The 446530-nt window shown below is 65.6% G+C and carries 408 protein-coding genes, 2 tRNA genes, 1 other RNA gene, 1 pseudogene and 2 riboswitches (2 of these 414 cut by a window edge); of the genes and pseudogenes, 200 read left to right on the top strand and 212 right to left on the bottom strand.

The window, feature by feature from the left end; all coding sequences use genetic code 11:
* Nucleotides 1-122 carry the 5' end (the start) of a TetR family transcriptional regulator C-terminal domain-containing protein gene (locus ShzoTeo12_RS11295; protein WP_119256849.1) on the bottom strand. 529 nt of this gene lie to the left of the window's left edge, so only the first 122 of its 651 coding nucleotides appear in the window; its start codon is at nucleotides 120-122; its stop codon lies beyond the left edge, outside the window.
* Between the two features lie 275 nt (nucleotides 123-397).
* On the opposite strand from ShzoTeo12_RS11295, the gene ShzoTeo12_RS11300 reads away from it, so the two are divergent.
* From ShzoTeo12_RS11300 to ShzoTeo12_RS11310, 3 genes are all read left to right on the top strand, one after another.
* Complete coding sequence (locus tag ShzoTeo12_RS11300; RefSeq protein ID WP_318909761.1) at nucleotides 398-1648, top strand: Zn-dependent hydrolase; 1251 nt, start codon at nucleotides 398-400, stop codon at nucleotides 1646-1648.
* 73 nt (nucleotides 1649-1721) lie between these two features.
* A complete protein-coding gene (gene hydA / locus ShzoTeo12_RS11305; protein ID WP_318909762.1) occupies nucleotides 1722-3176 on the top strand; it encodes a dihydropyrimidinase in 1455 nt (484 codons plus the stop codon).
* Entirely contained in the window at nucleotides 3176-3550 is a 375-nt protein-coding gene (locus ShzoTeo12_RS11310; protein WP_318909763.1) for a hypothetical protein, read from the top strand. The genes hydA and ShzoTeo12_RS11310 overlap by 1 nt, the downstream gene beginning before the upstream one ends.
* A gap of 26 nt (nucleotides 3551-3576) precedes the next feature.
* Here the strand turns inward: ShzoTeo12_RS11310 and ShzoTeo12_RS11315 are convergent, their stop codons facing one another.
* Nucleotides 3577-3984, bottom strand: a complete 408-nt coding sequence (locus tag ShzoTeo12_RS11315; RefSeq protein WP_413251094.1) for a cupin domain-containing protein — start codon at nucleotides 3982-3984, stop codon at nucleotides 3577-3579.
* A gap of 140 nt (nucleotides 3985-4124) precedes the next feature.
* Between ShzoTeo12_RS11315 and ShzoTeo12_RS11320 the strand changes: the two genes are divergently transcribed.
* The 8 genes from ShzoTeo12_RS11320 (at nucleotide 4125) to ShzoTeo12_RS11355 (ending at nucleotide 14055) form a co-directional block, all read left to right on the top strand.
* A complete protein-coding gene (locus ShzoTeo12_RS11320; protein ID WP_162911409.1) occupies nucleotides 4125-4913 on the top strand; it encodes an ABC transporter ATP-binding protein in 789 nt (262 codons plus the stop codon).
* 265 nt (nucleotides 4914-5178) lie between these two features.
* A complete protein-coding gene (locus ShzoTeo12_RS11325) occupies nucleotides 5179-5478 on the top strand; it encodes an endonuclease domain-containing protein (RefSeq protein ID WP_318909764.1) in 300 nt (99 codons plus the stop codon).
* Nucleotides 5479-5510: 32 nt separating this feature from the next.
* Nucleotides 5511-6395: an ABC transporter permease gene (locus ShzoTeo12_RS11330; protein ID WP_119256842.1), complete on the top strand. Its 885-nt coding sequence runs from the start codon at nucleotides 5511-5513 to the stop codon at nucleotides 6393-6395.
* Nucleotides 6392-7261, top strand: coding sequence for an ABC transporter permease (locus ShzoTeo12_RS11335; protein ID WP_318909765.1), 870 nt, complete (start codon nucleotides 6392-6394; stop codon nucleotides 7259-7261). The genes ShzoTeo12_RS11330 and ShzoTeo12_RS11335 overlap by 4 nt, the downstream gene beginning before the upstream one ends.
* Before the next feature lie 22 nt (nucleotides 7262-7283).
* On the top strand, nucleotides 7284-8276 hold the full coding sequence (locus ShzoTeo12_RS11340; RefSeq protein ID WP_318909766.1) for an ABC transporter substrate-binding protein: 993 nt from the start codon (nucleotides 7284-7286) through the stop codon (nucleotides 8274-8276).
* A gap of 349 nt (nucleotides 8277-8625) precedes the next feature.
* A complete protein-coding gene (locus tag ShzoTeo12_RS11345; protein ID WP_413251095.1) occupies nucleotides 8626-9786 on the top strand; it encodes an efflux RND transporter periplasmic adaptor subunit in 1161 nt (386 codons plus the stop codon).
* A 121-nt stretch (nucleotides 9787-9907) separates the two neighbouring features.
* Complete coding sequence (locus ShzoTeo12_RS11350) at nucleotides 9908-13219, top strand: efflux RND transporter permease subunit (protein WP_318909767.1); 3312 nt, start codon at nucleotides 9908-9910, stop codon at nucleotides 13217-13219.
* A gap of 152 nt (nucleotides 13220-13371) precedes the next feature.
* Nucleotides 13372-14055, top strand: a complete 684-nt coding sequence (locus tag ShzoTeo12_RS11355) for a Crp/Fnr family transcriptional regulator (protein WP_318909768.1) — start codon at nucleotides 13372-13374, stop codon at nucleotides 14053-14055.
* Nucleotides 14056-14170: 115 nt separating this feature from the next.
* Here the strand turns inward: ShzoTeo12_RS11355 and ShzoTeo12_RS11360 are convergent, their stop codons facing one another.
* The 14 genes from ShzoTeo12_RS11360 to ShzoTeo12_RS11425 form a co-directional block, all read right to left on the bottom strand.
* Entirely contained in the window at nucleotides 14171-14806 is a 636-nt protein-coding gene (locus ShzoTeo12_RS11360; RefSeq protein ID WP_318909769.1) for a Urease operon accessory protein, read from the bottom strand.
* Nucleotides 14807-14816: 10 nt separating this feature from the next.
* Nucleotides 14817-15242 carry a lysozyme inhibitor LprI family protein gene (locus ShzoTeo12_RS11365; RefSeq protein ID WP_318909770.1) on the bottom strand — a complete coding sequence of 142 codons (426 nt, stop codon included), beginning with the start codon at nucleotides 15240-15242 and terminating at the stop codon, nucleotides 14817-14819.
* 170 nt (nucleotides 15243-15412) lie between these two features.
* Nucleotides 15413-15667 (bottom strand): DUF1272 domain-containing protein, encoded by a 255-nt coding sequence (locus tag ShzoTeo12_RS11370; protein ID WP_318909771.1) that lies wholly within the window; start codon nucleotides 15665-15667, stop codon nucleotides 15413-15415.
* A 4-nt stretch (nucleotides 15668-15671) separates the two neighbouring features.
* Complete coding sequence (locus ShzoTeo12_RS11375) at nucleotides 15672-15842, bottom strand: urease subunit gamma (RefSeq protein WP_318909772.1); 171 nt, start codon at nucleotides 15840-15842, stop codon at nucleotides 15672-15674.
* Between the two features lie 285 nt (nucleotides 15843-16127).
* Complete coding sequence (locus ShzoTeo12_RS11380; protein WP_119256832.1) at nucleotides 16128-17246, bottom strand: branched-chain amino acid ABC transporter substrate-binding protein; 1119 nt, start codon at nucleotides 17244-17246, stop codon at nucleotides 16128-16130.
* A gap of 108 nt (nucleotides 17247-17354) precedes the next feature.
* On the bottom strand, nucleotides 17355-17699 hold the full coding sequence (locus ShzoTeo12_RS11385; RefSeq protein WP_119256831.1) for a DUF6867 family protein: 345 nt from the start codon (nucleotides 17697-17699) through the stop codon (nucleotides 17355-17357).
* A 26-nt stretch (nucleotides 17700-17725) separates the two neighbouring features.
* Entirely contained in the window at nucleotides 17726-18451 is a 726-nt protein-coding gene (locus tag ShzoTeo12_RS11390; RefSeq protein WP_119256830.1) for an ABC transporter ATP-binding protein, read from the bottom strand.
* Nucleotides 18448-19347 (bottom strand): ABC transporter ATP-binding protein, encoded by a 900-nt coding sequence (locus ShzoTeo12_RS11395; RefSeq protein WP_119256829.1) that lies wholly within the window; start codon nucleotides 19345-19347, stop codon nucleotides 18448-18450. Before ShzoTeo12_RS11395 ends, ShzoTeo12_RS11390 begins: the two co-directional genes overlap by 4 nt.
* Nucleotides 19347-20738: a high-affinity branched-chain amino acid ABC transporter permease LivM gene (gene livM, locus ShzoTeo12_RS11400; protein ID WP_318909773.1), complete on the bottom strand. Its 1392-nt coding sequence runs from the start codon at nucleotides 20736-20738 to the stop codon at nucleotides 19347-19349. Before livM ends, ShzoTeo12_RS11395 begins: the two co-directional genes overlap by 1 nt.
* A gap of 3 nt (nucleotides 20739-20741) precedes the next feature.
* Nucleotides 20742-21644, bottom strand: a complete 903-nt coding sequence (locus ShzoTeo12_RS11405) for a branched-chain amino acid ABC transporter permease (RefSeq protein WP_318909774.1) — start codon at nucleotides 21642-21644, stop codon at nucleotides 20742-20744.
* 266 nt (nucleotides 21645-21910) lie between these two features.
* A complete protein-coding gene (locus tag ShzoTeo12_RS11410; RefSeq protein WP_318909775.1) occupies nucleotides 21911-22465 on the bottom strand; it encodes a sarcosine oxidase subunit gamma in 555 nt (184 codons plus the stop codon).
* Nucleotides 22466-22475: 10 nt separating this feature from the next.
* Nucleotides 22476-25433: a sarcosine oxidase subunit alpha family protein gene (locus tag ShzoTeo12_RS11415; protein WP_318909776.1), complete on the bottom strand. Its 2958-nt coding sequence runs from the start codon at nucleotides 25431-25433 to the stop codon at nucleotides 22476-22478.
* On the bottom strand, nucleotides 25430-25705 hold the full coding sequence (locus ShzoTeo12_RS11420; protein WP_318909777.1) for a sarcosine oxidase subunit delta: 276 nt from the start codon (nucleotides 25703-25705) through the stop codon (nucleotides 25430-25432). The genes ShzoTeo12_RS11415 and ShzoTeo12_RS11420 overlap by 4 nt, the downstream gene beginning before the upstream one ends.
* Before the next feature lie 7 nt (nucleotides 25706-25712).
* The gene (locus ShzoTeo12_RS11425; protein WP_119256823.1) at nucleotides 25713-26963 is read right to left on the bottom strand and encodes a sarcosine oxidase subunit beta family protein; all 1251 of its coding nucleotides are present in this window, start codon (nucleotides 26961-26963) and stop codon (nucleotides 25713-25715) included.
* 152 nt (nucleotides 26964-27115) lie between these two features.
* Between ShzoTeo12_RS11425 and cysQ the strand changes: the two genes are divergently transcribed.
* Nucleotides 27116-27931, top strand: a complete 816-nt coding sequence (cysQ, locus tag ShzoTeo12_RS11430; protein WP_413251096.1) for a 3'(2'),5'-bisphosphate nucleotidase CysQ — start codon at nucleotides 27116-27118, stop codon at nucleotides 27929-27931.
* Between the two features lie 186 nt (nucleotides 27932-28117).
* Here the strand turns inward: cysQ and ShzoTeo12_RS11435 are convergent, their stop codons facing one another.
* The 4 genes from ShzoTeo12_RS11435 to ShzoTeo12_RS11450 all read right to left on the bottom strand — a co-directional run bounded on the left by ShzoTeo12_RS11435 (nucleotide 28118) and on the right by ShzoTeo12_RS11450 (nucleotide 36212).
* On the bottom strand, nucleotides 28118-31216 hold the full coding sequence (locus ShzoTeo12_RS11435) for an efflux RND transporter permease subunit (protein WP_318909778.1): 3099 nt from the start codon (nucleotides 31214-31216) through the stop codon (nucleotides 28118-28120).
* Nucleotides 31213-32286, bottom strand: a complete 1074-nt coding sequence (locus ShzoTeo12_RS11440; protein ID WP_318909779.1) for an efflux RND transporter periplasmic adaptor subunit — start codon at nucleotides 32284-32286, stop codon at nucleotides 31213-31215. The genes ShzoTeo12_RS11435 and ShzoTeo12_RS11440 overlap by 4 nt, the downstream gene beginning before the upstream one ends.
* Nucleotides 32283-33353 carry an efflux RND transporter periplasmic adaptor subunit gene (locus tag ShzoTeo12_RS11445; protein ID WP_318909780.1) on the bottom strand — a complete coding sequence of 357 codons (1071 nt, stop codon included), beginning with the start codon at nucleotides 33351-33353 and terminating at the stop codon, nucleotides 32283-32285. Before ShzoTeo12_RS11445 ends, ShzoTeo12_RS11440 begins: the two co-directional genes overlap by 4 nt.
* 534 nt (nucleotides 33354-33887) lie before the next feature.
* Nucleotides 33888-36212 (bottom strand): methyl-accepting chemotaxis protein, encoded by a 2325-nt coding sequence (locus ShzoTeo12_RS11450; protein WP_318909781.1) that lies wholly within the window; start codon nucleotides 36210-36212, stop codon nucleotides 33888-33890.
* A 396-nt stretch (nucleotides 36213-36608) separates the two neighbouring features.
* Here ShzoTeo12_RS11450 and ShzoTeo12_RS11455 point away from each other — a divergent pair, with 396 nt between their 5' ends.
* Both ShzoTeo12_RS11455 and ShzoTeo12_RS11460 read left to right on the top strand, forming a co-directional pair.
* On the top strand, nucleotides 36609-37562 hold the full coding sequence (locus ShzoTeo12_RS11455; protein ID WP_318909782.1) for a ring-cleaving dioxygenase: 954 nt from the start codon (nucleotides 36609-36611) through the stop codon (nucleotides 37560-37562).
* 69 nt (nucleotides 37563-37631) lie between these two features.
* On the top strand, nucleotides 37632-38189 hold the full coding sequence (locus ShzoTeo12_RS11460) for an NADPH-dependent FMN reductase (protein ID WP_318909783.1): 558 nt from the start codon (nucleotides 37632-37634) through the stop codon (nucleotides 38187-38189).
* 60 nt (nucleotides 38190-38249) lie between these two features.
* On the opposite strand, the gene ShzoTeo12_RS11465 is transcribed toward ShzoTeo12_RS11460, so the two are convergent.
* Both ShzoTeo12_RS11465 and ShzoTeo12_RS11470 read right to left on the bottom strand, forming a co-directional pair.
* Nucleotides 38250-39806: a VOC family protein gene (locus ShzoTeo12_RS11465; protein ID WP_318909784.1), complete on the bottom strand. Its 1557-nt coding sequence runs from the start codon at nucleotides 39804-39806 to the stop codon at nucleotides 38250-38252.
* Nucleotides 39807-39959: 153 nt separating this feature from the next.
* Complete coding sequence (locus tag ShzoTeo12_RS11470; RefSeq protein WP_119256815.1) at nucleotides 39960-40178, bottom strand: hypothetical protein; 219 nt, start codon at nucleotides 40176-40178, stop codon at nucleotides 39960-39962.
* 656 nt (nucleotides 40179-40834) lie between these two features.
* Here ShzoTeo12_RS11470 and ShzoTeo12_RS11475 point away from each other — a divergent pair.
* Complete coding sequence (locus ShzoTeo12_RS11475) at nucleotides 40835-42229, top strand: efflux transporter outer membrane subunit (protein ID WP_318909785.1); 1395 nt, start codon at nucleotides 40835-40837, stop codon at nucleotides 42227-42229.
* Nucleotides 42230-42302: 73 nt separating this feature from the next.
* On the opposite strand, the gene ShzoTeo12_RS11480 is transcribed toward ShzoTeo12_RS11475, so the two are convergent.
* On the bottom strand, nucleotides 42303-43007 hold the full coding sequence (locus ShzoTeo12_RS11480) for a GntR family transcriptional regulator (RefSeq protein ID WP_318909786.1): 705 nt from the start codon (nucleotides 43005-43007) through the stop codon (nucleotides 42303-42305).
* 105 nt (nucleotides 43008-43112) lie between these two features.
* Between ShzoTeo12_RS11480 and ShzoTeo12_RS11485 the strand changes: the two genes are divergently transcribed.
* Complete coding sequence (locus ShzoTeo12_RS11485) at nucleotides 43113-43952, top strand: fumarylacetoacetate hydrolase family protein (RefSeq protein WP_318909787.1); 840 nt, start codon at nucleotides 43113-43115, stop codon at nucleotides 43950-43952.
* 70 nt (nucleotides 43953-44022) lie between these two features.
* On the opposite strand, the gene ShzoTeo12_RS11490 is transcribed toward ShzoTeo12_RS11485, so the two are convergent.
* Nucleotides 44023-44184, bottom strand: coding sequence for a hypothetical protein (locus tag ShzoTeo12_RS11490; RefSeq protein ID WP_162911383.1), 162 nt, complete (start codon nucleotides 44182-44184; stop codon nucleotides 44023-44025).
* 109 nt (nucleotides 44185-44293) lie between these two features.
* Nucleotides 44294-44935 carry a hypothetical protein gene (locus tag ShzoTeo12_RS11495; RefSeq protein ID WP_318909788.1) on the bottom strand — a complete coding sequence of 214 codons (642 nt, stop codon included), beginning with the start codon at nucleotides 44933-44935 and terminating at the stop codon, nucleotides 44294-44296.
* A gap of 163 nt (nucleotides 44936-45098) precedes the next feature.
* On the opposite strand from ShzoTeo12_RS11495, the gene gst reads away from it, so the two are divergent.
* From gst to ShzoTeo12_RS11545, 10 genes are all read left to right on the top strand, one after another.
* Complete coding sequence (gene gst, locus ShzoTeo12_RS11500) at nucleotides 45099-45701, top strand: glutathione transferase (protein ID WP_119256811.1); 603 nt, start codon at nucleotides 45099-45101, stop codon at nucleotides 45699-45701.
* Between the two features lie 275 nt (nucleotides 45702-45976).
* Complete coding sequence (locus ShzoTeo12_RS11505) at nucleotides 45977-47470, top strand: NAD-dependent succinate-semialdehyde dehydrogenase (protein WP_318909789.1); 1494 nt, start codon at nucleotides 45977-45979, stop codon at nucleotides 47468-47470.
* 76 nt (nucleotides 47471-47546) lie between these two features.
* Nucleotides 47547-48590 (top strand): amino acid ABC transporter substrate-binding protein, encoded by a 1044-nt coding sequence (locus ShzoTeo12_RS11510; protein ID WP_162911382.1) that lies wholly within the window; start codon nucleotides 47547-47549, stop codon nucleotides 48588-48590.
* The gene (locus ShzoTeo12_RS11515) at nucleotides 48590-49714 is read left to right on the top strand and encodes an ABC transporter permease subunit (protein ID WP_318909790.1); all 1125 of its coding nucleotides are present in this window, start codon (nucleotides 48590-48592) and stop codon (nucleotides 49712-49714) included. The genes ShzoTeo12_RS11510 and ShzoTeo12_RS11515 overlap by 1 nt, the downstream gene beginning before the upstream one ends.
* On the top strand, nucleotides 49711-50790 hold the full coding sequence (locus ShzoTeo12_RS11520; protein ID WP_318909791.1) for an amino acid ABC transporter permease: 1080 nt from the start codon (nucleotides 49711-49713) through the stop codon (nucleotides 50788-50790). The genes ShzoTeo12_RS11515 and ShzoTeo12_RS11520 overlap by 4 nt, the downstream gene beginning before the upstream one ends.
* Before the next feature lie 2 nt (nucleotides 50791-50792).
* Nucleotides 50793-51494, top strand: coding sequence for a GntR family transcriptional regulator (locus tag ShzoTeo12_RS11525; protein WP_318909792.1), 702 nt, complete (start codon nucleotides 50793-50795; stop codon nucleotides 51492-51494).
* Entirely contained in the window at nucleotides 51491-52480 is a 990-nt protein-coding gene (locus tag ShzoTeo12_RS11530) for a phosphotransferase (protein ID WP_318909793.1), read from the top strand. Before ShzoTeo12_RS11525 ends, ShzoTeo12_RS11530 begins: the two co-directional genes overlap by 4 nt.
* 18 nt (nucleotides 52481-52498) lie before the next feature.
* Entirely contained in the window at nucleotides 52499-53821 is a 1323-nt protein-coding gene (locus ShzoTeo12_RS11535) for an aspartate aminotransferase family protein (protein ID WP_318909794.1), read from the top strand.
* 53 nt (nucleotides 53822-53874) lie between these two features.
* A complete protein-coding gene (locus ShzoTeo12_RS11540; protein WP_318909795.1) occupies nucleotides 53875-54678 on the top strand; it encodes an amino acid ABC transporter ATP-binding protein in 804 nt (267 codons plus the stop codon).
* A 32-nt stretch (nucleotides 54679-54710) separates the two neighbouring features.
* Entirely contained in the window at nucleotides 54711-55760 is a 1050-nt protein-coding gene (locus ShzoTeo12_RS11545) for an Ldh family oxidoreductase (protein WP_318909796.1), read from the top strand.
* A gap of 38 nt (nucleotides 55761-55798) precedes the next feature.
* Here the strand turns inward: ShzoTeo12_RS11545 and ShzoTeo12_RS11550 are convergent, their stop codons facing one another.
* Both ShzoTeo12_RS11550 and ShzoTeo12_RS11555 read right to left on the bottom strand, forming a co-directional pair.
* Nucleotides 55799-56839: a tartrate dehydrogenase gene (locus ShzoTeo12_RS11550; protein WP_318909797.1), complete on the bottom strand. Its 1041-nt coding sequence runs from the start codon at nucleotides 56837-56839 to the stop codon at nucleotides 55799-55801.
* A 72-nt stretch (nucleotides 56840-56911) separates the two neighbouring features.
* On the bottom strand, nucleotides 56912-58297 hold the full coding sequence (locus tag ShzoTeo12_RS11555) for an aspartate aminotransferase family protein (RefSeq protein WP_318909798.1): 1386 nt from the start codon (nucleotides 58295-58297) through the stop codon (nucleotides 56912-56914).
* A 438-nt stretch (nucleotides 58298-58735) separates the two neighbouring features.
* Between ShzoTeo12_RS11555 and ShzoTeo12_RS11560 the strand changes: the two genes are divergently transcribed.
* Entirely contained in the window at nucleotides 58736-59410 is a 675-nt protein-coding gene (locus ShzoTeo12_RS11560) for a GntR family transcriptional regulator (protein WP_318909799.1), read from the top strand.
* Between the two features lie 122 nt (nucleotides 59411-59532).
* On the top strand, nucleotides 59533-61461 hold the full coding sequence (locus ShzoTeo12_RS11565) for a PAS domain S-box protein (RefSeq protein ID WP_318909800.1): 1929 nt from the start codon (nucleotides 59533-59535) through the stop codon (nucleotides 61459-61461).
* A gap of 61 nt (nucleotides 61462-61522) precedes the next feature.
* On the opposite strand, the gene ShzoTeo12_RS11570 is transcribed toward ShzoTeo12_RS11565, so the two are convergent.
* The 13 genes from ShzoTeo12_RS11570 to ShzoTeo12_RS11630 all read right to left on the bottom strand — a co-directional run bounded on the left by ShzoTeo12_RS11570 (nucleotide 61523) and on the right by ShzoTeo12_RS11630 (nucleotide 75026).
* Nucleotides 61523-62020 carry a RidA family protein gene (locus tag ShzoTeo12_RS11570; RefSeq protein WP_318909801.1) on the bottom strand — a complete coding sequence of 166 codons (498 nt, stop codon included), beginning with the start codon at nucleotides 62018-62020 and terminating at the stop codon, nucleotides 61523-61525.
* A gap of 133 nt (nucleotides 62021-62153) precedes the next feature.
* Nucleotides 62154-62570 carry a cytochrome c gene (locus ShzoTeo12_RS11575; protein ID WP_318909802.1) on the bottom strand — a complete coding sequence of 139 codons (417 nt, stop codon included), beginning with the start codon at nucleotides 62568-62570 and terminating at the stop codon, nucleotides 62154-62156.
* Between the two features lie 45 nt (nucleotides 62571-62615).
* Nucleotides 62616-64217: a flavin monoamine oxidase family protein gene (locus ShzoTeo12_RS11580; protein ID WP_245424820.1), complete on the bottom strand. Its 1602-nt coding sequence runs from the start codon at nucleotides 64215-64217 to the stop codon at nucleotides 62616-62618.
* A gap of 37 nt (nucleotides 64218-64254) precedes the next feature.
* The gene (locus ShzoTeo12_RS11585; RefSeq protein WP_119256763.1) at nucleotides 64255-64641 is read right to left on the bottom strand and encodes a c-type cytochrome; all 387 of its coding nucleotides are present in this window, start codon (nucleotides 64639-64641) and stop codon (nucleotides 64255-64257) included.
* A 340-nt stretch (nucleotides 64642-64981) separates the two neighbouring features.
* On the bottom strand, nucleotides 64982-65872 hold the full coding sequence (gene mmsB, locus ShzoTeo12_RS11590; protein ID WP_318909803.1) for a 3-hydroxyisobutyrate dehydrogenase: 891 nt from the start codon (nucleotides 65870-65872) through the stop codon (nucleotides 64982-64984).
* Nucleotides 65869-66951 (bottom strand): enoyl-CoA hydratase/isomerase family protein, encoded by a 1083-nt coding sequence (locus ShzoTeo12_RS11595; protein ID WP_318909804.1) that lies wholly within the window; start codon nucleotides 66949-66951, stop codon nucleotides 65869-65871. Before ShzoTeo12_RS11595 ends, mmsB begins: the two co-directional genes overlap by 4 nt.
* Nucleotides 66935-68320, bottom strand: a complete 1386-nt coding sequence (gene lpdA, locus ShzoTeo12_RS11600; RefSeq protein ID WP_318909805.1) for a dihydrolipoyl dehydrogenase — start codon at nucleotides 68318-68320, stop codon at nucleotides 66935-66937. The genes ShzoTeo12_RS11595 and lpdA overlap by 17 nt, the downstream gene beginning before the upstream one ends.
* A 4-nt stretch (nucleotides 68321-68324) precedes the next feature.
* Nucleotides 68325-69593, bottom strand: coding sequence for a dihydrolipoamide acetyltransferase family protein (locus ShzoTeo12_RS11605; protein WP_318909806.1), 1269 nt, complete (start codon nucleotides 69591-69593; stop codon nucleotides 68325-68327).
* Nucleotides 69594-69595: 2 nt separating this feature from the next.
* A complete protein-coding gene (locus ShzoTeo12_RS11610; protein ID WP_318909807.1) occupies nucleotides 69596-70609 on the bottom strand; it encodes an alpha-ketoacid dehydrogenase subunit beta in 1014 nt (337 codons plus the stop codon).
* 1 nt (nucleotide 70610) lies between these two features.
* A complete protein-coding gene (locus tag ShzoTeo12_RS11615) occupies nucleotides 70611-71843 on the bottom strand; it encodes a 3-methyl-2-oxobutanoate dehydrogenase (2-methylpropanoyl-transferring) subunit alpha (RefSeq protein ID WP_318909808.1) in 1233 nt (410 codons plus the stop codon).
* A gap of 63 nt (nucleotides 71844-71906) precedes the next feature.
* Nucleotides 71907-73034 (bottom strand): acyl-CoA dehydrogenase family protein, encoded by a 1128-nt coding sequence (locus ShzoTeo12_RS11620; RefSeq protein WP_318909809.1) that lies wholly within the window; start codon nucleotides 73032-73034, stop codon nucleotides 71907-71909.
* Nucleotides 73035-73058: 24 nt separating this feature from the next.
* Nucleotides 73059-74246: an acetyl-CoA C-acyltransferase gene (locus tag ShzoTeo12_RS11625; RefSeq protein WP_318909810.1), complete on the bottom strand. Its 1188-nt coding sequence runs from the start codon at nucleotides 74244-74246 to the stop codon at nucleotides 73059-73061.
* Between the two features lie 12 nt (nucleotides 74247-74258).
* Nucleotides 74259-75026 carry a 3-hydroxyacyl-CoA dehydrogenase gene (locus tag ShzoTeo12_RS11630; RefSeq protein ID WP_318909811.1) on the bottom strand — a complete coding sequence of 256 codons (768 nt, stop codon included), beginning with the start codon at nucleotides 75024-75026 and terminating at the stop codon, nucleotides 74259-74261.
* 187 nt (nucleotides 75027-75213) lie between these two features.
* Here ShzoTeo12_RS11630 and ShzoTeo12_RS11635 point away from each other — a divergent pair, with 187 nt between their 5' ends.
* Together ShzoTeo12_RS11635 and ShzoTeo12_RS11640 are read left to right on the top strand one after the other, a co-directional pair.
* A complete protein-coding gene (locus ShzoTeo12_RS11635; protein WP_318909812.1) occupies nucleotides 75214-76224 on the top strand; it encodes an AraC family transcriptional regulator in 1011 nt (336 codons plus the stop codon).
* Nucleotides 76225-76326: 102 nt separating this feature from the next.
* Nucleotides 76327-76875, top strand: coding sequence for an NAD(P)H-dependent oxidoreductase (locus ShzoTeo12_RS11640; protein ID WP_318909813.1), 549 nt, complete (start codon nucleotides 76327-76329; stop codon nucleotides 76873-76875).
* A 30-nt stretch (nucleotides 76876-76905) separates the two neighbouring features.
* Here ShzoTeo12_RS11640 and ShzoTeo12_RS11645 read toward each other — a convergent pair.
* The 3 genes from ShzoTeo12_RS11645 to ShzoTeo12_RS11655 form a co-directional block, all read right to left on the bottom strand.
* Nucleotides 76906-76982 (bottom strand) — tRNA-Met (locus ShzoTeo12_RS11645).
* A gap of 133 nt (nucleotides 76983-77115) precedes the next feature.
* Nucleotides 77116-78312: a tRNA 2-thiouridine(34) synthase MnmA gene (mnmA, locus tag ShzoTeo12_RS11650; protein ID WP_318909814.1), complete on the bottom strand. Its 1197-nt coding sequence runs from the start codon at nucleotides 78310-78312 to the stop codon at nucleotides 77116-77118.
* A gap of 184 nt (nucleotides 78313-78496) precedes the next feature.
* Nucleotides 78497-79246: a helix-turn-helix transcriptional regulator gene (locus ShzoTeo12_RS11655; RefSeq protein WP_119256751.1), complete on the bottom strand. Its 750-nt coding sequence runs from the start codon at nucleotides 79244-79246 to the stop codon at nucleotides 78497-78499.
* A 441-nt stretch (nucleotides 79247-79687) separates the two neighbouring features.
* Between ShzoTeo12_RS11655 and ShzoTeo12_RS11660 the strand changes: the two genes are divergently transcribed.
* Both ShzoTeo12_RS11660 and ShzoTeo12_RS11665 read left to right on the top strand, forming a co-directional pair.
* Entirely contained in the window at nucleotides 79688-79963 is a 276-nt protein-coding gene (locus tag ShzoTeo12_RS11660) for a DUF1153 domain-containing protein (RefSeq protein WP_023515011.1), read from the top strand.
* A gap of 186 nt (nucleotides 79964-80149) precedes the next feature.
* A complete protein-coding gene (locus ShzoTeo12_RS11665) occupies nucleotides 80150-80431 on the top strand; it encodes a GNAT family N-acetyltransferase (RefSeq protein WP_318909815.1) in 282 nt (93 codons plus the stop codon).
* Nucleotides 80432-80537: 106 nt separating this feature from the next.
* Here ShzoTeo12_RS11665 and ShzoTeo12_RS11670 read toward each other — a convergent pair whose 3' ends face one another.
* Nucleotides 80538-80888 (bottom strand): flagellar export protein FliJ, encoded by a 351-nt coding sequence (locus ShzoTeo12_RS11670; protein WP_119256749.1) that lies wholly within the window; start codon nucleotides 80886-80888, stop codon nucleotides 80538-80540.
* A gap of 529 nt (nucleotides 80889-81417) precedes the next feature.
* Between ShzoTeo12_RS11670 and ctrA the strand changes: the two genes are divergently transcribed.
* A complete protein-coding gene (gene ctrA / locus ShzoTeo12_RS11675; protein WP_119256748.1) occupies nucleotides 81418-82119 on the top strand; it encodes a response regulator transcription factor CtrA in 702 nt (233 codons plus the stop codon).
* 277 nt (nucleotides 82120-82396) lie between these two features.
* On the opposite strand, the gene ShzoTeo12_RS11680 is transcribed toward ctrA, so the two are convergent.
* Complete coding sequence (locus ShzoTeo12_RS11680) at nucleotides 82397-82759, bottom strand: response regulator (RefSeq protein ID WP_119256747.1); 363 nt, start codon at nucleotides 82757-82759, stop codon at nucleotides 82397-82399.
* A 116-nt stretch (nucleotides 82760-82875) separates the two neighbouring features.
* Nucleotides 82876-83529 (bottom strand): histidine phosphotransferase ChpT, encoded by a 654-nt coding sequence (chpT, locus tag ShzoTeo12_RS11685; protein WP_119256746.1) that lies wholly within the window; start codon nucleotides 83527-83529, stop codon nucleotides 82876-82878.
* A 217-nt stretch (nucleotides 83530-83746) separates the two neighbouring features.
* Here chpT and ShzoTeo12_RS11690 point away from each other — a divergent pair, with 217 nt between their 5' ends.
* The 3 genes from ShzoTeo12_RS11690 to ShzoTeo12_RS11700 all read left to right on the top strand — a co-directional run bounded on the left by ShzoTeo12_RS11690 (nucleotide 83747) and on the right by ShzoTeo12_RS11700 (nucleotide 86268).
* Nucleotides 83747-84325 (top strand): DUF1134 domain-containing protein, encoded by a 579-nt coding sequence (locus ShzoTeo12_RS11690; RefSeq protein WP_119256745.1) that lies wholly within the window; start codon nucleotides 83747-83749, stop codon nucleotides 84323-84325.
* Between the two features lie 139 nt (nucleotides 84326-84464).
* Nucleotides 84465-85619: a hypothetical protein gene (locus tag ShzoTeo12_RS11695; protein WP_318909816.1), complete on the top strand. Its 1155-nt coding sequence runs from the start codon at nucleotides 84465-84467 to the stop codon at nucleotides 85617-85619.
* A gap of 118 nt (nucleotides 85620-85737) precedes the next feature.
* Complete coding sequence (locus tag ShzoTeo12_RS11700; RefSeq protein ID WP_318909817.1) at nucleotides 85738-86268, top strand: dihydrofolate reductase family protein; 531 nt, start codon at nucleotides 85738-85740, stop codon at nucleotides 86266-86268.
* A 97-nt stretch (nucleotides 86269-86365) separates the two neighbouring features.
* Here ShzoTeo12_RS11700 and ShzoTeo12_RS11705 read toward each other — a convergent pair whose 3' ends face one another.
* A complete protein-coding gene (locus ShzoTeo12_RS11705; protein ID WP_318909818.1) occupies nucleotides 86366-87196 on the bottom strand; it encodes an RNA methyltransferase in 831 nt (276 codons plus the stop codon).
* 6 nt (nucleotides 87197-87202) lie between these two features.
* Complete coding sequence (locus tag ShzoTeo12_RS11710; RefSeq protein WP_119256741.1) at nucleotides 87203-87592, bottom strand: hypothetical protein; 390 nt, start codon at nucleotides 87590-87592, stop codon at nucleotides 87203-87205.
* A 37-nt stretch (nucleotides 87593-87629) separates the two neighbouring features.
* Here ShzoTeo12_RS11710 and ShzoTeo12_RS11715 point away from each other — a divergent pair, with 37 nt between their 5' ends.
* Both ShzoTeo12_RS11715 and rpoH read left to right on the top strand, forming a co-directional pair.
* Entirely contained in the window at nucleotides 87630-88664 is a 1035-nt protein-coding gene (locus tag ShzoTeo12_RS11715; RefSeq protein ID WP_318909819.1) for an RluA family pseudouridine synthase, read from the top strand.
* 246 nt (nucleotides 88665-88910) lie between these two features.
* Nucleotides 88911-89816, top strand: a complete 906-nt coding sequence (gene rpoH, locus ShzoTeo12_RS11720; protein WP_318909820.1) for an RNA polymerase sigma factor RpoH — start codon at nucleotides 88911-88913, stop codon at nucleotides 89814-89816.
* A gap of 73 nt (nucleotides 89817-89889) precedes the next feature.
* Here rpoH and ShzoTeo12_RS11725 read toward each other — a convergent pair whose 3' ends face one another.
* Nucleotides 89890-92100, bottom strand: a complete 2211-nt coding sequence (locus ShzoTeo12_RS11725; protein WP_318909821.1) for a hypothetical protein — start codon at nucleotides 92098-92100, stop codon at nucleotides 89890-89892.
* A gap of 69 nt (nucleotides 92101-92169) precedes the next feature.
* A complete protein-coding gene (locus tag ShzoTeo12_RS11730; protein ID WP_318909822.1) occupies nucleotides 92170-93465 on the bottom strand; it encodes an adenylosuccinate synthase in 1296 nt (431 codons plus the stop codon).
* Nucleotides 93466-93687: 222 nt separating this feature from the next.
* On the opposite strand from ShzoTeo12_RS11730, the gene ShzoTeo12_RS11735 reads away from it, so the two are divergent.
* Nucleotides 93688-94581 carry a DMT family transporter gene (locus tag ShzoTeo12_RS11735; RefSeq protein WP_119256736.1) on the top strand — a complete coding sequence of 298 codons (894 nt, stop codon included), beginning with the start codon at nucleotides 93688-93690 and terminating at the stop codon, nucleotides 94579-94581.
* Between the two features lie 65 nt (nucleotides 94582-94646).
* Here ShzoTeo12_RS11735 and serA read toward each other — a convergent pair whose 3' ends face one another.
* The 20 genes from serA to ruvC all read right to left on the bottom strand — a co-directional run bounded on the left by serA (nucleotide 94647) and on the right by ruvC (nucleotide 115068).
* A complete protein-coding gene (gene serA, locus ShzoTeo12_RS11740) occupies nucleotides 94647-96242 on the bottom strand; it encodes a phosphoglycerate dehydrogenase (RefSeq protein WP_318909823.1) in 1596 nt (531 codons plus the stop codon).
* A gap of 73 nt (nucleotides 96243-96315) precedes the next feature.
* Entirely contained in the window at nucleotides 96316-97497 is a 1182-nt protein-coding gene (locus tag ShzoTeo12_RS11745; protein WP_318909824.1) for a phosphoserine transaminase, read from the bottom strand.
* 174 nt (nucleotides 97498-97671) lie between these two features.
* Nucleotides 97672-98400: an outer membrane protein gene (locus ShzoTeo12_RS11750; RefSeq protein WP_318909825.1), complete on the bottom strand. Its 729-nt coding sequence runs from the start codon at nucleotides 98398-98400 to the stop codon at nucleotides 97672-97674.
* Nucleotides 98401-98585: 185 nt separating this feature from the next.
* On the bottom strand, nucleotides 98586-99416 hold the full coding sequence (locus ShzoTeo12_RS11755) for an outer membrane protein (protein WP_318909826.1): 831 nt from the start codon (nucleotides 99414-99416) through the stop codon (nucleotides 98586-98588).
* 240 nt (nucleotides 99417-99656) lie between these two features.
* Entirely contained in the window at nucleotides 99657-101009 is a 1353-nt protein-coding gene (gene glmM, locus ShzoTeo12_RS11760) for a phosphoglucosamine mutase (RefSeq protein ID WP_119256732.1), read from the bottom strand.
* 280 nt (nucleotides 101010-101289) lie between these two features.
* Nucleotides 101290-103212: an ATP-dependent zinc metalloprotease FtsH gene (ftsH, locus tag ShzoTeo12_RS11765; RefSeq protein WP_119256731.1), complete on the bottom strand. Its 1923-nt coding sequence runs from the start codon at nucleotides 103210-103212 to the stop codon at nucleotides 101290-101292.
* A gap of 211 nt (nucleotides 103213-103423) precedes the next feature.
* The gene (gene tilS, locus ShzoTeo12_RS11770) at nucleotides 103424-104704 is read right to left on the bottom strand and encodes a tRNA lysidine(34) synthetase TilS (RefSeq protein ID WP_318909827.1); all 1281 of its coding nucleotides are present in this window, start codon (nucleotides 104702-104704) and stop codon (nucleotides 103424-103426) included.
* Between the two features lie 20 nt (nucleotides 104705-104724).
* Nucleotides 104725-105732 carry a tol-pal system protein YbgF gene (gene ybgF, locus ShzoTeo12_RS11775; RefSeq protein WP_119256729.1) on the bottom strand — a complete coding sequence of 336 codons (1008 nt, stop codon included), beginning with the start codon at nucleotides 105730-105732 and terminating at the stop codon, nucleotides 104725-104727.
* Nucleotides 105733-105883: 151 nt separating this feature from the next.
* Entirely contained in the window at nucleotides 105884-106420 is a 537-nt protein-coding gene (gene pal, locus ShzoTeo12_RS11780; protein WP_119256728.1) for a peptidoglycan-associated lipoprotein Pal, read from the bottom strand.
* A gap of 309 nt (nucleotides 106421-106729) precedes the next feature.
* Complete coding sequence (tolB, locus tag ShzoTeo12_RS11785; RefSeq protein WP_119256727.1) at nucleotides 106730-108034, bottom strand: Tol-Pal system beta propeller repeat protein TolB; 1305 nt, start codon at nucleotides 108032-108034, stop codon at nucleotides 106730-106732.
* A gap of 21 nt (nucleotides 108035-108055) precedes the next feature.
* On the bottom strand, nucleotides 108056-109168 hold the full coding sequence (locus tag ShzoTeo12_RS11790) for a hypothetical protein (RefSeq protein WP_318909828.1): 1113 nt from the start codon (nucleotides 109166-109168) through the stop codon (nucleotides 108056-108058).
* Nucleotides 109169-109177: 9 nt separating this feature from the next.
* Complete coding sequence (tolR, locus tag ShzoTeo12_RS11795) at nucleotides 109178-109630, bottom strand: protein TolR (RefSeq protein ID WP_119256725.1); 453 nt, start codon at nucleotides 109628-109630, stop codon at nucleotides 109178-109180.
* A 33-nt stretch (nucleotides 109631-109663) separates the two neighbouring features.
* Nucleotides 109664-110380, bottom strand: coding sequence for a protein TolQ (tolQ, locus tag ShzoTeo12_RS11800; RefSeq protein ID WP_119256724.1), 717 nt, complete (start codon nucleotides 110378-110380; stop codon nucleotides 109664-109666).
* A 312-nt stretch (nucleotides 110381-110692) separates the two neighbouring features.
* Complete coding sequence (gene ybgC / locus ShzoTeo12_RS11805; RefSeq protein WP_318909829.1) at nucleotides 110693-111163, bottom strand: tol-pal system-associated acyl-CoA thioesterase; 471 nt, start codon at nucleotides 111161-111163, stop codon at nucleotides 110693-110695.
* A 66-nt stretch (nucleotides 111164-111229) separates the two neighbouring features.
* The gene (locus tag ShzoTeo12_RS11810; RefSeq protein WP_318909830.1) at nucleotides 111230-112132 is read right to left on the bottom strand and encodes a metallophosphoesterase; all 903 of its coding nucleotides are present in this window, start codon (nucleotides 112130-112132) and stop codon (nucleotides 111230-111232) included.
* Complete coding sequence (gene ruvB / locus ShzoTeo12_RS11815; protein ID WP_119256721.1) at nucleotides 112133-113173, bottom strand: Holliday junction branch migration DNA helicase RuvB; 1041 nt, start codon at nucleotides 113171-113173, stop codon at nucleotides 112133-112135.
* Nucleotides 113174-113213: 40 nt separating this feature from the next.
* On the bottom strand, nucleotides 113214-113831 hold the full coding sequence (gene ruvA, locus ShzoTeo12_RS11820) for a Holliday junction branch migration protein RuvA (protein ID WP_203316022.1): 618 nt from the start codon (nucleotides 113829-113831) through the stop codon (nucleotides 113214-113216).
* Between the two features lie 11 nt (nucleotides 113832-113842).
* A complete protein-coding gene (locus tag ShzoTeo12_RS11825) occupies nucleotides 113843-114259 on the bottom strand; it encodes a type II toxin-antitoxin system VapC family toxin (RefSeq protein WP_318909831.1) in 417 nt (138 codons plus the stop codon).
* Nucleotides 114240-114500 (bottom strand): AbrB/MazE/SpoVT family DNA-binding domain-containing protein, encoded by a 261-nt coding sequence (locus tag ShzoTeo12_RS11830; protein ID WP_318909832.1) that lies wholly within the window; start codon nucleotides 114498-114500, stop codon nucleotides 114240-114242. The genes ShzoTeo12_RS11825 and ShzoTeo12_RS11830 overlap by 20 nt, the downstream gene beginning before the upstream one ends.
* Before the next feature lie 55 nt (nucleotides 114501-114555).
* Complete coding sequence (gene ruvC / locus ShzoTeo12_RS11835) at nucleotides 114556-115068, bottom strand: crossover junction endodeoxyribonuclease RuvC (RefSeq protein WP_318909833.1); 513 nt, start codon at nucleotides 115066-115068, stop codon at nucleotides 114556-114558.
* A gap of 160 nt (nucleotides 115069-115228) precedes the next feature.
* On the opposite strand from ruvC, the gene ShzoTeo12_RS11840 reads away from it, so the two are divergent.
* Nucleotides 115229-116230 (top strand): LLM class flavin-dependent oxidoreductase, encoded by a 1002-nt coding sequence (locus ShzoTeo12_RS11840; protein WP_318909834.1) that lies wholly within the window; start codon nucleotides 115229-115231, stop codon nucleotides 116228-116230.
* 185 nt (nucleotides 116231-116415) lie between these two features.
* On the opposite strand, the gene ShzoTeo12_RS11845 is transcribed toward ShzoTeo12_RS11840, so the two are convergent.
* Nucleotides 116416-117162, bottom strand: a complete 747-nt coding sequence (locus tag ShzoTeo12_RS11845) for a YebC/PmpR family DNA-binding transcriptional regulator (RefSeq protein WP_119256715.1) — start codon at nucleotides 117160-117162, stop codon at nucleotides 116416-116418.
* A gap of 168 nt (nucleotides 117163-117330) precedes the next feature.
* Nucleotides 117331-117825, bottom strand: coding sequence for a hypothetical protein (locus ShzoTeo12_RS11850; RefSeq protein WP_318909835.1), 495 nt, complete (start codon nucleotides 117823-117825; stop codon nucleotides 117331-117333).
* 140 nt (nucleotides 117826-117965) lie between these two features.
* On the opposite strand from ShzoTeo12_RS11850, the gene ShzoTeo12_RS11855 reads away from it, so the two are divergent.
* A complete protein-coding gene (locus ShzoTeo12_RS11855) occupies nucleotides 117966-118502 on the top strand; it encodes a pyridoxamine 5'-phosphate oxidase family protein (RefSeq protein ID WP_318909836.1) in 537 nt (178 codons plus the stop codon).
* A gap of 9 nt (nucleotides 118503-118511) precedes the next feature.
* Here ShzoTeo12_RS11855 and ShzoTeo12_RS11860 read toward each other — a convergent pair whose 3' ends face one another.
* The 3 genes from ShzoTeo12_RS11860 to ShzoTeo12_RS11870 all read right to left on the bottom strand — a co-directional run bounded on the left by ShzoTeo12_RS11860 (nucleotide 118512) and on the right by ShzoTeo12_RS11870 (nucleotide 120988).
* Nucleotides 118512-119336 (bottom strand): YmdB family metallophosphoesterase, encoded by an 825-nt coding sequence (locus tag ShzoTeo12_RS11860; protein ID WP_318909837.1) that lies wholly within the window; start codon nucleotides 119334-119336, stop codon nucleotides 118512-118514.
* Nucleotides 119337-119345: 9 nt separating this feature from the next.
* Nucleotides 119346-119930, bottom strand: coding sequence for a 5-formyltetrahydrofolate cyclo-ligase (locus ShzoTeo12_RS11865; protein ID WP_318909838.1), 585 nt, complete (start codon nucleotides 119928-119930; stop codon nucleotides 119346-119348).
* A gap of 71 nt (nucleotides 119931-120001) precedes the next feature.
* Nucleotides 120002-120988 (bottom strand): sugar-binding transcriptional regulator, encoded by a 987-nt coding sequence (locus ShzoTeo12_RS11870; protein ID WP_318909839.1) that lies wholly within the window; start codon nucleotides 120986-120988, stop codon nucleotides 120002-120004.
* A 297-nt stretch (nucleotides 120989-121285) separates the two neighbouring features.
* On the opposite strand from ShzoTeo12_RS11870, the gene tal reads away from it, so the two are divergent.
* The gene (tal, locus tag ShzoTeo12_RS11875) at nucleotides 121286-122248 is read left to right on the top strand and encodes a transaldolase (protein ID WP_318909840.1); all 963 of its coding nucleotides are present in this window, start codon (nucleotides 121286-121288) and stop codon (nucleotides 122246-122248) included.
* A gap of 226 nt (nucleotides 122249-122474) precedes the next feature.
* Here the strand turns inward: tal and ssrS are convergent.
* From ssrS to ShzoTeo12_RS11890, 3 genes are all read right to left on the bottom strand, one after another.
* Nucleotides 122475-122633, bottom strand: a non-coding RNA gene (gene ssrS, locus ShzoTeo12_RS11880) — 6S RNA.
* Nucleotides 122634-122740: 107 nt separating this feature from the next.
* Nucleotides 122741-123112, bottom strand: a complete 372-nt coding sequence (locus tag ShzoTeo12_RS11885; protein WP_119256708.1) for a cell division protein ZapA — start codon at nucleotides 123110-123112, stop codon at nucleotides 122741-122743.
* A gap of 21 nt (nucleotides 123113-123133) precedes the next feature.
* On the bottom strand, nucleotides 123134-123406 hold the full coding sequence (locus ShzoTeo12_RS11890; protein WP_119256707.1) for a DUF4164 domain-containing protein: 273 nt from the start codon (nucleotides 123404-123406) through the stop codon (nucleotides 123134-123136).
* Nucleotides 123407-123735: 329 nt separating this feature from the next.
* Between ShzoTeo12_RS11890 and tkt the strand changes: the two genes are divergently transcribed.
* From tkt to ShzoTeo12_RS11905, 3 genes are all read left to right on the top strand, one after another.
* Nucleotides 123736-125718 (top strand): transketolase, encoded by a 1983-nt coding sequence (gene tkt, locus ShzoTeo12_RS11895; protein WP_318909841.1) that lies wholly within the window; start codon nucleotides 123736-123738, stop codon nucleotides 125716-125718.
* A gap of 68 nt (nucleotides 125719-125786) precedes the next feature.
* Complete coding sequence (gene gap, locus ShzoTeo12_RS11900; protein ID WP_318909842.1) at nucleotides 125787-126788, top strand: type I glyceraldehyde-3-phosphate dehydrogenase; 1002 nt, start codon at nucleotides 125787-125789, stop codon at nucleotides 126786-126788.
* A gap of 77 nt (nucleotides 126789-126865) precedes the next feature.
* Entirely contained in the window at nucleotides 126866-128065 is a 1200-nt protein-coding gene (locus ShzoTeo12_RS11905; RefSeq protein WP_318909843.1) for a phosphoglycerate kinase, read from the top strand.
* 375 nt (nucleotides 128066-128440) lie between these two features.
* Here the strand turns inward: ShzoTeo12_RS11905 and ShzoTeo12_RS11910 are convergent, their stop codons facing one another.
* A complete protein-coding gene (locus ShzoTeo12_RS11910) occupies nucleotides 128441-128596 on the bottom strand; it encodes a hypothetical protein (protein ID WP_162911372.1) in 156 nt (51 codons plus the stop codon).
* A gap of 151 nt (nucleotides 128597-128747) precedes the next feature.
* Here ShzoTeo12_RS11910 and ShzoTeo12_RS11915 point away from each other — a divergent pair, with 151 nt between their 5' ends.
* Nucleotides 128748-130025, top strand: a complete 1278-nt coding sequence (locus ShzoTeo12_RS11915) for an MFS transporter (protein WP_119256703.1) — start codon at nucleotides 128748-128750, stop codon at nucleotides 130023-130025.
* On the top strand, nucleotides 130022-130210 hold the full coding sequence (locus tag ShzoTeo12_RS11920) for a DUF1192 domain-containing protein (RefSeq protein WP_318909844.1): 189 nt from the start codon (nucleotides 130022-130024) through the stop codon (nucleotides 130208-130210). The genes ShzoTeo12_RS11915 and ShzoTeo12_RS11920 overlap by 4 nt, the downstream gene beginning before the upstream one ends.
* Here the strand turns inward: ShzoTeo12_RS11920 and ShzoTeo12_RS11925 are convergent.
* Complete coding sequence (locus ShzoTeo12_RS11925; protein WP_318909845.1) at nucleotides 130207-130650, bottom strand: NUDIX domain-containing protein; 444 nt, start codon at nucleotides 130648-130650, stop codon at nucleotides 130207-130209. The two genes, ShzoTeo12_RS11920 and ShzoTeo12_RS11925, sit on opposite strands and share 4 nt — an antisense overlap.
* Nucleotides 130651-131070: 420 nt before the next feature.
* Here ShzoTeo12_RS11925 and ShzoTeo12_RS11930 point away from each other — a divergent pair, with 420 nt between their 5' ends.
* Nucleotides 131071-131589: a DUF1465 family protein gene (locus tag ShzoTeo12_RS11930; protein ID WP_119256700.1), complete on the top strand. Its 519-nt coding sequence runs from the start codon at nucleotides 131071-131073 to the stop codon at nucleotides 131587-131589.
* Between the two features lie 301 nt (nucleotides 131590-131890).
* Here ShzoTeo12_RS11930 and rpmE read toward each other — a convergent pair whose 3' ends face one another.
* The gene (rpmE, locus tag ShzoTeo12_RS11935) at nucleotides 131891-132112 is read right to left on the bottom strand and encodes a 50S ribosomal protein L31 (RefSeq protein WP_119256699.1); all 222 of its coding nucleotides are present in this window, start codon (nucleotides 132110-132112) and stop codon (nucleotides 131891-131893) included.
* A gap of 190 nt (nucleotides 132113-132302) precedes the next feature.
* Here rpmE and ShzoTeo12_RS11940 point away from each other — a divergent pair, with 190 nt between their 5' ends.
* Nucleotides 132303-134126: an ABC transporter transmembrane domain-containing protein gene (locus ShzoTeo12_RS11940; RefSeq protein ID WP_318909846.1), complete on the top strand. Its 1824-nt coding sequence runs from the start codon at nucleotides 132303-132305 to the stop codon at nucleotides 134124-134126.
* 73 nt (nucleotides 134127-134199) lie between these two features.
* Here the strand turns inward: ShzoTeo12_RS11940 and ShzoTeo12_RS11945 are convergent, their stop codons facing one another.
* The 5 genes from ShzoTeo12_RS11945 to ShzoTeo12_RS11965 all read right to left on the bottom strand — a co-directional run bounded on the left by ShzoTeo12_RS11945 (nucleotide 134200) and on the right by ShzoTeo12_RS11965 (nucleotide 139188).
* Entirely contained in the window at nucleotides 134200-135231 is a 1032-nt protein-coding gene (locus ShzoTeo12_RS11945; protein ID WP_119256697.1) for a peptidoglycan -binding protein, read from the bottom strand.
* Nucleotides 135232-135233: 2 nt separating this feature from the next.
* Nucleotides 135234-136301 (bottom strand): MotA/TolQ/ExbB proton channel family protein, encoded by a 1068-nt coding sequence (locus tag ShzoTeo12_RS11950; protein WP_119256696.1) that lies wholly within the window; start codon nucleotides 136299-136301, stop codon nucleotides 135234-135236.
* Nucleotides 136302-136411: 110 nt separating this feature from the next.
* Nucleotides 136412-137212, bottom strand: a complete 801-nt coding sequence (locus tag ShzoTeo12_RS11955) for an inositol monophosphatase family protein (RefSeq protein ID WP_119256695.1) — start codon at nucleotides 137210-137212, stop codon at nucleotides 136412-136414.
* A 179-nt stretch (nucleotides 137213-137391) separates the two neighbouring features.
* Nucleotides 137392-138525, bottom strand: coding sequence for a tetratricopeptide repeat protein (locus ShzoTeo12_RS11960; RefSeq protein WP_318909847.1), 1134 nt, complete (start codon nucleotides 138523-138525; stop codon nucleotides 137392-137394).
* Between the two features lie 9 nt (nucleotides 138526-138534).
* Nucleotides 138535-139188, bottom strand: coding sequence for a thiamine phosphate synthase (locus ShzoTeo12_RS11965; RefSeq protein ID WP_318909848.1), 654 nt, complete (start codon nucleotides 139186-139188; stop codon nucleotides 138535-138537).
* Between the two features lie 93 nt (nucleotides 139189-139281).
* Between ShzoTeo12_RS11965 and ShzoTeo12_RS11970 the strand changes: the two genes are divergently transcribed.
* Nucleotides 139282-140052, top strand: a complete 771-nt coding sequence (locus ShzoTeo12_RS11970) for a sulfite exporter TauE/SafE family protein (RefSeq protein WP_318909849.1) — start codon at nucleotides 139282-139284, stop codon at nucleotides 140050-140052.
* Between the two features lie 62 nt (nucleotides 140053-140114).
* The gene (locus tag ShzoTeo12_RS11975; RefSeq protein WP_117370534.1) at nucleotides 140115-140375 is read left to right on the top strand and encodes an ArsR/SmtB family transcription factor; all 261 of its coding nucleotides are present in this window, start codon (nucleotides 140115-140117) and stop codon (nucleotides 140373-140375) included.
* Nucleotides 140376-140562: 187 nt separating this feature from the next.
* Here the strand turns inward: ShzoTeo12_RS11975 and ShzoTeo12_RS11980 are convergent, their stop codons facing one another.
* The gene (locus ShzoTeo12_RS11980; RefSeq protein ID WP_119256691.1) at nucleotides 140563-140736 is read right to left on the bottom strand and encodes a YdcH family protein; all 174 of its coding nucleotides are present in this window, start codon (nucleotides 140734-140736) and stop codon (nucleotides 140563-140565) included.
* Nucleotides 140737-140953: 217 nt separating this feature from the next.
* Between ShzoTeo12_RS11980 and ShzoTeo12_RS11985 the strand changes: the two genes are divergently transcribed.
* The 5 genes from ShzoTeo12_RS11985 to ShzoTeo12_RS12005 all read left to right on the top strand — a co-directional run bounded on the left by ShzoTeo12_RS11985 (nucleotide 140954) and on the right by ShzoTeo12_RS12005 (nucleotide 143737).
* Nucleotides 140954-141157 carry a YdcH family protein gene (locus tag ShzoTeo12_RS11985; protein WP_119256690.1) on the top strand — a complete coding sequence of 68 codons (204 nt, stop codon included), beginning with the start codon at nucleotides 140954-140956 and terminating at the stop codon, nucleotides 141155-141157.
* Between the two features lie 50 nt (nucleotides 141158-141207).
* Nucleotides 141208-141675 (top strand): 5-(carboxyamino)imidazole ribonucleotide mutase, encoded by a 468-nt coding sequence (gene purE, locus ShzoTeo12_RS11990; RefSeq protein WP_313196504.1) that lies wholly within the window; start codon nucleotides 141208-141210, stop codon nucleotides 141673-141675.
* Nucleotides 141672-142730 carry a 5-(carboxyamino)imidazole ribonucleotide synthase gene (locus tag ShzoTeo12_RS11995; RefSeq protein ID WP_318909850.1) on the top strand — a complete coding sequence of 353 codons (1059 nt, stop codon included), beginning with the start codon at nucleotides 141672-141674 and terminating at the stop codon, nucleotides 142728-142730. The genes purE and ShzoTeo12_RS11995 overlap by 4 nt, the downstream gene beginning before the upstream one ends.
* A gap of 180 nt (nucleotides 142731-142910) precedes the next feature.
* Nucleotides 142911-143036 (top strand): type B 50S ribosomal protein L36, encoded by a 126-nt coding sequence (ykgO, locus tag ShzoTeo12_RS12000; RefSeq protein ID WP_119256688.1) that lies wholly within the window; start codon nucleotides 142911-142913, stop codon nucleotides 143034-143036.
* Nucleotides 143037-143119: 83 nt separating this feature from the next.
* The gene (locus ShzoTeo12_RS12005; RefSeq protein ID WP_318912446.1) at nucleotides 143120-143737 is read left to right on the top strand and encodes a tetratricopeptide repeat protein; all 618 of its coding nucleotides are present in this window, start codon (nucleotides 143120-143122) and stop codon (nucleotides 143735-143737) included.
* Nucleotides 143738-143812: 75 nt separating this feature from the next.
* Here ShzoTeo12_RS12005 and pyk read toward each other — a convergent pair whose 3' ends face one another.
* Complete coding sequence (gene pyk, locus ShzoTeo12_RS12010) at nucleotides 143813-145252, bottom strand: pyruvate kinase (RefSeq protein WP_119256687.1); 1440 nt, start codon at nucleotides 145250-145252, stop codon at nucleotides 143813-143815.
* Entirely contained in the window at nucleotides 145252-145728 is a 477-nt protein-coding gene (locus ShzoTeo12_RS12015; protein WP_119256797.1) for a DUF1036 domain-containing protein, read from the bottom strand. Before ShzoTeo12_RS12015 ends, pyk begins: the two co-directional genes overlap by 1 nt.
* Before the next feature lie 194 nt (nucleotides 145729-145922).
* On the opposite strand from ShzoTeo12_RS12015, the gene ShzoTeo12_RS12020 reads away from it, so the two are divergent.
* From ShzoTeo12_RS12020 to ShzoTeo12_RS12030, 3 genes are all read left to right on the top strand, one after another.
* Nucleotides 145923-146711, top strand: a complete 789-nt coding sequence (locus tag ShzoTeo12_RS12020; RefSeq protein WP_318909851.1) for an N-formylglutamate amidohydrolase — start codon at nucleotides 145923-145925, stop codon at nucleotides 146709-146711.
* 10 nt (nucleotides 146712-146721) lie between these two features.
* Nucleotides 146722-147027 (top strand): DUF1244 domain-containing protein, encoded by a 306-nt coding sequence (locus ShzoTeo12_RS12025; RefSeq protein ID WP_318909852.1) that lies wholly within the window; start codon nucleotides 146722-146724, stop codon nucleotides 147025-147027.
* A gap of 115 nt (nucleotides 147028-147142) precedes the next feature.
* Nucleotides 147143-147409 (top strand): DUF2312 domain-containing protein, encoded by a 267-nt coding sequence (locus tag ShzoTeo12_RS12030; protein WP_119256684.1) that lies wholly within the window; start codon nucleotides 147143-147145, stop codon nucleotides 147407-147409.
* Between the two features lie 71 nt (nucleotides 147410-147480).
* Here the strand turns inward: ShzoTeo12_RS12030 and ShzoTeo12_RS12035 are convergent, their stop codons facing one another.
* Together ShzoTeo12_RS12035 and ShzoTeo12_RS12040 are read right to left on the bottom strand one after the other, a co-directional pair.
* Nucleotides 147481-149247, bottom strand: a complete 1767-nt coding sequence (locus ShzoTeo12_RS12035; protein WP_318912447.1) for a DUF882 domain-containing protein — start codon at nucleotides 149245-149247, stop codon at nucleotides 147481-147483.
* Nucleotides 149248-149443: 196 nt separating this feature from the next.
* Nucleotides 149444-150973, bottom strand: a complete 1530-nt coding sequence (locus ShzoTeo12_RS12040; protein WP_318909853.1) for a sigma-54 dependent transcriptional regulator — start codon at nucleotides 150971-150973, stop codon at nucleotides 149444-149446.
* A 165-nt stretch (nucleotides 150974-151138) separates the two neighbouring features.
* Here ShzoTeo12_RS12040 and ShzoTeo12_RS12045 point away from each other — a divergent pair, with 165 nt between their 5' ends.
* The 9 genes from ShzoTeo12_RS12045 to ShzoTeo12_RS12085 all read left to right on the top strand — a co-directional run bounded on the left by ShzoTeo12_RS12045 (nucleotide 151139) and on the right by ShzoTeo12_RS12085 (nucleotide 161960).
* A complete protein-coding gene (locus tag ShzoTeo12_RS12045; RefSeq protein WP_318909854.1) occupies nucleotides 151139-152992 on the top strand; it encodes a M3 family oligoendopeptidase in 1854 nt (617 codons plus the stop codon).
* An 18-nt stretch (nucleotides 152993-153010) separates the two neighbouring features.
* Nucleotides 153011-154168: an aminodeoxychorismate synthase component I gene (locus tag ShzoTeo12_RS12050; protein ID WP_318909855.1), complete on the top strand. Its 1158-nt coding sequence runs from the start codon at nucleotides 153011-153013 to the stop codon at nucleotides 154166-154168.
* Nucleotides 154117-154926, top strand: coding sequence for an aminotransferase class IV family protein (locus ShzoTeo12_RS28245; protein WP_413251097.1), 810 nt, complete (start codon nucleotides 154117-154119; stop codon nucleotides 154924-154926). The genes ShzoTeo12_RS12050 and ShzoTeo12_RS28245 overlap by 52 nt, the downstream gene beginning before the upstream one ends.
* A 151-nt stretch (nucleotides 154927-155077) precedes the next feature.
* Entirely contained in the window at nucleotides 155078-156529 is a 1452-nt protein-coding gene (locus ShzoTeo12_RS12060; RefSeq protein WP_318909856.1) for a homospermidine synthase, read from the top strand.
* A gap of 172 nt (nucleotides 156530-156701) precedes the next feature.
* Nucleotides 156702-157073: an outer membrane lipoprotein Omp10 gene (gene omp10, locus ShzoTeo12_RS12065; RefSeq protein WP_119256679.1), complete on the top strand. Its 372-nt coding sequence runs from the start codon at nucleotides 156702-156704 to the stop codon at nucleotides 157071-157073.
* Nucleotides 157074-157272: 199 nt separating this feature from the next.
* Nucleotides 157273-159222, top strand: a complete 1950-nt coding sequence (locus ShzoTeo12_RS12070) for a 5'-nucleotidase C-terminal domain-containing protein (protein ID WP_318909857.1) — start codon at nucleotides 157273-157275, stop codon at nucleotides 159220-159222.
* A gap of 127 nt (nucleotides 159223-159349) precedes the next feature.
* Nucleotides 159350-160378, top strand: a complete 1029-nt coding sequence (gene hemH, locus ShzoTeo12_RS12075) for a ferrochelatase (protein ID WP_318909858.1) — start codon at nucleotides 159350-159352, stop codon at nucleotides 160376-160378.
* A gap of 98 nt (nucleotides 160379-160476) precedes the next feature.
* Nucleotides 160477-161499: an SPFH domain-containing protein gene (locus tag ShzoTeo12_RS12080; protein ID WP_318909859.1), complete on the top strand. Its 1023-nt coding sequence runs from the start codon at nucleotides 160477-160479 to the stop codon at nucleotides 161497-161499.
* Between the two features lie 2 nt (nucleotides 161500-161501).
* The gene (locus ShzoTeo12_RS12085; RefSeq protein ID WP_119256675.1) at nucleotides 161502-161960 is read left to right on the top strand and encodes an NfeD family protein; all 459 of its coding nucleotides are present in this window, start codon (nucleotides 161502-161504) and stop codon (nucleotides 161958-161960) included.
* Between the two features lie 5 nt (nucleotides 161961-161965).
* Here the strand turns inward: ShzoTeo12_RS12085 and ShzoTeo12_RS12090 are convergent, their stop codons facing one another.
* Nucleotides 161966-162961, bottom strand: coding sequence for a KpsF/GutQ family sugar-phosphate isomerase (locus ShzoTeo12_RS12090; RefSeq protein ID WP_413251098.1), 996 nt, complete (start codon nucleotides 162959-162961; stop codon nucleotides 161966-161968).
* 149 nt (nucleotides 162962-163110) lie between these two features.
* On the opposite strand from ShzoTeo12_RS12090, the gene ShzoTeo12_RS12095 reads away from it, so the two are divergent.
* Nucleotides 163111-164589 carry an outer membrane beta-barrel protein gene (locus tag ShzoTeo12_RS12095; RefSeq protein ID WP_318909860.1) on the top strand — a complete coding sequence of 493 codons (1479 nt, stop codon included), beginning with the start codon at nucleotides 163111-163113 and terminating at the stop codon, nucleotides 164587-164589.
* On the opposite strand, the gene galU is transcribed toward ShzoTeo12_RS12095, so the two are convergent.
* Nucleotides 164590-165477, bottom strand: coding sequence for a UTP--glucose-1-phosphate uridylyltransferase GalU (gene galU / locus ShzoTeo12_RS12100; RefSeq protein ID WP_119256673.1), 888 nt, complete (start codon nucleotides 165475-165477; stop codon nucleotides 164590-164592).
* A 200-nt stretch (nucleotides 165478-165677) separates the two neighbouring features.
* Here galU and ShzoTeo12_RS12105 point away from each other — a divergent pair, with 200 nt between their 5' ends.
* Both ShzoTeo12_RS12105 and ShzoTeo12_RS12110 read left to right on the top strand, forming a co-directional pair.
* Nucleotides 165678-166901, top strand: a complete 1224-nt coding sequence (locus tag ShzoTeo12_RS12105; protein ID WP_318909861.1) for a lytic murein transglycosylase — start codon at nucleotides 165678-165680, stop codon at nucleotides 166899-166901.
* Nucleotides 166902-167039: 138 nt separating this feature from the next.
* A complete protein-coding gene (locus ShzoTeo12_RS12110; protein WP_318909862.1) occupies nucleotides 167040-168194 on the top strand; it encodes a DUF459 domain-containing protein in 1155 nt (384 codons plus the stop codon).
* Between the two features lie 274 nt (nucleotides 168195-168468).
* Here the strand turns inward: ShzoTeo12_RS12110 and ShzoTeo12_RS12115 are convergent, their stop codons facing one another.
* Nucleotides 168469-169926: a glutamate synthase subunit beta gene (locus ShzoTeo12_RS12115; RefSeq protein ID WP_119256671.1), complete on the bottom strand. Its 1458-nt coding sequence runs from the start codon at nucleotides 169924-169926 to the stop codon at nucleotides 168469-168471.
* Nucleotides 169927-170108: 182 nt separating this feature from the next.
* Nucleotides 170109-174833, bottom strand: a complete 4725-nt coding sequence (gene gltB, locus ShzoTeo12_RS12120; RefSeq protein WP_413251099.1) for a glutamate synthase large subunit — start codon at nucleotides 174831-174833, stop codon at nucleotides 170109-170111.
* Nucleotides 174834-175312: 479 nt separating this feature from the next.
* Between gltB and ShzoTeo12_RS12125 the strand changes: the two genes are divergently transcribed.
* Nucleotides 175313-176359 carry a low specificity L-threonine aldolase gene (locus tag ShzoTeo12_RS12125; protein WP_318909863.1) on the top strand — a complete coding sequence of 349 codons (1047 nt, stop codon included), beginning with the start codon at nucleotides 175313-175315 and terminating at the stop codon, nucleotides 176357-176359.
* 74 nt (nucleotides 176360-176433) lie between these two features.
* Here the strand turns inward: ShzoTeo12_RS12125 and ShzoTeo12_RS12130 are convergent, their stop codons facing one another.
* Nucleotides 176434-176895 (bottom strand): Hsp20 family protein, encoded by a 462-nt coding sequence (locus ShzoTeo12_RS12130; protein ID WP_119256668.1) that lies wholly within the window; start codon nucleotides 176893-176895, stop codon nucleotides 176434-176436.
* 451 nt (nucleotides 176896-177346) lie between these two features.
* Here ShzoTeo12_RS12130 and ShzoTeo12_RS12135 point away from each other — a divergent pair, with 451 nt between their 5' ends.
* Nucleotides 177347-178309, top strand: a complete 963-nt coding sequence (locus ShzoTeo12_RS12135; RefSeq protein WP_318909864.1) for an alpha/beta hydrolase — start codon at nucleotides 177347-177349, stop codon at nucleotides 178307-178309.
* Nucleotides 178310-178313: 4 nt separating this feature from the next.
* Here ShzoTeo12_RS12135 and hisN read toward each other — a convergent pair whose 3' ends face one another.
* Nucleotides 178314-179087: a histidinol-phosphatase gene (hisN, locus tag ShzoTeo12_RS12140; RefSeq protein ID WP_119256666.1), complete on the bottom strand. Its 774-nt coding sequence runs from the start codon at nucleotides 179085-179087 to the stop codon at nucleotides 178314-178316.
* 227 nt (nucleotides 179088-179314) lie between these two features.
* Nucleotides 179315-180199, bottom strand: a complete 885-nt coding sequence (locus ShzoTeo12_RS12145) for an N-formylglutamate amidohydrolase (RefSeq protein WP_119256665.1) — start codon at nucleotides 180197-180199, stop codon at nucleotides 179315-179317.
* 190 nt (nucleotides 180200-180389) lie between these two features.
* On the opposite strand from ShzoTeo12_RS12145, the gene cpdR1 reads away from it, so the two are divergent.
* The 3 genes from cpdR1 (at nucleotide 180390) to ShzoTeo12_RS12160 (ending at nucleotide 182822) form a co-directional block, all read left to right on the top strand.
* Nucleotides 180390-180752 carry a response regulator CpdR1 gene (cpdR1, locus tag ShzoTeo12_RS12150; RefSeq protein WP_069061148.1) on the top strand — a complete coding sequence of 121 codons (363 nt, stop codon included), beginning with the start codon at nucleotides 180390-180392 and terminating at the stop codon, nucleotides 180750-180752.
* A 94-nt stretch (nucleotides 180753-180846) separates the two neighbouring features.
* A tRNA-Val gene (locus ShzoTeo12_RS12155) sits at nucleotides 180847-180921 on the top strand.
* 416 nt (nucleotides 180922-181337) lie between these two features.
* Nucleotides 181338-182822, top strand: a complete 1485-nt coding sequence (locus tag ShzoTeo12_RS12160; protein WP_119256664.1) for a nucleobase:cation symporter-2 family protein — start codon at nucleotides 181338-181340, stop codon at nucleotides 182820-182822.
* A 97-nt stretch (nucleotides 182823-182919) separates the two neighbouring features.
* On the opposite strand, the gene ShzoTeo12_RS12165 is transcribed toward ShzoTeo12_RS12160, so the two are convergent.
* The 3 genes from ShzoTeo12_RS12165 to ShzoTeo12_RS12175 all read right to left on the bottom strand — a co-directional run bounded on the left by ShzoTeo12_RS12165 (nucleotide 182920) and on the right by ShzoTeo12_RS12175 (nucleotide 185110).
* The gene (locus ShzoTeo12_RS12165) at nucleotides 182920-183054 is read right to left on the bottom strand and encodes a lipoprotein (protein WP_162911367.1); all 135 of its coding nucleotides are present in this window, start codon (nucleotides 183052-183054) and stop codon (nucleotides 182920-182922) included.
* A 104-nt stretch (nucleotides 183055-183158) separates the two neighbouring features.
* Nucleotides 183159-184307 carry a galactonate dehydratase gene (gene dgoD, locus ShzoTeo12_RS12170; protein ID WP_119256663.1) on the bottom strand — a complete coding sequence of 383 codons (1149 nt, stop codon included), beginning with the start codon at nucleotides 184305-184307 and terminating at the stop codon, nucleotides 183159-183161.
* A 56-nt stretch (nucleotides 184308-184363) separates the two neighbouring features.
* Entirely contained in the window at nucleotides 184364-185110 is a 747-nt protein-coding gene (locus tag ShzoTeo12_RS12175) for a FadR/GntR family transcriptional regulator (RefSeq protein ID WP_119256662.1), read from the bottom strand.
* A gap of 162 nt (nucleotides 185111-185272) precedes the next feature.
* Here ShzoTeo12_RS12175 and ShzoTeo12_RS12180 point away from each other — a divergent pair, with 162 nt between their 5' ends.
* Nucleotides 185273-186802: an altronate dehydratase family protein gene (locus tag ShzoTeo12_RS12180; RefSeq protein WP_318909865.1), complete on the top strand. Its 1530-nt coding sequence runs from the start codon at nucleotides 185273-185275 to the stop codon at nucleotides 186800-186802.
* Here ShzoTeo12_RS12180 and ShzoTeo12_RS12185 read toward each other — a convergent pair whose 3' ends face one another.
* Nucleotides 186803-187156 (bottom strand): VOC family protein, encoded by a 354-nt coding sequence (locus ShzoTeo12_RS12185; RefSeq protein ID WP_318909866.1) that lies wholly within the window; start codon nucleotides 187154-187156, stop codon nucleotides 186803-186805.
* Nucleotides 187157-187166: 10 nt separating this feature from the next.
* Entirely contained in the window at nucleotides 187167-188192 is a 1026-nt protein-coding gene (locus ShzoTeo12_RS12190; RefSeq protein ID WP_318909867.1) for a GntR family transcriptional regulator, read from the bottom strand.
* A 217-nt stretch (nucleotides 188193-188409) separates the two neighbouring features.
* On the opposite strand from ShzoTeo12_RS12190, the gene ilvD reads away from it, so the two are divergent.
* From ilvD to ShzoTeo12_RS12265, 15 genes are all read left to right on the top strand, one after another.
* Nucleotides 188410-190245, top strand: coding sequence for a dihydroxy-acid dehydratase (gene ilvD, locus ShzoTeo12_RS12195; RefSeq protein ID WP_119256658.1), 1836 nt, complete (start codon nucleotides 188410-188412; stop codon nucleotides 190243-190245).
* Between the two features lie 184 nt (nucleotides 190246-190429).
* Nucleotides 190430-191164, top strand: a complete 735-nt coding sequence (locus ShzoTeo12_RS12200) for a thioredoxin family protein (protein WP_318909868.1) — start codon at nucleotides 190430-190432, stop codon at nucleotides 191162-191164.
* A gap of 33 nt (nucleotides 191165-191197) precedes the next feature.
* Nucleotides 191198-191974 carry a VOC family protein gene (locus ShzoTeo12_RS12205; protein WP_318909869.1) on the top strand — a complete coding sequence of 259 codons (777 nt, stop codon included), beginning with the start codon at nucleotides 191198-191200 and terminating at the stop codon, nucleotides 191972-191974.
* Nucleotides 191975-192103: 129 nt separating this feature from the next.
* Nucleotides 192104-195424, top strand: coding sequence for a transglutaminase family protein (locus tag ShzoTeo12_RS12210; RefSeq protein WP_318909870.1), 3321 nt, complete (start codon nucleotides 192104-192106; stop codon nucleotides 195422-195424).
* Nucleotides 195425-195573: 149 nt separating this feature from the next.
* Nucleotides 195574-197952: a circularly permuted type 2 ATP-grasp protein gene (locus ShzoTeo12_RS12215; RefSeq protein ID WP_318912450.1), complete on the top strand. Its 2379-nt coding sequence runs from the start codon at nucleotides 195574-195576 to the stop codon at nucleotides 197950-197952.
* A 21-nt stretch (nucleotides 197953-197973) separates the two neighbouring features.
* Entirely contained in the window at nucleotides 197974-198861 is an 888-nt protein-coding gene (locus ShzoTeo12_RS12220) for a transglutaminase family protein (protein ID WP_119256654.1), read from the top strand.
* Between the two features lie 141 nt (nucleotides 198862-199002).
* Nucleotides 199003-200160, top strand: coding sequence for a TadE/TadG family type IV pilus assembly protein (locus ShzoTeo12_RS12225; protein WP_318909871.1), 1158 nt, complete (start codon nucleotides 199003-199005; stop codon nucleotides 200158-200160).
* A gap of 206 nt (nucleotides 200161-200366) precedes the next feature.
* Nucleotides 200367-202826, top strand: a complete 2460-nt coding sequence (locus ShzoTeo12_RS12230) for a glycogen/starch/alpha-glucan phosphorylase (RefSeq protein WP_119256653.1) — start codon at nucleotides 200367-200369, stop codon at nucleotides 202824-202826.
* Nucleotides 202826-205039 carry a 1,4-alpha-glucan branching protein GlgB gene (glgB, locus tag ShzoTeo12_RS12235; protein ID WP_318909872.1) on the top strand — a complete coding sequence of 738 codons (2214 nt, stop codon included), beginning with the start codon at nucleotides 202826-202828 and terminating at the stop codon, nucleotides 205037-205039. Before ShzoTeo12_RS12230 ends, glgB begins: the two co-directional genes overlap by 1 nt.
* A gap of 19 nt (nucleotides 205040-205058) precedes the next feature.
* On the top strand, nucleotides 205059-206321 hold the full coding sequence (gene glgC, locus ShzoTeo12_RS12240; RefSeq protein ID WP_318909873.1) for a glucose-1-phosphate adenylyltransferase: 1263 nt from the start codon (nucleotides 205059-205061) through the stop codon (nucleotides 206319-206321).
* 7 nt (nucleotides 206322-206328) lie between these two features.
* A complete protein-coding gene (gene glgA, locus ShzoTeo12_RS12245) occupies nucleotides 206329-207768 on the top strand; it encodes a glycogen synthase GlgA (RefSeq protein ID WP_318909874.1) in 1440 nt (479 codons plus the stop codon).
* 3 nt (nucleotides 207769-207771) lie between these two features.
* Nucleotides 207772-209403, top strand: a complete 1632-nt coding sequence (locus ShzoTeo12_RS12250) for an alpha-D-glucose phosphate-specific phosphoglucomutase (protein WP_318909875.1) — start codon at nucleotides 207772-207774, stop codon at nucleotides 209401-209403.
* Nucleotide 209404: 1 nt separating this feature from the next.
* Nucleotides 209405-211378: a glycogen debranching protein GlgX gene (glgX, locus tag ShzoTeo12_RS12255; RefSeq protein WP_318909876.1), complete on the top strand. Its 1974-nt coding sequence runs from the start codon at nucleotides 209405-209407 to the stop codon at nucleotides 211376-211378.
* A 112-nt stretch (nucleotides 211379-211490) separates the two neighbouring features.
* Nucleotides 211491-211979 carry a MaoC family dehydratase gene (locus ShzoTeo12_RS12260; protein WP_318909877.1) on the top strand — a complete coding sequence of 163 codons (489 nt, stop codon included), beginning with the start codon at nucleotides 211491-211493 and terminating at the stop codon, nucleotides 211977-211979.
* Nucleotides 211976-212500, top strand: a complete 525-nt coding sequence (locus ShzoTeo12_RS12265) for a GNAT family N-acetyltransferase (protein ID WP_318909878.1) — start codon at nucleotides 211976-211978, stop codon at nucleotides 212498-212500. Before ShzoTeo12_RS12260 ends, ShzoTeo12_RS12265 begins: the two co-directional genes overlap by 4 nt.
* A gap of 4 nt (nucleotides 212501-212504) precedes the next feature.
* On the opposite strand, the gene ShzoTeo12_RS12270 is transcribed toward ShzoTeo12_RS12265, so the two are convergent.
* Genes ShzoTeo12_RS12270 through ShzoTeo12_RS12290 form a run of 5 tightly spaced genes read right to left on the bottom strand, consistent with a single transcriptional unit; the run spans nucleotide 212505 to nucleotide 218007 of the window.
* A complete protein-coding gene (locus ShzoTeo12_RS12270) occupies nucleotides 212505-213053 on the bottom strand; it encodes a sarcosine oxidase subunit gamma (RefSeq protein ID WP_318909879.1) in 549 nt (182 codons plus the stop codon).
* Entirely contained in the window at nucleotides 213046-216039 is a 2994-nt protein-coding gene (locus ShzoTeo12_RS12275) for a sarcosine oxidase subunit alpha (RefSeq protein WP_318909880.1), read from the bottom strand. Before ShzoTeo12_RS12275 ends, ShzoTeo12_RS12270 begins: the two co-directional genes overlap by 8 nt.
* Nucleotides 216036-216380, bottom strand: a complete 345-nt coding sequence (locus ShzoTeo12_RS12280) for a sarcosine oxidase subunit delta (protein WP_119256645.1) — start codon at nucleotides 216378-216380, stop codon at nucleotides 216036-216038. Before ShzoTeo12_RS12280 ends, ShzoTeo12_RS12275 begins: the two co-directional genes overlap by 4 nt.
* A 3-nt stretch (nucleotides 216381-216383) precedes the next feature.
* Nucleotides 216384-216743 (bottom strand): hypothetical protein, encoded by a 360-nt coding sequence (locus ShzoTeo12_RS12285; protein WP_318909881.1) that lies wholly within the window; start codon nucleotides 216741-216743, stop codon nucleotides 216384-216386.
* Nucleotides 216744-216753: 10 nt separating this feature from the next.
* Nucleotides 216754-218007, bottom strand: a complete 1254-nt coding sequence (locus tag ShzoTeo12_RS12290) for a sarcosine oxidase subunit beta family protein (RefSeq protein ID WP_119256643.1) — start codon at nucleotides 218005-218007, stop codon at nucleotides 216754-216756.
* A gap of 338 nt (nucleotides 218008-218345) precedes the next feature.
* Here ShzoTeo12_RS12290 and rpsU point away from each other — a divergent pair, with 338 nt between their 5' ends.
* Nucleotides 218346-218573, top strand: coding sequence for a 30S ribosomal protein S21 (gene rpsU / locus ShzoTeo12_RS12295; RefSeq protein ID WP_119256642.1), 228 nt, complete (start codon nucleotides 218346-218348; stop codon nucleotides 218571-218573).
* Between the two features lie 296 nt (nucleotides 218574-218869).
* The gene (locus tag ShzoTeo12_RS12300) at nucleotides 218870-219694 is read left to right on the top strand and encodes a tetratricopeptide repeat protein (protein ID WP_245424822.1); all 825 of its coding nucleotides are present in this window, start codon (nucleotides 218870-218872) and stop codon (nucleotides 219692-219694) included.
* A 53-nt stretch (nucleotides 219695-219747) separates the two neighbouring features.
* On the opposite strand, the gene ShzoTeo12_RS12305 is transcribed toward ShzoTeo12_RS12300, so the two are convergent.
* Nucleotides 219748-220065, bottom strand: a complete 318-nt coding sequence (locus ShzoTeo12_RS12305; protein ID WP_318909882.1) for a hypothetical protein — start codon at nucleotides 220063-220065, stop codon at nucleotides 219748-219750.
* Between the two features lie 176 nt (nucleotides 220066-220241).
* Between ShzoTeo12_RS12305 and ShzoTeo12_RS12310 the strand changes: the two genes are divergently transcribed.
* Nucleotides 220242-220817 carry a recombinase family protein gene (locus ShzoTeo12_RS12310; protein ID WP_318909883.1) on the top strand — a complete coding sequence of 192 codons (576 nt, stop codon included), beginning with the start codon at nucleotides 220242-220244 and terminating at the stop codon, nucleotides 220815-220817.
* A gap of 225 nt (nucleotides 220818-221042) precedes the next feature.
* Here ShzoTeo12_RS12310 and ShzoTeo12_RS12315 read toward each other — a convergent pair whose 3' ends face one another.
* The 6 genes from ShzoTeo12_RS12315 to ShzoTeo12_RS12340 all read right to left on the bottom strand — a co-directional run bounded on the left by ShzoTeo12_RS12315 (nucleotide 221043) and on the right by ShzoTeo12_RS12340 (nucleotide 227838).
* The gene (locus ShzoTeo12_RS12315) at nucleotides 221043-222440 is read right to left on the bottom strand and encodes an NAD(P)(+) transhydrogenase (Re/Si-specific) subunit beta (protein WP_119256639.1); all 1398 of its coding nucleotides are present in this window, start codon (nucleotides 222438-222440) and stop codon (nucleotides 221043-221045) included.
* Nucleotides 222441-222450: 10 nt separating this feature from the next.
* Complete coding sequence (locus ShzoTeo12_RS12320; RefSeq protein WP_119256638.1) at nucleotides 222451-222861, bottom strand: NAD(P) transhydrogenase subunit alpha; 411 nt, start codon at nucleotides 222859-222861, stop codon at nucleotides 222451-222453.
* Nucleotides 222861-224015: a Re/Si-specific NAD(P)(+) transhydrogenase subunit alpha gene (locus ShzoTeo12_RS12325; RefSeq protein ID WP_318909884.1), complete on the bottom strand. Its 1155-nt coding sequence runs from the start codon at nucleotides 224013-224015 to the stop codon at nucleotides 222861-222863. The genes ShzoTeo12_RS12320 and ShzoTeo12_RS12325 overlap by 1 nt, the downstream gene beginning before the upstream one ends.
* 83 nt (nucleotides 224016-224098) lie before the next feature.
* Nucleotides 224099-224323 carry an aa3-type cytochrome c oxidase subunit IV gene (locus ShzoTeo12_RS12330; protein WP_119256636.1) on the bottom strand — a complete coding sequence of 75 codons (225 nt, stop codon included), beginning with the start codon at nucleotides 224321-224323 and terminating at the stop codon, nucleotides 224099-224101.
* Between the two features lie 251 nt (nucleotides 224324-224574).
* A complete protein-coding gene (locus ShzoTeo12_RS12335) occupies nucleotides 224575-225348 on the bottom strand; it encodes an N-acyl amino acid synthase FeeM domain-containing protein (protein WP_318909885.1) in 774 nt (257 codons plus the stop codon).
* Nucleotides 225349-225528: 180 nt separating this feature from the next.
* Nucleotides 225529-227838, bottom strand: coding sequence for a putative bifunctional diguanylate cyclase/phosphodiesterase (locus ShzoTeo12_RS12340; RefSeq protein WP_318909886.1), 2310 nt, complete (start codon nucleotides 227836-227838; stop codon nucleotides 225529-225531).
* A gap of 454 nt (nucleotides 227839-228292) precedes the next feature.
* Here ShzoTeo12_RS12340 and ShzoTeo12_RS12345 point away from each other — a divergent pair, with 454 nt between their 5' ends.
* Entirely contained in the window at nucleotides 228293-229072 is a 780-nt protein-coding gene (locus ShzoTeo12_RS12345) for a gamma-glutamyl-gamma-aminobutyrate hydrolase family protein (RefSeq protein WP_318909887.1), read from the top strand.
* An 89-nt stretch (nucleotides 229073-229161) separates the two neighbouring features.
* Here ShzoTeo12_RS12345 and ShzoTeo12_RS12350 read toward each other — a convergent pair whose 3' ends face one another.
* From ShzoTeo12_RS12350 to ShzoTeo12_RS12370, 5 genes are all read right to left on the bottom strand, one after another.
* The gene (locus ShzoTeo12_RS12350; protein ID WP_318909888.1) at nucleotides 229162-230664 is read right to left on the bottom strand and encodes an ATP-dependent nuclease; all 1503 of its coding nucleotides are present in this window, start codon (nucleotides 230662-230664) and stop codon (nucleotides 229162-229164) included.
* Nucleotides 230665-230883: 219 nt separating this feature from the next.
* Complete coding sequence (locus ShzoTeo12_RS12355) at nucleotides 230884-231291, bottom strand: hypothetical protein (protein WP_318909889.1); 408 nt, start codon at nucleotides 231289-231291, stop codon at nucleotides 230884-230886.
* Between the two features lie 81 nt (nucleotides 231292-231372).
* Complete coding sequence (locus tag ShzoTeo12_RS12360) at nucleotides 231373-232341, bottom strand: 2-hydroxyacid dehydrogenase (protein WP_318909890.1); 969 nt, start codon at nucleotides 232339-232341, stop codon at nucleotides 231373-231375.
* A gap of 28 nt (nucleotides 232342-232369) precedes the next feature.
* Entirely contained in the window at nucleotides 232370-233398 is a 1029-nt protein-coding gene (locus ShzoTeo12_RS12365) for a LacI family DNA-binding transcriptional regulator (RefSeq protein ID WP_313193174.1), read from the bottom strand.
* Nucleotides 233399-233455: 57 nt separating this feature from the next.
* Nucleotides 233456-233992 carry a MarR family transcriptional regulator gene (locus ShzoTeo12_RS12370; RefSeq protein WP_318909891.1) on the bottom strand — a complete coding sequence of 179 codons (537 nt, stop codon included), beginning with the start codon at nucleotides 233990-233992 and terminating at the stop codon, nucleotides 233456-233458.
* 91 nt (nucleotides 233993-234083) lie between these two features.
* Here ShzoTeo12_RS12370 and ShzoTeo12_RS12375 point away from each other — a divergent pair, with 91 nt between their 5' ends.
* From ShzoTeo12_RS12375 to cysE, 4 genes are all read left to right on the top strand, one after another.
* Nucleotides 234084-234875: a creatininase family protein gene (locus ShzoTeo12_RS12375; RefSeq protein ID WP_318909892.1), complete on the top strand. Its 792-nt coding sequence runs from the start codon at nucleotides 234084-234086 to the stop codon at nucleotides 234873-234875.
* A 99-nt stretch (nucleotides 234876-234974) separates the two neighbouring features.
* Nucleotides 234975-236051, top strand: coding sequence for a GTP-binding protein (locus ShzoTeo12_RS12380; RefSeq protein WP_318909893.1), 1077 nt, complete (start codon nucleotides 234975-234977; stop codon nucleotides 236049-236051).
* Nucleotides 236052-236082: 31 nt separating this feature from the next.
* The gene (locus tag ShzoTeo12_RS12385) at nucleotides 236083-237072 is read left to right on the top strand and encodes a WD40 repeat domain-containing protein (RefSeq protein ID WP_318909894.1); all 990 of its coding nucleotides are present in this window, start codon (nucleotides 236083-236085) and stop codon (nucleotides 237070-237072) included.
* A gap of 14 nt (nucleotides 237073-237086) precedes the next feature.
* The gene (gene cysE, locus ShzoTeo12_RS12390; protein WP_318909895.1) at nucleotides 237087-237896 is read left to right on the top strand and encodes a serine O-acetyltransferase; all 810 of its coding nucleotides are present in this window, start codon (nucleotides 237087-237089) and stop codon (nucleotides 237894-237896) included.
* Between the two features lie 85 nt (nucleotides 237897-237981).
* Here cysE and ShzoTeo12_RS12395 read toward each other — a convergent pair whose 3' ends face one another.
* Nucleotides 237982-238284, bottom strand: coding sequence for a hypothetical protein (locus ShzoTeo12_RS12395; protein ID WP_318909896.1), 303 nt, complete (start codon nucleotides 238282-238284; stop codon nucleotides 237982-237984).
* 249 nt (nucleotides 238285-238533) lie between these two features.
* Between ShzoTeo12_RS12395 and ShzoTeo12_RS12400 the strand changes: the two genes are divergently transcribed.
* Complete coding sequence (locus tag ShzoTeo12_RS12400) at nucleotides 238534-239700, top strand: hypothetical protein (protein ID WP_318909897.1); 1167 nt, start codon at nucleotides 238534-238536, stop codon at nucleotides 239698-239700.
* Between the two features lie 3 nt (nucleotides 239701-239703).
* Here ShzoTeo12_RS12400 and ShzoTeo12_RS12405 read toward each other — a convergent pair whose 3' ends face one another.
* The 3 genes from ShzoTeo12_RS12405 to odc2 form a co-directional block, all read right to left on the bottom strand.
* Nucleotides 239704-240150 carry a glyoxalase superfamily protein gene (locus ShzoTeo12_RS12405; protein ID WP_119256621.1) on the bottom strand — a complete coding sequence of 149 codons (447 nt, stop codon included), beginning with the start codon at nucleotides 240148-240150 and terminating at the stop codon, nucleotides 239704-239706.
* Nucleotides 240151-240339: 189 nt separating this feature from the next.
* Nucleotides 240340-240927 (bottom strand): N-acetyltransferase, encoded by a 588-nt coding sequence (locus tag ShzoTeo12_RS12410; protein ID WP_318909898.1) that lies wholly within the window; start codon nucleotides 240925-240927, stop codon nucleotides 240340-240342.
* An 89-nt stretch (nucleotides 240928-241016) separates the two neighbouring features.
* Nucleotides 241017-242150: an ornithine/lysine decarboxylase gene (gene odc2, locus ShzoTeo12_RS12415; protein WP_119256619.1), complete on the bottom strand. Its 1134-nt coding sequence runs from the start codon at nucleotides 242148-242150 to the stop codon at nucleotides 241017-241019.
* Nucleotides 242151-242751: 601 nt separating this feature from the next.
* Here odc2 and ShzoTeo12_RS12420 point away from each other — a divergent pair.
* The 3 genes from ShzoTeo12_RS12420 (at nucleotide 242752) to ShzoTeo12_RS12430 (ending at nucleotide 245356) form a co-directional block, all read left to right on the top strand.
* Nucleotides 242752-243657 (top strand): LysR family transcriptional regulator, encoded by a 906-nt coding sequence (locus tag ShzoTeo12_RS12420; protein WP_119256618.1) that lies wholly within the window; start codon nucleotides 242752-242754, stop codon nucleotides 243655-243657.
* 74 nt (nucleotides 243658-243731) lie between these two features.
* The gene (locus ShzoTeo12_RS12425) at nucleotides 243732-244373 is read left to right on the top strand and encodes a DUF1007 family protein (protein ID WP_119256617.1); all 642 of its coding nucleotides are present in this window, start codon (nucleotides 243732-243734) and stop codon (nucleotides 244371-244373) included.
* Entirely contained in the window at nucleotides 244367-245356 is a 990-nt protein-coding gene (locus ShzoTeo12_RS12430; protein WP_318909899.1) for a nickel/cobalt transporter, read from the top strand. Before ShzoTeo12_RS12425 ends, ShzoTeo12_RS12430 begins: the two co-directional genes overlap by 7 nt.
* A gap of 60 nt (nucleotides 245357-245416) precedes the next feature.
* Here the strand turns inward: ShzoTeo12_RS12430 and ShzoTeo12_RS12435 are convergent, their stop codons facing one another.
* The 4 genes from ShzoTeo12_RS12435 to ShzoTeo12_RS12450 form a co-directional block, all read right to left on the bottom strand.
* Entirely contained in the window at nucleotides 245417-245629 is a 213-nt protein-coding gene (locus ShzoTeo12_RS12435; RefSeq protein ID WP_313193188.1) for a hypothetical protein, read from the bottom strand.
* On the bottom strand, nucleotides 245626-246318 hold the full coding sequence (locus ShzoTeo12_RS12440; protein WP_318909900.1) for a GNAT family protein: 693 nt from the start codon (nucleotides 246316-246318) through the stop codon (nucleotides 245626-245628). Before ShzoTeo12_RS12440 ends, ShzoTeo12_RS12435 begins: the two co-directional genes overlap by 4 nt.
* 97 nt (nucleotides 246319-246415) lie before the next feature.
* Nucleotides 246416-247108, bottom strand: a complete 693-nt coding sequence (locus tag ShzoTeo12_RS12445; RefSeq protein WP_318909901.1) for a tellurite resistance TerB family protein — start codon at nucleotides 247106-247108, stop codon at nucleotides 246416-246418.
* 128 nt (nucleotides 247109-247236) lie between these two features.
* The gene (locus ShzoTeo12_RS12450) at nucleotides 247237-247875 is read right to left on the bottom strand and encodes a 2-dehydro-3-deoxy-phosphogluconate aldolase (protein WP_318909902.1); all 639 of its coding nucleotides are present in this window, start codon (nucleotides 247873-247875) and stop codon (nucleotides 247237-247239) included.
* Nucleotides 247876-248028: 153 nt separating this feature from the next.
* Here ShzoTeo12_RS12450 and ShzoTeo12_RS12455 point away from each other — a divergent pair, with 153 nt between their 5' ends.
* Together ShzoTeo12_RS12455 and ShzoTeo12_RS12460 are read left to right on the top strand one after the other, a co-directional pair.
* Nucleotides 248029-248514 carry a CYTH domain-containing protein gene (locus ShzoTeo12_RS12455; protein WP_318909903.1) on the top strand — a complete coding sequence of 162 codons (486 nt, stop codon included), beginning with the start codon at nucleotides 248029-248031 and terminating at the stop codon, nucleotides 248512-248514.
* A 54-nt stretch (nucleotides 248515-248568) separates the two neighbouring features.
* Complete coding sequence (locus tag ShzoTeo12_RS12460; protein WP_318909904.1) at nucleotides 248569-249507, top strand: rhodanese-related sulfurtransferase; 939 nt, start codon at nucleotides 248569-248571, stop codon at nucleotides 249505-249507.
* Between the two features lie 185 nt (nucleotides 249508-249692).
* On the opposite strand, the gene ShzoTeo12_RS12465 is transcribed toward ShzoTeo12_RS12460, so the two are convergent.
* The gene (locus ShzoTeo12_RS12465) at nucleotides 249693-251066 is read right to left on the bottom strand and encodes a GH1 family beta-glucosidase (protein WP_318909905.1); all 1374 of its coding nucleotides are present in this window, start codon (nucleotides 251064-251066) and stop codon (nucleotides 249693-249695) included.
* Nucleotides 251067-251813: 747 nt separating this feature from the next.
* Between ShzoTeo12_RS12465 and ShzoTeo12_RS12470 the strand changes: the two genes are divergently transcribed.
* Complete coding sequence (locus ShzoTeo12_RS12470) at nucleotides 251814-252713, top strand: HD-GYP domain-containing protein (protein WP_318909906.1); 900 nt, start codon at nucleotides 251814-251816, stop codon at nucleotides 252711-252713.
* Between the two features lie 6 nt (nucleotides 252714-252719).
* On the opposite strand, the gene ShzoTeo12_RS12475 is transcribed toward ShzoTeo12_RS12470, so the two are convergent.
* From ShzoTeo12_RS12475 to ShzoTeo12_RS12495, 5 genes are all read right to left on the bottom strand, one after another.
* Entirely contained in the window at nucleotides 252720-253904 is a 1185-nt protein-coding gene (locus tag ShzoTeo12_RS12475) for a Gfo/Idh/MocA family oxidoreductase (protein ID WP_318909907.1), read from the bottom strand.
* 181 nt (nucleotides 253905-254085) lie between these two features.
* Nucleotides 254086-255138 (bottom strand): sugar phosphate isomerase/epimerase family protein, encoded by a 1053-nt coding sequence (locus ShzoTeo12_RS12480; protein ID WP_119256606.1) that lies wholly within the window; start codon nucleotides 255136-255138, stop codon nucleotides 254086-254088.
* A 300-nt stretch (nucleotides 255139-255438) separates the two neighbouring features.
* Complete coding sequence (locus tag ShzoTeo12_RS12485) at nucleotides 255439-256389, bottom strand: substrate-binding domain-containing protein (RefSeq protein ID WP_119256605.1); 951 nt, start codon at nucleotides 256387-256389, stop codon at nucleotides 255439-255441.
* 61 nt (nucleotides 256390-256450) lie between these two features.
* Nucleotides 256451-257455, bottom strand: a complete 1005-nt coding sequence (locus tag ShzoTeo12_RS12490) for an ABC transporter permease (RefSeq protein WP_318909908.1) — start codon at nucleotides 257453-257455, stop codon at nucleotides 256451-256453.
* Between the two features lie 36 nt (nucleotides 257456-257491).
* Nucleotides 257492-259018, bottom strand: coding sequence for a sugar ABC transporter ATP-binding protein (locus tag ShzoTeo12_RS12495; protein WP_119256603.1), 1527 nt, complete (start codon nucleotides 259016-259018; stop codon nucleotides 257492-257494).
* Between the two features lie 207 nt (nucleotides 259019-259225).
* On the opposite strand from ShzoTeo12_RS12495, the gene ShzoTeo12_RS12500 reads away from it, so the two are divergent.
* Entirely contained in the window at nucleotides 259226-260257 is a 1032-nt protein-coding gene (locus ShzoTeo12_RS12500; protein ID WP_318909909.1) for a LacI family DNA-binding transcriptional regulator, read from the top strand.
* 107 nt (nucleotides 260258-260364) lie between these two features.
* Here the strand turns inward: ShzoTeo12_RS12500 and xylA are convergent, their stop codons facing one another.
* The 6 genes from xylA to ShzoTeo12_RS12530 form a co-directional block, all read right to left on the bottom strand.
* Entirely contained in the window at nucleotides 260365-261675 is a 1311-nt protein-coding gene (xylA, locus tag ShzoTeo12_RS12505; protein WP_318909910.1) for a xylose isomerase, read from the bottom strand.
* A 27-nt stretch (nucleotides 261676-261702) separates the two neighbouring features.
* Nucleotides 261703-263157 carry a xylulokinase gene (gene xylB, locus ShzoTeo12_RS12510; RefSeq protein WP_318909911.1) on the bottom strand — a complete coding sequence of 485 codons (1455 nt, stop codon included), beginning with the start codon at nucleotides 263155-263157 and terminating at the stop codon, nucleotides 261703-261705.
* Nucleotides 263158-263166: 9 nt separating this feature from the next.
* Entirely contained in the window at nucleotides 263167-264210 is a 1044-nt protein-coding gene (locus ShzoTeo12_RS12515) for a LacI family DNA-binding transcriptional regulator (protein ID WP_318909912.1), read from the bottom strand.
* Between the two features lie 90 nt (nucleotides 264211-264300).
* A complete protein-coding gene (locus ShzoTeo12_RS12520) occupies nucleotides 264301-265407 on the bottom strand; it encodes a metallophosphoesterase (RefSeq protein ID WP_318909913.1) in 1107 nt (368 codons plus the stop codon).
* 76 nt (nucleotides 265408-265483) lie between these two features.
* Complete coding sequence (locus ShzoTeo12_RS12525) at nucleotides 265484-267076, bottom strand: DHA2 family efflux MFS transporter permease subunit (RefSeq protein WP_119256597.1); 1593 nt, start codon at nucleotides 267074-267076, stop codon at nucleotides 265484-265486.
* 82 nt (nucleotides 267077-267158) lie between these two features.
* Nucleotides 267159-268364: an HlyD family secretion protein gene (locus ShzoTeo12_RS12530; RefSeq protein ID WP_119256786.1), complete on the bottom strand. Its 1206-nt coding sequence runs from the start codon at nucleotides 268362-268364 to the stop codon at nucleotides 267159-267161.
* 175 nt (nucleotides 268365-268539) lie between these two features.
* Here ShzoTeo12_RS12530 and ShzoTeo12_RS12535 point away from each other — a divergent pair, with 175 nt between their 5' ends.
* The 5 genes from ShzoTeo12_RS12535 (at nucleotide 268540) to lysS (ending at nucleotide 275227) form a co-directional block, all read left to right on the top strand.
* Nucleotides 268540-269178: a TetR/AcrR family transcriptional regulator gene (locus ShzoTeo12_RS12535; RefSeq protein WP_245424816.1), complete on the top strand. Its 639-nt coding sequence runs from the start codon at nucleotides 268540-268542 to the stop codon at nucleotides 269176-269178.
* A 134-nt stretch (nucleotides 269179-269312) separates the two neighbouring features.
* Nucleotides 269313-270062: a TerC family protein gene (locus tag ShzoTeo12_RS12540; RefSeq protein WP_318909914.1), complete on the top strand. Its 750-nt coding sequence runs from the start codon at nucleotides 269313-269315 to the stop codon at nucleotides 270060-270062.
* Between the two features lie 294 nt (nucleotides 270063-270356).
* Complete coding sequence (locus tag ShzoTeo12_RS12545; RefSeq protein ID WP_119256594.1) at nucleotides 270357-272129, top strand: SLC13 family permease; 1773 nt, start codon at nucleotides 270357-270359, stop codon at nucleotides 272127-272129.
* A gap of 133 nt (nucleotides 272130-272262) precedes the next feature.
* Nucleotides 272263-273720 carry a glutamate--tRNA ligase gene (gltX, locus tag ShzoTeo12_RS12550; protein WP_318909915.1) on the top strand — a complete coding sequence of 486 codons (1458 nt, stop codon included), beginning with the start codon at nucleotides 272263-272265 and terminating at the stop codon, nucleotides 273718-273720.
* Between the two features lie 13 nt (nucleotides 273721-273733).
* The gene (lysS, locus tag ShzoTeo12_RS12555) at nucleotides 273734-275227 is read left to right on the top strand and encodes a lysine--tRNA ligase (protein WP_318909916.1); all 1494 of its coding nucleotides are present in this window, start codon (nucleotides 273734-273736) and stop codon (nucleotides 275225-275227) included.
* 306 nt (nucleotides 275228-275533) lie between these two features.
* On the opposite strand, the gene ShzoTeo12_RS12560 is transcribed toward lysS, so the two are convergent.
* Together ShzoTeo12_RS12560 and ShzoTeo12_RS12565 are read right to left on the bottom strand one after the other, a co-directional pair.
* Nucleotides 275534-276634 (bottom strand): hybrid-cluster NAD(P)-dependent oxidoreductase, encoded by a 1101-nt coding sequence (locus ShzoTeo12_RS12560; RefSeq protein ID WP_119256591.1) that lies wholly within the window; start codon nucleotides 276632-276634, stop codon nucleotides 275534-275536.
* 1 nt (nucleotide 276635) lies between these two features.
* Nucleotides 276636-277880 (bottom strand): aromatic ring-hydroxylating oxygenase subunit alpha, encoded by a 1245-nt coding sequence (locus ShzoTeo12_RS12565; RefSeq protein ID WP_119256590.1) that lies wholly within the window; start codon nucleotides 277878-277880, stop codon nucleotides 276636-276638.
* Nucleotides 277881-277982: 102 nt separating this feature from the next.
* Nucleotides 277983-278176: riboswitch (cobalamin riboswitch) on the bottom strand.
* A gap of 296 nt (nucleotides 278177-278472) precedes the next feature.
* Here ShzoTeo12_RS12565 and ShzoTeo12_RS12570 point away from each other — a divergent pair.
* Complete coding sequence (locus ShzoTeo12_RS12570) at nucleotides 278473-279078, top strand: DUF6656 family protein (protein ID WP_318909917.1); 606 nt, start codon at nucleotides 278473-278475, stop codon at nucleotides 279076-279078.
* A gap of 5 nt (nucleotides 279079-279083) precedes the next feature.
* On the opposite strand, the gene ShzoTeo12_RS12575 is transcribed toward ShzoTeo12_RS12570, so the two are convergent.
* Nucleotides 279084-280148, bottom strand: a complete 1065-nt coding sequence (locus ShzoTeo12_RS12575) for a diguanylate cyclase domain-containing protein (RefSeq protein ID WP_119256588.1) — start codon at nucleotides 280146-280148, stop codon at nucleotides 279084-279086.
* A gap of 156 nt (nucleotides 280149-280304) precedes the next feature.
* Between ShzoTeo12_RS12575 and ShzoTeo12_RS12580 the strand changes: the two genes are divergently transcribed.
* On the top strand, nucleotides 280305-281279 hold the full coding sequence (locus tag ShzoTeo12_RS12580; RefSeq protein ID WP_318909918.1) for an L-threonylcarbamoyladenylate synthase: 975 nt from the start codon (nucleotides 280305-280307) through the stop codon (nucleotides 281277-281279).
* 10 nt (nucleotides 281280-281289) lie between these two features.
* Entirely contained in the window at nucleotides 281290-282720 is a 1431-nt protein-coding gene (locus ShzoTeo12_RS12585; RefSeq protein ID WP_318909919.1) for an FAD-binding oxidoreductase, read from the top strand.
* Here ShzoTeo12_RS12585 and ShzoTeo12_RS12590 read toward each other — a convergent pair whose 3' ends face one another.
* The gene (locus ShzoTeo12_RS12590; RefSeq protein WP_318909920.1) at nucleotides 282721-285045 is read right to left on the bottom strand and encodes a DUF1217 domain-containing protein; all 2325 of its coding nucleotides are present in this window, start codon (nucleotides 285043-285045) and stop codon (nucleotides 282721-282723) included.
* A 294-nt stretch (nucleotides 285046-285339) separates the two neighbouring features.
* On the opposite strand from ShzoTeo12_RS12590, the gene ShzoTeo12_RS12595 reads away from it, so the two are divergent.
* Nucleotides 285340-285903: a DUF6101 family protein gene (locus ShzoTeo12_RS12595; protein ID WP_318909921.1), complete on the top strand. Its 564-nt coding sequence runs from the start codon at nucleotides 285340-285342 to the stop codon at nucleotides 285901-285903.
* A 67-nt stretch (nucleotides 285904-285970) separates the two neighbouring features.
* On the opposite strand, the gene ubiA is transcribed toward ShzoTeo12_RS12595, so the two are convergent.
* Together ubiA and ShzoTeo12_RS12605 are read right to left on the bottom strand one after the other, a co-directional pair.
* Nucleotides 285971-286924, bottom strand: a complete 954-nt coding sequence (ubiA, locus tag ShzoTeo12_RS12600; RefSeq protein WP_318909922.1) for a 4-hydroxybenzoate octaprenyltransferase — start codon at nucleotides 286922-286924, stop codon at nucleotides 285971-285973.
* Nucleotides 286925-286983: 59 nt separating this feature from the next.
* A complete protein-coding gene (locus ShzoTeo12_RS12605; RefSeq protein ID WP_318912451.1) occupies nucleotides 286984-287769 on the bottom strand; it encodes a MipA/OmpV family protein in 786 nt (261 codons plus the stop codon).
* Nucleotides 287770-288065: 296 nt separating this feature from the next.
* On the opposite strand from ShzoTeo12_RS12605, the gene purD reads away from it, so the two are divergent.
* Nucleotides 288066-289337, top strand: coding sequence for a phosphoribosylamine--glycine ligase (purD, locus tag ShzoTeo12_RS12610; protein ID WP_318909923.1), 1272 nt, complete (start codon nucleotides 288066-288068; stop codon nucleotides 289335-289337).
* A gap of 105 nt (nucleotides 289338-289442) precedes the next feature.
* Nucleotides 289443-289901 (top strand): plant virulence effector HPE1-like domain-containing protein, encoded by a 459-nt coding sequence (locus ShzoTeo12_RS12615; RefSeq protein WP_318909924.1) that lies wholly within the window; start codon nucleotides 289443-289445, stop codon nucleotides 289899-289901.
* 101 nt (nucleotides 289902-290002) lie between these two features.
* Here the strand turns inward: ShzoTeo12_RS12615 and ShzoTeo12_RS12620 are convergent, their stop codons facing one another.
* The 3 genes from ShzoTeo12_RS12620 to ShzoTeo12_RS12630 form a co-directional block, all read right to left on the bottom strand.
* Nucleotides 290003-290497 carry a DUF523 domain-containing protein gene (locus ShzoTeo12_RS12620; RefSeq protein WP_318909925.1) on the bottom strand — a complete coding sequence of 165 codons (495 nt, stop codon included), beginning with the start codon at nucleotides 290495-290497 and terminating at the stop codon, nucleotides 290003-290005.
* Between the two features lie 13 nt (nucleotides 290498-290510).
* A complete protein-coding gene (gene glyS, locus ShzoTeo12_RS12625; RefSeq protein ID WP_318909926.1) occupies nucleotides 290511-292625 on the bottom strand; it encodes a glycine--tRNA ligase subunit beta in 2115 nt (704 codons plus the stop codon).
* Between the two features lie 138 nt (nucleotides 292626-292763).
* Entirely contained in the window at nucleotides 292764-293444 is a 681-nt protein-coding gene (locus ShzoTeo12_RS12630; protein WP_318909927.1) for a hypothetical protein, read from the bottom strand.
* 211 nt (nucleotides 293445-293655) lie between these two features.
* Between ShzoTeo12_RS12630 and ShzoTeo12_RS12635 the strand changes: the two genes are divergently transcribed.
* The 6 genes from ShzoTeo12_RS12635 (at nucleotide 293656) to ShzoTeo12_RS12660 (ending at nucleotide 299434) form a co-directional block, all read left to right on the top strand.
* Entirely contained in the window at nucleotides 293656-294546 is an 891-nt protein-coding gene (locus tag ShzoTeo12_RS12635; protein ID WP_318909928.1) for a metal ABC transporter substrate-binding protein, read from the top strand.
* Nucleotides 294543-295403: a manganese/iron ABC transporter ATP-binding protein gene (locus tag ShzoTeo12_RS12640; protein ID WP_318909929.1), complete on the top strand. Its 861-nt coding sequence runs from the start codon at nucleotides 294543-294545 to the stop codon at nucleotides 295401-295403. The genes ShzoTeo12_RS12635 and ShzoTeo12_RS12640 overlap by 4 nt, the downstream gene beginning before the upstream one ends.
* Entirely contained in the window at nucleotides 295400-296272 is an 873-nt protein-coding gene (locus ShzoTeo12_RS12645) for a metal ABC transporter permease (RefSeq protein ID WP_318909930.1), read from the top strand. Before ShzoTeo12_RS12640 ends, ShzoTeo12_RS12645 begins: the two co-directional genes overlap by 4 nt.
* Entirely contained in the window at nucleotides 296269-297111 is an 843-nt protein-coding gene (locus ShzoTeo12_RS12650; RefSeq protein WP_318909931.1) for a metal ABC transporter permease, read from the top strand. Before ShzoTeo12_RS12645 ends, ShzoTeo12_RS12650 begins: the two co-directional genes overlap by 4 nt.
* Nucleotides 297112-297214: 103 nt before the next feature.
* A complete protein-coding gene (locus ShzoTeo12_RS12655; RefSeq protein ID WP_318909932.1) occupies nucleotides 297215-298450 on the top strand; it encodes an FAD-dependent oxidoreductase in 1236 nt (411 codons plus the stop codon).
* A 33-nt stretch (nucleotides 298451-298483) separates the two neighbouring features.
* A complete protein-coding gene (locus ShzoTeo12_RS12660) occupies nucleotides 298484-299434 on the top strand; it encodes a nucleoside hydrolase (RefSeq protein WP_318909933.1) in 951 nt (316 codons plus the stop codon).
* Nucleotides 299435-299626: 192 nt separating this feature from the next.
* Here the strand turns inward: ShzoTeo12_RS12660 and ung are convergent, their stop codons facing one another.
* Entirely contained in the window at nucleotides 299627-300322 is a 696-nt protein-coding gene (gene ung / locus ShzoTeo12_RS12665) for a uracil-DNA glycosylase (protein ID WP_318909934.1), read from the bottom strand.
* Between the two features lie 79 nt (nucleotides 300323-300401).
* Nucleotides 300402-301568: a dihydrodipicolinate synthase family protein gene (locus ShzoTeo12_RS12670; protein WP_318909935.1), complete on the bottom strand. Its 1167-nt coding sequence runs from the start codon at nucleotides 301566-301568 to the stop codon at nucleotides 300402-300404.
* Nucleotides 301569-301832: 264 nt separating this feature from the next.
* Between ShzoTeo12_RS12670 and ShzoTeo12_RS12675 the strand changes: the two genes are divergently transcribed.
* The 5 genes from ShzoTeo12_RS12675 to ShzoTeo12_RS12695 are packed head-to-tail and all read left to right on the top strand — an operon-like array spanning nucleotide 301833 to nucleotide 307768.
* Entirely contained in the window at nucleotides 301833-302873 is a 1041-nt protein-coding gene (locus ShzoTeo12_RS12675) for a LacI family DNA-binding transcriptional regulator (RefSeq protein WP_318909936.1), read from the top strand.
* Nucleotides 302870-303871 (top strand): Gfo/Idh/MocA family oxidoreductase, encoded by a 1002-nt coding sequence (locus tag ShzoTeo12_RS12680; RefSeq protein ID WP_318909937.1) that lies wholly within the window; start codon nucleotides 302870-302872, stop codon nucleotides 303869-303871. The genes ShzoTeo12_RS12675 and ShzoTeo12_RS12680 overlap by 4 nt, the downstream gene beginning before the upstream one ends.
* 6 nt (nucleotides 303872-303877) lie before the next feature.
* Nucleotides 303878-305491 (top strand): acyl CoA:acetate/3-ketoacid CoA transferase, encoded by a 1614-nt coding sequence (locus ShzoTeo12_RS12685; RefSeq protein ID WP_318909938.1) that lies wholly within the window; start codon nucleotides 303878-303880, stop codon nucleotides 305489-305491.
* Nucleotides 305484-306263 (top strand): enoyl-CoA hydratase/isomerase family protein, encoded by a 780-nt coding sequence (locus ShzoTeo12_RS12690; RefSeq protein ID WP_318909939.1) that lies wholly within the window; start codon nucleotides 305484-305486, stop codon nucleotides 306261-306263. Before ShzoTeo12_RS12685 ends, ShzoTeo12_RS12690 begins: the two co-directional genes overlap by 8 nt.
* Complete coding sequence (locus tag ShzoTeo12_RS12695; RefSeq protein WP_318909940.1) at nucleotides 306263-307768, top strand: aldehyde dehydrogenase family protein; 1506 nt, start codon at nucleotides 306263-306265, stop codon at nucleotides 307766-307768. The genes ShzoTeo12_RS12690 and ShzoTeo12_RS12695 overlap by 1 nt, the downstream gene beginning before the upstream one ends.
* Before the next feature lie 221 nt (nucleotides 307769-307989).
* On the opposite strand, the gene ShzoTeo12_RS12700 is transcribed toward ShzoTeo12_RS12695, so the two are convergent.
* On the bottom strand, nucleotides 307990-308997 hold the full coding sequence (locus tag ShzoTeo12_RS12700) for a LacI family transcriptional regulator (RefSeq protein ID WP_242224087.1): 1008 nt from the start codon (nucleotides 308995-308997) through the stop codon (nucleotides 307990-307992).
* A 377-nt stretch (nucleotides 308998-309374) separates the two neighbouring features.
* Between ShzoTeo12_RS12700 and ShzoTeo12_RS12705 the strand changes: the two genes are divergently transcribed.
* From ShzoTeo12_RS12705 to ShzoTeo12_RS12740, 8 genes are all read left to right on the top strand, one after another.
* A complete protein-coding gene (locus ShzoTeo12_RS12705; RefSeq protein WP_318909941.1) occupies nucleotides 309375-310625 on the top strand; it encodes an ABC transporter substrate-binding protein in 1251 nt (416 codons plus the stop codon).
* Nucleotides 310626-310783: 158 nt separating this feature from the next.
* Nucleotides 310784-311665, top strand: a complete 882-nt coding sequence (locus ShzoTeo12_RS12710) for a carbohydrate ABC transporter permease (RefSeq protein ID WP_119256563.1) — start codon at nucleotides 310784-310786, stop codon at nucleotides 311663-311665.
* Entirely contained in the window at nucleotides 311662-312543 is an 882-nt protein-coding gene (locus ShzoTeo12_RS12715) for a carbohydrate ABC transporter permease (RefSeq protein ID WP_318909942.1), read from the top strand. The genes ShzoTeo12_RS12710 and ShzoTeo12_RS12715 overlap by 4 nt, the downstream gene beginning before the upstream one ends.
* A gap of 5 nt (nucleotides 312544-312548) precedes the next feature.
* Nucleotides 312549-313664 carry an ABC transporter ATP-binding protein gene (locus tag ShzoTeo12_RS12720; RefSeq protein WP_318909943.1) on the top strand — a complete coding sequence of 372 codons (1116 nt, stop codon included), beginning with the start codon at nucleotides 312549-312551 and terminating at the stop codon, nucleotides 313662-313664.
* Between the two features lie 8 nt (nucleotides 313665-313672).
* A complete protein-coding gene (locus ShzoTeo12_RS12725) occupies nucleotides 313673-315181 on the top strand; it encodes a GMC family oxidoreductase (RefSeq protein WP_318909944.1) in 1509 nt (502 codons plus the stop codon).
* Complete coding sequence (locus ShzoTeo12_RS12730; RefSeq protein WP_318909945.1) at nucleotides 315178-315957, top strand: 3-ketoacyl-ACP reductase; 780 nt, start codon at nucleotides 315178-315180, stop codon at nucleotides 315955-315957. Before ShzoTeo12_RS12725 ends, ShzoTeo12_RS12730 begins: the two co-directional genes overlap by 4 nt.
* 158 nt (nucleotides 315958-316115) lie before the next feature.
* Nucleotides 316116-317771 carry a GMC family oxidoreductase gene (locus tag ShzoTeo12_RS12735; protein ID WP_318909946.1) on the top strand — a complete coding sequence of 552 codons (1656 nt, stop codon included), beginning with the start codon at nucleotides 316116-316118 and terminating at the stop codon, nucleotides 317769-317771.
* Between the two features lie 9 nt (nucleotides 317772-317780).
* The gene (locus ShzoTeo12_RS12740; RefSeq protein WP_119256557.1) at nucleotides 317781-318098 is read left to right on the top strand and encodes a Dabb family protein; all 318 of its coding nucleotides are present in this window, start codon (nucleotides 317781-317783) and stop codon (nucleotides 318096-318098) included.
* A 98-nt stretch (nucleotides 318099-318196) separates the two neighbouring features.
* Here ShzoTeo12_RS12740 and ShzoTeo12_RS12745 read toward each other — a convergent pair whose 3' ends face one another.
* Genes ShzoTeo12_RS12745 through ShzoTeo12_RS12760 form a run of 4 tightly spaced genes read right to left on the bottom strand, consistent with a single transcriptional unit; the run spans nucleotide 318197 to nucleotide 321994 of the window.
* A complete protein-coding gene (locus ShzoTeo12_RS12745) occupies nucleotides 318197-318940 on the bottom strand; it encodes an ABC transporter permease (protein ID WP_318909947.1) in 744 nt (247 codons plus the stop codon).
* Nucleotides 318937-319875 carry an ABC transporter ATP-binding protein gene (locus ShzoTeo12_RS12750; RefSeq protein WP_318909948.1) on the bottom strand — a complete coding sequence of 313 codons (939 nt, stop codon included), beginning with the start codon at nucleotides 319873-319875 and terminating at the stop codon, nucleotides 318937-318939. The genes ShzoTeo12_RS12745 and ShzoTeo12_RS12750 overlap by 4 nt, the downstream gene beginning before the upstream one ends.
* Nucleotides 319872-321032 carry an ABC transporter permease gene (locus tag ShzoTeo12_RS12755; protein WP_318909949.1) on the bottom strand — a complete coding sequence of 387 codons (1161 nt, stop codon included), beginning with the start codon at nucleotides 321030-321032 and terminating at the stop codon, nucleotides 319872-319874. The genes ShzoTeo12_RS12750 and ShzoTeo12_RS12755 overlap by 4 nt, the downstream gene beginning before the upstream one ends.
* A gap of 50 nt (nucleotides 321033-321082) precedes the next feature.
* Nucleotides 321083-321994: an ABC transporter substrate-binding protein gene (locus tag ShzoTeo12_RS12760; RefSeq protein ID WP_318909950.1), complete on the bottom strand. Its 912-nt coding sequence runs from the start codon at nucleotides 321992-321994 to the stop codon at nucleotides 321083-321085.
* A 284-nt stretch (nucleotides 321995-322278) separates the two neighbouring features.
* Here ShzoTeo12_RS12760 and ShzoTeo12_RS12765 point away from each other — a divergent pair, with 284 nt between their 5' ends.
* Together ShzoTeo12_RS12765 and ShzoTeo12_RS12770 are read left to right on the top strand one after the other, a co-directional pair.
* Nucleotides 322279-323655: an FAD-containing oxidoreductase gene (locus ShzoTeo12_RS12765; protein ID WP_318912452.1), complete on the top strand. Its 1377-nt coding sequence runs from the start codon at nucleotides 322279-322281 to the stop codon at nucleotides 323653-323655.
* Between the two features lie 141 nt (nucleotides 323656-323796).
* Nucleotides 323797-326457, top strand: coding sequence for an EAL domain-containing protein (locus tag ShzoTeo12_RS12770; RefSeq protein WP_318909951.1), 2661 nt, complete (start codon nucleotides 323797-323799; stop codon nucleotides 326455-326457).
* Here the strand turns inward: ShzoTeo12_RS12770 and ShzoTeo12_RS12775 are convergent.
* A complete protein-coding gene (locus tag ShzoTeo12_RS12775; protein ID WP_318909952.1) occupies nucleotides 326435-327574 on the bottom strand; it encodes a gluconeogenesis factor YvcK family protein in 1140 nt (379 codons plus the stop codon). The genes ShzoTeo12_RS12770 and ShzoTeo12_RS12775 overlap by 23 nt on opposite strands.
* Nucleotides 327575-327859: 285 nt before the next feature.
* Between ShzoTeo12_RS12775 and ShzoTeo12_RS12780 the strand changes: the two genes are divergently transcribed.
* From ShzoTeo12_RS12780 to ShzoTeo12_RS12870, 19 genes are all read left to right on the top strand, one after another.
* Nucleotides 327860-328633 carry an amino acid ABC transporter substrate-binding protein gene (locus ShzoTeo12_RS12780; protein ID WP_119256551.1) on the top strand — a complete coding sequence of 258 codons (774 nt, stop codon included), beginning with the start codon at nucleotides 327860-327862 and terminating at the stop codon, nucleotides 328631-328633.
* A 102-nt stretch (nucleotides 328634-328735) separates the two neighbouring features.
* The gene (locus ShzoTeo12_RS12785) at nucleotides 328736-329416 is read left to right on the top strand and encodes an amino acid ABC transporter permease (RefSeq protein WP_318909953.1); all 681 of its coding nucleotides are present in this window, start codon (nucleotides 328736-328738) and stop codon (nucleotides 329414-329416) included.
* Nucleotides 329413-330174, top strand: coding sequence for an amino acid ABC transporter ATP-binding protein (locus ShzoTeo12_RS12790; protein WP_318909954.1), 762 nt, complete (start codon nucleotides 329413-329415; stop codon nucleotides 330172-330174). Before ShzoTeo12_RS12785 ends, ShzoTeo12_RS12790 begins: the two co-directional genes overlap by 4 nt.
* A 140-nt stretch (nucleotides 330175-330314) precedes the next feature.
* Nucleotides 330315-330758 (top strand): helix-turn-helix domain-containing protein, encoded by a 444-nt coding sequence (locus ShzoTeo12_RS12795; RefSeq protein ID WP_119256548.1) that lies wholly within the window; start codon nucleotides 330315-330317, stop codon nucleotides 330756-330758.
* 6 nt (nucleotides 330759-330764) lie between these two features.
* Complete coding sequence (locus ShzoTeo12_RS12800) at nucleotides 330765-332573, top strand: hypothetical protein (RefSeq protein WP_318909955.1); 1809 nt, start codon at nucleotides 330765-330767, stop codon at nucleotides 332571-332573.
* Between the two features lie 30 nt (nucleotides 332574-332603).
* Nucleotides 332604-332864 (top strand): hypothetical protein, encoded by a 261-nt coding sequence (locus ShzoTeo12_RS12805; RefSeq protein ID WP_318909956.1) that lies wholly within the window; start codon nucleotides 332604-332606, stop codon nucleotides 332862-332864.
* Nucleotides 332861-334048, top strand: a complete 1188-nt coding sequence (locus ShzoTeo12_RS12810; RefSeq protein ID WP_318909957.1) for a YcaO-like family protein — start codon at nucleotides 332861-332863, stop codon at nucleotides 334046-334048. The genes ShzoTeo12_RS12805 and ShzoTeo12_RS12810 overlap by 4 nt, the downstream gene beginning before the upstream one ends.
* Nucleotides 334045-334761 (top strand): TfuA-like protein, encoded by a 717-nt coding sequence (locus ShzoTeo12_RS12815; RefSeq protein ID WP_318909958.1) that lies wholly within the window; start codon nucleotides 334045-334047, stop codon nucleotides 334759-334761. The genes ShzoTeo12_RS12810 and ShzoTeo12_RS12815 overlap by 4 nt, the downstream gene beginning before the upstream one ends.
* Nucleotides 334762-334868: 107 nt before the next feature.
* Complete coding sequence (locus ShzoTeo12_RS12820) at nucleotides 334869-335093, top strand: hypothetical protein (protein ID WP_119256543.1); 225 nt, start codon at nucleotides 334869-334871, stop codon at nucleotides 335091-335093.
* 284 nt (nucleotides 335094-335377) lie between these two features.
* Nucleotides 335378-335815, top strand: coding sequence for a YqaA family protein (locus ShzoTeo12_RS12825; protein ID WP_318909959.1), 438 nt, complete (start codon nucleotides 335378-335380; stop codon nucleotides 335813-335815).
* 54 nt (nucleotides 335816-335869) lie between these two features.
* A complete protein-coding gene (locus ShzoTeo12_RS12830) occupies nucleotides 335870-336415 on the top strand; it encodes a sigma-70 family RNA polymerase sigma factor (protein WP_318909960.1) in 546 nt (181 codons plus the stop codon).
* Nucleotides 336402-337175, top strand: a complete 774-nt coding sequence (locus ShzoTeo12_RS12835) for an anti-sigma factor (RefSeq protein WP_318909961.1) — start codon at nucleotides 336402-336404, stop codon at nucleotides 337173-337175. Before ShzoTeo12_RS12830 ends, ShzoTeo12_RS12835 begins: the two co-directional genes overlap by 14 nt.
* A 31-nt stretch (nucleotides 337176-337206) precedes the next feature.
* Complete coding sequence (locus ShzoTeo12_RS12840; protein ID WP_313193268.1) at nucleotides 337207-337923, top strand: Bax inhibitor-1/YccA family protein; 717 nt, start codon at nucleotides 337207-337209, stop codon at nucleotides 337921-337923.
* Between the two features lie 133 nt (nucleotides 337924-338056).
* Nucleotides 338057-338173, top strand: a riboswitch (TPP riboswitch).
* A gap of 91 nt (nucleotides 338174-338264) precedes the next feature.
* Nucleotides 338265-340076: a phosphomethylpyrimidine synthase ThiC gene (gene thiC / locus ShzoTeo12_RS12845; protein ID WP_318909962.1), complete on the top strand. Its 1812-nt coding sequence runs from the start codon at nucleotides 338265-338267 to the stop codon at nucleotides 340074-340076.
* Nucleotides 340077-340078: 2 nt separating this feature from the next.
* On the top strand, nucleotides 340079-341056 hold the full coding sequence (gene thiO / locus ShzoTeo12_RS12850) for a glycine oxidase ThiO (RefSeq protein WP_318909963.1): 978 nt from the start codon (nucleotides 340079-340081) through the stop codon (nucleotides 341054-341056).
* Nucleotides 341053-341250 (top strand): sulfur carrier protein ThiS, encoded by a 198-nt coding sequence (gene thiS / locus ShzoTeo12_RS12855; RefSeq protein WP_119256536.1) that lies wholly within the window; start codon nucleotides 341053-341055, stop codon nucleotides 341248-341250. The genes thiO and thiS overlap by 4 nt, the downstream gene beginning before the upstream one ends.
* A gap of 1 nt (nucleotide 341251) precedes the next feature.
* Nucleotides 341252-342025 carry a thiazole synthase gene (locus tag ShzoTeo12_RS12860; protein WP_318909964.1) on the top strand — a complete coding sequence of 258 codons (774 nt, stop codon included), beginning with the start codon at nucleotides 341252-341254 and terminating at the stop codon, nucleotides 342023-342025.
* On the top strand, nucleotides 342022-342627 hold the full coding sequence (locus ShzoTeo12_RS12865) for a thiamine phosphate synthase (RefSeq protein ID WP_318909965.1): 606 nt from the start codon (nucleotides 342022-342024) through the stop codon (nucleotides 342625-342627). The genes ShzoTeo12_RS12860 and ShzoTeo12_RS12865 overlap by 4 nt, the downstream gene beginning before the upstream one ends.
* A 77-nt stretch (nucleotides 342628-342704) precedes the next feature.
* Nucleotides 342705-342917 carry a TOBE domain-containing protein gene (locus ShzoTeo12_RS12870; RefSeq protein WP_119256533.1) on the top strand — a complete coding sequence of 71 codons (213 nt, stop codon included), beginning with the start codon at nucleotides 342705-342707 and terminating at the stop codon, nucleotides 342915-342917.
* Here the strand turns inward: ShzoTeo12_RS12870 and tsaA are convergent.
* Nucleotides 342914-343435 (bottom strand): tRNA (N6-threonylcarbamoyladenosine(37)-N6)-methyltransferase TrmO, encoded by a 522-nt coding sequence (tsaA, locus tag ShzoTeo12_RS12875; protein WP_318909966.1) that lies wholly within the window; start codon nucleotides 343433-343435, stop codon nucleotides 342914-342916. The genes ShzoTeo12_RS12870 and tsaA overlap by 4 nt on opposite strands.
* Nucleotides 343436-343564: 129 nt before the next feature.
* On the opposite strand from tsaA, the gene ShzoTeo12_RS12880 reads away from it, so the two are divergent.
* Both ShzoTeo12_RS12880 and ShzoTeo12_RS12885 read left to right on the top strand, forming a co-directional pair.
* On the top strand, nucleotides 343565-344125 hold the full coding sequence (locus ShzoTeo12_RS12880; RefSeq protein ID WP_119256532.1) for a PadR family transcriptional regulator: 561 nt from the start codon (nucleotides 343565-343567) through the stop codon (nucleotides 344123-344125).
* Nucleotides 344125-344415, top strand: a complete 291-nt coding sequence (locus tag ShzoTeo12_RS12885) for a DUF2218 domain-containing protein (RefSeq protein ID WP_318909967.1) — start codon at nucleotides 344125-344127, stop codon at nucleotides 344413-344415. The genes ShzoTeo12_RS12880 and ShzoTeo12_RS12885 overlap by 1 nt, the downstream gene beginning before the upstream one ends.
* A 151-nt stretch (nucleotides 344416-344566) precedes the next feature.
* Here ShzoTeo12_RS12885 and hpaR read toward each other — a convergent pair whose 3' ends face one another.
* The gene (gene hpaR, locus ShzoTeo12_RS12890; RefSeq protein WP_318909968.1) at nucleotides 344567-345058 is read right to left on the bottom strand and encodes a homoprotocatechuate degradation operon regulator HpaR; all 492 of its coding nucleotides are present in this window, start codon (nucleotides 345056-345058) and stop codon (nucleotides 344567-344569) included.
* 115 nt (nucleotides 345059-345173) lie between these two features.
* On the opposite strand from hpaR, the gene ShzoTeo12_RS12895 reads away from it, so the two are divergent.
* The 4 genes from ShzoTeo12_RS12895 (at nucleotide 345174) to ShzoTeo12_RS12910 (ending at nucleotide 348249) form a co-directional block, all read left to right on the top strand.
* Nucleotides 345174-345887, top strand: coding sequence for a fumarylacetoacetate hydrolase family protein (locus ShzoTeo12_RS12895; protein WP_318909969.1), 714 nt, complete (start codon nucleotides 345174-345176; stop codon nucleotides 345885-345887).
* A gap of 144 nt (nucleotides 345888-346031) precedes the next feature.
* Nucleotides 346032-346469 carry a pseudoazurin gene (locus ShzoTeo12_RS12900; RefSeq protein WP_413251149.1) on the top strand — a complete coding sequence of 146 codons (438 nt, stop codon included), beginning with the start codon at nucleotides 346032-346034 and terminating at the stop codon, nucleotides 346467-346469.
* A 227-nt stretch (nucleotides 346470-346696) separates the two neighbouring features.
* A complete protein-coding gene (locus ShzoTeo12_RS12905) occupies nucleotides 346697-347365 on the top strand; it encodes an ankyrin repeat domain-containing protein (RefSeq protein WP_413251100.1) in 669 nt (222 codons plus the stop codon).
* 47 nt (nucleotides 347366-347412) lie between these two features.
* Nucleotides 347413-348249, top strand: a complete 837-nt coding sequence (locus tag ShzoTeo12_RS12910; RefSeq protein ID WP_318909971.1) for a bifunctional allantoicase/(S)-ureidoglycine aminohydrolase — start codon at nucleotides 347413-347415, stop codon at nucleotides 348247-348249.
* A 56-nt stretch (nucleotides 348250-348305) separates the two neighbouring features.
* Here ShzoTeo12_RS12910 and ShzoTeo12_RS12915 read toward each other — a convergent pair whose 3' ends face one another.
* On the bottom strand, nucleotides 348306-349493 hold the full coding sequence (locus ShzoTeo12_RS12915; RefSeq protein WP_413251150.1) for a cyanate transporter: 1188 nt from the start codon (nucleotides 349491-349493) through the stop codon (nucleotides 348306-348308).
* A 136-nt stretch (nucleotides 349494-349629) separates the two neighbouring features.
* Between ShzoTeo12_RS12915 and ShzoTeo12_RS12920 the strand changes: the two genes are divergently transcribed.
* Nucleotides 349630-350493, top strand: coding sequence for a LysR family transcriptional regulator (locus ShzoTeo12_RS12920; RefSeq protein WP_318909973.1), 864 nt, complete (start codon nucleotides 349630-349632; stop codon nucleotides 350491-350493).
* On the opposite strand, the gene ShzoTeo12_RS12925 is transcribed toward ShzoTeo12_RS12920, so the two are convergent.
* Both ShzoTeo12_RS12925 and ShzoTeo12_RS12930 read right to left on the bottom strand, forming a co-directional pair.
* Entirely contained in the window at nucleotides 350481-351983 is a 1503-nt protein-coding gene (locus ShzoTeo12_RS12925) for a malonyl-CoA synthase (protein ID WP_318909974.1), read from the bottom strand. The two genes, ShzoTeo12_RS12920 and ShzoTeo12_RS12925, sit on opposite strands and share 13 nt — an antisense overlap.
* Nucleotides 351984-352049: 66 nt before the next feature.
* Nucleotides 352050-352832, bottom strand: a complete 783-nt coding sequence (locus ShzoTeo12_RS12930) for an SDR family NAD(P)-dependent oxidoreductase (protein WP_318909975.1) — start codon at nucleotides 352830-352832, stop codon at nucleotides 352050-352052.
* A gap of 125 nt (nucleotides 352833-352957) precedes the next feature.
* Here ShzoTeo12_RS12930 and ShzoTeo12_RS12935 point away from each other — a divergent pair, with 125 nt between their 5' ends.
* From ShzoTeo12_RS12935 to ShzoTeo12_RS12945, 3 genes are read left to right on the top strand one after another with little or no spacing between them, the layout of a single operon-like run.
* A complete protein-coding gene (locus ShzoTeo12_RS12935) occupies nucleotides 352958-353155 on the top strand; it encodes a hypothetical protein (RefSeq protein ID WP_318909976.1) in 198 nt (65 codons plus the stop codon).
* A complete protein-coding gene (locus tag ShzoTeo12_RS12940) occupies nucleotides 353142-353561 on the top strand; it encodes a cyclic nucleotide-binding/CBS domain-containing protein (protein ID WP_318909977.1) in 420 nt (139 codons plus the stop codon). Before ShzoTeo12_RS12935 ends, ShzoTeo12_RS12940 begins: the two co-directional genes overlap by 14 nt.
* Entirely contained in the window at nucleotides 353558-353821 is a 264-nt protein-coding gene (locus ShzoTeo12_RS12945; RefSeq protein ID WP_413251101.1) for a DUF982 domain-containing protein, read from the top strand. The genes ShzoTeo12_RS12940 and ShzoTeo12_RS12945 overlap by 4 nt, the downstream gene beginning before the upstream one ends.
* Nucleotides 353822-353868: 47 nt before the next feature.
* On the opposite strand, the gene ShzoTeo12_RS12950 is transcribed toward ShzoTeo12_RS12945, so the two are convergent.
* Nucleotides 353869-354924, bottom strand: coding sequence for a DNA topoisomerase IB (locus ShzoTeo12_RS12950; RefSeq protein ID WP_318909978.1), 1056 nt, complete (start codon nucleotides 354922-354924; stop codon nucleotides 353869-353871).
* 8 nt (nucleotides 354925-354932) lie between these two features.
* Nucleotides 354933-357017 carry a glycogen debranching protein GlgX gene (glgX, locus tag ShzoTeo12_RS12955; protein ID WP_318909979.1) on the bottom strand — a complete coding sequence of 695 codons (2085 nt, stop codon included), beginning with the start codon at nucleotides 357015-357017 and terminating at the stop codon, nucleotides 354933-354935.
* Nucleotides 357018-357174: 157 nt separating this feature from the next.
* Here glgX (ShzoTeo12_RS12955) and treZ point away from each other — a divergent pair, with 157 nt between their 5' ends.
* The 3 genes from treZ (at nucleotide 357175) to treY (ending at nucleotide 362071) form a co-directional block, all read left to right on the top strand.
* On the top strand, nucleotides 357175-358956 hold the full coding sequence (gene treZ / locus ShzoTeo12_RS12960) for a malto-oligosyltrehalose trehalohydrolase (RefSeq protein WP_318909980.1): 1782 nt from the start codon (nucleotides 357175-357177) through the stop codon (nucleotides 358954-358956).
* A complete protein-coding gene (locus ShzoTeo12_RS12965; protein ID WP_119256517.1) occupies nucleotides 358953-359384 on the top strand; it encodes a CBS domain-containing protein in 432 nt (143 codons plus the stop codon). Before treZ ends, ShzoTeo12_RS12965 begins: the two co-directional genes overlap by 4 nt.
* Nucleotides 359385-359449: 65 nt before the next feature.
* Nucleotides 359450-362071 (top strand): malto-oligosyltrehalose synthase, encoded by a 2622-nt coding sequence (gene treY / locus ShzoTeo12_RS12970; protein WP_318909981.1) that lies wholly within the window; start codon nucleotides 359450-359452, stop codon nucleotides 362069-362071.
* 6 nt (nucleotides 362072-362077) lie between these two features.
* On the opposite strand, the gene ShzoTeo12_RS12975 is transcribed toward treY, so the two are convergent.
* Nucleotides 362078-362785 carry a GntR family transcriptional regulator gene (locus ShzoTeo12_RS12975; protein WP_318909982.1) on the bottom strand — a complete coding sequence of 236 codons (708 nt, stop codon included), beginning with the start codon at nucleotides 362783-362785 and terminating at the stop codon, nucleotides 362078-362080.
* Between the two features lie 228 nt (nucleotides 362786-363013).
* Between ShzoTeo12_RS12975 and ShzoTeo12_RS12980 the strand changes: the two genes are divergently transcribed.
* From ShzoTeo12_RS12980 to ShzoTeo12_RS13010, 7 genes are all read left to right on the top strand, one after another.
* Nucleotides 363014-364201: an ABC transporter substrate-binding protein gene (locus tag ShzoTeo12_RS12980; RefSeq protein WP_245424814.1), complete on the top strand. Its 1188-nt coding sequence runs from the start codon at nucleotides 363014-363016 to the stop codon at nucleotides 364199-364201.
* A gap of 147 nt (nucleotides 364202-364348) precedes the next feature.
* Entirely contained in the window at nucleotides 364349-365218 is an 870-nt protein-coding gene (locus ShzoTeo12_RS12985) for a branched-chain amino acid ABC transporter permease (protein WP_119256514.1), read from the top strand.
* Nucleotides 365219-365222: 4 nt separating this feature from the next.
* The gene (locus ShzoTeo12_RS12990) at nucleotides 365223-366194 is read left to right on the top strand and encodes a branched-chain amino acid ABC transporter permease (protein WP_318909983.1); all 972 of its coding nucleotides are present in this window, start codon (nucleotides 365223-365225) and stop codon (nucleotides 366192-366194) included.
* Nucleotides 366191-366973, top strand: a complete 783-nt coding sequence (locus ShzoTeo12_RS12995; RefSeq protein ID WP_318909984.1) for an ABC transporter ATP-binding protein — start codon at nucleotides 366191-366193, stop codon at nucleotides 366971-366973. The genes ShzoTeo12_RS12990 and ShzoTeo12_RS12995 overlap by 4 nt, the downstream gene beginning before the upstream one ends.
* A gap of 3 nt (nucleotides 366974-366976) precedes the next feature.
* On the top strand, nucleotides 366977-367699 hold the full coding sequence (locus ShzoTeo12_RS13000) for an ABC transporter ATP-binding protein (protein WP_119256511.1): 723 nt from the start codon (nucleotides 366977-366979) through the stop codon (nucleotides 367697-367699).
* Nucleotide 367700: 1 nt separating this feature from the next.
* Nucleotides 367701-368420, top strand: a complete 720-nt coding sequence (locus ShzoTeo12_RS13005) for an aspartate/glutamate racemase family protein (RefSeq protein ID WP_119256510.1) — start codon at nucleotides 367701-367703, stop codon at nucleotides 368418-368420.
* Between the two features lie 174 nt (nucleotides 368421-368594).
* Nucleotides 368595-369299 (top strand): GntR family transcriptional regulator, encoded by a 705-nt coding sequence (locus tag ShzoTeo12_RS13010; protein WP_119256509.1) that lies wholly within the window; start codon nucleotides 368595-368597, stop codon nucleotides 369297-369299.
* 26 nt (nucleotides 369300-369325) lie between these two features.
* Here ShzoTeo12_RS13010 and ShzoTeo12_RS13015 read toward each other — a convergent pair whose 3' ends face one another.
* The 5 genes from ShzoTeo12_RS13015 to ShzoTeo12_RS13035 all read right to left on the bottom strand — a co-directional run bounded on the left by ShzoTeo12_RS13015 (nucleotide 369326) and on the right by ShzoTeo12_RS13035 (nucleotide 374683).
* Nucleotides 369326-370378: a sulfate/molybdate ABC transporter ATP-binding protein gene (locus tag ShzoTeo12_RS13015; protein ID WP_318909985.1), complete on the bottom strand. Its 1053-nt coding sequence runs from the start codon at nucleotides 370376-370378 to the stop codon at nucleotides 369326-369328.
* A gap of 18 nt (nucleotides 370379-370396) precedes the next feature.
* Nucleotides 370397-371257 carry a sulfate ABC transporter permease subunit CysW gene (gene cysW, locus ShzoTeo12_RS13020; RefSeq protein WP_119256507.1) on the bottom strand — a complete coding sequence of 287 codons (861 nt, stop codon included), beginning with the start codon at nucleotides 371255-371257 and terminating at the stop codon, nucleotides 370397-370399.
* Entirely contained in the window at nucleotides 371247-372110 is an 864-nt protein-coding gene (gene cysT, locus ShzoTeo12_RS13025) for a sulfate ABC transporter permease subunit CysT (RefSeq protein WP_318909986.1), read from the bottom strand. The genes cysW and cysT overlap by 11 nt, the downstream gene beginning before the upstream one ends.
* A gap of 5 nt (nucleotides 372111-372115) precedes the next feature.
* Complete coding sequence (locus ShzoTeo12_RS13030; protein WP_413251151.1) at nucleotides 372116-373066, bottom strand: sulfate ABC transporter substrate-binding protein; 951 nt, start codon at nucleotides 373064-373066, stop codon at nucleotides 372116-372118.
* A gap of 300 nt (nucleotides 373067-373366) precedes the next feature.
* Nucleotides 373367-374683: an FAD/NAD(P)-binding protein gene (locus ShzoTeo12_RS13035; RefSeq protein WP_318909988.1), complete on the bottom strand. Its 1317-nt coding sequence runs from the start codon at nucleotides 374681-374683 to the stop codon at nucleotides 373367-373369.
* A gap of 360 nt (nucleotides 374684-375043) precedes the next feature.
* Between ShzoTeo12_RS13035 and ShzoTeo12_RS13040 the strand changes: the two genes are divergently transcribed.
* Complete coding sequence (locus ShzoTeo12_RS13040; protein ID WP_318909989.1) at nucleotides 375044-376141, top strand: acyl-CoA dehydrogenase family protein; 1098 nt, start codon at nucleotides 375044-375046, stop codon at nucleotides 376139-376141.
* Between the two features lie 283 nt (nucleotides 376142-376424).
* On the opposite strand, the gene ShzoTeo12_RS13045 is transcribed toward ShzoTeo12_RS13040, so the two are convergent.
* The 10 genes from ShzoTeo12_RS13045 to ShzoTeo12_RS13090 all read right to left on the bottom strand — a co-directional run bounded on the left by ShzoTeo12_RS13045 (nucleotide 376425) and on the right by ShzoTeo12_RS13090 (nucleotide 390429).
* Nucleotides 376425-376916, bottom strand: a complete 492-nt coding sequence (locus ShzoTeo12_RS13045; RefSeq protein ID WP_119256501.1) for a GAF domain-containing protein — start codon at nucleotides 376914-376916, stop codon at nucleotides 376425-376427.
* 190 nt (nucleotides 376917-377106) lie between these two features.
* On the bottom strand, nucleotides 377107-378906 hold the full coding sequence (locus ShzoTeo12_RS13050; protein WP_318909990.1) for an NAD(P)/FAD-dependent oxidoreductase: 1800 nt from the start codon (nucleotides 378904-378906) through the stop codon (nucleotides 377107-377109).
* A 64-nt stretch (nucleotides 378907-378970) separates the two neighbouring features.
* Nucleotides 378971-380044 (bottom strand): 2,3-butanediol dehydrogenase, encoded by a 1074-nt coding sequence (locus tag ShzoTeo12_RS13055; RefSeq protein ID WP_318909991.1) that lies wholly within the window; start codon nucleotides 380042-380044, stop codon nucleotides 378971-378973.
* A gap of 161 nt (nucleotides 380045-380205) precedes the next feature.
* The gene (locus ShzoTeo12_RS13060) at nucleotides 380206-382077 is read right to left on the bottom strand and encodes a sigma-54-dependent Fis family transcriptional regulator (RefSeq protein WP_318909992.1); all 1872 of its coding nucleotides are present in this window, start codon (nucleotides 382075-382077) and stop codon (nucleotides 380206-380208) included.
* A gap of 67 nt (nucleotides 382078-382144) precedes the next feature.
* Nucleotides 382145-383623 carry an amidohydrolase family protein gene (locus tag ShzoTeo12_RS13065; RefSeq protein WP_318909993.1) on the bottom strand — a complete coding sequence of 493 codons (1479 nt, stop codon included), beginning with the start codon at nucleotides 383621-383623 and terminating at the stop codon, nucleotides 382145-382147.
* Nucleotides 383624-383655: 32 nt separating this feature from the next.
* Complete coding sequence (locus ShzoTeo12_RS13070) at nucleotides 383656-385098, bottom strand: amidohydrolase family protein (RefSeq protein ID WP_318909994.1); 1443 nt, start codon at nucleotides 385096-385098, stop codon at nucleotides 383656-383658.
* Between the two features lie 17 nt (nucleotides 385099-385115).
* Nucleotides 385116-386834 carry an ABC transporter ATP-binding protein gene (locus ShzoTeo12_RS13075; protein ID WP_318909995.1) on the bottom strand — a complete coding sequence of 573 codons (1719 nt, stop codon included), beginning with the start codon at nucleotides 386832-386834 and terminating at the stop codon, nucleotides 385116-385118.
* A 1-nt stretch (nucleotide 386835) separates the two neighbouring features.
* Nucleotides 386836-387732: an ABC transporter permease gene (locus tag ShzoTeo12_RS13080; RefSeq protein WP_318909996.1), complete on the bottom strand. Its 897-nt coding sequence runs from the start codon at nucleotides 387730-387732 to the stop codon at nucleotides 386836-386838.
* Entirely contained in the window at nucleotides 387732-388697 is a 966-nt protein-coding gene (locus tag ShzoTeo12_RS13085; RefSeq protein ID WP_119256493.1) for an ABC transporter permease, read from the bottom strand. Before ShzoTeo12_RS13085 ends, ShzoTeo12_RS13080 begins: the two co-directional genes overlap by 1 nt.
* Before the next feature lie 157 nt (nucleotides 388698-388854).
* The gene (locus tag ShzoTeo12_RS13090) at nucleotides 388855-390429 is read right to left on the bottom strand and encodes an ABC transporter substrate-binding protein (RefSeq protein WP_318909997.1); all 1575 of its coding nucleotides are present in this window, start codon (nucleotides 390427-390429) and stop codon (nucleotides 388855-388857) included.
* Between the two features lie 160 nt (nucleotides 390430-390589).
* Here ShzoTeo12_RS13090 and ShzoTeo12_RS13095 point away from each other — a divergent pair, with 160 nt between their 5' ends.
* The 3 genes from ShzoTeo12_RS13095 (at nucleotide 390590) to ShzoTeo12_RS13105 (ending at nucleotide 394831) form a co-directional block, all read left to right on the top strand.
* On the top strand, nucleotides 390590-391957 hold the full coding sequence (locus ShzoTeo12_RS13095) for an amidohydrolase family protein (protein WP_318909998.1): 1368 nt from the start codon (nucleotides 390590-390592) through the stop codon (nucleotides 391955-391957).
* A gap of 16 nt (nucleotides 391958-391973) precedes the next feature.
* Nucleotides 391974-393170, top strand: a complete 1197-nt coding sequence (locus ShzoTeo12_RS13100) for an amidohydrolase family protein (protein WP_318909999.1) — start codon at nucleotides 391974-391976, stop codon at nucleotides 393168-393170.
* A 176-nt stretch (nucleotides 393171-393346) separates the two neighbouring features.
* Nucleotides 393347-394831, top strand: a complete 1485-nt coding sequence (locus ShzoTeo12_RS13105) for an MDR family MFS transporter (RefSeq protein WP_318910000.1) — start codon at nucleotides 393347-393349, stop codon at nucleotides 394829-394831.
* Between the two features lie 54 nt (nucleotides 394832-394885).
* Here the strand turns inward: ShzoTeo12_RS13105 and ShzoTeo12_RS13110 are convergent, their stop codons facing one another.
* Nucleotides 394886-395401: a cupin gene (locus tag ShzoTeo12_RS13110; protein WP_318910001.1), complete on the bottom strand. Its 516-nt coding sequence runs from the start codon at nucleotides 395399-395401 to the stop codon at nucleotides 394886-394888.
* Nucleotides 395402-395407: 6 nt separating this feature from the next.
* The gene (locus ShzoTeo12_RS13115; RefSeq protein ID WP_318910002.1) at nucleotides 395408-395707 is read right to left on the bottom strand and encodes a DUF3175 domain-containing protein; all 300 of its coding nucleotides are present in this window, start codon (nucleotides 395705-395707) and stop codon (nucleotides 395408-395410) included.
* 114 nt (nucleotides 395708-395821) lie between these two features.
* Here ShzoTeo12_RS13115 and ShzoTeo12_RS13120 point away from each other — a divergent pair, with 114 nt between their 5' ends.
* Nucleotides 395822-396043: a hypothetical protein gene (locus tag ShzoTeo12_RS13120; protein ID WP_119256487.1), complete on the top strand. Its 222-nt coding sequence runs from the start codon at nucleotides 395822-395824 to the stop codon at nucleotides 396041-396043.
* Nucleotides 396043-396840: a Ku protein gene (locus ShzoTeo12_RS13125; protein ID WP_318910003.1), complete on the top strand. Its 798-nt coding sequence runs from the start codon at nucleotides 396043-396045 to the stop codon at nucleotides 396838-396840. The genes ShzoTeo12_RS13120 and ShzoTeo12_RS13125 overlap by 1 nt, the downstream gene beginning before the upstream one ends.
* A 1-nt stretch (nucleotide 396841) precedes the next feature.
* Here the strand turns inward: ShzoTeo12_RS13125 and ligD are convergent, their stop codons facing one another.
* The 7 genes from ligD to ShzoTeo12_RS13160 form a co-directional block, all read right to left on the bottom strand.
* On the bottom strand, nucleotides 396842-399415 hold the full coding sequence (gene ligD, locus ShzoTeo12_RS13130) for a DNA ligase D (protein ID WP_318910004.1): 2574 nt from the start codon (nucleotides 399413-399415) through the stop codon (nucleotides 396842-396844).
* 3 nt (nucleotides 399416-399418) lie between these two features.
* Nucleotides 399419-400279, bottom strand: coding sequence for a Ku protein (locus ShzoTeo12_RS13135; RefSeq protein ID WP_318910005.1), 861 nt, complete (start codon nucleotides 400277-400279; stop codon nucleotides 399419-399421).
* Between the two features lie 136 nt (nucleotides 400280-400415).
* Nucleotides 400416-401192, bottom strand: a complete 777-nt coding sequence (locus ShzoTeo12_RS13140; protein ID WP_318910006.1) for a MetQ/NlpA family ABC transporter substrate-binding protein — start codon at nucleotides 401190-401192, stop codon at nucleotides 400416-400418.
* A 42-nt stretch (nucleotides 401193-401234) separates the two neighbouring features.
* Nucleotides 401235-401903, bottom strand: a complete 669-nt coding sequence (locus ShzoTeo12_RS13145) for a methionine ABC transporter permease (protein WP_318910007.1) — start codon at nucleotides 401901-401903, stop codon at nucleotides 401235-401237.
* Complete coding sequence (locus ShzoTeo12_RS13150; RefSeq protein ID WP_318910008.1) at nucleotides 401893-402927, bottom strand: methionine ABC transporter ATP-binding protein; 1035 nt, start codon at nucleotides 402925-402927, stop codon at nucleotides 401893-401895. The genes ShzoTeo12_RS13145 and ShzoTeo12_RS13150 overlap by 11 nt, the downstream gene beginning before the upstream one ends.
* 302 nt (nucleotides 402928-403229) lie before the next feature.
* Complete coding sequence (locus tag ShzoTeo12_RS13155; protein WP_119256775.1) at nucleotides 403230-403610, bottom strand: DUF983 domain-containing protein; 381 nt, start codon at nucleotides 403608-403610, stop codon at nucleotides 403230-403232.
* 149 nt (nucleotides 403611-403759) lie between these two features.
* Nucleotides 403760-405166, bottom strand: coding sequence for a PLP-dependent aminotransferase family protein (locus ShzoTeo12_RS13160; protein ID WP_318910009.1), 1407 nt, complete (start codon nucleotides 405164-405166; stop codon nucleotides 403760-403762).
* Between the two features lie 161 nt (nucleotides 405167-405327).
* Here ShzoTeo12_RS13160 and ShzoTeo12_RS13165 point away from each other — a divergent pair, with 161 nt between their 5' ends.
* From ShzoTeo12_RS13165 to trpA, 7 genes are all read left to right on the top strand, one after another.
* Entirely contained in the window at nucleotides 405328-406272 is a 945-nt protein-coding gene (locus ShzoTeo12_RS13165; protein ID WP_318910010.1) for an AraC family transcriptional regulator, read from the top strand.
* A 146-nt stretch (nucleotides 406273-406418) separates the two neighbouring features.
* On the top strand, nucleotides 406419-407867 hold the full coding sequence (locus ShzoTeo12_RS13170) for a xylulokinase (protein ID WP_318910011.1): 1449 nt from the start codon (nucleotides 406419-406421) through the stop codon (nucleotides 407865-407867).
* A gap of 32 nt (nucleotides 407868-407899) precedes the next feature.
* Entirely contained in the window at nucleotides 407900-408814 is a 915-nt protein-coding gene (locus ShzoTeo12_RS13175) for a sugar ABC transporter substrate-binding protein (RefSeq protein WP_318910012.1), read from the top strand.
* Nucleotides 408815-408830: 16 nt separating this feature from the next.
* Complete coding sequence (locus ShzoTeo12_RS13180) at nucleotides 408831-410345, top strand: sugar ABC transporter ATP-binding protein (RefSeq protein ID WP_318910013.1); 1515 nt, start codon at nucleotides 408831-408833, stop codon at nucleotides 410343-410345.
* Nucleotides 410342-411274, top strand: a complete 933-nt coding sequence (locus tag ShzoTeo12_RS13185) for an ABC transporter permease (RefSeq protein ID WP_318910014.1) — start codon at nucleotides 410342-410344, stop codon at nucleotides 411272-411274. Before ShzoTeo12_RS13180 ends, ShzoTeo12_RS13185 begins: the two co-directional genes overlap by 4 nt.
* Complete coding sequence (gene trpB / locus ShzoTeo12_RS13190) at nucleotides 411271-412458, top strand: tryptophan synthase subunit beta (RefSeq protein WP_318910015.1); 1188 nt, start codon at nucleotides 411271-411273, stop codon at nucleotides 412456-412458. Before ShzoTeo12_RS13185 ends, trpB begins: the two co-directional genes overlap by 4 nt.
* Before the next feature lie 2 nt (nucleotides 412459-412460).
* Nucleotides 412461-413285: a tryptophan synthase subunit alpha gene (gene trpA, locus ShzoTeo12_RS13195; protein ID WP_318910016.1), complete on the top strand. Its 825-nt coding sequence runs from the start codon at nucleotides 412461-412463 to the stop codon at nucleotides 413283-413285.
* Between the two features lie 343 nt (nucleotides 413286-413628).
* On the opposite strand, the gene ShzoTeo12_RS13200 is transcribed toward trpA, so the two are convergent.
* Nucleotides 413629-414069, bottom strand: a complete 441-nt coding sequence (locus ShzoTeo12_RS13200) for a PPC domain-containing DNA-binding protein (protein WP_318910017.1) — start codon at nucleotides 414067-414069, stop codon at nucleotides 413629-413631.
* A 55-nt stretch (nucleotides 414070-414124) separates the two neighbouring features.
* A complete protein-coding gene (gene otsB / locus ShzoTeo12_RS13205; RefSeq protein ID WP_318910018.1) occupies nucleotides 414125-414937 on the bottom strand; it encodes a trehalose-phosphatase in 813 nt (270 codons plus the stop codon).
* Nucleotides 414938-415044: 107 nt separating this feature from the next.
* Between otsB and ShzoTeo12_RS13210 the strand changes: the two genes are divergently transcribed.
* Entirely contained in the window at nucleotides 415045-416115 is a 1071-nt protein-coding gene (locus ShzoTeo12_RS13210) for an ROK family protein (RefSeq protein WP_318910019.1), read from the top strand.
* A gap of 3 nt (nucleotides 416116-416118) precedes the next feature.
* On the opposite strand, the gene ShzoTeo12_RS13215 is transcribed toward ShzoTeo12_RS13210, so the two are convergent.
* Nucleotides 416119-416286, bottom strand: coding sequence for a hypothetical protein (locus ShzoTeo12_RS13215; protein WP_162911356.1), 168 nt, complete (start codon nucleotides 416284-416286; stop codon nucleotides 416119-416121).
* An 11-nt stretch (nucleotides 416287-416297) separates the two neighbouring features.
* Nucleotides 416298-416792, bottom strand: coding sequence for a BON domain-containing protein (locus ShzoTeo12_RS13220; RefSeq protein ID WP_318910020.1), 495 nt, complete (start codon nucleotides 416790-416792; stop codon nucleotides 416298-416300).
* Nucleotides 416793-416915: 123 nt separating this feature from the next.
* Here ShzoTeo12_RS13220 and ShzoTeo12_RS13225 point away from each other — a divergent pair, with 123 nt between their 5' ends.
* Nucleotides 416916-417188, top strand: a complete 273-nt coding sequence (locus tag ShzoTeo12_RS13225) for a DUF2188 domain-containing protein (RefSeq protein ID WP_119256773.1) — start codon at nucleotides 416916-416918, stop codon at nucleotides 417186-417188.
* Between the two features lie 3 nt (nucleotides 417189-417191).
* On the opposite strand, the gene ShzoTeo12_RS13230 is transcribed toward ShzoTeo12_RS13225, so the two are convergent.
* The 10 genes from ShzoTeo12_RS13230 to ShzoTeo12_RS13275 form a co-directional block, all read right to left on the bottom strand.
* Nucleotides 417192-417830 carry a UdgX family uracil-DNA binding protein gene (locus ShzoTeo12_RS13230; protein ID WP_318910021.1) on the bottom strand — a complete coding sequence of 213 codons (639 nt, stop codon included), beginning with the start codon at nucleotides 417828-417830 and terminating at the stop codon, nucleotides 417192-417194.
* A gap of 63 nt (nucleotides 417831-417893) precedes the next feature.
* Nucleotides 417894-418586 carry a Crp/Fnr family transcriptional regulator gene (locus ShzoTeo12_RS13235; RefSeq protein WP_318910022.1) on the bottom strand — a complete coding sequence of 231 codons (693 nt, stop codon included), beginning with the start codon at nucleotides 418584-418586 and terminating at the stop codon, nucleotides 417894-417896.
* Nucleotides 418583-420085 (bottom strand): glycogen synthase GlgA, encoded by a 1503-nt coding sequence (gene glgA / locus ShzoTeo12_RS13240; RefSeq protein WP_318910023.1) that lies wholly within the window; start codon nucleotides 420083-420085, stop codon nucleotides 418583-418585. The genes ShzoTeo12_RS13235 and glgA (ShzoTeo12_RS13240) overlap by 4 nt, the downstream gene beginning before the upstream one ends.
* An 84-nt stretch (nucleotides 420086-420169) precedes the next feature.
* The gene (locus ShzoTeo12_RS13245) at nucleotides 420170-420409 is read right to left on the bottom strand and encodes a DUF2934 domain-containing protein (RefSeq protein ID WP_119256467.1); all 240 of its coding nucleotides are present in this window, start codon (nucleotides 420407-420409) and stop codon (nucleotides 420170-420172) included.
* 212 nt (nucleotides 420410-420621) lie between these two features.
* A complete protein-coding gene (locus ShzoTeo12_RS13250) occupies nucleotides 420622-421122 on the bottom strand; it encodes a ferritin-like domain-containing protein (RefSeq protein ID WP_318910024.1) in 501 nt (166 codons plus the stop codon).
* A 78-nt stretch (nucleotides 421123-421200) separates the two neighbouring features.
* On the bottom strand, nucleotides 421201-421749 hold the full coding sequence (locus ShzoTeo12_RS13255; protein WP_318910025.1) for a DNA-3-methyladenine glycosylase: 549 nt from the start codon (nucleotides 421747-421749) through the stop codon (nucleotides 421201-421203).
* Between the two features lie 346 nt (nucleotides 421750-422095).
* Nucleotides 422096-423637 carry a SpoVR family protein gene (locus ShzoTeo12_RS13260; RefSeq protein ID WP_318910026.1) on the bottom strand — a complete coding sequence of 514 codons (1542 nt, stop codon included), beginning with the start codon at nucleotides 423635-423637 and terminating at the stop codon, nucleotides 422096-422098.
* A gap of 9 nt (nucleotides 423638-423646) precedes the next feature.
* The gene (locus ShzoTeo12_RS13265) at nucleotides 423647-424960 is read right to left on the bottom strand and encodes a YeaH/YhbH family protein (protein ID WP_318910027.1); all 1314 of its coding nucleotides are present in this window, start codon (nucleotides 424958-424960) and stop codon (nucleotides 423647-423649) included.
* A gap of 23 nt (nucleotides 424961-424983) precedes the next feature.
* Nucleotides 424984-426933 (bottom strand): PrkA family serine protein kinase, encoded by a 1950-nt coding sequence (locus ShzoTeo12_RS13270; RefSeq protein ID WP_119256462.1) that lies wholly within the window; start codon nucleotides 426931-426933, stop codon nucleotides 424984-424986.
* Nucleotides 426934-427049: 116 nt separating this feature from the next.
* A complete protein-coding gene (locus ShzoTeo12_RS13275) occupies nucleotides 427050-428366 on the bottom strand; it encodes an Nramp family divalent metal transporter (protein WP_318910028.1) in 1317 nt (438 codons plus the stop codon).
* A 308-nt stretch (nucleotides 428367-428674) separates the two neighbouring features.
* On the opposite strand from ShzoTeo12_RS13275, the gene otsA reads away from it, so the two are divergent.
* A complete protein-coding gene (gene otsA, locus ShzoTeo12_RS13280) occupies nucleotides 428675-430141 on the top strand; it encodes an alpha,alpha-trehalose-phosphate synthase (UDP-forming) (RefSeq protein WP_318910029.1) in 1467 nt (488 codons plus the stop codon).
* Nucleotides 430142-430178: 37 nt separating this feature from the next.
* Here the strand turns inward: otsA and ShzoTeo12_RS13285 are convergent, their stop codons facing one another.
* On the bottom strand, nucleotides 430179-430883 hold the full coding sequence (locus tag ShzoTeo12_RS13285; RefSeq protein WP_119256459.1) for an SDR family oxidoreductase: 705 nt from the start codon (nucleotides 430881-430883) through the stop codon (nucleotides 430179-430181).
* A 95-nt stretch (nucleotides 430884-430978) separates the two neighbouring features.
* Nucleotides 430979-431905: a LysR substrate-binding domain-containing protein gene (locus ShzoTeo12_RS13290; RefSeq protein WP_318910030.1), complete on the bottom strand. Its 927-nt coding sequence runs from the start codon at nucleotides 431903-431905 to the stop codon at nucleotides 430979-430981.
* Nucleotides 431906-432109: 204 nt separating this feature from the next.
* Between ShzoTeo12_RS13290 and ShzoTeo12_RS13295 the strand changes: the two genes are divergently transcribed.
* The 5 genes from ShzoTeo12_RS13295 (at nucleotide 432110) to ShzoTeo12_RS13315 (ending at nucleotide 438543) form a co-directional block, all read left to right on the top strand.
* A complete protein-coding gene (locus tag ShzoTeo12_RS13295) occupies nucleotides 432110-434563 on the top strand; it encodes an FAD-dependent oxidoreductase (RefSeq protein ID WP_318910031.1) in 2454 nt (817 codons plus the stop codon).
* Nucleotides 434564-434629: 66 nt separating this feature from the next.
* Nucleotides 434630-434791 carry a hypothetical protein gene (locus ShzoTeo12_RS13300; RefSeq protein ID WP_318910032.1) on the top strand — a complete coding sequence of 54 codons (162 nt, stop codon included), beginning with the start codon at nucleotides 434630-434632 and terminating at the stop codon, nucleotides 434789-434791.
* Complete coding sequence (locus tag ShzoTeo12_RS13305; RefSeq protein WP_318910033.1) at nucleotides 434788-436185, top strand: purine-cytosine permease family protein; 1398 nt, start codon at nucleotides 434788-434790, stop codon at nucleotides 436183-436185. Before ShzoTeo12_RS13300 ends, ShzoTeo12_RS13305 begins: the two co-directional genes overlap by 4 nt.
* Before the next feature lie 115 nt (nucleotides 436186-436300).
* Nucleotides 436301-436921 (top strand): cupin domain-containing protein, encoded by a 621-nt coding sequence (locus tag ShzoTeo12_RS13310; protein WP_119256456.1) that lies wholly within the window; start codon nucleotides 436301-436303, stop codon nucleotides 436919-436921.
* A gap of 119 nt (nucleotides 436922-437040) precedes the next feature.
* Entirely contained in the window at nucleotides 437041-438543 is a 1503-nt protein-coding gene (locus ShzoTeo12_RS13315) for an aldehyde dehydrogenase family protein (RefSeq protein WP_318910034.1), read from the top strand.
* Between the two features lie 77 nt (nucleotides 438544-438620).
* Here ShzoTeo12_RS13315 and ShzoTeo12_RS13320 read toward each other — a convergent pair whose 3' ends face one another.
* From ShzoTeo12_RS13320 to ShzoTeo12_RS13350, 7 genes and pseudogenes are all read right to left on the bottom strand, one after another.
* Nucleotides 438621-439517 (bottom strand): sugar phosphate isomerase/epimerase, encoded by an 897-nt coding sequence (locus ShzoTeo12_RS13320; RefSeq protein WP_318910035.1) that lies wholly within the window; start codon nucleotides 439515-439517, stop codon nucleotides 438621-438623.
* 11 nt (nucleotides 439518-439528) lie between these two features.
* On the bottom strand, nucleotides 439529-440572 hold the full coding sequence (locus tag ShzoTeo12_RS13325; protein ID WP_318910036.1) for an ABC transporter permease: 1044 nt from the start codon (nucleotides 440570-440572) through the stop codon (nucleotides 439529-439531).
* A 71-nt stretch (nucleotides 440573-440643) separates the two neighbouring features.
* Nucleotides 440644-442128, bottom strand: a complete 1485-nt coding sequence (locus tag ShzoTeo12_RS13330; RefSeq protein ID WP_318910037.1) for a sugar ABC transporter ATP-binding protein — start codon at nucleotides 442126-442128, stop codon at nucleotides 440644-440646.
* Between the two features lie 125 nt (nucleotides 442129-442253).
* Nucleotides 442254-443441, bottom strand: a complete 1188-nt coding sequence (locus tag ShzoTeo12_RS13335; RefSeq protein WP_318910038.1) for a sugar ABC transporter substrate-binding protein — start codon at nucleotides 443439-443441, stop codon at nucleotides 442254-442256.
* A 500-nt stretch (nucleotides 443442-443941) separates the two neighbouring features.
* On the bottom strand, nucleotides 443942-444715 hold the full coding sequence (locus ShzoTeo12_RS13340; protein WP_318910039.1) for an SDR family NAD(P)-dependent oxidoreductase: 774 nt from the start codon (nucleotides 444713-444715) through the stop codon (nucleotides 443942-443944).
* A 111-nt stretch (nucleotides 444716-444826) separates the two neighbouring features.
* Nucleotides 444827-446197, bottom strand: a pseudogene (gene aldA / locus ShzoTeo12_RS13345) (aldehyde dehydrogenase); the annotation flags it as partial.
* A 27-nt stretch (nucleotides 446198-446224) separates the two neighbouring features.
* On the bottom strand, nucleotides 446225-446530 hold the end of the coding sequence (locus ShzoTeo12_RS13350) for a zinc-binding dehydrogenase (protein ID WP_318910041.1). The gene runs 690 nt beyond the window's last position; the window shows 306 of its 996 coding nt (coding positions 691-996); the start codon falls outside the window, past its right edge; its stop codon occupies nucleotides 446225-446227.

The raw sequence follows: 446530 nt of genomic DNA on the forward strand, positions 1-446530 counted from the left end.
ACCGTCGCGCCGCGGAAGCCGTGCAGCGAAAAGACCTCCAGCGCCGCTTCGAGAATCTGCTCTTCCTTGGCTTCCTGGATGCGCGTGCGCCGCTGTGTCCTCGCCGCCCTCGGTAGTGCCATCGTGCCCCCTCGGCGTCCTCCGCCGCGCGGAAAAGTGCCGTCAAATTCACCAGTTTAACCAGCCGCCATTTTCTTGGCGCTCACCAAAGGTTTTTGGTTTTTCGGCTTGAGTGCCGCAACGGAAGCTGTAATGTTTACCAACCGGTCAAATTATCAGACAGTTATCAAGTAAAGGCAACTGCTCTGAACGGACGGCGCAAAAACAACAATCGCGCTGCCGGCCGGTGGGAACAAAATGGGGCCTCAAAGAGCCCGAAGACGTGGGAGCATACGACATGGCCGCACCCGGCGAGAACATGCGTGTCAACGCGGACCGCCTGTGGGATTCCCTCATGGACATGGCGAAGATCGGCCCCGGCATCGCCGGCGGCAACAATCGCCAGACGCTGACCGATTCAGACGCCGAGGGCCGGCGCCTCTTCCAGACATGGTGTGACGACGCGGGCCTGACCATGGGCGTCGACACGATGGGCAACATGTTCATGACGCGCGCCGGCACCGATCCGGACGCCCTGCCCGTCTATGTCGGCTCGCATCTCGATACACAGCCGACGGGCGGCAAATATGACGGCGTGCTCGGCGTGCTCGCGGGCCTGGAGGTCGTGCGCTCGCTGAACGACCTCGGCATCGAAACGAAGCACCCGATCGTCGTCACCAACTGGACGAACGAGGAAGGCGCCCGCTTCGCCCCCGCCATGCTCGCCTCCGGCGTCTTTGCCGGCGTCCACACGCAGGACTACGCCTATGGCCGCAAGGACCCGGAAGGAAAGACCTTCGGCGACGAACTGAAGCGCATCGGCTGGGTCGGCGACGAAGAGGTCGGCGCGCGCAAGATGCACGCCTATTTCGAATACCACATCGAGCAGGGACCGATCCTCGAGGCGGAGAAGAAGGAGATCGGCGTCGTCACCCACTGTCAGGGCCTGTGGTGGCTGGAATTCACGCTGACCGGCCGCGAGGCGCATACCGGCTCGACGCCGATGGCAATGCGCGTCAATGCCGGCCTTGCCATGGCGCGCATCCTCGAAATGGTGCAGACCGTCGCCATGGAGAACCAGCCGGGCGCCGTCGGCGGCGTCGGCCAGGTGTTCTTCTCGCCGAATTCGCGCAACGTGCTGCCCGGCAAGGTCGTCTTCACCGTCGACATCCGCTCGCCCGACCAGAACAAGCTCGACGGCATGCGCGCCCGCATCGAGGCCGAAGCGCCGAAGATCTGCGAGGCGCTCGGCGTGGGCTGTTCCGTCGAGGCGGTCGGCCATTTCGACCCCGTCACTTTCGACCCGACCCTCGTCGCCACCGTCCGCAAGGCCGCCGAAGACCTCGGCTACAGCCACATGAACCTCATCTCCGGCGCGGGCCATGACGCCTGCTGGGCCGCGAAGGTCGCCCCCGCCACGATGATCATGTGCCCCTGCGTCGGCGGCCTCTCGCACAACGAGGCGGAGGACATCTCGAAGGAATGGGCCGCCGCCGGCGCGGACGTGCTGCTCCATGCGGTGATCGAGACGGCGGGCATCGCCGAGTGATCCTCAGCCGCCCGGCCAGCCGGGCGGCTCCACGCGTTGCGTGCACGAAAATCAAGACAGGGAACGGACCAACATGAGCACAGTCATCAAGGGCGGTACCATTGTCACCGCCGACCTGACCTACAAGGCGGACGTCAAGATCGAGGGCGGGAAGATCGTCGAGATCGGCCCGGACCTTTCCGGCGACGAGGTGCTGGATGCGGCGGGCTGTTATGTCATGCCGGGCGGCATCGATCCGCACGTCCATCTCGAAATGCCCTTCATGGGCACCTATTCGGCCGACGATTTCGAAAGCGGCACGCGGGCCGGCCTTACCGGCGGCACGACCATGGTGGTCGATTTCTGCCTGCCCGATCCCGGCCAGTCGCTGCTCGACGCCTTGAAGCGCTGGGACAACAAGTCGACCCGCGCCAATTGCGACTATTCCTTCCACATGTCCGTGACCTGGTGGGGCGAGCAGGTCTTCGACGAGATGAAGACCGTCGTCGAGGAAAAGGGCATCAACACCTTCAAGCACTTCATGGCCTACAAGGGCGCGCTGATGGTGAACGACGACGAGATGTTCGCCTCGTTCCAGCGCTGCGCCGCGCTCGGCGCGCTGCCGCTCGTCCATGCGGAGAACGGCGACGTCGTCGCCGCCATGCAGCAGAAGCTGATGGACGAAGGCAACAACGGGCCGGAAGGCCACGCCTATTCCCGCCCGCCCTCCGTCGAGGGCGAGGCGACGAACCGCGCCATCATCATCGCCGACATGGCAGGTGCCCCGCTCTATGTCGTGCACACCTCTTGCGAGCAGTCGCACGAGGCGATCCGCCGCGCCCGGCAGAACGGTATGCGCGTCTATGGCGAGCCGCTGATCCAGCACCTGACGCTCGACGAGAGCGAATATTTCGACAAGGACTGGGACCACGCCGCCCGCCGCGTCATGAGCCCGCCCTTCCGCAACAGGCAGCACCAGGATTCGCTCTGGGCCGGCCTAGCCAGCGGCTCGCTGCAGGTGGTGGCGACCGACCACTGCGCCTTCACGACCGAGCAGAAGCGCACCGGCATCGGCGATTTCCGCAAGATCCCGAACGGCACCGGGGGCCTGGAAGACCGCATGCCCATGCTCTGGACGCACGGCGTCAACACCGGCCGCCTCACCATGAACGAGTTCGTGGCCGTCACCTCCACCAATATCGCGAAGATCCTCAACGTCTATCCGCGCAAGGGCGCGATCCTTGTCGGCGCCGATGCCGATATCGTCATCTGGGACCCGAAGCGCAGCAAGACCATCTCGGCCAAGAACCAGCAATCCTCCATCGAATACAATGTCTTCGAGGGCAAGGAAGTGACCGGCCTGCCGCGCTACACGCTGACGCGCGGCGTCGTCGCCGTCGAGGAGAGCACGGTCAAGACCCGCGAGGGCCACGGCCAGTTCGTCAGGCGCGAGCCCTTCACGGCGGTCAACAAGGCGCTCTCCACCTGGAAGGAGATCACCGCGCCGCGCAAGGTGGAGCGTACCGGCATTCCGGCGAGCGGCGTCTGATGGGCGCCGGCCGTTCGCTTCCCGCTCTTTTCCTCGGCATCCTCCTCGCCGGTCCGGCGGGGGCGGCGGCCGTGGTCGACGGCAACTATGGCGACAAGGAAGGCTGCCTCTATTCCGAAACCGGCGAATCTTCGGGCAGTGACATCTTCTTCCTTCTCAACAGGGAAGGCGTGACCACCGCCGTTTCCTACTGCGCGTTCAAGGGCGACGGCCGGAAGGTGGGCGGCGCGACGGTAGTGTCGGCCGAATGCCACGAGGAGGGCTCGACCGAGGCGACGCCCTACGAGATGACGCTGACGCCGGACCATGGCGGCTACACGGTCGGCTTTGCCGACGGCACGCGCTGGGGGCCGCTGATGCGGTGCAAGAAGTGACGGGTGGGCATCCGGCATATAGACGCCTACGCGGGAACCAGCGCATCGAGATGTGGCAGAAGCACCACGCTCTCCTGCTCGTGGGGATCTGTCCGGGCGACGACGGCACAGACCGGCGCGTCGGAGAGATTGGCGGGAAGATGCGGCACGCCGGCGGGGATGTAAAACATCTCGCCCGCCCTGACGACGACATGGTTCTCAAGCCGCGCGCCATACCAGGTATGCGCCTCGCCGGAGAGCACGTAGATCGCCGTTTCGTGGCTCTCGTGCAGATGCGCCTTCGCCCGGCCGCCGGGCGGGATCGTCAGCAGATGCATGCAGATGCCGGAGGCGCCGACCGTCTCGCGGGCGATGCCCTCGAAATAGCTGAACCCCTGCTTTCCATCATAGGTTCCGCCCGGGCGCACCACCCGGCATTCGGCCGTCGTTTCCACCGCCATCATCTCCTCCACCGATCCCAGCGTGAGAATTCCGTGCCTAAAGTGATACCGCAGACAATGCCGATTGCAATGCCGGGAACGGACATGCAGTCTGCCGAAAACCGCGCCCTTGCAGGTGCCGAAAGATGACCCGTATGTCCTCGTCCGATACCGTCGTCTCCGCGAAAGATCTCGGCCTGACCTTCCAGACGGCCGACGGCCCCGTCACGGCGCTTTCCGACGTAAACCTTTCCGTCGAGAAGGGCGATTTCGTCTCCTTCATCGGCCCGTCCGGCTGCGGCAAGACGACGTTCCTGCGCGTCATCGCCGATCTCGAGAAGCCGACGTCCGGGGCGATCACCGTCAACGGCATGACGCCGGAGGAAGCCCGCCGGCACCGTGCTTACGGCTATGTCTTCCAGGCCGCCGCGCTCTATCCCTGGCGCACCATCGAGAACAACGTCGCCCTGCCGCTCGAGATCATGGGCTATTCGAAGGAGGACCGGAAGGCACGCATCGAGCGTACCCTCGATCTCGTCAACCTTTCGGGCTTCGGCAAGAAATATCCCTGGCAGCTCTCCGGCGGCATGCAGCAGCGCGCCTCCATCGCCCGTGCGCTCGCCTTCGACGCCGACCTCCTCCTGATGGACGAACCCTTCGGCGCGCTCGACGAGATCGTCCGCGACCACCTCAACGAACAGCTCCTGAAACTCTGGGCCGCGACGCGGAAGACCATCTGCTTCGTCACCCACTCCATCCCCGAGGCCGTCTATCTCTCGACGAAGATCGTCGTCATGAGCCCCCGCCCCGGCCGCGTCACCGACGTGATCGAATCCCCGCTGCCCAAGGACCGCCCCCTCGGCATCCGCGAGACACCGGAATTCCTGGAGATCGCGCATCGGGTGCGGGAAGGTTTGAGATCGGGGCATAGCTATGAGGAGTGAGGTCGCGTTCGTGATGAAGACCCCTCCCCAACCCCTCCCCACAAGGGGGAGGGACTTACGATGCCGCGCCGGCTGTGGTTCTTCAATAAGGCTGCTGCAAGTAGAAACGGCGCGAAAGTGCAAAGCGGATCGGCAGATTAAGTCCCTCCCCCTTGTGGGGAGGGGTTGGGGAGGGGTCTTCGCAATGCCGCACTCGAACATTCCGGCAAGGACAAGAACACGTGCCCAGACGCTCCGCCACGAACGAACGAAGGCAGAGCAGGCGATGTGGGACATCCTGCGCGATTTCCGCCCACGCGGCGCCCGCTTTCGCCGTGAAACGCCGATCGGTCCATATATCGCGGACTTCGCATGGCTTTCGGCCAAGATCGTCGTCGAGGTCGACGGCGACAGCCACGAAACGGAAAGCGGCCGGAAGCACGACGCACGCCGCGATGCCTTCCTTCAATCTCAAGGTTTCACTGTCCTACGTTTCGACAATGATCAAGTTCTCGATGGTCCGGACCACGTCACCGTAACGATCGAAGGCAGGATAGCCTCACATCTGAGGAAGGAGACCGCCTGATGCCCCTATCCTCCCCGTCGCGGAGCTGACCCATGGAACAGGCAAGTTTTCTTCGCGACCGCCTGCTTCCGATAGGCACCGTCCTTATCGCCCTCATCGCGCTCTGGTATGTCTTCTCCGCCGTGCTCAATGCGCCCTTCGAGCGCGATACGGCGGCGCGGGCCGGCGGGACGATCGGCTTCATGGAGCTGCTGCCGAAGACCATGGCGCAGGAGCGGCCGGTGCTGCCGGCGCCGCATCAGGTCTTCGCCGAGCTCTGGGACACCACCGTCAACAAGGCGATCACCTCCAAGCGCAGCCTCGTCTATCATGCCTGGGTCACGCTGTCGGCGACGCTGCTCGGCTTTGCCATGGGGGCCCTGCTCGGCATCCTGCTCGCCATCGCCATCGTGCATAACCGCGCCATGGACCGCTCGCTGATGCCCTGGGTCATCGCCAGCCAGACGATCCCCATCCTCGCCATCGCGCCGATGATCATCGTCGTGCTGAATGCCATCGGCATATCGGGCCTGATGCCGAAGGCGCTGATCTCGACCTACCTTTCGTTCTTCCCCATCGTCGTCGGCATGGTGAAGGGGCTGCGCAGCCCCGAGCAGATCCAGCTCGACCTGATGCACACCTACAATGCCTCCCCGGCACAGACTTTCTGGAAGCTGCGCTGGCCCGCCTCCATGCCCTATCTCTTCACCTCGCTGAAGGTGGCGGTCGCGATCTCGCTGGTCGGCGCCATCGTCGGGGAGCTGCCGACGGGCGCCGTCGCCGGCCTCGGCGCGCGCCTCCTCGCCGGCTCCTATTACGGCCAGACGGTGCAGATCTGGGCGGCGCTCTTCATGGCGGCGGGCGTTGCGGCGCTGCTCGTCATCATCGTCGGCATCGCGCACAATCTCGTCCTCAAGCGCATGGGGGCACGGGCATGAATGCATCGATCCTGATCGCCGCCGTCGTCTTCTGGCTCGCCGCCTGGGCGTTCAACGAATGGCTGGTGCGCCGGAAATTCCTGAGTCCCGCCGCCGACCGCGCCGCACGCCTTGCCGTGCCGCTGATCTTCGGCGCCACCATCCTCGTGCTCTGGGAAGGCATCGTCCGGAGCTTCAACGTCCCCTCCGTCCTGCTGCCGCCGCCGAGCATGATCTGGACGCGGCTCATCGGCTCCGTGCCGACGCTCTGGGCGGATTTCCGCCAGACCTTCCTGAAATCCGTGCTGGTCGGCTACGCGCTCGGCTGCGGCCTCGGTTTCCTCGTCGCCATCCTCATCGACCGCTCGCCCTTCCTGCAGAAGGGCCTGCTGCCGCTCGGCAATTTCGTGTCGGCTTTGCCGGTCATCGGCGTCGCACCGATCATGGTCATGTGGTTCGGCTTCGACTGGCAGTCGAAGGTCGCCGTCGTCGTCATCATGACCTTCTTCCCCATGCTGGTGAACACCGTTTCCGGCCTTGCCGCGACGAGCCACATGGAGCGCGACCTGATGCGCACCTATGCCGCCGACTGGTTCCAGACGCTGGTGAAACTGCGCCTGCCGGCCGCCTGGCCCTTCATCTTCAATGCCCTCAAGATCAATTCCACGCTGGCCCTCATCGGCGCCATCGTGGCCGAGTTCTTCGGAACGCCCATCGTCGGCATGGGTTTCCGGATCTCCACGGAAGTGGGCCGCATGAATGTCGACATGGTCTGGGCCGAAATCGCGGTCGCCGCGGTGGCTGGCTCCGTCTTCTACGGGATCGTCGCGCTTGTCGAGCGGGTCGTCACGTTCTGGCATCCGTCTGTCCGCGGTGGACAGGCTTAACAAGAAGAAAGAGGGAACTGACATGAAAACGAAGATCGCATCGCTGCTTGTGGCAAGCGCCTTCTCGCTTGCCGCGTTCCAGGCCGGGGCCGCCGACAAGGTGACGCTCCAGCTCAAATGGGTTACCCAGGCCCAGTTCGGCGGCTACTATGTCGCGAAAGACAAGGGCTTCTACGAGGAAGAGGGCCTCGACGTCGAGATCAAGCCGGGCGGCCCGGACATCGCCCCCGCGCAGGTGATCGCCGGCGGCGGCGCCGATGTCATCGTCGACTGGATGCCCTCGGCGCTGGCAACGCGCGAGAAGGGCGTGCCGCTCGTCAACATCGCCCAGCCCTTCAAGTCCTCGGGCATGATGCTGACCTGTCTGAAGGAATCCGGCGTCAAGGGCCCGGACGACTTCAAGGGCAAGACGCTCGGCGTCTGGTTCTTCGGCAACGAATATCCCTTCCTCTCCTGGATGAGCCACCTGAAGATCCCGACCGAGGGCGGGCCGGACGGCGTGACCGTCCTCAAGCAGGGCTTCAACGTCGATCCGCTGATCCAGAAGCAGGCCGCCTGCATCTCGACCATGACCTACAACGAATACGGCCAGGTCCTCGATGCCGGCATCAAGCCGGAAGACCTCGTCACCTTCAAATATGAGGACCAGGGCGTCGCGACGCTGGAGGATGGCCTCTACGTGCTGGAGGACAAGCTCAAGGACCCGGCCTTCAAGGAGAAGATGGTCAAGTTCGTGCGCGCCTCCATGAAGGGCTGGAAATATGCCGAGGAGCATCCGGACGAGGCCGCCGAGATCGTTCTGGAGAACGACTCGACCGGCGCGCAGACCGAAGCGCACCAGAAGTTCATGATGGGCGAGGTCGCCAAGCTGACCGCCGGCTCCAACGGCGCGCTCGACGAGGCCGACTACAAGCGCACCGTCGAATCGCTGCTCGCCGGCGGTTCCGATCCGGTCATCTCCAAGGAGCCGCAGGGCGCCTGGACGCACGAGATCACCGACGAAGCGCTCAAGTAATCAGTGACTTGCCGGATACTTGCGACGTGCGGGGCCCTGCGCCCCGCACGTTTCGTTTTGAGGTATCGTCCCGGCATCCTTCCGCCGCCATGGAAATGCCAAACACCTAAAATAATGAGGCACCATTTCGTTACCCCTTGTAAGCGCTGGAAACGCCGATTACATAGACCGCGCAGTTGGAACCTGGAGAGGCCGGAAGCCGTTCCGCGTCCGCCATACTGGCAGGAATAAGTCCGGCATAATCAAAAGAAGAGCGCCCGGACCAAGATCATAAAGTCATGCTTTTGGGAAAGTTCGGCCTATGGCTTCTGGACACAGGACAGTTCTCTCTTTTTCCGTCGCTGCATTCATGATGGCCGCGCCTGCCCTCGCCTTTGCCGCCGATGCGTCGACGGGCGATGCCGCCGGGCAGGAACAGACGCAAAATCTTCCGGCAATCGTCGTCACCGCCGCTGAAAAGCGCCCCGTCGTCGACCGCGTGATCGCCACCGGCACCGTCCAGGCGGTGGAGGAGGTCTATGTGACGCCGCTCGTCGATGGCCTTTCCATCCGCACGCTCGCCGCCGATGTCGGCGACCGGGTGGAGGCGAACGGCACGCTGGCGACGCTCAACGACGACGCGCTCGTCCTGCAGAAAAGCCAGACCGAGGCCTCGCTTGCCAAGGCGAACGCCGCCCTCGCGCAGATCAAGGCCCAGCTCGTCGAGGCGAAGGCCAATGCGGACGAGGCCGTGCGCGCCCGCGACCGCGCCCAGCGCCTCGTCAAGTCCGGCTCACAGTCACAGGCGAATGCCGATCAGACCGTTGCCACGGCCGATGCCGCGCTCGCCCGCGTCAATTCCGCCGAACAGGCGATCGCTGTTTCCGAAGCCGACATCAAGGTGGCGCAGTCGCAGATCGACGACATCGACCTGAAGCTTGCCCGCACCGCCGTCAAGTCGCCGGTCGCCGGCGTGGTTTCCGCCCGCACGGCCAAGATCGGCGCAATCGCCAGCGGCGCCTCCTCCCCCCTCTTCACCGTCATCCGCGACGGGGCCATCGAACTGAAGGCCGATGTCTCGGAAGACGCGATCCTCAAGCTCGCGCCGGGGCAGAAGGCGACCGTCACGCTCGCCGGCGGCGCGGCGAAGCTCAAGGGCGACGTGCGCCTCGTCGAGCCGACGCTCGACGCGCAAAGCCGGCTCGGCCGCGTCTATATCCGCTTCGACGAGCCGGGCAAGGCGCGCGCCGGCATGTTCGCGAGCGCGGAGATCGTCATCGAGGAACGGCAGGGCATCGTCCTGCCGCTTTCCGCCATCACGACCGCGGACGGCAAGACGGTGGCCCGCAGGGTCGAGAACGGCGTGGTGAAACTGGTCCCGGTGGAAACCGGCATTCAGGACGGCCAGGTGATCGAGATCGTCAGCGGTCTTGCGGCGGGTGACGAGGTGGTCGCGAAGGCCGGCGCTTATGTGCGCGACGGCGACCGTATCAACCCGGTCCATGCCGAGGAAGCCTCGGCCACGAAATGACGGGAGGCCCCGCCGGTCGCGGGGCTGCGATGCCGGGCTGGGGCGCCCGGCGGCATGACGGACGGTCCGGGGCGGATCGCTCCGAGGGAACGTCCGGTCTCGCAAAGAGGATTTTGGGGACATGAATTTTTCAGCCTGGTCCATTCGCAACCCGATTGCGCCGCTGCTCGCGTTTTTCCTGCTGCTCTATGTCGGCATCCAGTCATTCTATTCGCTGCCGATCACGCGGTTCCCCAATATCGACGTGCCCGTCGTCGCCATTTCCGTGACCCAGAGCGGCGCCGCACCGGCCGAGCTCGAGGTGCAGGTCACCAAGGAGATCGAGGACGCGGTCGCCGGCATCGAGGGCGTCAAGGACATCATGTCCACCGTCACCGACGGCAGCTCCGTCACCTCGGTGCTCTTCGAAATCGAGAAGCCGACCAACCAGGCGCTGCAGGACGTCAAGGACGCGATCGACCGCATCCGCAGCGACCTGCCGGCCTCCATCGAGGAGCCGGTCGTCACCAAGATCGACGTCGAGGGCCAGGCGATCCAGACCTTCGCCGTCTCCTCGCCCAACATGACGCTGGAAGAGCTGTCCTGGTTCGTCGACGACAAGGTCAAGCGCGCACTGCAGGGCCAGCCCGGCATCGGCAAGATCGACCGCTTCGGCGGCGCCGACCGCGAGGTGCGCGTCGACCTCAACCCCGACAAGCTGGAATCCTTCGGCGTCTCCGCCGCCGACGTGAACCGGCAGATCCGCAGCATGAATGCGGATGCCGGCTCCGGTCGCGGCCAGATCGCCGGCGCCGAACAGGCGATCCGCACGCTGGGCGACGCCCGCTCGGTGGAAAAGCTCACCAACACGATGATCGCGCTGCCGAACGGCCGCTTCGTGCGGCTCTCCGAGCTCGGCAAGATCACCGACACCTATGAGGAACCCCGTTCCTTCTCGCGCTTCAACGGCACCCCGGTCGTGACCTTCGCGGTCTTCCGCTCCAAGGGCGCCAGCGAGGTGACGGTGGCCGAATCCGTCGCCAAATCGCTCGAAAAGGTGCGCACGCAATATCCGAACGTCTCCATCGAGATGGTCGACGATTCCGTCTACTTCACCTACGGCAACTACGAGGCGGCGCTTCACACGCTGATGGAGGGCGCGCTGCTCGCCGTCATCGTGGTGTTCCTCTTCCTGCGCAACTGGCGGGCGACGCTGATTTCCGCGGTGGCGCTGCCGCTGTCGGCGATCCCCACCTTCTTCGTCATGGACCTGCTCGGCTTCTCGCTGAACCTCGTCTCGTTCCTGGCGCTGACGCTGGCGACCGGCATCCTCGTCGACGACGCCATCGTGGAGATCGAGAACATCGCACGGCATATCCGCATGGGCAAGACGCCCTACCGGGCCGCCATCGAGGCCGCCGACGAGATCGGCCTTGCCGTCATCGCGACGACCTTCACCATCATCGCGGTCTTCGTGCCGGTCTCCTTCATGCCGGGCATTCCGGGCCAGTATTTCATCCAGTTCGGCCTGACGGTCGCCGTCGCCGTGTTCTTCTCGCTCATGGTGGCGCGCCTCATCACGCCCGTCATGGCGGCCTATCTCATGCGCTCCGGCGATGCGGACGGCCACGGCGAGGAGAAGGAAGGCGCCTTCATGCGCTTCTACACCTGGCTCGTCAGCAAGACGACGAGCAGGTGGTATGCCCGCTATGCGACGCTGCTTGCGGCCATCGCCTTCCTCGTCGCCTCCGTCGCCCTGCTCTCCACCGTGCCCGGCAGCTTCCTGCCGCCGGAAGACGCCTCGCGCGTCGTGCTCTCGGTCGAGCTTCCGCCCGATGCCATGCTGGACGACACCGACCGCACCACGACGCAGATCTACGACCGCATCAAGAACATCGACGGGGTGCAGAGCGTCTTCGTGCTCGGCGGCTCCTCGCCGAAGGGCGACCTGGAACTGCGCCGCGCCTCCGTCACCGTCATCCTCGACAAGCTGGAACATTCGCTCACCCACAAACTGGTGAACGACGTGCTGGGCCGCATCCCCTTCATCGGCCCGTACCTGCCGAAGATGGAGGCCAAGGGCCGGCTGCGGCCGCAGTGGGATATCGAGAAGGAGCTCTTCGCGACCCTGCACGACATACCAGACGTGCGCATCATCAAGCTCAACGACCGCGGCGAGCGCGACCTTGCCTTCAACCTGCTCTCCAACGACGAGGCAGCCCTCAACGACACCGTCGCGGTGCTGGAATCCAGGCTGCGCGCCGATCCGCTGCTCGCCAATATCAGCTCGGAAGGCTCGCTGCCGCGGCCGGAGCTGCAGATCCGCCCGCGCGACGACCAGATGGCCCGCTTCGGCATCACCACGGCGCAGATCGCCGAGATCGTGCGCGTCGCCACCATCGGCGATATCGACTCCCAGCTCAGCAAGGTCTCGCTCGACGACCGCCTCATTCCGATCCGCGTTCAGGTCGACCGCAGCTTCCGCACCGACCTCGCCGCCATCCGCAACCTGAAGATCCAGACGGCGGCCGGCCAGTTCGTGCCGCTCTCCTCGGTCGCCGATATCGACTATTCGGAAGGCCCGAGCTCGGTGAAGCGGCATGACCGCAACCGCGTCGTCTCCATCGGCTCCGACCTCAGGCAGGGCGTCGCCCTCGACACGGCGACCGCCCGCTTCAAGGAGATCGCCTCCGGCATCGACATGCCGCCGACCGTCCAGTTCGCCGAAAGCGGCGATGCGGAGGTGCAGGCGGAGATGCAGCAGTCCTTCGGCAACGCCATGCTGCTCGGCCTGCTCCTGGTGCTGATGGTGCTGATCCTGCTCTTCAAGGACGTGATCCAGCCCTTCACCATCATCCTCTCGCTGCCGCTCGCCATCGGCGGCGTGGCGGCGGGCCTCATCCTGACGCAGAACGCGCTTTCCATGCCCGTCCTCATCGGCATCCTGATGCTGATGGGCATCGTGACGAAGAACGCCATCCTGCTGGTCGACTTCGCCATCGAGATGATGCACCACGGCATGGAGCGCGTGCACGCGATGATCGAGGCCGGCCGCAAGCGCGCCCGTCCGATCGTCATGACCTCCATCGCCATGTCGGCGGGCATGCTGCCCTCGGCGCTCGGCGTCGGCGAAGGCGGCTCGTTCCGCTCGCCCATGGCGATCGCGGTGATCGGCGGCATCATCGTCTCGACCGTGCTCTCGCTCGTCGTCGTGCCATCCTTCTTCCTCATCATGGACGACGTCTCGCGCTTCCTCGGCTGGCTCTTCGGCCGCTTCGTCGGCCGGAAGGACGACGAGCAGCTCGCCATGAAGCCGGAAGACCTCACCCGCCTTGCCGACCAGACCGCCCGCGACGTCGCCGATCTCGAAAAGCGGATCGACACGCTCGAAAGGAAGAACGGCGAGCGCAAACCCTTCAGCGTGGTGCATCACTCGCCGCTCGCGGCCGAATAGGCGCCACCCATCGAAATAAAACGGCCGGCCCTCGCAAAAGCGGGCCGGCCGTTTTCGTTGTTTGATCGAAATCAAGCAAGCCTGGCCGATCCTCGACTATCGTTCTTCCATCCAAGACCACAGGATGCCTGCGGGAGCCCGGAGTGAGATCGATGAACAGGCTGATGAAACCCGGTGCACGGGAACGCGAAACGCTGCTGAACGCCGGCCTTCTTTCCATGCTCGGCGTGGAGAGCGTCGCGGCGATGATGGAGATCGCGGTGATCGGCAACCTGCCGGCGCGCCAGATGCTGTTCCGCGAGGGCGAGCCCGCCGACATGCTGCATTGCGTGCTCTCGGGCTATATCCGCGTCTACAAGCTCGACCCCGACGGGCGTGAGGCCGACGTGGAGCTCTACGGTCCCGGCGACGTGGTGGGCGCCAGCGTCGTGCTGGAAGGCGGACGCTATCCGGCCACCGCGCAGGCGGCGGAACCGTCGCTCATCGCCCGCTTCGACCTGAAGCGCGTGCGCGACATTGCCGCCCGCCGGCCCGATCTTGCCATGGCGCTGGCCACAACCCTTTCCAGCCAGCTCGGCCGGGCCTTCGCAAGCCTTTCCGACGACCGGCTGCACACCGCGCCGCAACGCGTCGCGCGCTACCTGCTCTCCCATTGCTCGGTGGACGGCAAGCCTTCCAGCTTCCGCCTGCCCTACCAGAAGAGCCTGCTTGCCGGAAAGCTCGGCCTCGCGCCGGAAGCGCTTTCCCGCGCCTTCTCGCTGCTGCGCGGCCACGGCGTCAGCGTGCGCGGCCGCCTCGTCCATATAGGCGATCCCGAGGCATTGCGCCGCGTCTGATCAGAGCCCGCCCTCGACCCTGAGGACATCGACGATCCAGTCGACCGTCTCTGCGCTTCATGTCGAATTAGACGAAGAGGCGCACGCGCATGTGCCCGGCATCCTATAGACGGGATCAACTTCTCCAGCAGGCGGAGGGAGGATCGAGACGGTCGAGGCGGCCGGCGGCGATGCGGGCGTCCACCCAGCGCCGCTCGGCGGCGAAGGGATGCCACATCCAGCCCTCATGGCCGAAACCGGCAAGGGATACATGGTCGCCGGCCCCGGCCACGTTGTCGAGCACATGGGCGATGACGATAAGCCCGGAACTCGGCACCACATAGGGCGCCGGATCGAAGGCCCGGAGCGAGGCGACGACCGCGTGATGCACGGCGGCGGGGACGACCTTCAGGCGCCGGCCCGTCATCTCGGCGAAAGTGCGGAAACCGTCGGTATGGTCGTCGCAGAAATCGTCGAGGTCCGGGTGGCTTTCGGCAAGCGGCGCACGTAGCGCGGCGAAGACCTCCGAGGCGCGCACGCACCAGATTTCCCCGGTCTGCCGCACGGTCTCGCTCGCCTTCCATCGTCCGCCGGCAAGCATCTCCATCGCCGGGCGGCCGGTATTGCACACGGCGACGACGTCGGTCTTGCGGCCGCCGCGCCCCGCCGAGCGGCACCCGTTGAAGCGGATCACCATATCCGCGGCGTCGATCGTTCCGGCCACCCCGTCCGGAATGTCGCCGTTGCCGACGATGACGATCCTGCGCGACACCGATGCCCCCTCAGTTTTCCTGCTCGTAGACGGCTTTCAGTTCCTCGGTGCGCTTGCGCGTGAGGTCGGCAAGACAACCGAAAACCAGCAGCGGCTCCATGGAGCCGCCGCGCGCCTCGAAACCGGCAAGCTCGCACTGGCCGTCGCGATAGCCGATCCATGCGCGCTGGGCGCTCTTCAGCGCGTTGACGGCGCCGACATATTGCTCGCCCATGCCGCGGGCGTCCGCGTCCATCGTCTGCGCCGCGGCCGTCGCCTTGCGATAGGCGACGTTGAGCGCCTTGTCGGCCTCCTCATAGTCGCGCCGGGCGCAAATGTTCATATCCGCCTGGGTCATGGCGTTGTCGCAATCGACCTCGGGCTCTTCCGCCTGCGCCATGGCGAAGGCGGATGAAAGGAGGAGTGCCGCGGACGCGAGAAGAAGGTGGCGACGCATCTCAGGGCCTCCCCATCATGCATGGACGCAAACCATGGATTTCCCGATTGCCGACAAAGGGGATGAGCCCGACCCTGCCGGTCCGGAGGAGATTGGAATGGTAGTGGCTGCCGACCTGGCCCGGCCGGTCGCCTTCGGCGGCGATGATTTCCCTCGGGATCATGTTTTCCTCATGCAGCTTCTGCCGGCCCGCAGCCTTCGGCTTTCAGGACCCGCTTGGTGGATGCCGGATATTTCGCAAGAAGCGCCGCCGGCCGGATCGGCCGGGGGACGAACTCGCCGCCGCAATTCGGGCAGACGCCGCCGAGGACACCCGCAACGCAATCCGCGCAGAACGTGCATTCGAAGGTGCAGATCATCGCCTCGCGGCTCTCCGGCGGAAGGTCGCGGTCACAGCATTCGCAGTTCGGTCTGATCTCGAGCATGGGCCTACCGTATCGGTTCGTGGACGGTCACGCGCTTCGTGCCGCCGAAAAAGGTCGCTTTCACCTGGACGTCGTGGATCATTCCGGGGATTCGCTCCATGGCCCGGTCGTGCGTCAGGACATGCGCACCCGCCTCGATCGGCAGTTCGTCCTTTTCACGGGATGTCAGGTTCATCGGCGACCCGTCGATTGTCCTCTAGAGATTCCCGATTTTCGGCACGCCAACGCCATCAAGCAAGTGCGAAATGCGGGGATGCAGCTTTTTCCGAGGACGAAGCCATCTTCGGCGATGACAGCACCATGTGCTTGTCCCGCCGGCTGCCGGAACCGATGCGGCGGCTCGCGCAAGTGACGGGGCACGCGCCCGGCCCCTCCGCCCACGAAAAAGCCCGGCGCGAAGGCCGGGCCGAAATCGAAGCGGTCGGGCGGCGTGCATGCGCCGCCCGTTCCGGAACGAGGACTATTCGTTCTGGGAGTAGGTGTACTTGCCGTCTTCACCCTTCTTCCAGGTGTACAGGACGTAGTCCGGACGGGTGATGTCACCCTTCTCGTCGAAGCTCAGTTCGCCGATGACGGTCTTGAACGGACCCTTCGACTTCAGGGCTTCGGCCACGGCCTGCGGGTCGTTGCCGCCGGCTGCCGCTGCGGCCTGCGCGATGACCTGAACGGCCGCGTAAGCGTAGAGCGTGTAGGCTTCCGGCTCGAAACCGGCAGCGCGGAACTTCTCGACGAGCTCCTTGGCGGCGGGGTTCTTGCGCGGGTCCGGAGCGAAGGTCATCAGTGTGCCGTCGACGGCGTCGCCGGCGATCGAAGCCAGTTCGTTCGAAACGATACCGTCGCCCGAGATGAACTGGGCCTTCAGGCCCTGGTCGGCCGACTGGCGCTCGATAAGGCCGAACTCGGTGTGCAGGCCGCCCCAGTAGACGACCGTCACGCCGGCTTCCTTCATCTTGGCGATGAGGGCCGAGAAGTCCTTGTCGCCGACATTGACGCCTTCATAGAGGGTCTCCGTGACGCCGGCTTCGTTCATGAACTTCTTGGTTTCGTCGGCAAGGCCCTGACCGTAAGGCGTCTTGTCGTGCAGAACGGCAACCTTGGCGTCCTTGAAGTTGGCCGCGATGAAGGAGCCTGCCACGGAGCCCTGCTGGTCGTCACGACCGCAGGTACGGAACGTGTTCCACAGGCCGCGCTCCGTATAGGTCGGGCTGGTGGCCGCCGGCGAGACTTCCAGGATGCCGTTTTCGGCATAGACTTCCGAAGCCGGGATGGAAACGCCCGAGTTGAAGTGGCCGACAACGAACTTCACGCCGTCAGCGACGAACTTGTTGGCGACCGAAACGCCCTGCTTGGCGTCCGACACGTCGTCGCCGATCGAGACCTTGATCTGTTCGCCGTTGATGCCGCCGGCTGCGTTGAGGTCTGCGACCGCCTGCTCGGCGCCCTTCTGGATCTGCGCGCCGAAAGCGGCGTTGGGGCCCGTGATCGGAGCACCGATACCCAAAAGCACATCGGCCCAGGCGCTGCCGCTGAAAGCGACCATTGCAGCCAAAGCAACAGCCGACATGAGAGACTTCTTCATATTATTACTCCCAATTTGAAGCGGGTTGATTTCGACCGGGCGCAACACCCGCATTCATTGCGCCGGTATTTATTCCGCCGCCGAAGCCGGCTGCGGGGTTCCCTCTGATTATTTGGCTTTCCAGGAGAAGGGCGAGGCCTTTTCATAGAGCCAGTAGTAGTTGTTGGTCATCTGCCGCGTACGGTAGTAGCGGTAGCCGAGCGTAGCAAACAGCAAAAGCACGACGGTGTCCACGGCATAGTATTGCGGCGTGAGCATGGTGCCGTGGAAGAGCGCGTGGTGGATGAAGCGGATGCCGGCGCCGAGCAGCAGCACGTAGATGACGAGCGTGCCGTAGCTCTGCCAGTTCTCCGCAACGCTCTTGCCGGTGCGCCAGGCGGTCCAGCCGCCCATGATGACGGTGATGAAGAGGAACTGCCAGATCGACGGTTCTTCGTAGAGAATTCCCTGCATTGTCCTGTCTCCCCTGCCGGACCCGTCTAGTGCCTACCGCCTTCGAGATAGGCGGCGCGCACTTCCGGATTGGCCAGCAGTTCCTTGCCCGAACCGCTCATCGTCACCTGGCCGTTGACCATCACATAGGCCCGGTCGGAGAGCTTGAGGGCGGCGAAAGCGTTCTGCTCGACGAGGAACACGGTCAGGCCCTGTTCCTGGTTCAGCACCTTGATGGCGTCGAAGATGCCCTTGACGATCAGCGGCGCGAGGCCGAGCGAGGGTTCGTCGAGAAGCAGCAGCTTCGGACGGGCCATCAGCGCGCGGCCGATGGACAGCATCTGCTGCTCGCCGCCCGAAAGCGTGCCGCCGCGCTGGGCCTGGCGTTCCTTGAGGCGCGGGAAGAGCGTGAAGATCTTCTCCACGTCCTCGTTGAAATATTTCAGGTTGTCGAGGCTCGCCCCCATCTGGAGGTTCTCGAACACCGTCATGCGCGGGAAGATGCGGCGGCCTTCCGGCGACTGGGCGATGCGGCGGCGGGCGATCAGGTGCGTCGGCAGGCGCGTGATGTCCTCGCCGTCGAAGGTGACCGTACCGGCGCGGGCCTGCGGGCTGCCGCAGATCGTCATCATCAGGGTCGACTTGCCGGCGCCGTTGGCGCCGATCAGCGAGACGATCTCGCCCTTGTTGACCTCGACGTCGACACCGGCCAGTGCGCGGATATTGCCGTAATAGGTCTCCACGCCCTTCACGCTGAGAAGCGTATCGCTCATTCCTGCGATCCTCCCTCAGTGCTTTCGATCTCTTCGATTTCCTCGATCACCTCTTCGACCTCATCATCTTCGACACCGAGATAGGCCGCGATAACCTTCGGATCGTTCTTCACATGCTCCGGCGTGCCGTCGGAGATCTTCTGCCCGTATTCGAGCACGACCACATGGTCGGAGATCTCCATGACGACCGACATGTCGTGCTCGATGAGCAGGATCGACGTGCCGCTGTCCTTGCGGATGGAGCGCAGCAGTTCGTTGAGCGCGAGGGATTCGCGCGGGTTGAGGCCGGCCGCCGGCTCGTCGAGGCACAGGAACTCCGGCCCCGTGCACATGGCGCGGGCGATTTCCAGGCGCCGCTGCGCGCCATAGGGCAGGTCCCCCGCCGGGTCGTCGGCGCGCTCGATGAGGTCCGCCTTCTCCAGCCAGTGCTTGGCGACATCGATCGATTCCGCCGAAGCCTTCTTATAGGCCGGCAGGCCGAGGAGGCCGAGGATCGTGTAGCCCGAGGCCTTCATCAGCTTGTTGTGCTGGGCGACGAGCAGGTTCTCCAGCACGGTCAGGCCCGAGAAGAGCCGGATGTTCTGGAAGGTGCGCGCCACCTTGGCATCACGCGTGATCTCGAAATCCGCCATGCGCTCGAGGAGAAATTCCCTGCCCCCCTTCTGGCGCATGGTGATCATGCCCATGGTCGGCTTGTAGAAGCCGGTGACGCAGTTGAACACCGTGGTCTTGCCCGCGCCGTTGGGACCGATCAGCGCGGTGATCTCGCCGCGCTCGGCCTCGAAGGAGAAGTCGTTGATGGCCATCAGGCCGCCGAAGCGCATCGACAGATGCTCGACCTTGAGAATGGGATCTTTCGTCATCGTATGGGTCGCTGTATCCGTTCCGGGCGCCATCAGCCGTGCCCTTCCTTGGTGAAGCTGCCGGAGACGGCCTTGCGCTCCTTGAGGAAGGCGGTCGGCTCACGGCTTCCGACGAAGCCGCGCGGCTTCCAGACCATGACGGTGACCATGGCGAGGCCGAAGATCAGCATGCGGTAGAGTTCCGGGGTAAAGTCGGGCCCGAAGACCTGCTTGAGGAACTGCATCTCGCGCAGGAGTTCCGTGCCCCCGACCATCAGCGCCGCGGCGACGGCGATGCCGACCAGCGAGCCCATGCCGCCGAGAACCACGATGGCGAGGATGATCGCCGATTCGAGGAAGACGAAGCTTTCCGGCGAGACGAAGCCCTGGCGCACGGCGAAGAACGAGCCGGCGATACCGCCGAACATGGCGCCCGTGGCAAAGGCCGTCAGCTTGGTCGTCACCGTGTTGATGCCGAGCGAGCGGCAGGCGATCTCGTCCTCGCGCAGCGCTTCCCAGGCCCTGCCGATCGGCATGCGGCGCAGGCGGATCGTCACATAGGCGGTGAGCAGCGCCAGCGCCAGGATGAGATAGAACAGGAAGATCTTGTAATAGGCCGAGGACATCGGCAGACCGAAGGCCTTGGTGAAGTTGTTCGGCGCGGAAACGTCGAAGGACCAGATGCCGAAGACCGAGGCCTTGGGAATGCCCGAGACGCCGAAGGTGCCCTTGGTGACTTCCGTCCAGTTGATGAGGACGAGGCGGATGATCTCGCCGAAGGCGAGCGTCACGATGGCGAGGTAATCGCCCTTCAGGCGCAGCACCGGGAAGCCGAGGATTATGCCCCAGAAGGCCGCAAGGATGCCGGCCAGCGGCAGCAGGACCCAGAAGGACAGGCCGAAATACTGCGACAGCAGCGCATAGGAATAGGCGCCGACCGCATAGAAGGCGACGTAGCCGAGGTCGAGCAGGCCGGCGAGGCCGACGACGATGTTGAGGCCCCAGGCGAGCATCACGTAGATCAGGATCTGGATGCCGAAGTTATCGACCCATTTCAGCGAGCCCTGCACGCCGAAGATCGATATGGCGAGGAAAGGATAGATCAGCAGGAACGCAATGGCGATCTTGCTGAAGTTGCGCTTGAAGAAGCTCTCTTCGGCCTCCACGGCCGGCTTTGCCGCGGCGGCGGCCTTGCGGGCGGCCATCCAGGGACGCAGATAGGCGACGGTGAGGAAGCGGCCGACGGCGGCGACGATCACGAAGATCGCCAGCAGTCCCCAGCGCTGGTTGAGAACCAGCTCGTTGCGGATGTTCTGGGTGGTCTCGAGGCCGACGAAGAGGACGAAGAGGCCGAGCGAGACGAGGCCGGCGAAAAAGCCCTCGCGCAGAGCCCGCGCCGTCAGGTTCCCGCCGGCGCTCTCATTGGTATTCGAAATGTTGGACATGGATCAAACCTTCTCGACTTCCGGTCGTCCGAGAATGCCGGACGGCTTGAAGATCAGGACGATGGCGAGGATGGAGAACGTCGCGACGTCCTTGTAGTCGATGGTGAAGTATGCGGACCACAGGCTCTCGATGAGGCCGATCAGCATGCCGCCAAGCACGGCGCCCGGCAACGAGCCGATGCCACCCAGAACAGCAGCCGTGAAGGCCTTGACGCCCGGGATGAAGCCGTCGGTGAAGACGGTCACGCCATAATACATCAGGTACATGGTGCCGGCGACGGCGGCCAGCGACGCGCCCATGATGAAGGTTACGGAGATCGTCCGGTCGACGTCGATGCCGAGCAGCGCCGCCATCTTGCGGTCCTGCTCCGTGGCGCGCTGGGCGCGGCCGAGCGAGGTCTTGTTGACGATGTACCAGAAGGTCGTCAGCAGCACGATCGTCAGCACCATGATGATGATCTGCTTGAGCGAGATCGCGATGCCGAAGACGTTGTAGACCGAGGAAACCAGCGGCGGGATCGGCTTGTTGCGCGGACCCTGCGTGACCTGGATGAAGTTCGACAGCGCGATCGACATGCCGATCGCCGTGATCAGCGGCGCAAGGCGGAACGAGCCGCGCAGCGGCCGGTAGGCCACCTTCTCGATCGTCCAGTTCCACAGCGACGCCGTCAGCATCGCCGCGGCGATCATCACCAGCAGCAGGATGACGACCGGAAGGCCGGCGAACACGCTGGTCAGGATCAGGAAGGTGATGAGAGCGGCAAATCCGCCGAGCATGAAGATATCGCCATGGGCGAAGTTGATCATGCCGATGATGCCGTAAACCATGGTATAGCCAATGGCTATAAGCCCGTAGATCGAGCCAAGAGTCAGCCCGTTGACGAGCTGCTGCACGAAGTATTCCATATATATAATCCCCCGGATGCGGTTCCTGAAGGGCCGCATCTCTTTTTCTTACCGCTCATTTTAGAGCTTGTTCGACAAGGGGATTCCATACCGCTTTCGAGACAAAAGGGAAGCCCAAAATGCCCGGATCGACAATTTCTTTGGCCGGAAGCGTTAAATGGCGCGTTTAACGCCACGAAAACCAAAAATTCGGCAGCGAAATCGGCATTTTGCCCTCAAGGATGCGCAGAATCACGAGACGCCCGTTCCAATGTGGAACAGGCAACTCATCGCGTCGCGAAATCCACCGACAGATCGTGGCTGCGTGCCATGATCTTGAGATCGTCCACCAGCGCCCCGGCGAAGCTGCGCATCGCCACGAGATCGAAACGCGTCTCTCCGGTGCGGGCGAGATTGACGGAGAGGTGGTTGCACAGGACGTTCGCCGCGCGCCCGACAGGAAACGCGTCGATATGCAGATCGATGCCAATACCGTTTGCCAGGATGCGCGCGGCATCGGGACCCGAAAGCGTCACGGCCATCCGGCCGTGGCTCTGGTCGACGACATGGGCATGATCGCCGAGCCGGACGGCAAGCTCGGCGGCCAGCGTTTCCGGCGCATGCGCCTCCGACAGGACCAACCATTCGCCGGGGCCGGCAAAGCGTGCTTCGAACGCGCCGTCGGCGACGAGGATGCCGGCCGCCTCCGCCTTGCGGCCGGGCGCCGCCAGCACCACGGCAATCGCGAGCGCCCGGTGGACGGCGAGATGGTTGGCGCGCCGCGCGGAGATCGCGCCGATCGTGCCGTCGAGCGGATGAACCGCCTGATAATCGTAAGCCATCGCCCCTACCTCACGCCATCAGCTTCGCATTGCCCGGATCGACGAAGACCGGATCGCAAACTTCCGCCATGGTCTCGGCACCGCGCAACTGGTCCCACACCACGATCTTCTCGCCGTAGCGCTCGCGCCCCGATTTCAGGAAGGCGAGCGCGATGGGCCCGCCCACCGTCGGCGAGAAGCAGGCGGAGCTGACCCAGCCCTGGTCGTTGAGCGTCGAGGGCTTGGCACCATCCTTCAGGAGATGCGCCCCGGCGCGGATATCCTTGTCGGCCTCCAGCGCGCGCAGTCCGACGAGTTGCGCGCGATCAGCCGCCGTCAGGCCGAAGCGGGTGGAGAGCCGCTTGCCGATGAAGTCCGGCTTGCCGCCCGCCAGCATCCGGCCGAGGCCTGCATCGTCGGGCGTGACGCGGCCGTCGAGCTCGGCATGGGTGACATGGCCCTTCTCGATGCGCAGCACGTTGAGCGTCTCGACGCCATAGGCGCAGATGCCGTGCGGCGCGCCCGCCCGCATGAGCGCATCCGCCACCGCCTCGCCGTAGCCGGCCGGCACCGCCAGCTCGTAGGCCAGTTCCCCCGAGAAGGAGATACGGAAGAGCCGCGCCCTGAGATTTCCCTTGAGGCGCACCTCGCGGGCGGCAAGGAACGGGAAGGCCGCGCTGGAAATGTCATCCTCGACCAGCGCCTGGAGGATCGTCCGCGCCTTGGGCCCGGCTATCGACATCTGCGCCCACTGGTCGGAAACGGACAGGAAGCGCACACGAAGCTCCGGCCACAGAGCCTGCGCGGCGAATTCCATATGCGTCAGCACGCCGCCGGCCATGGCCGTCGTGGTGGTGATCAGGAAATGCTCCTCGCCCAGCCGGCTCACCGTGCCGTCGTCGAAGACCATGCCGTCCTCGCGCAGCATGAGGCCATAGCGGGCCTTGCCGACGGGCAGCCGGAGCATGGGGTTGCAGTAGAGCCGATTGAGGAATTCGGCGGCATCGGGCCCGAAGACCTCGATCTTGCCGAGCGTCGAGACATCGCAGAGGCCGGCGCTCTCGCGCACGGTGCGCACCTCGCGGTCGACGCTCTCGCGCCAGGCCGTCTCCCCCGCTCTCGGGAACCAGGCCGGGCGATACCAGAGCCCCACATCGATAAAGACCGCGCCGTTGCGCGCCGCCCAGCCATGCAGCGGCGAGCGGCGGACCGGCATGGCATGCTCGCCCGCCGACGTTCCCGCAAGCGCGCCGAAGGAAACCGGCGTGTAGAAGGGCCGGAAGGTCGTGGTGCCGACCTCCGCCGGGCTGACGCCGCGCATACCCGCCAGGATACCGACGGCGTTGATGTTGCCGAGCTTGCCCTGGTCGGTCGCCATGCCGCTCGTCGTATAGCGCTTGGCATGCTCGACATGGCCGAAGCCCTCGCGCACGGCAAGGCCGAGATCCCCGGTATGGACGTCGTTCTGGAAATCGACGAAGGCCTTGGATTTCGCGCCGGGCACATGCCAGAGCGCCTTGAAGGACGGATCCGCCTCCTCGCCGACGACAGGCGGCGCGAATGCGGCAGCGGGCCGTCCGAGCGCCTCGGCAATGGCCGCTGCCTTGCGCGCGCCGTCCTCGAAGCATTCCGAAAGGCGGTAGTGCCCCGCCGCGGCACCGGCCGTGATCAGCCCCGGGCCGGCATCCGGCGCCAGGAACGCCTGCAGCGCCTCCGACCAGACGGGCTTGCCGCCGCGCTGGCAGGCAAGGTGGATCACCGGGCTCCAGCCACCGGACATGGCCACGGCATCGCAGGCGATCAGCTCCTCGAAGCCGCCGCGGTCGCTGACGACGGCACGCACCCGCTGCCGGCCTTTCGTATCGACGACGGAAGCGCCGCGAATGAGCCGCACGCCTTCCGGCGCCGCATCCGGAGCGTCGGTGCGCGTATCGATGAGCGCGGCGACCTCGATGCCCTGCGCCGAGAGGTCTGCGGCCGTGCGGTAGCCGGACGAGCCGTTGGTGAAGACCGCGACGGATTTGCCGACGGCGACGCCGAAGCGGTTGGCATAGATGCGCGCGGCGTCCGCCATCAGGACGCCCGGCCGGTCGTTGCCGCCGAAGACCAGCGGCCGCTCTTCCGCGCCGGTGGCGAGGATCGCGTGCTTCGTCACGATGCGCCACAGGCACTCGACGGGCCTTGCGGCGTCGATTGCAGCCCCATGCTTCTGCACGCGCTCGAGGGCGCCGAAGACATTGTCGTCGTACCAGCCGAAGACGGTGGTGCGCGGCAGGAGCGTGACGTTCGGGCTGTTATGCAGTTCGTCGACCGCATGACGGGCGAAGAGGAAGGGCGCCTCGCCATTAAGCCGCGTCGTCTCGCCGAGCAAGGCGCCGCCGAACACGAAATCCTGCTCGGCGAGGATAACCCGCAGCCCCGCGCGCGCCGCGACCAGCGCGGCCGCAAGGCCCGCAGGCCCCGAGCCGACCACAAGCAGGTCGCAATGCGCCCAGCTCTTCTCGTAGGCGTCCGGGTCACGCGGCAGCTTGGTGCGGCCGAGGCCCGCCGCCCGGCGGATCAGCGGCTCGTAGACCTTCTCCCAGAAGGCCGCCGGCCACATGAAGGTCTTGTAGTAGAACCCTGCCGACAGGAAGCGCGACATCAGGTCGTTCACCGCGCCGATATCGCGGGCAAGGCTCGGCCAGCGGTTCTGGCTGTTGGCGACGAGGCCGTCATGAAGCTCGGCGACGGTCGCCCTGGTGTTCGGGTCGCGCCGCGCGCCGCTGCCGACGGTGACGAGCGCATTCGGCTCGGAGGGGCCGGCCGTCACGATGCCGCGCGGGCGGTGATACTTGAAGCTGCGGCCGACGAGCAGCCTGTCATTGGCCAGCAAGGCCGAGGCGAGCGTGTCGCCGGCATGGCCGGCAAGGCTTGCGCCGTCGAAGGAGAAGCGCACCGCATGGCTGCGGTCGATGAGGCCGCCGGAGGTAAGGCGATAGCCGGTCATGCCGCGCCCTCCTTCTGCGCTGCCGCATCGGTTACCGCAAAGACTTCATGGGTGAAATTGTCCCGCTCCACCACCAGCCAGCGCCGGCAGCCGGCCGCATGATGCCAGTGCTCGTGGATGCGCCCACGCGGATTGGCGCGCACATGCACATAGTCGTGCCAGGCCTCGTCATCGGCGAGTGGCGCGGGACGGACGGGCGTCGCATCGCCGCGAATGTAGAATTCTTCCTTGGGGCGCGTGCCGCAATGCGGACAGGAAATCAGGCTCGCCATGCTGGCCTCAATGCAGGTTCGGCTGGGTGCCGGCGCCCAGCTCGTCGATGGGGAACCCGCGCTGGAAGCGGTCGAGACGCAGCGCCCGCGCGACGTGATGGCTCTCCTCCTTCGCGATCAGATGCGCGAAGCAGAAGCCGGACGCCGGCGTCGCCTTGAAGCCGCCATAGCACCAGCCGCAGTTGAGATAGAGGTTCTCGACGGGCGTGCGGTCGATGATCGGCGAGCCGTCCATAGACATGTCCATGACGCCGCCCCAGGCGCGCAGCACGCGCACGCGGGAAAGACCGGGGATCATCGCCACCCCCTCCTCCATCACATGCTCCACGGTCGCAAGGTTGCCGCGCTGGGCATAGGAGGAATAGCCATCCAGCTCCGCGCCGAAGACCAGCCCACCCTTGTCGGACTGGGAAATGTAGAAATGGCCCGCGCCATAGGTGACGACATGGTCGAGGCAGGGCTTCAGCCCCTCGGTGACGAAGGCCTGCAGGACATGGGTCTCGATCGGCAGCTTCAGCCCGGCCATCTCGCCGACGCGGGAGGAATTGCCGGCGGCGGCGAGCGCCAGCTTGTTGCAGCCGATAAAACCCTTCGTCGTCTCGACGCCGGTGACAATACCATTCTCGCGGCGGATGCCCGTGACCTCGCAGTTCTGGATGAGGTCGACGCCGAGCCGGTCCGCGCCGCGCGCAAAGCCCCAGGCGACGGCATCGTGCCGCGCCGTGCCCGCGCGCCGCTGCAAAAGACCGCCCATGATGGGGAAGCGGGCATGGTCGAAGTTCAGGAAAGGCATCATTTTCTTCAGCGTCTCGCGGTCGAGAAGCTCGGCCGCGACGCCCTCCATCATCATGGCATTGCCGCGCCGGACATACCGGTCGCGCTGCCCGTCATTGTGATAGAGGTTGATGACGCCGCGCTGCGAGAACATCACATTGTAGTTGAGTTCCCGCTCCAGCCCTTCCCAGAGCTTCAGGGAGAATTCGTAGAACGGCTCGTTGCCGGGCAGCATGTAGTTCGAGCGCACGATGGTCGTGTTGCGGCCGACATTGCCGGAGCCGAGATAGCCCTTCTCCACCACCGCGACATTGCGGATGCCGAATTCCTTCGCAAGGTAATAGGCCGTCGCGAGCCCGTGCCCGCCACCCCCGACGATGATCACGTCGTAATGCGGCTTCGGCTGCGGCTCCCGCCAGGCGGGCTTCCAGCCGAGGTTTCCGGCAAAGGCTTGTTTCAGGATGGAAAAGGCGGAGTAGCGCATGCGAAATCCCGGATCAGTCGACACACATTCGCATATGCAGCACAAACGGCAAGACGGGAGAGCGTCGCAGCCCCTGTCGCACGGTTCTTTCCACATGGTTGCAGCGATGCGCCACATTGCTTTCGCCCCATGCGGGAGCTAAGCCATGAGCCATGCAGAGCGACCTCGAAGAGTTGAGACAGGTGATGGAAGACGCGGCGCTCGCCGCGGGCCGCGCCATCATGACGATCCGCGGCAGCGGAGCGGACGTGCATTACAAGCCCGACAGCTCCCCGGTGACGGAAGCCGACGAGGAGGCCGAGCGGCTGATCCTCGCCGCCCTGCGGCAACACTTTCCCGCCATCCCCGTCGTGGCGGAAGAAGCGGTCGCAGCCGGGCTGGTGCCTGATATTTCCGGCGGTCTCTTCTTCCTCGTCGATCCGCTCGACGGCACGAAGGAATTCGTCGCCGGACGCAGCGAATTCACCGTCAACATCGCCCTCGTCGAAAACGGCGCGCCCATCGCCGGCATCGTCTACGCGCCGGCGCTGTCGAACGGCTTCACCGCCGTCGACGGGCGCGCCGAGCGCTTCACGGTCGACGGCGGCGCGATCGTCGAACGCCGGCCCATCGGCTGCCGCGGCCGCGGCGGCGCGCTGACGGCCGTCGCCAGCCGCTCGCACGACACGCCCGAGACGGCGCGCTTCCTCGACGACCACGGCATCGACGCCTGCACCGCCATCGGGTCGTCGCTGAAATTCTGCCTCGTCGCCGAGGGCCTCGCCGACGTCTATCCCCGCTTCAGCCGGACGATGGAATGGGATACGGCCGCCGGCGACGCCGTGCTGCGCGCCGCCGGCGGCGAAACACGCATGCTCGACGGCACGCCGCTCACCTACGGCAAGCGCAACCAGCCCCACGACGCGGATTTCGCCAATCCGAACTTCATCGCCGCACGGACGGGGTGGAGCGCCGGCCGGGGAAATTGACCGATTCCCAATCCCGACGTCATCCTCGGGCTTGACCCGAGGATTCATGCTCCATCCGCTGCGTGTGGATGCTCGGATCAAGCCCGAGCACGACCGAGGAGAGGGCGCGGGTGACAGCTTGAACGTCGCGACGCAAGCCGCACGTCACGCCCTGAAAGCTACGCTGCGCAAATCACACCGCACATCTCACACTGCCGGAAGCGGCTCGACGGGTTCGGGCTCGGGCGCAGGCACCTCCCCGTCCCGGTCCTCCGGCTTGATGCGGAACCAGGCGATGTAGAGCGCCGGCAGGAAGAGCAGCGTCAGCACCGTGCCGACGATGATGCCGCCCATCATGGCATAGGCCATCGGCCCCCAGAACACTTCGCGCGAAATGGGGATGAGCGCAAGGCTGGCCGCCGCCGCCGTCAGCATGATCGGCCGCATGCGATGCTCCGTCGCCTCGCGCACGGCATCCCAGGCATGCATGCCCTCGCGCCTCAGGTCCTCGATCTGCACGACGAGGATGACCGAGTTGCGGATCAGGATGCCGATGAGCGCCAGCACCCCGAGGATCGCCACGAAGCCGAGCGGCGCCCCGCTGCCTAGCAGCGCGATGACCACCCCGATGAGCGCCAGCGGCGCCACCGCGAAGACGAGGAAGAGCCGCGAAAAGCTCTGGAGCTGGAGCATCAGGATCGTCGCCATGGCGAAGAGCATCAGCGGCACGACGGCGACGATGGGCGCCTGGCTGTTGGCGCTTTCCTCCACTGTGCCGCCGACGGCGACCTCGTAGCCGGAGGGCATGGCCTGCCGGAAGCTCGCGACGTCCTTGTCCATCTGCGAGACGATGGTGGCCGGCTGCACGCCGCCGGTGACGCTCGCCTTGACGGTGATGGTGGGCTGGCGCGAGCGGCGCCAGACGACCGGCTGCTCCATCTCGTAGCGGAAGTTCGCGACGGCCGCGAGCGGCACGGACGTCCCGTTCGCCGTCGGGAGCTGGAGCTGGCGCAGCGTCTCGATGGACTGGCGCTCGTCCGCCCGCGCCCGGCCGATGACGTCGATCAGGTAGACGTCGTCGCGGATCTGGGTGACGGTCGTGCCGCCGACGACGCCGTTCAGCGCCGAGGAGATGTCCTGCGAGGTCACGCCGAGCTGGCGGGCCTTGTCCTGCAGCACATCGACCTTCACGACGCGGGCCGGCTCGTTCCAGTCGTAGACGATGTCGCCGAGATGGTCGTTCTTGCCGATGAGTTCGCCGAAGGCGAGCGCCTGCTTGCGCACTTCCTGGATGTCCGGCCCGCTGACGCGGTACTGGATCGGCCGGCCGACCGGCGGGCCGATGTCGAGGAGCTTCACAAGCGCATCCGTGCCGACGAAGGTCTTGCGCAGGTAATCCTGCAGGTCCGCCTTGAGACGGTCGCGCGCCTTCAGGTCCTTGCTGACGATGACCGTCTGGCCGAAGGCCGGCGACGGCGGCTGCACGTCGAAGGAGAGCAGGAAGCGCACCGCGCCCTCGCCGACATAGGAGGACCAGCGCTCGATATCCGGATTGCCCTTGAGCTTTTCCTCCTCGAGTTTCGCGATCTGCGCATTGGTGTCGGCGATCGAGGCGTTCTGCGGCAGGCCCCAGTCGATCACCAGTTCCGGCCGGTCCGAGGACGGGAAGAACTGCTCCTGCACGAAGCGCATGCCGAAGACCGAGACGAAGAAGATGAGCACCGTCGCGACGATGGTCGTCCACTTCCAGCGCATGCAGGTGTCGAGGATGCGCGCGAAGGTGCGGGCGAACCAGCCCTTCTCGTCGTGATGCTTCTTCATGCTCTTCGGCAGGATGGTGACGCCGAGCAGCGGCGTGAAGATCACCGCGACCACCCAGGAGACGACGAGCGAGATCGCGATGACGACGAAGAGGCTGAAGGTGAATTCGCCAGCCGCGCTGTTGTTGAGGCCGATCGGGATGAAGCCCGCGACCGTCACCAGCGTGCCGGTCAGCATCGGGAAGGCGGTGGAGGTGTAGACATAGGTCGCCGCCTTGCGCAGCGAATCCCCCGCCTCCAGCCGCGCCACCATCATCTCCACCGCGATCATGGCGTCGTCGACGAGAAGGCCGAGCGCGATGATGAGCGCCCCGAGCGACACACGCTGCAGGGATATGCCGTCATAATACATGAAGACGAAGGTGATGCCGAGCGTCAGCGGGATGGAGAGTGCCACGACGAGCCCGGCGCGAAGGCCGAGGCTGACGAAGCTGACGACGAGAACGATGGCGACCGCCTCGAAGAGCGCGCGGGTAAAGCCGGAAACGGCCTCCTCCACCACCTTCGGCTGGTCGGAAACGAGATGCACGTCGACGCCCACCGGCAGCTCGTGCGAAAGCTGCTCGATCTCCTTCTCGACGGCCGCGCCGAATTCCAGGAGGTTCGAGCCCTGCTTCATGCCGATGGCAAGGCCGATGGCCGGCTCGCCATTGAAGCGGAAGAGCGACGACGGCGGGTCCTGGTAGCCGCGGGTGATGGTGGCGATGTCGCTGAGGCGGAAGAAGCGGTTGTTGACGCGAAGGTTCACCTCGCGAAGGCTTTCCTGCGAGGTGAACTGCCCGCCGACGCGCACGGCGACGCGCTCGCCGTCACCCTGCACCACGCCGGAGGGCGAAATCGCGTTCTGCGCCTGCAGCGTGGCGACCACCTGCTGGGTGGAGATGCCGAGCGCGGCAAGCTGGCGCGTCGAGAATTCGAGATAGATGACCTCGTCCTGCGCGCCGATGAGGTCGACCTTGCCGATATTCGGCACGGTGAGCACGCGGCGGCGGGCGTCCTCCACATAGTCGCGAAGCTGGCGGGAGGTCAGGCCGTCGGCGGTGAAGGCATAGATATTGCCGAAGACGTCACCGAACCGGTCGTTGAAGGCGGGGCCGACGACGCCAGAGGGAAACTCACCGCGAATGTCGTTGATCATGTTGCGGACGGTCAGCCAGGTCGGCGCGACGTCGCGCGCGCGGGTCGTCGGCTTCAGGTTGACGAAGACGAGCGTCTGGCCGGGCGTCGTGATGCTGCGGCTGAAATCGAGCGATTCCAGCTCTTCCAGCTTGCGCTCGATGCGCTCGGTCACCTGCCGCGTCGTCTCTTCGACGGAGGCGCCGGGCCAGGCCGCGCTGATCGTCATCGTCTTGATGACGAAGGACGGATCCTCCTCGCGGCCGAGATTCTGGTAGGTGAAGAAACCGAGCAGCGCGAAGACGATCATGAAGTACCAGACGAGCGAAGCATGTTCGAGCGCCCAGTCCGAAAGGTTGAACTTCTTCATAGGCTTGCCTCGTCCTCGATCTTCACTTTCTGGCCTTCTTCAAGGCTGTGCACGCCGGCGGTGACGACACGGTCGCCCTCCTTGATGCCGCTCGTCACGGCAAGGGAGCGCCCGGCAATCATGCCCGTCTCGACGGGCACGAGATGCACCTCGCCCTTTGCCGCATCGACCAGCCAGACATGCGGCTTGCCGTCCTTGGTGAGCACCGCGCTTTCCGGCACCATGAGGGCGGTGAGATCCGGCCCTTCGAGTTCGGCGGTGATCGTCGTGCCGAGCCGCACCGTGTCCGGCGGGTTCTCCAGCGCGATCTTGACGCGCCGCGTGCGGGTCGCGGCATCGGCGGAGGGAGCGACCTCGCGCACCACGCCCTTGACGGTGACGGCGGGATTGATCTGCAGCGACACCTCGAAACGGCTGCCGACGGCAACGCCGCCGGAAGTTTCCGGAATGTCGACGACCGCATCGCGCTCGTCCGGCCGCGCGACGGTGACGATGGCTTCGCCCGGCGAGACCGTCTGGCCGACTTCCGCGCCCGTCGCGACCACGACACCGTCGAATTCGGCTAGGATGCGGGTATAGGAAAGCTGCTCTTCCGCCTTCACCAGCGCCGTGCGCGCCCGCGTCACGCCGGCATCGGCCGCCTCGCGGGACTGCTCGGCGCTCTCGACGGCCGCCTTGGCGGCGGCATTCGACTGGAGCAGCGTCTTCTGCCGCTCCTGGTTGGCGACGGCGCTCGCAAGCGTCGCCTCCGCGCTGGAAAGCTCGGCGCGCGCCGAGCGGACGGCGAGCTCATAGGCCGTGGCGTCGAGCACGGCGAGCACGTCGCCCTTCTGCACGAGATCGCCGACATGGACGCTGCGCGAGACGAGGCGGCCGGCGACGCGCGAGCCGAGCGCGGCCTGGACCTTCGCCTGCACCGTGCCGGCAAAACGCGTGCCGGGCAGCGCGGAGGGCGCGACGACCAGCGACAGCACCGGCCGGGGCGGCGCGGCCGCCTCCTCTTCCTTCTTGCAGCCGGCAAGCGCCAGCGTGGCGATAACAGCGATGGCCAGCGGAACGGACATCCTCATTGGGCGCCTCCTTCGAGGGCAGTGACGGTCTGGCCGGGCCGCAGGAGCTTCGTGCCGTCGGCGACATAGGTCTCGCCTTCCTCGATGCCGCCCGAAACGAGCGCCGAGCCGGTCTCGAAGGAAAGCACCTCGACCGGGCGAAGGCTGACGGTGTTGTTCGCCTTGTCGACGATCCAGAGCGCCGGCCTGCTGCCGACGACGGAAAGCGCCTGCCACGGCACGACCGCGACGCGGCGGGGCGCGAGCGAGCCGACGCCGACGACGGACGCGCCGAGCGTCATTTCCGGCGGCGTCTGGTCCATGGCGATCTTGACGCGCACGGTGCCGGTCTGCGTGTCGATGGTCGGGGAGACCTCGCGCACATGGCCGGTCGTGCGGACCTTGCCGTCGCGGAGCAGCGTGACGATCACGCCGTCCTTGGACGGCTGCTCGAAGAAGAGCGATTCGTAGACGTTGAAGACGGCGTCGCGCGGGCCGGTATCGGCGATGGTGAACATGGTCTGCGCGGCCTGCGCCACCTGCCCCGCCTCGGCGAGGCGGGCGGTCACGATGCCGTCCGCCGGGGCGCGCAGCTCGGTATAGGAAAGGAGTTCCTTCGCCGTGTCGCTCTGGGCGATAGCAGCTTCGCGGGCGCTTTCGGCCGTGCGCAGCGCGGTCTCCGCGTCGTCGAAGTCGCGCCGCGTGCTGATGCCGTCATTGAGGAGGGATTTCTGGCGGTCGAAATTGGCGCGGGCGAGCTTGAGCTGGGCCTCGGCGGCGCGGACGCCGGCCTCCCCGGCCTCCACATCCGCCTTCTGTTCCTCGGGATCGAGGCGCGCCAGGACCTGGCCTTCCTTCACCGCGTCGCCCACATCGACGAACCACCCGGTGATGCGCCCGCCGACGCGGAAGGAGAGATCCGTCTCCACCCGCGCCACCACCTCGCCGGTGATGGTGACGGTCTGCTCGCGTTCCTCGAAGTGGACCGGTGCCGTGCGCACCGGACGCGACGCGCCATCGGCAAGCGCCGGCATGGCCGTGGCGGACAGCAGCAGCGCTGCCAGCATCATTCTGCCCGATCGGGTCATCGTCGTCTCCACCGTTGCAGACACCCCATTTAATGTGGGTCCTCATTATATCGCGAAGAGCAGACTGGCAAGCCTTCACACCATCGGGCGTTGAGCGTGCCGGGGCAGAGTGTGGCGAAGTCTTTCCGAAAAGCCAATCGGGGAACGTGCTGCGGTGAAAAATAGAAGAAGTCATTCGCCTCAGGGACGTAGCCGTCGCCCGTCCCTCAAGACGAGAAAGCCGCCGGGCAGCCCGGAAACGTTGGTGTTTCTCTGCGGCTGCACGGCGGCTTTCTCGGAGCGCCGTTTTCCAGCGCTTCTATCGGTCCCCTCTGGACCTTCCCGAAGGAAAGCAGGAAGCGTGCCAATCGCGGAAGGCGACACACAGACATGTAAATTCAATGGCTTGACGATTACCCATCGCGGCAGGGCGGCGGGCGCGTCAACCCGATCTGTTCAAAAGCTGGGCAAAGTACAAATCCCGAGCGCAAAAGAAGGGCGGCCCTTGGCGGACCGCCCCTCTCCCCAGCCCCGGTTCCGTTCCCGGCGGCTATCTCAGAATTCTTCCCAGTCCTGCGCCGCAGCGCCCACCGCGGTCGGCTGTCCGCCACCACCGAAGGCGCGGGCGAGCTTGCTGCCGAGAGCCCGCGCACCGGATGCGACCGGGCGATGCTCGGCGGACGAAGCCACGGCGGGCCGTGCATCGGTGGCGCCCATTCCGAGACGGAACTGCGCGAGCAGCGTGTTGAGGGCCGAGGCCTCGGTCGCCAGCGCATGGCTTGCCGCCGTCTGCTCCTCCACCATGGCCGCATTCTTCTGCGTGCCCTGGTCGATGGAATTGACCGCCGAACTGATCTCGTTGAGACCCGTCGACTGCTCGCGTGCCGAGCGCACGATCGCCGCGACGTTCTGGTCGATCTCCTGCACCTGATCGACGATCTCGGAGAGCGCCGAGCCGGTCTCGCCGACGAGCGCGACACCGAGATTCACCTGCTCGCCCGACTTGGTGATGAGCGCCTTGATCTCCTTGGCGGCATTGGCCGAGCGCTGGGCGAGCTCGCGCACTTCCTGCGCGACGACGGCAAAACCCTTGCCGGCCTCCCCTGCCCGCGCCGCTTCCACGCCGGCATTGAGGGCGAGAAGGTTGGTCTGGAAGGCGATCTCGTCGATGACCCCGATAATGTTGGAGATTTCGCGCGAGGAAGCCTCGATGCCGCTCATCGCACCCACTGCCCGGCGCACGACGTCGCCGGACTTTTCCGCGCTGGCACGGGTACGCTCGACGAGATGGCCGGCATCTTCCGCCCGGCGCGTCGCGTCCTTGAGCGAGGTGGTGATCTCCTCCAGCGCCGCCGCCGTCTCCTCGACGGAAGCCGCCTGCTGCTCGGTGCGCTTGGCAAGGTCGTCGGAAGCCGTGCGGATTTCCGCCGAGCCGGCCTGGATGGCATTGGCATTGCTGCCGACCGAGCGAAGGGCCGATTGCAGCTTCTCGACGGAGATGTTGAAGTCGTGGCGGACCTGGTCGAGCGAGCCGGCGAAGGCCTGTTCGATCCGGTGCGTCATGTCGCCGTCGGCAAGCTTCTGCAACCCTTCGGCAAGCGCCTCGACGGCCATGCGGGTCTGGCGCTCGCGCTCGGCGGCCTCCTCGGCGCGCTGGCGGCGTTCGTCCTCGGAAAGCGCGCGGTTCTGCTCCGCCTCGCCTTCGAGGCGGATCTTGGCGAGCGTCGCATCGCGCAGCACGGCCAGCGACCGGGCCATTTCACCGATCTCGTCCTGGCGGCCGGATTCGGAAAGATCGACATCCGTGCGGCCGGCGGCGATCTCGCTGGTGGCGACGATGACCTTGTCGAGCCGCTTGCGGAAGCGAGCCGCCAGCAGCCAGCCGATCGCCACCATCAGCCCGGCGGCGATGGCGATGACGGCCGTCGAGGTAAGCGCCAGCGCGGAAAGATGCGAGAACAGCACCGACTTCGGCACGGAGACGACGGTGAACCACGTGGTGCCCGGCACCAGCGGCACCGGCACGGCGACGGCGATGGACGAAACACCACCGACATCCTTGATTTCCATCGCCTTTTCGGGATTGGCGAGCAGCGCCTTCCAGACCTCGGCATCGAGGCCGGAATCGCCGAGCGTCTTGCCGAGCGCGGCCTGGTCGGGATGACTGATGATGCTGCCGCCCTGGCTGAGCAGCGCGACATAGCCCTCGCCCAGCGGCTTCAGCCGCGCCATGTCGGCGGCAAGCGAATCGAGCGCGATGTCGACGCCCGTCTCGCCCTTGAATTCGCCGTCGAACAGGAGCGGCACCATGAAGGAGGTCATCAGCACGTTCTTGCCGCCGATGACATAGCTGTAGGGCTCGGTCAGGAAGTCCTTCCCGGTCGCCTTGGGCACCTGATAGTAGTCGCCGGGGCCGGGCTTGTCGTAGTCGACCAGCGCCTCCATGCCGACCTTGCCCTCGTTGCGCACGAAATAGGGAATGTAGCGGCCCGTCGCGTCGTGGCCCGGCTTATTCCTGTATTCCTCGTCCTTGCCGTCGAAGGCATTCGCCTCCCAGCCGGTGCTGACGCCGAGCGCATAGGGATTGTCCGCCATCAGGCGGTCGAAGATGCTGTTCATCGTCTCGCGGCTCGGCGTACCCGTCGCCTTCACCGCATAGAGGGTGGAGCGCATGTTCCAGCTCAGCGCCTTGACCTTGGCGAAATAGGTTTCGACCTTGCCGGCGCTCGCCTCGGCCGCGTTCACCATTTCCGAGATCGACCGTTCCTCCACCGCCCGGTAGGACAGCCAGAGCAGAACGCCCGCGGTCGCGACGGTGGTGGCAACGCCGGCCGCCACGATGGCGAACATGTTCCGGGCAGTCGCAGTCTTTGGCAGCATGAAACGTCTCCTTGCATCCGGGCGTGCAGGCACGCACCGGCATTCGTCGGGAAATGGCGGAAACATGCCGGCGGACGCGGCGAAACAGAGACGAAGTCATTTCGCAGACCCGGAGCGTAAGCGCGTACTGGTTTATGAAACGATAAAATTCGAATGAACGATATTCGGAACGGAATGCCGGCTGGTGCGCTTTTCCCGAAGGCCGGTTTTTCAGGGCATCGGAGCGCATTTCGCGGCTGCGGCGCCCTCGGGAGGACCGTTCGGAAAAAGTGAACAATGCGTTCGCCCGGCCCGGCCTTCCGGCAGGCGGCGCAAAGGGCGATATTCGCCTCAATGCAAGGCGCCGAAACCGACGCCGCACCCGAACATCCCGGACGGTTCCGGGGAGGAGTTATCATGACCCTTAAGCTCACAGGCATCCATCACCTGACGGCAATCACCGCGAACGCCGCGGAGAACCTGCATTTCTATACGCAGGTGCTCGGCCTGCGCCTCGTCAAGAAGACGGTGAACCAGGACGACACGACCGCCTACCACCTCTTCTACGCCGACGGCCTCGCCTCGCCCGGCACGGACCTCACCTTCTTCGACTGGCCGGTCGGCCATGAGCGCCGCGGCACGCACAGCGTCTCGCGCACGGGCCTTCGCGTCGCACGTCTCGACACGCTCGAATGGTGGAAGGCCCGCCTTGCCGACCTGAAGGTCAAGGCCGGCGAGATCCGCGATGTCGGCGGCCGCGCCACGCTCGATTTCGAGGATGGCGAAGGCCAGCGCTTCCGCCTGACCGTGGACAATGCCGGCGCGCCTTCCAATCCCTGGGAGAAGAGCCCCGTTCCGGCCGAACACCAGATCAAGGGCCTCGGCCCCATCACGCTCAGCGTGCCCGATCTCCGCAACACGGAAATCGTGCTGACCGAGGTGATGAACATGGCGGAGACCTCGACCTATCCGAACCCGGATGGGGCGGGCGAGGTTCATGTCTTCTCGATGGGCGACGGCGGGCCGGCGGCCGAACTGCATGTCGCCGTCGAGCCGGACCTGCCGGTCGCCCACCAGGGCGCGGGCGCCGTGCACCATGTCGCCTTCCGCGCCCCGGACATCGAGGCGCTCCATGCCTGGACGGAGCGGCTGCGCGGCTTCCGCGTTCCTTCCAGCGGCGAGGTCGAGCGCTTCTACTTCCGCTCGCTCTATTTCCGCGAGCCGAACGGCATCCTGTTCGAGATCGCGACGGACGGCCCCGGCTTCGCCGTGGACGAGCCGCTCGAAACCCTCGGCGAGAGCCTGTCGCTGCCGCCCTTCCTCGAGCCGCGCCGCGCGCAGATCGAGGCCCGGCTGAAGCCGCTCGCCTGACCCCAACCGAAACCCCGGCGTGGCTGAGCCCCCGCCGGGGTTTTTGCACCCTCACAGCGGAGAAAAGACATGACCAGACTGGTGGCAATCTCGGGCAGCCTGCGCAAGGGCTCCTTCAACACGGCGCTGCTGCGCGCCGCCCTCGACATGGCGCCGGAGGGCGTCGAGATCGTCGAGGGCACCATCCGCGGCATTCCGCTCTACGATGCGGACGTGGAGGCCTCCGACGGCATCCCGCAGGCGGTCGCCCGCCTCAAGGACCAGGTGGCCGAAGCCGATGGCGTGATCCTCTTCACGCCGGAATACAACAACGGCATTCCCGGCGTCTTCAAGAACGCCATCGACTGGATGAGCCGCCCGCCGGCCGATATTCCCCGCGTGTTCGGCGGCAAGCCCTTCGCCATCGCCGGCGCCTCGCCCGGCAATTTCGGCACGCTGCTCTCGCAGGAAGCCTGGCTTCCCACCATGCGCACACTCGGCACCGTGCCGTGGTTCGGCGCCAAGCTGATGGTCTCGCGCGCCGCCACCGTCATCGAGGACGGCCGGATCGTCGACGAGGCGACCGAAAGGAAATTGCGCGACTTCATCGCCGGCTTCGCCGCCTTCGTCGCCAACTTCAAGGACTGACCGAAAAAAAGGGGCGCGCCTTGCGGCGCGCCCCTTTTTTATATTGTGTCGCCGCAGGCCTCAGCCGACGACGCGTTCCTTGTAGGCTTTCGCCAGGTCCAGATCGGCGATGCCGATATCGTGGCCGGCGGCGAGCAGCTTGTGCTCCACCGTCGCGCCGGCTGCCGCAAGATGCGCCTCAAGGTCGCCGGCATAGCGGCCGTAGGGATCCGCCTCGCCACTCACCATCAGCACGTTCGCGCCGGAAAGATCGGCGGCGGGCACCGTCTCCAGAACGTTCATGCCGCGCAGCAGCACGGCGTTGCGGATGACGCCCGGATGCAGCAGCATCACCGCGCCGATCATGTTCGCGCCGTTGGAATAGCCGACGAACAGCGTCTTTTCCGGATCGAGCCCATAGGCAGCGTTCGCCCCTTCCATGAAAGCCGCGAAGGCCTCCGCCTCGCTGGCGAGCTCCTTCTGGTCGAAGGTGACGGCCGTCAGGCGGCGGAAGAAGCGCGGATAGCCCTCGTCCATGCTGCGGCCGCGCGGACTGAGCAGCACCGCATTAGGCGCAAGCCGCGCGCCGAACGGCAACAGGCTGGTCTCGTTGCCGCCGGTGCCGTGCAGCAGCACGACCGCGGTGCCATCGGGATTTTCCGGGCGATGCACCCGGTGGATGAAGGGCAGGTCCCGTTCGCTCATTCTTTCTTCTCCGGGCAGGGAAAATTGCGGAAGCCGGGCACGGACATCGTCCGGATCGGCGCGGAAATGCCGGGGAACGAACAGCCTGGCGCCGAGCGTTTCCAGCGGCTCGTCGACCGTCATGCCGGGCGCGTCCGTCGCATATTCGACGAGCGAGCCGCCCGGCTCGCGGACATAGAGCGAGTAGAAATAGGTGCGGTCGTGCATGTTCGTATCGCCCGCATCCTCGGCGGCAAGCCGGCCTGCCGCCGCTTCCACGGCCGCCCGGTCCGGCGCCCGCAATGCGACATGGTCGATCGTGCCCGTGCCGGGCGCCGAGGTCCAGAAGCCGCTCGCATCGCGGATGTCGAGCACGTCGCCCGCATCGCCGGCGAGCCGCACGATGCCGTCCGCCTCGGCCGCCCTGCGGAAGCCGAAATGCCCGCCGATGAAGGCGGCGGTCTCTGCCGGCCTCTCCGACAGGATCGTCGCGCCGCGGATGCGCTGGATGGCATCGCCCGCCGCTATGTCCTTCGTGACATGCGGCGCCGGGCCTTCCACATCCGCCTCGCCGACAAGCTTGACGATGATGCCGTCGGGGTCCTTCAGCCGGAGCACGGGCTCGCCGAACTCCTGCGCCGGTCCCGTCATCGCGATGTTCTGCGTCAGGGCGCGCGTCAGCCAGAAGCCGATGGCTTCCGGCCGGATGGCGAAGGCGATCTCCGACGGCTGGCCGAGCCCGACCCGCCCCGGGGAACCGTCTTCCCAGGCAAGGAAGGTGACCAGCGAGCCGGGGCTTGCCGCCGCGTCGCCATAGAAGAGATGGAGCTGGTCGGCGTCCTCGTAGCCGGCCGTCCGCTTGACGAGCCTGAGGCCGAGGAAGCCCGCATAGAAATCGACGTTCGCCTGGATCTTCCGGGTAATGCCCGTGATGTGATGGATGCCGCTTGTCATGGGGCACCTCCTTTCGCGAGCACCCAATCAGGATTTGGCCATCCGCGCCAGCCGGCGCCCGGTGAATGCACTGTCCACAAAACAAGACCGGCCCCGCTGATGGCGAGGCCGGCCGATGCCGGCGCGATTGCGCCGGAGCGTCTGGAATTTGGTTCAGGCGGCCGCGATATGGGCCGGCGACATCGCCCGCGTCGAGGCGGACGGATCGTTGAGGAGACGGCGGATCGCGGCGCGCACCTCGTCTGCCGAGGAGAAACGCTGGGAATCCAGGTCCCACACGGAATATTTGACGGCGACGAACTTCAGCCGATCCTCGTCGGGAACGACGACGCCGACAGCCTCACCACCGATTTCGATAACCTGCTTTTGCATAACAACTCCTGCCGCGCCTAAAGGCACAGCCAATTCAATTTGCGCTTATTCGACGGAGGGGACTTCAGTTCACATTCGGCGGAGGGCCGTATGCACTTTCCCTTTGATCGTTTCACGACAGGAGCACGCCACACGCACGGAGGCGATGCAGTTGATATCGTACATGACACACTCCCTCTGGTTGGCGCTGACGCTGAAAAAAGGACGCGTCAGAGACGGACCGAAACAGACGCATGCGGTCCTCATGCGATGCTCCAACACATAAGCGGCTCTCCTTTCCTTGTCAAGGAAATCCGTAGAATTTTGGAAAAAATTACTGCCGGATTTGTGTGACAATTCGAATCGCAAAATAGTTTTCGCGCTTGCAGCATATTCCAGGAAAATATGTCGCCAAGACGGACATTCCGGGGAAAAGCCGTGACGCAACCCTGCGGCGGCGCAGAAATGCCATCACCTCACCCTATGGGCGAAGATCACCGCATTGGGCAAATGCTCCAGTTGCCCATGGGACACACACCCGAAACGAAGCGGGGAAAAAACGCTGTGGGACCATTCTTTTTCGCGATGGAGGCTCGATCTTCCGGTGAAACATGAATAAAGAGTGAATCGCGATTTTGTTGTGTTAATTAAGCCGCAGTGACCGGCAGGGTATGAACATGAATTTCACACGGACGCTTTTCCCTCTGAGCATGCTCCTCCTGTCGGGCTGCGTGGTCGGCCCAGATTACCAGAAGCCCGACACCGCGCTTCCGGCCAAATTCACCGAGAGCAAGACATCGAGCGCCGAGAACGTGACGCTCAATCCGTGGTGGGAATCCTTCCGCGACAAGCGGCTGAACGACCTCGTGCATCAGGGCCTCGGTGAAAACCTTTCGGTCATGACCGCGCTCGAGCGCATCGAGGCTGCCCAGGCGAACGTCATCATCGCCGGCGCCGGCGGCCTGCCGGATCTTGGCGTCGGAGCGAATGCGACGGCACAGGGCGGTCACAACTCGGCCTCCAAGAAGACGCTGAGCACCGGGGCGGACGCCTCGTGGCTGCTCGATTTCTTCGGCCAGTATCGCCGTGCCAAGGAAGCGGCGAATGCCTCGCTCGATGCCGCTTATGACGACGTCAACGTGGCGCGCCTCGCCTACCTTTCCGATCTTGCGTCGAGCTACGTGAACGCACGTTATTATCAGGAAGCGCTTGCCCTCAACCGCAAGAACCTGGAATCGCGCCGCGAGACCCTGAAGCTGACGAACGAGATCAAGGAAGCCGGCGCGGCTTCGAGCCTCGACGTGCTGCAGGCCGAAGGTCTCGTCAACCAGACGCTGGCGGATCTGCCCGCGCTCGAAACCGGCTTCCTGCAGTCGGCCAACCATATCGCCACGCTGCTCGGCGTGCCGGCCGGCACGATCACCGGAAGCCTCACGAAGGGTTCGGCCCAGCCCATGCCGCGTTACAAGACGCGCACCGGCGTTCCGGCCGACCTCATCCGCAACCGCCCCGACATCCGCGCGGCCGAGCGTCGCCTGCAGGCCGCAACGGCAGAGATCGGTGTCAACGAGGCGAACCTGTATCCGAGCATCCAGCTCAGCGGCTCGATCAACGCGTCGCGCGTCTTCACCAATCCCGGCGTGACCAACGGCACGCTCTGGTCGTTCGGTCCGTCCCTCTCGCTGCCGATCTTCAACGGCGGTGAACTGAAGGCTCGGGTGAAGGTTGCCCGCTCGGAAGCCGAGCAGCAGTATCTGGCCTGGAAGTCGACGGTGCTGAACGCGGTGGAAGAAGTCGAGAACGCCCAGAGCGCGCTGATCCGCGACGGCCAGACGGTCGCCGCCCTGCGCAAGGTCGTGCAGTCCTACGAGCAGACGCTTAACCTCGCCCGCGAAAGCTATCGCGGCGGTGCCAGCACGATCCTCGACGTACTCGATGCAGAACGCAACGTCGCCTCGGCCCGCCTGTCGCTTGCTTCGGCGATCCGCCAGCTGGCCCGCGACTATGTCTCGCTCAACGTCGCGATCGGCGGTGGCGCGGAGATCGGCTCGCCGACCGTCGCCAGCCGGTAAGCAGTCGGATGGTCGCCGGGTGCTTCATCCGGCGGCATATATATAATGAGAGAATTCGAAGCGGCGGTCCGGCCTAGGCGGGACCGCCGCTTTCGGTTTCGAAGAACGTGTCGAGCGCGGCGGCCGTGCGGCCGTAATGCTCGCGCAGAGCCGCCGCCGCGCCCTCCCCGTCGCGCGCGAGCGCCAGCTCCATCAGCCGGCGATGCTCGCCCTCGACATCGCGCGCCCCGCCGGAGAGGCTGATCGACATGCGCCGGTAGCGGTCGGCCCGCGAGAACAGCTTCTCGCAGATTTCCAGAAGGATCGGCGACCCGCAGGCCGAGATCAGCGCCGCATGGAAGGCGGCGTGCCGCTCCTCCCAGTCCTCCCGGATCGCCGAGGGAATGTCCTCGCGCACCTGCGGGATGCGCGCGAGAAGGTGGTGGGCGGCGATCACCCGCGCCTCCCAGTCCGCATCCCCCTTTTCCACCGCCAGCCGCAGCGCCTCACTTTCGCAAAGCTGCCGGGCCGCCGTGATATCGCGGAGCTCTTCCAGCGACAGCGTCGCGACGCTGTAGCCGCGATGATCGTCGAGGACCGTGAAGCCTTCCGCCGTCAGCCGCGCCAGCGCCTCGCGCACCGGCGTCACGCTCATGCCGCAGAGCGCCTGCAGATCGGCGAAGCGCAGCCGGTCGCCGGGCTTGAACCGCGTCGAGCGGATCGCCTGCCGGATCGCCTCGTAGGCATCGCCCGCCAGCGTCCGCCCGCCTGCCCGCTTCTGGTCCGTCTGACTGCGCATCTTATAAACTCGCAAGGATTTTCGAAAATCATTGACTTCATGTAAAACCGGATGGAAGGTACGCGCAACCGAAATCGGCAAGGCCGGCACTCAACGGAGGATACTATGAAGCTGGTGCGCTTTGGCGCGGCGGGCGCGGAAAAGCCCGGACTGATCGACGCGGACGGCAAGATCCGCGACCTTTCCGGCGTGGTGCCGGACATTGCGGGCGAGGTTCTCGGCCGCGCCGGGCTGGAGCGCCTGCGCGCCATCGACCCGAACAGCCTGCCGCTCGCCCCGGAAGGCAGCCGCTACGGCGCCTGCATCGGCCGCGTCGGCAATTTCATCGCCGTCGGCCTCAACTATGCCGACCACGCCGCCGAAAGCGGCATGGCCGTTCCGAGCGAGCCGGTGCTCTTCAACAAGGCTCCGTCCTGCATCGTCGGTCCGGACGACACGGTCCTCATTCCCCGCGGCTCGGAAAAGACCGACTGGGAAGTCGAGCTGGCCGTCGTCATCGGCGAGCGCGCCTCCTATGTCTCGGAAGCCGAGGCACTGGACTATGTCGCCGGCTACTGCGTCTGCAACGACGTTTCCGAGCGCGCCTACCAGATCGAGCGCGGCGGCCAGTGGACCAAGGGCAAGGGCTGCCCGACCTTCGGCCCGATCGGCCCCTGGCTGGTCACGAAGGACGAGGTGGACACGAGCGATCTCGCCATGAAGCTCAGCGTCAACGGCGAACTGGTGCAGAACGGTTCTTCGAACACCATGGTCTTCAAGGTGCCCTTCCTCGTGCACTACATCTCGCAGTTCATGATCCTGGAACCCGGCGACATCATCACCACCGGCACGCCGCCCGGCGTCGGCATGGGCATGAAGCCCCCGCGCTACCTCAAGCCCGGCGACCGCATGGAAGTCTCCATTGCCGGCCTCGGCGTCCAGCGCCAGGCCGTGGCGGCCGGCTGACCGGCCGGAATGCGTAAGACAGATGGATAAAGCGAGAGGGGCCTTGAAGGCCCCTCTTTCGTCTCAGCGATCAGTGCACCGTGGCGGGCGACATGTCCTCGTCGAGGATGCGGAAGGCCTCATCCAGCGCGGCCACCAGGATGTCCGTCAGTTCGTCGGCATCGTTTTCGAGAAGGAAGAGCGCAACCGTTGCATTGTCCGGATCGCTGTAGCGCTCGAGGTCGTTCGACATGTCATTGTCCCCTTTCCAGCCGGCACCATCCCGGTTAACGGAAAGCTTAAGGACGCAGGCTTGCGTCTGGCTTGTGCCGGAAAGACACAAGGTCTGCAAGGTCAAAACGTCAGCCGCACCAGGATTGGTGCCGCCCCGCCCAGGGCCGGGCAAAGCCTTCGCGCACCAGCCTCTGGCCGATGGACTGGCCGCCGCGCATCACGATATGCGGCGCCGCTCCCGCCTTGCCGGCGGCGCGGCTCCTTGCCGCCACCAGCGAGATGTCGCCCTCGTTGAGGATCTCGCGCAGCCGCAGCTTGGCGTCCCCGCCCCGCGAGCGCTCGGCGTCGCAGCGCGCATCGGAAATCGACGGCGCATCGATATCGGCCAGCCGCACCTTGCGCCCGGCATAGAGGATCGTGCTGCCGTCCAGCACGCAATAATCGGTCTGCGTCGTGCAGATGAACCATTTCCCCGCAAAAGGCGGCAGCTTCTCGGCCGCCGGCAGCTTCTGCTCCACCCGTTCGGCGGGCGTCGGCATGGCGCGCGCCAGCGCGGTCTCGCGAGCGGGCTTCTTCTCCCTGCGCTCGATGGAGGCGGTGCGGATCGCCGCCGCGCCCTTTTCCGGGCCGGGCGTCCAGTTGTCCATGTAGAGAATGCCGCCGACAAGCGCCGCGCCCAGCACATACCAGTGCGCCATGCCGCCGCCGCGCCGCGCGCCGGAGCGCTTCGCTCCCGAGGCCTTCTTTCGCCGGGTCGTCTTCTTCGCCATCGTCTGTCTCCTGCACGGGACATTGCGACGATCTCTTGAAGATATGGTTACCGATCGGCGACCGGCCGGGATGCGGCCGCCATACACGAAAAATTGTCATCCGCTTTGTTGCCGCGCGCGCCAGACTTGATAGAAGCCGGCTGCAATCTGACAGGAGATTTCAGTGAAGCTCTACTACAAGGCAGGCGCCTGCTCCCTCGCGCCGCATATCGTCCTCAGCGAAGCCGGCTCTTCCTATACGCTCGAAGCCGTCGACCTGAAGGCCAAGAAGACCGAGCACGATGCCGACTATTTCGGGATCAATCCGCGCGGCGCCGTCCCGGCGCTGGAAGTGGAGCCCGGCGTCGTCATCACGCAGAACGCCGCGATCCTCCAGTATATCGGCGATCGTTCCGACGTTCCCGCCTTCAAGCCCGCCTACGGCACGCTGGAGCGCGCCCGGCTGCAGGAAGCCCTCGGCTTCTGCTCCGACCTGCACGGCGCCTATGGCGGTCTCTTCGCACCCAACCTTTCGGACGAGGCAAAGGCCGGCGTGATCGCCAACATCAACCGTCGCATGGGCCAGTTCGAGGCGATGCTGTCGGACGACAAGCCCTACTGGCTCGGCGATTTCACCCAGGCCGATGCCTATGCCTCCGTCATCATCGGCTGGGGCGTCGGCCTCAAGCTCGACCTCGGCGCCTATCCGAAGGCCCTGAAGCTGCGCGAACGCGTCATGGCGCGCCCGAAGGCACAGGCCGCCCTGAAGGAAGAAGGCCTCCTCTGATATCCGCGGACCGGAGGCTTCGGCCTCCGGTCCCGCTTCCGGCCCAAACAGCCGATACCCTGGGCGAATGCCCGAAGCTCCCCCAAAGAAGCTTTTGAATTTAAAGCTGGCGGTACGAGCCGAACGCTTCGGCCGCTGCACATACCCCCTTTCCCTCACTTCAAAAAAGACCGGCATTTCACTCGCCGTGACGACGCACGGGGCTTGACTCTTTGTAATTTGATGCTTGTTATAACACTCGACAGATTGTTGGAGTGAACTAGGAACTTTCATCCATGACCGTGCACCAAATTACGCGTCACGCCCTTATCGGGCGTCTGGCGGACCCTTCCCTGTTGCGTCATCAGGCCTATATCGACGGCCAGTGGGTGAATGCCGATGGCGGCGATACGGTCACCGTGACCGACCCGGCAACGGGCATCGAGATCGGCACGGTGCCGAACATGGGCGCCGCCGAGACCCGCCGCGCCATCGAAGCGGCAGAGGAAGCCCGTCATGACTGGGCAGCGCTCGCCGCCAAGGATCGCGCTGTCGTGCTGCGCCGCTGGTTCGACCTGATCGTCGCAAACCTTCCCGATCTCGCGGCCATCATGACCGCCGAGCAGGGCAAGCCGCTGGCCGAGAGCCAGGGCGAAATCCGCTACGCCGCCTCCTTCGCCGAATGGTTCTCGGAGGAGGCCAAGCGCGCCTATGGCGACCTGATCCCCGCCCCGCGCGCCCAGTCGCGCATCATGGTGCTGAAGCAGCCCATCGGCGTCGTCGCCGCCATCACGCCGTGGAACTTCCCCTCGGCCATGATCACCCGCAAATGCGCCCCGGCCTTCGCCGCCGGCTGCTCCGTCGTGGTCAAGCCCTCGGAATTCACGCCCTATTCGGCGCTGGCGCTCGCCGAGCTTGCCGAACGCGCCGGCATTCCCAAGGGCGTCTTCAACATCGTCACGGGTGACGCGACAGCGATCGGCGGCGAGATGACCTCCAGCCCGATCGTGCGCAAGATCAGCTTCACCGGCTCCACCCGCGTCGGCAAGCTGCTGATGGAACAGTCGGCCAGCACCGTGAAGAAGGTGGCGATGGAGCTCGGCGGCAATGCCCCGCTCATCGTCTTCGAGGACGCCGATCTTGACGTCGCAGTACAGGGCGTCATCAACGCGAAGTTCCGCAACACCGGACAGACCTGCATCTGCCCGAACCGCATCTATGTGCATGAAAGCGTCCACGACGCCTTCGTTACACGCCTTTCGGCAGCCGTCGGCGCGCTGAAGGTCGGCGACGGTTTCGTCGACGGCGTGCAGCAGGGCCCGCTGATCAACGAAGCAGCTCTCACGAAGGTCGAACGCCATGTGGCGGACGCACTCGGCAAGGGCGCCAAGGTCGCCACCGGCGGCAAGCGCCACGGCCTCGGCCAGACCTTCTTCGAGCCGACCGTGCTGACGGATGTCGATGCCACCATGCTCTTCGAGAGCGAGGAGACCTTCGGCCCCGTCGCCCCGGTCCAGCGCTTCTCCGATGAGAAGAGCGTCATCAAGGCCGCGAATGCTACCTCCTCCGGCCTTGCCGCCTACATCTTCACCCGCGATCTCGACCGCATGTGGCGGGTCGCCGAGCAGATCGAGTCCGGCATCGTCGGCGTCAACGAGGGCCTGGTGTCGAACGAGGTCGCGCCCTTCGGCGGCGTGAAGGAATCCGGCATCGGCCGCGAGGGCTCCAAATACGGAATCGAGGAGTTCCTCGAGCTCAAATACGTCTGCATCACCCAATCGGCAGCCTGATGGCCCGCCGGAAATGCAGCCCGCCGGCAATGGTGCCTGCGGGCCTCACCTGAATGCGCATGAAAAGGGGAAATACATGAAACTTGCGAATTCACTGAAACTGGGAGTTCTCGCCTGCGCGACCGCGCTGATGGGCGCCATGTCCTTCGCCGGCACTGCCGAGGCCGGTGCCGCGCTCGACGCCATCAAGGCCCGCGGCAACCTCGTCTGCGGCGTCGGCCAGGCCGTTCCGGGCTTTTCCGCGCCTGCTGCCAATGGCGAGCTCGCCGGCATCGACGTCGACTATTGCAAGTCCATGGCTGCCGCCATTCTCGGCGACGCCTCCAAGGTGACCTACCGCCAGACCTCCTATTCCGAGCGTTTCGTCCTGCTCTCCTCGGGCGAGATCGACGTGCTGGCCCACGACACGACGACCACGCTCAACCGCGAAGGCGCCCAGAGCGCGCGCTTCGCCTCGCCGAACTATTTCGACGGCTACACCTTCATGGTGCCGAAGTCGCTCGGCGTCGACAGCCCGGACCAGCTTGCTGACGCCACCGTCTGCATCCTGCAGGGCTCGACCTTCGAAGTGAACACCGAGAACTTCTTCAAGTCGCGCGGCCTCAACTACACGCCGCTCGTCCTCAGCGCCTGGGAACAGCTCGACGCGGCCTTCTTCGGCGGTCGTTGCGACGCCTTCGGCGGCAACTACGGCAACCTCGCCGGCTCGCGCGCGGGCAACGGCAATGTCGACGACTACATCATCTTCCCGAACTTCATCACACTGGAGCCCTATGCACCGGCCGTGAAGAGCGGTGACGAAGAACTCTTCCTCGTCGCACGCTGGGTCATGTTCGCGCTCGTCGAAACCGAACGTCTCGGCATCACGCAGGCCAATGTCGCGGACCTCGCCAAGAACTCTCCGGATCCGGAAGTCAAGCAGCTGCTCGGCACGACCCCGGGCAACGGCAAGGACCTCGGCCTCTCGGAAGACTGGGTCGTCAAGATCGTCTCGTCCGTCGGCAACTACGGCGAGAGCTTCGAACGCAATCTCGGCAAGGCCTCGCCCCTCAAGCTCGACCGCGGTCTCAACGACCTGTGGACGAAGGGCGGTCTCATGTATGCGGCCCCGTTGCGTTGATGCGTAGCGAGCGCCTTCAAAACGCGCTGTTTGTCGCGGCAGCCATCGCAGTTCTTGCGTGGCTGTCGCACAATCTTGCGTCCAACCTCGCCGCCCGCGGCATCAGCATCGACTACGGCTTCCTGTGGAGCGCCACGTCGTTCCCGATCGGCGAGTCGCTGATCTCCTTCGGGTCGGGCGACACCTATTTCCGGGCGCTGCTGGTCGGATTGCTCAACACGGTCAAGCTGGCGCTTGCCGCCATCGTGCTCTCCACCCTGCTCGGCATCCTGATCGGCCTTGCGGGGCGCACCGCCCATCCGCAGCTCCGCGCCCTCGCGAAAGCCTATATCGAGGTGACGCGCAACACGCCGCTGCTGCTCATCCTCGTCGTCTGCGCCACCGCCGTCCGCGTTCTACCGCCACCGCGCCAGGCCTGGACCTTCGGGGAATCCATCTTCATTTCCAGCCGCGGCCTCTATATCCCGACGGTGCTCGTCGGCGACGCAGGCCCGATCCTTGCCGCCGTCGCCGTGCTGGCCCTCGCCTGCGGCTTCCTCTTCTGGCGCGCCATGGTGCGCGGCCGCAACGAGACGGGTCACTTCCCGCGGCCCGCGACCGGTGGCCTGTTCCTCTCGGCTGCCGCGCTTATCGGCGTCATCGTCTATGCGCTCGGCTGGGGCGAGATCCAGAAGCCGACGCTGACGGGCTTCAACTTCCGCGGCGGCATGGGCATGACGCCGGAATATCTTGCGATGCTGGTGGGGCTCTCGTTCTATACGTCCGGCTTCATCGCCGAGATCGTGCGCGGCAGCCTCGCCGCCCTTCCGAAGGGCCAGTCGGAGGCCGCCCATTCGCTCGGTCTCAGCCCCATCCTAACGCTCTATCTGGTGCTGGCCCCGCAGGCGCTACGGCTCATGCTGCCGCCGCTCGCCAACCAGTATCTCAACGCCATCAAGAACACGACGCTCGCCGTTCTCATCGGTTATCCGGACCTGGTTTCCGTCGGCAACACCGCGCTCAACCAGACCGGCCGGGCCATCGAGACCGTGTCCATCTACCTTCTGATCTACCTGTCGCTCAGCCTCGTGACCTCCGCGGTCATCCGCTGGCTGGAAAAGCGCGCGCAACTGGTGAAGTCATGAGCGAAATTACCGCCGCACTCCCCCGCCCCTCCAATGGCGGCCTCGCCGGCTGGCTGCGCCCCTATTTTAATCCGTGGCCGCATGCCCTGCTGACGGTGGCGATCACCGGCAGCCTCCTCTACGTCCTCGCGCGCTTCTACCGCTGGGCCGTCACCGATGCGGTGTTCGGACAAGCCTCGCCCGACGCTTGCCGCGCGGCAGCGGGCGCCTGCTGGGCCTTCCTGCACGAGCGCTACCACATCATCCTCTTCGGCAGCTATCCGGCCGACCAGTACTGGCGCCCGACACTTGCCGTGGTGCTGGTGCTCGCCATCCTCATCCTCAGCGGCTTCCGCCGCTTCTGGAAGCCGGCGCTGGCGCTCGCCTGGATCGCCGTCATGGTGATCAGCCTCGTCCTGATGGGCGGCGGCATCCTCGGCCTGCCTTCGGTTTCCACCAGCCGCTGGGGCGGCCTGCCGCTCACCGTCGGCCTTTCCGCCTTCGGCATCGTGCTCGCCCTGCCGCTCTCGGTCTTCATCGTGCTCGGCCGGCGCTCCAAGGCCGCCGTCATCCGCCGCTTCTGCTCGCTCTATGTGGAGATCGTGCGCGGCCTGCCGCTGATCGCGGTGCTGTTCATCGCCTCGACCATGCTGCCCTTCCTGCTGCCCGGCGGCAACCTGATCGACAATATCCTGCGCGCGCAGGTGGCGCTGATCCTCTTCCAGGCGGCCTATCTGGCAGAAGCGATCCGCGGCGGTCTCGAGGCCGTGCCACGCGGCCAGTCGGAGGCCGGCCACAGCCTCGGGCTTTCCAGCGGCCTGATCTCCCGTCTCATCGTGCTGCCGCAGGCCTTCCGCATCGCGCTGCCGGCGATCATCAATACCTTCATCGAGTCCATCAAGGACACGACGCTGATCAGCATCATCGGCCTCATCGACGTGCTTGGCGGAGCACGCGGGGCGATCGCCGACGGCGCATGGCTGGGCTTCTACCGCGAGGCCTACCTTGTCGTCGGCGGCGCCTTCTTCGTCTTCTGCTTCATCCTCTCCCTCCATTCCCGCCGCCTCGAGCGGGAATTCTCCAGCGAGAAGCACTAGGCATGGACAGGAAGGAAATCGCGCTGGCGGACGGCAGCTCCATGCCCACCTACCGGACGCTCGTCCAGGATACCCTCAACGAGCAGATCTACCAGCAGATCAAGGAAAAGCTGATCATCGGGGAATTCCGCCCCGGCGACCGGCTGGTCCTCCGAAACCTCGCGGCCGCCCTCGGAACGAGCGTGGTGCCCGTGCGCGACGCCCTGCAGAAGCTCGAAAGCCTCGGGGCCCTGCGCCTCGAACGCACCTTCATCGTGCCGCTGCTGACCATCGCCGAACTCACCGAAATCCGCGATATCCGCGTGGCGCTGGAAGGCCTTTCCGCCGCCCGCGCGGCCCGGGCGGCAACGCCCGAGAGCCTCGCGGGCCTGCGCGTCCATTTCGACGCCATGGCGGAAGCGGCCCATGCCAACGACACCAGCCGGTTCCTGCGCGCCAATGCCCGCTTCCACCTGCATATCGCCGACATGAGCAATTCACCGATCCTGCGCGACATGATCGAGCCGCTCTGGCTGCGCATGGGGCCTTCGGTGCGTCTCGCCAAGGCCGAGCCCGGCAAGCTGACCGATGCCATTCCCGACCACGAGACGGCCTTCGCGGCCATCGCCGCGAATGACGCCGCGGCCGCGCGCAGGGCCGTCGTCTCCGATGTCGTCAACTGCTTCGGCATCCTCGCGGATTCCTTCCAGGGGGCGGACGAATGACGGCGCGGCTCGATACCGCGAAGGCCGAAGCCCTCACCCTCCGCCATTTCGGCGTCGATGGCCGCGCGACGGAGCTAGGGGGCGAGCGCACCCAGAATTTTCGCATCCGCACGGCCGAGGGCGTTACCTTCACACTGAAGGTCTCGGACCCCGCAGAAAGCGCCGACGGCACGATGCTCGAAAGCGCCGCGCTTCTCCACATCGCGCGCACCGCCCCTGATATCGCAGCCCCGCGCATCGTGCCCGCCCTCACCGGTGAAGAGGCCATCCTCCTCGGCGCTGCAGATGGCCGCTACCTGCGCCTGCTGACCTATCTCGAAGGCACGCCGTTTTCCCTCATCGAGGCGCCGACGTTGGCGCTGCGCCACGCCATTGGAGACGCCGTCGCCCGCCTCGACATGGCGCTGGCGAGCTTCGACCATCCCTTTTCGCGCGAGCGCGATCTCATCTGGGACGTCAAGCCTATCGCCAGCCTGCGTCCTTCCCTGACGCTGATCGACGAGGCGCGTCGGCCGCTCGCCGAAGCCATGCTCGACCGCTTTGAGCAGGTCGCGGGGCCGCATATGGTCGCGCTGCCCGCGCAAGCCGTCCATAGCGACATGAACGGCCAGAACATCCTCGTCGACAGCGATGCGACGGACCGCCTTGCCGGCTTTCTCGATTTCGGTGATCTCGTCCACGCGCCCCGTCTCGTCGATCTGGCCGGCGCGGCGCTGCTGCAGGTTCGCGGCGGCGAGAATGATCTACGAGATGCCGCCGATGTCATCAGCGCCTATCACCGGGCCTCGCCGCTGGATGCGCTGGAGATCGAGCTTCTGCCGGAATTCATGATCGCACGCTGCGTGATCAATGTCGTGGTCACGGAGATCCTCGCGGACCGCGACCCGGTCAACCGCACCTATATCATGAAGAACAATCCCGCCTCCTGGATGCGGCTGGAGCGGCTGTCGTCGTTTCCGCAAAATCCATTCAGGACCGCCCTCTAGAGAACGAAGGTGCATGCCATGAGCGTACCCGTGATGATCAACGCGTTCGACAGCAGGAACGCCGCAAACCTCGACGAGCGCACGCGCGACCTCGTGGAGCGCCGCCAGCGCGTCCTCGGCCAGCCCTACCGCATGTTCTACGAGGAGCCGGTGCATTTCGACTGGGCAAGCGGCGTGCGCCTCTACGATGCTGCGGGCAATGCCTATCTCGACGCCTATAACAACGTGCCCTGCGTCGGCCATTGCCACCCGCGCGTCGTTGCGGCCATCGCCGAGCAGGCCGCACGGCTCAACGTGCACACACGCTATCTCGACGAGAGCATCGTCGGCTATGCCGAGCGGCTGCTTGCCCATTTCCCCGCCGAGACCAACCGCCTGATGCTGACCTGCACCGGCAGCGAGGCCAACGACCTTGCCCTGCGCATCGCCCGCAACCACACCGGCGGCACCGGCTTCATCGTCACCGCCAATGCCTATCACGGCATCAGCCACGCGATTGCCGCCATGTCCCCGTCCCTCGGCCTGAACGTGCCGCTGGCCGTGGACGTACGCACCGTCGCGGCGCCCGATCCGCGCCTTGCCGGTTCGCCGGAAGCCGTCGGTGCCTTCTTCGAGCGCGAGGTGCGGGCCGCCATCGCCGACATGCAGCGCCACGGCATCCGCCCCGCCGCGCTGCTGGTCGACACGATCTTCTCCAGCGACGGCGTCTTTTCCGAGCCGGCCGGCTTCCTTGCCGGCGCGGTCGCCGCGATCCGCGAGGCAGGCGGCCTCTTCATCGCCGACGAGGTTCAGGCCGGCTTCGGCCGCATGGGCTCGCATATGTGGGGCTTCCAGCGTCATGGCCTGGTGCCCGACCTCGTCACCATGGGCAAGCCCATGGGCAACGGCTATCCCATCGCCGGCGTCGTCGCGCGCGAGGAGGTGCTGGAACGCTTCGCCCGCGAGGCGCGCTACTTCAACACCTTCGGCGGCAACCCTGTCGCCTGCGCCGCAGCCACAGCGGTTCTCGATATCCTCCGGGACGAGGACCTGCTGGCGAATGCGTCGAAGGTCGGCGCGCATATGAAGGCCGGCTTCGAGGCGCTTTCAAAGCGCCATGACGCCATCGGCGATGTCCGCGGCCAGGGCCTCTTCCTCGGCGTCGACATTCTCGGCGCCGACGGCGCGCCCTCTCCTGGCGTCGCGGGCGACCTCGTCAATGCGCTTCGCCGCCGCCGCGTGCTCATCAGCGCATCCGGGCCGCTCGGCCATGTGCTGAAGATCCGGCCGCCGCTGCCCTTCTCCATCGCCGACGCGGACGAGCTTTTGCAGGTCTGCGACGAGGTGCTGGCCACTCTCTAACGATCAACCGCGCCGCCGAGGAGGCAAGGCGCAGCAATGCAGGAGGATGCTCGATGGCGGGCGAAAATGTAGTACGTGCCGATGATCTCGATGCCGACACGACAAAAATGCGGGTCTCCGCGACAGACGTCGCCGTCGAGATCACCAACATGAACAAGTGGTACGGCGAGTTCCACGTGCTGCGTGACATCAACCTGAAGGTCATGAAGGGCGAGCGCATCGTCATCGCCGGTCCCTCGGGTTCCGGCAAGTCCACGATGATCCGCTGCATCAACCGTCTCGAAGAGCACCAGAAGGGCCAGATCGTCGTCGACGGCATCGAGCTGACTAACGATCTGAAGAAGATCGACGAGGTGCGCCGCGAGGTCGGCATGGTGTTCCAGCACTTCAACCTCTTCCCGCATCTGACGATCCTGGAAAACTGCACGCTCGCGCCGATCTGGGTGCGCAAGATGCCGAAGAAGGACGCCGAGGAAGTGGCGATGCACTACCTCAAGCGCGTCAAGATCCCGGAACAGGCGCACAAGTATCCGGGCCAGCTCTCGGGCGGCCAGCAGCAGCGCGTGGCGATCGCCCGCTCGCTGTGCATGAAGCCGAAGATCATGCTGTTCGACGAGCCGACCTCGGCGCTCGATCCGGAAATGGTCAAGGAAGTGCTCGATACGATGGTGTCGCTGGCGGAAGAAGGCATGACCATGCTGTGCGTGACGCACGAAATGGGCTTTGCCCGCCAGGTCGCCAACCGCGTCATCTTCATGGACCAGGGACAGATCGTCGAGCAGAACTCGCCGGCCGAGTTCTTCGACAACCCGCAGCACGAGCGCACACGGCTCTTCCTCAGCCAGATCCTGCACTGAACAGGTCGCGAGACAGCCGCGAAGGAGAAACCATGCAACGCTACCGGTACACGGACCTCATGCACTTCTCCACGCGGCTGCTCGAACGCGCCGGCCTTGCGCGCGAGCGGGCGGAAACCGTCGGCTCGCTCTTCCTCGAAGCCGACCTTCTCGGTTATTCGACCCACGGCATGCAGCGCCTGCCGACGAATGTCGAATGGCTGCTGAGCGGCGAGACACGCCGAGAGGGCGACCATACGGTCCTCAGCGCATCCCGCAGCAGCGAGGTCTGGGATGCCGAATTCCTGCCTGGCCCGTGGATCACGGCAAGGGCGGTGGACCGCGCCTGCGACATCGCGAAGACCGAGGGAACCGGCACCGTCGTCGTGCGCCGGGCGCAGCACATCGCGTGCCTTGCGAGCTACCTGGAGCGCGCGACCCGGCGCGGCATCATGGTGATGATCACCGCCAGCACGCCGACCGAGGCCGTGGTGGTGCCGCATGGCGGATTGAGCCGCGTCTTCTCCTGCAATCCGATCGCCGCCGGCATCCCGACGGACCGGGACCCCATCCTCATCGACACGACGGCCGCAATGTCCGCGCTAGGCCCGCTCAACCGCAGCTACCGGCTCGGGCAGACGCTGCCGGCGCCCCTGATCGTCGCGCAGGATGGCACAGTCACGGACGATCCCGCCGAATTCGTCGAGCGGGGCGGCGGCATCCTGCCTATCGGCGGCACCGAACAAGGCTACAAGGGCTTCAGCCTCGCCCTCCTCACCGAAGCGCTCTCCGGCGCACTAGGTGGCTTCGGCCGCGGTTCGCAGACCGGCGACAGCGAGGCCAACGGTGTCTTCGTGCAGGCCATCGACCCCGAACATTTCGCCGGGCGCGCGACCTTCGAGCAGGAGATGGGACGGCTTGCCGAGCAATGCAGGGCGAGCACGGTCGCGCCGGGGCATGATCCGGTGCGCATTCCCGGAGATCGCTCGCTTGCCCGCAAGCGCGACCAGCTCGAAAACGGCGTGGGACTGATCGATACCATCGTCGGCGACATCCGCCCGTGGACGGTCAAGCTGGACTGCCCCTTCCCCGACCCGATCTGAACCGCCTCCGCCCATTCAGGCGGAGGCGGCATTCCATTTCAGTCGAGCGCCGCAATCACGGCGGCGGCAATCGCATCCGTCCTGTCCTTGCCCGGCTTGACGCCGATGCCGCGCGCGGTGGTGCGCTCAATGGCGGTCATGACGCGGGCGGCGGCTTCGCGTTCGCCGAGATGATCGAGCATCATCGCACCGGACCAGATGGCGGCGATGGGATTGGCGATGCCGAGATGGGCGATGTCGGGCGCCGAGCCATGCACCGGTTCGAACATCGAGGGCGCGCTGCGGTCGGGATTGATATTGGCGGAGGCGGCAAAGCCGAGGCCGCCCTGGATCGCCGCGCCGAGATCCGTCAGAATATCGCCGAAGAGGTTGGAGGCGACGACCACGTCGAGGCTTTCCGGCGCCATCACCATGCGGGCGGCCATGGCGTCGATGTGATAGCTGGTGACCTCGACGTCGGGATATTCGGCCGCAAGCTGCCGGGTGATCTCGTCCCAGAACACCATCGAATATTTCTGCGCATTGGACTTGGTGACGGAGGCGAGCCTGCCGCTGCGAGCGCGCGCCTGCTCGAAGCCGAAGCGAAGGATGCGCTCGACGCCCGTGCGCGTAAAGATGGAAGTCTCCACCGCCACCTCGTCCGCCGTGCCCTGATGGACGCGGCCGCCGGCGCCGGAATATTCGCCTTCCGTGTTCTCGCGGATGCACAGGATGTCGAAACCTTCCGCACGCAGCGGGCCTTCGACGCCCGGCAGCAGGCGGTGCGGGCGGATATTGGCATATTGCACGAAGGCCTTGCGGATCGGCAGCAGCAGGCCGTGCAAGGAAACGGAATCGGGAACCTCCGCCGGCCAGCCGACCGCGCCGAGCAGGATGGCGTCGAAGCCGCGCAGCGACGCAATACCGTCCTGCGGCATCATCGCCCCGGTTTCCTTGTAGAAGGCGCAGGACCACGGGAAGGTCGTGCCTGAGAGCTTGAAGGTGCCGGAAGCCGCCTTTTCGAGAACCGCCCATGCGGCTTCGGTTACGGCCGTGCCGATGCCATCGCCCGGGATGAACGCGATCGAATAGGTCTTCATGGGATGGGTCTCCAGATCAGCCGGAAGGCAGAAAGAAGGGGCGCCGCGATCGACGCGGCGCCCTTTGCCGTCTCAGTTCAGGTTTTCTTCGGCGCGCCACTTGGCGGTGTCGTCAAGCGCCTTGCGCAGGCGGTTCACCGTCTCGTGCACCTGCTCCTCGGTGATGATGAGCGGCGGGCAGAGGGCAACGACGTCACCGATAGCGCGGACGATGAGGCCATGTTCATGGCCGGCGGCGAAGGCGCGGGCGCCCGCCTTGCCGGCAGCGGCGAAGGGACGGCGGGTCTCCTTGTCGGCCACCATCTCGATGCCGGCGATGAGGCCGGCACCGCGCACTTCCCCGACCAGCGGATGATCGACCAGTTCCGCCAGGCGCGCCTGGAAGATTGCGCCCATGCGGGCGGCGTTGCCGATGAGGTCGCGCTCCTCGATGATCTTGAGGTTCTCGAGGCCGACGGCGGTCGCGACCGGGTGGCCGGAAGCGGTGAAGCCATGGCCGAAGGTGCCGATCTTCGCCGTGTTGTCGGCAATCGCGTTATAGACCGCCTCGGAGAAGACGACGGCCGCAAGCGGCATGTAGGACGAGGTCAGCTGCTTGGACATGACCATGATATCGGGCGTGAAGCCGTAATGCTCGCAGCCGAAGCTCGTGCCGAGGCGGCCGAAGCCGCAGATCACCTCGTCGGCGATGAGCAGGATATCGTATTTGCGGCAGAGCGCCTCGATGCCCTTCCAGTAGCCGGCCGGCGGCGGCATGACGCCACCTGCGGCCATCAGCGGCTCGCCGATGAAGCCGGCAATGGTTTCGGGGCCTTCCTCGAGGATAACGGCTTCGGCTTCGGCGATCAGGCGTGCGGTGAACTGCGCCTCGCTCTCGCCGGGCTGGCCGAAGCGATAGAAGTGAGGGCAGGTCAGGTGACGGACCGGGATCGCCGGCAGGTCGAAGTCGCGATGGTTGTTCGGCAGGCCCGTCAGGCTGCCCGAAGCGATCGTGATGCCGTGATAGGCGCGGGTGCGGGCGAGGAACTTCTTCTTCTGCGGGCGGCCGAGCGCATTGTTCATGTACCACACCATCTTGATCATGGTGTCGTTGGCTTCCGAACCGGAGCTGGTGAAGAAGACGCGGGTCAGCGGCTCCGGCGTCATCTCGACGATCTTCTCCGACAGGCGGATGGAAGGCTCGTGCGCCTTGTGGCTGAAGGTGTGGTAGTAGGGTAGCTTGGCCATCTGATCGGCCGCGGCCTTCACGAGGCGCGGTTCGTCGAAGCCGATGGCGACCGACCAGAGGCCCGCAAGGCCCTCGATATATTCCTTGCCGGCGTCGTCGTAGATATAGATGCCCTTGCCGTGGTCGATGATCATCGGGCCCTGGCGCTCATGGGCGCGGGCATCCGTATAGGGATGCAGGGTCGTCGTGATATCCGCATGGGCCAGCGAATTGGAGAGCGTGCCGCTCATGGTCTGTTCCTCCTTCGGGCTTTTCCGACAGCGCGGAACCCCGGCGGCGGATGCAAGGCGTCCGCCGCATGCATATGTCTCGGCATCCTCGGGATGGCCGTTCGAAAACCGGAGGCGGCGCGCCGGGCGCCCGCCTCCGGCGGTGGCAGTGACACGCCGCACGCTCACCCGTCAACGCCCGCGAATCCGGTGCGGGAGCGTCATCGAGCCCGACAGAGGGCGTTTGCGACAGATGGAGCCTGAACGCGACCACGATTTCGACAACACGCGTCTGGATTGTGGTTTTGTCCCGCCCTAGAATGGATCGCTTCCGGCGAAAGAAGGCGCTGTCCTTTCTTCTGTCTAGTGTTATAACACATTCAACATGCCGTCCGATGTTTTTGGTGTCAAGCCATCTGTTGGGTGTTATGACGAGTTGCGCACAAGGGGAGAGCCTATTTGACGATCCGTGACATCCCAGATGCTGGGGCGAACGCGCCGGAACTGTCGCCGGTATCCCGGGACATGCTTCACGAGCAGATCTACGACATGCTGAAGCGCAACCTGATGATGGGCCGCTTCACTCCCGGGCAGAAACTCCCGCTGCGCGGCCTCGCCAAGAGCCTCGGCACCAGCCTGATGCCGGTTCGCGACGCGCTGCAACGGCTCGAAAGCGTCGGCAGCGTGGTCTCCACGCCCAACCGGACCATGATGGTGCCGATCTTCAGCACCAAGGAATTGCAGGATATCCGCACCCTGCGCTCCATCCTCGAAAGCGCGGCCCTCGAGCGCGCGGTGGAGAACCGCACGGACGAGGAACTGGAAAAGCTCAAGGCCCATGTCGCCGACATCTTCCGTTCGGCCGAAATCAACGACCTCGATCTCTTCCTGGAAGCCAATTACCATTTCCACATGCTGATCGCGGAAATGAGCCGCCTCTCCTTCATCGCCCAGCTTCTGGAACCGTTGTGGATGCATATCGGCCCGTCCGTGCGCCATTCCGTACCGAACGAGGCGATGTTCCAGAGCTCCGCCCAGAACCACAAGGACGTCTACGACGCCATCGTCGCCCGCAACGCCAGGGCGGCGAACGAAGCCCTGCAGCGCGATATTTCCGAAGGCTACAACTTCTAACGCCCCGGCCGGCAGAACCGGCGGAAGGCCCCGATAAAGGTTCGCGGCAGGGAACCTAATGGATGCTGCCGCGTTTTTGTGGGCCAGCCGCGGGGGACGAAATATTGAAAGCCGAAATACCCATGCTCGACGTGGAGGACCGCTACCGGCTCCTGATCGACGCGATCACCGACTACGCCATTTACATGCTCGACCGGGAAGGCAGGATCGCCAGCTGGAACGCCGGCGCGAGCCGCTTCAAGGGTTATGCGGCGGAGGAGGTCCTGGGCACGCATTTTTCCCGCTTCTATCGCCCCGCCGACCGCGAACGCGGGCTTCCGGCACGCGCGCTGCGACATGCCATGGACGAAGGCCGTTTCGAGGACGAAGGCTGGCATGTCCGCAAGGACGGCTCCGAATTCTGGGCCCATGTCATCATCGATCCCATCCACGACAGGAACGGCGTCCTCATCGGCTTTGCCAAGATCACGCGGGACCTTACCGAACGCCGGCAGGCCGAGGAACAGTTGCGCAAGGCCGAGCAGCAGTTCCGCCTTCTCGTGCAGGGCGTGACGGACTACGCCATCTACATGATGGATGCGGAAGGCCGCGTCTCCAGCTGGAACGCCGGCGCGGAGCGCATCAAGGGCTACCGGCCGAATGAGATCATCGGCCAGCACTTCTCCCGCTTCTTCCCCGAGGACGACAGGAATACCGGCGTCCCGCAGCAGGCGCTGGAAGCCGCAAGGCGTGACGGGCGCTACGAATCGGAAGGCTGGCGGCTGCGCCGGGACGGCACGCGGTTCTGGGCCAATGCCATCATCGACGCCATCCGGGACGACCGGGGACAGCTGATTGGTTTTGCCAAGATCACCCGCGACATCACGGAAAAGCGCGATGCGCAGAGGGCGCTCGAACTGGCGCGCGAAGAACTCTTCCAGGCGCAGAAGATGGAAGCGCTCGGCCAGCTCACGGGCGGCGTCGCCCACGACTTCAACAACCTGCTGATGGCGATCCAAGGGAGCCTCGATCTTCTGAAGAAACGCACCACGCTGGCGCCGGAGGCCCAGTCGCTCATCGACAACGCCCTGCTGGCCACCCAGCGCGGCGCGTCGCTGACACAGCGGCTGCTGGCCTTCTCGCGGCGGCAAGACCTCGACTTCGAGCCGGTCGACCTGCCGAACCTGGTACGCGACACCGCCGACATGCTCCAGCGCGCCATCGGCCCGACGATCGTCGTCACGACCGATTTTCCGCCGGACCTGCCGCCCGTCCGCACCGACCCGAACCAGTTGATCAACGCTTTGCTCAACCTTGCGATCAATGGCCGGGACGCGATGCCGGAGGGCGGGTCGCTCTTCATCGGCGCGCGCCTCGAGCGCGATCCGCAGGCGACACATGCGGACCTGCAGGGTGCGGCCTATATCTGTCTTTCCGTGATCGATGCCGGCCATGGCATGGATCCGGCCACGCTCAAGGAAGCGACGGCGCCCTTCTTCACCACCAAGGGCGTCGGCAAGGGAACGGGGCTCGGCCTTTCCATGGTGCAGGGCCTGATGGCGCAGACGAACGGCAAGCTCGTGCTCCGCTCGCAGGAAGGCGCCGGCACGACGGCCGAACTGTGGCTTCCCGTCATGGAGGAACCCTTCCGGAAGACCGCACCCGACGAGGCCCGCACGGCAGCCGAGACCCCGCCCGCCGCGGCCACCCTGACCGTACTTGCGGTTGACGACGACCCGCTCGTCCTGATGAACACCGTCATGATGCTGGAGGATATGGGCCATACCGTCATCGAGGCCACATCCGGCGCAAAAGCGCTGGCCGTGCTCGCCGAGCGGCCTATCGATCTCCTCGTCACCGATCAGGCCATGCCCCAGATGACGGGCTCGCAACTGAGCGAAGTCGTGCGCGAGCGCTGGCCGCACATCCCGGTCATCCTCGCGACCGGCTATTCCGAGCTGCCGCCGGAAGCGCGCGCGGACCTGCTGCGCCTGTCGAAGCCGTTCAGCGAGCGCCAGCTTGAAGACGCCCTGCGGCGCGCCCTCTCCGCCTCTCCCTGTCCCCAACGATAATGCCTCCGCCGAGGATCTCGACGGAGGCATGACATATCCCGGAATGATCTGGGAAATCCGCTCAGGGGCGGGCGGCGATCACCTCGATCTCGACGAGGAAGCCGGGACCGGCAAGGCCGGCCACCTGGAACACCGAGCGCGCCGGCAGGTTGGGCTGCTCCTTGGTGCCGAAGAACTGGGTATATCCTTCCATGAAGCCCTTGAAGTCCATCTTGCTCTCCTTGGAAGGATCGCCGACGAGGAAGACCTGCATCTTCACCACGTCGCTCATCTTCAGATCCATGCCGGCAAGCGTCTTCTCGATCGACTGAAGCGCCGAGACGGTCTGCGTCTTGGTATCGCCATAGGCTTCGATCGAGCCCTTCGGCGCCTTCTCGTCGGCGACCGAAGCCAGCGCACCGCTGACATAGACGGTCGTCATGCCGGCCGGAATCTCGACCGCCTGCGCAATGGGGAAATCCGAGTTCGGGATCTTGTGACGCGTCACCTCTGCCGCCAGGGCACCGCCGGCCGTTGCCATCAATGTCGAAAGAACGATCGCACCCGTCATGAATTTCATTGTCAAAGCTCCGTCATGCAAAGCGCCGCGAACGAAACCGTCCCGCAGGCGCTCAAATCCTGATTGGTCCCGGCGAAAAATCCACAGGGGCCGTGATGTCGAAGGCGGCGGCCCGGCGGCCGCCGCCATTGTCTCAGCGCGCGTCCTTCACGTCCTCGGCCGTTGCTGCATCCTTGTAGTCGTTGCCGAAATGGGTCCGGACATAGTTCACCACGGCAGCGACCTGCTCGTCCGTCATCATCTGCCCGACGGGCGGCATGCCCTTCTGGCCGTGCAGGATGACATAGATCGGGTAGCCCGCCGATTCGAGGTTCTCGTTCTTGGCGAGCGGCGGATATTTCCCCGCCCCGACAGCCCCCGCGCCCTCAGGCATGTGACAGGCCTGGCAGACATTGGAGTAGATCGCCTCGCCGGTCTTTTCGGAAAAGGTGTCGCCCTGGCTGAGCGTCGCACCGGCCGAATCCGCCAGCGCGGTTCCCGTGGAAAGGGCGACCAGCGACACGGAGAAGAGCGTCGCAAGCCCCCAGGCGTATTTTCTATCTTTCGACATGGCAGAATGCCTCACTGAATTCTTGGGATTCAACTAACCGGACGCTCAACCCTGCATCACCCGCTTGTGCAGGCGCTCGATGGCGTTGATCGAGGAGAGGATCGCGCCTTCCTGCCACGCCGGAATGTACGACGCGTGCTCCCCGGCAAGAACGATGCGGCCATCGATCTCACAGAGATTGTCGTAGTGTTCCTTGCGGGCTTCGTCCGTCCAGTCGCCGGCGCAGCCGAGGGTGAACGGAGAGCGGTGCCATGCCCAGGACACGCCGTTCTCGAACTCGTCCTTGTATTGGGGATGGATGATCATGCCCTGCTCGACAGCTTTCTTGACGCGTTCCTGCGGCTCCAGCGCCGAGAACTCGTAGGACGCCGGACCGTTCCAGGTATAGCAGCCGAGCAACACGCCCTTCCCGCCCTTGTTGAAGTCGGTGCTGGGGTAGGAAATATTGGTGATCGGCAGATCCGTATAAGTAACGCCGCCGAAGATGAGATCGTCTTCTTCCCAGAAGCGGCGCTTCATCTGCAGGCCGACCTTGACCGACGATGCATAGGGCACCGCGCCGATGGCCGCCTTCATCTTGTCCGAGACCTGGATGTCGATCTGGCTGAGGATGGTGAGCGGGATCGTGCAAACGCACCAGTCGGCGCTTTCCGTATGGGTCTCGCCGGGCTTGCTCGTGTCCTCGTAGGTGACGGTCACGCCCTTGTCGCCCTGCTCGATCTTCACCACCTTCGCGTTGAAGGTGATGAGGTCCTTGACCTCCTTGGCGAAGGCGTCGCCGATCCGGCCCATGCCGCCGACCGGCTGGAACATGGTGGTCTGGAACTCGTAGAGCGCGAAGTTGGCAAGTGCGCCCCAGAGGCCGGAGGAGAGCAGCTCCTTGAAGGCCAGCGGCTCGCCGGGGACCGGCTCGGCGCCGAGGCCGCCGCCCGGATCCTTCTCGTAGCCGCGGAACTCGCCCGAGACCGCGCCCTTGGCATATTTGTAGTCCTTGTCGAGCGCACCCCAGGACCGGAGCGCCTCGAGCAGGATCTCCTGGTCTTCCTTGCCGACGCCCTCTTCGAGCTTGCCCTTCTGCGTGACCTTGGCGAGCAGTTCGGAGACATGGCCCTGGAAGTCGATCTTCACGTCGCGCACGCGCTGCGGCTTGCCGCCAAATCCCTTGGTGGAATGCAGGAGCGCATTGTGATTGATCTGCTGGAACGGCTCGAGTTGTACGCCGAGCCGGCGGCAATAGGCGAGCAAGCCATTGTGATGATAGGGAATTCGCCAGGGGCCCGGATTGATGTAGAGGCCTTCGTCGAACTCGCATTTCTGCGTGAAGCCGCCGAGTTCCGTCACGGTGTCGCCGCCGCGGATCGTCCAGTTCCGGCCGCCCGCGCGGTTGTTGTATTCGAGAACCTTCACCTTGTAGCCGGCCTGGCGCATTTCCATCGCCGCCAGCATGCCGGCAAGGCCGGCGCCGAGGATCAGGACCGAGGCGCCCTTGGGATCGCCGTCGAGTTTCACCGGCCCCTTGTAGCCGGACTCGGCGGCAAGGCCGAGCGTCGTCATCGCCTGGTACATGGCCGCGGTGCCGGCCGTCAGGCCGATCATCTGCAGCAGCCGGCGCCGGCTCATGCCGATATAGGGTTGTTCAGTCATCATTTCCCACCTCATTCGATTTCGTTGGACTGCCGATGCATCACTGGTTCTGGGAAAACTGCTTCAGATAGGCGATGACATTGGCGATGTCCTCGTCGGTCTTGAGCCCCGCGAAGGCCATCTTGGTCTTCGGGACGACATCCTTCGGCTTGCGCAGGTAATTGGTCAGGCTCTCGTCGTTCCACACGAGACCGCCTTCCCCCGCCTCCTTCATGGCCGGGGAATAGCTGTAGCCGGCATAGGTGCCTGCCGTGCGCCCGATCACCCCTTTCAGGGACGGACCGACCCTGTTGGTTTCCTGATCGGCGACGTGGCACGCCTTGCATTTGTTGAAGACCTTCTGGCCCAGTTCGGCATCCTGCGCGAAGGCGCCGGATGCGACAGCGAGGGCGAGAGACATGGGGAACAAGGCGGTAAAAACACGCATTTTTCTCACCTGTGAGACATGGATACATTAGTATGTAAAAACGAAAAAACTGGCTTTCGTTATTTACAAGCCCATATACATAGCGCTCCGTGAGCGGCGTCAATTACTTGAAGAGAAAAATTTAAACTTGACAAATCTGCACTACTTAACACGTGCAGCATCTCGTTCGCGCGCCTGTTTTAGCACTTCGAAACAGGCGGATCACCGGTTCCGCAGTGCTTGCAGCGCAACCGCTAACAAGGGATCTTCGACCGGAAAACGCCCCCGGCCGCCCCGATCCTCCTTCCCCGCCATGACCGGAGGAGCGAAACATAATTAACAAGTTCATCATGTCGCGCCGCTAGCCGGCGGCAGGCCCCTCCCGCAGCATGGCGATGATGGCGGAAAAATCCTTCGCGCCCGCCCCTTCGTCGGCGAATCGCTGGTAGAGCGCCGCCGCCCCGGCGCCGAGCGGGGTCACCGTGCCGGTATCCTCCGCCGCCGCCTGCGACAGCTTCAGGTCCTTCAGCATCAGCGCCGCGGCGAAGCCCGGTTCGTAATCGTGGTTGGCGGGCGAGGTCGGGACGGGCCCCGGCACCGGGCAATAGGTGGTCAGCGACCAGCATTGCCCCGACGAGACCGAGGCGACGTCGAACAGCGCCTGATGCGAAAGGCCGAGCCGTTCGCCGAGCACGAAGGCCTCGCCCACGGCGATCATGCTGATGCCGAGGATCATGTTGTTGCAGATCTTCGCCGCCTGGCCGGCGGAGGCAGCGCCGCAATGGATGATCTTCCTGCCCATCGCCTCGAAGACCGGCTTTGCCCCGGCAAAGACCCCGGCATCGCCCCCCACCATGAAAGTGAGCGTGCCGGCCGAAGCGCCCCCGGTGCCGCCCGAGACGGGCGCATCGAGCGCCGGACAGCCATGCGCCTCGGCCAGCGCATGGGCCTTGCGGGCGCTCGCCATGTCGATGGTGGAGCAATCGATGAGCAGCGTGCCTGACGGCACGATGGCGACGAGCTCCTGCCACACCGAAAGCACATGCGTTCCGGCCGGCAGCATGGTGATGACGAGGTCCACGCCCGAAACCGCCTCGCCGATGGAGGCGACGGTCGCCACGCCGTTTTCCCGCGCCAGGTCGAGCGAGACGGCGGAAAGGTCGAAGCCGCGCACGGCATGGCCGGCCTTCACGAGATTTGCGGCCATCGGGCCGCCCATATGACCGAGGCCGATGAATGCGATGGAGTTCATGGGCGTTCTCCTTTTCCCGTTGCGCCGGCAAAGAGCGGCTTTGCCGCCGGCTCGAAGAAGGCGGCGACGTCCTGTTCGGTGACGTCGGCCAGTTGCGCCGGGCGCCAGCGCGGATTGCGGTCCTTGTCGACCACGGCGGCCCTGACGCCCTCGTAGAAATCGTGGCTGCGCAGCACCGTCGCCGTGGCAGCGAATTCCCGTTCCAGGCAGGCTTCCAGCGCGGTTTCCTTCCGCCCGAGGCGCAACAGGCGCAATGTCACCTTCAGGCTGAGCGGCGATTTCATCCGCAGGATGCCGAGCGCCCTTGCGGCGAAATCCGTTCCGTCCCGCTCCAGCGCCGCGAAAATCGCCTCCACCGTGTCGAAGGCGAAGAGCCGGTCGATCAGCGCCCGCTGCCCGGTGATCTCTCCCGGCGTCAGTGTTTCCGCGAAGGCGGCAATGGCGGCCGAGACATCGGCATGGGAGGCGGTGGCCGGCAAGCTGGACAGCTTTTCGGCCAGTGCCGGCAGGCGCTCCGAAGGCACATGGCTGTCGGCAAGGCCGAAGGCGATCACGTCACCCGCCGCAAGCTGTTCGCCGGTGAGCGCGGCATAGGTGCCGAGCTCATCGTTCCTCCGCGTCAGGAACCACGAGGCGCCGACATCGGGGAAGAAGCCGATGCCGGTCTCCGGCATGGCGAACCGCGTCCGCTCCGTGACGATGCGATGGCTGCCATAGACCGAAACGCCGACCCCGCCACCCATGACGATGCCGTCCATGAAGGCGACATAGGGCTTTGCCAGCCGGGCGAGGCGCGCATTCATGCGATATTCCTCGCGCCAGAAATCGACGGGCTCCGGCGAGCCGGCCCTGCCGCCGTCATAGATCATGCGGATATCGCCGCCCGCGCAGAGCCCGCGCTCGCCCTCGCCGGTGAGAAGCACGGCGGCGACCGCGGGATCGGCCTCGAAGGCGTCCAGCGCGTTTTCGATGTCGCGCACCATCGCAAGCGTCAGGCTGTTGAGCGCCTTCGGCCGGTTGAGCCGGATGCGGCCGAGCGAACCTGTCCGGTCGATCAGGGTCTCAGATGTGGAGGGCATGGCCAAGGGCTTTCAATGCGGCTTCCTGCAAGCCTTCGCTGCGGGTCGGATGGGCGTGGATCGTGCCGGCGATATCCTCCAGCCGCGCGCCCATTTCGAGCGCCAGCGAAAAGGCGCTGGAAAGCTCCGAGACGCCGGCGCCGACTGCCTGAAGGCCGAGCACGAGGTTGGTGTCCGCCCGCGCCACGGCGCGCACGAAGCCGTCCTCCGACTGGGTCGTCATGGCGCGGCCGTTGGCGTTGAAGGGGAAGAGGCCGACGCGGACCTCGTAGCCCTGCGCGCGCGCTTCGTCAGGCGAAAGGCCGGCGGTGACGATCTCGGGATCGGTGAAGCAGACGGCGGGGATGGCGCGCTTGTCCCAGACGCGCTTGCGCCCGGCGACGATCTCCGCGACCATCTCGCCCTGCGCCATGGCGCGATGCGCCAGCATCGGCTCGCCGGTGACGTCGCCGATGGCGTAGACGCCGCGCATCGAGGTGCGGCAATGCTCGTCGATGCGGATGAAGCGGCCGGCGCGGTCGAGGTCGAGTTCTTCGAGGCCCCACCCCTCCGTGCGCGGCCTGCGGCCGACGGTGACGAGCACCTTGTCCGCGGCGATCCGCTCTTCCTTGCCGGCGATCTCCACCGCCAGCGCCTCGCCCGAATAGCCCTTCGCCTTCGCGCCGGTCAGCACGCGCACGCCGAGTTCGGCGAGGCGCTTGGCGACGGGTTTGACGAGTTCGCCATCGTATTGCGGCAGGATCTGCGCCATCGCCTCGACCACCGTCACCCGCGCGCCGAGCTTGGCAAAGGCGGTGCCGAGCTCCAGCCCGATATAGCCGCCGCCGACGACGGCAAGCGATTTCGGAACCTCCGGCAGCGACAGCGCCTCGGTGGACGAAAGGACCGCCCCGCCGAAGGGCAGCGCCGGCAGTTCGACCGGTTCGGAGCCGGTCGCGATCACCACCGTCTCGGCGCGGATGAGCTGGGTTCCCGTCTCGGTCTCGACCTCGACCGTCTTGCCGTCGCGGAAGCGCGCCGCGCCGTGCACGATCTTGACCTTGGCCTTGCGCAGGAGGCCGAGCACGCCGCTGTTCAACCGGCCGACGATGCCGTCCTTCCAGCGGACGGTCTGGGCAAGGTCGAGCCGCGGCGTCTCGACGGTGATGCCGAGCGCGTTGAGGCCTGCCGTATGGCGGAGCCTGTCGAATTCCTCCGCCGCATGGATCAGCGCCTTGGAGGGGATGCAGCCGACATTGAGGCAGGTGCCGCCGGCCTTCGTCTTCTCGACGATGACGGTATCGACGCCGAGCTGGCCGGCGCGGATGGCGCAGATATAGCCGCCGGGGCCGGCGCCGATGACGAGGAGCTTGCAGACGATCTCTTTCATGTCATCAGCCTTCGATGAAGATCAGTGCGGGGGTTTCGAGAAGCGCCTTGAGCCGCTGGACGAAAACCGCCGCATCCCAGCCGTCGACGATCCGGTGGTCGAAGCTCGACGACAGGTTCATGATCTTGCGCGGAATGAACTGGGTTCCGTCCCAGACGGGCCGCATCATGATCTTGTTGACGCCGACGATCGCCACTTCCGGGTGGTTGATGATCGGCGTCGTGACGATGCCGCCGAGCGCGCCGAGCGAGGTGATGGTGATGGTCGAGCCGGAAAGCTCCTCGCGCGCCGCCGTGCCGTTGCGGGCGGCATCGGCGAGGCGCGAAAGCTCGGCCGCGCTGTCCCAGATCGAGCGGGCCTCGGCATGGCGCACGACCGGCACCGTCAGGCCGGCGGGCGTCTGCGTGGCGATGCCGATATGGACGGCGCCATAACGCGTGACGATGCCGGCATCGTCGTCGAAGGTGGCGTTGACGCCGGGCTGCTCGGCGAGCGCCTTCACCAGCGCCCGCATCAGGAAGGGCAGGATGGTGAGCTTCTGCTGGTCGGGCTTGCGGCCGGCATTCATCGTGGCGCGCAGGTCTTCCAGGTCGGTGACGTCGACCTCCTCCACATAGGTGATGTGGGGAATGCGGGAGGCCGCAAGGCGCATCTTCTCGGCGATGCGGCGGCGCAGGCCCGTGACCTTGATTTCCTCCGTCGCGGTCTTGCGGGCAAGCCCGGCCGGCGCGGCGGCGGGCTCGCCCCCACGCGCGATGAACCGGTCGAGATCGTCATGGGTGATGCGGCCGGCCGGGCCGCTGCCCGACACCTGCCGCAGATCGACACCAGCCTCCTGCGCCCGCAGCCGCACGGCGGGCGAGGCGAGCGGCCGCTCCGCCGGCTCGCGATGGACGGGACGCTCGGCCGGCTTTTCCGGTGCCGGGTCCTTTACCTTTTCAACCGACTTCGTTTCGGTAATTGGCTCGGCCTTCGCAACGGGTTCGGTCGCGGGTGGTAGGACCGCCTCTTCGTTGGGCGCTTCGCCTTCCCCCGCAATCTCGATGCGCAGCAGCGGCGCCTTGACGGCGACGATGTCGCCGATCTCGGCGCCGAGCCAGAGCACCGTGCCATCGACCGGAGAGGGAATCTCCACCGTCGCCTTGTCGGTCATGACGGCGGCGAGCACCATGTCCTCGCGCACCGGATCGCCCGGCTTGACATGCCATTCCACAAGCTCGGCCTCGGCCACGCCCTCGCCCACATCGGGCATCTTGATGACGAACTCGCCCATCCTCAGCCCTCCATCACTTCCTGCAGCGCCCGGCCGACGCGGGCAGGCCCCGGGAAATAGTCCCATTCCTGCGCATGCGGATAGGGCGTATCCCAGCCCGTCACGCGCACCACCGGCGCTTCGAGGCTGTAGAAGCAGTGCTCCTGAACCAGCGAAACGACCTCGCCGCCGAAGCCGGAGGTCAGCGTCGCCTCGTGCACGACGACGCAGCGGCCGGTCTTCTTCACCGACTGCACGATGGTGTCGAGATCAAGCGGCAGCAGGCTGCGCAGGTCGATCACCTCGGCGTCGATCCCCGTCTCCTCCGCGGCGGCGAGCGCCACATGCACCATCGTGCCATAGGCGACGACGGTGACCGCGCTGCCCGGCCGGCGGATTTCCGCCTTGCCGATGGGGATCGTGTAGTGCCCCTCCGGCACCTCGCCGAGCTCATGCTTCGACCAGGGCGTGACGGGCTTTTCGTGATGACCGTCGAAGGGGCCGTTGTAGAGGCGCTTGGGCTCGAGGAACATCACCGGGTCCGGGTCCTCGATGGCCGCGATCAGCAGGCCCTTGGCATCGTAGGGATTGGAGGGAACGATCACCTTCAGCCCGCAGACATGGGTGAACAGCGCCTCCGGGCTCTGGCTGTGCGTTTGGCCGCCGAAGATGCCGCCGCCGGTCGGCATGCGCACGACGATGGGGCAGGTGAAATCGCCGTTGGAGCGGTAGCGGATGCGCGCCGCCTCCTGGGTGATCTGGTCGTAGGCCGGGTACATGTAATCGGCGAACTGGATCTCGACGCAGGGCTTCAGCCCATAGGCCGCCATGCCGATGGCCGTGCCGAGGATGCCGGATTCGTTGATCGGCGCGTCGAAGCAGCGCGTCTTGCCGTATTTGGCCTGCAGCCCCTGCGTCGCCCGGAAGACGCCGCCAAAATAGCCGACGTCCTCGCCGAAGACGACGACCTCGTCGTCGCGTCCCATCGAGACTTCCATGGCGCTGCGCACCGCCTCGATCATCGTCATTCTTGCCATGTCAGTATCCTGCCTTCTGCCGCTGGCGGCGGATATGGGCGGGCATTTCCGCATAGACGCCCTCGAAGATGTCGCGCACCGAGGGCTTGCCGCCCGCATGCAACGTGCCGTGGCTTTCGGCCTGCTTCTGCGCCTGGATCACCTCGTCGAGGATCTCGGCCTCGGCCTGCGCATGGCGCTCCTCCGACCAGACGCCGCGCAGGACGAGGTGCTTCTTAAGCCGCAGCACCGGATCGCCGAGCGGCCAGGCCTCGGATTCTGTCTTCGGGCGGTAGGCGCTCGGATCGTCCGAGGTGGAATGGGCACCGACGCGGTAGGTGACATATTCGATCAGCGTCGGCCCGAGATTGCGCCGCGCCCGCTCGGCCGCCCACTTCGCGACGGCATGGACGGCGAGGTAGTCGTTGCCGTCGACGCGGAGCGCCGGAATGCCGAAGCCGAGGCCGCGGGCGGCAAATGTGCCCGAGCCGCCGCGGGCGATGCCCTGGAAGGTCGAGATGGCCCACTGGTTGTTGACGATGTTGAGGATGACCGGCGCCTTGTAGGTCGAGGCGAAGACGAGGGCGGAGTGGAAATCGGATTCGGCCGTCGAGCCGTCGCCGATCCAGGCGGCGGCGATCTTCGTGTCGTTCCTTATGGCGGACGCCATGGCCCAGCCGACGGCCTGCACATATTGCGTGGCAAGGTTGCCGGAGATCGTGAAGAAACCGTGCGCTTTCGACGAATACATGATCGGCAATTGCCGGCCGCGCAGGGGGTCCGCCTCGTTCGAATAGATCTGGTTCATCATCTCGACCATCGGATAGTCGTCGGCGATGAGAAGGCCCGCCTGCCGGTAGGTCGGGAAATTCATGTCGCCCTTGGCGAGCGCCTTGCGGAAGGCGCAGCTCACCGCCTCCTCGCCGAGATGCTGCATGTAGAAGGAGGTCTTGCCCTGCCGCTGCGCCATCAGCATGCGCGCGTCGAAGGCGCGCAGCTTCATCATGTTGCGCAGGCCCGTCAGCAGCTCCTCGTCGGAGAGCAGCCCGGCCCAGGGGCCGACCGCCTCGCCGTCGCGGTTGAGCACGCGGATGATGGAATAGGCGAGATCGCGGATTTCCTCCGGCGCGACGTCCACCGCCGGGCGCGGCACCGCGCCGGCCTTGGCGATCTTGACGTTGGAGAAATCCGGCTGGCCGCCGGGCCGGACCGCCGGCTCGGGAACGTGAAGGCTCAGATGCGCAACCTCGTTCATGTCCTGTCATTCCTCCCTTGTGGACCGCCCCGCCGCCTCCCTGCGAAGGGTACGGTCCCGGCTTCAAAGATTGCGCGCGATGACGATGCGCTGCACGTCGCTCGTGCCCTCGTAGATCTGGCAGATGCGGACGTCGCGATAGATGCGTTCCACCGGATAATCCGCCATGTAGCCGTAGCCGCCATGGATCTGGATCGCGTCGGAGCAGACCCGTTCGGCCATTTCCGAGGCGAAGAGCTTGGCCATCGACGCTTCGGTGAGGCAGGGCTGGCCCGCCTCCTTCAGCCCGGCGGCATGCAGCACCATCTGGCGCGCCACCTCGATCTGCGTCGCCATGTCAGCGAGCCGGAAGGCGACGGCCTGGTGCTCAATGATCGGCGAACCGAAGGCCGTGCGCTCGCGGGCATAGTCACGCGCCGCCTCGAAGGCCGCCCGCGCCATGCCGACGGACTGCGCGGCAATGCCGATGCGCCCGCCTTCTAAGTTCGAAAGGGCGATCCTATAGCCCTCCCCCTCCGCGCCGAGCCGGTTTCCGGCGGGAACGCGCATGGCGTTGAAGGCGATCTGGCATGTATCGGAGGAATGAAGGCCAAGCTTCTGCTCCACCCGCACGACCTCGTAGCCGGGCGTGTCGGTCGGCACGATGAAGGCGGAAATGCCCTTCTTGCCGGCATCGGGATCGGTGACGGCGAAGACGATGATCACATCGCCGTTCTTGCCCGAGGTGATGAACTGCTTGGCCCCGTCGATGACGTAATGGTCGCCGTCGCGGCGGGCGCGGGTCTTGAGGTTGGAAGCGTCGGAGCCGGCCTGCGGCTCGGTGAGCGCGAAGCCGCCGATCCATTCGCCGCTCGCAAGCTTCGGCAGGAAGCGCTGCTTCTGTTCGTCGCTGCCATATTTCAGGATCGGCACGCAGCCGACGGAACTGTGCACACTCATGATGGTCGAGCACGGCCCGTCGCCGCTGGCGATTTCCTCCAGCGCCACGGCATAGGCGACCGTGCCCGTCTCCGAGCCGCCATAGGCCTCCGGCACGAGCATGCCGAGGAAGCCGAGCTCGCCCATCTCCTTCAGTTCCTCGCGGGGGAAGCGGCTCTCCGCATCGCGCTCCGCCGCACCCGGCGCCAGCCGCTCGCGGGCGAAATCGCGGGCCATGTCGCGGATCTGGGTCTGCTGTTCCGTCAGGATCATGGTCCGGTCTCCTCCCCAAACCGCTCAGTGCCGCTCGATGGCCACCGCCGTCGCCTCGCCGCCGCCGATGCAGAGCGTCGCCATGCCGCGCCGCAGATCGTAGCGCTTCAGCGCAGCAAGCAGGGTGACGAGCACGCGCGCGCCCGATGCGCCGATGGGATGGCCGAGCGCGCAGGCGCCGCCGTGGACATTGACCTTGTCATGCGGCAGGTCGAGATCGCGCATCGCCGCCATGGCGACGACGGCGAAGGCCTCGTTGATCTCGAAGAGGTCGACATCCTTGAGGTCCCAGCCGGTGCGCTCGCTTAGCCTTCGCAGCGCGCCGATGGGCGCGGTCGCGAAGAGATTGGGCGCCTGCGCATGCGTCGCATGGCCGACGATGGTGGCAAGCGGCCTCAGGCCCTCGCGCTCGGCCCGGGAGCGCCGCATCAGCACCAGCGCGGCCGCGCCGTCCGAGATTGAGGAAGCGTTGGCCGCCGTTATCGTGCCGTTCTCGCGGAAGGCCGGCTTCAGCGTCGGGATCTTCTCCAGCTTCGCCTTGCCGGGCTGCTCGTCGCAGCTGACGACGGTCTCGGAGCGGCCGGCCTTCACGGTGACGGGGACGATCTCTGCGTCGAATGCGCCCGTCTCGATGGCGCTACGGGCGCGGGTCAGGGAGGTGACGGCATAATCGTCCTGCGCCGGGCGGGTGAACTGGTAGGCCTCGGCGCAGTCCTCGGCGAAGGTGCCCATCAGGCGCCCCTTGTCATAGGCGTCTTCGAGGCCGTCGAGGAACATGTGGTCGATGACGCGGCCATGGCCCAGCCGGTAGCCACCGCGGGCGCGGTCGAGGAGATAAGGCGCATTGGTCATGCTCTCCATGCCGCCGGCGACGGCAACCGAGGCGCTGCCGGCGGCGATGAGATCATGCGCCAGCATCACCGCCTTCATGCCCGAGCCGCACATCTTGTTGACGGTCGTCGCCCCGGCCGCGAAAGGCAGGCCCGCGCCGATGGCGGCCTGCCGCGCGGGCGCCTGCCCCTGCCCGGCCGGCAGCACGCAGCCGAACACCGTCTCCTCCACGGCATCGGGCGCAACGCCGCTCCGCTCCAGCGCCGCGCGGATCGCGGCGGCGCCGAGCTGCGGCGCGGTGGCATCCTTGAGGTCGCCTTGGAAACCGCCCATCGGGGTGCGGGCCGAACCGACGATGACGATGGGATCCTGCAGAACCATATCGAAACTCCCTCAGCGCGGCGCCATGCGCAGCGCGCCGTCGAGGCGGATGACCTCGCCATTCAGCATGACGTTCTCACAGATGTGGCGCACCAGTGCGGCGAATTCCACCGGCTTGCCGAGACGCGGCGGAAAAGGCACGCTCCGCCCGAGCGAATCCTGCACCTCCTGCGGCATGCCGGCCATCATCGGCGTCTGGAAAATCCCCGGCGCGATGGAGACGACGCGGATACCGTGGCGGGCCAGCTCGCGGGCGACCGGCAGCGTCATGGCAGCAACGCCGCCCTTGGAGGCCGCATAGGCCGCCTGCCCGATCTGGCCGTCGAAGGCCGCGACCGAGGCCGTGTTGATAACAATCCCCCGCTCGCCGTCCGCCTCCGGTTCTTCCTTCGCGATGACCGCCGCCGCGAGACGGGTCATGTTGAAGGTGCCGATGAGGTTGATGCCGACGGTGCGGGCAAAGCTGTCGAGCCGGTGCGGCCCGTCGCGGCCGAGCACCTTCTCACCGGGTGCGACGCCCGCGCAATTGACCAGCCCGTGCAGATGGCCGAAACGCTCCAGCGCCAGATCGACGGCGGCCTGGCCGTCCGTCTCCTGCGTCACGTCGGTCTGGATGAAGGCTGCGCCGGTCCCAAGCTCGCCGACGATGCCACGGCCGGCATCGACATTGACGTCGGCGATAACGACATGCGCGCCCTCGCCCACCAGCATGCGCGCCACCGCCGCGCCGAGGCCCGAACCGCCGCCGGTAACGAGAAAGGTCTTTCCGCGGATCAACATGGCTGCTCTCCCTCAGCGCATTCGATTTCCGTGCGATCCGGCCGAATGCGGCCCTCCCGGTGCCGTATCCGCCGGCAGGGCGATCTGCCCTCCGTCTTTCCTATTTTATGCCGGCACGATATTGCATGCGATGACCGAAGCGTCTCGAACGATCGGCCAGTTTTACCACATCCCGCGGGACATGACGATGACGGATACCGGACGGCGGATGATATCGCCCTTCTTCGTGGAAGAGGCCATCGACTGCCTGAAACGGCAGGGCAAGGCGCCGGAGAAGGTGCTGGCCGCCGCCGGCCTGCCGCCCCGCATCGGGGCGCCGATCTCCGCCGAAAGCTACGGCGCCCTCTGGCTCGCCATCGCCGCGGAGATGGACGACGAATTCTTCGGCATGGCCGCAAGGCCGATGCGACGCGGCAGCTTCACCCTGCTCTGCCACTGCATCCTGCATGCCCGGACCCTCGACCAGGCGTTGCGGCGCGCGCTGCGCTTCCTCAATGTCGTGCTGGAGGACCCGGAAGGCCGTCTCGAAATCGCCGACGGGCTGGCCCAGATCGTCCTTGCGGACAGGCAGGGCCCGCGCTCCGCCTTCGCCTACCGGACCTACTGGATCCTGCTGCACGGCATCACCTGCTGGCTCATCGGGCGCCGCATTCCGCTGCGGATGGTCGATTTCGGCTGCGCCGAGCCGGAGCACGGCGCGGACTACCGGCTCTTCTTCGGCGCGCCCGTGCGCTTTTCCCAGCCGGTGAGCCGCCTCGCCTTCGACGCCGCCATGCTGAAACTGCCCGTCGCGCGCAGCGAACAGGCGCTGAAACAGTTCCTGCGCAATGCCCCGGCCAATATCCTCGTGCGCTACCGCTACGATGCGGGCCTTGCCGCCGGCGTCCGCAAGCGCCTGCGCGAGATGCCGCCCACCGCCTGGAGTGCTTTCGACGATCTCGCCGCGCAGATGCGCATGTCACCCTCTACCCTCAGGCACCGCCTCGCCGCGGAAGGCCAGAACTACGCCGCCATCAGGGACGAGATCCGCCGGGACCTCGCCATCGAGATGCTCCAGGCGACGACGCTCGGGGTCGGCGAGATCGCGACCCGCCTCGGCTTTTCCGAACCCAGCGCCTTCCACCGCGCCTTTCGGAAATGGACCGCCAGAAGCCCCGCCGCCTTCCGGCGCGAGACGGCAGCGCCGGGCCGCGCCTGATTCGCCGTCCCTCAGCCCACGCGAGGAAAAGCTTCGTTTTCGATATTGAGTTTTCCCGCCTGAGGAGCGAGGATCGGCGCGCCACGTAGCTTGGAGTTTCCCATGACCACCGTTGCAGTTCTCGTCGGCAGCCTCCGCAAGGAGTCGTTCAGCCGCAAAGTCGCCAAGGCGCTTGTCTCCCTCACCCCCGGCCTGAAATTCGAATTTCTCGACATCGGCTCGGTTTCCTACTTCAACCAGGATCTCGAAGCCACGCCGCCGGCCGACTGGAGCGCGCTGCGCGAGCGCGTCGCGGCCGCCGACGCCATCCTCTTCGTCACCGCCGAATACAACCGCTCGGTACCCGGCGTTTTGAAGAATGCGATCGACGTCGCCTCGCGGCCCTATGGACAGGGCGCCCTGATGGGCAAGCCGGCAGCGATCATCTCGACCTCGATCGGCGCCATCGGCGGCTTCGGCGCCAACCATCACCTGCGCCAGTCGCTCTGCTTCCTGAACATGCCCGTTCTGGAACAGCCGGAAGCCTATATCGGCGGCACCGGCAACCTGTTCGACGACGCGGGGAACCTCACCAACGACGGAACGCGCGATTTCCTCGCCAGTTTCGGCAAGGCGTTCGAACAGCACATCGCGCGCAACGTGAAGCGGTAGAAATCTGCGCATTCGATTTTTGGAAAAAAATGGTAGCGGAGGAGGGATTCGAACCCCCGACACAAGGATTATGATTCCTCTGCTCTAACCTACTGAGCTACTCCGCCGCCCGAAGGGACGATCGAGAGCGATGTCCGTTTCCGTCCGGTGCGCGGCTTATAAGGCGGGCTTCCCGCGGGTGTCAAGCGAGGTTTTGAGAAAATTCGCTTTGTCCGCAAGGGCTTTGCCGGTCGCGGCTTTTCAGGCCGCGACCGGGGTGGAAAGAATGCGCTTCAGGGCGTCCTCGGCATCCGCCTCGCGCTCGGAACGCAGGATGAAGCCGCCGCCGTAGATGCGGGCATCCTCGCCCTCGCCGGAATAGAGCGCGCAAGCCTGGCCCGGCGCGACACCCGGCTCGCCTTCGGCAAGCTCGACATAGATGCCGCCCTCGTTCGCCTGGAGGCGGGCCGGGCGCGGCGGACGCGTGGAGCGCACCTTGGCGTAGCAGTCGAAGCCGGCGGCCGCGACGGCTTCGAGGTCGCCGTCGCCCAGCCAGTTGATATCGCGCAGGTAGAGGCGGCGCGTTTCCAGCGCCTCCTTGGGGCCGACGATGACGCGGCGCGAGCGGGCGTCGAGATAAACGACATAGAGCGGCTCGCCCGTGGCGATGCCGATGCCGCGGCGCTGGCCGATCGTATAGTGCAGGATGCCCTCATGCCGGCCGAGCACGCGGCCGTCGATATGCACGATATCGCCGGCAAGCGCCGCATTCGGCTTCAGCTTGTTGACGATGTCGGAATACTTGCCCTGCGGCACGAAGCAGATGTCCTGGCTGTCCGCCTTCTTGGCGACGACGAGACCCATCTCCTCGGCGAGCGCCCTCGTTTCGGCCTTGGAAAGATGGCCGAGCGGGAAGCGCAGGTAATCGATCTGCTCCTGCGTCGTGGCGAAGAGGAAATAGCTCTGGTCGCGCTCGGCATCGACCGGGCGATAGAGCGCGCGGCGATCAGGCGCGTCCGGCGCCGGATTGGGGCGCGAGCGGATGTAATGACCGGTCGCCAGCGCATCGGCGCCGAGTTCCCTGGCGGTGGCGAGGAGGTCGGCGAACTTGACGGTCTGGTTGCAGGCGACGCACGGGATCGGCGTTTCGCCCGCGACATAGCTTTCGGCGAAGGGATTGATCACCGTCTCGCGGAAGCGCTTTTCATAATCGAGCACATAATGCGGGATGCCGAGCGTTTCGCAGACGCGGCGCGCATCGTCGATGTCCTGGCCGGCGCAGCACGAGCCCGCCCGGTGCACCGCCGCCCCGTGATCGTAGAGCTGCAGGGTGATGCCGAGAACGTCGTAGCCTTCACGTTTCAGGATGCCGGCCACCACCGAACTGTCGACGCCGCCCGACATGGCGACGACGATGCGCGTATCTTCCGGCTTGCGATCGAAATCGAGACTGTTCACGCGAGGTCCGTTCCGGTGCCGGCCGCGCCGAGGCTGCCGTCCTGCACCTTTGAATTGGGGCCGAAACCGGCCGTTGCGGCATCCCGCGATCCGCGGAACGCCTTTCGGGCGACATATAGAAACTTGCCGCATCGAGGGCAAGAGAAGGCCGGAAAGCTCCTCCTCCCCGGCTCGCGAACCAAGATCAGATGAGCCGGAGCCGCAGGGCGATGGCGATGGCCTGCATGCGGTTGACGGCCTGCAGCTTGCGGGTCGCGCTCTTGAAGTAGCTGCTCACCGTATAGACCGAGATGCCGAGGATGATGGCAATCTCGTCGCTGCTCTTGCCGGCCGCCGCCCAGCGCAGGCACTCGACCTCGCGACTGGAGAGCTTTTCGCGCCCGGCCGTCACGGCGACGAAGGTCTTTTCCAGGCATTCGAAAAGCTGGAGGGCGGCGAAATGCAGCTCCGCCAGCTCCGGCCGGGCGAGCGGTGCGCGCGTTCCGGAAAACACCATCAGGTAGGGATCGGCCGTCGTCGAATGCAGGAGGAAGGCCGTCGAGGCGGAAAGGCCATGGCTCTCGGCGAGCGCGATCGCCTCGCCGGCCTGCGCGTTTTCCCAATCGGCGGGTGCCATGAGCGCGCTGTCGCCCTGCACCGGCAGCTTGGTCATGCCGGTATCGACCGCCAGCCGGCTGACATGGAAGAGGCTCATCGCATCGTATTTGCGCACGAGTTCCGCCGGCCAGTTGCTGACGAGCAGGCGCTCGGCGAACCGCTGCTGATCGTTCGCCGGGAAGCGCGCGACCATGAAATGGCTGAAGCCGAAATGGCCGGCGCACTGGCGCATGAGGTGCAGCACCTCGTATTCGGTCTGCACCGCCTCGATAGTGGCCGAGGAGAGGAACTCTGGCGACCGGCCCTGCTGCGCGAGCATGTTGTCTGGGTCTCTCATTTTCCGTTTCCAACAACCGGCGCGTGAACGCCGGGTTTCCAGTGCATTCCCGGTCCGGAAAATTTCAGGCGCATCCCGCTCGACAGGCGAAAAAGAAAAAACGCCGCAAAAGCCGTATCCCGCGAAGGAACAGCTTGGAGTGGCAATTCATTTGGATGCATCCTGGGGGCTTCCGATGGCATCGACCCGACGCCGCCCCGAATTTTGCGGCCTGATAGCAGTATTTAAGTAAAATGGAAACGGAATATTTGCATGGCTCCCATGCAGGCAAAGGGCAGCGAAAACCGCCGGACGTAAGGGAAGGCAGGCCTTTCCGCCTCGCTGCCGTGCCGGCGAAGCCGCTCAAAAGATTAGAAAATTGTTAGCATGCGCTTAGGCAATTCTTAAATGTGGCAGGCTAGAGTCCCTTACATATGGTCTTGAGTTTATGTAGAGAGTCCAATGACCGATCTGATACGACCCCGCGTTAAATACGTCATCGGCCCCGATGGCAGCCCCCTGACGATCGCCGATCTGCCGCCGGCCAATACGCGGCGCTGGGTGATTCGCCGGAAGGCCGAAGTCGTCGCCGCCGTGCGCGGTGGCCTTCTCAGCCTCGAAGAAGCCTGCGAACGCTATACTTTGACGGTCGAAGAATTCCTGTCCTGGCAGTCCTCCATCAACGATCATGGCCTTGCCGGCCTGCGCACCACGCGCATCCAGCAGTACCGCCACTAGACCATTTCATTCCGGATCAAGACCCTGCGGCCGCTTCATGCGGCCGCAATGCTTTTGCGGAAAGCCCGCCCCCGGGGCGGAGCATCATGCCCCGATAGAGCACGCACTGTTCACAGCCGCGCTGCTTGCGGGATCACGCGGGACAGGAAAGGATGCCTCCAGCGCAACGACAGCGAGGAGAGCGTCATGGACATCCTGCACGAAGACAGCGGCACGAAGGGCCGCTACTATGCGGTCATCGAGGGGCATGAGGGGGAAATGACCTATTCCCGCGCCTCCCCGCAGCTCATCATCATCGACCATACCGGCGTGCCGGACGCCTTGCGCGGCAAGGGCGTCGGCCAGGCGCTGGCGGCCCATGCCGTGGAAGAGGCCCGCAAGGGCGGCTGGAAGATCATGCCGCTCTGCCCGTTCTTCCGGGCGCAGGCCATGCGCCACAAGGAATGGCACGACGTCGTCAATCTCTGAGGCGTCAAGGCGGGCGCAAACACGTCGGGCGCGCCAAAAAAACGCGAAGAGCCCTCGTGAGCGGTCTTGCGGCCGCTCGCGAGGGTTCTTCAGGATGGCACCTTGATCAGGCGCGCATCCGGACCGCGTTGTCGCGCTCTTCCAGCGCCGAAGCCTTGGCGAATTCCGCCTCCGCCTCTTCCAGCGCCAGTTCGGCCGCGTCCTGCTGCACCTTCAGTTCCCGGATGGAGACCTGAAGATTGTCGGAGCGTTGCCGCGCCGCCTTTGCAAAGGTGGGATAAGCGAAGTGGCCCGGATCGGTGATCCCGGATTTCTTCTCTTCGATGGCGATCTGGCTTTCCAGTTCCTTCGACATCCGTTCGAATTCGGACATCATCAACTGAAGCTGTGCCAGCTGCCGTCTCTTGTCTTTCACCTGAAATTCCTTCAGGCGAACTAGGCTCTCACGCGACTTCATACGCAATACTCCCGTGGATAGCGAGACCCCGGCATTGGAGCGGACGCCGCCGAAAACGCTGGCGGACCTCCACTCGGCATTCCAACCCGGCCTTTGGAAAGCGCAGCATTCCACCGCGCACCGCCGACCGTCACGACAACCCGTAACCGGCAAACCCTGCCGAACCGTAAAAAAATTCAGCGAGATTAATGAAATCCTACCGCTGGTAACCTTTCGTTTACGGGCATCGTTAATCATAGCGATGATGATTTAAGGCTCAGTAAATGCGGTTCGCGAAAAACGAGGTGGCCGCATTGATGAGTCGAAAGAGTCGGTTAACGTGTTTTCTTAAAAATTGTGTTTAAGAGACACATTTCCGATTCATGTGTGAAATCAGGAGCCTGCCTAAAATAATTAACAGACCGATACGCTCTTGCCAAAGTGAATCAGGATTTGTTAACCATTTCGTGGCAGCCTCCAAATCAGGCAACGACTGGATCCGTATCGCGTAGGGGGCCAGGTACCTTGAGCGGCGGAAAAGGGGACAGATATGCGGGTTCTACTCATTGAGGACGATAGCGCGACAGCGCAGAGCATCGAACTGATGCTGAAGTCCGAAAGTTTTAATGTGTATACCACCGACCTCGGCGAGGAAGGTGTCGATCTGGGCAAGTTGTACGATTACGACATCATCCTGCTCGACCTGAACCTCCCCGACATGTCGGGTTACGAGGTCCTGCGCACGCTGCGCCTGTCCAAGGTCAAGACGCCGATCCTCATCCTCTCCGGCATGGCCGGCATCGAGGACAAGGTGCGCGGCCTCGGCTTCGGCGCCGACGACTACATGACGAAGCCCTTCCACAAGGACGAGCTCGTCGCCCGTATCCACGCCATCGTGCGCCGCTCCAAGGGCCATGCCCAGTCGGTCATCTCGACGGGCGAGCTCATCGTCAACCTCGACGCCAAGACCGTCGAAGTCGGTGGCCAGCGCGTGCACCTGACGGGCAAGGAATACCAGATGCTCGAGCTGCTCTCGCTGCGCAAGGGCACCACGCTCACCAAGGAAATGTTCCTCAACCACCTTTACGGCGGCATGGACGAGCCGGAACTGAAGATCATCGACGTCTTCATCTGCAAGCTGCGCAAGAAGCTGGCCAACGCCGCCGGCGGCGCGAACTACATCGAGACGGTCTGGGGCCGCGGCTACGTGCTGCGCGAGCCCGAAGGCGGCGACTATCTCGAAAGCGCCTGACAGCGCCCTCCCCGCTCCCGCATCAGACCCGCCGCTCGCCGGCGGGTTTTCTTTTGCGCGAATGTCGGGTTTGGGAGGGCCGGCCAGACGCAGCAGCGGCTGGCTCCTCCGGAGGCAGCCGCCAGACCGCAGACAAGATCCATAAGCCGTTGGAAAACGATGGATCCTCGGCTCAAGGCCGAGGATGACGGCAGTGGGTGGGAAAATAAGGCTCAACAAGCAAACGCGGCCGGCTCCCTGGGAGCGGCCGCGTTTTCGTTCAGCTATGGAAATCTCTTCAGGCGGCGATCGAAAGATTGCCGAAGACCTGGGTCAGGATCTTCCGGTCGAACGGCTTCAGCAGGAAGTCGTCGGCGCCGGCGCGCTTGCCCATCATCATCTTCTTGAGGTCGGCCTCGACCACGCAATAATAGATGCGCACGGACTTGCCCTGCGGCAGGTTGCGCACGTTGCTGATCAGCTCGAGCGCGCCGTCCATGGTGGAATCGACGATCAGGATGTTGGGCAGTTCGGCTTCGCAGCGCACCAGCGCCTCAAGCGAGCTCGAGGCTTCCAGCACGAGGAAATCGAAACCGGAAAGAATACGCTTGCCGACCTTACGGACGACATCGGAACCGTCGGCGATCATCAACCGCTGCATTAGCTGCTCCTAGGTCTCCCGCTCGCAGAGCGGGAACGATACAGGATGCAACTCTACCGGCACCTGGCAAACAAAGCGTTAGCGGCCATGGTTAACGAACCATGGCCGCCCACCGATCATTCCGATGCCGCAACCATGCGGGCGGAGAAGACGATCTCTTCGGGATGCACCGTCACGTCGAGCTCCATTCCCGCCTCGTCGGCGAGCAGAACCGTGTAGTAGGGCTGGATGGAATGCGCGTCGACCGCCTCTTCCGGCGTGCCGGAAAGGATTTCCATGAACTTCGGCGGCACGCGCAGCATGCGGCCCTTCACGGCGAGCTTGAACACCGCGTCGAATTCCGGGTTTTCCAGCGTCACGTCGATCGAGCCGCCGCGCGGGATCGCGCCATAGGCGATGAGGAACAGGTTGAGCAGCAGCTTGACCCGGTTCTTCGCGACGATGGCGCGGGGCCCCGTCCAGGTGATCTCCGTCTTCTTCTCGGCCGCCGCGAAGTCGCGCGCCGCCTTTTCCGCCTCGCCCGTATCGATCGAGGCGCCGACCGAGCCGGACGCGCCGAAGGCGAGGCGCGCGAATTTCAGGCGCACGGAGGCGTTGAGGGCGCTGGCGCGGATGAGATCCATCGCCTCGGCGTCGGCACCGCCCTCGTCGAGCAGTTCCAGGCCATTGTTGATCGCTCCGACGGGCGAGATGACGTCATGGCAGACGCGGCTGCACAGAAGCGCTGCCAGATCGGGACCGGTCAGCGTAAGGTTCGGATTTTTCGCCATAAATTTCTCCCAGATCCACGCATTCGTTCATCGCGGGCCGCCCATTGCGGGCACACGCGGGGACATTCCGCGCGACGCATAGCACGCCGGAATTGCGCGAGGCGTGCTCGATTTCAAGACAGCCATAATGACACCACATTTGGTAAACCGATTGTTAAGATCATCGGGTCAAATTGCTGATGGAACGGGGCCGGGACATGAAGGAAGGCGGACGGACATGGCTATTTCACATCTGGTGACGAAGGTATTGGGGCTCGCCGCAGCGGCGTGCATGACCCTCTTCTTCGCCTTGCCGGCGGCTGCGCAGCAGAGCAACCAGTATACCATGCAGGAGATCGTCGACACCGGTCACAGCTTCTTCGGCGAGACCTCCGGCGGCCTTGCCAAGCTGGTGGAACGCGCCTTCGAATCCTACGGCCTGCCGAACGGCTACATTCTCGGCCAGGAAGGGTCCGGCGCCTTCGTTGCCGGCCTGACCTATGGCGAAGGCACGCTCAACACCAAGAATGCCGGCCAGCACTCCGTCTTCTGGCAGGGTCCCTCGCTCGGCCTCGACTGGGGTGGCCAGGGCAGCCGCACCATGATGCTCGTCTACAACCTGCCGAATGTCGATTCGCTGTACGATCGCTTTGGTGGCGTCTCCGGCTCGGCCTATATCATTGCCGGCCTCGGCATGCAGGTCAACGTCAACCGCGACATCGTGCTCGTGCCGATCCGCACCGGCGTCGGCGCCCGGCTCGGCATCAACGCCGGCTATCTGAAGCTGACGCGCCAGCCCACCTGGAATCCTTTCTGACACGAATGAAGCCGACGCCTCGTCCGTCACGCAAAAGCAGGCCGATTTCGCGGGAACGCCCCCTGTGCAAGCTCGAACGAGCCGCTATAGTGCGCTCGTTCGAGACCCGTTTTGGGCCATGTTTGGAACGAGTGGATCCGTGATCGAGTACGCCCTCCTCTTCGCACTCGGCTTTCTCGCCGCCACGCTGGCCGGCCTTCTCGTCGCCCCGGCGATCCAGAAGCGTGTCGTCAGGTTCACCGAACAGCGCATGCTCGCCACCATGCCGCTCAGCCCGCAGGAAGTGCGCGCGCAGAAGGACATGGCGCGCGCCGCCTTCGCCGCCGAAAACGCCCGCCTCGCCCAGGATGTCCGCCGCGCGCGCGAGAAGCACACGCTGGAAATGGTCCGCACCGAGAAGCTGATCGCCGAGGCCGGTGCGATCAGTACGGAAAATGCCGAACTTCACGCCCAGATCGCCGACATGAACATCGAGGCCGGCGACCGGCGCTCGGCGCTCCGGCGCGAGGAAATGAAGAGCGAGCAATTGAGAAACGCCCTCGTCGGCGCCGATCGCGAGATACGCGCGCGCGCGGCGGATATCGAAAAGCTCGAAGGCACGATCGGCCGCCTGCGCGCCGACCTCGACAACATGAAGATCGACCTTGCCGCGCGCGACACGGTGATGGAAAACCTCCAGAGCCGCATCGGCAACCTGAAGGACGAGCGCGACAAGCTGCGCGAAGATATCAAGGCATCCATCGAGAAGGCGAAGGCGCTCGAAATCCGGCTTTCGCGCGAGGAAGGCCGCGCCCGCCAGCTCGAGACGAAACTGACGCGGGAACTGGCCGGCAGCGCCGACAAGGACAATGCGATCGAGCGGCGCATCGCGGAGATCGGCCGCCTGCGCGAGAAGGTGAAGACTTTGACGGCAGAAAGCAAGGAAGCGGCGAAGGCCAGCCACGCCACCGGCCTCTCCCGCAACATCGCGGCAAGCCGCATTTCCAACCGCCGCGCCGAGAAGGTGCTTCAGCCCGTCCCGCCGATCGACATCGTCGCGCTGGAGGAGGATGCCCGTAACCAGAGCACCGCGCTCACGGAACGGCTGCTAGCGGCCAGGACCGATGCGAACGACGCCGCGTTGCGCGAGGAGATGGCCGACCTCGCCAGCAAGATGATCGTGCTGACCGCCACGCGCGAAGGCGCAAGCTCCCCCGTCCACGACCTCATCGCGACCATCGAGCCCGATCTCGAAGGCGACGACCAGAGCCTCGCCCGCCGGGCGCGCGAGCGCATGGGCCACGACGAGAGCTGACCGCAGGCGGGCCGAGTCGGAAGCGGAGTGGCCTCGCGAAACAGCACCGGATTGTCGCCGGTGCCTTTTCTGCGTAGCATTCCCCACGCCCTTCCAGCGCTTTTGAGGAGTCCCGCGGATGGCGAAGCTCGTATTCGCTCTGAACCAGTCCCTGGACGGCTATGTCGACCACACGGCATTTGCGCCGGAGCCGGCGGTGTTTCTTCATTTCATCGATGACGTACGCGGCCTCACCGGCATGATTTACGGCCGACGGATGTACGACGTGGTGCGCTATTGGGACGACGACCGTCCGGAATGGGGCGAGGCGGAGCGCGACTATGCGGCGGCATGGCGCAGCCGGCCGAAATGGGTCGTGTCGCGCTCGCTCAAATCCGTCGGCCCGAACGCCACGCTTCTTGCCGAAGACATCGAAGCGCCGATACGGCAACTGAAGGCCGACCGCGACGGAGAGATCGAGGTTGCCGGACCCGAACTGGCGAAAAGCCTGACCGATCTCGGCCTCGTCGACGAGTACCGGCTGTATCTCCACCCCGTCGTGGTCGGCCACGGCAAGCCGTTCTTCGCCGGCCCGCGCCCGCCGCTGCGCCTCGTGGCGAGCGACCGCATCGGCGAGAATGTGATCCGGCTGACCTATCGTCCCGCCTGAAGCAATTCCAGCAAAAGTGCGAAGCGGTTTTGCGTCCGGGATTGCGTAGAAATAAAGAGTTGGAACGTTTTCGCGATTCGAAGAAAGCGAAAATGCTCTAACTCACCCGGCCCATCGTCAGGGCGATCTGGTAGAGCGCGATGCCGCTTGCCGTCGCGACATTGAGGCTGTCGAGGCCGGGACGTTGCGGGATGCGGGCGGTGCGGAACGAGGAAAGGATGCTGTCCGGCAGCCCCTCGCCTTCCGTCCCCAGCACGAGCGCGATCCGGCACGCGGCGGGGATGGCGGCCACTGGTACCTCGCCGCGCGGCGAAAGCCCCCAGATCTCGAAGCCCGCCTCAAAAAGCCCGCGCAGCATGGCCTCGGCGGCAAGGCCGCGCGCGAAGGGCACCGTCAGCACGGAGCCGACGGAGACGCGGATCGCCTTGCGGTAGAGCGGATCGCAGGACGTCTCGTCGAGGAAGACCGCATCCGCGCCGAAGGCGGCGGCGTTGCGGAAGATCGAGCCGACATTGTCATGATTGGAAAGGCCGCAGCCGGCCAGGACGAGGCTCGCCGCCGGCAGCCGGCCGAGCAGCGAGGCGCCGATGTCCGCAGCCGGCTTGCGGCCGAGCGCCAGCACGCCGCGATGCATGTTGAAACCGGCGATCGCATCGAAGACCGGCTGCGCGGCGACATAGACCGGCACGCTTTCGGGAAAGGCGTCGAGCACCTCGCCAAGCCGGGCCAGCCGGTTTTCGAGAAGCAGGATGGCTTCGGCCGCAAAGCCGTTGCCTCGTGCTGCGCCCTGCCCGAGCATGCGCAGCACCACGGTGCCTTCGGCAATGAAAAGCCCGTCGCGGCCCGTCAGGTCCCGCTCGCGGATCGAGACGAAGCCGGCAATGCGCGGATCGCCGGGATCGTATATGCGGATCGGCGCGGCGGCCATGCCGGATCAGTTGCCCGCAATGTCGATTTCGGCGACGACGCGGCCGGCGGCGATGTCGAAGAGGAAAGCCTTGCGCGCGCCATCGGCCATCGCGCCGTAGAACAGGATCTGCCCGGCTGACTGCGACACGGCCGAAACGGCGAAACCGGCCGGCAGCGTCGCGGTCGCCTTGACCGGCGCGTCGCTCGGCACCGAAAGGCCGCCCGAGGTCGCCACCGCTTCTGGCTTGCCATCCCGGTTGCTGATCTTATAGACAATGGCCGCGAGCACCGCCATGAACATCAGAAGCATGATGCCGCCCGAAACGAGTTGCAGGCGCATCATCTTGCGGCGCACATTCTCCATGACCGGGTCGAGCGGCTTGTCTTCCTGATCGTCGTTTTCGATATTGGACATGTCGGGCGCCCTTCCGGCAATCAGCATAAGTGAAACGATGACCGACCCCTTTAAAGAAGCCGAGGCCACAAGAAAAGTCCTGACCGCGCCGGAAGATGCGGAAGGACGCATCGACGCATGGCTGGCCGCCACGCTTGCCGGCGACTATTCGCGCAGCCGCATCAAGGCGCTGATCGAGGAAGGCGCCGCCATCGTCAACGGCGCGGTGATGACCGAGCCGAAGCGCAAGGTGCATCCTGGCGACGTGATCGAGTTCACCATGCCCGCCCCGCGCGATCCCGAGCCGAAGGGCGAGGACATCCCGCTCGACGTGCTCTACGAGGACGACGACCTGATCGTGCTCGTCAAGCCGGCCGGCCTCGTCGTGCACCCCGCCGTCGGCAACTGGACGGGCACGCTGGTCAATGCCCTCATCCACCATTGCGGGGCGAGCCTTTCCGGCATCGGCGGCGTGCGCCGCCCCGGCATCGTGCACCGGCTGGACAAGGAGACGAGCGGGGTCATGGTCGTCGCCAAGAACGACGCGGCCCACCGCCATCTCTCCGACCAGTTCGCCGACCACGGCCGCACCGGCCCGCTGGAACGCGCCTACCAGGCCATCGTCTGGGGCCGCCCGCGCCAGATCAAGGGCACGATCGACGCCCCGCTCGGTCGCGGCGCCGACCGCACCAAGCGCGCGGTCAAGCGCGAGGATGCGGACGACGCCCGCGAGGCGATCACCCATTACGAGGTGGTGGAGCGCTACGGCGAGACCGAGGACGGCACGAGCCTCGCCTCGCTGGTCGAGTGCCACCTGGAGACCGGCCGCACGCACCAGATCCGCGTGCACATGGCCCATATCGGCCATCCGCTGATCGGCGATCCGGAATATGGCGCGGCCTTCCGCACCAAGGCGAACCGCCTGCCGGACGAGGCGCGAAAGATCGTCAACGGCTTCCGCCGCCAGGCGCTGCATGCCTTCCTCCTCCAGTTCGAGCATCCCTCGACCGGCGAGACCATGCATTTCGAGGCGCCCCCGCCGGCGGACATGGAACGGCTGATCGACGCCTTGCGCAGCATGGAAGAGGCGTAAACCCCTTGATTTCCGGGCGGCGGACCCCATCTTGGGGATGTGCCATAAATTCCTTTCCGCCGCCGCCTTCACGCAGCCGTGAAGGCGCGCGCAATCTTGAATCATTGTTTCGCCATACCTATCTGTAGGATCAGTGGGGTCGCCATGACCCACGGGGAGCATGGTCGCTGACGGGGATCCGGTCTCGGGATCAAGCTCCGAACCAAGGCTTGCCGGAATGGAAGCCGTCTCAGAAAGGGGTGCTGAATGGCCCGCAATACGCTGCCGTCTATCACGGCCGGAGAAGGTGGTCTCAACCGCTATCTCGATGAAATCCGCAAGTTTCCGATGCTTGAGCCGCAGCAGGAATACATGCTCGCCAAGCGTTACCAGGAGCACGGCGACCGCAACGCCGCCCATCAGCTCGTCACGAGCCACCTTCGTCTCGTGGCCAAGATCGCCATGGGTTATCGCGGCTACGGCCTGCCAATCGGCGAAGTCGTTTCCGAGGGCAATGTCGGCCTGATGCAGGCCGTCAAGAAATTCGACCCGGAACGCGGCTTCCGCCTCGCGACCTATGCCATGTGGTGGATCAAGGCCTCGATCCAGGAATATATCCTGCGGTCCTGGTCGCTGGTGAAGATGGGCACGACCGCCAACCAGAAGCGCCTGTTCTTCAACCTGCGCCGCATGAAGGGCAAGATCCAGGCCATCGACGATGGCGACCTGCGCCCCGACCAGGTGAAGGAAATCGCGACCAAGCTCAAGGTCTCCGAGGACGAAGTCGTCTCGATGAACCGCCGCCTGTCCGGCGACGCCTCGCTGAACGCGCCCATCAAGGCGTCCGAAGGCGACAGCGGCCAATGGCAGGACTGGCTCGTCGACGACCACGACAGCCAGGAACAGACCCTGATCGAACAGGACGAGCTGGAAACGCGCCGCGGCATGCTGGCCCGCGCGATGAGCGTCCTCAATGATCGCGAGCGCCGCATCTTCGAGGCCCGCCGTCTCGCCGAGGACCCGGTCACGCTGGAAGAGCTTTCCAGCGAGTTCGACATCAGCCGCGAGCGCGTGCGCCAGATCGAGGTGCGCGCCTTCGAGAAGGTGCAGGAAGCCGTGCAGAAATACGCGGCCGAACAGGCCCGCGCTGTCCGCGTCATCGAAGACGCATAAGGCGAACGGCATCCCGACATGAAAAAGGCCCGGCAGCGATGCCGGGCCTTTCTTTTTGCCTGTTGGCGGAGCCTTACTGGCCGGCGCTGCCGGCTGCGGCCCAGGCCTTCATCACCTTGTCGAAGGCTTCCGTGCCGGCCGCGCCCTTGTCGAGCGTCAGCAGCGCGCGGCGGCCGTTGCGGTAGGTGATCGGGATATCGATCCACGAGCGCGTGCGCATGAGTTCCGTGTTCTTGGCGATCGCCTCGGGGAAGTCGTTGAGCGCGATCATGTGGAAATCGTCGGTGATCTTGGCGGGCACCGCGATGAGCGCGTCGCCGCGGTCCTGCTCGGTCCGCTTCATCGCCACGCGCTGCACGCTCTCGATGCCGCCGCCCTCGAAATTCTCCGGCAGCGAGAAGACCAGCTCGACGATATGGCTCGCCGGCAGCGACTTGTCCGCGTTGCGGCGGAAGGTGATGAGCGCCGTCAGGCCCTTCGAGGGCACGTTGATCTGCGCGCGCACCACCGGCTCGGGCTTGGCGTCGCCACCCGGCGATTCCTCGGCGCTCGACCAGGCGACCGTGCCTTCGATGGCCGTCGGCGAGGTCTGGCCGAGACGCTCCTCGTAAAGGAACATCTTCTGCGACACGCCCGCGGCCGGCTGCTCGCCGGTTGCGGCCGGGACCTGTTCGCCGGTCGTCGTCGCCGTGCCGTTGCCGGCCGGGGTCTGTTGCGCCGTTTCCGTGCCCGTGACCACGCCGGCATTGCCGTCGTTCCCGGCCTGGGCGGTTTCCGTGGACTGGGCCGCGACGGACTTGCCCTCTTCGGTCCCGTTGCCGTCGAGCGCCGGCGCCGGGCCGTTGTCGACCTCCGAGCCGTCCGTCATCAGGCGCTGGGTGAACTTGCCGCTGGCATTCTGCTCTGCGGAAGCGACCTCGGTGTTCGCCGTGGTGCCGGCAGCATTATTATCGCCCGTCTGCTGGGTGGAAGGCGTGGTGTTCGCCGGCAGGTTTCGCGCGCCATCCGCCGTGTCGGTGGCCGGCTTCGTTTCCGCGGGCGTCTTTTCCGCCGGGGCGGTGAAGGAGGCGATCTTCTCGTTGACCCAGCCGTTCACCGTATCGCGGTTGAACCAGTAGGCCGCGCCGGCACCGCCGACGATCGCCAGGAACGCGACGGTAGCGGCAAGCGCACCGAGGCCGAAACGCGACTTGCGCGGCTCGGCGCGGAACGAACGCTGCGGCGCGCGGGCCGTCTCGGCGCCTGCTGTTGCCGCTGCCGTTGAGGTGATCCCCGCAAGGCCGTCGTCGAAGGCCGGCGGCGTCGCCGTGACGGACGGTTCCGTCTTGGCCGGGAAGCCCATCAGGTCGTCGAGGTCGTCCCAATCGCTCTTCTTCGCGGTATCGGCCGGCTGGGCTTCCGCCGGGACGGCCTTTTCCTCGGGCCATTCCCAGGCAAGCGGATCGGGCTCGACGGCGGGCTGGTCGTGGTTCTCGGCGACAGTCGCGGAGGTGGCCGCCTCGTTCCAGTCCCATGCGGCCTCTGCGGCCGGCATGCGGGCTTCCGCCAGCGGATCGGCCTCCGGCGCCTGCACGTCGTGAACGGGATAGGCGACCGGCTCGGGCTCGACGACCTCCACCGTCTCGGCCCCCGCCTCGGCGGTCACGTCATGCTCGGGCTCGTGCCAGGAGGGAACGTAGTCCTCCGTCGGCTCAGCCTCCGCCTGCCAGGACGGCTCGACATGGGCGGCGACGGCGACCGGCTCGTGATGAACGATCTGCTCCTCGACGACGGGTTCGGGCTCCGGCTCGGCGTCCGGCTCGCTGACGGCGACGGGCTCCTCGGCAGCCGGCTCTTCCGCCACCGGTTCGTGCGCAATGGGTTCATGAGCGACAGGCTCGTAAGCGACCGGCTCTTCGGCCGGCAGCTCTTCCGCATGATGCTCGACGGCGGCCGGCTCCTCGTAGGGCTCCGGCTCGGCGGCTGTGACAGGCTCTTCTTCCGGCTGCGCGACGGCGGCGGGCTCTTCCGCCACCGGCACTGCTGCAACGGGTTCCTCGACGGGTTCGAAGGCGGGCTCCTCGGCCGGAAGCGCCTCGGCATGATCGCCCTCGACGTCCGTGATCGCCGCTTCCAGCTTGTCGAGCTGGCGCTTCATGAGTTCATCGGAGGGGCGCGGGTTCATGGATTCGAGCTGCCGGCGGACCGCGCCGCGGGCTTTCTCGTAAACCTTCTGCCGCATCTCGGCATTGTTGTCCGAGAGGCCATCCACGGCCCTTCGAATGACTGCTACAAAATCCGCCATCAGAACTTTCCGTCGTGTTCGCGTGCTATCCTATTGGAATAGGTCACGGAACTGGTGTTGAGCTTGAGATTAGTCCTCAAACGGGTCGGTCACAAGTATGGTGTCGTCGCGCTCCGGGCTGGTCGAAAGCAGGGCGACCGGGGCGCCGATCAACTCTTCGACCTGGCGGACATACTTGATCGCCTGGGCCGGCAGGTCCGCCCAGCTGCGCGCGCCGACCGTCGATTCCTTCCAGCCTTCGAGCGTGACATAGATCGGCTCGACGCGGGCCTGCTGGCTCTGGCTCGCCGGCAGGTAGTCGATCTCCTTACCATCCAGCTTGTAGCCGACGCAGATTTTCAATTCGTCCAGCCCGTCGAGAACGTCGAGCTTGGTGAGCGCGATGCCGCTGATGCCGTTGGTCTTGACCGTCTGGCGTACCAGCACGGCATCGAACCAGCCGCAACGGCGCGGGCGGCCGGTATTGACGCCGACCTCGCGGCCCACGGTCGCAAGATGCTTGCCGATCTCGTCATCCAGCTCACAGGGGAACGGGCCTTCGCCCACGCGGGTCGTATAAGCCTTGGTGATGCCCAGCACATAGCTGATCGCCGTCGGGCCGAGGCCCGAACCGGCGGCCGCCTGCCCGGCAACCGTGTTGGAGGACGTCACGAACGGATAGGTGCCGTGGTCGTTGTCGAGCAACGCGCCCTGCGCGCCTTCGAAGAGGATGCGCGCGCCGGACTTGCGGTGCTTGTCGAGAACATCCCAGACCCGGTCGACATAGGGCAGGATCTGCGCGGCGACGGAGGTCAGTTCCTCCTCGATGGATTGGACGGAAATTTCGGCAAGGCCCATGCCCCGGCGCAGCGCATTGTGGTGCGTCAGCAGGCGCTCGATCTTCGGCCGCAGCGTCTCCGGTTCGGCAAGGTCGATCACGCGGATGGCGCGTCGGCCAACCTTGTCCTCATAGGCCGGGCCGATGCCGCGGCGGGTCGTGCCGATCTTGGTGCCGTTGCTGGAAGCAGCGTCCTCGCGCAGCGCGTCGAGATCGCGGTGCAGCGACAGGATGAGCGGCGCGTTGTCGGCGATGCGCAGCACCTCCGGCGTCACGGCGACGCCCTGCGCGCGCAGCTTTTCCACTTCCGCGACGAAATGGTGAGGATCGACGACGACGCCGTTGCCGATGACGCTGAGCTTTCCGCGCACAAGACCGGACGGAAGCAGGGCCAGCTTGTAGCTGATGCCGTTGATGACGAGCGTATGACCGGCATTGTGGCCGCCCTGGTAACGAACGATCACCTCCGCCCGTTCCGAAAGCCAGTCGACAATCTTGCCCTTGCCTTCGTCACCCCACTGCGAACCGACAACTACGACACTTGCCATTTCATCTTTCCCGTTTTCGCGCGCGAGCGCTTCACTCGTTTACGCGCACGTGCACGTGCGCCTGACCTGAAACCCGCGCATCTATACTGTGTTGTCTTTGGGAATGCGACCCTGTTATGGCGGCCGGCATCCGCTTTTTGCATGACATGGCGCGGATTTTCGCCTTATGTGAGGCGCCGCCTACCCATCCCGCCCCTGCCTTTCTCACCCGGACAAGCCGCCTTGAACAGCAGAGCCTATATCTATCTGTCCGTCACCACGCTTTTCTGGGGCGCGAACTCGGTTGCCGGCAAGCTTGCCGTCGGCCATGTCAGCCCGATGGTGCTGACGACCTTCCGCTGGATCGTGGCCCTTCTCGTCATCCTCGCCTTCATGCTGCCGCAGGTGAAGCGCGACTGGCCGAAGATCCGCCGCCACTGGCTGCAGCTCCTGCTCTACGGCGTCTTCGGCTTCACGGCCTTCAACGCCCTGCTCTACACCGCCGTCGGCTATACCAGCGCCATCAATGCGGTCATCGAGCAGGCCGGCATTCCCATGCTGATCTTCGTCTTCAACTTCCTGCTCTTCCGCATCCAGGCATCGCTCGCGCAGGTTCTCGGCTTTACCGTGACCCTTGTCGGCGTGCTATTAACAGCCGCTCATGGCGAATTCTCGGCACTGGCGGAACTTCAGTTCAATTTCGGCGACGCCCTGATGCTCGTCGCCTGCATCGTCTATGCCGGCTATACCGTATCGCTGCGCTGGAAGCCGGAACTGCACTGGCAGAGCTTCATCGCCGCCCCCGCCTTCGGCGCCCTCCTCAGCGCCATCCCGCTTTTCATCTGGGAACTGTCGCGCGGCGCGGCCATCTTCCCGGACGCCACCGGCTGGGGCGTCGTGCTCTATGCCGGCATCTTCCCCTCCCTGCTCTCGCAGGTGCTCTATGTGCGGGGCGTCGAGATGATCGGCGCGAACCGCGCCGGCCTCTTCATCAACGCCATTCCCGTTTTCGGCACCATCCTCTCCGTCCTTTTGCTCGGCGAGACGATCCAGCTCTTCCATGTCCTCGCCCTTCTCCTCGTCCTCGGCGGCATCGCTGTCGCCGAATGGGGCCGGCCGAGCGAAAAGAACGGCTGAAACGGAAAAGGCCCGCCGGATCGCTCCGACGGGCCTTTCCATTTCCGTCTTGGGAGGGACGAAGATCAGTCGACGTTGAAGACGAGCGGCTTGACCTGGCGGATCGCCGGGTTGGCGCCGAGCTTGGCGACCACCTCATCGGAAAGCGCACCGTCGACATAGAGCAGCGCGATGGCGTCGCCCCCTTCCTTCTCGCGGCCGAGCTGGAAGTTGGCGATGTTCACGCCGGCCTCGCCGAGCGTCATGCCGATGAAGCCGATCATGCCGGGAACGTCGGTGTTGGTGATGTAGACCATGTGGTGGCCGACATCGGCATCGAGGTTGATGCCCTTGATCTGGATGAAGCGCGGCTTGCCGTCGGAGAAGACCGTGCCGGCGACCGAGCGGGTCTGGTTGGCGGTCTTCACCGTCAGGCGGATATAGCCGTCGAAGACGCCCGACTTGTCGCGCTTGACCTCGGAGAGGATGATGCCCTTCTCCTTGATCATCACCGGCGCCGAAACCATGTTGACGTCGGCCACCTGCGAGCGGATGAGGCCGGCGAGCACCGCGCTGGTCAGCGCCTTGGTGTTCATCGACGCGGTCGCGCCGTCGTAGAGGATCTCAATTTCCTTGATCGCGCTTTCCGTGACCTGGCCGACGAAGGCGCCGAGCACGTCCGCAAGACGGATGAAGGGCTTCAGGATGGGCGCTTCCTCGGCCGTGATCGACGGCATGTTGATGGCGTTCGAGACGGCACCCTTGACGAGGTAATCCGACATCTGTTCGGCGACCTGCAGGGCGACGTTCTCCTGCGCTTCCGTGGTCGACGCGCCGAGATGCGGCGTGCAGACGACGTTATCGAGACCGAAGAGCGGGCTTTCCGTCGCGGGCTCGACCTCGAACACATCGAAACCAGCCCCGGCGACATGGCCGGACTTGATGGCTTCGGCAAGCGCCGCCTCATCGACCAGGCCGCCACGGGCGCAGTTGATGATGCGCACGCCCTTCTTGGTCTTGGCGAGCGCTTCCTTGCCGAGGATGCCGCGGGTCTTGTCCGTCATCGGAACGTGGAGCGTGATGAAATCGGCGCGGGCGAGCAGGTCGTCCAACTCCACCTTCTCGACGCCCATTTCCACGGCGCGTTCGGCCGACAGGAAGGGATCGTAGGCGATGACATGCATGCCGAGGCCGATGGCCTTCTTGCAGACGATGCCGCCGATATTGCCGGCGCCGATGACGCCGAGCGTCTTGCCGGTGATCTCGACGCCCATGAACTTGGACTTCTCCCACTTGCCGGCCTGCGTGGAGGTGTCTGCTGCCGGAAGCTGGCGGGCGACGGCGAACATCAGCGCGATGGCGTGCTCGGCGGTTGTGATCGAGTTGCCGAAGGGCGTGTTCATGACGATGATGCCGCGGCGCGAGGCGGCCGGGATATCGACATTGTCGACGCCGATGCCGGCGCGGCCGATGACCTTGAGGTTGGTCGCCGCCGCGATCAGCTTTTCCGTCGCCTTGGTGGCGGAGCGGATGGCGAGGCCGTCATAGTTGCCGATGATCTCGGCGAGCTTTTCCTTGTCCTTGCCGAGCTTCGGCTGGAAGTCGACGTCTACGCCGCGATCACGAAAGATCTGGACGGCGGTTTCAGAGAGTTCGTCGGATACGAGTACGCGAGGTGCCACGATGGCCTCCTTAAATCGGTCTTGGAAGATGAGATAAAGGTGGCTCCGCCCGGGGACGAAGCCAGTCGCGAAATCAGGCCGCAGCCTTGGAAAGCGTCGCCTTCTGGGTCTCGAAGGCCCAGGTCAGCCAGGGCATCAGCGCCTCGAGGTCGGCGGTGTCGATAGTGGCGCCGGCCCAGATGCGAAGGCCCGACGGGGCATCGCGATAGGCGCCGATGTCATAGGCGACACCCTGCTTGTCGAGCAGCGAGACGAGGCCCTTGGCGAAAGCCGCCTGTGCATCCGCGTCGAGCGCCAGCACGTCCTTGTCGGCGATCGTCAGGCAGACGGAGGTGTTGGAGCGCGTCGCCGGATCCCTGGCGAGATTGGCGATCCAGTCGTTCTTCTCGACGAAATCGAAGATGACCTTGGCGTTCGCATCGGCGCGGGCCATCAGGCCCTTGAGGCCGCCGACTTCCTTCGCCCAGACAAGCGCGTCGATATAGTCCTCGACGCAGAGCATGGAGGGCGTGTTGATCGTCTCGCCCTGGAAGATGCCCTCGATCAGCTTGCCGCCCTTGGTCATGCGGAAGATCTTCGGCATCGGCCAGGCCGGCGTATAGCTTTCGAGGCGTTCGACGGCGCGCGGCGACAGGATGATGACGCCATGTGCGCCCTCGCCGCCGAGAACCTTCTGCCAGGAGAAGGTGACGACATCGAGCTTGGCGAAATCGAGGTTCTGCGCGAAGGCGGCCGAAGTCGCGTCGCAGATGGTGAGGCCCTTACGGTCCGCCGGGATGAAGTCGGCATTGGCAACGCGCACGCCGGAGGTCGTGCCGTTCCAGGTGAAGACCACGTCACGGTCGAAATCGATCGTGGAAAGGTCGGGAAGCAGGCCGTAATCGGCCGTGATCTTGCGGGTGTCGGGGAGCTTCAGCTCCTTCACGACGTCCGAAACCCAGCCCGAACCGAAGCTTTCCCAGGCGACCATGTCGACGCCGCGCGGGCCGAGCAGCGACCACAGCGCCATTTCGACGGCGCCGGTATCGGAGGCCGGCACGATGCCGATGCGGTAATCCGCCGGCACTTCCAGGACTTCGCGGGTGAGATCGATGGCCTGCTTGAGCTTGGTCTTGCCGATCTTGGCGCGGTGCGAGCGACCGAGCGGGGCATCGGAAAGCGCTTCGAGCGACCAGTTGGGGCGCTTCGAGCACGGGCCAGAAGAGAAATGGGTATTGTTCGGACGCACGTCCGGCGGTGTGACGGTCTTCGTCATGATCGCTATCCTTCCAGATAGATAGCTCCTCGTTGGGGAGGAGTGTCCCGCCGCCGTGGATATGGGAGAGCCGTTTTCAAGTCAAGCGGAATATGTCGCGATCGAAAAATAATAGGACGCAATGGAACGGCGCGCCGGTTGCCCGACGCGCCGTGAAAACTGCTGGACGATGTCTTACCAGAGAGGAACGCGCAGCCCCACACGGAATTCGTGCTTGTGCAGCCCGTGGTCGCGGATCTCCACGTCACCTGCGGCGGAGCGGAAGGCCTTGCCGCCGCCCATGCCGGAAAAGCGATAGCCGAAGTCGAGCTTGACGCGGGAGGTGAGATCCACGGAGGCGCCAGCCATCAGCGCATAGGTAAAGCGCAGGCCGTCCCGCCCTTCCACGCCGGGGCAACCTGCGCCCGAGCAGGCAGGGTTCCGCCAGTCGAGCCAGGTCGCGCCGAGCCCCGCCCCGAGATAAGGCGTGAAGCCGGCGAGCGTGCCGAGGTCGATATAGCCGTTCGCCATCAGGCCGGCGGCGGAATAATCCGCCTTGAAGGCACAGGGACCGCCGGCGCAGGCAGCGCTGCCCTTGAAGCCGTCCTTGGAAAAATCGGCGGTCACATCGCCACGCAGCAGGTCGCTGAACTGGTAGCCGATGCCGACGCCGTAGGAGAGCGGCCGGGAGAAGCGCGCCGTATCGAAATCCCGCGTGCCGCCCGCATCCGTCAGGCGAGGCCGGTCGCCCTTGATCCAGCCGGAATAGCCGAGATCGCCGCGAATGTACCAGCCTTGCGCACTGGCACTTTTCGACACGTCGATTTCCGGCGCGTCGATGATCTCGATGTCGCCGGCAACGGCGCTTGTCGCGATGAAAGCTGCGACGGCGGCCATGCCAAACGATGCGAAGCGGCGGAACATGTCTCGATTCCCTGAAGACCGGGTAGCCCGGCGGTGACCCGGTGCCGGCCGCCTCACGCCGCCATACACCGTCGGTTAACCATATTTCTTAAGGAATGAAGAAACCGTTAAGCCCCTCCCCGCCGCGCCGGAATGCAAAAGGCCGCCCCGAAGGGCGGCCCTGAAAATTCATCCGACGAGGCGGCTTACTTGTAGACCGGCTGCTCGATCGGAATATCGGCCGGCGGGATATAGGTCGCCGTTTCGCAGCCGTTGAAGGAGTAACGCAGACCGGCACGCGCCTCATGGCTGTAGAAGCCCTTGTCGTAACCGGGGCCGCCGTTGTTCTTGAAGCCGAACATCGCGCCCTTGGTGATGTGGCGGAAGCGATAGCCAACGTCAGCCTTGAGATTGCAGGTCAGGTCGATCGAAGCACCGGCCATGAGCGCGTAGGTAAAGCGCCAGCTCTTCTTGCCGCCATGTTCGGTCGTGGTGCAACCCGGATTGGCCGGGTCATCGCAGATCGTGTTGTTCAACTTGTTCCACTTCACATAGGAACCGCCGATACCGCCGCCGACGTAAGGCGTGAAGACACCATAGTGGCCGATATCGACATAGGCATTGGCGAGCAGGCTGAGAGCGGACATTCCCGAGCGATCGGTCGAATGGCAAGGCACCGCGCCGCACAGGCCGGTCGTGCCGCCCCGGAAGTTCGACTTGAACATATAGTCGAGCGTCACGTCGGTACGGAAGTGGTCGTTGATCTGGTAACCAACGCCGCCGCCGATGACAAAGCCGCTTTTCAGCCGCGTATAGTCAAAATCGACGTCGTTGCCGTTCGATCCCTGGAAATAATGCGCACCGCGCATCTTGTTGTACGACCAGCCCGCATCGCCGCGCAGATACCAGCCGCTGGTCTCGACAATGGCGGTCTCCTGCACCGGGGCCTCGATGACCTGCGGCTCATACAGATCGGCCGCGTAACCCGACGTGCCTGTCAGCAGGACGGCGACGATGCCACTCAAAACTTTCCTCATGGCCTTGCTCCAATAGGCTTGTGCTTGGCACGCCCGGCAAGCCGGCTTTCCAAGTCCCTCGATCGGCTATGGATAATGGCGAAGAAAGGTTAAGGCCCGATTAACTACAAAAGTTTACTCTATCCGTTAACAACCATTCACAAATTCGGAAAATCTTTAAGTAAAGAGCACTCTTCGACTTGCAACCAATAGAAAAGGCCGGAGCGAAGCCCCGGCCTTCAAAAATAGCGGTCGATCCGTTCAGGCGGCGCTGCGCACCGCGCCGATGACGCCGACGAGCTCGTCCACGATGCGCTCCACCTGGGCGCGGTCGTCGCCTTCCGCCATCACGCGGATCAGCGGCTCCGTGCCGGAGGGGCGGATGAGCAGGCGGCCGTTCCTGGCAAGCTGGCTTTCCGCATCCGCGATGGCCTGGCGGACCGTCGCGTCTTCCAGCGGCTGGCCGGCCTGGACGCGGACATTCTTCAGCACCTGCGGCACCGGCTCGAAACGGTTGCAGACCTCGCTTACCGTCCTGCCGCTGCGCTTAACGCAGGCAAGGATCTGCAGCGCCGCCACGAGGCCGTCGCCGGTCGTGCCGAAATCGGACAGAACGATATGGCCGGACTGCTCGCCGCCGACATTGTAGTCGTGCTGGCGCATGTGCTCGACGACATAGCGGTCGCCGACCTTGGTGCGCTGGAGGCCAAGGCCCTTGTCCGTAAGGAAGCGTTCGAGACCGAGATTGGACATGACGGTCGCGACGATGCCGCCGCCACGCAGCATGCCGTCCTCCGCCCAGCTTTCGGCGATGACGGCCATCAGCTGGTCGCCGTCGATGATCTTGCCGTTCTCGTCGACGATCTGCACGCGGTCGGCGTCGCCGTCGAGGGCGATGCCGATATCGGCGCGCACCTCATGCACCTTGCGCTGCAGCGTTTCCGGATGGGTCGAGCCGCATTCGAGGTTGATGTTGAGGCCGTCCGGCTCGTTGCCGATGGTCACGACATCCGCGCCGAGCTCCCAGAGCGCAGCCGGCGCCACGCGGTAGGCCGCGCCATTGGCGCAGTCGATGGCGACGCGCAGGCCCTGGAGCGTGACATCGCGCGGCAGCGTACGCTTGGCATGCTCGATATAGCGGTCGTGCACGCCGTCGATGCGCTTGGCCCGGCCGATCTCGGCGGACTTGGCGAGCTGCGCCATCATGTCCTTTTCGAGCAGGTCCTCGATCTCCATCTCCAGCTCGTCGGAGAGCTTGTAGCCGTCCGGGCCGAAGAGCTTGATGCCGTTGTCGTAGAAGGGATTGTGCGAGGCCGAGATCATCACGCCGATATCGGCGCGCAGCGACCGCGTCAGCATGGCGACGGCCGGCGTGGGGATCGGGCCGAGGACGAAGGCGTCGATGCCGGCCGCGGTGAAGCCCGCCACCATGGCGTTTTCCAGCATGTAGCCGGAAAGGCGCGTGTCCTTGCCGATCACCACCCGGTGACGGTGCGCGCCGCGCCGGAAGATCGTGCCGACGGCGATACCGACCCGCATGGCAAGGTCCGGCGTCATCGGGAAGGTGTTGGATTGACCCCGGATGCCATCCGTGCCGAAGTAACGACGTTTCATGTTCGCTCCTGAATTCGCCGGCCGGGCGGCATGCCGCCGTGCCGGCGCGATACGCGCCCCATCTGCCGCGTCCAAGGTGCCTTCCGTGAGGCACCAACGAGGCGAGCATACTAGCCCCCTCGGGTAACCTTAAGCTTAAGACGCGTAGCTTTTGCGCTTCTTTGCCACAAAACCGGGCAAAGAACACCCGTCCCGGAATCAGAATTCATTACACTGCGTTACCGAAAGAAAACGGCCGGGAAAGATTTCCCGGCCGTTTTCATGTTTCCTGTCGCGGCGATTACTGCGGCTGCGGTTCCATTCCGCTTTCCGGTTCGCCGCCCTTCTTCTGGCCGGCCTTCGGAACGGCCGAGCCGCGATGCGGCGGCGTGTCGTCGCCAAGGTCGCGCGCCGGCTTCTCGCCGCGGATCAGCGCCTTGATCTCGTCGCCCGTCAGCGTCTCGTATTCGAGCAGGCCTTCGGCGAGCGCCACGAATTCGTGGTTCTGCTCGGTGATGATCCGCTTGGCCTCGGCATAGGCCTCGTCGATCAGGCGACGGATCTCGTTGTCGATCTTCTGCGCGGTCGCTTCGGACACGTTCTTCTGCTGCGCGACCGAATGGCCGAGGAACACTTCCTGCTGGTTCTCGCCATAGGCGACCTGACCGAGCTGGTCGGAGAAGCCCCACTGGGTGACCATGGCACGGGCAAGCTTGGTGGCCTGCTCGATGTCCGAGGACGCGCCCGAGGTGATGTTGTCCTTGCCGAAGGTGATCTCTTCGGCGACACGGCCGCCCATCATGATGGCGAGGCGCGAGACCATCCACTTGTAGCTCATGGAATAGCGGTCACCTTCCGGGAGCTGCATGACCATGCCGAGCGCGCGGCCGCGCGGAATGATCGTGGCCTTGTGCAGCGGATCGGCGAGCGGCACCTTGAGCGCGACGATGGCGTGGCCGGCCTCGTGATAGGCGGTGAGCTTCTTTTCCGCCTCGGTCATGGCCGAAGAGCGGCGCTCGGCGCCCATCATGATCTTGTCCTTGGCGTCCTCGAATTCCTGCATGGTGACGAGGCGCTTGTTGCGGCGCGCGGCCATCAGGGCGGCTTCGTTGACGAGGTTCATGAGATCGGCGCCGGAGAAGCCGGGCGTGCCGCGCGCAAGAACCTTGAGGTCGACATTCGGTGCCAGCGGCACGTTGCGGACATGCACCTTGAGGATGCGCTCGCGGCCGACGATGTCCGGGTTCGGCACCACGACCTGACGGTCGAAGCGGCCGGGACGCAGCAGCGCCGGGTCGAGGACGTCGGGACGGTTGGTCGCGGCGATGAGGATGATGCCCTCGTTCGCCTCGAAGCCGTCCATCTCGACGAGGAGCTGGTTCAGCGTCTGCTCGCGCTCGTCGTTGCCACCGCCGAGGCCGGCGCCGCGATGGCGGCCGACGGCGTCGATTTCGTCGATGAAGATGATGCAGGGCGCGTTCTTCTTGGCCTGCTCGAACATGTCGCGGACACGGCTTGCGCCGACACCGACGAACATTTCCACGAAGTCGGAGCCCGAAATGGTGAAGAACGGCACATTCGCCTCACCCGCGACCGAGCGGGCGAGCAACGTCTTGCCGGTGCCGGGCGGGCCGACGAGCAGCACGCCGCGCGGAATGCGCCCGCCGAGGCGCTGGAACTTTTGGGGATCGCGCAGGAACTCGACGATCTCTTCCAGATCCTGCTTGGCCTCGTCCACGCCCGCGACGTCCGCGAAGGTGACGCGGCCATGCGCTTCGGTCAGAAGCTTCGCCTTGGACTTGCCGAAGCCCATCGCCCCGCGCGAGCCGCCCTGCATCTGGCGCATGAAGAACAGCCAGACGCCGAGGATCAGCAGCATGGGCAGCAGCGTGCCGATATAGCTGAGGAAACCGGAGGAACCATCCGTCTCGGGACGCGCGCTGACGACGACGTTCTTCGCCTCCAGACGCTGGACGAGCGAATTGTCGCCGTTCGGCGCATAGGTCTGGAAGGTCGCGCCGGTCTCGACATAGCTGCCGACGATCTTCTCGCCGGTGATGACGACTTCCTTGACCCGGCTCGAGTCCACTTCCTTGAGGAACTGCGAATACGGGATTTCCCGCGAGCCGGTCTGCGTCGGGCTCGTCTGGAACATGCTGAACAGCGCGATCAGCAGAAGGGCAATGATCGCCCAGAGGGCGAAGTTTCGGAAGTTAGGATTCATCGAGCTTTCCGGGCACTTTCTCGGCCAAGGGCTCCTGACCGCTTCTCTCCCGCCTAACATAGGGTCGCCTTGCGGCCTTGCCAAGGCAAAGCGCTCGGCCCCGGGGGCTTTTCTCAAACTATCGTCAACAGGCCGGCCCGAACGGCCCCTTGCGGACCATCCCGATGCCGGCGCTTGACGTCATGCTACCACAACGCTTCAGCCTGCGCCTTCATTCGTTCGGCGGAGACGCAAAAGGCGGGCAACCGGCAAGCTGCGCGAGCGCCTGCGCAGCCGGCAGGTCGAATCGGGGAAGGAATCGCGCATAGGGCGAGATCACCGGCACGACATCCACCGCGCCCGCATCCACCGGCGCACCGTCCTCGAATTTCAGGCAGGGCGCAGCATGGCGAGCCCTGAGAGCAGGGCCTTGAAGGCCTTCCACCGCCACCTGCCCGGCCGCCGAGACGATGATCGTGCGCCGCGTCCCGTTGGCGAGGCGAAACCGGCCGTCCCAAACGCCCGCCGCCCCGGCAGGCAGGACGAGAGGAGCGATCTCCCTGCACTCGCGGTAGAGATAGAGCCCGTCGCGGCGGCGGTCGAACACGACGCGCCCGGCCGTCATCCGCGACAGTGTGCCGCTGGCAAGGAAGGTCCGCAGCCGGCCGGCCGAGCGGGTTTCCAGCACATGCACCCGCCCGCCGGCGGTCGCCGCCAGCAGCAGCAGGCCCCGCCAGCCGGCAGGATCGGCGAGCGCCGTCTCGACCGCGGCCGGCGCAAGCACGAAAAGGCCCTGCTCCGCCCGCACATTGCCGAAAAGGAACCCTGCCGCGCGCTGCGCGAGCAAAAGCCGCTCGCCCGGCGTCGGCGGTACGGCCGCCGCATCGCCCCGTGTGCGGATGCGCACCCGCTCGAAACGGGGATTGGCATTGCTCGGGTCGTCGATCCAGCCTTCGCCCTTCTCGCGAAGAAACGAGCGGATCGCCTCCCGGTCGATGCCGAGGAAGGGACGCAGCAGCCAGACCGCACCGTCGAGAAGAACCGCATCCGCCATGCCGGAAAGCCCGATGCCGTCCGCCGCCCGCGCTGCGCGCATGGCGACGGTCTCGGCCTGGTCGTCGCGCGTATGGGCGGAAAGGATGGCATCCGCCTGCATTTCCACAGCCGCGTCGCAAAGAAGCTCGTAGCGTTTCGCGCGGGCGGCGGCCTGGAGGCCGGCCTGCGGCTTTGCGCCCTGCCAGCGCCGGATGACATGGGGAACGCCGTGGCGCACGCAAAGCGCTGCGACGGCAGCGGCCTCCCCGGCCGAGCCGGCGCGAAGGCCATGGTCGACGGAGCAGGCCGAAAGGGTAATGTGTGGATGGCGCCCGGTGGCGCAGAGCGTGGCGAGCGCCACGAGAAGCCCCGTCGAATCGCTGCCGCCGGAAACGGCGATCATCAGGCGGGCGGGGCGTTTGAAACTTGTCAGCAGGCGGCCGGCTGCCTCGATGGCGGGATTGTCCGCGCGGGCCACGACCTTGCCTCCGTCCGCAATCAGCAGGACAGGCGGCTCTGTTCGGAAGAAACCTTGTTCTTCACGGCCTTGGAGGCATTCGGGTAGCGCTTGTTCACTTCGCGCAGCGTCGCGCAGGCGGTTTCGCGGTTGTCGAGGGCGGCAAGCGACATGCCGAGCTTCAACAGCATTTCCGGCGCCTTCTTGGACTTGGAGAAGTTCTGGTGGGCGTTGAGGAAGGTCTTGGCGGCTTCGTTGAAATTGCCCTGCGAATACTGCGCCTCGCCCAGCCAGAAGTTCGCGTCGGCGGCCTTCTCGCTCTTCGGGAAGACATCGAGATAGTCGCGGAACTCGCGCTCGGCGACCTGGTAGTCGCCCGAAAGCACATGGCCATAGGCCGCCTGGTAGAGATCGTCGGGATTGTCGAGCGAGGCGGTGGAGGATTGCGAGGCCTGCGGCAGGCCGGTATCGGCGCCCGGCACCGTGTTGTCGCTGCCGATGGAGGCGCTCTGGTTGTTCAGGTCCGGATTGGTCTCGGCGCCGATCGGGTTGCCGTTCTCGTCGAACTTGATGGAACCGAGTTCCTGCGGCTGCGCGCCGCCGCCACCGCCGCCCTGCTGGCCGAGCGTGGCGGCCCCGGCGGTGTCATCCGCCGGTACCCGGTTCGAGGCGATCTGCTGGTCGGGCGTTCCGCCATTGACCGGCTTGTCGAGCGCGCCGCTCTTGCCGCCCGCCTTGCCCTTTCCGCTTTCCAGATCCTGGAAGCGATATTCGTTGTCTTCCTGCGCCTTGCGGATCTGTTCCTGCATCTGCAGGAGCTGGTAGCTCATTTCCTCGATGCGGCCGTTGAGGTTGCGGATCTCTTCCTCGAGCTGGCCGACCCGCGGGTCCATGGCCTGCGCGAGAACCACGTTTCCGTTGCCCGCTCCCTGGCTCTTGTGGGAAAGGAAGCCGTTCGCCAGAGTCGAAAGCGGCGATGCGCTGATCGGCCCGACCGTGCCTGCAACCGCTGCGAGACTGAGAACGCCTGCCGCGACAAGTTTCTTCATCTATCTTCGTCCTGTTGGTCCGATTGTGCGCCGAAGCGCTGCCGAAGAGTTTTCCAAATACTCTCAAAAAGCAACGGAGTTCGGCCAAAGTGTGTTGAAAAAAGAAAGGCGGCCGCAAGGCCGCCTTTTCCATGTGTTCCCGGAAGGGGAATTACATGCCCGCGCCGCCGAGAACGGTGACGGCACGACGGTTCTGCGACCAGCAGGAAATGTCGTCGCAGACGGCGACCGGACGTTCCTTGCCGTAGGAGATCGTCTTGATGCGGTTTGCCGGGATACCGCGCGAAGCGAGATACTGGCGGGTGGAAGCCGCGCGGCGTGCGCCGAGCGCCAGGTTGTATTCGCGCGTGCCGCGTTCGTCGGCATGGCCTTCGACCGTGATCGCGTAGTTCGGGTAGCGCTGCAGCCACTGGGCCTGGCGATCGAGCGTCGCGGCGGCGTCTGCGCGGATCGACGTGGAGTCGGTGTCGAAGAAGATGCGGTCGCCGACATTGACCGTGAAGTCCTGCTGCGAGCCGGGCGTGGCAGCGCCGCCGGCGCCGTTGAGGCCGAGGTCGCCGGCGCTGTTCGGCAGGTTCTTCTTGGAGGCGCAGCCCGCCAGGGCGAGCGTCATGACGAGCGCGATCATCACCGGGTTGCGGGCGATGGTCTGCATGCGGCCAGCGGCCGGAGTATGAATGCGGCTCATGAGCCGGTCTCCTTGCATCAGTTCTTGCGTCAAGTTCGTTGAAGCGTCAGGTTTCAATCAGGGTTGCCAGACTGTAACCCGGAGCGGTTAATCCGCCTTCAACGGTTATGGTTAACGATTGCTTGTAAGACCGTCCCCGGCCCCTCGCATTTCATCATGCCTTGCATGTCGGAGCGCGAAACCAGAGCACATGTCCGCGCGACATGCAGAAACGGAAGCGGGCCTGCCGCCTCTCGCCGTGTGGCCTGATTTACAGGACTTTGCGGCAAGAACGCGGCAGACCCGCCTCGAATTGTGATGCTCCGAAGACTATTCGAGCAGCGGCGACCAGGCCGGGTCGGAAGCGAAGCCCTTCGTCTGGATGAGCTGCTCGTTGTAGCCCGTCAGATCGATCGAGTAGATCTGCGGGCCGCCCGCGCCGGCCGACTGGCGGAAGAACATCAGCACGCGGCCGTTCGGCGCCCAGGTCGGGCCTTCATTGTGGAAGCCCGAGGTCAGGATGCGCTCGCCCGAACCGTCCGTCTTCATCACGCCGATGGAGAACTTGCCGCCCGACTGCTTGGTGAAGGCGATGAGGTCGCCGCGCGGGGACCAGACCGGCGTGGAATAGGAACCGTCGCCGAAGGAGATGCGGCGCTGGCCTGAGCCGTCGGCGCCCATCACGTAGAGCTGCGGCCGGCCGCCGCGGTCGCTTTCGAAGACGATCTGGCTACCGTCGGGCGAATAGGAGGGCGAGGTGTCGATCGCGGCGGTGGAAGTCAGCCGCGTCGTGGTGCGCGAGCGCAGGTCCATCGTGTAGATATTGGCGTTGCCTTCCTGCTGCAGGCTCATGATGACGCGCTGGCCATCCGGCGAGAAGCGCGGCGCAAAGGTCATGCCCGGGAAGTTGCCGACCACCTCGCGCTGCCCCGTCTCAAGCTGAAGCAGGTAGACGCGCGGCTGGTTGCCCTCGAAGGACATGTAGGTGATTTCCTGGCGGCTCGGCGAGAAGCGCGGCGTCAGGACCAGCTCGTTGGAATTCGTCAGCGCGCGGGCGTTGAAGCCGTCCTGGTCCATGATGGCGAGCTGGCGCTTGCGGGCCGTCTTCGGGCCGCTTTCGGCGACATAGACGATGCGGGTGTCGAAGTAGCCCTTCTCGCCCGTCAGGCGCTCATAGATCGCGTCGGCGATGATATGCGCCACGCGGCGCCAGTTTTCCGGCTGCGTGTAGAACTGCTGGCCGGTGAGCTGCTGGCCCGCGAAGGTGTCCCAGAGGCGGAACTCGGCGCGCAGGCGCCCGTCGCCCTCCTGCGTCACGCGGCCCGTGACGAGCGCCTGCGCGTTGATGACCTTCCAGTCGTCGAAGCGCGGCGGCTGGTCCGGATTGGAGATCTTCTCGATGAAGGCCTGCTTGTTGACCGGCGCGAAGAGGCCGGAGCGCTTGAGGTCGGCCGCGATGACGTCGGTGATGCGCTGGCCGAGGTCGCCGCCGGCGACGAAGTCCGTCACGGCGATCGGCAGCGGCTCGACATTGCCCTTGTTGATGTTGATTTCGACCTTCGCAAAGGCCTGCGGCAGAGAGACCGCAAGGCCGGTCAGCACGACCAGCAAACGAAGAAGATTGCGTCTGTACATCTATCTAGGCCTTCCTAGTTCCTACATCATTTCGCTCGGATCGAAGTTCACGACGACTTCGCTCCAGGCATCGTATTTTTCCGGGGGCAGCCCCTTGAAGGGCCGCGATTTCATGATGGCGCGGCGCGCGCCGCCGGCAAGCGCGCGGCGGGCAGCTTCCGAGCCGCCGGTCGCCACGACTTCCGGCTCGCCGATGATGTCGCCGTTCTGGTCGAGCTGCATCGTGACCTTGATGCGCACGTCGGCGGCATCCGAAAGGCCGGGGATGATCGACCAGTTGTTCTGGATCTGGCCGCGCAGCGCGTCCATCTCGCTCATCGAAAGCTTGGTGCCGGTCGTCGTCTTCTTGCCGCCGAGCGCCGCCTGTTCCTGCGAGCGCTTGGCGCCGCCGCCGGCCGCCTTTTCCTTGTTGAGAAGCGCGGCGATCTCGTCGGCGTTGAAGTCGCTGTCGTTCAGCGAGCTCGCCTTCTCCTGCTTCTTCTTCTCGTCCTTCTTGCGGTCGGGCGTCTTGGCCGTCTGGGCCTTCGCCGTCTCGGTCTTCTTCTCTTCCGGCTTCTTCTCCGGCTCGGCCTTGGCCGTCTCGACCTTCGGCTTCATCTCGGGCAGCGGCACCTTGTCCGGCAGCGCCTCGGCTTCCGGGTCCTCGGCGGGCTTGTCTTCAGCCGGCTTCGCCTCGGGCTTCGGGTCGGGCTTGACCTCCTGCTTGGCCTCGGGAAGGGCGGCGACCTCGGTCGAGGGCTCGCTCGCCTTTTCGACCGGCTTTGCCTCCTCGACGGGCTTGCTGTCCGGCGTCTGGACGACCTTCTCGGCCTTTTCCGGCGAGGCGGCGGTCTCGATGTCGCGCGGCTTTTCTTCCGGCGTCGGCAGGTTCTTCAGGTCGATCTCGTTGTCGCCGACATTTTCCGCGTTCTCGACCGACGTCTGCTTCTTGGTCGGAACGGGGGCGGCCTTTTCCTTCATTTCGGCTTTCTTGTCGCCCTGCTGAATTTGCGTCAGCTCCTCGATCGACACGATATCGACCGGCAGGGCTTCGACATCGGCGACGTCGAAGCTCTCGGGACTGCCGAGCGAAACCAGCGCCCAGGTGAGGACCACGGCGTGGATGACGGCGGATGTGGCAAGGCTGCCCTTCATGGCGTGCGATTACCTGTCCGGTTTCTGCTCGGTGACGAGGCCGATATTGGTGAAGCCGCCGGCCTGGATGCGCGACATGACGTCGGCCATGACGCCATAGGGCGCATTGCCGTCGCCGCGCACGAAGATACGCTCGGTATAGCCCGTGGTGGCCACGGCCTGGAGCTTGGCGGCGACCTCCTCGATCGGGATCGCGGTTTCCTGCAGGAAGACCTGGCCGTCGGCCTTGACCGAAACGGTGATCGGCTGCGTATCGGCGTTGAGGGCCTTGGCCTGCGTCTTCGGCAGGTCGAGCGGCACGCCGACGGTCATCAAGGGGGCTGCGACCATGAAGATGATGAGCAGCACGAGCATGACGTCGACCATCGGCGTCACGTTGATCTCACTCATCGGGGCCCTTTTACCGCCCCCGCGGCGGCGGCGGCCGCCGCCTGAATTCTTCGCTCCGACTGACATGCCCATGGCGTCGTCTCCGTCTGTCCTGAACGCCGCGTTTTACTGCGCCGCAGCGCGCGGCTGCAGCTTCTCGTCGATCTGGCGCGAGAGGATGGCCGAGAACTCGTCCGCAAAGCCCTCCATGCGCGCCGTCAGCTTGCCGGCGTCGGCGGAGAACTTGTTGTAGGCGATGACCGCGGGAATGGCGGCGACGAGGCCGATGGCGGTGGCGAGCAGCGCCTCGGCGATGCCCGGCGCGACGACCGCAAGGCTCGTCTGCTTGGAGCCGGCAATGGCCTGGAAGGAGGTCATGATGCCGACGACCGTGCCGAAGAGGCCGACGAAGGGCGCCGCCGAGCCGATGGTGGCGAGCGAGCCGAGCCGGGCTTCCAGCGTTTCGGATTCGCGCGACAGCGTCACGTCCATCGCCCGGTCGATACGCATCTGCAACCCTATGGGCGAGCGCGCCCCGCGTTCGAAGCTCTTCTTCCATTCCCGCATCGCCGCCACGAAGATGGCGCTCATGCCGGTGGTCTGCCGGTCGGAGAGCGTGCGATAGAGCTCCTCCAGCGACTGACCCGACCAGAAGACCTGCTCGAAGCTGTCGAGCTGCCGGCGCGCGCGGCCGTAGCTCACGGACTTGTCGACCACGATGGCCCAGGTCCAGACGGACGCGGCGAGAAGGCCGAGCATGACCAGCTTCACGATGAATCCGGCCTGGATGAAGAGACCCCACAGGGTCACGCTGCCAGCCGCTTCCAAACCCACTTGTTCCATAGACCTATGTCCCCGAATCCAAACACCCGGCACGGGCGCTTTGCGGCCCAACCGGGTAACATTCCGCCGTGGCGGGCCTCTGGGAGGATAAACCCGCTACGGCATTCGATAACGCGCGTCGCAGTCAGGGTTTTCGTCCCGCACCCGCTTCGCAGTCCGTCAAGAATGTCCGGTTGATGCCGCCGGCCGCCATGCCGGTCAAACGCTTACAACCTGCCTTCTTCACGGCAATTTTGGTTAAAGGATGACGTGCAGTGCACAAAATCCTCACCCGTCGAGTAAGACATCATTATGGTTAAGGGAGTGTTACCGCTAATGCGCGGCCGAAACTTCTTGCGTCTTGGCAAGAAAACGCGCCGCCAGCGCCTCCGGCAGCCGGCGCGGCCGGCCCGCCGCGTTGATGACCGCGATGATGACGCGCGCGGCGATCAGAAGCTGGTCGCCGCGGCGGATTTCCTGGTTGAGGATCATCTTCGCCCCGCCCGCCTTCTCGGTGGACGTCAGGATCGTCAGGATATCGTCCATTCGCGCCGGCGCCTTGAAGTCGATCTCCATGCGATGAACGACGAAGACGAGGCCCTCGCGGTCCTCCTCCAGAACGAGGCTGCCCTGCTCGACGCCGAGCAGACGCAGGTAATCCGTCCGCCCGCGCTCCATGAAATGCAGGTAGCGGGCATGGTAGACGACGCCGGAAAAATCCGTGTCCTCGTAATAGACGCGCTGCACGAGCCGGTGGCCTGCCTCGCTGAGTTCGCCAGAAAGAGGATGGGAAAGGTCTGTCATGATCGGTGTCCGGCAAGAATTTTCCGCCTCTCTCCCGCAAAGCGGCGGCAAATGCAAGGCCGGCGCTCAGCCGAGTTCGATCACCATGATCTCCGGCGGCGAGCCGAAGCGGACCGGCAGGCCGGAACAGCCAAGCCCGCCGGAAACGCACAGATGCCGGCCCTCCTCGACGATATGGCCGTAGACATAGCGGTTTCCGTAGCGCGACGGCACCACGGGCGCATAACCGAAAAGCCGGACCTGGCCGCCATGGGTATGGCCGCAGAGCGTCAGCGAAACGCGCGCGGGAACGCTCGGAAAGATGTCGGGCTCGTGGGCGATCAGAATGACGGGCGCGTCATCCGTCACCTGCGCGAGCGTGCCGGGCAGGTCGTCAAGCCCGGCGAACTGCGTGCGGTTCCATTTTCGCCCGGGATGGAGCGCCTGCTGGTCCTCGAGGCCTCCCAGCCAGAAAGCGCCGGATGCCGTTTCGATCCGCGCGGCGCGGTTGGCATAGACCGCGATACCGGCATCCCGCAAGGCGCGGTGGCTGAACGTCTCGCCGCCGCCCGCCGCCTGCGCCGCCCCGTCCTTCCACCAGTCGTGATTGCCGATGACGGCATGGACGCCATACGGCGCCTTCAGGATCGACAGCGCCCCGGCCCATGCGTGGGCCGGTACATGGTTCCAGACGGCGCGCATGTCGGAGACGTAATCGCCAAGGAGAACGATGATATCGCCGCCGAGCGCGTTCGCATGCTCGCAGATGGCGCGGATCCGCCCGACGCTCATCCAGGGATCGCAGGCATGGACATCGGCCAGCGCGACGATGCGCAGCTTCTGCCCCTCCGGCCAGCCGGGCGGCCGGATGCGATAGATCGTCGTGCCGAGCCGCAATACCGGCTCCACGCCGACGGCATAGGCGGAAGTGGCGAAACCCGCGGCAACCAAGCCTCCAAAGGCCTTCAGCAAACCGCGGCGGGTGATCACTCAGTCGTCCTCGGAAAAGAGCCTGAACTGTGACGCCTCGATATCCTTCGGCGGCGTGAGGCCCAGATGTTTCCAGGCATTTGCGGTTAAAACACGGCCACGTGGCGTGCGCTGGATGAAGCCCTGCTGGATCATGTAGGGCTCGATGATGTCCTCGATGGCGTCGCGTGGCTCGGAAAGCCCCGCCGCGATGGTCTCGATGCCGACCGGCCCGCCGCCGAAATTGTGGGCGATCATCGAGAGATAGCGCCGGTCGAGCTGGTCGAGGCCCATATTGTCGACGAGAAGCCGCGTCAGCGCCTCGTCGGCGATCTTCTGCGTCACCGCCTCCGCCCGCGCCACCTCGGCGAAGTCGCGCACGCGGCGCAGCAGCCGGCCGGCAATGCGCGGCGTGCCCCGGGCGCGCCGGGCGATCTCCCGCGCGCCGCCGTCCGTCATGCCGAGGCCCATCAGTCGCGCACCGCGGCGCACGATCGATTCCAGCTCCTCGACGGTATAGAAATTGAGCCGCACCGGAATGCCGAAACGGTCGCGCAGCGGCGTCGTCAGGAGACCGAGGCGCGTGGTGGCGGCGACGAGGGTGAATTTCGACAGGTCGATCTTCACCGAGCGCGCCGCCGGGCCTTCGCCGATGATGAGGTCGAGCTGGAAATCCTCCATGGCCGGATAGAGGATTTCCTCAACGGCCGGGTTGAGGCGGTGGATTTCGTCGATGAAGAGCACGTCGCGCTCTTCCAGATTGGTCAGCAGCGCCGCAAGGTCGCCGGCCTTCGCGATGACCGGGCCGGAGGTCGAGCGGAAATTGACGCCGAGCTCCTTGGCCATGATCTGCGCCAGCGTCGTCTTGCCGAGGCCGGGAGGGCCGACGAAGAGCACATGGTCGAGCGCCTCGCCGCGGTTCTTCGCCGCCTCGATGAAGATCTTGAGGTTGGCGCGCGCCTCCGCCTGGCCGGTGAAGTCGTCCAGCGTCTGCGGGCGCAGGGCCGTATCGATGTCCTCGCCGCGCTTGTCCGGCGAAAGCAGTCTGGTGTCGTCGCTCATCGAGCCCTAATCCCATTGTCCGCGGAGGAAGGCAACGGCATCACCGCGACAATTCCTTGAGGCCGAGGCGGATGAGCTTGGCGCTGTCCGCCCCCTCCCCGCCGTTCTTGAGCGCTGCCGCAACGGCATTGGCCGCCTGGTCGCGCGAATAGCCGAGATTGGTGAGCGCCGACACCGCATCGGCGACCGGCGCGGAGGCGACGCCCTCGCCGATCTCCTGCTTCAGCCCGATGGCGGCCGAGGCCTCGCCCGCAAAGGCCGGCGCCTTGTTGCGCAGTTCTGTGACGATGCGCACCGCCACCTTCGGCCCGACACCGGGCGCGCGCGACACTGCCGTCTTGTCCTGCAGCGCGATGGCATTGGCCAGCTCCCCCGGCGTCAGCGTGGACAGCACCGCCAGCGCCACCTTGGAGCCGACGCCCTGCACGCTCTGCAGCAGCCGGAACCACTCCCGCTCCAGCGCCGTCAGGAAGCCGAACAGACGGAACTGGTCCTCGCGCACATAGGTCTCGATGAACAGCACGGCCGCCTCCCCGGCCGAGCCGAGCCTGCCGAGCGTGCGCGCCGAGCAATGGGCGACATAGCCGACGCCGTGCACGTCGAGGACGACATGGTCCTCGCCGATCTCGTCGATGGTGCCTTTGAGTTTGCCGATCATGGATGGGTCCGTCAGGGATGGGTTTCGGGGGAGATGATGTCGAGCGCGGGGAAGTAGGTACGGTAGCGGGCGGCATCGCGGGTGAGGAGTCGGTGGGAACGCACGCAAGCATGCGCCCCGACAAGGAAGTCCGGCAGCGTACGTTCCCGCAGCCCACCCGCCCGGCGATAGGCATAGTGCGCCTTGCCGGCAGCGAATGCCGCTTCATAGGAAAAGGGTTCCCGCCGCATGCGAAGCCAACCGAAGGCGAGGTTCAGCTCCAGTTCGCTGAGCGGCGATGCCGCAAGCTCCGACCAGACAACGGAATGGAGAACCAACTCCCCCTCTTCCACGCACCGTTTCAGGGCGGCAAGTGACCAGACCCGTTCCGGACGATCCGGCCCGAGGATGTCGATCAGAACATTGGTATCAACGACGGTCGAGGTCATCACGCGGCCCCCGCAGCCATTCGAAATATTCGTCGGGCGTCATGCCGTCGAGATCCCAAGTTCCCCTGACGCTGGCCGCCCAGGCGTCGAAATCCTTGAAATCGCCTTTGCCGTCGCCGACCTTCACCAGCATCACGCCGTCGTTCGAGACAACGAAGTCCACCTCCGAACCGGGCTCGATGGCGAGCCGGTCGCGGATATCCTTCGGGATCGTCACCTGGCCTTTTTCCGTCACACGCATGGTAATACCTCTGCGGTATTACTTATCGTCACAACCGGAACAGGTCAAGAACAAATCAACCAGCGAGCTTGGCGAGGCGGCCGGAGAGGCCCTGGCGGTTGTGGGCGTGGCAGATGGCGATGGCGAGCGCGTCGGCCGCGTCGTTGCCCACGAAAGTGGCCTTCGGCATCAGCACTTTCAGCATCATGTGAATCTGCTGCTTCTCGCCGTGGCCGACGCCGATCACCGCCTTCTTGACGGCGTTCGGCGCATATTCGGCAACGCGCAGGCCCGCGCGGGCCGGCACCAGCATAGCGATGCCGCGCGCCTGGCCGAGCTTCAGGGTTGCCGTCGCGTCCTTGTTGACGAAGGTCTGCTCGACGGCAGCCTCGTCGGGCTGGTAGCTGTGCACGACCTCGGCAAGGCCGTCATGGAGCTGGCAGAGGCGCGAAGCGAGATCCATGTCGCCATCCGACGTCACGGTACCCGAGGCGACGAAGCGCAGCGAATTACCAAGCGTCTCGATAATGCCCCAGCCGGTGCGGCGAAGCCCCGGATCGATGCCGATGATGCGAATCGTGTCCTGCATTGTCCAACCCTAGTCCTGTCAGGCGGACCCTGCCAGCGAAATGTGAACAAAACAAAAACAAACCATCACTATACGAATTCCGGAAATTCCTTGCTTGGATTCGAGAAAACTGAACCTACATGGGGTAGCGATCAAAATCCCTTACAAAGAGGCCGCTCCCATGGTGCCCTTCTCCATCCTCGACCTGTCCCCGGTCATCGAAGGCGGCACCGTCGCCCAGTCGCTGGAAAATTCTCGCCGTCTGGCGCAGGAGTCCGAGGTGCACGGCTACAAGCGCTTCTGGCTCGCCGAGCACCACGGCATGCGCGGCATCGCCAGCGCCGCCACCTCCCTCGTCATCCAGCACGTCGCGGCGGGCACGGAGACGATCCGCGTCGGTTCCGGCGGCATCATGCTGCCGAACCATTCGCCGCTCGTCATCGCCGAGCAGTTCGGCACGCTCGCCGCGCTCTTCCCGGACCGCATCGACCTCGGCCTCGGCCGCGCCCCGGGCACGGACATGCGCACCGCGCAGGCGCTGCGCCGCAATCTCGACAGCGCCGCCAACAATTTCCCGCAGGACGTCATCGAACTGATGCAGCTCATGGGACCGCCGGCGCCGGACCAGAAGGTCGTCGCCGTGCCGGGCGCGGGCAGCAACGTGCCGGTCTGGCTGCTCGGCTCCAGCCATTATTCGGCGCATCTGGCCGGCATGCTCGGCCTGCCCTTCGCCTTCGCCTCGCATTTCGCGCCGGACATGCTGCTGACCGCGCTGGAAATCTACCGCGAGCGCTTCGAGCCGTCGCAATATCTCGACAAGCCCCATGTCATGGTGGGCGTGATGGGCGCGGCGGCCGATACGGATGCGGAGGCCGATTATCTCTTCACCTCCATGCAGCAATCCTTCGTGCGCCTTCGCCGCGGCACGCCCGGCGCCTTCCCGCCGCCGGTCGACAGCATGGACGGCTTCTGGAACGAGCAGGAGCGCATCATGGTGGAGCACACGCTGCAATATGCCGTCGTCGGCGGGCCGGAGAAGATCGAGCGCCGGATCGCCGACTTCCTCGCGCTCACCCGGGCGGACGAGCTGATCGCCTCCATGCCGGTCCACGACATGGAGGCGCGGGTGAAATCGCTGCGGTTGTTTGCAGGGGCGCAGAGGAAACTGGCCGAGGCAGAGTAAGGGATTGCCCCTCATCCCGCTGCCGCGACCTTCTCCCCGCAAGCGGGGAGAAGGAGTTTCGTTGTACCGGCGTCTTCCCATCTCGGCGACGGGTGGGACGGAAGCCATTCCCGTCTGCCGCCTTCGCCCCGCTTGCGGGGAGAAGGTCGCGGCAGCGGAATGAGGGGCCGTCGCAACTCCCCCGATCAGGCCGAAAGCTTGGCCAGAACCTCGTCGGAGACCTCGAAATTCGAATAGACGTTCTGCACGTCGTCGTCGTCTTCCAGCGTGTCGATGAGCTTCATCAGCGACTGCGCCTTTTCCTCGTCGACCGGCACGGTATTCTGCGCCTTCCAGATCGCCTTGACGGTCTCGGCCTCGCCGAGCGTGTCTTCCAGCGCCTTGGAAACGTCGCCGATATCCTCGAAGCCGCAGATGATCGAGTGGCCGTCCTCGTCCGTCGTCACGTCCTCGGCGCCGGCCTCGATGGCGGCGTCCATGACGGCGTCGGCGCTGCCGGCGGAAAGCTTGTAGGTGATCTCGCCCACGCGGTCGAAGGAGAAGGAGACCGAGCCGGTTTCGCCCAATGCGCCGCCGGCCTTGGAGAAGGTCGAGCGGACGGAGGAGGCGGTGCGGTTGCGGTTGTCGGTCAGCGCCTCGACGATGACGGCGACGCCGCCCGGGCCATAACCCTCGTAGCGGACTTCCTCGTAGTTCTCCGCATCGCCCCCGGAAGCCTTCTTGATGGCGCGCTCGATATTGTCCTTCGGCATGGACTGGGCCTTGGCGTTCTGGATCGCCAGGCGCAGGCGCGGGTTCATCGCCGGATCGGCCATGCCCGTCTTCGCCGCCACCGTGATTTCACGGGCGAGCTTGGAGAACATTTTCGACCGCACGGCGTCCTGCCGACCCTTGCGGTGCATGATATTCTTGAACTGTGAATGGCCAGCCATGGCACCCCTGTCTTGGTTTGGCGCCCTTTGTTTCGGTCGCCGGTCTTTGAGCGGGACAGGACGACCGCGGTGACGCGCCGGCTTGCTGCCCCGATTTTTGGAATGCCGCCTTATAATTTCATTGTCGCCGCGCGTCCAGCAGTCCGGCGAACAAAGCGAAGGAGGATTTCAGTCGGCCTTTAAGCGTGCGCGGCTGAGGAGGAAGGAATGGCCGTCCTCGCGCTCGCAGGTCAGCCCCGTGCGCTCCGAACGGCAGGTGAAGGGACCGCCGCGCCAGACCTCGCCATAGTCGAGGATCGTCTTCGCCCCGCAGCAGCCCTGGTCGCCGACATTGGAAAGCACCCTGCCCTTGCCGCTGCGGCCGAGAATGGCGCGCACATATTTCGGCTCGATCCGGTCGCAGGAAAGCTCCGGCCCGCCGTCCTCCGGCTGGTAAATATCCGTGCCGCCCTCGGGAATATAGACGCAGCCGATATTGCCCGAGGGCATGGAAAATTCCTGCGCGACCCCGAGGGCGCGCGCCGGCGCCTTCTCCACCGGCTGACTGGCCGCCCCGTGCGGCTGGCCGGATTCCGCTGCCGGCCCGCCCGGCATCGGCGCGCCGTCGGCAAGCGCGAGGGCGGAGGAAACGAGCAGGAGGGAAGCGGAAAGAAGAAGACGCATGAAGAAATCCCGGCCTCTGGAGCCGCGGAGAATAGGCAGCACCGGCCGCTTCGGCAAGCCGTGCCATCATGCGTCGCCGGAACCTTGTCCGCCGCCCCACGTTCCTCCGGGCGTCAACCCAACGAATGCGAGGAACAGCCATGTCCAACCTCACCCGGGCGCGCGAACACCCGAAGGAACAGCTTTTCGACGAGATCGACCGGATTCATGCCGGCATGCTCGGCATCGAGGGCAGCCACATGCACATGCAGCCGATGGCGCCGCAGCTCGACCGCCAGACCGCGACCATCTGGTTCTTCACCAAGACGGATGCGGAGATCGTCGAGGCGATCACGCCCGGCGCCCGCGCGCATTTCTGCGTGGTCGGCAAGGACCACGATTACCACGCCTGCGTCGCCGGCCGTATTTCCGTGCGCAAGGATCCCGCCAAGATCGACGAATACTGGAGTTCCGTCATCGAAGCCTGGTTCGACCACGGCAAGCACGACCCGCAGCTCACCATGCTGGCGCTGGAGATCGAGGACGCCGAGATCTGGGCCTCGACCGGCAGCAGGCTGAAATTCGGCTGGGAGATCGCCAAGGCGAACCTCAACCCGGACGACGAGCCGGATGTCGGCGTGAAGGCGCATGTGACCTTCAGCAGCGGCTCGGCAGATCACCTGCGTCACATGATCTGACGCGGGCTGTCAGTTCCAGAAATCCGGCACCGTCTCGGCAAGGCGCGCGCCGAGGCGCAGCGGCGCGATCTTCTCGGCAAGGCCGGTGCGGTCGGAAATCTCGACCGCCAGCCCGCAGATCGTCGCCGGACCGGAGGCCGCCTCGAAGCGTCCGCGCGGCATCTTGGAGATGAAGCGGTTGAGCGGCTCCTCCTTGTCCATGCCGAGCGAGGAATCGTAGTCGCCGCACATGCCGGCATCCGACATATAGCCCGTGCCGCCGTTGAGGATCTGGCAATCGGCCGTCGGCACATGCGTATGCGTGCCGACGACAACGCTGGCGCGCCCGTCGACGAAATGGCCGAAGCACTGCTTCTCGCTGGTCGCTTCCGCGTGGAAATCGAAGATGACGGCGTCCGCCTGCTCGCCGAGCGGGCAGGACGCCAGGATCGCCTCGCCCGCGGTGAAGGGATCGTCCAGCTCGGGATGCATGAAGACGCGGCCCATGATGTTGGCGACCAGCACGCGCGCGCCGTTGCGGGCGATGAAGAGGTTGGCGCCGCGGCCGGGCGTGCCGGCCGGATAGTTGGCGGGCCGCAGGAACTGGTCGTGCCGGCCGGCAAAGCCCACGGCCTCCTTCTGGTCCCACACATGGTTGCCGGTCGTCACGACGTCGGCCCCGGCATTGATCGTCTCCAGGAAGATGTCCTCGGTGATGCCGAAGCCGCCGGCCGCGTTCTCCCCGTTGACGACGACGAAGTCCAGCTTGAAGTCGCCGATCAGGCCCGGCAGGCGCTCCCAGACGGCCGTCCGCCCGGTCTTGCCCACCATGTCGCCCAGAAAGAGAAAACGCATCGAACTGCCTTATGAAACCTGTTGGAACATCCGCAAGCCGCTTTCCGTGAGGATCGCATCCAGCGGAATGTCGTGCGGCTCGGCCGGTACTGATGCCACTTCCTGGCAGTCGAACGCAATGCCGATCAGCATCGGCGTGCGGCCTTTCGCCTTCAGCCGGTCGATCGCCCGGTCGTAATGGCCGGCGCCATAGCCGATGCGGTTGCCCGCCGCATCGAAGGCGGAAAGCGGCATGAGGAGGATGTCGGGATCGATGACGGCCGCCTCCGGGCCCGGCCCGGTCGTGCCGAAGCCGGTCTTGACCACGGGCGCGCCGACGACGAGTTCGCGGAAGACGATCGTCTCCCGGTCGAGCACCACCGGCAGGCAGAGCCGCGCGCCGCGCGTGCGCAGATGCGCCATCAGCGGCCGGATGTCGGCCTCCGAGCGGATCGGCCAGAAGCCGGAGATCACCGTGCCGGGATCGAATTCGATGCGGTCGCCCGCATGCCCGGCCATGGCAAGGCTGCCCTCGATGCGCGCTTCCGGCATCATCGCATCGCGCAGGGCCAGCCGCTCGTTGCGGATGGCCGCCTTCTCTTCCCTCGGTGTCACGGATGTCTCCCGCTGCTTTTCGCTCCGCTTAGCAGCAGGCGGTGCCGCAATCAAATCCCACGATGATCCGGTCAGGCCGCGGCGGAGGTTTCCGCAAGCGCCAGCATCGCCTTCGCGGCGCCCTCGTCGGTGATCAGCGTGTTGCAGCCGACGCGGCGGATGGTAGCGCGGATGGCCGGCGCCCGGTGCGCCCCGCCGGAGACGAGCACGATATGGCGCGCCTTCTTCACCGTATCGAGATCGATCGACATGACCCGGTGGCGGATCGGATGGTCGATGGTGTGCCCCTCCGCATCGAGGAAATTGCACATCGTATCGCACACGCAGCCCGCCGCGATCAGCTCCTCCAGCTCCCGCCGGACGATGAAGTCGCGCGACAGCGAGCTTGCCTCCGGTCCGATATCGCCGCAGCTCACCACCGCGATATCCATGTTCTCGGCAAGTTCGAACAGGGTCTTGAGGCCGCATTTCTCGATCAGGCTACGCTTGGTCTCGCGTGAATCGACGAGAAGCGGCGCGAGGAACAGGTAGCACTCCGCCCCGAGCTGGCTGGCAAGCTGCCAGGTATATTCAATGGGATTGATGCGATGCGCCTCGACCACGCCGCCGAGCAGCGAGACGACCTTGACGCGCTCGCGGCGGGCGGGGCGGAAGCTGGCCAGCGAGGCCGTCAGCGTGCGCCCCCAGCCGACGCCGACCGTGCAGTCGTCGGGGATCGCCTCCGTCAGGAACTGGCCGAGCGCGAGGCCGACGCTCTTGGCCGTCCCCTCCGCGCTGTCGGCCGCCGGCACGACAACGGCCTCGTCGAGCCCGTAGGCCCTTTCCAGCCGCACGGAAAGTTCCACGCAGTCGGCAATGCCCTCGTTGATCCAGATCTGCACCTCGGAGCGCTTCAGCGCCTCGTCGAGCATGCGCACGACCGTGGTGCGGCTGACGCCGATCTTCTCCGCCACGTCCTTCTGGGTGAGGCCCTGGTTGTAATAGAGCCAGGCGGCCCGCAGGCGCAGTGCCGCCGATTCCGAATAGGCCGTATGTGTGTCGCGCCGGAGCCTTGCCACGTCGCCTCCATCTTGCTCGTTCGTTTCCGGCGGGCACCTTAGCACATCGCCGGGGAAATGCGACATATGTTCACGAGAGTGGGCAAAAGTGCTTGACTTTGTCCCGGGGAAATGTCGATAGTCGCCCCATGTCGACTGGCGGTTTTCCGCCGGTCGCCAGTGTGTGCCGGCAAGCCGGCGGCCGAAACGGAAGCACGGCCGCAGGCACGCCTGCATAGGAACATGGAGGAGGGTTCGACGTTTCCCCTGCAAGGGCCGGGGACGGAGGCCCAGCAACAACCTTTCGGGAATTCGGATATGACGTCCAAGCTTGAACAACTCCGCGCGATGACGACCGTCGTGGCAGATACCGGCGACATCGAAGCCGTGCGCCGCCTGAAGCCGGTCGATTGCACCACCAATCCCACCATCGTCCTGAAGGCGCTCAGCACGCCGGCATTTTCCGACGCGGTGGCCGAAGCCATTCGCTGGGGCCGGTCGCAGGGCGGCAATCACGAGGGCGTCGTCGCCGCCGTCGGCGATCGCCTCGCCATCGCTGTCGGTGCCGCGCTTGCCGAGCTGGTGCCCGGCCGCGTCTCGACCGAAGTGGACGCCGACCTCTCCTTCGACACCGAGGCCTCCATCGCCAAGGCCCGCGAGATCATCAAGGCCTATGACGCGCGCGGCATTTCCCGCGAGCGCATCCTGATCAAGCTCGCCTCCACCTGGGAAGGCATCCGCGCCGCCGAAGTGCTGCAGAAGGAAGGCATCGACTGCAACCTGACGCTGCTCTTCAACCAGGCCCAGGCTATCGCCTGCGCCGATGCCGGCGTCTTCCTCATCTCGCCCTTCGTCGGCCGCATCCTCGACTGGCATGTCAAGGCCTCCGGCAGGACCTTCACCGCCGAAGACGATCCGGGCGTCCTCTCCGTCCGCGCGATCTACGACTACTACAAGTCCAACGGCATCGACACGATCGTCATGGGCGCCTCCTTCCGCAACACGGGCGAGATCGAAGCGCTGGCCGGCTGCGACCGCCTGACGATCAGCCCCGCCTTGCTCGAGGAACTCGACGCCGCATCGGGCACGCTGGAGCGCAAGCTCTCGCCGGAAAAGGCCGCCAAGGTCTCGCCGATCAAGATCGACGAGAAGGCCTTCCGCTGGATGCTGAACGAGGACGCCATGGCGACCGAAAAGCTCTCCGAAGGCATCCGCGCCTTCGCCAAGGACCTCGGCAGCCTGCGCACCATGGTCGACAAGCAGCTGAAGGCGGCCGCATAAGGCGTTCGCCGCCCTGCCCCTCACCCTAACCCTCTCCCCGCAAGCGGGGAGAGGGGACTTGCCCCACGCAACGATGAAGATTTGGGGAAACCGGGCGCGGCATATCCCTTCGCCCCGCAAGCGGGGAGAAGGCGGCCGGCAGGCCGGATGAGAGGCAACAGCCCGGAAGAAAACACGAAGGCCGCCCCATGGGGCGGCCTTTTCGTTTGCCGGTGATTTCAGCAAGGTACGATCCGCGACGACCGATGGAGGTTTACGATCCTGGGTGCCTACAAACGTAGGTGGGCACCGTGTGACCAAGCCCACGGGCCGGGTCAGGGACAGCTCCCTTTGGATCGAGTATGGCCCCAGGGATTGTGGTTCCTGTCGGGAAGCGCAGATCGCATCCGACATATAGGATGAAAGCGGCGTTTTCGCCAGTGGCAATTCCCGAAGCAGCTCAGCAAAAGTGCGAAGCCCTCGCCGTGCGCAAAGGCGTGGAAACGCCGCGGATCAGTTCGCCGGCGGCTTGCCGGTGAGCTTGGCGGCCATGCCCTGGATCTGGCTGGTCAGCTCGTTGAGGGCGACGGCGATCGCCTCCTCGTTGCGCGAAACCTCGCTCATCACGCCCTCGCGGCCCGTGCGCAGCTCCTCGGTTTCCTTTTCCAGCTTGGCGAGACGCCGGGTGACGTCGTTGAGCTCGTCCATCACCATGATGCCGGCCATGACGGTGAGCCTCAGGTCGCCGATCTCGCCGAACTGGCTCTTCAGGTGGCCGACATATTGATCGAAGCCGGCGGCAAGCTCTTCGAGATGCCCCTCCTGGCCTTCCTCGCAAGCCATGCGGTAGGCCTTGCCATCGATCTGTACGGTCACCTGTGCCATGCGAAGTCTTTCTTTCTGGGATTAACGGTCGAGCACGGCCCGGATCGTCTCCATCGCCGTGACGAGGCGGCGGGAGACCTCGCGGTTCACCTCTTCCAGACGGTTCGCGCGGAATTCGGATTGATCGAGCTCCTGGGCGAGCCGCGAGCGGTCGACGTTCACCCGCCGGACCTCGCCCTCGACCTCGCCGTGATCGCGCTCGCGGTCGAAGCGCATGTCGAGCGCGTTGTCGAGGTTCGCGAGAGCCCTGCGAAGCTCCTCTATCGCCGCCCTGACTGTTTCCCCGTTTGTCATGAAGCCTTCACCGGCACTTTCAAAAATACGAATCGCCGCCGCCAGCGCCGGTTCCCTTCGCGCGACAGTATTCAACTGCGGGCCCGAGCGTCAACAGCATGGCAATCCGCGCGCCAAAGCCGCTGTGGATCGGCGTTCCGCACCCCTCGCGCGAACGGCCCGGCAAAGGCTTTCGGAACTGCTAAAAAACGTCGCGGAACCAGCGCCCAAGTGCCGCAAAACCCGCCGAATTCGTTGACTTAGACGGTGCACCTGCTATGTGTCACCCCGCTTCCAACCGATACCCGGAACGGCATCGGCCCTGACACCCCGAAGAAGACGGAACAGTCATGATCTCTCGCGAAAAACACGACCGGATGGCGAACGCAATTCGCTTCCTTTCCATGGATGCCGTGGAAAAGGCGAACTCGGGTCACCCCGGCCTGCCCATGGGCGCAGCAGACATCGCAACGGTTCTTTTCACCCGCTTCCTGTCCTTCGACCCGAAGACCCCGTCCTGGCCGAACCGCGACCGCTTCGTCCTGTCGGCCGGCCACGGCTCGATGCTCCTCTACTCGCTGCTCTACTTGACGGGCTACGAGGACATCACGATCGACGAGATCAAGAATTTCCGCCAGCTCGGCGCCCGCACCGCCGGCCACCCGGAATACGGCCACGCCGCCGGCATCGAGACGACCACGGGTCCGCTCGGCCAGGGCATCGCCAACGCCGTCGGCATGGCGCTTGCCGAACGCAAGCTGCGCGACGAATTCGGCTCCGACCTCATCGAGCACTACACCTATGTGCTTGCCGGTGACGGCTGCCTCATGGAAGGCATCAGCCAGGAAGCAATCTCGCTCGCCGGCCACCTCAAGCTCAACAAGCTGATCGTCTTCTGGGACGACAACAACATCTCGATCGACGGCCCGATCTCCATTGCCGACTCGACCGACCAGCACGCCCGCTTCCGCGCCAGCCAGTGGAACACGATCGCCGTCGACGGCCACGATCCGGACGCCATCGCCGCCGCCATCGAGGAAGCCCACAAGTCCGACAAGCCGACCATGATCGCCTGCAAGACGACCATCGGCTTCGGCGCGCCCAACAAGGCCGGCACGCACAAGGTCCACGGCTCGCCGCTCGGCGCCGAGGAAATCGCCGCCACCCGCAAGGCGCTGAACTGGGAATCGGAAGCCTTCGTCGTTCCCTCCGACGTGCTCGACGCCTGGCGCCTCGCCGGCCTGCGCTCCACCAAGGCGCACAAGGAATGGGAAGCCCGCCTCGAAAAGACGGATGCCGAGAAGAAGGCGCAGTTCACCCGCCGCTTCGCCGGCGACCTTGAAGGCAGCCTCGATTCCGCGATCTCCGCCTACAAGCAGAAGCTTGCCGAGACGAAGCCCAATCCGGCAACCCGCAAGGCTTCGGAAGACGCCCTGGAAGTCATCAACGGCGTCCTGCCGGAAACCATCGGCGGCTCGGCCGACCTGACGGGCTCCAACAACACCAAGACCAGCCAGACCAAGTCGATCACCCCGAACGACTTCTCCGGCCGCTACATCCACTACGGCGTGCGCGAGCACGGCATGGCGGCCGCGATGAACGGCATGGCGCTGCATGGCGGCCTCATTCCCTATTCCGGCGGCTTCCTGATCTTCTCGGACTATTGCCGTCCGTCGATCCGCCTCGCCGCGCTGATGGGCATCCGCGTCATCCACGTCCTGACGCACGATTCCATCGGCCTTGGCGAAGACGGTCCGACGCACCAGCCGGTCGAGCACATGGCCGCCCTGCGCGCCATCCCGAACCTGCTCGTCTTCCGCCCGGCCGACGCCACGGAGACGGCGGAGTGCTGGCAGCTCGCGCTCGAAAGCCACAACCGTCCGTCCGCCATCGCGCTGACGCGCCAGAACCTGATGCCGGTACGCCTCGAATACGAGGAAGAGAACCTCTGCGCCCGCGGCGCCTACGATCTCGTCTCGGCCAGCGACGCCCAGGTGACGATCTTCGCCACCGGCTCGGAAATCGAGATCGCGGTGAAGGCCCAGCAGGCCCTTTCGGCCAAGGGCATCTCGACCCGCGTCGTCTCGGTTCCCTGCTTCGAGCTCTTCGCCGAGCAGCCTGAAGCCTACCAGCAGGCCGTCATTGGCAATTCGCCGGTCAAGATCGCCGTCGAAGCCGGCATCCGCCAGGGCTGGGATCACTTCATCGGTTCGGACGGCATCTTCGTCGGCATGTCCTCCTTCGGCGCCTCCGGCCCCTACAAGGAGCTCTACAAGCACTTCGGCATCACGCCGGAAGCCGTCGTCGCCGCCGCGGAAGCCAAGCTGGCCTGAGCGCCGTCGGGCGCGGCCCCGGCCGCGCCTCGCATCGCCAAACGTTTATCCATAGGGAGAAACCCGAAATGACTGTGAAAGTTGCCATCAACGGCTTTGGCCGCATCGGCCGCAACGTGCTGCGCGCCATCGTCGAATCCGGCCGCACCGACATCGAAGTCGTCGCCGTCAACGACCTCGGCCCGGTCGAGACCAATGCGCATCTCGTCCGCTACGATTCCGTCCACGGCAAGTTCCCCGGCACCGTCACCGTTTCCGGCGATACGATCGACGTCGGCCGCGGCCCGATCCGCGTCACCGCCATCCGCGACCCGAAGGAACTGCCCTGGGGCGACGTCGACATCGCGCTGGAATGCACCGGCCTCTTCACCACCAAGGAAAAGGCCTCCGCGCACCTTGCCAACGGCTCCAAGCGCGTCATCGTCTCGGCCCCGTGCGACAATGCGGACAAGACCATCGTCTACGGCGTCAACCACAACACTTTGACCAAGGACGACCTCGTCATCTCCAACGCCTCGTGCACGACGAACTGCCTTGCGCCGGTCGCCTACGTTCTCGACAAGGCCTTCGGCATCGAGAAGGGCTACATGACGACGGTCCACTCCTACACGGGTGACCAGCCGACCCTCGACACCATGCACAAGGACCTTTATCGCGCCCGCGCCGCCGCGCTGTCGATGATCCCGACCTCCACCGGCGCCGCCAAGGCCGTCGGCCTCGTGCTGCCGCACCTCAAGGGCAAGCTGGACGGCTCGTCGATCCGCGTGCCGACCCCGAACGTCTCGGTCGTCGACCTGAAGTTCGTGCCGAAGCGCAACGTCACGGCCGAGGAAGTCAACGCCGCCGTCAAGGCCGCCGCCGAAGGCGAGCTGAAGGGCATCCTCGACTACGTCACGGGGCCGCTCGTCTCGGTCGACTTCAACCACGACAGCCATTCGTCGAACTTCGCCGCCGACCAGACCAAGGTCCTCGACGGCAACCTCGTTCGTATCCTTTCCTGGTACGACAACGAATGGGGCTTCTCGAACCGCATGTCCGACACGGCGGTTGCCCTCGGCAAGCTCATCTAAGCGGAAACGCGAAACACCCGGGCAGAAATGTCCGGGTGTTTTTTCTTGACCAGACGACACATTCAGGAGCGGCAACCATGACCTTCAAGACCCTCGACAACCTCACCGATATCGCCGGCAAGCGCGTGCTCGTCCGCGTCGATCTCAACGTGCCGGTCAAGGACGGCAAGGTCACCGATGCGACCCGCATCGAGCGCGTCGCTCCCACCATCCGGGAACTGTCGAAGAAGGGCGCCAAGGTCGTCCTGCTCGCCCATTTCGGCCGCCCGAAGGGTGAGGTCGTCGCCGACATGTCGCTGGAGCAGATCCTCCCCGCCGTGAACGACGTCCTCGGCACCAAGGTCCAGTTCGCCGCCGACTGCATCGGCGAGAAGGCCGCCGCCGCCATCGCCGCCATGGCGAACGGCGACATCCTGCTCCTCGAGAACACCCGCTTCCACAAGGGCGAGGAGAAGAACAACCCCGATTTCACCGCCGCGCTGGCCGCCAATGGCGACATCTACGTCAATGACGCCTTCTCGGCCGCCCACCGCGCCCATTCCTCGACGGAAGGCCTTGCCCATCTCCTGCCCGCCTATGCCGGCCGCACCATGCAGGCCGAGCTGGAAGCGCTGGAAAAGGGCCTCGGCAACCCGGCCCGCCCGGTCGTCGCCATCGTCGGCGGCGCGAAGGTCTCCACCAAGATCGACCTTCTCATGAACCTCGTGAAGAAGGTCGATGCACTGGTCATCGGCGGCGGCATGGCGAACACCTTCCTGGCCGCCCGCGGCACGAATGTCGGCAAGTCGCTCTGCGAGCACGATCTTGCCGATACCGCCAAGCAGATCATGATCGAGGCCGCCACTGCGACCTGCGCCATCGTGCTGCCGGAAGACGGCGTCGTCGCCCGCGAGTTCAAGGCCAATGCCGAGAACGAGGTGGTCGACGTCAACGCCATCCCGGCCGACGCCATGATGCTCGATGTCGGCCCGAAGACGATCGAGGCGGTCAATGCCTGGATCTCGCGCGCCTCGACGCTCGTCTGGAACGGTCCGCTCGGCGCCTTCGAGATCGCCCCCTTCGACACCGCGACGGTCTCCGCCGCAAAGCATGCAGCGGCCGAGACCAAGGCCGGCAAGCTCGTCTCCGTCGCCGGTGGCGGCGACACGGTCGCAGCCCTCAACCATGCCGGCGTCGCCGACGATTTCACCTATGTTTCGACCGCCGGCGGCGCGTTCCTCGAATGGATGGAAGGCAAGCCCCTGCCGGGCGTCGACATCCTGAAACAGCAGAAATAACAGGAAAGCCTTGCGCTCCGGCGCGGATCGCCTACATTTCCTGTATCGTCAACGTTCAGAAAGGAAGGTGATCCGATGTCTAATGAGATTTTGGCTTTGGCCGCGGGCATGGGAAAAGTGGTGACGAAAGCGAGGCAGCCCTCGCTCTGAACCCACCTTCCTTCGGGCCCATAGGCCCGGGTCCGTGCCGGACCAGACCTCATGGGGGCCACCTTCGGGTGGCCCTTTTGCGTTCGGGGACGGCGTAAACGCCGCACTCCTTCCGGCCAAGCCCTCACCTCCCCTCGACGTCAGACGAAGGAGAGGTCGGAGATCGGCGTAATTGAGGGACGGATGGTCTGCCGCGTGACGGTCGGCCTCCTCCAGGCCCTCAATTTAAGGCCGGATCAGCACCGTCAGCATCATCAGTCCGATCGCGAAAACCGCGATCTTCCAGAAATCCGTGCGCCGCCGCAGCCCCGGCAGACCGATGGGCCGGATGATGTGCAGCAGCATGGCGGCAAGAAGCAGGGCGGGAAGGATTTTCGACATGGCGGCCTTTCTCGCCCCTTCCTGTCACACCTCGGACACTTTTCCAAGCGATCAGCGCAAGGCCTGAAAATCGCACGGTTTCAAGCTTTGCATCTGGCATTCGCCGGCAGGTACGCTATTCCTTTCCCATTGGCGAAACTGCGAAGGTCTCATGCGTAAAAACCTCATTTCCGTCTTCGCGCTGCTGATGGGCACGCTGTTCCTCTTCCTCGGCAACGGCCTGCACGGCCTGCTCCTGCCGATGCGCGGCGCCTTCGAGGGATATGCGACGACGATGCTCGGCCTGCTCGGCACGTCCTGGGCGACGGGCTTCGTCCTCGGCTGCCTTCTGGCCCCGACGGTGGTCAAGCGCATCGGCCATGTGCGCGCCTTTTCCGGCTTCGCCTCGCTGATCGCCATCATCGCACTGCTGACGGGCATCCTGGTCGATCCGGTCTGGTGGATCGTGCTGCGCGCCGTCACAGGCTTTTCCATCGCCGGCACGTCGATGATCATCGAAAGCTGGCTGAACGAGCGCGCGACCAACGAGAGCCGCGGCCTGATCTTCTCGCTCTATATCGCCATCACCCTCATCGGCACCGTGGGCGGCCAGATGACCGTCGCACTCGGCGACGTCACGACGCCGATCCTCTTCATGTTCGCCGGCATCCTCTATTGCCTCGCCATGCTGCCGACGACGCTCTCGACGGCCGCCTCGCCGCAGCCGCTGAAACAGGTCAGGCTCGATATCCCCGCGCTCTACCGCACCTCGCCGATCGCCTGCGTCGGCATCGTGCTGATCGGCATCGCGAACGGCGCCTTCGGCACGCTCGGCGCGGTCTTCGGCGCCAATGCCGGCCTCACGCCGAGCACCATCGCCATCATGATGAGCGGTGCCATCTTCGCCGGCGCCGTCATGCAGCTGCCGGCCGGCCGCATCTCCGACAGGGTCGACCGCCGCATCGTCCTCGCGGTGCTGTCGGCCATCGCCGCCATCGCCGGGCTTTGCCTCTTCCTCTTCCAGCCGGCCTCCGTGCCCGCGCTGCTGCTGCTCACCGCGCTCTACGGCGCCATGGCCAACGCGCTGTACCCGATCGCCGTTTCGCACGCCAACGACTTCGCCAGCCCGGAGGACTTCGTGAAGGTCTCCGGCGGCCTGCTGCTGCTCTATGGCGTCGGCACGATCATCGGCCCGACGATCGGCGGCCCGATCATGTCGGCGGTCAGCCCCTATGCACTCTTCATGGTGACCTTCGTCGCGCATATCCTGATCACCGCCTACGCGATCTTCCGCAGCCGCCGCCGCGCCGCCGTGCCGGCGGAGATGCGCGATGCCTATACGACCATCAACCCCGGCACGCTGACCACGCCGGAAAGCCTTCAGCTTTCGCCGCGCGCCCTCGCCCAGCCGCAGGCCGCCGACGATCAACAGGAGGAGCGCCCCGCATGAGCCTGTTCGACGACGACCGCCCGGCCAGGAAGACCGCACACGAGATCGGCAGCGACCTGTCGCTGCTTTCGGTGGACGAGCTTTCCGCGCGCATAGACCTCCTGCGCGCGGAGATCGAACGCCTCGAATCGGAAAAGGCAAAGAAGGGCGCGAGCCGTTCGGCGGCGGAAGGCCTCTTCCGCTAGGCCTCGGGGAACAGCGCCGACAGAGGATAGGGCGGCGTCAGGCGCGGCAGCATGTCCCGCGTGAAATAGCGAAGGGACCTGGTTTCCGGGTCCGTCCAGGGTCCACACTTCTCGATCACCGCGCATCTGAACAGGATGACGACATATTCGACCTCGTCGCCGTTCGGATAGGTATGGCGGAAGTCCCGCCCGCCGAAGACCCCGAGGATTTCCACCGGAGCGACCTTGAGCCCGGTCTCCTCCAGCACCTCGCGCATTATCGCCTCCTGCGGCGTCTCGCCCGGCTCGATGGCGCCCGCGGGCAGGCTCCAGCCCTCTCCCGAAGCCTTCTCCTGCAGCAGCAGCCGGCCATCGCCATCCTGGATGACGGCCGCGACCGAGGGGACGAGAAGCAGCCGCCGGCCGACCAGGCCGCGAAGCTCCATCAGATAGGACGCCATCTTCACATTCCTCGAATCACGCCTGCCTGCGCGGGGGCCGCCGCGCCGGATTGCCGCAGCCTTGCCGAAAAGACACAGGGAAAGACCGAACGACAATAGAGTTAACCGGCCATTAAGCCTTACATGTTATTACTTGCACATCCGGTCCTTCCGGCTTCAGACATTTTCTCCCTCCGGGGTATCGGTCTGATTTTTCTCCCTGTTTTACCTTGAGAGCCGCTTTCCGCGGCTCTTTTTTTATTTGCCGCGCGCCGCGCGCGGCACCTGTCCCGAAAGAATTGTGGAGATTAACCCTTTCTTAAGAATACCCTTGCGCGAATTGGGTTATGGCATCATCTTCTAGCCATAGACCGGCCACTTGGAACACCTCGGGCCGACCTGCCGTTACCTGCAAGTGATGCGTTCAACAGGGAAGAAACCATGTCCGAAAGAGGATTGAATACCGTCAGCTTCGCTGGCCATGTTGCGTCGTCGGCGCAGTTCAAGTCCCTGTACGCCGAAGGCATGGGTCTGGTCGAGGAAACCGCGAGCTATCTCGACGGCGTCGGCCGGCAGGCATCGAAGGTTCTGCCGCGCATGGCCTCCGTGCTCTATGCGGCCGAATCCATGCGCCTCACCACCCGCCTGATGCAGATGGCCTCCTGGCTCCTGCTCCAGCGCGCCGTCAACAACGGCGAGATGAGCCGCGACCAGGTGCTTTCCGAAAAGAGCAAGGTGCGCCTCGACAGCTTCAACGTCGACAAGACCGCACCCGGCTGGAACGATCTGCCGGAAGCCTTCCGCGACCTCATCGAGCGCTCGCTGCGCCTGCAGAACCGCATCGCCCTGCTCGACCGCGAGATCTACCGCCCGCAGGACGTCCAGACCTTCCAGCCGGACAACCAGAACAGCGTCCAGGCCCAGCTCAACCTGCTGCAGACGGCGTTCGGGAATAACTGAGCGACTGGCGCACGCATCCATGCATGGACCCGGCTTCGGCCGGGTTTTTTGTTGCCTGCTGTTTGCAAGGGGCGCCCCTCATCCCCCTGCCGGGACCTTCTCCCCGCAAGCGGGGAGAAGGGGGTGCCGCACCGTTTTCCTCCAAGCCTCGGAATGCAGGAAAACGGTGCGCCCAGCGCTCCTCGCCCCGCTTGCGGGGAGAGGATGCCGGCAGGCAGGTGAGGGGCGGCCTCACCCGAAATGCAGGCAACAAAAAACCCGGCCGAAGCCGGGTTCTCGAAAATCCACTGCGGAAGGCAGATTAAAGGCCGAGGCCTTCGAAGCGCTTCTTGAACTTGGAGACGCGACCGCCGCGGTCCATGAGCTGCTGGTTGCCGCCCGTCCAGGCCGGATGGGACTTGGGGTCGATTTCGAGGTTCATCGTCGCGCCTTCCGAACCCCAGGTCGAGCGGGTTTCGTACTCGGTGCCGTCGGTCATCACGACCTTGATCGTGTGGTACTCGGGATGGATATCAGCCTTCATGACAACTTTCCTGCCTGTTCCGGGGGCCATTTGTCGCAACGGATTGCGGCAGCGGGGCCAAAGACGTAAATGAAGCCGCAGTCGGTCGGACCTACGGCTTCCCAATTCGATGGCGAGCCTATACATGAAGGCCGTCTGGATAACAAGAGCCGAAAGACAATTCGTGCCGCCAGGCACTGGAAACGGGGGTATGGTGTCCACAGACAGTCAGACAGTCGCGTCGGAGAAATCCGCACGCCGCAACATTCGTCCGCTTGGCAGGCTTGCCCCCTATATTCGCCGGTATCGCGGCCTCGTCACGGGCGCGCTGATCGCGCTCGTCCTTGCCGCCGTCACCACGCTGGCGCTGCCGGTCGCCGTGCGCCGCATGATCGATCACGGCTTCTCCAATGCCGACACCGGCTTCATCAACACCTACTTCACGATGCTCTTCGTGCTGGCAGGCCTGCTCGCGCTGGCGAGCGCCATGCGCTACTATTTCGTCATCACGCTCGGCGAGCGCATCGTGGCGGACCTGCGCCGCGACGTCTTCGCCCATGTGACGAAGCTCTCGCCCGCCTTCTTCGACGTCAACCAGTCGGGCGAGATCGTCTCGCGCCTGACGGCCGACACGACGCAGATCAAGTCCGCCGTCGGGGCCACCGCCTCGGTCGCGCTGCGCAACCTCATCCTTTGTCTCGGCGCCATCGCGATGATGGTCTATACGAGCCCGAAGCTCTCCAGCCTCGTCCTCGCCGCCATTCCCGTCATCGTCTTCCCGCTCGTCGCCTTCGGCCGCTCCGTGCGCCGCCGCTCGCGCGAGGCGCAGGATACGCTTGCTGCCGCCTCCGCCTATGCCGGCGAGGCCATCGGCGCGACGCGCACCCTGCAGGCCTTCAATGCGGAAGAGGCCGCCCGCGCCCGCTTCTTCGGCAATGTCGAAAGCGCCTATGAGGCCGCCCGCTCGGCCATCCGCGCCCGCTCGCTGCTGACGGGCTTCGCCATCGCCATGATCTTCGGCTCCGTCGTCGCCGTGCTCTGGTTCGGCGCCCGCGACGTGCTCTCCGGCACGCTGTCGGCCGGCACGCTCGGCCAGTTCCTGCTCTATGCGGTCTTCGCCGCCGGCAGCCTCGGCGCGCTCTCGGAGGTCTGGGGCGAGCTGTCGCAGGCCGCCGGCGCCGCCGAGCGCCTGACGGAACTGCTCGCCGAACAGCCGGCGATCACCGCGCCCGTCAATCCGGTCGCCCTGCCCGTCCCCGCCCGCGGCGAGCTGGCCTTCCGGGACGTCCACTTCTCCTATCCCGCCCGCCCCGGTTATCGCAGCATCAACGGCCTTTCCTTCGCCGTGAAGCCGGGCGAGACCGTCGCCGTCGTCGGCCCCTCGGGCGCCGGCAAGAGCACGATCCTCTCGCTCGTGCTGCGCTTCTACGATCCGGATTCCGGCAGCGTCCTTCTCGACGGCGTCGACCTGCGGACCGCCGATCCGGAAGAGCTGCGTCGGCGCATCGCGCTCGTGCCGCAGGACGTCACCATCTTCGCCGCGACGATCCGCGACAACATCGCCTTCGGCATGAGCGACGTCGGCGACGAGGCGATCCGCGCCGCCGCCCGCGCCGCGCAGGCCGAGGAATTCATCGAACGACTCGACAACGGCTACGACACGATGATCGGCGAACGCGGCGTGACGCTTTCGGGCGGCCAGCGCCAGCGCATCGCGATCGCCCGCGCCATCCTCAAGGACGCGCCGCTCCTGCTGCTCGACGAGGCGACCTCCGCCCTCGACGCCGAGAGCGAGACGCTCGTCCAGAAGGCGCTCGACAGCCAGATGGGCAAGCGCACGACCATCGTCATCGCGCACCGCCTCGCCACCGTGCTCAAGGCCGACCGTATCCTCGTCATGGAGGACGGCCACGTGGTTGAGGAAGGCACGCACCAGTCGCTCATCCGGCAGGATGGACTCTATGCCCGCCTCGCCCGCCTCCAGTTCGACCATGGCGGACAGGCATTCCTCGACGAGGAGCGCGCGGTCGGCTGACCGTGCGTTCCACCAGAGCCTTTCGACGCAATTCCGGACGCAAAACCGCTGCGCACTTTTGCTGGAATTTGCTTTATTTCTCGGTGAGTTTCAGTTCGATGCGGCGGTTGGTGGCGCGGGCGGCGGCATCGTCGCCTTCGGCGATCGGCTGGAATTCGCCGAAGCCCGCCGCAACGAGCCGGTTGGCCGGCACGCCGTTGGCGATGAGGAACTTCACCACCGAGGTCGCGCGGGCCGAGGAAAGCTCCCAGTTGTCACGATAGCGCCCGGTGCCGGAAAGCGGCACGGCGTCCGTATGACCGTCGACGCGCAGCACCCAGTTGATCTCGGAGGGGATTTCCTTCGCAAGGTCGAGCAGCGCGGCGGCGAGCTTGCGCATCTCCGCCTGCCCCGCCTCGTTGAGGTCGCTGCTGCCCGAGGGGAACAGCACCTCCGACTGGAAGACGAAGCGGTCGCCGACGATGCGGATATTCTCCCGGTCGGAGAGGATTTCCCGAAGGCGCCCGAAGAAATCGGAGCGGTAGCGGTTGAGTTCCTGCACGCGCTGCGCCAGCGCCACGTTGAGGCGGCGGCCGAGATCGGCGATCTTGGCCTGCGAGTTCTTGTCCTTCGCCTCGGAGGCCTGCAGGGCCTCCTCCACGGCGGCGATCTGGCTGCGCAGCGCCGCGATCTGCTGGTTGAGTAGCTCGATCTGGCTCATCGCCCGTGCGCTCACCTGCTTTTCGCTGTCGAGCTCGCCTTCGAGCGTCGTCACGCGGGCGCTCGCGGCGGCGGAAACGCCCGCGCCGCTGTCGAGCAGCTGCTGGAGACGCGTGCGGTCGCTTTCCGACTGGGCGAGCGAGGCCTGCAGGTTGGCGAGCGCATCCTCGAGATCCTGCTTGCCGCTCTTTTCCAGCGCCAGAAGCTGCGTCAGTTCGTTGATCTGGCTCGTCAGCCGGTTCAGCACATCGTCCTTGCCCGAAATTTCACGGCTGAGGAAAAACTGCGCCAGCACGAAGACGGTGAGCAGGAACATGATGGCAAGCAGCAGCGTCGACAGCGCATCGACGAAGCCCGGCCAGTAATCGATCGTGCGCTGGCTGCGCCGGTTGCGCCCGAGCGCCATGGTTATTCGCCCCCGGCCGGGTGGGCCTTTTCAGCGGCGCGCTCGGCCTTCTCGCCGCTGCGCGCGGCAAGGCGGTCGAGCGTGCGGCGCAGGGCCTTCGATTCCTCCTGCTGCGCCTCGATCCAGTCGCGCAGCATCTGCTGCTCGCTGCGCATGTTCTTGACGAGGCCCTGGATGCCTTCGGCAAGGCTTGCCATGGCGGCGGTCGAGCGGTTGCCGCCGCCGCTCTCCTGCGAGAGCTTGAGGATCTGCTCGGCGAGAGCCTGCACGTCGGCGGGAGACGTTCCCGCAAGGCCGGCGGCCGCCGGAAGCTCGGAGCCGACATCCGTCACCGAGGAGAGCCAGTTTTCCAGCTCCGTGTAGAAACGGTTCTGCGCGCGCCCGGCCTGAAGATCGAGGAAGCCGAGGATGAGCGAGGAGGAAAGGCCGAAGAGCGAGGTCGAGAAGGCCGTGCCCATGCCCGTCAGCGGCGCGGAGAGGCCCTCCTTCAGCGCGGTCAGGATATCGTTCGCCGTGCCGCCGCCGGCATCGAGCGACTGGATGACCGAGCTGATCGAGCCGATCGTGCCGAGCAGGCCCCAGAAGGTGCCGAGCAGGCCGAGGAAGACGAGAAGGCCGATCAGGTAGCGCGACGTGTCGCGCGATTCGTCGAGGCGGGTCGCGATGGAATCGAGGATCGAGCGGAGCGTCGCCGTCGAAAGCGCCACGGAATGGTGGCGACCGATCAGCGCGCGCATCGGCGCGAGCAGGACGGGATCGCGCCCGACCTTCTCGGCGCTGCCCGCCGCGCGGAAGGAATTGAACCAGCGCACCTCCGGCCGGAGCGCCAGCACATGGTTGAACACCAGCAGCACGCCGATGAGCAGCACGCCGAGGATCAGGCCGTTGAGGCCGGGATTGGAAAGGAACGCCGTCTGCGCCTGACGGAAGAGGATCGCGGCCACGAAGCCGACGATGATGAGGAAGATCACCATCGTCCAGAAGAAGGCCATGGGGCTTGAGAGTTTGTGCGGGTAATCGTCCCCGGTCTCGGCCGAACCTCCCCAGCCCGGCAGCGCCAGCTTAGCCATGTAGTCGCATCTCCGCTTCCTCGTCGGGGCGGAGACTAGAGGAAGATTGCGCCGAATTGAAGGGGCTAGCCCGCAACACGGCGCAGGAATGCGCCGCGCCTTTCAATCGCTTAGCGCGTCGGCACCGGGCGGTGCACGACCTCGCGGAGCGCCTTGTGGATATATTCGTTGCCGGCGATGATCGTGCCGTTGTCCAGCATGGCGTTACCGCCCTCCAGATCCGTCGCATAGCCGCCGGCCTCGCGAATCAGCAGAATGCCGGCCGCGATGTCCCAGGCCGACAGGTCGCGTTCCCAGAAGCCGTCGAAGCGGCCGGCCGCGACATAGGCAAGGTCGAGCGAGGCGGAGCCGAGGCGGCGCATGCCGGCCACTTCCCCCATGACATGGCGAAGCTCGATGAGGAACTTGCCGTGGTTGCCCCGGCCGAGATGCGGCACGCCGCAGCCGATGACCGCGTCGGAAAGGTTCTTGCGCGCGGCGACGCGCAGGCGGCGATCGTTGAGGAAGGCCCCGCCGCCGCGCTCGGCGGTGAAGAGCTCGTCCGTCGCCGGGTTCAGCACCACGGCCGCGACGATCTCGCCGTTGCGCTCGAGCGCGATGGAGATGGCGAAGCACGGAATGCCGTGCAGGAAGTTGGTCGTGCCGTCGAGCGGATCGACGATCCAGCGATGCGCGCCGTCCGTGCCGACGATCTCCTCGGATTCCTCGCCGAGGAAGCCGTAGGTCGGCCGGGCCTTCATCAGCTCCTCGCGGATCAGCTTCTCGGCCTTGCGGTCGGCCTGCGAGACGTAGTCGCCGGGCCCCTTGAGCGAGACCTGAAGGTTCTGCACTTCGCCGAAATCGCGCGCGAGCGACTTGCCGGCCTTGAAGGCGGCCTGAACCATGACGTTGAGAAGAGCTGAACGGGCCATGAACTAAAGTCCTTCGGGAATGTCCGGCGCTCGGGACGGCAAAAGCCGCGGCGCGGGAAGCGCACCGGGACCGGGATGCGCCTCAAGACCACAAATCCCCCGAAGTTTCAAGCCTTAGCCGCGTGCAAGCGACGCAATGCAGGGTCTCGCGTCGTGCAACAGGGTAAACGGCAGCGGTTTCAGGAGCCCGAGCGGTACTTGTTCGCCGCGTCGACCGCCGCCTTCTGCTGCTGGTCGTTCAGCCCGAGATAGAAGTCCTCCAGCGACGGATCGTTGAGCCCGGCGCGGCGTGCCAGCACGAACCATTTCGCCGCCTCCACCGGATCGGACTTGGTGCCGATGCCGTGGATGTAGAGCTGGGCGAGCTTGCTCTGGGCGACGGCATTGCCGCCTTCGGCCGCCCGTTTCAGCCAGTTGAAGCCGGCGTCGTAATCGCGCTCGCCCGCCGTGCCATTCACCAGCCACATGCCGAGGTCGAGCTGGGCGGTGTCGAAGCCGGCGCGGGCGGCGCGCAGAAGCCATTCGCGCGCCCGCTTGCGTTTCGCCTCCGGCAGGTCGGGAATGTTGGCGTAGATCTGCGAGAGCGCATATTGCGCGTCGGCAATGCCCTGCTCGGCGGATTTCTCGTAATAGGGCAGCGCCTCGCGCAGCCCCTTCTCGCCGGGACTGTCGGCCACCAGCACCTGCGCATAGTTGAACTGCGCAGAGGGATTGCCCAGCTCGGCCGATTTCTTCATCAGCTCGTCGGCCTTCTTGCGGTCGTCCTTGGAGCGCGAGCGCTCCATCAGCAGCACGGCATATTTGAACATGCCGGTCGGGTCGCCGCCGTTCGCCGCCTGCTGGTACCAGAACATCGCCTGGTCGCGGTCCCGCTTCACGCCGAGGCCGCGGTCGAGGATTTCCGCGACGAGCGTCTGGGCGGACGGATCGCCGAGCTGCGCGCGCGGCAGGGCAAGGTCCATCGCCGTCAGGTAGCGCCCGCGCTGGAAGGCGCCGTAAGCCTCGTCGACCTTGCCGGTGAAGGGCTTTTCCGCCGGCAGGTCCGGCAGGTCCGCGCCCATGCGGTCGAGCACCGTCAGGCCGCTCGACGGCCCGTCGGCGGGCGTATCCCCGTCCGCAGGCTTGTCCGCCGGCTTTTCGAATGTGGCGGCGGGCTGCTGGGCATCCTTCGCCTTCGCATCCGCCTCGCCGGCGGTGACGGCGGGGCCTTTCTTCGCCGTTTCCGCGGCAGCGGGCACGGCCGCAAAGGCAACCGTGGCGAGAAGCGCCAGAGGCGCGATGCGGCAAGCGTGCGAGAAAACGGCCCTGATCATGAGCGCCTACTATTCCCCAAACCGTGGCGCTTTTTCGTCAAGCAGCGCGTTCACGGCCGCAACGACATGCGGCGCCTGCGCGGGATCGGCAAAGACCGCCTTGTCGAGCGCCACGAATTCGGCCCCGCTTTCCGCAACGGCCAGCGCCGACTGCGGATCCGTGCCGCCGAGCACGATGCAGGGAATCTCCACCATCGAGGCCCACCATTCGGCAAGCGCGAGATTCTTTGGATGGGCCTCCGGCTTGATGTCGCCGCCGATCTTGCCGAAGAAGATATAGTCCGGCTGCACCTCGCCGATCTCCAGCGCCTTGTGCCGGTCCGTGGCGTTTCCGCCGCCGACGATGAGGCGCGGGGTGAATTTCTCCACCGTCTCGCCGAGCTCTTCCAGCCCGCCCGTCACATGGATGCCGTCGGCCTTGGCCCGGCCGGCAACGCGCGTGTCGCCGGCGAGGAGCGCGGCCGCGCCCGCCTTCTGGACGATCGATACCAGCACTTCGGCATGCTTCTGGAACTGGCCGTCGTCGAGGCCGTATTGCGGCAGGATCACGGAAGCGACGTCACCGCCCTTCAGCGCGCCCTCCAGCATGGCGGCCCGCGCGGAAAGCTCCTCCCCCTCGGGTAGGATCAGCACAAGGCGGCAGCGGGTTTCGACGTCGGACATGGATGGGCACTTCCCTCGGATTGAGATGTTCGGGGCTCGTCATAACAGATCAAAGCGGATAGACGGAAGGACGAAGAGGATCAATCGCCTTCCATGCCCATCGACCCCGCCATCTATTATGCCGCCATCCCCGCAGTCCTGCTCGTCGGACTCACCAAGGGCGGCATGGGCGAGGCGCTTGCCCTGATGGGCGTGCCGCTGCTGGCCATGGCCGTGCCGCCGGTGCAGGCCGCCGCCATCCTCCTGCCGATCCTCGTCGTGATGGATTGCGTGTCGCTCTATATCTGGCGCCGGCACAACGACCGCACGCTCCTGAAGATGATGCTGCCCGGCGCGCTTTTCGGCATCGCCATCGGCTGGGCGACCTCGGCCTATGTGCCGCGCGATGCGCTACGCCTCATCATCGGCCTCATCACCGTGCTTTTCGTCGCCCGCTATTTCTACAACAGCTGGCGCGCCCGGCACGGCTACGTCATCGCCGCGAAGCCGCACCGGCTGGTGCCGGCGGCCTTCCTCGGCACGCTCTCGGGCTATGGCAGCTTCGTCGCCCATGCGGGCGGCGCGCCCTTCCAGGTCTACGGACTGCCGCTGAAGCTGCCGCCGCGCGAATATACCGGCGCGGGCGTGCGCTTCTTCGCCATCCTCAATTTCATCAAGCTCGGTCCCTATTTCGCCCTCGGCCAGCTCGATACCGAGAACCTGACGATCTCCGCGACGCTCGTTCCCCTCGCCATCGCGGCGACGGCCTGCGGCGGCTTTATCGTCAAGCGCATGAAGCCCGATGTCTTCTATCCCTTCATGTATGCCATGGCCCTCATCGCCGGCCTGAAACTCGTCTATGACGGGGCGGCCGCCTTCGTCTGAGAGGCTTTTCGGCACTGCACAATTTGCTTGCCGGAAATGCTGCTTTGCCATAGCTTTCGGCCATGGCGCACCCGGATCCCTTTGCTGCGATTGCCGATCCCAACCGCAGGTTCCTGCTGGAGGAACTCCGACGCGCGCCGCGCACGGTCAACGAACTCTCCGAAGGCCTGCCGATCAGCCGCCCCGCGGTCTCCCAGCACTTGAAGGCCCTGCTCGATTCCAACCTCGTCAGCGTGAAGGCCGAGGGCACGAAGCGCATCTACGCCATCAATGCAAAGGGCTTCGACAGGCTCAATCTCTGGCTCGACCAGTTCTGGTCGTGAGCCACCCGTCCCATCCTGAAACAAAACGCCCCGGCGCGTCTTTCGAACGGGCCAGGGCGTCACGACATCTGAAAATTCGTCTTTGAAGGGCGGTTTCGCGAAACGGGTTCAAACCCGGGTCTTCCCATACAGACCAGTCTCTACGCGACCCTCACTCCTTTGTAACTTTGGAAAAATCCCTGTCTTTTCAGTGGGTGGAAGAGCGAAGACGCTCAATCTCATCCTTGATGCGCAGCTTGCGACGCTTCAGGTCCGCAATCGCCTGGTCCTCTGCGGAGGGGCGATTCATTGCAGCATGCAGCTCTTCCTCCAGAGCAACGTGCTTCTTTTCGAGCGTGGCCAGATGAGCCTCAATCGTCATGTGACAGTTCCTTCCTTTTGCTTGCACCCGGTCACTTGCGTGCCGGATGATCCAGGTTGCAACAAAGTCAGTGTGCCATGTCATTTTTCATTTGTCGAAGGCGAAAACGTGGCAAGGGATAACTTCCCGTTACCAGGGCTTTCGTGGTAGGAGCAGCCTTTGTTGAGACTGGAGGAGGGCGGTCGGTCCGCCCTCTCCGCCGAGGGGAACGAATAGCATGGCAGACCAGGAACAGGCTGAATTGCGGCTTGCCGTTGCACGGCTGCGCCAGGAACACGAAGACTACGACACCGCGATCAACGCCATGATCCAGACCGGCTGCGAAGCCCTCAGAATCCAGCGGATGAAGAAGAAGAAACTGATCCTCAAGGACAAGATTTCCAAGCTGGAAGACCAGATCATTCCCGACATCATCGCCTGAACGGACGAGACGCCTTGGACACCACAGAAACGCCCCCCGTCGCCATCATCATGGGAAGCCAGTCCGACTGGGAGACGATGAAGAACGCCGCCGACACGCTCGATGCGCTCGGCGTCGATTACGAGGCCCGCATCATTTCGGCGCACCGCACGCCCGACCGGCTCTACAGCTTCGCCCGCGGGGCGAAGGCGGAGGGCTTCAAGGTCATCGTCGCCGGCGCCGGCGGGGCGGCCCACCTGCCCGGCATGGCGGCCGCGATGACGCCGCTTCCGGTCTTCGGCGTTCCGGTCCAGTCCAAGGCGCTGTCCGGCCAGGACAGCCTGCTCTCCATCGTGCAGATGCCGGCCGGCATTCCCGTCGGCACGCTCGCCATCGGCAAGGCGGGCGCGGTGAACGCCGCGCTGCTCGCCGCCGCCGTGCTGGCCCTCAGCGATCCCGAGCTCGCCCACAGGCTCGACGAATGGCGCGAGAACCAGTCCAGCGCGGTTGCCGAATATCCCGTGGACGGCCCCCTATGAGCGCGCGCACCGTCGGCATCATCGGCGGCGGCCAGCTCGGCCGCATGCTGGCCATGGCGGCCGCCCGCCTCAACCTCAACACCGTCATCCTGGAGCCGCAGGCCGATTGCCCGGCCGCACAGGTCGCCAATGCCCAGATCGTCGCGGCCTATGACGATCCGGACGCGCTCACCGAGCTCGCCCGCGTCTCGGATGTCGTGACCTACGAATTCGAGAACGTGCCGGTCGCCGCCGCCGCCGCCCTCGCCGCCTCCGTTCCGGTCTTCCCGCCGCCGCGCGCGCTGGAAGTCTCGCAGGACCGGCTGGTGGAGAAGAGCTTCATCCGCGATTGCGGCATCCTCACCGCCGATTTCGCCGCCGTCGACAGCCAGGCCGACCTCGAGGCCGCGCTCGACAGCTTCGGTGGCGTCGGCGTGCTCAAGACGCGCCGGCTCGGCTATGACGGCAAGGGCCAGCGCCTGTTCCGTTCGCCGGCCGAAAGCCGCGAGGGCGCTTTCGAGGCGCTCGGCGGCGTGCCGCTGATCCTGGAAAGCCTCATCCCCTTCGAGCGGGAGATCTCGATCATCGCCGCCCGCGACGGCGAAGGCACCATCGCCTGCTACGACCCGGCGGAGAACGTCCACCGCAACGGCATCCTGCATACCTCGACCCTGCCCGCCCGCGTCAGCGAGGCGACGGCGGACCAAGCGCGCAAGGCCGCGCGCGCCCTTCTCGACCACCTCGCCTATGTCGGCGTCATCGGCGTCGAGTTCTTCGTGCTGCCCGATGGCGGCCTCGTCGCCAACGAGATCGCCCCGCGCGTGCACAATTCCGGCCACTGGACGGAGGCGGCCTGCGTGGTCTCGCAGTTCGAGCAGCACATCCGCGCCGTCGCCGGCCACGCGCTGGGCGACCCGCGCCGCCACTCGGACTGCGTGATGCAGAACCTCATCGGCGACGACATCAACGACGTTCCCGCCTGGCTCGCCAAGCCCGATGTGCTGGTCCATCTCTACGGCAAGACGGAGGCCCGTCCCGGCCGCAAGATGGGGCATGTGACGCAGATTATCGGCTGAAAAGCCGTGCCGGGGGCTGGAAAACCGGCATAGTTCCACGGAAAACCCGCCGGCCACGGTTGACAGCGCAAATGTCACGGGTTACATGCCTGCCAACCTGAAAGCGCGCCCGAAACGGCGCGTTTTTGATTGAGGAAATCCGGCGAACTCGAGTCGCCCTGCAATACGCGGATCAGAAAAATGAAGATCAAGAATTCGCTCAAGTCGCTCAAGGCTCGCCATCGCGAGAACCGCCTTGTTCGCCGCAAGGGCCGTGTTTACATCATCAACAAGCAGAACCCGCGCTTCAAGGCTCGTCAGGGCTGATCAGGCGTCGTGGTCGCCTTTCCGCCTTGCGGGAAGCGTTGATCGACAAATATCGATTTGAAGTTGGGCCATGGCGGTTTACCATAACCGCCATGCGCTTTTTCATGCTTGCTGCACTTTATCTTTCCCTCGCCCTCGTCGCCTCCGCGCCGGCCGATGCCCTTGCGCAGCAGGCGGACAAGGCCTCCGTGGACCCGTCGTCCACCGCCTTCGCCACGCAGGCCCAGCGTCTCGACAAGCTCTTCGACGCCCTGAAACGCGAGGCAAATCCGGACGCCGCCAAGGGGATCGCCAACCAGATCCGCAGGGAGTGGCAGGATTCCGGCAGCGCCACCGTCAATCTCCTGATGCAATGGACCGACAAGGCCGTCGACGAGGACAAGAACGCTGCGGCGCTCGACTATCTCGACGAGGCGATTCGCCTGCGCCCCGACTATGTCGAGGGCTGGAACCGCCGCGCGACGCTGCATTTCAAGATGGGCAACTATCGCAAGTCCATGTCCGATCTCAACCAGGTGCTGAAGATCGAGCCGCGCCACTTCGGCGCCCTCGCCGGGATGGCTGCCATCATGGCCCAGACCGGACGCGACGAGCTCTCCCTGAAGGCCTGGGAAAAGTTCCTCGACGTCTATCCCGCCGAGCGGGACGCCCAGAAGGAATTCGGCGACCTTTCCGAGAAACTCACCGGCCAGCGCACCTGAACAGCCGCCTCCGGCCGCCTGAAACGAAAAAGGCGGGCCGAGCCCGCCTCTCCCAAATCATTCTGGGAAAGCCCCTCAGACGCCGCTGACGCCGTCCGCGGCGATATAGGCGATGCGCAGCATGTTCGTCGCGCCGGGCGTGCCGAGCGGGACGCCGGCCGAGATGATGATGCGGTCGCCCGGCTTGCCGAACTCCTCGCTGACGACGATGCGGCAGGCGCGGTTCACCATGTCGTCGAGGTCTTCCGCATCGCCCGTGACGACGCAGTGCAGGCCCCAGACGACCGAGAGGCGGCGCGCCGTCTCGATGACCGGCGAGAGCGCCAGCACCGGCACGTCCGGCCGCTCGCGGGCCGTGCGCAGGCCCGTCGCGCCCGACGAGGTGTAACAGACGATGGCCGACAGCTTCAGCGTCTCGGCGATCTGGCGGGCGGCCAGCGAGATGGCATCGGCGCCGGTTGCTTCCGGCGTCGAGCGCTGGGCGTAGATGATGCCGGGATAGTGCGGGTCGCGCTCGACCGTGCTGGCGATGGACGCCATGGTGGAGACGGCCTCGACCGGATAGGCGCCGGACGCCGATTCGGCCGACAGCATGACGGCGTCCGCGCCTTCGAAGACGGCGGTCGCGACGTCGGAGACCTCAGCGCGGGTCGGGACCGGCGCGGAAATCATCGATTCCAGCATCTGCGTGGCGACGACCACCGGCTTGCCGGCACGGCGGCAGGCGCGGATGAGCTGCTTCTGGATGCCGGGAACGGCTTCCAGCGGCATTTCCACGCCGAGGTCGCCACGGGCGACCATCAGGGCGTCGGAAAGCTCGATGATCTCATCGATGCGCTCGACGGCCTGGGGCTTTTCGATCTTCGACATCAGGCCGACGCGGCCGCGCGCGACCTTGCGCACCTCGGCAAGGTCTTCCGGGCGCTGGATGAAGGAGAGCGCCACCCAGTCGACGCTGCCGGTTGCCAGAACGGCGTCGAGGTCGACGCGGTCCTTCTCCGTCAGCGCGCCGACGCCGAGCAGCGTGTCGGGCAGGCTGACGCCCTTGCGGTCGGAGATCTTGGTGCCGGAGACGACCGTGCAGACGATCGACTTGCCATCGGCGCTCTCGGCGCGCAGATGCAGCTTGCCGTCGTCGATCAGCAGGCGATGGCCGGGCTTGACCGCTTCCAGGATTTCCGGATGCGGCAGGAACACGCGGGTATTGTCGCCGGGCACGTCCTTGTTGTCGAGCGTGAAGGTCTGGCCGGGCTTCAGCTCTTCCGAGCCGTTGGCGAACTTGCCGACGCGCAGCTTCGGGCCCTGGAGGTCGGCGAGAATGCCGATCGGGCGGCCGCAGCGGGCCTCCACGGCGCGGATGCGGCTGATCAGCGTGCGCATCACGTCGTGGCTGGCATGGCTCATGTTGATGCGGAACAGGTCTGCTCCCGCCTCGTGCAGCTTCTGGATCATCTGCTCGTCAGACGATGCCGGTCCGAGCGTGGCGAGGATTTTGACTTTTCTGTTCCGTCTCATCAGTTCTGGCTTTCCTGCGTCCCTGGCGTATCGGAAAGCTGTACCATCCAGCTTCCCTGCCGCCCCGTGTCATATTCCTTGAAGCCCATGCGCTGGAAACCGCGGGCAAAGCAGTCCTGCACGCCGGTGATCTTGAACTCGTTCTCGGCCACGCACATGTTGACGTCGCCGGTCCAGCGGCCGCCGCGGGCGGCGTCTTCGGCATAGAGGTAATAGTAGCGCGACTGCAGCTCGCCCTCGATCAGCGTGGCGCAGGTCGTCGCGGGGACCTGCCACCAGCCCTCGGTAATCCAGCCTTCCTTGGCGCGATAACCGATCGCGACGCCGACGAGGTTCTGCGTGCCATTGCAGACGCGGAAATCGGCTCTCGCCTCCTCCGGCACGGACAGCGCGAGGAAACCCGCGAAAAGGAAGAGGCCGGCCTGGAGAAGACCGCTGGCTTTCAGGAAAGTCGGGCGATGGCTATTGGCTCTCACGGCTTCCAATGGAACTCCGTTGATTTGAATATGCGCTTTCTTGCGACGACGGGGCAGGAATGTCAACGCGGCTCTAATCGATTACATCGTCACAAAAAGCGAAGGAATCTTTCCGAAACACCAGGCATTGCAGGTTGCGGGGCGGATCGCCCCATGCGATCACTCGCGCGGCGCGGCAGACGGACGGCAAAAGCATGCAGGACCTCCCCCCTTTCGAGATCATCAACGGCGACCCTGCCCTCGGGCTGGTCATCCTGGCGGACCATGCCACCAACCGCCTGCCCGAACGCTATGGCCGCCTCGGCCTGCCGGAAAGCGCCTTCGAGCGCCACATCGCCTACGATATCGGCGTCGAAGGGGTGGTGCGCGGCCTCAATGCCCGGCTGAACGCGCCGGTGGTCATGAGCCGCTTTTCCCGCCTTCTCATCGATCCCAACCGGGGCGAGGACGACCCGACGCTCGTCATGCGTATCTCCGACGGCGCGATCATTCCAGGCAATCATCCGATCACGCCCGAAGAATGGCAATACCGGCTGGAAACCTTCCACCGCCCCTATCACGATGCCGTGTCCCGCACGATCGCCGCCGTTGCGGACAAGACGGGCAAGGCGCCGCTCGTTCTCTCCATGCATTCTTTCACGCCGGCCTGGAAGGGCATTCCCCGCCCCTGGCAGGTGACAGTGCTGTGGGACAGCGACCCGCGCGCGGTGCGTCCGCTGCTGGCCGAGTTGGAAGCGCCGGGCGACGTCGTCGTCGGCGACAACGAGCCCTATGACGGGGCGCTGCGCGGCGATACCATGTTCCGCCACTGCATGAAGCCCGGCATTGCCCACGCGCTCATCGAGATCCGCCAGGACGAGATCGGCGACGAAGCCGGCATCGCCCGCTGGGTCGACCGGCTGGCGCCGGTCTTCTCGCGCTTGAATGCCGACGAGAGCCTGCACACATACGAGATACACCCGTCCCGCACCGGACCCTATTGAGACAGAGACGATGACCGACCTCAGCAAGGAACAGCAGACCGAATTCGAGGCCGCCGCCTTCCGGCGCCTCGTGCGGCATCTGCGCGAGCGCACCGACGTGCAGAACATCGACCTGATGAACCTTGCCGGTTTCTGCCGCAACTGCCTGTCCAACTGGTACCGCGACGCCGCCAACGAGGCGGGCGTGCCGCTCGACAAGGAAGCCTCCCGCGAGATCGTCTACGGCATGCCCTACGAGGAATGGCGCGCGCGCTACCAGCGCGAGGCGACCGACGCGCAGAAGGCCGCCTTCGAGATCAGCCGTCCGAAGGAATGACGCCTTCGCCGCGCGAAAATCGGCAGGCGGCGCACGATTGGTCTTGATCTTGCCGGAAGTTCGCGGCAAGTCACGGCACCTTCGAATTTCTACCAGCCCATCCAAGGAGAAGACCATGTCGGATGCCCACGGCGTCGCACGCGACCAGCTTCGCGCGTTCATCGAACGCATCGAGCGGCTCGAGGAAGAAAAGAAAACCATCGCCGACGACATCAAGGACGTCTACGGCGAAGCCAAGGGCGTCGGCTTCGACACCAAGATCCTGCGCAAGGTCATCCAGATCCGCAAGCAGGACAAGGACGAGCGCATGGAGCAGGAAGCGATCCTCGACACCTATCTCCAGGCCCTCGGCATGGTCGAGCTGCCGCCGGACGCCGAATAAGCCTCCCGCAAGGCCAATAAAAAACCCGCCGGATCGCTCCGGCGGGTTTTTTATTGGCTATGTCTTGCCGCTCAGTTCTCGGCGCTCTCGAACTTGCGGACTTCCATGAAGTTCACCGCATTGCCGCTGAAGCGGCCGGCGTCGACCGAGTGGCCTTCCGACTGGAAGCCGGCCATGTAGACGGTGGTCGGCGCGGCACGCAGCGTGCGGCTGACGAAGCGCGGTGCCTTGACCGGCTTGGACAGTGTCGCGACACGGCCCTGGGTCAGCGCCCATTGCGACAGGATCTTCTGCGACAGCTTCGGCTCGGTGCGGATCGCACCGCGGCTGGCGGCATCGGCGTCCTTCTTCTTCGGACGGCCGCCCTTGGCCGGCACCTCTTCCGCCGTCTTGGCGTCGAAGGCGTCGGCGCCGGAAAGCGAGCGGGTCGCACCGCCATTCGTCGGCATCAGCGCGGCCATCTCGACCGGCGCATTGTCGCCGCCGCCCGTCGCCGGATCGGCGAGCGCGGCAAGGCCGGAGCGATCGGCAGTCGTCGGCAGGGCGACGTCCGCTTCCGCGGCCGCCATCAGCGCCGTCTGCGTCTTGTCCAGCTCGACCTGCGGGCGCAGGCCCGGCACCGGCACCATGGCCAGCTCCTCGCCGTCCTCGGCCGCCGCTTCGGCGGTCATCACGTCGCCCGGCTGGGCATCGCCGGCCTGGCCGCGCGCGCCGAGCATGACGGGAAGCGGGATCTTGTAGGCGGCGAGGTCTTCGTATTCAGGCGTCTGCTCTTCGGTCGTCGCCGCTTCGAGCGCAGCGACGGCACCGCTCGTCGGCGGCGCGACAAGCGCAAGCTCGCTCGTCTCGGCGGACTTGAAGGCCGGGCGGCTGCCGGGAACGGGCGCGTTGAAGGCAAGCTCCGTCTCCGCTTCGGCCGCGGCGGGCTGCGCCTCCTGCACGGCCTTCGCCGCCGGACGGCCGGAACCGCCCTCGTCGAAGTCGTCGGCGATCGCCGCGCTGCTGGCGATCATTTCGGGTTCTTCATCCTCGTCGCCGCCTCCGCCGAAGAGGTTGGCGAGGAAGCCGCCCTTGCGCTTGGAGGCCGAGGGCTTGGAACCGCCGCCGGCGACCTGGATGGCATCCGAGCCGACGCGGCGCTTGTAGTCCGCGACCGCCTGCTGGTAGCCCGGCAGCGGCTTGCCGTCGGTCGGCACATGCATGGTCTTGCCGTCGGGGAACAGGCTGACGAGCTCCTGGCGGCTCATGCGCGGCCAGGCGCGCACGCCGCCGACGTCGAGATGGACGAAGGGCGAGCCGGAGGTCGGATAGTAGCCGACGCCGCCGACCTGGAATTTCATGGCCGTGGCGCGCAGCGTCGCGAGCTTCACGCCCGGAATGTAGAAGTCCATCGCCTTGCCGAGCATGTGCTGGCTCTTCTTGGCGACACCCTTGGTGCGCGAGCGCAGCATGCCGTTGGTGGCCGGCGAGCGATAGGCGGAGACGACGTTGATGTAACCGGTGGCGCCGACCTTCTGGTAGACTTCCCAGACGAGGTCGAAGAGGCGGGGATCCATCTTCGTCGGCTCGTTGCGGCGCCAGTCGCGCAGGAACTCGTTCAGCTGCTTCAGGCCACGCTGGTCATAGCGGCCGTTGCGCTTGAAGGTGATCTCTGCCTTTTCCTTGGTATGGATGAAATAGAGCTTGAGCGTGCGGCTGCCGCTCTCGGCCTGGACGGTCGCGGGAATGGCGGCGGGCAGGATGAGGGCAGCAGAGAGCACGGCCGTGGTCACGGCCTTGGGCAGCTTTTGCAACACTGTCTTGCAGAGGCTGCCAAGGGTCGTCCCCGGGCGCTTCATCGATGCGAACAAATTTGCCAACTCTTTCCCCGTCCGAAGGACAACGAACGTCCGTTGCCCCAGATGACTGCCAATTGCGGTGAGAGCATGGCAAATCCGCCACACTCGTCATCGCGCACCCGTTATAGTGAACAATCCACTAACAGGGAATAAACGGCAATCGAGAAATCCCAAGTGGCCGGGATTCCAAGGGGTTTTACGCAGCTTCCTTCATCGGATCGTCGGGGTCGATCCCGTAATCCTTCAATTTGCGGTAGAGCGTCGAGCGACCGATGCCCAATTTGCGGGCAACCTGGCTCATCTGGCCATGATAGAATTTCAGGGCGAAGCGGATCAGTTCCTCCTCCACATCGGCCAGCTTGCGCACATGGCCGCCCTTGTCGACGCTCGAGATCGCATTGTCCGGCACGTCGGCATCGGCTGATTCGTTCGGGCGGAAGTCCGGATAGACGCTCGGCAGATGGCTCTCGGCCGACGGCTCCGGCGCGCGGAAGGCCGTCGTGTCCCAGGTCGCGGCGCCGCTTTCGGCAAGGCCGTAGCCCGGCACCTGCGCGGCGATCTGCGGGAAGTCGGAGGCCGTCAGCTCCGCCCCTTCGGAGAGCACCACGGCCCGGAAGATGGCGTTTTCGAGCTGGCGGATATTGCCCGGCCAGTCATAGGCGGTCAGCAGCGCCAGCGCGCCGGCCGAGACGGCGAGCGGGCGGGCGAGCTTCTGCTCCCCGGCGAAGCGCTGCACGAAGGCGCGCACCAGAACCGGGATGTCCTCCTTGCGCCGGCGCAGCGCCGGAATGGTGATCGGGAAGACGTTGAGGCGGTAGTAGAGGTCCTCGCGGAAGCGCCCCTCGCGGACCTCGTTGATGAGGTCGCGGTTGGTCGCCGAGATGAGGCGGACATTGACCTTCTGCGGGAAGCGTGCGCCGATCGTCTCGATCTCGCCCTGCTGCACCGCGCGCAGCAGCTTCACCTGCACTTCGAGCGGCAGGTCGCCGATCTCGTCGAGGAACAGCGTGCCGCCGTCGGCCTCCATGAACTTGCCGGTATGGCGCTCCGTCGCGCCGGTGAAGGCGCCCTTCTCATGGCCGAAGAGGATGCTCTCGACCAGATTGTGCGGAATGGCGCCGCAATTGACGGTGACGAAGGGCTTGTGCGCCCGGTCGCTTCCCGCCTGGATGGCGCGCGCCACCATTTCCTTGCCGACGCCCGACTCGCCTTCCAGCACGACGGGAATGTTGGACTGCGCCGCGCGGCGGCCGAGTTCGATCACACGAAGCATCTCGGAGCTCGCCGAGACGATATCGTCGAACTGCACGGCTTCAGAGCGGCCGCGCCGCCCGGTGCGCCCGCGCCCTTCCCGCTGGTCGACCTTCAGCGCATTGCCGACGGCGACGTTCAGCCGCTCCGGCGAGACCGGCTTGACGACGAAATCGAAGGCGCCGGCGCGCATGGCCGAGACCACCGTCTCGATGCCGCCCTGCCCCGTCTGCACGATCACCGGAATGGTATTCTCGCGCTCGGCGAGCGCATCGAGGAAGGCCGAACCGTTCATTTCGGGCATCATCAGGTCGAGCAGGATCACATTGATCAGACCGCCCTTGCGATCGAGCAGATCGAGGCCCGCGCGGCCGTTTTCCGCCATATGGCAGATATGACCGGAGCGCTCGATCATGTTCTTCAGAAGCCTGCGCTGGACAGGATCGTCATCGATGACAAGAATATGGGCCGTCACTGGAACCTCCTTGCCGAAGGCGCGCGTCATGCACGCCCTGGGGAACTGGATACCAGCGGACCATGGCAGAAAGGGTTGAACATGCCGTTTTGAGAAAGGCTTGCATTTTAACCAACGCCGACGCAAGCAATGAACCCGACCTGCCCATCAGGAAGAGAGATATCGATGACCCGCACTTTCCTTGAACCCCGGATCGATTTCGCGACCGCGGAGGCCGCAGCCGGCGCCGAGCTGGGCGACCTGCCCGGCTGGAACCTTACCGACCTCTACCCCGCGCCGGCCTCGCCCGAATTCAAGGCCGACATGCAGAAGGCCGAGGCGGATTCGCTCGCCTTCGAGGCGAAGTGGAAGGGCAAGCTCGATGCCGCGACGGAAAAGACGGGCGACGAGGGCATCGGCGCGGCCGTGCGCGAATTCGAGGCGTTGGAAGACGTGATGGGCCGCCTGATCTCCTTCGCAGGCCTCACTTATTTCACCAACACGACCGAGCCGGCGAACGGCAAGTTCTACGGCGACGTACAGGCCAAGCTCACCGACCTCGGCGCGCATCTCCTGTTTTTCTCCCTTGAACTCAACAGGATAGAAGACGAGCGCATCGAGGCGGCGCTGACGAAAGACGCCCTTGCCGCGCATTACCGCCCGTGGATCGAGGACCTACGCAAGGACAAGCCCTACCAGCTCGACGACAGGACTGAGCAGCTCTTCCTCGAAAAGTCGATGACCGGCGCTGCCGCCTGGAACCGCCTCTTCGACGAGACCATGGCCTCGCTGCGCTACACGATCGACGGCGAGGAACTGCCGCTGGAAATCGCCCTCAACCAGCTCCAGTCGCCCGACGGCGAGGCGCGCCGCAAGGCTGCCGAAGCGCTGGCCAAAACCTTCAAGGACAATATCCGCACCTTCACGCTGATCACCAACACGCTCGCCAAGGACAAGGAAATCGCCGACCGCTGGCGCGGCTTCGAGGACATCGCCGACAGCCGGCACCTCGCCAACCGCGTCGAGCCTGAGGTCGTCGCCGCCCTCGCGGAAGCCGTGCGCGAAGCGTATCCGCGCCTCTCCCATCGCTATTATGCGATGAAGGCAAAGTGGCTCGGAATGGAGCAGATGGACTATTGGGACCGTAATGCGCCCCTTCCCGAGACATCGGATGCGACCATTCCGTGGAGCGAGGCGCGTGACACCGTACTGTCAGCCTACAGCGCCTTCGCGCCGGAAATGGCGGCCATCGCCAGGGACTTCTTCGACAAGGGCTGGATCGACGCGCCGGTGCGCCTCGGCAAGGCCCCGGGCGCCTTCGCCCATCCGACCGTGCCCTCCGCGCACCCTTACGTGCTCGTCAACTACATGGGCAAGCCGCGCGACGTGATGACGCTCGCCCACGAGCTTGGCCATGGCGTGCACCAGGTTCTGGCCGGCGGCCAGGGCGCGCTGATGGCCTCGACGCCGCTGACGCTTGCCGAGACCGCCTCCGTCTTCGGCGAGATGCTGACCTTCCGCAGCCTGCTCGACAAGACGAAGGACAAGCGCGAGCGCAAGGCCATGCTCGCCCAGAAGGTGGAGGACATGATCAATACGGTCGTGCGCCAGATCGCCTTCTACGAATTCGAGCGCAAGGTGCACACCGCCCGCAAGGAAGGCGAACTCACCAGCGACCAGATCGGTGAACTCTGGCTCTCCGTGCAGGGCGAAAGCCTCGGCCCGGCGATCCGCATTTCCGAGGGCTACGAGACCTACTGGGCCTATATCCCCCACTTCATCCACTCGCCGTTCTACGTCTATGCCTATGCCTTCGGCGACTGCCTGGTGAACTCGCTCTATGCCGTCTACCAACAGGCCGAGACCGGCTTCCAGGCGAAGTATTTCGACCTCCTCAAGGCCGGCGGCACCAAGCATCACACCGAACTCCTCAAGCCCTTCGGCCTCGATGCGAGCGATCCGTCGTTCTGGAGCAAGGGACTGTCGATGATCGAGGGGCTGATCGACGAACTGGAAGCGCTTGATAAGGCGTCATCTTAAAAGAAGCCGGAAGCCCGCATGACAGACCGCGAACGCTTTGTGCTCCTCAGGGACGACCGTGAGGATCGGACGGTGGTTTTCGCCGATCCGCTCGCGGTCGTCACCGTGCGCGAGCGCGCCGGCTTCGAGCCCGCCTTCGCGGCCCTTCAGGCCGCCCATGAAAAAGGCCACTGGATCGCCGGCTTCATGAGCTACGAGGCCGGCCATCTCTTCGAGAAGAAGCTGGCCCCGCTCGCCGAGGAGAACCGCCCGACCCCGCTGATGAGCTTCGGCATCTTCGAAAAGCCGGCGGACGATCACCCGCTTGCAACGCCGCGGCAACGTGTCGAAAACGAACCCTTCCTCACCGATCCCAGAGCCGACTGGGATTTCGGGACCTACCGTGGCCGCTTCGATCGCCTGCACCAGCACCTCCGGCAGGGCGATTGCTACCAGGCAAACCTCACCATGCCGATCCGCGCCCGCTGGAACGGCGACCCGCTCGCCGCCTTCTGGTCGCTGATCGAGCGCCAGCCCGTGCACTACGGCGCCTTCGTCTCGCTGGACGGGCCGAAACTGCTCTCCCGCTCACCGGAACTCTTCTTCGATATAGACAGGGAAGGCTGGATCGAGACGCACCCGATGAAGGGCACCGCGCCGCGTGGGGGCAGCGCGACCGAGGACGAGCGCATCATCGCCGCCATGCAGGCCGATCCGAAATCGCAGGCGGAAAACCGCATGATCGTCGACCTGCTGCGCAACGACATCTCGCGCATCACCGAGGTCGGCACGCTGCACGTCCCGAAACTCTTCGCGGTCGAGACCTACCCGACCGTGCATCAGATGGTGAGCCATGTCCGGGCGAAGCTGACGGCGGGCATCTCCATCCGCGATATCTTCGCCGCCCTCTTCCCCTGCGGCTCGATCACCGGCGCGCCGAAGATGCGCGCCATGGAAATCCTGCACGACCTGGAGGACGGCCCGCGCGACGCCTATTGCGGCGCCATCGGCATGATCGCCCCCGACGGCACCATGCGCTTCAACGTCGCCATCCGCACCATCTCGCTCTTCGAGGACGGCAACGCCGTCTTCAATGTCGGCGGCGGCATCGTCTTCGATTCCACCGCAGAGGCGGAATATGAGGAATGCCTGCTGAAAGCGCGCTTCGCCGTGGGGGACCAATGGATCTCTCGCTGATCGAGACCCTGCGCTGGGAACCCGGCACTGGCTTCGTGCGACTGGAGCGGCACTTGGCGCGGCTGGCGCGGTCGGCGGAGGCGCTCGGATTGCCGGGGGCGGAGAAGGCACGGGACGCCCTGTTCGCTGTGCTACCCCCCTCTGCCCTGCCGGGCATCTCCCCCACGAGGGGGGAGATTGGCAAGAGGCAAGGTCATCTCTCAACCGCGGCCACTGAAATGGGCAAGGCGTCCCCCCATCCAATCTCCCCCCCTGTGGGGGAGATGCCCGGCAGGGCAGAGGGGGGTGCGCCGCAACCGCAACCCCTCCGTATCCGCCTCGAACTCTTCCCCGATGGCCGGATCGACGTGCAGACCGCAGCCTTCACACTCCTTGCGGCGGATGCGGTCTGGCGCGTGAAGCTCGCCACCACCCGCCTCTCCTCCGCCGATCCGCTGCTGCGCCACAAGACATCCCGCCGCGTCCTCTACGCCGCGGCACGCGCCGAATTCCCCACGACCGAGGCCGAGGAAGTCATCCTCCTCAACGAGCGCGGCGAACTCTGCGAGGGCACCATCACCTCGCTGTTCCTCGACGACGGCACCGGCCCGCTGAAGACCCCGCCGCTCGCCTCGGGCCTGCTCGCCGGCGTTCTGCGCGAGGAGCTGCTGGAAACCGGCAGCGCCGTCGAGGCGGTGCTGCGGCCGGAGGACCTTGCCGGCGGCACGATCCTCGTCGGCAATTCGCTGCGCGGCCTGATCCGCTGCGTCCTCGCCTGAGGCGGCGACGGCGGCTTAAGCATATCGCCGCAGAAATACTTGGCCGCCCTTTATTGTGACAGAAATCTGTGCTCTAGCGCTGCCATACTATGCTAAGGGGCCTTGGAGCCCCTGATTTTCAGCGCAAAGCGGCCGTCCGCAGGAGACCCAAATGGCAGACAGCACCTATCCGGTACATGGCGAAATCACCGGCCCGATCGTGATGATCGGTTTCGGCTCCATCGGTCGCGGCACGCTTCCGCTGATCGAGCGCCACTTCAAGTATGACCGGAACCGGCTGATCGTCATCGAGCCGCGCGAAGACGACGCCGACGCCGAGCTCTATGCCCGCCACGGCGTTCGCCACATCAAGGCTCATGTCACCAAGGAAAACTACAAGGATCTCCTGAAGCCGCTCCTCACGGAAGGCGAAGGCCAGGCCTTCTGCGTCAACCTCTCCGTCGATACCGGCTCGGTCGATCTCATCAAGTTCTGCCGCAAGCTCGACGTGCTCTACATCGATACGGTCGTTGAGCCCTGGCTCGGCTTCTATTTCGACAAGGACATGAAGAACGCCGACCGCACGAACTACGCCCTGCGCGAAACCCTGCGCAAGGAAAAGGAAAAGCATCCGGGCGGCACGACCGCCGTTTCGACCTGCGGCGCCAATCCGGGCATGGTTTCCTGGTTCGTCAAGCAGGCGCTGCTGAACCTTGCCAAGGACCTCGAAGTCAAGTTCGAAGAGCCCTCGCAGGACGACCGCGAAGGCTGGGCCAAGCTGATGAAGAAGGTCGGCGTCAAGGGCATTCACATTGCCGAACGCGACACCCAGCGCACCAAGAACCCCAAGCCCTTCAACACCTTCTGGAACACCTGGTCCGTGGAAGGCTTCATCTCGGAAGGCCTGCAGCCGGCCGAACTCGGCTGGGGCACCCATGAGAAGTGGATTCCGAAGAACGCCAAGAAGCAGAAGAAGGGCTGCAAGGCCGCCATCTATCTGGAGCAGCCCGGCGCCAACACGCGCGTGCGCTCCTGGTGCCCGACGCCCGGCCCGCAATATGGCTTCCTCGTCACCCACAACGAATCCATCTCGATCGCCGACTTCTTCACGGTGCGCGACAAGGACGGCGACGTCACCTACCGTCCGACCTGCCACTATGCCTACCATCCCTGCAACGACGCCGTGCTGTCGCTGCACGAGATGTTCGGCAATGGCGGCCACCAGCAGCCGGTGCTGCACGTCCTCGACGAGAATGAGCTGGTCGACGGCGTCGACGAACTCGGCGTGCTGCTCTACGGCCACGACAAGAACGCCTACTGGTACGGCTCGCGCCTGTCGCTGGAAGAGACCCGCCGCATCGCCCCCTACCAGAACGCGACCGGCCTGCAGGTGACCTCCGCCGTGCTCGCCGGCATGGTCTGGGCGCTGGAAAACCCGAAGGCCGGCATCGTCGAGGCCGACGAGGTCGACTACAAGCGCTGCCTCGAAGTGCAGATGCCCTATCTCGGCCCGGTCGAAGGCCACTACACCGACTGGACCCCGCTCGACGGCCGCCCGGGCCTCTTCCCGGAAGATCTCGACACGAAGGATCCGTGGCAGTTCAGGAACGTTCTCGTTCGCTGAACCGGCCCGTAGTTTTCCAAGGAAAGCGCCCGCGGCAATCCCGCGGGCGCTTCGCTTTCAATGGGATAATGCCCGCCGGCCGGGCAGCGCGTCTTGCTTTCGACTTCTCTTCACGGCATGTTCTGGCGAACCGGACGGGTGCTTCGCGCCGCCGAGACTTTGGGAGAACCAGATGAAGCCGATCGCAGCCCTCAGCCTGCTTGCCGCCGCCGCAGCGCTTGCTTCGTGCCAGACGGAACCGGCGCCGCGCAGCCTTCCGGTCGCCCAGCAGCCCATGCAGCAGGGCGTCGAGGGCGCCTGGGTCGATCCGAACGGCATCGTCTCGACCTTCTCGAGCGGCACCTTCACGACGCGCACGACCGACACGAACCAGCTCCTCGCCTCCGGCACCTATATCAAGACCTCGCCGACACTGGTCGAGATCAACATGACCTCGCTGGTGCGCAACACGCAGTCCAAGGTCAATTGCGCGCTGGTCAGTCAGCACCAGCTCAACTGCACCACGGCCGAAGGGGCGCAGTTCTCGCTGGCGCGCCGCACCTGATCCGGCACCTCGCTTCTCAAAAGGGCCGCAAGGCCCTTTTTTCGTTTCGGGCCGGGTAGCCGGCAGGGACCGTCTTTTCACTTGAAGTTGCTTTCGTCCGGTGGAAACATCCGCCGGCCGGCTGTCATGTTTCCGGCCTATCCGGAAGCCGGGCATGCCCTCCGCGCCATCGGGCGCGGCAACCGAGGAGAACAGGACCATGACGCTTATCCGATCCGGCCTTCTGGCCGCCTCCCTCATCGCGCTCTCCAGCGGTGCGGCATTCGCCGATTACGAGCTGAACATCCTGCATATCAACGACCTGCACTCGCGTATCGAGGCGATCAACAAGTTCGATTCGACCTGCTCGGCCGAAGAGGAAGGCAAGGGCGAATGCTTCGGCGGCGTCGCGCGCCTGAAAGCCGCCATCGATGCCGAGCGCCAGAAGCTTTCCGGCAGGAACGTGCTGCTCCTCAATGCCGGCGACAATTTTCAGGGCTCGCTCTTCTACACGACCTACAAGGGCGCGGCGGAAGCCGAGTTTCTCAACCTCATGAAGTTCGACGCCATGACCGTCGGCAACCATGAATTCGACGACAGCGAGGACGGCCTTGCCACCTTCCTCGACAAGGTCCAGTTCCCCGTCGTCACCGCCAATGTCGCGGCCGGCGCCAGCTCCAAGATCGGCGACCGCATCAAGCCCTTCATCGTCATCGAGCAGGGCGGCCAGAAGATCGGCATCGTCGGCGCGGTCGCCAACGACACCGAGGAACTCTCGTCCCCCGGTCCGAACGTGCTGATCGGCAACGATGTCGCCGACATCACCGCCGCCGTCGCCGAGTTGAAGAAGGAGGGCGTCGACAAGATCGTCGCGCTCACCCATGTCGGCTATCCGCGCGACCTCGCCGCCATCGCCAAGATCCCGGATGTCGACGTCGTGGTCGGCGGCCACTCCCACAGCTTCCTTTCCAGCACGTCGGACAAGGCGGAAGGCCCCTATCCGACGATGGTCGACAATCCCGGCGGCTACAAGGTGCCCGTCGTGCAGGCCGGCGCCTATTCGAAATATCTCGGCAACCTGAAGGTCGTCTTCGACGATGCCGGCGTGGTGAAGGAAGCGACCGGCGCGCCGATCACCATCGATTCCTCCATCAAGCCCGACGAGGCCGTCCTTGCCCGCATCAAGGAACTGTCCGGCCCCATCGACGAGCTGAAGAACAAGATCGTCGCGGAAACCGCCGAGCCGATCGACGGCTCGCGCGAAACCTGCCGCGCCGCCGAATGCGCCATGGGCAACCTCGTGGCCGACGCCATCCTCGACCGCACGAAGAACCAGGGGATGACCGTCGCCATCACCAATGGCGGGGGGCTGCGTTCCTCCATCGATGCCGGGCCGGTCTCCATGGGCGAGGTGCTCTCGGTGCTGCCCTTCCAGAACACCGTCGCGACCTTCCAGCTCAAGGGCGCCGACCTCGTCGCCGCGCTCGAAAACGGCCTCAGCCAGATCGAGGAAGGCGCGGGCCGCTTCCCGCAGGTCTCCGGCCTGAAATACGCCTTCGACAAGTCGAAGCCGGCCGGCAGCCGTGTCGTCTCGGTAGAGGTGAAGGAGGGCGATGCCTTCGCGCCGCTCGATCCGGGCAAGACCTACGGCGTCGCCTCCAACAACTATTTGCGTGCCGGCGGCGACGGCTATGCCATCTTCGCGAAGGCCGCCGTGAATCCCTATGACTTCGGCCCGAACCTGGAACTGGTGGTCGCCGACTACCTCTCCGCCCACCGCCCCTACAAGCCATACACCGACGGCCGCATCACCGAGGCCGCCGCCACCGGCATGGCGGAAGGCGCAACCGGAGCCGAGACGAAGCCGGCCACCGATGGCGAGACGGCAACGCCCGCCGATAGCAGCACGACCGCGACGGAAGGCGCGGCGACGACCGGCAATACCGGGTCCGGCACCACAACGACGGGATCGGAAGCAGCCGCCACGACGGCCGAAGGCAGCGTCGCAGCAGGCGGCAGGCACGTCATCGCACGCGGCGACACGCTCTGGGATCTAGCCAAGGCCGCTTATGGCGATGGCACGCTGTGGCGCAGGATCGCCGAAGCCAACGATAATCCGCGTCCGCGCGCGCTCCATATCGGCAGGGAGCTCTCGATTCCCGCCAAATAAGGACAATTTGTCTCCACTTTTTCCGCCGGTCCGGGCTTTCCCGGGCCGGCATTTCTTTTTAGAACCGTTCTGAACGAACCGGCCTTCGCCGCGCATGAGAACGACACCAGCACGCACAGGATCCACGATGGACATCGCCGCCAAGCCCGCCAACCATCCGACCGTCAAGCATGGCAAGGTCGGCGTGCTGCTCGTCAATCTCGGCACGCCGGACGGCACCGACTACACCTCGATGAGGCGCTACCTGAAGGAGTTCCTGACCGACAAGCGCGTCATCGAATGGCCGAGGATCGCCTGGTATCCCATCCTCTTCGGCATCGTGCTCAACACGCGCCCCGGCAAGGTCGGCAAGGCTTATGAGACGATCTGGAACAAGGAACGGAACGAGAGCTTCCTGCGCACCTATACCCGCAGCCAGGCCGAGCTGATGGCGAAGTCGCTCGCCGAGCACCCGAATGTCGTCGTCGACTGGGCGATGCGCTACGGTCAGCCCTCCATCGCCTCGCGCATGGAATATCTTCAGAAGGAAGGATGCGAGCGCATCCTCGTCTTCCCGCTCTATCCGCAATATGCGGCGGCGACGACGGCGACCGTCAACGACAAGGCCTTCGAGACCTTGCTGAAGATGCGCTGGCAGCCGGCGCTGCGCACCGTGCCGCCCTATCACGACGATCCCGCCTATATCGACGCCCTCGCCGTCTCCATCGAAAAGCACATCGCCGGCCTCGACTGGGAGCCGGAGCGGGTGCTCGCCTCCTTCCACGGCATTCCGAAAAGCTATTTCGAGAAGGGCGACCCTTATTACTGCCAGTGCCAGAAGACCGCGCGGCTGCTGCGCGAACGCCTCGGCTGGTCGGCGGAGAAGCTGGTCCTCACCTTCCAGTCCCGCTTCGGCCCGGAGGAATGGCTCCAGCCCTATACGGACAAGACCGTCGAGAAGCTGGCCGAGGAGGGCATCAAGCGCATCGCCGTCTTCAATCCGGGCTTCGTTTCCGACTGCCTCGAGACGCTGGAGGAGATCGCCGAGCAGGCCGCCGAGAGCTTCCTGCACAATGGCGGCGAGAAGTTCTCGCACATCCCTTGCCTGAACGATTCCCCGGAAGGCATGGCCGTTCTGGAAAAGGTGGTGCGCCGGGAGCTTTCCGGCTGGGTCTGAGTGCGATAATTCCTCTTCCCGCCCAAATAGACTGGTGTCGCGGAACGTATACCGTAGAGTGGCACCGCGCCGCACCGTCTTTCGTGGAGTAGAAGAACATGCCGTTTGCCGGACTGGATATCGTCGTCGTCGCCCTCGTGGTCCTGGTCATCCTGATCCTCTTTGCCGGGATCAAGACCGTCCCCCAGGGCTACCAGTACACGGTGGAGCGTTTCGGCCGCTATACGCGCACGCTGCAGCCCGGCCTCAACCTGATCGTCCCCTTCATCGACCGTATCGGCTCGAAGATGAACGTCATGGAACAGGTGCTCGACATTCCGACGCAGGAGGTCATCACCCGCGACAATGCCAGCGTCTCCGCCGATGCCGTCGCCTTCTACCAGATCCTGAACCCGGCCCAGGCGGCCTATCAGGTCGCCCATCTCGAGCACGCCATCATCAATCTGACCATGACCAACATCCGCTCGGTCATGGGCTCGATGGATCTCGACGAGCTGCTCTCCAACCGCGACAAGATCAATGACCAGCTGCTGCGCGTCGTCGACGAGGCGGCCAATCCCTGGGGCGTGAAGATCACCCGCGTCGAGATCAAGGACATCGCCCCGCCGAAGGACCTCGTCGACGCCATGGCGCGCCAGATGAAGGCCGAGCGCGAAAAGCGCGCGCAGGTGCTGGAGGCCGAAGGCTCGCGCAATGCGCAGATCCTGCGCGCCGAAGGCGCCAAGCAGTCCGCCATTCTCGAGGCCGAGGGCCTGCGCGAAGCCGCCTTCCGCGATGCCGAGGCCCGCGAGCGCCTCGCCGAGGCCGAGGCCAAGGCGACGAAGATGGTCTCCGAGGCCATCGCGGCCGGCAACGTGCAGGCGATCAACTACTTCGTCGCACAGAAATACACCGAGGCCATGGCCGCGATCGGCAAGGCGCCCAATTCAAAGATCGTGCTGATGCCGATGGAGGCCTCCTCGCTGGTCGGCTCGCTCGGCGGCATCGGCGCCATCGCAAAGGAAGTGTTCGGCGACGGCCCGGCCCCGGCGGCCGGTGCCCAGCGCGCGCGCCAGTCCACGCCGGCAACCACCGGCACGGGCTCCTTCCGTAATCCGTTCGACACGCCGCAGGGAACGTGAGCATGATCCAGGGCATCATCGGCGAACTCGGGCCCTGGGCCTGGTGGGTGCTGGGGATCGTTCTTCTGATCCTCGAAGTGCTGCTGCCCGGTGTCTTCCTGGTCTGGATCGGCATCGCGGCCATCGTCACCGGCGTCCTCTCCCTCGCCCTGTGGGGCGAGGCCCTCTGGTCCTGGCATGTGCAATGGCTGGTCTTCGCCGTGCTGTCGCTCGTCTCGGCCCTGATCGGCCGGCGCATCGTCAGCAGAAGCGGAGAGGCCAGCGACCAGCCGCATCTCAACCAGCGGGGCCAGAGCCTTATCGGCCGCACGGCGACGCTGGAGCAGCCGATCACCGAGGGCCGCGGCCGCATCCGGCTCGACGATACGATGTGGAGCGTCCAGGGGCCGGATCTGCCGGTCGGCGCACGCGTGCGCGTCACGGCCAGCAACGGCCGCGACCTCACGGTCGAGCCCGTCTGAGGTCCTTAAGCGGCGCCGATCCTGAGCAGGTCGTGGAAATGCACGATGCCGACGGGGCGGAAGGCCTCGTCGGTGACGATCAGCGCGGAAATGTTGTGCTGGTTGAGAAGGCCGAGCGCGGCCGTCGCGAGCGTCGCCGGCTTCACGGTCTTGGGGCTGCGCGTCATCACCTCGTCGACGGTGAGCTCGGAGAGATTGCGCGACAGGTTGCGCGCGATATCGCCGTCGGTGACGATGCCGACCAGCGTCCCCTCCCCGTCGATCACGCCGACGCAGCCGTAGCGCTTCTGCGCCAGCATGTGCACCGCATCCGGCATCGAGGTGCCGAGCGCGACGAGCGGCATGTTCTCGCCGCTGTGCATGATGTCGCCGACATGGGAAAGGCTCGCCCCGAGCTTGCCGCCGGGATGGAAGGTCTTGAAATCCGTCGCCGTGAAGCCGCGCGCCTCCAGCAGCGCGACGGCGATGGCATCGCCCAGCGCAAGCTGCATCAGCGTCGAGGTCGTCGGCGCCAGCCCATGCGGACAGGCCTCCTGCACCTTCGGCAGCAGGAGCACGATATCGGCCGCCCGCGCCAGCGCCGACCGCTCGCCGGAGGTCATCGCGATCAGCGGAATGGCGAAGCGACGGGAATAGGAAACGATGCCCTGCAGCTCGGCGGTCTCGCCGCTCCAGGACAGCGCCAGGATCACGTCGTCGCGACCGATCATGCCGAGATCGCCATGGTTGGCTTCGACGGGATGGACGAAGAAGGACGGCGTGCCGGTCGAGGCGAGCGTCGCGGCGAGCTTCGCGCCGATATGGCCGGATTTGCCGATGCCGGTGACGATCAGCCGCCCGGCGATGCCGCCGATGAGCCCGACCGCCTCGCGAAAGACGTCGTGCAGTTCGCCTTCCAGCACCGCGGAAAGGGCGACGAGCCCCGCCTTCTCCGTCTCGATCGTCCGGATCGCGGAGGAAATGGCGCCCTCGACGTCAACTTTTGCCTGTCTTGTGATCATGCCCCTCGTTAGCGTTTTTGCCCGTGCCTGTCCATCGCGGACCGGCGCGCGAAAAGCGCGCGGCCAGCAACCAAGCGTTAACCATGGCGGTTTACGTTCGCTTAGGAAATTCGAGAATCGCAGGCCCCATCATGGCAGAGGCAATGGCAATGGAACGCGAGGCACTGGTGCCCCGCCCGAGACGGCGACTGGCCGGGCTTCTGCTCGCCGGCACCATGCTTGCCGCCGTTCCCGCCGCTGCCCAGCAGGCGAATTCCCTGACACCCTCCGCCCTCGAGACGCTGGCGACGGGAACCGCGGATCCTTCGGCGGGAGCCACGGAAACCCCCGATACGACCGACGCGACCACGACCGCCACGACGCCCCGTCCCGCCCTCAGCGACGAAGCGGTGGCCGCGCTTTCGGACGCCGGCGACCGCGACGGCATCGTCGAGCGGCGTGCCGAGCGGTTGAACCAGCGCGAGAACAGCCTCAGCGGCGTCCGCAACAGCCGGCTCGGCGATCCCTGGGAACCGGTCGGCGTCCGCGTCGGGACGTTCGTCCTGCGCCCCTCGATCACGCAGGGCATCGGCTTCGAGCGTACGAAGAGCGGAAACACCACGACGAGCCGCACCTATTCCCAGACCGGCTTCCGCGGCTCCCTCACCTCCGACTGGTCGCGCCACCAGCTCACCATCGATGCCGAGGGCGTCTACCAGCGCAATATCAGCGGCACGGGGGAAACCGAGCCTGAGGCGCGGGTGAACGGCGACCTCCGGCTCGACCTCAGCGACGACACCGTCGCCCATATCACCGGCGGCTACGCGTTCGAGCGCGAAAGCGCCACCGATCCCAATGCCATCGTCGGCGCCAGCACCCAGTCCGGCGTGCAGACGCTGTCCGGCGGGGCCAATATCATGCGCGATTTCGGCCTGATCCGCGGCACGTTCGGCGCCAATGTCGAACGGCACACCTACGGATCGGCAACCGCCACCAACGGCAGCAAGCTGGACCAGTCGTTCCGCAACTATACGGAAGGAACGCTGACGGGCCGGGTCGGCTACGAGCTCTCCCCCGCGCTGATCCCCTATCTCGAAGCCTCGGTGGGCCGCGCGGTCTATGACGACAAGCTTTCGGCCGGATACGAACGCTCCTTCTCGACGCTCGGCGCGCGGGCGGGTGTGGAAATCGATCTCGGGGAAAAGCTGCGCGGCGATCTCGGCGCCGGCTACAAACGCGCCAAGTTCGACGACAGCCGCCTCGCCGCCCTCGAAGGGCTGACGATGGACGGCGCCGTCAACTGGTCACCGCTGCGCGGCACCGACCTGAGGCTCGGCCTGCGCACGGATCTGGAGCCCTCTTCCACGAGCGGCGAAAGCGGCTACGTCTCCTATGGCACGACGGCCGACCTGACGCATGAGCTGCGCGACAATCTCGTCGCACGCCTCAGCGCCGCCTATACGCTGCGCGACTTCTCCACGACGGGCACCGCCAACCAGAACATCTATCTGGTCGGCGCAGGCCTTACCTGGAACATAAACCGCTGGCTGGCGATGACCGGCGACGTCTCCTACGAGGTGACGCGCCAGTCGGGCGCCTCCGATACCGGCATCACGCGCGCCGGCATCGGCCTTGTCCTTCGCCGCTGATTACTTGAGACCCGCGACGAGCTGCTTCAGCGGGCCCTCGACGGCCGGGCGGATATCCGCACGGGCGAGCGCGAAGGCGATATTGGCGAGGATGAAGCCATCCTTGGCGCCGCAGTCATAGGTCTCGCCGCGGAAATGATAGGCGGCGAACTTCTGGCTGTCGGCAAGCTTCACCATGGCGTCGGTGAGCTGGATTTCGTTGCCCGCGCCGCGCTCCTGCGTGGAGAGGATCGGGAAGATTTCCGGCTGGAGGATGTAGCGACCGTTGATGAAGAAGTTGGAAGGCGCGGTGCCCTTCGCCGGCTTCTCGACCATCTGGGTGATGGCGAAACCGTCGCCGATCTTCTCGCCGACGCCGACGATGCCGTATTTGTGCGCCTGGTCGGGCGCGCATTCCTCGACGGCGATGACATTCGCGCCGCTTTGCTCGAAGAGCTCGACCATGCCCTTCATGCAGCCCTTTTCCGCCTTCATGATCATGTCGGGCAGGAGCAGGGCGAAGGGCTCGTTGCCGACGAGCTCGCGGGCGCACCAGACGGCATGGCCGAGACCGAGCGGCTCCTGCTGGCGGGTGAAGCTGGTGGAGCCGGCGACCGGCAGGATGCTTTCGAGCAGTGTCAGCTCGGCCGTCTTGTTGCGCTGGCGCAGCGTCTGCTCCAGCTCGACCTGAATGTCGAAATAATCCTCGATGACCGCCTTGGAGCGGCCCGTCACGAAGATCAGGTGCTCGATGCCGGCATCCAGCGCCTCATCGACGACATACTGGATCACGGGCTTGTCCACGACGGTCAGCATTTCCTTCGGAACGGCCTTGGTGGCCGGAAGGAAGCGGGTGCCGAGGCCCGCCACTGGAAAGACTGCTTTGCGAACCTTACGTGTCTGCGACATTATTCACCTCGTTGTGCCCACGTCCTCATGGCCTGGGCCTAGCCGAGCCCAATTAGAAGCCAATTGCTATTTTTTTACAAAGAGAGACGCGGCAAAAGTTTGATGGTAAAGAATTTGTTGACTTCGTTTTTATAAGTTTTGCGTTCAGCCGGTGGTTCCATGCCGCCGTCCCGAAATTTAAGAAACGGACACGACAGCTGATGACACAGAATCTGAGAACCGTTCTGCGCCGATCCGCGCTCACCCTTCTTCTGTCGGTAGGGCTCCTCGCGCAGGCATCCATGGCCCGCGCGGCCGATCCCCGCTTCCAGAAATGGATTGCCGATTTCTATGCCACGGCGGCCGACGCCGGCATCAGCAAGTCGACTTACCAGAAGGCCTTTGCCGGCGTGAAGACGCCCGATCCCGACGTGATCCAGAAGGCGACCTACCAGCCGGAATTCACCAACAAGATCTGGGACTATCTCGATTCGCGCGTGAACCCCTACACGGTGAAGATCGGCCGCGAAATGGCGGCCAAGCACGGCCGCACGCTCGCCGCGCTGGAGCGGCATTTCGGCGTCGACCGCAACGTGCTGCTCGCCATCTGGTCGATGGAATCCAACTACGGCGCCGTGCTGAAGAAGGACGACCGGCTGCATTACGTGCCGCGCGCGCTGGCGACGCTTGCCTATGCCGATTCCAAGCGGGCGAACTATGCGCGCAAGCAGCTCATCGCCGCTCTCAAGATCATCCAGCGCGGCGACATCGACGCCGCCGACATGACCGGCTCCTGGGCCGGCGCCATGGGTCACACCCAGTTCATCCCCACGAGCTACCTGATCTATGCCGTCGACGCCGACGGCAACGGCCACCGCGACATCTGGAACTCCGTGCCGGACGCGCTGGCGACCGCCGCGAACCTGCTGGCCAAGAACGGCTGGCAGGCCGGCAAGACCTGGGGCTACGAGATCGTCGTGCCGAAGGGCGGCAACAAATATTCCGGCCAGACGAAGACGCTCGCCCAATGGGCCAAGCTCGGCTTCACGCGCCCGGGCGGCAACGGCTTCAAGAACGGTTCCGACCGGGCCGAGCTCAAGCTGCCGGCGAATGGCGGGCCGGGCTTCCTGATGACCAAGAACTTCTTCGTCATCAAGCGCTACAACGCGTCGGATTCCTACGCGATGGGCGTCGGCATGCTGGCCGACCAGATCGCCGGCTATGGCGGCGTCAAGCAGCGCTGGCCGCGCCCGGACGGCGCGCTCGACATCACGGAAAAGTTCGAGCTCCAGACCCGCCTCAAGGAACTCGGCTATTACGAGGGCGAGGTCGACGGCAATTTCGGCTCCGGCTCCAAGGCTGCCATCCAGGCCTTCCAGAACCGCGTGGGCCTTGCCGCCGACGGCGAGCCGAGCCAGCAGCTCCTGCGGGCGCTGCGCCGCTGACCGGACGCGGTTTTTCGACAGGTTGAGGGGCGCTGCGGCGCCCCTTTTCGCTGGCGGGTGCTTCCGCTCGCCGCCGGCATTTGCCATCATGCCGCCACCGACCGGCCGCAGGATCGCGGCGAGAACGGAGCCTTCACGATGAACAGGACGACGACCACCCGGATTGTGCGCCTTGCCCTCGCGCTGGTGGCGGCCGCAAGCGTCGTCGTCACGTCCCTGCCCGCGAGCGCGCAGGAGCAGCGCCGCGAGCGCAAGACGATCCTCGAGCTTCTCTTCGGCACGCCGAAGCGCAAGGTCGTCGAGCCAGAACCGCAGATCCAGAAGCCGCGCGCCGTCATCCGCAAGAAGAAGCCGGCCCCGACGGTCGCCAAGAAGGCCGAACCGCCGCCGGTCGAGAAGCTGCCCGACGCCAAGGTGGTGCTCGTCGTCGGCGACTTCATCGCCGGCAGCCTCGGCGATGGTCTCGACGCCGCCTTCGAGACGACACCCGGCATCCGCGTCGAGCGCCGCACCAACGGCTCCTCCGGCATCGTGCGCGAGGACTATTACAACTGGCCCGCATCGCTTCCCGCCCTGATCGCGGAGACCAAGCCAGCCCTCATCGTCGTCAGCATGGGCGCGAACGACCGCCAGCAGATGACTGTGGCCGGCGAGAAGGAGAAATTCCGCTCCGAGGCCTGGACAAAGGAATACGAGGCGCGCATCGCCCGCATCGCGGCGCTGGCCCGGCAGGATGGCAAGCCGCTGCTCTGGATGGGCATGCCGCCCTTCCAGTCCTCCGCGCTGACCGCGGACATGACGACGCTCAACACCCTCTATCACGCGAGCGCGGAGAAGGCCGGCGGCGAGTTCGTCGACATCTGGGACGGTTTCGTCGACGAGGATGGCAAGTTCGTCATTTCCGGTTCCGACATCAACGGCCAGCAGGTACGCCTGCGCGGCTCCGATGGCATCAACTTCACCAAGGCCGGCAAGCGCAAGCTCGCCTTCTACGTGGAAAAGGAAATCCGCCGCCTGCTCGGCGCTGCCGCCGCCGACGGCCCGGGCCTGCAGGGCGATCTCAAGGACCTCGTCGTCGCGACGCCCCCGGCGGAAGACGCCGAGATCACCAAGACCCAGCCCATCAGCCTCGCCGACCCGGCGCTGGACGGCGGCACCGCCCTCCTCGGCGCCGCGCCGATCAAGGGCACCGGCAAGAGCCTGCGCGACAAGCTGGTGGAAAAGGGCGAGACCGCCGACGCGCCGCTCGGCCGCGTGGACGATTTCCGGCTGGACAAGACGGCGACGCCGTAGGAGAGCAAGGTCCCCTGCGGCGGGACACGGCATTCCGCAAATCACGCAAAGTGCGTTGCTCCCACCAAGCTCACTCCCTCTCCTTCGTCATCCTCGGGCTTGACCCGAGAATCCACGCCACGAGCGAAGCCGTGGGGATGGATGGTCGGATCAAGCCCGACCATGACGAAAGAAACGTGGCGGATTACGGTATTGTCAGCCGATGGAGCTCAAGAACGCATGAAGGCGCGCCGGCATGCCGACGCGCCCTCTCAAATCGTGGCCCTGTCGAACCTCACCGCGGCAGCGTGGTCGAGCCCATCAGCGCCTCGTCGATGGCGCGCGCCGCCTGGCGGCCTTCGCGGATCGCCCAGACGACGAGCGACTGGCCGCGGCGCACGTCGCCGGCCGTCCAGAGCTTGTCGACCGAGGTCTTGTAGTCGCGGTCATTGGCGATGACGTTCGACGAGCCGCGCTTGTCGGTGTTGATCGCAAGCTTGTCGCCGAGGTCCTTCAGCACGCTGGTGGTGAAGGGGCCGCGGAAGCCGATGGCGATGAAGGCGAGGTCCGCCTTGATGATGAACTCCGTGCCGGGGATCGGCTTGCGGCGATCATCCACCTGGCAGCACTTCACGCCCGTCAGCACGCCGTCCTCGTCGCCGACGAATTCGAGCGTGCCGACCTGGAACTCGCGCACGGCGCCTTCGGCCTGCGAGGAGGAGGTGCGCATCTTCGTCGCCCAGAAGGGCCAGACGGCGAGCTTGTCTTCCTTTTCCGGCGGCTGCGGGCGGATGTCGAGCTGCGTGACCTTCACCGCGCCCTGGCGGAACGCCGTGCCGACGCAGTCCGACGCGGTATCGCCGCCGCCGACGACGACGATGTGCTTGCCGCCGGCAAGGATCGGCGCGGAGGGCCAGCCGACGCTGTCGATGTTCTCGCGGCCGACGCGGCGGTTCTGCTGCACGAGATAGGGCATGGCATCATGCACGCCCGCGAAATCGACGCCCGGAATGCCGGCGTCGCGCGGGGTTTCCGAGCCGCCGCAATAGAGCACGGCATCGTGCTCTGCCAGCATCTCGTCCATCGGCTTGTCGACGCCGACATTGACGCCGTAGTGGAAGGTGACGCCCTCGCCACGCATCTGGTCGACACGGCGGTCGATGAAGTTCTTCTCCATCTTGAAGTCCGGAATGCCGTAGCGCAGCAGGCCGCCGGCCTTGGATTCACGCTCGTAGAGATGGACTTCATGACCTGCGCGGGCGAGCTGCTGGGCGGCCGCCATGCCGGCCGGGCCGGAGCCGATGACGGCGACCTTCTTGCCGGTCTTCACCGTCGCCGGCTGCGGCACGATATAGCCCATCTCGTAGGCCTTGTCGGCGATCGCCTGCTCGACGGTCTTGATGGAGACCGGAGTGTCCTCGAGGTTCAGCGTGCACGCCTCCTCGCAGGGTGCGGGGCAGACGCGGCCGGTGAATTCCGGGAAGTTGTTGGTCGAATGCAGGTTGCGGATCGCCTCTTCCCAGTTGCCGTTATAGACGAGGTCGTTCCAGTCCGGGATCTGGTTGTGCACCGGACACCCGGTCGGACCATGGCAATAGGGAATGCCGCAGTCCATGCAGCGCGCGGCCTGCTTCTGCACTTCGGGATCCGACATCGGAATGGTGAATTCGCGGAAATGGCGGATGCGGTCGGAGGCCGGCTGATACTTCATCACCTGCCGGTCGATTTCCATGAAACCAGTTACCTTGCCCACTTCAATAATCCTTGCTCAGAGCGGGGCGCCCGCAGGCCCCCAGTACCAGTAGGCGGCTCCAACCACCAAACCCAGTACGATGAATTCGATCCTGATCTCGCCGTTCACGAGGGTCGCGATCCCCGGGACCGCGACTGCCAAGCCCAGCGAAATCAGCCGGTGAAGGTTGGTGAACCGCTGCCTCACTCGGCAGCGACCCCCATCCTCATGCGCTCCATCTCCTCGAGCGCGCGGCGATACTCGACCGGCATCACCTTGCGGAATTTCGGACGATACTCGGCCCATTTGTCGAGGATCTCCTTGGCCCGCGGCGAGCCCGTATAGTGCAGGTGGTTCGAGACGAGCTGGTAAAGCCGCTCCTCGTCGTGACGCGTCATGTCGTCGGACACGTCGACCATGCCCTTGTGCATGAGGTCGCCGCCGTGGTGGTGCAGTTTCTCCAGCATGTCGTCCTCTTCCGGCACCGGCTCCAGCTCGACCATCGCCATGTTGCAGCGGCGGGCGAAATCGCCCTCCTCGTCCAGCACATAGGCGACTCCCCCGGACATGCCGGCCGCGAAGTTGCGGCCGGTCTGGCCAATGACGACGACGACGCCGCCGGTCATGTATTCGCAGCCATGGTCACCCACGCCCTCGACGACCGCGACGGCACCGGAGTTGCGCACGGCGAAGCGTTCGCCGGCGACGCCGTTGAAGTAGCATTCGCCCGAGATCGCGCCGTAGAGCACCGTGTTGCCGACGATGATCGATTCATGCGGCACCGCGCGGTTGCCCGCCGGGGGACGCACGACGATACGGCCGCCCGAAAGGCCCTTGCCGACATAGTCGTTGCCGGCGCCCACCAGATCGAAGGTGATGCCGCGGGCAAGGAACGCGCCGAAGGACTGGCCTGCCGTGCCGTTGAGCATCACGGAGATCGTATCGTCCTTCAGGCCCTTGAACCCGTAGCGCTTGGCGACCTCGCCCGAGAGCATCGCGCCGGCCGAGCGGTCGACGTTCTTGATATCGACCTCGAAGGCGACGGGAGTCTTGGCTTCCAGCGCGGGCTTCGCCTGCTCGATCAGCTTGCGGTCGAGGATATCCTGGATCGGATGGTTCTGCCGCTCGGTCCAGTAGGTCGCCTCCTTCGGCGCATCGACTTTGTGGAAGATGCGGGAGAAGTCGAGACCATTGGCCTTCCAGTGCGAGATCATCTTCTCCTTTTCGAGGAGTTCCGAGGCGCCGATGATCTCGTTCAGCGAACGCACGCCGAGCGAAGCCAGGATTTCGCGCACCTCTTCGGCAACGAAGAAGAAGTAGTTGATGACATGCTCGGGCGTGCCCTTGAAGCGCTTGCGCAGCACCGGATCCTGCGTGGCCACGCCGACCGGACAGGTGTTGAGGTGGCACTTGCGCATCATGATGCAGCCGGCCGCAATCAATGGCGCGGTGGCAAAGCCGAACTCGTCCGCGCCGAGCAGCGCGCCGATGACGACGTCGCGGCCGGTCTTGAGGCCGCCGTCGACCTGCAGGGCGATGCGCGAGCGCAGCTTGTTGAGCACGAGTGTCTGGTGCGTCTCGGCAAGGCCGATTTCCCAGGGGCTACCGGCATGCTTCAGCGAGGTGAGCGGCGAAGCGCCCGTGCCGCCGTCGAAGCCGGCGATGGTGATATGGTCCGCGCGCGCCTTGGCAACGCCGGCGGCAACCGTGCCGACGCCGACTTCCGAGACGAGCTTGACCGAGATATCGGCCTCCGGGTTGACGTTCTTCAGGTCGTAGATGAGCTGCGCCAGATCCTCGATGGAATAGATATCGTGGTGCGGCGGCGGCGAGATGAGGCCGACGCCCGGCGTGGAATGACGGGTCTTGGCGACCGTCGCATCCACCTTGTGGCCCGGCAACTGACCGCCCTCGCCGGGCTTGGCGCCCTGCGCGACCTTGATCTGCAGCATGTTCGCATTGACCAGATACTCGGTGGTCACGCCGAAGCGGCCGGACGCGATCTGCTTGATCGCCGAACGCTCCGGGTTCATCGAGCCGTCAGGCAGCGGCATGTAGCGGTCGGCTTCCTCGCCGCCCTCGCCGGTGTTCGACTTGCCGCCGATCCGGTTCATGGCGACGGCGAGCGTCGTATGCGCCTCGCGGCTGATCGAGCCGAAGGACATGGCCCCCGTCGAGAAGCGCTTGACGATATCGACGGCCGGTTCGACCTCGTCGACGGAGATCGGCTTGCGGCCGAGCGCCTCCGCCCCCTTGATCGAGAAGAGACCGCGGATCGTGTTCATGCGCAGCGACGAGGCGTTCACCAGCTCGGCGAATTCCTTGTAGCGGTCGGCGGCGTTGCCGCGGACGGCATGCTGCAGCGACGCGATCACGTCCGGCGTCCAGGCATGTTCCTCGCCGCGCATGCGGTAGGCATATTCGCCGCCGATATCCAGCGTGTTGGCGAGCAGCGGGTCGCGGCCGAAGGCAGCCTTATGACGGTTGAAGGTCTCCTGCGCGATCTCGTCGAGACCGATGCCCTCGATGGTCGTCGCCGTGCCGAAGAAATACTTGTCCGTCAGCTCGGAGGAGAGGCCGATGGCATCGAAGATCTGCGCGCCGCAATAGGACTGGTAGGTCGAGATGCCCATCTTGGACATGACCTTCAGGATGCCCTTACCGATCGCCTTGATGTAGCGGTAGACCACCTCTTCCGCGTCCACTTCCTTCGGGAACTCGCCGCGCTTGTGCATGTCGTTGAGCGTGTCGAAGGCCAGATACGGATTGATCGCTTCCGCGCCGTAGCCGGCGAGAAGGCAGAAGTGATGGACTTCACGCGGCTCGCCGGTCTCCACGACGAGGCCGACCGAGGTGCGCAGGCCCTTGCGGATCAGGTGATGATGCACGGCGGCGGTCGCCAGCAGCGCCGGGATCGCCACGCGGTCCGGCCCGATCTGGCGGTCGGAGAGCACGATGATGTTGTAGCCCGAGGTGACGGCCTGCTCGGCGCGCTCGCAGAGCCGGTCGAGCATTTCCAGCATGCCGTCCGCACCGCGCGAGACGTCATAGGTGAAGTCCAGCGTCTTGGTATCGAAGCGGTCCTCGACATGGCCGATGGAGCGGATCTTTTCGAGGTCCCCGTTGGTCAGGATCGGCTGGCGCACTTCCATGCGCTTGGCCTTGGCCGCGCCGCCATGATCGAGGATGTTCGGGCGCGGGCCGATGAAGGAGACGAGGCTCATGACCAGTTCCTCGCGGATCGGGTCGATGGGCGGGTTCGTCACCTGCGCGAAGTTCTGCTTGAAATAGGTGTAGAGCAGCTTGGTCTTGTCGGACATGGCCGAGATCGGCGTGTCCGTGCCCATGGAGCCGATCGCCTCCTGCCCCGTCGTCGCCATCGGCGACATCAGGAGCCTGGTGTCCTCCTGCGTATAGCCGAAGGCCTGCTGGCGGTCGCGCAGCGACACGTCGCGGCGAAGCGCGCGCGGCTCGACCGGGCCGAGATCTTCCAGAATGATCTGGGTGTTGTCCAGCCAGTCGCGATAGGGATGCTTCTCGGCAAGCGCGGACTTCACCTCCTCGTCGGAGATGATGCGGCCCTCTTCCATGTCGATGAGCAGCATCTTGCCCGGCTGGAGGCGCCACTTCTTGATGATGCTCTCTTCCTTGACCGGCAGCGTGCCGGCTTCGGAGGCCAGGATCACGCGGTCGTCATCGGTGACGAGGTAGCGGGCCGGACGCAGGCCATTGCGGTCGAGCGTCGCGCCGATCTGGCGGCCGTCGGTGAAGGCGACGGCGGCGGGGCCGTCCCACGGCTCCATCAGCGCGGCGTGGTATTCGTAGAAGGCCTTGCGCTCCGGGCTCATCAACTGGTTGCCGGCCCAGGCCTCGGGGATCAGCATCATGACCGCATGGGCCATGGAGTAGCCGCCGCGCACGAGGAATTCGAGCGCGTTGTCGAAACAGGCCGTATCCGACTGGCCCTCGTAGGAGATCGGCCAGAGCTTGGTGATGTCGTCGCCGAAGAGCGGCGAGGAGACGGACGCCTGACGGGCCGCCATCCAGTTGACGTTGCCGCGCAGCGTGTTGATCTCGCCGTTATGGGCGACCATGCGGTAGGGATGCGCCAGCTTCCACGAGGGGAAGGTGTTGGTGGAGAAGCGCTGGTGCACGAGGGCGACGGCCGATTCGAAGCGCGGATCGGCAAGGTCCTTGTAATAGGCGCCCACCTGGTAGGCGAGGAACATGCCCTTGTAGACGATGGTCGTCGAGGAGAGCGAGACGGGGTAGAAGTTGCTCTCTTCGCCCTCATACTCATCATAGATGCGGTTGGAGATCACCTTGCGCAGCGTGAAGAGCCGGCGCTCGAACTCGCCGTTCGTCGCGGCATCGCGGCCGGCGCCGACGAAGACCTGCACATGGCGCGGCTCGGTGGCGGCGATCTCGGGGGCTTTGGAGAGCGAGGAATTGTCGACCGGCACATCGCGGAAGCCGATGAAGACCTGGCCCTCTTCGGCGACGACGTCGGCGATCACCTTCTTGAAGTAATCGACCAGCTTCTCGTCCTGCGGCATGAAGATGTGGCCAACGGCATATTCGCCTGCCTTCGGCAGCGTGATGCCCTGCTTTGCCATCTCCTCGCGGAAGAAGCGGTCCGGAATCTGGACGAGAATGCCTGCACCGTCACCCATCAGCGGATCTGCGCCGACGGCGCCGCGATGCGTCAGGTTCTCGAGCATGAACAGCCCGTCCTCGACGATCTGGTGCGACTTCTTGCCTTTCAGATGCGCCACGAAGCCGACGCCGCAGGCATCGTGCTCATTGCGCGGATCATAGAGTCCTTGTTTTTTCGGCAGGCCCGGTGTGGAAGCGCGCGTTTTGGCGCCCGTCGCAGTGGTCTGCGCCCGGGTCTGCCGATAATCATGTGCTTGAGTCTTCACCACCATTGTCTCTCTCCGTGGGCCCGGCATCGTGCGGGCATTCCGTCCGCTCCAGGGGAGCGTCGCCTGTTGCATGAACGGGATGCGGCCGCGAAATGACGGCCGATCCAATGGATCATCGAAACCGTCGGGGCGGCGGGCTTTCGGAACGTGTTCCTCCCGGCGCCGTTTTCGGCGCCTTCCGCGGTGGAAGCGGCGCCTCTTCGGTCTCTTGACCGAAATAGGACAGTAACGCTGTCCTATTTCATGTGCTCTATGCCAGAAACACCCCTAACCCGCAAGGCCATCATGCCAAATAATCACCACATCATGAAGAAAAATTGCCCACACATTCCGCCGCTTGAAATTAAATTACGAGCGTCCGGCGCATTGTTTCCGTTCCTTTCATTTTCGAAGAAAACGGGGCTTTGAGCCAAATCCGGCGATTGATCGCCGTTTTTTCTCCATTATGGTCCGCAAAAGCCCTCAACCGCATTGGAAATCGCATGTTTTTCGCTTCCGACAACTGGGCAGGCGCCCATCCCGACATCGCAGGAAGTCTCGTGGAGGCGGCCGGCGGCTTTGCCTCGGCCTATGGCACGAGCGATCTCGACAAGCGTGTGGAAAAGACTTTTTCGGAGATTTTCGAACGGGAGGTCGCCGTCTTCTTCGTGGGAACCGGCACCGCGGCGAATTCGCTGGCGCTCGCCAGCTTCAACCGGCCGGGCGGGCAGGTCTTCTGCCACCGCGAAGCGCATGTGAACGTGGACGAATGCAACGCGCCGGAATTCTTCGCGACCGGCTCGAAGCTCGTGCCCATCGACGGCCCCGCCGGCAAGCTTGCGCCCGAAGCGCTCGCCGCCGCCATCGGCCGATTCCCGCCGAATTTCGTGCATGGCGGCCAGCCGATGGCCGTCACCGTCACCCAGGCGACGGAAGCCGGCACCGCCTATACGCTGGACGAGATCGCCGCCCTTTCGGACGTGACGAAGAAAGCCGGCCTGCCACTGCACATGGACGGCGCGCGTTTCGCCAATGCCCTCGTCCATCTTGGCACGACGCCAGCGGAAATGACCTGGAAGCGCGGCGTGGACATCCTCTCCTTCGGCGGCACCAAGAATGGCTGCTGGTGTGCGGAAGCGCTGGTGCTCTTCGACCCGGCCAAGGCCCAGCAGATGCATTTCCTGCGCAAGCGATCGGCCCAGCTCTTCTCCAAGTCGCGCTTCATCGCCGCCCAGTTCGACGCCTATTTCCGCGACGACCTCTGGCTGAAGCTCGCCCGCCATTCCAACGCCATGGCCGCACACCTCGCGAGCGGCTTCGCCACATCCGAAAAGGCACGCCTCGCCTGGCCGACGGGCTCGAACGAACTCTTCGCCATCATCCGGAACGACGCGATGAAGGCCCTGCAGGAAAAGGGCGCCGTCTTCTACGACTGGCCGGCCGGCCCGGACCTGAAGGCGACGATGCGCGACGACGAAACGCTCATCCGCCTCGTCACCAGCTTCGCGACAACGGAAACGGACGTCGACGGCTTCCTTTCGGCACTGTGATTCACGCAGGGTAATCCCTCAAACAAAAAGGCGGTGCCTTGCGGCACCGCCCTCTTCATTCCCGAACGAAACGCTCAGTTGGTCTGCGCTTCGATCTGCTTGGCTTCGCGTGCGACGGCCGCGATCTCGATACGGCGCGGCTTGGCAGCTTCCGGGATCTCGCGAAGGAGATCGATGTGGAGCAGGCCGTTCTTCAGCGAAGCGGCGCGCACTTCCACATGGTCGGCGAGCTGGAAGCGGCGCTCGAAGGCGCGCTTGGCAATGCCGCGATAGAGATACTGGCTTTCCTCGGACGCTTCGTCCTTCTTCTCGCCCTTGACCGTCAGCGCATGTTCACGCGCTTCGATCGACAGTTCGCTCTCGTCGAAACCGGCGACCGCCATGGTGATGCGATAGGTGTTTTCGCCGGTGCGCTCGATATTGTAGGGCGGATAGCTCTGGCTCTGGTCCGGCTGGCCGAGGCTGTCGAGCATGGTGAAGAGACGGTCGAAACCGACGGTGGAACGGTAGAGGGGGGAGAAATCGACGTGACGCATGGTGTCCTCCTTCAGAGCAACGTTGCGATCTTCAAAAAGGCTGCCCTGATTTCCGAAGGGTCAGCCCGGTTCATCCGGCCTCCGCCCCATTCTGGCGACGGCAGCCTCGACGGACCCTTTCGGCGCCCGTGAGAATGAGATGGGAATGGCTTCCGGTCCGTTCAAGAGGTTTGCAACGCGCGAAAATCGGCGGTTTCGAAAAAATTTCGAGATGAACGCCAAATGAACGGCAGTTTCGGATAGCGTTCAGCTTGACCTTGCTAGAACGGCAGCATCGGAAGCGAATACTTTCGACGACCGGGGTGTAACGTCCCTTCCTCCCCGGTTAAATTATGCCGGACTGCATGTGTTGCCACCCCCGTGCCGCATGCGTCCGGCTTTTTTCTTTGACGGCGCGGGAGCCAGCGCCTATCCATCGAACAAGCAAATCGTCGCCGAGCCAGCCCGCCCGATGGATTCCATCCTTTACGCCACCGCCGACAATCCCGTTCCGGAAAACCATTTCGCCGGCTTCCTGGAAGGCCGGGGCGGCGTGAAGCTGCGTTACGCGGTGTTCCGCTCGCAGGAGCGCGAGGCCAAGGGAACCGTCGTGCTGCTGCAGGGCCGCAGCGAGTGCATCGAGAAATATTTCGAGACGATCAACGACCTGACCGCGCGCGGCCTGTGGGTCGCCACCTTCGACTGGCGCGGCCAGGCCGGCTCCGGCCGGCTCATTCCCGGCAATCGCGCCGGGCATGTCACCCGCTTTGCCGAATACGAGGCCGATCTTTCGCTCTTCCTGGAAAAGATCGTGCTGCCGGACGCGCGCCTGCCCTTCTACATCGTCGCCCATTCCACCGGGGCGCTCGTCGCCCTTTCGATGGCGCCGGAGCTGGAGAACCGCATCGAGCGCATGGCGCTCATCGCGCCCTTCATCGCGCTCGCCGGCCAGTCGATGAGCCAGCGCCAGATCGCCGTCATCGCGCGGCTGGCCTCGCTGACCGGCCTCGGCAAGCGCACCTTCCGCAAGGGCGATCCCTCGCTGGAATTCGCGCAGAATGTCGTGACCTCCGATGCGCGGCGCTTCGCCCGCAATGCTGCCATCTATGCCGAGCATCCCGAGCTTGCGATAAGCTGGCCGACCGCGCGCTGGCTGGACGAGGCGCTGAAGACCATGCGCCGCGTGACGCATCAGGACCACCTGACGCGCATCCGCATTCCCACGCTGCTGCTTTGCCCGACGGCCGATCCGCTCGTGCCGCGCAAGGCCGTCGGCGATCTCGCGCGCATCTTCCGCGCCGCCCGGCTCATCGAGATCGACGGCGCGCGCCACGAATTGCTGCAGGAGGCCGACCGCTACCGCGCCCAGGCGCTGGCCGCGATCGAGGCCTTCATTCCGGGAAGCGACGCCGAGGAAACCAGCCTCGGCGCCTGAGTGCTCACGCCCTGAGAAGCGCCATCGCTTCGTCATAGACCTTGCGGCTGCCGGCGGCGATGATCTCGCCGCCCATTTCCGCCGGGCCGCCGTCCCAGGCGGTGATGATGCCGCCCGCCTGCTCGATGACCGGGATGAGGCCGCCGACATCGTAGGGCTTCAGCCCGCATTCGACGACGAGGTCGATATGGCCGGCGGCCAGCAGGGCATAGGCATAGCAGTCGACGCCGTAGCGGAAGAGCCGCACCTTGTCCTGCACGGCCTCGAAGCGGGTCTTGCGGCTCTCGGTGAAGAGATGCGGCGACGTCGTGAACATGATCGCATCCGCAAGGCTTTCGCACGAACGCGTCGACAGCACCTTGCTGCCGTCCGGCCCGGCATAGCGGGAGACCTCGCCGTCGGCGAAGTAGCGCTCGCCGGTGAAGGGCTGGTCGACGAGGCCCATCACCGCCTCGCCGTTGCGGTAGAGGCCGATCAGCGTGCCCCAGACCGGAACGCCGGAAATGAAGGCGCGCGTGCCGTCGATCGGGTCGATGACCCAGACATATTCCCGGTCGAGGCCGACCGAGCCGTGCTCTTCGCCGAGAATGCCGTGGCCGGGAAAATGCTCCTCGATGATAGCGCGGATGGCCGCCTCGGCGGCGCGGTCGCCCTCCGTCACCGGATCGAAGCCGGCGGCCTCCTTGTTGACGACATCGGCACCGACGCGGAAGCGCGGCAGGGTTTCCTTCCTTGCGGCATCGGCAAGGCGGTCGAAGAAGGCGCGATCAGGCAGCATGGGGATCTCTCGGCGGGAGTGGCATACCGTTCCTCCATACTGCATCGATGGGCAAAACGGAACCGCATAGAGCCAGGCGACCATTCACGACGCCGCTTGACATTTGTGCAGTGCAATATTACCTTTTCCTCACAGTCATCCGTGACTGTGGATACCCACTTTTGGGTGTTTCCTCCCTAGACTTTAACCGCGCAGCCTGCGCGGTTTTTTTTGAAGGAAGGGCGGGCCTATTCGGCGGCGAGCGCCCGGTCCGCGGCATATTCCTCCACATGGTCGGAAAAGTCCTGCAGGAAGGCGGAGATCGCCGTCTGCAGCACCGCGAAATCGGGCCTCTTGGCAAGTGTCACCTCATCGACATAGAGGCCGCGGTTCACCTCGATCTGCAGGGCGTGCAGCCCCTTGGCCGGCCGGCCGTAATGCTCGGTGATGAAGCCGCCGGCATAGGGCTTGTTGCGCACGACGGAAAAACCCATGTCCTCGAGAAGCCGCATGGCGACACGCGAAAGCTCGCCCGAGGCGCTAGTGCCGTAGCGGTCGCCGATGATGAAGTCCGGCCGCATGCCGCTGCCCGCGACGCGGATATTGCCGGGCATCGAATGGCAGTCGATGAGCACTGCGAAGCCGAAGGCCACATGGGTGCGCACCACGAGCCGGCGCAGGCACGCATGATAGGGCTTGTAGACATTCTCCACCCGGTCCAGCGCCTCCTCGACGGGAAAGCGGTGGCGGTAGATCTCCATGTTCTCCGCGACGACCCGCGGCACCGTGCCGAGCCCGCCCGCGACGCGGATGGAATTGATGTTGGCATAGGACGGCAGCGGCCCGTCGAACATGCGCGGATCGAGCTCGTAGGGCTCGCGGTTGACGTCGAGCCAGGCACGCGGGAAATGCGCGATCAGCATCGGCGCGCCGAGCGCGGGGGCGACCGAAAACAGCTCGTCGACATAATGGTCTTCCGAGCGGCGGATACCGAGCGCGTCGAGGCGCGACTGTTCGACAAAGCCCTGTGGATAACGGCGACCGCTATGCGGCGAATTGAAGACGAGGGGCACGCTCTGCGAAACCGGCTCCAGCACTTCGAAGTGGCTGTTTTCGCTCAGAGCCTCCGCCATTGCCATCCTTTACCATGCCTGAAAGTCATTGCCGCGCCCATGTTGCCAGCCGCGCGCGCGCGTGTCCATACTGAGAACCGATGGCCTGGGGCTTGCCCTGCCACATTCACCGGATATTTACCGGAATGAGATTTCGTAACAGTACCGCCCCTCCGTGGGCAGACAACCTTAGCAACGGTTCCCGGATTCCATGACACCCAAGATTCTCCTCGCCGAAGACGATAACGACATGCGCCGCTTCCTCGTGAAGGCGCTCGAAAAGGCGGGCTACCAGGTGCTGTCCTACGACAACGGCGCCAGTGCATATGACCGGCTGCGCGAAGAACCCTTCTCGCTGCTGCTCACCGACATCGTGATGCCCGAGATGGACGGCATCGAGCTGGCGCGCCGCGCCACCGAGCTCGACCCCGACCTCAAGGTCATGTTCATCACCGGTTTTGCCGCGGTGGCGCTGAACCCGGATTCCAAGGCTCCGAAGGACGCAAAGGTCCTTTCCAAGCCGTTCCACCTGCGCGATCTCGTCGACGAGGTCAACAAGATGCTGGCCGCCTAAGGCCCGGAAAAGACCGCAAAAACGGCGCGTAAAAAAAGCTCGAAAAGCCTATTGACGCCGCCGGATGTTTTGTGGTCTATGCGCCTCATCGAATGGGCGTGTAGCTCAGCGGGAGAGCACTACGTTGACATCGTAGGGGTCACAGGTTCAATCCCTGTCACGCCCACCATTCGATACCCAAAGGCCTTTCGGGAAACCGGAAGGCCTTTTGCTTTTCCGGTTCCGCGCACGGCCGAGATGTCGAAATCGGCCCGCCCTTCCGCCCTCTTTCGGCACCTCTTCGGCCGCCACGCGGAAATACACATATGCCGTGCAGGAAAGAGTTGACGGCCCGCCTCGTTTCAGGATCAAATGACGGCCGGTTCAAGTAGCGCACAGGGGCGAAAACCGGTGTCAAGCCGGTGAAATTCCATCCGAATTGCGGAAAATGCCGGTGTGCGGCGCATCATCCCGCCCGCCCGATTACCCTGGGAAACCGTAAAGTGTTTATTCCCGGGCTAAGCTTGCGACCCTCCGCCCCGCTCCCAAAGATAGCGCACCCCGTTGGAGGACGGGCATTGGACAGTCGATGTGATGGGAGGATCCATGAGCGACGCATCCAGCATACAGCCGGTGGACGAGAAGCTGCCCGTGGGCAGGCTCGCGACGCTGGGCATTCAACACGTACTCGTCATGTATGGCGGCGCCGTCGCGGTTCCGCTCATCGTCGGCCGCGCCCTGCAGCTCAGCCCGCAGGACGTCGCCTTCCTGATTTCCGCCGACCTCTTCGTCTGCGGCCTCGTCACCATCATCCAGTCGCTCGGCGTCACGCGCCATGTCGGCATCAAGATGCCGGTCATGATGGGCGTCACCTTCGCCTCGGTCGGCCCCATGGTCTCCATGGCCAACCTTGCCCCCGGAACGGAAGGGGCGCGCATGATCTTCGGCGCCATCATCGGCGCGGGTTTCATTGCGTTCCTGCTCGCCCCGATCATGGGACGGCTCCTTCGCTTCTTCCCGCCGGTCGTGACCGGCACCATCATCCTCGTCATCGGCGTGTCGCTGATGCGCGTCGGCATCAACTGGACCTTCGGCAATCCCTTCGGCCCCACCGCGCCCAAGGTGATCGACCCCAGCCATGCCGAATGGCTGGCGCAGATGAAGAAGCTCGCCGAGACGGGCGGGCCTGCCGTTCCTGACGGGCTTTCGCTCGCGCCGACGGTTTCCAACCCCTTCTATGCGGAACCGAGCCATATCGCGCTTTCGGCCCTGGTGCTCGTCTCCATCCTGGTCATCGCCCGCTTCGGCCGCGGCCTCATCAGCAACATCGCCGTCCTGACCGGCGTCGTCATCGGCTGCGTCGTCGCCGCCGTGCTCGGCATGATGCATTTCGACCGCGTGGCCGATGCCGGCTGGTTCGCCGTCGTCACACCGCTGCGCTTCGGCATGCCGATCTTCGACCCCGTCCTGATCGCCACCATGGCGCTCGTGATGATCGTGGTCATGATCGAATCGACCGGCATGTTCCTTGCCCTCGGCGAGATCACCGGCCGGACCGTGTCGCAGCAGACCCTGACGGCCGGCCTTCGCGTCGACGGCATCGGCACGATGATCGGCGGCCTTTTCAACACCTTCCCCTATACGAGCTTCTCGCAGAATGTCGGCCTCGTCGGTGTGACGGGCGTGAAGAGCCGCTATGTCTGCGTGGCGGCGGGCGTGATCATGATCGTGCTCGGCCTCATCCCGAAGATGGGCGCGCTGGTGGAAGCCGTTCCGACCTTCGTCCTCGGCGGCGCGGGCCTGGTGATGTTCGGCATGGTCGCGGCGACGGGCGTGCGCATCCTCGCCACGGTCGACTTCAAGACCTCGCGCAACAACCTCTTCGTGGTTGCCGTATCGGTCGGCTTCGGCCTCATCCCGCTGCTGGCGCCGAATTACCTGATGTGGATGCCGCATGCGATCCACCCGATCATCGAATCGGGCATCGTGCTCGCCTCCATCGCGGCCGTCATCCTGAATGCCTTCTTCAACGGCGTCCGGTTCGAGCAGGCCGCCGCTATCGACGCGGCCCGCCTCGCCGACAGCCACTGAAGGCGTAAGGCCTCACAAACGAAAGCCGGCCCGTTCACCACGGGCCGGCTTTTCTTTGGTGCATTTCCGGCAAAAGCGCCTGGCGGTCTCGCGCCGGTCAGTTCAGCGGAACGCGAACGCCGCCGGTTTCCGCCGGGCGGGCATAGGTCGTGTTGTCGGCCGCCGTGGTGCTGCAACCGGCAAGCGCCAGAACCGCCAGCGCGGCAACGATGAAACCCGTGATGGGGCGCATGGTCCTCTCCTTTGTGACGTACCCCTATCACATAGGGGCTCGCGGCGATTCCGTCCACCACGGCGCAAGACGAAAAGCCCGACACGAAGCCGGGCTTTCCTGTTTCACCATTCGGCGACGCTACCGTCCTCGTGGCGCCAGATCGGGTTGCGCCAGCGATGGCCTTCCTTGGCCCGCTCGATGACATAGGCCTCGTCCACCTCCACGCCGAGGCCCGGCCCCTGCGGGATCGACACGAAGCCGTCCGCATAGTGGAACACCTCCTTGTTGGAGATATAGTCGAGGATGTCGTTACCCTCGTTGTAGTGGATGCCGAGGCTCTGCTCCTGGATGAAGGCATTGTAGGAGACGGCGTCCACCTGCAGGCAGGCGGCCAGCGCGATCGGGCCCAGCGGGCAATGCGGCGCGAGCGCCACGTCATAGGCTTCCGCCATCGCCGCGATCTTGCGGCATTCCGTGATGCCGCCGGCATGCGAAAGGTCCGGCTGGAGGATATCGACATAGCCGTCCGAGAGGACCGACTTGAAGTCCCAGCGCGAGAACAGCCGCTCCCCGAGCGCGATGGGCGTCGAGCAATGGTTGGCGATCTCCTTCAGCGCCTCGCGGTTCTCCGACAGCACCGGCTCCTCGATGAACATCAGGTTGTAGGGCTGGAGCTCCTTCGCCAGGACCTTTGCCATCGGCCGGTGCACGCGGCCGTGGAAATCGACGCCGATGCCGATATGCGGACCGATGGCCTCGCGGATGATGGCGATGGTCTCCACCGCCTTCTCCACCTTCTCCCAGGTGTCGACGATCTGCATCTCCTCGCAGCCGTTGAGCTTGATCGCCTTGAAGCCGCGGGCGACGACCTCGCGGGCATTGTTGGCGACGTCGGAGGGACGGTCGCCGCCGATCCAGCTATAGACCTTGATCCGGTCGCGCACCTGGCCGCCGAGCAGGGCATGGATCGGCTGGCCATAGGCCTTGCCCTTGATGTCCCAGAGCGCCTGGTCGATGCCGGCGAGCGCCGACATGTGCACGGCGCCGCCACGGTAGAAGCCGCCGCGATACATGACCTGCCAGTGATCCTCGATCAGCAGCGGGTCCTTGCCGATCAGATAATCGGAAAGCTCCTGCACCGCCGCTTCCACCGTCAGCGCGCGGCCCTCCACCACCGGCTCGCCCCAGCCGACGATGCCCTCGTCCGTCTCGATCTTCAGGAAAAGCCACCGCGGCGGCACGATATAGGTCGTCAGCTTCGTGATCTTCATGGGTCTGCATCCCTCGTGGGTTCGTATTCGCTCGCGGAAGGGCCCCGCGAAATTCGTCAGCTCTCGCCGGCCTTGGTCATCAGGCCGGAAAGGTCGCGCGCGGCGAGATCGAGAATGTTGCGCGAGCAGCTTTCCGCCCGCGCCGCATCGCGCAGGCGCAGCGCGTCGACCAGTTCCCGGTGCACGTCGAGCGCCTCGTCCCGCCGCGCCGCCGCCCGGTTGGAGGCGTGCAACGCATAGGAGAGCGCGGCGTGGATGATGGAGGAGAGCTGGTGGAAGACCTTGTTGTGGCTCGCCTTCAGCAGCGTCTCGTGGAATCGGGCATCGGCGGCGGTGAAGGCTTCGAGATCGCCCTCGGTGTCACGCATCTCGTCGCAGGCCCGTTCGAGGTCCGCGATCTCCTGCGCCGTGGCGCGCGAGGCGGCGAGGAAGGCGGCGGCCGGCTCTACGGTGCGGCGCGCTTCGAGGATCGAGCCGAGCAGTTCGGCCGAAAGCACGTCCGGCCCCATCCATTCGAGGATCTGCGCATCGAGGACATTCCATTCCGAGCGGTCGCAGACGATCGTGCCGACGCGCGGGCGGCCGCGCACGAGGCCCTTGGTTTCCAGCACTTTCAGGGATTCACGGATGACGGTGCGGCTGACGCCGTAGGTCTCGCAGAGATCGCTCTCGCGCGGCAACACCGCCCCCGGCGGAAAGCGCCCGCCGCAGATATCCGTGCCGATGGCGGCCGTCACGTTATGGCGCACGCGCGGGCGGCGCGACAGCGGCCGCTGGGCCTGCCTCTTCGATCTCTCCGCCACCTTGCCTCCATCCCATGCTAAATCATCGTACAAATCTTCTGAATTATACGACAAATTAAGGGCAAAGACCACGCCTCCGCCTTTTCCCGCCAAGATATTTTCCGAATATTGACTTCTGCCGACAGAGTGCATAATGCGCCGGTCCCACTTGCAGGAGCCGCCATGCTTGCCGATCTGCCCGCCGTGCTCGTCCTCAACCCGAAAGACAATGTCGGCGTGGTGCCGGCCAATGTCGATGCCGGCCGTGCGCTGGTGAACGGCGTTGCCGCCGCCGAGCGCATTCCGCGCGGCCACAAGGTCGCCATCGCGCCCATCGCGGAAGGCGCGCCGGTCCTGAAATACGGCCAGATCATCGGCTATGCGACGCGGGCGATCCGCCCCGGCGAGCACGTGCACCTGCAGAACCTCGCCATCCTCGACGTCGAACTGAAGCATGAATTCTGCGTCGACAACGCCCCGCCCGTCATGGTGCCCGAAGCCGAGCGCCGCACCTTCGAGGGCTACGATCGCGGCAACGGACGCATCGGCACCCGCAACTATATCGGCATCCTCTCGACGGTGAACTGTTCCGCCACCGTCTCGCGCTACGTGGCGGAGCACTATGCCCGCCGGTTCCGCGAGACCGGCCACGACAATATCGACGGTGTCGTGGCGCTGACCTATGGCGGCGGCTGCGCGCTGAACCTGAAATCCGAAGGCGGGCGCATCCTCACCCGCACCTTCAAGGGCTATGCCCGCAACCCCAATTTCGGCGGCATCCTGATGATCGGCCTCGGCTGCGAGACCTTTCAATACGGCCCGCTCGTCGAGGAGGCGGGACTGGAGGAAGGCAAGACCTTCCGCACCATGATGATCCAGAACCAGGGCGGCACGCGCAGGACCATCGAGGCGGCCTGCGAGATGATCGACGACATGCTGCCGGATGTCGGCCGCATCCGCCGCACGCCGCAGCCGCTGTCCGGCATCAAGCTGGCGCTCGAATGCGGCGGCTCGGACGGCTATTCCGGCATCTCCGCCAACCCTGCCCTCGGCATCGCCTCCGACCTTCTGGTGAAGCAGGGCGCGACGACCGTGCTGTCGGAGACGCCCGAGATCTACGGCGCCGAACATCTCCTCACCCGCCGGGCCGCCCGGCCGGAGGTCGCGGAGAAGCTGCTGTCGCGCATCGACTGGTGGCGGGACTATACGGCGAAGAACGACGCCGAGCTCAACAACAACCCCTCGCATGGCAACAAGGCCGGGGGGCTGACGACCATCCTCGAAAAATCGCTCGGCGCGGTCGCCAAGGGCGGCTCCATGCCGCTCAATGCGGTCTACGAATATGCCGAAGAGGTGACGGAGCCGGGCTTCGTCTTCATGGACACGCCCGGCTACGACCCGGCCGCCGTGACCGGCCAGATCGCCGGCGGCTGCAACCTCGTCGCCTTCACCACGGGCCGCGGCTCCGTTTCCGGCTACAAGCCCGCGCCCTGCATCAAGATCGCCACCAACACGCCCATGTACGAGCACATCCGGGAGGACATGGACATCAACTGCGGCACCATCGTCGACGGCACCGAGACCATCGAGGAGGCCGGCCGCCGCATCTTCGAATTCGTCATCGAGACCGCGTCCGGCCGCAAGACGGCGAGCGAGGCCTTCGATTACGGCGACAGCGAATTCGTGCCCTGGCAGGTCGGCGCGATCACCTGATCAGCCCGTGTGCATGAGGACATTGACCAGCGTGCCGGCCGGATCGCGCACGAAGAAGCGCCGCACGCCCCATGGCTCGTCGGCGGGCCCGTATTCGATCGGATAGCCGCCCTTCACGACGCCCGCATGGACCGTCTCCAGATCGTCCACCTCGATGGAGAGGCCGGGCACCGGCGTGCCCGAGCCTCCCTCCGAGGCAAAGCTCACTTGCAGCGGCATTGTGCCATCGGTGCCGTAGGTGGCGATCCAGCCGTGGTCCATCAGGAGCCTCAGCCCGAGCACCTCTTCATAGAAGCGGGCGACCGCCGCGGGATCTGCCGTCTCGATATTGGCGACGATGCGCTTGACCTTCATGGCACTCTCCTCAGCGGGTGGCGGGCACCGCATAGGCCGGCATGTCCGGCCGGTGCGCCTCCCGCAGTTCCGCGACGCGCCCGATAACCTTGGGGAGCGAGACGGCGATATGATGGCGCAACGTCTCGGCCGCCCGCGCGCTGTCGTCGACATCGAGTGCCCGGAAGACGGCCAGATGCTCGGCGATGAAGGGCTCGTCGGCCGGCATGCGGTGCGAGACCCCGATGATATGCTTGCTGACATTCAGCATGAAGCGCGCGCGGCGCAGCGCGATCAGCAGTTCCCGGTTCGGGCAGTAGCCGAGGCAGGTGATGTGGAGATCCGTCTCTAGATCGTCCATCGCCTCGACGGACAAGTCCGGATAGACCGCCAGCGCCTCCTCCAGCCGCTCCGTCATCGCCCTGCGTTCGGCGGGCGGAAGGAAGGGCGCGGCGCGCACCAGCGCCAGCGGCTCCAGCGACACGCGGATATCGTGCAGGTCGCGCATGCGCTGCTCGTCGAGCGGCACCAGCGTCCAGCGCATGCGCTCGTCCTTCTCGACGATGCCGAGCGCTTCCAGCCGGGTCAGCGCATCGCGCGCCACCTGCCGGCCGACGCCGCGGGCGCGCGCCAGCTCCACCTCGTTGATCCGGTGGCGGCCGAAGACGGAAAGATGCACCATCTCCCGCTCAAGGCTCTCATAGATCGCCTCCCAACCCGGCGCCTTGCGCAGGGCCGGCGCCTCCTCGCCGAGACCGAGCATCTCCGCCGTCAGCGCCACGCGCTTCGGCCCGCTCCGCCCCTGCCCCACGAGGAAACCGCGCCCGTCGAAGCGGCGGATCGCCCCGGCCTCCTCCAGGAGAGCGAAGGCCTGGCGAACCGGCGTTCGCGTCGACGCGAAGAGGCCGGCGACCGGCCCCTCCAGCAAAAGCGCGCCCTTCGGCAGGCGCCCGGAGGCGATGGCATCCGCCAGCACGTCGCGGATACGCAGGTAGAGCGGGCTCCTGTCGAGCCCGGCCTCCGCCTCTTCCGCCAAAACCTGTGCCGTGCCGTTCATGGCGCGGACCATGGCACGAATGCACTGTGCCGACAACGGTCATGTCCGCCCCTGCATGGCCAGCCAGGAACAGGCAAGGAAATTGCGCCGCACCGCCAAAAAATCTCCATTCCTTTCGTGACGCGCGGGGCATTTTGCGTTAGGGAACCTTGCTGAGGCTCGCAATCCGGCCCTTTCCGGCCCATATGCAAGCCGCGTCCATCTCGAGGAATTGACCATGCCCGCATATCGCTCCCGAACCACCACCCACGGCCGCAACATGGCCGGTGCCCGCGGCCTGTGGCGTGCGACCGGCATGAAGGACTCGGATTTCGGAAAGCCGATTATCGCGGTGGTGAACTCCTTCACCCAGTTCGTGCCCGGCCACGTGCACCTGAAGGACCTTGGCCAGCTCGTCGCGCGCGAGATCGAGGCAGCCGGCGGCGTCGCCAAGGAATTCAACACGATCGCCGTCGACGACGGCATCGCCATGGGCCATGACGGCATGCTCTATTCGCTGCCGAGCCGCGAGATCATCGCCGACTCGGTCGAATACATGGTCAACGCGCATTGCGCCGACGCCATGGTCTGCATCTCCAACTGCGACAAGATCACGCCCGGCATGCTGAATGCCGCCATGCGCCTCAACATCCCCGCCGTCTTCGTCTCCGGCGGCCCGATGGAGGCCGGCAAGGTCGTTCTCCACGGCAAGACCCACGCGCTCGACCTCGTCGATGCCATGGTCGCCGCCGCCGACGACAAGATCTCCGACGACGACGTCAAGGCCATCGAGCGCTCCGCCTGCCCGACCTGCGGCTCCTGCTCCGGCATGTTCACGGCCAACTCGATGAACTGTCTGACCGAAGCCCTCGGCCTGTCGCTGCCGGGCAACGGCTCGACGCTGGCCACCCATGCCGACCGCAAGCGCCTCTTCGTCGAGGCCGGCCACCTGATCGTCGATCTCGCCCGCCGCTACTACGAGCAGAACGACGAGAGCATCCTGCCGCGCTCGGTCGCCAACAAGAAGGCCTTCGAGAACGCCATGTCGCTCGATATCGCCATGGGCGGCTCGACCAATACCGTTCTCCACATCCTCGCCGCCGCCCATGAAGGCGGCATCGATTTCGACCTCGACGACATCGACCAGCTGTCGCGCAGGGTGCCGTGCCTCTCCAAGGTCGCGCCCGCCAAGCAGGACGTGCACATGGAAGACGTGCACCGCGCCGGCGGCATCATGCGCATCCTCGGCGAGCTCGACCGCGGGGGCCTGCTCCACCGCGACACGCCGACCGTGCATGCCGAGACACTGGGCGACGCCATCGACCGCTGGGACATCACCCGCACCAGCAGCGAAACGGTCCGCACGTTCTTCCGCGCGGCACCGGGCGGCATCCCCACCCAGGTCGCCTTCAGCCAGGAAGCGCGCTGGGACGAGCTCGACACCGACGGCGAAAAGGGCGTCATCCGCTCCGTCGAACATCCGTTCTCCAAGGATGGCGGCCTTGCCGTCCTCTCCGGCAATATCGCGCTCGACGGCTGCATCGTGAAGACGGCCGGCGTCGATGAATCGATCCTGAAATTCTCCGGCCCCGCCGTCGTCTTCGAAAGCCAGGACGCGGCCGTCAAGGGCATTCTCGGCGGCGAGGTGAAGGCCGGCGACGTCGTCGTCATCCGCTACGAAGGCCCGAAGGGCGGCCCCGGCATGCAGGAAATGCTCTATCCGACGAGCTACCTCAAGTCGAAGGGCCTCGGCAAGGCCTGCGCGCTCATCACCGACGGCCGCTTCTCCGGCGGAACCTCGGGCCTGTCCATCGGCCACGCCTCGCCGGAAGCCGCGCAGGGCGGCGCCATCGGCCTCGTGCGCCAGGGCGACCTGATCGAGATCGACATCCCGAACCGCACCATCAACCTTGCGGTTTCGCAAGAGGAACTGGCCGTCCGCCGCGCCGAGCAGGACAAGCTCGGCTGGAAGCCGGCCGCTCCCCGCAGGCGCAACGTCACGACGGCGCTGAAGGCCTACGCCGCCTTCGCCGCCAGCGCCGACAAGGGCGCCGTTCGCATCCTGCCGGAATAAGCAGTCCGCCGGGCGCGGCCAGGAGGCTGCGCCCGCGCCTGTTTCCGAAAGCCCGCCGATGCGGGCTTTTCCTTCCCCCCTCCTCCATTCTCTGCCGCCCATCCGACAAGCGCCGCTTTGACATCCACGATAAATGTTGATACCAACTTATTTGTCGAAAGCCCGTGAAGGAGGAGTTCCGAGCATGAGACCGAACCACGATATCGTATCCCGGGAGACGTGGCTGAACGCCCGCAAGACCCTGCTGGCCCTGGAGAAGGAGGAAACCAGGCTGCGCGACAAGGTGCGCGCCGAACGCCTCGCCCTTCCCTGGGTCAAGGTCGACAAGACCTATACCTTCGAGACGCCGCAAGGCCGCAAAACGTTGGCGGACCTCTTCGACGGCCGCAGCCAGCTCATCGTCTACCACTTCATGTACGGCCCGGATTGGGAAGCCGGTTGCCCCGGCTGCTCCTTCATGGCGGATCATATCGACGGCATGCTGCCGCATCTCAACAATCACGACGTCACGATGGTCGCCGTCTCCCGCGCGCCGCTGGAAAAGCTGGAGGCCTACAGGAAGCGCATGGGCTGGAAATTCCCGTGGGTCTCGTCCCATGGCAGCGATTTCAACTTCGACTACCACGTTTCCTTCACGAAGGAGGAGCTGGCCAGCGGCAAGGTCATGTACAATTACCGCGAGACAGACGCGGCGGATGCCCATGACGAGCTTCCCGGCCTCAGCGCTTTCTTCAAGGATGAGGACGGCATCGTCTATCATACCTATTCCGACTATGCCCGTGGCGGCGAGGAGGCGCTCGGCACGCTGATGATCCTCGACCGCGCGCCCAAGGGGCGCAACGAGACCGGCACCCTCAGTTTCGTCAAACGGAAGGACGAATATGCCGGCGCGCAAAAGGCGCAATCCTGCTGCGACTGACCAACCCGCGACCACGGACAAAAGGAAAGACCGATGCACAAGGATTATGGCAGGTTCTGCTGGTACGAACTGATGACCCCGGACGTGTCCGCCGCCGAACGCTTCTATGCGTCGGTCATCGGCTGGACAACGAAGGATTCCGGCATGCCGGGCATGAACTACACCCTCGCCTATGCCGGCGAAAGCCAGGTCGCCGGCCTGATGGATATTCCCGCCGAAGCGAAGGGCATGCCGCCGCTCTGGATCGGCTACATCTTCTCCGACGATCTCGAAAAAACGCTGAAGGACATCGTCGCCAATGGCGGCCAGGTCCATCGCCAGCCGCAGGACATTCCCGGCGTCGGCCGCTTCGCAGTCGCCGCCGACCCGCACGGCGCGGTCTTCTCGCTCTTCAGCACCGAGGACGAAGGCCCCGAGCAGCCCGGCATGATGACGCCCGGCCATATCGGCTGGAACGAGCTGATGGCCGGCGACCTCGACAGCGACTGGGACTTCTACGCAAAGACCTTCGGCTGGACGAAGGACAGGGCCGTGGACATGTCGGAAGGTGGCATGGGCATCTACCAGACCTTCGCGGTGCGCGGCGGCAACGCCATCGGCGGCATGATGACCAAGCCGGCGGACCTGCCCGCCCCGCCCTTCTGGGGCTACTATTTCGTGGTCGAGGGACTGGATGCCGCGATAAAGCGGGTGACGGACGGCGGCGGGCGGATCCTGATGGACCCGATGGAAGTGCCCGGCGGCGCCTGGATCGTCAATTGCCTCGATCCGCAGGGCGCGCATTTCTCGCTGGTCGCAGCAACCCGCTGAACCTCGGGCGACACGGGCATTCCGCCCCATCGGAGCCAGCAAGCGCGATGGCGCTTGCAATCTGTCTTCGCATTGCACAAACTCCCCTCGATGACGGCACGAGACCGTCACCGAGGGGAAAAAGCACGTATGTCGATCAAGGCCGGCATCTACCACCTTACCCACTACAAATACGACAACCCGGTCCGTCTCGGACCCCAGATCATCCGGTTGAAGCCGGCGGCGCATTCCAAGACCAAGGTGATCAGCCATTCGCTGAAGGTCACGCCCGAAAACCACTTCGTGAACCTCCAGCAGGATCCCTACGGCAACTATCTCGCCCGCTACGTCTTCCCCGATCCGGTGACGGAACTGAAGATCGAGGTCGACCTCGTCGCCGACATGACGATCTACAACCCCTTCGACTTCTTCGTGGAGGAGGAGGCCGAGCACTGGCCCTTCGACTATCCGGCCGATCTCGTCGAGGACCTGAAGATCTACCGCACGCCCGAGCCGCTGACGCCCGCGCTCGAAGCCTTCATGAAGACCGTCGACCGCTCCCGCCAGCGCACGGTCGACATGGTCGTCGGCCTTAATGCGCGGCTGCAGCAGGAAATCGGCTACGTCATCCGCATGGAACCCGGCGTGCAATCGCCCGAGGAGACGCTGAGCATCGCCCGCGGTTCCTGCCGCGATTCAAGCTGGCTGCTCGTGCAGATCCTGCGCAATCTCGGCCTCGCCGCCCGCTTCGTCTCCGGCTACCTCATCCAGCTGACACCCGACCTCAAGGCGCTCGACGGCCCCTCCGGCACCGAGGTGGACTTCACCGACCTTCATGCCTGGTGCGAGGTCTATATTCCCGGCGCCGGTTGGATCGGCCTCGACCCGACCTCTGGCCTCCTGACCGGCGAAAGCCACATCCCGCTGGCCGCGACCCCACATTACCGCAACGCCGCGCCGATCAGCGGCGGCTATTTCGGCGAGGCGAATACCGCATTCGACTTCGCGATGACGGTGGACCGCGTCGCCGAGCATCCGCGCATCACCAAGCCCTTCTCCGACGAGAGCTGGGAGGCCTTGAACGCGCTCGGCCGCGAAGTGGACGGCGTGCTCGCCGCCAACGACGTGCGCCTCACCATGGGCGGCGAGCCGACCTTCGTCTCCATCGACGATTTCGAATCCGCTGAATGGAACACCGCCGCCGTCGGCCCCACCAAGCGCGAGAAGGCAGACCAGCTGATCCGGCGCCTGCGTGAAAAATTCGCGCCCGGCGGCTTCCTGCATTACGGGCAGGGCAAGTGGTATCCCGGCGAAAGCCTGCCGCGCTGGACTTTCTCGCTCTACTGGCGGCGCGACGGAAAGCCGATATGGCAGAATCCGGACCTTATCGCCGAGGAAGGCGCGCCGCGCCCGGTGACGGAAGACGACGCCGGCCGGCTCCTCACCGCGATTGCCGGCGAACTCGACATTCCGGCCGAAAACGTGATGCCCGCCTTCGAGGACCCCGCCGAATGGTTGGTCAAGGAGGCGAACCTTCCCAACAATGTCGACCCGTCTAACTCCAAGCTGGAGGATGCCGAGGAGCGCAGCCGCATTGCCCGCGTCTTCGAGCGCGGCCTCACCCGCCCGACCGGCTATGTGCTGCCCGTCCAGGCGTGGAATTCCCGCGCCAGCGGCCGTCGATGGTCGAGCGAGAAATGGCAGACCCGCCGCGGCCGCCTCTTCCTCGTGCCCGGCGACAGCCCCGTCGGCTACCGCCTGCCGCTGAATTCGCTGCCCTGGCTCTCGCCGGCCGTCTATCCCTACATAAACCCGATGGACCCCACCATCGAACGCGACGAACTACCGGACTACGCGGAGGATGCGGGTCGCCCGCAGAAAACCGCACATTTCCAGCCCTTCAAGGGCCAGCAGCCGCAGGTGCCACAATCCACCGACGAGATCGGCGGCTATGTGCGCACCGCCATCTCGGTCGAGCCGCGCGACGGCCGGCTCTGCGTCTTCATGCCGCCGACCGTCAGCGTCGAGGAGTATCTCGACCTCATCGCCTCCGCCGAGCGCGCCGCCGCCGCGATCGGCCTGCCGGTCCATATCGAGGGCTATGCCCCGCCGCATGACGAACGCCTCAACGTGATCCGCGTCGCGCCCGATCCCGGCGTCATCGAAGTCAACATCCACCCCGCCTCCACCTGGGACGACTGTGTCGACATCACCACGGCGATCTACGAGGAAGCCCGCCAGTCCCGTCTCGGCGCGGACAAGTTCATGATCGACGGCCGCCACACCGGCACCGGCGGCGGCAACCATGTGGTCGTCGGTGGCGCGAACCCCAACGATAGCCCGTTCCTGCGCCGCCCGGACCTCCTGAAGAGCCTCGTGCTGCATTGGCAGCGCCATCCCTCGCTCTCCTACCTCTTCTCCGGCCTCTTCATCGGCCCGACCAGCCAGGCCCCGCGCATCGACGAGGCCCGGCACGACTCGCTCTACGAACTGGAAATCGCGCTCTCGCAGGTGCCGCCGCCCGGCGAGGGCCAGCCGCCGCTGCCCTGGCTCGTCGACCGCCTGTTCCGCAACCTCCTGACTGACGTCACCGGCAACACGCACCGCTCGGAAATCTGCATCGACAAGCTCTTCTCGCCGGATGGCCCGACCGGCCGCCTCGGCCTCGTCGAGTTCCGCGGCTTCGAGATGCCGCCGAATGCCCGCATGAGCCTTGCCCAGCAGCTCCTCATCCGCGCCCTCATCGCCCGCTTCTGGCAGAACCCCGCGCAGGGCGGCTTCGTGCGCTGGGGCACCACGTTGCATGACCGCTTCATGCTGCCGCATTACGTCTGGCAGGATTTCCTCGACGTCCTAGCCGACCTCAAGGCGAATGGCTTCGAGCTGCGCCCGGAATGGTTCTCCGCCCAGCTCGAATTCCGCTTCCCCTTCTGCGGCGAGGTGGAATACGAGGGCGCGAACCTGGAGCTGCGGCAGGCGCTGGAGCCCTGGCATGTCATGGGTGAGCAGGGCGCCATCGGTGGCACGGTGCGCTATGTCGATAGTTCCGTCGAACGCCTGCAGGTCAAGCTGGAGACAACCAATCCCGAGCGCTACACCGTCGCCTGCAACGGCAGGCCGATGCCATTGAGGTCAACAGGCACGAAGGGTGTCTCGGTAGCGGGCGTCCGCTTCAAGGCATGGCAGCCCGCCTCGGGCCTTCATCCGGTGCTGCCCGTCAACACACCGCTTACTTTCGACATTTATGATACATGGTCGCGCAGAGCGATCGGGGGCTGCATTTACCACGTTGCCCATCCGGGCGGACGCAACTATGACACCTTCCCGGTAAACGGCAACGAGGCCGAGGCGCGCCGGCTGGCGCGGTTCGAGCCCTGGGGGCACAGGGCCGGCGGCTATACGCTGTGGCCGGAAACATCGCCGGCGGATTTCCCGCTGACGCTGGATCTGCGCCGGCCGCCCGGCATCTAAAGGCAATTCCTGCAAAAGTGCGCAGCGGTTTTGCGTCTGGAATTGCGCGAGACAAAGAGCTGGAGCATTTCCGCATTTCGAAGAAGGCGGAAATACGAAAGCTTCCTAGGAGATATTGATTGAAGACCACGACTGCGGAAGCGGAACGCATCGAGGCCGAGGCGGCGGAAGCATCCGCGCGCGCCTATGCGCCCCTTCCCGGCGTCGCCGACGAAATGGTCGACACCGACGGCGTCGTGCGCCCCGTCTGGCGTGCCCTTCTCAACGCGCTCGAGCGCATGGACGAAACCGAACTGGCCGGCCGCTTCGCCCGCGCCGACCGGTATCTGCGCGATGCCGGCGTCTTCTACCGCGCCTATGGCAAGGAGGCCGTCACTGACCGCGCCTGGCCGCTCTCCCACGTTCCCGTCATCATCGACGAGGCCGAATGGGAAAACCTATCGCGCGGCCTCGTCCAGCGCGCAGAACTGCTGGAAGCCGTCATCGCCGATATCTACGGCAGGAACGAACTCGTCGCCAACGGCCTGCTCCCCCCTGCCCTCGTCGCCTCCAACGACGAATTCCTGCGCCCGCTCGTCGGCGTGCAGCCGGCCGGCCGGCATTTCCTGCACTTCGTCTCCTTCGAGATCGGCCGTGGGCCGGACGGCAACTGGTGGGTCCTTTCCGATCGCACCCAGGCCCCTTCCGGCGCCGGCTTCGCATTGGAAAACCGCGTGGCGACGACCCGCGCCTTCTCCGACGTCTATGCCGAAACCCACGCCCATCGCCTCGCCGGCTTCTTCGGCGCCTTCCGCAATGCGCTGCAGGCGGGCAAGGCAGCGGACGACCGCATCGCCGTCCTGACACCCGGCCTTGCCAACGAAACCTATTTCGAACACGCCTATATCGCCCGCTATCTCGGCTTCATGCTGCTGGAGGGCGAGGACCTGACCGTCGTCGACGGCAAGGTCATGGTGCGCACGGTCGCGGGCCTCAAGCCCATCGGCGTGCTCTGGCGCCGTCTCGATGCCGCCTTTGCCGATCCGCTCGAGCTGAACCAGAACTCCCATATCGGCACGCCCGGCATGGTCGAGGCGCTGCGCTCCGGCTCCGTCACCTTCGTCAACGCGCTCGGCGCGGGCATCGTCGAAACCCGTGCCTTCCTCGCCTTCCTGCCGAATATCTGCCGGCACCTGCTCGGCGAGGAGCAGCGCCTCCCCTCCATCGCAACGTGGTGGTGCGGCCAGAAGGACGAGCGCGAGCACGTCGCGGCCAATATCGAGCGCATGGTCATCGGCCCGGCCTATTCCACGCGCCCCTTCTTCGACGACAACGCCCAGTCCGTGCTCGGCTCCAGCCTGCGCGACACGGCCAAGCAATCCATCGCCGAATGGCTGGCGACGGACGGTGCCAAGCTCGTCGGCCAGGAAGCCGTCACCCTCTCCACCACACCCGCCTTCGTCGATGGCAAGCTGGTGCCGCGGCCCATGTCGCTGCGCGTTTTCGCCGCCCGCACCCGTGACGGCTGGCAGATCATGCCCGGCGGCTTCGCCCGCATCGGTTCGGGCGACAATGTCGCGGCCATCGCCATGCAGGAAGGCGGCTCGGCCGCCGATGTCTGGATCGTCAGCCGCAAGCCCGTCGAGCGCACCTCGCTCCTGCCGGCCGAGGAAGAATTCACCCGCAACATGCCCGGCAGCCTGCCGAGCCGCGCGGCGGACAACCTCTTCTGGCTCGGCCGCTATATCGAGCGGGCGGAGGGCGCGCTGCGCATCCTGCGCGCCTGGCATGGCCGCTACGCCGAATATGCCGATCCGGAACAGCCTCTCCTGAAGGATGTCAGCGAATATCTCGACGCGCTCGACATCGACACATCCGAAGCGGTACCGACGAGCCTCATCCGCAACATCGACAGCGCCGTCTTCTCCGCCAGCAACATCCGCGACCGCTTCTCGCCGGACGGCTGGCTCGCGCTCAATGACCTGTCGAAGACCGCCCGCCGCTTCCATGTCAGCATCCAGCCTGGCGACGATGCGACCCGCGCCATGACGGTACTGCTGCGCAAGCTCGCGGGCTTCGCCGGCCTCGTGCACGAGAACATGTATCGCTTCACCGGCTGGCGGTTCCTGTCCATCGGCCGTTACCTCGAACGCGGCCTGCACATGACGCGCCTGCTCGGGCACATGTCCGGCGAGGATGCACCGGACGGCGCGCTCGACATGCTGCTGGAGATCGGCGACAGCGTCATGACCCATCGCCGCCGCTACAACGTGGCGACCGCGCGCCTGACCGTGACTGACCTGCTGGCGCTCGACGCGCTCAATCCGCGCTCGATCCTCTACCAATTGAACGAGATCAAGAACGAGATCGAGCAATTGCCGAACGCCTATTCGAACGGCCAGATGTCGCCCTTCTACCGCGAGGCCATGCGCCTTCACGCGGGGCTGGCGGTGATGACGCCGGAGACGATGACGGACGCTGTCTACAAGCGCCTCGAGACGGAGATGGAAAAGCTCTCCGACATTCTCGCGCAAACCTATCTGAGCTGAGCGAGGAGGAGGCGCCGAACCATGCTCTACGACGTCAACCTCCATATCAGCTATCTCTATGACACGCCGGTTTCCGGCGGCCGGCATATCGTTCGCGTTCTGCCGCTCTCCATCGAAGGCCGACAGCGCCTCGTCGCCGGCACGGTCGGCGTCACGCCCGGCCCGGGCGAGCGGGTCGACCATCACGACTTCTTCGAAAACCCGATGAGCGCGATCCTCTTCCGCAGCCAGCATGAGCGGCTCGACATCCGCATGCAGGCGCGCGTGCAGGTCGATGCGCCGGAAGCCACCGCCGACCTCTCGCCCCGCGTCACCGAGCTGCCGGAGGACATCGCCGGCTACTGGTCGCTCGACGCCGGCTCGCCGCACCACTATACCGGGCCGAGCCCGCGGCTGAAGGACTGCCCGGAGATCGCCGACTATGCCCGCGCCATCGCCAAGCCCGGCATGACGGTCCGCGCCATCGCGACGGCACTCTGTGCCCGCATCCACAAGGACTTCACCTACGACCCGAAGGCGACGAGCGTCGACACGACCCCGCGCGAGGCCTTCAAGCTGAAACGCGGTGTCTGCCAGGATTTCTCCCATGTGATGATCGTGGCGCTGCGCAGCCTCGGCATTCCCGCCGGCTATGTCAGCGGGTTCCTGCGCACCATTCCCCCGCCGGGCAAGGAGCGGCTGGAGGGCGCGGATGCCATGCATGCCTGGGTGCGCTACTGGGGCGGACGGGTGAACGGCTGGATGGAACTCGACCCGACAAACGACATCCCCGCCGGCACCGACCATATCGTCGTCGCCTATGGCCGCGACTATGCCGACGTCGCCCCCGTCATCGGCGTCCTGAAGGGTTACGGCCAGCACCAGACGAACCAGGCCGTCGACGTCATCCCGGTACGGCCGGCATCGTGAATTCCCGTTTGGAAACAGCGACAGGCGGCGGGATTTCGGGACCCGCGCAATTTTACGAAAACTATACCACGCGCTCGAACCGTTGAATAACACTTCGCTGGTAGCTTCACCCCACATTATGACGATGTTGAGTGAAGTCTCATGAAGAAGATGACGGAAAAACGCAGCCTGCTGGCCCGCTTGCGGGATGACCGCCGCGGCAATTTCGCGATGATGACGGCCTTCGCCCTCCCGGTCATCCTGGGTGCCGGCGGCTTCGCGATGGACCTCACCAACATGGTGCTGACCAAGGCCGAGCTGCAGGATGCGGTCGACTCCGCCTCGCTGGCCGCCGCCTCGGCGCTTTCCAACGATAAGAAGACTGTCGCGGAAGCCAAGGAAATCGCGCTGAAATTTTTCAAGACGCAGCTGAGCGGCACCCTGCCCGGCAAGAGCGACCTGACCTCGGCCACGACCATCGACATCACGGAAACGACCGAAGCCTCCGGCGGCAAGACCTTCAAGATCAATGTCGCGACAGGTTACGAGCTGCAGCTCAACCCACTGACGCGTCTTTTCGGCCAGACCTCGAAGCAGATCGCCGCGAGCGGATCGGCGGAGAGCGGCACGGAATCGAAGAATGCCCTGTCGATGTATTTCGTGCTCGACCGCTCCGGCTCGATGGGCGAACAGACGAACAGCACGACGACCTATGCTTGCCCTACGAGGAAGGATCCGAACAAGACCTGCACGACCAAGCTGACACGCATAGCCTCGCTGCAGCTCGCCACGCAGGATCTTCTCAAGCAACTCGATACTGCCGACCCCAAGGCGATTTTCGTGCGCACCGGCGCCGTATCGTACAACAGCTCAGCCCAGTCGCCCACGGATCTCGCCTGGGGAACGGCAGGTGTCCTCAAGTACGTCAACGCGCTGACCGCCAGCGGCAACACCAACTCGGCCCCCGCCTTCACCACCGCCTACAACAGCCTGACAAGCGGCACGGAAGAGACCGAGCACAGGAACAAGGCCGGCAACGGTCAGGTGCCGTCGAAATACATTATCTTCATGACCGACGGCGACAATAACATCGCATCCGCCGACACAGACACGAAGACAGAGTGCGACAAGGCGAAGGCAAACAATATCGAAGTCTACACGATCGCCTTCATGGCGCCGAGCCGTGGCCAGGCCCTGCTGCAATATTGCGCCACCACAACGAACCACTACTTCGCCGCCGAGAGCACCGCCGACCTTCTGGCGGCGTTCAAGACCATCGGTCAGCAGGCTTCGCAGGTGATCGCCCGCGTCACGAAATAACCGGCGCTTTCCTTTGATGAACGAAGCCCGCCGTGCGCCGCTCGGCGGGCTTTTTCATCTCCCGGAGCTGTTTCAGCCCTGTCGAAAATGCATGCGCCCTTTCTTGAAAAGGCATATTGCAAGCGCTTCGGATAGATGCATAAATTGATTTAAACGCGATTTTCGACTGATCGAACGCTGAGAATGCAAAGGGGCAAGGTTCGCCGATGATGAACAGGGTAACCAACAACGACCTTGCCCCCGCCCCTCGATCATCGGACCGTGAACAGCTCGCCACAGAACTTCTCGAACGCCTCAAATACCGCATCGGCAAGGACCCGAAAGTCGCCAAGCCGCATGACTGGCTGACCGCTGCGATCCTCGTGGCGCGCGACCGCGTCACCGACAAGTGGATGGACTCCACGCGCCGCACCTATTCCACCGGATCGAAGCGCGTCTACTATCTCTCGCTGGAGTTTCTCATCGGCCGCCTGATGCGCGACGCCATGACGAATATCGGCATTTTGGACGAAATGCGCCATGCACTCGCCTCGCTCGGCGTCGATCTCGACGTCATCGCCGAGCTGGAGCCCGATGCCGCGCTCGGCAATGGCGGCCTCGGACGCCTCGCCGCCTGCTTCATGGAGAGCATGGCGACGGTCGACGTGCCCGCCTATGGCTACGGCATCCGCTACGTGCACGGCCTCTTCCGCCAGCAGATGGCGGACGGCTGGCAGGTGGAACTACCCGAGACATGGCTCGCCCACGGCAACCCCTGGGAATTCGAGCGGCGCGAAAGCTCCTACGAGATCGGCTTCGGCGGTGCCGTGGAGACGATCAATATCGGCGAGGACAAGCAGCGCTTCGTCTGGAAGCCGGCCGAGCGCGTCATCGCGACGGCCTATGACACGCCGGCCGTCGGCTGGCACGCCAAGCGCGTCAACACGCTGCGCCTGTGGTCGGCCAATCCCATCGACCCGATCCTGCTCGACGCCTTCAATGCCGGCGACCATATCGGTGCCCTTCGCGAGAGCAACAAGGCCGAAAGCCTGACGCGCGTGCTCTATCCGGCCGATGCCACGCCCGCCGGCCAGGAACTGCGCCTGCGCCAGGAATTCTTCTTCTGTTCGGCCTCGCTGCAGGACATCCTGCGCCGCCACCTCCAGCAATATCCGGATTTCAGCTCCCTGCCGGACGCCGTCGCCATCCAGCTCAACGACACGCACCCCGCCGTTTCCGTCGCCGAGCTGGTGCGCCTGCTCACCGATGTGCACGGCCTCGATTTCGATATCGCCTGGGATCTGGCCCGCCGCACTTTCTCCTACACCAATCACACGCTCCTGCCGGAAGCGCTGGAAAGCTGGCCGGTGCCGCTCTTCGAGCGCCTTCTGCCGCGCCACATGCAGATCGTCTATGCGATCAACGCCAAGATTCTCGTCGAGGCCCGTAAGGAAAAGGGTTTCGAGGACCAGCGCATCCGCAACATCTCGCTGATCGAGGAATCCGGCGAGCGCCGCGTGCGCATGGGCAATCTCGCCTTCGTCGGCTCGCACTCGATCAACGGCGTGTCGGCGCTGCATACCGAGCTGATGAAGGAAACGGTCTTCGCCGACCTGCACAAGCTCTATCCCGACCGCATCAACAACAAGACGAACGGCATCACGCCGCGCCGCTGGCTGATGCAGTGCAATCCGGGCCTGTTCGAGCTGATCCGCGAATCCATCGGCGACGCCTTCATGGACGATGCCGAGGCACTGACGGCGCTCGACGCCTTCGCCGACAACCGGGATTTCCAGGGGCGCTTTGCAGCGATCAAGCGGGAGAACAAGAACCGCCTCGCGAACCTCGTCGGCAGCCGCATGGGCGTGCGCATCGACCCCGCCGCGATGTTCGACATCCAGATCAAGCGCATCCACGAATACAAGCGCCAGCTCCTCAACATCATCGAGGCCGTCGCGCTCTACGACCAGATCCGCTCGCATCCGGAGCTCGACTGGGTGCCGCGTGTAAAACTCTTCGCGGGCAAGGCGGCGCCGAGCTATCACAATGCCAAGCTGATCATCAAGCTCGCCAACGACGTGGCGAAGGTGATCAACAACGACCCGGCCGTGCGCGGCCTGCTCAAGGTCGTCTTCGTGCCGAACTACAATGTCTCGCTCGCCGAGATCATGGTGCCCGCCGCCGATCTTTCCGAGCAGATCTCGACGGCCGGCATGGAAGCCTCAGGCACCGGCAACATGAAGTTCGCCCTCAACGGCGCGCTGACCATCGGTACGCTCGACGGCGCCAATGTCGAGATGCGCGACCATGTCGGCGCGGAGAACATCGTCATCTTCGGCATGACCGCCGAAGAAGTGGCGAAAGTGCGCGCCGAGGGGCACAATCCCCGCGCCATCATCGAGCAGTCGCGGGAGCTTTCCCAGGCGCTCGCCGCCATCTCCTCCGGCGTCTTCTCGCCCGACGACCGCAACCGCTTCACCGGCCTCGTCGACGGCATCTACAATCACGACTGGTTCATGGTGGCGGCCGATTTCGACGCCTATGCGAAAGCCCAGCGCGAGGTCGACGCCATCTGGACCGACAAGCCCTCCTGGTATGCGAAAACGATAAGGAACACCGCCCGCATGGGCTGGTTCTCCTCCGACCGCACTATCCGCCAATACGCAACGGAAATCTGGAGAGCCTGATGACCGCACCGCCAAAAAAAGGCACGACGGAACAACCGTCAGAGCTTCTGGCGAAGGCGGACATCGACGCGATCTTGGAGGGAAGGCACTGGGACCCGTTCGCAGTGCTGGGCCTTCACGCGTCCGGCAACACGTTCATCGCCCGCTGCTTCCTGCCCGGGGCGAGCGAGGTGGTGGTCGAGACCTTGTCCGGCAAGGAGATCGGCACGCTGACGCGCGTCGCCGAGGCCGGCATCTTCGCCGGCGAGGTCGCGGCGAAAAAGCTCCAGCCGGTCCGCTACCGCGCCCGCAATGCCGGCGGGGAATGGACCGTCGTCGATCCCTACAGCTTCGGCCCCGTGCTCGGCCCGATGGACGACTACTATATCCGCGAAGGCTCGCATCTTCGCCTCTTCGACAAGATGGGCGCCCATCCGATGACGCTGGAAGGCGTCGAGGGCTTCCACTTCGCCGTCTGGGCGCCGAATGCCCGGCGCGTCTCCGTCGTCGGCAATTTCAACGAATGGGACGGGCGGCGGAACCCGATGCGCCTTCGCCGCGACACCGGTATCTGGGAAGTCTTCCTGCCCGGCATCGCCGAAGGCCACGCCTACAAGTTCGAGATCGTCGGCATGAACGGCGAGGTCCTGCCGCTCAAGGCCGACCCCTTCGCCCGCCGCTCGGAACTGCGCCCCAACAATGCCTCGATGACGACCGGCCCGATCGACCAGGCCTGGGAGGACGAGGCGCACCTTGCCCATTGGGCCTCCGCGGATGCCCGCCGCCAGCCGATCTCGATCTACGAGGTCCATGCCGGCTCCTGGCAGCGCCATGGCGACGGGGCGTTCCTGACCTGGGACGAGCTGGCCGATCATCTCATCCCCTATTGCGTCGACATGGGCTTCACCCATATCGAGTTCCTGCCGATCTCCGAATATCCCTTCGACCCATCCTGGGGCTACCAGACGACCGGCCTCTATTCGCCGACGGCCCGCTTCGGCGAGCCGGAAGGCTTCGCCCGTTTCGTCAATGGCTGCCACAAGGTCGGCATCGGCGTCATCCTCGACTGGGTGCCGGCGCATTTCCCGACGGACGCGCACGGCCTCGGCCGCTTCGACGGCACCGCGCTCTACGAACATGCCGACCCGCGCCAGGGCTTCCACCCGGACTGGAACACGGCGATCTACAATTTCGGTCGCGCCGAAGTGCTCTCCTACCTCATCAACAACGCGCTCTACTGGGCGCAGAAGTTCCATCTCGACGGCCTGCGCGTCGATGCGGTCGCCTCGATGCTCTATCTCGACTATTCGCGCAAGCACGGCGAATGGGTGCCCAACGAATACGGCGGCAACGAGAACCTGGAAGCCGTTCGCTTCCTGCAGTCCATGAACCGCCACGTCTATGCCGGCCATCCCGGCATCCTGACCATCGCGGAGGAATCCACCTCCTGGCCGAAAGTCTCGCACCCCGTGCATGAAGGCGGGCTGGGCTTCGGCTTCAAGTGGAACATGGGCTTCATGCACGATACGCTGCAATATCTCTCGCGCGAGCCGGTGCACCGCAAGTTCCACCATAACGACATGACCTTCGGCCTGCTCTATGCCTTCACGGAGAACTTCGTGCTGCCGCTCAGCCATGACGAGGTGGTGCACGGCAAGGGCTCGCTGATCGCCAAGATGACCGGCGACGACTGGCAGAAATTCGCCAATCTCAGGGCCTATTACGGCTTCATGTGGGGTTATCCCGGCAAGAAGCTGCTCTTCATGGGCCAGGAGTTCGCCCAGTGGCAGGAATGGAGCGAGGCCCGCTCGCTCGACTGGAACCTGCTCGAATATCCGCTGCACGAAGGCATGCGCCGGCTCGTGCGCGACCTCAACGGCACCTATCGCCGCAAGGCCGCGCTCCATGCCCGCGACTGCGAGGGCGAAGGCTTCGAATGGCTGATCGCCGACGACCGCGACAACTCGGTCTTCGCCTGGCTGCGCAAGGCGCCCGGCGAAAAGCCGATCGCCGTCATCACCAACTTCACCCCCGTCTACCGCGAGGGCTATGGGGTGCCGCTGCCGGTGGAGGGCCGGTGGCGGGAAATCCTCAACACCGATGCCGAGATCTATGGCGGCAGCGGCAAGGGGAACGGCGGCGCCGTCGAGGCCCGCAAGCACGCAAACGGAAGAATAGCCGCCGCCATCACCCTGCCGCCATTGGCGACGGTGATGCTCGAGCTGGACGCATGACAGAAGCTGGGAGGACACAATGGAGCAGAAGCGCAATCAACCCCTCGCCCGTGACGCGATGGCCTATGTTCTCGCGGGCGGACGCGGCAGCCGCCTGAAGGAGCTGACCGACCGGCGCGCCAAGCCCGCCGTCCATTTCGGCGGCAAGGCGCGCATCATCGACTTCGCGCTCTCCAATGCGCTGAATTCCGGCATCCGCCGCATCGGCGTCGCCACCCAGTACAAGGCCCATTCGCTGATCCGCCACATGCAGCGCGGCTGGAACTTCTTCCGTCCCGAGCGAAACGAGAGCTTCGATATCCTGCCCGCCTCCCAGCGCGTCTCCGAGACCCAGTGGTACGAAGGCACCGCCGACGCGGTCTATCAGAACATCGATATCATCGAGGATTACGGCGTCGAATACATGGTCATCCTCGCCGGCGACCATATCTACAAGATGGACTACGAGCTGATGCTCCAGCAGCACGTGGATTCCGGCGCGCAGGTCACCATCGGCTGCCTCGAAGTGCCGCGCATGGAAGCGACCGGCTTCGGCGTCATGCATGTCGACGAGAAGGATGAGATCATCGCCTTCGTGGAAAAGCCGGCCGATCCGCCAGGCATTCCCGGCAATCCGGAAATGGCGCTCGCCTCCATGGGCATCTACGTCTTCCACACGAAGTTCCTGATGGACCTCTTGCGCCGCGACGCCGCCGACCCGACCTCCAGCCGCGACTTCGGCAAGGACATCATCCCCTATATCGTCGAGCACGGCAAAGCCGTCGCCCACCGCTTCACCGCCTCCTGCGTGCGCTCGGACTTCGAGCGCGAGGCCTACTGGCGCGACGTCGGCACCATCGACGCCTACTGGCAGGCCAATATCGACCTGACGGACGTCACCCCCGAGCTCGACATCTATGACGGTTCCTGGCCGATCTGGACCTTCGCCGAGATCAAGCCACCGGCCAAGTTCGTGCATGACGACGAGAACCGCCGCGGCTCTGCGACCTCCTCGCTGATTTCGGGCGACTGCATCATCTCCGGCGCCTCGCTGAACCGCAGCCTGCTCTTCACCGGGGTGCGCGCCAATTCCTACTCGCGCCTCGAAGGGGCCATCATCCTGCCGAACGTCATGATCGGCCGGCACGCGCAGCTGAGGAACGTCGTCATCGACAGCCGGGTCGTCATCCCCGAAGGCCTCGTCGTCGGCGAGGACCCGGAACTCGACGCCAAGCGCTTCCGCCGCTCGGAGAACGGCATATGCCTCATCACCCAACCGATGATCGACAAGCTGGAGCTCTAGCCCGGACATGAACATCCTTTCGGTGGCATCCGAAGTATTCCCGCTGATCAAGACGGGAGGCCTTGCCGACGTCGCCGGCGCGCTGCCGATCGCACTCGCCGGGCATGGCATGCACATGCGCACGCTGATGCCCGGCTATCCCGCGGTCATGCAGCGGCTGGCGAAGACCGAGGTGGTGGCGACCTTCGAGGACCTCCTCGGCGAACCCGCCCGCATCCTCGCCGCGACGCACGAGGGCATCGACATCCTCGTGCTCGACGCGCCGGGCTTCTTCGACCGGCAGGGCGGGCCCTATACGGATGCCACTGGCAAGGATTTCGTCGACAACTGGCGGCGCTTCGCCGCCCTTTCGCTTGCGGGCGCCGAGATCGCCCGGGGCCTCATTCCCGGCTGGCAACCGGATATCGTGCATGCCCATGACTGGCAGGCGGCGATGACGGCCGTCTACATGCGCTATACCGGCCTGCAGCACATCCCCACCGTCGTCACGGTGCACAATCTCGCCTTCCAGGGCCAGTTCGGCCCGGAGATCTTCGCCGGTCTCGACCTGCCGCCGGAAGCCTTCTCGGTCGAAGGGCTCGAATATTACGGCGATGTCGGCTTCCTGAAGGGCGGGCTGCGCACCGCCTGGTCGATCACCACCGTCAGCCCCACCTATGCGCACGAGATCATGACGCCGGAATACGGCATGGGGCTCGAAGGCCTCATCAATGCGCGCGCCGGCGAGCTCGTCGGCATCGTCAACGGCATCGACACCGCCGTCTGGAACCCCGAGACTGATCCGCATATCGCCCGCTCCTTCGCCGCCGGCTCGCTGAAGAAGCGCGCGATGAACCGCAAGGCCCTCGTCGAGCGCTTCAACCTCATAGAAGACGACGGGCCGATCTTCTGCGTCGTCAGCCGCCTCACCTGGCAGAAGGGCATCGACATCATCGCCGAGGTGGCCGACTGGATCGTCGAGCGGGGCGGCAAGCTCGCCGTGCTCGGCGCGGGCGACCAGGGGCTGGAGGGCGCGCTGCTCGCCGCCGCCTCGCGCCATCGCGGCCATGTCGGCATCGTCATCGGCTACAACGAGCCGCTGTCGCATCTCATGCAGGCCGGCAGCGACGCCATCCTCATCCCGTCGCGCTTCGAGCCCTGCGGCCTCACCCAGCTCTACGGCCTGCGCTACGGCTGCATCCCCATCGTCGCGCGCACCGGCGGCCTTGCCGATACGGTGATCGACGCCAACGAGGCCGCCCTTTCCGCCCGCGTCGCCACGGGCTTCCAGTTCACGCCGATCAATGCCGAGGGCCTGCGCCAGGCATTGCGCCGGGTCTTCAAGGCATGGCACGAACCGAAAGTCTGGGCGCGCATACAGAACCAGGGCATGAAGTCGGACGTTTCGTGGGAGAATAGCGCCGCGCGCTACGCCGACCTCTATTCCAGCCTCCTTTCGCGAGTATAGAACATGACCATCAAGACCGTCCCGACCACGCCCTACAGCGACCAGAAGCCCGGCACCTCGGGCCTGCGCAAGAAGGTCCCCGTCTTCCAGCAGAAGAACTATGCGGAGAACTTCATCCAGTCGATCTTCGACAGCCTGGAAGGCTTTGCCGGCGAAACGCTGGTGATCGGCGGCGACGGCCGCTTCTACAATCGCGAAGTCATCCAGCTCGCCATCAAGATGGCTGCCGCCAACGGTTTCGGCCGCGTGCTCGTCGGACGCGGTGGCATCCTGTCGACGCCCGCTGCCTCCAACGTCATCCGCAAGAACAAGGCCTTCGGCGGCATCGTGCTGTCGGCCAGCCACAATCCGGGCGGCCCGACCGAGGACTTCGGCATCAAATACAATATCGGCAATGGCGGCCCGGCGCCGGAGAAGATCACCGACGCCATCTTCGCCCGCACCAAGTCCATCGACAGCTACAGGATCGCCGACGTCCCCGACGTCAATCTCGACCTCGAAGGCACCCACGAGATCGAGGGCATGACGGTCACGGTCATAGACCCCGTCACCGATTATGCCGAGCTGATGGAACAGCTCTTCGATTTCGACGCGATCCGTAGCCTGCTTGCCGGCGGCTTCCGCATCGTCTTCGACGCCATGAGCGCCGTCACCGGCCCCTATGCCAAGGAAATCCTCGAAAACCGCCTCGGCGCCACCAAGGGCTCGGTCCTCAACTTCATGCCGCTGCCGGACTTCGGCGGCCACCACCCGGACCCGAACCTCGTCCATGCCCGCGCGCTCTACGAGACCATGATGGCCGACGACGCGCCGGACTTCGGCGCGGCCTCGGACGGCGACGGCGACCGCAACCTCATCATCGGCAAGGGCATCTTCGTCACGCCCTCCGACAGCCTCGCCATGCTCGCCGCCAACGCCCATCTCGCCCCCGGCTATGCCAAGGGCCTCGCCGGCATCGCCCGCTCCATGCCGACCTCCGGCGCGGCCGACCGTGTCGCGGAAAAGCTCGGCATCGGCATCTACGAGACGCCGACCGGCTGGAAGTTCTTCGGCAACCTGCTCGATGCCGGCCTTGCCACGATCTGCGGCGAGGAGAGCGCCGGCACCGGCTCCAACCATGTGCGCGAGAAGGACGGCCTCTGGGCGGTCCTGCTCTGGCTCAACATCCTCGCCGTGCGCAAGGAAAGCGTCATCGACATCGTGCGCCAGCACTGGGCGACCTACGGCCGCAACTACTATTCCCGCCACGATTACGAGGAGGTCGACAGCGATGCCGCGAACGGCCTGATAGCGAACCTGCGCGACCAGCTCGCCACGCTTCCCGGCAGGAGCTTCGGCGCGCTCAGGGTCGAGACGGCGGACGATTTCGCCTATCACGACCCGGTCGACCAGTCCGTCAGCAAGAACCAGGGCATCCGCATCCTCTTCGAGGGCGGCTCGCGCGTCGTCTTCCGCCTTTCCGGCACCGGCACGTCGGGCGCGACGCTGCGCGTCTATATCGAGCGCTTCGAACCAGACGCCGCCCGCCACGACATCGACACGCAGGAAGCCCTTGCCGACCTCATCGCCGTCGCCGACGAGATCGCCGGCATCAAGAGCCGCACCGGCCGCACCGAACCGAGCGTGATCACGTAAGATGACCTTCACCGCCCCCTCCTTTGCACCGGGCGCCACGCTCTCCGGGGACGGGGTGGAATTCGCGGTCTATTCGCGCGACGCCGCCCGCGTCGATCTCTGCCTGTTCGACAACGAGGGCGAGAAGGAACTCGCTCGCCTCGCCATGGGGCGGGGCGAGAACGGCTTCCACCGCGTCTTCGTCGAGGGCGCGACGGCCGGCACCCGCTACGGCTTTCGCGCCGACGGCGTCTATTCCCCCGACCACGGCCTCTGGTTCGATCCGGCGAAGCTGCTGGTCGATCCCTATGCCAGGGAACTCGACCGCCGCTTCGTGCATGACGGGCGGCTCGCCGTCTTCGGCGCGGAGACGGCGGACATCGTGCCGAAGGCCATCGTCACCCGCGACCGCCCCGTCGCGGTGAAGCCCCCGCTCTTCCGCCCCGGTGGCTTCGTCTATGAAGTCGCCGTGCGCGCCTTCACCATGCTGCACCCGGACGTGCCGGAGACGATGCGCGGCACCGTCGGCGCGCTCGCCCATCCCGCTGTGCTCGCCCATTTGAAGCGCCTCGGCGTCGATGCCGTGGAGCTGATGCCGATCACCGCCTGGATCGACGAGCGCCACCTGCCGCCGCTCGGCCTGTCCAACAGCTGGGGCTACAACCCCATCGCCCTGATGGCGCTCGACCCGCGCCTCGTGCCGGGCGGCATGAAAGAGCTGGCCGACACGGTCGCGGCGCTGCGCGCCGAGGGGATCGGCACCATCCTCGACCTCGTCTTCAACCATTCCGGCGAGAGCGACCGCCACGGCGCGACGCTCTCCATGCGCGGGCTCGACAACCTCACCTATTACCGGCACGTGCCGGACCGGCCGGGTGAATTGATCAACGACACCGGCTGCGGCAACACGATCGCCGGCGAGCATCCCGTCGTGCGCCAGCTCGTGCTCGACAGCCTTGGCCATTTCGTCCGCCATGCGGGCGTGGACGGCTTCCGCTTCGACCTTGCCACCATCCTCGGCCGTGAGGCGGACGGCTTTTCCGCCCGTGCGGCGCTGCTCTCCGAAATCTGCGCAGACCCGCTCCTGAAGGACCGCGTGCTGATCGCCGAGCCGTGGGACATCGGCCCCGGCGGCTATCAGCTCGGCAATTTCCCGGCACCGTTCCTCGAATGGAACGACCGCTTCCGCGACGACGCCCGCCTGTTCTGGCGCGGCGACAGCCACAGGCTCGGCCCCTTCGTCACCGCCTTTGCCGGCTCGGCCGACATCTTCTCCCGCCACGGCGGCACCGAAACCCGCAGCGTCAACTTCCTCGCCGCCCATGACGGCTTCACGCTGGCCGACCTCGTCTCCCATGCGGTGAAACACAACGAGGCGAACGGCGAGGACAACCGCGACGGCCATAACGAGAACCATTCCTGGAACAACGGTGAGGAAGGCGCGACGACCGACGGCATGGTGCTCTCCGCAAGGCGAGCGGACGTGAAGGCCCTGCTCTCCAGCCTCTTCCTTTCCCGCGGCACGATCATGCTGACGGCGGGCGACGAGGGCGGGCGCAGCCAGGACGGCAACAACAACGCCTATTGCCAGGACAACGCCATCACCTGGATGCACTGGGACCGGCTGGACGACGGCCTGATCGAGCATGCCGCCATGCTCTCGGCGATCCGCAAGCGCTTCCCCGCGCTCGGCGACACGGCCTTCCTCACCGGCGAGGGCGACGTCGAATGGCTGACGCTGGCCGGCGCGCCGATGACCGTCGCGGACTGGGAAGCTCCCTTCGCCGGTACGCTCCTCGTTCTCCTCAAAACGCCCGACCGCCAGCAGAAGCGCACCGTCCGCCTCGCGATCGCCATCAACCGCACGCATGGCGAACAGGCGCTCGCCCTGCCGCCGCCGGAAGGGCGGGACTGGGTGAGCCTGCTTGCCGCCAACCAGCCGCCGACCGGCTCGCTCCCTGCGCGCATGGTGGAGATTTTTGTCGAAAACTATTGAAATTCATTGCCCTGACAAACCGCGTCTCTAAGAGCATTCCCAGCAAAAGTGCGAAGCGGCTTTGCGTTCGGACATGCTCTGGAAAAGACCCTATCGATCGATGGAAGACCGGATGCCTGCCAATATTCATTTGAAAGATGTCGCCGCCCTCGTCGGAACGGAGCTGGGCGTATCCCGCTGGTTCACCGTCGACCAGACCATGATCGACCGCTTCGCCGATGCGACGGAAGACCACCAGTTCATCCACACCGATCCCGAGCGCGCGGCGGCCGAAACGCCCTTCGGCGGCACCATCGCCCATGGTTTCCTCACCCTGTCGCTGCTTTCGGCGATGAACTTCGACTGCGTGCCGCGCATCATCGAGCAGACGATGGGCATCAACTACGGCTTCGAAAAGGTCCGCTTCATGACGCCGGTGAAGAGCGGCGCGCGCGTGCGCGGCCGCTTCGTGCTCGACGAGGCCCGCTTCCGCGGCGCGGGCATGGTGACGATCCGCTACAATGTCTCGGTCGAGATCGAGGACGAGCGCAAGCCGGCGCTGACGGCCGATTGGATCACCATCATCCAGTTCGATCCGAAGGACCGGCCGGAGGATGTGTGAAGGTCCGCCCCGCCAGACAGGAAGACACGGCGGCGCTGGCCGCCTGTGACTTCTCCTTTCTCGTCACGCGGGAAGCCATGCCGCCCTTCGAAGACGAGTGGCTCGCCCATGCCCGCCCCGTCGAGCCCTACCCCAAGAGCTACGGCTTTGATGCGGCCGAGCTTGCTTCCTGCCTGGAAGACGAGGACAAGGCGCTGTTCGTCGTTATCGGAGACGAAACGCCGGTCGGTTACATCGCGCTTTCAACGGGCTGGAACAATCTCGCCTTCATCGACGATCTCGCCGTCGATGCCGAATGGCGCGGCACGGGAGCGGCCCAGCGCCTGATGCAGCAGGCAATCCAGTGGACGCGGGAAAAGGGCCTGCCCGGCCTGCGGCTCGAAACCCAGACGAACAATGTCGCGGCCTGCCGCTTCTACCTGCGCCAGGGCTTCGTGCTCGGCGGCCACGACCGGCGCCTGTACGAAGGGCTGTCCCCCGGCACGCGGGAGACAGCCCTGTTCTTCTATCGTTTTCTCTGAAGGATCAGAGCCCGGCGTCCTCGGCGCCTTCCGCCAGCAGGCCGAAGGCATAGGGCGAGAACGAGCGCCAGCACTCGACGCGATAATCCTCCTCGCCCGAGCGGAACAGCACGATCTCGATCTTGCCGAGCACCGTGCGCGCCGCCGCGCCGACCGGGAAGACCGCATTGCCGATGTCGAGCGGGCAGCCGCTGGCGACCGCGCCGGCTGCATCCGGGCCGGAGACGAGGACCGCCGTATTGCGGTGGGAGACGTCCGTTGCGGAATGCAGCGCGGAAACGCCCGAGGCGATGCCCATGAGGTCCGCGCCGTTCTCGTCGATCAGCAACCATTCGTCCGGGCCGAGCCAGAGCGCGTGGCGACCGTTCGCCGAGGCCGAGCCCTTCGGACGCGTCGGCAGCTGCAGGCCGAAGGCCGCCGAAAGCGCGTCGAGCGCATCGGCGCCGGCACGCAGCGACAGGCGGGTTGCGGGCGCGGCGGGCGTGACGTGCGCGCCGGCGGAGCCGCCATGGCGGCCGGCAAGCGGCGCCTTGCGAAGAGCTTGATCAGCCATTGAGGCGTCCTCCTTCCTTGTCGATAAACACCATGTCGCTGACCTCGACCGCAATGGTGCGGTCCGGCATCGGCACGTAGAGCGTCTGTCCCATGCGGGCCTGACCGCCGGCAACGAGCGCCATGGCGATCGATCGGCCGCAATTCTCCGACCAGTAGGACGACGTGACATGGCCGAGCATGGTCATCGGCTTCGGCTGGTTCGGATCGGCGACGATCTGCGCGCCCTCCTCCAGCACCACGCCGGGATCCTTCGTCAGAAGGCCGACGAGCTGCTTGCGGCCCTCCTTGACGAGATCCGGCCGCTTGAGGCCACGGATACCCACGAAGTCCGCCTTCTTCTTGGAGACGGCCCAGCTGAGGCTGGCATCGTGCGGCGTGACCGTGCCGTCCGTGTCCTGCCCGACGATGATATAGCCCTTCTCGGCGCGCAGGACATGCATCGTCTCCGTGCCGTAGGCGCAGGCGCCGAGCGGTTCGGCCCGTGCCCAGATGGCTTCCCATACGGCCTGGCCATAATCGGCGGGAACGTTGACTTCATAGCCCGCCTCGCCCGTGAAGGACATGCGGAACAGCCGGGTCGGCACGCCGCAGATCTTGCCTTCGCGCACGCTCATATGCGGGAAGGCCTCGTTGGAGATGTCGATACCCTCGACCAGCGGCTCGAGGATTTCGCGCGCCTTCGGACCCTGCACGGCAATGACGGCCCACTGTTCGGTGGTCGAGGTCAGCCAGACCTTGAGATGCGGGAATTCCGTCTGGAGATAGTCTTCCATGTGATGCATGACGCGCGGCGCGCCGCCCGTCGTGGTCGTGACATGGAAGCGATCCTCCGCCAGACGCCCGACGACGCCGTCGTCATAGACGAAGCCGTCCTCGCGCAGCATGATGCCGTAGCGGCAACGGCCGGGCTTCAGCGTATCCCAGGCGTTGGTGTACATGAGGTTCATGAAGGTCCCGGCATCCGGGCCGACGACCTCGATCTTGCCGAGCGTCGAGGCATCGAACAGGCCGGCGGCATTACGCACCGTGCGGCACTCGCGGTTGACCGCGTCGTGCATGGTCTCGCCGGAGCGCGGATAGTACCAGGCGCGCTTCCAGTTGCCGACATCCTCGAAGACCGCGCCATGCGCTTCCTCCCAGGCATGGATCGGCGTCTTGCGCGCCGGGTCGAACAGCTCGCCGCGCGAATGGCTGATCAGCGCGCCGAAGGTGACGGGCGTATAGGGCGCGCGGAAGGTCGTGAGACCGATCTTCGGGATCTCGCGGTTCAGCACTTCGGAGGCGATGGCGAGGCCATGGATGTTGGAAAGCTTGCCCTGGTCCGTCGCCATGCCGTTGGTGGTGAAGCGCTTGATATGCTCGATGGAGTGCATGCCCTCGCGCACGGCAAGGCGGATATCCTTGGCGCAGACGTCGTTCTGGAAGTCGACGAAGGCCTTGACCGTCGTGTCGACGCCGGCGCCTTCGCCGGCACCGGCCATGCCGCCGGTCCATTCGAAGGCGTTCTCGCCGGAAAGCTCGACCTTGCCGCCGCCCTCGTTGCCGGTGGCGCGGGCCATCAGCTCGCCGGCCGCCAGCGATTCTTCGATCGTCGCCTGCAGGCCGTCCGTGCCGTTGCACGAGCCGACCGAAAGGCAATCCTGAGCATAGGTGCCCGGCAGGAAGCGGCTGGTAGCCGCGTCATAGGCGACCTTGCCGCGCGACTGCGAGAAGAGATGGACGGAAGGCGTCCAGCCCGCCGACATCAGCAGCGCATCGACCGGGATCGACCGCGCCGAGCCGCCGCCGTTGCGGGCGACCGACATGGAGGAGACGCGCAGCTTGCCCTTGGTGTCGACCACCGAGTGACCGGCCAGCACCTCGATGCCGAGCTTGCGGGCTTCAGCCAGAACCGCTTCGCCGGGCTTCTCGCGGTTGTCCACGATGGCGGCGACGGTGACGCCAGCGCGCTTCAGGTCGAAGGCGGCCTCATAGGCAGAATCGTTCGCCGTGTAGACGCCGACCTTGCGGCCGACGGCCACGCCGAAATGGTTGAGATAGGTGCGCGCCGCCGAAGCGAGCATGATGCCCGGCCGGTCGTTGTTGGCGAACACCATATGGCGCTCGATGGAGCCGGTGGCGATGATGACGCGCTTGGCGCGCACCTGCCACAGCCGCTCGCGCGGCAGCTTCCGGTCGGGGCGCGCGAGATGATCCGTCACGCGCTCCACAAGGCCGACGAAATTGTGGTTGTAGTAGCCGAAGGCCGTCGTGCGGGTGAGAACGGTGACGTTCTCCATCGCCTTGAGCTTCGCGGCCGCCGTCTGCGCCCACTCATAGCCGTTCTGGCCGTCGATCTTCACCGACAGGTCGTAGTGCAGCGCACCGCCGACTTCCGGCTGCTCGTCGACGATGATGACGCGCGCGCCCGCTTCAGCGGCGGCAAGCGCGGCCGAAAGGCCGGCGACACCAGCACCGGCGACCAGCACGTCGCAATAGGCATAGCGGTTGGCGTAGTGATCCGGGTCCTCTTCTGTCGGGGCGACGCCGAGGCCGGCGGCCTTGCGGATGAAGGGCTCGTAGAGCTTTTCCCAGGCCGCCTTCGGCCACATGAAGGTCTTGTAGTAGAAGCCGGCCGCGAAGAACGGCGACATCAGGTTGTTGACGCCGCCGATATCGAAGGCGAGCGAGGGCCAGCGGTTCTGCGACGACACCTTCATGCCGTCGAAGACCTCCTGCACCGGCGCGCGCACGTTCGGCTGGCGTCGGGCGGCGTCGCGCGACACGTCGATCAGCGCGTTCGGCTCTTCGGGACCGGCCGAAAGGATGCCGCGCGGGCGATGGTACTTGAACGAGCGGCCGACGAGGTGAACGCCGTTGGCGAGCAGCGCGGAGGCGACGGTATCGCCCTCGAGCGCGTCGAACGTCTTTCCGTCGAAGGTGAAACGCGCCGTCTTGGCGGGCGTCAGGCGGCCCTGACCGGCAATGCGATTAGCACCGCTCATTTCGCGGTTCCTTCCGTGGCTTCATAGGTTTCGACGGTTTTCTCGGTGGCGGGCGAAACGCCCGGAATGACGGGCTTCGGCTCGCCGGCCTTGTAGCTCATGTAGAACTTGTCGCTGACGGTATCGCGCGCCGCATTGAAGAAGCGGCCGCAGCCATGGATATGGCGCCAACGCTCGAAGATCAGGCCCTTCGGATTGTCGCGCAGGAAGAAGTAATCCTCGAACGCCTCGTCGGAGATGTCGGCGATATCGGTCGGCCGGGCGATATGCGCATCGCCGCCGTGGCGGAATTCGAGCTCGGAGCGCTCTTCCTCGCAATAGGGGCAGTAGATCAGCAACATGGTTCAACTCTTCTCGTCAGGCTCGATGTAGAGGCCAAAGGCTTTTATATTTCGGTGCATCACGCGCTCGCGCTTTCGGCGCCAGCCTTGTGACAAGTAACCACCAGCTTCCTTCTCCGGCTCAGCGGCATAGTCGTCTCGATATCCGGCCGTGTCGTGCATCGGATGTTTCAGGATGAGCGTTCCAACCCAAGGCATGACTCCTCCGAAAACAAGCGAGAGGAATGCCACAAACGGGAAAACTCCAACCAAAACCTCCGCTATCTCAGAGCCGGTGTGCTGGTGCAGTTGCCCAGCAGCCAGGGCGAGAAGGACCGCACCAGCGCCTCCGAGAAAAAAAAGCTTGTTGGCCTTTCTGGTCATTGGATTCCGCTCAGTGCGCCACGGCCGCGGCCGCTGCCTCGTCGATGAGGCGGCCGGTACGGAAGCGGTCGAGCGTCAGGCCGGCCGCCAGCTTGTGCGGCTCGCCCTTGGCGATGAGATGGGCGAAGAGATGGGCCGAACCCGGTGTCGCCTTGAAGCCGCCGGTGCCCCAGCCGCAATTGACGAAGAGGTTCGGAACCGGCGTCACGCCCTGGATCGCCGAGCGGTCCGGCGTGTTGTCGGTGATGCCGCCCCACTGGCGCATCATCTTGACGCGCCGGAACATCGGGAAGAGCTCGCAGATGGCATCCAGCGTATGCGTGATGATCTGGAGGCCGCCGGTCTGGGAGTAGGAATTGTACTGGTCCGTGCCCGCGCCGATGACGAGCTCGCCCTTGTCCGACTGCGAGATATAGGCATGCACCGAGTTGGACATGACCACGCAGGGGAAGATCGGCTTCATCGGCTCGGAAACCAGCGCCTGCAGCGGCACGGAATGCAGCGGCAGCTTCACGTCGGCCATCGACAGGATGACCGAGTTGTGGCCGGAGGCCGAGACCGCGATCTTCTTGGCGCCGATGAAGCCCTTGGAGGTCTCCACGCCCGTCACCGCGCCGTCGGGCCCGCGGCGGATGCCCTTGACCTCGCAGTTCTGGATGACGTGCACGCCGCGGTCGGAAGCGGCGCGGGCATAGCCCCAGGCGACGGCGTCGTGGCGGGCCGTGCCGCCACGGCGCTGGAGAGCCGCGCCGTTGATCGGGTAGCGGGCCGTGGCGGAGATGTCGAGAACCGGCACGAAGTCCTTCGCCTGCTGCGGCGTCAGCCATTCGTTGTCGATGCCGTAGAGACGGTTGGCGTGGACGTGCCGCTGGAAGGACTGCTTGTCGTGGACATTGTGCGACAGCATCATGACGCCGCGCGGCGAGTACATGACATTGTAATTGAGATCCTGGCTGAGCCCTTCCCAGAGCTTCAGCGAGTGCTCGTAGATGTCCATGCTCTCGTCATAGAGATAGTTCGAGCGGATGATGGTCGTGTTGCGGCCGGTATTGCCGCCGCCGAGCCAGCCCTTCTCGATCACGGCGACATTGGTGATGCCGTGCTCCTTGGCGAGATAGTAGGCAGCGCCGAGGCCGTGGCCGCCGCCGCCGACGATGATCACGTCGTATTCCTTGCGCGGCTCGGGCGAGGTCCACTGTGCCTCCCATCCCTTATGGCCGCGCATCGCCTCGCGGGCGACGGCGAAAACCGAATATTTGCGCATCCCGTGTCCTCGATATCTCGCCGGCGGGGCCGGCTGTTTCCTGTCCCGATAGAAAGCAAATCCTGACGGCGGACGCCGTATCCTTTGCGACGCATTCGGGCGTAGCTTGTACCACATGCGACATGACCGCGGCGGCGGCCATGAGAGGTTTTTCCCGGCCTTTCGCGCAAAATCCCTAACAACGCGATGCGGGAGACTGGACTTCTGCCGAGCGTTCTGGTATCCGACGCCCCAATCGTCAGCCTTCTGGGCTGCGCGAACGTCACTCATTTGCCTGACGACCCCTCCCTGAACAGGGAATCGCCGGGTTAACAACGAACCAAAGGAACGGGATTCTCGTGCAGGTACTTGTCCGCGACAACAACGTCGATCAGGCTCTCCGCGCTCTCAAGAAGAAGATGCAGCGCGAAGGCATTTTCCGTGAAATGAAGATGCGCGACTATTACGAAAAGCCGTCGCAGAAGCGTGCGCGTGAAAAGGCTGAAGCTGTTCGTCGCGTTCGCAAGCTGGCTCGCAAGCGCGCCCAGCGCGAAGGCCTCATCGGCGGCCGTCCTGGCGCCCGCTGATCGGTCGTCTTTTCGACGTTTTCGGATGCAAGACCGGGCGGGGGCGAAGGGTTTCGCCGCCGCCTTTTTTGACGTGAGCGGAAGATATTCACCATTGTGAAACCCTTCCCGTGCAATTCCCGGCATGCCCGCTGCGCACACTTGCCGGAATTGCGTTTCAGGCCGTAGCGTATTCTTCGCGCATGAGGCGCGATGAAGCCGACTTTGAGGATTCGCACTTGGACATGGCTGCATCTACCGGGCTTTCGACCGATCGTCTCTCTTCCTCCTCGTCCGTTCGCATTCGCCGCCCGCTGATGGCCGCCATCGGCGCCGCCTCGCTCGCCCTCGTGCTTGCAGGCTGCCAGTCGACCGCCACCTCGACGGACGTGCTGAAAGTCGAGCGCGCGCAGGGCTCGCAGGAGAACATCTCGTCGCTCTCGGCCGTGATCGCCGCCAACCCGCAGGATCCGGAAGGCTATAACGTGCGCGGCTCGGCCTATGGCCGCGCCGGCCAGTACAGCCGCGCGCTCGACGACTTCAACCGCGCCATCGAGCTGAACCCGCGCTACTACCAGGCCTTCGCCAACCGCGCGCTCGTCCAGCGCAGCATGGGCCGGCAGGCGGAAGCGGCCGCCGACTACAACACGGCGCTCCAGCTCAACGCGAACTACGACGTCGCCTATATCGGCCGCGGCAATCTCTATCGCCAGGCCGGCCGGCTCGACGACGCCTTCCGCGACTTCAACCGCGCCATCCAGCTCGATACGACCGATCCGCGCGCCTATCACAATCGCGGCCTGATCTATCAGGCCCGCCGCCAGCACGACAAAGCCATCGAGGACTTCTCCAAGGCCATCTCGCTCTCGCCGAACTCGGCCGAGCCCTATAACGGCCGCGGCATTTCCTACGCGGCGCTCGGCGACGACGACAACGCGTTCTCGGACTTCAACACGGCGATCAACCTCGACGGCAAGCTGGCCGAATCCTGGGCCAACCAGGCGCTCATCTACGAGCGCCGCGGCGACATGGCCAAGGCCTCGCGCTCCTATTCGCAGGCGCTGCGCCTCGACCCGAACTACAAGCCGGCCAAGGACGGCCTCGCCCGCACCCGCGGCGCGGCCAATACCAAGCCCGCCTGACCGGCACGCGCGTCACCGCCTGACCGTCTCACCGCATTGACAGCACGCGGGCGCTACCGCGCCTGCGCCCCCACCTCGAAGGGCTCCGGCCGCAGGTCGGGGCAGAGCACCGTCACCTTCCGCGTTTCGCCGCGCGGAAGATGGGCGACCATGCCGCACATCCTCACGCCGCCCTGCTCTATCCACACGCTCACGATCCCGCCGCGGCCTTCGGCCTTCAGCACCGCGTCCACATGATAGCCGTCCACGAAGGCAGCCTCGACGACCTGCACGACATTCGACTCGCCCGCAGAACGCAGGACGAGGGACACGACCGGTAGGGCGGCGAGGACGAGGAGCAGAAGCTCCACTTTCAGTTCGGCGATTTTCATTGGGGCAACGATAAGGAACGTTTTTGTTGATTGTTCCTTTTCGCTGGCGCAAACTTGAATTCTACTTGTTTCCCACGCCATCAGCCGCCCAGTTTCACAAATATATCCCTGCAAATATCCCCGCTCAAAAACGTTCGTTTATGTTGAAAAAAGCAACATGAAACGGAAGGCAGCGCATGGCGAAGAAGATCGGGTATCTGAGGGTGAGCACGGTCGACCAGAATCCCGACCGGCAGATCGAAGGGCTGAGGGACCTTTGCGACGAGCTTCACGTCGAGACGCTTTCAGCGGTGAGTCGCCGCCGGCCGGTCTACGAGGCGGTCACCGCCGGCCTTGAGGCCGGCGACCTCCTCGTCATCTGGGACCTCGACCGCGCCTATCGCTCGGCACGGGATGCGCTGGCCGAGCTGGACGCCCTCCAGCAGCGGGGCATCCATTTCCACATCGCCAAGCTCAGCATCGACACGACGACGCCGACCGGCCGTTTCCTCTACACGGTCATGGGCGGGCTGGCGGAATTCGAGCGGCTGACCCTGTCGCAGCGCACCCGCGAGGGCCTTCTTGCGGCCCGCAAGCGCGGCTCCCGCCTCGGCCGACCGCCCAAACTCGACGACCGGCAGCTCCGCCTCGCCCGCGAGCGCCTCAGCCACGGCGAAACCATCACCGCCCTCGCCCGCACCTTCGGCGTCGCCCCCTGGACGATGACCCGCGCCTTACGGCGGGGGGCGCTGGCGGGAAGCGCCAAACCGTGAACGTGGTGTCGCCCCTCATCCCCCTGCCGGGACCTTCTCCCCGCAAGCGGGGAGAAGGCGGCAAGCGGCCAAGGTTTCCAGCCGCACGAACGGCGTGGCTTCCGGAAAGCGGGTTTCATTGCTTGGGGAAAACGGTGCCCCATCCCCTTCTCCCCGCCTGCGGGGAGAAGGTCCCGGCAGGGGGATGAGGGGCAAGGCCGCCGCGAAGAACGCGGCGGCGAGCGATCAGTGGTTCATCGCCTTGACGATGTCCTCGGTCATCTTCTTGGCATCGCCCAGCAGCATCATCGTGCCGTCCTTGTAGAACAGCGTGTTGTCGATGCCGGCATAGCCGGAGCCGAGGGAGCGCTTGACGAAGAGGCAGGTCTTGGCCTTGTCGACGTCGAGGATCGGCATGCCGTAGATCGGCGAGGACTTGTCGTCGCGCGCCGCCGGGTTCGTCACGTCGTTGGCGCCGATGACATAGGCGACATCGGCCTGCGCGAATTCCGAGTTGATGTCCTCCAGCTCGAACACCTCGTCATAGGGCACGTTCGCCTCGGCCAGCAGCACGTTCATATGGCCGGGCATGCGGCCCGCGACCGGGTGGATCGCGTATTTCACCTCGACGCCCTGCTCCTTGAGCTTGTCGGCAAGCTCGCGCAGCGCGTGCTGCGCCTGCGCCACCGCCATGCCGTAGCCCGGCACGATGATGACCTTGGAGGCGTTCGCCATCAGGAAGGCCGCGTCGTCGGCAGAACCCTGCTTGACCGTGCGCTGGACGCCGTCGTCCGCCGCTGCCGCCGTCTCGCCGCCGAAGCCGCCGAGGATGACGGAAATGAACGAGCGGTTCATGCCCTTGCACATGATGTAGGAGAGGATCGCGCCCGAGGAGCCGACCAGCGCGCCGGTGATGATCAGCGCGAGGTTGCCGAGCGTGAAGCCGATGCCGGCCGCCGCCCAGCCCGAATAGGAGTTGAGCATGGAGACGACGACGGGCATGTCCGCCCCGCCGATGGGCACGATCAGCAGCACGCCGAGAGCCAGCGACAGGATGACGATCAGCCAGAAGTCGAAATGGCTTTCCGACAGCGTCAGCCCGACGATGAAGAAGACGATCGCCGCGAGCAGCACGATGTTGATGACATGCCTGTAGGGCAGCATGATCGGCTTGCCGGACATGCGCCCGTCGAGCTTCAGGAAGGCGATGATCGAGCCGGTGAAGGTGATCGCACCGATGGCCGCGCCGAGCGCCATTTCGACGAGCGCCTGGCCATGGATTTCGCCGACCTGGCCGATGCCGAAGGACACCGGCGAATAGAGCGCGGCGGCGGCGACAAGCACGGCGGCAAGGCCGACGAGCGAGTGGAAGCCGGCGACGAGCTGCGGCATCGACGTCATCGGGATGGAGCGGGCGATATAGGCGCCGGCGCCCCCGCCGATGGCAAGGCCGAGCACGATGAGCACGAGGCCGCCGAAGGAGGGCGTCGCCAGCAGCAGCGTGGTGCCGATGGCGATGCCCATGCCGACCATGCCGAGCATGTTGCCGCGGCGGCTGGTCGTCGGATGCGACAGGCCGCGCAGCGCCATGATGAAGAGCACGCCGGAGACGAGATAGAGGAAGGCTGCGAAGTTTGCGTTCATCGGGCCGGCCTCACTTCTCTTTTTTCTTGTACATCGCCAGCATACGCTGGGTGACCAGGAAGCCGCCGAAGATGTTGACGGAGGCGAGGATCAGCGCGACGAAGCCGAAGCCGGTCGCAACGCCCGAGAGCGAGATGCCGACGGCGAGCAGCGCGCCGACGACGATGACCGAGGAGATCGCATTGGTGACGGCCATCAGCGGCGTGTGCAGCGCCGGCGTCACCGACCAGACGACGTAGTAGCCGACGAAGATCGACAGCACGAAGATCGCAAGGCGGAAGACGAAGGGATCGATCGCCCCGCCCGAAACGCCGTGCGCCGCCGCTGCGGCCGCGTCCGGCACATATTCGGAGGCGGTGCGGACGGCCTCCACGGCGCGTTCGAGATCGGTCAGCGCCTTGTCGAGAAGTTCATTCGCCATCACTTGCCCTCCCCTTCATGAACGGCGCCGCCGAAATTCGGATGCACCACGGCCCCGCCATGGGTCAACATCGTCGCCTTGACGAGTTCGTCCTCGGCATTGACCGACACCGTCTTCGTTTCCTTGTCGACCATGGTCTCGAGGAAGGTGAGGAGGTTCCTGGCGTAGAGCGCCGAGGCGGAGGCCGGAATGCGGCCCGGCACGTTGAGATAGCCGATGACCCTGACGCCCTCGACCTCGACGACCTTGCCGGCTTCCGAGCCCTCGATATTGCCGCCGCGCTCGACCGCGAGGTCGACGGCGACGGAGCCGGTCTTCATGGCGGCCAGCATCTGGCGCGTCACGAGACGCGGCGCCGGCCGGCCGGGGATCAGCGCCGTCGTGATGACGATGTCCTGCTTGGCGATATGGTCGGCGACGAGCGCCGCCTGCTTCGCCTGGTATTCCTTCGACATTTCCTTGGCATAGCCGCCGGCGGTCTCGGCGGCCTTGAACTCGTCGTCCTCGACGGCGATGAACTTGGCGCCGAGCGAGGCGACCTGTTCCTTGGCGGCGGGGCGCACATCCGTCGCGGAGACGGCGGCGCCGAGGCGGCGGGCCGTGGCGATGGCCTGCAGGCCCGCGACGCCCGCGCCCATGACGAAGACCTTGGCGGCCGGCACGGTGCCGGCGGCGGTCATCATCATCGGCATGGCGCGGTCGAATTCATGGGCGGCGTCGATGACGGCCTGGTAGCCGGCAAGGTTCGCCTGCGAGGAGAGGATGTCCATCGACTGGGCGCGCGTGATGCGCGGCATCAGCTCCATGGCGAAGGCGGTGAGCCCGGCCCGCGCCATTTCGGCGATGGCGGCCTCGTTGCCGTAGGGATCCATGGTGGCGATGACGATGGCGCCGGGCTTGTAGCCGGCGATCTCCGAAGCGGTCGGCCGGCGCACCTTGAGCACGACATCGGCCGTCTTCGCCTCTTCCTTCCCGACGATGCGGGCACCGGCGGCTTCATAATCGGCATCGAGGATACGGGAGGCGAGCCCCGCACCGGTCTCGACCATGACGTCGAGCCCCAAAGCCTTCATTTTCTTGACGGTATCAACGGAACCTGCAACACGGCCTTCGGCCGGATCGCTCTCCCGCGCAACAAAAACACACTGACTCAAACCGTGGTCCTCCCCCCGAGACTGGCCGTGTTGGATCACGGCGCCGGATGGCGCCGCGGCAAACCGAAAATCCGGTTTTCAGATCAACGCAGCAGGAAGTAGCCGACGACGTTGAGAACGATGAGAAGCACGAGCGCGCTGAAGAAGCCGGCGCTGGTGAAGAAGCCGGCGGCCATGGCGACCAGCAGCGCGACGCAGAACATCGTGCCGTACTTGGCGGCATGGACGAAGAGATTGTAGGTCTTCTCGTGCTCCGGATAGTCCATCGGCGCGCCGAGTTCGACCGGTCCGTTATGAAGTTCAGCCATTGTCACCTTCTCCTAAGCAGTCGCACCCGCCAGCCGGAAAGCTCCACCCGATGAGCGCCTAAAACAGGCCGGGCCCAGGACGGGCCGGCGATTCCCTCAAGCGCGAAAGCGCGCGTCTTTCTGGCCATACACAATGGATCGGCAAAGCGCAACGGCAAGGCGCGGCCCCGCTTCGGCCCTGTATCGTTTCCGAAACAAAACGGGCCGGTTTCTTGCGAAACCGGCCGCGTTGCGACATCCGGACGCTGGGTTTAGCGCGCGTAGGCGTTGCCGGAAAGCTGGATCCGCCGGTGGGATTCGGCAAGGCGCGCCGTCGGGCGCACGGTGAGCGGGCTGAAGGGCATGTCCTCGCCGCGGGCAAAGAGCATGCGCCGCTCGAAGGGCTCCGACTGGAAGAACGGGAAGCGCGCATAGAGCGAGGAGCGCACGTCCTTGCAGCGGGTCGCCATCAGCATCAGGTCGATGATGAACTTGCCCTGCCGGCTCTTCGGCGAGGCGACGAAATCGCCGTCGAAGACGCGCCGGTAAAAAGCGGAATGCGCCGGCTTGACCATCTGCAGCACGCGGTCGGCATCGAAATAATCCGCCGCCATGGTGGCGAGGCGCAGCGTCAGATACGGGATCGCCGGCATCTCGCTCCAGATTTCCGGATCCGCGGCAAGGCGGACCGGATCGATCAGCGACATGCCCGCATCGAGGAAGGCCTTGACCTCGTCGGGAAATACCTTGCCCGAGGACGTGACACGGTGGTCCGGCGTGACGTGATGCAGGCGCACCGTCGAGATCAGCCGCTCGTCGTGATAGACGCCGAAGACATAGGCCTGACTGTCGAAATCGACCTCGTCGATCAGCAGGTGGGAATCTTCCGCAAGGTGCATGACGCTGCCGGCCTTGTAGGCCTTGTAGCGGACCCGCGCGACGTCCTCCATGTCCTCACTCGTCTCGACCCGGCGGTATTCCACCCTGTCGAGCAGCCCAAGAAGCTTTTCGGAAAAGCGATTGGTCGCCATTTCCCCGTTGGCCATTTCCGTATCCCCGATCGAAAAAGCCGACCGCACTTTGCCGCCGACTCCATAATCATGGATATAGGACAATTTGTGTAAAATACTATTCATTAACCTTACCATATGGTTAATGCTAAATTTGAACAAACTGATAAATACGCTGGAATTAGAACTTAGCGAAATGACAGGGATGCGGAAAAATCAGGCGACGCGGCGGCCACGGCGGCGCGGTTCATCCGGATTGCCGCCGAGGCTCTCGTAGCGGTCGCGCAGCGCCTCAAGCGACATGGGCGCGGCGAAGACATAGCCCTGCACCAGATCAGCGCAGTGATATTTGTTGATGAGCGCGAGCTGCTCCTCGGTTTCCACGCCCTCGACGACGATGCGCAGGCCGAGTTCGCGCGAGAGGTTCACGGTGCCGCGCAGCAGCTTGAAGCGGCGCGGGTCCTCGCCGATATTGCGCACGAAGGACCGGTCGATCTTGATGACGTCGAGCGGCAGCTGGTCGAGATAGCTGAGGCTGGAATAGCCGGTGCCGAAATCGTCGATGGCGATGGTGATGCCGCGGGCGCGCAGTTCCTGCAGGATCGCCTGCACCTTCACCGGCTCTTCCATCAGGCAGCTTTCCGTGACCTCGAGATGCAGGCGGTGCGGCTCCAGCCCCGCCTTCTCCAGCGCCTCCGCGACCACCTCGATGATGCCGGTGCCCCGCAGGTCCTGGACGGAAAGGTTGACCGAGACCCCCATATGCGCCGGCCATGTCGCGCAGTCCGTGCAGGCGCGGCCGATCATGAAGCGCGTGATCTCCGAGACGATGCCCATCTCCTCGGCGACCTGGATGAAGACGGTCGGCGGCACCGGGCCGCGCTCGGGATGCGTCCAGCGCGACAGCGCCTCGCAGCACTCGATGCGCGAGCCGTCCGGCACGAACATCGGTTGGTAGGCGACGGAGAGCGCGTCGCCGGCAAGCGCCTCGCGCAGGTCCTCCTTCAGCTTCTGGCGGTCGACATAGCGCGCGTCCATCTCCTGCTCGAAGACCGTCAGGCTGCCCTTGGCGCGCGACTTGGTCTCGAACAGCGCAAGGTCGGCGCGGATCTGCATCTCCTCCAGCCGGAACTCGTCGCTCGCCACGGTCACGCAGCCCGCGCTGAACGAAACGAAGAGGGTCATGCCCTCCACTTCGTAGCTGCCGCGAAGCTGCTCGTGGAAGCGCCGCATCCGAACCTCGAGATCGCGCCGGTTCACCTCGTTCGGGAAGAAGAGCACGAACTCGTCGCCCATCAGGTGGCCGGCGATGACGCGGTCGCCGGTCAGCCGCCGCAGCCGGTCGGCGATGGCGCACAGCAGCCGGTCGCCTGTGACATGGCCCTTCATGTCGTTGACATGCTTGAAGTCGTCGACATCGAGGACCATGACGCCGACCGTGCCCGGCTTCTTGCGCTCGCCCAGCGCCTCCTGCACGAGGTCGGCGAAATAGCTGCGGTTCGGCAGGCCGGTAAGGCTGTCGTAGCGAACCATGTGCAGGATCTTCTTTTCCGCCCGCACCCGCGCCGTCACGTCCTCGAAGATCAGCACGGCGCCGCCCGTCTCGCGCGGGGCGGCGGTGAATTCCAGATAGAGCCCTTCCGTGACCTGCACCAGCGCCCGCGAGCGCTCGCCCTTCAGGAGTTCGTCGAGCTGGCGCAGGATGGTCTTGCTCTGCTCGGCGTTGAAGAAGGTGTTGCGCACGCCGAAGCGCAGCACGACGTCGAGATGGCAATCCTTCAGCCGGTCCTGGCTGCCGAGATGCAGGAGCTCGCAGGCCCGCCGGTTGGCGACCAGGATGCGATGGTCCGCATCCAGCATGAAAAGGCCGTGCGGCATGTTGTTGAGCGCGGTATCGAAGCGGTCGGCGATGGTCGCAAGCTCGCGGGCGGCCAGCACGTTCTCGTAGAGGAAGGTGCGCACGCCGTTCGCCATGCTGCGCGTCGTCATGGCGAAGGGGATGACGAGCGAGGCGAGGACCGCATGATAGAAGTCCTGCAGGCCGAGGAAGCCGACCGCGATGGGAAAGCAGGCGGAGAAGACCATGTAGTTGACGGTCCGCGGCGAACCGTAGTTGCGTCCGACGACCGAGACCATGGTGCCGAAGGTCACCGCGATGGTGGCGATTTCCGCGAAGGCGTCGCGGCTGACCAGCAGGCTGTAGCCGCAGGCCGTGCCGAGCGCCAGCGTCGTGCCGACGGCGCCGAGATTGTACCAGTTTTCCCAGTAGCGGATGCCGTCCATGCCGAGCGCGGACTTGTCCACCCGGTCGAAGTACCGCATGCCGATCGCGCGCGTCCCCCAGATCAGGACGATGAGCGCGCTCCAGGCGAGAAAGAAGGGATCGGCGGTCTTGGCAAAAACGAAGGCGAGCGTGATGACATGCGAAATCATGCCCACGAAGAGGGTCTGGCGGTTCCCGTACAGCGAACTGACGAACGACAGGTAGACATCGGCCGGCAGTGTGTCTTGACCCTTATCCTTCATGGACTCGGCACTCCCTATGACGAGCGAGGGTTACCGGCCAAAATTTAATGAATGATTTCGGGAAATTACCCAATAAGACGGGTACGTTTGGACATTATTGCACCCTTCTTCAACCAGGGGAAGCCTTATTCAACCAAATATTGCAAATAACCTCGCTGGAAGAAAGCAATTCAACCTGCCATATCTGCTCGACGCAACTTTCGGACACGGCGGCGACAAAGTATTGCGCCGCGGCACCGGCGAAAAACCGCCGCTGCAAACGTGGATTGCAAATTGGTGGTTAACAACTTGCGTCCGGTTACCCCCTGAAAAGTGATGATGCACGCACGCCGCAGCGCGCCGCATACCGCCCGCGAAGCGCTGCCGCGTCGTCATTTCGCCAGAAAGGGGGAATTGACTGGCGCGGGATTTGATAGCAAGTCCTCTTTTGGTATTTCTTTTTCCGGAGCCCATCATGTCGAAACCCGTCGTCGCCATTCCCGCCGATATCCGGGAAATCGAAGGCAACGTCTGGCAGGCCACGCCGAACCAGTATGTCCGCGCCGCCGTCAAGGGCGCCGGCGTCCAGGTCTTCCTCGTTCCGGCGCTCGAGGCCGACAACGATTTCGACGGCATCCTCGACCGGGTCGACGGGCTTCTGGTCAGCGGCTCGCGCACCAATGTCCACCCCTCGCTCTACGGCAAGCCGGCCACCGACGCGGAAGGCCCCTATGACACAGCCCGCGACGCGACGAGCCTGCCGCTCATCGAGCGCGCGCTGGAGCGCGGCATCCCGCTTCTCGCCATCTGCCGCGGCATCCAGGAGCTCAACGTCGTGCTCGGCGGCACGCTCGCCAACGAGATCCAGGAACAGCCCGGCATGTGGGACCACCGCAAGCCCGACACGCCGGTGCTCGACGTCGCCTATGGCATCCGCCAGAAGGTGCTCGTCAAGGAAGGCAGCTGCCTTGCCTCGGTGATCGGCGCGGGCGAGGTGCAGGTGAATTCGCTGCACCGCCAGGCGATCTCCGAAATGGCCCCGCGCCTTGCCGTGGAAGCGGTCGCGGACGACGGCACCATCGAGGCCGTCTCCGTCATCGGCGCCAAGGCCTTCGCCGTCGGCGTCCAGTGGCACCCGGAATACTGGGTCGGCTCCGACCAGCCCTCCAACAATCTCTTCGCCGCCTTCGGCCAAGCCGTCCGCGACTACGCCGCCGCGCGGCAGGGCCTCGTACACAAGACGGCGGCTGAGTAGGACCACTTAGCCATAACCTCACGACAGCTTTGCGCCCTCATCGTGGCCGTCTGCCGGAGCAATGGCCGATCCCGAAAGCTGCCATGAAATTAGCCGGTTGATGCAGAGGCGGAAGCTTCAGCCCCCTGCGCCACTTTCATAATGATGTCTTGAACTTCTTTTGTATTTACTTGAGCCCAAAGTGTGGTGAATGCCGCAGCAACAGTACGCTCAGGAACCAAGCCAAGTTTTTCCCCGATTTGGGAAAACAGCAAATGAGTATCCTTGTTGGTTCGTCTCACATCTTGACATAATTCCAGCACTTTTTCGCTATCTTCGAAGCGCTGCAGCAAAGCGACTGATAGCTTTCCGCCAATAACTGACCAGTGATTCAAGCAGTTGTCGAAAACATATGCTTCTGGAGCTTCACCTGGTAGCCGATACACCCGCTTTTCTTCGCTGTCCTCTTGCCGAGAGTCGCCGTCAATGACGCAGACTGACGGGACAGTGATAGACGGATTATCATTATGATACTTGTTCATGGCAACCGCTGTGCCATCACCTGACATAGCATGAACCTGGAAGTGGTCGATAATAGCCCGCTCGCTCTGCCGCAGAATTGCTTCCATCCAAGTCTTCGCAAAATCATCCTCAACGAAGATAACCGACGCGGTTTCGATCTGCCCGGTGATAGCCCTGAGTGACGCGACATCAAGTTTGCCTTGAAACAGCTTGTCCTTAGTGGCTGACCAGACGGCCTTGCTCGGGAGGGGGCGCAACGCCTCGTTTGAATGTGTCGTAAAGATCACTTGAATCTTTTTTCGCTCGGCCGCCCAGATCAGATATTCCACTAATCTGATCGTTGCGACCGGATGGAGGCCGTTCTCTATCTCTTCAATCAGCACTAATGTATTGTCACTAGCGCCCTCAATCGCTGCAACCATTCTAATGATGCTCGATTCGCCAGCACCAAAGTGGAATTCAGAGTAACCAACGCCTGTAGATGTCTGGCCAGTCAATAACGTGACATTTCCGCTCGCATGAACCTTCATTTCTTTGAAGCCGGAGACATCCTTGCCAAGTATCCTTGAAACTGATTCATTTATCTCAGCAGAAAATGGCGAAACACGTGCGTCGGGGACCGAAAACTTGCGAGAAGTGCAACTCAGCAATTCTCTCCGCTCGCTCGCAGGAACCGTTCTTGACACTCCGAATAGAAGGGCCTGCCGACTTAGTGCATCTCGGTTCCATTTTAGGCTTTTGAAGCTGGCGGTTCTCTGAAGCGAGTTGCGGGGGGAAACGGCCCGATCGACGATTTCGTACTCAATCGACCAATCTTGCATTCCGCTGTCGTATTTCCCGCTCTTCGAGAAAAATGCCCGAGGCGGAATGGTTCGGTGAATAATACCTGCTGCGCCAAGAACAGTCGTTTTTCCACCGCCGTTTGGGCCGATGATGGCGGTAACGGGAAAGTCGAAGGATATCGGTTCTTCCGAAAATCCTCGCAACTTTTTTAAGGTCATTTTGGCTAGATACTGCTGATAGCTCCGTTGACCGGCCTTATCGAGCAACGCGTTGATAGTGCTGTCCCTGACTTCGCTTTTGAATGTCAATTATGCTTCCCCCTAAATACCATAGCAGCATGGCACCAAATTGCGACGAAACGCAAGGCGCACTAAATGTAACGGGTCGAAGCTGGCTTTTGATGCATATGTCCTGTCCAACACCGCCATAATGAATGATTGCTATCTTCTTCTGGCAGCCTTCGTGTCATGCATAGCCGAAAGCCGGCATTCCGCAATCGGCCCCATAGCAGAACGCACGAACACTACTCAGTCAGCTGAGATCATCGTGATCATCGCATCGGCAGGCTCGACGGCTTCATAGGCAAGCCCGTCGCCGTCGACGACCGTCAGGATCGCCTCGCCCTGCGCATCCGCGACGACGACCGTGCCGTCGCCGTTGTTGGTCCAGGTCCGCGCTCTTGCAAGTCCCGGCCAGACGGCGTCGCAGTCGGCGGCCGCCTCGAAGCGGGCGCTGCGGCTGGAGATGGGGCCGCCGCGCTCGGCAAGGCAGGCCGTGTTCGCCGCGGCGTTGGAAATCGTGTAGCTGTGGGCGGCGGGCTTCGCGGGAATGGAGCCCGAGACGATGGGATCGACACCGGGGCGCTCCTGCCCCCAATAGGTCCAGAGACCGAACGACACGGCAGCGGCCAGGATGGCGATCGTCAGTGTCTTCATGGGTCTCTCCTTCATCGCGACTCGACGGAAAAAGCATGCGCCTGCAAGCTTGCCGAATGGTTAACGAAGGCTTTCCCGCCCCTACCCGGTTTTTCGCGACAGGGGTGTTTCCGGCACCGGTGTCAGGGCCGCGCCGCGCTCGAACCAGGCGAGGAGATTGTCGGCGACGAGATCGGCCATCGCGTCGCGCGTCACGACGGAAGCCGAGGCGACATGCGGCAGCAGCGTGGCGTTGGGCGCGGAAAGCAGCGCCTCCGGCACATTCGGCTCGTCATAGAAGACATCGAGGCCCGCCGCGGCGATGACGCCATCGTGGAGAGCGGCGGCAAGCGCCGCCTCGTCGACCGTCCAGCCGCGCCCGACATTGATCAGCACGCCATTCGGCCCGAGCGCGCGCAGCACCGCGGCATCGATCGTCCGGTGCGTCTCCGCCGTCTTCGGCACGATGGCGATCAGGATGTCGACGGCCTCCGCCAGCTCCAGCAGCGAGGGATGGTAGGCATAGGGCACGCCCTCGCGCGGCCGCCGCGTGTGATAGGCGATCTCGACGCCAAAACCCTTCAACCGCTCGGCGATGGCAAGGCCGATGCGGCCGAGACCGTAGATGCCGGCCCGGCGCCCGCGCAGGCTGAGCGGCGTCAGCGGGAAGGCGCCTTCGCGCGTCCAGCGCCCCTCGCGCAGCCAGGTTTCGGCCTGCGGCAGGCGGCGCACCGTGTTGATGAGAAGCCCGACGGTGGTATCCGCCACCTCGTCGTTCAGCACGTCCGGCGTATTGGTCACTACGACGCCGCGCCCGGCGGCGGCCGACACGTCGACGCCGTCATAGCCGACGCCGAAGCTCGCGATGATCTCCAGCGAAGGCAGGTGCTCGATCATCGCGGCATCGAAGCTGCCGGAAACGGCGACGCCCGAGATGCTCGCCGCTTCGGAGCGGGCGAGAAGCGCAGGATCGGCCTTCTCGATGCGCACGATGTCGAATACGTCCTTCAGACGATCGAGCACCCGCTCGCGGATCGTTCCGGGCACGAGAATGCGTGTCTTGGCCGCCATGGCGAAAGCTCCTTCGGTCTGAAATGCCTCAGCCTTCCGGATGCGGCTTCAGCGGTCCGGTCGATTGCCGGATGCGCATTTCCGGCTTAATGAGGTGGATGCCGTCCGGCTCGTGGCTGCCGGAGAGCTTGTCGAGAAGCGCGCGGGCGGCGTTGCGCCCGACCTCCGACTGCCCGTTCCAGACGGTGGTGAGGGCGGGCGTGGCGATCGCCGCCTCCTCCAGGTCGTCATAACCGGTGACGGAGACGTCGCGGCCGGGCACGAGGCCGGCGCGGGCGATGCCGTTCATCAGGCCGATGGCGACGAGGTCGTTCCAGCAGACGGCCGCCGTCGGCTTCTGCGGCAGCGAGAGGAAATGCACCGCCGCCTCGAAGCCACCCTGCTTGGTGCGCGGGCCAGGAATGCGAAGGCCGGGATCGACCTCGATATTGGCCTTGCGCAGCGCGTTGACATAGCCCTGGTAGCGGTCGCGGCCGGTGGACGTCTGGTCCGTGCCGCCCACCATGGCGATGGTGCGGTGGCCGAGGCCGATCAGGTGGTTGGTGGCGAGCGAAATGCCGTAGCTGTCGTCGCCGCGGAAGATCGGCACGTCCAGCCCCTCGATGGAGCGCGCGATCAGGATCGCCGGCATGCCGTTGTCCTCGGCGAGCTGGATATCCTCCGGCGGCGTGCCGATGGCCGGCGACATGATCACCCCGTCGCCGCCGAGCTGCAGCAGGGTCTCGACGAAATTGCGCTGTTTCTCGACAGAGTCGTAATGGTTGGAAAGGATGAAGGTCTGCCGGTCACGATCGAGCTCGCTCTCGATGGCCTTCAGGATTTCCGCATAGAACGGGTTCATGATGTCGTGCACGACGACGCCGATGATGCCGGAGCGGGAGGTGCGCAGGCTCGCCGCGCGGCGGTTGTAGATATAGCCGAGCGCGCGCGCCTGTTCCTTGATCCTGTCGCGCGTGGCGGCCGCGACGAGCGGACTGTCCCTGAGCGCAAGCGATACCGTCGCCGTGGAAACGCCGAGCGTCTCCGCGATGGTGGAAAGCTTGATTTTCTGAGCCACGACCCCTCCCCGACGATCACGCAGCAACGCGGCTTTAAAACCGTTTATTTAAACAGTTTAAATGTCGTCGGCAACAGGCTTTTCGCCGTTTCGGGCCGCATCCGGCAGGCCGGCATGCAGGTTCTCGTCCATGGCGCGCAGGAGCTTGAGGAGATTGCGCACGTCCTTCTCGCTGAGCCCCTCGGCGGCCTGCCGCTCGCTGAGCCGGCCGGCCTCGGTGATGTGGTCGACGGAGGCGCGCCCGGCCTCGGTGAGATGCACGACGGTGAGGCGCCCGTCCATCTCGTCGGGCTTGCGCGCGACGAAACCCTGCGCCTCAAGCCGGCCGATGGTGCGCGTCATGGTCGGCGCCTTGACGCCGAGCCTTGCGGCGAGCGCCCCGGCCGTCAGCCCGCCCTCCTCGGCAAGCGCCAGGATCACGCCGTCCTGCCCGGCATAAAGGCCCGTCGCCAGAAGATTGCGCGAAAGCACCGTGCGCATGGAGCGCGCCGCATTGACGACCGCGGCGGCAAGCCCGGCACCCGAGACCGCCTCGTGCGATTTCTTCTTCTTGACCTTCTTGCCGTCCTTGCCGTCCTTGTGCTTCTTGCCCATGCATCGCCTCCTGCACCGCCCTTGCATCATGGGCGCGGCCTTGTATGACAGAGGACCAAGGCTGGCGGCAAGTAAGGATCGGAGAGACGCCATGGCGCATCCCAAGATGCGGTGGATCGAGAACGACCCCATGCTCACGCCGGAAGACCGCGAAGACTGGATCGCGGTCCTTCCGCTCGGCGCCCATGAGGGCCACGGCCCCCACCTGCCGCTGGAAACCGACACGCTGATCGCCGAGGGCGTCGCCGCCCGGCTGATGGCCGTGCTGCCGCCGCACCTTCCCGTCACCATCCTGCCGGCCGAACCCGTCGGCTATTCGCCGGAGCATCTCGACGTGCCGGGCACCCGCTCGCTCGGCTATGGCGAGGCGATCGAGCGCTGGCTGCGCATCGCGGAGGACCTGCACCGCTTCGGCATCCGCAAGCTCGTGCTGCTCAATGCCCATGGCGGCAACTCGCCCCTGATGACCATCGTCGCGACCGAGGCACGCATCCGGCTCAACATGCTGGTCGTCGCCACCGCCTGGACCCGCTTTGGCCAGCCGGAAGACTGGATATCGCCGGAGGACAAGGCCATCGACATCCACGGCGGCGATATAGAGACCTCCGTCATGCTCGCCCTCCACCCCGAGCTTGTCCGCATGGAAAAGGCCGAGCGCTTCGGCTCGCGGCAGGCCGAGTTCGCCGCGCGCTTTGCGCATCTGCGCGCCTATGGCCCGCATGCCTTCGGCTGGAAGATGTCCGACCTCAACCCGAAGGGCGTCGCGGGCGATGCCAGTGCCGCGACGGCGGAAAAGGGCGAGGTGCTGCTCGCCCATGCCGTGCGCGGCCTCGTCGCGCTTCTGGAGGACGTCGCGGCCTTCGATGCCGGGTCGCTCCGTTAACGTCGGATCATGCCGCGCGGGGATTTGCGCTGGCCCCTTCGATCTCCTATATCAGTGCCAGCGACGGACCCTGGCGTCCGATCATCCTTCGAGGTTCCCATGACCGAAACAGCCCTTCCCAAGCCCATTCCCGTCACCGTGCTCACCGGCTATCTCGGCGCCGGCAAGACGACGCTGCTGAACCGCATCCTCACCGACAACCACGGCAAGAAATACGCCGTCATCGTCAACGAGTTCGGCGAGATCGGCATCGACAACGACCTGATCGTCGAGTCGGACGAGGAAATCTACGAGATGAACAACGGCTGCATCTGCTGCACCGTGCGCGGCGACCTGATCCGCGTGGTGGAAGGCCTGATGCGCCGCCCCGGCCGCTTCGACGCCATCATCGTCGAGACCACCGGCCTCGCCGATCCGGTCCCGGTCGCCCAGACCTTCTTCATGGACGACGATGTGCGCCAGAAGACCGAGCTCGACGCCGTGGTCGCCCTCGTCGACGCCAAGCACCTGCCGCTGCGCCTGAAGGACAGCCGCGAGGCCGAGGACCAGATCGCCTTCGCCGACGTCGTGCTCGTCAACAAGACCGACCTCGTGAGCCCGGAAGAGCTCGCCCGGGTCGAGGCCACGGTGCGCGCCATCAACCCGTCCGCCCGCATCCACCGCACGACCCGCTCGGAAATCGACCTCACCAAGGTTCTCGACCAGGGCGCCTTCAACCTGGAACGGGCGCTGGAAAACGATCCGCATTTCCTCGACCACGATCACCCGGACCATGTCTGCGGTCCCGATTGCGGCCATGACCATCATCACCATGATCACGACCACGATCATGACCACCATCACCACGACCACGGCGTCTCGCCGATCCATGACGTGACGGTGCAGTCGATCTCGCTGCGCGGCGGCGAGATGAACCCCGAGCGCTTCTTCCCCTGGATCCAGAAGATCACCCAGACCGACGGTCCGAACATCCTGCGCCTCAAGGGCATCATCGCCTTTGCCGGCGACGACGAGCGCTATGTCGTGCAGGGCGTGCACATGATCGTCGAGGGCGACCACCAGCGCGCCTGGAAGGACGGCGAGACGCGCGAAAGCCGCCTCGTCTTCATCGGCCGCGATCTCGACCGCGAGAAGATCGAGCGCACGTTCAAGGCCTGCGAGGCGCAGAAAGCATGATGCCGGAAAGCGTGAAGGAAAAGACCCGATAATGCCGACAGTCGCGCCTCTCGATCTCGACGGCCACGTCATCGCGGCCGCCTTCCTTGGCGACGTGCCGTTCTTCGCCACCGCCTCCGGCGCCATCCACCGCCTCGACCAGGGCGAGAAGGTCACCGAGGCCCATGACGGCCTGCTCGCCTGCGTGCGCGACGAGGCGAACGACACGCTGATCACCGGCGGCGAGGACGGCAAGGTGCTGCGCATCGCCGCCGACGGCAGCGCGACGCTTCTGGCCGAAGTGCCGCGCAAGTGGATTTCCGTCGTCGCCGCCGGCCCGCAGGGCGCGGTCGGCTTCGCGGAAGGCCGCACCGCGCGCGTTCGCCTTGCCGACGGCACGATCAAGGAATTCACCGAGGCCCGCTCGGTCGAAGGCATCGCCTTCGCGCCGAAGGGCCTGCGCATCGGCGTCGCCCGCTACAACGGCGCGTCGCTGCACTGGGTCGCCATGGCCGCCCCGCCGGTCGATCTGGAATGGAAGGGCGCCCATACCGGCATCACCTTCTCGCCGGACGGCCGCTTCGTCGTCACCAGCATGCAGGAAAACGCCCTGCACGGCTGGAAGCTCGATGCCAAGCCCGGCGCCGAGACCCGCCACATGCGCATGACCGGCTATCCGGCCAAGGTGAAGTCGCTTTCCTGGTCCGCCAAGGGCAAGTGGCTCGCCTCGTCGGGTGCACCGGCCGCCATCGTCTGGCCCTTCTCGGCCAAGGACGGCCCGATGGGCAAGCCGCCGCTCGAACTCGGCACCCGCGCCGATGTCATGGTGACCGCCGTCGCCTGTCATCCGGGCGAGGATGTCGTCGCCATCGGCTATTCCGACGGCATGGTGCTGGCGGCCCGCTTCGCCGACAGCCGCGAGGTGCTGCTGCGCCGGCCCGGCAAGGGCGCCGTCACCTCCATGGCCTGGAGCCGCAACGGCAAGCTTCTCGCCTTCGCCAGCGAAGCCGGCGATTGCGGCGTCATCGACCTCGCGGGATAGGAACAGGAAGAGCCATGCCCGAGGCGAGCCTCCACGCGTTTCCGGCCAAGAGCTGGCCGGAAAGCCCCGTCTGGGCCGAGGTCCACGCGGCCGCCGAACGCCGCGCGCTGGAGCAGCCCTATCTTACCGAATTCATGATGCCGGTACTCAGGGCCTCGACCGGCCGGCAGATGCTGATCGGCGCGCTCGCCGCGCGCCTTTCCCATTCCCCCGGCGACCGGGCGCTCGCCGCACAGATCCTCTCCTCCGTCGGGGACGAAACGCTTCTCGGCGAGACGGAAGCCGACATCGCGGCGGTCGTCTCGCGCGACCCGGCAAGCCCCGATCCGCTCGTCGCCCTTCTCAATTTCAAGGGTTTTCAGGCCCTGCAGGTCCACCGCTTCTCCCACCGCCTGTGGCGGGACGGCAGGATCGAGGCGGCGCGCTGGCTTTCCTCGCAGGCCTCCCTCGTCTTCGGGCTGGATATCCATCCCGGCGCGCGGATCGGCCGCGGCATCATGCTCGACCATGGCCTCGGCATCGTGATCGGCGAAACGGCGGTCGTCGAGGACGACGTCTCCATGCTGCAGCACGTCACGCTCGGCGGCTCCGGCCGCGCCAAGGGTGACCGCCATCCGAAGATCCGCCGCGGCGTCCTCATCGGCGCCGGCGCGAAGGTCCTCGGCAATATCGAGGTCGGCGCCTATAGCAAGGTGGCGGCCGGCAGCGTCGTGCTCGAGGCCGTTCCTCCCTACAGCACCGTCGCCGGCGTTCCGGCAAAGGTCGTGCGCACCCACGGCGCCGGCGAGATGCCGGCCGTGACGATGGACCAGCGGATCGACTGATCTCCCTCCCCGACAATCAAAAACCCGGGAGAGCGGAGCTCTCCCGGGCCCACTGGCCGCAGGGACAGGGCGGGGGGAGGTGCGGTCAGTGTTTACGGGACTTGCAGCCGCAGTCGCTGCCGCCGCCGAGGATGCCGAGGGCATTGCCGTTCAGGATGCCCGACAGCGTGCCGTTGAGGCTGTTGTTGAGCACGCCGTTCAGCACCTTGTTGTTGTCGTTGTCGCTGAGGATATTGCCGACACCGACGCTGGGGGCGATGACGATGCCGCCCGCCTTGGTGTTGTTGCCGCTGAGGATGCCGAGGCCGAGCAGGCCGCCGGCGGAAGCCTGGCTCGCGCCGGCAAGAGCGATGACGGTTGCGATGGCGATGATGCGGGTCTTGTTCATGATCTCTCTCCTTTGGTTGTGCACCTCATTGATGCACAATCGAGAGTAATATAAGCACCGCTTTACTCAACCCGATTTGCCAATCATGGCAAAGAGTTAACCATAACGTCGACAAGTTTAACAATTCCTGACTTCATACAATTTATAGTATATAAAATTGCATTACACGGTTGAATTTCAACCATTGGAAGAATTTTTAACCATGCAACCCTAGGATTCCGTTCCAGAAACGGACAGGGGCAGAAACCGATGCGTTCTCTTCATGGCTTGCTTTGTGCGGCACTGATCGTCGCTTTCTGCAACCCGGCAATTGCCGATTCAACCGTCGATTACAGTATCGGCGGCGGGCGCACCTCGAATGTTTTCAAGGATCCGACACTGCTTTCCTCTCCTTTCGGCGAGGCGAAGCTCGCCTTTCGCGGCAGCCTTTCGCTGGAGGACGCGCAGCTCGCCTATGGCCTGACAGCGAGCGTCCGGCGCATCGCACGCTACCATTTCGCCGACGAGCGGCGGGCAGGCGTCGAGATCGGCTATATGCGCGAGCTCGGCGAGGGCGTGAAGCTCACCCTCAAGGCCGGTATCGAGCACCGGCGGGACGGCGATCTCTTCCTCGCCCTGCCCGGCCTCCTGATCGGCTACAGCAAGGTCGATATCGCCGGCGCCGCGAGCGCCGGCATCACCGCCGAGCATGGCGGCGGCAAGAGCCATTTCACCGCCGCCCTTTCCAGCCTCGACCGGGGCAAGGTGGATTTCACGCTGATCGGCCTGCCCCGCACGCAGCTCGAGGCCGACAACCGGCTCTTCGACCTCACCGCCGGCCATATCCGGCCGCTCCTCGGCGGCGAGATCGGCGCGACGCTGCAATATCGCACGAACCGCATTCCCGCCGGCCAGCAGGAACGGCTCAATCGCTATCCCGCCCATGTGCTGCGCGGCTCGCTGGCCTATGGCCGCACCTTCGCCGAGGCCGTCACGCTGATGGCGGAGGCCGGCGTCCTGCGCATCGGCAGCCCGGAACTCGGCAGGACGGTCGAGCGCAGCCGCCCCTTCCTGAAGGCGGAACTTGCCGTCCAGCTCCCGCGCGACACCGTCTTCAAGGCGAAGCTCGCGCGCGACATCCAGCTCGCCGATATCGACGACCCGCTCGGCGAGGACGTGCGCACGGTCGGCCTCTCGCTGGAAACGGCGCTGACGGAAAAGCTCAAGCTCGGCCTTGCCTTCGAACACGCCTATAGCGACTGGCTCTATTACGACTACCGCACCCACACGACCGCGACGACCGCGACCCTCACCTATACGCTGGCGAAGGGCGCGGCCGTGGCGCTGGAATACAGCCACCTCGTCCGCCGCGAAACGGACAAGGCCGCCAACTTCAAGGTCGACGGCCTCGCGATGCGGCTCTCGGGCTCGTTCTGAGGCTCACCATTCGAGTTCGAGATGCGGCCGGCCGTTCGAGGTCTTCTCGATGGTCCGCCCCGTCTCGTCGATGGTGCAGCTCACGCGCTGGCGGAAGGCCGAGAAGCTTTCGAAGGTCACCACATCCACCGGCTCGTCGAAATGCAGCGTCATTCGGTAACGGCCCGGCTGGCTGGTGATCGCCTGAATGCCGAGAACCTCCGCATCGAACGGCTGGCCGAGATAGTGGCCCCGCACGCGCGAGCCCAGCATCCACGGATCGAAGGGCGGCCGGTTGCCGACGGCGGCGTGCAGCGTGTTCCAGTCGCGAAAGCCGTATTGCGCGGCGATCAGCTCCAGTGCGCGGGAATGGGAAATGTCCTGCCCCTCGGCGGAAAAGCGCGCGCGCAGCCGCTTCGCCTGGTCCTTCAGGGCGTCGAGGGATGGTAGTGGCGTCGATGATGGACGCATGTCGTCTCTCCAGTCGGTGCATGCGTCGTTTCGGAGGGAGTCCGCATTGCCGCCGGTTCGCATGCCTGATGCTGGAAGACCGATCGTTTCTGAGAGAGACTTCACCAAAGCTTGCACTCGCGGACGGCAGGGGCTCTCACCCTGCCGTCCCGATAACGCAGCAAGCCGGAAAAGTCAAATTGCGCGGGGTCAAGCCGCCTTGCGCAACGGCGCCGAAAGGCGCCGGCCGCTCGCGACGAGCATGCCGGCCGCGCCGGCCAGCCAGCCGTCCTTCAGCTCCAGCGCCAGGAAGCGGCGGCGCTCGAAGGGGCCGGGCATGACGAGATGCTGCGCCCTGTCGGCGAAGAAACCGAAGCGCTCGTAATATTCCGGATCGCCGACCAGCAGCACCGCGCCGTGCCCGCGGTCGCGCGCCTCGGTAATCGCCGCGCGCATCAGCGCACCGCCGATGCCCTTGCCCTCATGCGCGCAATCGACGGCGAGCGGGCCGAGCAGCAAGGCCGGCACGGCATTGCCGTCGGCATCGACACCCGCCTCGACATCCCACAGGCGCACCGTCCCGATGACATGGCCGTCCGCATCGCGCGCGACGAGGGCGAGGCCCTCGGCCGGCAAGCGGCCCCGGCGCAGCTTTTCCGAGGATTTGCGGAAGCGGGCCTCGCCCATGACGCGGTCGAGCAGACGCTCGCGCGCGACGACGTCGCCGGCATTTTCCCGGTCGATGGTGAAGGCAGCATGCGCGAAGAACGCGCGGACAGAATCAAGAACAGTGGCCATCTTGGCCTCCCGAACTCAAAACCGATTCAAACGGTATCCGGAATGAATTGTGAAGCTGGCGCTCCCGCAGGGACGGGAGCGCCCGGTCGTCAGATGACGTAGGCCTTGAGCGGCTCGAAGCCGTTGAAGGCGACGGCCGAATAGGTCGTCGTATAGGCGCCGGTGCCCTCGATCAGAACCTCGTCGCCGATCGAAAGGGTGATCGGCAGCGGATACATGTTCTTCTCGTACATCACGTCGGCCGAATCGCAGGTCGGGCCGGCGAGCACGCAGGGCTCCATCTCGTCCGCGTCGCGCTCGGTGCGGATCGGGTAGCGGATCGCCTCGTCCATGGTTTCGGCGAGGCCGCCGAACTTGCCGATGTCGAGGAAGACCCAGCGGTGGTTGTCGTTGTCCGACTTCTTCGAGACGAGGACGACTTCCGCCTTGATCACGCCCGCATTGCCGACCATGCCGCGGCCCGGCTCGATGATGGTTTCCGGGATCTGGTTGCCGAAGTGCTTCTTCAGCGCACCGAAGATCGCCTGGCCATAGGCTTCGGCGGACGGAACGTCGCGCAGGTACTTCGTCGGGAAGCCGCCGCCCATATTGACCATCTTCAGCTCGATGCCCTGCTTGGCAAGCTGCACGAAGACGCGCTTGGCATCGGCAAGGGCCGAATCCCAGGCGTCGAGCTTCGTCATCTGCGAGCCGACATGGAACGAGACGCCGTAGGACGTGAGGCCCAGCTGGTGCGCATAGACGAGCACGTCGACGGCCATCTGCGGCACGCAGCCGAACTTGCGCGACAGCGGCCATTCGGCGCCTTCGCCATCGGTCAGGACGCGGCAGAAGACACGCGCGCCGGGGGCGGCGCGCGAAATCTTCTCGACTTCCTCATGGCTGTCGACAGCGAAGAGCGAGACGCCGAGCGCATGGGCCTTAGCGACGTCGCGTTCCTTCTTGATCGTGTTGCCGAAGGAGATGCGCGAAGCGGTCGCGCCGGCATCGAGCGCCATTTCGATCTCGGCGACGGACGCGCAATCGAAGTTGGAGCCCATGGAGGCGAGGAGGCGCAGGATTTCCGGCGCCGGGTTGGCCTTCACGGCATAGTAGATCGCGCTGTCGGGCAGCGCATGGCGGAAGGCCTTGAAGTTGTCGCGCACGACATCGAGGTCGACCACGAGGCACGGGCCGTCGGGACGTCGGGTGTTCAGGAAGTCGATAATACGTGCAGAAGCCATCTCGGTATTCCCCATATCCAGGTTGCTCCGGGGAAACCCCAGAGGACAAAGGGCAGATGCGGCAACGCTCTGGAACCAGCCGGTGGAGACCCCGGAACCAAGCATGCGCAAATGCGCGAACGGTGAACCGAAGCCCGCCTAGGCTTCAATTCGGCTTTGTCTGCCATGGATTGGTGGGAAACCCGACCGCACTTCCGGCAATGAAGGTGTGCCTCTTCAGTAACCCCGGCTGATGGAAAGCCGGCAGACACCAGAAAGGCCCGCACCGTCGTTGCTTCAAGATGTCCTCGCATTTCCCGGTTGGCCGGAATAGCGACTGGAGCGGTTAGGTCCAGGTACCTTACCGATGATCCTCACCAAATCGAGGGTCGGCGGACACCCACAGGCACGTGCGACTTTGGGCAAGCGCGGAGATAAGAAGAATCGCTGTCGTAATCAAGAGGTTTTTTGCAGGCTGCTATTGAAAATATTGTGACAGCCACGACATTCGCCGGACTGGTTTTTGAAGATCGTTTATAACATGCCGGCCACCGCATTTCGGCCGGAGGCTCGCCGACCTCGCATCCCGCCGGGATGGGCGCGGGCAGCCAAGTGGGGATACATGGATACACTGACCCGAATCCGGGCCTTTATCGACGTCGTCGACGCCGAAGGCTTTTCCGCCGCCTCGCGCAAGACCGGCCGGTCCAAGGCGCTGCTGTCGAAATATGTGCGCGAACTGGAGGACGAGCTGGGAACGCTCCTGCTCAACCGCACGACCCGCCAGTTCTCGATGACCGAGGCGGGCCATACCTATTACCGCACCGCCTCCGACATCCTGAAGGAGATCGACAACCTCGCCGATCTCGTGCGCGAGAAGAACACGGACCTGCGCGGCAAGCTGAAGGTCTCCGCCCCCCGCACCTTCGTCGATGCCGATATCGGCCAGTCGCTGATCGATTTCGGCCGCGAGCATCCCGAGCTCTCGCTGGAGATCGTTTCGGACGACCGCTTCGTCGATCTCGTCGAGGAAGGCTTCGACGTGGCGATCCGCATCACGCGGCTGGAGGACTCCGCCCTCATCGCCCGCAAGCTCGGCGATTTCTACCTGAAGATCTGCGTGACCGAGGAATTCCTCGAACATGCCGGCCCGATCAACCATCCGAGCGATCTCGCCCGCCTGCCCTGCATCATCGACACCAACGGCAGGTCGCACAGCAACTGGCGCTTCATCGACGACAAGGGCGCAAGCTTTTCCGTTCCGGTCGCCGGCCATATCGAAGTGAACAGCCCGACGGCGGCCGTGCGCGCGGCGGCAAGCGGCCTCGGCGTCGCGCAGGTGCCGGCCTTCATCGCCCGCCCCTGCCTCGATTCGGGCCGCATCGTCTCGATCCTGGAGGATTATCTTCCGACGGACCGCGGCATCTATGCGATCTATCCGCACCGGCGCTACCTGCCGGCCAAGGTGCGCACATTCGTCGATTTCCTGCACGCCTGGTTCCGCCGCAATCCGGGCGTGGAAGCATAGCAAGGTCCCAATTCCGACCCATTTCCGTTCCATTCATCCGGCCGATTCACGCCGCCCGGGAGGTTTGAAAACCCATGCGATTCCTTCCTCTTCTCGTCGCCGGCACGGCCCTTCTTGCCCCCGTCGCCGCGCTGGCGCATCCGCACATCTTCGCCGAAGCCCGGCTGGAGGTGGTCGCGGATGAAGGGGGGACGATCAGCGAGCTGCGCAATGTCTGGCGCTTCGACGAGATGTTCTCGGCCAGCGTCGTCATGGATTTCGACAAGAACAGCAACGGCCAGCTCGATCCGGACGAACTGGCCGAGGTCGGCAAGACGGTGCTCGAATCGCTGGAGGAGTTCAACTACTACACGACGATCACCGAGGACGGCAGGACGCTGAAGGTCGCCAAGCCGGACGTGATCAATGTCGACTTCAAGGACGGCCAGCTCCTGATGTTCTTCACGGTCAAGCCCGGCGAGGTCATGCCGCTCAAGGGCAAGCTCACCTTCGGCGTCTACGATCCCACCATGTATGCCTCGATGGACTTCGCCTCCGACAGCGATCTCGTGACCGTCGGCGACAAGCTCGATGCCTGCAAGCATCAGGTGGTGCGGCCGGATCCCGACGAAGTGCTCTCGCAGAACCAGAGCAGCCTGACCGACGCCTTCTTCAACGACCCGACCGGCACCGACATGTCGAAACTCTTCGCCACCCGGCTGGAGGTCACATGCTGAGTCGCGGCCGTGCCCTTTCGCTTGTCACGCTGGCTCTTGCCGTCGCGGCGACGGCAACCCTCGCCCACGCCCAGTCGCCGCTCGGCATCGGCTCGGCGGAGCCCGGCTTCAACACGACCGGCGCCTTCGGCGGCCTCTTTGCCTGGATCAACGCGCAGCAGCAGGGCTTCTACCGGCTGATGACCGGCGCGCTGAAGGACATGCGCCAGAACCCCTGGGCGGCCTCGACGCTCGTGACACTTTCCTTCGCCTACGGCGTCTTCCATGCCGCCGGCCCCGGCCACGGCAAGGCGGTCATCTCCTCCTACATGCTGGCAAACGAGGTGGAGCTGAAGCGCGGTGTCGCTCTTTCCTTCCTCTCCTCCATCCTGCAGGGCGTCGTCGCCATCCTGCTGGTGGGCGCCGCCTATCTCTTCCTGCGCGGCACCACGGTCTCGATGACGGACGCGACGCGGGCGCTGGAAACCGGCAGCTACGCCCTCATCGCCCTCTTCGGCGCATGGCTTCTCTTCCGCAAGCTCCGCCCCGCCCCCCGCGTCTCCAGGCTCGGCGTGCAGGCGGTCGAGGTGCGCGGCCATGCGCATCATCACCATCATGCGGGCGAGGTTTGCTCGACCTGCGGCCACGCCCATGCGCCGGACCCGTCGCTGCTGAAAGGCGATCGCTTCGCGCTGCGCGAGGCGTGGTCGGCCATCGTCGCCGTGGGACTGCGCCCCTGCTCCGGCGCGCTCATCGTGCTGAGCTTCGCGCTTCTGAACGGCCTCTATCTCGGCGGCGTGCTCGCCGTGCTCGCCATGTCGATCGGCACGGCCATCACGGTCTCGACCCTCGCTACGCTCGCCGTCACCGCCAAGGGCGCGGCCGTGCGCTTCGCCGGCAACGGCTCGGCGGCGCTGCGCGTCGGCACCGCCATCGAGATCGCCGGGGCGGCGCTCGTGATGATCATGGGGCTGCTCCTGCTCGGAGCCTCGCTGCAGGGCTAAAGCAATTCCAGCAAAAGTGCGAAGCGGTTTTGCGTCCGGAATTGCGTTGAAACAGACGTTCTAGTTGCCGCGCTTGCGCTGGTAGCGCGCCCTGAGCCAGAAGAGCAGGAAGAAGCCGAGCACCAGCAGCGCGCCGAAGGCGCCCGCCAGCCACGGCGAGACATTGCCGAGCGCGACCATCATGCGCGGCAGGAAGTAGAACACCACGCCCGTTCCGAGCAGGATGAACAGCGCCGCAAGCGCCGCCGACTTTCCCTTGGCCTCGCCGCTCACGCCGCGTCCGCCTTGGCGATCTCGGCGCGGATATCCTCCAGCCTGCGCTTCTGCCGTCCCTCGGCATCGAAGTTCTCCGGCAGGAGCCAGGCATCGAAGGCCTTGGCGACGACCGGCCATTCACTGTCGATGATCGAGAACCAGGCAGTATCGCGGTTCTCGCCCTTGGAGAGCATGTGCTGGCGGAAGACGCCTTCGAAGGTGAAGCCGAGACGGGCGGCGGTGCGCTTGCTGGCCGCGTTGTCGTTATGGCACTTCCACTCGTAGCGGCGATAGCCGAGATCCTCGAAGACATGCCTGGCGAGGAGATACTGCGCCTCGGTGGAGAGCGGCGAGCGCGACATGCCCCCGCCATGGGCGATGCCGCCGATCTCGACCACGCCATTGGCCGGGTCGGGCCGCATGTAATGCGCCATGCCGACTGGCTTGCCGCTCGCCTTGTCGACGATGACCTCGCGCACCCAGCCGGACTTGATCGCGCCTTCCGACCACGTGTCGAAACCCTCGATGCCCGAGAAGTCGGCCTGCGTGAAGTAGCGCAGCAGCGGGTTGATCGCCATGCCGCCGAAGGCATCCCAGAGCGGCTGGAGGTGCCTGGCGCGATCATAGGGCTCGATGCGCACAGTGCGCCCTTCGAGCGTCACCGGCGCCGGCGGCGGGCAACCTTTCCAGTCCTTGAGATCGCGCATGAAAATCCTCCTTCGGTCCTGCCGAAGGGATAGAACAGCCGGCGGGCCGAAGCAATCGGCAAAGCAGGGAGCGGCGTTCGGCCGCTCCCCGTAAATGTCAGACGGTCGCGGCCGAAACCGTCGCCTCGATATGGTCGACCAGCGCATCGGCAAGGCCGAGGCGCCCGGCGAGAAGATCGAGATAACCGCGCTCGGCGCGCGTCTTCGGCTCGATGGCGAGGCGAGAGGCGGTATAGAGCTCGACGCGCTGCTCCTCGGTCGTCGCGGCCGCGACGATCGCGTCGAGATCGACCGGATTGGCAAGCTCGTCCTCGAGGAACCGGGCGGCGTCGGCGCCGAGCCCGGAGACCTTCAGCTTGTCCATGATGCGGGCGCGCTCGGCATCGTCGATATGGCCGTCGGCGCGCGAGGCGGCGATCATGGCGCGCACGAGGACGAGGGCGAAATCGGTGCCGACCGCCTCGGGATGGAAGCCGGAATCGGCCGGCGGCGGCAGGAGCTCCGGCGTACCGGCCTGCGCGGTCTCCGCCGGGTTCTGTCCGTCGCGATAATTCTTGTAGGCCTGGTAGCCGAGGCCGGCGATGGCGGCGAGGCTGCCGAGCTTCAACGCCGAGCCCGCGACCTTGCGCCCGCCATCCGTGCCGAGCAGCACGCCGGCAATGGCGATGGTGGCGAGCGGATTGTCCTTGGCGAGTTGGGTGACCTGGCCGGCGCGGTCGCGCACGGTTCCGCCCGCGCCCGGCACCTGCGAGCCGAGGAACTGGTCGAGCAACGTCTTGGGGTCGAACATGGGCGTCTCCGTTTCTCCTGTCGCGGCAAGAAGCCGGCTGCAAGGCAAGATAGGAGTGCCCCTTTCAAATTACAAATGCATGACGGGCGGCCGATGGCCGCCCGTCCGCAATTCCGTCGATCCTGCCTTCAGCCCTTGAGGGCGGCGGCTTCGGCGGCAAGCTTCTCGATGCTCGCCCAGTCGCCCTTGGCGACGAGATCCTTCGGCGCGACCCACGAGCCGCCGACGCACACGACATTCGGCAGCGAGAGATAATCGCGCGCATTGGAAAGCGAGATGCCGCCCGTCGGGCAGAACAGCGTGCCGGCGAGCGGCGAGGACAGCGACTTGAGATAGGCCGCTCCGCCCGCCTGCTCGGCCGGGAAGAACTTCATGACCTGATAGCCCTCCTCGCGAAGGCCCATGACCTCGCTGGCGGTGGCCGCGCCCGGCAGCAGCGGGATTTCGGAATCCGCCGCCGCATCGATCAGCTCCTGCGTCGTGCCGGGGCTGACGATGAACTGCGAGCCCGCCTCGACCGCCGCCTCGTACTGCGCGGCATTGAGGATCGTGCCGGCACCGGCGACGGCGCCCTCGACCTCGTTGGCGACCGCGCGGATCGCCTCCAGTGCGGCCGTCGTGCGAAGGGTGATCTCGATGGCCTTCAGCCCGCCGGCGACCAGCGCCCGCGCGAGCGGAACCGCCGTCTTGACGTCGTCGACGACCAGCACCGGCACCACCGGCTGCAGCTTCAGGACGGAAAGGAGCTTGGCGTTTTTCTCGCGCATGGCACCACCTTTTAAAACGATTGAATTGAGAGCGGCATACCGCGTCCGCGACGTCGTGTCGAGCCTAAAGCATGATTCATGGCCTTGTCATGACACACTTATCGTGTAGTGTTTGCCTCGCCCAAGCCCATCTCCAACAGCGAAAGCATGCCTATGGCAAAAGAGATCGAGCGGAAGTTCCTGGTATCGGGGCAACGATGGCGCAGTGCCGCGAACGAGGGCATCGCCATAAGGCAGGCCTATATCGTCGCGCAGGACGACCGGTCGCTGCGGGTTCGCCTCTATGGCGACGGACGGGCGCGCATCACGCTGAAAGTCGGCCATGCCGCGCTGGTGCGCGACGAATACGAATTCGACATCGATCGCGACGAGGCCGAGGACATGCTGCGCCATGCCGTCGGCAAGGTCATCGAGAAGGTGCGCTACAAGGTGCCTCATGAAGGCCATGTCTGGGAGGTCGACGTCTATGACGGCGCCCATCGCGGCCTGGTGATCGCCGAGGTCGAGCTCTCCTCGATCCACGACGAGCCGGAACTGCCCAACTGGGTGGGCCGGGAAGTGACCGGCGAAAGCCGCTATTCCAACCAGTCGATGGCGCTCGGCATCAGCAATGGCGCGAGCCTTCGCCAGCTCGCCTGATCCGTTACACCTCGCCGCATTGCCTGAAATGCGCCAAAGCTGTATGTGGCGGCCATGACAAACACGATCCCTTCGCCCGCTGGAAACGACGGCTTCCTCGTCGCCGCGCTCTATCATTTCGTCTCGGTTCCGCGCTTTGCCGAACTGCGCGGTCCCCTGCAGGCGCTCTGCGAGGAAAACGGCGTGCGCGGCACGCTGCTGCTCGCCCATGAGGGCATCAACGGCACCATCGCCGGGCCGGATGCCGGCGTCCAGGCCGTGCTTTCCTTCCTGCGCGCCCAGCCGGAATTTTCCGGGCTGGAGCACAAGGAAAGCCGCGCCGGCGAGATGCCCTTCCTGCGCATGAAGGTGCGGCTGAAGAAGGAGATCGTAACGATGGGCGTCGAGGATATCGACCCCAACCGCTCCGTCGGCACCTATGTCGCGCCAAAGGACTGGAACGCGCTGATCTCCGATCCCGACACGATCGTCATCGACACGCGCAACGACTACGAGACGGCCATCGGCATCTTCAAGGGCGCGGTCGATCCGAACACGAAGACCTTCCGCGAGTTTCCGGACTGGGTGCGCGAGAATACCGGCCTGCACAACAAGCCGAAGATCGCCATGTACTGCACCGGCGGCATCCGCTGCGAGAAGGCGACCGCCTTCATGAAGGCCGAGGGCTTCGACGAGGTCTACCACCTCAAGGGCGGCATCCTGAAATATCTGGAGGAAGTGCCGCCGGAGGAAAGCCTGTGGGAGGGCGCGTGCTTCGTCTTCGACGAGCGCGTCTCCGTTCTGCATGGCCTGGAGGAAGGCGAGCACAAGCTCTGCCGCGCCTGCCGCCATCCGCTGACGGCGGAGGAAATCACCTCCCCGCTCTATGAGGCCGGCGTCTCCTGTCCGCATTGCTACAGCGAGCGCAGCGAGGAAGACCGCATGCGCTTCCGCCAGCGGCAGAAGCAGATGGACCTCGCGAAGAAGCGCGGCGAGCGGCACCTCGGGAAGTAGGGGCGGAAAGCCGCCCCTCATCCCGCTGCCGCGACCTTCTCCCCGCAAGCGGGGAGAAGGGGAATGCCGCGCCGTTTTCCCAAAAACTGGACCGATAGAGATAGGATGCGGCAGCGCTCCAAATCCCTTCTCCCTGCCTGCGGGGAGAAGGTGCCGGCAGGCGGATGAGGGGCAGGTGCCCACTCTCAGCCCGCGCGGTGGTTGCCCTTCGGGAACTGCCCCGCCAGCGCGCCATACCAGTGGCCGCTCTTCTTCACCGTGCGCACCTGCGTCTCGTAATCGACATGCACGATGCCGAAGCGCATGCGGTAACCTTCCGCCCATTCGAAATTGTCCATGAGGCTCCAGGCGAAATAGCCGCGCATCGGGTAGCCCTCGTTGATGAGGTCCGCCGTGACGCCGAGATGGTCGGCGATGTAGTCGAGGCGGGGCTGGTCATCCACCGTGCCGTTCTCCACGCCCATATTGTAGCAGGCGCCGTTTTCCGTGATGTAGCAGTCGGGCAGCGTGTAGTCGGCATTGAGCTTGCGCACGAGATCGCCGAGGGCGGGCGCGTAGACCTCCCAGCCGATATCCGTCTTGATATCCGCCACCGGCGGGGCCGGCACGGTCGCCGGGAATTCCGCGGCTTCAGCCGGATCGTCGGCAATGCGCATGGGCGTGTAGTAGTTGAGGCCCCACCAGTCGAGCGGCTGGGCGATCGTTTCCATGTCGCCGGGCTCGATGGCGGGCATGCGGTGGCCGAGGGCGGAGAGGAAGCTTTCCGGATATTCGCCCTTGAAGACCGGGCCGAAGAAGACGCCGTTGTGGAAATCGAAGGCGCGGTCGGCGGCCGCCTTGTCCGCCGGGCTGTCGCTGCCCGGATAGATCGAATGGGCGTTCAGCACGAGGCCGACGGGCAGGTCCGGCCGCTCGGCGCGGATGGCCGAGACGCCGAGGCCATGGGCGAGATTGGTGAAATGCAGGGCGTGCAGCGCCGCATCCATGTTGCCCTCGCCGGGCGCGTGGATGCCGTAGAGGTGGCTGAGCCAGACGGAGCACCAGGGCTCGTTGAAGGTCGCCACCGCATCCAGCCGGTCGCCGAGGCGGGCGATGACGGTCCTGGCGTAGCGCTGGAAGGCATAGGCGGTCTGCCGCGCGGTCCAGCCGCCCTCTCCCGCCAGCATCAGCGGCAGGTCCCAATGGTAGAGCGTGGCATAGGCCTTCATGCCGCGCGCCTTCAGGCCGTCGACGAGGCGGTCGTAGAAATCGAGCCCCTTCTCGTTCACCGGGCCGGTGCCCTCCGGCACGATGCGCGGCCAGGCGATGGAGAAACGATAGGCCTCGACGCCGAGCGACTTGATGAGATCGAGGTCTTCCTCCAGCCGGTTGTAGTGATCGCAGGCGACATCGCCGTTATGCCGGCCGAAGACGCGGCCCGGCATGTTGGAGAAGGCATCCCAGATCGACGGCTTGCGGCCGTCCATCTTCGCCGCGCCCTCGATCTGGAAGGCGGCGGTCGCCACGCCGAAGAGGAAATCGCCGGGAAAGCGGTCGGCAAGGGTCTTGGGATCGATCATCGGTCTTCTCTGTGCCGGGAGGATTTTTGCCGCGCGAGCGGCACCTGTAACGTTGCAGTATCGCCATTTCATGAAAAGTCAATCGCGAAGCATGCCGAACGGCCCGCACGCCGAAACGCCGGGTGGATGTTTCTGCCATCGGACGGGGCGCTGGAAGCTGCCTCATCTTTGATAGTTTAGTGTGGCACCTTTCAGCGCCCCGTTCAGCGGTTTGTGCCCGCGACTTCGGTCCCTCTGCAAAGGTAGAAGACGGGGATGTTGCTCGCCGGTTTCCGGTTTGGGCCTTTCCGTTTTTGCATCCGCCCCGCGCTCCATGGCGAGACGGACGGAAGGGAGCTCCTTCCGGACGGTGTCCATCCCGGCGGACGATGCCGACGCATCCGCCATCTCCTGCCCCCTTGTGTGCCGCACAGGCACGCCCGGCGCGCCGTTCGGGGCTGAAGCGAAAGGGTCGGTCCGATGCCCGATCGCTTCCCCCGTGTCGCCGGAGGGAGACCATTTTCCGCAGGCCCGGTGCGAGAGGTTCTGCGTCTTCCCCTTCCGCCCCGCGCCGACCCCGCCTCGCTGCAACGCCTTGCAGTGTATCCGTGACGGGATGGGGGGATTGTAGGCACAGGTTTGGGGGGCGGGGAAATCGTGCCGCGATTTTTCCTGGCGGCCGGTGCGAGGCCGCGGGAAAAACAGCGGTCACTTAAACAACGATTAGGAATTCACACTCAAAATGCCGGGGTGGCTGGAGACAGATGCGTGGTACGGCGAATTCCGAAACATCTCGTTCGCAAGGGCATGTTCATCGAATCCGTGGAATGCCCCGATACCGAATTTTCCGGCCGCCGCTTCCTCGTCCAGTCCGACGACACGCTGCGCGCCATCCTCGCCACCTCGGCCACCTATGCGCTGGTCAACCCGCAGAAGAGTACTGTCGATATCGACGGTGCCGCTCCCTCGACATTGCAGGCGGAAGAGCGCCAGCGCACGATCGAGACCGTGGCGCAGGCGACGCAAACGCTGCGCGGAAGCTTCGATGCGGTTCGCATGGGGCAATTGCAGGTGGAGGCGCTGAACCCGGTCGCGGACGAGATTTCCGACCGGATCGAGGCTTCGCCCGATATCTTCCTCAAGGTCACGCGCCTCAAGAGCAAGGACAAGGGCACCTATGTGCATTCGCTGGCGGTGAGCGCGCTGATGATGCGGCTTGCCCGCTCACTCGGTTATGCCGAGGACGCGATGCGCGAGCTCGGCGTCGCCGGATTGCTGCACGATGTCGGCAAGCTGATGGTGCCCAACGCCATTCTCAACAAGAACGGCGGGCTGGAGGCGGCGGAACGGCGGGTGGTGCGCAACCATCCGGAAATCGGCTATCGCCTGCTGAAGGAGCAGGGCAACGTCTCGGAGATGATCCTGGACATCTGCAGGTATCATCACGAGGCGCTTGACGGCAGCGGCTACCCGGCCGGGCTCAAAGCCGACAGGATCGGCCCTGAAATCCGCCTCGCCACGGTCTGCGACGTCTTCGAGGCCCTGACGAGCACCCGCCCCTACAAGCGCCCCTGGACCGCCAGGGACGCGCTGAACTGGATGTTCGACCGCGAACAGCTCTTCGACAAGAAGATGGTCATCCGCCTCGGCGGCATCTTCGCCGATTGAGCCGCCTTACACCTTTACCCAGGCCCCGTTCTTCTTCGACGACTGCACGCAGGCATCGACGAAGAGCATGCCCTTGAGGCCGTCATCGACCGTCGGATAGGTGACGGCGGGATCGACCTTCGCGCCGCTGCGCTTGGCATGGATGGCGCGGGCGGCTTCGGAATAGATATTGGCGAAGCCTTCGAGGTAGCCTTCCGGGTGGCCGGACGGCACGCGGCTGACGCGGGCGGCGGCCGGGCCGGAGCCTGCACCGCCCCGGGTGATGAGGCGCTTCGGCTCGCCGAAGGGCGTGTACCAGAGATAGTTCGGATCGGCCTGCACCCATTCGAGGCCGCCCCTGGTGCCGTAGACGCGGACCTTGAGGCCGTTCTCATGGCCGGGCGCGACCTGGCTGCACCAGAGCGTGCCCTTCGCCCGCACACCGTCCTTCTCCTTGAAGCGCATCATGACATGGGCGTTGTCATCCAGCCGGCGGCCGGGCACGAAGCTGTCGAGATCGGCAGCAAGCTCGTCCAGCTCGAGGCCGGAGACGAAGCAGCCGAGATTGTAGGCATGGGTACCGATATCGCCGGTGGAGCCGCCCGCGCCGGATTTCGTGGGGTCGGTGCGCCAGGCGGCCTGTTTCTGGCCGCTGCTCTCGATATCCTCCGTCAGCCAGTCCTGCGGATATTCCATCTGCACGAGGCGGATCGCGCCGAGCTCGCCGTTCCGGATCATCTCGCGGGCCTGCCGGACCATCGGATAGCCGGTGTAGTTGTGGGTGAGCACGAAGAGCGCATCGCTCTCTTCCGTGAGCTTCTTCAGCTTGCGGGCGTCGGCCAGCGTCGAGGTCAGCGGCTTGTCGCAGATGACGTGGATGCCGCGCTTCAGGAATTCCCTGGCGGCCTCGTAATGCACATGGTTCGGCGTGACGATCGCCACGGCCTCGATGCCGTTCTTCAGCTTGGCCTCGCGGATCGCCATCTCCTTGAAGCTGCCGTAGCTGCGCGACGGGTCGAGCCCGAGTTCGCGCGCCGACTGCTCGGCCTTTTCCGGCGAGGACGAGAGCGCGCCGGCGACGAGCTCATAATGATCGTCAAGCCGGGCGGCGATGCGGTGCACCGCGCCGATGAACGCGCCCGAGCCGCCACCGACCATGCCGAGCCGGATGCGGCGCTCCCGCGTTTCGTTTGCGCTTCCTTCGATTGCCATTGGGTGTTTCCTCCTAGGTGTTGCTACGGGAGGCTCACCCCCCTCTGTCACTTCGTGACATCTCCCCCACAAGGGGGGAGATTGACTGGTGCCATGTCGGGTATGGCAACACCCCGCCGCATCCGATCTCCCCCCTTGTGGGGGAGATGCCCGGCAGGGCAGAGGGGGGTATCCCCGACCTTCAAAGCCCGAGCATGCGCCGGTTGGCGGCCTGGTCCGTGCCGGCGTCGGCGAAGTCGTCGAAGGCCTTTTCCGTCACGCGGATGATGTGTGCCTTGACGAATTCGGCCCCTTCGCGGGCGCCGTCTTCAGGATGCTTCAGCGCGCATTCCCATTCGACCACGGCCCAGCCGGCGAAATCGTTGGCGGCCATCTTGGAGAAGACGGCGCCGAAATCGACCTGGCCGTCGCCGAGCGAACGGAAGCGGCCGGCGCGGTTGACCCAGCTCTGGTAGCCGCCGTAGACGCCCTGCCGGCCCGTCGGGTTGAACTCGGCATCCTTCACATGGAACATGCGGATGCGGTCCTTGTAGATGTCGATATTGTCGAGATAGTCGAGGCACTGCAGGACATAATGCGAGGGATCGTAGAGCATGCAGGCGCGGGCATGGTTGCCGGTACGCTCCAGGAACATCTCATAGGTGATGCCGTCGTGCAGGTCCTCGCCCGGATGGATCTCGTAGCAGATGTCGACGCCGTTCTCCTCGGCATGGTCAAGGATCGGCTTCCAGCGCTTCGCCAGTTCGTCGAAGGCGGTCTCGACGAGGCCGGCGGGGCGCTGCGGCCAGGGATAGACGAAGGGCCAGGCGAGCGCGCCGGAGAAGCTGGCCATCGCATTGAGACCGAGGTTCTTCGACGCCGTCAGCGCCATCTTCACCTGCTCGACGGCCCAGGCCTGCCGCGCCTTCGGATTGCCGCGCACTTGCGGCGCCGCAAAGCCGTCGAAGGCCTCGTCATAGGCGGGATGCACGGCGACGAGCTGGCCCTGCAGATGGGTGGAAAGCTCGGTGATCTCGACGCCGTTCTCGCGCGCCTTGCCGGCGAACTCGTCGCAATAGGCCTTGGATTCCGCCGCCTTCTTCAGGTCGATCAGGCGCGCATCCCAAGTCGGGACCTGCACGCCCTTGTAGCCGATATCGGCCGCCCATTTGGTGATCGAGTCCCAGGAATTGAACGGCGCGGCATCGCCGGCGAACTGTGCGAGAAACAGGCCGGGGCCCTTGATCGTCTTCATTTTCGGCTTCCTCCCATGGAGCTGGCCATGGTCGCGGCCAGTCGATGATATTTTTGCGGTACGTACCGCAGAGCGTGGAAAGCTATCGGCCTTTGGCCGGGCGGGCAATGCGGAATTATCGATGTCGGTGGAATGTGAGGCGATGGATGACGCGGCACGGATATCCGGCAGTGTTCGCCACATCCTACCATCTCTCCTTCGTCGTGGTCGGCTTGACCCGACCACGACCAAGGAGAACGTGGCGCGGTCATGGACAAACCGCCCGGGCCGAAAACCCGGGCGGCTCGCTTCGTCGTCAGATCAGAACGGGGAATCCGGGAAGTAGAAGTCCTTCGCGTTGTCCTTCGTCACCAGCGTGGCGTCGATGGTGTAGACGCCGCGGACCGGGACCTGGCCGTAGAAGTTGGCGACGGTCATTTCGAGCGCGGTGCCGACCATTGCCGGCGGATAGAGCACGTCGACCGGGATCATCTTGTCGCCGTCCATGACCTTCTTGATCATGTCCTTCGAGCCTGCGCCGGCGACGACATACTGGATGTCCGTGCGGCCGGCCTGCTCGATGGCCTGGAGGACGCCGACGGCCATGTCGTCGTCCTGGCACCATACGACGTCGATCTTCTGGTACTTGGTCAGGTAGTCCTGCATGACCTTGAAGGCGTCGTCGCGGTTCCAGTTGCCGTACTGGCGATCGAGGATCTTGACGCCCGAGCCTTCGATGCCCTTGTCGAAGCCGTCCTGGCGCTGCTGGTCGATCGGGATCGCCATGCCGCGGATGACGACGACTTCGGCATCCGGCGTCGTGGTCTTGATATATTCGCCGGCCGTCTGGCCGAGGGCGAAGTTGTTGCCGGCGACATAGAGGTCACGCACGGAATTGTCGTTGGTGCTCGGCGCACGGTCGACCAGCGCGACGAAGGTGCCCTTGCCCTTGACTTCCTTGATGGCGTTGACGAGCGGATCCGGGTCGGTCGGCAGGATGACGAGTGCGTCGATGCCCTGCGTTTCCAGGTCCTGCACGGCATTCGCCTGGCTTGCCGGATCGGGCGAGGTCTTGACGATGACGTTGAGGCCCGGATTGCGCTCCATCAGGAGCTTGGCGACACGCTCGGCATGGTAGACGACGCCGGAGGTCCAGCCATGGTCGGCGGCCGGGATCGACACGCCGATCGTCACCTTCTTGTCTTCTGCGTGCACGGCGCCGGCGATGAGCGCCATGGCGGCGACCGTCAGGCCCAAAAGTTTCTTGCGCATGAGTTTCCTCCCAAAAGCAGGTCTGTTTTTCTGACCGGGCGACCCGTTGACCCGGCTAGTCCTACGACTTCCGCACCAGCGAGCGCTGGACGAGCATCGCAATGATGATGATCGCGCCCTGGATGGCCCCGATCAGATATTCGCTGATGAAGTTGGAGAGCAGCATGATGTTGCCGACCAGCTCGAGAATGAAGGCGCCGCAGATCGTGCCCCAGACACGGCCCGCCCCGCCCTTCAGCGCCGTGCCGCCGACGACGACCGCGGTGATGGCCTGCAATTCCCACAGGATGCCCGTGGTGGCGGAGGTGGAGCCGAGGCGCGGCACGTAGAGCAGCACGGCGATGGCGACGCACAGGCCCTGGATGACGAAGGCGATGGTGCGCACGCGGTTGACCGGGATGCCGGAATAGCGCGCGACGTCGCTGTTCGAGCCGACCGCCACGACATGGCGGCCGTAGCGCGTGCGATAGAGCACGAAGGCGGCGATGGCCGTGACGACGAGGATGACGACGATCGGCACCGGCACGCCGAGGATGTAGCCGAAATAGGCCGGGCGATACATCGCCTGCAGTTCCGGCTCGCGCAGCGTGATCGCGCCGCCCTGCGACAGCCAGGTGGTGAGGCCGCGATAGATACCCATAGTGCCGAGCGTGGCGATGAAGGGCTCGATCTTGCCGACCGTGGTGATGAGGCCGTTGGCAAGGCCGCAGGCCGCGCCGATGACCAGCGTCAGCACGACGGCGGCGGCAAGCATCATGCCGGGATCGGCGATCACGCCCGAATTCATGAAGAGGATCATGATCGAGGCGACGAAGGCCACCATCGAGCCGACCGAGAGGTCGAGGTCCCCCGAGGAGATGACGAAGGTCGCGCCGACCGCGATGATCGCGATGAAGGCGCTGCGCGTCGCGACATTGGCGAGGTTGTTGAGCCCGATGAAGTTGGGGTTCACCAGCGCGCCGACGATGAGGAGCAGCGCGAGCGCGGCAAAGGGCGCGACGGCCCTCAGATCCACATCCCGCCAGCTTCGGCCCCGCGGCTTCGTTTCGACTGCGTCTTCCGTCATGTTCGTCCCCGACGTAATGCGTTGTTCTGGCGGCGATCAGGCCGCGGTCTTTTTCTTGAGGCCGGCCGAATAGCGCATGATCTCCTGCTCGGAGATTTCCTCGCCTTCGAGAATGCCGACGATCCGCCCTTCCCGCATGACGGCGACGCGCGTGCACAGGCCGATGATCTCCGGCATCTCCGAGGAGACGACGACGATCGACTTGCCGTCGCGGGCGAGCGCCGAGATGAAATGGTAGATCTGCTGCTTGGTGCCGACATCGATGCCACGCGTCGGCTCGTCGATGATGATGACGTCGGGCTCGGTCTCCATGACCTTGGCGAGCAGCAGCTTCTGCTGGTTGCCGCCCGACATGCGGCCGGCGACGACGCGCCCGTCACGCACGCGGATATCGAAGCGGCGGCGGGCGCGCTCCAGCGCGGTCGCCTCGCTCTTCGGGCTGAGATAACCGTAGCTGCCGTGCTTCTCCAGCGATTGCAGCGTGAGGTTCGCCGTCATGCGTGAGTTGAGGAGCAGGCCCTTGTGCTTGCGGTCCTTGGTCATATAGGCGATGCCCACGCGGTTGGCGGCATGGACGTCGCCGCCCGGCACGCTCTCGCCGCGCAGCCTGACCTCGCCGGCCGTGCGCGCCCGAAGGCCCGCAACGGCTTCCATCAGCTCCGAGCGGCCGGAGCCGATCAGGCCGGAAAAGCCGAGGATTTCGCCCTTGCGGACCTCGAAGCTCGCATCCTTGACATAGCCCGTCGAAAGCCCCTCGACGGCGAGCGTGACCTCCTCGTCGACGCTCGGCTCCTGCTTGGCGGGATAGAGGCTGGAAAGCTCGCGGCCGACCATGAGCTGGGCGATGGATTCGCCGTCGAGAATGCTCGTCGGCGCGGTCTTCACCCATTGTCCGTCGCGCAGCACCGTGACGCGGTCGGTCAGCTCCATCACCTCGTCCAGCTTGTGCGAGACGAAGACGAAGGACGTGCCCTTTTCGCGCAGCTTGCGCACCTGGCGGAAGAGGTAATTGGTCTCCTCGCGGGAGAGAACGGCGGTCGGCTCGTCCATGAAGATGATGCGCGCGTCGCGGCTGATGGCTTTCGCAATCTCCACCATCTGCTTGTCGGCGATGGAGAGCGAGCTGATCAGCGCATTCTCGTCGACATGGGAGCCGAGCTGGTCGAGCACGCGGCGCGTCTCGGCGCGCATGAACTTGCGGTCGAGCACGCCGAAGCGCGTGACCTCGCGGCCGAGGAACAGGCTCTCGGTGACGGTGAGATGTTCGGCGAGGTTGAATTCCTGATGGATGATGACGATGCCGAGCGCTTCGGCCTGCCCGTTCGGCGGCAGCTTCACCGGCTGGCCATCCAGCAGAATCTCGCCGGAGGTCGGCTGCTCGAAACCGGAGAGGATTTTCACCAGCGTCGACTTGCCGGCGCCGTTCTCGCCCATGAGCGCATGAATCTCGCCGGCGCGAAGCTCGAAATTGACGCTGAACAGAACCTGTACGCCATTGAAAGACTTGCTGATACGGCGTGCAGCGAGAACGACGGGAGCCCCGTCGGCAGCGTCCGGATTCATCGATTTTCTCCCTGCGGCTCCCTACCGCTTGAGCATGATGTAAACCTTTACACTGGCTATGTAAAGGTTTACATCATTGGATATCAGGAATTTTCACCAAGCGCCGTTTGACCCTCGGGCCAGTCTGTGTAGTGTCCCCCGCACTTCGTTTGTTTGACGCGGTTTCGGGCGTCTTCCCGGACCTGCCATCGCTAAGTGAGAGCCAGTTTGTCGACGTCCAGCCCTGCCACGATCGAGGATGTAGCGCGCATCGCGCAGGTCTCGATCGCGACCGTTTCAAGGGCGATCCATACCCCGGAAAAGGTGGCGAACTCGACGCGGCTGAAGGTGAACCAGGCCATCGCCATCACCGGCTATACGACCAATGCGATGGCGCGCAGCCTTCGCCTCGGCCGGTCGAACATGATCCTCGTCGTGGCGCCCGATATCGGCGACCCGAACTTCTCCAACATCCTCGTGGGCCTGGAAAACGAGGCGCGGGCGCATGGCTACGGCATCCTCATCGGCCATACGCAGAACGATCCGCAGCGCGGCCTCGAATATCTGAAGTTCCTGAATTCCAACCAGGCGGCGGGGCTGATCCTCTTCACCGGCATCCTGCCCTTCGGCCACCAGAGCATGACCGCGCGCCTGCCGCCCAGCGTCGGCGTCTTCGAGCCGGTCTACAATGGCGGCATCCCCTATGTCGGCGTCGACGATATCGAGGGCGCGCGCAAGGCCGTGGACCTCCTGATCGCCGAGGGCCACCGCAAGATCGCCTTCATCGGCGATTCGCGCACGCGCCTTGCCTATAGCCGCCGCCGGCAGGGCTATGACGAGGGGCTGGACGCCGCCGGCGTGCCGCCGCGCGACCGCCTCATCCTCGAAGGCGACGGCACCATCGAGAGCGGGCGCCTCGCGCTCGAACAGCTCTTCATGCGCGACACGCTGCCGAGCGCCTTCATGTGCGTGAACGACCAGACGGCCATCGGCGTGATGATCGGCCTCGGCGCGCGCGGCTACGACATTCCGACGGACTTTTCCGTGACCGGTTTCGACGACGTGCCGCAGGCGACCTTCATGACGCCTTCCCTCACCACGATCCGCCAGCCGCGCACCGCCATCGGCAAGAGCTCGATGGCGCTTCTGCTGGAGCTGCTTTCGGGGAGCGAACCGCCGGAAGCCGAAATCCTGCTGACGCCGGACCTCATCGTGCGCAATTCCGTCTCCACCCCGGCACGGCGGTTTTTGAAGCGGTAGCTTTCTCAGCCGGCATGGGTGCAGGCCGGAGGGTATTTGCGGAGCACGTTTCAGCCTGCAACGAAAAAGGGCGCCATTCGGCGCCCTCTCGATATAGCGAATGCCACTCAAACGTAGCGGTTGACCACGTTTTCCAGCAGCTCCTGCCGGCCGGAGCGCGGCTGCGGGTTGATTCCGCCGGAAAGCACATAGGCCTCCAGCGCTTCCAGCGAGGAACCGCCGGAAAGGATTTTCTGCGCATCCGGCTTCTGCCAGCCGGCATAGCGCTCGGCGAGCGGGCCGGAGAGCGCCTTGTCCTCGACCATCTTCGCCGCTGCCTTCAGGCCACGCGCGCAGCAATCCATGCCGCCGATATGGCCGATGAGCAGATCCGCCGGGTCGATCGACTGGCGGCGCAGCTTGGCGTCGAAATTGGTGCCGCCGGTCGTGAAGCCGCCGCCGGCAAGGACCTGGTAATAGGCGAGCGCCATTTCCGGCACGTTGTTGGGGAACTGGTCGGTATCCCAGCCGGACTGGTAGTCGTTGCGGTTCATATCGATGGAGCCGAAGATGCCCAGCGCATTGGCGAGCGCCAGCTCGTGCTCGAAGGAATGGCCGGCGAGGATCGCATGGCCCTGCTCGATATTGAGCTTCACCTCGTTTTCAAGGCCGTACTTCTTCAGGAAGCCGTAGACTGTCGCGACGTCGTAGTCGTACTGGTGCTTGGTCGGCTCCTGCGGCTTCGGCTCGATGAGGATCGCGCCCTTGAAGCCGATCTTGTGCTTGTATTCCACCACCATGTTGACGAAGCGGCCGAGCTGGTCGAGTTCCTGGCCGAGATTGGTGTTGAGCAGGGTCTCGTAGCCCTCGCGGCCGCCCCAGAGCACATAGTTGTCGCCGCCGAGGCGCTGCGTGGCGTCGATGCAGGTCTTCACCGTCGCCGCGGCGAAGGCGAAAACGTCAGGGTCCGGATTGGTCGCTGCGCCGCCCATGTAGCGGCGGTTGGAGAAGAGGTTCGCCGTGCCCCAGAGCAGCTTGACGCCGGTCGCGGCCTGTTTTTCGGCGAAGTAGTCGACGATCTCGTTGAGGTTCTTCGTGTTCTCGACGAAGTCCTTGCCTTCCGGGCGCACATCGGCGTCGTGGAAGCAGTAGAAGGGAACGCCGAGGAGCTGGAAGAATTCGAAGGCGACATCGGCCTTCAGCTTCGCAGCCTTCATCGTATCCTCGAACCACGGGCGCTCGAAGGTCTGGCCGCCGAAGGGGTCGCCGCCCGGCCAGACGAAGGTGTGCCAGTAGGCGACGGCGAAGCGCAGGTGATCCTCCATGCGCTTGCCCATGACGATCTCGTCGGGATTGTAGTGGCGGAAGGCGAGCGGGTTGGTGCTCTCGGGACCTTCATACTTGATCTTGGCGATATCGCCGAAGAAGCCGGTGGCCATGGGTGTCTCCTCTTGAATGGTCGTTGATCAGTAGGCGGCGCGGATCGCCGGATAGAGGCGGCGGTAGCGCTGGTAGGCATCCTCGTAGGCAGCGGTGAGCGCAGCCTCGGGTTCGATGGTTTCGGCGGTGGCGGGCGCGGTCAGCACCTCCGTCGGGTTCGCACCCGTCGCGGCGATAACGCCGAGGCGGGCAGCGCCGAAGGCGGCGCCGAAATCGCCATCGGCCGGCAGGTCGACGGGGAGGTCGAGGGCCGTCGCGATGGACTTCAGCCAGTAGCGCGAGCGCGAGCCGCCACCGATGGCGGTGACGCGCGACAGGCGCGTGCCGGCAGATTTCAGCGCTTCGAGATTGTCGCGGAGCGCGAAGGACACGCCCTCCAGCACCGCCTGCGTCAGTACCGGACGCCCACTCTCATGGCCGAGACCGAGGAAGGCGCCACGGATGGCGGCATCGTTGTGCGGCGTGCGCTCGCCCGAGAGATAGGGCAGGAAGGTGACGCTGGACGGCGCCTGCAGCGCCTCGCCGAGTTCCTTCGTGAGATCGGCGGCGGAAGCGCCGGTGACGCGGGAATGCCAGTTGAGCGCATCGGTCGCCGAAAGGATGACGCCCATCTGGTGCCAGGTATTGGGCAGCGCGTGGCAGAAGGCATGCACGGCGCTTTCCGGGTTCGGCAGGTAGCTGGCATTGGCCGCGAAGAGCACGCCGGACGTGCCGAGCGAAACGAAGGCCGTGCCCTCGCGTACCGTGCCCATGCCGCAGGCCGAGGCCGCGTTGTCCCCCGCCCCACCGGCGACGACGACGCCTTCGCCGAGGCCCCATTTCGACGAAAGCTCCGGCCGCAACGTGCCGGCCGGCTCGGTGCCTTCCACGAGGCCCGGCATCTGGCGCTCTTCGAGGTCGGTGGCGGCCAGCAGTTCGGCGGACCATTTGCGCGCGCCGGTATCGAGCCAGGAGGTGCCGGCGGAATCGGACATTTCGGAGAGGTGCTCACCCGTCAGCCAGAGGCGGAGATAATCCTTGGGCAGCAGCACCCAGCGGACTTTCGCGAAGGTGTCGGGCTCGTTGTTCTTCACCCAGGCGAGCTTCGGCGCGGTGAAGCCGGGGAAGACGATGTTGCCGGTAATCTTTCGGAAGCGCGGATCGGCGTCGAGCGCGGCGGCTTCCTTGTGGCTGCGCGTGTCGTTCCACATGATGCAGGGGCGCAGCACCTTGTCATCCGCATCGATCAGCGTCGCGCCGTGCATGTGGCCGGAAAGGCCGATGCCGCGCACGGCGGAGAACTCGGCGGGATGGGCGGCGCGAAGGCTGGCGATCGCCTCCTCCGTCGCTCGGATCCAGTCGGCCGGGTCCTGTTCCGACCAGCCGGCGTGCAGGCGCGCGGTCTCGACATCCTTGCCGGAGGCCGAGCCGACGACCCGCTGGTCCCCATCGATCAGCATGGCTTTCACGCCCGACGTGCCGAGGTCGATCCCGAGATACATGGCTGTCTCCTAGTTTTCCTCGTCCGGGCCGGCCGGGAGGTTGTCCTTGATGAAGATGTCGAGGCGGATGCGCTCCTGCGCGGCATTTACCGGCAGGCCATCCGCCTTGGCGCGCAGCACGCGGATGGCGCTGCGCACCTCATGGCCGGCATCCTGGTTGAGCACGGCATCGACGACGCCGCTTTCCAGCGCCGCGCGGGTTTCGCCCGTCAACTCGTGCACGATCACGCAGAGATCGCTCCTGCCACGCTCCGCGAGCGCTGCAAGCAGGCCGCGATTACCGGCGCCGAGGCTGTAGATGCCGGCAAGGTCCGGCACATTGGCGAGGCAATCGGCGATCAGCGAGAAGGAAAGCTCCGGATCGTCCTGCCCTTCCAGCACCGGCAGGATGGCGCGAGCCTCCGGCATGGCCGACATGGCGGCGAGAAAGCCCTCGAGACGCTCGCCATGGTCGCGCACGCGCATGGAGCCGGCGAGCACCGCGACCGGGCCGGGCCGGCCGCCGAGGAAGCGGCCCATCAGGCTGCCGGCGGTGCGGCCGGCGGCGATGTTGTCGACGCCGACGAAATGATCGCGGCCCGAGCCGGCAAGATCGGAAACGAGGGTGGCGACGGGAATGTCGGCCTCATGCGCGCGGGCGATGGCGGCGGAAACTTCCGGCGCATCCACGGCGACGGCGGCAATGCCGGAGACGTCTTCGGCGATGGCGGCATCGATGGCCTTCGCCAGCGCCGCCGCGTCGAAGGCCGGCACCGTCGCCACGGAAAGGCGGGTGCGCTCGGCCGCGGAATGCAGACCGGCATGGCGGACCTCCGCCTCCAGCCCGCGCATGAAGGGATTGTCGCCTTCCGGCAGGATGAAGACGAGCGGATAGACGCGGCTCTTGGCAAGGTTCGCCGCCGCGACGTCGCGCACATAGCCGAGCGCAGCAATCGCCGCCTCGACCCTTGCGCGCGTGACGCTGCGCACGCCCGGCCGGTCGTTCAGGACGCGGTCGACCGTGGCGAGGCTGACGCCCGCCTTGTCGGCGATATCGTGAACCGTGGGTCTCATCTCTCCTCCGTGGCGAGAGCCTTAGAGGAATTTTTGATGTACGTAAATCAGAAATTTTCAGGCAAGGTCCAGAGGCCGGTTTTGCCGGGCCTAGAGACGCTTGCTGAAGGCGTGGGTGAAGAGGAGATCGGCGGGGTTCTCGCCGGCCTTCGCGAGGGCGACGTCCATGAAGGTGTCGGTGACGCGCACCAGCGCAAGGCCGCCCAGGAAGGCGGCGATGGGCTTGAAGATATCGTAGCCCTCGCGGTTGTAGATCATCGGCGTCGGATGCTCGTGGCCATGGAAGATGCCGGCGACATTATAGCCCTTGAGGGCGGCAAGGAGGGCGGCCCGCTCCTCGTCGCTCCACCAGTGCGCGGGACCGGCGCCGGTTGGATCGAAGGTCTTCGCCGCCGGGTCCCAGTGCTCGGTGGAGAAATGGTCCCAGCCGTAGTGCTGGAAGAGCACGACGGGCCGGCCGTCTGCGGCATAGGCGGCAAGGTCCTGCTGCAGCCAGGGCAGGCCGCTGATCGCCCCCTTCGTATCGTCTCCGCCGAAGCGTTGGAGCTGGATGAGGTGCAGGCCGCCCCAGTCCCAGGAATAGTTGTCCGAATCGAGATCGTAGTTCGTCACCGGCACCGGCGCCTTGTAGAAGACCGTGGAGCGATGGTTGAGCTCGACATAGTCGCGCAGTTCGCGGCGATACCAGTCGATATGCGGGGCGACGCCATCCTGGTCGAGATCGTGATTGCCGAGGCCGTTATAGACCGGGTAGTGCACCCGATCCGGCCCGGTGCCCTGCTGGTAGCGGCTGGTGAATTGCTGGAGCTGCCACCCCTCGCCCGGCACCTTCACCTGCCCGCCGCCATCATCCGTCATGTCGCCGCCGAGCACGAGGCCGAGGGGCGCGGCGATGGGCGCGCCGGCGCTCGCAAGGCCGGAGGGCTTGCCGTCGATGACCGCCGGCCAGACGAGGCCGCCGACCGCATTGACCGCCGCGACATGCCGCAGCAGCGCGGCATCCGTCTTGCCCTCGGCCGCGCAATCCGGGCTGAGGCCGTCGGCCGAAACGAGGCAGGCATGGACATCGCAGGAAAAGAGGAAGGTGGCGTCCGTCGCGGGGCGCTGCGCCGTCGCTGCAAGTTTCGGAAGGACGAAGGAAAGGCCGAGGCCACCGGCAGCAGTCAGGAGATGGCGGCGGGTGGGATTGAACGGCATGCGGGCCTCCGGGCATCGATCACGCCGCCATTCTGGCGGACGGACCGATGTCCCGGCAAGAGGGTTTCGGGCGGGCTCAGTGCCCGCCGCCGCCCCCGACGCCCGATTGCGGCTTGCTGATCGCGAAGGCGCAGACGACGAGCGAGCCGAAGAGGACGGTCAGAAGCAGGAAGATATCGATGAAGGACAGGATATAGGCCTGCTGCTGCACCATGCCGGCCATCTGCTTGATGGCAATGGTCGGCCCGTCGAGGCCATGGGCGGAGAAGTTCGAGGCCATGTTGCGCAATTGCTCGACGGCGACCGGATTGCCCCACTGCACATGCTCGGACAGGCGCAGGTAATGTTCCTGCGAGCGCTGGGTGAGGATGGTGTTGATGACCGCAAGCCCCACCGCCCCGCCGAGGTTTCGCGTCAGGTTGAAGAGGCCGGAGGCGTTGCGGATGCGGTCGGGCGGCAGCGTGCCGAGCGCCACGTTGTTGATCGGCACCATGCAGATCATCAGCGAGACGCCGCGCAGGATCTGCGGCACCAGCAGCTCGTAGAAATCCCAGTCGGCGGTGAGCTGCGTCATCGACCATGTGCCGAGCGCGAAACCGCCGAAGCCCATCATCATCATGACGCGCGGATCGAGCCGCGAAGACATCATGCCGGCGATCGGCGCGGTGCAGAACATGGCAAGGCCCGAGACGAACATCGTCTCGCCGATCATCAGCGAATCGTAGCCGCGGATACGCCCGAGATAGAGCGGATAGAGATAGGTGAGGCCATAGAGCCCGATGCCCATGACGAAAGAGAAGACCGAGCCGAAGGCGAAGTTGCGGTTGGCGAAGGCGCGCAGATCCACCACCGGGAACGGCACCTTGAAGGCCCGCCAGAAGAAGACGATGGCGCCGATGGCGACGGCAACAGAGCCGAGCACGATATGCTCGTCGCTGAACCAGTCCTTGTTGTTGCCCTCTTCCAGCACGTATTCGAGCGAGCCGAGGAACACCGCCATGGAGATGAGCCCCCACCAATCGAAGCGCTTCATCAGGCCGAATTCCGGCTTGTCGAAATCGATCAGGTTGAAGGTCAGGACCGTGACGATGATACCGGGAATGATGTTGACGAGGAACAGCCAGTGCCAGGAGAAGGCATGGCTGAGATAGCCGCCCACCGTCGGGCCGATGGTGGGGGCGAGCGTCGCGACGAGGCCGATCATCGGCGAGACGACGGAGCGCTTGGAGGGCGGGAAGATCGTGAAGGCGGCCGCGAAGACCGACGGGATCATGCCGCCGCCGATGAAGCCCTGGATGGCGCGATAGACGATCATCTGGTCGATGTTCGTCGCCGTCGCCGCAAGGGCGCTGGCGATCGTGAAGCCGGCAGCCGAGAAGCTGAACAGCACGCGCGTCGAGACGATGCGCGCCAGCGTGCCCGACAGCGGGATCATGATGACTTCGGCGATCAGGTAGGAGGTCTGCACCCAGGCGATCTCGTCCGCGCCCGCGCCGAGGCCCGCCTGGATCTCCGAAAGCGAGGCCGAGACGATCTGGATGTCGAGGATCGACATGAACATGCCGAAGACCATCGCGAAGAACGCGATGACGCGGCGGACGGGAACCTTGTCGGCATGGGCGGGCGCGCCCGCAAATGCGCCGGCAGTCGGTTGAGCGGTCGCGGCCATGGCCCGCGCTCCCTTGCTGGAGCATCTAGCGGCCGGGTGTCGTCACCCGGCCGCTAGATGCGGTAAACGTTGGATCCGAAAATTACTCGGCCGTCGCGGCGACCGCCGAGCCCGCGGGGGCCGTGCGGCTGTCGACATCGACGACCACGCTCAGGCCCGCACGAAGCTTGCCGCTGTCCAGCGCTTCCTTCGGAAGGGCGATGCGGACCGGCACGCGCTGCGTGACCTTGGTGAAGTTGCCCGTCGCGTTCTCCGCCGGCAGCAGCGAGAAGACCGAGCCGGAAGCCGGTGCGATCGAGGACACGGTGCCGAGGATGTCGTCGTCCTCATAGGCATCGACATGCAGGTGCACCTTCGAGCCGGGCACGAGATGGGCGATCTGCGTTTCCTTGAAGTTCGCCTCGACATAGAGGTCCGTCACCGGAACCAGCGCGGCAAGGCGCTGGCCGGCCGAGACGAGGTCGCCGACCTGCACGGAGACATTGCCGACGACGCCGTCGTAGGGCGCCTTCAGCACGGTGAAGCCGAGGTCGCGCGCGGCCTTGTCGCGGGCAAGCTCGAGCGTGCGGATGCCGCTCTCGGACTCGGCGCGCTGGGCCTGGAGGACAGCGATATTCGCCTTTGCGGACACGATATTGGCATCCGCGCCGACGAGGTTCGCCTTGGCCTGGTCGAGTGCCACCGTGGCGCTGTCGAGCGAGGCGGTGGTGCCGACGGCCTTGGCATTCAGTTCCTTGGCGCGCTTTTCGGCGACTTCCGCGCCGTTGAGCGCGGCCTGGTAGGCGGTCTTCTGGGCTTCCGCCTGGGCAAGGCTCGCCTTCGCGCCGTCGATCTGCGCATCGATGCGGTCGAGCGCCAGCTTCTGGGTGGCGATTTGCGCCTCGGCCTGCTCCTTGGCAAGACGATAGTCGCCGTCGTCGAGCGTGACGAGCGGCTCACCGGCCTTGACCGTCTGGTTGGCGACGACATTGACCGCGGCCACATAGCCGGAGACCTTCGGCGAGATCGAGGCGATATCGCCCTCGATATAGGCGTCGTCGGTCGAGATCATGAAGCGGCCATGCGTCCACCACTGGTAGCCGTACCAGCCGGCGGCGGCGAGCAGCGCAAGGCCGAGGATCGGCAGCATCATGCGGCGGCCGCCCTTCTTCTTCTCGGGCTGCGCAGCCACGGCCTCGGGCGCCGCGGCCTCCGCCGTCGTCACCGGCCGGGCCTCCGCGGTCTCGGCTTCAAAATCGTCGTTGACCGGGCGAACCTTCGCCGTGCCGGCGCCATGGGAAGTCGACATGCGCATGCCACCATTCTCGGGGTGAAATTTACAAATTAACTGAACTGAACCGTTCGGTTCGATTTGACATAGTCCTCTTTTTCCCGCATATCAAGTGAAATCGAACCGGGTGGTTCGAAATACTTCACATCAGGCTTTGCGCACAGGAACGGAGATGCATACGACGGAAGACAAGATGGCTGCCCCCCATGCAGGTCGCCGCGTGGCGGGCGAGGACCCCGCCAAGCGCGAGCAGATCCTCGACGGGGCCAAGCGCGTGTTCATGGAGCAGGGCTTCGAAGCGGCCAGCATGAACGACATCACGCGCGCCGCCGGCGTCTCCAAGGGCACGATCTACGTTTATTTCGAGAACAAGGAAGACCTGTTCGGCTACATGATCGAGCGCGAGCGCAACCGCATCACCGAGACGGTCCGCCACGTGCTCGACGGAAAGAAGCCGATCACCGAGACTTTGGCCGATTTCGGCGTGCTCTTCGCCACCCACATGACGGCGGACCAGACGATCCGCGCCATGCGCATGGTGATCGCCGCCAACCATCGCCTGCCGATGCTCTGTAGTCGCTTCTTCTCCGCGACGCCGATCAATCCCGTCTCGGTGCTGCAGGAATATCTCGACCGCCAGGCGGCCGAGGGCATCATCGCATGCGAGGATACCACGCATGCCGCCAAGCAGTTCATCGAGCTCACCACGGTCGGCCTCTTCAAGCCGCGCATCTTCGGCGCGATGGAGGAGGTGCCCTCGCGGGCGACGATCGAGAAGAACGTCACCTCCGCCATCCGCATGTTCCTCGCCGCCTACGGCGCGAAGCCTTGAGAAGCGCCGGCAACCCGCGCATCAGATGACGAAATCGTGATATTCGCCGGAACGGCGGCCCGCTCGCTTGTCAGCGGCCGGATTCTGCATAAATACGGAAGTCCATACCCGTATTCATGGAGAGGAAAGACCGGATGGACAGCATTCTTGCGCTCATGCAAGACCCGGCCGCCTGGATCGCACTCGTCACGCTCGTCGTGATGGAAGTGGTTCTCGGCATCGACAACCTCATCTTCATCTCGATCCTGACCAACAAGCTGCCCGCCGAGCATCGCGTGCAGGCCCGCCGCATCGGCATCGGCCTTGCGCTCGTCATGCGTCTCGCGCTGCTCGGCACCGTCGCCTGGATCGTCCAGCTGACGACGCCGGTCTTCACGCTGTTCGATCACGGCTTCTCGTGGAAGGACATGATCCTGATCGCCGGTGGCCTCTTCCTCGTCTGGAAGGCGACGAAGGAGATCCACCACAATGTCGACCCGGTCGACCACAAGGAGGACATGGTCGGCGGCGCGGTCACCACGTCGTTCGCCGCTGCCATCGGCCAGATCCTGCTGCTCGACCTCGTCTTCTCGATCGACAGCATCATCACCGCCGTCGGCATGACGCCGCATCTGCCCATCATGGTGGTCGCCGTGCTCGTGGCCGTCGCCGTCATGCTGCTGGCCGCGACGCCGCTCGCCAACTTCATCGAGAAGAACCCGACCATCGTCATGCTGGCGCTGGCCTTCCTGCTGATGATCGGCACGACGCTGATCGCCGAAGGCATGGGCTTCCATGTGCCCAAGGGCTACATCTACGCCGCCATGGCCTTCTCGGCACTCGTCGAATTGCTGAACATGCTCTCGCGCAATGCCCGGCAGAAGAGCAGGGGCGCGAGCCATTGAAACAGGAACCGGCGGGGCCTTCACCCCGCCGGTTTTGTTTTGGGAACCGTCGAAGACGGGCCGGACGGGTTGGGAGCTCGCCTGCCGTTTCGTCGGCCACGGGGAGAAACCGGAAAAATCCCCGTGTTCTCCATCTCCGTCGTGTCCGGTTGACACGGCCCGCCTTCTCTTGGCAAATCTTCGGACGGGTGGATTGTTCCGCGAAAGTTTTGGACGGTTGCGCTGATCGTAGCGGAACCGGCAGGGCCTCAAGGGAATTCATGCCGCGCCTCACCCCGCCGCACGGACTGACATATGACCCTTGAGCAGACCTCCGCCTTCGTCGTCATCGGGCTCATGATGGCGGCGTTCATATGGGGAAGGTTCCGCTACGATCTCGTCGCCTGCTGTTCGCTGCTGCTGGCGCTCGCCGTCGGCATCGTGCCCTTCGACAAGGCGTTTTCCGGCTTTTCCGACGATATCGTCATCATCGTCGGCAGCGCGCTGATGGTGAGCGCGGCGGTCGCCCGCTCCGGCATCGTCAATCTCGCGGTGAAGCGCTTCTTCCCGAACCTCACCTCCAAGCGCAGCCAGCTCGCCCTGCTGCTGGTCTCCGTCGCGGTGCTCTCGGCCTTCATCAAGAATATCGGCGCGCTCGCCATCATGATGCCGCTCGCCTTCCAGTTCGCCCGCAAATCCGGCACGCCCGCCTCGAAGTTCCTGATGCCGATGGCCTTCGCCGCCCTCCTCGGCGGCCTGATGACGCAGATCGGCACCTCGCCCAACATCGTCGTCTCGCGCCTTCGCCAGGAGATCGGCGGCGAGAGCTTCACCATGTTCGACTTCACGCCGGTCGGCGCGACGCTGACGGTCTGCGGCATCCTCTTCATGCTGTTCTTCAACCGCATCGTGCCCGAGCGCACCAACAAGAACGCCAGCATCGAGGAATCGCTGGAAGCGGCCGCCTATTCCTCCGACGCGACGGTGGTGGAAGGCTCGCCCGCCATCGGCAAGTCGCTCAACGAGGTGCTGCGCAACGGCGACGGCGACGTCATCGCGACCTCGATCATCCGCGGCCATGTGCATCTGACGCCCCTGCCGGACGTGCGCCTCATGGCAAACGACACGATCCTCATGGAAGGCACTGCGAGCGCCCTCGACAAGGTCGTCTCCACCGCCGGCCTGACGCTCTCCGGCCAGCCGATCCGTGCCGGGCGCGGCGAGGCCGGCGAGATCAGCGCCATCGAAGTCGTCGTCGGCAACGAGTCCCGCCTCATCGACATTTCCGCGCGCTCCATCGCGCTGTTCCATTCCTATGGCATCAACCTGCTCGCCGTCAGCCGGCAGGGCCAGCGCCTGCGCGAAAAGCTCTCCGAGGTGCGCCTTCGCCCCGGCGACGTGATCGTGGTGCAGGGCAACAACCGGGCGCTGCCGACGCTGCTGCCCGAACTCGGCCTGCTCCCCCTCGCCCAGCGCGAAATCCTGCTCGGCGCGCCGCGCAAGGCGATCATCCCCGTTCTGGTGCTGATCGCCGCCATGGCCTCCACCGCGCTCGGCCTCGTGCCGGTCGCCACCGGCTTCTTCGCCGCCGCCGTCGCCATGGTGCTGTTCCGCGCCGTGCCGCTGCGCGAGGCCTATGCGGCGCTGGACGGGCCTATCCTCGTCATGCTGGCCGCGCTCATCCCCGTTTCCGACAGCCTGCGCACGACGGGCGCCAGCGAACTCATCGCTGGCTGGCTCGGCGATATCGCCGTGCACCTGCCGCCCTTCGGCGCGCTCACTCTCATCCTGCTGACCGCGATGGCGGTGACGCCGTTCCTCAACAATGCCGCGACGGTGCTGGTGATGGCGCCGATCGCGGCGAGCTTCGCGGGCGCCCTGCACTACAGGCCCGAGGCCTTCCTGATGGCCGTGGCGATCGGCGCGGGCTGCGACTTCCTGACCCCCGTCGGCCACCAGTGCAACACGCTGGTCATGGGCCCGGGCGGCTACAAGTTCGCCGACTATCCGCGCGTCGGCCTGCCGCTCTCCGTCCTCATCGTCATCGTCAGCGTACCGACACTGCTCTACGTCTGGCCGGTGCAGTAGCCGGGCCCGAGTTTTTCTTGACGCGCCGGGCTGAATATGGTCTCACCCAGCCCAATGGATTGCCTTTTGCCGCCATTCGAAACGGCGAAAAACCGGGCTCTCCCCTCCTGAAATGTCAAGACAGGCCCAACCCATGAGCACTTCCGGCGTTCGCGTCCGCATCGCACCCTCCCCGACCGGCGAGCCGCATGTCGGCACCGCCTATATTGCGCTGTTCAACTACCTCTTCGCCAAGAAGAACAACGGCACCTTCATCCTGCGCATCGAGGACACGGACGCCACGCGTTCGACGCCGGAATTCGAGCAGAAGGTGCTGGACGCGCTGAAATGGTGTGGCCTGGAATGGTCGGAAGGCCCCGATATCGGCGGCCCCTACGGTCCCTACCGCCAGTCCGACCGCAAGGACATCTACCGTCCCTATGTCGACAAGATCGTCGCCAACGGCCACGGCTTCAAGTGTTTCTGCACGCCCGAGCGGCTGGAGCAGATGCGCGAGGCGCAGCGCGCCGCCGGCAAGCCGCCGAAATACGACGGCCTGTGCCTCCACCTTTCCGCCGAGGAAGTGACGAAGCGCGTCGACGCCGGCGAGCCGCATGTCGTGCGCATGAAGATCCCGACCGAGGGCTCATGCAGGTTCGTCGACGGCGTCTACGGCCCGGTGGAGATTCCGTGGGATGCGGTCGACATGCAGGTTTTGCTGAAGGCCGACGGCATGCCGACCTACCACATGGCGAACGTGGTCGACGACCACCTGATGAAGATCACCCATGTGGCGCGCGGCGAAGAATGGCTCGCCTCGGTGCCCAAGCACATCCTCATCTATCAATATCTCGGCCTCGAGCCGCCGGTCTTCATGCACCTGTCGCTGATGCGTAATCACGACAAATCGAAACTCTCGAAACGCAAGAACCCGACCTCGATCTCCTACTATTCGGCGCTCGGCTACCTGCCGGAAGCGCTGATGAACTTCCTCGGCCTGTTCTTCATCCAGATATCCGAAGGCGAAGAGCTGCTGACCATGGATCAGCTCGCCGAGAAGTTCGATCCGGAGAACCTTTCCAAGGCCGGCGCGATCTTCGACATCCAGAAGCTCGACTGGCTGAACGGCCGCTGGCTGCGCGAGCAGCTCACCGAAGAAGACTTCATGCAGCGCGTGCTGGAATGGGCGATGGAGAACAACCGCATCCGCGACGGCCTCAAGCTGTCGCAGTCGCGCATCTCCAAGCTCGGCGAGCTGCCGGACCTTGCCGGCTTCCTCTTGAAGTCGGACCTCGGCCTGACGCCGGAAGCCTTCGCCAAGGTGAAGTCGACGCCGGAAGAGATTCTGGAAGTGCTGAACCAGGTGCAGCCGGACCTCGAAAAGATGCCGGAATGGACTGTCGAGAGCATCGAGGCGGAACTGCGCGCCAGCGCCGACCGGCTCGGCAAGAAGCTCAAGGTCGTGGTGGCTCCGCTCTTCGTCGCCGTCTCCGGCTCGTCGCGCTCGCTGCCGCTCTTCGACTCGATGGCCATCCTCGGCCGCTCCGTCGTGCGCCAGCGCCTGAAGGTCGCCGCGCAGGTCGTGGCCTCCATGGTCGGCAGCGGAAAGTAAGGAACGAACAAGAATGAACGACAAGACAGAAACCGCCCTCTCCTCCGATCCGACGGAAGTCCGCCGCCAGAAGCTCGCCCAGCTGCGCGAAACGATCGGCGACGTCTATCCGGCGCATTTCCACCGCACGATGACCAATGCGGAGCTTGCGGAAAAGTACGAGGGACTGGAGCTCGACACGGAGAGCGGCGACATCGTGACCGTCGCCGGCCGCGTCTATTCCTCGCGCAATTCCGGCATGTTCATGGATATCCATGACGCCTCGGGCAAGATCCAGATCTTCAGCCACAAGGACACGACGCCGGAGGAGGCCCGCAACCTGCTGCCGATGATCGACCTCGGCGACATTATCGGCGTGACCGGCGCGGTGCGCCGCACCAAGCGCGGCGAGCTGACGATCAATGCCCATGAGATCGTCATGCTGACGAAGTCGCTTCTTCCCATGCCGGAGAAGTGGAATGGCATTGCCGACATCGAGATCCGCTATCGCAAGCGCCACCTCGATATCATGAGCAACGAGGAGTCCAAGCTCCGCTTCCAGCAGCGCTCGAAGATCGTTTCCGGCATCCGCCGCTTCATGGAGAACGACGGCTTCATGGAAGTCGAGACGCCCATGCTGCATTCGGTCTATGGCGGCGCGACGGCCGAGCCCTTCAAGACGCACCACAACACGCTGAAGCTGGACATGTTCCTGCGCATCGCGCCGGAACTGTTCCTCAAGCGCACGCTGGTCTCCGGCCTCACCGACAAGGTGTTCGAGATCAACCGCAACTTCCGTAACGAGGGCGTGTCGACAAGGCACAATCCCGAATTCACGATGATGGAGTGCTACTGGGCCTATGCCGACTACGAGGACATCATGGACCTCGTGGAACGCCTGTTCGCCGAGCTTGCGGTGAAGATCCACGGCTCGACCGAATTCGCCTATGGCGACAAGGAAATCTCCTTCAAGGGCCCGTTCAAGCGCGTGCCGATGCCCGATGCCGTCAAGGAAGCGACCGGCATCGACTTCCTCGCCATCAAGACGGACGAGGAAGCCCGCGCCGCCGCCAGGACCGCCGGCTTCGAGATCGAGAAGGACTGGACCTGGGGCGAATGCCTTGCCTTCATCTTCGAGGAGAAGGTCGAGCCGACGCTGATCCAGCCGAGCCACGTCACGCATTTCCCGAAGGACATCTCGCCCTTCGCCAAGGAAGTGCCGGGCGAGCCGCGCCTCGTCGAGCGTTTCGAGACCTATTGCAACACCTGGGAACTCGGCAATGCCTTCTCCGAGCTGAACGACCCGGAAGAGCAGCGCGCCCGCATGGTCGAGCAGCTCGAGCAGGCCCATGCCCGCGGCGAGAAGGCCAAGCAGCTCGATGACGAGTTCCTCGACGCCATCGACCAGGGCATGCCGCCCGCCGGCGGCCTCGGCATCGGCGTCGACCGCCTGATCATGCTCCTGACCAACGCCCCGTCGATCCGCGACGTCATCCTCTTCCCGGCCCGCCGGGCGAAGGCGGACTGAGGGGCAAGACCCCTCCCTAAATCCCTCCCCACAAGGGGGAGGGACTTACCGTGCCGCTCCGTTGGCATTTCATTTTGAACGGTGAGCAGGCCTCCTGCTCTCTCCCCCCTTGTGGGGGAGATGCCGGCAGGCAGAGGGGGTGGCCCCGCGAAGCAGGGGCGTTACACGGGAAGGCCCCTCCCTAAATCCCTCCCCACAAGGGGGAGGAACTTAATGTGCCGCGCCCTCTGCGGTCGATTTGGAATGGTGGGCAAGCCTCCTCTTTCTCCCCCCTTGTGGGGGAGATGCCGGCAGGCAGAGGGGGACTTACGCCTCGATGGAGACATCCCCGATGGGCCGCGAGCAGCAGGCGAGGATGTAGCCTTCCTCGATCTCGTCATCGAGAATGCCGCCATTGTGGCGCATGTCGACTTCGCCAGAGACCTTCATGACGCGGCAGGTGCCGCACAGGCCGCCCTCGCAGGCCGCGCCGATGCGCACGCCCGCCGCGCGGGCCGTCTGCAGGATGGTCTGGCCGGGCGGGCATTTGGCTTCCTTGCCGGCCATGGTGAAGGTGATGGTGGCGACCGCGTCGGCATCCACCTCCGCCTCGCCGGCGCCGGCGCGGATGGCGATCTCTTCCGGGGCGGGCGCGGCGGCCGGCTGGAAGCTCTCCTCGTGGTAGCGCTCCATGTCGAAGCCGCAGACCTTCAGCATGTCGCGAACGCCGCGCATGAAGGGCTCCGGCCCGCAGCAGAAGATGGTGCGTTCGCGGAAATCGGGCGCCATCAGCGTCAGCCGCGCCGCATCGATGCGGCCGCGCAGCCCGTGCCAGCCGTCGCGCGGGTTATGCCCCTCGACGACGAAGCCGAGCGAGAGCTGCGGCATGTGCGCGGCGATATATTCGAGTTCCCCCTTGAACAGGAGATCCTCCGGCTTGCGGGCGCAGGTGACGAAGGCGACGTCGGACTGCGGCGCGCAATCGGCCATCCAGCGCGTCATCGACATCATCGGCGTGATGCCGGAGCCGGCGGAGATGAAGAGGTATTTCTCGCCCGGATGGCGCACGAAGGAGAAGTCGCCGAGCGGCCCGAAGGCCTTCAGCTTCACGCCGGGGCGCAGATTGTCGAACATCCAGCGCGTGCCGATCGAGTTCTTCTGCGCCTTCACCGTCACGGAGACGGCATAGGGGCGGGAGGGCGTCGAGGACAGCGTATAGGTCCGCATCACCGGCTCGTCTTCCGAGACCGGCAGTTCGAGCGTGACGAACTGGCCCGGCAAATACCGGAACCAGTTGTCGCGATCGGAGCGGAAGGTGAATGTCATCACGTCCGCCGTCTCCACCGTGGCTGCGATGCATTCCAGCAGGTTCTGCCGGTCGTTCCACGGATGGAGTTCGTCGAAGTGGCGGAAGTGGCTGGCACTCATGTCATGCTACCCGCGAGAGCGTCTGCTTCGAGCCGTCGAGCCGGTCGACCATGAAGTTCGAATACCATTCGACGAACTGCATGACGCCGCCTTCGTCGACGGGCGAGTACGGGCCGGGCTCGTAGGCCGGGGAGCGGATGCCGAAGGCGTTTTCCTCGACGATCCGGCGGTCCTGGTCGTTGGTCTCCGTCCAGACATGGGTGAGCTCGTCGAGACGGTAGTCGACGCCTTCCACCGCATCCTTGTTGACCAGCCACTTGGTCGTGACCTGGGTCAGTTCGGGACCGAGCGGCAGCACGCGGAAGGTGATGGCATGGTCGGCCAGAACGTGGTTCCACGTCGTGGGATAGTGGAAGAGCAGCAGTGCGCCGATGTGGCTTTCCAGAACGTCGCTGGAGAGCGGGCGCTGCACGGCGCGGGCGCCGGACATGGTGTAGCTCTCGGCGTCCTGGATGAGCGGCATGCGCGCGGCGCGGAACTGGCCGGTCGGCGACATGCGGAACTGGCTCGGCAGGCCGGCGGCCTCGCACTTGGCCCAATGGCCGGAGATTTCCGGATCGTCCTGCGCGCCCTGCACGCCGGTCGCGCTCGGCGCTTCCGGATAGGTGCGGCAGAGCTCGGGGTGGTTGGCCGCGCAGTGGTAGCACTCGCGGTTGTTCTCCCAGACGAGCTTCCAGTTGCCCTTCTCGACGATGGTGCTTTCGAAGGCGATCTTCGTCTCGCCGAGACGGTGGCGGGCGATATAGGGCTCGACGAGCGAGACGAAGGGCGCGAAGTCCGGCGCTTCCTCGGCGAGACAGATGAAGATGTAGCCGCCGACCGTCTGGCAATGGACCGGCTTCAGGCCATGCTCGCTCTTGTCGAAATTCTCGTCCATGTGGCGGGCGAAGAGCAGCGAACCGTCGAGTTCGTAGGTCCACTGGTGATAGGGACAGACGAGCTTGGCGGCGCTGCCCCTGTGCTGCGAGCAGACGCGCGAGCCGCGATGGCGGCAGGCATTGTGCAGCGCGCGCACGGTGCCCGCGCGGTCGCGGGTGATGACGACGGGATAATCGCCGACCTGCACGGTGAAATAGTTGCCGGCCTTCGGGATCTCGCAATCGTGGCCGACGAACAGCCAGTCGCGGTACCAGATCGTCTCCAGGTCGAGCTTGTAGTAGTCGGGGTCGGTGTAGAAGGCCTGCTCGAGGCTGTAGCCTTCGCGCCGGTTCTTGAGCTTGCGGAGCACGTCGCTGCGAATGTCCATGCCGGGATCCTCAGATATCCAAATTCGCCGAGGCGTACGGAAGGAGACGGCCCCCGGGCGCCAGGCCCGGAACTGCACGCTTCCCGGCCGCCCGCCGCAGCCGTCACGATCGTTCCTCCAGGCTGGTTTCCGGGCTGAGGAGCGTCCTTTCGGGACTGTCGCGGCGCCTTCCGGGTTCCTCCTCCGTCGGCCTCTCCACGCCTCCAACACCGTTGCGGGGGCAGCGCCGGAATTCAACCGGCTTCCCAATTTTCGCGCCCTCTGCCGAGGGTGACGCCTTGAGTAGACCTATCTAAGCGCAACTATGCCCGAACGGCATGCCGGAAAACGACACGGCCTCTTGATTTGACGACAGGCCACAACCATGGGGATCGATACTTGCGGCCTCTATTTCACCTGATATCTCATATGGATAGGCTTCAAATCCGGGGGCTTTTCCCGCTCTTTCGACCCGTCGGCACCGGAGCGACAACCCTTGTCATATTGCGACCATATTCCTTACGGGTTTGCGACGTCGCGGGTTGAAACAAATACTTAACGACGTTTCCATAAACTTTTGCCGGACAGGACGCGTGGATGGAGTGCCCGAGGCGTGCAGCAGACGAAATTCCGGTACTACGACGCCGTCGCCTTCAAGCGGGCCAATCCGCCCCGATCCGCCGTGCACACGGAGTTCCTGCGCACCGGCCGCATCGACCGGAGCATCGCCTGGAGCCCGAGCGAGAAGCGCTATCTCAGCTACCAGGAAGTGGCCGAGCGCACCGGCCGCAAGCTGGAGCGCGCCGGCGACATCACCCATGAGCGCATCAACGGCTTCCACCGGTCGATCCGCTTTCCCAAGCTGGTCTTCCATCGCACGCTGGCCGGGACGCCGCATCTCGGCTATTGCCACATCACCGTCGCCAACAGCCGCTTCGCGGAATTCGAAAATGTGCAATGGGCCTTCTACATGGCCAATTTCCTGGCCGAGATCGGCGACGAGGACCAGTTCTTCGCCGGCATATCACGCAAGCCCGGCCGCATGTATTTCGCCGTCGCCATCGCCCCGACCGAGGAGGAAGGCCGCCTCACGATCGACCGCACGGTGCGCGGCAACGGCGTGATCTTCCGCACGGACGATCCGAAGCTGGCGATGAAGAACGTGCTGATGCTCGGCGCGCGCGACGAGGCGCTGCGCAAGGTCATCCAGACGCTGTAGTCCATTCACGACGCCCGGTAGAGCATCCATTCCTTGCCGGCCGGCACCTCGTCGCCGCGGCCGTAGACGACCGTCTGGTCGCCGCCCGCCGCCTTCGCCTCGGCAAGCGCCCGCTCGCAGGCGGATGTCAGGTCGAGCGCGCTTTCCGCCCGGTCCGACATGCAAAGCCCCGTCGACAGCGTGAGGTTGCCGAGATTGCGCCCGGTGCGCGGATCGCGCAGCGCCACGGTCTGGAAGGCCGCGCGCAGGAGATCGACGAGCCGCGTCGCCTCGCCCTCGTCCGCCGTCTGGAAGAGGAAGCCGAAGCGCAGGCCGTCGAAGCGCACGGCAAGGTCGCTTGCCGGGAAGGCCTGGCGGATGAGCCCGCCGTAGAAGGTCACGAGATGGTCCGAGAGCGCCTCGATCTGGCCGGACGTGAAGCGGCGCTCGGCATCGACCTCGGCGATCGCCACGCCGCAGAGCATGGGCAACTCCGGATTGGCATAGACGCGGGCGAGCGCCTTGTTGAAGGCGCGGCGGTTGCCGAGCTTCGTCGGCGGATCGACGAATTTCATCGCCTCGAATTCCGCCATCTCCTTCTGGATGCCGTCCATCACGGCCGATTGCGCGGCGACCTTCTCCGCCATTTCCGCCGTGTGGCTGACGCGCAGCTCCGTCGCCCGCTGCAGGGCTTCGAGCGAACTGCCGAGCGCGCCTTCGCCAAGGCCGCCGGCATTGCGGATGACCTGCGAGGCCTCGCCGATCAGGCGGCCATAATCGTTGAGCGAGGACCTTTCCTGGCTGAGCAGGTCCATGAAGTTGCTCATCTCGTTGCTGATGGCGCCCGCCGAGCGCTGCAAAACGCTCGCCTCGTGCTGGTGCGGCAGGTACTTGCGGCCGAGCTCGTCGAGCGCCGCCTGGGTCTTGTACTTGCCGAGCGCGATGAAATCGCGCACGAGGTCCGGATTGCTGCCCGCATAGGCCTCGTAGACCAGCTCGTAATTGCGCGGCAGGCCGTCGATGCCCATCTGCTTCATCGCCGCTGCGATCCTGAGCGTGATATCGGTCGTCGAGGATTTCTTCTGAGCCATGGAACGGGAACCTGCCTGCGGGAATTCTCAGCCTTCCATAACAGGCGGCTCTTTCGACCGCTCTAATCCGGTCGCTCGAATTTTAGCCAAGCGCTTCGGCCTTGGCATTGCCGGCCAAAGCCCTGTAAAGGAAGCCGAAAGCGACGGAAGGACGACATGGCGGATATCGTTGACACGCGGACGGATGCGGAGACGGCGCTGGCGCGCGCCGTGGAAACCCTCGGACGGGGCGTTCCCGTCGCCATTCCGACGGAAACCGTCTACGGCCTTGCCGCCGACGCCACCAATCCGCAGGCGATCACCCGCATCTATGAAATGAAGGGCCGCCCGCGCTTCAACCCGCTGATCTGCCACATGGCGGATCTCGCCATGGCGGAGCGGCACGCGATCTTCGACCCGCTGTCGCGCCGCCTCGCCGAAGCTTTCTGGCCCGGCCCGCTGACGCTTGTCGTGCCCGTCCGCCCCGAAAGCCCCATCCATCCGCTGGCCCGCGCCGGGCTCGACACCGTCGGCATCCGCGTGCCGACCGGCATCGCCAGCCGCCTGCTCGCCGCCTTCGACCGGCCGCTCGCCGCCCCGAGCGCCAACACCTCCGGCCGCATCAGCCCGACCACCGCCCGCCACGTCGCCGACGATTTCGGCGACCGGCTGGAACTGGTGCTCGACGGCGGCGCGGCGAAAGTCGGCCTCGAATCCACCATCCTCAAGGTCGAGGGCGAGACGATCCGGCTGCTGCGGCCCGGCGGGCTCGACGCCGCCGAGATCGAGCGCGTCATCGGCCGTCCCGTCACGCGCAACGACAAGGCCGGCGCGACGATCGTGGCCCCCGGCATGCTCGCCTCGCACTATGCCCCCGATGCGCCGGTGCGGCTCGACGCGAGCGACGTGAAACCCGGCGAGGTGCTCATCCGTTTCGGCGGCAAGGCGCTTCCCGGCGAGGCCGAAGCCGCGCTGGTGCTCGACCTCAGTCCCGCCGGCGACCTTGCCGAAGCCGCCACCAACCTCTTCGGCTACATGAAGAAGGCCGATGCCGTGGGCGCGCGCTCCATCGCCTTCTCGCCGATCCCGGCGACCGGCCTCGGCGAAGCGATCAACGACCGCCTGCAGCGCGCCGCCGCCCCGAGAAGCTGAGAGAAACAAGATGGTCCAGGCAAAGCTCTCCCCCGATCTCATCGCCCGCTTCGCGGACATCACCGGCCCAAGCTATGCGCTCTCCGACGACGGGGACATCGCCCCCTATCTCGTCGAAAGCCGCGGGCTCTATCACGGCACATCGCCGCTGGTGCTGCGGCCGGGCTCGGTGCAGGAAGTCTCGGCGATCCTCGCGCTCGCCACCGAAACGCGCACCGCCATCGTGCCGCAGGGCGGCAATACCGGCCATGTCGGCGGCAGCGTGCCGCGCGAGGGGGCGGCGGACGTGGTGCTCTCGCTCTCGCGCCTCAATCGCATCCGCGACGTCGATCCGGTCGGCAACGTGATCGTCGCGGACGGCGGCTGCGTGCTGGCGGAGATTCACAAGGCGGCCGAGGCCGTCGACCGGCTCTTCCCGCTGTCGCTCGGCTCGGAGGGTTCCTGCCAGATCGGCGGCAATCTCTCCACCAATGCCGGCGGCACCGCCGTGCTCGCCTATGGCAACATGCGTCACCTCTGCCTCGGCCTGGAGGTCGTGCTGCCGACCGGCGAAGTCTGGAACGGCCTTCGCCGGCTGAAGAAGGACAATACCGGCTACGACCTGCGCGACCTCTTCATCGGCGCGGAGGGCACGCTCGGCGTCATTACCGGCGCGGTGCTGAGGCTCTTCCCCCGCCCGCTCGGCCACGAGGTCGCCTTTGCCGGCCTGAAGTCGGTGAAGGACGCGCTCGCCCTCTTCGAGCGCGCCTCCCGCCGCTGCGGCACGGCGCTCACCGGCTTCGAGCTGATGCCGCGCCTCGGCGTCGATTTCACCACGCGGCACATTCCCGGCGTGCGCGATCCGCTCGCGACGCGGCACGACTGGTACGTGCTGATCGACATCTCCACCTCCGACGCCGCCGAGACAGCGACGCGCATGATGGAGGCGCTGCTGGCCGAGGGCATCGAGGCGGGGCTGGTGGAGAACGCCGTCATCGCTTCAAGCGGGGAACAGCGCAAGGCCCTGTGGCACATGCGCGAGAGCATGTCGCCGGCGCAGAAGCCCGAGGGTGGCTCGATCAAGCACGACGTCTCCGTGCCGGTCTCCTCCATCCCGGATTTCATGGCGGAGGCGGATGCGGCCGTGATGGCGGCGATCCCCGGCGCGCGCATCTGCTCCTTCGGCCATATGGGCGACGGCAACATCCACTACAACATTTCCCAGCCCGTGGGCGCGGACAAGCAGGCCTTCCTGGACCGCTGGCGCGAGATCAACCACCTCGTCCACGGCATCGTGCTGAAATATCACGGCTCGATTTCCGCCGAGCACGGCATCGGCCAGTTGAAGCGCGACGAGCTTGCCGCCGTGCGCGAGCCGATCGAGATGGACCTGATGCGAAGGGTCAAGCACGCCTTCGACCCCGCCGGCATCATGAATCCCGGCAAGGTCGTGGCCGGCTGATCAGGACCCGCCCGGGCGCAGCTGCGCCAGCGACATCATGAGGTCGGCGCTGATGCCGGAGGAGCCGGAGCTGGTCAGCACCGAAAGGGCAGGATCGGTATTCGTCTGGTTGTCGAGGTCGTAGAGGACCGAGAACTTCACGATCATCTTCGAAACCGCTTCGGGGTCCTGCAGGTCCTTGAGCTCGAGATGGCGCTTGATCATCTCCGCCTGCGCATCGATATCGGCGCTGCCGATCTCGTCGGGCAGCTGGTAGATCACCTTGAAGACCTCGAACAGCGCGTCGTCGGCGAGGATGTCGTAGGGGCTGGTGATCGTCTCGGCCTTGCGCTGGAAATAGAGCGCGAGGCGCACGCCGGCATTGTCGTCGCCGGCCTCTTCCTCCAGCATCTGCTGCACGTGGCTGTCGATCGTCTCGTAGATGCCGCGGCGCGACTGGATCTCCGCGTCGTCCGGCTGCGTGACCTTGCCCTCGGCATTGAAGTTGAAGGAGGCGACGATCTTGCGATAGGCGCGGTCCGCCTGCTGGTTGGCGAAGCTCTTCGGGTCGTCGAGGTCGGAAGTGAAGATCTTCTGCATGAAGGTGGCGTCGACGCTTTCCGGATCGATGCCGTTCGCCGTCAGCACGAAGGAGACGAGGCGGTCGTCGGCAAGGAAATCCTCGACGGACTCCACCTTCTGCATCTGCGTGGAGTAATATTTGGCCTCCTCCTCCGCCTTCTTCTTGTCATCCTCCGTTCCGAAACGGGATTTCACCGTCACATAGGCGCGGGACATGACGAGGATCTCGGCTTCCGACTGTGCCAGCTTCGGTGCGGTGATATTGCCGTCCGAACCGAAATTGAACGCCTTGGCGAGCTGGACAAAACGATCGTCCTTGAGCTGGTACACATAGCTCTTGGGATCGTTGAGGTCGCTTTGCATCACCTTCTTGATGGTAAAGGCGGAAACCTTCGCCGGGTCGATGCCGAAGGCCTTCAACGCAAAGTTATAGATGGAGGCTTCGCCGACGAAGTCCTTCACGGTCTTCACCGCGCCGATCTGGCTCTTGAACTGCTTGATGGCGGTCGCGTCGGCCTCGTCGTCCTTGTCGTTGTAATGGATCATGTAGGCGTTCGTGGCGGTGGCGGTCTGCGCCGCCGTCTGCGCGGTCTGGCCGGCGGCGAGCGTGCCGTCCTCCTGGAAATTGAAGGCGGCGCGCAGCGCGACGTATTTGGCCTTGTCGGCACCGCCGAACAGGTTGATGTAGCTGGTCGCGTTATCCGGGTCGGGGTCGCTCGTCAGGATATTGGCGATCGTGGAGCTGACGACGGACGCCTTGTTGAGGTCGAAGGCAACCTTGATGTAGTTCAGCAGGCGCGGGTCGTTGACGAGTTCGCTCGCCGTCGTCACGCTGCCGATGCGGCTTTCGAAATAGTCCTTGTTGATCAGCGCCGCCTCGGAGGTCACGCGCGGATTGGAGAGCGTGTAGAGCTGGTTCGTGGCTGCCTTCTGGTCCGCGTCCTGCACGGTGCCGGCCGTCGCCGTCCCGTCGCTGGCGAAATTGTAGGCTTCCGCCAGCGCGCGATATTTCTCGGCCGTGACGATGATGGCGCTCTGCCGGCTGATTTCCGCCTTGAGCTCGGCGATCCGCGCCTTGTTGGCGTCGTTGGAAGGAAGGGTCGACAGCTCGCTGTTCGCAGCCTGGATCGCCGCCACGGCATCCGTCTCGCGGGCGCCGAACTCGGTACTGAAATAGCTGGCGGGATCGTCGGGATCGCTGCCGAGGACCCCGCGCACCACCTCCCGCGAATAGGTGTTCGGATCGATGCCGAAGGCGGTGAACACGTAGTTGCGCAGGCGGTCGTTGTTGATGAGCTGGTCGGCACTCGTCACCGTGTCGATGACGACATTGTAATAGCGGGTCTCCTCCTTGAGCGCCGCGCCGGCATTGGCGGCGGTGGCGGAATAGAGGCCGATGATGGAATCGAGCTGCGTTTCGGTCTGCGCCGTCGCGGTCGAGGGCGTGAAGCTGAAGGCGCTGGCGAAATCGCGGTAGCGCGTGTCCGTCAGCTTGTTGGCGAAGCTGTTGGCATCCGTCAGGTCGCTGTCCAGCACCTGGCGCATGAAGGCCTTCGCATAGGTCATCTCCTCCAGGCCATAGGCCTTCATGGCATAGGAATAGAGCCGGTAGTCGTCGAGGAATTCGTCGACCGAGGAAACCTTGCCGATATTCTCCCTGTAGTAATCGGCATCGCGCGCATTGGTCGCCTCGGCCGCGGTGCGGTTCAGCGACTTCAGCATGTCCTTCGCGATGAGGTTGTAGCTCGTATAGGTCGACAGCATCGGGAAACCGTTCCTTCCAGTCACCGGCCGCGCGCGCAGGGGCCGATCGGCGCCATTGTCGCCCGCGAGGCTTGTCCCGGCCTGTCGGACCATGGCTCGAATGCGCCGGCCTGCGTTCACCTCTCCTAAACCCTGGCCCGTGCGGTTTTGCTAACCATCAGGAACTGCAAAGTTTTCTTAACCGCGATTTTTAAGCGGCATGGAAGGGGGCGCGCCTATTCTCCCCCTCAGAGGACGCAAAGTCCCAATGAGAAGACCGGACACCGGCTCTCAAGGAAAACAAGGGCGAAAGACATGCTGAATACCGTTTCCAAGCCGGCCTGGGCCGGCAGCACGCTCCGGCTCGATCCCAAGCGCTTCCCGCAGCAGGTGACCTTCGAGCTGCGCACCGAGGGAACCGACGCCACGATCACCCTCGACGAGCGCGGCGCCGTGCTGCGCAAGGTGCTTCCCTCCAGCGGCCTGCCGCTGTCCATCGCACTGCCGGCCCGCGCCTTCAAGGGCGTCGCCGCCCGCGCCATCGACCATGGCAACGGCGACGTAACCGTCACGCTCGAGCTGCATCACGACGACCCGGACCTCTGCATCCCGCTGCTGGTGGCGCACGACCTCTGCGACATCGCCGCCGACTGGCGCAGCTGGGCCGAGGCCTACCGCATTCCCATGCTGATGGTGGAAGCCGACGGCGTCGCCCGCCCGCTCGACGACAACCTGACGGTCGGCAGCCGCCCCGCAAAACCGCGCCGCCGCCATTCCTACTTCGCAGATCGCCGCCCCCGCTTCCTCGTGCGCCGCACGACCGGCAAGCTCGGCGTCCAGATGAAGATCGACGGCCGGGAGATCATCGCCCGCCGTTGAGCCTGCGATGAATGCATGACCTCTGGAAAGCCGGCCGTTCCCTGCGGTCGGCTTTTCCGCGTCCGGCTCAGGCGAAGGGAATGGCGACCGCCAGAGCGAGGAAGATGGCGAAGCCGACGACGTGATTGAACTTGAACAGCGCAAGGCACTGCACCGGATCGTCTATATCGAGCGACCGGATCTGCCAGGCGAGCATCAAAGCGGCGGCCGCAAGGCCGAGCCAGCCGATGATGCCGACGCCGGCCAGCCAGAAGGACAGCGCGATGAGCGCCACCGTCAGGCCGTAGAGACCGACGAGCCATTGCCGGGTCTTGTCGCCGAAGAGGCGGGCGGTGGAGCGCACGCCGATCAGCGCGTCGTCCTCCTTGTCCTGGTGGGCATAGATCGTGTCGTAGCCGATGGTCCAGGCGATCGCGGCGATGTAGAGCGCGACGGGCGCGAGCGACAGCGTGCCGAAGACCGCCGCCCAGCCCATCAGCGCGCCCCAGGAGAAGGCCATGCCGAGGAAGAATTGCGGCCAGTCGGTGAAGCGCTTGGCGAAGGGATAGATCGCGACGATCAGCAGCGAGGCCACGCCGAGCCCGATGGAGAAGAGATTGAACTGCAGGAGGACGACGAGGCCGACAAGCGCCTGCAGCACGATGAAGACCTTCGCCTGCCGGCGCGTGACGCGGCCGGACGGCAGCGGGCGCGAGCGGGTGCGGGCGACCGCCTGGTCGATATCGTGGTCGACGAGGTCGTTATAGGTGCAGCCCGCACCGCGCATGGCGACCGAGCCTATGAAGAACAGCAAGAGATGCGCGAGGAACCGCAGCCAGTCGAAGCTGCCGGCCGCCGCAGCGACATTGGCCGCCAGCGCCGCCGACCAGAAGCAGGGCCACATCAGGAGCTGCCAGCCGATCGGCCGGTCCCAGCGGGCAAGCTGCGCATAGGGCCAGGCCCCGCGCGGCAGGACGCGGTAGACCCAGTTATCGGAAGGCGCGTCGGAAACGCGGCCGGAATCGGAGGAGGTGCTGATCATGCACCTAGATCGCAAGCGGCCACGCCCCGGTCAAGCCGGCGCATGGCCGCAGATGGGATTCAGCGCAGCGTGAAATCGAAGCGGTAGGTGGCTGCAACGCCGATCAGGAATTGATCGCGCTCGCCGCGCTGCTTGACGAGGCTCGAATCCGCCGCCGGGCCCATGAGGCGCTTGTACTCGGCGAAGGCGCTGGTCTCGATCTTCTCGTTGACCTGCCAGGTGATCGCCGCGCCCGCGCCGACCGACTGGATGCCGCCGCCCGGATCGTAGGCGGCAAGGCCGGAGGCCGCGACCTGGCTCGGCTTCACCCGGTAATAGGCGTCCATATAGTCGTTCGACGCGACGGTAAGGCGCGGACCGGCGGACAGGCGCACGTCCGGCGTGATATCGACGAAGGCGTCGGCCGCCACATCCGCCACGATGCCGTGGTGGCTGCGGATGCCATGGCGCACCTCGCCGCGCACGCGCAGCCAGTCCGTCGGATACGCTTCCGCGAACGCACCGAGTTCGCCGCCCAGCTTCACCGGCGTCAGGCCCTTGAGGTCGGCGCTGTCATCCTCGTCGCGCGGCATGACCAGCTTGCCGGTCGCCCCTGCGCGGAAAGCGCCGTTGTCGATCAGCGCGAAGGAGGGATTGTCGTTGCGCGAGGAGAAGCGCACCGTGCTGCCAGCCTTGCCGAGCGAGATCAGCGGCGTGACCTGGAACAGATGGCCCTTGGCGCCCTCGTAGCGCGGCGCGGCGAAGCCGGCGGCTCCCACCTTCAGATACCAGTCGCCGGACCAGAAGTGCTCGCCGTCGCCTGCAAGGGCGGAAATGGGCGCAAGAAGAAAGGCGGCCGCAGTCATTGCGGCCGGGAAACGGATACTCAAGACACAATCCTCGCTTTGCCGACGCACCCGCCGCGGGGCGCCGAAACCTTTGATTGCACGAACATTAGCCACGTTTCATTACCGATTCGCTAACCATTCGCCAGCTTTCGAAGGTGAAATGATTCGTGCGAGTTCCCGGCACCGAGCGGGAATTCCTTCATCGCACCACCGAGGAAAAGGGCGCCGCAATGCTCCCGAGCGCCGCGGCCCTTGACCTTTCGCCCCCGTCCCCTTAACCCGCCAGCAACAAGCATCAGGTCGAGGGTACGGGCATGAAGGTTCTGTTGATCGGATCGGGCGGACGCGAGCACGCCCTTGCCTGGAAGCTGGCGCAATCGCCCCTCCTCACCACGCTCTACGCCGCCCCCGGCAATCCCGGCATCGCCGAATGCGCGACGCTGGTATCCCTCGATATCGAGGACCATGCGGCGGTCTCCGCCTTCTGCCGCGAGAACGGCGTCTCCTTCGTGGTCGTCGGCCCGGAAGCCCCGCTCGTCGCGGGCCTTGCCGACGTGCTGCGCGCGGCCGGCATCGATGTCTTCGGGCCTTCGGCCGCCGCCGCCCAGCTCGAAGGCTCCAAGGGCTTCACCAAGGACCTCTGCGCCAAATACGATATCCCGACCGGCGCCTACCAGCGCTTCACCGACGCCGCCTCCGCCAGGGCCTATATCGAGGCCGAGGGCGCGCCGATCGTCATCAAGGCGGACGGGCTTGCCGCCGGCAAGGGCGTGACCGTTGCCATGACGCTGCCCGAGGCTCTGGCCGCCGTCGACGACTGCTTCGACGGCGCTTTCGGCGCGGCCGGCGCGGAAGTCGTCGTGGAAGCCTTCCTCGACGGCGAGGAAGCGAGCTTCTTCTGCCTTTGCGACGGCGTGAACGCGCTGCCGCTCGCCTCCGCGCAGGACCACAAGCGCGTCGGCGACGGCGACACCGGCCCGAATACCGGCGGCATGGGCGCCTATTCGCCGGCCCCGGTGATGACCCCCGGCATGGTCGAGCGCACGATGAAGGAGATCATCGAGCCGACGATCCGCGGCATGGCGGCGGACGGCCATCCCTTCCAGGGCGTGCTCTTCGCCGGCCTGATGATCACCGCCAAGGGTCCGGAGCTCATCGAATACAACGTGCGCTTCGGCGATCCGGAGTGCCAGGTGCTGATGATGCGGCTCGAGAGCGACCTGCTGCCGATCCTCCACGCTGCCGCCATCGGCCGGCTCGACAAGGTCTCCGCCGAATGGCGCGACGACCCCGCGCTCACCGTGGTCATGGCCTCGAAGGGCTATCCCGGCACCTACGAGAAGGCGACGCCGATCCTCTCGCTGCCGGCCGACGACGCCGCGACGAAGGTGTTCCATGCCGGCACAGCGCTGAAGGACGGCCAATTGGTGGCGACCGGCGGGCGCGTGCTGAACGTCACCGCCGTCGCGCCGACCGTCGCCGAGGCGCAAAAGGCGGCCTATGCGGCGCTCGACCGGGTGAAATGGGAAAACGGCTTCTGCCGCCGCGACATCGGCTGGCGCGCGGTCGCCCGCGAAACGGCCTGACGGCAACCGGCGGAAAAACACCGTTTCATCAAATTTTACCATTTCCCCTGACGGGCTCGTAACCGACGGGCGCTATTCTCCCCTCACCGATGAGGAGAACCGTCGATGCGTATCCTGTTGCCGACCCTTGCCTTCGCGCTTCTTGCCGCCCCCGCCCTTGCGGGTTCGATCCGTCCCGTCGAGGATGCCGTCTCGGCGGACAGCATCGAGACGATCCGGTGCGGCGACTGCCCGGCGCTGAAGCCCAAGATCAAGGCCGCGACCTATCATGTCGACGCCATCGCGCCCGGCACGCAGAAGGTCGAGGTCCGCGAGGAGAACGGCGAACGCAAGATCTTTCGCACGGAAGCCTGGATGGGCGGCTCGCCCGTCGTCTTCGTCAGCAAGGCGCCGGCAGAGACCACGCAGACTGCAAGCACGGACACTGAAGAGAATGCGGTGACCGTGGATGCCGGCACCCAGACCGGCGCGCTCGACGAAGGCGCGGCACGGCATGCGAAAACGGCCGCGATCGCCTCTTCACGCGAGTTTGATCCGGGAAAATTTGAACTTCGGCTGGATTGACCCCATATTAGGGAGGCCCTGCCTCTCAGTCCCTCCAGGCTGACAGGAATCCGCGAAAGCGGACGTCTGCGCCCCTGACCTCAAGCAGGGGCGCACGCGTATCAGCCGCTCTCCCCCATATCGCTGACGAGCCGGTCGACCTCGCGGTCGGAATAGACGGCAATACCGCTGCGCCTCAGGAGCGCCGCCGTCACACCCTGCCCCGCATGCCGGCTACCCGAAAACGAACCGTCATAGACGAAACCGGAACCGCAGGACGGGCTGCCGTCGATCAGAAGCGCATGGCGGCAATCGTTTCGCCGCGCAACGTCGAGCGCGATACGCGCGCCGTCGATATAGGCGGCGGACACGTCCCCGCCGGAAATTTCCAGCACCCGCGCCCGCCCGTCGAGCACGTCGTCGCCATTGAGGCCGTTCTCGATTTCCGCCGGCGGCCGCGGCACCTGGAAGCCGCCCGCAAGCTCCGGACAGAGCGTCACCAGCCGCCCCTCCGCCATCCAGCGGTCGACGGCCGCATGGGCGAGCGGCTTGGCCGATCCGTTGTAGCGGACCGCCAGACCGGCAAGACAGGCGCTGATGAGAATCCTGCCGGCCATCAGCGCCCGCCCCTTACCCCGTGATCCTGGAAAAATCCGCGACCGTGCCGGTCGCCGCGCGGATGGCGGAGAGCAGCGCGAGGCGGTTGGCGCGGATGGCCGGGTCCTCGTCGTTGACGAGGACGTCGTTGAAGAACTGGTCCACCGGCGCGCGGAGCGTCGAGAGGGCTTCCATGGCGGAGCGAAAATCCTCCCCGGCGACGGCCGCGGCCGCATCCTTCGAGGCGGTTTCAACGGCAGCGTGAAGCGCCTTCTCCGCGTCGAGCTTCAGAAGGTCAGCCGAGACGGCGCCCTCGACGACGGTGCCCTTCTTCTCCTCGGAGGCGAGAAGCTGCGTCGCGCGCTTGGTACCGGCGAGCAGGTTCTGTCCGTCTTCGGAGGTGATGAAGGCCGTCAGCGCCTCGACGCGGCGGGCGACCATCAGGAGATCGTCGGCCTCCGGCGTCAGCACGGCATCGATGAGGTCGTGGCGCGCACCCATGTCGCGGAGATAGACCTTCAGGCGATCATGGAAGAAGGCGAGAAGGTCCGGGTCCTTCGCGACGGAAAGGAGCGGCAGGCGGATGTTCTTTTCCAAGAGCATGCGGATGACGCCGAGCGCGGCGCGGCGCAGCGCATAGGGGTCCTTCGAGCCGGTCGGCTTCTCGTCGATGGCCCAGAAGCCGATCAGCGTATCGAGCTTGTCGGCGAGCGCCACGGTGAGGCCCACCTTGCCCGAGGGCACGCGGTCGGACGGACCCTGCGGCTTGTAGTGGTCTTCGATGGCTTCGGCGACGGCGGCGTCCTCGCCCTGCAGGAGCGCATATTTGCGGCCCATGATGCCCTGCAGTTCCGGGAATTCGCCGACGGCTTCCGTGCGCAGGTCCGCCTTGGCGAGCACCACGGCGCGATCGACGAGAGCGGTATCGGCGCCGGTGACCTTCGCAAGCTCGGCAGCGAGCTTGCGGATGCGCGTGACGCGTTCGCCCTGCGTGCCGAGCTTGGCATGGAAGGTGACGTTGAGCGCGTCGAGCTTGGCCATGCGCTGGTCGAGCGGCTTCTTAAGATCGAGGCCGAACTTTTCGGCCGACGCCTTCAGCGTGTCGAGGTCGGGCAGGTCGTGCTGGTCGCGCAGCCAGAAGTGCTTGGCGTCCGAAAGACGGGCACGCACCACCTTGCCGTTGCCGTGCACGATTTCCTTGCCGCCATCCTTCGCCTCGATGTTCGAGATCAGGATGAAGTGGTTGGAGAGCGTATCGGCGGCCGGCTTGCGGGTGACGAAGCATTTCTGGTTGGTCTTGATGGTGAGGCGGATGATCTCCGAGGGGATCGCCAGGAACTCCTCGTCGAAGGTGCCCATCAGCACCTGAGGCCACTCGACGAGGCCGGAGACCTCCTCCAGCAGGCCCTCGTCCTCGACGAGTTCAAGGCCGTTCGCGAAGGCGATGTTATTGGCATCCGTCGCGATGATCTGCTTGCGGCGCTCGGCATCGAGCACGACCTTCGCCTTCTCCAGATTGGCGACATAGTCCTCGAAGCGGCGCACGGTGATGGCCTCGGGCGCATGGAAGCGGTGGCCGTAGGTGACGTTGCCGGCAGTAAGCCCGTCGACCTCGAAGGGCACGACGCGCGTCTCCTCCGTCTCCGAGCCGAAGGTACAGACGATGGATTGCAGCGGGCGCACCCAGCGCATCGCGCCGGGTTTTGCGGAGGCCGCGCCCGAGCGCATCGACTTCGGCCAGGGGAAATTGCGGATGATGCCCGGCATCACCTCGGCGATGATCTCGTCGGCCGGACGGCCCGACTTGACGATATGGGCGACGTAGAAGTCGCCCTTCTTCGGATCGGAATGCACATGCGCTTCGGAAACCGAGCCGAGGCCCGCCTTGCGCAGGAAGCCCTGGATTGCCTGTTCGGGGGCGGAGGTTGCCGGACCCTTGATCTCTTCGCGCACGTCGCTCGAGCGGGCGTTGAGCCCGCGGATGTCGAGCGTCAGGCGGCGCGGCGTCCAGTATTCGCGCGCGCCTTCATAGGTCAGGCCCGCCTCGACGAGCGCGTCGGTGACGAGCTTCTTCAGGTCGCCGGCCGCCTTGCGCTGCATGCGGGCGGGAATTTCCTCGGAGCGGAGTTCAAGCAGGAGATCGGGCATGTCAACTTTCCTCACCCTCCCCTCTCGGGAAGGGTCGGCACGAGCGTGCCGGTATGGGGTGAAAATCGTGCTCTCTGCTAGCAAAGTTAGGTGGTGCTGTACAACGGCAAATATGCCGTTTGGCAGAGACGAGCGCGGTCAGTGACCGCTGGATGCGACCTCGTGCGTGCCTTCGGCGGCGGCATGCTCGCCTTCCGTGCCATGGCCGCCTTCCTCCTTGGCCGCGCCATGGCCGGACGCCGCCGTTTCGACCGCATTCGGGTCGATGCAGTCCGCCCGTTCCTTCATCGCCGTGACGATGGTCTTGATCTCGTCGAGCGAAAGCTCCTTGCGCTCGCCGTAGAATTCCCCGTTGGCGGCCGGCACGCCATCCGTATAGCGCGCGACGAAGGGCGCACTCATGCCGGGAACGGCGGAGGGATCGCGGGCGAAGAGCACTTCCGCGCCGATGGCCCGACCGCGCATGTCGGCGCGATATTCGGGCCCGGCGGCATCGATCAGGATGATCTGGTAGAGATCGGCGTCCTCGGCATTCGAGACGGCCCCGGCGACGCGCAGCGCCGTCTTGACGCGCACCTCGCCGTCCGTGGCATCCGAGCGCACATATTTGCGCAGCCATTGCTGGCCGTCCTGTTCGAGGCGGACGGTGGTCACCGTCGTGCAGGCGGCGCCGGACACCGTTTCCGTCGACGGGCCGAGCAGCACGTCGCGCCCGACGAAGATCGCGGCAGCGCCCGAGGCGCCGGTCAGGACCAGCACGCCGGCGGCGATGATCAGCAGCTTCCGGGACAGGCGGAACGAGGTCGGAAGGAACTTCACGGGCGACGAACTTCTCTTTGAACGCAGAACAGGGAACGCGCCGAGAGCGCGCGAACGTGCCGCACTGTAGCCTGCGGGCGTTTCGGAAGTTTTAAACCCGCCTGTCCGATTCCGGACCATTTCTGCGAATGATTTGCAATTGCGTTGACAGGCTGCAAAACCGCTCTATATTTTATTGCAACTCATTCGCAAAAGCAGCTCAGGAGAGCCGATGCTCCGCCGTTCCTTCAATGCCCTGCTTCTCAGCCTGCCGCTTCTCGCCACCGCCCCCGCCTTCGCGCAGGAAAAGCCCAAGGTGGTGACGACCTTCACAATCATCGCCGACATCGCGGCGAATGTGGCGGGCGATGCGGCCACGGTGGAATCCATCACCAAGCCGGGCGCGGAAATCCACAACTACCAGCCGACGCCGCGCGATATCCTGAAGGCGCAGGATGCGAAGCTCGTGCTCTGGAACGGCCTCAACCTGGAGCTCTGGTTCCAGAAGTTCCTCGCCAATCTCGGCGACGTGCCGAACGTCACGGTCAGCGACGGCGTCGCGCCGATGAGCATCGTGGAAGGCCCCTACGAGGGTAAGCCGAACCCGCATGCCTGGATGTCGCCGGACAATGCGCTGATCTATGTCGAGAACATCCGCAAGGCGCTCGGCGCGCTCGACCCCGCCAATGCGGCGACCTACGACGCCAACGCCAAGGCCTATGGCGAGAAGATCAAGGCTCTGGGCGAAGAGATGAAGGCCAAGATCGGCGCGCTGCCGGCGGAAAAGCGCTGGCTCGTCACCAGCGAGGGCGCCTTCTCCTATCTCGCCCGCGATTTCGGCCTCAAGGAGCTCTTCCTCTGGCCGATCAACGCCGACCAGCAGGGCACGCCCAAGCAGGTGAAGGCGGTGATCGATGCGGTGCGCGAGCACAATATCCATGTCGTCTTCAGCGAAAGCACCGTTTCCGCCGATCCCGCCAGGCAGGTCGCGGCCGAAACGGGCGCGGCTTATGGCGGCGTCCTCTATGTCGACTCGCTGAGTGAGGCGGACGGCCCCGTGCCGACCTATCTCGACCTCCTGCGCGTGACCTCCGAAACCATCGTGAAAGGTCTTTCGCAATGAGGATGGGCGGCAAGCCGAAGACGGTCGACGGCATCGTCGCCGAGGACGTGACCGTCACCTACCGCAACGGCCTCACGGCGCTGCGCCATGCCAGCTTCTCCGTGCCGAAGGGCACGATCACCGCGCTGGTCGGCGTCAACGGCGCGGGCAAGTCCACCCTCTTCAAGGCGATCATGGGCTTCGTACCGGTCGCGGGAGGCAAGGTGACGATCCTCGGCCTTTCCGTGCGCGAGGCGCTGAAGCAGAACCTCGTCGCCTATGTGCCGCAGGCCGAGGAGGTGGACTGGACCTTCCCCGTGCTCGTCGAGGACGTGGTGATGATGGGCCGCTACGGCCATATGAACTGGCTGCGCATCCCGACGAAACGCGACCACGAGATGGTCGAGGAGGCGCTTTCCCGCGTCAACATGGCCGGTTACCGCAAGCGCCAGATCGGCGAGCTCTCCGGCGGGCAGCGCAAGCGCGTCTTCCTCGCCCGTGCCTTGGCGCAGGAGGGACAGGTCATCCTGCTCGACGAGCCTTTCACCGGCGTCGACGTGACCACGGAGGAGCAGATCATCGAGCTGCTCGGCAAGCTGCGCGACGAGGGTCGCGTCATGCTGGTCTCCACCCACAATCTCGGCAGCGTGCCGGATTTCTGCGACCGCACGGTTTTCGTCAAGGGCACCGTCATCGCCTCCGGCCCGACGGCGGAGACCTTCACCGAGGCCAATCTGGAGCGCGCCTTCGGCGGCGTGCTGCGCCACTTCATCCTCGGCGGCCGCGACCTGCACGACGACGAGGACAGGCGCTCGGTCAAGGTCATCACCGACGACGAGCGCCCCTTCGTCATCTACGGCGAGGAGAAGAAACCGTGATCGACGCGCTGCTGGAACCCTTCGGCTACGGCTACATGGTCAACGCCATGTGGGTGAGCGCGCTGGTCGGCTGCATCTGCGGCTTCCTGTCCGCCTATCTGATGCTCAAGGGCTGGTCACTGATCGGCGATGCGCTCTCGCATTCCATCGTGCCGGGCGTCGCCGGGGCCTATATGCTCGGCCTGCCGTTTGCCGCCGGCGCCTTCCTCTCCGGTGGGCTCGCCGCCGCCGCCATGCTCTTCCTCAACCGCCAGACGCAGCTCAAGGAGGATGCGATCATCGGCATGATCTTCTCCTCCTTCTTCGGCCTCGGCCTCTTCATGGTCTCGCTCTCGCCAACACCGGTGAACATCCAGACCATCGTGCTCGGCAACATCCTCGCCGTCACGCGGGAGGATACGATCCAGCTCGCCATCATCGGCGCGGTGACGCTCGTCGTCCTGCTCTTCAAGTGGAAGGACCTGATGGTCGCCTTCTTCGACGAGAACCATGCCCGCTCCATCGGTCTCAACCCGACGGGCCTGAAGATTCTGTTCTTCACCCTCCTCAGCGCCTCGACGGTCGCGGCCATGCAGACGGTCGGCGCCTTCCTCGTCGTCGCCATGGTGGTGACGCCGGGCGCGACGGCCTATCTCCTCACCGACCGCTTCCAGCGCCTCATCGTCATCGCCGCCGCCCTCGGGGCCGGCACGAGCCTTACCGGCGCCTATCTCTCCTATTTCCTCGACGGCGCGACCGGCGGCATCATCGTCGTCCTGCAAACCGCGATCTTCCTCCTCGCCTTCCTCTTCGCGCCCAAGCACGGCCTCATCGCCGCGCGCCGCAGGGGCAGGAAGGCGCTGGAGACCATGGAAGGCACCACGCCATGAACGAGACGCTCGAACTCGCGCTCCTGCCCTTCCAGCTCGCCTTCATGCAGACCGCCTTCCTGGTGACGCTCGTCATCGCCGTACCGATGGCGCTGCTCTCCTGCTATCTCGTGCTGAAGGGCTGGTCGCTGATGGGCGATGCGGTCTCGCATGCCGTGCTTCCCGGCGTCGTCATCGCCTATGTCCTGGGCCTCCCCTTCGCGGCCGGCGCCTTCGTCGCGGGCCTCTTCTGCGCGCTCGCCGCCGGCTATCTCAAGGATAACAGCCGGGTGAAGGAAGACACGATTCTCGGCATCGTCTTTTCCGGCATGTTCGCCCTCGGCGTTGTGCTCTATGTGAAGATCCAGCCGGATATCCATCTCGACCATATCCTCTTCGGCGACATGCTCGGCATCGCGGCCTCCGATCTCGTCGAGACGATAGCCATCGCCAGCGCCTCGACCGCCTTCATCCTCCTCTTCCGCAAGGACCTTCTGGTGCAGGCCTTCGACCGGCAGCATGCCTCGGCCATCGGCCTGCCGGTGCGTCTCCTGCATTACGGCCTTCTCGCCGTGCTCTCGCTCGTCGTGGTCGGCGCGCTGAAGGCGGTCGGCATCATCCTCGCCGTCGCCATGCTGGTCGCTCCCGGCGCCATCGCGGCCCTCCTCACGCGGCGTTTTCCGAGCATGCTGATGGTGGCCGTCGCCGTCGCGCTCGGCACGTCCTTCTGCGGCATCTGGCTGAGCTTCATGATCGACAGCGCCCCCGCGCCGACCATCGTGCTGCTGATGGCGATGCTCTTCGTCCTCGCCTTCATCCGACGGATGCTGCAGAACCGCCGGCCCGCGCAGGCGGCCTGAGAGCCACCGGCCCTCTGTCGACAGAGGGCCGGTTTCCGTCTAACGTCCGGCGCGAACGGCCAGCCTGCTTCGGCCGAAATCAACACAAACGCAACGGGACGGCATGGCGCATATCGGTATCGTCGGCGGCGGCCTCATGGGCTGCGCCACAGCGCTCAATCTCATGGAACGGGGCCATAGCGTCACGATCCTCGAACGGGACGCGGGCGGCCTGCCGGCCTCGGTCGGCAATGCGGGCATCCTCGCCGTGCCCGAGATCGACCCGCTCGCCCGGGTCGACATGCTGCTCTCCGTGCCGAAATGGCTGCTCGATCCGCTGGGCCCGCTGACGCTGCGCTGGCAGGACCTGCCGGCGCTCACGCCCTGGCTCGTCCGCCTCCTGCTCTCCGCCCGCCCCGGCAAGGTGGCGGAAGGCCGCGCCGCGCTCCTGACGCTGATGAAGACGGCGGAAGCCGACCATGCCCATCTCGGCGCCCTGGCCGGCATTTCCGGCCATATCCGCGACACCGGCGCGCTGACGGTCTTCGACAGCACTGCGGCGCGCGACAAGGCGTTCGCCCACGAGACGGAGAATGCGAAGCTGCTCGGCTGCAATGTCGAGAAGCTGGATGCCGAAGAGGCCCGCCGCCGCGTGCCGGCCTTGCAGGGCGCCTTTGCCGGCGCGGTCTTCAACGACGGCTACAAGACCTTCGAATATCCGCTGACCCTCTTGCGCCGGCTGCAGGCGGCGCTGCGCGAACGCGCGACGTTGCTCGACGCCACCGTTTCCTCGGTGGCGCAGGCTGAGAGCGGCATCGTCGTGCGCACGGAGGGCGGCCGGGAATTCACCTTCGACAAGCTGGCGATCACCTCGGGCGTCTGGTCACGCCGCTTCGTCGCCGATCTCGGGCTGAAAGTGCTGCTGGAAACCGAGCGCGGCTACAATACGACCTTCATGAATCCTTCGACCACGCTGGAAATGCCGGTCTTCTTCTCCGAGCACGGCTTCGTCGCCACACCCTTCGAAAATGCTCTGCGCATCGGCGGCGCGGTCGAGCTCGCCTCGCCCGAAGCCCCCGCCAACTACAGGCGCGCCGCCGCCATGCGCCGCAAGATGCGCCGCTACGTGCCCGATCTCCAGGAGGAAGGCGGCACGGAATGGATGGGCCGGCGTCCCTCCACGCCGGATTCGCTTCCCGTCATCAGCCTGCATCCGCGCGACCCGCGCATCGCCTTTGCCTTCGGCCACGGCCATGTCGGCCTGACGCTTTCGGCAACGACCGGTCGCCATGTCGCGCGTCTCCTCTCCGGTGAGACGGACGCCGCGCTCGCCCCCTTCTCCATCGCCCGCTTCCAGTAAGTTCCCAGAACAATAAAAAGAAAGAAACCGACCATGCATAAGGTTATTTTCGACACGGATCCCGGCGTCGACGATGTCATGGCGCTGCTCTTCCTGCACAACCATCCGGAAATCGACCTGATCGGCATCACCACCGTCTTCGGCAATGCCGCCATCGAGACGACGACGCGCAACGCGCTGTTCCTCAAGCGCGAATGGGGCATCGACGCGCCGGTCGCCCGCGGCGAGGGCAAGACCTACAACCCGATGCGCAACCCCACCGACTGGCCGGTGATGATCCACGGCCATGACGGTCTCGGCAATATCGACGTGCCGGAGACGATCGACCTGCCTATCGATCCGCGCCCGGCACACCGCTTCATCATCGAAACCGTAAGGGCCAATCCGGGCGAGGTGACGCTGATCGCCGTCGGCCGCATGTCGAACCTCGCCTATGCGCTGAAGGAAGACCCGGAGATTGCCGGTCTGGTCAAGCAGGTCATCATCATGGGCGGCGCTTTCGACGTGCCCGGCAACATCACGCCCGCCGCCGAGGCCAATATCCATGGCGACCCGGAGGCGGCCGACGTGGTGATGACCGCGCCGTGGAAGGTGATCGTCGTCGGCCTCGACGTGACGATGAAGACCGTGATGACGCGCAAGCGCCTTGCGGAACTGACCGCGAAGAACGGCAGGCACCTCAAGCTGCTTTCCGACATATCGCAGTTCTATATCGATTTCTACGGCCGGCATGTGAAGGACGAGGGCATGGTGGTGCACGACAGCTGCGCCTGCATCTACCTCGTCGCGCCGGACCTCTTCACCACCCGTCCCGGCGCGATCCGCGTCGTCGCTGGCGGCATCGCCGATGGCCAGACCATCCAGAAGCCCGACGCCCGCAGCTTCCCGCCCGGCAACTGGGACGGCCTGCCGAGCCAGCATGCCTGCATCGGTATCGATGCGGAAAAGGTGATGGCGCTGCTGGATGAGACGCTGGTGCGGTGAGGCGGGCGTAGCCGCCCCTCACCTGCCTGCCGGCATCCTCTCCCCGCAAGCGGGGCGAGGAGCGCTGGAGGCAAGGGTTCCCGCCTTCATGATGGCTTGAAGAAGCCGGTGCAACGCCCCCTTCTCCCCGCTTGCGGGGAGAAGGTCCCGGCAGGGGCATGAGGGGCAGCCCAGGGAGTAACCCCTACCCCGTCAGCCCGCCGTCGCCGGCAATTGCCAATCGATCGGCGTGCGGCCGTGCTTTTCGAGAAATTCGTTCGCCTGCGAAAACGGTCGCGTGCCGAAGAAGCCGTTATGCGCTGAGAGCGGAGAGGGATGCGGTGAGCGCAGCACGAGATGGCGACTCCTGTCGACGAAGGCCGCCTTCTTCTGCGCATAGGAGCCCCAGAGGATGAAGACGACGGGCTTATCCTGCTCGTTGACGGCGCGGATGACCGCATCCGTGAAGCGCTCCCAGCCGCGCCCCTGATGGGAGGCCGCACGGCCCATCTCCACCGTCAGCACGCTGTTGAGCAGCAGCACGCCCTGCCGCGCCCAATATTCGAGAAAACCATGGCGGGCCGGCGCGATGCCGAGGTCCGATTCCAGTTCCTTGTAGATATTGACGAGCGAGGGCGGAATGCGAACGCCCGCCTGCACGGAGAAGCACAGGCCATGCGCCTGCCCCTCGCCGTGATAAGGATCCTGCCCGAGGATGACGACGCGCACCTCGTCGAGCGGCGTCAGGTCGAGCGCGCGGAAATATTCCGCCCCCTTCGGGAAAATGCGCCGGCCCTCCTGCTTCTGCTCCAGCAGGAAGTTCTTCAGCTCGGCCATGTAGGGACTGGAGAATTCCGCCGCGAGCGGCGCCTTCCAGCTCTCGCCGATCTTTACGTCCGTCGCTGCCATCGCTCTCTCCTTGACGAGGAGAGTTTAGCGCCGCACGGCGGTAAGGACCGGCCAAACAGCCGGTCATCCACAGCTAATCTCAGGCGACGCCGAGCACCGCCATGAGGTTTTTCATGCGCGCGGCGGCAAGCTCCGGCCTGTCGAGCACATTCGCTCGATCGGCAAGGCGGAAGACGTCGGCATAGTGCAGGACGCCGCGAGCGGACTGCATGCCGGCCGGCATCGTGAAGTGATCCTGATGGCCGTTCAGCCAGGCCAGAAAGACGACGCCCGCCTTGTAATACTGCGTCGGCGCCTCAAAGATTTTCCGTGAAAGCGGCACGGTCGGCTCGATGACGGCACGGAAGGTGGCGACATCGCCCGCCGCCAGAGACGCCAGCGCCTTGGAGGCCTGCGGCGCGACCGCATCGAAGATGCCGAGCAGCGCGTGGCTGTATCTGCGCCCGTCGCCCTCGATCAGTTCGGCATAGTTGAAGTCGTCGCCGGTGAAGCAGAGCACGCCTTCCGGCAGCCAGTCGCGCAGCGCCACTTCGCAGGCGTTGTCGAGCAGGGAGATCTTGATACCCTCGACCTTGTCGCGGTTCTCCTCGATGATCGAAAGCACCGCATCGAGCGCCGGCTCGAAGGCGTCGGAGCCCCAATATCCACCAAGTTGCGGATCGAACATATCGCCGAGCCAGTGCAGCACGACCTTGTCCTTCGCCTGGCCGAGAATGCGGCCATAGACCTTGCGGTAATCATCCGGCGACTGCGCAATGCGGGCCAGTGCGCGGCTCGCCATCATGATCGCCCGGCCACCGTGCTTTTCCACGAAGCCGATCTGCTCCTCATAGGCCCTGACGACGTCATCCAGCGAACGGGCATCGGCGGGGTTGAGGTGATCCGTGCCGGCGCCGCAGGCAAGGTCCGCGCCCGGCACCGTCTTCGCTTCGGCAAGCGAGCGGCGGATCAGCTCCTGCGCGCCGGCCCAGTCGAGCCCCATGCCGCGCTGCGCGGTGTCCATCGCCTCGGCGATGCGGAAACCGAGCGACCAGAGATGATGCCGGAAAGCCATCGTGCGTTCCCAGTCGACGGCCGGCGCTTCCCATGGGCGCGTGTCGCGTCGCGGATCGGAAACCACATGGGCCGCGGCATAGGCGATGCGGTTGAAGCGCGGCGCTGCGGTAGAGCGCTCTGTCGGCGTGCCCACGAGCGCATAGGCTTCGACGCCGCCATCGGCACGCGGCAGGGAAAGGCTGATCGGCATGGAGTCCTCCCGAGGGTTTAGAAGGGCAATAATTTAGATCGTTCCAAATTTCAAGGACGATTTTGAGAGTAGCGCCCGGTGTACGGAAAAGGCCAATACGCTAGAGGTCCCATCGTGACAGCCAATTTGAACCCGTGATCAAGATAGAAGGCAACCGAAGGCGACACGCCGCCGCACCCCAATTCATGCTTGACAAATTTGGAACGATCCAATTAATTACCCACCAACAAGCGGGCCGTTACACCCCGCGCAGGGAGGATGATCGTGAACAAGAGCCGGGTGACCGTCGTCGATATTGCGCGCGCTGCCGGCGTGTCCAAGTCGACCGTCTCGCTCGTCCTGCAGGCGAGCCCCCTCGTCAACGAGGCGACACGCGCCAAAGTGAATGCAGTCATCCGCGAGCTCGGCTATGTCTACAATCGCGGCGCGGCGAACCTGCGCCAGTCGGCCTCCTCGCGGATCATCGGCATCATCGTCAACGATCTCACCAACTCCTTCTTCGCGGAGCTGGCGGTCGGCATGGACATGGTCATGCAGTCGGCCGGCTATGTGCAGTTCCTGTCGAATTCCGCCGAAAGCGTCGACCGCCAGCGCGAGGTCATCGCCTCCATGCGCGAGCACGGCATTTCCGGCCTGATCCTCTCACCCGCCCGCGGCACGGAAGCGGCGGACCTGAAGCCGCTCGCGGCGAGCGGCATTCCCGTCGTCGCCGTGGTGCGAAACGTGGTAGGCGCGAAGATCTCCTCGCTTCTTTCCGACAATTATGCCGGTGCGAAGGATGCGGTTCGCCATCTCGTCTCGCTCGGCCATAGCCGCATCGCCTTCCTCGGCGGGATACCTAACACGACGGTCTTTGCCGAGCGCGTGCAGGGCTGGCGCGACGCGCTTGCCGAAGCGGGTCTCGAAGCACCGGATGCGCTGGTCGTCGGCACGACGGCCTCGCGCGCCGGCGGCGTTTCGGCCATCGAGCGCGCCCTGATGCTGGCGAACCAGCCGACGGCGGCGCTCTGCTTCAACGACGCGGCCGCCTTCGGCGTCTGCGACGGGTTGCGCGCGGCGGGCAAGGAGCCCGGCCGCGATTTCGGCGTGGTCGGCTTCGACGACGTGATCGAAGCCGAGACCGCCGTACCGGCGCTGACGACCGTTTCCGTCGATCCGCAGGGCATGGGCCGGCGGGCGGCGCAGCTTCTCTTGAAACAGATCAATGCGGGCCGTGTGGAGCCCGAGGCCATCGTCAGCTCCGTACGCCTCGTCGTGCGCCAGAGCTGCGGCGCCGGCCAGAAGACGAGGAGGATGTCGGCATGACGCGATGGGGACTGATCGGCGCGAGCACGATCGCGAAGGAATGGGTGACAAGCGCGATCCGCGCGACGGGCGGCGAAATCGTCTCGGTGATGAGCACCAGCGCTGAACGCGGCAAGGCCTATGCGGCCGAACAGGGCATCCCGAAGTCGGTGACGACGCTCGATGCGCTGGTGAACGATCCCGAGATCGACGCCGTCTATATCTCCACCACCAACGAGCTGCACCGTGACCAGGCGCTGGCCGCCGCGAAAGCCGGCAAGCATATCCTCTGCGAAAAGCCGCTCGCCATGGCGCTTGACGATGCCCGGGCCATGGTGAAGGCCGCGAAGGATGCAGGCGTCGTCATGGCGACCAACCATCACCTGCGCAACGCCGCCACGCACCGGGCGATGCGCGAGGCCATCAAGGCCGGCCGCATCGGCACGCCGCTTTCCGCCCGCGTCTTCCACGCCGTCTACCTGCCGCCGCACCTGCAGGGCTGGCGGCTCGACAAGCCGGAAGCCGGCGGCGGCGTGATCCTCGACATCACCGTGCACGATGCCGATACGCTGCGCTTCGTGCTGGACAGCGACCCGGTGGAGGCCATTGCCTTCTCGCAGGCCGGCGGCATGGGCCAAGCGGGGCTTGAGGATGCGGTCATGGGCGTGCTGCGCTTCGAGAACGGCGTCATCGCCCAGTTCCACGACGGCTTCACCACGAAATTCGCCGAGACGGGCCTTGAGGTACACGGCACGGACGGCTCGCTGATCGGCCGCAACGTGATGACGCAGCGCGGCACCGGCACAGTGACGCTCCGCGATGCGAGCGGCGAACATGAACTGCCGCTCGACCATAGAAACCTCTACGAAACCGCCCTTTCCGCCTTCCACGCCGCCGTCGCCGGCAAGGGACAGCCCTCCGCCACGGGCGAGGACGGCGTCTGGTCGCTGGCGACCGGTCTTGCCGTCGTGGAGGCCGCCCACACGGGCAAGACCGTCCGCATCGAAACCGGATTCTGAAGCATCATGAGCAAGCATATCACCCCGCGCCAGGCCGCAGACCTCATTCCCGACGGGGCCGTCGTCTCGGTCTCCTCCTCCTCCGGCCTCGGCTGCCCGGACCTGACGCTGAAGGCCATCGGCGAGCGTTTCGACGAAACCGGTCACCCACGGAACATCACGACGCTGCACCCCATCGCGGCCGGCGACATGAGCGGCATCAAGGGCATCGACTACATCGCCAGGCAGGGCCTGCTCGCCAAGGTGCTGGCCGGCTCCTATCCGTCCGGCCCGTCCTCCTCCGAGCCGCCGCTGATCTGGCAGATGATTACCGGCAACGAGATTCCCGCCTATAACATCCCCTCCGGCATCCTCTTCGACATGCATCGCGAAGCCGCCGCAAAGCGCCCCGGCGTCATCACCAAGGTTGGATTGGACACGTTCGTGGACCCGACCCAGCAGGGCTGCGCCATGAATGAGAAGGCCGATGCGGAGCCGATCGTCGAGAAGATCACCTTCGGCGGCGAGGAGTGGCTGTACTTCAAGGCTATCGCGCCACAGGTCGCCATCATCCGCGCCACCACGGCGGACGAGCGCGGCAATCTCACCTATGAACACGAGGGGGCCTATCTCGGTGGTCTCGACCAGGCGCTTGCCGCCCGCAACAATGGCGGCATCGTCATTGCGCAGGTCAAGCGCCTCGCCAAGGAAGGCTCGCTGAAGCCGCATGACGTGCGCGTGCCGGGCGTTCTGGTCGATTACATCGTGGTCGATCCCGAGCAGAAGCAGACGACGCAGACGCTCTACGATCCCGCCATATCGGGCGAGATCTTCCGGCCGCTCGACAGTTTCCGCGTTCCGGAGTTCAACATCCAGAAGGTCATCGCCCGACGGGTGGCCGAGGAACTTGAGGCCGGTAGCGCCGTCAATCTCGGCTTCGGCATTTCCGCCAACGTGCCGCGCATCCTCATGGAAGAGGGCCTGCACGGGGCGGTGACCTGGGTGATCGAACAGGGTGCCGTCGGCGGCGTGCCGCTGCTCGACTTCGCCTTCGGCTGCGCCTCCAATGCGGATGCCTTCATGCCCTCGCCCTACCAGTTCACCTATTTCCAGGGCGCGGGCTTCGACGCCTCGCTGCTCTCCTTCCTGGAGATCGGCAGGGACGGGTCGGTGAATGTCTCCAAACTCTCCTTCCGCCCGCATGTGACGGCCGGCTGCGGCGGCTTCGTCGACATTACGGCGCGGGCGAAGAAGGTCGTCTTCTCGGGCATGTTCAATGCCGGCGCGAAGCTCGCGATTGCGGACGGCAAGCTCGTCATCGAGAAGGAAGGCAAGCTCAAGAAGCTGGTCAACGCGGTCGAGCACGTCACCTTCTCCGGTCCGCGCGGCGTGGCGCAGGGGCAGGACATCACCTATGTCACCGAGCGCTGCGTGATGAAGCTGACGCCCGAGGGCATCGTGCTCACCGAGATCGCGCCGGGCGTCGACCTCAAGACGCATATCCTCGACCAGTCGGAGTTCCCGCTGATCGTCTCGCCGGACCTCAAGGTGATGGATGCACGCCTCTTCACCGATGCGCCGATCGGCCTGACATTGCCGGAAAAGGCGCCGCGCCGGCTTGCGGGGGCGAACCATGGCTGAGCCGCGCATCCGCATCGCTATCGACGGCCCCGTCGCGACGATATCTGTCGCGCGGCCGGAAAAGCTGAACGCCTTCGACATCGACATGCTGAAGGAGCTTTCCGCCGCCTGCGACACGGTGGAGGCCAATGCGGCCGTGCGCGTCGCCATCCTCACCGGCGAGGGCAAGGCCTTTTCCGCTGGCGGCGATATCCGCGCCTGGGCGGGCATGGAAGCAAATGAATTCGGCCACGCCTGGGTGCGCTTCGGCCACCGCGTCTTCGAGCGGCTGGCGACGCTGCGCATGCCGCTGATCGCTGCCGTCAACGGCCATGCGCTGGGCGGCGGACTGGAACTGGCCGCCGCCGCCGATATCCGCATTGCCGAGACGCAGGTGAAGATCGGCCTGCCGGAAGCCGGCCTTGGCATGGTGCCCGGCTGGTCCGGCACGCAGCGTCTGGTGAAGCGTTTCGGCGCGCAGGCGGTGCGGCGCATGCTGCTGGGCGGCGAGGTGCTGACGGCGGCGGAAGCGGCAACGCTCGGCATTGTCGATCATGTCGTTGAGACTGGAACGGCCGTCGAGGCCGCCCGGGCCTATGCGGCGCGCATCGCCGCACGCGGGCCGGCGGCGACGGAGATTTCCAAGCTGATGATTTCGGTGGCGAATGGCGAGGACAACGGCGCGGCGGTGGAAGCCCTCGGCTCCATCCTCGTCGCCAAGACCGGGGACCTCAAGGAAGGCGTCGCCGCCTTCACGGGAAAACGCCCCGCAGACTTCAAGGGAGAATGGTAATGACCGCGCATGTGAAACCCAAGGCGCTCGACGACTTCAAGGCGCGCGATTTCCGCATGCTGATCGACGGTGTGTGGACGGAAGGCACCGGCAGCGCGCTAGAACGCGTCGCGCCGGGTCATGGCGTCGTCGTCAGCCGCTATCCGGCCGGCACGAAGGCCGATGCCGAACGCGCCATCGCCGCCGCGCGGCATGCTTTCGATGACGGTCCCTGGCCGCGCATGACGGGCGCGGAGCGCTCCAATATCCTGCTGAAGGCCGCCGATCTCATCGCAGCGAAGGCCGACGAGCTTGCCTTCCTCGACTGCATCGAAAGCGGCAAGCCGATCAGCCAGGCCAAGGGCGAGCTTGGCGGCGCGGCCGATATCTGGCGCTATGCCGCGGCACTGGCGCGCGATCTCCACGGCGAGAGCTACAACACGCTCGGCGAAGGCACGCTCGGCGTCGTGCTGCGCGAGGCGATCGGCGTGGTCTCGATCATCACGCCCTGGAATTTCCCCTTCCTTATCGTAAGCCAGAAGTTACCATTCGCGCTCGCCGCCGGCTGCACGACGGTCGTCAAGCCTTCCGAGCTGACGTCAGGCTCGACGCTTCTTCTCGGCGAAATCCTCATCGAGGCCGGCGTACCGGCCGGCGTCGTCAACATCGTCACCGGCACCGGCCCCGAGGTCGGCGCACCGATGACGACGCATCCCGATGTCGACATGGTCTCCTTCACCGGCTCCACCGGCGTCGGCCGCCTGACCATGGCGAACGCCGCCCAGACCCTGAAGAAGGTATCGCTGGAACTCGGCGGCAAGAACCCGCAGATCGTCTTCCCCGACGCCAATCTCGACGAGTTCATCGACGCCGCCGTCTTCGGCGCCTATTTCAATGCCGGCGAATGCTGCAATGCCGGCTCGCGGCTGATCCTGCACAAGTCCATTGCAGCGGACGTGACCGCACGTGTCGCGGAACTGGCGAAGAAGGTAAAGGTTGGCGATCCACTCGATCCGACGACGCAGGTCGGCGCGATCATCACGCCGCAGCATCTCGGAAAGATCGGCACCTATGTCGATGGCGCGGCGAAGGCCGGGGCATCCGTCGCGCTCGGCGGGACTGCACTCGATCTCGGCCTCGGCCAGTTCATGGCGCCGACGATCCTGTCGGGCGTGAAGCCGGACATGGCGGTTGCCCGTGAAGAAGTGTTCGGCCCGGTCCTCTCCGTGCTGACCTTCGAGACGACGGACGAGGCGATCCGCATCGCCAATGCCATCGACTACGGCCTTTCGGCCGGCGTCTGGAGCCGCGATTTCGATACGTGCCTGACCATCGGCCGCAAGGTGCGCGCCGGCACGATCTGGATGAACACCTTCATGGACGGCGCGTCGGAACTGCCCTTCGGCGGCTACCGCCAGTCCGGCCTCGGCCGCGAACTCGGTCGCCATGCGGTGGAGGACTATACGGAAACCAAGACGCTCAACATGCATATGGGTGCGCGCACCGGCTGGTGGATGCCGCGATGAACCGAAACATCTTCTCCATTAAAGGCGAGGAAATTGAGCAGCGCCGGAAGCACCGCTCGATCTCCCCCCTTGTGGGGGAGATGTCGCCGAAGGCGACAGAGGGGGGTAGCGGCGGCGCGGCAAACCGAACCGTTTCAGAAGACAGTAAGCTCCACCCCCCTCTGCCCTGCCGGGCATCTCCCCCACAAGGGGGGAGATCGGCAGGCGGCAACCGCTGTGCCTCACGGCGTCGGGAAGCTGAATTGCGGGCTTTGCAGCAGGGTGAGATCCTCCACCGGCTCGCCGGCGATGCGCCGCAGCAGCAGCCGGCCCATGGCCTCGCCTGCCGCCGGCAGATCCTCGTGGATGGTCTCGACCTTCGGCTGGATCTGGCTGAGCAGGCGCGAGGTCTGCTTGCCGACGATGTCGTATTCGACACCGAGCGAAAGCCCGTTGTCGCTCATGCCGGTGATGGTCGCGAGCGCGGAGACTTCGCCGGGACAGGTGATGCCGTCAGGCGGATCGGGTTCGCCGCTACGGCGGCGCATGGTGTCGCGGATCGTGTCGGCTGGGCTGTCGAGGTCGAGCGTATCGGGAATCTCATAGGCGACGCCGGCTTCGCGCACGGCGGTCATGAAGCCGTGCAGCATGTGCTGGTGGAACGTCAGCCGCTTCGGCGGCAGGATGATCGTCACCTTGCGCCGGCCCTTGGCGATCAGGCGCTTCGTCGCCTCGTAGGCGAAGGCGAAGTTGTCGTAGTCGACGAAGGCATGCGGGGTGGAGAATTCCGTGCGACCGTGGGTGACGAAGGGAAAGCCGTTTTCCAGAAGCAGCCGCACGCGCGGATCGAACGGCTCGGTGCGCGAGAAGATCAGGCCGTCGGCCATGCCGTTGCGGATGATGTAGTTGACCGCATCGACATTGCTGCCGTCGAGGAAGTTCGGCGTGACGATGAGGTGGTAGGGCGTCGCCTGCAGGGCGCGCGCCAGGCCATGCATGATGGATGTGCCGAAGCCGAGGATTTCCTCATGCGGGTCGAGCAGCACGGAAATGACATTGGTGCGGCCGGTCTTGAGGCGCTGGGCCGCACGGTCCGGCAGGTAGCCGATCTCGGCGGCGACCTCATGGACCCGGCGGCGCGTCGCCTCGGAAATCTGCGGCGCATTGCCGAGCGCGCGGGAAACCGTGGTAATGGCAAGTCCCGTCATTTCCGCAATGGTCTTCAGCGTCGGCTTGCCGGCTCGAAGCATGTTGCGGGCGGGATCGTTGTCGGCGGGCTTGTCGATGCGGGACACGGATACGCTTCTTCGGATGGCGTCAGTCAATGGGCGGCACCATATCGACGCGCCCGGCATTCGGCAATCTTGCGCCGCACAGAATTTAAAACGATTTCAGTGCGCCGCACAAAGCCGGTCGGAAGGGCTTGCATGCCTGCACTTCCGGAATTTACCGCATTTATCAAGAGAGCCTTCACCACGCTCCATCTCGGCTTGACTCCGCAAATTTACAACGTTTTAAATTGGCGCGGCGCTTTGAGCCATGGACCAAATTCCGACGTGCCTTCGGGCCTCGGGGAAATCGGCGGGAGGAGGCTCTCGCCCATGAACTTGCAAACGGGAGGAATACGATGCGCAAGTTTCTGACGACCACTGCAGCCATTGCGGTGCTGATGGGCATGGGCGGCACCGCCGCCCGCGCAGCCGAAAATGTGGAAGTCCTCCACTGGTGGACTTCGGGCGGCGAAGCCGCCGCGCTCGACGTTCTCAAGAAGGACCTCGAATCCAAGGGTATCACCTGGACCGACATGCCGGTTGCCGGCGGCGGCGGCACGGAAGCCATGACCGTCCTGCGCGCCCGCGTCACGGCCGGCAACGCGCCGACCGCGGTGCAGATGCTCGGTTTCGACATTCTCGACTGGGCCAAGGAAGGCGCACTCGGCAATCTCGATGAAGTTGCCGCCAAGGAAGGCTGGGACAAGGTAATCCCGACCGCCCTGCAGCAGTTCTCCAAGTATGACGGCCACTGGATCGCCGCCCCGGTCAACGTTCACTCCACCAACTGGATGTGGATCAACAAGGCCGCGCTCGACAAGGCCGGCGGCAAGGAGCCGCAGAACTGGGATGAACTCGTCGCCCTTCTCGACAAGTTCAAGGAACAGGGCATCACGCCGGTCGCCCATGGCGGCCAGCCGTGGCAGGACGCGACGATCTTCGACGCGGTCGTGCTCTCCTTCGGCAACGATTTCTACAAGAAGGCTTTCATCGACCTCGATCCGGAAACGCTGGGCAGCGCCCAGATGAAGGAAGCCTTCGACCGCATGACGAAACTGCGCTCCTATGTGGACGACAACTTCTCGGGCCGCGACTGGAACCTTGCTTCCGCCATGGTCATCGAAGGCAAGGCCGGCCTGCAGTTCATGGGCGACTGGGCAAAGGGCGAATTCATCAAGGCCGGCAAGAAGCCGGGCGGCGACTTCGTCTGCATGCGCTTCCCGGGCACGCAGGGCTCCGTGACCTTCAACTCCGACCAGTTCGCGATGTTCAAGGTTGCCGAAGACAAGGTTCCGGCCCAGCTCGCCATGGCCTCGGCCATCGAGAACCCGGTCTTCCAGTCGGCCTTCAACGTGGTCAAGGGCTCGGCCCCGGCCCGCACGGACGTCTCGGACGAGGCCTTCGACGATTGCGGCAAGAAGGCCATCAAGGACCTGGCCGAAGCCAACACCAACGGCACGCTGTTCGGCTCCATGGCCCACGGTCACGCAAACCCGGCCTCCGTCAAGAACGCGATCTACGACGTCGTGACCCGCCAGTTCAACGGCGAGCTTTCCTCCGAGGAAGCCGTGACGGAACTGAAGGCCGCCGTCGAGGCTGCAAAGTAAGCAACTGCCCCTCACCCGACCCTCTCCCCGTTCACGGGGAGAGGCAGACGGAGAGGCCACGGCAACATCCTTCTCCCCGCCTGCGGGGAGAAGGTGCCGGCAGGCGGACAAGGGCATGGCCCCGCCGCCGCAAACACACACTAACGGTGGTATCGACCATGGATAGCCGAAGCCGGCTGCAGGAGCTTCTGCCGAAGCTCGTGCTGGCACCCAGTTTCCTCATCGTGCTCGTCTTCGTCTACGGCTTCATCGCCTATACGGGCTTCCTGTCGCTGACGGACAGCAAGATGCTGCCCTCCTACAATTTCGTGGGGCTGAGCAACTATTCCAAGCTCTGGGCGCTGCCGCACTGGTGGCGGGCGATCTCCAACCTGGCGATCTTCGCCTCGCTCTACATCGTCATCTGCTCGGTGCTGGGCCTGGCGCTCGCCATCCTGCTCGACCAGAAGATCCGGGCGGAAGGCATCCTCAGGCCGATCTACCTCTACCCGATGGCGCTCTCCTTCATCGTGACGGGCACCGCCTGGAAATGGTTCCTCGACCCCGGCATCGGCCTCGAGAACACCATGCATCTGTGGGGCTGGGAAAGCTTCGCCTTCAACTGGATCAAGGACCGCAACTACGCCATCTACTGCGTGGTGATCGCCGCCGTCTGGCAGTCCTCCGGCTTCGTCATGGCGATGTTCCTCGCCGGCCTTCGCGGCGTCGACAACGAAATCATCAAGGCCGCGCAGATCGACGGCGCGACGACGGGCACCATCTACCGCCGCATCATCATCCCGCTGATGCGCCCCGTCTTCCTCTCCGCCTTCGTCGTGCTCGCCCACCTTGCCATCAAGGCCTACGACCTTGTCGTGGCGCTGACCGGCGGCGGGCCGGGACAGGCGACCGAACTGCCGGCGACCTTCATGTATTCCTACACCTTCACCCGCAACCAGATGGGCATCGGCGCTTCCTCGGCGATCATCATGCTGGTCATGATCTTCTCGATCATCATCCCCTATCTCTATTCCGAAATCCGCGGAGGCAAAGGCCGATGAGCGCTCCCAGCCCCGACAACATCATCACCCACGGCAAGCTGACGCGCGCCCTCATCTACACCGCACTCATCCTCTTCGCGTTCTACTACCTGCTGCCGCTCTATGTGATGCTGGTGAATTCGCTGAAGCCGCTGGAGGAAATCCGCCAGGGCGGCATGCTGAACCTGCCGCAGCAATGGACGATCGAACCCTGGATCTCCGCCTGGTCGACGGCGCAGATCGGCGTGCAGCCGACGGGCCTTCGCCCGTTCTTCATCAACTCGATCCTGATGGTCGTGCCGGCCGTCGCGATCTCCACGATCATCGGCGCGCTGAACGGCTACGTGCTGACCAAGTGGCAGTTCAGGGGCTCGAACGTCTTCTTCGGCCTCTTGCTGCTCTCCTGCTTCATCCCGTTCCAGATCGTGCTCATCCCGATGGCCCGCATTCTCGGCATGATCGGGCTGGCCGGCTCGATCTGGGGCCTCACCTTCGTGCACATCATCTACGGCCTCGGCTTCACGACGCTCTACTTCCGCAACTATTATGAGAACTTCCCGACCGAGCTGGTGCGCGCGGCACAGATCGACGGGGCGAGCTTCTTCCAGATCTTCTACCGCATCCTGCTGCCCTCCTCCGGCCCGATCATCGTCGTCTCGGTCATCTGGCAGTTCACCAATATCTGGAACGACTTCCTGTTCGGCGCCTCCTTCTCCGGCGCGGACACGACGCCGATGACGGTGGCGCTCAACAACCTCGTCTCCTCCTCGACGGGCGTGAAGGAATACAACGTGCACTTTGCCGGCGCGATCCTCGCGGCCCTGCCCACCCTCATCGTCTACATCGTCTCCGGACGCTACTTCGTGCGCGGCCTGATGTCCGGCGCCGTGAAAGGATAACGCTCATGTCGTTCCTCAAGATCAGCAATCTGCGCAAGTCCTATGGCTCGCTGGAAATCCTGAAGGACATCAACCTGGAGATCGAGCAAGGCGGCTTCCTCGTGCTCGTCGGCCCCTCCGGCTGCGGCAAGTCCACGCTGCTCAACACCATCGCCGGGCTGGAGCCGATCTCCTCGGGCGACATCGCCATCGACGGGCGCTCGGTCGCGGGTCTGCACCCGTCAAAGCGCGACATCGCCATGGTATTCCAGTCCTATGCGCTCTATCCGAACATGACCGTCGCCGGGAACATCGCCTTCGGCATGGAAATCCGCGGCGTTCCGAAGGACGAGCGCGACAAGGCGATCAAGCAGGTCGCCGACATGCTGCAGATCGGCCATCTGCTCGACCGCAAGCCCGGCCAGCTCTCGGGCGGCCAGCGCCAGCGCGTCGCCATGGGCCGGGCGCTGGTGCGCGACCCGAAACTCTTCCTCTTCGACGAGCCGCTGTCGAACCTCGACGCCAAGCTGCGTGTCGACATGCGCACGGAAATCAAGCGCCTGCACCACCGCATGAAGACCACCATCGTCTATGTGACGCATGACCAGATCGAGGCGATGACGCTCGCCACCAAGATCGCGGTGCTGAAGGACGGCGTGCTGCAACAGTTCGGCACGCCGGCGGAAATCTACAACAACCCGGCCAATACCTTCGTCGCGGACTTCATGGGCTCGCCGGCGATGAACCTGCTCAAGGGCAAGGTCGAGAACAACGGCTCCGGCCTTGCCGTCTCGCTCGCCCGCCATCAGGCCGAGCCGCTGGTGCTCTCGGTGCCGAATGCCCCGGCCAGCCTTTCGGCCTATGGCGGCAAGGAAATCATCTTCGGCATCCGCCCGGAAGCGCTGACCGACCCTGATGGCGCGGACCGCAATGCCCGCACCGTGGCTGAGGGCGATTGCCTGATCGAAGTGGTGGAGCCGGCCGGCGCCGATACCTTCGCCGTGACCCAACTCGGCGGCAAGGAGATCGTCGCGCGGCTTCGCGCCGATGTGCGGATATCCGCCGGCCAGACCGCGCGCCTTGCCTTCAACCTCGACAAGGCCGTGTTCTTCGATCCGGCCAGCCAGCTTCGCATCGCTTGAGAACTTCCATGACCACGCAGCCGGACATCGTCATCATCGGATCGGGCATCGGCGGCTCCACCATGGCCGCCGCACTCGCCCCGACGGGCGCGAGGATCGTCATCCTTGAGGCGGGTGACCACCTGCCCGACCGCCCGGAGAACCGCGACCAGCGCGCGATCTTCCAGCGCGGCCATTTCCGCCCGAAGGAGATGTGGTACGAGGCCGACGGCACCGCCTTCAACCCCGGCAACTACTATAATGTCGGCGGCAACTCGAAATTCTACGGCGCAGTTCTTGTGCGCTACCGGAAGGAAGATTTCGAGGAGATGCGCCACCGCGAGGGCATCTCCCCCGCGTGGCCCTTCCCCTACGAAGAGCTTGAGCCGTGGTATTCCGCAGCCGAAAAGCTCTACAACGTGCGCGGCACGCTCGGCGAAGACCCGACCGAGCCGCATCATTCCGCGCCCTACCCCTTCTCGCCCGTGCCGGACGAGCCGGCCATCGCGAAGGTCCGCGCGAAGATGAAGGCGAACGGGCTGCACCCCTATTCCCTGCCGCTCGGCGTCGATATCGACCGCTGGCTCGCCAAGGCGAAGACGCCGTGGGATGCGCACCCGAACTGCAACGACGGCAAGATGGATGCGGAAAGCACGGCGCTTGCCGAAGCGCTGAAACATCCGAATGTCGAACTGCGCACCAATTGCCGGGTGACACGGCTCGCAACGGCTCCGCATGGCCGCACCATCTCGACCGTGCACTACAAGCGTGGCGACACGGCGGAAAGCCTTTCGCCGAAGCTGGTGATCCTTTCGGCCGGCGCGGTGCAATCGGCCGTGCTCCTGCTGCGCTCTGCCTCGGAGGCCTTCCCGAAGGGGCTTGCCAACAGCTCCGACCAGGTCGGCCGAAACTTCATGAACCACAATTCGAGCGCCGTGATCGGCCTCTCGCCCTTCTACCGCAACACCTCCGTCTATCAGAAGAGTTTTGGCTTCAACGACTACTACCTCTCGGACGGCAACGGCGGCCCGCCGCTCGGCAATGTGCAGCTTCTCGGCCGCGTCTCGGGAAAAATCTTGAAGGCCAGCATGCCCTCCGTGCCGGAATGGCTGCTGGAGCAGGTGGCAAGCCGCGCCATCGATTTCTACGCGATGAGCGAGGACCTGCCGCATCCCGAAAGCCGCATCATGGTCGACCGCGACCGCATCGTCATGAAATGGACCCGCACCAACTGGCAGGCCCATCTCGACCTCGTAACGAAATTGAAGGGCGCGCTGAAGAAGGCGGGCTTCCCCATCGTTCTCGCCCGCCCCTTCGACAAGCGCACGCCCTCGCACCAGTGCGGCACCGTGCGCATCGGCAGCGATCCGACGGATGCGCCGCTCGACATCTGGTGCCGCGCCCACGACCATCCGAACCTCTTCGTGGTCGATGCTTCCTATCTGCCGACCTCGGCCGCGGTGAACCCCGCGCTGACGGTCGCCGCACAGGCGCTGCGGGTGGCGAACCACATCCAATCGAGGGACTTTGCCGCATGACGACCGTACCCCGCCCCGTCGCCATCGTCACCGGCGGCCGCCGTGGCATCGGCCTCGGCATCGCCAGGGCCCTTGCCGCCGAAGGCTTCGATATCGCGGTCACCGGCATCGGTGAGGCGGATGCCGCGACCGACGCCATGCTGGCCGACCTTGGCGCGCTCGGCGCCCGGGCGATCTACCTGAAAGGCGACCTTGCCGACGTTTCCGGCCATGCGGCGACCGTAGCAAGCATCGAAGACCGGCTCGGCGCTATCGGTTGCCTCGTCAACAATGCCGGCATCGCCTCGGTCGTGCGCGGCGATTTCCTCGATCTCGCGCCCGACAATTTCGACACCATCGTCGCGACGAACCTGCGCGGCACCGTCTTCTTCACTCAGGCCGTGCTGAAGGCGATGCTGCATTCGAAACAGGCGGCCGGCCCGCGCTCCATCATCAACATCACCTCCATCTCGGCCGGCCTCACCTCGCCTGAACGGCTCGACTACTGCATGACCAAGGCGGGCCTTGCCGCCTTCAGCCAGGGGCTGGCGCTGCGGCTCGCGGAGACCGGCATCTCCGTTTTCGAGATCCGCCCCGGCATCATTCGGTCCGAAATGACGGCCGGCGTCTCGGCGAAATACGACGCACTCATCGAAAGCGGCCTCGTGCCGATGAAGCGCTGGGGCGAGCCTGGCGATATCGGCAACGCCGCGGCGGCACTCGCCGCCGGAAAATTCGCCTTCGCCACCGGCTCGGTGATCAATCTCGACGGCGGCCTCGCCATCGGGCGGCTTTGACGGGGGTGCCCCTCACCCCACCCTCTCCCCGCAAGCGGGGCGAAGGAGACGAGAGGACGCGGCAAATTCCCTTCTCCCTGCCTGCGGGGAGAAGGTGCCGGCAGGCGGATGAGGGGCGAACCCTCCGGCCAACGGCACCGAAATCCTGAGGACAGAGCATGACCTATGACTATATCATCACCGGCGCGGGACCGGCGGGCTGCGTGCTGGCGAACCGGCTCTCGGAAGACCCTGATATCCGCGTGCTGCTGCTGGAAGCCGGCGGCGGGGACTGGAATCCGCTGTTCCACATGCCGGCCGGCTTCGCCAAGATGACGAAGGGCGTGGCGAGCTGGGGCTGGGAGACCGTGCCGCAGAAGCACATGAAGGGCCGCGTGCTGCGTTATACGCAGGCCAAGGTCATCGGCGGCGGCTCCTCGATCAACGCCCAACTCTATACCCGCGGCAACGCGGCGGACTACGACCTCTGGGCCAGCGAGGACGGCTGCGAGGGCTGGAGCTATCGGGAGATCCTGCCCTATTTCAAGCGCGCCGAGGACAACCAGCGCTTCGCCGACGACTACCATGCCTATGGCGGGCCGCTCGGCGTTTCCATGCCTGTCTCGGCCCTGCCGATCTGCGACGCCTATATCCGCGCCGGCCAGGAACTCGGCATTCCCTACAACCACGATTTCAACGGAAGCCAGCAGGCCGGCGTCGGCTTCTACCAGCTCACCCAGCGCAACCGCCGACGCTCCTCCGCCTCGCTTTCCTACCTTTCGCCGATCCGGGAGCGGAGGAACCTCACCATCCGCACCGGCGCCCGCGTGGCCCGCATCGTGCTGGAGGGAAGCCGCGCGGTCGGCGTCGAGGTTGTGACGGGCAATAGCGTCGAGACGATCCGGGCGGAGCGCGAGGTGCTCGTCACGTCGGGCGCCATCGGCTCGCCGAAGCTGCTGCAGCAATCCGGTATCGGCCCGGCCGATCATCTGCGATCCGTCGGCGTCGAGGTGAAGCACGACCTGCCGGGCGTCGGCTCGAACATGCAGGACCATCTCGACCTCTTCGTCATCTGCGAATGCACCGGTGACCACACCTATGACGGCGTCGCGAAGCTGCACCGCACGCTCTGGGCCGGCCTGCAATATGTGCTCTTCCGTTCCGGTCCCGTCGCCTCCTCGCTCTTCGAGACGGGCGGCTTCTGGTATGCTGACCCGCAGGCCCGCTCGCCGGATACCCAGTTCCATCTCGGCCTCGGCTCCGGCATCGAGGCGGGCGTGGAGCGGCTGAAGAATGCCGGCGTGACCCTGAACTCCGCCTATCTGCATCCCCGCTCGAAGGGCACGGTGCGCCTTGCCTCCGCCGATCCCTCGGCCGCGCCGCTGATCGACCCCAACTACTGGGAGGACCCGCACGACCGGAAGATGTCGATCGAGGGGCTGAAGGTCGCCCGCGAAATCATGCAACAGGCCGCGCTAAAACCCTATGTCATGGCCGAGCGCCTGCCCGGACCGAAATTCGTCACCGACGAGGACCTGTTCGACTACGGCTGCGCCAATGCCAAGACCGACCACCACCCGGTCGGCACCTGCAAGATGGGTACGGGCGCGGATGCGGTCGTCGGCCTCGATCTGAAGGTGCACGGGCTTGAAGGTTTGCGCGTCTGCGACAGTTCCGTCATGCCGCGCGTTCCCTCCTGCAATACCAATGCGCCGACCATCATGGTGGGCGAGAAGGGCGCCGACATCATCCGCGGCCTGCCGGCATTGCCGGCGCAGGTCTTTTCATATGAGCGCAACGACACGCGCCCGCGTGCCCGCGCCGATATCCGATAGGGGTTTGCCATGATCCGCCACTGCGTCTTCATCCGCTTCAAGCCGACCATCTCCGTCGCCTACAAGACCGAACTCTTCAACGAGATCGACGCCCTGAAGGATCGTCTGCCGGGCATGGTCGCCGTGCATATCGGCACCAATGTCAGCCCGGAAACGGGCATGGACAAGGGCTTCAGCGACGGCTTCATCGTCGACTTCGCCGACAGCTTCTCCCGTGACGCCTATCTGGAAGACCCCGGACACAGGGAAACCGGCGCGCGGCTCGTCGCCGCCGCGGAAGGCGGGGTCGCCGGCATCCTCGTCTACGACCTGGAGACCGACGACTAGAGCGATTCCAGCAAAAGTGCGCAGCGGTTTTGCGTCCGGAATTGCGTTAAAACAAAGAGTTAGAGCGTTTTCGCGATTCGGAGAAAAGCGGAAATGCTCTAGACGCGCCCGGCCCGTCGCGACAGCACGCGCTCAACGGCGGAGAAGGCATCGTAGATCAGCACCGCCAGCGCGGCGACGACGAGGCCGCCCTGCAGCACGAAGGCGAGATTGTTCGATTGCAGGCCCGCGATGATGACCTCGCCGAGGGTCCTGGCCGCTACCGTCGAGCCGATGGTGGCCGTTGCGAGGCTGATCGTCACCGAAAGGCGGATGCCGGCAAGGATGACCGGCAGGGCGAGCGGCAATTCCACCTTGGTCAGCCGTTGCCGGGCCGTCATGCCTGTGCCGCGCGCCGCCTCCATGATGGCGGGCGGCAGGGTGGAAAGGCCGGTCATGGCGTTCTCGAAGATCGGCAGGAGGCCGTAGAGGAAGAGCGCGATCAGCGTCGGCTTCTCGCCGAAGCCGACGACGGGCACGGCAAGCGCCAGAACGGCGACCGGCGGAAAGGTCTGGCCGATATTCACGAGGCTGCGCGAGAGCGGCAGGAACTCCGCGCCGACCGGCCGCGTGACGAGGACGGCGAGACCGACCGCCACGACGGTCGCGGCGAAGGTCGCGATGAAGACCGTGGCGAGATGTGACAGCGTCAGCGACAGGAGGCTGCCCTGATTGTAGACCGCCGGCGCATTGGCCTGCACCAGCGGTTTCAGCAGCGGCTCGAAAAGCGCCGGCTGCACGAGGAAGGTGACCAGCACGACAAGCACCGCGAACCGCAGCAGATTGGGCAGCAGGCGCCTCATTCCGGCCTCGCGGCACGGCGGGCAAGGCCGGCAAGCGTGACGCGGCCGATGGGCGCGCCATCAGGCCCCACGACGGGCAGCGCCTCCCTGCCGGACCAGAGCAGCGCGGACAAGGCATCGCGCTGGCTCGTCCCGACCGCAAGCGGCTCGCCTTCGGCACTGCCGCTTTCCACGGCGTCGCCCACCGTGCCGATGGACAGCAACCGGAAGGGCCGCTCGCCCGCACCGATCAGCGTCTCCACGAAACCGGTGGCGGGCTTCACCAGCATTTCCTCGGGTCTGGCATATTGCACGATCCGCCCCTCGTCCATCACCGCGATCCTGTCGGCGAGGTGGAACGCCTCTCCCATGTCGTGCGTGACGAGCACGATGGTCGTGCCGAAATGTTTCTGGATCGCCAGCAGGTCGTCCTGCGCCTTGGCGCGGATGACGGGGTCGAGCGCGCCGAAGGGTTCGTCCATCAGGAGGATGTTCGGCTCGGCGGCGAGCGCCCGGGCAACGCCGACGCGCTGCTGCTGGCCGCCCGAGAGCTCATGCGGATAGCGCGGGCCGAAAGCGGCGGGATCGAGCTGGAAGAGCGATAGCAGCTCCTCGACCTTGGCGTCGATGCGTGCCCTCTCCCAGCCGAGCAGCGCCGGCACGGTGGCGATGTTCTCAGCGACCGTGCGGTGCGGGAAGAGACCGTGCCCCTGGATGGCGTAGCCGATGCGGCGGCGCAGTTCGTAGCCGGGAATGGCGGTGTTGGGCGCGCCGTCGATGCGGATCTCGCCAGAGCTCGGCTCGACGAGGCGGTTGATCATGCGCATCAGCGTCGTCTTGCCCGCCCCGGACGTGCCGACAATGACGGTGATCGTGTGCGGGGCGATGGTCATCGAGGCATTGTCGACGACGACCGTATCGCCATAGCGCTTGGTGATGCTGTCGATCTCGATCATGCGGCCCCGCCGGATCTGTTGCTGGAGATTTCCGTCGCGGCATCGAGCAGGACGGCGGCGGCGAAAGCGAGCGCGACGGTCGGCGCCGCGCCGAGCAGGACGAGGTCCATCGCCGTCTGGCCGATGCCCTGGAAGACGAAGACGCCGAAACCGCCGCCGCCGATGAGGGCGGCGATGGTCGCAAGTCCGATATTCTGCACCAGCACGATGCGGATGCCGGTGAGGATGACCGGGAAGGCGAGCGGCAGCTCGACGCCGAAGAGCCGCTGGCGATCCGTCATGCCGATGCCACGCGCGGCGTCATCGGCATCGCGCGGCACGCCGGCAAGGCCGACCACCGTATTGGCGACGACCGGCAGCAGCGAGTAGAGGAACAGCGCGACGAAGGCGGGCGCGGCGCCAATGCCGCGAATGCCGATGGCCGCAGCCCCCGGCACATGCAGCGCGATCCAGCCTAACGGCGCGATCAGCAGGCCGAAAAGCGCAATCGACGGGATCGTCTGGATGATGTTCAGCACGTTGAGCACGCCGGCCCTCAGCGCCTCCACCCGATGACAGAGGATGCCGAGCGGCAGGCCGGCGAGCGTGGCGGCGGCGAGCGAGCCGAGCGCCAGCACGACATGCCGTCCCGCCTCCAGCCAGAACGTATCGGCGCGATTCGCATATTCCTTCATGAGCGACAGGCCGTCCCAGGCGCCGGACATCAGGAGCGCCGCCGCCGCCAGCACGACGGCAGCAAGCAGCGCGATACGGGCATAGGGCGACAACCTCAGCCGGGTGAGCGCATCGGCGGCCAGAAGCGCGAAGGCAAAGCCCGTAAGCCAGAAGCCGGAGGCCGGCGCGACGCGGGCATAGCTGTTCTCCGGCGGCGTGAGATGGCCGGCGGAAAGGCCGATCAGGACGGCGAGCGCCAGAACGGCGGCAAGGCCGAGCAGGAGCCGCAGGACCGTCGGCGTCTTCAGGACGACGATCACGATGGCAACGGCGACGAAGGCGAGGAGCGCGGGCCCGAGCCCGCCGGGAAGCGCCTCGAGGATCAGCCGGCCCTCGCCCGGCACGATGCGGTTGGCCCGGAAACTGGCGAAGGGCGCCAGAAAGGCGCCGTAGGCCAGCAATGCGGCGATCACCACGCCGAGCTTGTCGATCCTGAACGTCATGAATGCCTTTCGAAAGGCCCCTCGCCGCGAAAGGCGAAGGGCAAGGCCGGCTATTTCAGGAAGCCGTTCTTCTTGAGGAAGTCCTCGGCAACGGCCTTGGCCGGCTCGCCGCCGACCTGGACGCGGCCGTTCAGGTCCTGCAGCGTGACGAGATCGAGCTTCTCGAAGACCGGCTTCAGGAGGTCCTCGATCTGCGGATTGTCCTTCAGCACGGCTTCGCGGATGATCGGCGCCGGCTGGTAGACCGGCTGGACGCCCTTGTCGTCCTCGAGCACGACGAGGCCGGACGGGGCGATGCCGCCATCGGTGCCGTAGACCATGGCGGCATTGGCGCCGTTCGTCTGGTTGGCGGCCGCCGAGATGGTCGCGGCCGTGTCGCCGCCCGAAAGGGTGATGAGTTGATCGGGCTTCAGGGTGAAACTGTATGTCGTCTGGAAGGCCGGAAGCGCCGCGGCCGAATTGACGAATTCGGACGAGGCGGCGAGCACCACCTTGCCGCCGCCGGAGACGTATTTGCCGAAATCCGTCAGCGTCGCCAGCTTGTTCGGCTCGGCGACGTCCTTGCGCAGCGCGATCGCCCAGGTATTGTTGGCCGGCGACGGCGTCAGCCAGACGATCTTGTTGGCGTCGAAGTCGAGCGTCTTGGCAAGCTCGTAGGCCTTGGTCGCATCCTTCCAGGCCGGGTCGTCGGCCTTTTCGAAGAAGAAGGCGGCATTGCCGGTATATTCCGGATAGATGTCGATCTCGCCGGCAATGATCGCCTTGCGCACGACCGGCGTCGCGCCGAGCTGCACCCGGTCCGTCGTCTGGATGCCATTGGCATTCAGCACGGCAAGGATGATGTTACCGAGCACCCCGCCCTCGGTGTCGATCTTGGAGGAGACGACGACCTGGGCCTGGGCGGCGCCGGCGGCAAGACCGAGCGCGAGGGCAGCTCCGAGGAATTTGACGGCTGGACGCATGGGATGACCTTTCGTGCTGTGCGGGAAATCCAGAATGGTATTTTCACCACGTTTGGAACGGCCCGTCGGGGCAAGGCATTTCATATATGGCAGGCAATCGCAAAAAATAGGCCGCGCGAACACGATTAAGCGCGCGCGGCCAAAGCATTTTCAGGATCGCGCGAAGAGCGGCGATTGGCAATAGAAACACGTTGCAATTGCTGAAAGCATCCAACACTCTGGCGCGAGCTTCGTTTCCATATCGCCGCGTGGAGCCCCGCGCCGCAGGCATTTCATGGAGAGGCATCATGCGCACATTCGACGCCATCATCATCGGTGCAGGCCAGGCCGGCCCCTCCCTTGCCGGCCGGCTGACGGCTGCCGGAAGGACCGTGGCGCTCATCGAGCGGAAGCTCGTGGGCGGCACCTGCGTCAACACCGGCTGCATGCCGACCAAGGCCATGGTAGCGAGCGCCTATACCGCCCACCTTGCCCGCCGCGGCGCGGAATACGGCGTGGTGACCGGAGACGTTTCCGTGGATTTCGCGAGGGTCATGGCGCGCAAGGACAAGGTGCGTTTCGACGCCCGCAAGGCCAACGAGGACTGGCTGGCGGGCATGAAGGGCCTCACCTTCATCCGCGGCCATGCCCGCTTCGAAAGCCCGAAGATCATCCGCGTCGGCGAGGAGCGGCTTTCGGCCGGGCAGATTTTCCTCAATGTCGGCGGCCGCGCCGTCGTGCCGGACTTTCCGGGTGTCGGCGAGGTGCCGCATCTCGACAATGTCTCGATGATGGAGCTCGACCGCCTGCCGGCGCACCTCGTCATCGTCGGCGGCAGCTATGTCGGGCTGGAATTCGCCCAGATGTTCCGCCGCTTCGGCTCCAGGGTAACAGTGGTCGAAAAGGGACCGCGGCTGATCTCGCGGGAAGACGAGGATGTCAGCGACGCCGTGCGCGACATCCTCGAACGCGAAGGCATCGCCATCCGCACCGGGGCGGAATGCATCCGCTTCGTCAGGAGCGGCAAGGATGTCGGTGTCGGCGTCGATTGCGCGGAAGGGGCGCCCGAGATCATCGGCTCGCATATCCTGCTCGCCACCGGCCGGCGGCCCAACACCGACGATCTCGGCCTCGACACGGCCGGAGTGGCGACCGACAAACGCGGCTACGTCATCGTCGACGACCGGTTGGAGACCAATGTGCCGGGCATCTTCGCCATGGGTGACTGCAACGGCCGCGGGGCCTTCACCCACACGGCCTACAACGATTTCGAGATCGTCGCCGCCAATCTGCTCGACAGCGAGCCGCGCAAGGTGAGCGAACGCATCCAGACCTATGCGCTCTACATCGATCCGCCGCTCGGCCGCGCAGGCATGAGCGAGACGGAGGCGCGCGGGACGGGCCGCAGGCTCCTCGTCGGCACGCGGCCGATGACACGCGTCGGCCGCGCGAAGGAAAAGGGGGAAACGCTCGGCTTCATGAAGGTAATCGCCGATGCCGGCACCGGGGAAATCCTCGGCGCCTCGATCCTCGGCACCGGCGGGGACGAGGCGGTGCAAAGCATTCTGGACGTGATGTATGCAGGCAGGCCCTACACCACAATCACCCACGCCATGCACATCCACCCCACCGTCTCGGAACTGATCCCGACCGTATTCGGCGAGATGCGGCCGGCGGACTGAAACGCCCTGCCCGGCGCCCCGGCATCCTGCAAACCGGGCATCGCCTCGTCAGCAAATATTAAGTTGCGTCTGCCATCGTCCCTGACCGGCGGGTGTAAAAGTCCGGCGAGAGGGCAAGCGCGCGGAGACGAGCGAGACGCGATGACGGACCGGAATGCGCATTTCTCCTTCCGGGGGCTGGGATACTATATCCCCGCCATCGTCGTCGCTTTTGCCGTGCTCGCCGCCACCTTCCTCGCCGACGTGCAGAAGCGCCGGCTCGAGGAGGAGTATCTGCGCTCTTCCACCACCGAACAGCTCGGCCTGCTGCGCTCCCGGCTCCTCGGCAATATCCTCGGCAACGTCAAGCTGGTCGAAGGCCTCATCGCGACCTTCTCGACCGAGCCCGGCATGTCGCAGCAGCGCTTCTCCGACCTTGCCGGCCGCATCTTCCGCGACGGCACCGAGCTGCGCAATCTCGCCATCGCACCGGATTTCGTCGTCTCGCTCGTCTATCCGCAAAAGGGCAACGAGCGCAGCGTCGGCCTCGACTACCGCAAGAACGAGCGCCAGCGCGCCGCCGCGCTGCAGGTGCGGGCGCTCGATCGGCTGATCGTCACCGGTCCCGTCGATCTCGTGCAGGGCGGCCGCGGGGTCATCGCGCGCTATCCGATCCATGCCGGCACGGACAATGCATTTTTCGGCATCGCCTCCGCCGTGATCGACCTCGACAAGCTGCTCGCCGGCAGCGGCTTCAAGGACGACATGCGCCTTGCCGTGTCGATCTCCAGCCGGTCGCACGAGGGCGGAGACGCCCGGACCTTCTTCAGCACTCCGGCCCCGGTCGATACGGATCCGGTGGTGATGACCATCGATATCGGTCATGAGGTCTGGACGGTTTCGGCCGCGCCCCTCAAAGGCTGGCGCCAGCCCTCGGCGAGCCTCGGGGCCTTCCGCGCCGGCCTTGCGCTGCTCGCCGTCATCATCGTCGCGCCGATGTTCTGGGTCGGCTACCTGATGAAGGACCGCCACCGCCACATCATCGCGCTGCAGGACCGGGAGGAGCGGCTCGAGACCGTCTCGCAGCGCCTGCTGCTCGCGCTCGATGCCTCGCGCGTCGGCGTCTGGGAATACGATTGCGAAAGCGGGGTCCTTGCCTGGGACCAGCGCATGCGCGAACTCTACAGCGTTCCCGCCTCCCAGCCGGTCTGTCGCTACGAGGACTGGCGCAAGGCGCTCCATCCCGACGATCTCAAGGAGGCCGAGCGGGCCTTCGCGACGGCGATCGAGATGGAACAGCCCTATATCACCGAATTCCGGGTGCTCGCGAAGGACGGCGTCGTCCGCCATATCCGCGCCCATGGCATGACCTATCGCGCTTCCTCCGGCCCCAAGCGCATCGTCGGCGCCAACTGGGACGTGACGGAGGACATCGAACTGCAGGCCGAGCTGCTGAAGGCCAAGCTGACGGCCGAGGCGCAGAACCGCGCGCTGGAGGACGCCCGCCGCGCCATGGAGCACAACTCCCTGCACGACGCGCTGACCCGCCTGCCCAACCGCCGCTTCCTCGACCAGCAGCTCGCCCTTGCCGGCGACGACAACCGCCCGCTGACACTGCTGCATATCGACCTCGACCGCTTCAAGGACATCAACGACACGCTCGGCCATGCCGCCGGCGACGAAGTGCTGAAACAGGCGGCCGGCGTGCTGCGCGCGCATGTGCCTGCCGAGGACTTCATCGCCCGCATCGGCGGCGACGAATTCGTGCTCCTGTCGCACCGCGATCCCGCCGCAGCCGATTTCCCCACCCTCTCCGCCCGCCTCATCGAGGCGATCAGCGAGCCCATGGCGATCGAGGGTCACGATTGTCGCATCGGCGCGAGCATTGGCATCGCCACGCGCAACGACGCGGAGGAATCCGCCGAACAGCTTCTCGTCAATGCCGATATCGCGCTCTACGAGGCCAAGCGCCGAGGCCGCAACCGCGTGGAAGCCTTCAACGACGAATTGCGCCTACGCACCGTCGAGGTGAAGCGCCTCAGCGACGAGATCCTGCGCGGCCTGGAGCGCCAGGAGTTCCGGCCCTTCTTCCAGCCGCAGTTCGATGCCGAAACGCTGGAGATCGTCGGCGTCGAGGCGCTGGCCCGCTGGGAGCATCCGACGCGCGGCTTCGTGCCGCCCGACGTCTTCCTGCCCGTCGCCGAAAGCCTCAACGTCGTGGCGCGGATCGACGAGGCGATCCTCGAGCAGGCACTATTCCAGACCATCCGCTGGGAGGGCCTCGGCCTCGATATCCCGCGCGTCTCCGTCAACGTCTCCTGCCAGCGCCTGCACGACGACGGGCTGGTCGAGAAGCTGAGGGCCATGAACATCCGCCCCGGCTCGCTGACCTTCGAGCTGCTGGAATCGATCTCCTTCGATGCCGCGGATGACGGGCTCAAGCGGGTGATCGAAGAGATCAAGGCGCTCGGCATCGACATCGAGATCGACGATTTCGGCAGCGGCCACGCCTCCATCGTCAGCCTCCTCGAACTCTCGCCCAAGCGGCTGAAGATCGACCGCCGGCTGGTGCAGCCGCTGCTGGAATCGGCCGCGCAGCAAAGCCTCGTCCAGTCCATCGTCGATATCGGCAAGGTGCGCGGCATCGAGACGGTCGCGGAAGGCGTCGAGACGATGGAGCATGCCGAACTCTTGCGCCGCCTCGGCTGCGACATCCTGCAGGGCTACGCCTTCGCGCGCCCGATGGCCTCCGACGATTTCCTCGCCTTCGCCACGGCACGCGCCTGGATGCCGGCGAACCCTACGCCGGCAAGAGCGAGCTGAGGACATCGGCGACCGTGCGGCCGTCGTGCTGTCCGCGCTGCCAGGGATCCTCGAATTCCTCGACCACCGCCTCCGCGCCGAGCCGCAGGCAGGTCTCCGCCAGCGCACCGTTGCCGAGATAGGCGAAGGCCCCGACGGTCTTCTCGAAGGGCAGGAGCTGGCGGTTCGCCAGCACATGGGTGAACGGGCGTGCATCCGCCCCGCCGCGCGCCTGCCACAATGCGCCGGCGATATCGAGCATGCGGGCAAGGTCGAAGCCGCGGGTCTCCCGGCATTGCAGGATATTGCCGATGAAGACGCGGCGGGCATGCACGTTGCGGGCGATCGTCGGAACGATGCCCTCGACATGGAAATGCGGCAGGACGCTGGTGAAGAAGCTGCCCGGCCCGAAGACGATGGCGTCGGCGCTTTCGAGGCTTTCCAGCACGGCGTCGTTGGCCGCCACGCTGCCGCCCGCCGCCGAAAGCGTGATGTCGCGGATGCCGGTCCGCCCGGCCTGCTCCTCCAGCGCCGTCACCCGGTGCTGGCCCTCGATGCGCGTGCCGTCGTTGAGGATGGCGGAAAGGTCGACCCCGCCCTCCGCCGTCGACGGCCAGACATGGCCGGCAATGTCGCAGAGCTTGCGGAAGACGAAGATGGCGGTGTTGATGTCGCTGTTATGCGCGAGATGCGCGCCGGTGAGGATGAAATTGCCGATGCTGCCGTTGCGGAAATCGAAATCCCTGCCGATCGCCGCGCGAAATGTGCGCAGGTAATTGAGGATGGCGCCGCGCAACCCCGGCTCCATGCGCTCCAGCAGCGGATGGCGGCCTTCGGCGTAGAGCGCGAATTCCGTGCGGGCATCTTCCTGCGCGCCGCTGGTCAGGCGCGCATTGCACACCTTCACCACGTCGCCGGCGCGGCCCTCGCCATGCGCCATGGTCATCAGCGCCTGGCGGATGTCGCCGACGGCGAGCACGCCGAGGCTTTCGCGGATCACCTTCGAACTGCCGCCGCTATCCCAGGCCGGCACGATGCGGGTCAGCCGCACCGGCTTGGAAAGAAGCGCCAGATTGGTCGTGCGGCAGGCGGTGCCGCCCGAAAAGAGCACGATATGCGGCAAGCGGCTCTCGGCCATCCCGTCTCCTGCGTTTCTAGTTTCAGCGTCTTGGTATAAGCCTCCCGCGGCGCGCTGAAAATGGCATTCATCGGCCCTTCCTCGACGATCTTTCATCCTTCGTCCCATCTATCGATTGTCACCGTGCAAGGGCTCAAAAGCCGCCGGCACCGCCTGTAAGCGGCGGCCGATGAGAAAAATATTTGCATTCGCCCAAATAAATCGCAGTTTTCTGCCCATCGTTTTTCATGGATTTCTGCGATTGATCGCCCATCGAACATGTGAGCCAGAAACGGAGTCCCCAAGATGAACTGGTTGAAGACCCTTGCCGCCGCCGCGGCCCTGCAGGCCGCCGCTCTCGCCCCTGCCTTTGCCGGTGAAAACCTCGCCGCCGTCCAGTCGGCCGGCGCGCTGAAGATCGGCACCGAAGGCACCTACGCCCCCTTCACCTACCATGACACGGATGGCAAGCTGGTCGGCTTCGACGTCGAGATCGGCGAGGCGGTCGCCAAGAAGCTTGGCGTGAAGGCCGAATTCCTGGAAGGCAAGTGGGACGGCCTGATCGCCGGCCTCGACGCCAACCGCTACGACGCCGTGATCAACCAGGTCGGCATCACCGAGGCGCGCAAGCAGAAATACGACTTCTCCGAGCCCTATATCGCCTCCAAGGCCGTGCTGATCGTGCGCGCCGACGACGACAGCATCAAGGGCTTCGCCGACCTCAAGGGCAAGAAGTCCGCCCAGTCGCTGACCAGCAACTTCGGCAAGCTCGCTGAAGGATCGGGCGCCGAGCTCGTCGGCACCGACGGCTTCGACCAGTCGATCCAGCTCGTCCTGACCGGCCGCGCCGACGCGACGATCAACGACAGCCTGTCCTTCCTCGACTTCAAGAAGCACAAGCCCGACGCCAATGTGAAGATCGCCGCCGAACAGGAAGGCGCCGACTATTCCGGCATCATCATCCGCAAGGGCGAGCCGGAACTGCTGGACGCGATCAACAAGGCACTCGCCGAGATCAAGGCCGACGGCACCTACAAGGCGATTTCGGACAAGTATTTCGGCCAGGACGTCTCGAAGTAATCTTCGACCGGCCGCTTCGCGCCGGCCTGTTCCTGACATATAGATAGACCGACGAACTGGCCGGGGATGACCCGGCCAGCCGCATTTCGGAGGATCGCCCCCGTGCCGCCCTGGCTTCAACTGATGCTGGACTCGCTTGCCCCCCTGCTCTGGGCCGCGCTCGTCTTCACCATTCCGCTCACCCTCGCCTCCTTCGTGCTCGGCCTCGCGCTCGGCCTGCTGACCGCCGTCGTGCGGCTCTTCGCCCCGCGGCCGTTCTCGGATGTCGCGCGGTTCTATGTCTGGGTGATCCGCGGCACGCCGCTCCTGGTACAGCTCTTCGTGATCTTCTACGGCCTGCCGAGCGTCGGCATCCTGCTCGACGCCTTCCCGGCGGCCCTCATCGGCTTCACGCTCAATGTCGGCGCCTATACGTCGGAGATCATCCGCGCCGTCATCTCCTCCGTGCCGCGCGGCCAGTGGGAAGCGGCCTATTCGATCGGCATGAGCTGGTCGCAGGCCATGCGCCGCACCATCCTGCCGCAGGCGACGCGCGTCGCCGTGCCGCCGCTGTCCAACACCTTCATCTCGCTGGTCAAGGACACCTCGCTCGCCGCCGCCGTCACGGTGCCGGAACTCTTCCAGACGGCCCAGCGCATCGTCGCCACCACCTATGAGCCGCTGATCCTCTATATCGAGGCCGCGCTGATCTACCTCGCGCTGAGCTCGGTGCTCTCGTCCCTGCAGGTGCGGCTCGAAAAGCGCTTCGCCCGCTATGGCGGCTTCCTGGAGGCTAGCACATGATCGAACTCACGCATATCGAGAAACGCTTCGGCGACAATGTCGTGCTGCGCGACATCAGCCTGCGGCTGGCCGAAGGCACGGTGACGGCCCTCGTCGGCCCTTCCGGCGGCGGCAAGAGCACGCTTCTGCGCTGCATCAACCTGCTCGAAATCCCGACCGCGGGCTCGATCCGCCTCGGCGAGGAGAAGATCGATTTCGCCCCCGATCGCAAGGTCGGCTGGGACGCGATCCAGAAGCTGCGCCGCCAGACCGGCATGGTCTTCCAGAACTTCCAGCTCTTCCCGCACCAGACCGCCATCGCCAACGTCATGGAAGGCCTCATCACCGTGCTGAAATGGCCGGCCGACAAGGCGCGGGCCCGCGCGATGGAGCTTCTCGAAAAGGTCGGCATGGCGCACAAGGCGGACGCCTGGCCGGCGACGCTTTCGGGCGGCCAGCAGCAGCGCGTCGCCATCGCCCGGGCGCTTGCGCCCTCGCCGCGTGTCCTGCTTTGCGACGAGCCGACTTCGGCGCTCGACCCCGAGCTTGCCGAGGAAGTCGTGGAGGTCCTGAGCCGCCTTGCCCGTGAGGGAACGACCATGGTGATGGCGACCCACGACCTGCGCCTTGCCTCGCGCGTCGCCGATGCCGTCGTCTTTCTCGACGGCGGCGTGATCGTCGAGGAGGGCCCGCCCCGCGCCATCTTCTCGACACCCCAGCGGGATAGGACGAAGAAGTTCATCGCCTCGCTCAGCGCGCCGCAAAGCTACGACATATAGCGGCGGCGTACACGCAGCCTCACGTTACGGTAGCGATGAAATCCGGTCCGCGGCAGTTGCATCGAACCGGGTATTCGAGCACAGTGAAGGCATATTCCGATATCGTATGCCCCGGCATGCCCTCTAGGGGAGAAAGTATCATGACCAAGAAAACACCGAACCCGATCGACGTCTTCGTCGGCTCCCGCGTGCGCCTGCGCCGCCTGATGGTCGGCATGAGCCAGGAAGCGCTCGCCGATCGCCTGGGCGTGACCTTCCAGCAGGTTCAGAAATACGAAAAGGGCACGAACCGCATCAGCGCGAGCCGTCTGCAGGCGATCTCCGACGTCTTCCGCGTGCCGCCGAGCTTCTTCTTCCAGGACGACGAGAACGCCGTTCCGACCGCGGGCGTCGCCCACGAGACCGGCGACGTCTCCACCTTCGTCTCCTCCAAGGAAGGCCTCGACCTCAACCGCGCCTTCCTGAAAATCGACGATGCCGGCGTGCGCAAGTCGATCATCGCGCTGGCGACCGCGCTCTCCAAGGCGAGCGCCGGAGCGGAAGCGGGCGAACGTGCGGACAGCGCATCGGAACTGCGGATCTGATAGCACATGCCGGCGCAGCTTCAGACGCTGGGCCATCTTCGCCTGCTCGACGAGGGCGGTAACGACATCGTCTTTCCCGAAAAGGCGCTGCTGATCCTCTGCTATCTCAAGACGCGCGGCCTGACGGAAATGGCGAGGGCCGACGCGGCGAGCCTTTTCTGGGACGACGGCAACGCTGCCGCCGCCTTTGCCAGCCTGCGGCAGACCGTCTCGCGCGCCCAGAAGCGGCAGCGCGATCTCGGCCGCGCCTATCTCGCCTTCACCGATGCCGCCATCGCGCTCGGGCCGGATCCGGTCGAAAGCGATGTCGCAAAGCTGCGGCAGGATGCGGGCCTTGCCGTTCTGGCGGGCCTCCTTACCGAGGATTTCCTCAAGCACGTCAAGCCGGTCAACCGCGCGCTCGTCAACTGGATCGCGCTGCAGCGGACGGCCCATATGGCGCTGCTGCGCCAGGCCCTGCTCGACAGGGCGGCCGACAGCGGCGCCGCACGGCAGGTCCGCTCGTCCGCCGCCCTCCGCCTGCTGGAGGCCAATCCGCAGGACGAGGAGGTGCGCGCGGTCCTCACCGGCCGACCGGCAACGCCGGCGGCGCTCATGACCGTCCAGCCGTCCATGCAGATCCTGACGCCGGATGAAGCCGGCATCGCGCTGCCGCGGCAGAACCCGCCCCGCGTCGTGCTGCTGCCGCCGGCCACGGCGCATGGCTCGCGCGCGGCGGCGCGCTTTGCCGAGGCCCTGATCGAGGACGTGACGATCGGGCTCTGCGCGCTGCGCTCGATCTCGATCATCGCCCCGCATACCGCCGCGCAGATCTCGCGGCAGGCGGACCGGGCCACCACCTACGAACGCCACAAGATCAGCTATATCCTGGAAACACGCCTGCGCGACGAGGGCGATGGCCACACGCTCTTTGCCCAGCTCATCTTCTTCGGCAGCGACGAGGTCATCTGGGCCGAGCGCTTTCCGCTGTCGGCCGAGGGGCTCGCCCGCTCCCGCCAGATGATCGCCCACCAGATCGCCGGTGCCATCGCCACGGAGATCGAGCACAACGAGCTGGTGCGCGGCGATTACGAGCGCAACGCCGATGCCTATCGCACCTTCCTCGTCGGCCAGGGACAGTTGAAGAACCTCGACCTGCGCGACATCCGCCGCGCCCGCAAGAGCTTCCGCGAGGCGCTGCAGACGAGCGCCGATTTCGCGCCCGCCCTCGGCGGCCTCGCCCGCAGCTACTTCCTCGAATGGCTGGTGACCGCGCGCGGCGACGGCGAACTGCTGCAGCAGGCGGAAGACTATGCGGCGCAGACCATCAGGACCGACGAGCGGCTGCCCTCCGGCTACCGCGAGCTCGGCGTCGTGAAGCTCTACGCCCGCCAGTTCGACGAAAGCGCCGCCTATCTCGACCAGGCCGAGGCATTGAGCCCACACCATGCCAATGTCATCGCGAGCTATGCCGATACGCTGGTGCAGGCGTCCCGGCCCGATCTCGGCCTCCGGAAGATAGAGCACGCCATCGACCTCAACCCGCTCTCGCCTGACGAATACTTCTGGACCGCCGCCGGCGCCAGCTATTCGCTCGGCCTCTACGAGCAGGCGCTCGACTATATCGCCCGCATGAAGGACCGCACGCCGGTCGACCGTCTTTCGGCCGCCTGCTGGAGCATGCTCGGGGACATGAAGAAAGCGCGGCATTTCGTGCGCCGCACCTACGTCGTCCATCCGAACTTCGACGTCGAGGCCTGGATGAAGATCGTCCCCTTCAAGGAAGAGTGGCAACGACAGCAGTATTACGAAGGCCTGAAAAAGGCGGGGTTCTGAGAATTCAACCGAACGAGAGAGGGACTGAACATGGCGCGACTGGTTGTTTTGGGCATTGAGGGAGATGACGGGCTCTGGGTCGCGGACCTCGACGCCGGCACGGTGACGCAGACCGGCGTTCCCTCGGGCGGCGCGCTGAAGGCCGCGGACGACCTGCGCAAGGCCGGCGCGACGATCACCAAGGGCGTGAACCTTGCCGCCCTCGCCTCCTCGGCGGATGCGGTTTCCGGCGGTTTCATGGATGTCTCGGGCGGATTCATGGACGCTTCCGGCGGCTTCATGGACAAGTGACCCGGCTCTGCTCCGACCGGATCTGCGGCCCGGAGGAGACCTGGAGCCGGATCGGGGCGCTGCTGCCCCGGTTCGGCATCACCCGGCTTTCCCGCCTGACGGGGCTCGACCGCCTCGGCATCCCGGTCTGGAATGCGGTGAGCCCCAATGCCCGCTCGATCGTCATCAACCAGGGCAAGGGCATCACGGATATCGACGCGAAAGTCTCCGCCGCCATGGAGGCGCTGGAGCGGGCCGTCGCCGGCGACCCGCTCGTGCGCGCACGCCGCTCCTCCCGCCGCGCCTTCTCTGAGGCAGGGGAGACGTGCCTGCCGCTCGACATCTTCATAGCGGCCGGCCAGCCCTTCGTCGGCGAGGACGAGGTGATCGACTGGCTGGCAGGACACGACGTCGCGACGGGCGAGCGCATCTGGGTGCCGCGCGAGGCGGTGATCCTCGACCGCACGGAGGAAACGCCACGTTTCTGGCAATCCTCGGACGGCCTGGCCTCCGGCAATTCGGAAACCGAGGCGATCTTGCATGGCCTGCTGGAACGCATCGAGCGCGATGCCGACCGCTTGTGGCGCCTGCTCCCCCGGCAAAAGCGCCTTGCAGCGGCGATAGACCCGGCGGATATCGCGGACCCCGTCGCCGAAGCGCTTGTCGCGCGCTTTAGTGAAGCGGGGCTGGACCTTCGCCTCTTCGACATCACCAGCGACCTTGCCGTGCCCACCTATGCGGCGGTGCTTGCCGAAGCCGGCATCCTTGCCCGCAGGCAGCCGCTGTTCCATGACGTGACGATCGGCTACGGCACCCATCCCGTCGCGGCACGCGCCGTCATCCGCGCGCTGACGGAGGTCGCGCAATCGCGCCTCACCTATATCAGTGGCGCGCGGGACGATCTCTTCGCCGAAACCTTCAGCCGCCCGCTCGCGGCGGAAACCCGCGCCCTTTTCGAGGCAGTGCCCGGCGCCGCCCCAACCTATCCGGCGCCGGAAGGCGATGCCGCCGGATTGCTTGAATGGTGCCTCAAAAAACTCGCCGCCAGCAGCATCGCGCCGGTCGTGGCGGTGCCGCTCGGCGATGCGTCGCTGCCCGTTTCCGTGGTCAAGATGATCGTGCCGGCGCTTGAGAACCCCGAGGGCGCGCGCCGGCATGCCGTCGGCCCGCGCGCCCTCTCGCGCATGCTGTTCGCAATGCCATGAAGATCGTCTTCGTCGGCCCCAGCCTGCCGGATGCCGCCACGCTTTGCGGCCACGGCATCGAGGTTCGCCCGCCCGCGGCCCATGGCGACGTCCTCTCGGCGACAAGGGCCGGGGCCGCCGCCATCGGCCTGATCGACGGCAATTTCGAACATGTCGCCCCCGTCTGGCACAAGGAAATCCTCCACGCGCTGGAGACGGGCGTCGCCGTCTTCGGCGCGGCGAGCATGGGCGCGCTCCGCGCGGCCGAATGCGACGGCTTCGGCATGGTCGGCATCGGCCGCATCTACGAGGACTATGCCAGCGGCCGGCGCATCGACGACGCGGATGTCGCCCTGCTGCACGGCCCGGCCGAACTCGGCTATCCCGCCCTTTCGCTACCCATGGTCAATGTCGATGCGACGCTGGATCGCCTCGGCGATCTCCAGGCTATTGATAAGGCTCACATATCAAGCCTGCGCGCAGCCGCATCCGCTCTCTTCTACAAGGACCGGACCTGGGCGGCGATCGTGGAAAGGGCCGGACTGACCGCGTTCCGCAAGGATTTCCTGCAACTTTTCCATGTAGAAACGGCGAACCGGAAACGCGAGGACGCCCTCGCCCTGCTGCAGGCCCTTCACGATTTCCAGCCGCAAAGCCCTGCAAAACGCGCGGGCTGGACGTTCCGGGCCACCTCGCTCTGGCGCACCGCCGCCCATCAACCCAAAACGCAGTAGAACGTGCAATTTCCCATTCCGCGTGTGTCACGCCTGAGTCACGCGCGAAAAGGGCGCGTCACGCCTATACTTTGTGCAGGGCTTGAGAAATTGCGGGGGCGCAAGACATGAGAATCGAAACGAACGAGGTCGAAGACCGGGGCAACGAACTGATGGCGCTGGCGCGTCTTGTCGCCTTCGCACTGGAATCGGCGAAGACGCTGGATGCCGAAATCGTCGAGTTCTGCCTGGACAAGGCATTGCGGGCCGTGCTGGACGAGATCGACGAGCCGTCCCGCATGACGCTGACCACGAACGACATCATGCTGATGAACCGGTCGGCGCTGTGCTGACCGGCTGAAGCCGGCCGCCGTTCCTCCACGGCGCCGATCGCGTCGGCGGCCCGAACCAGGCGGGCCGCCGCCGATCCTCGCGGCCGTTTCAACGATAGTGCGGACAGGGCCTTCAATATCGCGTGCGGCAGAGCTTCTTTGCCGCTACCGATTGCCGCTGGCGTCCGCAAAAGAGTGTCCTCCCCTTCCTCCATCGGTCGGCACCGTTTACGGAAGCTGCCGAACCGATGCGGAGGCGGCATGGACAGCAAGGAACAGCGGAGCGGCCCGGCCGCCAGCCAAAGATGAGCGCGCTTGCCGCCTATGGCGGCCTCTTCCTCGCCGCCCTGATCGCCGCCACCATCCTGCCCGCCCAGTCGGAGGCGGTGCTGGCCGGCCTGCTGGCTTCGAAGAACTACACGCCCGCCCTGCTCATCCTCGTCGCCGGCATCGGCAACGTGCTCGGCTCGGTGATCAACTGGCTGCTCGGCCGGGGTATCGAACGCTTCCGCGGTGCCCGCTGGTTTCCCGTCTCCGCGAAATCGCTGGAGCGCGCCGGAAACTGGTATCGCCGCTATGGCTGGTGGAGCCTGCTACTCAGCTGGATGCCCGTCATCGGCGATCCGCTGACGGTCGCGGCCGGCATCATGCGCGAGCCCTTCGGCCGCTTCCTCCTCGTCGTCTCGCTCGCCAAGTTCGGCCGCTACATCGCGCTTGCCGCCGTCGTGCTGCACTGGCTTTGAACTTTTTTCGCAAGGCGGTGGAATGAGCGTCGCCCGGCGCTCGTATATTGGGGCATGAACGGAAAGACACCCGGCTTCAACGTGATCGGACAGCTTGCGGCGCTGAGGCGCTATGCCCTGTCGCTCGTCCGCAATCCGGACGAGGCGGAAGACCTCGTGCACGACGCGCTGGTGAAAGCCTATGAGCGGCAGTCGACCTTCCGCACCGGCGCGAATGTCCGCAACTGGCTGATGTCGATCCTGCACAATGCCCATATCGACCGCCTGCGCCAGCGCCGCTCGCAGGAGCGCCGCCACGATGCGGCGGCCGAGATCGCGGAGACCTCCGCGCCGGCCAACCAGGATCATTCGGTGCGGCTCACCCAGCTGCGCAACGCCTTCTTCGGCCTGCCGGAGGAGCAGCGCGCGGCGCTGCATCTCGTCGCCATCGAGGAGCTTTCCTATCAGGAGGCCGCCGATACGCTCGGCATCCCGGTCGGCACGCTGATGTCGCGCGTCGCCCGCGCCCGCCAGCGGCTGCGCAGCTTCGAACAGGGCGGCAGCGCCGCACCCGTCACCCATCTCAGGATTGTCGGAGGCACCGGCGATGACAAGCAATGACCCCATCCTCGAAACCGACCTCAACGCCTATGTCGACGACCAGCTCGCCGTCGGCCGGCGCATCGAGGTCGAGGCCTATCTCTCCGAACGGCCGGAAGTGGCCGCGCAGATCATGAAGGACCTGCGCGTGCGCGACGAGCTACGCCTCGCGCTCGCCGACCATCGCACCGTGACACGGCAGGAAACCCGCGAGGCCGCACGGCTTCTCGAGCGGGCGCTGTCGCATCGCCGCGTCTTCTCCGTCTTCCGCCGCGCCGCCGCCATCGCGCTCTTCATCGCGGCGGGCTGGGTCGCCCATGCGGCGCTCGGGCCCTTCGGCGCGACGCAAGTCGTCGCCTCCACGCCGCCGCCCGCCTTCGTCGAGGAGGCCGTGCGCGCGCACCGGACGACGCTGCTGCGCGACAGCATGACCTCGCAGCCGGAAATCGAGACCTTCGACCCGGCGGAGATCCGCTCGGCGACGGCCATCGTGCTGCCGGACCTGCCGAAGGGCTGGACCGTCATCGACACGCAGGTCTTCCCCTCCGCCTACGGCCCGAGCGTCGAGCTGGTGCTGGAGCCAGCGAAGGGAGAGCGCCTGTCGCTCTTCGCCGTGCGCCCCGGCTCCTTCGCCGTGCAGCACGTCCTGCTCTTCCATGCCGACAACGCCCGCGCCGCCTATTGGCAGATCGGCGACGCCGCCTATGCGCTGGTGTCGGAAAGCCGCAAGGCCGACGACCTGGCGGACACCGCGCGGGACCTTTCCCGCACGCTCTACTGATCAACCGCTTCCAGACCGAAGGAGATTCTCGATGGAACCCGTACAACAGCGTTTCGGCTACGGCGCGCAGGCGCAGTCGGCCGCCCTCTTCGACGAGGGCCTGCGCCAGCACATGCTGCGCGTCTACAACTACATGGGCGCCGGCCTCGTCATCACCGGCCTCATCGCCTTCGTCGTCGGCTCGACGCCGGCGCTCTATGTGCCGATCTTCTCCTCGCCACTGAAATGGGTGGTGATGCTGGCCCCGCTCGCCTTCGTCCTGTTCTTCTCGTTCAAGATCCAGACCATGTCGGCCAGCGCCGCGCAGATGACCTTCTGGGCCTTCTGTGCCGTCATGGGCCTGTCGCTCGCCTCGGTGTTCCTCGTCTTCACCGGCATGAGCATCGCCCGCACCTTCTTCATCGCCGCCACCATGTTCGGCGCCACCAGCCTCTACGGCTACGTGACGAAGCGCGATCTCTCGAAGTTCGGCTCGTTCCTGATGATGGGCCTCATCGGCGTGATCATCGCCTCCATCGTCAACATCTTCCTCGGCTCCAGCGCTTTGCAGTTCGCCGTCTCGGTGATCGGCATCCTCGTCTTCGTCGGCCTCACCGCCTGGGACACGCAGAACATCAAGGAGCAGTATGCGGAAAATATCGGCCACGAGTCGCAGCAGAAGATGGCCGTGTTCGGCGCGCTGTCGCTCTACCTCAACTTCGTCAACATCTTCCAGCTCCTGCTGAATTTCACGGGCGAGCGCGAGTAGTTTTCGCAAGCGATTTCAAGAGGAACGGCGGCGCAATGCTCCGCCGTTTTCTTTTTGCCCGCAGGCCAAAAAGTAAGTAATTACTTACTTATTTTTCTCCGTTGACAAATCGCCTCCCAGCGTCTTTGCTTGAGACATTCACCAGGGGGGTCCCGACAAGGGGCTGAGATACTGCTGGCATTCGCAGCGCAGTGACCCGTTGAACCTGATCCAGTTCATACTGGCGTAGGGACGGTGCAAGCGCTGTGGCAGGCTATCCGAAACCCGGATTCCGTCTCCCGCGTCCTTCCATCATTCCGGCTCTAGGACTGGGTCTCCAAACGAAAACTTGGAGCCTCACGATGAATATTGCCGCTCAAAAGCTCACCCCCACCGTCACGACGGGCGCCCTTCCCGCCTCGCGAAAAATCCACATTCCCGGCGAACTGCACCCGGACATCCGCGTGCCGATGCGCGAGATCGCCCTGCACCCGACCTCCGGCGAGCCGCCGGTCATCGTCTACGACGCCTCCGGCCCCTATACCGATCCCGCCCATGTCGTTTCCATCGAAGGCGGCCTGCCGCGCCTTCGCGAAGGCTGGGTCGCCGCCCGCAGCGATACGCAGGCCTATGACGGCCGCCACGTCCGCCCCGAGGACAACGGCTTTGCCACCGGCGAGCGCCTGACGCCGGAATTCCCGGTGCTGAGCCGCCCGCGCCGCGCGACGGACGGCAAGGCGGTGACGCAGCTCACCTATGCCCGCGCCGGCATCGTCACGCCCGAGATGGAGTTCATCGCCATCCGCGAGAATCTCGGCCGCAAGGCGGTAAAGGAGGCGCTTGCCCGTGACGGCGAGAGCTTCGGCGCGCATATCCCGGATTTCGTGACGCCGGAATTCGTCCGGCAGGAAGTGGCGAGCGGCCGGGCGGTCATCCCCGCCAACATCAACCACCCGGAAGCCGAGCCGATGATCATCGGCCGGAACTTCCTCGTGAAGATCAACGCCAATATCGGCAATTCCGCCGTCACCTCCTCCATGGCGGAGGAGGTGGAGAAGATGGTCTGGGCGATCCGTTGGGGCGCCGATACGGTCATGGACCTTTCGACCGGCCGCAACATCCACAATATCCGCGAATGGATCATCCGCAATTCGCCGGTCCCCATCGGCACCGTGCCGCTCTACCAGGCGCTGGAGAAGGTGAACGGCATCGCCGAGGACCTGACCTGGGAGGTCTACCGCGACACGCTGATCGAACAGGCCGAGCAGGGCGTCGACTATTTCACCATCCATGCCGGCGTGCGGCTGCACTACATCCCGCTCACCGTGAACCGCGTCACCGGCATCGTCTCGCGCGGCGGCTCGATCATGGCCAAGTGGTGTCTGCATCACCACAGGGAGAGCTTCCTCTACGAGCATTTCGAGGAAATCTGCGACATCGCCCGCGCCTATGACGTCACCTTCTCGCTCGGCGACGGCCTGCGCCCCGGCTCCATCGCCGACGCCAACGACGCCGCGCAGTTCGCCGAACTCGAAACGCTCGGCGAACTGACGCAGATCGCCTGGAAAAAGGACTGCCAGGTCATGATCGAGGGCCCCGGCCATGTGCCGATGCACAAGATCAAGGAGAACATGGACAAGCAGCTGAAGACCTGCGGCGAGGCCCCGTTCTACACGCTCGGCCCGCTGACGACGGACATCGCCCCCGGCTACGACCACATCACCTCCGGCATCGGCGCGGCGATGATCGGCTGGTTCGGCACGGCCATGCTCTGCTACGTCACGCCCAAGGAACATCTCGGCCTGCCCGACCGCGACGACGTGAAGGTCGGCGTCATCACCTACAAGATTGCCGCCCACGCCGCCGACCTCGCCAAGGGCCACCCGGCCGCGAAGCTCCGCGACGACGCGCTGTCGCGCGCCCGCTTCGAATTCCGCTGGGAGGACCAGTTCAACCTCTCGCTCGACCCGGAGACGGCCCGCGCCTTCCATGACGAGACGCTGCCCAAGGAGGCGCACAAGGTCGCGCATTTCTGCTCCATGTGCGGCCCGAAATTCTGCTCCATGCGCATCTCGCACGATATCCGCGCCGAGGCGCAGAAGGAGGGGCTGGAGGCCATGGCGGCGAAATTCCGCGAGGGCGGCGACCTCTACATGCCGCTTTCGGGAGAATGACCATGCGCATCCTCGTCAAGGGCGCCGGCGTCGCCGGCCTTGCCACCGCCTGGCAGCTCTACCGCCACGGCTTCGACGTCACCATTTCGGAAAGCCGGGAAAGGGCGGGCCTCGGCGCCTCCGGCTTTGCCGGCGGCATGCTCGCGCCCTGGTGCGAGCGGGAAAGCGCCGAGGAAGAGGTGCTGGCGCTCGGCCGCCTTGCCGCCGACTGGTGGGAAGCCGCGCTGCCCGGCCATGTGCATCGCAAGGGCACGCTGGTCGTCGCCGCCGGCCGCGATGCCGGCGAGTTGGAACGCTTCGCCGGGCGAACGAGCGGCTGGGAATGGCTGGACGAGGCGGCCATCGCCGCGCTGGAGCCGGACCTTGCCGGCCGCTTCCGCCGGGCGCTGTTCTTCCGCGAGGAAGCCCATCTCGATCCACGGCAGGCGATGGCGGCGCTCACCGCAAGCCTCGAGGAGGCGCGCATGCGCTTCCTCTTCGGCGCGGGCGGCAAGGCCGGCGGCCATGACCGGGTGATCGACTGCACCGGCGCGGCGCGGATCGGCCGCCTGCCGGGCCTGCGGGGCGTGCGCGGCGAAATGCTTGCCCTCGAAACCGGCGAAATCCGCCTATCCCGCCCCGTCCGCCTGCTCCACCCCCGCCACCCGATCTATATCGTGCCGCGGGAGGCGGGCCGCTTCATGGTCGGCGCGACGATGATCGAGAGCGACGACGCCAGCCCCGTCACCGCCCGCTCGCTGATGGAGCTGCTGAACGCCGCCTATGCCCTGCACCCGGCCTTCGGCGAGGCGCGACTCGTGGAGACCGGCGCAGGCATCCGCCCGGCCTATCCCGACAACCTCCCGCGCGTGAGCGAGGATGGCGAGACCATCCATGTCAACGGCCTCTACCGCCACGGCTTCCTGCTGGCGCCCGCCATGGCCGGCGAGGTCGCCCGCATCCTCCTTCGCCAAAGGCAATTCGAAAGGAAGGCATCATGACCCTCATCATCAACGGCGAGGAACAGGAGGTCGCCGCCGCGACGCTCGCCGATCTGCTCTCCGCCCTCGACTACGAAGGCGACTGGCTGGCGACGGCGGTGAACGGCGAGCTGGTGCACCGCGAGGACCGCGCCGCCTTTCCGCTCGGCGAACGCGACCGCGTCGAGATCCTTTCCCCCATGCAGGGAGGCTGACATGCTGAAACTCTACGACGCCGAGGTCGGCTCCCGCTTGCTGCTCGGCACCGCGCGCTATCCCTCGCCCGCCATTCTCGCGGAGGCCGTGCGGCGCTCGAAGGCGGAGATCGTCACGGTTTCCCTGCGCCGGGAAAATGCCGGCGGCAAGGCGGGCGGCGCCTTCTTCGAACTGATCGGGGAACTCGGCGTGCGCGTGCTGCCCAACACCGCCGGCTGCCACAGCGTCAAGGAAGCCGTGCTGACGGCGAAGATGGCGCGCGAGGTCTTCCGCACCGACTGGATCAAGCTGGAGGTGATCGGCCATCACGACACGCTCCAGCCCGATGTCTTCGGCCTCGTCGAGGCGACGCGCATCCTCACCGGCGAAGGCTTCCAGGTCTTCCCCTATACGACCGACGACCTCGTCGTCGCCGAAAGGCTGCTGGAGGCCGGCTGCCGGGTGCTGATGCCCTGGTGCGCGCCCATCGGCTCGGCCATGGGACCGGTCAACCCGATGGCGCTGCGCGCCTTCCGCGCGCATTTCCCGGATATTCCGCTGATCGTCGATGCCGGCATCGGCCGGCCCTCACATGCGGCCGCCGTCATGGAGCACGGCTACGATGCCGTGCTGCTCAACACCGCCGTCGCCGGCGCGGGCGATCCCGCCGCCATGGCGGAAGCCTTTGCGCTCGCCATTGCGGCCGGCCGCCTCGCCCATGCGGCGGTGCCGCTCGAACCGCGCGACATGGCCGTTCCCTCCACTCCCGTCATCGGAAAGGCCGTCTTTTCGTGAAGCTCGATCCCTTCTACCTCATCGTCGACAGCGCCGACTGGATCGAGCGGCTCGTGCCGCTCGGCGTCAGGCTCGTGCAGCTGCGCATGAAGGACCTGCCGGAGGATCGCCTGCGAGCGGAAATCCGCCGCGCGAAAACGGCCTGCGCTGCTGCGGGCTGCCAGCTCATCGTCAACGATTACTGGCAAATCGCCATCGAGGAGGGCTGCGACTTCGTGCATCTCGGGCAGGAGGACCTTGACGGGGCCGACATCGCCGCCATCCGCGCGAGCGGCATGAAGCTCGGCCTTTCCACCCATGACGCGGCGGAGCTTGAAACGGCGCTCGCCGCACGGCCCGATTACATTGCGCTCGGCCCCGTCTGGCCGACGATCCTGAAGAAGATGAAATGGGCGCCGCAGGGCGTCGAGCGCCTCGCCGACTGGAAGGCCCGCGTCGCGCCGCTTCCCCTCGTCGCCATCGGCGGCCTCAACCCGGATCGCCTCTCCGCCGTCTTCGAGAACGGCGCCGACAGCGCCGCCGTCGTCACCGACATCACGTTGAATGCCGACCCGGAAGCCCGCACCCGAGAATGGATCGAGCGCACCGCCCGCTGGCGATGATCGCCGGTTTCGGGTTGCGGACCTTTCCTTTCGACGCCGCGATGCTAGTTTGCGGGTAGCAACCACAGGAGCTTTGCATGAAGATCAGCGCGCGCAACCGCCTCAAGGGCAAGATCGTCGAAGTCACTCTTGGCGCGACCACCGCCCATGTCCGCATCGATGTCGGCGGCGGTTCGATCATCACCGCCTCGATCACCAACGAAGCCGTCAACGAGCTGGGCCTTGCCGCCGGGCAGGAAGCCTATGCGGTCGTCAAGGCCTCCGACGTGATGGTCGCCGTCGACGACTAATCGCCGGCCTTCCTGCACATCTGCGCCTGGCCGGTCTCGAAATCGCCCGGCTGGGGCGGTGCGATCGGCTTGAAGAGCGTGCGGTCCGGCTTGAGGTCGATGAGCGGCGTGCCGTCGAGGCAATCGAGGCCGCGCACGAAGAGGCGATTGCCTTCGATCTTCTCCAGCACGACGATCGAGGTTCCGATCGGGTTCGGCCGCACGGGCGAGCGCAGCGAGAAGGTGCCGTGCACCTCGCCGTTCGACGCCGGGCTCTGCAGCACGAGGTCGCGGCGCGACTGGTGCAGCCAGTAAAGCACTTCCAGCCGCTCGAACCGCTCGACACCGGTCAAGGCCTGCACCCAGGGCTCGAAGATCTCGATGGTGCAGACAGGCCCATCATGACGCCCCTGCCGCGGCGTTTCCATGCGCGCGGTCCAGGGCGTCGAAATCCGGCCGATGAAGACGAGCTGCGCATCCGCCGTTTCCGGCGGCGTGACCGCGACCTCGTTCCTGCGGATTTCATTCAGCCGGACCATGCTCATCTCCATCGTTATATTTTCCGAAATACGACGTTAACGTCCCCCAAAAACTTTTTAAAGATATAAATCTCGATATATCTTGATTTCAGATATATCGAGATTTATATCGAGACCATGAGACACAGAATGGGATGCGGCCCTCACCGCCACTTTTCACCGCCCGACGATCGCTCGGGTCCCTTCCATCGCGGCCGCCATCATGGCCCCGGCCGGGGCGGCCGCCACGGCGGACGCCTCTTCGACTACGGCGAGCTGCGCCTCTTGCTGCTCGCCATCATCGCCGACGCGCCGAGCCATGGCTATGAGCTGATCAAGACCATCGAGGAACGCTTCGGCGGCAGCTACAGCCCGAGCCCGGGCGTCATCTATCCGACACTCTCCTGGCTGGATGACATGGGCTATGCCGTGATCGAACCGGCCGAAGGCGGCCGCAAGCGTTACAGCATCACGCCGGAAGGCAAGGCCTTCCTCGCCGCCAACCGCGCGGCCATCGACGAGCTCATGGCGCGCGCCGGCAGCGGCGGACCGCGTGGCCGCGAGGGCGTGCCCGCCCCGGTCGTGCGCGCCATGGAGAACCTGAAACTCGCCATGCGGCTTCGCCTCCGCCGGGGAGACGTGAGCGAGGAGGCGGCAGCCGCCATCGCCGCCGCGCTCGACCTTGCCGCCCAGACCGTGGAGAAAAGCTGATGACCGCCGCAACGAGCAAGACCGCCATCGCCACCGAACAGGCAAGCCCCTACCTGCAGCAGCTCTGCAAGCATTTCGCCCATAAGCTGCCCGTGAAGTTCGACGAGCATGACGGGCAGATCACCTTCTCCATCGGCGAATGCCGGCTGAAGGCGGACGGCGCAGCGCTGCATATCGACCTTGCCGCGCCCAAGGCGGAGGATATGGAGCAGTTGAAGGACGTGGTGATCCGCCACCTCGTCCGCTTCGCCTTCCGCGAGGAACTGCAGGTGGACTGGCAGGACGCCTGACCGGCCTGGGACCGATCGACATTCAGTTCAGGCTGAGCCGAAAAATGGTGCTTTTCCGGAATCCGGAGCGCAGCGTACTTTCGGTACGTGAGCACCGAAAGTCCGGAAAAGTGCCGTTTGCAGGCCGGCATGGGCTGAATGGCGATCGGTGCTACTCCTCGCCGCCCAGCTTCAGGGCGGCGAGTTCCTCCAGCATGTCGAGAAGGATATCGATCCTCTCCGCGCCGAAGCGCGCGTCGATCTCCGCATAGACGCGCAGGGCATCCGGCATCACCTCGTCGATCATCGCCTGCCCCGCCGGCGCCAGCGTCAGGAGGACGCGGCGCTTGTCCTCCTTGTCCTTGTGACGGAAGATCAGCTTGCGCTGCTGCAGCGAGCGCAGCATGCGCGTGAGGCTCGGCGCGAGGATGAAGGCCTTTTCCGCCACTTCCGACGCATCCACCATGCCCTCGTCGGCAAGCACGCGCAGGACGCGCCATTGCTGCTCGGTCACGTCATGATCGACGAGGATGGGCCGGAAATGGCGCATCACCGCCTCGCGTGCTTTCAAGAGGCCGATCGGCAGCGAGCGCCGGCACGCGCCCTGCGGCGCGTCTTTCGCCGTCTCGGGAGTGCTCTTCTCTGGCGGGTCGCTGTTCGTCATCGTTCCCCTATCCGCGATTTTTCCGGCCCGTGCAAGGAAAGGCGGGAAGAACGGATGATCGCGGCGACGCCCCATGCTAGCCTCGCGCCGAACACCAGCCAGCGAAAGTGCAGCCATGCCCGCCGAAAACACCAGGACCGACCGCAGCTATGTCTTCGCGCCGGCCCCCGTTCCCGCTTTGCCCATCGAAGGGAGCGCCGCGCTCTTCCCGGTCCACCGCATCTATTGCGTCGGCCGCAACTTTGCCGACCACGCCATCGAGATGGGCCACGACCCGGACAGGGAGCCGCCCTTCTTCTTCCAGAAGAATCCCGACACGCTCGTCGCGCCGGAACGCGGCTTTCCCTATCCGCCCGCCAGCAGCGACGTGCATCACGAGGTCGAGCTGGTCGTCGCGCTGAAGGAGGGCGGCAGCGACATTCCGGTCGAGCGGGCGCTCGGCTGCGTCTACGGCTACGCCATCGGCATCGACATGACCCGCCGCGACCTGCAGGCTGAGGCGAAGAAGCTGGGGCGGCCCTGGGAGGTTGCCAAGGCCTTCGAGCATGCCGCGCCCTGCGGGCCGATCCATCCCGCCGCTACCATCGGCCATCCGGCGGCCGGCACGATCCGGCTGACGGTCAACGGCATGATCCGGCAGGAGGGAAACCTCGACCAGATGATTTGGAAGGTGCCGGAGATGATTTCCTGCCTTTCCCGCCTCTTCACGCTCGCGCCGGGCGACCTGATCTTCGCCGGCACGCCCGCCGGCGTCGGCGCGGTCAGGAGGGGCGACACGATGCACGCGCAGATCGACGGGCTCGGCGGCATCGCCGTCACCGTCATCTGAGACATTTGCTCGTACTGCGACAGGACGCCACGCACGATCCCGCGCCCTTGTTTGATTAAAGTCAAAGAAGGAGCGGCCCGGCGGGTCTACTTCCTCCTCATGAACGTGAGACGTTCGTCATCAAGGAGAACTCCAGTGCGTATCATGGCAAAGAGCATCGTCGGCGCGGCAGCGGTCATTCTGGCGCTCGCGCTTCCGGCAGCGGCGGCAGATTTCGAGGTGCACATGCTCAACAAGGGCGCCGAAGGCGCCATGGTGTTCGAGCCGGCCTTCGTAAAGGTCGCGCCCGGCGACACCGTAACCTTCATCCCCACCGACAAGGGGCATAATGTCGAGACGATCAAGGACATGATCCCGGAAGGCGCGGAAGCCTTCAAGAGCAAGATGAACGAGCATTACAAGGTCACGTTCGACAAGCCGGGCGCCTATGGCGTCAAGTGCACGCCGCATGTCGGCATGGGCATGGTGGGCCTCGTCGTCGTCGGCGACGCGCCGGCCAATATCGATGCGGTCAAGGCCGGCAAGCTGCCGAAGAAGGCACGCGAGCGCCTGGACGCCGCCATCGCGGCAGCGGGCCTGTAAAGCAAGTTCCAGCAAAAGTGCGCAGCGGTTTTGCGTCCGGAATTGCGTAGAGCTTCCCTTTCAGGGGCGGGGGCAGGAACCCGGGACGGAGCGATCCGTCCCGGTTTTTTTTGCCGGCGCTTCGCGGGCGGCCAAGTTCCATCTTCTGCATGATCCTGATTTGCACATTTAATTTTCTAATGAGCCGGCCGCCTGCTAGTTTGTCCCCACACACCAACGGGATGCGCATGCTGAAACTCGCTTTTCTCTCGGCCTGGCTCTTCCTCGCGGCCCTCTGCCCTCCCCTTCTTGCCGCCGGTGACACCATGAATGTCCAACTGCACAAGGCGGCCGCTGCCGACGACGTCGCCGCCATAAGGACGCTGCTTTCGAAGGGCGCGGAGATCGACGCGCGCGATGCGAGCGGCGCGACGGCGCTGCTGGTCGCCACCCACGGCAACCGGGTGAATGCCGCCCGGGCCCTGATCGAGGCCGGCGCCGACGTCAATGCCAAGGACCAGATCAGCGACAGCCCCTATCTCTATGCCGGCGCGCGCGGCCATCTCGACATCCTCAAGCTGACGCTCAGCCACGGCGCGGACCTGAAAAGCACCAACCGCTATGGCGGCACCGCGCTCATCCCCGCCAGCGAGCGCGGCCATGTCGAGACCGTCGACATGCTGATCGAGGCCGGCGTCGACGTCGACCATGTGAACCGCCTCGGCTGGACGGCGCTTCTCGAAGCGATCATCCTCGGCGACGGGGGACCGCGGCATGTGAGGATCGTCGACCTGCTAATCAGGGCCGGCGCGAAGGTCGATCTCGCGGACAATGACGGCGTGACGCCCCTCCAGCATGCCCGCGGCCGCGGCCAGGGCGAAATCGTCGCCCTGCTGGAAAAGGCAGAGGCGAAGTAACGCCGCACGGACTATCGGAAAACACTCAAGACAAAGGGCCTGAGACGATGCAAAGAAGCTACTATTCCTCCCTCGGCGGCCACCCGCCGCAGACCGACCTCCTGACCGGCCGCGCCGTGTTCACCGAGGCCTATGCGGTCATTCCGAAAGGGGTGATGCAGGACATCGTCACCTCCTACCTGCCGTTCTGGAACGACACGCGCTGCTGGGTCATCGCCCGCCCGCTTTCCGGCTTCGCCGAGACCTTCTCGCAGTACGTCATGGAAGTCGCCCCGGGCGGCGGCAGCGACAGGCCCGAGCAGGACCCGGAAGCCGAAGGCGTGCTCTTCGTCGTCGACGGCGAAGTGGAACTGACCCTGCCGACCGGCAAGCACACGCTCCAGCCGGGCGGCTACGCCTTCCTGCCGCCGGGCCTCAAGTGGTCGCTTCACAACCGCTCGCGCGCCCATGCCCGTTTCCACTGGGTCCGCAAGGCCTATGAGGCCGTCGACGGCCTGCCCCATCCCGAGCCGCTGATCCTCAACGAAAAGGACATCACCCCGGCCGCGATGCCCGACACCAATGGCGGGTGGGCGACGACGCGCTTCGTCGATCCCTCCGACCTTCGCCACGACATGCATGTGACCATCGTCACGCTGCAGCCGGGCGCCGTCATTCCCTTCGCCGAGACCCATGTCATGGAGCATGGCCTCTATGTGCTGCAGGGCAAGGCCGTCTACCGTCTCAACCAGGACTGGGTGGAAGTGGAAGCCGGCGACTTCATGTGGCTGCGCGCCTTCTGCCCGCAGGCCTGCTATGCCGGTGGCCCGGAGCCGTTCCGCTACCTGCTCTACAAGGACGTCAACCGCCACATGGCGCTGAAGCCCTTCGGCTCGCGCCGGTAAGCGGCATTCCGCTCAGGCCTTTTTTAGAAACCCGCGCCCGGCCGGCGCGGGTTTTTTCATGCGGCAAGGGCCATGGCCTCGGGATACCGGCGCGGGTTGAAGCGCATATAGAGCAGCGCCGTCACCAGCACGCAGCCGAAATGCAGCATCCAGCCGGCGGCAAAACCGCCCGTCCAGTCATGCAGCACCGCCATCGCATAGGGCCCGATCGCGGCAAGCAGGAAGCCGCCGCCCTGCATCAGCGCGGCGAGCGCCCCGGCCTGCTCGGGCCGCGGCAGGTGGTCGAGCGCCGTGACGATGGCGAGCGCGAAGCTGCCGCCGAGGCCGGCGCCGCAGAGCCCCGCCCAGGCGGCGGGCGCAAGGCCGGGGGCCGTCGCAAGGCCGAAGAAGCCGATGCCCTGGAAGAGGATGGTGAGCCACAGCCAGCCGCGGCGGTCGATATTGCGGCGCGCGAGGATGGGAAGGCCGAGCGCGGCCGTCGCCTGGCAGACCGCCATGACGGCGACGAGGCCGCTGCTGTCGGCGCTCGTCCAGCCCTGCGCCTGATAATAGGGCGCAAGCCAGGCGATCATCGAGGTATAGCCGGTATTGACCAGCCCGAAGGCGGCCATCAGCACCCAGGTCCGCGGTCGGCGCAGAAGCTGGCGCGTCAGCGCACCGTCCGGTTTGCTGGCCTCCACGTCGGAAAGGATGCGCCATGCGGCAGCCAGCGCCACGGCCACCGGCAGCGCCAGCCAGGCGAGCGCCGCCCGCCAGCTGTAGCCGGCATGGACGAGCATCGGCATCAGCCGCGCCCCGAACGCTCCGCCGGCCATGATCATCGCGGAATAGAGGCCCGTCACCACCGGCACGCTGTTCGGGAAACGCGCCTTGATGATGCCGGGAAAGGCCGCCTGGATGAAGGCGACGCCGATGCCGCAAAGCGCGGCCGTCGCGATCAGCGCCAGCCCGCCGGAGGCGACGACCCGCAGCGCCGAGCCGGCAAGCAGGATGACGAGCGCGAGGAGAAGACCGCGCCGGGCGCCGATCCGCATCTGGATGCCCGGCGCGACGAAAGCGCCGAGGCCCATCAGGAACATCGGCAGCAGCGTGAGCATTGCGATGCCGCTATAGCCGAGGCCGGTATCGGCAACGATCTCCGCAAGGATCGGCGCCGGGGCGGCAAGGAAGGGCCGGAGGTTGAGGCCGACCAGAACGACCAGTGCAAGCATGGCCCAATCGCGGCCGGGGCGCGTATCCGTCATCATTCGACTTTCATGCTGAAACGGGGTTTGGCGGGCATGGATGCCCGTCGATTGTCCGCTATCGCTACCACCGGCTTGAATCATGCGCAAATTACATGTTTAGATAGCTACTATTCCGGTTTTCGATGGAGATGGCATGCTCGACCCGCGCCTGCTCAGGGCTTTCGTGGCGATCGCCGATTCCGGCAGCTTCACGGCCGCCGCCGATCGCCTGCACATGACCCAGTCGACGATGAGCCAGCAGATCGCCCGGCTGGAGGAGGCGATCGGGCGCGAGCTGGTCGATCGCGCCGCGCGGCCGGTGCGGCTGACCGTGACGGGCGAGCGCCTGCTCGGCCACGCCCGGCGCATCCTTTCCCTGCAGAGCGAGGCACTGACGCTGGTGGCAGAGACCTCCGGCACGACCTCCGTGCGGATCGGCATGCCGGACGATATCGCCACGCCCGAAATAGCCCGCGCCTTCGCCGCCTTCACCAAGCGCCACAAGGAGGCCCGGCTCGACGTCACCACCGGCCTTCGCTCGGACCTGGCGCGGCGCTACCGCGCCGGCGAACTCGATATCGTGGTGCTGAAGGAGGACACGCCCAGCGCCGACAGCTGGGCGAGCTTCGAGGAACCCATCGCCTGGTTCACCGCCGGGGACGCGGCGGCGGCCCTGCCCGACCCCGTGCCGCTCGTCACCTTCCCGCCCGGCGGGCTCTACCGCGACGCCATGTTCGAGCGGCTGGAGCGCGAACGCCGGCGCTGGTATGTCGCCTTCACCTCCGCGAGCCTGCGCAACGTGCTGATGGCCATAGAGGCGGGGCTCGGCCTTTCCCTGCTGCCGGTCGATGCCACGAAAGGCTGGCGGGTCCGGCCCTTCGCCGAATTCGGCCCGGAGCCGCCCGTCGTCGCCTCTCTCTATTCCTGGGAGCGCAGCGGCATCGTCGGCGAGCTGGCGAACGAGGTGCTCGACATCCTCAAGCGGCGCTTCTCGAAGGATGCCGATCAGGCCTTGTAGAGATCGGCATAGGTCTCGCGCAGGACGTTTTTCTGGACCTTGCCCATCGTGTTGCGCGGTAGGTCGTCGACGAAGAGCACGCGCTTGGGCTGCTTGTAGCGCGCCAGCCGGTCCTGCAGCCCGCCGAGCACCGCCTTCTCGTCGAGCGTAGAGCCCTTCTGCCGCACCACGACCGCCGTCACGCCCTCGCCGAAATCGGGATGCGGCACGCCGATGACCGCGCTCTCCACGACGCCCGCCATGCCGTCGATCTCGGTCTCGACTTCCTTCGGATAGATGTTGTAGCCACCGGAGATCACGAGGTCCTTGCCGCGACCGACGATGTGCACATAGCCGCGCCCGTCGATCTTGCCGAGGTCGCCGGTGATGAAGAAGCCGTCCGCGCGGAATTCCGCGGCGGTCTTTTCCGGCATCTTCCAGTAGCCCTTGAAGACATTCGGCCCCTTCACCTCGATCATGCCCGTCTCGCCGTCCGGCAGCGGCTTGCCGCTCTCCGGATCGGTGACGCGCAGCGAGATGCCGGGCAGCGGGAAGCCCACCGTGCCGGCGACACGCTCGCCGTCATAGGGGTTGGAGGTGTTCATGTTGGTCTCGGTCATGCCGTAGCGCTCGAGGATCGCATGGCCGGTCCGTTCCGAGAAGCTGCGATGGGTCTCGGCAAGCAGCGGCGCCGAGCCGGAGACGAAGAGCCGCATGCCGGCGGCAGTCTCGCGCGTCAGGCCGGGATGCTGCGCCAGCCGCACGTAGAAGGTCGGCACGCCCATCAGCACCGTCGCGCTTTCCATCAGCCGGAGCACCTCGTCGGCGTCGAATTTCGGCAGGAGATACATCGAGGCTCCGGCAAGGAGCGTCACGTTCGACGCGACGAAGAGGCCATGCGTGTGGAAGATCGGCAGGGCATGGATCAGCCGGTCGGCGGCCGTGAAGCGCCAATGGTCCCGCAGCGTCAGCGCATTCGACAGGAGGTTGTCATGGGTCAGCATCGCGCCCTTGGAGCGGCCCGTCGTGCCGGATGTGTAGAGGATCGCCGCAAGGTCGTCCGGCCCGCGCTCGATATCGGAAAAATCCGCCTCCTCCGCGCCGGCCAGTTGCAGAAGGCTGCCGCCGCCCGTCGCATCCAGCGTCTCGACCGTGCCGCCCGCGATCTCCGCGACGCTGTCTCGGACCTTCGGGTCGACGACCACCAGCGCGGGCGTGGCATCGCCGAGGAAATAGCCGAGTTCCGCCAGCGTATAGGCGGTGTTGAGCGGCAGGTAGATGGCGCCCGCCCGCAGGCAGGCGAGATAGAGCATCAACGCCTCCGGGCTTTTTTCCACCTGCACGGCCACACGGTCGCCGGGCGTCACGCCGCGCCTTGCCAGCGCATGCGCCAACTGGCCGGAAAGCCGGATCATGTCGCCATAGGTCCAGCGGCGCCCCTCGACCGTTTCGATGAACACCGCCTCCGGCGCCGCAGCAGCGCGGATGGCATCGAAAAGATGGTTGGCCATGGCTGTCTCCTCTTCGCTCTTGCCGCACCTTGTCACAGGGCACGGCCGGGACGCCAGAGGAACCTGTCAGCGAAGCAGCCCCTGCCCGCCGTCGATCCACAGCGGCGTTCCGGTGATATGGCGTGCCTTGGAAGATGCGAGGAAGAGAATGGCGTCCGCCACCTCGTCGGCCGTGCCGGGCTTGCCCTGCGTCACCGGTATGTCGCCCTCCGGCCAGAGCACGGGAATGCCGGCCTCGCCTGCGCCCCGCTGGTCGGTGTTCTCGTCGATGCTCGTCTCTATGGCGCCGGGGCAGACGGCGTTGACGCGGATACCGGCCTTGCCGAGCTCCAGCGCGAGCTGCTGCACCATCGCCACCTGCGCCGCCTTGGTGGCCGAATAGGCCGTCGCGCCCGGCGTCGTGAAAGTGCGTGTGCCGTTGATCGAGGAGACGACGACGATGGCCCCCTCGCCCGCCTTCTTGAGATGGGGCACCGCAAGATGCAGCGTCAGGTATGTGCCGCGCAGGTTGACTGCGATGGTGGCGTCCCATTCCTCCGGCGCAAGATCGTCGATCGGCGCCCAGACGCCGTTTATGCCCGCATTGGCGACGACGATGTCGAGCCCGCCGAAGGCGCCGGCAAGCTGCTCGACGGCCGCCCGCATCGGCGCCTCCTCGGTGACGTCGGCGGCAAGCGCCAGCGCCGAACCGCCGAGCGCACGAATCTCCTTCGCCACCTCCGCCACCTCCTCGGCGGTGCGGCTGAGCACGCCGACGCTCGCCCCATGGCGGGCGAAGGCCAGCGCCGTGGCCCTGCCGATGCCGGACCCGGCACCGGTCACGAGGGCAACCTTTCCAGCAAAGAGCATGGGCATCTCCATCCGTCGGGTCCGGCAGGAATGTCCGGCGGGCCGCCCGGTTCCCGATTTTTCGGAACCAACGGGAAGGAGTGGCGTTTGGGCTTGTGACGAAGTCAGTTCGCAGGAGGTCCGACGTGCGCCAGAAAAAGAAGCCGCTAGCCCGAAAGCCCGACGCCGCGCCGGATACCAGCACGAGAAAACGCCGCAATTCCTGGGAGCCGCAGGTTGTCGTGCCGCATCAGGTGGACCTGCCGCTCCCCCGCACGGAGCGGGAGGAGGTGGCCGTGCCCGCCGCCCCGAACGGCCGCAGCCTCGTCAATGGACGGCTCTGAAGAGGAGCGGACGCAGATGCGCGTGAAGGACGTGATGTCCGCCCAGATCGTGACGGTCTCGCCCAACGACACCGCCCAGTCCGCCGCGCGGCTGATGCTGGAGACCGAGGTCGGCGCCCTGCCGGTGGAAGTCCCCGGCGTCGGCGCCATCGTCGGCATCATCACCGACCGTGACATCGTCGCCTCGGTGCTCGGCAAGGGCCTTTCCACCTCCACCACCATCGCCGAATTCATGACCGTCTCGCCGGAAGTGTGCAACGAGGCCGACGACACGGCGACCGTGGCCGCCCGCATGCGCGCGCTCGGCGTGCGCCGCCTCGTCGTGGTGCGCGACGACCGCCGGGTGGTCGGCCTCGTCAGCCTCGTCGACCTTCCGGCCGAGAGGCGAGCGGAGGAAGGCCAATGACCATTTTCGCAACCGATCGTCTCTGGGACGAGGCCGTCGTGCTCGAGGGCGAGCGGCAGGTGCTCCGCGTGCAGAGCACGCGCGATGCCCTGCTTTGCCTGAAGAACCACTGGCCGCTGGAGGATGGTCCCGCCGCATCGACGGCAAAGCGTACCTGCGAGCAGGGGCTGTCAAGCGACGACGATCCGACCCTCGCCCGCCGGGCCTTCATCGAAGCGGCGAGGGAGGCCGGTTTTCGCGTGAATTCGTGGACGACGTAGCAGCCGCGCCATAAAAGCTGCCCCCCACTTCCCGAACATCTCCGACGCTAGGGCGCTGCCGCTGCGCCGCCACGGCGGGTACGGCGGCGGGCGTTCCGCCGGCTTTCCAGAAACCGCAGCAGCCGCTCCTCCTCCGCCCGCAGCCCGGAGGTGGAACGCGGCGGGCGATGCAGCGCCACGCGCAGCGGCTCCGGCGCGTCCGCAAGCGCGATGATGTCCGGATGGATATAGCTCGAACGGGCAATGGCGGGCGTGTTGTGCAGTACCTCGGCCGCCGCCTGCGCCATGCCCTTGATGGTCGGCCTTCCGCCCTCTTCTATGGCCTGCCGGGCCAGAGAGAAGGCGGCAAGGCTGCCCGCCCAGGTGCGGAACGTCTTGGCAGAGACGGCGATGCCGGAAATATCGGCGAGATAAGTGTTGAGTCGGCCGGAATCGACGGGCCGGGCGACGTCGTTCTCGTCCCGCCAGACGAAGAGCTGGCGGCCGGGAAGGTCCGCGCAATCCTCCAGCAGGCGCTGGAGGCGCGGGTTCTTCAGCGTGCGGCGTACGCGCTTGCCGCCCTTTGCGGTGAACCTGAGCTCGATCCGCCCGTCGCTGAGGCAGACATGCCGCTTCAGGAGCGTCGTCGCGCCATAGGTCTTGTTCTCCACCGCATAGGCCCGGTTGCCGACGCGAAGATGCGCTTCGTCGAGCAGCACGGTGATCGCCGCCAGCATGGTCTCGACCGTGCCCGGCGCTCCGTCGAGGTCGCGCCGCACCGTGCGGCGCAGTTTCGGCAGCGCCCGGCCGAAGGCGATCAGCTGGTCGAACTTGTCGCCGCTCTTCAGGGCCTGCCAGTCGGGATGGTACCGGTACTGCTTGCGGCCCCGCGCATCGTAGCCCGTCGCCTGCAGGTGGCCGTTCTCGTCGAGGCATATCCAGACATTCTCATAGGCGGGCGGCAGGCCGAGGGCGGCGATCCGCGCCTTCACCGCCGCATCGCGAAGGAGCGATCCGTCGGGCAGGCGATAGCAGAAGCTGCGGCCGGCACGCTGCCGGCGAATGCCGGGCTCGCTGTCCGAGACATAGACGAGGCCGGTTTCCTTGAGATTGTCCGGCGCCATCTGGATCGCTACGCCGCCGGTTCGAAGGCGGCGATGCTGGCGCCGTAGACCATGGCCGGATTTTCGGCCGGGTGAACAGAGAAGGCGTCATCCGCCGCGCCGGTATCCAGCACCCGCTTCCATGCCGTGATGCCGTTCACCTCCGGCAGCGTCACGCTGCAATCCCCGCCCGCATTGCAGACGAGAAAGAGCTGGTCGGCCCCCTCCCCGTTGGCCGGCTTCGAAAGGAAAAGGCCGAGCGTCCGCAGGTCGCCGTCGTTCCACGCCTCCTCGTCCATGACCGCGCCGTCCGGCCGGTACCAGGCGATCTCGATCGTGCCGTCCCCGGCCGCCTCGCCCGTCAGGAAGCGTTCCTGGCGAAGCGCCGGATGTGCCTTGCGGAAGGCGATCGCGCCCTTGCAGAAATCGAGGAACGGATCGTCGAGGCCGCTCCAGTCGGTCCAGCCGATCTCGTCGTCCTGGCAATAGGCGTTGTTGTTGCCCTGCTGGCTGTTGCCGAGCTCGTCGCCGCCGAGCAGCATCGGCACGCCCTGGCTCAGCATCAGCGTCGCGATCATGTTGCGCCGGCGCCGGTCCCGCGCCGAGCGGATGCCGTCGTCGTCGGTCGGCCCCTCCGCACCCATATTGTCCGAATGGTTGTCGGAATGGCCGTCGCGGTTCTCCTCGCCATTCGCCTCGTTGTGCTTGTCGTTGTAGGAGACGGTGTCCATGAGGGTAAAGCCGTCATGCGCGCTGATGAGGTTCACCGAGGAGGTGGCGCCGCGGTCGGAATGGTTGAACTGCTCGGAGGATCCGGCAAGGCGCGAGGCAAGCCCCGCGACGAGCCCGCCCTCCCCCTTCCAGAACCGCCGCACGTCGTCGCGATACTTGTCGTTCCATTCACGGAACGGATAGGGGAAGCCGCCGACCTGATAGCCGCCGTCGCCGACATCCCACGGCTCGGCAATCAGCTTCACACCGGAGAGAATGGGATCCTGCCGGATCGCGTCGAAGAACGTGCCCTCCCGGTCGAATTCGATGTGCCGGGTGCGGCCGAGGGTGCTCGCAAGGTCGAAGCGGAAGCCGTCGACATGCATGACGCCCACCCAGTAGCGCAGGCTGTCGAGCACCATGCGCAGCACCATGGGATGGGCGATGTTGACCGTGTTGCCCGTGCCCGTCGTATCGTAGGTGTGGCGCGGATCGTCCGGCGACAGGCGGTAATAGCTGAGATTGTCGAGCCCGCGGAAGCTCAGCGTCGGCCCGCGCTCCGAACCTTCGGCGGTGTGGTTGTAGACCACGTCCATGATCACCTCGATGCCGGCGGCATGGAAGCGCTTGACCATGGTCTTGAACTCGGTGATGGCGCGGCCGGAAAGGAAGCGCGGCTGCGGGGCGAAGAAGCCGAGCGTCTGGTAGCCCCAATAGTTGCGCAGGCCCTTTTCCAGGAGATAGCGGTCGTCGGGGAAATACTGGATGGGCAAAAGCTCCACGGCGGAAATGCCGAGATCGACGAGATGCTCGACGATGGGGTCGCTCGCCATGCCCATGAAGGTGCCGCGCAGGTCCTCCGGCACGCCGGGATGGGTCATCGTCATGCCGCGCACATGCGCCTCGTAGATGATCGTCTCCGTCCAGGGCCGGCGGATCGCCTGGTCTCCCGCCCAGTCGAAATCGGGATCCTGCACCACGCCCTTCACCATGAAGGGCGCGCTGTCGCGCGTGTCGAAGGAAAGGTCCTCCTCCGGATCGCCGATGCGATAGCCATAGAGCGCGTCGTCCCATTCGAGGGCGCCGACGACCTGCTTGGCATAGGGATCGAGCAGCAGCTTGTTCGGGTTGAAGCGATGGCCGGCATTCGGCTCATAGGGGCCGTGCGCCCGGTAGCCGTAGACCGTGCCCGGCTTGAGGCCGGCGATATAGCCCGACCAGACATCGCCCTCCCGCTTGGGCAGGGGCAGCCGGGCGACCTCCTCGCTGCTGTCCTCGCTGAAGAGGCAGAGCTCGACCGCTTCGGCATGGGCGGAAAAGACGGCGAAATGCGTGCCCTCGCCGGTGAACTCGGCGCCGAGTTCCGGCTTTATGAAATCGAGTTCCGAAAACGAATAGCTCATACGGGCGGGTCCCCTTGGGTGAACACCAGCCGGAAGGCCTGACGGCCATATCCAACGGGCTCTTGAAAGCGGTGGGGCAACGCGAAATGCGACGCATTGTTCCGGAACAATTGCCCCCGCCTCCCGGTTCGAACCCGGCAACCGAAGGAGAGGAAGCATGACACGACCATCGCCGAGCCAGAAGAGCTGGGGACCGCGCATTCTGCAGGATGGCAGGGTGCGATTCCGCCTCTGGGCGCCCGCCGAAACGGCCGTCACGCTGGTTGCCGGCGACAGGGACATCCCGATGCACGCGGCGGGTGGAGGCTGGCACGAGGCAGAAACGGACCGCGCCGGCCCCGGCACGCCCTATCGCTTCCGCCTTGCCGACGGCACCGAAATCCCCGACCCCGCCTCCCATGCGCAATGGAACGACATCGACGGACCGTCGGTGGTGGTCGACCATCGCCGCTATGCCTGGCGCAATGCCAGCTGGAAGGGCCGGCCGTGGGAGGAGGCCGTGCTCTACGAATTGCACATCGGCACCTTCACGCCGGAAGGTACCTTCCGCGCCGCCATAGAGCGCCTGCCGCACCTTGCCCATCTCGGCATCACCGCCATCGAGATCATGCCCGTCGCCCACTTCGCGGGCCGGCGCGGCTGGGGCTATGACGGCGTGCTGCACTATGCGCCGCACAATGCCTATGGCACGTCGGACGACCTGAAGGCGCTGATCGACGCCGCCCACGGCCATGGCATCATGGTGCTGCTCGACGTCGTCTACAATCACTTCGGCCCGATCGGGAACAACCTGCCGCGCATCGCCCCCGCCTTCTTCCATCCCGAGCGGCATACGCCCTGGGGCGCGGCGCTCGCCTTCGAGGAGGAGGCGGTGCGTCGCTATTTCATCGACAACGCACTGCACTGGATCCTCGACTATCGGCTGGACGGCCTGCGCTTCGATGCAACGGAAGAGATCGAGGACGAGAGCGGCCGGCATGTGCTGATCGAGCTCGCCGAAACGCTGCGCCGGGCGGCGGCGGACCGCCATGTCCACCTCGTCGTCGAGGACCAGACGAGCCGGCAGGGCCTTCTCAACCGGGACGGCGGCGCCGCTCATCTCTACACCGCGGGCTGGAACGACGAGTTCCACCACGCGCTGCATGTCATCGCGACCGGAGAGAAACAGGGCCACTACGCGCCCTTTGCCGAAACCCCGGACGACATCCTGAGGGAAGCGACCGCCCGCGGCTTCGTCCACCGGGACCGCTCGAAGGACCGCATCGGCCCCGCGCCGCAGGACCCGCTGCCGCCGGTGGTCAACGTGAATTTCCTGCAGAACCACGACCAGATCGGCAACCGCGCCTTCGGCGAACGGCTTGCCGTGCTCGCCGATCCCGCGCTCCTCAACGCGATGACGGCCCTGCTTCTCCTCGCGCCGGCCGTGCCCATGCTCTTCATGGGCGAGGAATATGGCGAGCGGCGCCCCTTCTGCTTCTTTGCCGATTTCGAAGGCGATCTCGCTCATACGACGAGGCAAGGCCGCAAGGACGAGGCCGATAAGTTCGGCGGCCTGCCGCAGGGCAGGCAGACGGGCGACCTGCCCGACCCGACCGCCGAGGAGACCTTCCTGACGTCCAAGCTCGACTGGCCACGCGCCGCTTCGCCCGACGGCCGCCGTCAGTATGGCCTCGTGCGCGACCTGATCCGGCTGCGGCAGGCCCATGTCGTGCCGCTGCTCTTACGCCCCGGCCCGGTCGAGCCGCATGTGCTTGCCAGCGAGGATGGCGGGCTTGCCATCGACTGGCGCTTTCCCGCCGCAACGCTCGGCATCCGCGCGAACCTCACCCATGCGGAAAGGCCCTGGCCGGACGTGGCGGGCGAGGCCATCTTCGAGCTCTCGCAGGGCGGAACGGCAGGTCCCGCCATCGTCGTCGCCATCGACCGGAAAAGGGCATGAGGGAACCAAGCGGCCGCTCGGCGGTTCTTCCGCAAACCGTTCAGCGAGAGGTCGAAATGCATATCGGCGAGATCATGACCCGCAACGTCCATCTGGTCCGGCCGGAGGAGACGCTGCACTATGCCGCGAGCCTGATGGCGGAATGGGACGTCGCCTTCCTGCCGGTGGCCGATGCCAGCGGCCTCGTCGGCACCCTGACGGACCGCGACATCATCCTGCGCGCCGTGGCCCCGGGGCTGGATGCGGAAACGACGCGGGTCTCCGACATCATGACGACGAACATCACCTATTGCTACGACGACGAGGAGGCGGAAGGCGTCCTTGCCAACATGCAGTCGCTGCATCTGCGCCGCCTTGCCGTGCTGGACCGGCAAAGCCGGCTGACAGGCGTGGTGTCGCGAACGGATTTCGCCCGCCACGGCCTTTGAGCCCTTGGAACAAATCGAGAGGATATGCGTTCTGGAGCGGCTTCCACCCCCATCTTCAGGGCCTCATGACCTCTCCCCGCTCGACCTACCGCCTCCAGTTCCGCAACGGCATGGACTTCGGCAAAGCATGCCGGCTGGTTCCTTATCTGAAGCGGCTCGGCATAAGCCATCTCTATGCCTCTCCCCTGATGACCGCCGTCAGCGGCTCCACGCATGGCTACGACGTTACCCGCACCAATGAGGTCGATCCGGCACTGGGCGGCCGCGAAGGCCTTGTCCGCCTCGCTGCGGAATTGCATGCAGAGGGCATGGGCCTCCTCCTCGACATCGTGCCGAACCACATGGCGGCGAGCCTTGAAAATCCCTGGTGGTACAGCATCGTCCTCTGGGGGGCGGAAAGCCCCTTTTCCGGCCATTTCGACATCGACTGGTCGCAGAAGCTGACGCTTCCCTTTCTGGGAAAGAGCTTCGAGGAGGAACTGGCCGCGGGCTCTCTTCGCCTGGCGCTCGATCCGCAGCGGGACGCCCTGGCGCTCTGCTATCATGACACCTGCTACCCCTTGCATCCCGGCACCTACCGGCTGGTGCTCGACGCCGGGGACGGTTTCACGGTGAAAGCAAGCCCGAAGGAAGACCCGGATGGCAGGGCCATTCTCTCGCAGGCGCTCGCCGCTTCGGGCGCCCGCGCCGCGCTGGAACGGCGCCTCGCCGAACTCTCCGCCGATCTGGCCGCGATCACCGCGCTTCACGCCGCCCAGCCATGGCGGCTCACCGACTGGAAGACGGCTAGCCGCCATCTCAGCTATCGCCGCTTCTTCGAGATCGCCGGCCTTGTCGGCCTTCGCGTCGAAGACCCGAAGGTCTTTGACGACAGCCACCGGCTGGTGCTCGATCTCGTGCGCGACGGGATCGTGGACGGCCTGCGCATCGATCATGTCGACGGGCTTGCCGATCCCAAAGCCTATCTCGAACGCCTGCGCGCCGCCGTCGGCCCCGACGTCCATATCGTCGTCGAGAAAATCCTCGAAAAGGAGGAGCCCTTTCGCACCGACTGGCGGGTCGAGGGCGCGACGGGCTACGAATTCATCGCCTCCCTCGCCGACGCCTTCGCCGACGAGAAGGAGGGCGGCCGGCTTGCAGCCGCTTTCCGCCCCCTGAAATCCGAAGAGCACCGGGGAAGCTACGAGGAGGCGCGGCGCGCCAGCAAGCGGCAGATGCTTTCGGACAATTTCGAGGGCGAAGTCCACCGTATCACCCGGCTGGCGAAGTCCATGGCGGACGAGACAAATGCCGATCTTTCCCGGCCCGCGCTGGCCGAGGCGATCTGCGGCATGATCGTGGCCCTTCCCGTCTACCGCACCTACACGACCGCCACCGCCGGCGCGGACGAGCACGACCGCCAGCTTCTCGCAGCCGCGCGCCAGCAGGCGCAGGCCGACGTCCGCCCCGAAGTGCGCGAGGCGATCGACTTCATCTGGGAATTGCTTGTCGACGACAGGACATGCGGCACGCTCACCGGCTGCCCGGAATTCCGCGTGCGGTTCCAGCAGCTCAGCGGCCCCATCATGGCGAAGGCGCTGGAGGATACGCTCTTCTACCGCGAGAACGCCTTCATCGCCCTCAACGAGGTCGGCGGCGATCCGGGCCGGCCGACGGGCGGGCCCGCTGCCTTCCACGCTGCCATGGAGACGCGCGAAAAGACCCTGCCGCCCGGCCTTTCAGCCACCGCGACGCATGACACGAAGCGCGGCGAGGACGCCCGCGCGCGCCTCTACACCCTCGGCGAAGCCCCGGACCTGTGGATCGCGGCAACGCTGCGCTGGACGGCGCTCAACGCACATCTTCGCCGCCAGCATGCCGAACGCATTGCGCCGGAGCCGGACGTGGAATGGCTCATCTACCAATCCCTTGCCGGCGCATGGCCGCTGGAGGGGCATGGGGACGCACCGGCCATGGCGGCGCTGAAGACGCGCATGCGGCCCTATGTCGAAAAGGCCCTGCGCGAGGCCAAGCTCGGCTCCAACTGGAACCTGCCGGATATCGACTACGAAGAAAAAGTCGCCGGTTTCGTGGACGGCCTCTTCGGGCACAACGTCTTTCTCGAAGACTTCGCCGCCACGCTTTCGCCCTTCATCGATGCGGGGCTGGTCAATTCGCTGGCGCAGACGCTGGTCAAGCTGACGGCGCCCGGCATTCCCGACATCTATCAGGGTAGCGAGCGCGGCGATTTCTCGCTGGTCGATCCCGACAACCGGCGGCCGCTGGAGATGGAAAGCCTCGACATTCCGCAAAAGCCGACGGCCTCACGGCTGCATTTCGCGGACTACAAGCAATGGCTGGTGGCGACAGTGCTCGACGCCCGTAACCGGCACCCCGCCCCCTTCGACGGCCCTTACCTGCCGCTGGCACTTTCGGACGGAAGCCGGCAGGCCCTCGCATTCCTGCGCGGCACGCCGCAGGCCTTCGCCATCACCGTCGTCCCGCGGCTGGTGTTCGGCAAGGTCGCGCCGGATGGCTTGCAATTGCTGGAGGGCACGCTGGACGATATCCGCCTCGCCCTTCCGGCCGGCTTCGAGGCGCGAAAACTGCGCTCGATCCTCGACGGCCGCACCCTCACACCGGGCGCGACGCTTACCGTGGCGGACGCCCTCGGGGAGGAGCCGGTCGCCTTGCTTCTCAGCGTCTAGAAACGATCAGGGCTTGGCGAAGAGCTTGACGAGGTCGACGCTGTCCGTCGCCTTGGCGCCGAGCTGGAGATGGCTCTCGATGTGGCGCAGGTGCTGCGTCATCATCCACGCCGCCTTTTCGGCGTCGCGGGTATGGAACGCGCCGACGATCGCCGCATGGTCGTCGTCGCGGCAATTGCTGACGCCGGGCGCGCCGAAAATGCCGATGATCAGCGAGGTGCGCGTCACCAGTTCCTTCATGGTGCGCAGGAGCACGGCATTGCCGGCGACCTGCGCCATCAGCGTGTGGAACTGGCCGGACAGGCGGATCGCATCGTGCCGACGCCGCTCCTTGTGGGCGAGATGCTCCATTTCCAGATGAAGGTTCAGCGTCGCGATATCCTCCTCCGTCGCACGCTGGACGGCGAGGCGCGCGATGTTCGGCTCGAGCGCCAGACGAGCCTCGAAGACCTCGCGGGCCTGCTCGGCCGTGGGGGAGGCGACGAAGGCGCCGCGATTGGCATGCAGCTCGACGACCTCGCGGCTTGCAAGCAGCAGCAGGCTGCGGCGGATGCGCATCCGTCCGACGCCGAAGGCATCGCAAAGTGCGGATTCGGAAAGCTTGGTGCCCGGCGGCAACCGCTGCTCGATAACGGCCTCGAAAATGCGCTCGACGATATCGCTCTCGTCGATCTCGTCCGATTCCGCCACCGGGTTCCGCGTGCTTACATCCATGGCCGCATTGACCTTTACATGCGTTCTCTGCCTCGTAAGCCCCTAGATAGGGCCGTTTTGGTTGACCAACAAGCGTCAATTTCGTCGACGCCATATCTCGCCCTTGTTCACACCACTTGACAAGATCGTTAACAATACGCTCAATGCTCAAGCCAAGGCCGATATGGCCGCCTCTCGCGGCCCGCGTGCCTATACCGATAAAGATCAATGGCCCAGAGGAAGAACATCATGCACAAGCGCACATTCCTGAAGTTTTCCGCCCTCGCCGCAGCGACCGTCCTGTCGCTGCCGCTGATGGCCCATGCCGAGAACGCGACGCTGAAGGTCGGCTTTGTCGGCGTCACTTCCGGCCCGGCCGCGGCCTGGGGCATCTCCAACCAGCGCTCGATGGAGGCACGGGCGACCTGGCTGAACGAACTCGGCGGCGTCAAGATCGGCGACAAGACCTACAATATCGAGATCGTCCCCTTCGACGACCAGAAGGATCCCAAGCGCGCCATCGCCGGCATGGAAAAGATGGCACAGGATGGCGTCCACTACGTCGTCGGCCCGAATGTCGACGACGGCGCGGCGGCGGTTCGCCCGGCCGCCGAGCAGAACGGTATCATGTATTTCCCCTATTCCTTCCCGAAGGCGCTCTTCTCGCCGCCGGCCTCCAACGCCATCCTCAGCATGGTGGCGAACTACCAGTCCGGCCCGGCCATCTATAAGTACCTGATGGAAAACAAGGGCGTGAAGAAGGTGGCCTTCGTCGCGGCCAACGAATCCGATCCGCTCAGCCAGCGTGAATCCGGCGTCGCCGCCGCTCAGGCCCTCGGCCTCGACGTGGTCTCCAGCAACGTGACCTACCAGGTGGATACGACGGACTTCACGCCCGTCCTCTTGCCGGTCATCCAGTCCGCACCGGATCTCCTCGTACTCTCCGGCGTGTCGCCGGCCAACGCCCCGCAGCTCATCCGCTCGGCGCGCGAGCTCGGCTATACCGGCCTCATCTCGACCGAGACGGCGCAGGACGCGGCCGTCCTCAAGGAAGGCGCCGGCGAACTTGCCGAAGGCTTCATCTCCGTCGGCGGCGCCTCCACGCCGGAGCTTGCCAGCGACACGATGAAGGAATTCGTCGACCGCTACACCAAGATGTTCGGCGAATACAACGACGAGTCCAACACCAAGGTCTATGCGCTCGAATACATCATCGAGACGATCAAGGCGAACCCGGCGGCCATCGACAATGTCGACGAGTTCAAGAAGACGATCGACACCTTCGAAGCGCCCAACCCCTTCATGAAGGGCGACGCGAAGCTGAAATATGTGGGCATGACCTCCTTCGGCCAGAAGCGCCAGATCTCCGTCCCGCTCGTCGTCAACGAGTACAAGGACGGCAAGTTCGAGACGCTGTTCGTCGGCCAGGTCGACTGACCGGCGCCTGAGGCGCCTGGAGGCAAATCCAGGAAAAGTGCTTCGCACCCGTCCGAACGGCGCGCAGCGCTTCAGAAACGGGACCCGGACCGCACCTGTCGTCCGGCCGGGTCTCTCTCTGCCTGACCTTTCCATTGGAGGCTCACGATGGAACAGATAATCGCCAACGGTCTCTACCTTGGTGCGCAATATGCGTTGATAGCCCTCGGGCTGACGCTGATCTTCTCGCTGATGAACGTGCTGAACTTCGCCCACGGGCAGATGTACGTCTTCGGCGGCTTCGTCACCTATACGGTGGTCGTCCAGTTCGGCCTGCCCTTCGTCGTCGGCCTTGTCGCCTCGGCCGTGATCCTCGCGGTCATGGGCGCGCTCATCGAGAAATTCCTCTTCGCGCCGGTCGTGCGCCGCTCCAAGCGCGATGAATCGACCATGCTGCTCGCCGCCGGCGTCGCCTTCTTCCTCGATGCCGTCATCCTGCTGCTCTTCGGCGAGAAGCAGCGCGGCGTGCCGAAGATCGTGAGCGGCGTGTTCAACTGGGACATGCGCATCATCATGCCCTATGACCGCATCCTGATCGGCGTCCTCGCGATCCTCCTCATCGTCGTCTTCATCGGCTTCATGAACTATTCCCGTGCCGGCCGCGCCATGCGGGCGCTGGCGCAGGACCGCATGGCAGCCCAGTTGATGGGCGTCGACGTCTCGCGTTACTCGATGCTGGGCTTTGCGCTCGGCGCGATGCTTGCCGGTCTCGTCGGCGGCCTTCTCGTCACCATCACCGGCGTCAATCTCGGCATGGGCGGCCCGACCTCGATCAAGGCCTTCCTGATGATCATGATCGGCGGCGCGGGCGTGATTTCCGGCGCGATCGCCGGCGGCTTCATCCTCGGCATGATGGAAAGCGTCGGCCTTACCGTGCTCTCGGCCTATGGCGACATCACCTATCTCGTGATCTTCGCCTCGCTGATGGTGTTCCTGGCATTCCGCCCGCAGGGGCTGATGGGCAAGCCGTGGGGTTGAGACAATGAATATCAAGAAAATCCTCGGCTTCGCCGTCTTCCTGATCGCCGTTCTCGTGCTCGTGCCGCTGTTCATCCGCGCCACCGGCCGCTGGGACTTCTTCTACACGCTGACCTCGGTCGCGCTGCTGTCCGTCGGTGCCGCCGGCGTGTGGCTCACCTTCTATATCGGCCGCATCAATATCGGCCAGGGCGCCTATGCGCTGGTCGGCGGCTATGTCTCGGCCATCCTCGTGACGCAGGGGAATGTCTCCTTCTGGCTGACGCTGCCGCTCGCCGGCCTGTTCTGCGCCGTCATCTCCGTCGTCATCGGCCTGCCGATCCTGCGTCTTCGCGGCGTCTACTTCGCCATGGTGACACTGGTGCTCACCGAGGTCGCGCGCCTTTCCGCGCTCGCCCTGCCGGTCACCAACGGCGCCAAGGGCATCACCTCGATCCCGCTGCCGGGGGAACTCTCCCTCTTCGGCCTGACGATCATCCCGGCCTTCGGCACGCTCTCCAATCCGCGCTTCGGCTTCTATGTCATGGCCGTGGTGCTGATGATCGTGACCTATCTCGTGCTCTGGCGCATCGTGAACTCGCGCCTCGGGCATCTGTGCCGCAGCCTGCAGCAGAACGAGGAGCTTTCGGCCTCGATCGGCGTCAACACCGCCTATCTCAGGATCCTCGCCTATGCGATCTCGTCCTTCTTCGGCGGCATAGCCGGGGCCATGTTCGCGGCGATCTCGCAGTCGATCTATCCGTCCTCCTTCGTCGTCGCGGACAGCGTGAACTTCATGCTCTACTGCTTCCTCGGCGGCCTCGGATACGTCTTCGGCCCGATGCTCGGCACGCTCCTGCTTTATTTCGGCTGGGACCTGCTGTCGATCGCCAGGGAATACCAGCTCCTCATCTACTCCGGCGTCATGATCCTGCTCATGCTGGTCCTGCCGAACGGGGTCCTGAGCCTGCTCGACAAGAAGGAGGGCCGCGCATGAGCCCGATCCTGCAAATCAACAACATCACCAAGCGCTATGGCGGCCTGACGGCGGTGAACGACGTGTCGTTCGACGTCAAGGAAGGCGAAATCCTCTCGGTGATCGGTCCGAACGGCGCGGGCAAGTCCACGCTCTTCAAGCTGATCTCCTCCTTCGTGCCGGCGACGAGCGGCGAAGTGCTCTTCAGGGGAAGCCGCATTTCCAGCCTCGCCCCGCACAAGGTGGCGCGTCTCGGGGTCGTGCGCACCTTCCAGGAAACGACGATCTTCCGCTCCATGACGGTGCGCGAGAACATCATCGTCTCGCATCACCTGCGCTCGAAGGCGAACCTTCTCGGCTTCTTCCTCGGCTCTAGGCAGGCGCGCGAGGACGAGGCGGCCTTCGCGGCATCGGCCGACGACATCGTCGATTTCCTCGGCCTGCAGGCGATCCGCAACGAGCTCGCCTCCAACCTGCCGCAGGGCCATCTTCGCGCGCTCGGCATGGCCATCGGCCTTGCCACCGATCCGAAGGTCATCCTGCTCGACGAGCCCTTCGCCGGCATGAACCACGACGAGACGATGAAGATGGTGGCCCTCGTGCGCCGGCTTCGCGACGAGCGTGGCGTCACCGTGCTCCTCGTCGAGCACGACATGCCCGCGGTGATGAAGATCAGCGACCGCATCGTGTGCATCAACTTCGGCCAGAAGATCGCCGAGGGCACGCCCCAGGAAATCCGCCAGGACGAGAAGGTCATCGAAGCCTATCTCGGCTCCGAAGATGCCGCGATCGGGATGTAAGCCATGACGAACATATTGAGCGTTGAAAATGTCGAACTCTACTACGACCACATCTATGCGCTGAAAGGCGTTTCCATCGATGTGGGCGAAGGCGAGACCGTGGCGCTGATCGGCGCGAACGGCGCCGGCAAGTCCTCGATCCTGCGGGCGATCACGGGCCTCAGGCCGATCAAGTCCGGCCGGATCACCTACCAGGGCGAAAAGCTCGACGGCACGCCCGCCGCCGAGATCGTCCGCCGGGGCATCTCCATGGTGCCGGAGGGCCGCCGCGCCTTCCCGTTGATGTCGGTGAAGGACAATCTCCTGATGGGGGCCTTCACCCGCACCGACAAGGCGGAGATCGAGCGGACGCTGGAAAACGTGCTGACGCGCTTTCCTCGCCTTAAGGAACGCTATCACCAGCAGGCGAGCACCATGTCCGGCGGCGAGCAGCAGATGATGGTGATCGCCCGCGCCCTGATGGCCCGCCCCAAGCTCCTGCTTCTCGACGAGCCTTCCCTCGGCATCGCGCCGAAGATCGTGCAGGACATCGCCCGCGCCATCGTGGCCATCAGCCGCGACGAGAAGGTCTCCATCCTCCTCGTCGAGCAGAACAGCCGCATGGCCCTTTCCATCTCCAACCGCGCTTATGCGCTCTCCACCGGCTCGATCGCGCTTTCCGGCAATTCCAGGGAACTGATGAACGACGACCGCATCAAGGCTGCCTACCTCGGAGGCGAACTCTGACATGAAAATCCTCGTCATCAACCCCAACACGACCGCATCGATGACGGATCACATCGGGAAGGCGGCGCGCGGCGCCGCCTCTCCCGGCACCGAAATCACCGCCGTCAACCCGACGCACGGCCCCGTTTCCATCGAGGGCTATTTCGACGAGGCGATGAGCCTTGCGGGCCTGCTCGACACGATTCGCCGCAACCCGGATTGCGACGCCGTCGTCATCGCCTGCTTCGACGATACCGGCCTCGACGCGGCGCGCTGCCTCACCGACCGGCCGGTGATCGGCATCGGCGAGGCCGCCTATCACTTCGCCTCGATGATCTCCAACAAGTTCTCCGTGGTGACGACGCTTGCCCGCTCCGTGCCGGCGCTGGAGCACAATCTTGCCCGCTACGGGCTCGATGCCCGCTGCGCCAAGGTGCGCTCCTCGGAAGTCGCCGTGCTGGAACTGGAGCAGCCAGGCTCCAACGCCCGCCAGAAGATCAGCGCCGAAATCGGCACCGCCATCGCCGAGGACCGCGCCGAGGCCATCGTGCTCGGCTGCGCCGGCATGGCCAGCCTTGCCGCCGATCTCGCGCAGGAACACGGCCTGCCGGTGCTCGACGGCGTCACCTGCGCGGTCAAGCTCGCCGAAGCCATGGCCGGCCTCAACATGCGCACCTCGCGCCTCGGCGGCTACGCCCCGCCGCCGCCGGCGAAACTGAAAAGCATCTTTCCCGGGGAATAGCGCGAAAGTACGCATTCCCGGGACGAGATCGCATACATTGCTCCCCGAACAGGCGCGCGGCCATTCGAAATGCCCGCCGCCGTCGGCCGATTGCCTGTGCCGGATGCGCACGGGTGGACAGACTCGCTGTTTGCATGCAATTTGCAGGCTCATTTCGGGACGGGAGAAAGCCGCATGACACAGAAGGTGGGCGAAACGGGCCGCGGCCGGTCGCAAGCCGTACATCGCGCCTTGAAGCGCGCGATTCTGGACCAGGCCCTGTCGCCCGGCGCCAAGCTGCCGGAAGATTCCATCGGCGAGCGCCTCGGCGTCAGCCGTACACTGGTGCGTGAGGCACTGGTGCGGCTGAGCGAGGAGGGCCTTGTCGATCTCCGTCCCAACAAGGGCGCGACGGTGGCCCGGCCGACGCTGGAAGAGGGGCGCAACCTGTTCCTCACCCGCATGGCGCTGGAGCGCCTTGTCGTGGAAACCCTGTCGGGCAAGCTGACCAAAGAGCAGATCGACACGCTTTCGGCGCATATCGCCGCCGAGGATGCCGCGCGGATGGAGCACGCCCAGTCGATCCGCCTTGCCGGCGAGTTCCACACCCTGCTCGCGCAGATGACGAACAATGCCAGCCTCATCCGCTACGTGAACGAGACGGTCGCCCGCAGCTCGCTGATCCTCGCGCTCTACGGCCGGCCGCATTCGTCCGAATGCGCGGTGTCGGAGCATCAGGACCTTCTCGACCACCTGATCGCCGGCAAGACCGACGCGGCGGCCAAGCTGATGGCGCATCACCTCGATTCGATCACCACCCGCGCCCTTCTGCCGAAGGAGGACGACCGCAACATCAAGGACGTCCTTTCCGCCTATGCCGTGGCGGAAGGCCTAGTCTAGGATAGCCAGGCCTTACGCGAAACACGTCAGGCCTGCTCGCCGAACAGCTTCCACCGCGTCGGCCTGAAGCGGAGCGTCGAGCCGTTCGCCGCCTGCGCATCGAGCGGGATTTCGATCTCGACATGATGCGCCGCACCGGCCCTGCCGATGTCGATATCGGCGATGCGGGTGCCGGCAAGGCGCCGGGACGTCGCGACGCGCCCTTCGAGCGCCGGCGCCTGCGGATCGGCGACCAGCACCACATCCTGCGGCCGGAAGAACAACGTGCCGGCGGCAGTGTCCCCGGCAGCGGATGTGATGCCGATCGGCGTCTCCTGGAAAAGGATGCCGCCCTCCGCCACGGTCACGGGAAGGCTCGCGCTGTCGCCGATGAAGGAGAAGACGAAGGGCGAGTTCGGGCGGTCGTAGACATCGTCGGACGAGCCGACCTGCTCGATCTTGCCCTGGCTCATGACGACGACGCGGTCGGCGAGCTCCAGCGCCTCTTCCTGGTCATGCGTGACGAAGACGGTGGTGTGGCCGGTGCGGTCGTGGAATTCGCGCAGCCAGCGGCGCAGCTCCTTGCGGACCTTGGCGTCGAGCGCGCCGAAAGGCTCGTCGAGCAGCAGCACCTTCGGCTCGATCGCCATGGCGCGGGCGAGCGCCACGCGCTGGCGCTGGCCGCCGGAAAGCTGGTTCGGGTAGCGCTTCTCGAGGCCGGAAAGCTGCACCATCTCCAGCAGTTCGCCGACCCGGCGGCGGATCTCGGCCTTCGGCGGGCGTTCGCCGCGCGGGCGCACGGTGAGGCCGAAGGCGATGTTGTCGGCGACCGTCATATGGCGAAACAGCGCATAATGCTGGAAGACGAAGCCGACATGGCGCTCCTGCACGGTCTTGTGCGAGGCATCCTCCGCGCCGAAATGGATGCTGCCGAGCGTCGGCTGCTCCAGGCCGGCGATGAGGCGCAGCAGCGTCGTCTTGCCGGAGCCCGACGGGCCGAGGAGCGCGATCAGCTCGCCGGAGCGGATGTCGAGCGAGACATCGTTGAGCGCCGGGTAGCGGTCGAATTCCTTGCGGATGTTCTTTACACTGACGTCCATTGAGGGCGTGCCTTTCATTCAATGCTTGCGACCGGCGGCGATTTCCGCGCCGTAGTGAAGTTCGAGAACCGTCTTGACGACCAGCGTGACGAGCGCGAGGGCGGCGAGCAGCGAGGCCACCGCGAAGGCGGCGACGAAATTGTACTCGTTGTAGAGGATCTCGACATGCAGCGGCATGGTGTTGGTGAGGCCGCGGATATGACCCGAAACCACCGAGACCGCCCCGAACTCGCCCATGGCGCGCGCATTGCAGAGCAGCACGCCGTAGAGCAGGCCCCATTTGATATTGGGCAGCGTCACGTACCAGAAGGTCTGCCAGCCGGACGCCCCGAGCGACAGCGCCGCCTCCTCGTCGCCCGTGCCCTGCTCCTGCATGAGCGGGATCAGCTCGCGCGCGACGAAGGGAAAGGTCACGAAGACGGTGGCGAGCACGATGCCCGGCACGGCGAAGAGCACCTCGATGCCATGGCTCTTCAGCCACGGCCCGAGAACGCTGCCCGAGCCGAAGAGCAGCACATAGACGAGGCCGGAAATGACCGGCGAGACCGAGAAGGGCAGGTCGATCAGGGTCGTCAGGAACGCCTTGCCCTTGAACTCGAACTTGGCGATGGCCCAGGCGGCCGCCACGCCGAAGACGAGATTGAGCGGCACCGCGATGCCGGCGACCAGCAGCGTGAGACGGATGGCGGCGAGCGTATCGGGATCGCCGAAGGCGGCGAAGAACGCACCCGCCCCCTTGCGGAAGGCTTCGATGAACACCGCGGCCAGCGGCAGGAGCAGGAAGAGCGCCAGGAACAGGAAAGCGAGCGCCATCAGCGTATAGCGGGCGGCGGGCGCCTCCGTCGTCGGCGAGCGGAAGGGACGGGATTCACGCGCCATGACCGTACCTCCTGCGGCTCCACGCCTGGATGAGGTTGATGACGAGCAGCATGGCGAAGGACAGCGCCAGCATGATCGTGGCGATCGCCGTCGCCGCGCCGTAGTTGAACTCTTCGAGCCGGATGACGATGAGCAGCGGCGCGATTTCCGAGACATAGGGAATGTTGCCGGCGATGAAGATCACCGAGCCGTATTCGCCGACGCCGCGCGCGAAGGCGAGCGCGAAGCCCGTCAGGATCGCCGGCGCGAGCCCCGGCAGCAGCACGCGGAAGACCGTCTGGAAACGGTTGGCGCCAAGCGTCGCCGCCGCCTCCTCGACCTCGCCGTCGATCTCCTCCATGACGGGCTGCACCGTGCGCACCACGAAGGGCAGGCCGATGAAGACGAGGGCGATGACGATGCCGGTCGGGTTGAAGGCCGCCTTGATGCCGAAGACGTTCAGCACCTGCCCGACCCAGCCGTTCGGCGCATAAAGCGCGGCAAGGGCGATGCCCGCGACGGCCGTCGGCAGGGCGAAGGGCAGGTCGACCACCGCATCGACGATGCGCCGGCCGGGAAAATCGTAACGCACGATCACCCAGGCGACCATGACGCCGAAGACGACATTGATCAGCGCGGCGAGGAAGGCCGTGCCGAAGGACACCTTGAGCGCGTTCAACGTGCGCTCGTCGGCAAGGATGGCGAGGAATTCCGGGCCCGACAGCGAGGCGGAACGCCAAACGAGGCCGGCGAGCGGGATCAGGATGATGAGCGTGAGGTAGGCGAGCGAAAAGCCAAGCGTCAGTCCGAAGCCCGGAATGACGCTTGGCTGTCTCAGTCGCCACCGCACAGAAGCGGCAGCAGAAGTCGACACGTTACTCAGTTCCCCGGCTTGTAGATCTGGTCGAAGACCCCGCCGTCACCGAAATGCTCGGGCTGTGCCTTTGCCCAGCCGCCGAAGATCGGGTCGTCGATCGTCACCAGCTTAATGTCGGGAAGCTGTTGCAGCAACTCGGGTTTCACCAACTCCCGCTTGGAAGGGCGATAGAAGTGCTTGGCCGCGATGTTCTGGCCCTCTTCCGAGTAGAGATATTCGAGATAGGCTTCGGCCTGCTTGCGCGTGCCCTTGGCATCGACATTGCCGTCGACCACGGCGACCGGCGGCTCGGCGAGGATCGAGATCGGCGGGGCGACGATGTCGAAGGAATCCGCGCCGAATTCGGCACCCGCCAGATAGGCCTCGTTCTCCCAGGCGAGCAGCACGTCGCCGATCTGGCGCTGGGCGAAGGTGGTCAGCGCGCCGCGCGCACCCGTGTCGAGCACCGGCGCCCGCTTGTAGAGCTCGGCGATATAGGCCTTGATCTTGTCCTGGTCGCCGCCGAATTCCTGGTTCGCCCAGGCCCAGGCCGCAAGGTAGTTCCAGCGTGCGCCGCCGGAGGTCTTCGGGTTCGGGGTGACGATCTGCACGTCGCCCTTCACGAGATCGCCCCAGTTATGGATGTTCTTCGGATTGCCCTTGCGCACGAGGAAGACGATGGTCGACGTATAGGGCGCCGAATTGTTCGGCAGGCGCGAGCGCCAGTCCTTGGCGATCTTGCCGGTCTTCTCGACGATGGCGTCGATATCGCTTTCGAGCGCCAGCGTCACCACGTCGGCCTCCAGCCCGTCAATCACCGCGCGGGCCTGCTTGCCGGAGCCGCCATGCGACTGCTGGATCGTGACGTCCTCGCCGGTCTCGGCCTTCCAGTGCGCCGCGAAGGCGGCGTTGAAATCCTTGTAGAGCTCCCGCGTCGGATCGTAGGAAACGTTCAGCAGCGTGGTCTCGGCCATCGTCGCCGAAACGCCGCCGAGCACGAGGCTCACACCAAGGGCGAAAGCCCCAACACCTTTCAGAAATTTCGACATCTCCAACCTCCTGGTCTCTGCCTCGGTCAAAACCCTAGAGAATTAGTAGACTTAGTCAACAATGGCCGGAAACTTCGCAAAACCGGTTCCAAACGGACCGCAACGACGCAATGGGCGCACTGTCCCACCCGGCGGCAAGCGCACAGTTCATCTCGAAAACGCCCGGGCGAACGCAAAATGCATCCGCGAAAAATTCAGGTTTTCCGGCCGCCCGCCGGATTTTTTTCAGCCATTCGACACCCGCCTGTGACCGGAAAGGGGCACGGCGAGAACGCCGCGATAGACCTGTCGCACCGTCTCGGCGAAGGTGAAGGGGCCGGGGCGCAGGCTGGAGGCGATGGCCCCCACCGCCGAGAGCCCGCGCAGGGGCGCGCCGTCGCTCAGGAGCTGGCCGCAATCACCGGCAGAGAGCAGCGCTACATCGCGGCCGAGCAACCCCGCAAGCGCGCGGGCGGACGGCGCCTCGCGGCAGTCGATGACGGTCTCGTCGAGGGATTTCGGATCGCGCGGGGGAACGAATCGGGTGCGGCCGCTCTCGAATTCCGCGGCAAGGCGCCGGTGGATATCGCCGGCGAGGCGCACGGAGAAATGCCGGTGCAGGCGCAGGATATGGCGGCGGTAATGGTTGCGCTCGGCCTGGGGCAGGTTGCGCCAGACGACGGAAAGACGGGCGGAGGCTGCATCGACGACGGTCTGCCACTGACCGCCGTGCCGCGCCTCCGCGATGCTACATTCCTGCCGGATATAGCGGAAGGCGTCCCTCAGCGAGCGGCTGGTGGGCGGCTCGCCGAAGACCATGCCCTCATGGCCCCGGCCATGCGGCTGCGGCAGGCGGCCCGCCGCAGCGGCGACCTCGACGGCCCCGGAAAACCCGCGCCGGCGCAGGTCGAGCAGGATGGCGGCAAGACGCGGGCCGTTGCCGACAAGGGTCAGCGGTGGCGGATCGTCCTGCCCCGAAAGGCGCGCGGCGGCGGCGAACGCCTCCCGCCAGGACGCCGCCTCGCGCTGGGCCATGCCGAAGCCGGTCGCGATGAAGACATGGTCGAAGACGGCGCCTTCGCCGTCCCGAAATGCAAGGCGCACCCCACCCGCCTCCGCAAGGAGATGGCGCACCGTGCCGCGGATGGTGCGGATATGCACGTCAGGGCGTTGCGAAAGTGCCTCGCCGAACCGCGCCATCAGATAGTCGCGAAAGAGAGCGCGCGGCACATGGATATCCTGCGGGCCGCGCAATGCGGACACCGTGCCGGCGGCAAGGAGCGTATCCTTCAGCCAGCGGGAAAAATCGTCCGGCCGCTCGGGAAGGACGGAAAGGTCGCGGGCGGGCTCGGTAGTCAGCGCCTCGCCGGCAGGGCCGTCGCCGAAGGCGCCGGGCGCATCCTCGGCATCGATCATCCAGGCTTCGAAGGGCCGGTGAAGCCGGCGCATCAGCGCGATGATCGTGGCGAGCCCCGACGGTCCCGCGCCGACGACCGCGATGCGCGCCATCGGCGATGCGCCCGGACAGCGGGCGTCTTCTGCTGCGACCCTTTCGAAGAACATGTCCTGTCCCTCCCCTGCACCGTGAAGCAAGAAGCGGAAGACACGATAGCGCAGCCTTCGATAATTTTCTACCTTTTTTGTAGATAATAAATTTCGCCGATTCCGAGCCCGAAAGCGAGGCCGGCGAACTTCCTTCTCAGCAACGCGTTCCTCCATTAAAATGGCGGAGTTGGGCGGGTGGCCACAGGGATCGCATGCCCGTCCCGTCGGCGGCGCGGCACATGGCAGGCGCCGCGAAACGATCCGGCGATGTCGCCCGAGCTGGCCAGAACCAATCTATACAATCTTTATAGAATGTGATCTTTCTATCCCGATAATGCCTATGCGCCCTGGAACCGCATTCCGTAAGGAGCAGACGACATGGGTACGTTTTCATCGGCACTCGACCGCCCGGCCCGAACGGCCGCGGTCATCGGAACCGAGGATGAAGCGATCACCGTTGCCGGCACGGTCGCCGAGGTTTTCAGCTTTCCCGCGGAGGCCGGCGCCGCCGCCGGAACGGCCGAGGCCCGCCTCGATCTTCTCTCCCGCTCAGGCCTCTTCGGCATTTCCGTTCCGACGGAACACGGCGGAATAGACGTCTCGAACACCGTTCTGGCCGAGGTCTGCACTGTCGCCGCCAGCCGGTCCGCGGCGCTCGCGGATGTTCTCGCCGCCCATTTCGGCGCCCTCGAAGAGGTCCGCAGCCATGGCAGCGAAAGCCAGCAGGGCACGGTCTTTTCCGCTGCCCTCGCCGGCGGACGGCTGGCGCGGGCATCGGCCCGCCGCAACGGCGAGAGCGTCGACGCCCTTCCCCTCGTCGCGAGCGGTCTTGCCTGGCGGCTCGGCGGCGAGGCCCTCTGTACCCCCTGCGCGAGGCATGCCGACTGGCTGCTGGTGCCGGCCCATCTCGACGGCGGACGGTCGGCGGGCCTCCTGCTTGCGACCCGCATCGACGGCCTCCACTACATCGCCAACAGTTGCGAGCCGGCGAAAGGCGGCGTCCAGCCCGCCGAGCACGTGCTCTTCAAGGACGTGGCGATCGACGGCGACACCCTGCTGCATTCCGCCGGGGAGGCGCACGGCGTCCCCCGCTCCCTCGACCTGCTGCTGGAAGCGGCGCGCCGGATCGGCGCCGCCCGCGAAGCGATGCGGCATCTGCTGGACGACGACGCCGGCGACCCCATCGAGACCGGCCGTCTTGCCGCCCGGCTCGCCGCCGCCGAAGCGATGGCCGGCGAGGCGGGACGCGCCATCGATGCCGCGCAGATCGGGCTAGCCGGACAGCACCGGACGAACGCCTTTCTCGCGGCGGCAGCGGCCCTTGCCGCCGCCGAAGACGCCGCCGCCGCCCTTCGCCGGGCCGGCGCCGCGCCGGCGGGAGAAGCATCGCTCTCCCCGCATCTTGCCGCCATCCTGCGGGAAAGCGGCCGATTGCGCCGCGACGAGCACCGCCGTCCGCCGGAAGAGGAAGGCTGAACGCAGCCCGCTGCTACCAGCGCGAAAGGCGAAGTAGCCCTCGCCCCGCCAATACCGTACCTGTTCCGCTGAGCCCCGCCATAAGGGCAAAAAAATGGGCCGGCGAAATTCGCGGCCCATGAGGTGTGAAGGTCAAAAACCTCCAGAGGGGAACAGCTGATACAGCGGCACTGGGAGGAAAACCGCCATGCGCATCAGCTGTGTGCAATATGGTCGTTTTTTGATCAGATGGAAAACATTTATTGTGCAGTGCAGCTATGCGCATGCTGCATCGCTCACCACCTCAAAAATCGCTGCCCGCCACATAGAGCGCGGCAAGCGCCTCGAAGCCCGCCTGGTCCTCCGCCGTGAAGCGGCCGGGCGAAGGGCTGTCGAGATCGAGCACGCCGAGCACGGCGCCCGCGCGGATCAGCGGCACCACCACCTCGGAACGCGAGGCGGCATCGCAGGCGATATGGCCGGGAAAGGCATGCACGTCCGCCACAAGCTGGCTGCGCGCCTCGGCGACCGCCGTGCCGCAGACGCCTTTGCCGACAGGAATGCGCACGCAGGCGACCTTGCCCTGGAACGGCCCCAGCACGAGTTCGCCGGGCGTCTTCAGGAAATAGAAGCCAGCCCAGTTGAGGTCGGCGACGGCATCGTAGATCAGCGCGGAGAGGTTCGCCGCATTGGCGATCGCATCGCGCTCGCCATGCAGCAGGCCTTCCGCCTGGGCGAGAAGCTCGCGGTAGAAGCCAGGCTTGTCGGCGGCTTCGATCTTGCGGATGTCGAACATGGCAGGGTTCCTGAAGGGCTGGGGTCGCCCGTCGATAGACCCGCTTGCCGCTTCTGGCAAGAATGAAGCGCGCCGCTCACAGCGGCAGCCACCAGACCAATAGCCGGCTCGCCCGCTTCGTCGAGACGCTGGAGACCTGTTCGCAATAAAAGGCGGGCAGCGACTTGCGCTGCCCGCTCGAGGTGCCGGCCTATTTCCGGTGGTGAACCGGTTGGAGGCCATAGACCGGCGTGGGGAGGCTTTCCAGGCGCGCCTTGAGCTGGAGCGCCAGATACTGGGAATAGTGGCGCGACTGGTGCAGGTTGCCGCCGTGGAACCACAGCGCCGCCTGCTGCGTCGGCTTCCACATGTTGCGCTGCTCGCCCTCCCAGGGACCCGGATCCTTCGGCGTGTCGGAGCCGAGGCCCCAGACCTTGCCGACCCGGTCGGCCGTCTCCTGGTCGATGAGGTCGGCGACCCAGCCGTTCATCGAGCCGTAGCCTGTCGCATAGACGATGACATCGGCCGGGATCTCCCTGCCGCCCGAAAGCTTCACGGCATTCTCCGTGATCTCCTCGACCTGCCCGGCGGCAAGCTTCACCTTGCCGTCGATGATGAGCTGCGAGGCGCCGATGTCGATATAGTAGCCGGAGCCGCGCCGCAGGTACTTCATGAAGAGGCCCGAGCCGTCCGCGCCCCAGTCGAGCTGGAAGCCGGCCTTTTCCAGCGCCGCGTAGAAGTCGGCGTCGCGCTCGCGCATCTTGTCGTAGAGCGGGATCTGGAATTCGTGCATGATCCGGTAGGGGAGCGAGGCGAAGATGAGATCGGCCTTCTGCGTCGTCACGCCATTCGCCAGCGCCTCCTCGGAATAGAGCGCGCCGAGGCCGATATCCATCAGCGTGTCCGACTTGACGATATGGGTCGTCGAGCGCTGGATCATGGTGACGTCTACGCCGGCCTCGTGTAGCGCCGCGCAGATGTCGTGGGCCGAATTGTTCGAGCCGATGACGACGACCTTTTTACCCTTGTAGCCGTCCGGCCCGGGATGCTGCGAGGAATGGTGCTGGTCGCCGGCAAAGCGCTCGCGTCCCTTGAAGTCGGGGATGTTCGCCTTGCCGGACATGCCGGTCGCGAAGACGAGCTGCTTTGGCCGCAGCACCACCTCCTCGCCGTCGCGATCGACGACGATGGTCCATTCCTGCGCCGCCTCGTCCCATTTCGCCGACCGCGCGGTGGAGCGCGTCCAGTAGTTCAGCTCCATGACCTTCGTGTAGAATTCCAGCCAGTCGCCGATCTTGTCCTTCGGCGCGAAGACCGGCCAGTTCTTCGGAAAGTCGATATAGGGCAGGTGGTCGTACCAGACGGGATCGTGCAGGCAGAGCGACTTGTAGCGCTTGCGCCAGCTATCGCCCGGCCGGTCGTTCTTCTCAAGGATGATGGTGGGCACGCCGAGCTGGCGCAGCCGTGCGCCGAGCGCGATGCCGCCCTGCCCGCCGCCGATGATGACGACATAGGGCTGCTTCTCGTAGCCGAGCGTGCGCTCCTCCTCCTCGCGCTCCTCCTTCCAGGTCTTCGCGCCGAGGTTCTGGCCATGCTTCGCACCGAGCGGGCGGGTGAAGCCGGATTTCTCCTCATGGCCCTTCAGCTCTGAAAGCGCCGTCAGCAGCGTCCAGATGAGGCCGTCCTTGAAGCGCACGAGGCCGTAGCCGCGCCCGGTCGCCGTCTCGAAGGTGATCCAGCTTTCAAGGACGCCGTCGTTCTCCGTCGCCTCCTCGCCCGAAGCGACCCGCCAGTTCGACGGCTTGGCGGCGGAAAGCTGCGATTGCAGCATGTCGCGCACCTGGTCGCGGCCTTCGACGGTCTTGATGTTCCAGGTGAAGGCGACGAGGTCGCGCCAATAGCATTCCTCGGCGAAAAGGCCGACGGCATCGTCGATCCGGCCGGCGGCAAGGGCCGCGCCGAGCGTATCGAGAAGTGTCTGGACGCGGGTGGTGGGGGTTTTCTCGAGCATCGTTTCTCCTCCTGCTCAGTGGGAAACGGGACGGCTCCTCAACCGTCCCGCAGAACGGACCGGCCTATCGCGTGAGGTCGATCAGGATCTTCAGGTGCTTGCCGGCCGGGTCGAGCAACTGGTCGAACCCTTCGGTGACGGCCTCGCCGAGCGAGACACGTTTCGTGACGATGCGGCTCGCCGGAATCTGACCGCTGGCGATCAACCGGGCGACGCGCGGCCAGTAGTGGGTCGGGTAGGCCCAGGAACCGCGGATGTCGATGTCCTTGAAGGTGACGTCGAACCAGTTCAGCGGGTTCTCGCCGGGGTGAAGCCCGGTCTGCACCACGACGCCCTGCTTGCGCACGGCGTCCGCGCAATTCTTCAACGCATGTTCGTTGCCGACGCATTCGATGGCGACATCGCAGCCGACGCCGCCCTCCGTCTCGGCGCGGATGACGTCGCCGACCTTTTCCGTCCTGGGATTTATGGTGCGCACCTCGCCTAGCGCCTCCCGCGCCAGAGCCAGCCGGGTATCGTTCAGATCGGACAGGAATATCTGCGAGGCCCCGGCCGCCCGCGCCGCCATGGCGACGAGAATGCCGATCGGCCCCGCGCCGGTGACGAGCACGCTGTTGCCGGCCGTCACGCCACCACGATCGCAGGCGTAGACGGCGACCGCCGTCGGCTCGATCAGGGCGGCTTCCTCGTCGCTCAGCGCATCGGGAATGGGCTGGACGTTATAGTCGTTGACAAGCGCTGCCTCTGCCATGCCGCCGGAATGCCAGGACAGGCCGGCGAGCGCGAGGTTTCCGCTGAGGTGGAACAGGCCGCGGTCGGCGTAGTAGTCGCCATGGCGGGGCATGATCAGCGGCTGGATCGAGACACGATCCCCCGGCTTCACATGGCCGACCCCTTCGCCGACGGCCTTGACGACCCCGCCGAATTCGTGGCCGAGGATCTGCGGGCCGTGCGCGCCGGTAAACGGATGCGGTTCCTTCGGCACGAAGATCGGGCCATAGGCATATTCATGCAGGTCCGTGCCGCAGATACCGCAGAAGCGGTTCTCGACCAGCACCTCGCCCGGGCCGGGCGACGGCGGCGCATCGACCTCCTCGATACGCAGGTCCTTGGCGGCGTGGAAGCGCAGAGCTTTCATTGAGTTCCTCCTGTCGTTCTTGCGCAGGAGGATCAGCAAGCGCCATGCCAGAACGGCCGATGGAATAATTTCCAATTATTATCAAAGGCTTACATCAAGGGAAACCGGACCGCGGGGCGGGATGCAACAGGTGGCGTGCGACAGGTGTTGCAGCCGTTGCGTCAGTTGAGGCGCTTGAGGCGGCGGTGGATGGTGGAGCGGTTGACGCCGAGCTTGCGGGCGAGCGCGGAAACATTGTTGCCGCAGTCCGTGAGGGCCTGGCGCAGGGCGTCCTCGTCGCCGGGCCGGGCGGCGGCCGGTTCGGCGAAAAGGTGATCCGGCAGGCTGTCGGTGCCGATGACGCCGCCCTCAGACAGCGCCGCCGCCACGCGCAACGCATTGGAAAGTTCCCGCAGGTTGCCCGGCCAGTCATGGGCGAGCAGCACGGCCCGCGCCGCCCTGTCGAGCCGGTAGGACGCGCCGTTCTCCTTCTCGATGCGGGCGAGAAGCTGGTCGACGAGCCAGCCGAGATCCTGCCGCTGCCGAAGCGCCGGCAGGCTGAGCGTCGCCGCGTTGAGGCGATAATAGAGGTCCTGCCGGAAGCGGCCTTCCCGCACCAGTTCGGCAAGGTCGCGATGCGAGGCGGAGAGGACCCTCAGGCGCACCGCGCGCGCCTTGAGCGCCCCGACCGGCTGCACCTCGTTTTCCGAAAGCACGCGCAGGAGTCGGCCTTGCAGGGCAAGCGGCATGTCGCCGATCTCGTCGAGGAAGAGCGCGCCGCCGCTCGCTTCCTCAATCAGGCCGCGCTTGCCCTTCTGGCTGGCGCCGGTGAAGGCGCCCGGCGCATAGCCGAAGAGCTCGGATTCGATGAGGTGTTCGGGGATCGCCGCGCAATTCACCGCGACGAAGGCCCCGCTGCCGCCACAACCGTCATGGATCGCCCGCGCCAGGAACTCCTTGCCGCTGCCCGTCTCGCCCTGGATGAGGATCGGGATATCGCGCGCCGCGAGCTTTGCCGCGCGCGCCTGCACCCGCTCCATCGCGGCGTCGCCGTTGCTGAGGTCCCGGAGCGCCCGCGGCAGGCGCGGCTGCGCCGGCACGGCCGAACGAAGATTGACCGCCGGCGCGACGGCGCTCGCGAACAGCACCAGCCCGTTGCGCGCCTGAAGCAGCCGCTCGCCGTTCGACCGGCCGCGCATGAAGCGCGGCAGGTCGTCGACGTCGATGTCGAAGACCTGCGAGATCGGCTGGCCGAGGAAATCGCGGGTGGAAAGGCCGGCAAGGTTCATCGAACGGGCGAGCGCGCCGAAGCCGCCATGGGTGAGGCCGGTGATGCGGCCGCTGCCGTCGAGGGCGATGGCGGCATCGGGATCGACATCGAGGAATTCCGGCGAGCGGGCAAGGCGCAGCACCCAGTCGTTGCGGGTGCGGGTAATGAGATTGGCAAGCTCGATGCGCCGCGCGGTGGAGGCGACGAGATGCAGCGCGAGCTGCTGGCTGGTCTTCACCGTCGGCGAGCGGAGCTGCGAGATGTCGAGCACGGCCGTCAGGCTGCCCAGCGTGTCGAAGACCGGCGCGGCGGTGCAGGTGAGGCCGATATGGCTGGTGTCGAAATGGTCGTCCTGATGGATGATGACCGGCTCGCCGGAGACCATGCAGGCCCCGACCGCGCAGGTGCCCGCCCGGTTCTCCGACCACTCCGAACCGAGATAGAGCCCCGCCTTGCGCAACTGGTTGTCGAAGGTCGGGTCGCCCATGAAATCGACCGTGACGCCGCGCGCATCGGAAAGCAGCAGCACGTAGTTCTGTCCGGCCACCTGGTTGAACAGTGCTTCCAGGCCCGAACGGCCGATGCGGATCAGCTCCTCGGCCTGCTCGCGGTGCTCGCGCAGCTTCAGTTCGGGAACGATATAGGCTTCCTGCGCGACGGCCGGATCGAGCTTGTAGTCGTTGAGGCAGCGCAGCCAGGACTGGATGACGGGCGCATCGCGCGGGCTGACCGCGCCCATGCCGACGCGTTCGATCTCCCGTATGTGCGACAGCGTCGACACCATCCAGACATCCTCCCGCGCGCATGGTCGCACAGGAGGGCCCGTCCGGCAATCGCCCCGCTATCCGTCCTTAGTCGGCCTTCCAGTGCGGATAGGTCGGCGGGAACATCGTCTCGACGGAAGGATGCCCCCAGCTGCGCTCGGGATATTTGGCGACCAGCCCGTCGAACTGCGCCTGCGCCTGTCTCCGCGCCGCCTTGATGTCGATGCCGGCCACCTCGCCGTCGCGCATGGAGAGCCGCCCGTCGACGAAGACGGCGCGCGTCACCCGGCCGGTCGCGCCGAAGATCAACGATTGCACCGGGTCGACCGTCGGCGCGAAGCGCGGGTCCGAGAGGTCGAAGATGGCGATGTCGGCCTTGGAGCCCGGCTGCAGGCGGCCGATATCCGAGCGGCCGAGCGCATCGGCCCCACCGAGCGTCGCCGCGTCGAAGACCTCCGCCGTCGAAAGCCCCGCCTCGCCCGCCGCGATGCGGCCGGTCATCAGCGCGACGGCCATGTTCAGCACCATGTCGGGCGGCGTCGTGTCCGTGCCCATGCCGATGCGGATGCCGAGATCGCGGCAGCGGCGGAAAGAGTTGAGATATTCGCCGCCGCGCGCATAGACCAGCGGGCAATGGGCGATGGTCACGCCATGCTTCGCATAGAGGTCGAGGTCCTCCGGCTCGGCCTGCACCGCATGCGGCGCGATCAGCCGCTCGTTGAGGAGGCCGTGGCGCGCCATCCATTGCGGCGCGGTGGTGCCGTGCAGACGGGCGACGGTCTGGCGCTCCATCTTGCCCTGCGCCATATGCAGGCGCACCGGCAGGTTCATCTCGGCGGAAGCCGCCATGGTGCGCTGGAGAAGCGCCAGCGTCGAGGTCTCCACCCGGTCCGGCGCGAGCATGCCCTGCACCAGCCCCTCGTGGCGGCCGGCGATGCGGCCGGCAAAGGCGATGGCGTCCTCCAGCCCCTTGAGGCCCCGCGCCTCGTCGAAGACCGGCTCAAGCTGGCCCGGCGCCTCGCAGACCATGCCGCCCGAACGATAGGCCGGGCCGAGCCAGACGCGCAGGCCGAGATCGCCCGCCGCATCCGCCGCACCCTCGAACTCGGCGACCGTTTCCGCCCATTCGCGATAGAACAGCGAGGCGATGGGCAGCGCCGAGGTGACGCCGCTCAGGAGCAGCTGCGCGAAGGCGAAGCGCTTCTGGAAGACGAGCTGCTCCGGCGTGTACATCTCGTAGGGGCCGCGCTCGACATAGCTGCGCGGCCAGACGCGGCCCGTCGCCCAGCCGGGACCGTAGTCGATGGTCAGGACTGTGGTGTCGATGTCCGACAGGGCGTCGAGATCGACGAAACCGGGCGAGACCAGCGCATCGCCAAGTTCGATGCGCCGCGCCACCTCGCCGGGAAAGCGCGGGCCGACATAGACGACCTCCTGCCCCTCGATGACGATCTCGCCGTCGGTCAGAAGCCTGTGGCGGCCGTTTTCATGGGCGACGATCCAGCGGGCGGAGAGCGCGGTGCGGCCTTCCGGGCGGCGGCCGAGGACGAGGTCGGAAAGGGTCATGGATCTATCCAGTCTGGCAATCGGATTTCAAACTATTCGATAAGGTCGAGGTCGCGGCTGTGCCCCCAGAACATCCGGGGCGTCTCCAGCGCATAACGCAGGCCGAGGCGATCGATCATCAGGTCGGCCTCGCGCTGGGCGGCGTCCAGCACCGCGTCCTGATCGACATGGACCGGCTTGCGGTCGCGCAGCAGCACCCTGCCGCCGACGAGGACGGTGTGCACGTCGTTGCCATTGGCGAAATAGGTGACGCGGTATTCCGGCATATGGGCGGGATAGAGATGCGGCCGGCGCAGGTCGACGAGGATGACGTCAGCCTTCTTGCCCGGCTCCAGCGAGCCGATCTCGCTTTCGAGGCCGACCACGCGGGCGGCATCGATGGTGCACATTTCCAGCGCCTTGCCCGGTGGCAGCCAGCTCGGGTCGTGGAAATGGGTGCGGTGGTAGTGCATGCATTGCTGCATGTGGCGGAACATGTCCGCCGAACGGTCCGGCGCGGTCGCATCCGAGCCGATGACGACGGTGACGCCGGCATCCAGAAGCTCCGTCACCGGGCAGCGCGCGAGGATGGCGGCGACGGCGCTCGGATTGTGCACGATGGTCGTGCCGGTCTTGGCGCAGATCGCGATCTCCTCCTCGTCCAGTCCGGTCGCATGAGACAGCAGCGTGCGCGGGCCGAGAATGCCGATCTCGTTCGCGATGCGGACGCTGCCCTTGGTGTGGCCGTCCTGCGTGAAGACGAGGCCGCGCTCTTCCGCATATTGCTTGACCGCGCGCGACTGGGCGACGGCCTCTTCGGCACCCGCTGCATCCCGATAACCGCGATGCAGCGTCGGCGTCAGCAGGGCGACGTGCAGGCGGCCGTCATGGCTGCCGTGCCAGCGGTCGATGAGGGTCTTGCAGGTGGCGAACTGCCGGTCGAAGGAAACCGGATAATCCGTCCGCGTCTCGCCCTCCCAGCGCGCATAGGTCAGCGGATGCGGCGGGCGCGTCGTGCCGACGGCGACCACCGAGCGCGTGCCGATGCCGAGCACGCCTTCCATATGCGCATCGCCATAGACCGGCTCGTCCGTGCGCATGATGGAATCGCCGCCGCCGAGCAGCGAGACACCCGTGGTGACACCGAAGCGCAGGCGCTCCAGCGCCGCGAGCTGCGCCTCGGCGAACCAGAATTCCGGCGTGGAGCCGACCGTATAGGCCCCGCGGCACGCCTGGTACCACGGATCGCTCTTGCCGCCGCCCAGCGTCTTGATCAGGCCATGGCCCGCATGGGCGTGGGCGTCGACGAAGCCCGGCATGATCGCCATGCCGCGCGCATCGATGACCTCGCGGGCAGGATGCGCCGCCTCCACCTCCGCCGTCGGGCCGACGGCGACGATGCGGTCCCCGGTGATGGCCACCGCCCCGTCGGCGATGATCCGGCGCTCCGGATCGATGGCGATGACGGTACCGTTCTTGATGAGGATATCGGCCATGGAGGGTCTCCCTTCAGTCACTCCGCGGCCGTCTGGCGCGAAAGGATACGATCGAGCGAGGGCGCGAGCCGCAGCAGCTCCTTGGTGTAGTCGTGCTGCGGCGCGGTGAACAGCGTCTCCGTATCGGCCAGCTCGACGATCTCGCCCGCCTTCATCACCGCGATGCGGTCGCACATCTGACGGATCACCGCGAGGTCGTGGCTGATGAACAGCATGGAAAGGCCGGCAAGGTCGCGCAGGTCCTTGAGGAGGTTGAGGAGCTGCGCCTGCACCGAGACGTCGAGCGCCGAGGTCGGCTCGTCGCAGATCAGCAGCGACGGGCGCGGGCCGAGCGCGCGGGCAATGGCGATGCGCTGGCGCTGGCCGCCGGAGAAGGCGTGCGAGAAACGCCCGCCCGCATCGGCCGGCAGGCCCACCGCCTCGAGCAGCGTCTTTGCATCCTGCCGCGCCTCTTCCGCATTGGAGGCGAGCTTGTAGAACAGGATCGGCTCGGCAATGGCGGAATTGATGCGCAGGCGCGGGTTCAGCGCCGAATAGGGATCCTGGAACACCATCTGCAAGGATTGCCGGACGGATTTCTCGCGCCTGGCGCCAAGTTCCGTGCCCTGGAAGTCGATGCTGCCCGAACTCTGGGTGACGAGGCCGGCGATGGTGTTGGCGACGGTGGTCTTGCCGCAGCCCGATTCGCCGACGAGGCCGAAGATCTCCCCGCGGCGGACGTCGAAGGAAACGCCCTTCACCGCCTTGAAGACGGACGCCTTGCGGCCGGGGATGAGCGAACGCCCGCCATATTCGACGGCGAGATCACGAACGGAGAGGACGACGTCGTCCCTGCTGCCCGTTTCGCTCTTCGTGCTCTTGCCGCGCACGCTGGCGCGGGCATCGAGCGTCACCTGCGTTTCCTCGCTCGGCACCGGCAGGCGCTCAAGGCGGTGCTCGATCGGCGGCACGGCGGCGATCAGCGTGCGGGCATAGGGCGCCTGCGGATTGGTCAGCACCTCGCGCGCCGTACCGCTCTCCACCACCGCGCCGTTCTGCATGATGGTGACGCGGTCGGCGATCTCGGCGACGACGCCCATATTGTGCGTGACGAGCAGCACGCCGACGCCGCGCTCGTCGGCAAGGTCGCGGATCAGCTTGAGGATTTGCGCCTGCACCGACACGTCGAGCGCCGTGGTCGGCTCGTCGGCGACGATGAGCTGCGGGTTGCAGGCGAGCGCCGTCGCGATGACGACGCGCTGGCGCTGGCCGCCGGAAAGCTGGTGCGGATAGGAGCCGAGCCGGCGCTCCGGCTCGGGAATGCCGACGGCCTTCATCAATTCCAGAGCACGCGCCCTCGCCGCCGGGCGGGAAAGCTTCAGATGGGCGAGCATGCCCTCGCAGAGCTGGCTTTCGACGGTGAAGAGCGGGTTGAGGCTCGTCATCGGGTCCTGGAAGATCGCGCCGACGTCGCGGCCGGGCACGATGCCCTCGGTGCGGCCGGTGCGCAGGTCGATCGGCTTGCCGGCGATCTCGATGGAGCCGGAGGCGATCTTGCCGGGGGCCTGCAACAGGCCCATCAGCGCATTGCCGACCGTGGTCTTGCCGGCGCCGGATTCGCCGACAAGGGCGTGGATCTCGCCCGGGCGGATGAGGAGGTCGATGTCCTTGACGGCGACGAGCGTGTCGCCGTTGGCCAGCGGATATTCGACGCGCAGCTTGCGGATGTCGAGAACGGGGGGCTTTGTTTCGGTCATCTCAGCGGGCCATCAGTTTCGGGTTGAAGCGGTCGCGCAGATAGTCGCCGATCACGTTGACGGCGAGCACGAGGACGACGAGCACCGCCGCCGGCATGACGGCGATCCACCAGAGGCCGGAGAACAGGAACTGGTTGCCGACGCGGATCAGCGTGCCGAGCGAGGGATAGGTCGGCGGCATGCCGGCGCCGAGGAAGGAGAGCGTCGCCTCCGTCAGGATCGCGCCGGCGAGGTTGATCGTGGCGATGACCATGACCGAGCTCATGACGTTCGGCAGGATATGCCGGCCCATGATGCGCCCGGAGGGCAGGCCGATCACCTTGGCAGCGCGCACATAGTCGCGCGCCACCTCCACCATGGTCGAGGCGCGCACCGTGCGGGCATATTGCACCCATTCGTTGACGGCGATGGAGAAGATCAGCACCAGCGGCGCCCAGGTCAGCATCGTGTCGGCGCTGAACTGCGCCCGGGCGATGCCGCTGATGAGGAGCGCGACCAGGATGGTCGGGAAGCTGACGAGCACGTCGGCGATACGCATGACGATGCTGTCGACGATGCCGCCGAAGAAGCCGGCGACAAGGCCGAGGATCACGCCGAGCGCGGCGGAAAACAGCACCGCACCGAGGCCGATGACGACGGAAATGCGCAGGCCGAACAGGATGACCGAGACGAGGTCGCGGCCCTGGTTGTCCGTACCGAGGAGGAAGCGCGGATCGCCGCCGTCCATGAAGGAAGGCGGGATCTCCATGTCGATGAGCGAGTAGGAAGAAACGTCGCGCGGGTCCATCGGCGCGATCATCGGCGCGAAGAGGACGAGCACGAGCATGACGGCGAGCACGAGGCCGGCGATCATCACGGAAACCGGCGGAAGCCGGCGCATCAGGGATTGCGTGGCCATTATCGTGTCCTCAGGCGCGGATCGATGAAGGTGTAGAGAATGTCGACGATCATGTTGATCATGACGAAGAGGAAGCCGACGAAGAGCAGGTAGGCGGCGAGCACCGGCATGTCGGGATAGCCGACGGCATTGGTGAAGAGCAGGCCCATGCCCGGCCACTGGAACACCGTCTCGGTGACGATGGCGAAGGCGATGAGCTGGCCGATCTGAAGGCCGGTGACGGTGACGACCGGCATCAGCGCGTTGCGCAGCGCAAGGCGGCCGTAGATATAGGCGCGCGGCAGGCCGCGGGCGAAGGCGAAGCGGATATAATCCGACGACAGCACGTCGATCATCTCCGAGCGCACCAGCCGCATGATCAGCGTGAGCTGGAAGAGCGCCAGCGTGATCGACGGCAGGATCAGCGACTTCAGGCCCGATAGGGTGAGGAAACCCGTCTGCCAGAAGCCGAGATCGACGAGGTCGCCGCGGCCGGACGAAGGCAGCCAGCGCAGATTGACCGCGAAGACGAGGATCAGCAGCAGGCCGGTGACGAAAGTGGGCATGGAGATGCCGACGAGCGTTGCCGACTGGGTGAAGCGCGAGAGGAAGGAATGCGGTTTCAGCGCGCAGAGCACGCCGAGCGGAATGCCGATGCACAGCGCCAGCAGCGTGGCGACGATGACGAGTTCCAGCGTCGCCGGAAGGCGGCTCATCAGGAGGCCGACGACCGGCTGCTGGTAGCGGAAGCTCGTGCCGAGATTGCCGGTCAGCACCTGGCCGACGAAATCGAGGAACTGCGTGACGATGGGCTTGTCGAGGCCGAGCGCCATGCGCAGGGCGTCCTTTTCCGCCTGGGTCGCGCCTTCGCGCACCATGGAGGCGACGGGATCGCCGACGAAGCGGAACATGACGAAGGCGACGGCTGTCACGGCGAGCATCACGAGGATGGCCTGCAGAAGCCTCACGGAAAGAAGTCTGAGCATCGGAATGGTCCTTCAGGGAGCGATCATGCCCTGGGGGCGGAAACCGGGCCGTTGCGCTCCCGCTTCCTCCCGGCTTCTCGCCTGCGGAAAATGGAGCCCGGATGCCGATCGGTCCCGGCCTGCTTTCGCCTGCCGGGACCAGCCGTGGGAGAACCCGCTACTTTTTGACCTGCGCGAACCACGGGCGAACGTATTCGTCCGGGAACTGCGGGATGTCGACCTTGTCGCTCATGGCCCAGGCGACCGGCTGCTGGTGCAGCGGAATGAACAGGGCCTCGTCATGGGTGATGCGGAAGGCTTCCTTCAGCATGTCGATGCGCTTGGCCTCGTCGAGTTCCACCGCGGCCGAGCGGGCGAGCGCGTCGATGCGCGGGTCCGAAAGGCCGTTCGGATTGGAGCCGCCATAGGTGCCGTCATTGGTGGCGAGCAGCGCCTGCAGGACGCTGTAGCCGTCCATTGCCGGCAGCGAGGCCCAGCCGAGCAGGTAGACGTCGAGTTCGCCATTGTCCATGCGCGGGAAATAGGTCGTCTTGCTTTCGACGTTGAGGTCGACCTTCACGCCGATCTTCGCCCACATGGAGGAGATCGCAAGGCAGATCTGCTCGTCGGCGATGTAGCGGTCGTTGGAGCAGGAAAGGCCCGTCTTGAAGCCGTCCGGATAACCGGCCTCGGCCATCAGCGCCTTCGCCTTGTCGACATCGTATTCCAGCGGCACGTCGATGGCGTCGTCATGGCCGGTGACGGCCGGGGCGACGAGCATGCCGGCGACGCGCGACTTGCCGCGCATCAGCCGCTTCTGGATCGTGTTGAGGTCGATGGCGTGCCAGAGCGCCTGGCGCACCTTCTCGTTCAGCATGGGGTTCGGCACGCCCGGATCGGCATGCAGTTCCTTCTTGAAGTTCAACGCCAGCATGATGGTGCGCAGCGAGGGGTTTTCCACGACCTTCAGCCCGTCGGTGGAGGCGATGCGGTCGATATCCTGCAGCGGAACCGGCGCGATCATGTCGACCTCGCCGGAAAGCAGCGCGGCGACGCGCGTCGCGTCGGAGGCGATCGGGCGGAATTCCACTTCCGTCAGGTTATGCTCGGGCTTGTCCCACCAGTCCTTGTTGACCTCGAAGACCGAGCGGGAATCCGGCTCGTAGCTCTTCAGCTTGAAGGGACCGGTGCCGTTGGCGTGGGCGCTGGCATAGGTGACGACGCCGGTCGCCGTGTTGCCCGGCTTCAGCGCGTCGTGCTCGGCCATCCACGGCTTGCTCATGATGTAAATGGCGGCAAGGTCGTTGAGCAGCAGCGGATAGGGGCCGCGCAGGATGAGGTCGACCGTGTAGTCGTCCACCTTCTCGACGCCGGTGACGGCGGAGAGGTTCTCGCGGTTGCGCGCGCCGGGATCGATCTGGCGCTCGATGGTGGCCACCACGTCGTCGGCATTGAAGGGCTGGCCTTCATGGAACTTCACGCCCTGGCGCAGCTTGAAGCGCCAGCGGGTCGGCTCGACGATCTCCCAGGACGTGGCAAGCGCCGGCTCGAGCTTCAGCTCCTTGTTGCGGCGGACCAGCGGGTCGAAGACCATGTGCTGGACGCTCTGCGTAAAGCTGTCGACCTGGGCGTTCGGATCGTAGGAGATGACGTCGCCCGAGGCCGACCAGCGCAGCGTTTCGGCAAGGGCGGGGGTGGAAAGCGGCGCCAGCACGGCAAGCCCCGCCAAAAGGGTTTTCAGATAGGTTTTCACCAGGATCTCCCAAGTTTGTATGCTTGTTCCCAAAAAATTTGCATACGATTATTTTCAATATGACTGTACATAACATGCGCGCAATATCAAGATACAAAGATTAGGCCTTGCGCACATGACATGGCGCAATTCGCATGCAATCACTGCGGGAGGAAATTCGATGACGAAGGCTCTGCTGATCGAGAACGGTGTGGTCATCACCATGGATGCCGATCGGCGCCTATTCGAGCGCGGCCACGTGCTGGTGGAGGATGGGCGCATAACCGCGATCGGCGCGGGTGCAGCGGACGGCATGGCGGATGCGGAACGCATCAACGCTGCCGGCATGGTCATCATGCCCGGCCTGATCGACACCCACGCCCATGCCGGCCACATGCTGACCAAGGGCCTCGGCGGCGATTCCGACGACTGGATGACGACCACCGGCCGCATCTATGCGGAAGCCACGGACCCGGAATTCTGGGCGGCGGAGGCGGCCCTGTCGGCAGCCGAGCGCATCCAGTGCGGCACCACCACCGCCGCGCTGCTCTTCGGCGGCGGCCCGGACATCATGCGCACGGAGGCCCCCGAGGCCGCCGAAGCCCATCTGGCCGCGATCCTTGCCATGGGCGTGCGCGAAGTGCTCGCCGTCGGCCCCAACAGGCCGTCCGCCGCAAGCGTATACCGCACCTGGCGCGCAGAAGCCCATGACGATGTCGCCGTCTCCCCGGATGTGCAGCTCGATGTTAGCGCCGGGCTGATCGACGCCTGGGCCGGCCGCAGCGACCGCATACAACTGGCGGTGTCTCTCCCCGTCTTCAATGCGGCGGAGCTGGAGGACGGCGCGGCAATCGACCTTTCGAAAAAAGCGCAGCGGCTCGCGCGGGAAAAAGGCGTCCTGCTCGTCCAGGACGGCCACCGCGACGGTTCGATTTCCGCCGCCGACGAGAAAATGGCCCTCTTCGACGGCCGCTCGCTGCTTGCCCATTGCGTCGACCTCACCGAAGCGGACAGGGCCGTTCTGAAGCGCACCGGCGCCAAGGTCGCGCACAATCCGAGCGCACTGATGTCGGTCTCCGGCCGCTGCCCCGCGCCGGAATTGCGGGCGGAAGGCATCACCGTCTCGCTCGGTACCGATGCCGCCGCGCCCGACCGTTCCTTCGACATGTTCCGCAACATGTTCCAGGCGCACCGCTACCACGCCCGCCATTTCCGCGACGATACCGTGCTGCCGCCGTCCGAGCTTCTCGAAATGGCAACCATCGAGGGCGCCCGCGCCCTCTCCATGGAAAGCGAGATCGGCTCGCTGGAAGTGGGCAAGCGCGCCGACATCCTGCTCGTCAACATGCGCCAGCCGCATCTGTGGCCGCCGGTCGATCCGGTGCAGCGCCTCGCGCGCTTCGCCAACGGCGCGGACGTGGACACGACCATTGTCGGCGGGCGCATCCTGATGCGCGGGCGCAAACTCGTCGGTCAGGACGAGGACGCCATCCTCGACCGGGCGGAAAAGGCCTTCCGGCTCGCCATGCGGCGCGCCGGCATCGCGTGAAGAAAGGAAACCGGACATGACCGAAGACATCCTCATCCGCAACGCCCGCCCGATGGGCGCCGCGCCGGTGGACCTCCTCATCCGCGGCGGGCGTTTCAGCGCCGCGGGCGGCGACCGTCCCGCCCGGGAAATCGATGCTGCGGGCTTCATCGCCCTGCCCGGCCTCGTCGAGGCACATACCCATCTCGACAAGACGCTGATCGGCATGGACTGGTTCGAAAACCGCGTCGGCCCGACCCGCGACCACCGCATCCTCGCCGACCGCAACGCCAAGCGCGAGCTTGGCATCGACGCCCGAAGGCAGTCCGCCCGGCAGATCCTCCAGACGCTGAAGCTCGGCGTCCTTCACATCCGCAGCCATGTCGACGTCGACACGGAAATCGGTATCGCCAATATCGAGGGCGTGCTGGAAACCCGCGAGGCGCTGCGCGATCTCGTGGATGTGCAGATCGTCGCCTTCCCGCAGAGCGGCATGCTGCCGCGCGAGGGCACCTTCGAGCTGATGGACGAAGCGATGAAGGCCGGCGCCGATATCGTCGGCGGCATCGACCCCGCCACCATCGAGCGCGATCCGGTGCGCCATCTCGATGCGATCTTCTCGCTCGCCGAGCGCCACGGGAAGCCCATCGACATCCATCTGCACGAACTCGGCGAACTCGGCGCCTTCTGCCTGGAGCTCATCATCGAGCGCACGCGCGCGCTTTCCATGCAGGGCAAGGTCATGGTCAGCCACGGCTACTGCCTCGGCATGCTGGACGCCGCGCGGCAGAAGGCCCTGATCGAGGCACTGGCGGCCGAGCGCATCGCGGTGATGACGGTCGGCAGCCCCTCGGCCCCTGCCCTGCCGCTCCGGCTGATGCGGCAGAGCGGCCTCGTCGTCGCCTCCGGCTCAGATGGCATCCAGGGCACCTGGGAACCGTGGGGCAATGGCGACATGCTGGAGCGGGCGAAGTACCTCGCCCAGCGCAACGGCATGACCAACGACGCCGACCTTGCAGAAACCATGCGCATCTGCACCTTCGGCGGCGCCGAGGGCATCGGCCTTGCTCGCTACGGCTTTGCCGAAGGCGACCATGGCGACCTCGTTCTGGTGCCCGCCAGCACCCTTGCCGAGGCCGTGGCCCTGACGCCGCACAAGCGCACCGTCATCCGCCGCGGCCAAGTCGTCGTGCGCGACGGCGAGCCGGCCACGAACCTGCCGGACATCGCCTGACGCGCCCCGCCGCCGCCGATCACGTTTCCGTGCATTCGCCCGCGCCACCGGCCGGGCGGGCGCAAATAGGTGGACATCCCGCTGCGGAAGATGTTTTACGGTGTTTTCCCCAGCACGGCGGCGGCCCGATTCACGAAACCGGCGGCTGCATACGCCATCTCAAAGCGGACAGCACCATGAACGAGGCACGTCACCCGCACGGAACGTCGGCAACGGCTCCCGCCCTTTCGGAGCAGGAAAAGAACGTCATCATCGGCGGCGTCCTTCTCTCCATGCTCCTCGCCGCGCTCGACCAGACGATCGTCGCGCCCGCCATGCCGACCATCGGCCACGCGCTCGGCCATGCGGATTACCTGCCCTGGGTGGTGACGGGCTATCTCCTGACCGCGACGGCCATGGCGCCGCTCTACGGAAAGATCTCGGACGTGCACGGCCGCCGCACGACGATCTTCGCCGCCATCGTCATCTTCCTTATCGGCTCGCTGGTGAGCGCGCTCGCGCCCAACATGCTGACCCTGATCGTCGGCCGCGCCGTGCAGGGCCTCGGCGGCGGCGGCCTCTTCGCGCTCTCGCAGACGGTGATCGGCGACCTCGTGCCGCCGCGCGAGCGCGCCCGCTACGCCGCCTGGATCTCGGGAACATGGGCGGTCGCCAGCATTGCCGGCCCGCTCCTCGGCGGCACCTTCGCCGAACATCTCCACTGGTCGCTGATCTTCTGGATCAACATTCCGCTCGGCATCGTGGCGCTGGCGATCATCAACAACCCGCTGAAGAAGCTGCCGCGGGTGGCGCGCACGCACAGCATCGACGCGGCGGGCGCGACGCTCCTCGTCGCGGCGACCTCGCTGCTCCTTCTGGCGCTCAACTGGGGCGGCAGCACCTATCCCTGGCTTTCGCCCCAAATCCTCGGGCTCCTCGCCTGCTCGGTCGTGCTCTGGGCCCTCTTCGCGCTGCGCCTGCGCCATGCCGCCGAGCCGCTGATCTCGCTGGAGGTCCTCGCCGATCCCGTCGTGCGCTGGGGCACGATCGCCATCTTCCTCGTACAGGCCGCCAATGTCGGCCTCTCGGTCTACCTTCCGGTCTATGTGCAGTCGGCCCACGGGCTGACGGCCGGCGGCTCGGGCATGGCGATGCTCGGCCTGCTGCTCGGCACCGTCTTCGGCGCCACGACAAGCGGCCGGGCGATCCCGCGCTTCACCCATTACAAGCGGATCGCCCTTATCGGCGGCGTGCTCAGCCTGGTCTGCCTTGCCGTCCTTGCGGCCGTCGCCGGCCGGTCGTCGCTGGTCGTACTGGAACTGCTGACCATCGGTGTCGGCTTCGGCACCGGCATGACGTTCCCGGTCACCACGGTTTCCGTGCAGAACGCGGTCGACCAGGCGCATCTCGGCGTCGCCACCGGCCTCCTGACCTTCCTGCGCTCGCTCGGCGGCGCTCTCGGCGTCGCGGCGCTGGGCGCCATCGCGCTCGGCAACGGCCTGCCGCTCGGCGGCGAGGGCGTGCAGGCGGCAGCAGCCGGCGCGGCCTCCGCCATGCCCTTCGCCTATATCTTCATCGCCTGCGCCCTTGCCATGGCGCTGTCGCTGGTCGTCTACCACCTCATGCCGGAACGCCCCCTGCGCGGCCGCGCCGAGAGCGAGATAGCCGCGGTCGTCGAATAGGCCGACGCTGGAGCAATCCCAGCGAAACCGCTGCGCACTTTTGCCGGCATTGCTTTAGCGCGTGGCACCCTCTCGCCAAAGCGAGAGGAGCGGGCCGGCGATGCCGTAGACCGGATCGCTTGCCGGGATCGGCAAGGCGGCGATGATCTTCAGTTCGCCGGGCGTCGCGGCTTGCGTTTCGATATCCGCGTGCTGGCCCGGCGGATAGCCGCCGACCACCAGGAAATCGTCGCTTGCGGACATCCGCCTGTGGCCGGTGCCGGCGGGCAGTACAAGGCAATCGCCGGAGCGGACATCGACGGTGGCGCCCTCCGGCCCGCCGATCAGGAGTTCTGCCTTGCCGCCTGCGATGCCGAGAACTTCATGCGCGCCGACATGGTAGTGCTGGTAGGAGAAGACGCCGTTGCGCCAGAGCCCCTGCCAGCCCGCGTCGTGGAACATCCCTTCGAAGGCGCGGGCCGCATCCTCCTCCTTGCCGCCGAAGAGGTCGCGATAGACCAGCACCGGCAGGAAGGGATGGTTGGGCACCCATTCGCTCGGGGGGAAGAACAGCGTTTCCGGTTGCTTCATGTCGCCTCACTTGCCGCCTTTGGGGGCCTTGCCGAAATCCTTGCGCAATTCGTCCTTGGCCTTTTCCAGCGTATGGCGCCGCTGCGCCGAGAGCTGGTCGCCGGCCCGGTTGATATAGAATGTGAGCATGGACATGGCCGAACGGAAAGGGCTCGATTTGCGTCGGTCACTCCGTTCGGCGGACTGCTTCAGGGATTCGGCAATCCTGCTGGCGCTGCGCTGTTTGAAGACGCCGTCTTTCAGGTCGAGCGCGTCGCTGTTTTCGGTCACGTCCTGCGACCATTTCTTCTTCCTTTTCTTTGTCATCTTCCTTCTCCTTCACCGTGCGAGTCGAACCGCGCCGCCGGCCGAATGTTCCGGGAACCCAAGGTGATATGGCGCATTAGAGGAGACGATGCGCGTTTGCGGAGGTTCGAACCCATGGACAACAAGGACAGGCTGATCCTGGCGCTGGCGGCGCTGCTGCGCGCCGAGCGGGAGACCCGCGGCGCCCTGATGGAGGCGCTGGAGGAGGATTCCATCTCGCGCGAAGCGCTTCTCGCCATCCTGTCCGATCCCATTCCCATCGTCACGCAGGAGGATATCGAATTCGCCGAACGCTTCGCCATGTCCCGCCACCTGCCTATCGGGGGGAAGGGCTGATGGCGCCGCGCTCGTTCTGGAAGGGCTATCTCAAGCTCTCGCTCGTCACCTGCCCGGTAGCGATGTCGCCGGCGATTTCCGCGGAGGACAAAGTCCGCTTCCGGACGCTGAACGTGAAGACGGGCAATCCCGTCGTCAGCCGCTATGTCGATGCCGTCACCGGCAAGGCGGTGAACGAGGACGACGAGGTGAAGGGCTATCCACGCGGGGAGGACGACTATGTGATGCTGGAGGACGAGGAGATCGAGGCGGTGGCGCTGGAAAGCACGCGCACCATCGATATCGAGAGCTTCGTGCCGCGCGAGAGCATCGAATGGATCTGGTACGATTCCCCGCATTATCTCGTGCCGAACGATACGGTGGGCGAGGAAGCGTTCTCCGTCATCCGCGAGGCCATGGCCGCGACCGGCACGGTCGGCATATCGCGGCTCGTGCTCTATCGCCGCGAACGGGCGGTGATGCTGGAGCCGCGCGGCAAGGGCATCGTGCTCTGGACGCTGCGCTACGGCGACGAGGTGCGCGACGACAAGGATTATTTCGCGGGGCTGAAGGACGCCAAGCCCGAATCCAAAGCCCTCTCGCTGGTGAAGACGCTCATCAAGGAGCGAACCAAGGACTGGGATCCGAAGATGGCGGACGATCCGGTGCAGGACCGGCTTCTCGACATCATCGCGGCCAAGAAGAAGGGCCGCAAGCGTCCCGCGAAGGCCAAGGCGCCGCCGCCGACCTCGGGCAATGTCGTCAACATCATGGATGCGCTGCGCAAAAGCATCAAGGCGGAAGGCAAGGGCAGGTAGCTCAGCCCCCCGCCTTCGCCTTCAGCAGCGGCTTGGCCGCCTTCCTGAAATCCTCCCACGGATCGGAGCGAAGCGCCGCAAGGCGCGTCGGCGTGTTGTCGACCGTGAAATAGGCCGGGCCGATATCGGGGCTGAGCTCGCTCCATGCCAGCGGCATGGAGACCGCAGCGCCGGGGCGGGCACGCGTGGAATAGGGCGCCACGGCGGTCATGCCGCGCTGGTTGCGCAGGTAGTCGATGAGGATCTTGCCGCGCCGTTTCGACTTGGTGATGGTGGAGACGTATTTGTCGGGGCTGTCCTTCGCCATGGCGTCGGCGATGCCCTTGCAGAAGGCCTTGACGGCGGGCCAGCGCGCGGAGGGCTTGAGCGGGGCGCAGACATGCAGACCCTTGCCGCCGGAGGTCTTCACGAAGACCGCAAGGCCCGCCGCTTCGAGGCGCTTGCGGGTCTCCTCCGCCGCGTCGATGACGGCCTGCCATGTCACCTCCTCGCCGGGGTCGAGGTCCATGATGATGCGGTCCGGCCGTTCCCAGTCGGCCAGCGTCGAGCCCCAGGGGTGGATTTCCAGCGTGCCCGCCTGAACCAGCCCCATCAGGCCGTCGAGATCCTCGATGGCGACATAGGGCTCGTCGTCCTTCTCTGCCGGGTCCTGCACCTCGATGACATGGGCGTTGATGCCCTTCCAGGCGTGCTTCTGGAAGAAGGTCTGCCCGTCGATGCCGCCCGGCGCGCGCAAGAGGGCGAGCGGCCGGCCGACGATATGCGGCGCGATATAGCGCCAGACGTCCGTGTAGTAGTCCGCAAGCCCTTCCTTGGTGACGCCCTCGGCGGGCCAGTAGACCCGGTCGGGATGGGTGAGGCGCACGGTGCGGCGCGACGGCTTTTCGGCCCGAGGGGCGGCCGCGGCTTTTTCGGTGGCTTTCGACTTCGGCACTTCGGCAACGACCTCCGTGGCTGGCTTGTCTTCCCTCAGGCCCCGGAAGGCAGCATGGCGCAGATGCCCGTCGGCCGTCCAGGCCCGGAATTCCACTTCCGCCACCAGTTCCGGCCGCACATAGCGCGCCTGCCGCGCTTCCTCCGCCGTCAGCTTGCGGGAAAAGGGGCTCTCGTCCGTCCGCATGCGGTTCAGCCGCCGGAAGAGATCGGCGGCGACGCTCGCGCTGAAGCCGGTGCCGACGCGGCCGACGGGGTCCAGCTTGCCGTTGCGGTAGACGCCGAGCACCAGCGAGCCGATCGCCTGGCGCGAGACGGTGGAGGGGACATAGCCGCCGATGACGAATTCCTGCCGCGCCGAGCATTTCGACTTGATCCAGCTCTTGCTGCGGCCTTCCCGGTACGGCGCGTCGCGCAGTTTCGAGACGACGCCTTCGAGGCTGAGGCGGCAGGCGTGGTTCAGCACCAGCGCGCCGTTCTCGTCGAAATGCTGGCTGTAGCGCAGGATGCCCCCGGTTCCCGGCACGAGCTTTTCGAGCAGGGATTTTCGCTCCTCCAGCGGCATGCGCGTCAGGTCGTAGCCGTCGAGATGGAGAAGGTCGAAGAGGTAGAAGACGAACCGGTCGTCGCGCCCCTCGCTGAGATCGGCCTGAAGCGCGGAGAAGTCCGATGCGCCGGCGCCGTTCTCCACGACGAGCTCGCCGTCGATCAGCGCCGTGCCGACGGGCAGGTCCTTGAGTGCCGCGACGACGGCCTTGCCGAACTTCTTCGTCCAGTCGAGCCCGCTGCGGGTGAGGAGCTTGATGCGGCCGGCCTCGATGCGGGCCTGCAGCCGGTAGCCGTCGAACTTGATCTCGTGCAGCCAGCGCTCGCCGACCGGCGGCGAAGCGGCCAGCGTCGCCAGCGTCGGGGGCAGGAAGTCGGGCAGTTTCGCCTTGCGGGCGCCCTTGAGGCCGGCGGGGTCGGGGGCCGTGGCCTCCTCGGCCGCCGGCTCCGTCTTCTTCGCCCTCGCCCTCGCCGTCTTTCCGGCGGCCGATTTGCGGATGCGTCCGGTCCTGGAGGACCAGCCGGGTTCCTCGCCGGCGACATCGGCGATGTCTCGCCCGGTCTTCACCGATTCCGGCCGCTCTTCGAGAAGGTCGTCCTCGCCCTCGGGCACCGCGAATTCGTCGTCGCCCTTGATCAGCAGCCAGTTCTCGCGCTTTTCGCCCGGCCTGCCGTGCATGCGTACGAGATGCCAGCGGCCGTGCAGCTTCTCGCCGTCGAGCTCGAATTCCATATGGCCCTTGGCATAGGCCTTGCGGGCGTCGCCGAGCGGCGTCCAGGTGCCGCGATCCCAGACGATCACCGTGCCGCCGCCATATTCGCCCTTGGGGATCGTGCCCTCGAAGTCGCCGTATTCCAGCGGGTGGTCCTCCACATGCACGGCGAGGCGCTTCTCGCTCGGCACGAGGCTGGGGCCTCGCGTCACCGCCCAGCTTTTCAGAACGCCATCCATTTCGAGGCGGAAGTCGTAATGCAACCGCGTGGCGTCGTGCTTCTGGATGACGAAGCTGTGGCCGCTCCTGCGGCCTTTCCTGCCCTTCGGCTCGGCGGTGGACGTGAAGTCGCGTTTCTGCCGGTAGACGTCCAGCGTCGCCATGGGTCACCCTGCCTTTCGCCGGGTCGCTGCCGGCTTGCGTGTCGATGCGGCCTTTTTCGCGCCGCCGCGTTTTGCCTTGCCGGGCTTGCCCGTCTCGCCGGCGCTCTGGCGCAGCGCTTCCATGAGGTCGATGACCTTGCCCTCGGCCTTCGGCCTGACGGGCCTGATCTTGCGGCCTTCGATCTTCGCCTTCACCACCTCGGCCAGCGCGGCATCGTAGCGGTCGTCGAACGTCTTCGGGGCGAAGCGGCCGATCTTGGTGCGGATGATGTGCTCGGCGAGATCCAGCATCTCGCCCTTGAGCCTGATGTCGGGAATGTCCGCGAAGGCCTCCTCGGCCGGGCGCACTTCGTAGTCGAAGTTGAGCGTGGTGGCGAGGAGCCCCTCGCCGTGCGGGCGGATGAGGAGGGTGCGCATGCGGCGGAAGAGCACCGTGGCGGCGAGAGCCGCCACGTCCTTCGCCTTCATTCCTTCGCGGATCAGCGCGAAGGCCTCCGCGCCGTGGCGGTCGGACGGCGCGAGATAATAGGGCTTATCGAAATAGAGATCGTCGATATCGGCGCAGGCGATGAAGGCCTCGATATCCATCGTCTTGTCGCTCTGCGGCACCGCCGAGGCGACTTCCTCGGCGTCGAGCACAATATAGTCGTTCTCGCCGGCCTCGTAGCCCTTCGCCTGGTCCTCGCGCTCCACCACCTTGCCCGTCTGGCTGTCGACGAATTCCCGGTGCAGCCGGTTGCCGGTGCGGCGGTTGAGCATGTGGAAGGAAATGCGCTCGCTCGTCGAGGCGGCGGTGTAGAGCGCGACCGGGCAGACCAGCTCGCCCACCTTCAGGAAACCTTTCCAGTTCGCTCTCGGCGCCACATCCGCACTCCCGCTTCAAAGCGGGTGCAATGCGGACGGGCCGCGATTGTTCCGCGCCGCGGTGATCCGGAAACGGATGCGGCGCCCTTCCGTCGGGAAGGGCGCCGCATCGCATGCTCGGGTTGGTGCCCTGGGCTTACCAGGAGGGGATCAGGGCGCCCTTGAACTCGTCGTTGATGAAGGCCTTGATGCTGTCATCGTGATAGGCTTCGACAAGGGTCTTGACCCAGGGGGCGTCCTTGTCGGCGCGGCGCACGACGATCACGTTGGCATAGGGCGACTCGCTGCCTTCCATGGCGATGGCGTCGGTCTTCGGGTGAAGGCCCGCTTCCATTGCGTAGTTCGTGTTGATGACGGCGGCGTCGACGTCATCCAGCGAGCGGGGAAGCTGCGCGGCGTCGAGTTCGGAGAACTGGATGTTCTTCGGGTTCTCGATGACGTCGGCGGGGCCGGCCTTCAGGCCCGCTTCCGGCTTGACCTTGATGAGGCCTTCCTTGGCGAGGATGAGCAGCGCGCGGCCGCCGTTCGTCGGGTCGTTCGGGATGGCGACGGTCGCGCCTTCGGCAAGCTCGCCGAGGTTCTTCACCTTCTTGGAATAGACGCCCATCGGCGTGGTGATGGTCTTGCCGACGCTGACGAGATCGAAGCCGCGGTCGGCGATCTGGTTATCGAGATAGGGCTGGTGCTGGAAGGAATTGGCGTTGAGGTCACCATCGGCCAGCGCCTGGTTCGGCACGACATAGTCGGAGAATTCCAGGATCTCGATGTTGAGGCCCTTCTTGGCGGCGACGTCCTTGACCTTTTCCATGATCTGCGCGTGCTCGCCGGGCGTGACGCCGATCTTGATGTCTTCGGCGAGCGCCGGAACGCTGATGAGGGCGGCGAGGGCCGCCGAGACGAGGAACTTCATCATGTATATCTCCTTGATGTTACATGGATTTGGGAGGGGATAGCGTCAGCTCTTGCGGTTGCGCTTGTCGAAGCGCCGGGCGAGCGCGTCGCCCGCGCTCTGGACGAGCTGCACGAGGACGATGAGCACGATCACCACGGCCAGCATTACCTCCGGCATGAAGCGCTGGTAGCCGTAGCGGATGCCGAGGTCGCCGAGTCCGCCGCCGCCGACCGCGCCGACCATGGCCGAATAGCCGATCAGGCTGACGATGGTCATGGTGAAGGCGAGCAGGATCGCAGGGCGGGCTTCTGCGAGAAGCACCTTGAAGACGATCTGCATGGGCGTCGCGCCCATGGCGCGGGCCGCTTCGATCAGCCCCTTGTCGATTTCCCGGATCGCAGCCTCGACGAGACGCGCGAAGAAGGGAACGGTCGCGATGGTCAGCGGCACGATGGCCGCCGTGGTGCCGATCGACGTGCCGGTCAGGAGGCGGGTGAAGGGAATGATCGCGACGACGAGGATGATGAAGGGCGTCGAGCGCGCCGCGTTGACGATCAGCCCGATGGCATAGTTCAGCGCCGGCGCGGGGAAGAGCTCGTTCCGGCCGGAGGTGGCGAGGAACACGCCGATCGGCAAGCCGATCAGCGAGCCGACGAGGCCGGAGACGGCGACCATGTGCAGCGTCTGCAGCAGGGATTTCCAGAGCAGGTCGAAAAGCATGTCAGGCGACATAGCCGAGCACCTCCGTGGAAAGGCCGGTTGCGGCATAGAAGCGGTCGGCGCGCTCGATGACCTCGGGCGTCGCCGGATAGGCAACGACCAGCGTGCCGAAGGGCTCGCCCGCGATCTCCTCGATGGAGCCGGCGAGGATGTTGACGTTGCCGCCGATCTCGGTGACGAGCCGCGCCGTCAGCGGCTGGAAGGCCGTTGCGCCGAAGAAGGTGAGACGCACAAGGACGCGGTCGCCCGCCGAGGGCGCGGCCTTCACGCCGGAGCGCAGCCATTCCGGCAGGCTGGTGCCGAGAGTGGAGGAAAGAAGGATCTTCGTCGTCTCGTGCCTGGGCGCCGTGAAGATGTCGAAGGTCGGCCCCTGCTCGACGATGCGGCCCCTGTCGATGACCGCGACATGCGAGGCGATGGTCTTCACCACCTCCATCTCGTGCGTGATCAGCAGCACCGTCAGGCCGAGATCGGCATTGATCTGCTTGAGAAGGGCGAGGATCGACTGGGTGGTTTCCGGGTCGAGCGCCGAAGTCGCCTCGTCGGAGAGCAGCAGCTTCGGCGAGGTGGCGAGCGCGCGGGCGATGCCGACGCGCTGCTTCTGTCCGCCGGAAAGTTCGGAAGGATAACGCTCCGCCTTGTCGCCGAGGCCGACGAGATCGAGAAGCGGACCGACCTTCGCGCGGATCGCGGCGCGGTCCAGCCCGGCGATCTCGAGCGGCAGGGCGACATTGTCGAAGGCCGTGCGCGAGGACAGGAGATTGAAGTGCTGGAAGATCATGCCGACTTCGCGGCGCAGGCCCCTGAGGCCCGCGTCGTTCAGTCCGCCGACTTCCGTGCCGTCGACGACGACCCTGCCGGAGGTCGCCTTTTCCAGCCCGTTGACGAGGCGGATGAGCGTCGATTTCCCCGCGCCCGAGCGGCCGATGATGCCGGTGATCGCGCCGCGCCCGACCGTCATGTCGACGCCGTCGAGGGCGAGGAAGGCATCCGCGGCCGTGCCATAGCGCTTGGTCACGCCTTCGAAGGTAACCATGGGCGCAAGATCCGCTCGCTCATGCGAGGCGGTGCTGCCCGCGGCGGTTGGAAGTGTCATGTTCGGTTCACGCTTTCAGTCAGATCCTGGAGGAGATAGCATCGCTGCGGTGCCCTTGCGAGATGCAAGGCCATCCGGTTGGGGGCGACCCGCTGTCACATCCTGTCGCTCTCGGTCTCACGAAAAGCTTTAACGTGTCTTGCGGCCCGGTGAAAGTGTCCCGGAAAACGGGGCACGGGGCCTCTTTAGCCGGCCTGAGGCCGCTGTTCAATTGTCCTTTGGCAGGAGGTGGTCGGCTGCCCTCATTCCTGCCGGCGCACCAGCTTGCCCTCTTCCGCCTTGTAGAAGAACTGGCTTGCGACGAGCCAGCCCTTGAGCGGGCGCAGCGGCGGAATGCAGGTGAGCAGCATGAAGGGGCCGGTCACCAGAAGCTGCGTCAGCAGCGAGGCGCCGAAGGCGACCTCCAGCCACACGGCGAGCGCGACGCTCGGTACGCAGGCGAAGCAGATGACAAAGAAGGCCGGGCCATCGGCCGGGTCGGCGAAGGAATAGTCGAGGCCGCAGGCTTCGCATTTCGGCGCGAGGGTCAGGAACCCCTTGAAGAGATGACCCTGGCCGCAACGCGGGCAGCGGCCGCGGATCCCCGTCTGCATCGGTGGCAGCGAGGGATAGGTGTCATTCATGGCATGCATCCTTTCCATGGCATTCAATCCAATCATTAATGCTGTCATATGGATGCTTGAATGCATTCAATCTGTCGAGCAGACATACTGACGCAGGCGCGCGGGCGGAGATCGCGCGCGGCTGTCCCGAGGGCGGGAAGAGGATTGATTCAGAAGAACGAGCCGGCCATTTCGGGCGGGCCTTGGAGGGCATGGGCCATGAATTCGAGGGCGGAGCGGAGCTGCGGGCGGGCGATGGGGCCGCCGAGGCAGACGCGCACGGCCTCCGGCGGCGTGCCATCGACCGTGAAGGCGTCGCTCGCGACGACGCCGAGGCCGCTGTCGCGCATATAGGCGCTGAAGGTGGAGCGGGTCCAGCCATGCGGCAGGGGCAGCCAGATGTTGAAGCTCAGCGGGTCGGCGACATGGCTGCCTGTCGGCAGCAGGCTTGCGGCGAGCGCCTGGCGCTCCGCCGTTTCGATGCGGAGGGCCGCGAGGATCGCCTCGGCCGTGCCGTCCTCGGTCCAGCGCGTCGCGAGCGCGGCGGTGAGCGGCGAGGCCATGACGCTGCCGGCCCGCATCGCGCCGGCGAAGGACCAGAGCGCGCGGCTGTCGTCCGGCGCTGCGACATAGGCAAGGCGCAGGCCCGCGCCGATGCATTTCGAAAGCCCGCCGATATGCCAGGTAAGGTCCGGCGCATGGGCGGCGAGGGGCGCCGGCCCGTCGGCGGGAATAAAGCCGTAGGCGTCGTCCTCGACGATGGGCACGCGGTATCTTTGCGCCACGGCGGCGATTTCCGCGCGGCGCGCGGCGGGCATGGTGAAAGTCAGGGGATTGTGCAGTGTCGGGTTGAGATAGAGCGCCTTCGGCCTGTCGCGCTCGCAGGCCGCTGCGAAGGCGTCCGGCAGGATGCCGTCGCCGTCCATCGGCAGGCCGGCAAGGCGCAGGCGGAGCTGGGCGGCGATGGAGCGGATGCCGGGATAGGTGATGTTTTCCGAGAGCACCGTGTCCCCGGCGGCGGCGAGCGTGCCGAGGATCGCAAGCAGCGTCGGATGCGCGCCCGGCGTGACGAAGATGCGCTCCTGCGGCGGTGTCAGGCCGCGGCGCGCGAGCCACAGCGCGGCGGCCTCCTTGTCCACGGCCGCGCCGCCGAAGCCCTGGTAGCGCAGGAGCGGGACGAGATCGGCCGAAAGCGCGGCAAGCCCGCCGCGCATGCGGGCGAGAAGGGCCGGATCGTCGGGCTCGGGCGGCATGTTCATCGACGGGTCGACGATGGCGGCGCGACGCGGATCGGCGGGCGTGTCGGCAGGCGGGACGCCGGCCGGGGCCGCGGCATTGCCGGTCACGAAGGTACCGCGGCCGACATGCGATTGCACGAGCCCGCGCTTCTGTGCCTCCAGATAGCCGCGCGCCACCGTGGTGACGTCGATGGCAAGGCGCTTGGCCAGCGCCCGGTGCGTCGGCAGCTTGTCGCCGGCCGCCAGCAGCCCGCTGCGCAGGTCCGCCGCGATCAGGTCGGCGATCGCCATGTAGAGGGGGCTGTCACTTTGGCCGAGATCGGGATGCCAGTTCTTCATGCCGGGGATTCCATGTGCTGCGGATATTGACTGTATATTGCCTGCATGCCCGCCTGTCATCCACCGGTTCCGGACAAAGCGTCGCAAGGAAGCCTTGCCGTTGCCGCCCGCCATTGCGATAGTGGCGCCGTCGAACAGAGGGCAGAGGGCGAAGCTTGCCGTTGGAGGTCAGGGAAACAAGGGCGACGGCGCTCGGGGAGGCGGAAGCCTACCTCTCGGCCTCCTATTGCGACCACCGGCTGGCGCCGCAGGACCGGACCGGCGCCGTCGATTTCCGTCATCGCTGCGTGCAGCTCTCCGGCTCCGGCTTCAATTTCCTGCAATATGGCCACGAGGTCACGATCAGTTCCCGCTTCGAGGATTTCTACATGCTCGAAATGCCGGTCTCCGGCGGCGTGGACATCGCCTTCGGAACTGAGACCATCCGCTCGGAAGCGGGCAAGGCGCTGATCCTGTCGCCGGGGCCGAAGTTCCAGTCGCGCTGGCGGCGGGGCACGCGCCAGCGGATGCTGCAGATCGACCGCAGGCTGGTCGAGGAGCGCCTGGCGGCGATATCGCGCCGGCGCGGCGGCAGTCCGGTGTTCAATCCCGTCATCGACCTTTCCAGCCGGCACGGGCGACAGCTCGCCTCGGTCCTCAGCGCCTTTTCCGAAATGCTTGCGGACGACGCCTTTTCGGATGCGCCGCAGGCCGTCGACGCGGCGCTCGGCTCCGTCGTCGACCAGCTCCTCGGCAATGTCGCCTTCACCAGCGCCGCATCGGTGATCCCCGAGCGGCTGCATGTTTCGCCCCGCCATGTGAAGCAGGCGATGGATGCGCTGCGATCCCGCTATGCCGAACGCCTGCTGATGCCGGTGATCGCGGGCGAGATCGGCGTTTCCGAGCGGGCGCTCTACGAAGGATTCCGGACCTATTACCAGCGCACGCCGCATGAGATCCTGACGCGCATCCGCATGGAGGCGGCGCGCCGGCTGATCCGCGAGGAGCGCCTTTGCGCGGCCGAGGCGGCACGGCGCGTCGGCATCCATCACCTTGGCCGCTTTTCCGCCACTTATAGGGAGGCCTTCGGCGTGCTTCCCTCGGCGGATATCCGCCGCGATCACTGACGGCGCCGGCCCCGGCCGGCACTATCCACATCCTGCAGAATTCGCGCCGGGTTGCCCCGCCGCGGCATCATTCCCCATGACAGCTTCATGACGGGACCCTAATGTCCGCCCGGACGCCGCGTGAGGGCGGCGGGCGGGAGAATGAAATGCTGATCGGCTTCGATGTCGGTTCGACCTCGATCAAGGCGGCGCTGTTCGACATGAACGGCACGGTGCTCGACCATTGGAGCCGCGGCTACCCGACCGAGCGTCCCGCATCCGGCATGGTCGAGCAGGACCCGCAGCACTGGCTGGACGGCATCCGCGATGCGATCGACGCCCTGCTCGTCGGCCGCAATCCGGCCGATATCCGCGCGGTCGGCCTTTGCAGCCAGGTCAATACGGACGTCTTCGTCGACCGGGACGGCAAACCGCTGGCGCCGGCGATCTGCTGGCAGGATATTCGGGCCGGCGCGGAAGCGGCGGCACTGGATGCCACGATCACATCAGCGGAAAAGCGCAGCTGGTGGGGCGCCGAAATGCCGATCGGCGCGAGCCATGTGCTGGCGAAGATGATGTGGTTCGCCAAACACCATCCCGATCTCTGGGAGCGCACGCACCAGGTTCTCTCGACGCGCGATTTCTGCCTGCTGCACCTGACGGGCGAGGCCTCGTCCGATCCCGTCTCCGCCTTCGGCCATGTCGGGCAGGACCTCCGCTATATCGACGCGCTGATCGCCCGGGTGCCCGGCGCGGCGAGCAAGCTGCCGCCGCTCCGGCATTTCACCGAGATCGCCGGCGAGATGGCGCTCGGTTCCTCCGGCCGCAAGGTGCCGGTGGTGACGGGCACGATGGATGCCTGGGGCAATCTCTTCGGCTGCGGCGTCTGCCGGCCGGGACAGGGCATGTATGTCAGCGGCACTTCCGAGATCCTGGCGCTCGCGGGATCGCAGCGCATCGGCGCGCCCGGCATCGTCACCTTCGCCACCATCGACGGGCTGGTGGTCAATGCCGGGCCGACGCAGAGCGGGGCGGATTCGCTGCGCTGGTGGGCGGCGACCGCGGGCGTGGAGCCGGGCGACGTGCCGCGGCTCGCCGGCCTTGCCAGCCGCGACGACCGGCCGATCCTCTTCCTGCCGCATCTCGAAGGCGAGCGCGCGCCGCTCTGGGATTCCGAGATCCGCGGCGCCTTCATCGGCCTCGACAGCCGGGCCGGCGGGCCGGATTTCGCGCTCGCCGTGCTGGAAGGCGTAGCGCTGGCGGCGCGCCATGCCATGGGCGCGCTCATCGATGCGGCGGGCTTCCGGCCGGACCACATGCTCTATGGCGGCGGCGGCGGGCGCTCGGACCTCTGGAGCCAGATCCGCGCCGACTGCCTCGGCATTCCGCTGCACCGCTTCGCCTTCGTCGATGTCGGCTGCCTCGGCGCGGCGATCCTCGCGGCCGTCGGCATCGGCGCCTTCGGCTCGATAGCCGAGGCCGTGCCGGCGATGACCAGCGTCGAGCGGGTCTTCGAGCCCGATCCGCGGCGCGCTGCGCGCTACGACGCCATGTTCCACGCCTATCGCAACGCCATCGATGCGCTTCGCCCCATCGGGCTGATCCGCACCCAATGAAGAAAACGATCTTTCCGGAGAGGAGAACCACAATGAAGAAATTCGCATTCGCAGCAGCCATCGCGGCGCTCATGGCGTCGGCTTCGGCGGCTTTTGCCACCGACATCACCATCCTGACGCCCTATATCGGCTCGGTGCCGACCAACGAGATGGCGCAGAGCTTCAAGGCGGAGGGCGAGAAGCGCGGCTGGAACGTCACCATCATCGACACCCGCAGCGATTTCGGCCAGCTCGCCTCGCGCATGGAGGACACGATCAACGCCAAGGCCTCGGCCATCGTGTTGGTCTCGACGGACCCGGCGCAGGTCGAGGATCAGGTGGCGCTTGCGGCGAATGCCGGCATTCCCGTCATCTCGCTCGACGGTTCGAAGAACGCGCATGTCGCGGTCAACGTCACCTCCAACAATTTCGATCTTGGCACCCAGCTTTCCGACGCGCTCTTCAAGGCGCTTGGCGGCAAGGGCAATATCGTCAAATTCTTCCATTCGGCGCATCCGGGCGTGCACCAGCGCGAGCTGGCGCTGGACGAGGCCCTGAAGAAGAACCCTGACGTGAAGGTCATCGCCGATCATTTCGTGAAGGTGCCGGGGCCGGTCGATGACGGCCGTATCGCGATGGAGAACATCCTTCGCCAGCACGGCGACGAGATCAATGGCGTGTGGGCGGCCTGGGACGATCCGGGCGTCGGCGCGGAGCTGGCGACGGAATCGGAAAAGCCGGATGCCAAGTTCATCATCATGGGCATCGACGGCAGCGAGCAGGCGATCGAGATGATCAAGTCCTGCACGCGCTACAAGGCGACCTTCCGCCAGGACTTCCCGAAGATGGCCGCCGTCGGCGCCGAACAGCTCGAGAAGATCCTGGGCGGCGGCAAGGCGGACAAGGACGAGCTCTTCGTTCCGGCCGTCATGATCACGCCCGAGACGCTCGGCGTGACCTGCCCGTAACGAAGGATCGCCGGCCATGCTGCTTGAGATCAAGGGCCTCGAAAAACGCTTCGGCGGCGCGCGGGCGCTGGCCGGAGCGAACCTTTCCGTGGCCGCCGGCTCGGTGCATGGCCTCATCGGCGAGAACGGCGCGGGCAAGTCGACGCTGATCAAGACGCTCTCCGGCCTCGTGCGGCCGGATGCCGGCGATATCCGTGTCGACGGCGCGCCGATCGCGATCAGCAGCGTGCGGGAGGCGGAGGCGCTCGGCTTCCGCTTCATCCATCAGGAACTCAGCCTCGTGCCGCAGTTCGACGCCGTCGAGAACGCCTTCGTCGGCCGGGCCTATCCGAAGCGCGGCCCCTTCATCGATCGCGCCGCCATGCGGCGCGCGGTGGCGGCGACGGCGGCGGCGATCGCGCCTGACCTGCCGCTCGACGTACCGGCCGGGCGGCTGACCACGGGGCAGAAGCAGCTTGTCGAGATCATCCGCGCGCTGATGAACGAGCCGGCGCGGCTGGTGGTGATGGACGAGCCGACGGCCTCGCTTTCCGAAGGCGAGGCACGGCGCCTGCACGAGGCGGTGCGGGCGCTGGCGGCGCGCGGCGTCGCCGTCATCTACATTTCCCACCGGCTCGACGAGGTGGCCGAGATATGCGACGCCTTCACGGTGCTGCGCAACGGCGCGACGGCCGGGACCGGCGTGATGCAGGGCACGACGCGGGCCGATCTGGTGCGCATGATGTCCGGTCACGAGGAGATCACGTCCGGCCGTCCCTCCGTGCCCGCCGTCGGCAAGCCGGTGCTGGAGGTTCGCGACCTGCCGTTCGGGCAGCGCGGCAACACGCTGTCGCTGACGGTCGGCGAAGGCGAGATCCTCGGCCTCTACGGGCTGGTCGGCGCAGGCCGGTCGTCCCTCATGAAGATGATCTGGGGGGCGCGGCGGACGGAGGGCGGAACGGTCTTCCTCGACGGCCATGTCCTGAAGCCGGGCGACATCCACGCGCGCATCCGCCGCGGCGGCGCCTATGTACCGGAGGATCGCCGGCATGAGGGGCTGGTGACGGCCCGCTCCATCGCGGAGAACGTGGCGATCAGCGATCTTTCGCGGGTGCGGTCCCATCCGGCGCTGCCGGTCACCAGCCGCGGCCGGCTGGCGGCGCGGGCGGAGGACATCCGCACGCAGCTTTCGGTGAAGATGGGCTCGCCTTGGGCTCTGCCGCTGACGCTTTCCGGCGGCAACCAGCAGAAGCTGCTGTTCGGCCGCTGGTTCGGTGGGCGCATCCGCCTGCTCATCCTCGACGAGCCGACGCGCGGGGTCGATGTCGGCGCCAAGGCGGAAATCCATGCCATCGTCCGGCGCATCGCCGCTGAGGGCGCGGCCGTGCTGATGACGACCAGCGACATGGACGAACTGCTGGCGCTCTCGCATCGCGTGGCCGTCTTCGCCAATGGCGAGATCACGGCGCGGCTGGAGGGCGAGGCCATCACGCCGCCGCGCATCATCGACGCCGCATTCCATCACGAGACCAGAAGAGAACCCGCCGCATGACCGGCCTTGTCAGACAATACGGAACGCTCATCGCGCTCATCGCGATCGTCGTCGTCTTCTCCATCGCCTCGCCGGGCGCGTTCGGCTCCATGTCGAACCTCGTCAACATCACCCAGCAGATGACGCTGCTCGCCATTGTCGCCATCGGCGCGACTGTCGTGATGGCCGTCGGCGAGTTCGACCTTTCGACCGCTTCCATCGTCTCCTTCGGCGGCATTTTCGTCGTCTACCTCCTCAAGCTCGGCGTGCCCGCGCCGCTCGCCTGCTTCCTGGTGCTGGCGGTTGCGGCGCTCTTCGGCGCGGTCTCGGGCTATGTGGTCTCGCGCTTCCAGGTGCTCTCCTTCATCGCGACGCTCGCGACCGGCACGATCATCGGCGGCATCACCTTCTGGGTCTCCGACGGCGCGACACTGCTCGGCGATATCCCGGCCGGCTTCCGCGACATGGCGCGCGGCCATATGCTCGGCCTGCCGACGCTGACCTGGTGGCTGATCGCCATCGCCCTTGTCGTCTGGATCCTGCTCGACAAGCTGGAATTCGGCCGCCGGCTCTATGCCATCGGCGGAAACCGCGAGGCGGCGCGGCTGGCGGGCGTCCGGATCGTCTCCAACACGACGGCGGCCTTCGTCGTCTCGGCGGTTCTCTCGGCGCTGGTCGGCATCCTGCTCACGGCCCGCATCGGCAGCGCGAGCCCGACGGGCGGGGGCGGCTATCTGCTGACCGCCTATGCTGCCGTCTTCCTCGGCATGACGGCCTTCCGCGAGGGCGAGGCGAACCTGCCGGGCACGGTGGTCGGCGCGGCGATCATCGCCGTCATCGGCAATGGCCTCACCATTCTCGGCGTCTCGACCTTCCTTCAGGACATCATCACCGGCACGATCATCCTCTCCGCCGTGCTGGTGCGCCGCATCGGCAGGGGGGCGGCATGACGGCGGCGGGCGCGGCAAGAGGGCGGCCGGGGCGCTACGGCCGGTTCGGCGGGCAGTTCGTGGCACCGGTGCTGCTGCCGGTGCTCGACCGCCTCGAAGCCGCCTTCGACCAGGCCTGGGCGGACCCCACCTTCCGCCGCACCTTCGAAGACCTGCTGGAGCGCTTCGTCGGTCGGCCGACGCCGGTCTTCGAGACGGTGACGCTCGCCTCGGCCAATGGTGGGGCGCGCATCATCCTCAAGCGCGACGACCTGACGTTCAATGGTGGCAACTACGCCAATTCCGCGCTCGGCCAGTGCCTTCTCGCCGTGCGCATGGGGCTCGGCTCGGTGGTCACGGATACCGGCTCCGGCCAGAACGGGGTCGCGGCGGCGGCGGTCGCCGCCCGGCTCGGGCTTTCCTGCATCATCTATATGGGCAGCAGCGATGCGGCGCGGCATGCCGCGACGATCCGGAAGATGCGTGCCTTCGGGGCCGATCTCCGGATCGTGGAGGATGCCGACCGGACCTTGAGCGCCGCGACCTCCGCCGCCATCCGCCACTGGATGGGCAACAGCGCGACGACGGCCTATCTCGCCGGCGCGCCGATCGGCGCCCATCCCTATCCGGCGATGGTCAGCGCCTTCCAGGCGGTGATCGGCCGCGAGACGCGGCTGCAGCTTATCGAGGCCGGCGTGCTGCCGCGCGCCATCGTCTCGGCGGTCGGCGGTGGCTCCTCGACCATTGGCATCTTCTCCGCCTTCGTCGGCGATCCGCAGATCCGGCTCGTCGCGGTCGAGGCCGGCGGCCGGTCCGGCGGGGATGCGCCGCATTCCGCCCGGCTCGGCAAGGGGCGGCGCGGCATCTTCCACGGCGCCGAGACGCTGGTGCTGGCGGATGAACACGGCCAGATCCTGCCGACCGCCTCGATCGCGCCGGGGCTCGCCTATCCAGGCTCGGCGCCGGAGATCGCCGATCTCGTCGAGCGCGGCCGCGTGGAGACCGTCGCCGTCACCGACGAGGAGGCCCGCCAGGCCGTGCTGCGGCTGGCGAAAAGCGAGGGGATCCTCGTCTCGCTGGAGGCGGGCCATGCGGTGGCGGCCGCCGAGCGCATCGCCCGGCTCTACGACCGCAACGACGCCGTCGTCGTCATGGTGGCTTCCGCCGGCGACAAGGATCTCGACGTCATCTGGCCGGAAAGCTGACCATGGCGCGTTCTCCCAACCGCATCGACCGCATGTTCCAGCGCCTCAAGGCGGAGGGCCGCATCGCCTTCGTCACCTTCACCGTCGCCTGCGATCCGGATTTTGCCGAAAGCCTCGCGCGGCTGCGGCTGCTTGTCGGAAACGGCATCGATCTCCTGGAGATCGGCCATCCCTATTCGGACCCCATTCTCGACGGCGCGACGATCCAGACCGCCAACCGGCGGGCGCTCGCGGCGGGCGGCAATCTCTCCCGCACGCTGGATCTCTGCGCCGCCTTCCGGGAAGAGGACGATACGACGCCCATCGTGCTGATGGGCTATGCCAATCCGCTTCTCGCCATGGGCTACGAGGCCTTTGCCGCGCGCGCCGCGGCGGCGGGCGTCGACGGCCTCATCGCCGCCGACCTGCCGCTTCGCGAGGCCGAGCCGCTGCTGAAGGCGCTCGGCAGGCATGGGCTGGTGATGATCCCGCTTGCCGCTCCGTCGCTGCCGGCCGAGGATTTCGTTTCCGCCAGCAAGGGCGTCGGCGGCTTTCTCTATTGCATTCCCGTCGTCGGGCCGACGGGCGGGCCCTCCGCCTCCATCGAGGCAATCTCGGATGCGGTGGCGCGCTGCCGGACCGTCAGCCGCCTGCCCGTCCTCGTCGGCTTCGGCGTCAAGACGCCCGACATGGTGGCGGCCGTAGCGGAAGTCGCAGATGGCGTCATCGTCGCAACGGCCCTCATCGACCGGTTCGAGGCGATGCGCGGGCAAGGGGATGCCGAGGCCTTCCGCCGGGCGGCCGCCGGGCTGGTCGCCGGCTACCGGCAGGCCGTCGATGGCCGGTAGCCGGCTTAGAATGTAGTGACGATTTAGGGTTCCAATTAGGTCAGATTCCATTCCGGCTTTTGAAGGTCACCCATGGATGCGGGTAAGCTGAGCGGTGCTACTTCCACGACACCATTCGCGATGGCGGAGCTGTTGCGGCTACTCCGCCATGGCCGAACGAAGGCATCCTCATGCTTGCGACTGGCGCATCTACAGAAACGAAGCTCATTGAGCGCTTCTTTGCCAAATTCAAACGGCTCCGCCGCGTCGCAACGTGATACGACAAGCTGCCCGCGAACTTCCGAGGCTTCGCCCTCATCGCCGCCATAACCATCTGGATTAGATAGTTAATCGTCAATACAGCCTAACTCACGTCGATCAGGGCGATGCCGAGATCACTGCGGTGCCGGCGGCGCAGCCTGGCCGGCGTTTCGCGCAGCACCACCTCCAGCGTCGGGCGCACATGGCCTTCGAGGAAATGCCCGCCCCTCGTGCTGCCGTCGGAAAGGCCGAGCACGACATGCAGGTGAAGGCTCGCCTGGCCGTCGTCGTCGAGCGCGACGTCGCCGATCAGGCTCAGCACCTCCGACTGCACCTCCACGGGTATCTTCTTGTAATTCTTCGTCTCGTATTCGAAGAAGGCGATGGTCGCGGCCCGGAAGGCGCCGATGGCGGTAATCGAGGCCGCCGTCACGCCCTCGCGCTTCGCGAACCCGGTCAGGCAGGAAAAGGCCTCGTCCCCTTCCTCGAGAACGAGGATGAAGGTGCGCTCGCCCGCATCGCTTGCCAGAAGTTTGTGCTGCATCGTTCGCCTCCCTTCGTCGAAGGGAAAGGCGCGAGAACCGATCCGGTTCCCCGGCTCAGGACGCCGCGGCCTCCTTCCGGGCGCCCGCCGCCGCGATGGTCGCGAGTGCCGAGCGGATGGCCGAGGGCGACGAGGACTTGGCAAGGGCGCAGGTCGCCGTCGAGAGCGAGCCCACCCGGATCGACTGACCGCCCCGCGCATTGGCAAGCGCGAACATCGATTCGTCCGTCAGGTCGTCGCCGACGGCAACCGGCAACCGGCCGAGAAAGGGCGGCTGCTCCAGGTAGGAGGCGACCGCCTCGCCCTTGTCGGCCCGCGACGGGCGGATCTCGAAGACCATCTTGCCGGGCTGCAGCACCCAGGCCGGCCCCGCCGCCTCCGCGAAATCGCGCATGATCTTTTCGAGCGCGGTGTCGTAAGCCGGCGCCAGCCGGTAATGCGCCGCGACCGCCGCGCCCTTGTCCTCGATCAGCACGCCCTCCATCCAGGCGGTTTCCTCGACCAGCCGGCGCTTGAGCGCGTCGAAGCCGGAGGTCTGCTCGACCGCCGAGGTCGCCCCGTCGGCCGCCCGGAACTCCGCGCCGTGCAGACCGGCGATCGGAAAGCGATGCGGTGCGAAGAGCCCGTCGGCATAAGAGAGGCTCCGGCCCGTCACCAGCGCCAGCGCGCCGCCGAGGCGGCCCGAGACCGCGGCAAGGTCGACCGGCAGGGACAGGGGAACCTGAATGGCGTCCGGCGTCGTCGCAAGGTCCAGCAACGTTCCGTCGATGTCGAGAAAGAGCGCCCAACGGTCCGGCTCGTCGATCAGGCGGCGGACGAGGTGACGGGTCGCCGCATCGGTCGGCTGCAATTTTTCCTGTTCGCTCATGGGTCTTGCAAGTAGATCGCATTTGCCGGGCGGCAAGGGGGTATCTGGGAACAAGTTTTACCCCGCCGCATTCTCACTTCGCAGTTCTGGAACCGGTGGGAGGCGATATGGGAAAGCAGAGCGCGAAAGCCGAGGAGTACCATCCCGCCATCGCCCACGGGGCGACCGACCTGCCCGCGGTACGGGTCAGGAGCTGCAATCTGGAGCTGCGCGACCGCAACGGCTTCATCGGCGACCAGGCCAACAAATCCGCCTTCCGCGACGCCATCGACGGCTGGCGCCGGCGGGTGCGCGAAGGCGGCGAGGACCCCCTCGGCGACGTTGCCACGGAGGACCTGTCGAAGAAGGACATCGACGCTCTCCTCAAGGACGAGACCTCGGATGCCGCCGCGCTGGTGCTCGCCGCGATAGACGACTTCGCCAAGGACCTTGCCGCCATCCTCGCCCGCTACATGAAGGAAAAGGACTGGCAGGGGACGACGAAGATCGCCGTCGGCGGCGGTTTCAGCGACAGCAAATCGGGCCTGATGGCGATCGCCCGCGCGCAGCTTCTCCTCAATGCCGAAGGCCTGAAGCTGAAGCTGGTGCCGATCTCCCATCACCCCGACGAAGCCGGGCTCATCGGCGCGGTGCATCTCATCCCCTCCTGGATGCTGAAGGGCCATGACGCGATACTCGCCGTCGATATCGGAGGCACGAACATCCGCGCCGGCGTGGTCAAGCTCAACCTCGACGACAAGCCGGATTTCTCCAAGGCGAAGGTCTGGAAATCGGAACTGTGGCGCCATGCCGACGACGAGCCCCGCCGCACCGCCACCATCGAATATCTCGTCGACATGATCGGGACGCTGATCGGCAAGGCGGAAAAAGCCAAGCTAGCGCTCGCCCCGGTGATCGGCATCGGCTGCCCCGGCATCATCGCGCCGGACGGCGCCATCGCCCGCGGCGGGCAGAACCTTCCGGGCGGCAACTGGGAAAGCACGCATTTCAACCTGCCCGACGCATTGCGCAAGGCAATCCCCGAGATCGCCGGCGAGCCCACTTTCATCATCATGCACAACGATGCGGTCGTGCAGGGGCTTTCAGAGCTGCCGCGCATGGCGGATGTCGATAACTGGGCCGCGGTGACGATCGGCACGGGCCTCGGCAATGCGAGCTTTTCCCGCACCGACGTCTGAAACCTATATGTGCTTTGGAGGATCGTCGTTCTCGTCCGGATTGGGGTTGGGTTCCTCGTCGGGCAGGCGGTCGGGCTCCGGCTCCTTGATCGGCGGCGTCGGCTTGTCGATGGGCGGAAGGTCCGGCACCGGCGTCGGACCTGGATTGGGCTCGTTGGGGATGATGGCCATGACGGTCTCCTCTATTCGTCGACATCGCGCGGGACATGGCTGTCGACGCCGCGCGCCAGCAAGCCCTCCGCCCGCACGTCTCGCAGCCCCTTCACCCGCCGCAGAAGCCCGATGAGATGGCGCCGGTCGTCCTCGCTGTCGACCGCCCCGTCCAGTTCGGCGACACCGTCCCGGATGGTGATTTCCAGCATGTCGAGATCGACCCGCTCGTCGTCCTCGAGCGTCTGCATGATGCGCGCCTCGAGGTCGTCGTCGGCGATCGCCTCCTCGTTCCCGTCGGAAAACGGCATGGGCGCGCCGTCGACGTCCCGCAGGTCGGGATCGGCCTCGACCTCCACGCCCTTGTTGTCGCGCGCGTCGAAATTGGTCCCCGGCGCGCCGTAGGGCGCGTTCTTCCCGTCATTCAGGTCGCCGTCATTGTCCGGATAGGGCCAGCCGTCGCGGATGTCGCGCTGTTCGTAATCGCGAAAGTCGTCTTCGCGGGGGGCTTGCTTGCGGCCGTTCATCGTCATCTCCGTCGCTTGTATGCCTGAAGAGGTTCGAACCGATCCGCCCGCCCATTGTTCCGCCGTGCCGGAACCATTTGCCGCAAGGCCGGTTTCTTCCGCATCGAGACAACCAGGGAGCGCATCATGCCAATCACCTATCATGTCGTGCCGCACGAAGACGGCTGGGCCTACCGGCTGGACGACGTCTTTTCCGAGACATTCCCCAATCATGCCGAAGCGCTCGCGGCCGCCCGCCTTGCGGCCGAACGGCACGAAAGAAGCGACGAGGACCGCTTCATCTCCTATGAGGACGAAGATGGCCGGTGGCACAACGAGGTGGCGGCGGGGCGGGACCGGCCGGAGACCGAGGTGGAGGATAGCGCCGAAACGGCGACGGACGACCCGCCGGCCTGACGCTCAGCTTTCGAGAAACGGCCTGATCTTGCGCAGTTCCGCCACGAAGCGGCCGCGCTCCTGCTCGGCATCGGGCCGGCCGCGGCTGCGCAGCAGCGCGGAAGGGTGGACGGTGATCAGCGTCGGCACGCCGCTTTCCGTCTCGACGATGCGGCCGCGATCCGCCGTGACGGCGTGGCGCTTGCCGAGAAGAGCGAAGGTCGCGGTCGCGCCCAGCGCGACGAGGAGCGCCGGTTTCAGCCGCTCGATCTCGCCGCCCAGCCACCAGGCGCATTGCCGGACCTCGCCGGTATTCGGCCTTTCATGGATGCGCCGCTTGCCGAAGCGCTTGAACTTGAAATGCTTGACCGCATTGGTGAGATAGCAGGCGGAACGGTCGATGCCGGCCTCCTCGAGACATCCGTCGAGGAAGCGCCCGGCCGGGCCGACAAAGGGATGGCCGAGCTGGTCTTCCCGGTCGCCCGGCTGCTCGCCGACGAGAAGCACCCGCGCCCGCTTCGCGCCCTCGCCGAAAACGACCTGAGTCGCCTCGCGGTAGAGGTCGCAGCGCCGGCATTCCGCCGCCGCGGCGTGCATCTCCTCAATATCGCCTTGCGCGTGTTCCTGAAAAGCCGGCGCCGGCGTGCTCGCCTTCTTCAGCATGACCGTATTCCCAGCGGATGACTGCCCCCCTTCAATCCGCAAGCCTGCCGGTTGTTCCTCACGTCACGAGGGAAAGAGGCGGGCATATTCCCGCTCGCTTTCGCCATAGGAATTCGCCGCGAAGGCTTCGAGGGCCGCGCGGTTGCGGATGACGACGATGCCGCGCTGGGAATAGATGAAGCCGTTGCCTTCCAGCACATGCAGGGCGTTCGTGACGCTCGCCCGCCGGACGGCGAGCATCACCGCCAGGAATTCGTGCGTCAGGGCCAGCCGGTCGCCGTCCACCCGGTCGTGGCACATCAGTATCCAGCGCGCGAGGCGCTCGTCGACATGATCGACGGCCTGCGAAAGCGCCGTGAAGGCGACCTGGCAGGAAAAGGCCTGCACCCAGCGCAGCATGACGGCGCGCAAGGCGGGCCGCGCCTCGACCTGCCTTTGAAAATCCTCCCGCCGGATGCGCAAGCCATGCCCGTCCACCTGCATGACCGTGCGGAACGGATTGCTGTCCGTCCCGAGGATGGCGGAGGACGGCGACATGCCTTCCCGCCCGATGATGCCGATTTCGGCCTGCTTGCCCGTCGGCGACACCACCACCGTCGAGATGATCCCCGTGCGCGGAAAGTAGCAATGGTCGATCGGCGACAGGGGCTGGGAGAGTTCCAGCCCCTGCGGCAGGGCCACATCGGTCATCAGGGACAGGAGGGCATCGCGCTCCTCCGGGCCGAGCGCCGCCAGAAGCCTGTTCTGCCGCGTCATGGCCCCGTCCACCCGGAAGGAATTTGCTCAGGCTCGGCCGGCAGCAGGCCGGCCGTCGCCTGCCACGCCGCCTGCAGCGCCTCGAAAAGCTGGGCATACTGGAAGGCGCTGCGATCCCAGGAGAAATCCGCCTTCATGGCCTGCCGCTGCAGGCTGGCCCAAGCCTCGCGATCCTCGAACGCCTCGCAGGCGCGGCGCACCGCCTCGCGGAAACTGTGCGGCTCGATCGGGTGGAACTGGAATCCCGTGGCGACGGCCCGCGCCATCGCCGCCTCGTTGGCGTCGATGATGGTTTCGGAGAGCCCGCCCGTCCGCCCGACCAGCGGAATGGCGCCGTAGCGCATGGCATAGAGCTGGGTAAGGCCGCAGGGCTCGAAGCGGGACGGCTGCACCAGCACGTCGCAGCCCGAGACGATGAGATGAGCGAGTTCCTCGCTGTAGCCGATATGCACGGCAACGCGGTCCGGGTGGCGCCGGGCGCAGTCCCTGAGCGCGTCCTCTATCGCCGCATCGCCCTGGCCGCAGACGACGAACTGGCCACCATGCTGCACGACTTCCTCGGCGGCATCCGGAATCATGTCCGCGCCTTTCTGCCAGGCAAGGCGCGTCAGCGCGGCAAAGAGCGGCCCGCCGGCATCCCCGAGACCGAAATGCGACAGCATCGCCGCGCGGTTTGCCTGCCGGCGCGGCAGCGAGCGCGCATCGTAGCGGCGGGGAACGAGCGGATCGGAGGCCGGATTCCAGATATCGGAATCGATGCCGTTGACGATGCCGTAAAGCGCCGAGCGCCGCGTCTGCAATACGCCGTCGAGCCCCATGCCGAGCTCCGGCGACAGGATTTCCCGCGCATAGGTGGGGCTGACGGTGGTCACCACGTCGGACGAGAGCAGCCCGCCCTTCAGGAAGCCGACGCCGCCGTAATATTCGAGGCATTCGATGCCGAAGGCTGCGTCGGGAAGGCCGAGCCGGCCGGCGATATCGAAGGAGAACTGCCCCTGGAAGGCGAGGTTGTGAACGGTGCAGACCACCGGAAGCGAGCTGCGGAACGCATAGCGCAGATAGACCGGCACGAGCGCCGTCTGCCAGTCGTGGACATGCACGATATCCGCCCGCACCGCCAGCACCTCCCCGAGCGCGAGCCTTGCCCCGGCGAGCGAAAAGGCCGCAAAGCGCAGCCAGTTGTCCGGGTGGTCTCGCCCTTCGCCATCGAGATAGGGGCCACCCGGCCTGTCATAGAGCTCGGGGATTTCGAGCACGAGCAGGTCGAGCCCGTCGGCCTCGGCCCGCGACAGGACGGCATCGTGGCCGAGCAGGCCGTCGAGCCGGGCCACCGGCGACCGCCGGGGCAGATGCTCCAGCACCGCGCGATAGCCCGGCACGAGCGTCGAGACCAGAATGCCATGGGACCGCAGCGCCTTGGGGAGAGCCCCCGCGACATCCGCCAATCCCCCGGTCTTGATGAGAGGAAAAACCTCGGAAACAGTCGACAGAACGTTCATGGCCCGTCAGGTGACACTCCGCGCGAAGGACGAGAAACGCATCAGCGCCCGGCATCGCTGCCGGGCGCAGGTCCACGGGGAGGATCAAGCGGAAGCGCGAAGCTCGACCGCCACCGACGGCCGCGGCTTGCCACGACGCGCCGACAGCGCCACGCGCTTCAGCGGAAGGGGGACGACGGGAGCCTCGGCCCGCGTGGGCGAGTGTGCCTCCCTCACCCGTTCGGCCGCCATCTGCCAGTGGCGATCATGCTGGCCGTCGGGGCAGCCTTCCGTTTCCCAGATGCGATAGGCTTCGCTGCGAACGAGATCTTCAAAATCGACCATGAGAGCGTCCCTTTTCTGAGCTGATGGCGTCAACGCCCGCCGACTTTTTCTTCTGGACGGCTTGGGGCCGTCATCGTGTGGCGGGAATTTCCTGCAACCCATCAACCGGCCTGTCCGTCGATTGTTCCCGGAAAAAATCGGGTTTGACGAAAATCTTCCCGCCTGCCCGCGCGACCGGAGGCGGCCCGCCGGGGCCGCCTCCAAGCAGACGGTCAGGCCGCCTTTTTGGCCTTCGCATTGGCCGAGGATTCGGCAAGCTTCGTCAGCTTCTTGTCGGTCGCGGTCTCTTCCTCCAGATTGGCCTGCAGGAGCGGAACCGCCTTGTCGAGGCCGATCTGCTTTGCCCAGGCGATCAGCGTGCCGTAGCGGGCGATCTCGTAATGCTCGACCGCCTGCGCGGAGGAGATGAGACCCGCATCGAGCGCCGGGGTGGCCTTGAAGCTCTCCATGATCTCCTCGGCCTCGGCGATGATGCCCTGGATCGCCTCGCAGGTCTTGCCGCGGGGCGCCTTGCCGAGGAGTTCGAAGACCTCCTCCAGCCGCTCGATCTGCCCCTGCGTCTCGTCGCGATGATGCAGGAAGCCCTGCTTGCCCTCCTCCGACTGCGCTGCCCGCGCCATCTTGGGCAGCGCCTTCAGGATCTGCTTTTCCGCATAGTAGATGTCCTTGAGAGTATCGAGGAACAGGTCATCCAGTGTCTTCTCGGTAGCCATTGATGTCTCCATGGGTATGAGGGAACGGATGCTCGAACTCGGGGGCATGCCCGAATGTTCCACGTGGGACGGAGACGTTCAGATCGGCTTGCTGAGATAGGGAGAACCCCGCACCGCAAAGCGCCACGGCCGGTCCGCCGCCTTGCTGATGCCGATCCGCACGCCGGAGGTGGAGACGGGCGGCTCGACCGGCAGGTCCAGGCGGAAGGGCGGCTCGAAGAGGGAAAGGCCGTTCATTCCGCCGCCGACGGCAAGCGCCTTGCAGAGATTGCCCGGCCCGGCGCAAAGCCGCCGCGTCACGGCGAGCGAGCGCCGCGCCATCATGGTCTCGACGCCTTCCGTCGGCTCCAGGGCGCGCAGCAGCACGGCGCTGCCCGGCTCGCAGACGAAATTCAGGCACCAGTGCAGCCCATAGGAGCGGTAGACATAGGCCCGCCCGGCATCGCCGAACATCGCGGCATTGGAGGGCGTCGGCCCGCGATGGCTGTGCGAGGCCTCGTCGTCGCGGCGGTAGGCCTCGGTTTCCACGATGATGCCGCCGACACCATCGACGAGCAGCAGCACGCCGAGAAGATCGGCCGCGACATCGACGGCATCGCGCGCGAAGAAGGATCGGTTCAGGGCCATGCCATGATCCTAGAACGGCACCGGCGCAGCGGGCAACGCCCGCGGCCTGGCGATCCATGGAGAAAAACGGGCGGCCGGGACTCGGGGGAGCCTCGGCGACGGACACGCTTGAGAATCCGCCCGGCCGCAAGGCGGCCGCACCCTCCCGTTTCGGGAAGCCGGAACCTGCCACCGGAGGCGCGGGAGGGAAAGCCGCGCGCGAACCTTTCCCCGCTGCGTACGGGATCGTACAAAGCCGCCATGGTTAGAGCATTTCCAGCAAAAGTGCGAAGCGGTTTTGCGTCCGGAAATGCGACGAAACAAAGAGTTAGAGCGTTTTCGCGATTCGGAGAAAAGCGGAAACACTCTAGAGATCGCGCGACGAGCATTCGTAGAGAACCGCCCCGCTCGACGCCGCGACGCCGGCAAGGCTGACATCGTAGCCCCAGAGGCGGCGGATATGGGCAAGGGTCGCATCCCGGTCCGCCTCCTCCAGCAGAACGCCGTTCTTGACGGTATGCCTCAGCCTCAATTGCCGGTCGCCGAGGAGATCGACGTCGACCACCTCGATATCCGGCCGGTTGGCGCCGAGATCGTAGCTGCGGGCGAGCGCCGTGCGCACGGCGGAATAGCCGCGCTCGTCATGGATGGAGGCGACCTCGCAGAACCGGTCGGTGGACCGGTCCGTCAGATGGAACAGGCGGAATTTGCGGATCAGCGCCGGGCTCAGATATTGCAGGATGAAGGACTCGTCCCGGTGGTTCTCCCAGGCGTCGAGCAGCGTTCCCCGCCAGTCGCCGTTGCCGGCGATGTCGGGGAACCAGTCCCTGTCCTCGGCCGTCGGCTCCGTGCAGATGCGCTCGATGTCCTGCATCATCGCGAAACCCAGCGCATAGGGATTGATGCCGCCGAAGCGCGGATCGTGGAAGCTCGGCTGGAAGACCACATTGGCGTGGCTCGCCAAGAGCTCCAGCATGGCGCCCTCGCTCATCTTCTTCTGGTCGAAGAGCCGGTTGATGATGAAATAGTGGACGAAGGTCGCGCATCCCTCATTCATCACCTTGGTCTGGGCCTGCGGATAGAAATACTGCGCGATGACGCGGACGATGCGCAACAGCTCCCGCTGCCACGGCTCCAGGATCAGGCTGTGCTTTTCGAGGAAATAGAGCAGGTTCTCCTCCGGCAGGTTCAGCGCCTTCTTGCGCTCCAGCGCCTCCTCCTCCGCCTCTTCCATATCGGCATTGCCGCCGGCCGTGGGCAGGGTGCGCCAGAGGTCGCTATAGGTCTGCTCCTCGTATTCCAGCCGCTCGCGCGCCCGCTCGGTGATCCTTTCGGAGGAAAGCCGCGGCGGGCGGCGATAGTGGAAGACGCCCTGATCCATCAGCGCATGGGCCGAATCGAGAATATCCTCCACGGCGGCGGTCCCGTGCCGCTCCTCACAGCGCGCGACATATTTCTTGGCGAAATCCATGTAGCCGAGGATGGAGCTGGCATCCGTCCACTGGCGGAAGAGATAGTTGTTCTTGAAGAAATGGTTGTGGCCGAAGGCGGCATGCGCGGTGACGAGTGCCTGCATCGGCATCGTGTTCTCTTCCATCAGATAGGTGATGCAGGGATTGGAATTGATGACGAGCTCATAGGCGAGGCCCCGGCGCCCCTTGCGGTAGAGATGGTCCTCGAAGACGAAGCGCTTGCCGAAGGACCAGTGCTGGTACATCAGCGGCATGCCGACGGAGGAATAGGCGTCGAGCATCTGCTCGGAGGAGATGACCTCGATCTGGTTGGGATAGACGTCGAGCCCCATCTCGCCGAGCGCTATGGCCTCGATGGCGTCATAGGCGCGCGAGAGCGTCGCAAAGCTCCATTCGGATCCGTCGAACAGCAGGGAAGAGGCGCCGCGTCTTGCCATATGATCCCCCTAGCGACGAAGCTGGACCGGCTGGCGGGCGAAGAGCTTGCGGAAAACCGGATAGATATCCGCCGGCCGGGCGATGCGCGTCATCTGGAAATGCGGCGCCGCGCCGTCGACGGTGCGATAGGCCCGCCACAGCGAGGTGCCGTTGTCGGTCGAGCCGAAAATCTCGCTCTCCCGCTCGTCGATGATCTCGACATAGGCATAATACTGGCAAAGCTTCATCAGCTCGTCGCGCAGAAGCTGCGCGCAGCGTTCGGAATCGCCCGCCGCATTGTCGCCGTCGGAGGCCTGCGCGGCATAGATGTTCCAGAGGTTGGAGGGATAGCGGTCGAGGATGATGCGCTGCATCTCCTCCAGCGCGGTCGAGACGATCGTGCCGCCGCTCTGGCGGCTGAAGAAGAAGGTTTCCTCGTCCACCTCCCGCGCCTCGTCGGTGTGGCGGATGAAGACGATGTCGATGCGCTCGTAGCGGCGCTTGAGGAAGAGGTGGAGCAGCACGAAGAACCGCTTGGCGAGGTCCTTCTCGCGCTCGCCCATCGAGGCGGAGACGTCCATCAGGCAGAACATCACGGCGCTGGCATTCGGCATCGGCTGGCGCTCGAAGCGGTTGAAGCGCACGTCGACGGGGTCGACATAGGCGATGCGCTTGCGCCGCCGCTCCAGCCTTTCCATCTCCTCGCGCGCCAGTGCCAGCCGGCGGCGCTGCTGCTGCGTCGGATTGGCTTCGCCCTCCAGCGCGGCCATCTCGGCGGCGAGCGTCAGGAACTCCTTCTCGCTCGGCCGGCGAAGCGCGATGCGCCGGCCGAAGCTGTTGCGCATGGTGCGGCCGACATTGATGTTGCTCGGCGTGCCGCTGGTCGTGAAGCCGACGCGGTGGGGCTTGTAGGTCACCGTTTCCTTGAGGTTGAGCTTGACCATGTCGGGCAGTTCCAGATCCTCGAAGAAGAGATCGAGCACCTCCTCGCGAGAAAGGACGAACAGGAATTCGTCGTCGCTCTCGCCGCGCCCCGGGCCGCGGCCACCCGCGCCGCCACCGCCATCCGGCTTTCCCAGCCGATCGCCGGGCGAGAAGGTTTCGTTTCCGGGCAACACATAGTCGCGCTGGCCGCTGGCGGGGGAATTCCGGAACGTCGGTTCGTCGGCGCCGCGCCGGGGCACCGGCACGCCATGGGCGGCATCCACGTCGGCGATCCGGTCGGTCTTCACCTGGTCGCGGATCGACCGCTTCAGCTCGTCATGCACCCTTTTCAGGAAACGCTGCCGATTGCCGAGGCTGCGGTCCTTGGGATTGAGCCGGCGATCGATGAAATGCGGCATGGCTCACCCCCGGGGGGCCGGCATCAGCCGGCCTTGTTGACGCGCATGTACCAGTCGACGAGCCGGCGGACCTGGCGCACGGTATAGCCGCGCTCGGTCATCCGCTGCACGAATTCGGCGTGCTGCTTCTCGGTGGCGCTGTCCTTCTTCGAGCCGAAGCTGATGACCGGCAGAAGGTCTTCCACCTGGCCGAACATGCGCTTCTCGATGACCTCGCGCAGCTTCTCGTAGCTCGTCCAGGAGGGATTGCGCCCGCCGTTGCGGGCGCGGGCGCGCAGGGTGAACTTGACGACCTCGTTGCGGAAATCCTTCGGATTGGCGATGCCCGCGGGCTTCTCGATCTGCGACAGTTCGCTGTCGAGGATTTCGCGGTTGAGGATCTGCCCGGTATCGGGATCCTTGAAGTCCTGATCCTCCAGCCAGGCATCGGCATAGGCAATATAGCGGTCGAAGAGGTTCTGGCCGTATTCGCTGTAGGATTCGAGATAGGCCTTCTGGATCTCGTGGCCGATGAACTCGGCATAGCGGGCTGCCAGTTCCGAGCGGATGAAATCGAGATAATGCGCCTCGACTTCCTTGGGGAACTGCTCGCGCCGGATCGCCTGTTCCAGGATATACATGAGATGGACGGAATCGGCCGCCACCTCCTTGGTATCGTAGTTGAAGGTCTCCGACAGCACCTTGAAGGCAAAGCGCGTGCTGATGCCCGTCATGCCCTCGTCGACGCCGGCGGCATCGCGGTATTCCTGGAGCGACTTCGCCTTGGGATCGGTATCCTTGAGGTTCTCGCCGTCATAGACGCGCATCTTGGTATAGATCGGCGAATTCTCGTGCGGCGCGAGGCGCGTGGCGACGGTGAAGCGGCTTAGATTGGAGAGAACCTCGGGCGCGCAGGGGCTGTCCGCGAGCTCGCTTTCCCGGAGCAGCTTCTCGTAGATCTGTCGCTCTTCCGTCACCCGCAGGCAATAGGGCACCTTCACGACGAGGATGCGGTCGAGGAAAGCCTCGTTGTTCTTGTTGTGCTTGAATTGCAGCCATTCGGATTCGTTCGAATGCGCCAGCACGATGCCCTGATAGGGGAAGCCGCCGAAATTCTCCGTGCCGTTGTAGCTGCCTTCCTGCGTGGCCGTCAGCAACGGATGCAGCACCTTGATCGGCGCCTTGAACATCTCGACGAATTCGAGGAGGCCCTGCGTCGTGCGGTTGAGGCCGCCGCTGTAGGAATAGGCGTCGGGATCGGCCTGGCTGAAGTTTTCCAGCTGCCGGATATCGACCTTGCCGACGAGCGCGGAGACGTCCTGGTTGTTCTCGTCGCCGGGCTCCGTCTTGGCGATGGCGATCTGGCGCAGGCGCGAGGGCATCAGCTTGACGACGCTGAAGCGCGAGATGTCGCCGTCGATCTCGTCCAGCCGCTTCGTCGCCCAAGGCGAGATGAGGCCGGTGAGCCGGCGCTTGGCGATGCCGTATTTTTCTTCGAGGAGATCACCCATCCGCTCGCGGCTGAAGAGGCCGAGCGGCGATTCGAAGACCGGGCTGACCTTGCCGTCGATGGCGAGCGTATAGATGGGCTGCTCTTCCATCAGCTTCTTCAGGCGCTCGGCGAGCGACGACTTGCCGCCGCCGACCGGGCCGAGCAGGTAGAGAATCTGCTTGCGCTCCTCAAGCCCCTGCGCGGCATAGCGGAAGTAGCCGACGATCCGCTCGACCGTGTCTTCCATGCCGTAGAAATCGGAGAAGGAGGGATAGATCTTGATGGTGCGGTTGGCGAAGATCCGCCCGAGCCGCTCATCCGCGCTGGTATCGATGAGCTGCGGCTCGCCGATGGCGGCCACCATGCGCTCCGGGGCGGTGGCGTATAGGCTCCGGTCCTCGCGGCACGCCAGGAGATATTCCTGGAGGCTCATCTCTTCCCGCGCATTGCTTGCGTAGGTTTCGGAAAAGAGATCGAAAACATCGCTGCCTGTGGTTCTCATGGAACCCTCCTGCACTCGCCGGACGCAATCCCTGCGATTATGCATAGCAACGAATCCGCACCGAATTTTGTTCCCGCGATGACGGACAAAACACAATTTGTTCAACGCGATGCGGATCAGTGAAAGATCAGCATCGCGCCGGCGGCCAGCGCCATCACCCCGGTGGCCGCCCAGCCAACCACAAGAAGCAGCGGAGAAGCGGTAAACTGCTTCATCTGCGCGCTGCGGCTGACGACCATCATCATCGACACCATGATGGGAACGGCGACGAAGCCGTTGATGACAGCACTCCAGAAAAGCGCCTTGATCGGGTCGATCGGCAGGAACTCCATGACTAGCCCGAAGAGCGTCGCCGCCGCGATGACGGCATAGAAGCCGGCGGCCTGGCCCGGCTTGTTGTCGAGGCCGCATTCCCAGCCGCAGCATTCCGAGGCGCCATAGGCGGCCGAACCGGCGAGCACCGGAATGGAAAGCATGCCCGTGCCGATGATGCCGAGGCTGAACAGCACGAAGGCGAAGTCGCCGGCAATGGGCCGCAAAGCCTCGGCGACATCCGCCGCCGTGCCGATATCCGTCTTGCCGCTCGCATGCAGCGTGGCGGCGGTGCTCATGATGATCGCCACGGCGACGAGCGTGGAGACGGCCATGCCGACGAAGGTGTCGAGGCGGATGCGCTTTAATTCGCGCTTCGCCTGGCGCGGCGCGCGCTTCAGCGGCCGGGCATCCTCGTGCTCCTCGATCTCCTCCACCTCCTGGCTGGTCTGCCAGAAGAAGAGATAGGGGCTGATCGTCGTGCCGAGGATCGCGACGATCACGGTGAAGCTGTCGCCGCCCTTGCCGATGGTCGGCACGAACAGGCCATAGGCCGCCGCGCCCCAGTCGACCTTCACGACGAAGAGGACCGCGACATAGGAGAGCAGCACCATGGTCAGCCATTTCAGGTAGCTCGCATAGCGATGGTAGGACACGAAGACCTGCAGCAGCAGGGAAAGGATGGCAAAGCCGATCGCCAGCGGCCGCCCCGGCACACCCGTCGCAAGTTCCGCCGAGGCCCCCATCGCGGCGAGATTGGCGCCGATATTGATCGTATTGGCGGCAAACAGCAGCACGATCAGCAGGAAGACGACCGGCCGGGGCCAGATGCCCCGCAGATTGGCGGCGAGGCCGCAACCCGTGACGCGCCCGATCCGCGCGCTGACAATCTGGATGGCGCACATCAGGGGATAGGAAAGGAGCATCGTCCAGAGCAGGCTGAAGCCGAACTGCGCCCCGGCCTGCGAATAGGTGGCGATCCCGCTCGGATCGTCGTCGGCCGCGCCGGTGATGAGGCCGGGGCCGAGCTGCTTGAGAAGCGGCGGCGCCTTCTTCTCTTCCGGTCGTTCCGCCGGTTTTTCCGTTGAAATCGCCGAAGGCCTGAGGACCGTCTCGCTCATATGAAAATGCCTTTTGCCATTGCGGCTCCAGACCGCGTGACGGCGGTAACTCCAGCCCTTGCGGGAAGTTCCGCCCCGCAATTTTCCCGTTCTTCGGCCGGAACAATGTCGGGCGGCGGCAGTTTGTTCTGCACTTCCCGCTTGTCGTGAAGTGGTCCCTGGAGCGGCAGACGCCCATCGCGGCGCCTGCCGTTTCACCGTGGAACCTTTCCCCGCCGTGAGGTGTTTCACCTCCGTCACAATGAAAAATGGCAAGGCCCGTCCTTCGGGACCGGCCGCCTTCACCCAAAAGAATTGGTGCCCCGAGAATGAGCCGTCTGATCGTCGTTTCGAACCGCGTTCCCGTTCCTGACAAGCGGGGCACGGCCCCGGCCGGCGGTTTGGCGGTCGCACTCAAGACGGCGCTGGAAGCACGCGGCGGCCTGTGGCTCGGCTGGTCCGGCCGTTCCTGCGGCGAGGACGAGATCGGACCGCTGACCAGCGTGAAGGAGGGCAATATCGAATATGCCCTGACCGACCTCACCCAGCAGGATGTCGAGGAATACTACCAGGGCTTCGCCAACCGCGTGCTCTGGCCGATCTGCCACTACCGGCTGGATCTCGCCGAATACGGGCGCCGCGAGATGGCGGGCTATTTCCGCGTCAACCGGTTCTTCGCCAGCCGCCTCCTGCCGATGCTGCGGGAGGACGACCTCATCTGGGTTCACGACTATCATCTAATCCCCCTCGCCGCGGAGCTGCGACGGCAGGGCGTGCGCAACCGCATCGGTTTCTTCCTGCATATTCCCTGGCCCGCGCCGGACGTCTTCCTGACCATGCCCGTGCACGAGGAGCTGCTGAAGGGCCTGACGGAATATGACGTGATCGGCTTCCAGACCGTTCATGATCGGGAGAACTTCGCCGATTGCCTGGCACGACAGGGCCTCGGCAAGCGCCTGGGCACAACCCGGTTCATGGTCGGCGAACAGGCCTTCACCGCAAAGCCCTATCCGATCGGCATCGAGACCGACGAATTCGCCGGCATTGCGCGGCGCGCGTCGGAAACCACGCTGCACAGGCGCATGCTGCAGAGCCTCGACGGCAAGGCGCTGATCATCGGCGTCGACCGGCTCGATTACTCCAAGGGCATCACCCAGCGCATCGACGCCTTCGAGACGTTCCTGACGCGCCATCCCGACAGCCAGCGCCACGTGACGCTGCTGCAGATCACGCCGAAATCGCGCTCCGAGGTTCCGGAATACGAGGCGATGCAGCGCACGGTCGCCGAGCAGGCCGGCCGCGTCAACGGTGCCCTCGGCACCGTGGACTGGGTGCCGATCCGCTATGTCAACCGCTCGCTTCGCCGCCCGGCCCTCGCCGGCCTCTACCGCATGGCGAAGCTCGCAATGGTGACCCCCTTGCGCGACGGCATGAACCTGGTGGCGAAGGAATATGTCGCCGCCCAGAACGAGGAAGACCCCGGCGTCCTCCTGCTCTCGCGCTTCGCCGGCGCTGCGCAGGAGTTGAAGGAGGCCGTTCTGGTCAATCCCTACGATGTCGAAGGCACGGCCGAGGCCATCGCGCGCGGCCTCGCCATGCCGCTCGAGGAGCGGCGCCAGCGCTGGCAGGGCATGATGGCGACCCTGCGCGAAAACGACGTCTTCGCCTGGTGCCGCGCCTTCCTCGACGATCTCTCCGGCACCGCCCGCACGACCGCACCGTCAGCCGCGCCCCCGAAGACGGCGGGCTATCGCATGACCCTCGACCCGGAGGGTACCCGCCGGCATCGCCTCTAGGGAGATCAGGCAAATCGCCTGATCTCAAGCGATCCGGTCAGATGGCGCGCGTGATGCCGCCATCGACGCGGATGTTCTGTCCGGTGATGTAGGCCGCTCCCTCGGAGGCGAGGAAAGCGATCGTCGCGGCGACTTCCTTGCTGGTGCCGTAGCGCTTCATCGGCACGCTGTCGCGGCGCTCATCCGTTGACGGCAGGCTGTCGATCCAGCCGGGCAGCACGTTGTTCATGCGGATATTGTCGCCCGCATAGGTGTCGGCGAAGATCTTCGTGAAGGAGGCGAGGCCCGCACGGGCGACGGCCGAGGTCGGGAACATCGAGCTCGGCTCGAAGGCCCAGGCGGTCGAGATGTTGATGATGACACCGGACTTCTGCTTCTGCATGATCGGCACCACGAGGCGCGTCGGGCGCACGGCATTGAGGAAGTAGACGTCGATCCCTGCATGCCAGTCCTCGTCCGTCAGCTCGAGGATCGGTTTGCGCGGCCCGTGGCCGGCGCTGTTGACGAGCACGTCGATACGGCCCCAGCGCTCCAGTGCGCCGTCGACAAGGCGCTTCAGGTCGTCGTTCGACTGGTTGGAGCCGGTGACGCCGAAACCGCCGAATTCGCCCGCCAGCGCCTCGCCCTTGCCGGAGGAGGAAAGCACTCCGATCCTGAATCCGTCCGCCGCCAGCCGCCGGGCGGCCTCCGCCCCCATGCCGCTGCCGCCGGCTGTGATCAATGCGACCTTCTCGCCTGCCATGGAACTGTCCTTTCGTGAGCCGTTGAGTGCCACCATCCTGCCACGCCGCCCGTGGCGGAACCAACCAGAAATACGCGCCGCTTCCTGTAGAAAATCTACTGCCCGTCGCTTGGGACTGCTCCGGTCCTATGCTTCGCACTTTCCTTCAGGAGCCAGCCGCGGACCGCTTCGACGGAAGCGGGATGCCGCGGCTTGCGCGGCGCGACGACGTAGAAATCGGCGCCGACGCGCATCCGCGTTTCGAAGAGCCGCACCAGATGGCCGCCGGCGACGTCGTCCCCGATGAGGAATTCGCTGGCGAGCGCCAGCCCCTGCCCGCCGCGCGCCGCCTCCAGCGCCAGCGCCGTCTGGTTGAAGCGGATATTCTTCGACGCCGAAACCGGCGCCGCCTTGCCCATCGCCTGCTCCAGGAAGCGCGGCCAGAAATTGTGCGCATCGTGCAGCAGCGCATAGGCGGCAAGGTTTTCCGGCACTTCGGGCCTGCCGAGCTTTTCGATCAGGAGCGGGCTGCCGAGCGCCACGATGACCTGCTCGAACAGGAGATCCGCCTGGAGGCCCGGCCCGAAGGGCGGCCGGCCGTAGCGCACGGCAAGATCCACCGCATCCGTCTGGAAATTGGAAATGCGATCGCTGGCAAGAATGCGCAGGTCGATATGCGGATGCGCGGCGGTGAAGTCCGGCAGGCGCGGGATCAGCCATTTCGAGGCGAAGGTCGGCGTCACGCTGATGGTGAGATGCTGCGGCTCCGGGCGCAAGGTCTCCGTCGCCTCGGAAATCAGTTCCAGGGCACGGCGGACGCTGCCGACATAGCTGCGCCCCGCCTCGGTGATCGCAAGCGTCCTCGGATGCCGCTCGAACAGCTTGAGGCCGAGCTCGGCCTCCAGCCCCCGGATCTGCTGGGCGACGGCGCCCTGCGTGACGCCGAGCTCCTCCGCCGCAAGCCGGAAATTCAGATGCCGCGCGACGACTTCGAAGACGCGGACGCCGTTGAGGGAGGGGAGTTTTCCGATACGGTCGGCCATGCGATCTGCTGCATCCGGTTGGCGGCGGGATACGTCGTTCTATCAGGCTTTGCGATACCGACCTACGAGGATGCAGGAAAATTACAGGTTGCCGATACCATCCCCCTGCAGCATTCCGAACCCTATTGACTGTTTGATTTTCTATGACACAGTGTTAAGAAATCCAAACATGCAGCGGGTGGAGCCGCTGCCGGGGGAAACACAATGACGGATATTCCGGAGCGGGCAGACGTCGTCGTCATTGGCGGCGGCGTCGCGGGGTGCTCTGTTGCCTATCACCTGACGAAGATCGGTATTACGGATGTGGTGGTCTGCGAAAGAAAGCAGCTCACCAGCGGCACGACATGGCACGCGGCCGGCCTCGTGACCCAGCTTCGCGCCACGCGCCGCATGACGGAGCTGGCCAAATATACTGGCGAGCTCTTCGGCTCGCTGGAGGCCGAGACGGGCCAGGCGACCGGCTTCAAGCGCAACGGCTCGCTGCGCGTCGCCAATACGCTGGCCCGCTACGAGGAACTGGCGCGCGGCGCCTCGATGGGCCGCAATTTCGGCCTGCCGGTCGAGCCGGTCACGCCCGGCGAGATCAAGGAGCGCTGGGGGCCGATCAGCACGGACGGCATCGTCGGCGGCTTCTGGTTCCCGCATGACGGGCAGGTCAACCCGATCGACGTGACGCAGGCCTATGCCAGGGGTGCGCGCATGCGCGGTGCGAAGGTCTTCGAGAACCTTTCCGTGACGAAGATCCTCGTCGAGAACGGCAAGGCCGCCGGCGTGATGACCGACCGGGGGCCGATCCGCGCCGGGACCGTCGTCATCTGCGGCGGCATGTGGTCGCGCGACCTCGCCGCCGAGGCGGGCGTGACGATCCCGCTGCACGCCGCCGAGCATTTCTACATCGTAACGGAACAGGTGGAGAGCCTGCCGCGCGACCTGCCCGTGCTCTTCCTCGGCGACGAATGGACCTATTACAAGGAGGATGCCGGCAAGCTGCTCGTCGGCTTCTTTGAACCGAACGCCAAGCCCTGGGGCCAGGCCGGCATTCCCGAGGACTTCAGCTTCGGCACCCTGCCGGAGGACGTCGACCATATCGCGCCCTATCTGGAACAGGCGACCCGCCGCGTGCCGGTGCTGGAGCGCACGGGCATCCAGCTCTTCTTCAACGGCCCTGAAAGCTTCACCCCCGACGACCGCTACCTTCTCGGCGAGACACCGGAAGTGCCCGGCCTCTTCTGTGCGACGGGCTTCAACTCCGTCGGCATCCTCTCCTCCGGCGGCGTCGGCAAGGCGCTCGCCGACTGGATCCGCGACCGCCGCCCGCCGGTCGAGCTGATGGACGTCGATATCCGCCGCATGCAGACCTTCATGGGCAATCGCAAATATCTGGAGGACCGCACGACCGAGACGCTCGGCCTGCTCTTCGACATGCACTGGCCGGCCCGCCAGTTCGAGACGGCGCGCGGCATCCGCCGCAGCCCGTTCCATGACAGGCTTTCGGCCGCGGGGGCATGGATGACGGAAGCGGCCGGCTGGGAACGGCCGGGCTTCTTCGGCGCGCCGGGCACGACACCCGAAGTGCAATATTCCTACGGCCGCCCCTCGTGGTTCGACGCGGTCGGCGAGGAATGCCGCAACACGGCGGAGAACGTCACGCTGTTCGACCATTCCTGCTTCATCAAATACCTCGTCAGCGGGCCGGACGCCTGCGCGGCGCTCAACCGTGTCTCGGCCGGCCAGATCGACGTTCCCGTCGGCAAGGTCGTCTATACGCAATGGCTGAACAAGGAAGGCGGCATCGAGGCGGACGTGACCATCACCCGGCTTGCCGAGACCGAGTTCATGGTCGTGACCATCGCCGTCTCGCAGCGCCGCGACCTCGCCTGGCTGCACCGGCACCTGCCGGAAGGCGCGCGCGTCCATGTGCAGGACATCACCTCGGGCCTGCCGATGCTGGCGTTGATGGGGCCGAAGTCCCGCGCGCTGCTCGAGCGCCTGTCGCCGGCCGATTTCTCCAACGAGGCCTTCCCCTTCGGCACCAGCCGGGAGATCGACCTCGGCTATGCCCGCGTGCGGGCAAGTCGCCTCACCTATGTCGGCGAGCTCGGCTGGGAGCTCTACATGCCGGCGGAATTCGCCGGCCATGTGCTGGAGAAGCTGATTGAAGCTGGCGAAGGGCTCGGCCTCAGGATGGGCGGCTATTTCGCCATCAATTCGCTGCGCATGGAAAAGGGCTACCGTCACTGGGGCCACGACATCGGCGAGGAGGACAGCCCCTTGCAGGCCGGCCTCGGCTTCGCCGTCGCCCTCGACAAGGCCGGCGGCTTCATCGGCCGCGACGCGCTGTTGCGCCAGAAGGAAGCCGGAACGCCCGACCGCCGCCTCGTGCAGATCCGCATCGAGGCCGAGGGTGAGCCGCCGCATCTCTATCACAACGAACCGCTGCTGAGGAACGGCGAGATCGTCGGCTCCGTCACGACGGGCGCCTACGGCCACCGCCTCGGGGCCTCGCTCGGCATGGGTTACGTCACCTGCCCCGGCGGCGTGACGCCGGACTGGCTCGCCTCCGGCACCTGGGAGGCCGAGATCGCCTGGCGGCGCCATCCGATCCGCCTGCAGCTTCGCCCCTGGTACGACCCGAAGGGGGAGCGGCTGGCCGGATAACAATCAAGGCCCGGAAGGGGAACTTCGGGCCGCATGCAACGAACGCCATATCAGGGAGGACACGGCATGGCTGAGGAGAGGCTGCAACCGGAGCTGGAGCGTCGGCTCCGGCTACTGGAGGACCCGCGCAACCAGGGAGAGGATTTCGACGGCATGGCCTGGGCCGCGCTGATCGGGCTCGGCGTTCTGCTGCCGATCCTCGCCCTTCTGATCGGGAGGATGGCATGAGCGTACAGGACGAAATCCTCATCGAGGCCGACAAGAGCGCCTGGCCGCTCCTGCCGCAGGAGCGGATCTGGGGCCCCTGGCAACTCGGCATCTCGCTCGCCACGGCCGCCGCCGCGACTTGGTGCTACATCATCGGCGAATATGTCGGCTATTATCTCAGCTTCAAGGAAGGCTTCTTCGCCCTCCTCGCCGGCAGCATGATCGGCATGCTCATCGTGGCGCTGGCGGCCGTGCCGGTCGCCATCCGCTTCGGCGTCGATTCCATCGCCTCGTCCAAGCCACAATTCGGCTCGCGCGGCTGGATCATTCCCGCCGCCATGCAATTCGTCTCCATCGTCGGCTGGAACTCGCTGCTCCTCATCTTCTTCGCCAAGTCGACACGGCAATTGCTGCTGGCGCTCGGCTGGATCGGCGAGGACAGCCATAACTTCCTCGTGCAGGCGACGGTACTGCTGGCCGCCGGGCTGGTGTTCCTCTTCCTGCTCAAGGGCTCCTCCGGCGTCGACAGGATCGCGAAGATCCTCGTCGCCCATGTCTTCGTCGGCTTCTGGATGCTCTACATCCTCGTCACGCAGCGCTGGGAGGACCTGTCGGCGGCCGTGCCCGCCTATGCCGCGACCGACGCGCACTGGAACTACACGACGGGCGTCGAGATCGGCATCATCTCGCTCCTCTCCTGGTGGCCCTATATCGGCGCCATGGTGCGCATGGCCCCGAACGGACGGCGGGCGGCCGCCCCGATCATGGTAGGCATGGGCCTTCCCGTGCCGCTGCTCTCGGCCATCGGCATCGCCGGCATCCTCGTGCTCCAGGTCTCCGACCCGGCCGAATGGATGCGCACGGTGGGCGGGCCGACCTATGGCGTGATCGCGCTGCTCTTCGTCGCCGCGGCAAATCTCGGCACGGCGGTCGCGGGGGTCTATTCCTCCTCGATTGGGCTCAGGCATTTCCCGGCGCTCCAGAAGCTGAGCTGGCCGATGCTGCTGCTCATTTCCATCGCCCCGGTGGGCGTGGTGGGGCTGCTGATCCCGGACCTGTTCTTCGCGAATTTCGGCACCTTCATCGCCTTCATCGGCCTCGGCTTCGCCCCGCTCTGCGGCATCCAGATCGTCGACTACTATCTCCTGCGCAAGCGGCGGATCGACGTGCGCGGCCTCTTCGAGGACAGGCCGGACAGCGCCTATCGCTTCTGGAGCGGCTTCAACCCGGCCTCGCTGATCGCCATGGCCGCGGGCTTCTGCACCTATCTCTACCTCTTGAACCCGATCACCTATGAAAGCCGCTGGCCCTACGACTACCTGACGGCCGCCCTGCCGACGGCGGTGGTCGGCGGCGTGGTCTATGCGCTGATCACGCTTCTCGTGGTGAAGCCGGCCGGCAAGGGCCGCTACTGAGACCCGGGCCGGCGCTCGCGCGAGGCGAGCGCCGGCCGCATCCACAACGCCTTGATTTCCGGCGGAAAACCTATAACTCGGAGGAAAACACCCTGCCGACCGGGAGATTCCGTTCGTGAGCCGCAAACCCAAGACCTCGACCCCGAAGGCGCCGGCCATCGCCGCCGCCCCCTTGCAGGACATGCAGGGCGACCTGAAGATCGGCCAGCGGCTGAAGATGGTGCGCGAAGCCTTCGGCGTCTCTCAGCGGGAGCTTGCCAAGCGTGCGGGCGTGACGAATGCCAGCATCTCGCTGATCGAGCAGGATGCGCACGCGCCTTCGGTCGTCTCGCTGCACAAGATCCTGCGGGCCCTGCCGATGAGCCTTGCGGATTTCTTCGCCATTCCGCCGGCCGAGGAGGACGTGCTGATCGCCGCGCCGGAAGACCTCACCGTCATCACACGCGGCGAGGCCGACATGCGCTGCCTTGCCTCGCAACGCCGCGACAAGCGCCTTCAGATGTTCCTGGAGCACTACGCCCCCAACGCGGGAACGGGCGAGGATCTCATCGTGCACGACGGCGAAACCGCCGCGCTGGTGGTGGAAGGGACCATCGAGCTGGAGATCGGCGGCAAGGCGCACACGATCGGCGCCGGCGGCGGCTACCAGCTCTTTTCCGGCGTGCCCTACCGCATCCGCAATGCCGGCGACACGCCGGTCGTCGTCGTCTGCGCCGTGACGCCGCCGATGCTCTGAGCGTCAAATAAATAAAACATTCCGTCAAAAATAGTTGACGTTCATCCCGCCCCGGGCCTACCTTCGATCACAGGGAGGCGGGCGTTCCTGCCTGCACGATGGCCATGGGGAGGAACCAGATGACCGTCCATAGCAATGAATTCGGCATGCAGTTCGACAGAAGGCTCCTGAACGGCGCGCTGATCGGCGGCCGGTGGGAGCCGGGCTCCGGCGGCACCTTCGCCGCGAACGATCCCCATACCGGCAAGCGCCTGCACGACATCGGCCGCTGCGCGCCCTCCGATGTCGACCGCGCCGTCGCGGCGGCGAAGGACGCCTTTACCGACTGGTCGAAGACCTCGGTACAGGTGCGCGCGAAAATCCTGCGCAACATGCAGCGCCTCTTCCGCGACCGCGCCGAGGCGATGGCCCAGATGGTCACCAAGGAGGTAGGCAAGCCGATCCTCGCCGCCCGCGAGGAGACCTTCGAATATTCCGGCCCCGCCTGGGGCAAGGCGGCGGAGGAGATTCTGCGCTACCGCGGCATGACCCTGCCCTCCACGCAGGAGAAGACGACGAACAAGCGCCTCGTGCTCGGCCACCGCCCGCTCGGCGTCATCGGCGTCATCACGCCCTTCAATTTCCCGACCGACATCTCCTCCATCGCCCTTGCCCACGCCGTTGCCGCCGGCAACACGGTAGTCTGGAAGCCGACGGAATATGGCCCGGTCTCATGCGCCATGGTCGCCGAGCTCTTCGAGGAAGCGGGCTTCCCGCCGGGTGTCCTCAACATGGTGCAGGGTTTTGGCGATGTCGGCGCGCATCTGGTGCGCCATGCCGACGTCAAGGGCATCTTCTTCACCGGCTCCAACAGGGTCGGCGAGGAGATCGCGCGGGTCAATCCGCTGCGCCCCATGCTGCTGGAGCTCGGCGGTGACGGGCCGCAGATCGTGCTGGAGGACGCTGATATCGATCGCGCCGTGGAAGGGGCGATCACTGGCGCCTTCTACTATTCCGGCCAGGTCTGCACCTCGTCGGAACGGCTCTTCGTGCACGAAAAGGTCTATGACGAATTCCTGGCGAAGTTCCGCGCCGCCACGGCCGCCCTGAAGATCGGCGACCCCGCCGATGCCGGCAACGACATGGGGCCGCTCTGCAATCCCGCCGTCCTCGAACGCGCCCGCCAGCATGTGGCGGACCTGCGCGAAGCCGGCGCGACCATCGAGCAGTTCGGCCCGGAACAGGGGCTCTACTACCCCGCCACCATCGTCACCGGCCTCGACAGGAAGATGATCCGCGGCAAGGGCGAATCCTTCTCGCCGCTGGCGCTGGTGCTGAAGGTCGCTTCCGACGAGGAGGCCATCGAGATCGCCAACGAATCCGAGCTCGGCCTCGTCGCCTCGCTGTGGACGCAGGATATGTCCAAGGCCTGGCGCGTCGCCGAGGCCCTGCCGCACGGCGCGGTCAACGTGAACGAGACCTCGAACTACTGGGACCAGCTCGCCCCCTTCGGCGGCGCGGGCAAGTCCGGCGTCGGCCGCGAGCTGTCGCAATGGTTCCTCGACAGCTTCACCGAGAACAAGCTCATCGTCTTCGACCTCGGCGGTCCCGCCGACGACCGCCGCATCGAGGGCGGCTGGTAAGCCGCCCACCCGCCCCTACTGCTCCGGCGGAAGGGGTCTAAGCGACAGGTGCGCCCGGATGGGCGCACCGACCGCCCTCAAGGCAGGGCGGAACGACTGGCTTCGCGCCCGACTTCGCCAGCGGACTTGAGCTTGGCTTCGATGAAGGTCTTTGCGTGGCGCGCGAGGTCCTCTCCGTCTTCCCAGAGATTGCGCCAGATGCCGAGGATGCCGCAAAGGGGCTGCCCGACCACTGCGGACGAGAAGGATTCGAAAACGATCGGCCCGTCGTAGCCGATCCGCGCGAGACCGTTGAAGATACGGCCGAAATCGACGGAACCGGCGCCGAGATAGCCGCGGTTCGATTCCCCGATATGGAAATAGCCGAGATGGGCGCCCGTATCGACGAGCGCCATCTCCATGTCCGCCTCCTCGATGTTCATGTGGTAGGAGTCGAGATGGACCTTCACATTGGGAAGGCCGACCCGCTTGCAGAACTCGACGCCCTGCCCTGCCGTGTTGAGCACGTTGGTCTCGTAGCGGTTGACGACTTCGAGGCCGAGCGTGATGCCGTGGCGGCCCGCCTCCTCGCCGATCCGGCGAAGAACCTCGACCGCTCCAGCAATGCCGGCCGCGGTCGGCGGCTCGGGATATTTCTGGAAGGCCGAATAGAGGATGCCGCAGACATGGCTGGAGCCGAGCTCGGCGGCGGCGGCGATGACCTCGCGCAGCCGGACTTCGCCCGCCTTCACGCGGGCCGGATCGCCGCTCGATATGTCGCTTGCGGCATCGAGGCCGAGCGACAGGTTGGCGGAAATGCCGGCCTTGCGCAGCTCGGCCGCAGTGAAAGCGATGTCCAGCGCCTTCGGATTGGGCGCGGAGATCTCGATGATGTCGAAGCCGAGTTCGGCGGTCTTGTTGACCGCGAGCACGCATTCCTCGCGGCCCCAGTCGCGCACCCAGACATTGGCGTGCAGGCCAAGCTTGTTCTTCATCCCGTTTCTCCTCAAACCTTCGTCATGCTGCGGCGGCGCCACTGGTCGAAGATTACCACGACCACGATGACGACGCCCTGTGCGATGCGCTGCCAGAATGGGCTGACATCGAGCAGGTTGAGGCCGTTGCCGAGCACGCCGATGATGGCCGCACCGATGATCGAGCCCCAGACGCCGCCCTCGCCGCCGAAAAGATTGGTGCCGCCGATGACGACGGAGGCGATGGAGCGCAGCTCCTCGCCTTCCGCCATCAGCGCGTTGGCGGAGTTGAGGCGGCCGACCAGGATGATGCCGGCGATGGCGGCCAGCAGGCCGGAGATCGCATAGGTCATGATCTTGGTGCGGGAAATGCTGATGCCCGAGGAATGGGCCGCGGCGCGGTTGCCGCCGACGGCATAGATCGCACGGCCCAGCGCCGTGTAGCGCAGCACATACCAGCCGGCGACCGCGCAGAGCAGCGCGATGATCGCGCTGACCGGCAGACCGAAAAGCTGGCCGCCGCCGACCCAGAGCAGGCTGTCGGGAAGCTGCCGGCCGGCATTGAAGGAGGGAACCGGCAGGCCATCGGTAACCAGCAGCGCCGCGCCGCGGAACGCCGTCATCGTGCCGAGCGTGGCGATGAAATCCGGGATCTTGAATTTGGAGATGAGCCAGCCGTTGAGCGCGCCGGCGACGATGCCGATGGCAAGGCCGATCAGGATCGCGATCGGCGGCGGCACGAAGCCGAAATCGACGCCGAACAGCACCAGCGGCTGGGTGAGCAGCACGGCCGTGATCGAGGCGGCAAGCGCCGCGATGGCCGCCACCGAAAGGTCGATGCCGCCCGTGAGGATGACGAAGGTCTGCCCCACCGCCAGGATGGCGACGAAGGCGGACTGTCGCGCCACGTTGGAGAGGTTGTCGAGGGTCAGGAAGTTCGACGTGGCGAAGGCGAGATAGGCCATCAGCAGGACGAGGGCGATCAGCGGCCCCGCCTGGAAGACGATGCCCTTGATCTTCGCCTTGCGCGCATCGGACGCGCTGACGGCTGCGTCCGGGTTCTTTTCCGTGCTCATATGCTTCCCACTCCCTTGGGCCCTGCCGCCTCCTGCTCCGGACGGCGGAACTGCCCTGTCACTTGTCTTGACTAGCTCGCGTATCGCAGCAGATTCTGCTGCGATATCTCCTCGCGCGGCAGCTCCGCGGAGAGGCGGCCGCCGCGCATGACGAGCACGCGGTCCGCCATGCCGATGAGTTCGTTGAGTTCCGAGGAGATCATCAGGATCGACGCGCCCTCGCAGACCAGCCGGCTCATGACGGCGAAGACCTCCGCCTTGGCGCCGACGTCGATGCCGCGGGTCGGCTCGTCGAAGATCAGGATCTTCGCGCCGCTCGACATCCAGCGCGCCAGGATGACCTTCTGCTGGTTGCCGCCGCTGAAGAAGAAGAGCTTGTGCGTGGTGGAGGCCGGGCGGATGCGCAGGTCCGAAATGTAGCGCCTGCCCTCCTCCCGCTCGCGGGCAAGATCGAGCCGCGACAGCAGCGACTTGCCGGAAAGCCAGGACAGGCTGAGGTTAGGCCCGACCGGCTGCATCGGCACGAGGCTCTGGCGGCGGTCACGGGAAATCAGGCCCAGCCCGGCCGCAATGGCATCGGACGAATGCCGGAAATCGGCGCGCTTGCCCTCCACCGCGATCGAACCGGCCTTGACCGGCTGAAGACCGAAAAGCGCGCTGGCGATTTCCGCCTGTCCCGCGCCCATCAGGCCGTAAATACCGAGAATCTCGCCGCGGCGCAGGGTGAAGGAAAGGTCCTTCAGCGTGCGGCCGGAGGCGAGGTTCTCCACCGCCAGCATCGGCGCGCCCAGTTCCACCGTCTCCTTGGGGAACTGCTCCTCAAGCCTGCGGCCGACCATCAGGCCGATGACCGTCTCCTCGTCCGCCTTCTCGGCCGGCAGCGTCTCGACGACCACGCCGTCGCGCAGCACCGTGACGCGGTCGGCGATCATCGGGATTTCCGAGAGATGATGCGAGATGTAGATGATGCCGTGCCCGCGCTGCTTGAGGCGGCGGATGACGTCGAAGAGGCGGCTGCGCTCGCTGTCCGAGAGCGCCGAGGTGGGCTCGTCGAGGAGGAGGATGCGCGGGCCGCGCTCCAGGACGCGGGTGATTTCGATGAGCTGCTGCTCGGCGACCTCGAGCGTGCGCACCTCGGCCGTCGGGTCGATGGAGACGCCGAGCGCCTCCAGCGCATGGCGCGCGGCCTCATGGGCCCTGGCCCAGTCGATCTTGCCGAAGGCGCCGCGCGGCATGCGGCCGAGGAAGATGTTCTCCGTCACGCTCAGCGCCGGCACGAGGCTCAGCTCCTGATGGACGAGGCCGATGCCGAGTTCCGTGGCAAGCGTCGGCGTCAGCGCGGAAACCTGGCGGCCGCCCACCACGATCTCGCCGCCGGTCGGCGCATGCTCGCCGGCAAGGATCTTCATCAGCGTGGATTTGCCCGCGCCGTTCTCGCCGAGAAGCACCTGCACCTCGCCGGCGCGCACGTCGAGCGAGATGGATTTCAGGGCGATGACGCCGGGAAAGCGTTTCTCGATATTCTCGAGCTTCAAGAGGATTTCGTGCTGGTCCATGCCCTACAATTACCGTTCCGCACGGGCGCGCAGGCGCCCCTTCGTTCTTCGCCCGTCCGCGCGCGGACAAGCAAGACGCGGGGCGCGCCTTCGAAAAGACGACACCCCGCGGTCCTGGGAGAAACTCAGTTGGCCTTCTTGCAGTTCGCCCGGATGGTCTTCCAGTCGATCGCTTCCAGCTTCGGTTCCGGATAGAAGTTGCGCGCGTTCGTCTCGTAGACGGTGCGCGGACGGATATCGAAGGTCTTCGGCACTTCGAGGCCGCAGGCGAGCTCCACCGCGAACTTGGTGCCGAACCAGCCCCAGTCGGCAAAGCCGTGGGTGGTTTCGGCGATCATCTTGCCCTCGGCGATGCGGTCGACCGATTCCGGCGTCACGTCGTTGGTGAAGATCGCGACCTTCTTGTCGCCGATATTGGCGCCGTCCTTGGTGGTTTCGAGACGGCCCTGCGAACCGGCGACGAGCATCGCGCCGAGGCCCATTTCGTTGGACGCCGCCCAGATGAAGTCGAGGTTGTCGGGATTGGCCTGCAGGATGTCCTCGGCGCAGCGCGTGCCCTTCTCGCGGTTCCAGTCACCGGCGCAGGTGCCGCCGACGATCTCGATGCCCGGGAACTGCTTGAGCACTTCGCGGAAGCCGTTGAGGCGGGCCGTCGAGAAGAAGCCGCCGGCAACGCCCTCGATGATGGCGCCGCGCGCCTTGATCTTGGCCTTGTCCTCGTCGGAGAGTTTCGCGGCGAGACCCTGCCAGAACTTCAGGTCGAGATAGGTGTCGGGCTGGACGTCGACCTTGTCGCCGGAGCCGAGCACGCCCGGACCGCCGAAATAGTCGGCGACCGCATAGGCGGAGACTTCCGCGCCCTGCGTGTTGTCGAAGCCGATATAGGACGAGACGTTCACGCCATCGATCGGCTCGAGCAGGTTGACGATGACGACCGGAATGCCGGCTTCCGTGGCGCGGATGAGCGCCGGCTTGACGGTGGCGACCTCGGCCGGCGAGACGGCGATCAGGTCGACCTTGCGCTGGATCATGTCCTCGATGATGCTGACCTGCTCGGCGAAGGCCGTCGGGCTGGTCGGCGACTTGGTCAGGACCTTGACGTTGAAGCCGTTCTTGTTGGCGTCGGCGGCGGCCAGCTCGAAGAAGTTCGTGGCCGTCTTGAAGACGCCCGTGATGTCCGGCGGCACCCAGCCGATGGTGATGTCGATATTATCGCCGTCCTGCGCGGCAGCCGGCGCGGCAACCATGGCCGGCCAGAGCGCGACCGTGGCGGCAGCGGCAAACAACGATGCTTTCACGAGCTTTTTGAACATAGCTCCCCTCCCTATCGAAAAACGCCTCCAATGCGCGCAGCGGCTGGCCGGTCGGCGCTCCCACACCTCACGCAGCAGGGATGCTAGACAAAGCATTTCAGTAATTCAACTACATTTTTACGATTGGCGGCAGATTATTTTTTGAAACGATTCTGCCAAATTTCAGAAAAAACAGAATGAATCGACTATGCGCTCGCGCCAATCCGGCAAAGCGAAGCACGCCGTAATGTAGTTAAGCTACAAAATACCCGTTGCACGGGAATGCTTCGCGGCGATCAATCCAGCCTTGAGAAGATGGTCGCAAAACAGTGCCGGATCGCGCGGCGCGGCAACCTTGCCGGCACGTGCGATCCAAACTTATCATGTTGTACGGATAACATGTCAGGCGCATAATTCAAGCGCCTAAATGACATCCGGACGGCGGCGGCGGAGAAAGGTCACTTTCCGCCCTGCCGCGAATACCGCCCGCCCGGAAAGCCGAGGCGGGCGGCATGGCGTTTCTACCAGCAGGTATAGCCGGCATCGGCCGAGACGATGGATCCGGTCATCAGGCTCGAGGCGTCCGAGGCGAGGAAGAGCACGATGGAGGCGATTTCGGCGGGCTGGCCGAGCCGGTGCATCGGCGTCATGTCCAGCCATTCCTCGTACATCGGCTTGTCCTCCTTCGCGAAGGTGAGCAGCGGCGTGTCGATATAGGTCGGCGCGACGGAATTGACCCTGACGCCGCGCGTCGCCCATTCGGCGGCGAGCGAGCGGGTCAGGTGGTGCACGCCCGCCTTGGCCGCATTGTAGTGCACCTGCTGCTGCGGCCGGTTGACGATGCTGCCCGACATGGAGCCGATGGTGACGATCGAGCCGCCGCCCTTGGCGAGCATGTGCTTGCCGAAGGCGCGGCAGGAGCGGAAGGCGCCGCTGAGATTGATTCCGATCATGCGCTCCCAGTCGGCGTCCGACAGGTCTTCCGCCGGAACGCCCGCATGGGCGATGCCGGCATTGGCAACGAGGATGTCGGCCGTCCTGCCGCTTGCCGCCAGCCGGTCGGCCACCGCGTTGATCGAGGCGCTGTCGCCGATGTCGATCACGGCGGCCTCGGCGGTGTAGCCCTTCGCCGCCAGCGCCGCGCGCCCGGCCTCCGCCCGCTCCATGCTGATATCGGTCAGGACGACCGCCGCGCCCGCCTCGCACAGCGCCTCGGCTGAGGCGAGCCCGATGCCCTGCCCGGCCCCGGTGACCACGGCCACGCGGCCGGACAGGCCGAATTTCTCAAGATACATGCTGGTCCTTTCTGGCCGGACGTTTCCGCCGGTCCGTCACTCGCCTCAGCCGTGCTGGATATAGACGGCCTGGGTCTCCATATATTCGTAGAAGCCGTGCTTGCCGTCCGCCCCGCCGATGCCGGATTTCTTGCGGCCGGCATGGAAGCCCTGATAGGCTTCGCCGTTCTCCCGGTTGATATAGGTCTCGCCGAATTGCAGCCGCCGCGTGACGCGCATCGCCTTGTTGAGGTCCTGCGTGTAGAGCGAGGACGTCAGGCCGTATTCGGTGTCGTTGGCGTGGTACACCGCCTCGTCCGCGTCCTCGACCACGGCGATGGGTGCGACGGGGCCGAAGATCTCCTTGCGCATGATCTCCATGTCCGGCGTGCAGCCGGTCAGCACGGTCGGCTCGTAGTGGTGGCCGCGATTGCGCTCCGCCCGCTGGCCGCCGAGCGCGACCGACGCCCCCGCCGCCTTCGCCCGCTCGACCATGGCCTCGACCTTGCCGAGCTGCACCGCGTTGACGAGCGGCCCCATGTCGACATTTCGCTCGGCGATGGGATCGCCATAGGAGACGGCCGCCATGCGCTTGACGAAGCGTTCCGTGAAGTCGTCCGCCACCTGGCGCTCGACGAAGATGCGCTCGGCGCAATTGCAGACCTGCCCGGTATTGACGATGCGCGAGGCGGTGATCGCCTCCACCGCGAGATCGAGGTCGGCATCCTTCAGCACGATGGCCGGCGCCTTGCCGCCGAGCTCCAGGTTGACGCGCGTCAGGTTCTTCGCCGCCGCCTCCATGATGGCGACGCCCGTCGGCACGCTGCCGGTGAAGCTGACGAGGTCGATGCCGGTGTGCCCGGAAAGCGCGGCGCCCGTGGTGCGGCCGCGGCCCGAGACCATGTTGAACACGCCCTTTGGCAGGCCGACCTCGTCCGCGATCTCGGCGAAGAGGAAGGCGTTGAGCGGCGTCTCCTCGCTCGGCTTGACGACGATGGTGTTGCCGGCGACGAGCGCCGGGGCGAGCTTGCGGCCGATCAGGTAGAAGGGGAAGTTCCACGGCAGGATGCCGGCGACGACGCCGATCGGCACGCGGTTGAGATAGATGGTTTCGCCCTTGCGGTCGCTGGCGATGATCTCGCCCTCGATGCGCCGTGCCCATTCGGCCATGTAGTCCATCAGCCCGGCCATGCCGAGCACCTCGCCCTTTGCGAGCGACAGGATCTTGCCCTGCTCGCGCGAGATGGTCTCGGCAAGAAGATCGGCCTTGCCGCGGATCTTCTCGGCAATCGCCCTGACATAGCCGGCCCGCTCGATGGGCGGCAGCTCGGCCCAGGCGGGCTGCGCCTTGCGCGCGGCATCGACCGCGGCGTCGACGACCGCGCCCGAGGCATCGGGGATCTCGGCGATCTGCTCTTCGGTCGCCGGATTGTAGACGGCGATGCGGTCGGAGGATGTGTCCTCGACAAAGCGGCCATCGATATAATGCGTGTTCCTGGACATGGTGTTCCTCCCGTCTTGTCTTCTCGTTCAGGGGTCCGGCGCGATCCGGGCGACGATCTTGCCCGTCACCTCGCGACGCTTCAGCCGCCGCAGCGCATCCGGAATGCCGCCGAGCGTCACGATCTCCTCGACCATCGGATCGAGCCTGCCGGCCGCAAGCCGGGCCATCAGATCGTCGCCCATGCGGGCAAAATCCCGCTGGGTCGGCACGTGCCCGGCGAAATACGCCCCGCCGAGGCCGACTTCATGGATCGAGGCGGCATAGGTATAGGACGCCACGTCGGTCATCACCGGCAGCGGATCGACCGAGACGAGATGGCCGTTGTAATGCAC

It is taken from the genome of Shinella zoogloeoides (assembly GCF_033705735.1).
Taxonomy (GTDB): domain Bacteria; phylum Pseudomonadota; class Alphaproteobacteria; order Rhizobiales; family Rhizobiaceae; genus Shinella; species Shinella zoogloeoides_A.

What these genes read in the sequence shown, in the direction of transcription:
- cysE (WP_318909895.1), top strand. Translation starts at nt 237,087, where the DNA reads ATGCCCGAGGCGAGCCTCCACGCGTTTCCGGCCAAGAGCTGGCCGGAA.
- hisN (WP_119256666.1), bottom strand. Translation starts at nt 179,087, where the DNA reads ATGCTGCCTGATCGCGCCTTCTTCGACCGCCTTGCCGATGCCGCAAGG.
- ShzoTeo12_RS12220 (WP_119256654.1), top strand. Translation starts at nt 197,974, where the DNA reads ATGCTCTACGACGTCAACCTCCATATCAGCTATCTCTATGACACGCCG.
- ShzoTeo12_RS12280 (WP_119256645.1), bottom strand. Translation starts at nt 216,380, where the DNA reads ATGTTGCTGATCTACTGCCCCTATTGCGAGGAAGAGCGCTCCGAGCTC.
- ShzoTeo12_RS12095 (WP_318909860.1), top strand. Translation starts at nt 163,111, where the DNA reads ATGGAACGCGAGGCACTGGTGCCCCGCCCGAGACGGCGACTGGCCGGG.
- ShzoTeo12_RS11960 (WP_318909847.1), bottom strand. Translation starts at nt 138,525, where the DNA reads ATGATCAGGGCCGTTTTCTCGCACGCTTGCCGCATCGCGCCTCTGGCG.
- ShzoTeo12_RS11510 (WP_162911382.1), top strand. Translation starts at nt 47,547, where the DNA reads ATGAAACTTGCGAATTCACTGAAACTGGGAGTTCTCGCCTGCGCGACC.
- ShzoTeo12_RS12950 (WP_318909978.1), bottom strand. Translation starts at nt 354,924, where the DNA reads ATGGCGCCGGACAATCTCAAGGAAACCGGCCTCGTCTATGTCTCGGAC.
- ShzoTeo12_RS13145 (WP_318910007.1), bottom strand. Translation starts at nt 401,903, where the DNA reads ATGTCGCCTGACATGCTTTTCGACCTGCTCTGGAAATCCCTGCTGCAG.
- ShzoTeo12_RS12735 (WP_318909946.1), top strand. Translation starts at nt 316,116, where the DNA reads ATGACCTATGACTATATCATCACCGGCGCGGGACCGGCGGGCTGCGTG.
- ShzoTeo12_RS12405 (WP_119256621.1), bottom strand. Translation starts at nt 240,150, where the DNA reads ATGCGTCCATCATCGACGCCACTACCATCCCTCGACGCCCTGAAGGAC.
- ShzoTeo12_RS13150 (WP_318910008.1), bottom strand. Translation starts at nt 402,927, where the DNA reads ATGGTTACCTTCGAAGGCGTGACCAAGCGCTATGGCACGGCCGCGGAT.
- ShzoTeo12_RS12080 (WP_318909859.1), top strand. Translation starts at nt 160,477, where the DNA reads ATGCCGTTTGCCGGACTGGATATCGTCGTCGTCGCCCTCGTGGTCCTG.
- glmM (WP_119256732.1), bottom strand. Translation starts at nt 101,009, where the DNA reads ATGAAACGTCGTTACTTCGGCACGGATGGCATCCGGGGTCAATCCAAC.
- ShzoTeo12_RS11475 (WP_318909785.1), top strand. Translation starts at nt 40,835, where the DNA reads ATGAATTTCACACGGACGCTTTTCCCTCTGAGCATGCTCCTCCTGTCG.
- ShzoTeo12_RS11755 (WP_318909826.1), bottom strand. Translation starts at nt 99,416, where the DNA reads ATGAGGAAAGTTTTGAGTGGCATCGTCGCCGTCCTGCTGACAGGCACG.
- ShzoTeo12_RS13005 (WP_119256510.1), top strand. Translation starts at nt 367,701, where the DNA reads ATGAAAATCCTCGTCATCAACCCCAACACGACCGCATCGATGACGGAT.
- ShzoTeo12_RS12025 (WP_318909852.1), top strand. Translation starts at nt 146,722, where the DNA reads ATGACCGACCTCAGCAAGGAACAGCAGACCGAATTCGAGGCCGCCGCC.
- ShzoTeo12_RS13095 (WP_318909998.1), top strand. Translation starts at nt 390,590, where the DNA reads ATGACGAAGGCTCTGCTGATCGAGAACGGTGTGGTCATCACCATGGAT.
- ShzoTeo12_RS12795 (WP_119256548.1), top strand. Translation starts at nt 330,315, where the DNA reads ATGACCAAGAAAACACCGAACCCGATCGACGTCTTCGTCGGCTCCCGC.
- ShzoTeo12_RS13120 (WP_119256487.1), top strand. Translation starts at nt 395,822, where the DNA reads ATGGACAACAAGGACAGGCTGATCCTGGCGCTGGCGGCGCTGCTGCGC.
- gltB (WP_413251099.1), bottom strand. Translation starts at nt 174,833, where the DNA reads ATGGTGGTGAAGACTCAAGCACATGATTATCGGCAGACCCGGGCGCAG.
- ShzoTeo12_RS12790 (WP_318909954.1), top strand. Translation starts at nt 329,413, where the DNA reads ATGATCGAACTCACGCATATCGAGAAACGCTTCGGCGACAATGTCGTG.
- ShzoTeo12_RS11730 (WP_318909822.1), bottom strand. Translation starts at nt 93,465, where the DNA reads ATGGCAAGTGTCGTAGTTGTCGGTTCGCAGTGGGGTGACGAAGGCAAG.
- ShzoTeo12_RS12375 (WP_318909892.1), top strand. Translation starts at nt 234,084, where the DNA reads ATGGCGCATCCCAAGATGCGGTGGATCGAGAACGACCCCATGCTCACG.
- ShzoTeo12_RS11945 (WP_119256697.1), bottom strand. Translation starts at nt 135,231, where the DNA reads ATGGCGCTCGGGCGCAACCGGCGCAGCCAGCGCACGATCGATTACTGG.
- ShzoTeo12_RS13305 (WP_318910033.1), top strand. Translation starts at nt 434,788, where the DNA reads ATGAGCGTACAGGACGAAATCCTCATCGAGGCCGACAAGAGCGCCTGG.
- ShzoTeo12_RS12190 (WP_318909867.1), bottom strand. Translation starts at nt 188,192, where the DNA reads ATGAACGGCACGGCACAGGTTTTGGCGGAAGAGGCGGAGGCCGGGCTC.
- dgoD (WP_119256663.1), bottom strand. Translation starts at nt 184,307, where the DNA reads ATGAAGATCACGAAGCTGACGACCTATATCGTGCCGCCGCGGTGGCTT.
- ShzoTeo12_RS11530 (WP_318909793.1), top strand. Translation starts at nt 51,491, where the DNA reads ATGACGGCGCGGCTCGATACCGCGAAGGCCGAAGCCCTCACCCTCCGC.
- trpA (WP_318910016.1), top strand. Translation starts at nt 412,461, where the DNA reads ATGGCGCGTTCTCCCAACCGCATCGACCGCATGTTCCAGCGCCTCAAG.
- ShzoTeo12_RS12335 (WP_318909885.1), bottom strand. Translation starts at nt 225,348, where the DNA reads ATGGCCAACGGGGAAATGGCGACCAATCGCTTTTCCGAAAAGCTTCTT.
- ShzoTeo12_RS11550 (WP_318909797.1), bottom strand. Translation starts at nt 56,839, where the DNA reads ATGAAGACCTATTCGATCGCGTTCATCCCGGGCGATGGCATCGGCACG.
- ShzoTeo12_RS12445 (WP_318909901.1), bottom strand. Translation starts at nt 247,108, where the DNA reads ATGTTCGACCCCAAGACGTTGCTCGACCAGTTCCTCGGCTCGCAGGTG.
- ShzoTeo12_RS12250 (WP_318909875.1), top strand. Translation starts at nt 207,772, where the DNA reads ATGACCATCAAGACCGTCCCGACCACGCCCTACAGCGACCAGAAGCCC.
- ShzoTeo12_RS28245 (WP_413251097.1), top strand. Translation starts at nt 154,117, where the DNA reads ATGCCTGCTGAAAGCGCGCTTCGCCGTGGGGGACCAATGGATCTCTCG.
- ShzoTeo12_RS12560 (WP_119256591.1), bottom strand. Translation starts at nt 276,634, where the DNA reads ATGAGTGCCAGCCACTTCCGCCACTTCGACGAACTCCATCCGTGGAAC.
- ShzoTeo12_RS12145 (WP_119256665.1), bottom strand. Translation starts at nt 180,199, where the DNA reads ATGGCGGAGGCTCTGAGCGAAAACAGCCACTTCGAAGTGCTGGAGCCG.
- ShzoTeo12_RS11955 (WP_119256695.1), bottom strand. Translation starts at nt 137,212, where the DNA reads ATGGCCCGTTCAGCTCTTCTCAACGTCATGGTTCAGGCCGCCTTCAAG.
- ShzoTeo12_RS13075 (WP_318909995.1), bottom strand. Translation starts at nt 386,834, where the DNA reads ATGACCGAAACAAAGCCCCCCGTTCTCGACATCCGCAAGCTGCGCGTC.
- ShzoTeo12_RS12885 (WP_318909967.1), top strand. Translation starts at nt 344,125, where the DNA reads ATGACCGCCGCAACGAGCAAGACCGCCATCGCCACCGAACAGGCAAGC.
- rpmE (WP_119256699.1), bottom strand. Translation starts at nt 132,112, where the DNA reads ATGAAGGCTGATATCCATCCCGAGTACCACACGATCAAGGTCGTGATG.
- ShzoTeo12_RS13085 (WP_119256493.1), bottom strand. Translation starts at nt 388,697, where the DNA reads ATGCTCAGACTTCTTTCCGTGAGGCTTCTGCAGGCCATCCTCGTGATG.
- ShzoTeo12_RS11555 (WP_318909798.1), bottom strand. Translation starts at nt 58,297, where the DNA reads ATGAGCGGCACGCTCTCCAATTCGCTGGCCCATGCGGATATCACGACG.
- rpoH (WP_318909820.1), top strand. Translation starts at nt 88,911, where the DNA reads ATGGCCCGCAATACGCTGCCGTCTATCACGGCCGGAGAAGGTGGTCTC.
- tolB (WP_119256727.1), bottom strand. Translation starts at nt 108,034, where the DNA reads ATGTACAGACGCAATCTTCTTCGTTTGCTGGTCGTGCTGACCGGCCTT.
- ShzoTeo12_RS13230 (WP_318910021.1), bottom strand. Translation starts at nt 417,830, where the DNA reads ATGCTGAAGAAGGCGAGCACGCCGGCGCCGGCTTTTCAGGAACACGCG.
- ShzoTeo12_RS12615 (WP_318909924.1), top strand. Translation starts at nt 289,443, where the DNA reads ATGCGTATCCTGTTGCCGACCCTTGCCTTCGCGCTTCTTGCCGCCCCC.
- ShzoTeo12_RS11970 (WP_318909849.1), top strand. Translation starts at nt 139,282, where the DNA reads ATGCCCATCGACCCCGCCATCTATTATGCCGCCATCCCCGCAGTCCTG.
- ShzoTeo12_RS12125 (WP_318909863.1), top strand. Translation starts at nt 175,313, where the DNA reads ATGTTTTTCGCTTCCGACAACTGGGCAGGCGCCCATCCCGACATCGCA.
- ShzoTeo12_RS12260 (WP_318909877.1), top strand. Translation starts at nt 211,491, where the DNA reads ATGCCTGCCAATATTCATTTGAAAGATGTCGCCGCCCTCGTCGGAACG.
- ShzoTeo12_RS11615 (WP_318909808.1), bottom strand. Translation starts at nt 71,843, where the DNA reads ATGAACGAGGTTGCGCATCTGAGCCTTCACGTTCCCGAGCCGGCGGTC.
- ShzoTeo12_RS11460 (WP_318909783.1), top strand. Translation starts at nt 37,632, where the DNA reads ATGACCAGACTGGTGGCAATCTCGGGCAGCCTGCGCAAGGGCTCCTTC.
- ShzoTeo12_RS12035 (WP_318912447.1), bottom strand. Translation starts at nt 149,247, where the DNA reads ATGAAGCGCCCGGGGACGACCCTTGGCAGCCTCTGCAAGACAGTGTTG.
- ShzoTeo12_RS11715 (WP_318909819.1), top strand. Translation starts at nt 87,630, where the DNA reads ATGACCGACCCCTTTAAAGAAGCCGAGGCCACAAGAAAAGTCCTGACC.
- ShzoTeo12_RS12315 (WP_119256639.1), bottom strand. Translation starts at nt 222,440, where the DNA reads ATGAACGCAAACTTCGCAGCCTTCCTCTATCTCGTCTCCGGCGTGCTC.
- ShzoTeo12_RS12340 (WP_318909886.1), bottom strand. Translation starts at nt 227,838, where the DNA reads ATGAAGGATAAGGGTCAAGACACACTGCCGGCCGATGTCTACCTGTCG.
- ShzoTeo12_RS11630 (WP_318909811.1), bottom strand. Translation starts at nt 75,026, where the DNA reads ATGTTGATCCGCGGAAAGACCTTTCTCGTTACCGGCGGCGGTTCGGGC.
- ShzoTeo12_RS12460 (WP_318909904.1), top strand. Translation starts at nt 248,569, where the DNA reads ATGACAAACACGATCCCTTCGCCCGCTGGAAACGACGGCTTCCTCGTC.
- ShzoTeo12_RS12825 (WP_318909959.1), top strand. Translation starts at nt 335,378, where the DNA reads ATGAGCGCGCTTGCCGCCTATGGCGGCCTCTTCCTCGCCGCCCTGATC.
- ShzoTeo12_RS11435 (WP_318909778.1), bottom strand. Translation starts at nt 31,216, where the DNA reads ATGAAGAAGTTCAACCTTTCGGACTGGGCGCTCGAACATGCTTCGCTC.
- thiO (WP_318909963.1), top strand. Translation starts at nt 340,079, where the DNA reads ATGCGCATCCTCGTCAAGGGCGCCGGCGTCGCCGGCCTTGCCACCGCC.
- ShzoTeo12_RS12395 (WP_318909896.1), bottom strand. Translation starts at nt 238,284, where the DNA reads ATGAACAAGACCCGCATCATCGCCATCGCAACCGTCATCGCTCTTGCC.
- tolR (WP_119256725.1), bottom strand. Translation starts at nt 109,630, where the DNA reads ATGGGCATGTCAGTCGGAGCGAAGAATTCAGGCGGCGGCCGCCGCCGC.
- ShzoTeo12_RS12905 (WP_413251100.1), top strand. Translation starts at nt 346,697, where the DNA reads ATGCTGAAACTCGCTTTTCTCTCGGCCTGGCTCTTCCTCGCGGCCCTC.
- tsaA (WP_318909966.1), bottom strand. Translation starts at nt 343,435, where the DNA reads ATGGTCCGGCTGAATGAAATCCGCAGGAACGAGGTCGCGGTCACGCCG.
- ShzoTeo12_RS11595 (WP_318909804.1), bottom strand. Translation starts at nt 66,951, where the DNA reads ATGCCCTCCACATCTGAGACCCTGATCGACCGGACAGGTTCGCTCGGC.
- ShzoTeo12_RS11940 (WP_318909846.1), top strand. Translation starts at nt 132,303, where the DNA reads ATGGTGTCCACAGACAGTCAGACAGTCGCGTCGGAGAAATCCGCACGC.
- ShzoTeo12_RS12945 (WP_413251101.1), top strand. Translation starts at nt 353,558, where the DNA reads ATGACCATTTTCGCAACCGATCGTCTCTGGGACGAGGCCGTCGTGCTC.
- ShzoTeo12_RS12860 (WP_318909964.1), top strand. Translation starts at nt 341,252, where the DNA reads ATGCTGAAACTCTACGACGCCGAGGTCGGCTCCCGCTTGCTGCTCGGC.
- ShzoTeo12_RS11700 (WP_318909817.1), top strand. Translation starts at nt 85,738, where the DNA reads ATGGCGAAGCTCGTATTCGCTCTGAACCAGTCCCTGGACGGCTATGTC.
- ShzoTeo12_RS11850 (WP_318909835.1), bottom strand. Translation starts at nt 117,825, where the DNA reads ATGCGTCTTCTTCTTTCCGCTTCCCTCCTGCTCGTTTCCTCCGCCCTC.
- trpB (WP_318910015.1), top strand. Translation starts at nt 411,271, where the DNA reads ATGACGGCGGCGGGCGCGGCAAGAGGGCGGCCGGGGCGCTACGGCCGG.
- ShzoTeo12_RS11545 (WP_318909796.1), top strand. Translation starts at nt 54,711, where the DNA reads ATGCAACGCTACCGGTACACGGACCTCATGCACTTCTCCACGCGGCTG.
- odc2 (WP_119256619.1), bottom strand. Translation starts at nt 242,150, where the DNA reads ATGGCTTCTGCACGTATTATCGACTTCCTGAACACCCGACGTCCCGAC.
- ShzoTeo12_RS11925 (WP_318909845.1), bottom strand. Translation starts at nt 130,650, where the DNA reads ATGGCGTCCTATCTGATGGAGCTTCGCGGCCTGGTCGGCCGGCGGCTG.
- ShzoTeo12_RS12310 (WP_318909883.1), top strand. Translation starts at nt 220,242, where the DNA reads ATGGCGAAGAAGATCGGGTATCTGAGGGTGAGCACGGTCGACCAGAAT.
- ShzoTeo12_RS12930 (WP_318909975.1), bottom strand. Translation starts at nt 352,832, where the DNA reads ATGCTCTTTGCTGGAAAGGTTGCCCTCGTGACCGGTGCCGGGTCCGGC.
- ShzoTeo12_RS12590 (WP_318909920.1), bottom strand. Translation starts at nt 285,045, where the DNA reads ATGCTGTCGACCTATACGAGCTACAACCTCATCGCGAAGGACATGCTG.
- ShzoTeo12_RS11540 (WP_318909795.1), top strand. Translation starts at nt 53,875, where the DNA reads ATGGCGGGCGAAAATGTAGTACGTGCCGATGATCTCGATGCCGACACG.
- hpaR (WP_318909968.1), bottom strand. Translation starts at nt 345,058, where the DNA reads ATGACGAACAGCGACCCGCCAGAGAAGAGCACTCCCGAGACGGCGAAA.
- ShzoTeo12_RS11725 (WP_318909821.1), bottom strand. Translation starts at nt 92,100, where the DNA reads ATGGCGGATTTTGTAGCAGTCATTCGAAGGGCCGTGGATGGCCTCTCG.
- glgC (WP_318909873.1), top strand. Translation starts at nt 205,059, where the DNA reads ATGGAGCAGAAGCGCAATCAACCCCTCGCCCGTGACGCGATGGCCTAT.
- ybgF (WP_119256729.1), bottom strand. Translation starts at nt 105,732, where the DNA reads ATGAAGAAACTTGTCGCGGCAGGCGTTCTCAGTCTCGCAGCGGTTGCA.
- ShzoTeo12_RS11665 (WP_318909815.1), top strand. Translation starts at nt 80,150, where the DNA reads ATGGACATCCTGCACGAAGACAGCGGCACGAAGGGCCGCTACTATGCG.
- ShzoTeo12_RS11470 (WP_119256815.1), bottom strand. Translation starts at nt 40,178, where the DNA reads ATGCAAAAGCAGGTTATCGAAATCGGTGGTGAGGCTGTCGGCGTCGTC.
- ShzoTeo12_RS12575 (WP_119256588.1), bottom strand. Translation starts at nt 280,148, where the DNA reads ATGGCTCAGAAGAAATCCTCGACGACCGATATCACGCTCAGGATCGCA.
- ShzoTeo12_RS12400 (WP_318909897.1), top strand. Translation starts at nt 238,534, where the DNA reads ATGCGTTCTCTTCATGGCTTGCTTTGTGCGGCACTGATCGTCGCTTTC.
- ShzoTeo12_RS11570 (WP_318909801.1), bottom strand. Translation starts at nt 62,020, where the DNA reads ATGAAATTCATGACGGGTGCGATCGTTCTTTCGACATTGATGGCAACG.
- ShzoTeo12_RS11565 (WP_318909800.1), top strand. Translation starts at nt 59,533, where the DNA reads ATGCTCGACGTGGAGGACCGCTACCGGCTCCTGATCGACGCGATCACC.
- mmsB (WP_318909803.1), bottom strand. Translation starts at nt 65,872, where the DNA reads ATGAACTCCATCGCATTCATCGGCCTCGGTCATATGGGCGGCCCGATG.
- galU (WP_119256673.1), bottom strand. Translation starts at nt 165,477, where the DNA reads ATGTCGCAGACACGTAAGGTTCGCAAAGCAGTCTTTCCAGTGGCGGGC.
- ShzoTeo12_RS12800 (WP_318909955.1), top strand. Translation starts at nt 330,765, where the DNA reads ATGCCGGCGCAGCTTCAGACGCTGGGCCATCTTCGCCTGCTCGACGAG.
- ShzoTeo12_RS11420 (WP_318909777.1), bottom strand. Translation starts at nt 25,705, where the DNA reads ATGGCGAGCCTGATTTCCTGTCCGCATTGCGGCACGCGCCCCAAGGAA.
- tkt (WP_318909841.1), top strand. Translation starts at nt 123,736, where the DNA reads ATGATCTCTCGCGAAAAACACGACCGGATGGCGAACGCAATTCGCTTC.
- ShzoTeo12_RS11710 (WP_119256741.1), bottom strand. Translation starts at nt 87,592, where the DNA reads ATGTCCAATATCGAAAACGACGATCAGGAAGACAAGCCGCTCGACCCG.
- ShzoTeo12_RS12635 (WP_318909928.1), top strand. Translation starts at nt 293,656, where the DNA reads ATGCTCCGCCGTTCCTTCAATGCCCTGCTTCTCAGCCTGCCGCTTCTC.
- ShzoTeo12_RS11495 (WP_318909788.1), bottom strand. Translation starts at nt 44,935, where the DNA reads ATGGCGAAGAAGACGACCCGGCGAAAGAAGGCCTCGGGAGCGAAGCGC.
- ShzoTeo12_RS13030 (WP_413251151.1), bottom strand. Translation starts at nt 373,066, where the DNA reads ATGGCCGAGACCACGCTGCTGAACGTTTCCTACGATCCGACGCGGGAG.
- ilvD (WP_119256658.1), top strand. Translation starts at nt 188,410, where the DNA reads ATGCCCGCATATCGCTCCCGAACCACCACCCACGGCCGCAACATGGCC.
- ShzoTeo12_RS12515 (WP_318909912.1), bottom strand. Translation starts at nt 264,210, where the DNA reads ATGAGACCCACGGTTCACGATATCGCCGACAAGGCGGGCGTCAGCCTC.
- ShzoTeo12_RS13250 (WP_318910024.1), bottom strand. Translation starts at nt 421,122, where the DNA reads ATGGCTACCGAGAAGACACTGGATGACCTGTTCCTCGATACTCTCAAG.
- ShzoTeo12_RS12285 (WP_318909881.1), bottom strand. Translation starts at nt 216,743, where the DNA reads ATGACCAGAAAGGCCAACAAGCTTTTTTTTCTCGGAGGCGCTGGTGCG.
- ShzoTeo12_RS11640 (WP_318909813.1), top strand. Translation starts at nt 76,327, where the DNA reads ATGACCACCGTTGCAGTTCTCGTCGGCAGCCTCCGCAAGGAGTCGTTC.
- thiS (WP_119256536.1), top strand. Translation starts at nt 341,053, where the DNA reads ATGACCCTCATCATCAACGGCGAGGAACAGGAGGTCGCCGCCGCGACG.
- ShzoTeo12_RS12440 (WP_318909900.1), bottom strand. Translation starts at nt 246,318, where the DNA reads ATGCGCGATCTCAAGGACTGGAAAGGTTGCCCGCCGCCGGCGCCGGTG.
- ShzoTeo12_RS13015 (WP_318909985.1), bottom strand. Translation starts at nt 370,378, where the DNA reads ATGGACGTCAGTGTAAAGAACATCCGCAAGGAATTCGACCGCTACCCG.
- ShzoTeo12_RS12725 (WP_318909944.1), top strand. Translation starts at nt 313,673, where the DNA reads ATGACCACGCAGCCGGACATCGTCATCATCGGATCGGGCATCGGCGGC.
- ShzoTeo12_RS11425 (WP_119256823.1), bottom strand. Translation starts at nt 26,963, where the DNA reads ATGCGCTACTCCGCCTTTTCCATCCTGAAACAAGCCTTTGCCGGAAAC.
- ShzoTeo12_RS12210 (WP_318909870.1), top strand. Translation starts at nt 192,104, where the DNA reads ATGTCGATCAAGGCCGGCATCTACCACCTTACCCACTACAAATACGAC.
- ShzoTeo12_RS11915 (WP_119256703.1), top strand. Translation starts at nt 128,748, where the DNA reads ATGCGTAAAAACCTCATTTCCGTCTTCGCGCTGCTGATGGGCACGCTG.
- ShzoTeo12_RS13160 (WP_318910009.1), bottom strand. Translation starts at nt 405,166, where the DNA reads ATGAAGAACTGGCATCCCGATCTCGGCCAAAGTGACAGCCCCCTCTAC.
- ShzoTeo12_RS12920 (WP_318909973.1), top strand. Translation starts at nt 349,630, where the DNA reads ATGCTCGACCCGCGCCTGCTCAGGGCTTTCGTGGCGATCGCCGATTCC.
- ShzoTeo12_RS11465 (WP_318909784.1), bottom strand. Translation starts at nt 39,806, where the DNA reads ATGACAAGCGGCATCCATCACATCACGGGCATTACCCGGAAGATCCAG.
- ShzoTeo12_RS11480 (WP_318909786.1), bottom strand. Translation starts at nt 43,007, where the DNA reads ATGCGCAGTCAGACGGACCAGAAGCGGGCAGGCGGGCGGACGCTGGCG.
- ShzoTeo12_RS13070 (WP_318909994.1), bottom strand. Translation starts at nt 385,098, where the DNA reads ATGGCCGATATCCTCATCAAGAACGGTACCGTCATCGCCATCGATCCG.
- ShzoTeo12_RS11980 (WP_119256691.1), bottom strand. Translation starts at nt 140,736, where the DNA reads ATGACGATTGAGGCTCATCTGGCCACGCTCGAAAAGAAGCACGTTGCT.
- ShzoTeo12_RS12360 (WP_318909890.1), bottom strand. Translation starts at nt 232,341, where the DNA reads ATGGCGGCCAAGACACGCATTCTCGTGCCCGGAACGATCCGCGAGCGG.
- ShzoTeo12_RS12965 (WP_119256517.1), top strand. Translation starts at nt 358,953, where the DNA reads ATGAGGGAACCAAGCGGCCGCTCGGCGGTTCTTCCGCAAACCGTTCAG.
- ShzoTeo12_RS12230 (WP_119256653.1), top strand. Translation starts at nt 200,367, where the DNA reads ATGATGAACAGGGTAACCAACAACGACCTTGCCCCCGCCCCTCGATCA.
- ShzoTeo12_RS12425 (WP_119256617.1), top strand. Translation starts at nt 243,732, where the DNA reads ATGCGATTCCTTCCTCTTCTCGTCGCCGGCACGGCCCTTCTTGCCCCC.
- ShzoTeo12_RS12690 (WP_318909939.1), top strand. Translation starts at nt 305,484, where the DNA reads ATGGCTGAGCCGCGCATCCGCATCGCTATCGACGGCCCCGTCGCGACG.
- ShzoTeo12_RS11390 (WP_119256830.1), bottom strand. Translation starts at nt 18,451, where the DNA reads ATGAGCGATACGCTTCTCAGCGTGAAGGGCGTGGAGACCTATTACGGC.
- hydA (WP_318909762.1), top strand. Translation starts at nt 1,722, where the DNA reads ATGAGCACAGTCATCAAGGGCGGTACCATTGTCACCGCCGACCTGACC.
- ShzoTeo12_RS13210 (WP_318910019.1), top strand. Translation starts at nt 415,045, where the DNA reads ATGGGAAAGCAGAGCGCGAAAGCCGAGGAGTACCATCCCGCCATCGCC.
- ShzoTeo12_RS11410 (WP_318909775.1), bottom strand. Translation starts at nt 22,465, where the DNA reads ATGGCTTACGATTATCAGGCGGTTCATCCGCTCGACGGCACGATCGGC.
- ShzoTeo12_RS11320 (WP_162911409.1), top strand. Translation starts at nt 4,125, where the DNA reads ATGTCCTCGTCCGATACCGTCGTCTCCGCGAAAGATCTCGGCCTGACC.
- ShzoTeo12_RS12420 (WP_119256618.1), top strand. Translation starts at nt 242,752, where the DNA reads ATGGATACACTGACCCGAATCCGGGCCTTTATCGACGTCGTCGACGCC.
- ShzoTeo12_RS11840 (WP_318909834.1), top strand. Translation starts at nt 115,229, where the DNA reads ATGGTGCCCTTCTCCATCCTCGACCTGTCCCCGGTCATCGAAGGCGGC.
- ShzoTeo12_RS13295 (WP_318910031.1), top strand. Translation starts at nt 432,110, where the DNA reads ATGACGGATATTCCGGAGCGGGCAGACGTCGTCGTCATTGGCGGCGGC.
- ShzoTeo12_RS13180 (WP_318910013.1), top strand. Translation starts at nt 408,831, where the DNA reads ATGCTGCTTGAGATCAAGGGCCTCGAAAAACGCTTCGGCGGCGCGCGG.
- ShzoTeo12_RS11395 (WP_119256829.1), bottom strand. Translation starts at nt 19,347, where the DNA reads ATGGCGCCCGGAACGGATACAGCGACCCATACGATGACGAAAGATCCC.
- thiC (WP_318909962.1), top strand. Translation starts at nt 338,265, where the DNA reads ATGAATATTGCCGCTCAAAAGCTCACCCCCACCGTCACGACGGGCGCC.
- ShzoTeo12_RS12475 (WP_318909907.1), bottom strand. Translation starts at nt 253,904, where the DNA reads ATGGCAATCGAAGGAAGCGCAAACGAAACGCGGGAGCGCCGCATCCGG.
- ShzoTeo12_RS12545 (WP_119256594.1), top strand. Translation starts at nt 270,357, where the DNA reads ATGACCCTTGAGCAGACCTCCGCCTTCGTCGTCATCGGGCTCATGATG.
- ShzoTeo12_RS13050 (WP_318909990.1), bottom strand. Translation starts at nt 378,906, where the DNA reads ATGCTCGAGAAAACCCCCACCACCCGCGTCCAGACACTTCTCGATACG.
- ShzoTeo12_RS13200 (WP_318910017.1), bottom strand. Translation starts at nt 414,069, where the DNA reads ATGCAGCACAAACTTCTGGCAAGCGATGCGGGCGAGCGCACCTTCATC.
- ShzoTeo12_RS12370 (WP_318909891.1), bottom strand. Translation starts at nt 233,992, where the DNA reads ATGGGCAAGAAGCACAAGGACGGCAAGGACGGCAAGAAGGTCAAGAAG.
- ShzoTeo12_RS13140 (WP_318910006.1), bottom strand. Translation starts at nt 401,192, where the DNA reads ATGATGAAGTTCCTCGTCTCGGCGGCCCTCGCCGCCCTCATCAGCGTT.
- ShzoTeo12_RS12135 (WP_318909864.1), top strand. Translation starts at nt 177,347, where the DNA reads ATGGATTCCATCCTTTACGCCACCGCCGACAATCCCGTTCCGGAAAAC.
- ShzoTeo12_RS12020 (WP_318909851.1), top strand. Translation starts at nt 145,923, where the DNA reads ATGCAGGACCTCCCCCCTTTCGAGATCATCAACGGCGACCCTGCCCTC.
- ShzoTeo12_RS12430 (WP_318909899.1), top strand. Translation starts at nt 244,367, where the DNA reads ATGCTGAGTCGCGGCCGTGCCCTTTCGCTTGTCACGCTGGCTCTTGCC.
- ShzoTeo12_RS12840 (WP_313193268.1), top strand. Translation starts at nt 337,207, where the DNA reads ATGGAACCCGTACAACAGCGTTTCGGCTACGGCGCGCAGGCGCAGTCG.
- ShzoTeo12_RS11575 (WP_318909802.1), bottom strand. Translation starts at nt 62,570, where the DNA reads ATGTCGAAAGATAGAAAATACGCCTGGGGGCTTGCGACGCTCTTCTCC.
- ShzoTeo12_RS11330 (WP_119256842.1), top strand. Translation starts at nt 5,511, where the DNA reads ATGGAACAGGCAAGTTTTCTTCGCGACCGCCTGCTTCCGATAGGCACC.
- ShzoTeo12_RS12940 (WP_318909977.1), top strand. Translation starts at nt 353,142, where the DNA reads ATGGACGGCTCTGAAGAGGAGCGGACGCAGATGCGCGTGAAGGACGTG.
- ShzoTeo12_RS11625 (WP_318909810.1), bottom strand. Translation starts at nt 74,246, where the DNA reads ATGGTTCTGCAGGATCCCATCGTCATCGTCGGTTCGGCCCGCACCCCG.
- lpdA (WP_318909805.1), bottom strand. Translation starts at nt 68,320, where the DNA reads ATGAAAGAGATCGTCTGCAAGCTCCTCGTCATCGGCGCCGGCCCCGGC.
- ShzoTeo12_RS13265 (WP_318910027.1), bottom strand. Translation starts at nt 424,960, where the DNA reads ATGCCGCATTTCATCGATCGCCGGCTCAATCCCAAGGACCGCAGCCTC.
- ShzoTeo12_RS13105 (WP_318910000.1), top strand. Translation starts at nt 393,347, where the DNA reads ATGAACGAGGCACGTCACCCGCACGGAACGTCGGCAACGGCTCCCGCC.
- ShzoTeo12_RS12090 (WP_413251098.1), bottom strand. Translation starts at nt 162,961, where the DNA reads ATGATCACAAGACAGGCAAAAGTTGACGTCGAGGGCGCCATTTCCTCC.
- ShzoTeo12_RS11705 (WP_318909818.1), bottom strand. Translation starts at nt 87,196, where the DNA reads ATGGCCGCCGCGCCGATCCGCATATACGATCCCGGCGATCCGCGCATT.
- ShzoTeo12_RS11515 (WP_318909790.1), top strand. Translation starts at nt 48,590, where the DNA reads ATGCGTAGCGAGCGCCTTCAAAACGCGCTGTTTGTCGCGGCAGCCATC.
- ShzoTeo12_RS12995 (WP_318909984.1), top strand. Translation starts at nt 366,191, where the DNA reads ATGAGCCCGATCCTGCAAATCAACAACATCACCAAGCGCTATGGCGGC.
- ShzoTeo12_RS11380 (WP_119256832.1), bottom strand. Translation starts at nt 17,246, where the DNA reads ATGAAGAAGTCTCTCATGTCGGCTGTTGCTTTGGCTGCAATGGTCGCT.
- ShzoTeo12_RS12045 (WP_318909854.1), top strand. Translation starts at nt 151,139, where the DNA reads ATGACCCGCACTTTCCTTGAACCCCGGATCGATTTCGCGACCGCGGAG.
- ShzoTeo12_RS12530 (WP_119256786.1), bottom strand. Translation starts at nt 268,364, where the DNA reads ATGTCGACTTCCCATGGCGCCGGCACGGCGAAGGTTCGCCCGGTCAAC.
- glyS (WP_318909926.1), bottom strand. Translation starts at nt 292,625, where the DNA reads ATGCCCGATCTCCTGCTTGAACTCCGCTCCGAGGAAATTCCCGCCCGC.
- ShzoTeo12_RS11860 (WP_318909837.1), bottom strand. Translation starts at nt 119,336, where the DNA reads ATGCGTTTTCTCTTTCTGGGCGACATGGTGGGCAAGACCGGGCGGACG.
- ShzoTeo12_RS11610 (WP_318909807.1), bottom strand. Translation starts at nt 70,609, where the DNA reads ATGGCAAGAATGACGATGATCGAGGCGGTGCGCAGCGCCATGGAAGTC.
- ShzoTeo12_RS12060 (WP_318909856.1), top strand. Translation starts at nt 155,078, where the DNA reads ATGGCAGACAGCACCTATCCGGTACATGGCGAAATCACCGGCCCGATC.
- xylA (WP_318909910.1), bottom strand. Translation starts at nt 261,675, where the DNA reads ATGGCCACCGGCTTCTTCGGCGATATCGCCAAGATCAAGTATGAAGGT.
- ShzoTeo12_RS12535 (WP_245424816.1), top strand. Translation starts at nt 268,540, where the DNA reads ATGGCTGCCCCCCATGCAGGTCGCCGCGTGGCGGGCGAGGACCCCGCC.
- ShzoTeo12_RS11445 (WP_318909780.1), bottom strand. Translation starts at nt 33,353, where the DNA reads ATGACCCGATCGGGCAGAATGATGCTGGCAGCGCTGCTGCTGTCCGCC.
- ShzoTeo12_RS11985 (WP_119256690.1), top strand. Translation starts at nt 140,954, where the DNA reads ATGGCAGACCAGGAACAGGCTGAATTGCGGCTTGCCGTTGCACGGCTG.
- ShzoTeo12_RS12480 (WP_119256606.1), bottom strand. Translation starts at nt 255,138, where the DNA reads ATGAAGACGATCAAGGGCCCCGGCCTGTTTCTCGCACAGTTCGCCGGC.
- ShzoTeo12_RS12495 (WP_119256603.1), bottom strand. Translation starts at nt 259,018, where the DNA reads ATGAATCCGGACGCTGCCGACGGGGCTCCCGTCGTTCTCGCTGCACGC.
- ShzoTeo12_RS12760 (WP_318909950.1), bottom strand. Translation starts at nt 321,994, where the DNA reads ATGCGTCCAGCCGTCAAATTCCTCGGAGCTGCCCTCGCGCTCGGTCTT.
- ShzoTeo12_RS13245 (WP_119256467.1), bottom strand. Translation starts at nt 420,409, where the DNA reads ATGGTCGATTTTGAAGATCTCGTTCGCAGCGAAGCCTATCGCATCTGG.
- ShzoTeo12_RS12110 (WP_318909862.1), top strand. Translation starts at nt 167,040, where the DNA reads ATGAACAGGACGACGACCACCCGGATTGTGCGCCTTGCCCTCGCGCTG.
- ShzoTeo12_RS13170 (WP_318910011.1), top strand. Translation starts at nt 406,419, where the DNA reads ATGCTGATCGGCTTCGATGTCGGTTCGACCTCGATCAAGGCGGCGCTG.
- ShzoTeo12_RS11375 (WP_318909772.1), bottom strand. Translation starts at nt 15,842, where the DNA reads ATGAACCTGACATCCCGTGAAAAGGACGAACTGCCGATCGAGGCGGGT.
- ShzoTeo12_RS13010 (WP_119256509.1), top strand. Translation starts at nt 368,595, where the DNA reads ATGACACAGAAGGTGGGCGAAACGGGCCGCGGCCGGTCGCAAGCCGTA.
- ShzoTeo12_RS11525 (WP_318909792.1), top strand. Translation starts at nt 50,793, where the DNA reads ATGGACAGGAAGGAAATCGCGCTGGCGGACGGCAGCTCCATGCCCACC.
- ShzoTeo12_RS11905 (WP_318909843.1), top strand. Translation starts at nt 126,866, where the DNA reads ATGACCTTCAAGACCCTCGACAACCTCACCGATATCGCCGGCAAGCGC.
- ShzoTeo12_RS11975 (WP_117370534.1), top strand. Translation starts at nt 140,115, where the DNA reads ATGGCGCACCCGGATCCCTTTGCTGCGATTGCCGATCCCAACCGCAGG.
- ShzoTeo12_RS11995 (WP_318909850.1), top strand. Translation starts at nt 141,672, where the DNA reads ATGAGCGCGCGCACCGTCGGCATCATCGGCGGCGGCCAGCTCGGCCGC.
- ShzoTeo12_RS11385 (WP_119256831.1), bottom strand. Translation starts at nt 17,699, where the DNA reads ATGCAGGGAATTCTCTACGAAGAACCGTCGATCTGGCAGTTCCTCTTC.
- cysW (WP_119256507.1), bottom strand. Translation starts at nt 371,257, where the DNA reads ATGGCGCGTGAATCCCGTCCCTTCCGCTCGCCGACGACGGAGGCGCCC.
- ShzoTeo12_RS11745 (WP_318909824.1), bottom strand. Translation starts at nt 97,497, where the DNA reads ATGACGAAGACCGTCACACCGCCGGACGTGCGTCCGAACAATACCCAT.
- ShzoTeo12_RS11750 (WP_318909825.1), bottom strand. Translation starts at nt 98,400, where the DNA reads ATGTTCCGCCGCTTCGCATCGTTTGGCATGGCCGCCGTCGCAGCTTTC.
- ShzoTeo12_RS11325 (WP_318909764.1), top strand. Translation starts at nt 5,179, where the DNA reads ATGTGGGACATCCTGCGCGATTTCCGCCCACGCGGCGCCCGCTTTCGC.
- ShzoTeo12_RS11830 (WP_318909832.1), bottom strand. Translation starts at nt 114,500, where the DNA reads ATGCGTGTGACGGAAAAAGGCCAGGTGACGATCCCGAAGGATATCCGC.
- ShzoTeo12_RS12705 (WP_318909941.1), top strand. Translation starts at nt 309,375, where the DNA reads ATGCGCAAGTTTCTGACGACCACTGCAGCCATTGCGGTGCTGATGGGC.
- ShzoTeo12_RS12450 (WP_318909902.1), bottom strand. Translation starts at nt 247,875, where the DNA reads ATGCGCGAGAAAAACGCCAAGCTCCTTTCCGTCCTGAAGCTGCAGCCG.
- ShzoTeo12_RS12030 (WP_119256684.1), top strand. Translation starts at nt 147,143, where the DNA reads ATGTCGGATGCCCACGGCGTCGCACGCGACCAGCTTCGCGCGTTCATC.
- ShzoTeo12_RS12750 (WP_318909948.1), bottom strand. Translation starts at nt 319,875, where the DNA reads ATGATCGAGATCGACAGCATCACCAAGCGCTATGGCGATACGGTCGTC.
- ShzoTeo12_RS12455 (WP_318909903.1), top strand. Translation starts at nt 248,029, where the DNA reads ATGGCAAAAGAGATCGAGCGGAAGTTCCTGGTATCGGGGCAACGATGG.
- ShzoTeo12_RS11965 (WP_318909848.1), bottom strand. Translation starts at nt 139,188, where the DNA reads ATGTCCGACGTCGAAACCCGCTGCCGCCTTGTGCTGATCCTACCCGAG.
- ShzoTeo12_RS12595 (WP_318909921.1), top strand. Translation starts at nt 285,340, where the DNA reads ATGCTGAATACCGTTTCCAAGCCGGCCTGGGCCGGCAGCACGCTCCGG.
- ShzoTeo12_RS13330 (WP_318910037.1), bottom strand. Translation starts at nt 442,128, where the DNA reads ATGGACCAGCACGAAATCCTCTTGAAGCTCGAGAATATCGAGAAACGC.
- ShzoTeo12_RS11485 (WP_318909787.1), top strand. Translation starts at nt 43,113, where the DNA reads ATGAAGCTGGTGCGCTTTGGCGCGGCGGGCGCGGAAAAGCCCGGACTG.
- ShzoTeo12_RS11885 (WP_119256708.1), bottom strand. Translation starts at nt 123,112, where the DNA reads ATGGCACAGGTGACCGTACAGATCGATGGCAAGGCCTACCGCATGGCT.
- glgA (WP_318909874.1), top strand. Translation starts at nt 206,329, where the DNA reads ATGAACATCCTTTCGGTGGCATCCGAAGTATTCCCGCTGATCAAGACG.
- omp10 (WP_119256679.1), top strand. Translation starts at nt 156,702, where the DNA reads ATGAAGCCGATCGCAGCCCTCAGCCTGCTTGCCGCCGCCGCAGCGCTT.
- ShzoTeo12_RS12895 (WP_318909969.1), top strand. Translation starts at nt 345,174, where the DNA reads ATGCCCGCCGAAAACACCAGGACCGACCGCAGCTATGTCTTCGCGCCG.
- ShzoTeo12_RS12680 (WP_318909937.1), top strand. Translation starts at nt 302,870, where the DNA reads ATGACGCGATGGGGACTGATCGGCGCGAGCACGATCGCGAAGGAATGG.
- ShzoTeo12_RS12540 (WP_318909914.1), top strand. Translation starts at nt 269,313, where the DNA reads ATGGACAGCATTCTTGCGCTCATGCAAGACCCGGCCGCCTGGATCGCA.
- ShzoTeo12_RS11790 (WP_318909828.1), bottom strand. Translation starts at nt 109,168, where the DNA reads ATGAAGGGCAGCCTTGCCACATCCGCCGTCATCCACGCCGTGGTCCTC.
- ShzoTeo12_RS12305 (WP_318909882.1), bottom strand. Translation starts at nt 220,065, where the DNA reads ATGAAAATCGCCGAACTGAAAGTGGAGCTTCTGCTCCTCGTCCTCGCC.
- ShzoTeo12_RS12580 (WP_318909918.1), top strand. Translation starts at nt 280,305, where the DNA reads ATGGCGGATATCGTTGACACGCGGACGGATGCGGAGACGGCGCTGGCG.
- ShzoTeo12_RS11920 (WP_318909844.1), top strand. Translation starts at nt 130,022, where the DNA reads ATGAGCCTGTTCGACGACGACCGCCCGGCCAGGAAGACCGCACACGAG.
- ShzoTeo12_RS12605 (WP_318912451.1), bottom strand. Translation starts at nt 287,769, where the DNA reads ATGACTGCGGCCGCCTTTCTTCTTGCGCCCATTTCCGCCCTTGCAGGC.
- ShzoTeo12_RS12200 (WP_318909868.1), top strand. Translation starts at nt 190,430, where the DNA reads ATGAGACCGAACCACGATATCGTATCCCGGGAGACGTGGCTGAACGCC.
- ShzoTeo12_RS12740 (WP_119256557.1), top strand. Translation starts at nt 317,781, where the DNA reads ATGATCCGCCACTGCGTCTTCATCCGCTTCAAGCCGACCATCTCCGTC.
- ShzoTeo12_RS12585 (WP_318909919.1), top strand. Translation starts at nt 281,290, where the DNA reads ATGGTCCAGGCAAAGCTCTCCCCCGATCTCATCGCCCGCTTCGCGGAC.
- ShzoTeo12_RS11340 (WP_318909766.1), top strand. Translation starts at nt 7,284, where the DNA reads ATGAAAACGAAGATCGCATCGCTGCTTGTGGCAAGCGCCTTCTCGCTT.
- ShzoTeo12_RS12380 (WP_318909893.1), top strand. Translation starts at nt 234,975, where the DNA reads ATGACCGAAACAGCCCTTCCCAAGCCCATTCCCGTCACCGTGCTCACC.
- ShzoTeo12_RS12130 (WP_119256668.1), bottom strand. Translation starts at nt 176,895, where the DNA reads ATGCGTCACGTCGATTTCTCCCCCCTCTACCGTTCCACCGTCGGTTTC.
- ShzoTeo12_RS12050 (WP_318909855.1), top strand. Translation starts at nt 153,011, where the DNA reads ATGACAGACCGCGAACGCTTTGTGCTCCTCAGGGACGACCGTGAGGAT.
- ruvC (WP_318909833.1), bottom strand. Translation starts at nt 115,068, where the DNA reads ATGCAGGACACGATTCGCATCATCGGCATCGATCCGGGGCTTCGCCGC.
- ShzoTeo12_RS12820 (WP_119256543.1), top strand. Translation starts at nt 334,869, where the DNA reads ATGAGAATCGAAACGAACGAGGTCGAAGACCGGGGCAACGAACTGATG.
- ShzoTeo12_RS12355 (WP_318909889.1), bottom strand. Translation starts at nt 231,291, where the DNA reads ATGAAGACACTGACGATCGCCATCCTGGCCGCTGCCGTGTCGTTCGGT.
- ShzoTeo12_RS12720 (WP_318909943.1), top strand. Translation starts at nt 312,549, where the DNA reads ATGTCGTTCCTCAAGATCAGCAATCTGCGCAAGTCCTATGGCTCGCTG.
- ShzoTeo12_RS12165 (WP_162911367.1), bottom strand. Translation starts at nt 183,054, where the DNA reads ATGCGCCCCATCACGGGTTTCATCGTTGCCGCGCTGGCGGTTCTGGCG.
- ShzoTeo12_RS12650 (WP_318909931.1), top strand. Translation starts at nt 296,269, where the DNA reads ATGAACGAGACGCTCGAACTCGCGCTCCTGCCCTTCCAGCTCGCCTTC.
- ShzoTeo12_RS11335 (WP_318909765.1), top strand. Translation starts at nt 6,392, where the DNA reads ATGAATGCATCGATCCTGATCGCCGCCGTCGTCTTCTGGCTCGCCGCC.
- ShzoTeo12_RS12225 (WP_318909871.1), top strand. Translation starts at nt 199,003, where the DNA reads ATGAAGAAGATGACGGAAAAACGCAGCCTGCTGGCCCGCTTGCGGGAT.
- ShzoTeo12_RS12180 (WP_318909865.1), top strand. Translation starts at nt 185,273, where the DNA reads ATGCTTGCCGATCTGCCCGCCGTGCTCGTCCTCAACCCGAAAGACAAT.
- ShzoTeo12_RS12780 (WP_119256551.1), top strand. Translation starts at nt 327,860, where the DNA reads ATGAACTGGTTGAAGACCCTTGCCGCCGCCGCGGCCCTGCAGGCCGCC.
- otsA (WP_318910029.1), top strand. Translation starts at nt 428,675, where the DNA reads ATGAGCCGTCTGATCGTCGTTTCGAACCGCGTTCCCGTTCCTGACAAG.
- ShzoTeo12_RS12775 (WP_318909952.1), bottom strand. Translation starts at nt 327,574, where the DNA reads ATGGCCGAGAGCCGCTTGCCGCATATCGTGCTCTTTTCGGGCGGCACC.
- ShzoTeo12_RS12320 (WP_119256638.1), bottom strand. Translation starts at nt 222,861, where the DNA reads ATGGCGAATGAACTTCTCGACAAGGCGCTGACCGATCTCGAACGCGCC.
- gap (WP_318909842.1), top strand. Translation starts at nt 125,787, where the DNA reads ATGACTGTGAAAGTTGCCATCAACGGCTTTGGCCGCATCGGCCGCAAC.
- pyk (WP_119256687.1), bottom strand. Translation starts at nt 145,252, where the DNA reads ATGAGACGGAACAGAAAAGTCAAAATCCTCGCCACGCTCGGACCGGCA.
- ubiA (WP_318909922.1), bottom strand. Translation starts at nt 286,924, where the DNA reads ATGATCAGCACCTCCTCCGATTCCGGCCGCGTTTCCGACGCGCCTTCC.
- ShzoTeo12_RS12655 (WP_318909932.1), top strand. Translation starts at nt 297,215, where the DNA reads ATGGCGCATATCGGTATCGTCGGCGGCGGCCTCATGGGCTGCGCCACA.
- chpT (WP_119256746.1), bottom strand. Translation starts at nt 83,529, where the DNA reads ATGGCGAAAAATCCGAACCTTACGCTGACCGGTCCCGATCTGGCAGCG.
- ShzoTeo12_RS13055 (WP_318909991.1), bottom strand. Translation starts at nt 380,044, where the DNA reads ATGAAAGCTCTGCGCTTCCACGCCGCCAAGGACCTGCGTATCGAGGAG.
- ShzoTeo12_RS12700 (WP_242224087.1), bottom strand. Translation starts at nt 308,997, where the DNA reads ATGCTTCGAGCCGGCAAGCCGACGCTGAAGACCATTGCGGAAATGACG.
- ShzoTeo12_RS12915 (WP_413251150.1), bottom strand. Translation starts at nt 349,493, where the DNA reads ATGACGGATACGCGCCCCGGCCGCGATTGGGCCATGCTTGCACTGGTC.
- glgX (WP_318909979.1), bottom strand. Translation starts at nt 357,017, where the DNA reads ATGAGCTATTCGTTTTCGGAACTCGATTTCATAAAGCCGGAACTCGGC.
- ctrA (WP_119256748.1), top strand. Translation starts at nt 81,418, where the DNA reads ATGCGGGTTCTACTCATTGAGGACGATAGCGCGACAGCGCAGAGCATC.
- ShzoTeo12_RS12745 (WP_318909947.1), bottom strand. Translation starts at nt 318,940, where the DNA reads ATGAGGCGCCTGCTGCCCAATCTGCTGCGGTTCGCGGTGCTTGTCGTG.
- ShzoTeo12_RS11655 (WP_119256751.1), bottom strand. Translation starts at nt 79,246, where the DNA reads ATGAGAGACCCAGACAACATGCTCGCGCAGCAGGGCCGGTCGCCAGAG.
- hemH (WP_318909858.1), top strand. Translation starts at nt 159,350, where the DNA reads ATGGACATCGCCGCCAAGCCCGCCAACCATCCGACCGTCAAGCATGGC.
- ShzoTeo12_RS12910 (WP_318909971.1), top strand. Translation starts at nt 347,413, where the DNA reads ATGCAAAGAAGCTACTATTCCTCCCTCGGCGGCCACCCGCCGCAGACC.
- ShzoTeo12_RS12160 (WP_119256664.1), top strand. Translation starts at nt 181,338, where the DNA reads ATGAGCGACGCATCCAGCATACAGCCGGTGGACGAGAAGCTGCCCGTG.
- ShzoTeo12_RS13320 (WP_318910035.1), bottom strand. Translation starts at nt 439,517, where the DNA reads ATGAAGAACAAGCTTGGCCTGCACGCCAATGTCTGGGTGCGCGACTGG.
- ShzoTeo12_RS12485 (WP_119256605.1), bottom strand. Translation starts at nt 256,389, where the DNA reads ATGCGCAAGAAACTTTTGGGCCTGACGGTCGCCGCCATGGCGCTCATC.
- ShzoTeo12_RS13080 (WP_318909996.1), bottom strand. Translation starts at nt 387,732, where the DNA reads ATGGCCACGCAATCCCTGATGCGCCGGCTTCCGCCGGTTTCCGTGATG.
- ShzoTeo12_RS13220 (WP_318910020.1), bottom strand. Translation starts at nt 416,792, where the DNA reads ATGAACGGCCGCAAGCAAGCCCCCCGCGAAGACGACTTTCGCGATTAC.
- ShzoTeo12_RS12880 (WP_119256532.1), top strand. Translation starts at nt 343,565, where the DNA reads ATGGGATGCGGCCCTCACCGCCACTTTTCACCGCCCGACGATCGCTCG.
- ShzoTeo12_RS12925 (WP_318909974.1), bottom strand. Translation starts at nt 351,983, where the DNA reads ATGGCCAACCATCTTTTCGATGCCATCCGCGCTGCTGCGGCGCCGGAG.
- ShzoTeo12_RS11690 (WP_119256745.1), top strand. Translation starts at nt 83,747, where the DNA reads ATGGCTATTTCACATCTGGTGACGAAGGTATTGGGGCTCGCCGCAGCG.
- ShzoTeo12_RS13185 (WP_318910014.1), top strand. Translation starts at nt 410,342, where the DNA reads ATGACCGGCCTTGTCAGACAATACGGAACGCTCATCGCGCTCATCGCG.
- glgX (WP_318909876.1), top strand. Translation starts at nt 209,405, where the DNA reads ATGACCTTCACCGCCCCCTCCTTTGCACCGGGCGCCACGCTCTCCGGG.
- ShzoTeo12_RS12290 (WP_119256643.1), bottom strand. Translation starts at nt 218,007, where the DNA reads ATGCGCAAATATTCGGTTTTCGCCGTCGCCCGCGAGGCGATGCGCGGC.
- pal (WP_119256728.1), bottom strand. Translation starts at nt 106,420, where the DNA reads ATGAGCCGCATTCATACTCCGGCCGCTGGCCGCATGCAGACCATCGCC.
- ShzoTeo12_RS11670 (WP_119256749.1), bottom strand. Translation starts at nt 80,888, where the DNA reads ATGAAGTCGCGTGAGAGCCTAGTTCGCCTGAAGGAATTTCAGGTGAAA.
- ShzoTeo12_RS13260 (WP_318910026.1), bottom strand. Translation starts at nt 423,637, where the DNA reads ATGGCAAGACGCGGCGCCTCTTCCCTGCTGTTCGACGGATCCGAATGG.
- ShzoTeo12_RS13275 (WP_318910028.1), bottom strand. Translation starts at nt 428,366, where the DNA reads ATGAGCGAGACGGTCCTCAGGCCTTCGGCGATTTCAACGGAAAAACCG.
- ShzoTeo12_RS12275 (WP_318909880.1), bottom strand. Translation starts at nt 216,039, where the DNA reads ATGAGCGGTGCTAATCGCATTGCCGGTCAGGGCCGCCTGACGCCCGCC.
- ShzoTeo12_RS12105 (WP_318909861.1), top strand. Translation starts at nt 165,678, where the DNA reads ATGACACAGAATCTGAGAACCGTTCTGCGCCGATCCGCGCTCACCCTT.
- ShzoTeo12_RS13000 (WP_119256511.1), top strand. Translation starts at nt 366,977, where the DNA reads ATGACGAACATATTGAGCGTTGAAAATGTCGAACTCTACTACGACCAC.
- ShzoTeo12_RS12490 (WP_318909908.1), bottom strand. Translation starts at nt 257,455, where the DNA reads ATGACGGAAGACGCAGTCGAAACGAAGCCGCGGGGCCGAAGCTGGCGG.
- purD (WP_318909923.1), top strand. Translation starts at nt 288,066, where the DNA reads ATGAAGGTTCTGTTGATCGGATCGGGCGGACGCGAGCACGCCCTTGCC.
- ShzoTeo12_RS12205 (WP_318909869.1), top strand. Translation starts at nt 191,198, where the DNA reads ATGCACAAGGATTATGGCAGGTTCTGCTGGTACGAACTGATGACCCCG.
- ShzoTeo12_RS11585 (WP_119256763.1), bottom strand. Translation starts at nt 64,641, where the DNA reads ATGCGTGTTTTTACCGCCTTGTTCCCCATGTCTCTCGCCCTCGCTGTC.
- ShzoTeo12_RS12345 (WP_318909887.1), top strand. Translation starts at nt 228,293, where the DNA reads ATGTCGAAACCCGTCGTCGCCATTCCCGCCGATATCCGGGAAATCGAA.
- ShzoTeo12_RS11680 (WP_119256747.1), bottom strand. Translation starts at nt 82,759, where the DNA reads ATGCAGCGGTTGATGATCGCCGACGGTTCCGATGTCGTCCGTAAGGTC.
- ShzoTeo12_RS11490 (WP_162911383.1), bottom strand. Translation starts at nt 44,184, where the DNA reads ATGTCGAACGACCTCGAGCGCTACAGCGATCCGGACAATGCAACGGTT.
- ShzoTeo12_RS13315 (WP_318910034.1), top strand. Translation starts at nt 437,041, where the DNA reads ATGACCGTCCATAGCAATGAATTCGGCATGCAGTTCGACAGAAGGCTC.
- purE (WP_313196504.1), top strand. Translation starts at nt 141,208, where the DNA reads ATGGGAAGCCAGTCCGACTGGGAGACGATGAAGAACGCCGCCGACACG.
- ShzoTeo12_RS12710 (WP_119256563.1), top strand. Translation starts at nt 310,784, where the DNA reads ATGGATAGCCGAAGCCGGCTGCAGGAGCTTCTGCCGAAGCTCGTGCTG.
- ShzoTeo12_RS11910 (WP_162911372.1), bottom strand. Translation starts at nt 128,596, where the DNA reads ATGTCGAAAATCCTTCCCGCCCTGCTTCTTGCCGCCATGCTGCTGCAC.
- ligD (WP_318910004.1), bottom strand. Translation starts at nt 399,415, where the DNA reads ATGGCGACGCTGGACGTCTACCGGCAGAAACGCGACTTCACGTCCACC.
- ShzoTeo12_RS12685 (WP_318909938.1), top strand. Translation starts at nt 303,878, where the DNA reads ATGAGCAAGCATATCACCCCGCGCCAGGCCGCAGACCTCATTCCCGAC.
- ykgO (WP_119256688.1), top strand. Translation starts at nt 142,911, where the DNA reads ATGAAGATCAAGAATTCGCTCAAGTCGCTCAAGGCTCGCCATCGCGAG.
- ShzoTeo12_RS12730 (WP_318909945.1), top strand. Translation starts at nt 315,178, where the DNA reads ATGACGACCGTACCCCGCCCCGTCGCCATCGTCACCGGCGGCCGCCGT.
- ShzoTeo12_RS11300 (WP_318909761.1), top strand. Translation starts at nt 398, where the DNA reads ATGGCCGCACCCGGCGAGAACATGCGTGTCAACGCGGACCGCCTGTGG.
- ShzoTeo12_RS11370 (WP_318909771.1), bottom strand. Translation starts at nt 15,667, where the DNA reads ATGCTCGAGATCAGACCGAACTGCGAATGCTGTGACCGCGACCTTCCG.
- ShzoTeo12_RS12755 (WP_318909949.1), bottom strand. Translation starts at nt 321,032, where the DNA reads ATGACGTTCAGGATCGACAAGCTCGGCGTGGTGATCGCCGCATTGCTG.
- ShzoTeo12_RS13285 (WP_119256459.1), bottom strand. Translation starts at nt 430,883, where the DNA reads ATGGCAGGCGAGAAGGTCGCATTGATCACAGCCGGCGGCAGCGGCATG.
- ShzoTeo12_RS12410 (WP_318909898.1), bottom strand. Translation starts at nt 240,927, where the DNA reads ATGGCCACTGTTCTTGATTCTGTCCGCGCGTTCTTCGCGCATGCTGCC.
- ShzoTeo12_RS12715 (WP_318909942.1), top strand. Translation starts at nt 311,662, where the DNA reads ATGAGCGCTCCCAGCCCCGACAACATCATCACCCACGGCAAGCTGACG.
- ShzoTeo12_RS13125 (WP_318910003.1), top strand. Translation starts at nt 396,043, where the DNA reads ATGGCGCCGCGCTCGTTCTGGAAGGGCTATCTCAAGCTCTCGCTCGTC.
- ShzoTeo12_RS12525 (WP_119256597.1), bottom strand. Translation starts at nt 267,076, where the DNA reads ATGGCCGCGACCGCTCAACCGACTGCCGGCGCATTTGCGGGCGCGCCC.
- ShzoTeo12_RS11365 (WP_318909770.1), bottom strand. Translation starts at nt 15,242, where the DNA reads ATGCGTCGCCACCTTCTTCTCGCGTCCGCGGCACTCCTCCTTTCATCC.
- treY (WP_318909981.1), top strand. Translation starts at nt 359,450, where the DNA reads ATGACCTCTCCCCGCTCGACCTACCGCCTCCAGTTCCGCAACGGCATG.
- ShzoTeo12_RS13040 (WP_318909989.1), top strand. Translation starts at nt 375,044, where the DNA reads ATGGGTACGTTTTCATCGGCACTCGACCGCCCGGCCCGAACGGCCGCG.
- ShzoTeo12_RS11405 (WP_318909774.1), bottom strand. Translation starts at nt 21,644, where the DNA reads ATGGAATACTTCGTGCAGCAGCTCGTCAACGGGCTGACTCTTGGCTCG.
- ShzoTeo12_RS11505 (WP_318909789.1), top strand. Translation starts at nt 45,977, where the DNA reads ATGACCGTGCACCAAATTACGCGTCACGCCCTTATCGGGCGTCTGGCG.
- ShzoTeo12_RS12770 (WP_318909951.1), top strand. Translation starts at nt 323,797, where the DNA reads ATGACGGACCGGAATGCGCATTTCTCCTTCCGGGGGCTGGGATACTAT.
- ShzoTeo12_RS13335 (WP_318910038.1), bottom strand. Translation starts at nt 443,441, where the DNA reads ATGTTCAAAAAGCTCGTGAAAGCATCGTTGTTTGCCGCTGCCGCCACG.
- ShzoTeo12_RS11660 (WP_023515011.1), top strand. Translation starts at nt 79,688, where the DNA reads ATGACCGATCTGATACGACCCCGCGTTAAATACGTCATCGGCCCCGAT.
- ShzoTeo12_RS11450 (WP_318909781.1), bottom strand. Translation starts at nt 36,212, where the DNA reads ATGCTGCCAAAGACTGCGACTGCCCGGAACATGTTCGCCATCGTGGCG.
- ShzoTeo12_RS12985 (WP_119256514.1), top strand. Translation starts at nt 364,349, where the DNA reads ATGGAACAGATAATCGCCAACGGTCTCTACCTTGGTGCGCAATATGCG.
- ShzoTeo12_RS11580 (WP_245424820.1), bottom strand. Translation starts at nt 64,217, where the DNA reads ATGATGACTGAACAACCCTATATCGGCATGAGCCGGCGCCGGCTGCTG.
- ShzoTeo12_RS12835 (WP_318909961.1), top strand. Translation starts at nt 336,402, where the DNA reads ATGACAAGCAATGACCCCATCCTCGAAACCGACCTCAACGCCTATGTC.
- ShzoTeo12_RS11890 (WP_119256707.1), bottom strand. Translation starts at nt 123,406, where the DNA reads ATGACAAACGGGGAAACAGTCAGGGCGGCGATAGAGGAGCTTCGCAGG.
- ShzoTeo12_RS13255 (WP_318910025.1), bottom strand. Translation starts at nt 421,749, where the DNA reads ATGGCCCTGAACCGATCCTTCTTCGCGCGCGATGCCGTCGATGTCGCG.
- ShzoTeo12_RS12465 (WP_318909905.1), bottom strand. Translation starts at nt 251,066, where the DNA reads ATGATCGATCCCAAGACCCTTGCCGACCGCTTTCCCGGCGATTTCCTC.
- ShzoTeo12_RS11635 (WP_318909812.1), top strand. Translation starts at nt 75,214, where the DNA reads ATGACGGATACCGGACGGCGGATGATATCGCCCTTCTTCGTGGAAGAG.
- ShzoTeo12_RS13035 (WP_318909988.1), bottom strand. Translation starts at nt 374,683, where the DNA reads ATGTTCTTCGAAAGGGTCGCAGCAGAAGACGCCCGCTGTCCGGGCGCA.
- ShzoTeo12_RS11355 (WP_318909768.1), top strand. Translation starts at nt 13,372, where the DNA reads ATGAACAGGCTGATGAAACCCGGTGCACGGGAACGCGAAACGCTGCTG.
- xylB (WP_318909911.1), bottom strand. Translation starts at nt 263,157, where the DNA reads ATGTATCTCGGGATCGACCTCGGCACGTCGGGCGTGAAAGCCATGCTG.
- ShzoTeo12_RS13060 (WP_318909992.1), bottom strand. Translation starts at nt 382,077, where the DNA reads ATGGTGTCGACGCTGTCGCACATACGGGAGATCGAACGCGTCGGCATG.
- ruvA (WP_203316022.1), bottom strand. Translation starts at nt 113,831, where the DNA reads ATGATCGGCAAACTCAAAGGCACCATCGACGAGATCGGCGAGGACCAT.
- ShzoTeo12_RS11310 (WP_318909763.1), top strand. Translation starts at nt 3,176, where the DNA reads ATGGGCGCCGGCCGTTCGCTTCCCGCTCTTTTCCTCGGCATCCTCCTC.
- cpdR1 (WP_069061148.1), top strand. Translation starts at nt 180,390, where the DNA reads ATGACACCCAAGATTCTCCTCGCCGAAGACGATAACGACATGCGCCGC.
- ShzoTeo12_RS12385 (WP_318909894.1), top strand. Translation starts at nt 236,083, where the DNA reads ATGCCGACAGTCGCGCCTCTCGATCTCGACGGCCACGTCATCGCGGCC.
- ybgC (WP_318909829.1), bottom strand. Translation starts at nt 111,163, where the DNA reads ATGACAGACCTTTCCCATCCTCTTTCTGGCGAACTCAGCGAGGCAGGC.
- ShzoTeo12_RS12270 (WP_318909879.1), bottom strand. Translation starts at nt 213,053, where the DNA reads ATGGCTGATCAAGCTCTTCGCAAGGCGCCGCTTGCCGGCCGCCATGGC.
- ShzoTeo12_RS12520 (WP_318909913.1), bottom strand. Translation starts at nt 265,407, where the DNA reads ATGCCGTTCAATCCCACCCGCCGCCATCTCCTGACTGCTGCCGGTGGC.
- ShzoTeo12_RS13215 (WP_162911356.1), bottom strand. Translation starts at nt 416,286, where the DNA reads ATGGCCATCATCCCCAACGAGCCCAATCCAGGTCCGACGCCGGTGCCG.
- treZ (WP_318909980.1), top strand. Translation starts at nt 357,175, where the DNA reads ATGACACGACCATCGCCGAGCCAGAAGAGCTGGGGACCGCGCATTCTG.
- ShzoTeo12_RS11520 (WP_318909791.1), top strand. Translation starts at nt 49,711, where the DNA reads ATGAGCGAAATTACCGCCGCACTCCCCCGCCCCTCCAATGGCGGCCTC.
- ShzoTeo12_RS12805 (WP_318909956.1), top strand. Translation starts at nt 332,604, where the DNA reads ATGGCGCGACTGGTTGTTTTGGGCATTGAGGGAGATGACGGGCTCTGG.
- tal (WP_318909840.1), top strand. Translation starts at nt 121,286, where the DNA reads ATGACGTCCAAGCTTGAACAACTCCGCGCGATGACGACCGTCGTGGCA.
- ShzoTeo12_RS11345 (WP_413251095.1), top strand. Translation starts at nt 8,626, where the DNA reads ATGATGGCCGCGCCTGCCCTCGCCTTTGCCGCCGATGCGTCGACGGGC.
- ShzoTeo12_RS12620 (WP_318909925.1), bottom strand. Translation starts at nt 290,497, where the DNA reads ATGGCCGGCAGGATTCTCATCAGCGCCTGTCTTGCCGGTCTGGCGGTC.
- ftsH (WP_119256731.1), bottom strand. Translation starts at nt 103,212, where the DNA reads ATGAATCCTAACTTCCGAAACTTCGCCCTCTGGGCGATCATTGCCCTT.
- ShzoTeo12_RS13325 (WP_318910036.1), bottom strand. Translation starts at nt 440,572, where the DNA reads ATGAGCACGGAAAAGAACCCGGACGCAGCCGTCAGCGCGTCCGATGCG.
- ShzoTeo12_RS12900 (WP_413251149.1), top strand. Translation starts at nt 346,032, where the DNA reads ATGGCAAAGAGCATCGTCGGCGCGGCAGCGGTCATTCTGGCGCTCGCG.
- gltX (WP_318909915.1), top strand. Translation starts at nt 272,263, where the DNA reads ATGAGCACTTCCGGCGTTCGCGTCCGCATCGCACCCTCCCCGACCGGC.
- ruvB (WP_119256721.1), bottom strand. Translation starts at nt 113,173, where the DNA reads ATGAGCGACGACACCAGACTGCTTTCGCCGGACAAGCGCGGCGAGGAC.
- ShzoTeo12_RS11440 (WP_318909779.1), bottom strand. Translation starts at nt 32,286, where the DNA reads ATGAGGATGTCCGTTCCGCTGGCCATCGCTGTTATCGCCACGCTGGCG.
- ung (WP_318909934.1), bottom strand. Translation starts at nt 300,322, where the DNA reads ATGGCAGCGACGGACGTAAAGATCGGCGAGAGCTGGAAGGCGCCGCTC.
- ShzoTeo12_RS12975 (WP_318909982.1), bottom strand. Translation starts at nt 362,785, where the DNA reads ATGGATGTAAGCACGCGGAACCCGGTGGCGGAATCGGACGAGATCGAC.
- cysQ (WP_413251096.1), top strand. Translation starts at nt 27,116, where the DNA reads ATGCAGAGCGACCTCGAAGAGTTGAGACAGGTGATGGAAGACGCGGCG.
- ShzoTeo12_RS12565 (WP_119256590.1), bottom strand. Translation starts at nt 277,880, where the DNA reads ATGGACATTCGCAGCGACGTGCTCCGCAAGCTCAAGAACCGGCGCGAA.
- ShzoTeo12_RS13155 (WP_119256775.1), bottom strand. Translation starts at nt 403,610, where the DNA reads ATGAATGACACCTATCCCTCGCTGCCACCGATGCAGACGGGGATCCGC.
- ShzoTeo12_RS12670 (WP_318909935.1), bottom strand. Translation starts at nt 301,568, where the DNA reads ATGCCGATCAGCCTTTCCCTGCCGCGTGCCGATGGCGGCGTCGAAGCC.
- ShzoTeo12_RS13100 (WP_318909999.1), top strand. Translation starts at nt 391,974, where the DNA reads ATGACCGAAGACATCCTCATCCGCAACGCCCGCCCGATGGGCGCCGCG.
- ShzoTeo12_RS13290 (WP_318910030.1), bottom strand. Translation starts at nt 431,905, where the DNA reads ATGGCCGACCGTATCGGAAAACTCCCCTCCCTCAACGGCGTCCGCGTC.
- ShzoTeo12_RS12830 (WP_318909960.1), top strand. Translation starts at nt 335,870, where the DNA reads ATGAACGGAAAGACACCCGGCTTCAACGTGATCGGACAGCTTGCGGCG.
- ShzoTeo12_RS11350 (WP_318909767.1), top strand. Translation starts at nt 9,908, where the DNA reads ATGAATTTTTCAGCCTGGTCCATTCGCAACCCGATTGCGCCGCTGCTC.
- livM (WP_318909773.1), bottom strand. Translation starts at nt 20,738, where the DNA reads ATGTCCAACATTTCGAATACCAATGAGAGCGCCGGCGGGAACCTGACG.
- ShzoTeo12_RS13110 (WP_318910001.1), bottom strand. Translation starts at nt 395,401, where the DNA reads ATGAAGCAACCGGAAACGCTGTTCTTCCCCCCGAGCGAATGGGTGCCC.
- ShzoTeo12_RS13300 (WP_318910032.1), top strand. Translation starts at nt 434,630, where the DNA reads ATGGCTGAGGAGAGGCTGCAACCGGAGCTGGAGCGTCGGCTCCGGCTA.
- lysS (WP_318909916.1), top strand. Translation starts at nt 273,734, where the DNA reads ATGAACGACAAGACAGAAACCGCCCTCTCCTCCGATCCGACGGAAGTC.
- ShzoTeo12_RS12870 (WP_119256533.1), top strand. Translation starts at nt 342,705, where the DNA reads ATGAAGATCAGCGCGCGCAACCGCCTCAAGGGCAAGATCGTCGAAGTC.
- glgB (WP_318909872.1), top strand. Translation starts at nt 202,826, where the DNA reads ATGACCGCACCGCCAAAAAAAGGCACGACGGAACAACCGTCAGAGCTT.
- ShzoTeo12_RS12815 (WP_318909958.1), top strand. Translation starts at nt 334,045, where the DNA reads ATGAAGATCGTCTTCGTCGGCCCCAGCCTGCCGGATGCCGCCACGCTT.
- ShzoTeo12_RS12070 (WP_318909857.1), top strand. Translation starts at nt 157,273, where the DNA reads ATGACGCTTATCCGATCCGGCCTTCTGGCCGCCTCCCTCATCGCGCTC.
- ShzoTeo12_RS12185 (WP_318909866.1), bottom strand. Translation starts at nt 187,156, where the DNA reads ATGAAGGTCAAGCGCATCGTCGCCAATATCGAGACGGCAGATCCCGCG.
- ShzoTeo12_RS13235 (WP_318910022.1), bottom strand. Translation starts at nt 418,586, where the DNA reads ATGACGCGGCAGAACAGGCTTCTGGCGGCGCTCGGCCCGGAGGAGCGC.
- ShzoTeo12_RS12300 (WP_245424822.1), top strand. Translation starts at nt 218,870, where the DNA reads ATGGCCGCCATCGGCGCCGCCTCGCTCGCCCTCGTGCTTGCAGGCTGC.
- ShzoTeo12_RS12330 (WP_119256636.1), bottom strand. Translation starts at nt 224,323, where the DNA reads ATGGCTGAACTTCATAACGGACCGGTCGAACTCGGCGCGCCGATGGAC.
- ShzoTeo12_RS12640 (WP_318909929.1), top strand. Translation starts at nt 294,543, where the DNA reads ATGAGGATGGGCGGCAAGCCGAAGACGGTCGACGGCATCGTCGCCGAG.
- ShzoTeo12_RS12980 (WP_245424814.1), top strand. Translation starts at nt 363,014, where the DNA reads ATGCACAAGCGCACATTCCTGAAGTTTTCCGCCCTCGCCGCAGCGACC.
- ShzoTeo12_RS12695 (WP_318909940.1), top strand. Translation starts at nt 306,263, where the DNA reads ATGACCGCGCATGTGAAACCCAAGGCGCTCGACGACTTCAAGGCGCGC.
- ShzoTeo12_RS11620 (WP_318909809.1), bottom strand. Translation starts at nt 73,034, where the DNA reads ATGATCCTGACGGAACAGCAGACCCAGATCCGCGACATGGCCCGCGAT.
- ShzoTeo12_RS13045 (WP_119256501.1), bottom strand. Translation starts at nt 376,916, where the DNA reads ATGTTCGACATCCGCAAGATCGAAGCCGCCGACAAGCCTGGCTTCTAC.
- ShzoTeo12_RS11415 (WP_318909776.1), bottom strand. Translation starts at nt 25,433, where the DNA reads ATGACCGGCTATCGCCTTACCTCCGGCGGCCTCATCGACCGCAGCCAT.
- ShzoTeo12_RS11605 (WP_318909806.1), bottom strand. Translation starts at nt 69,593, where the DNA reads ATGGGCGAGTTCGTCATCAAGATGCCCGATGTGGGCGAGGGCGTGGCC.
- ShzoTeo12_RS11455 (WP_318909782.1), top strand. Translation starts at nt 36,609, where the DNA reads ATGACCCTTAAGCTCACAGGCATCCATCACCTGACGGCAATCACCGCG.
- ShzoTeo12_RS11930 (WP_119256700.1), top strand. Translation starts at nt 131,071, where the DNA reads ATGTCCGAAAGAGGATTGAATACCGTCAGCTTCGCTGGCCATGTTGCG.
- ShzoTeo12_RS11845 (WP_119256715.1), bottom strand. Translation starts at nt 117,162, where the DNA reads ATGGCTGGCCATTCACAGTTCAAGAATATCATGCACCGCAAGGGTCGG.
- ShzoTeo12_RS11535 (WP_318909794.1), top strand. Translation starts at nt 52,499, where the DNA reads ATGAGCGTACCCGTGATGATCAACGCGTTCGACAGCAGGAACGCCGCA.
- ShzoTeo12_RS11950 (WP_119256696.1), bottom strand. Translation starts at nt 136,301, where the DNA reads ATGGCTAAGCTGGCGCTGCCGGGCTGGGGAGGTTCGGCCGAGACCGGG.
- ShzoTeo12_RS11825 (WP_318909831.1), bottom strand. Translation starts at nt 114,259, where the DNA reads ATGACCTCGACCGTCGTTGATACCAATGTTCTGATCGACATCCTCGGG.
- ShzoTeo12_RS13115 (WP_318910002.1), bottom strand. Translation starts at nt 395,707, where the DNA reads ATGACAAAGAAAAGGAAGAAGAAATGGTCGCAGGACGTGACCGAAAAC.
- ShzoTeo12_RS13270 (WP_119256462.1), bottom strand. Translation starts at nt 426,933, where the DNA reads ATGAGAACCACAGGCAGCGATGTTTTCGATCTCTTTTCCGAAACCTAC.
- ShzoTeo12_RS13065 (WP_318909993.1), bottom strand. Translation starts at nt 383,623, where the DNA reads ATGACCCTTTCCGACCTCGTCCTCGGCCGCCGCCCGGAAGGCCGCACC.
- ShzoTeo12_RS13175 (WP_318910012.1), top strand. Translation starts at nt 407,900, where the DNA reads ATGAAGAAATTCGCATTCGCAGCAGCCATCGCGGCGCTCATGGCGTCG.
- ShzoTeo12_RS12660 (WP_318909933.1), top strand. Translation starts at nt 298,484, where the DNA reads ATGCATAAGGTTATTTTCGACACGGATCCCGGCGTCGACGATGTCATG.
- ShzoTeo12_RS12085 (WP_119256675.1), top strand. Translation starts at nt 161,502, where the DNA reads ATGATCCAGGGCATCATCGGCGAACTCGGGCCCTGGGCCTGGTGGGTG.
- tolQ (WP_119256724.1), bottom strand. Translation starts at nt 110,380, where the DNA reads ATGGAACAAGTGGGTTTGGAAGCGGCTGGCAGCGTGACCCTGTGGGGT.
- ShzoTeo12_RS12990 (WP_318909983.1), top strand. Translation starts at nt 365,223, where the DNA reads ATGAATATCAAGAAAATCCTCGGCTTCGCCGTCTTCCTGATCGCCGTT.
- ShzoTeo12_RS11855 (WP_318909836.1), top strand. Translation starts at nt 117,966, where the DNA reads ATGTCCAACCTCACCCGGGCGCGCGAACACCCGAAGGAACAGCTTTTC.
- ShzoTeo12_RS13340 (WP_318910039.1), bottom strand. Translation starts at nt 444,715, where the DNA reads ATGTATCTTGAGAAATTCGGCCTGTCCGGCCGCGTGGCCGTGGTCACC.
- glgA (WP_318910023.1), bottom strand. Translation starts at nt 420,085, where the DNA reads ATGAACGTTCTGTCGACTGTTTCCGAGGTTTTTCCTCTCATCAAGACC.
- otsB (WP_318910018.1), bottom strand. Translation starts at nt 414,937, where the DNA reads ATGAGCGAACAGGAAAAATTGCAGCCGACCGATGCGGCGACCCGTCAC.